Source organism: Mesorhizobium sp. ArgA1 (genome assembly GCF_053714375.1).
On record NZ_JBSKBQ010000001.1, the window covers coordinates 344833 to 792496 of the forward strand.

The following is a 447664-nucleotide window of genomic DNA, read 5'->3' on the forward strand; positions in this document are numbered from 1 at the left end:
GCGGCCCGTGCACGGCCTCGCCGTTCCAGGAGACGATGATGTCACCGAGCGCAAGGCCGGCGGCCTTGGCCGGGCCGTTGTCGTCGAGGCTCATCACCATGGCGCCGCGCGCCGCGCCGTCACGGATCGGGTGCAGGCCGGCGCCGAGATAGCCGCGGGCGACGTGGCCTTTTTCACGCAGCGTCGCTGCGGCCCGCTCGATCGTCTCGTAAGGCATGACCAGGGCGCGGCCACGCGGCCCGAACAGCAGCATGCCGATCAACGCGCCCCTGGCGTCGAGCACCGGACCGCCCTCGAACCGGCCGCCGGCATTGACGGCAAGATTGATGCGCCGGTCGATGGTGCCGCCGCGCATCGAGCGCCAGGCCGGACCGACCTCGCCGACCGAACCCGACACGGCCAGCGCCGAGCCCTGGCTGCTGCCGATGGCAATGGCCAGATTGCCGGGCCGTACCGCGTCAGCGCTGGCAAGCGTAGCGGCACTGACAGCACCCGCCGGCTTCAGAAGGGCTACGCCGGTCGAGGGGTCGCGGCCGACCAGTTCGGCCTTCACCGTCTCGCCCGAAGCCAACGTCAGTTCGATCTCTTCGCCGGCCTCGACGGCTTCCTCGGCGGTGACGAAATAACCATCCCGCCAGTGGAAAGCGCTTGCCGTGCGATGGTGATGGGTGGTGAAACTTGCCGTCGCCGGTGCTGCCGCCGCCGCGACATCGGCGATGGCCTCGGAAAAGGCACTGAGGTTGAAGTCGCTCATTTTGGTCTCCTGGGTTTCTTGCATGCCCCAGATATCGCTCGGCAACGCGCCCGCAGATACTCGCCTGACGGCTAGTTAAAGGTTTCACTGGCCATCTGGTCAGGTCGCGGCGGTTCGGGCCGCTCCGCACATATAGTCACGAACACGCCTGAAAACACGGAGCCCGCCAATGGCCCTCGCCGCCACCAAATTCCAACCGGACGACACACTGCTCGACGCCTATTCGATGACGGTGGCGGACGCGGTCGACCGCATCGGCCCGGCCGTCTGCCGCATCGAGCGCATCGGCGGCCAGGGCGGCCACGGCTCCGGTTTCGTCATCGCGCAGGACGGCTTGGTCGTCACCAACTTCCATGTCGTCGGTGACGCCAGGGCGGTGCGTGTGTCGATGCCCGACGGCGGCTCGAGCGAAGGCCGCGTTCTCGGCCGCGACCCAGATACCGACATCGCGCTGGTGCGCGCCGACGGCAGCTTTGCCGATGTGGCGCCGCTTGGCGATTCCAAGCGGCTGCGGCGCGGCCAGATCGCGATTGCCATCGGCAATCCGCTCGGCTTTGAATGGACCGTCACCTCCGGCGTCGTCTCCGCGCTCGGCCGTTCGATGCGCGCCTCGACCGGGCGGCTGATCGACGACGTCATCCAGACCGACGCCGCGCTCAACCCCGGCAATTCCGGTGGGCCGCTGGTGTCGTCGGCCGGCGAGGTCATCGGCGTCAACACCGCCATGATCCACGGCGCGCAAGGCATCGCCTTCGCCGTTGCTTCCAACACCGCCAATTTCGTCATTTCGGAGATCATCCGCTTCGGCCGCGTGCGCCGCGCCTTCATCGGCATCTCCGCCGACACCACCAATTTGCCGCGCCGTGCAGCGCTCCTGTCGCAGGTGTCGACCAACACCGCCGTGCGACTGCGCAGCGTCGAGAAGGATGGTCCCGCGGCCAAGGCCGGCCTGAAGGAGGGCGACATCATCGCTGCCATCGACGGCCGCCCGGTCACCGGCGTCGACGACCTCGTGCGCATGCTCGATGCCGAACGCATCGGCCGCGAGACGCTGTGCACGGTGGTCCGCCGCACCGGTATCAGCCAGGTGACGGTGACGCCGGTGGCGAGGGCGAGCTAAGGCCTATCGCTGCTTGAGCACCCGCCCAAGCAGCGACACCAGCAGGCGCGCCAGTTCCCCGGTCGGGTCGAGATCAGGATCGTAAATCGTCATGTCCATGCCGATGCAGCTCTGGTCCCCTGCCAGCGCTGACAGGATTACAACGAGATCGTCGAGGTCGATGCCGGGACTGCCGGGCGAATCCACCGCCGGCATGATTTTCTGGTCGAGCACGTCGACATCGAGATGCAGCCAGTAGGGACAGCCGGCGCGCGCCAGCGTCGCCCTTGTTTTTTCCAGCACTCCAGCCGCACCGAGTTCCTGCGCGGCAAAGGCATCGATGCGCGTGATTGCGGTCGAGTTGATATCGGCCCATTCAAAATCGGCATCGCGGCTCTCGCGTTCGCCGATCTGCACCGCCGCCTTATCGGCGACGAGCGGACCGGCAATGCCGGGCCACTGTGTCAACAAGGGCTCGCCGCGTCCGGTGGCAAGCGCCAGATCCATGCCGGCGGCCGAGCCTAGTGCAGCATCGACATCGTAATTGCCGGGATGGCGGAAATCGCTGTGGCCATCGACATGGACCAGCGCGACCGCGCCGGAGCGTCGCGCCGCCGCCAGCGCACCAAGCAGGATCGAACAATCGCCGCCGATGACCAGCGGAAACTCGCCTTGCCCGAGCGCACCGGCGACGATCTCGGCAAGGTCAAGGTTGAAGCGGCGGATCGCCGGACCGTTGCGTAGCCTTGTGCCCGGTTGCGGTTCGGTGCCGTAAGCGGGCTTTTCGAGATCGACAACCCTTGATGGCGCGAGCGCCTCAACCAGACCAGCCTCGCTCAGTGCCTGCGGCGCCCGCCAGGTGCCGGGCACATGGCCGGGGTGCAGCGGCCGCAGGCCGAGATTGGAAGGCGCACGAACAAGGCAGATATCACGCATGCGGCAGGACCAGCTTCAACGTCGTCCACCATAAACCGCGTCGCGTTATCCCGACCACAGCAACTGGCGCTGCTGCCGACATTTGCTGCCATGGTTCAGGCGCTGGCCGCACCCGCAGCGAATTGCGCCTGAAACTCCGGGCTGGGCGGGATTGGCTTGATCACGTCGATCAGCACGCCATTGGGATCCCTGGTAATGAAATGGCGCTGGCCGAAGGGTTCGTCGCACAGCGAGCGCAGGATTGGCAGCCCTGCCGCAAGGGTCCGTTCATAGACGGCATCCGGATCGCGGACCTCGAAATTGATGAGCAGCCCGGATGTACGTCCCCGCCCCTCTTCCGGGATCGTCTCATGGTCGCCCTGGACGATACCGAGATTGACGCGCCGGTCCTCGGTCGACTGCAGATGCACATACCAGTCGCTCGCAAACAGCGGCCTGAAACGGAAGTGCTTGATATAGAAGGCTTTCGTGCCGGCCACATCGCCGGTCATCAACACCGGATAATAGCTCGTCGCCTTCATCTTTCTTTCTCCTCTCAGCTAACATACAGTCTGCATGTAAGTTGAAATAACATACAGGCTGCATGTATGCAACGAGAAACAGCGCGCCGCTCCAATCGAGATCGCACCGAAGCGACGCGCGCCGACCTGATCGCCGCCGCGCGCAAACTGTTCATTGAAAAATCCTACGCCGAGACCGGCACGCCGGAGATTGTCGCCGCCGCCGGCCTCACCCGCGGCGCGCTCTACCATCATTTTGCCGACAAGCAGGCGCTGTTTGCCGCTGTGGTCGAGCAGGAGGCAGAAGCTGTCGCCGCTGAGATCGATCGCGCCTCGCCGCCATCGCTGTTTGCCCGCGACGCACTGATTGCCGGATCGGACGCCTATCTCGCCGCCATGCGCTTCCCCGGCCGCACCCGGCTTCTGCTGCTCGACGGGCCGGCGGTGCTTGGCCGCGCCGCCATGGATGCGATCGACAACCGCCACGGTAACCGCTCGCTGCGCGAAGGCCTGGTCGCGGCAATGCGCGAGCAGTCGATGACGAGACTACCGACCGACGCGCTGACTGCTTTGCTAGCCGCCGCTTTTGATCGGGCAGCGCTCGCCGTCGAAGCGGGCGCCTCGGCCGAGGATTACCGTGCCGTCCTCATGGCGCTGATTGCCGGATTGTCTCCCGATCCTCTTCTGGCACCTCGCCCGGCTCGAACTCGTTGAAGCGGCCGAGCTGGCGTTTGAACTGGTCGATCAACCAGGCCGCAGCAGGCTTCGGGCTGCGGTCGACGCGATGCATGGCATAGAGCGATGAGCGCACCTCGCTGTAGGGTTCGAGGTCGAGTTCCACCAGCCGGCCGCTGGCCAGATCGTCGGCGATAAGCCAGCGCGGCAGCCCGCCCCAACCCAGGCCCTCGCGCATCAGAATATGCTTGGTGCGCACATCCGTCAGCCGCCAGGTGCGGTAGGCGAAGACGCCGAAGTCGCGCCCTTTGGTGCGTTCGGACTGGTCGGTGACGACAAGCTGGGTGTGTTCGCGCGCATCTTCGATCGCCACCGGCTTCGGCAGCCGGGCCAGCGGATGGCTGGGCGCGGCAGCCAGCACGATCGACATGAAGCCGATACGCACGAGATGCACGTCGACCTCTCCCAGCAGGCCACCAATGCCAAGATCGGATTGTCCGCTGACGACATGATCGGGGATCAGGCCGAGCGAACCGATGTGCAGGCGCAGCATCACGGTTGGAAACTGCGCCTCGAATGCCTTCAGTACACGAACCAGCACCGGCGAAGGCAGCGTCGCGTCTACCGACAGGGCGACTTCCGCCTCCAATCCCTGGTGGTGGCTGTCGACCCGCGAGCGGATGCGCTGCAGCACGCCGACCATGCGCCGCGCATCCACCAGCATCGCCCGGCCGATCTCGGTCAGCTGCGGCTCGCGCGTGCCCTCGCGCTCGAACAGTTTCAGCCCAAGCTGCGCCTCGAGATTGGCGATGGTGTAGCTGATGACAGACTGCGCCCGGTTGAGCTTGCGCCCGGCGGCCGAAAAACTCCCCGCCTCGGCCACCGCGACAAGCACCTGAAGCTGATCGAGCGTTGGATTGGGTTGCATTGTATATATCTACTTTATGGATGGATCGTATAGAAAATATACCAGTTTTTCGAATGGGTCGCTAGCCCCATATCTGGCGGGACAATTCAATTCCCACTGGAGAGAACCGCTATGTCCATTCTTCTTGTAACCTCGAGCCCGCGTGGCTCCGCTTCGCACTCGACCCGCATCGCCACCGAATTCGCGCAAAAGCTTGTCGCTGCCAACCCCTCGGCCGAGCTTGTCGTGCGCGACCTCGTCGCCAACCCGCTGCCGCACATCGACCCCGATTATGCGACCGGCATCTACACCCCGGCTGAAGCCCGCACTGCGCACCAGGCCGAAGTCGTGGGCGTTTCCGATGTCGTCCTCGACGAACTGTTTGCCGCCGACACCGTGATCCTGGCCACCGGCTTCATCAACTTCAACATCTCCTCGACACTGAAGTCGTGGGTTGACCACATCGCCCGTTCCGGCAGGAGCTTCTCCTATGGTGAGGGCGGCCCGAAGGGCCTCGTCACCGGCAAGAAGGTCTACATCGTGCTTGCATCGGGGGGCATCTATTCGGAAGGCGCGGCCGTCCAGATGGACCACGCTGTCCCCTATCTGCGCTCGGTGCTCGGCTTCCTCGGCATGACAGATGTCGAAGTCATCCGCATCGAAGGTGTCGGCATGGGCGCCGATGCTGTGACGGCAGCACTTGCCAAGGCGACAGCCAAGGTCGACGCCGTGGTGGCCGCGACCGCCAATGGGCAGACCGCAGTGGCGGCGTAAAAACGCCGGCCCCGTACACCCGACATGAAAAAGGCAGGCGCCTTGGCGCCTGCCTTTTTATTTTCGTAGAAACAGAGAGTTAGTGCGGTCTGCAGATTCGGTCCCTGAACCGCTTCATCCGAAAATCTTCTCGCCCTGCTCGTCGACCAGCTGCATTCCCTTCTTGATCGAGATGTCGACAGCGTCGTCGAGACCGGCGAAACGGTCGGCGCGGATGAAGCGGTGCTCCTTCATCACGCCGCCGACTTCCTTCGAAACCACGCCGCAGGTCTGATACTGGCCGTCCGCCTTGTAGGGCGTGGCGCTGATCAGAAATCCCTTGTGCTCGATCTGCTTTGCCGGGGCAGCGCTCTTAGGCTCGCCGGCGTCACCGCCGCCACCGCCGCCGAAAAGACGTTTCAGAAAAGACATGGGGAATCCTCCAACGGCAATCATCCCGCACCGATAGAAGGTGCAGGATGATTTTCAGTACCGTTCCTCTGTCGAACGGGCAAGGGTCGTGTACCGGTCCCCCGCCAGAGCTCAGCCGCGCGACAGCGCTTCGAGGGCTTCGGCGGCCCCTTCCAGTATCGCGATCGCTTCGGCCTGCTTTTCGGCCGGCGCGTCGACGATCTCGCCAAGGGCGGCGCGCAGCCGGTGGCGCACGGCGCGGAACTCGTCGCGGGCTTCCGAACGGCCGCCGCGGCCACGTCGTCCGCCCTCCTCGCTGTCATCGTTCCAGCCAAACCACTCGCGCGCCTTGGCCATCTTGCGGCCGAAGCGCTCGAGATGCTCGAGCACACCGTCGATCATTTCGCGGTTTTCGTCGAGATGCGCCTGGCCCGCCTCGGTGATCGAAAACACCTTCTTGTTGCCATCGGCCGCAGAAGCGGCATAACCGGCCTCTTCCAGGAAGGTCAGCGTCGGATAGACCACGCCCGGGCTCGGGCTGTAGATGCCGCTGGTGCGCTCTTCCAGCGCCTTGATGATGTCGTAGCCATGGCGCGGCGCCTCGGCCAGCAGCGACAGCGTGATCAGCTTGAGATCACCGTCGGCCAGCATGCGTCCGGCGCGAAACATGTCGCCCGGCCCGCCGCGTCCACCGCCACGACCACCGTGCCCGAACGGCCCAAAGCCGCCGCCCCCTCTGCCACCAAATTTGCCGGCCATATGCAGGAATGCGCGCTCGGCGCGCTCGCCAAAAGGATGATGTCTGTGCATTTTTTGCTCCTTGAGTTATGTCTTACGATATATCGTAATTAGGCGCACATGGCCGAGGAGTCAAGATATATCTTACGATGTATCTGAAGGCAGCGTCAGCGACGGGTCACCGGCTCAGGTTCGGAGATGTCCGGGGTGTTTCCCGGCTACCAGCGGCCGTTGCGCCGGTTCCAGGCATAGAGAAGGTCGGCGAAGCGATCATAGGCGAAGCGCGTCAGCGGCAGCGCGACCGGATTGCCGAACAGCACCGCCAGCCAGCCCTCGCCCGGCGTTACCCTCCAGACGGCGACAGCGACATCGGCGCCGACGATGAGCTTGCCGTCGGCATCGGTGGCATGCAGCCGGCGACGGATATCCTCCAGCGAAGCGCCGTAGCCGGCCAGGGCCGCCGGTTCGAGGTTGATGTCGCGGAATTCGATCCGCCCGGCCTTGATCGCTTCGATCAGCCGCCGTTTCTGCTTGGTGATGCCGCCATCGCAGACCGGGCAGCGCGTGTTGTACCAGACGGTCAGCAGAGGCTTGGACATGGATTTCAAACCACGACCCGAGGGACGGAACCGACTATCGTCGCAATGACGTCGGCCCGCAACCTGGCGAAGCGCCGCGCTTTGAGACCCCGCGCCTGAAATCAGAACTCGTAGCCGAAGCGCTCAAAATCTCTGATATAGAGCCGCCGCACGATGGCTTTCGCCTCCTCGTCATAGAGGGCACGATAGTCGACCGGGCCACTGACGTTCTTTCGGGGAAGCGTCACTTCGGCGGGAAGCCCGAGTCGTCCGGCCAGGATATTGAACTGATCGGCCAGCCTCTCGAACCGCAGCACCTCGTCGATGATAAGCTTTCCATCCTTGTCCGAAATCCAGCTTGTCTGGTCCACCCGCGCCAGCCGGTTCTTGCGTTCGAGGTAGCGCAGGAACGCCTTGAAATCCCAGCGCTGCGCCTGGCGATGCCGGCGCCGCGAGGTTTTCCGGCGCAAATGCTGGTAATTGGAAACGGCCAGTTCGAAAGGGTTGCGCACCACGGCGAATTTGTAGGCGCCGTCATAGAGCTGGGCCGGCAATTTGCGCAGCAGCCAGGCGGCTCTGTCATGCTGTCTGAAATTGACCCTCTCCGGCGCCTCTGGCACCGGCAGGCGCGACAGCAGACGCCGCCACCGCGTCGGCTTCGGCTGCAGGCACCATGGCCGCAGCGCACGGGTGATCGAGGTCCCGGCCGTCTTCGGGATGTGGATGAAAATGAAGTTCTTCTCGAGCGAGAGGAGCATTTCTCCTCAATATCGGCAGCTCAGGCGCCGTCAAGCGGCACCGCCTATCCTAGCGAGGTGACGATCTCGCGGTAGGCAAATTCCGGGAAAGCCTTGAGCGTTCGCGTCTTGACGCTGCCGCCCGCCCCCAGCATCAGCGCAAAACGCGCAAGTACCGCATCGTCGGGAGCCTCGACCACGGCCACCATGTCGCATTCGCCCATGGTGAGATAAAACGCCTTGAACGACCCTCCCATGTCGGCCAGCTGCTTCTTGGCGGCATCGAGCCGCTTCGGCGACTCGCGCACATTCCTGGCGCCCTGTTCGGTCCAGTTCATCAGCAGGATGTAGGTTGTCATCGCATACCTCCCTCCGGCGCCACGGAGCACGGCTGAGGATCTCAGCCGGGGCGAACATCCGGTTTGTCACCCAGAACACGCATCCGACGGCGAAGTATCCGCCCGCAGCGAGCTTCGTGCAAGGACCGCCGCGCCAGCCCCATTGACCCGTGAAGGCCAAGCATCAAGGCAGCGGCAAAGCGACGACCGCAAAACTGTCGGCGCCGACCAGGGAAAGCCGGTTTAAAATTCCGCCTGACTACGGCAATCTCCGTTCGTGGCCATCGACCTGGCGGAAATCCCGCCGATCCAGCGGCTGGAGAGTTTCATGGGCGAGAGCATCGGCCTGCCGCCAGGACGGATCGAAATTCCTGCCGCATGGACAGGCGAGGAAATGGCGAAGCATCCTGAAAATTGGCTGGTCGAATTGGACAAGCAGGATGTCGCGGAACTGGAGTTGGCGGCAACCGGCTTTCTCGCCCGCTCGCAAGATATCGGCAACCTGAGCAAGGCCGATTTCCCCTTGCCCCGGCTGGCCGACCATCTCGTTGCCCTGCGCGAAAAAATCATCGCAGGCATTGGGTTCGAGGTGCTTCGCGGCCTCCCGGCCGAGACATATTCTGCGCAAATGGCGGCAACGATCTTCTGCGGGATTGGAGCGCATCTTGGTAGCGCACGGTCGCAGAATGCGCAGGGCCATATACTTGGCTACGTCCGCGACACAGGCGCCGACGCCAAGGATGCCACGACGCGCATCTACCAGACGGCGGAGCGCCAGACATTTCACACCGACTCCGCCGACGTCGTCGGTCTGCTCTGCCTGAAAGATGCCATGCAAGGCGGCGAGTCCCTGCTGGTCAGCACGGTGACGATCTACAACGAGATGCGCAAACGACGGCCCGACCTGGTCCGCCTGCTGTTTGATCCGATTGCCACCGACCGACGCGGCGAGGTGCCGGAAGGCGAAAAGCCCTACTTCGAAATCCCGGTCCTCAACTGGCACGCGGGATTGCTGACCGGCATTTATCAACGCCAGTACATCGACAGCGCACAGCGTTTCCCGGATGCCATGCGGCTGAGCCCCGTACATATCGAAGCGCTGGATCTCTTCGACAGCCTTGCCAATGACCCGAAACTGAACCTGTCGATGCGGCTGCGGCCCGGCGACATGCAGTTTGTCTACAATCATTCGCTGCTTCACGACCGCATGGGTTTTCGGGACTGGCCGGATCCGGACAAGCGGCGCCATATGCTGCGCCTGTGGCTGTCTGTTCCCGGCGACCGTCCGCTCCCCGAGTGCTTCAGGCAGCGTTATGGCTCGATAGAAATAGGCGACCGGGGCGGCATCATCGTCAAGGGAACGCGGCTGAACGTGCCGCTGTAGAGCAATTCGCTGAACCGCTTGAAACGAAAAGGGCACCCCGATGGGCGCCCTTAACTTCTTTGCAATCGGCGAGTGTCAGCTGTCGAGGAAGCTGCGCAGCTTGCGCGACCTGCTCGGGTGCTTGAGCTTGCGCAGCGCCTTGGCTTCGATCTGGCGGATACGCTCGCGGGTGACCGAGAACTGCTGGCCGACTTCTTCCAGCGTGTGGTCGGTGTTCATGCCGATGCCGAAGCGCATTCTGAGCACGCGCTCCTCGCGCGGCGTCAGCGAGGCAAGCACGCGCGTCGTGGTCTCGCGCAGATTGGCCTGGATCGCCGCGTCGATCGGCAGGATCGCCATCTTGTCCTCGATGAAGTCGCCCAGGTGCGAATCCTCCTCGTCGCCCACAGGCGTTTCGAGCGAGATCGGCTCCTTGGCGATCTTCAAGACCTTGCGCACTTTTTCAAGCGGCATTGCGAGCTTTTCGGCCAATTCCTCCGGCGTCGGCTCGCGGCCAATCTCGTGCAGCATCTGGCGCGACGTGCGCACGATCTTGTTGATCGTCTCGATCATGTGCACCGGGATGCGGATGGTGCGCGCCTGGTCGGCGATCGAACGCGTGATCGCCTGCCGGATCCACCATGTCGCGTAGGTCGAGAACTTGTAACCGCGGCGGTATTCGAATTTGTCGACCGCCTTCATCAGGCCGATATTGCCTTCCTGGATCAGGTCGAGGAACTGCAGGCCGCGATTGGTGTATTTCTTGGCGATGGAGATGACGAGGCGCAGATTGGCCTCGACCATTTCCTTCTTGGCGATCGCGGCTTCGCGCTCGCCCTTCTGCACCTGGTTGACGATTTTTCTGAATTCCAGGATCGAGATCGCCGTTTCGGTGGCGAGGTTCTGAATCTCCGAACGCAGATCCTTGATCGCGTCCTTCTCGTTCTTGGTGAATTCCTTCCAGCCGCGCGAGGTCAGATTGCCGATCGAGCGCGTCCAGTTCGGATCTAGCTCGGAACCCTGATATTCCTTGAGGAATTCCTCGCGGCGCACGCCATAGCTTTCGGCCAGGCGCAAGAGCTTGCCTTCGTTCTGCACCAACCGCTTGTTGATGTCGTAGAGCTGCTCGACCAGCGCCTCGATGCGCGCGGTGTTGAGCGACAGCGACTTCACCGCCTTGATCAGCTGGTCTTTCAGCTCCTTCAGGCGCCGGTCCTGGCTGGGCGACAGCGTGCCGGCGGCAGCCAGACGGTTCTCGACCTGCTGGTCCTGCAGCTTCCTGAGCTTCTTGTAAGTGTCGGCGATGACGTCGAGCGTCTCCATCACCTGCGGACGGAGTTCCGCTTCCATCGCCGCAAGCGACAGGCTCGCCTCGTCCTCGTCTTCCTCGTCGTCATCCGTCAGCCCGCGCGTGTCGGCGCCGACATTGGTGATGTCGTCTTCCTCGTCGCGTCCACGCCGCGGCTTGTCCTCGGGCTTTGGGGTTTCCTCGATGCGCTCGACCACCGGCGCCTGCTTGGCTTCGGGGCCGGCATAGGTGGCTTCGAGGTCGATGATCTCGCGCAGCAGAATCTTGGATTCGTTGAGCTCGTCACGCCAGATGATGATGGCCTGGAAGGTCAGCGGGCTTTCGCAGAGCCCCGCGATCATCGTCTCGCGGCCGGCCTCGATGCGCTTGGCGATCGCGATTTCACCCTCGCGCGACAGGAGCTCGACCGAGCCCATTTCGCGCAGATACATGCGCACCGGATCATCGGTGCGGTCGGTCGGCTCTTTCTTGGTGGTCGTGGCGGCGACGGCGGTGCCGGTCTGCTCGGCCAGTTCGTTGGCGTCTTCCTCGGCGTCGGCATTGCTGTCGGCGGCCTCGGGCTCTTCGCCCTGATCGTCGTCCTCGACCACGTTGATGCCCATGTCGGACAGCATCGCATTGATGTCTTCGATGCGATCCGGATCGGTCTCTTCCGACGGCAGCACCGCATTCAGCTCGTCAAGGGTCACATAGCCGCGCTTCTTGGCGGCCTTGATCATCTTCTTGACAGCATCATCGGAAAGGTCGAGCAGGGGGCCATCGGTGGCGCCTTCGCGTTCGGTCTCGACCTCTTCCTTTTCCTTTGTCGCCATAGTCTTTATCTTCTCCTAGCGGCCGAACATCGAAGCCGCGTAAGCTGCCGCACCGGTCAAATTATGCGCTCGTGACGAAACGCGCTTCACCGGCCGGTAACCGCATCAACTCTTTTGTTTGGTTCATATCGTGCCCCAAAACCGGGTTTTCACTTTTGGGCGACATGCATTAAGTCCAGATTAACCCTGATATCTGTGGCAGGCTAACAACCTGTCCAGTGATCAGCACCTCACATCGCTGCATTTCCCATCGACGCCGGCACGGGTTAAGGTTTCGAATCGTCCTGATTCCGTCATTCTGCCAGAAGGTCAAGCGCCTCTCGCATGATTCGCATCAAAAAAGCGAATCAATTACCCGACTTAGAGGCGTCGATTCGACGCGCAGCACATTTCAACTTCACTCTTGCGCAGGTTTCAACCTAGACGCGCCCAGCCTTGCCCGAGGACACGCCGAACCCTTCGATCAGCGCTTCCGTTGCCTGCACATCACGAAATTGCGCCTGAATCTCGACGAGATGCCGGTAGTTTTCGTCTGTGGGATCGCTGGCGAGCGCTGCTTCCGCCTGTTTGAGCTCCTTATGTAAGGTGCGCGCGCTGCGCTGCAAGTGCAGCGCCTGGTTGAAGGCGTCACGAGCATCGTCAAGGGCGGCGGTTTCCAGCGCCGGCCACTGCCGGGCGCGTTTGATCAGCATCACCGCCCGCCCCCAGATATCGCTGCAGCCGGCACGCTCGATCGTGGCGATCACCGCGTCGCGGTCATTGGCCATGTCATGCGCCATGGCATCGAGGATGGCGGCGTGCAGCCGCTTCAGGTCGGTGTTGGCCAGGTCGAGGAACTCGACATGGGCGAAATTCTCGTCGATCAGCGCCGGATGGTTGACCAGCGCCACGATGATCGTCGCCTCGCGCACAGACATCCCTTCGCTGCCGCGCTTGACCAATGCCGAACGCCCCAGGCTCTCGGTGATCGCGGCGCGCGCGCCAATGCCTCCGCCTTTCGCGAACTGCCCGCCCGGCGGTGGCGTCTTGCCCTGCCCCGGTTTCCAGTCCTGACGACCTTGCCGAACAGTGCGCTGGGCGCCGAAGAAGCTCTGCACCCGCTCGCGCATCGCCTGCTGGTAGTGATAGCGCGTGCTTTCGTCCCGGACGCGATTGGAGAGTTCGTTCAACGTTTTTGACAATTCCGCCCGCCGCTCCGGTGTATCGAAGACACCGCCCGCCGTCTCGCGCATCCACAACAGTTCGTCCAGCGGCCGTGCCTCGGCAAGCACGGCGCGGAACGCGTCCGGCCCTTCCGCCTTGACCAGATCGTCGGGGTCCTTGCCTTCCGGCAGCAGCGCAAAACGCGCCGTGCGCCCGCCCTGCACCGAGGGCAGTGCGAGATCCGCGGCGCGCCATGCCGCCTTCAGCCCGGCCTGGTCCCCGTCGAAGCACAGCACCGGCTCGGGCGCCATGCGCCACAACAATTCAAGCTGGTTTTCGGTGAGCGCGGTGCCGAGCGGCGCCACGGCATTTTCAAAGCCCGCCTGCGCCAGCGCGATAACGTCCATATAGCCTTCGACGGCAATCACCGTGCCGCCTTTGGCGAGCGCCTTGCGGGCGCGAGCAAAATTGTAGAGCACATTGCCCTTGTGGAAGAGCTCGGTGTCGGGCGAGTTCATGTATTTGGCCAAAGCATCGGGCGCCAGCGCACGGCCGCCGAAAGCGATGATCTTGCCGCGCGAATCCGGGATCGGGAACATGATGCGGTCGCGGAACCAGTCGTAGGAAACCGGAATGTCGTCGCCATGCCGCACCAGCCCGCAGGCCTCGATGTCGGCCTTCGGCACGCCTTTTGCCGCAAGATGCTCCTTCAGCGCGTTGCGGCTATCCGGCGCAAAGCCGAGCCGGAACGATTGCTGGGTCGCCGGCGTCAGCCCGCGGTCCCTGAGATAGGCGCGGGCCTTGGCACCTTCCGGTCCTTGCAGCCGGTCCTGGAAGAAGGCCGTCGCCATTTCCATGACATCGGTCAGGCTGGCGCGTTCCTTCTCGCGCTGTTCCTCCCGTTCGTCGCGCACCGGCATCGGCACGCCGGCCATCTCGGCGATCTTCTCGACCGCCTCGGGAAAGCTCAAACCGTCGAGTTCGGTCAGGAACTTGAAGTGATCGCCCGACACCGAGCAGCCGAAGCAGTGGTAACGGCCCTTCTTGTCCTCGCAGTGAAAGGACGCGCTCTTCTCGCCATGGAAGGGGCAGCATGCCCAGTAATCGCCACGCGACGCGTTGGTCTTCTTTCTGTCCCACGCGACGCGCTGGCCGATAACCGAAGAAATCGGCACACGGTCGCGTATCTCGTCGAGAAAGGCGGGCGGAAAGCGCATCGGGGAACTCGTTTGTCCCTCATATAATCATGTGCGCGAAATCCGACGACCCTTATTGCGGACCTTACCCGGTTTCCACAGGCCAAAAAGAAGGCGGCCGTTGCGGGCCACCTCCTTTCAAGCCTCAGCAGTGTGCTGGTCAGACTTACTGCGCGGCGACGGCGCCGAAGATGATGCCGGATAGGATGCTGACCAGCACATAGTCGTTGCCGACGCGGATCCACTCCTGGCCGCGGCCGGGACGATGCAGGCCGTAACGGCCATAGTCGCGGATCGGCTGGTGACGCTTCCAGCTGGAGTACTTCTGTCCATTACGCCAATGGCTGCGTTTGACGATGACCGTCTTCTTCACGACGCGCTTGCGCACTTCGACATGCTTGCCGGGCTTCTGCCAGTCGATCTGCGTATAGTTCGACTGCGGCACGGCCGGCGCATTCATCGGCGCTGCCTGCCCGGCGAGCGAGCTGGCAGCCAGCATGGAGACAGCGAGGGCGGAAAGAACAATGCGTTTCATGGGAGGGGCTCCTTGGTTGTCGATATCAGAGGGAATAGCGGCCAATGGATGAACTGAAACTGAACACCAGCATTACAATTATGTAATGAAATCTTCTACTTAGCTTCGATATCTCAGCATCATCTCCAAGGCAGGTGTCGAAAAGTGCGACAACTGCGGTGGATGCATCGCATCGCCGTGCATCCGCCGTGCAGTCATCTGCGCATCCGTCGATTTTCCGACACGCCCCGTCGCGCCGCGACGACCCCTTGAAATCGACAAGATTTTATTATCCGGCTAAAATAGTCCGGCTATTGTTCAAGACTGTCATGACGATGATTCGCGCCCTCCTTTCCGACCCTGACCGCCACGCCTTCCGCGTCGCGGTTCCTGTCCGCATGCAGGTTTCGAAATGAGCGGCTCCGTCGTCCTGCTGCATCTGGCCGGCGCGGTGGCGCTGATGCTGTTTGCCACCCGCATGGTCAAGACCGGCGTCGAGCGCGCCTATGGCGACGTGCTGCGCCACAGGCTGCGCTCCACCATGCGCAATCCGATCATGGCGGTGCTGACCGGCTGCGGCCTATCGATTGCGCTGCAGAGTTCGACCGCCGTCACGCTTCTCGTCGGCTCCTTCGCCGGCGCCGGCATCGTCTCGGGCATGTCGGGTCAATTGGCAGTGCGCGGCGCCGAGATCGGCTCGGCGCTGGTGGTCAAGCTTTTGACGTTCGATTTGACGCTGCTGGTGCCGATCTGCCTCGTTGCCGGCACCGTCATGTTCATGGCCACCGAGCGGCGCGACTGGCGCCAGTTCGGCCGCATCCTGGTCGGCATCGGCCTTTTGGTGCTGTCGCTGGAGATGATCGGCCAGGCGTCGGAGCCGCTGCGCCAGAGCACGCTAATGCCGCTGATCATCCAATATTTCTCCGGCGATTTCGTCACCGCCTATCTGCTGGCCGCGCTCGTCACCTGGCTGTTCCACTCCTCGATAGCCGCCGTGCTGTTGATGGTGACACTCGCCGGCCGCGGCTTCATCCCGCCTGAACTCGGCATCGTGCTGGTGCTCGGCGTCAATCTCGGCTCCTCGATCATCGCGCCGCTGCTCACCCGCAGCGCCGAGCCTGGGGTGCGCGTCGTGCCGATCGGCAATCTTTTGATGCGCGGCATGGGTTCCCTGGTGATGCTGATCGCCTTCATGACGCTGAAGCCGCCGGTCGCCTTCCTCGGTGCAACCGTGCCCGACCAGATCGTCAACGCCCACATCCTGTTCAACGTCATCATCCTGCTGGCCGGGCTGCCGCTTGCCAGCCTCATCTACCGCGCCTCGGAGAAGATCGTGGCGATAGGCACCAAGCCGGCGCCGGCCGCCGCACTCGACGTGGTCGAGCTTTCCGCGCTCAACGACAGCGCGCTGGATACTCCGAGCCAGGCGCTGGCCAACGCCACCCGCGAGGTGGTGCGGGTCTGCGAAACGGTCGAGATCATGCTCAAGCGCATCATCGAGCTCTATGAGAGCGCCGACGCGGACAAGATCAAGGCGCTGGCCGCCCTCGACGACCGCGTCGACCGGAAGCACGCGGCAATAAAACTCTATCTGGCCAAGCTCACCAGGAATTCGCTCACAGAGGACGAAGCCCTGCGCTGCCAGGAATTGATCGGCGCCTGCGTCAAGCTGGAGCAGGTCGGCGACATCATCGTGCGCAACATGCTGGTGCATGTGAGGAAGAAGCTCGAGCGCGGGCTGGAGTTCACGCCCGAAGGCTGGCGCGAACTCTGCGCCTTCCATGCCTCAGTGCTCGCCAACGCCAGGCTCGCCTTCAACGTGCTGGTCTCGCGCGACCCCGAGGCGGCGCGCCAGCTGGTGTTGGAAAAGGACCGGCTGCGCGACCGCGAGAAGGAAACCAGCGCCAGCCATTTCGTGCGCCTGCGCGACGGCACGGCCAAGAGCGTCGAGACCAGCTCCATCCATCTCGACACCATCCGCGACCTGAAGCAGATCAACTCGCTGCTGGCGTCGATGGCCTACCCGGTGCTGGAGGAGCGCGGCCTGCTGGGTGGGTCGAGGTTGAAGGCGGGGTGAGGCACTTTTCCCTTCTCCCCTTGCGGGAGAAGGTGGATCGGCGCGATAGCGCCGAGACGGTTGAGGGGTGTTCCAGCGGAGTGAGGCGTTGGCGTTCCCTGGAGCACCCCTCATCCGACCGAGCTTCGCTCGGCCACCTTCTCCCACAGGGGGAGAAGGAAGAAGCCGCATCACCCGCTCAAGAAAACCTAAAGCGGCGTCGACAATTTCTGCATTGCCCGCGCGCTTCATCCGTGGTTTGAGGCCACCTCATCCGAGGATCGCTTCCGCGCCATGCTTCCGCTCATTGCCCTGTTCATCGCCGCCTTCGCTTTCGGCACCACCGAATTCGTCATCGCCGGCGTCTTGCCGCAAGTGGCCGACGGTCTCGGCGTTTCGATCCCGACCTCCGGCTATCTCGTTTCCGGCTATGCTGGCGGCATCGCCCTTGGCGGGCCGCTGCTGGCGCTCGCCACCAAGGGTATCTCCCGCAAAACCCTGCTGCTTGCCCTGACCGTCGCCTTTACGATTGGCCAGGCGGCTTGTGCGCTGGCGCCCGACTTTACCTCGATGCTGCTACTTCGCATCGCGGTTGCCGTCGCGCATGGCGCCTATTTCGGCGTTGCCATGGTGGTGGCCGTCAGCCTGGTGCCGCAGGACAAACGCGGCATGGCGGTCGCCGTCATCCTCTCCGGCCTCACCGTCTCCAACATCATTGGCGTGCCCGCCGGCACCGCCATCGGCAACCTCTGGGGCTGGCGCGCCACCTTCTGGGTGATGTGCGCGCTTGGCGTGGTCGCATTCGCCGCCATGGCCACCCTGCTGCCCCGCACGGCAGGCGCGTCGACCCCGTCCGCCGGCCTCGGCCGCGAGGTGCGTGTGCTCGCGCGCCAACAGGTCTGGACCTCGCTGATCCTGATGCTGATGCTGATGATCGGCCAGTTCGCCCTGTTCACCTACATCACCCCGACACTGCTCGAAGTGACAGGCCTCAATGAGAGCCTGATCCCCTGGGTGCTGCTGCTCAACGGCGTCGGCGCCACCATCGGCGTATTCCTCGGCGGCAAGCTCTCCGACTGGAAACTGATGCCATCGCTGATCACCATGCTTGCCTTGCAGGCGGTGATGCTTTGCGTGATCTATACGGTCAGCCCCTACGCGCTGCCGATGGTCGTCACTATCGTTATCTGGGGCGGCCTCAACTTCGCCATCGGCACGCCGATCCAGACCCGCATCCTGGCCTGGACGGCGGACGCTTCCAACCTCGCCTCCTCGCTCATTCCCTCGGGCTTCAATGTCGGCATTGCGCTCGCCGCATCGCTGGGCGCCGCCATGCTCAATGCCGGCTTAGGCTATCGCAGCCTGCCGCTGGCCGGCGCCGCGGCGATGCTGGTCGCGGTGGCGGTCGCGCTTGCCTCCTATGTCTGGGAAGGTCGCAGCCGGGCAGCACCGCCGCTACCAGCTGCAGCGGAATAGGGTCTGGCTACAAGTCTATCCGGAACCGCAGGCTCTCCGCCCCGCCATAGGCCGCGTCTTCAAAGAAGCGCTGGACGAGTCTACCGCCGTTGGCCAGGATCACCTTGTGTGAGGCCGGGTTGTGCGGCTTGGCGGTGATCTCGACAAACTCCAAGCCGACCGCCCTCGCCTCGTCCAGCATCAGCCGCAGCGCCTCCGTCGCATAGCCGCGCCGCCGCTTCCAGGGTACGACGGCATAGCCGATATGGCCGAGCACATGCGACGGCAGTGCTGAGGTGCCAGTCTGCCAGCGAAAGCCGATGGAGCCTGCCACTTCGCCGTCCCAGATCCAGCGCCAGAAACCAGGCAGCCGCGGGACTGTCGTGCCGTCTGGCAAGGTGATTGGGCCGCCCTTCGCCTCGGGATCGTCGAGGCTATCGAGGAATGCCACCGGATCCGCGTCGATCGCCGCAAGCTGCTCACGTGTCGCCTCCATCAGCCGGACATTATCCGGCGACCAGCCGCGCTCGAGTGCGGTCTTATAGGATGGCAGGTGTTCGAGCGCGGGTTTGACGATTTCGATCATGACGACAGACGGCTCAGAGTCCGGCCGTAAGCCGGAATGTGGCGAGAGACGATCCCTACTGCGGCAAGCCCCACTGCAGCAGTCCCTTGACGATGCCGCTTGCCTTGCCGAAATCCATCTGGCCGGCATATTTCTGCTTCAGCGCGGCGATCACCTTGCCCATGTCCTTCTGGCTCGCCGCACCGGTTGCAGCGATCGCCTCACGGGCCGCGGCCGTCACCGCGGCGTCGTCAAGCTGCGTCGGCAGGAAGCCGCGGATGATCTCCATTTCGCCGCGCTCCTGCGCCGCCAGTTCCGGCCGCTTGCCGTCCTCGAATGCCTTGGCCGATTCCTCGCGCTGCTTCACCATCTTGGCCAGGATCTGCAGGATCTCTTCGTCGCTGGCGGGCTCCTTGCCCGAACCGCGATTGGCGATGTCGCGGTCGTGGATGGCGGCCTGGATGAGCCTGAGCGTCGGCAGCCGGTGCTTGTCCTGCGCCTTCATCGCGCTCTTCAGGGATTCGGCGATTTTCGCGCGCATGATGCTTTCTCCTTCGAACGGCGCGGACAATAACCGTGGCGAACTCGTAAAGCAAACGCGCCAAGTCCCTGATATCGTTCGACGAAACAAATGCCCGTCGTTTTGGCACCGCATGATTGACCGCTCTGGCGCCTTCCCCTATGTACTCGGCCTTGCATAAGAGAATGAATTTAGGTGCGCAGGCTCGAGAAATCGGCCGCGCCGTTTGCTGCGCAGATGGCCCGCTATCGAAGCGCGCAGCCTGACAGGAGTGCCCCATGGCCGAGATGACGCCCGTGTTGACCCCAGCTTGGGTAACCGAAAAGCCGACCGCCCTGCTGGTGCTGGCCGACGGCACCGTCATTGAAGGCCGCGGTCTCGGCGCCACCGGGTCGGCCGTCGCCGAAGTCTGCTTCAACACGGCACTCACCGGCTACCAGGAAATCCTCACCGACCCGTCCTATGCCGGTCAGATCGTCACCTTCACCTTCCCTCATATCGGCAACATCGGCACCAATGATGAGGACATCGAGGACTTGAACCCTGTCGCCCGCGCCGGTGCCGTCGGCGCGGTGTTCAAGGCCGATGTCACCAACCCCTCCAACTACCGCGCCGGCACTGGCCTCGACCAATGGCTGAAGAAGCGCGGCATCGTCGCGCTCTCGGGCATCGACACCCGCGCGCTGACCGCGCTGATCCGCGAAAAGGGCATGCCCAATGCCGTCATCGCCCATGCGCCCGACGGCGTCTTCGACCTCGAGGACCTCAAGCGCCGCGCCGCCGCCTGGTCAGGCCTGATCGGCCTCGATCTCGCCAAGGAAGTCACGTCCGGACAGTCCTCGGTCTGGCGCGAAACGCCTTGGGTGTGGAATGAAGGCTTTGGCGAACAGGCCGAGCCGTCGATGCATGTCGTCGCCATCGACTATGGCGTCAAGCGCAACATATTGCGGCTGCTTTCCGGGCTTGGCGCCAAGGTCACCGTGGTGCCGGCCAGCACCGGTTCGGAAGAGATCCTCGCCATGCAGCCGGATGGCATCTTCCTTTCCAACGGCCCCGGTGACCCGGAAGCCACCGGCGACTATGCCGTGCCGGTCATCCAGGATCTGCTCAAGACCGACATTCCAGTGTTCGGCATCTGCCTCGGCCACCAGATGCTGGCGCTGGCGCTGGGCGGCAAGACCGCCAAGATGCATCAGGGCCATCACGGCGCCAACCACCCGGTCAAGGACCACACCACCGGCAAGGTCGAGATCGTCTCGATGAACCACGGCTTTGCCGTCGATGCCGACTCGCTGCCCGAAGGCGTCGAGGAAACCCATGTTTCGCTGTTCGACGGCTCGAACTGCGGCATCGCGCTCACCGGCCGTCCGGTGTTTTCGGTCCAGCACCATCCCGAGGCCTCGCCCGGCCCGCAGGATTCGCACTATCTGTTCCGCCGCTTCGTCAACCTAATCCGCGAAAAGCGCGGCGAGGAATTGCTGGCCGAGCGGGTTTGATTTTACAGGTCTTCGCCTAGCCGTTTCTCAGATCATCCGAGTAGCCGGCCTTCAGCCGGTTCCATTGGGCGATCGGTCGTTCGCCCTTGCGCATCCGCGCCTTGCCTTCGCCCCAGGGCTGCGGCCAACCCTCCGGCGAGTCTTCCCACTCCTCTTGCCGTCCATAAACGGTGAGGTCGAGCAGGTGGTAATTGTTGTCCATCGCCTCCACGCCGCGGGCGGTCGTCCAATACGTTTCGAAGACGGAGTTCCCCTTACGCACGTAACACACGATGTGCATACGGTTGTGCTGGCGGTCGACAAGCAGCGTATCGAGCGATTTCTCGGCGGAGTACCACGGCATGTCCCAGCCCATGAAATCGCGGTAGCGGATGCTGGGCTCATAGGGCCCTTGGCAGAAGGTGGCGTAGGTGACGTCGCGCGAATTGATGTAGACGCGTTCGCGCACCTGAGAGGTGAACAAGGTGCAGCCCTCACATTGCTGCGGCGCTGGCTGATCCTTGTGCCACATGAAATAATAGGCGATGAGCAGAGGCCGGTCCTCGAAGGCGTCGAGCAGGGTCACTTGACCCTTGTCGCTGATGAGTGGGGTTGCCCCGTCGACCTCGACCATGGGCAGCCGCCGGCGCGCAGCAGCGATCGCATCGCTTTCCCTGGTATGCGCTTTCTCGCGAGCCCGCAGCGCGTCGAGTTCCGCCTCGAACGTAGTCCGGTCGACGATCTTGGGCATGGCAGATCCGTTCTTCTTCAGATCGTTCATTTCCGTTCTCCCTTGGCTGTTGATGGAGAGAGCGATCAGCGCGCGTTTTCGCCGGCATGCTTTTCGATCAACGCCGCCGCGCCATCCGGATTGTCGGCGACGATATAGTGGCTGGCGTCTTCAATCTGCGCGCCCTCGACATGGCTCATGCCCTTGGCGCGGTAGCCGTCCAGAAAGGTCGGCAACAGTGCGCTGAAGAAGGATTTCTGGCCGACGGCGATGACCAGCGGCACGGCGTTCGGCGCCGTCTGGGCGGCGTTCCATTCACCGTCCGTGGGGAAGGCGCGATAGATCTCGAACGCAGCGTGCAGCTGCGGCGCGCGATAGATGCGGAAATAATATGTGCGCTCCTGACGGCTGAACTTGCCGATGTCGAGGAACCAGCCGAGCATGGCCGCCTGCCGTCCTGGAACTACCTTCTCCGCCAAACCGCCGGGCGCCTGGATGAAGCCGATATGCCACGTGCCTGATATCGCCTTGTCCCACCCTTCGATGCCGGGCATCGGCACATCGAGGATCATGGCGCCGCGCAGCGCTTCCGGGAACCGCCTGACATAGGCATAGGTGACGATGCCGCCGAGATCGTGCCCGACGACATAGGGCTTTTCCAGGTGCAGGGCATCGGCAAGGCCATGGATTTGAGACGCCAGATTTGTGGCCTCATAGCCATCTCGCGGCGGCGCCGAGCGGCCGATGCCGGGAAGGTCGACCGCAATCACCGTGAAGCGCTGCGCCAGCCTCGGCATAATGGCCTGATATTCGGTCCAGTCCTCCGGGAACCCATGCACGAGAATGAGAGCCGGCCCGTTTCCACCCCTGATATAGTGCAGGCTGCTGCCGTTCACCGCTACCTTGGCCGAGGTGAAGCCGGGCGGCGGCTGACCCGGACGCGCCGAAGACGCCGCTTGCGCCATGGCCACAGCAATACAGACAGCGGCGAGCACGAGCACTGCCTGATGAAGCATCCGGTTCAACATGGCGATCTCCTCTCGTTTCAACCCAGCCGTCTCAGGGAAACTAGGGCGCTGCGCTGCCCTGTCAGAATTACAAATGCGGCGCGATTGCCCTTGGTCTGCGTCTGCAAATTGAAAACCGGTCGACCGGTCTGTTCAACAACCGCGGCATGAAGAAGGTTCCGAGAGAACCAGCCTGACGGCATTTACCGGCGGGCGGCACTGTCGAGCAGGCGCCAGGCGCCAAACACCAGGCGAGACAGCGACACCCCATCCCTGGTCAGCTTTATGCGGCTGTCATGGCTCATCCCGGCGCTCCATCTTCAGCGACGCCGGTGGCGGCATTTCTCACTGCCGTCGGCCTCGCCACTTTCGTCACAAAGACGATGACCGCCAGCGTCAGGAAACACGCGCCGAGCAGATAAGGCGCACCGCCGAATGTCACCGGGGCTTTCGGCCCCGTGAACCAGGAAAAGATCGCGGTGTAGAGCAGCGGCGTTATGATCGAGGTGATCGAAAAGATCGAGGTCATCGCGCCCTGCAGTTCGCCTTGCGCCGAAGGCGGCACCTTGCCGGCGGCAAGGCTTCTCAACGGCGGATCGGCCAATGCTTCGAGGCAGCCGACGACGATCACCGCATAGATCATCCAGCCTTGCGAGGCGAAGGCGTAGCCGAAGGCGCTGGCCGCGGTAAATGTCAGGCCGATCACCGCCGTCCGCCATTCGCCAAGCCTGGGGATCACACGCGGCAGCACCGTCGCCATGACGATCGCCCCGCACAGGCCAAAGGCGCCGAGCGAGAAGCCGATCTGCTGCTCGCTCCAGCCATAGCGGTAATTGGAGACGAACGACCACACCGCCGGATACATCATGTGGCCAAGCGTCATCAGGAAGAAGGCGAGCCCGATCCAGCCGATGCCCTGGTACTGGCGCATCTGCAGCAGCGTGCCGACCGGGTTGGCGCGTTTCCACTCGAAACGGCGGCGGTGCTTTTCGTCCAGCGTTTCCGGTAGGAAGAACAGCGCGATGAGGAAGTTCACGAAGGCAAGCCCGGCGGCGAAATAGAACGGCACGCGCGGTCCGAAGGAGCCGAGCAGCCCGCCCAGCACCGGACCGATGACGAAGCCGACACCGAAGGCGATGCCGAGCAGGCCGAAATTCTTTGCCCTGTTCTCGTCATTCGAAATGTCGGCGATGAAGGCCGAGGTCGTGGAGTAGCTGGCGCCCGAAATGCCGGCCAGCACACGTCCGATGAACAGCATTGGATAGGACCAGGCGATGGCGCAGATCAAATTGTCGATGGAGAAGGTGAGCACGGAAGCGAGCAGGATCGGCCGCCGCCCGAAGCGGTCGCTCAAGCCGCCCATGATCGGGGCGAAGAAGAACTGCATCGCCGCATAGACGAAGAACAGCCAGCCGCCCTCGATCGCCGCTTCGCTGATGCCGACCCCGCTCAATTCCCTCAGATAGGCCGGCAACACCGGCATGATCATCCCGAAGCCGATAATGTCGAGCAGCAGCGTGGTGAAGACGAGCGCAAGGCCCCGCCTGGCGGTTTTGGGGTCGATCATGATGGCGTCTGCTCCCTAAGCCGCCCTTGGGCGGGGCGCCCGTTATAGGCGAGGCGTCATTCTGGAACAATAAGGGAACGGTCGGGAATCGTCGATCCTGACATCCCCTGACGGCAGTTTGGCGGTCGGCCGACGCCGGGAAACGCGGGCCCGAGCAGTCTCGTCAGATCGGACCGGTCAGCGTGTTGCAATCCGAAAGCTTGCCGCTCTTGTAGCCGCGCGCCAGCCACGTCTGCCGCTGCTGCGAGGTGCCGTGGTTGAAGCTTTCCGGCACGACATAGCCCTGCATCTTCTTCTGCAGCGTGTCGTCGCCGATCTGCTTGGCGGCGTTCAGCGCCTCTTCGATGTCGCCCTGTTCCAGAATGCCTTTCTGCCCGGTGAAGTGCGCCCAGACACCGGCGAAGCAGTCGGCCTGCAGCTCAATGCGCACCGACATCTGGTTGGCTTCCGCCTCGCCCATGGACTGCCGCATCTGGTTGAACTTGGGCAGGATGCCGGTGAGGTTCTGCACATGGTGACCGACCTCATGCGCGATCACATAGGCCTGGGCGAAATCGCCAGAGGCGCCGAACTGCTGGTCGAGCTGCTGGAAGAAGGTGGTGTCGAGATAGACCTTGTGGTCGCCGGGACAATAGAACGGACCGGCGGCCGTGGAGGCGGAGCCACAAGCCGAACGGATTTGCCCGCTGAACAGCACAAGCTTCGGATCCTCGTATGTCAGGCCCTGTGACTGGAAGATGCCGGTCCAGGTCTCTTCGGTCTCGGCGAGCACCGTCGCCACGAACTGCTTCATCTCGTCGGAAGCAGGCGTGCCGGCACCCTCGTCCTGGCCGCCGCTGTTGTCAGTGATCTGGCCGCCGCCGCTGTCGCCGCTGCCCAGGATCTGCGACGGGTCGAAGCCAAAATACCATCCGGCCAGCACCACGAGGATGACGAGCAAGATGCTGCCGCCGCCACCGGTGCGGCCGCCGATCGGGACGCGGAATTGGCCGGGGCTGCCGCCGCCGAAACCACCACCGCCGCTGTCGCTGCGCTCGTCCTCGACATTGTCACTCTGACGGCGGCCCTTCCAGAGCATGGCAACTCCCCGTAATGCAAACTTCCTGGCAGACCTGGCCGATGTCGTGGCCCGGTCCGACCCCAACAAACAATTATCGTAATGGTTGCGCCAAGTCACAGTATTTTTCGTGCCGGCGGCATCGCCGCTCCGCGCTCTGGTCGAGGCGGCACGCGCGCTGTAGCATCCGGTCGAACGGGGGGTAAGGGCTTGCAGACGATCGGCCGATTTCTGTTGCTGGCGGTGCTGTGGTGCCTTGGCTCGTGGCCGGCATGTGCCATCACGCTCGATTCCAGCGTCGCCGTGACCGATCCCGACACATTGCAGGCGCTCGAGCGTGGCGGCCTGTCGATCAGCCGCCTGCTCGGTCCGGCGCTGGGTCTCACCCGCGAGGTCGACAATCGCGGCCTGTTTTCGGTGCGCGCGCTGACTCCGGTGCGCAACGCCGTCAAGCAGGAGATCGCCGACGAGCCCGCCGGCAGCCCCGATCCCTATGTCGCCGCGCTGGCGAAGACGAAGGACCCCAGCCAGAAATTCAACCCGAAATACATCGACGACGACGGCTCGACGCTCGACCTGACCGGCGTCGTCAACCGCATGGACCGCGGCTATCTCGGCCACACCGAATGCGGCGAAATCAGGCTGATCTACCGCTTCCACTATTCGGTGGCGGAGAAGCCGGCGAAGGGGAAGACGGCACAGCGCATTTCGTCGCGCCTGCCATTGACCATGAGCCTGGTCTTCAATGCCATGCCCGGCGAGGCGCGCGCCCGCGCTTCGAGAGACCGTCCAAGCGCTACCGCCGTCTCGTGCGCCGATGTCGCCAAGCGCTGGCTGGCCGCCGGGCAAAAAGACCTTGCGCCCGATCAGCTCGCGGCCTGGCTGCGCTCGGATGAAGGTCCGCTTTCGAACGCCATGCTGAACTCAGCGCAGATCATGCGGCTCGAACTCAACATGCAGGTTCTCCGGCTGTCGGCCTCAAGCCGGCGCGATTTCGGCGGCCATGCCGAATATCTCCTCAAGATTTTCAAATGGGACCCGGCGACGTCCACCTTCCAGGAATCGAAGATGGAGAACCAGATCGACAGGAAGATCGTGCTGGCCGACCGGCCGGGTTTCGCCAAGTGGCTGCTGACCGATCGCAACATCTACGACCTCGATCTTGGTCGGCTGGTGATATCAGACAAATTCCTGGCGACCAGCGCCGTCTCGGTCGCACCCGGCGGCATGGCCAGATCGCAAAACAACATCGCCTATGGGCTGCTCGACGATGCCGATATCGACAAGGCGCTGAAGGATTATGTCGGCAGGGGCAACGAACTACGCAGCTTGAAATCGGTGGCCGGCTTCAATTTGCGTCTCAACGACATGACCTGCACCGGCTGCCATCAGACGCACGGCATTGCCGGCTTTCACTATACCGGCGCCGACCCGGCCAGCGAGCCGCGCCGCAACGCTGTCTTCGTGCCGGGCTCGGCTGTGTTCTTCGCCGACCTGCCGCGCCGGCGCGCCATCGTCGAGGAGTTCGCCGCCGGCAGCCATCCGGATTTCTCCCGCGGCTTCGCCGCCCGTCCCGATGCCAAATACGCCGAGGCGCTGAAAGGCACCGACCTCTACAATGGTTGGGGCTCGATCTGCTACAGCGGCGAGGATGCAAGCTTCAAGGACTGGACCTGCGGCGCCGGCCTGCGCTGCGCCGGCGTCCATGAAAGCGCCATCCATCCGGGCTTCGGCACCTGCGTCAGCGAAGGCGGCACCCAAGTCGGCGATCCCGTCGAGTTCGGCGAGATCAAGATGTCGAAATGGGGCAGCGACCAGTATTGCCGCCTTTCGCCGGCCACCGCAAAGGCCTGTGCCATCGATCCGGCGCGCGACAAGAAACCGCCGATAAAACTCGCCGGTTATGGCGCGGCGCGCCAGCGCTACGACAATCCCGAGCAGAAGACCGGCGGCTTTCCCGGCGGCATGCTGCGCAAGGCGAGCTGCGAAAAGCTGCCCGACGAGGCGAGTTGCGGACGGCTGGCCAAGACCGGCTTCAATGACTGCATTGCGTCTGGCAAGGACCACAAATTCTGCACCAAGGAATTCACCAAGACCGCCGGCCTGCGCGCCTGCGACAAGGCGCATCCCTGCCGTGAGGACTATATCTGCACTGCCGGCTACGACGATCTGACCGAGGCCAAGCCCGGCAAGGGCACCTGCATTCCGCCCTATTTCATCTTCCAGTTCCGCGTCGACGGGCATCCGCGCAGCTGGGTGCAGGATGTGAACGAAGAATAGGCGTTGGCGCTTGCGGCCGAGAACTCAGCTCTTCTGCTTGGCGCCGGCACTCTTGCCGTCCGAGCTTTTGGAGCGTTCCTCGAAACGCGCGGCGCCCTTCTTCAGCGGCCGGCCGGTTTCGGCTTCAGTCTTGCGCTCATCCTTTGCAGCCGCCTGCTTTAATCCTCTGGCAGCTTGCTTGCCCTTCGCGGTCGGTGCCTGTTCAACGCCCATGGTTTCCTCCCTTGACGCGCACCAATCGCGCGACGTCAGGAGCAACGTGCGTAAGGTGCGGAGGTTCCGATGGACTTCGAGGCGAGCGCGGCTTTAACGCGGCGCGATCATCGCCTTGCGAAACGCTTCCAGCGTCTCGGCGCTGACATGATGCTCGATGCCTTCGGCATCGATGCGCGCCGTCTCGGCGCTGACGCCGAGCGAGCGCAAAAAGGCTTCGACCGTCTGGTGGCGGATGCGGCTTTCCTCAGCCACCTTGCGCCCGGCATCGGTCAGGAACACCCCGCGATAGGGTTTTCGGGAGACGAGCCCGTCGGCGCACAGCCTGGTCAGCATCTTGGCCACCGTCGGCTGGGCGACGCCAAGCCTTGCCGCGATATCGACCTGCCGCGCCTCGTTGCCGTCCTCGATCAGGTCGGCGATCAGCTCGACATAATCCTCGACCAGCGCGCTGCGGCGCGCTTCGCGCGTCTGCCGGAAGCCTTCGGAATGGACGTCGGCATTCGGAAGCGGCTCTTCGCGTCGAACCGGTTTATGCTTCAGCGCCAATACGCGCTCCTTCCTGGCTTTCGACAAATCAATCGGCCTTTGCCATTCATAGCACAGGCTTAACTGTCCCCAGCCGTTTATTTGCATTCCGTGGCAGGCGCAACCGGCGTTTGCGATCGCTCCCTGCGCGTCCAACCGGCTGCCGCATAAGAAGCATATACAATGAAATATAGCCTATTGCATAATGTTGAGCCCTGACATAGATAGGATGACAACACCAATCCATCCAGTGGAAAGCCCTCCATGTCCGAAGCCGACGCAACCGTGGGATCAGCCTGGCGATTTGACAGGCCGGAAGACAATCCGCCGAGCCTGCGCGAGGTGAACTCCACGATCGCGGTGCCGCAATCCGGCGTCTGGTTCCGCCGCCTGTTCGCCTTCATGGGGCCGGGCTACATGGTTTCGGTCGGCTATATGGACCCGGGCAACTGGGCAACCGATCTCGCCGGCGGCGCCCAGTTCGGCTACACGCTTTTGTTCATCATCATGCTGTCCAACCTGATGGCGATCCTGCTGCAGGCGCTCGCCGCCCGGCTCGGCATCGCCACCGGCCGCGACCTCGCCCAGGCCTGCCGCGCCTACTATCCGCGTCCCGTCAGTTTCGTGCTGTGGGTCGCCTGCGAGCTCGCCATCATCGCCTGCGACCTCGCCGAAGTCATCGGCACGGCGATTGCGCTGCAGCTTCTGTTCGGCATTCCACTGGTCGGCGGCGCCATGCTGACCGCGCTCGACGCCTTCATCGTGCTTTTGTTGATGAACAAGGGGTTCCGCTATCTCGAAGCCTTCGTCATCGCGCTTCTAATCATCATCTTCGGCTGTTTCGCCATCCAGATCTTTGCCGCCGCCCCGCCGGTGGGCTCGATCCTGCATTCGATGTTCGTGCCGTCGACGGAGATCGTCACCAACCCGGCGATGCTCTACATCGCCATCGGCATCATCGGCGCCACCGTCATGCCGCACAATCTCTATCTGCACTCCTCCATCGTGCAGACGCGCGCTTATGAACGGACCGAAAAAGGCAAGCGCGACGCCATCAAATGGGCAACGACCGACTCGACCATCGCGCTTGTCCTGGCCCTGTTCGTCAATGCCTCGATCCTGATCGTCTCGGCTGTGGCCTTCCATGGCACCGGCCACCAGGATGTCGCTGAGATCGGCCAGGCCTTCGAACTCCTGTCGCCGCTGCTTGGCCTCGGCATCGCCTCGATCCTGTTTGCAGTGGCGCTGCTGGCCTCGGGCCTCAACTCGACGGTGACCGCGACGCTTGCCGGCCAGATCGTCATGGAAGGCTTCCTGCGCTTGCGCATCCCGCAATGGGCACGCCGTCTGCTGACGCGCGGCATCGCCATCGTCCCGGTGGTGGTCGTCACCGCGCTCTATGGCGAAAAGGGCACCGGCCAGTTGCTGGTCTTCAGCCAGGTGATCCTGTCGATGCAGCTGCCCTTCGCGGTTGTGCCGCTGGTGCAGTTCGTCTCCGACAAGAAGAAGATGGGCAACCTTGCCATTCCGCGCAGCGTGGCGGCACTTGCCTGGGTGGTCGCGGCGATCATCCTGGTGCTCAACTTCAAACTGCTCTACGACACGGTCTTCGGCGTCGGCTGAATTTCCCCTTGCGACCGCGACAAACCGGCAGTTCGCGCTATCTTGTAGCGCATCATGACAAGTGTGGAAGACGCCAGGAAATTCTATGCACAGCTGATGGCCGCAAATGCCGGCTCGGCCGATTCGCGCCTCGAAGAGGCGTTCGCCACAGTGCCGCGCGAGGCCTTTCTCGGTCCCGGACCTTGGACGATCGTGGCCGGCAGGGCGCTGATCACCGGCAACGGCAGGATCGTGACGCCGAGCGCCGATCCGGTTCACATCTATCAGGATGTGCTGGTGGCGCTCGATGCCGACAAGGGCATCAACAATGGCGAGCCTTCCCTGCACGCCATGTGGATCGGCAGGATCGCCCCCAGACCGGGTGAGGCCGTCACCCATGCCGGTGCCGGCACCGGCTACTACACCGCCTTGCTGGCGCGGCTGGTTTCGCCGGGCCCTGTGACTGCCTTCGAACTGGAAGCCGATCTTGCGGCCAGAGCGACAAAGAACCTCGAACCCTACCGCAATGCCAGAGTCATCCACGGCGATGCCGTCACAGGCGATCTGCCGCCTTCCGACATCATCTACGTCAATGCCGGTGTCGTGGCGCCGCCGGTTGCCTGGCTACGGGCGCTCAAGCCCGGCGGCCGCATGATCTTTCCCTGGCGCCCCTCCCAGAGTGTCGGCCTTGCCGTAATGGTAACCCGCACCGACAAGGGCTTTGCCTGCGACCCGTTCATGCGCTCCTGGTTCATCCCTTGCGTTGGCGCCTCGGTTGCCAGCTCCGGGGCGAAAATCCCCGACCTCCAGCAAGCGGCCCGCAGCCGCTCGATCTGGCTGGCGGCTGACAGGACGCCCGACCGGACCGCCACCGCTGTCATCGGCGATGTCTGGTTTTCGTCACAGGCTCCTGGCAGCGGGCGAAAGCGGCAATAGGTATCCTTCACCGGGCGGCGGCGGATTTCTTGCCGTTACCTGTCGGAAGGTCGCCTGCCCGTCCGTCCTTGGATCGAAATCCGGCCCTGACGGCGCGGATCACCAAAAGGAGAAGCCCAATGAGGAAGATCATCGCCGCCACCTTCGTCAGCCTCGACGGCATCATGCAGGCTCCAGGCGGGCCGGAAGAGGATCCAGTTGGCGGCTTCGAGTTCGGCGGCTGGACCTTCCATTACTTTGACGAGGTGGCGGGCGCGGCGATGGAGGAACTCTTCTCCAAACCCTTCGCCCTGCTGCTCGGCCGCAGGACCTACGACATCTTCGCCGCGTACTGGCCGTATCAAAAAGATCCGATCGGAGATGCCTTCAACCCTGCGACCAAATATGTGGCGACACATCGGCCGGACTCTCTCACCTGGGAGAACACGCAATGGCTTGGGGAAGATATCGTCGCGGCGTTGCGCCGCCTCAGCCAGGAGGATGGACCTGACCTGCTCATCCAGGGTTCGGGCGAACTGATCCAGACCTTGCTGGCCAACGGGCTGATCGACGAAATCCGGCTGATGACGTTCCCGCTGCTGCTGGGCAAGGGCAAGCGGCTGTTCGGCGACAGTGCGATGCCGGCCGCCTTCAAGCTCGCAAAGTCGCAAGCCACCACCACTGGCGTCATCATGGCGACCTACGAACGATCAGGCGAGATCAAGGTTGGGTCGTTTGTGACGCAGGAGCCGTCCGAAGCCGAGCTCGAGCGCCGCAAGAACTGGAAGTAGGAGTGGCTCTTTCTCCCCGTCACTATACGGGGAGAAATGCCCGGCAGGGCAAGGAGGGGCAGCGCTGACCTCGCCAATTGGACGAAACGTCTGTGGATCAGAAAACGGATCGGTTCGCGCCGCCCCTCATCCGCCTGCCGGCACCTTCTCCCCGTATAGTGACGGGGAGAAGGAGCGCACGTTCAAGCCGCCATCGCCCGCCGCCCCAGCCCATCCCTGATAAACCGCGCGAATTCCTGCGCGGCAGGCGCCGCGCCAAACCTTGGCAAATGCAGATTGATCGAGAAATTCGGCAACGGCGGTAGGCCTGAATCGAAAGGCAGAATGTCGAGGTCGGCCGGCACGGCGGAGGCCAGCCACGTGGTGACAGCGAGGTCGGAGCGCACCGTCGCGGTCGTGGCATCGATGTTGCCGTTTTCGAACACGGTGCGCCATTCAAGACCATGCTCGTTCAGCGCCGACAGCACCACCGGGCGGAAGGCGCAGGTGTCGGCGACAATCGACACCGGCAGCGGCCGCTTGGCGCGGGCAACGCCGCCCTTGGCGCCAACCCAGACCAGCCGGTCGATGGCAAGGCATTCACCGGCCGACGGGCCGACCGGCTCCTCGATAACGGCTAGATCGATGGTGCCGGCGGCAAGTGCGGCGGCAAGATCCGGCGAGGCGGCACAGAGCAATGAAATCTCGACCCGAGGATAGGCTTCGGCATAGGCTTTGAGCACCGGCGCCAGCAAGGTGCCTACGAGGTCGTAAGGCACACCAAGCCGCACCTGGCCGGCAACTTCCGTGCCCGCCATCTCGGCCCAGATCTCGTCATTGAGCCCAAGCAGCCGCTTTGCCTTGCCGAACAGCCGCTCGCCGGGTCGTGTCAGCCGCAAGCCGCGCCGATCGCGCTCGAACAGGCTGCAGCCCAGCGCCTCCTCCAGCCGCTTGACCTGTTGGCTGACGGCGCCTTGCGTCAGGTGCAGCGCGTTCGCCGCCGCGGTCATGCTGGCCTTGTCGGCGACGGTGACGAAGGTGCGGATCAGAGCCATGTCGAGGTTTCGGTTCATGCCTGGCATTATGTCTGCTAATGCCAGACATCGCAAACATTGCATTTACTGAAGCAGGCGGAAGTCTACCATGACGCCTTCGATGAAGGACGCCCCATGCTCCAGACCATGCTGCCGCTTATCCTGTTTGCCTTCGTGGCCACCGCCACACCGGGCATCGCCACCACTCTGTCCACCGCTTCGGGCGCGCAATTCGGCTTTCGCCGCTCCGTGCCGCTGATGGCCGGCAGTGCCGCCGGCCTTGCCACGGTAACGGGTGCTGCCGCCGCCGGGCTCGCCGGCCTGCTGCTGGCTATGCCGTCGCTGCAGCTGGCAATGAAGATCGTCGGTTCGGCCTATCTCGTCTGGCTGGCGATCAAGATCGGCCGCGCCGGGCCGCCCAATCTCGATGTCACGATGGCCAAGCCCAACAGTTTCTTCGGCGGCGCCGGCATTCAGTGGATGAACCCGAAAGGCTGGGCGATGGGACTGGGTGCCGCGGCCTCGTTCGCGGCCCTTGCCGACGGACCGGGGCAGCTCGCGCTGCTGCTCGGCTCTACCTTCGGCCTCACCGCGGCCATCTCGCTGTCCATCTGGTGCGTGGCCGGCATGGTGCTGGCACGGCTGCTCAAGACCGAGTGGCAATGGCGCGCGCTCAACATTGTGCTGGCCCTGGTGCTGGCGGCGTCGATCATTCCGATGTGGCGGGGGGCTTAGCTCTAGTTCCTCGCCCCCATGGAATGGGGGGAGAGGTGGCTCGGCGAAGCCGAGACGGAGAGGGGGGACTGGCGCGACGACGGTGACCAGACTCCATTAGGAATTCGCCCTAGGATGGCCCCCTCTCCGTCCGCTTCGCGGCCACCTCTCCCCCGCTTTGCGGGGGCGAGGAACCCAGGTTCTGTCAGCTCAAGCCGCGTAGCGGGCGGCCGGCTTGTCGGCATGCAGGCTGCCGTAGAAGGCCTGCCTTGCGCCGAGGAAGGTGTCAAGCTTGCCCGCATCGGCGAGCGCCGGCACGGTGACGGCTTCGCCCCTGGCGAGACCGACAAGCGCGGCATCGACCATATCGTCGGCGGTCATGATGATTTCCTTCGGCAGCTGGTCGATGTCGCTGCCGGCAAGCTCCCAGAAATCGGTGCGGGTCGCGCCCGGCAACACAGCCTGCACCTTCACATTGGTGCCGGCAACCTCGCGGTGCAGCCCCTCGGTGAAGTTGACGACATAGGCCTTGGTGCCGCTGTAGATGCCGCCGAACGATGTCTCATAGGCGAGCACGGAGGCGATGTTGACGATGGCGCCGCGGTTGTGCGCCAAAAGCCCCGGCAGCACGGCGCGGGTCAGGCGGGTCAAGGCGATGACATTGACCTTGATCATGCGCTCGGCCTCGTCGGCGTCGGCGGTCGCCACCACGGCTTGGCCGCCGATGCCGGCATTGTTGACCAGCAGCGTGACGCTATCGTCGGCTGCTATCGCCTGCTCTACGCGGCGCACATCATTGTCGTCGGCGAGATCGGCTGATATCACGCTGACCTTGCGCTTATAGGCATAACGCAGCTTTTCAGCCAATTCCTCGAGCCGGTCGGCGCGCCGCGCAACCAGCACCAGATCATAGCCCTGCCCTGCCAGCCGGTCGGCATAGACCGCGCCGATGCCTGCCGATGCGCCGGTGATGACTGCGGTTCCCTTGTTGTCCTGTCCACTCATTGTCGTGTTCCTTTTTTAGCTTTCCGGCGAGACTGGATGTCCCTCGCCGCCTGATTTCCAATTGGTGGCATATGCCACTATCTGGGAAGTAGGTATATGCCACTATCTTGTCAACGGTGGCGGCAGAAACTATTTCTGCGGCAGGCCGGCAGGCGCATTTGCCGGCGAGGAGTGGTGATGAACAAGACTGCGATGCCGGGATTCAGCCCTTGCAACAACGCCACGCTGCGGCGCGCCGCGCGCAAGCTCAGCCGCTTCTATGACGATGTGATCGCGCCTTCGGGCCTGAAGGGCACACAATTCGGCTTGCTGTACCAGATCCAAATCGGCGGCGAGCCGGCGATGGGTACGATTGCAGAAGAGATGGTCATGGATCTGTCGGCGCTCGGCCACACGCTGAAGCCATTGATCCGTGACGGCTATGTCGAAACCTTCGCCGACAAGGACGATCGCCGCATCAAGCGGGTGCGGCTGACAAGCCAGGGCCTCGCCAAGCTCGAGGAGGCGACGAAATTGTGGAGCATTGCCCAGCAGCGCTTCGAGGACATGGTCGGCGAGCAACGGGCGGCCGACCTGCGCGCCATGCTGGATGAAGTCGCCGCACTGGATTACGAAACGCCGCCGGCCACCCCTTCAAGCTGAAAGAGCGGCCGGCAATCAGGTATGGAAAAGCAATTCCAGGAAAAGTGTTGAGCGGTTTTCCCGGGAAAAGCGCGCAGCGCTTTCCCTTGGGAATTGCGTCAAACCAGCAAGTCTACTCCGCCGGCACGGCGACCGCCCGGCCGGCCCAGCGGCCGGCCAGCACCACGCCAAGCCCGATCAGCGGGAAGATTGCGGCGACCAGGCCGAGATCGGCCGGCACGCCGTAGCGCAGCACGGCTCCGCCGACCACCGCACCCAGCGCCACGCCGAGGTAGAGCGCCGAGGCGTTGAGCGACAGCACGATCGGTGCGGCGTCGGGCGCCAGCTTGATGATGCGACTGGCCTGCGCCGGCGGGAACGCCCAGCCGACCATGCCCCACGGCACCATCATGGCCATCAGCATCGGCCCGGCGAGATGCTGCGGCAGGAAGGTCGGCACCACCGAGAGCATGACCAGCATCACAGCACTCAGCGCCAGCGACCAGCCGACGGTGCGTGTCGCGCCGAACCGGTCGGCCGCCTGGCCGCCGGCGATGTTGCCGATGACGGCGCCGACGCCGAAGGCGAGCAGCATGCCGGGCAGCGCCAGCGGGCTCAGGCCGCCGCTCTGGATGGCCAGCGGTGCGATATAGGAAAACACGGAGAAGGCGCCGATCAGGGCGAGCGCCGTGGTCAAAAGGATCGGCATGACGCCGGGGCGCAGCGCCGCGGCCAGCCGCCGCTTGAGCGGCAGCCTGGTGCCGACAATGCCGCGCGGCAGCCGGTACCACAGGATGGCGCCGACCAGCGCGCCAAGTCCGGCGATGGCAAAGAACGTGCCGCGCCAGCCGGCAAAGGCGGCGACAAGCGCGCCGAGCGGCGCGCCGAGCGCAACCGCCACCGTGGTGCCGCCGACGACGACAGCAATGGCGCGGGCCCGGTGATGGTCATCGACCAGCGCCACCGCCGTGCCTTGCGCGGTTGCGGCAAACAGGCCGGACGACAGCGCCATGATGATGCGGGCAATCAGCAGCAGTTCGAAGGACGAGCTGACCGCTGCCGTAATATTACCAATGACGAAGAACACCAGCGTCCACAGGATGACCCGGCGCCGGTCCCATTCGCCGGTCAGCGTCGCCAGGATCGGCGTGCCAATCGCATAGGCGAGCGCGAAGGCGGTGATCAGCGTGCCGGCGAGCGGAATCGAAATGCCGGCGTCGCCGGCAATGTCAGGCAGCAGGCTGGAAATGACGAAGCCTTCGGTCGAGATCGTGAACGATCCGAGCGCAAGCCAGAGGAGGCGCTTGTCCATTGGGAGGTCCCTTAGTTCAAAAGTTATTGAACAATTGGATATAACAGGGCATGATGTCAATGAAGCCAGGTGAAAATAGCTGAAGCCTGCTGACAGCCTGTGTCAGGACAGCCGGTGAGCCTGGTCGCGAAACGGAGAAACACTGTGCATGCCCCGCAAAGGATGGACGCGTTGAAATCGCCACCGACTGTGCTTAGTTTCGGGCCATGACCTTGCCGCATCCCAATACAGACCAGATCAGCCTGCCGATCGTGCTCGCCGTGCTTGGCGACCCGACCAGGCTGGCCATCGTGCGCTATCTCGCCAGCAAGGAAGGCGTGGCGCTGAACTGCAGCCAGTTCCTCGACTTCGGCTCGAAGACCAATCTCAGCTATCACCTGGCCAAACTGCGCGAAGCCGGTGTCACACGCGCCGAAGTGGTCGGCACCAACCGGATGATCACGCTGCGCCGCACCGATCTCGACGCCCGCTTCCCCGGCCTGCTCGACAGCGTCATCGCCGCGGCCGGAGACGATCCTGCCCTTCCCGCGGTCGGTGGCCACGACATCGAAGTGCCGGCCTAACCGGTTTCGAAGTCAAGTTCCTAGCGCTGCCAAAAACCGATATGCGGGGCGAGAAGCTCCTCGTCCATCTCGGGGAAGGGACCGTGGACCTCGACCGGCTTCTGCCCGAAGCCGAGCACCGTGCGCGACGAGAGGCTCATCGTCGGATTCTCGGCATGGTCGCCAGTCAGCGCGAGAAGCTTGGTCTCCTCGTAGCCATAGACCAGCCGCCCGATATTGGCCCAGTAGAGCGTTCCTGTGCACATCGCACAGGGCTCGCCGGTTGTGACGAGCGTGCAGGACCACAGGAATTCCGGCGGATAGGCGTCCGCGGCACGCCGGGAGAGTTCGGTCTCGGCGTGGCGCACGGTGTTGATGTTGCCTTGCCGCATCAGGATGCGATCGTCGGGACCGACGAGTACACAGCCGAAAGGATGATGCCCGTGCGCGGCAGTCTCACGCGCGACGTCATTGGCGGCGCGGAGGTGGGCAACCATCTGGTCGCGGGTCATCGCCTGGTCCCTCCGAGGCTGTCTTGAGCGGATATTCCCCCCAGACGAACTCTGGACGGCGTGGACGCTAGCAGATGGAGCGCTTCGGCGATAGCCAAGGGCTCCCGGCTGTCGCGAACGATCTCAAGGGCTTGATAAAAGGCAGGAGCTTGATAACGAAGGCGGGCCGCAAGCCCCGACGGGCTGCACCAAGGAGCCCGCCGCATGCGCATTGCCGTTCTCGCCGACATCCATGGCAATGTGCTGGCGCTGGAAGCCGTGCTCGCCGATCTCAAGCGGCGCGGCGGTACTGATCTCACCATCAATCTCGGCGATTGCGTCTCCGGCCCGCTGTGGCCGCGCGAGACGTTCGAGCGGCTGGAAGCGCTCGACCTGCCGACCGTGCGCGGCAACCATGACCGCCGCGTCGCCGTTGATCCCGCCGACGACACGATGTGGGCCTCCGACCGCTACGCGCAGGAACGGCTGACGGGGGCGCAGCGCGAGGCCCTGTTCGCCCTGCCCTTCACGCTGGAGATCATTCCCGGCGTGGTCGCCTTCCATGCCCGGCCCGACCATGACGAGAAATATCTGCTCGACGCGATCGTCGATGGCCATCTGGTGCGCGCGCCGCTTGCAGCCATTCAGCGGCGGCTGAAGGGGCTCGACTGCCGCATCGTGCTGTGCGGACACAGCCACCGCGCGGAGCTGATCCGCATCCCCGGCGGCCCCGTTCTCTTCAATCCCGGCAGCGTCGGCTGCCCCGCCTATGACGATGACACGCCGCCGGCGCATGTTTCGGAGCAAGGCAGCCCGCATGCGCGCTACGGGATCGTCACCCTGGATGACGAAGGACCCGACCGTTTCGAGACCATCGCCGTCGACTACGACCACGAAGCGGCGGCCAGGCAGGCAGAACAGGCGGGACGGCCGGAATGGGCGCATGCGCTCAGAACCGGCTTCATGCCGAAACCCTCTTCGCAAGGCTCCGCTTGAACGGGACAGCCGTGCCTGCCTCCGCCCTCCCCGCACCAAAGATCGGACGCATTTTCGGACTTACATGGCGGCGCATCGTCCCTTATAAAACCGCCTCCGCATGCGGCTGAACATGCCGTGGCAAAGGTACAGAATATCAGTGCACGGCCAATGATGAGGCGCATCGTTACGCTCCGAACAAGTTTGCATGCGCTGATTGCCGCTCCGCTGCTGATGGCGGCATGGCTAGCCGTTGTCCCGGCCCACGCGGAAGATACGCCCTTCATCTCCATCGTTACGGGACTTGCCCCCGACGATCTGCTCAACATCCGCGCCGAGCCCTCGCCGATGGGCAAGACCGAGGCGCGGGTCGCTGCAGGTGCCAGCGTGCGCAACCTCGGCTGCAACGACATTGACGGACATCCCTGGTGCAAGATTGTTTCAGACAATCCCAGCGTCACCGGCTGGGCGCCGGCGCGCTATCTGGTGCCCCTCAATCCGGCGACGGTGCCCGACCAGGCGGCGGACGCCGTGGCCACCGAAACCGGTGCGACGCCCGATGCACCCGACCTGACCGCTCGGCTGGGTAGCGCGAGCCAGCCGGCCAGCCCCGAAACCATGCCGAAGTCCGCGGCGGAGATCGCCATGCAGGATGCCTATGGCCTAGCGCTGGCGGCGAATGAAACCCTGGAAATTCCCTGCGCCCGCTATGTCGGCCAACCGATGATGCAGTGCCAGATAAACGTCGCCCATACCGGCGGCGACAGCGCGGTGACCGTGACCTGGCCGGATGGCGGAACGCGCATCATCAGCTTTCACGACGGCCTGCCTGTCGGCTCGGACTCTCCCGACGAATTCCGCTTCACCCGCGAGGGCAGCTTGAACATGATCCGCATCGGCGCCTCAGAACGCTTCGAGATTATCGACGCCGTGGCGACCGGAGGTTAGCTTGAGCCTCGAACGCGGGCGGGACAGCGCCCCCCTCTGTCCTGCCGGACATCTCCCCCACATGGGGGGAGATCAGCAGTCTCACCGCCGGCGCCTCTTCTTCGATGTTGGAAAATTGGCGAAGGCGGTCGCGACATCCAATCTCCCCCCTCGTGGGGGAGATGTCCGGCAGGACAGAGGGGGGCGCGACGGAATGAGGCGCTTGTTGCTGAGAGCCCCACGATCCCTCATTTTCGGGGTTACATCTCCCAAAACTCTTCCCTATAAGGCCCTCCTAGCCTGATACCAGAATCGCAAGCACAACCGGCCGGGTCTTCCCGTCCCGGTTTTTCGTGCAAGCCGCTCGCCGAACGGAACTCACAACGATGCCAAGACGCACCGACATCAAGTCGATCCTGATCATCGGGGCCGGCCCCATCGTCATCGGCCAGGCCTGCGAGTTCGACTATTCCGGCACACAGGCCTGCAAGGCGCTGAAGGAAGAGGGGTTCCGCGTCATCCTGGTCAATTCCAACCCGGCCACCATTATGACCGACCCAGAACTGGCCGACGCCACCTATATCGAGCCGATCACGCCTGAAGTCGTCGCCAAGATCATCGCCAAGGAGCGGCCCGACGCGCTGCTGCCGACCATGGGCGGCCAGACCGCGCTCAACACCGCTTTGTCGCTGCGCCGCATGGGCGTGCTCGACCGCTACAATGTCGAGATGATCGGCGCCGACGCCACGGCAATCGACAAGGCCGAGGACCGCGCTTTGTTTCGCGAGGCGATGAAGAAGATCGGGCTCGAAACGCCGAAGTCGATGCTGGCCAACGCCACCGACGTCAAGAACACCGATCGCAAGATGCACGAGGCCGAACGCGCCGCTATGAAGGCCGAGGCGCCTGCCGATCTCGACGCTGCGCTCGATGCGCTGGAAACCCGCTGGAATCTCGGCGAAGGCGACCGCAAGCAGCGCTACATCAGCCACGGCATGGCGATCGCCGCCCAGGCGCTCGACCATGTCGGCCTGCCGGCCATCATCCGCCCGTCCTTCACCATGGGCGGCACCGGCGGCGGCATCGCCTACAACCGCGCCGAATTCTACGACATCGTCCAGTCCGGGCTCGATGCCTCGCCGACCACCGAAGTGCTGATCGAGGAAAGCGTGCTCGGCTGGAAGGAGTATGAGATGGAGGTCGTCCGCGACAAGGCGGACAATTGCATCATCGTCTGCTCGATCGAGAACATCGATCCGATGGGCGTGCACACGGGCGACTCGATCACCGTCGCTCCGGCGCTGACGCTGACCGACAAGGAATACCAGATGATGCGCAACGCTTCGATCGCGGTGCTGCGCGAGATCGGCGTCGAGACCGGCGGCTCCAACGTGCAGTTCGCCGTCAACCCGGCCGATGGCCGGCTGGTGGTGATCGAGATGAACCCGCGCGTCTCGCGCTCGTCCGCGCTGGCCTCCAAGGCGACCGGTTTCCCCATCGCCAAGATCGCGGCCAAGCTTGCCGTCGGCTATACGCTGGACGAGCTGGAGAACGACATCACCGGCGGCGCCACGCCCGCCTCCTTCGAGCCGAGCATCGACTATGTCGTAACGAAAATTCCGCGCTTCGCCTTCGAGAAATTCCCCGGCGCCGAGCCGGTGCTGACCACCGCCATGAAGTCGGTCGGCGAAGTCATGGCCATCGGCCGCACTTTCCAGGAGTCTTTGCAGAAGGCTTTGCGTGGACTGGAGACCGGCCTCACCGGTCTCGACGAGATCGAAATCCCCGGCCTTGGCCATGGCACTGCGCCCGCCAGCCACGTCGACGACCGCAACGCCATTCGCGCCGCCCTCGGCACGCCGACGCCCGACCGGCTGCGCATGGTGGCGCAGGCGATCCGCATGGGCACCTCGCTCGAAGACGTGCACGCCATGTGCAAGATCGACCCGTGGTTCCTCGAACAGATCGCCGGCATCCTCGCCATGGAAGCCCGCATCCGCGAGCACGGCATTCCGCAGGACGCCGTCAACCTGCGCATGCTGAAGGCGATGGGCTTCTCCGATGCCCGCCTCGCGTCGCTGACGAAGACCGACGCCGAAGTGATTCAGAAGACTCGCGAAAAGCTCGACGTTCATCCGGTTTATAAGCGCATCGACACCTGTGCCGCCGAGTTCGCCTCGCCCACCGCCTACATGTATTCGACCTACGAAGTGCCCTTCGCCGGCGCGCTCGCCAACGAGGCGCAGGTCTCGGCGCGCAAGAAGGTCGTCATCCTCGGCGGCGGTCCGAACCGCATCGGCCAGGGCATTGAGTTCGACTATTGCTGCTGCCATGCCGCCTTCGCCCTGCGCGACGCCGGCTATGAGGCGATCATGATCAACTGCAACCCGGAGACCGTCTCGACCGACTACGACACCTCCGACCGGCTCTATTTCGAGCCGCTGACGGCGGAGGATGTGCTGGAGATCCTGCGCGCCGAACAGGCCTCGGGCGAACTCGTCGGCGTCATCGTCCAGTTCGGCGGCCAGACGCCGCTGAAGCTGGCGGATGCGCTGGAGAAAGCCGGCATCCCAATCCTCGGCACGTCGCCCGACATGATCGATCTCGCCGAAGACCGCGACCGCTTCCAGAAGCTGCTGCACAAGCTGAACCTGACCCAGCCGAAGAACGGCATCGCCTACTCCGTCGAGCAGGCCCGCCTCGTCGCCGGCGAGCTCGGCTTCCCGCTTGTGGTGCGCCCGTCCTATGTGCTGGGCGGCCGCGCCATGCAGATCATCCACGACGAAGGCATGCTGCAGACCTATCTGCTCGACACCGTGCCCGGCCTGGTGCCGGAGGACATCAAGCAGAAATACCCCAACGACAAGACCGGCCAGATCAACACGCTGCTCGGCAAGAACCCGCTTTTGTTCGACACCTATCTCAGCGGCGCCATCGAGGTCGATGTCGACTGCCTCTGCGACGGCACGGCGACCTTCGTGTCGGGCATTCTCGAACACATCGAGGAAGCCGGCATCCATTCCGGCGACAGTGCCTGCTCGCTGCCGGTGCACGCGCTGCCTTCCGAGCTGGTCGACGAGCTGGAGCGCCAGACGGCGGCCCTTGCCCGCGCGCTCAATGTCGGCGGGCTGATGAACGTGCAGTACGCGATCAAGGACGGCACGGTCTATGTGCTGGAGGTCAACCCGCGCGCGTCGCGCACTGTGCCCTTCGTCGCCAAGACCATCGGCCGGCCAATTGCCAAGATCGCCGCCCGCATCATGGCCGGCGAAAAACTGGAAGACGCCTTCGCCCATTACGGCGCCATGCCCGATCCGCGCAATCCTGGCCACATCGCGGTCAAGGAAGCCGTCTTCCCCTTCGCCCGCTTCCCCGGCGTCGACATTCTGCTCGGGCCTGAAATGCGCTCGACCGGCGAGGTCATGGGCCTCGACCGCGATTTCGCGCTCGCCTTCGCCAAGAGCCAGTTAGGGGCGGGCGTCGACCTGCCGCGCTCCGGCACGCTGTTCGTCTCCGTGCGCGACGAGGACAAGAAAGGCATATTGCCCGCGGTCAAGCGCCTCGCCGACCAGGGCTTCAAGGTGCTGGCCACGTCAGGCACACAGCGCTTCCTCGCCGAAAACGGCGTCGTCGCCGAAAAGATCAACAAGGTGCTGGAGGGACGCCCCCACATCGAAGACGCCATCCGCAACCGCCAGGTCCAGATCGTCTTCAACACGACGGACGGCCAGAAGGCAGTGTCGGACTCGAAGTCGCTACGGCGGGCAACACTGATGCAGAAGGTGCCGTATTACACCACGCTGTCGGGTGCAGCAGCGGTGGCCGAGGCGATTGCGGCGCTGAAGGCGGGGAGCCTGGAGGTCAGACCGCTGCAGGAGTATTTTGCGTGAGAGATTAGCTCTCTTCTCCCCGTTCAACGGGGAGAAGGTGCCGGCAGGCGGATGAGGGGCAGCGTCAGCTCATAAGATTGGCCTATGCAGAGGCATAGGCCTCCCTATTTTGCCGGCTCCGTGATGAAATCGCCGTTGCTCTGCTTCTTCCAGACATACATGGCCGTGTCACGCTCGAGCCGATCCCCTTTGGCATCGAAAGCCAGGTCGCCCAGCACAGTTGGAATTGGCTGCCCGGACTTAATGGAAGCCGCTACAGCCCGCGGCGCTTGGGCCCCAGCCATTTCGATGCCTTTGGCTATCACCTGAACCGCAGCATAAGACTTCAGCGTGTAGGCTTCCGGCTCAAAGCCGTGCGAACGAAAGCTCGCAACGACACTCGCTGCGGCTGGATTGATTCGGTCCTCGAGCGAAAAGACAAACAGGACGCCCTCCACCGCCGGCCCTGCTATCGTCTTCAGATCGTCGATGAAAGTTCCATCGCCGGAGATAAACTGAACGTTCAACCCGGCATCCTTGGTCTGGCGAATAAGCTGGCCAAAATCATCCGCGAGACCGGCGAAGAAGAGAACCTCTATCTTCGCCGCCTTCATTTTGCTGATGAGGCCCCCGAAATCGCCTTGCCCCTGCTTGATCTTGGCAGCCAGCACCTCACGGTGCTTCTTTGCTCGCAGTGCCTTCCCGGCCTTGTTCGCCAAACCATCGCCATAGGGCGTACCATCGCTCACGATAGCGAGGTTCCGGCCTGGAAAATGATCCGCCATATATTCAGCTGCAAACGTCCCTTGAACATCGTCGCGCCCTGATGTCCGAACAACGTTCCAAAGCTTGAATTCGGTGAGCGCGGGATTTGTCGATGCCGGGCTGACCATCAACGTGTTGTTCTTGGCGTATACTCGCGAGGCGGGAATGGAGGTCCCTGAATTGTAGTGGCCGACAACGAAGCGAACTCTGTCTTCGGCCAGTTTTTTGGCAACGGCGATGGCGGTGGTTGGGTCAGCCTCATCGTCCAGGACGGTGAGCGCTATCTTGCATCCCCCTACGCCGCCTTTGGCATTGATGTCGTCTGTTGCGAGTTGAGCACCACGGCGCATTTGCTCGCCCATGAGCGCCAAATGTCCCGTCATGGGGCCGACCACCGCCATGCGAATATCCGAGCATTCTGCGGCCGCCAACTGCGGAGTTGCTAGCGTTGTCAGGGCCAATAGTCCGAGCGCCAGTATTGTGAATATCCGAGACACTGCAGCCCGCAATTCACGCATCCCCGCCCCCAAAAGTATTTGAAAAAAATAGTCCCGAGATTGGAGATCTAACACGCGCTTTCAGTAAATTGAAAGCCTCCGTTACTTCCTGACCGAGCGCTCCAACAACGCCCTCTTCACCCCACCGCCACGCACTCGATCTCGATATCAAACTCCATCGGCCAAGACGCCACCGGTACGAAGGTCCGCGACGGCGGGTTTTCGGGGAAATGCCTGGCGTAGACGCGATTGATGGCGTTGTAGAAGCCGGAATTGGCGGCGTAGATGCGCACCATCAGCACGTTTTCCAGCGAGCTTCCCGCCGCTTCGAGACAATGGCGCAACGCCTTCAGCGACGCGTCGGCCTGCACTTCGATGTCGCCCTTGACGAGTTTGCCGGTCGTGAGATCGAGCGGCGGCGTGCCGGAGACGAAGACCAGCCCGGCGCCCTTGGTCACCAGCGACAGCGGCACGCCCAGCGCACGCACCGCCGCCGACAACACCGGCACTTCGACGATTTCCTTGGTCATGACAATCCTTCCTTGTTTGCGGGCGAGCTTATCGCGGCACTGGGGGAACGCCAGCGGCGTTCTTTCCTTCTCCCCTTGTGGGAGAAGGAAAAAGGCTCACCCCTGCCCCGGATAAGGCGTGCCATCCTTGTGTAGAAACCGCCCATCTCGGCTCGGGCTCATCATGTCGATGTCGGAGCAGGTGATGACATCGTCGGGATTGCGCGAGCCGACCTCCAGGTAGCGCGCCGTAGTCGACGAGCGATTGACCATGTGATGGCCGTTGCCGCTGTTCTTCGCAAAGGTCGCGCAGTCGCCCGCCCTGAGCAGCGTCTCGCCGCCATCCTCGACCAGCACCAGTTCGCCTTCCAGCACATAGACGAGCTCGTCCTCATGGCTGTGCCAGTGGCGCTGGCTCGACCAGCTGCCGGGCGGCAAGGTCATCAGGTTGACGCCGAAATCGGTCAGGCCGCCGGCATCGCCGAGGCGGCGGCGCGTGCGGTCGGCGCAAGGTTGATCGAAAGGCGCGGGATAGCCGGAACCCTTGCGCACGGGCACTGCGGATAGGTCGATCTTGGGCATGGAACCCCTCCCTCGGATTGGAGCCGATATTCTTTACTGCCCCGGCAACAATGCCAACCGCTGCGGCGGCCTGATTGGGAACATCATCATGAACGTCGGCGCTGCCCCTCATCTGCCTGCCGGCATCTTCTCCCCGTAAACGGGGAGAAGGGGACGACCGCAGCGTCGGCGCCCTCTCACAACGCCAGTTGTTGGCGACGCCAATCGGCGCAAGCCCCTTTCTCCCCGTCACTATACGGGGAGAAATGCCCGGCAGGGCAATGAGGGGCGGCGCCAACGCTCGGGCAGGATGACGAAGTGGACGATCGGCATGACATCAAAACGGCAATGCGAGCGATCTCTCAATCCTAATGCGCCGCCGCCACATCCCTGAGGTGCATCTCGTGCATGTTCAGCACCTCCAGCGTCTTCTTGGCGAATTCCTTCAGCGCCGGGTCGTCGCCGGACCGGGCATAGGTGGAAAACATCGCCACCGCCTGCTTGTGCGCCTCGGTCTGCAAGGTGATGTACTTGGCCTGGAAGGCCTCGCCATCCAGCGCCTTGAGCTGGTCGAGCATTGCCTGGTCTTTCGGCAGCAGCGGCGGGCCTTCGGGCTTGATGGATGCCGTGGTCTGGCTCCTTTCCAGCGCCGCCTCGAAATCCTGGCCGGCCTTTGTGTGGTCCTTCACCATCAGCGCGGCGAAATCGGCCACATCGGCCGCGACGCCCTTCTTCTCGGCCAGCTTGCTGCTTTCGATCTCGAAGCGGTTGGCGCTTACAAGTGTTTTGGTGAAGGTGGCGGTGTCGACCTTGTTCTCCGACACCGCCGGCAAGGTGCTGATCGCCTGCTGGGCAAAGGCTGAAGGCGTTCCGGCCAGAAGGGCCAGCATGGCAATGGCGAGATGCGGTTTCATCGAAACGCTCCGTGAAATTGTCCTCGCAGACCCAACGCAGCAGATGCGGTGAGGTTGCCAGCCGCGTCCTATCTCCTCGCGCGAGGAGCAGCGTGATCTCTTCCTACGGGCGACGAGGCCCCAGCAGAAAGGCTGTCATCGTTGCGCTCACGCACGCCACCGCCAACAACGCAACGGCGCCCGAAGAGCTGGGCTTTCGGGGAATTGAAACAAGGTTTTCTGAAGCGGGAGCATTTTGAACCAACCCGTCCAGGTCGGACCTGCTTCCATGTCGAACGGAATAGGCGCGGGTCAACTCTGCACCGAGCAGAAAGATTTCTGATGAATAATAGACCCAGAGCAGTATGACGAGCAGCCCTCCGGCCGCACCATATGATGATGCGATCGCACTTGTGCCGATATACCAACCGATAAGCGACTTCCCCAGTGTGAACAGAGCGGCGGTCACGACAGCACCGATCCCGACATCCCGCCATTTCAAGGCGCGGTCCGGCAGGACCTTGTAGATCGCGGCAAACATCACGGAGATCAGGGAAAAGGAAATCAGGGTGTTGATCGCGCTCAGAACATATCCGCCGAACGGCAAATGAGCGCTGATCACGTTGCCCAAAGCAGAGATCGCCGCGCTCGCCACCAAAGATACCAGCAACATAAAGCCGAGAGCGGCGACCAGGCCGAGACTTGCCGCACGCGCGCGCAAGAGACGCGACAGCGAACTCCCTTTCGCTTCAACCTTCCATATTGCATTCAGGGCCTGCTGCATCTCGCCAAACACCGCGGAGGCGGTGACGAGCAAAGTCGCCACGCCGATGATGGCCGCCAGGGTCCCCGATGATTTGCTGGATGCCCCTTCGAGCGCTGTTTGAAGGAGCGCCGCGCTTTCTGCACCCATCAGCCCCGATATCTGAGCAGACAAAGCCACCTGTGCTGCGTCATGACCAAATGCGAGGCCAACTATCGCGACGACAATGATCAGAACCGGGGCCAGGGACGTGGCGGCATAAAAGGCCATCGCCGCGCCATGACTAAGGGCATTGTCGTTGACAAAGCCAGCCACGCTTTCTCGCACCAAGTCCCATACAGTTTTAAGTGTGGGTCGCACTTCGAATCCGTGAAAGGGGTCGCAAACCGTCTCCTATCAATGCAGCGGATGTTCCGATGTTCCGGCCGCCTTGAGAGAGAGCTTCACCAGCGACGTGAAGCGCAGATCAAGGACACTGAAGTCGTGCGAAAGGCCAGCAAGAGCGCGCCACCCTCAATGACAGCACGCCTCGCCATACTGCAGCTGCTCTTGCCAGTTCGGCCGGCCTTCCGGGGTAAAATCCATCAGGTTCCACAGGATCTCGCAGGTGCCGATGGAGCGCGGGTCCTGTCCCGGGTCGGTCGGCGCGAAGTCCAGCTCCGACGACCAGAAATGCCTGATGCCGTCACCATCCCTGTGAAACACGGAAAGCAGCGGAATCTGCGCGCCGTCGGCCGTCTCGGCATTATAGTCACGCTTGAAGCTGTTGCGGGCCGCCGACACCAGCAGCATGTTGCGCCAGCCGCGATCCCGGCCAAGTGTGACCAGATTTTCGAGTGCCGTCTTGGCCACGACGGCGAAGTTGAAGCCGGCCGCTTCCAGGTGGCCGACCGCGCCGTCGAACTGGTCGAGCAGCGCGGTGCAGGACGGGCAAGGCTGGTCGGGCCGCGCGAGCTTTGCCGTGCCGCCGCTGGTTGCCACGTCGCGCGTCTCCTGCGGGTGGCGCGGAAACATCATCTGGTAGAGGATCAGCGAATCCTTGCCCGGCGCAAACAGCTCCGACAGTTTTATCCGCGCCGGCCTGCCCTCCGCATCCAGCGCGTCGAAGACATAATCCTGCGGCACCAGCCCACCTGGCGGCAAAGCGCGGCGGGCAACAGCCACGGCCTCCATGGCGCGGCGCAATTCGATTTCCTTCTGCAGGAGTTTTTCGCGGGCAGTGCGATACTTCGCGGATTCGTTGGGGAAGCTGATCATAATCGTCTCCTTGGCCGTTGCGCCGGCGTCCCGGCGCGGATTGCTTTACGACCCAAGGACGAGCCAGCCCGACTGGTTCCGACATTTTTGATCCGGGAAATGGGCCCGCCTTGCCGTATTCTTCCCGTCAGCTAGATCTCTGGGGATCAGGGGGAGCACACATGGGCGAGCAAAGCACCGAAGAGATCGACCTGCGTTGCCCGCAAGTGGTGGCCGACAACGCCGCCAAGGGGTTGCGACTGCGCAAGCAATTCGGCCGCGGCGGCACCGAGATCGGCGTTGCCCGCGCTACGGAACTCAAGAACCGCGAAAAGCTGGCGCCCTCCACCATCCGCCGCATGGTCAGCTATTTCGCCCGCCACGAAGTCGACAAGCGTGGCAGGAATTACGGCAATGAAGACAATCCGTCGGCCGGCTTTATCGCCTGGCTATTGTGGGGCGGCGACGAGGGCCGCGCCTGGGCGCTCGAGCTCAAAAAGAAGATCGGCAATGCGCCTGATATTTGAGGGCGCCTGAAGGCTGGCTGTAAAACGACTGGCGGGCCCCAAACCCCCGCCTGGGACCCGCCAAGGAGCGGCTGAACACATGCCGGTGCAGCCTCTCCACATCAGCCAGTCGTCGATCCGCCATCGGTCGAAAGGCATGGATGGTAGGTAGCATCCGGTTGCGGCGGCCAATGTGAAGCAGTTCACAAATCGAAGGATTTCAACAGCCGCTTCAGCCTTCCCAAGGGACCTGGATCATGCCCAGCCGCTCGTAGAGCCTGAGCGCGGCGGCGTTCTCGACCGTGTTGGTCTTGAGGTCGACATGAGGCGCGCCTCGATCGCGAAAGGCATTGAAGGCCTGCCACATCAGCGCCTCGCCAATGCCTTTGCCGCGCGCCTCGGGGTGAACGGCGAGGTCCTTGACGAAGGCCCTCGTCCAGCACAGCGCCGCCGCCGCCAGCCGTCCCTTGGCGTCGATGACCAGGAAACACAGCGCCGGGTCGAATTCGGCATCGCCTGACATGCGCGGCCACCATTCGTCGAACGGTCCGTCGGTGCCGTCGTCGAACACCTCGGCCAAAAGCGCATGCAAGGGCTGTGCGTCGCCATGTTCGAAGCAGCGCATGGCAAAGCCGTCCGGCCAATGCGGTGCAACGATTGTCTCGTCGAGGATCTTGCGCAGCCGGATGTCGTTTGGAGCCGGCGGGCGCGGTTCAGGCATTGCGCTCAGGCGTCGGGCTGCAGCCGGCGCCGCTTGCGGTCGACTCCGAGGCCGGTCGCCTCGAGCAGGCCTTTGCGCTTGGCATCGAAATAGTAGCCGGACTGGTAGAGCCAATCGGCCTTCTTGGCGTTGCCGTCGGCACAGAGCCAAGCGCCGCGCAGATATTTGACCGCGTATTTCAGATTGGTCTCGGCGTCGAACAGGCCCTTGGCCGGCCCGTCATAGCCCATGCCGCGCGCGGTCGCGTGCTTGATCTGCATCAGGCCCCAATGGCCGTTATTGTAGGCCTTGGGGTTGTAGGTGCTCTCGCGGCTGACGACATGGCGCACAAGGTCGACCGGCACCTCGTAGAGTGCGGCGTATTTCTGGATCAGCTGGTCGATGTCACCGCGCATGCCGGTCGCATGCTCTTCTGCCGGCGCGGGGCTGAGCGGGGCGGCAGGGAACTGCACCAGGGCAGCCGGGTTCTGCGGCCCGACATAGGCCACCTGCTGCACGCCGGGCAGGGTTTTCTCGCCACCCTTGGCGGTTGCCGGCATGACAAGCTCGGCGGTCGTATATGTCTCAGCCGTGACGGACTGTCCCGCCTTGGCGGGCGCAGGCGCCTGCCAGGCGCTGGCGGCCATCACCGCAGGCATGGCTGGCGCCGCGGGCGTCGCGCCGGCAAAGGCCGCGGTCGCGGCAGCAGGCTGCGCGGCGGCATCGAGCGCTGGTGTGGCAGGTGTCACTTCGGCTGCCTGGACGGGCGCTATGCCCGAGGATTGCGGCAGCACCGAAACCGCGTCGGGCAGCGGCACGGTGAAGCCGGCATCGCTGCCCACGGCGGTCGTGGTTTCCGTCAGCGCAGGGGTAGCCTTCATCTGCGAAGTCGATTGGCAGCCGCTGAGTGCGGCGGCACCGACGATCACGCAGATCGCAATAAGGTTTAATTTTGCTGGCAAGCCGCGCGGGTCCGGTTGTCGGGTTGTTAAGAAGTCCTTACACCAGCGATTCCTGGTGAGCAATCGGGGCCATCCGGTGCTTTTCGGGTGGCGAGAGGGAGGTCCAGATGCCATATTGTTCTGCATATGTACCGGTCGGTATGCCGGTTTTCGCCACTTTGCGGAAAGGAGTGCATCATGGAAACGACATCTTCGATCACAGCCGGTCACGCAGTGTTAGAAACAGTGATCGGCTTCATGGGCATCGCCTGGAGCGAAAGGGGCCTGATCCGTCTCTGCCTGCCCGAAAAGAGCCGTGAGGCGGTGGAGCGCCGGCTGATGCGGCATGCCGGTGTTTCAGGCAATACGACCGCCAACATTGGGCAGCCGCAATGGGTCGTCGAGCTGATCGCCTCTATCAAGGCCTATGCCTCAGGCGTGGACGTCGATTTCTCCGGTGTGCCGGTCGATTTGGACGGCGTCGACGACTTCCGCCTCGCCATCTACGACGCGGCGCGAAAGCTCGGCTATGGCGAAACAACCACCTATGGCGAACTGGCCAAGCGCGCCGGCAAGCCCGGCCTGCCGCGCGAAACCGGCGCCGCGCTTGGCGCCAACCCGGTACCGCTGGTCATCCCGTGCCACCGCATCCTGGCCGCCGGCGGCAAGATCGGCGGCTTCTCCGCGCCCGGCGGCTCGGCCACCAAGGAAAAGATGCTGGCCATGGAAGGCGTGCGCGTCGGCCCGCCGCCGCCGGCGCAGGTCTCGTTCGGGTTCTGAAATTCAGAACCCCACGCGATCTGATGCATGTCGCCCAAAAGTGTGCAGCGGTTTTGGGAGAACGACATGCATCAAAACAAAGGTCTAAAGCGCGACGCGCTTTAATGCCGGCGCAGGAAGCGCCGGTGGAAATGATCGTTCTCGATCCGCTTGCACAGATAGACCGGGCAGGAATCCGCGTCGGCGCTCGGCACGTAGGCGCGTTTCCTAATCTCGCCGATGTTGCAGAACTGCTGGCTCTGCACATAGCGGTCGAAGAGCGGCAGCCCCGGCACACGCTTTGACTGGTAGCGCAGGATCACCGCGCCCTGGCGGGCGATCGTGCCCTGCACCCTGTCGCAGCTCATACGGGTGGGATCGTAGCGCGAAATCGCCTGCGCTTCGGCGGCCGCCAGCGTCAGGCAGACAGCCAGCAGAATGGTTTTCCCGACGGTTTTCATGCTTGCCTCCCAAAACCGGACTAACGCCACAGGGCGCTCCGATCTTCCCGATTGCTCAACGCTTTCATGCGATTGAGGCGGCCTTTGGGCGGCGCCACGGTGGCGCCTTTTTTCGAGCCGTCTTGTTTTTGGTGCAAAACCTGCCTATATCAGTTCCATTGATATTTCGGCCGATCGATCCGGGCCTCGCGATCTTCGCGTTTGCTGACGTCTATCTCCAAAATCTCGATACACACCGGCTGAACCTCGGTTCGGTCAAACCAAAGCAAATGCGAGGACTATTCATATGGCAACTGGTACGGTCAAGTGGTTCAATGCCACCAAGGGCTTCGGCTTCATTCAGCCTGATTCGGGCGGCGCGGACGTTTTCGTCCACATCTCCGCTGTCGAGCGCGCTGGACTGTCGACCTTGGTCGAAGGCCAGAAGATCAACTTCGAGATCGAGCAGGACCGCCGCACAGGCAAGTCGTCCGCTGGTTCTCTGAGCAAGGCAGCCTGATTTTGCGATAGCGCGCGCCGGACGAGAGTTCGGGGCGCGCGGCAAGTCACGGATGTACTGACAGTCGCGCGAGAAGCGCGCTGGAGTGGAAAGACTCGACAAGCTGGATCAGCAGATAGTTGCCAGCCCGGACTTAAAGCTCCCGATCAGGCTACCGAAAATGGGAAGGCGGGATTTATCCCGCCTTTTTGTTTGTCTGGGGTTCAGCGTCCTTCTCCCCGTTGAACGGGGAGAAGGACGAACATCAGCGCCGCAGATGCAACGGCACAACCTTGTTGTCAGCGCCCAGCAGCGCTTCGATCGACAGCGGCTGCTGGTTGAAGAGCGTACCGGCGAGCGCTGGTCGGCCGAGATGGAACCCCTGCAGCAGGTCGGCACCGCCATCCAGCGCGACGCGCAGGTGCACGGGTTTCTCGATGCCTTCGACCAGCACTCTCGCGCCACGGTCGTGCAGCGACGAGACCAGCGGCCGGAAGAAGCGCTCGGCGGCAGTGTGGCGGCAGAATTCGGCGAACCAGCCGCCGTCGATCTTGACGATATCCGGTTGAAGCAGGTTCATCCGCTCCGCGGTCGAATGGCCAGTACCGAAATCGTCGATGGCGATGCGAACGCCGTCGCGCCGCATCTCGCGCACCAGCGGGGCCAGCACATGATCGTCGGCGGCCTGTTCGGTGATTTCGCAGACCAGCAAGCCGGCATGCAAGTCGAGATCGCCGAGATGCCGGGTCATCAGCCGGATCTCGGCCAACGCCCGCCCGAGATGATCGTTGATCATCGGGTTGTAGTTGAAGAACAGATCGAGCCCGTCGACGCCGATGTTGCGGAAATTTTTCAGATGCAGCATCCGGCACATCGTCTCGACAAACAGCCGGTCGCCCGCCGCGACGCTGTCGAAGAACACGGCCGGCGCAACCGGCATGGCCGCGCGGTGCGGTTCGATCAGCGCCTCTACCGCGACCGCGGCCAGTGCGCCGCCGCGCGGCGCAAAGATCGGCTGGTAGGCGGTCTTCAGCCGGAACGCGCCATAGATGCCGTATTCGATGCCGACCTCGTCGGCGAAGATCGCTTCGCCGACATCGCGCCGCCGCTCGCGCTGCCCGGTCATGGCCCGGTCCTGCGCCCGAACACCCTGCCCGGCCGCGCTGAAGCGGTTCGGCCGGCAGGCGCCTTGACTGGCTCGGCCACCGCGACAGGTGCCTGCGCATCCATGCCGAAAACGCGAAAACTGGTCGGCGCCAGTTCCGGCTTTGCCAGCACGAAACCCTGCACCATCGAGGCGCCCGATTTCTCGGCCAGTTCAAGCTGCCAACCCTCCTCGATGCCCTCGAAAACGGTGCGGATGCCTTGCAGTTCGAAGTTCGTCACCATGGTGGTCAACAAGGCAAAGCCGGCGCCGGACTCCATCAGTTGCGTGATCCAGTGCGCATCGAATTTGACGATATCCGGCTTGAGTTCCTTGATGCGGTGGATGTCGGATTCATCGGCGCCATAGTCGTCGACGGCAATGCGGAAGCCATTGGCCCGCAGCGCCTCGACAAAGCTGTAAAGCGTTTCCTGCGACGCCGACTTCTGCTCGGTCACCTCGCACACGATGCGGCCCGGATCGATCCCGGCCTCGTACAGCACCAGGCGCATGTCGCGCAGCGCGTTGTCGGCGATGGAGCGCTCGGTGAACACCGACGGGTCGAAATTGATGAAGATCGAGGCCTCTTGCGGCAGGCAGGCGCCGGCGTTGAGCAAATGCAGCGTGCGCGTCAGCGCCTCGATATGCAGGCGGTCGCCGGCCGGACAGGTCGAGAAGAAATTCATCGGCGATTGCGGCTCGCCGTCGCGGAACGGCCGGATCAGCCCCTCGAACGCCACCACCGACAATTTGCCCTCCTTGAAGGCGAAGATCGGCTGGAAGGCGCTTTGCAGCGTATAGATACCCCAGACACCTGACGAGGTGCCGTCATCGTTATGGATTATGTGGGCAAGCCCGATGCTGCGCGACAAGGGTCCCTCGCTCCGCGAGACAGGCGAAATTGCTGGCGATCCTGCCATCAAAGGTTTTAGCGGCCGTTGATGAATTTATTCTTGCCGGGGATCCGCCGCATGGATTGCAAGGTCCCAAGCGCGGACGAAACCCGGAATACGCAGTGTTCCAAAGCCGATCTTCACAGGTCCTTGACCCCTGGCTTATCCGACAATGCTTGCACTTGGCGGGTTGATGCGACATGAGAAGCGCCGCAGCTGTTCCCTCTGCGCCGACCCCTCTGGAGATATCTGGTCATGGCCTTTCTTGCCGACGCCCTTTCCCGCGTGAAGCCTTCCGCCACCATCGCGGTGACGCAGAAAGCCCGCGAGCTGAAAAATGCCGGCCGTGACATTATCGGCCTCGGCGCCGGCGAACCGGATTTCGATACGCCCGACAACATCAAGAATGCGGCGATCGAGGCGATCCGCCGTGGCGAGACCAAATACCCGCCGGTTTCCGGCATCGTGCCGCTGCGCGAGGCGATCGCCAAAAAGTTCAAGCGCGAGAACAATCTCGACTACAAGCCCGAGCAGACCATTGTCGGCACCGGCGGCAAGCAGATCCTGTTCAACGCTTTCATGGCGACGCTGAACCCCGGCGACGAGGTCATCATCCCTCGCCCCTACTGGGTCAGCTATCCCGAAATGGTGGCGATCTGCGGCGGCACCTCGGTGTTTGCCGACACCTCGATCGAGAATGGTTTCAAATTGACTCCCGCAGTGCTGGAGAAGGCGATCACGCCGAAGACCAAATGGCTGCTGATGAACTCGCCGTCGAACCCGTCGGGCGCCGCCTATACGGAAGCGGAACTGCGCGCGCTGGCCGATGTGCTTGTGAAGCACCCGCACGTCTGGACGCTGACCGACGACATGTACGAGCACCTGACCTATGGCGACTTCGTCTTCAAGACCATCGCCGAGGTCGAGCCGACGCTTTACGAGCGCACGCTGACCATGAACGGCGTGTCGAAAGCCTATGCCATGACCGGCTGGCGCATCGGCTATGCGGCGGGTCCAGTGCAGCTGATCAAGGCGATGGACATGATCCAGGGCCAGCAGACGTCCGGCGCCTGCACCATCGCACAGTGGGCTTCCGTCGAGGCGCTCAATGGCCCGCAGGATTTTGTCGCCAGGAACAAGGCGATCTTTCAGGGGAGGCGCGACCTCGTCGTGTCGATGCTCAACCAGGCCCGCGGCATCACCTGCCCCTCGCCGGAAGGCGCTTTCTATGTCTATCCGTCCTGCGCCCAGCTGATCGGCAAGAAGACCAAGGCCGGCAAGGTCATCGACACCGACGAGGCCTTCTGCTCCGAACTTCTCGAGGCCGAGGGTGTCGCGGTGGTGTTCGGCTCGGCCTTCGGCCTCGGCCCTAACTTCCGCATCTCCTACGCGACGTCGGAGACGTTGCTGGAAGAAGCCTGCACACGCATCCAGCGCTTCACCGCATCGCTGACCTGATTAGGACAGCCTGAAGACACAAAAACCCGGCGTCATCGCCGGGTTTTCTGTTGGCGCCTCATGCCTCCTGCTCCGGCATGGGCGGTGGCGAAGGGTTCGTGCATTCCGGTTTCGCCCGCCAAGCGTTCAGCCGCCATATTGTTCAGGGGTTACCGCTTCCATCCAATCGGCATGGACGCCGTCCAGCGCCTCCTGCATGGCGACATGGGTCATCGTCGTTTTCGGACCTGCGCCGTGCCAGTGCTTCTCACCGGGCTCGAACGAGATGACGTCGCCTGCCTTGATCTCCTGGATCGGCCCGCCCCATGTCTGCGCAAGTCCGGCGCCCGCAGTGACATAGAGTGTCTGGCCGAGCGGATGCGTGTGCCAGTGGGTGCGCGCGCCGGGCTCGAAGCTGACCAGGGTGGCGCGCAGCCGCGCCGGCGCTTCCTTCTCGATGATCGGCGTCTGCAACACACGGCCGGTGAAATATTTGTCGGGGGCGATGATGGTTGGCACGCTGCCGCAGGCAATGATCTTCATCTGGCGATCCTCAATCCGGCAAACCTTGCCCCTGCTGCCTACCACCCCAGCCGCGGCCAGAACAGACCTGCGCGACCGCGATAGGCCTGATAGTCGCCGGCCAGCGGCGTGCGCGAAAACTTCTTCTCTTCGCCGAGCGCCGCAAACACATACATGATGACAATTCCGGCGACCGGTACCACCGCCCAGATCGACCAGGTCGCGATCCCCCATCCGATCCAGAAGATGATGTAGGACGTATAGAACGGGTGGCGGACATAGCCGTAGGGGCCGTCGGTCAGCAGGCTGTGCGGATCGTTGGGCGCGAAGGCGAAGCGCAGCCGCGCCTTGCGCGACGTGGCAATCGCCCACCAGAACAGGGCAGAGCTTGCCAGTTCGACGGCGAGCCCGGTGAGCTTTGCCGAAACCGGCTGCGATTGGATCCACAGTAGGGCCAGAAAGAACAGCGCCGTGGCGATCACAGCCGCCGATACCACCATCGCCCCTGTGGACATGGCTGGCAAATGGAAATGCGCCCGCATCGACCAGACATACTGGCCAAGCGTCGCGATGCTGCAGATCGAGACAAGAAGATCGAGGACTGGTTCCATTGTCGAGATTCCGCGGTGGTTGCCCTGGACCCGGCAGTCAAGCCGGCGGTCGATTTCTAGCAATCCTTTCTTAACCACATGTTTAAAGAACATATAGATCCCCCCATGCGATGTTGGCCTTCAGGCAAATCTGAAGGTCTAATCCAGCATGAGCGTCACTGACCGCACCATCCGCACGCCGCAGGCCGATTTGCGCCTCAGCCAGTCGTCGGGATCCGGCATGCCCATCGTCATGATCCATGGCTCAGGCAGTTCGCGCGCCGTGTTTGCCCGTCAGTTCGACAGTCCGCTCGCCGATGCCCACCGGCTGATCGCCTTCGACCTTCCCGGCCATGGCGAGTCCTCCGATGCCCGCGACCCGGCAACCGCCTATACGATTACCGGTCTCGCGCAGACGACGGCCCGCCTTCTCGATTTGCTGGGCATTGACCGTGCCATCATCTTCGGCTGGTCGCTCGGCGGCCATGTGGCGATCGAGCTTGCCAGCTTCCATCATGCTGTCGGCGGCCTGGTGCTGACCGGAGCACCGCCGGTGTCGAGAGGACCGCTCGGCATGCTGCGCGGCTTTCACGCAAACTGGGACATGCTGCTCACCTCCAAGAAGGTCTACTCGGAACGCGACATCGAGCGCTTTGAGGCGCTTTGCTTCGGCGACACCGCAAGTCCGTCTTTCCGCGAAGCCATAAGGCGCACCGACGGCAGGCTTCGCGCAGGCGTGGCGCGCAGCATGTTTGCCGGCAAGGGCGCCGACCAGAAACAGGTGGTCGAACACGCCTCATTTCCCGTCGCGGTGATCAATGGCGAGCATGACCCGCTGGTGCGGCTGAGCTACTTCGAGACGGTGGCCTACGCCTCGCTATGGGAGCAGTGCCATGTCATCCCGGACGCCGGCCATGCACCTTTCTGGGAACAGCCGGAGCGGTTCAACCCGCTTCTGTCGCGCTTTGCCGAGACAGTGGTGAAGCAGAGCGCGGCCAGGCCGGCGAGCCGCACCCAGGCCCGCTGAAAATCTCCCGACGGTTCTGATCCCGGCTCTCGCTGGTCCGCCTGACTACCGCGCATTTCTATTTTCCTTGCCCTGCCGGCTAACCCGTGGGACGATGGGTTTGGGCAGGAGGCTAAACGAAAATAACCCGCCCGCGACGGTCGAACAGGCCGGCCGCCGCTCACGACAGGGTGCGATCGGCGCAAAACCGTTTCCACTTTTGCTGATCGCAACCCAGGGGCAAACGCCTGAGTGGAGGTCAGCCATGGGTACTCGCGCCGGAGGACGACGCACGGGACCGAAATGCATTGCCATAGTCGGTCCCTTTGCAAGCGGTAAGACGACACTTCTCGAAGCCATCCTCGCCCGTACAGGCGCCATACCCCGCCAAAATCCCGTTTCATCGGGAAGCACCGTTTCCGATCATTCGCCCGAGGCTCGGGCGCATGCCATGAGCGTCGAGGCGACCTTTGCCACCACCGAATTCATGGGCGAGCAACTCACCTTCGTCGACTGTCCCGGATCGATCGAATTCTCCTTCGAGGCCGAACCGGTGCTGGCCGCCTGCGACATCGCCGTGGTCGTCGCCGAGGCCGATGAGAAGAAGATCCCCGCCTTGCAGCTCATCATGCGCAAGCTCGACGATCTCGGCGTGCCGCGCATCCTGTTCCTCAACAAGGTCGACAAGGCGATCGCCGGTGTGCGCGACACGCTGAAGATGCTGCAGCCGACGAGCGCGGCGCCACTGCTGCTGCGCCAGATTCCGCTGCGCAAGGACAACGTGGTCATCGGTTCGATCGACCTTGCGCTGGAGCGCGCCTACATCTACCGCGAATATGCCGAAAGCCAGGTCGCCGAAATACCGGGCGACGAAAAGGCGCGCGAACTGGAAGCCCGCTTCTCCATGCTTGAGACCCTTGCCGATCATGACGATCAGTTGATGGAGCAGCTGCTGGAGGAGATCGAGCCGCCGAAGGACGCGGTGTTCGACGATCTCTCCGCCGACCTGCGCGCCGGCGCCATAACCCCGGTGCTGATCGGCACCGCTGAAAAGGGCAATGGCGTGCTGCGCCTGTTGAAGGCGATCCGCCATGACGCACCGGATGTCGAGGCCACCCGAAAACGGCTCGGTGTCCCCGACGGCAATCAGACCGTCGTCCAGGTGATGAAGACCATCCACACCGCGCATGGCGGCAAGCTGTCGGTGTCGCGCGTGCTCTCCGGCCAGATCGCCGATGCCGCCGAGCTCTATTTGTCGAACGGCGAGACGGCAAAGGTCTCCGGCATCTACAGGATGCTCGGCAAGGACCAGTCCAAGCTCACGTCGGCCAAGGCCGGCGACACGGTGGCTCTAGGCAAGCTGGACGAGGTCAAGACCGGCCAGACGTTGAGCTCCACCAAGGGGGGCATCAAGCCGCTGGTCACGCTCGCAGCGCCGCAACCCGTCTTTGCTTTCGCCCTGCGGCCGAAGGAGCGCAAGGACGAGGTCAAGATGTCGGCCGCCATCCAGCGTCTGGCCGAGGAAGATCCCTCGCTCAGCCTGCGCCACAACCAGGACTCGGCAGAGACCGTGCTATCAGGCCACGGCGAGATGCATCTGCGGGTCGTGCGCGAGCGGCTGGAAGGCAAGAACCAGATCCCGGTCGAAGGCCATGCCCCTGCCGTCCCCTACCGGGAGACCATCCGCAAGACGGTGCAGCAGCGCGGCCGTCACAAGAAGCAGTCCGGCGGCCATGGCCAGTTCGGTGATGTGGTGATCGAGATCAAGCCGCTGCCGCGCGGCTCCGGCTTCCAGTTCTCGGACACCATAACCGGCGGCGTCGTGCCCAAGACCTATATTCAGTCGGTCGAGACCGGCGTGCGCGACTATCTCAAATCCGGCCCGCTCGGCTTCCCTGTGGTCGATGTCGCTGTCAACCTCTCCGATGGCTCTTACCATGCCGTCGATTCCTCCGACATGGCCTTCCAGATGGCGGCCAAGCTGGCGATGAAGGAAGGCATGGCGGCCTGTTCGCCTGTGCTGCTCGAACCGGTGATGAAGGTCGAGATTGTCACCCCGTCCGAAGCCACGTCGAAGATCATTGCGCTGATCCCGCAAAGGCGCGGCCAGATCCTCGGCTATGACGCGCGGCCTGACTGGCCGGGATGGGATGTCGTCGAGGCGACCATGCCGCAGGCCGAGATCGGCGATCTGATCATCGAACTGCGCTCGGCGACCGCCGGCGTCGCCAGCTATCGCTGTGCCTTCGATCATATGGCGGAGCTTACCGGACGGTTGGCCGACGAGGCGATGAACGCCAACGGCAAGGCCGCGTAGAACAATGAGCTAGAGCGGTTCAGCGTTTCAGTGAAACGGTGAACTGCTCTGAAGGCCGCGTGTGATTCGCACAAAAAACGGCGTCCGGATGATCCCGACGCCGTTTTTTGTGCGGACCGTCTTCTTGGGAGGAAAACGGCAGGTCCGCCGCATGTATCCGCCGCGCCATACGGCACTGGCAGAAGAATAGGTTCGGACGCGGTAGCCGCCTGAGCCCGGATCTTCCGAGTGATGCCCCCATCTCCCGGACGAACCACACCGCGTCCTATGATCTACTTAAACGATGAATCGCGCCTGCGACAGGTTACCCGAGGTTACATGTCACTGTTACGCGGCAATTCTGATCGGTTTTTTCGCCGGCTGCGGCAGGCCTTTAAAACAAAAAAGCCGGATCAACGAAGATCCGGCTGAGTTTGATTGGAAGTGCCTGTTAAGGCTAACCTCCAGAGGGGAACACTCGAGGGCGCTAATGGGAGGAGAACGCGCCCAGGAGATGATCTATATATGTGCTGATCATGCCCAAGAAACAAGCATCTATTTTGCAACACACGCATGCAAAAAGGCGCAGGCTGTGGTCTAACCCATTTCAGAGGCCGATAGGACCAGAAAAAGACTTCAAATGGCCTGTGCGACCGGCCTATTGCCGTCACAAAACCATCATGGCCCTGATTTTCGCGCCGAAATGCAAAAATGCCAAATGACACGGAATCAGGCAGAGCGCGTTTATTTTTGCGGCACCGGTCAGAATCGGAACGCCCGGCCACGGCAAAGGAGACCAGAAATGCGGACACCGCAGGCGATCGCCGGCAGCGCGGTCTTCTTCATCGCAGCGCCTTGCGTCGTCGCCGGTGTGGTGCCCTGGCTGCTGACGGACCACTACCGTCTGCCGCTGTCGACGGTACTCGGCTTGGTCCCTGTTGGCGGAATCCTGATCGTCGCAGCCCTCGCCCTGCTCATCCATTCCTTCGCCCGATTCGCGCTCGAAGGGCTTGGCACGCCGGCACCTGTCGCGCCCACGGAAAAGCTGGTGATCGGCGGCGTCTACCGCCATGTTCGCAACCCGATGTATGTCGCCGTGCTGTCGATCATCGTCGGCCAGGCGCTACTGTTTTCGAGTTGGACCGTCGTTGCCTATGCCGCTATCGGCGCGGTCGTCATGAGCTCCTTCGTCAAGTTTTACGAAGAGCCGACGCTCGCCAGCCGCTACGGCGCCGAATACGAGACCTACCGCCGCAACGTCCCCGGCTGGCTGCCGCGGCTGACGCCGTGGCGGGGATAATTGAGCGCCAGGGGCATGTTGAGATTCAGGTCAGGCTGAGCCGAGAATGGTGGCATCCGAGAACCGGAGCGGAGCGTACTCAAGTACGTGAGCACCGGAAGCGCAGGACGCCATCATTCGCAGGCCGGCCTCACCTGAATATCGACGTGCCCCTAGAACGACCAGCTGCGTGCTTTCGCGATGATGAAATCGCGGAACACGTGCAGCTTGGCCTGGTTCTTCATCGCATCGGGATAGGCGAAATAGGTGTCGAAGGACGGCACCTCGGTCTCTGGCAAAAGCTGCACCAGATCGGAGTCCTTGGAGATCACATAATCGGGCAGCATGGCGATGCCGGCGCCGCCCTGCACGGCGCGCTTGATCGACAAGATGTCGTTGATCTGCAGTGTCGGAACCCTTTGCCCGCCTTCGAAATCGCCGATCGTCTCCAGCCAGTTCAGTTCCGACAGATGCGACGGCACCGGCACGCCGAAGGTGACGATTCGATGGTTCTTCAGATCGGCGACCGAGGTCGGCCTGCCGTGTTTGCCGACATAGGCCGGGGAGGCATAGAGGTGGAAATGTACGGTGAACAGACGGCGCTGGATCAGATCGGGCTGCTGCGGCTGGCGCAGCCGGATCGCGCAATCGGCCTGGCGCATGGTGAGGTCGAGCTCCTCATTGGCGAGGATCAACTGCAGGCTGATTTCGGGATAGAGTTCAATGAATTCCTGCACCCGCTCCGTCAGCCAGCCGGCGCCAAGCCCGACAGTGGTCGTCACCCTGAGCACGCCGGACGGCCGGTCCTTGGCCTCGGTCAGCCGCGACTTGATGGTCTCAAGCTTCATCAGCACGTCATGCGCAGTGCGGAACAGCATCTCGCCCTGCTCGGTCAGCACCAGGCCGCGGGCATGGCGGTTGAACAGCGGCACGCCGACATCATGTTCGAGCGCACTGACCTGGCGTGAAATCGCCGATTGCGACAGATGCAATGTCTCGGCGGCATGGGTGAACGACCCAGCCTCCGCCGCAGCGTGAAACACGCGAAGTTTGTCCCAGTCCAACGCCATTGAGTTCCCCTCGTTCTGTTTTTGGCGTCTGAATGAAAAATCAGGCTTTTGAACGGCTTGCTCTGCCGTCTTGATAGATTTTATTCCGCCGCTTCGCGGTGCACCTCGATGCCGGCCAGATACTTTTCCGCCTCGAGCGCGGCCATGCAGCCGAGCCCGGCGGCGGTCACCGCCTGGCGGTAGATGTCGTCGGTCACATCGCCGGCGGCGAACACACCGGGCACGTCGGTGCGGGTCGAATTCGGCGCCGTCCACAGATAGCCGTTCGGCTTCTGCTTCAGCTTGCCGGCAAACAGCTCGACCGCCGGCGCATGGCCTATCGCCACGAACACGCCGTCGACCTTGAGATGGCTGATCTCGCCGGTCACCGCATTTCTAAGGTTCAGCCCTTCGACCGAAGGCGGCAGCGGCGTCTTGCCGGGCCGGCCTGTGATCTCGTCTACGATCGTGTCCCAGATGACGCGGACATTGTCCTTCTTCAGCAGCCGCTCACGCAGGATGCGCTCGGCTCGGAAATCGTTGCGCCGATGGATGACCGTCACGCTTTTTGCCAGATTGGAGAGGTAGAGCGCCTCCTCCACCGCCGAATTGCCGCCGCCAATCACCGCGACATCCTTGCCGCGATAGAAGAAGCCGTCGCAGGTGGCGCAGGCCGACACGCCAAAGCCCATGAAGGTCTGTTCGGTCGGAATGCCCAACCATTTCGCCTGCGCGCCGGTCGCGATGATCAGCGCGTCCGCCGTGTAGGTGGTGCCGGAATCGCCCTTGGCGCGGAACGGCCGCACATTGAGATCGACCTCGGTGATGATGTCGTTGATGATGTCGGTACCGACATGCTCGGCCTGCTTCAGCATCTGCTCCATCAGCCACGGACCTTGGATCGGATCGGCGAAGCCGGGATAGTTTTCGACATCGGTGGTGATCATCAACTGGCCGCCCTGCTGCAGGCCGGCGACCAGCGTCGGCTTCAGCATGGCGCGCGCGGCGTAGACCGCAGCCGTATAGCCGGCCGGGCCGGAACCGATGATGAGGACAGGCGCGTGCTTGGTGGTCATGTAAAGCCTCTGCGGGGCAGACAATCGAGTGTGCCTTGGAAAAAGACGTGAAACGGTGCCGGTAATGTAAGGGTTGCCGATCACGCCAGCAAGACGAACAGGCCGTCGTCCCCGGAAAGCTTCGGCCCACAGGCTTATTCGCGTGGGTCGCCGCTTTCGTTGCCGCCTTAAAATCGCCCGACCAAGGGCTGGCATCGACACAAAAGTCGTTTAATGACGAGATCGCGAAAGATTCTTGCGCTTGAGCTGAGACCGCCATGCCCCTGAAAGCCGACCTTGACGCCATCGACTGGAAGATCTTGCGCGAGCTTCAGGCCGACGGGCGCATGACCAATGTCGAACTCTCGAGCCGTGTCGGCATTTCGGCGCCGCCCTGCCTGCGCCGCGTCCGGCGGCTGGAGGAAACCGGCATCATCAGAGGCTATCGCGCTTTGCTCAACGCGCCGGCGCTCGGCATGGATGTCGTCGCCTTCTGCCTGATCGGCCTGCACCACCAGGCCGATGCGGAGCTCAAAACATTCGCCGAGCGCACCCGCGGCTGGCCGATCGTGCGCGACGCGTGGATGGTGTCGGGCGAATCCGACTTCCTGCTGCATTGCGTAGCGAGCGACCTCGGCACGTTCCAGACCTTCGTCATCGAGCAGCTGGCCTCGGCGCCCAATGTCGACACGGTGCGCACCGCACTCACCATCCGCCGCGTCAAGGACGAGGGGCTGGTGGCGTTCTAAGCCACGCCCAACCCTGCGACTACGTCGCACAATCTGCGGTAATCATTACCCGTCATCAGCTTGCGCGTCGTGAAACTGCCATCCGGCGCCTTTTTGTTGAACCTGCCGCCGACCAGCCAGCCTTCTACCAGCCCGGCCCGTCGACCGGCTTCCATATCGTCGGCCTTGTCGCCAATGATGATCGATCGACCAATGTCCACACCCAACAAATCACGAGCACGCAAAAGCATGCCGGGATTGGGCTTGCGCATCGGATGATCGCCTATCGCCAGTTCACCCGTGCTACTCGAATGGTAAGCACAGGCAAGGACCATATCGATATGGCATTGCTCGGCTTCGAGAAGTGCCAGCAGCCGGGCATTCACGGCGGCGAATTCAGGCCACCCAAAGTAGCCGCGCGCAATGCCCGACTGGTTAGACACTATGACCGCAGGAAGGCCGACGATATTGGCGGTTCGGATTACTGGCAGCATTTCCGGCCGTAAGACGATGTCGGCGGGATCGGCGGGATAGCCCGTATCGACATTGATGGTGCCGTCGCGGTCGAGGAACAGCGCCGGTGCGTTGGCTGGAAACACCCGCGAACCGACCCGCTCGACCCACAGGCCGGGCTCAGCCAGCGGGTATGGACCGGAGGCGCCGGTGTCAGCCATCGCTGAGACGCGCTTCGACCACTTCGCACAGATAATGGTAGAGGCAGAGATGCCCCTGCTGGATAATTGGCGTCGAGGTCGAGGGCACGTTGAGCAGGATGTCGGTCAGCGGCTTAAGCTTGCCGCCGGTGTCGCCGGTCAGGCTGATCACCGTCATCTCCATCATCCGCGCCTGTTCGGCGGCGGCAAGGATGCTCGGCGAGTTGCCGCTGGTCGAGATTGCCAAAAGCACGCTGCCGGCCGCGCCATGCGCCTCGACCTGGCGCGAGAACACCGTGTCGAAGCCGTAGTCGTTGCCCCAGGCAGTCAGCACCGCGGCATTCGCCGGCAACGCGATGACATTGTAGGCCTTGCGCTCCTTGAGGAAGCGGCCGACCAGTTCGCCGGCGATGTGGATGGCGTCGCTGGCCGAACCGCCATTGCCGGCAATCAGAAAGGCTTTGCCCGACGAAAGCGCCGTCACCACGGCGCTCGCCGCGCGCTCCATCTCGCTCGTCAGATCGCGCTCGACCATCGCCGTGATCGCGGCCGCCGAGCGGACCAGATAGTCGTTCAGTTCAGACATGAAACCCTCAGTTTGTAGCGCCGCCGGCGCGCAGTTTGCCGATGGTGCCGGTGGTGCTCTTGCCGGCGACGAGATCGACCAGGACCACGCGCCCACCCGCCTTTTGCACCACATCGGCGCCGACCACGGTGTCGATCGTGTAGTCGGCGCCCTTGACCAGTATGTCGGGCAGGAGCGCCTCGATCAGCGCCAGCGGCGTATCCTCCTCGAAGACAACCACGGCATCGACCGACGCCAAGGCAGCGAGCACGCAGGCGCGGTCATGCTGGTCGTTGACCGGGCGCCCTTGCCCTTTCAACCGCCGCACCGAGGCATCACTGTTGAGGCCGAGCACCAGCCGGTCGCACTGGCTGCGCGCCGCGTGCAGCAGGCTGACATGGCCGGCATGGAGGATGTCGAAGCAGCCATTGGTGAAGCCGACGCTCAGGCCCTCCGCCTTCCACGCCGCCACCATGCGCGCAGCCGATGTGGCATCGAGGATGGCATCCTTATGCGCGGTCGGTCCATGCGAGCGGAACAGCGCGCCGGTGAGTTCCTCGACGCTCAGCCGCGCGGTGCCGCGCTTGCCCACCACGACGCCGCCGGCGGCATTGGCGATGGAGGCCGCGGCGGCCGGATCGGCACCCGCCGCCAGCGCCAGCGCGAAGGTCGCGATCACCGTGTCGCCGGCGCCCGAGACGTCGAACACTTCGCGCGCCTGGGTGGCGATGTGGCGCGCCTCTGTGGGGCCGACCACGCTCATGCCCTTTTCGCTGCGTGTCGCGACGACGAAGTCGAAGCCATGCGCCGCAATCAATTCGCGTGCTGCCTCGACAATCTCGTCATCGGCGAAAACCGGATGACCCACGGCTTCGCCAAGCTCCTTGCGGTTGGGGGTGATGGCGGTTGCCCCCGCATAGCGCGCATAGTCGCGTCCTTTGGGGTCGACCAGAACCGGTTTTCCCGCCTCGCGGCAGATGGCGATCAGTTCGGCGGCGACGCCATCGAGCAAGATGCCTTTGCCGTAATCGGACAGGATGACGATATCGGCCAGAGAGAGTGCGTCGCGAAAATGTCGGACCAGGCCTGCCCGCTCCGCCTCGTCCAGCGGCTTGATCTCTTCCTCGTCGAAGCGCAGCACCTGCTGGTTGAGCGCGCTGAAGCGGCTCTTCGACGACGTCATGCGGCCGCTCTCCTGCGCCATGCCTGCCGTGTCGGCGCCGAGCTCGCCAAGCATGCGCACCAGATTGTCACCGGCCACATCGGTACCGATCACCGAGACCGGGATGGCATTGGCGCCCAGCGAGACGATGTTGGCGACGACATTGCCGGCGCCGCCCATCGTCGATGTCTCGCCGCGCCCGTGCAGCACCGGGATGGGCGCTTCCGGCGAGATGCGTTCGATGACGCCGTTGACGAAACGGTCGAGGATGAAGTCGCCGACCACCAGCACGGCGACGTCGCCGAAGCGGGCAATGGCGCGGTGCAGGGGCTCGGGAGAAGGCGGATTGTGCTTGATCATGTCACTGGCAATGCGAGGGAAAGGCCGATCTCAATCACGCTGAAAATTGTCAATTTACGGGCCGGATCGTTCACGGCGAAGCCGATATACCGCAAATCCACGCAGCGCAACGTCAGGCAGCCGTCAGCTCTTCTGCAGCGCGACGTGGACACCCAGTCCAACCAGCACCGCCCCGCCTGCCCGCTGCATCAGGCGCTGCGCCCGACTGGAGCGCTTGAGCCGGCCGATCACCAGCCCGGCGAGCAACACGCAGACGATGTCGGCGGAAGAAAACATCAGATTGACGATGGTGCCCAAAACGACGAACTGCAGCCAGACCGGGAAGCCCGCCGAGGCATCGATGAACTGCGGCAGGAACGCCATGAAGAAGATCGCCGTCTTCGGATTGAGCACTTCGACCGTGATGCTCTCGAAAAACGCGCGGCGCGCCGATTTGCGCTCGATAACAGGCAATGCCGCATCCCCCTCCCCGCGTTTGCGGAACAGGGCGACGCCGAGCCAGATCAGATAGAGCGCGCCGATGAGCTTGACCGCCATATAGAGCGGCGGAACGGCGTGGAACAGCACCGACAGGCCGGCCGCAGCCGCAAAGACATGGACATAACCGCCGAGATGGATGCCAAGCGCAGCCGTCAGCCCCGACCAGCGCCCGCGCGCCATGGTCTGCGCGGCGGCGTAAAGCATGGCCGGACCGGGGATATAGGCGAAGATCGCCGTGGTTACGAAAAACGCAATGAGCAGTTCGGTCGACGGCATTCTTTGTCCTCCTGTCGGCAAAGTATAGAAATCACACCGAACGGGCGCCTGGTTCAGTTCTTTGCGCTGGCTTGCGTCTCAGAATTTCCCAGATTGGAAAACCCGAACGCTGCCACGAGCCGTTTGAAAGTCGGCGTATCCTGCCTTTGGCCGAATGGTCGGACAAGCTGCCAGATGTCCTCGCTATAGAGGAGCAGCATTTCCTCCGTAGCTGCAACGACCTCAATATCGTCCGGAGCCACGTAGAAAGAGATGCCTTGGATCCCGTCGGGAGAAAGCGCCGTGTAATGGACTCGAAACTCGCCTGTGCTAATTTGGATGCCATTCGTGGACGTCCCTTCGTAGGGCTCAGCAATCCGGCAAATGCGTCCTAAAGATGACTGGCGCAACTCTTCGATCGGCTTTCCGCGGTTTTCGTTCGGCAGAGACGAAACCCTTACGTAGGAGCCGATAAACACCGAAGTGCCTTGCCTATCGGTTGGTGTCGTCCCGTAAGAATCTCCTGTCATTCATCTGTCCTTGCTGCTGTCGGTCCGGCTGTTCTATCGACAGCCCCGGCGGCGACAGGTTTAATCACGATCCAACTCTCGAGAGTACTCTTCGAGCATCTCGACATGTTCGGGTGGAGCGTCCTTGGCCGCGTAAGCGCGGCGGCCGTCGTTGACGAAGCGAGCCTCGTAAGCCTCGATGCTCATCAGCACGTATCTCGGCTTGTTGTGACGGGTAATGGAGACGGGGTGCTGGCTGGCAGCCGCAAGCACATCTCCGAGATTCTGTTTCAGATCGGTCGATGGATAGTGTTTCATCACACACTCCGTTTTGTACATAATAGACAAAACAGATAAAGTAGACAAGCACAACTCCGTGAGATTAGGCAACCGCCTGCTTCATCGACAGCCCGGCTAGTCTCCCTTATAAGGACCGGAATCGCAAGCAACCAGAGGCCTTCATGATCATCGTCACGGGCGGCGCCGGCATGATCGGCTCCAACATCGTCGCCGCACTCAACGCCGAAGGCCATGACGACATCCTTGTCGTCGACGACCTCACCGACGGCCACAAGATCGCCAACCTCGCGGACTTGCAGATCGCCGACTATCTCGACAAGGACGAATTCCTGCCGCGCTTCGAGGCGGGCGGCCTCGGCCGCATCGAGGCCGTCTTCCATCAGGGCGCCTGTTCGACCACCACTGAGTGGAACGGTAGGTACATGATGGAGGTGAACTACGAATATTCGAAGCGGCTGCTGCATGCCTGCCAGGCGCTGCGGGTGCCTTTCCTCTATGCCTCGTCGGCATCGGTCTATGGCGGCGGTTCGGAGTTTCGCGAGGACCCGGCGCTCGAGCGGCCGCTCAACGTCTATGCCTATTCGAAGAAACTGTTCGACGAGTATGTCAGGCGAACCGTCTTCGACGCCGATCATTCGCAGGTCGCCGGCCTGCGCTACTTCAACGTCTACGGGCCGCGCGAGGCGCACAAGGGCGCCATGGCGTCCGTCGCCTTCCATTTGTTCAACCAGGTCGAACGCGGTGAGAACCCCAAGCTGTTCGGCGCCTATGACGGTTTCGGGCCGGGCGAGCAGAGCCGCGATTTCATCCATGTCGGAGACGTCGCCGACGTCAATCTGTGGCTGTGGAAGCGCGGCTCGAGCGGCATCTTCAACTGCGGCACCGGCCGCGCCCAGCCGTTTCGCGCCATCGCCGAGACCGTCATCGATACGCTGGGCAAGGGCGAGATCGAGTTCATTGAGTTTCCCGACCATCTCAAGGGCAGCTACCAGAGTTTTACCCAGGCTGATATGTCCCGCTTGCGCGCAGCCGGCTATAACGGGCAATTCCGCAGCGTGGAAACCGGCGTCAGAGACTATGTCGAATGGCTGAAAGCCCAACGATCCTCGTGATCGGCCCACGCTGGGTGGGCGACATGGTCATGGCGCAGTGCCTGTTTTCGGCGCTGAAGGAACTCCATCCCAACGCCGCCATCGACGTGCTGGCCCCGGCTTGGGCCGCCCCGCTGGTCAAGCGCATGCCCGAGATCCGCCAGCAGATCGATTTTCCACTGAAAGCCGGCGCGCTCGAATTCACCATTCGCCGCCGCTTCGGCCGCCTGCTGCGCGGCCGCTACGACATGGCATACGTCCTGCCGGGCAGCTGGAAATCGGCGCTGATCCCGTTCTTTGCCCGCATTCCGCGCCGTTTCGGCAATTTGCGCGAAATGCGCTACGGCCTGCTGACCGACATCGTACCGCTGCCCGATGCCGTCAAACGGCGCACTGCGCAGGCCTATTTCGGTCTCGCCCAGGGCGGACATTTCCGGCCGCCGCGGCTCACTGTCGATGCGGGCAATCAGAACGAGCTTCTGGCCCGCTTCGGTCTGCAGCCGAGAAAATTCGTGGCCCTGATGCCCGGCGCTGAATTCGGCCCGGCCAAGCGCTGGCCGAGCGAAAGCTATGCCGGTCTCGCCCGCGAGATGATGGCAAAGGGATTCAAGGTCGCGCTGTTCGGCTCCAAGAACGATCGCGACGTCACCACCGAGATCGCGGCACTCGCGCCCGGCGTCATCGATCTCGCAGGCAAAACGCGGCTGGAAGACGCCATCGACCTGATCGCCGCTGCCAGGTTGGCTGTATCCAACGACAGTGGGTTGATGCATGTCGCTGCTGCCGTCGGCACGCCGATCGTTGCCGTCTACGGTTCGACCTCGCCGGAAAACACGCCGCCGCTTGCCGAGCAGCGCGAGCTGATCTGGCTGCATTTGTCCTGCTCGCCTTGCCACCAGAAGGTTTGCCCGCTCGGCCATCTCAACTGCCTGAAAACACTCGATGTCGAACGCGTAACTGCGGCGGTCGACCGCTTGCTGGAAATGCCGGCCGTCGCATGAAGGTGCTGATCGTCAAGACATCGTCGATGGGCGACGTCATCCACACTTTTCCCGCCATCGAGGATGCGCGGCGCGCGCGTCCCGACCTTTCCTTCGACTGGTGCGTGGAAGAGGCCTTCGCCGGCATCGTTGCGCTGCATCCGGGGATCCGAACCATCCACAAGGTGGCGATCCGGCGCTGGCGCAAGCGCCTTTTCGACAGCGGTACATGGCGCGAAATGGCCGGCTTGCGCCGGAAACTGCACGCCGGCCAGTACGACCTGATCATCGATGCGCAGGGATTGTTGAAGTCGGCCTTTGTCGCCATCCAGGCTGGCGCGCCGGTTGCCGGTTTCGACCGCGCAAGCGCGCGAGAACCCTCGGCAACGTTGTTTTACCAGCGCAAATACGCTGTGCCGCGCGACCTGCACGCCATCGAACGCACGCGCCGGCTGTTCGGGCTGGCGCTCGGCTACGAGCCCGATCTTTCGAGACTCGAGTCAGGGATTATGCCGCCGCCGGGCGGCCTGGCCGGCATCGGCGGCAAGACCGCCTTCCTGCTGCACGGCACCAGCCGCGAGGACAAGAAATGGCCGGCCGAAGACTGGATCGAAACCGCCCGGCTGCTGGCTGAACGGCAGTTCACGCCGGTCACCACCTGGTCGAACGAGCGCGAGAAGGCCGTGGCCGAGGCGATCGCCGGCGCCGTGCCGTCAACCATCGCAGTGCCAAAATCGCCGCTGGCTGAGATTGCCGCCATCCTTGGCCGCTCGACGCTGGTCATCGGCGCCGACACCGGCCTGACCCACCTTGCCAGCGCCTTTGGTCTGCCGACAGTCGCGGTGTTCCTTGCGACGGAGCCGGGTTTGACCGGCCCACGCGGAGCGTATGCCTCAACGCTGCTTGCCGCGTCAGGTGGCCGCGTAACACCGGCGCAGGTAGTGGCGGAAGCTGAAAAACAGCTGGCGCTCAAATCACGAGCGCCAGCTTAGAGCCTTTCAGAATTATCTGAGGTCCTAGATGAACTGCACCTGGACGATCTCGTAGCCCCGTGCACCGCCCGGCGCATTGACCTCGATGGCGTCGCCGACTTCCTTGCCGATGAGAGCGCGCGCGATCGGCGACGAGATCGAGATACGGCCCGACTTCACGTCCGCTTCCTGGTCGCCGACGATCTGGTAGGTCTTCTTCTCCTCGGTGTCCTCGTCGACCAGCACCACCGTGGCGCCGAACTTGACCTTGTCGCCGCTGAGCTTGGTGACGTCGATCACCTCGGCGCGCGCGATATAATCTTCGAGCTCGTTGACGCGGCCCTCATTGAGGCTCTGCGACTCTTTGGCGGCATGATATTCGGCATTTTCGGACAGGTCGCCATGCGAGCGCGCTTCGGAGATCGCCTCGATGATGCGAGGCCGCTCTTCCTGCTGGCGCCAACGCAGTTCTTCCTTCAATGACGCGAAGCCCTCGCCTGTCATCGGGACCTTGTTCATGATGCCTGACCTTTCCTGCCGCCACCCCCGCGTTTCGGGGAAAGCCTTGTCGATGGGTACAAAAAGAAAACGGGTCCGGCAGCCTCGGGCTAACGGAACCGTTTCACCGCAATTTCCCCTAATATAGCGATCTTCGCGCGCTTTTCACGCTGAAAAAGCGGGCTTTTGAAAAATCATGAGCCGATTGTGCAGTTGCCGCAACGGCATGCGCGCTGAGCTGCGGCCACCACAGCAAAAAGCCGGCTGCGATTGCTCGCAGCCGACCCAAAGAAGCCGTCGGGGTGGGGTTCAGCTTCTCATGAAATGGTAGATCTGTTCGGCCAGCATGCCGTATTCGCGCGAGCCTTTGCCGGTGCGCTTCTCGATTTCGGCCAGCTGCTCCTGCGCGCCGGCCAGGTCGCCGATCTGCAGATGCGCCTCACCGAGATATTCGCGTACCAGCGTGTAATCGGGATTGATGCGCAGCGCTTCCTCGTAATAGCCGAGGCCGACCGTGATGCGGCCGGAATGACGGTGCGAATAGCCGAGATAGTTGAGGATGCGCGGATCCTGCTTGTTCTCGGCAAGGCTGAGCACGGCGATCGCCTCATCATAGCGCCCGGCCATCGCCAGATCGTGGCCGGCCTCGTAGATGTTGTCGTCGTCGAGCATGCCGTACTTCGGCGCGACGCACTTCTTGAGCTTCTTGTCCCAGACCTCGCCCTTCTTGCATTTCGTGCTCCCGCCGTCGCTGCCGCCTCCGCCGCCTTCACCCGCGGTGAATGCGGGCGCCGCAAACAGCGGCAGGGCGGCAACAGCTAGAACTTGAATCAGCAATCGTCTGCGCATCGAAGCCTCCTTGAGGGATAATGATGAAACGCTAACGCCAAGCCGACATCATTTCATCCCGGAAAAGCCGCCGCCAGCAAAACTATTTGCTAAAACCGCTTCAAAAGACAGCCGCGCGAGTCAAAATTCCGCCAGCCATGACGCCAGCCGGCCGAAGGTGACGTGACGTGCGCTGCAAATCCGCTATCATCCGCGAAATGACCAGCGGGAGTGCGCGAGAGTGCAACAGCGCCGTGAACGGGAATGGGAGCTATCGATCGGCCCGGACACCGTGCGGCTGTTCATTCTCAAGGCAAAGGGTCTGAGCGCGGCCGTCAACGAAGACTATACCGACGGCGCCGAGCATGAGGTCGAGTTCGACGGCGACACGCGCGACAATCACCACCATGACGGGCTTGCCGAGGAAAGCTCGGAAAACCTCAGCGAGGAAGAACTGCGCGAACTGATCAACGACCTCAATGTCGACGAAGCGGCCGAACTCATCGCGCTGGCCTGGGTCGGCCGCGGCGACTATGACGCAGCGGAATGGTCCGATGCGGTTGCCGCCGCGCGCGAGCGCGCCAACAAGCGCACGGCAAAATATCTGCTCGGCATGCCGCTCTTGGCCGATTGGCTGGAGGAAGGGCTGGAGGCTATCGGCGCGTAACGCCGGGGTAACCGATCGTGATCGGGCGCTGGCGCTTTCCGGGCAACCTCCGCAAGCCCAAGCCGTTTAGGGCCGATGGCGGCGCTTGTCTTTTCCAGAATGTGCGGGTTGGCGCTGGCCATGGTGGTGGCCGGACTGCTCACGACGCCTGCTGATGCGAAGCATAGACGGCCTCACAAGCCTTCCTGGGTTGAGCAACTGCTGACACAACGGGCCGACCGGCCGTCAAAGCCGCGCAGCAAGTACCGCCTGAAATCGCGCGGCAAGCGGCATATTGCGCCGAGCCAGGCAGAACCGAAAACGCCGGAGCCGCAGCCCTCAGCTGGCGATGTTCCGGTGCCCGAGACGCGCCCCGCGGAAGCGCAGAAAACCGACGCCGCAAAAACCGAAGAGCAAAAGACCGAAGGTCCAAAGACCGCTGCCAAGTTCAATGACGACCGGTTCAATCAAGAAAAATCCCGATTTAAAAAACAGGCGCGGCCCGGACCGTCAGCCCCGAAGCCGTCATTGCCAGAGCCGTCAAACGATACGGAAAGCGAGCCTGAGCCACCGGCAGTGGTGCCGGTTCCGACCGAAAGGCCCGACGCCACAAAGCCGGAGGCAGAGCCGCCGGTCATCGCCGCGCAGCCGCCCGAAAAACCGGCGGATGCCGACGACATGAAGATGCTCCCCGACCCCCGCTCGGCCGATCTGCCCGACGCGAAAATGCCGGCGGAGGAAGTTGCCTGCCGCGAACGACTGAGGGCTCTGGGCGTCGAATTCGAAGGACACCAGGCTGAAAGCAATCCCGACATCGGCTGCTCGATCCCTTATCCGATCATGCTGAAATCACTCGGCAAATCCATCGCCATCGGGCCCGCGACCGAACTCAACTGCCCAATGGCCGAGGCGGCTGCCCGCTTTGCCGCCAATGTCATCCAGCCGGCGGCAAAGGACGAATTCGGCGCCAACCTGAAATCAATCAACCAGGCATCGGCCTTTGTCTGCCGCCCGCGCCACGGCACGCGCAAACTGTCGGAACACGCCTTCGGCAACGCCCTCGACATCGCCAGCTTCACCTTGTCGGACGGCAGGAAGATCGAAGTCGGTCCAACGCCGCCCGAGAAGGACGGCAAATTCCTCAACGCCGTGCGCAAGGCGGCCTGCGGACCGTTCAAGACCGTGCTTGGACCCGGCGCCGACGCCGACCACGCCCTGCATCTCCACCTCGATCTCGAACCGCGCCGGCACGGCGGCACCTTCTGCCAGTAGGCTGGCAGGCTGCCGCATTTCGGCCGCAGGCGTGAACGCATGCGCTGAGTTTTCCTTTACCCTTGATCGTTAAAATGCCGGATATCCGTCAACGGGATTCCGTCAATGGCCGGCAGATTTCGCGCCGTTTTTCTCGCCTCCTTGCGCCAGTCGAAACGCGCGGCGATGGCGGCCTCCGGCCTTGCGCTGGCCGCCGTTTCGGCCTGCAACACCGGCAGCGTGCTGAATTTGCAGCCGGCCGTTGACGTCGGCTCGCAGACTGCGGCCGTCCCGCAGTATGAGGGCATGCAGAAGCTCGTTCCGTCCAATCCCTACATGACCGCCGCCTATCCGCGCATGGACGAGCCGATGTCGGAGCCTGAGCAGATGCCGGCCAGCGAAATCGACTGCCGTAGCGAGTTGAAGCGCCTTCGCGTCGCCTACACCGATGTCCAGCCGATCCATGAAGGACAGTGCGGCATCGACTGGCCGGTCAAGATCTCTTCCATCGCCGGCATCGAGATGAAACCGGCGGCGACGCTGACCTGCAACATGGCGGCCAGCTTTGCCGCCTGGACGAAGAACGAACTGGTTCCCTCGGCCCGCTGGCGCTATTTCTCGGGCGTGAAAACCATCCACCAGGGCTCGAGCTATTCCTGCCGCAACATCGCCGGTGAAGGTGTCTTGTCCGAGCACGGCAAGGGCAATGCGCTCGACGTCATGAGCATCGAGCTCAACAATGGCGACGACATCGACGTGCGCAAGCCGGGCCTGTTCGCCTTCCGCACCCGCGGCTTCCTCAACAATGTGCGCGCCGACGGCTGCCAGTATTTCACCACCGTGCTCGGCCCCGGCTACAATTACGACCACCGCAACCATTTCCATTTCGACATCAAGAACCGCAAGAGCGGCTACCGCGCCTGCCGCTGACGGTATTCGGCTCTCTTTGCCAAAACCCGGTTACGCCGCATAAGGTGAGCCTCACAAGCAGGCGGCGGCAGGTGGGTCGAAAAAGCCTTCGAAGACGCGCAACGATCTGGCTGGCGGCTATCGTGGCTGCCTGGCTGGCGCTTGCCTATGTCGCCGCGCCGGAATTCTGGACGTTTCGCGACCGCGGCTATCGCAAGCAGCCCTTCGAAATGGTGACGCATACGCCGCAAGGCATTCCGGGCGACCCGATCAATGTCGGCCTTGTCGGCAGCGAAAAGGAGCTTGTGCATGCCTTCGCCTTGGCCGGCTGGGACACGGCCGATGGCGTGACGCTGAAAACCGCGATCGAAATCGGTGAAAGCGTGCTGTTCGATCATCCCTATCCCGACGCCCCGGTCAGCCGGCTGCTGTTCGAAGGCCGCGCCCAGGACCTCGCCTTTGAAAAGCCGGTCGGCGGCAGCGCCGACCGGCGTCATCATGTCCGCTTCTGGCGCACCGATGCGACCGGCGACGACGGCCGCCCACTCTGGCTGGGCTCGGCCAGCTTCGATCGCGGCGTTGGTCTCAGCCACGACACCGGCGCCATCACTCACCATATCGGTCCCGACATCGACGCCGAGCGCGATCTCGTGATCCACGACCTGACTGCGGCCGGCATGGTGATCTCGGTGAGCGATATCCCTGGAATCGGCGCCACCAAAGCCGGACGCAATGGCGGCGGCGATCCCTATTTCACCGACGGCAGGGCCATCGTTGGCGTCCTGCGGCAACTGCCGTAAGGTCGGAAAATTTTGAAAATGGCGGCAAGCTGTCCGATGCTTTTGGGCCGTACCGTTGCGAGTTGCCACTGTCATTTTCCAAAAATCATCGCGGACTATTTTCCAGCAGCCCGCCGCAATGCTATTGACCCCTCATGCTATACGTTGAAATCGCGACCGTAGCCGTCCTCATCTGCGTGAACGGCCTTCTGGCAATGTCCGAGCTTGCCATCGTTTCGTCACGGCCAGCCCGCCTCAAGGCGATGATCGACCGCAACATAAAGGGCGCCGGGCGCGCGCTGGCGCTTGGCTCCAATCCCGGCAAATTCCTGTCCTCGGTGCAGATCGGCATCACGCTGGTCGGGGTCCTGTCCGGCGCCTTTTCCGGCGCCACGCTGGGCGAGCGGCTGGCGCAGTTCCTGGCCGCCAACGGCATGCGCGAGACCATCGCCGATCCGCTCGGCGTCGGCATTGTCGTCGCCATCATCACCTATTTCTCGCTGATCGTCGGCGAACTGGTGCCCAAGCAGATCGCGCTGCGCGATCCCGAGCGGGTCGCCGTGAGGGCGGCGCCTGCGATGACCGTCCTCGCCACCGTTTCGGCGCCGCTGGTCTTCCTGCTCGACATTTCCGGCCGCGCCATATTGTGGCTGCTTGGCCAGCGCGGCGAGAGCGGGGATAAGGTTACCGACGAGGAGATCAAGATGCTCGTCGCCGAAGCCGAGCATCACGGCACCATTGAATCCGACGAGCGCCGCATGATCGCCGGCGTCATGCGGCTTGGCGATCGCGCCGTGCGCGCGGTGATGACGCCGCGCACCGAGGTCGACTGGATCAATCTGCAGTCCGACGAGGCCGCCATCCGCAAGCTTCTCATGGACTCCCAGCATTCGCGCCTTCCCGCCGGCGATGGCGGCGTCGATGTCATGGTTGGCGTCGTCCAGACGCGTGACGTGCTGGCTGCGATCCTTGCCGGCCGCCCGCTCGACCCGCGCAAGCACGTGCGCGCCGCCCCCATCGTCTATGACCAGGCCGACGCGCTGGACGTGCTGCAAAAGCTGAAGGATTCCGACGTGCCGATGGCGCTGGTGCATGACGAATACGGCCATTTCGAAGGCATCGTTACTCCCGCCGACATTCTCGAAGCCATCACCGGTGTCTTCCGCGCCGACCTCGACGCCGGCGAGGAGGAAAACGCCGTCAAGCGCGAGGACGGTTCATGGCTGCTCGCCGGTTACATGCAGGCCGACGAGATGGCGGAGGTTCTCGGCATAGACCTGCCGGAGAACCGCGACTACGAAACCGTAGCAGGCTATGTTCTGTCGCATATGCACCATTTGCCGGCGACGGGTGAATGCGTCGATGCGCAAGGCTGGCGCTTCGAGGTCGTCGACCTCGACGGCCGCCGCATCGACAAGCTGATCGCCACCCGCCTGCCCAGCGGTCATCGCGAAGTGGTGCGCTGACAACAGCGCCCCTTCACACCGCGGCTTCGATCGGTTCGGCAAGTCTGGGATTTGAGCGCGAGGCGATCAGGCAACTGGCGACGATCAGGGCCGCACCCGCCAGTGTGGTCCAGGTCGCCGCCTCGTCGAAGAACAGCCAGCCAAACACGATCGCCCAGATGAAGGCCGAGTATTCCGTCGGAATCAGATATTGCGCTTCTGCCCGCGCATAGGACCAGCTCATCAAGAACTGGCCGGAGAGCGACAGTGCCGTCACGCCAGCCAGGGGAAGCCAGAGATTGCCCGGCAGGGAAACCGCCAGCCAAGGCGCGGCGGGGAGAAGGACGGCGGCAACGCACAGGTTCTGAAACAGCATGATCTCGACCGGCTTTGCCACCAGCGCCTGGCGCCGCGAGAGGATCAGATTGTAGGCGTAGAACACCGTCGATGCGAGCACAGCCACCGTGCCAAGCAAAGCATCCCCGGTATAGTTCCCTTGCCCGAATTGTCCCGCCATGATGATGACGACACCGGCAATGCCCGCCAGCGACGCCCAGATCGCCCGACGCTGTATGCGTTCGCCCAAGAGCAGCGCGGCCAGCAGAAGAGCAAACAGCGGTGCGACGAAACTAAGCCCGATGCCATCCGCCAGCGGCAGCCTGGCAAGCCCCCAGAAGAACGACAGCAGGACGATACCGACGACGATGGCACGCAGCGCATGCAGCTTGAGCACGGAAGGCGTGGGAAGCGTGCGCGGCCCCGCCGCCCAGGCCGTGCCCGCAACCACGGTCGCCAGCATGCTGCGCCACAGCACGGTGTTGTAGACGCCGACGGCGATAACCAGGCTCTTCATCGCCGCGTCCATCGCCGACAACAGGAAAATGGCAAGCGCGCAGACCAGCACCGGGATCATCGGCGAAACGGCGTTTGTCGTGCTGGGTGACTTCACTGATATCGCTCATGTGACGGATTCCAGCCGGATATATCAGGCCCAAACGGCAGGGCCAGATGGCAGCCCCGGCCCGTAGTGCGGGCCAGTGCGGCCTTCGCGGATCGATCCATGATCGCACGGCGACCCACCAGCGATACTTAATTCAAAGCTTATATTTATACTGCTTATATGTCGAGATTCTAATGTTGCATGGAAGTAACGGCAGAAAATATTCAGTAACGAACACTTCAACTGCAAGACACGAATCAAACCTGGAGTTAACCTATTGACGGTTTGGTCGGCGCGAGCCACCGCAGGCATTCGGCGTTCAGTTAGGGCATCATTCAATGAGAGCAAGCAGTGGCACGATTGCGTCTGGGCGCATTCGGGGTAGGACGCTCCTTGCGGGCGCGAGCGGCGCGGCGATCGCCTGCATGCTTCCAGGCGCCGCCTCGGCCGCGACCTATTTGGTCAGCACTGACGCCGAGTTGCGCGCTGCCATCACTGCGGCGAATGGAAACGCCGATTCCAGCTCGACGATTGTCATGACCGCCAGCTTTGCCACGGGTAGCGGTTCACTGCCGGTACCGACCAAGTCGATCACGATCGACACGCAAGGTTTCACGCTTTCGGGCGCGGCGAGCAGCGGCGTCCCGATCATAGGCACCGGCGCCGTCAGGACACTGGTGGGCACGTTCATGGGCACCAGCGGCGGGAGTTCAGGGGCGGGGCTGCAAATCCGGAACGGGGCGTCGGTTACGAATATGGGCCTCGTCCAGGGCGCAACAGCCTCTACAGGAAATGGAGGTGCTGGCGTCGATTTCGGCGGCCCTGGCGCCGCCACTACCTTAACCAATCACGGAACGATCCGCGGTGGGCCAACCGCAAGCGGGATCGGAGGCGTCGGCATGCTGGTGCGAAGCGGCGCCGGCCAGATCATCAACACCGGCACGATCGAAGGGGGCGGCGCCGGTGGAAGCGCGATTGTGGGCACCGCCAGCGCCGTGATGGATATCGTCAACAGCGGCATAATCCGGGCCGGCGCCGGCGCCGACGCAATCGGGTGGAGTACCACGCCGACGACGGGCGTAATCCACCTGGAGCTGCAGGACGGCTCGCAAATCTTTGGCAATGTGGTGGCGAACGCGACGGCGACCACGGATCGCCTTCGGCTCAGCGGAACGGGCTTCTCGATCCTGGATGGTTCGATCGGTGCCGCCGGGCAATACCGGAACTTCGATATTCTCGAGAAGACCGGCAGCGGCACCTGGGCGCTGACCGCGGACAACACCGCCACCGAAAGCTGGACGATCAGCCAGGGCACGTTGCAGATCGGCAATGGCGGCACATCGGGGAGCATCCTCGGCAACGTCGCCAACAACGCCACTTTGGCCTTCGACCGCTCCGACACCTACATTTATGCCGGCATCATCTCCGGCAGCGGCGCTGTGAACCAGATCGGCACCGGCACGACGGTGCTGACCGGCGACAACACCTATGACGGCGGCACGACCATCTCCGCCGGCACGCTGCAGCTCGGCAATGGCGGCACGACTGGATCGATCATCGGTGACGTGACCGACAACGGAACCCTCGCCTTCGACCGCTCCGATACCTACACCTTTGCCGGCATCATCTCCGGCAGCGGTGTTGTAAACCAGATCGGCACCGGCACGACAGTGCTCACCGGCGACAGCACCTATGCCGGCGGCACCACGATCTCGGCTGGCACATTGCAGCTCGGCAATGGCGGGACGACTGGATCGATCATCGGTGACGTGACCGACAACGGCACCCTCGCCTTCGACCGCTCCGACGATGCGACGTTCGCCGGCACGATTTCCGGCAGCGGCGCGGTGGTCCAGCAAGGTTCAGGCACAACGATCCTGACGGCCGACAGCAGCTACGCCGGCGGCACGACGATCTCGGCTGGCACATTGCAGCTCGGCAATGGTGGCATGTCGGGCTCGATAACAGGCAACGTCACCAACAACGGCACCCTCGTCTTCGACCGCTCCAACGGCTTGATTCTTGCCGGCGTCATCTCGGGCAGCGGCGGCGTGGTGCAACAGGGTTCCAGCACCACGGCCCTGACCGGCGACAACACTTACAGCGGCGGCACGACGATCTCGGCCGGCACCTTGCAACTCGGCAATCGCGGCACATCTGGCTCGATAACAGGCGACGTCACCAACAATGGCACGCTCGCCTTCTACCGCACTGACAACTATACCTTTGCCGGCACCATCTCCGGCAGCGGTGCGGTGAGCCAGTTGGGGTCCGGCACCACGATCCTGACCGCCGACAACACCTATGCCGGCGTCACAACGATTTCAGCCGGCACGCTGCAACTCGGCAATGGCGGCACGTCAGGCTCGATCGCCGGCAATGTCACTGACAACGGGACGCTTGCCTTCAATCGTTCCGATGCCGTGACCTTTGCCGGCGTCATCTCCGGCAGCGGCGCGGTCGTGCAGCAGGGCACCGGCAGCACGACGCTGACCGGCGCAAACACCTACAGCGGCGGCACGACGGTCTCGGCCGGCACGCTGATCGGCCAGGCAACGAGCTTCGGCACCGGCAACATCCTGAACGATGCCACGCTCGTCTTCGACCAGCCGACCGATGCCAGCTTTGCCGCCATCATCGACGGCACCGGCACACTCACCAAGAGGGGTGCCGGCAATCTCAACCTCACCGGCATCAACACGCTGAGCGGCGCGACCACGATCGAGGCCGGCAAGCTCTCGGTCAACGGCTCGCTCGCCAATTCGGCCGTCACCATTCTCAGCGGCGGCGCGCTTGGCGGCAACGGAACCGTGGGCAACACCACGCTGCAGGCCGGCGGCGTGATCGCGCCCGGCAATTCGATCGGCCTGCTGACGGTGCAGGGCAATTTCGTCGGCGCCGGCGGCACGGTCGAGATCGAAGCCATACTTGACGGTGATGCCTCCCCAACCGACAAGCTGGTCATCACCGGCGACACGTCGGGCACCGCCAACGTCAAGGTGATCGGCATCGGCGGGTTGGGCGGGCAGACCGTCAACGGCATCAAGATCATCGATGTCGGCGGCGCGTCGGCCGGCACTTTCAACCTGCAGGGCGACTACGTCTTCGAGGGCGACCAGGCCGTGGTGGCCGGCGCCTATGCCTACCGTCTCTATCAGAACGGCGTCTCGACGCCGGATGATGGCGACTGGTATCTGCGCTCCGCGCTGATCGACGACCCGACATCGCCGCTCTACGCGCCCACCGTTCCGATCTACGAGGCTTACGCCGGCGTGCTGCAGAGCTTCAACCAGCCGGGCACGCTGCAGCAGCGGGTCGGCAACCGCTCGTGGGCGCCGCAATCGGCGGGCGCCGAGGCAGGCAACCCGATCTGGGGCCGCATCGAGGCGGCGCACAGCCAATTCGATCCCGGCACGAGTACGACCGGAACCGACTATGATGCCGACCTCTGGAAGCTGCAGGCGGGTCTCGATGTCCTGCTCTCCGAAACGGCAGCCGGCGTCGTGGTCGGCGGCGTGACCGTTCACTACGGCACGGTGAAGTCCGATGTCGCCTCGGGGTTCGGCGTCGGCTCGATCGACACGACCGGCTATGGCGTTGGCGGCACGCTGACCTGGTATGGCAAGAACGGTTTTTATGTCGACACGCAGGCGGAACTCACCTGGTTCGACAGCGACCTCGAGTCCGCGACGCTGGGCCGACGCCTCGCCGACGGCAACAACGGCTTCGGCTATGGCCTCGGCATCGAGGCCGGACAGAAGATCGCTCTTCAAGGCAGATGGTCGCTGACCCCGCAGGCGCAGCTCAGCTATGCCTCGGTCGATTTCGACACCTTCACCGATCCCTTCGGCGCCGTCGTTTCCAACGGCAGCAGCGACAGCCTGACCGGCCGCCTCGGCCTGTCGGCCGACTATGAGAACGAGTGGAAGAACAAGGCCGGTCAGTCGAGCCGCTCGCACGTCTATGGCATCGCTAACCTCTATTACGACTTCCTCGACGGCACCGATGTCGGCGTGTCCGATGTAGCCTCCTCCACCAGGCTGGTCAGCAAGCCGCAGCCGCTATGGGGCGGACTCGGCCTCGGCGGCTCGCTGAGCTGGGCCGATGACCGTTACGCCGTCCATGGCGAGGTGCTGGCGCGCTCGAGCCTGGAAGATTTCGGCGACAGCTACGCCGTCGGCGGCTCGTTGGGTTTCAAGATGAAGTGGTAGGCAGGCAACAGCCAGCATGGTCGACGGCAGCTGCAGTGAGATGGTGCTGGCAGTCGGTTTCGTTGTCAGCCTTTCTCACCTATGATTGATCCGACGCAAATGTGGGAAATGCCGCCAAAGCCTCTATATCGATAGTCATGGATGCATCGAACGAACACGCGCTGAATGACGAGTTGCTCCAAGACATCCAGCGCCTGTCCTTCGAGTATTTTCTCAACGAGGCCAACCCTGCCAACGGCCTAGTCGCCGACCGCAACACGTCGGCGTCGCCTGCCAGCATAGCCGCCGTCGGTCTCGCTCTGTCGTCCTATCCCGTCGGTGTCGAGCGCGGTTTCATGACGCGCGCCGCTGCAATTGAGCGGACGCTCGCCACGCTCCGCTTCTTCTGGAACGCCCCGCATGGACCGGAGCCTGATGCTACCGGCTACAAGGGTTTTTACTATCATTTCCTTGACATGAAGACCGGCCGCCGCGTCTGGAGCTGCGAGCTGTCCACGGTCGATACCGCACTTCTGCTGGCCGGCGTTCTGGCCGCCGGCGCCTATTTCGGCGAAGACGATGAATCCGAACTGGAAATCCGCCGGCTGGCCGATGCGCTCTACCGCCGCGCCGACTGGCGCTGGGCACAAAATGGCGGCGCCACCGTCACTCATGGCTGGCGGCCTGAAAAGGGCTTCCTCCGCTACCGCTGGGAAGGATTTGATGAGGCGCTGATCCTGTACGTGCTTGGATTGGGATCACCGACCCACTCGCTGCCGCCCGAGAGCTATGCGGCATGGCTGTCCACCTACAAGTGGAAGACAATCTACGGCCGCGAGCTGGTCTATGCCGGCCCGCTTTTCATCCACCAGTTCTCGCATATCTGGATCGATTTTCGCCGCATCCGCGATGCCTTCATGCGCGACCACGACAGCGATTATTTCCACAACAGCCGCCAGGCGACCTATCTGCAGCGTGACTATGCCATCCGCAATCCGAAGGGACTGACCGGCTATGGCGAGAACTGCTGGGGTGTCACCGCCAGCGACGGCCCAGGCCCGACACAGCGTGAAATGCGGTTCAATGGCCGCCGATTCTTCGGCTATCTCGCCCGCGGCGCGCCTTTCGGTCCTGACGACGGCACGCTGTCGCCATGGGCCGCGATCGCCTCCCTCCCCTTTGCGCCGGAGATCGTGCTGCCGGCGCTGCGCCATTTTCACGAGATGGACTTGCTTGTGGGCAATCCTTACGGCTTCGCCGCAAGCTTCAATCCGACCATCGCTGCCGCCGACGGCCGCGCCTGCGGCTGGGTATCGCCGGACCATGTCGGCATCAATCAGGGGCCGATCGCCCTGATGATCGAGAACTACCGGTCGGACTTCCTGTGGAGCATGATGCGCCGCGTGCCGGCCATCGTCACGGGATTGCGTCGGGCCGGTTTTTCCGGTGGCTGGCTGTGACGGGCCGCCGGCGCGATTAATTGAGCAAGAAACTCAAGACACCAACGGATTCGCGGAATGAAAAAGGGCGGCGCAAGCGCCGCCCTTCGGGAAGATGTTATCCTTGGGAGGAAAAGGCTCAAGCCGCCTGGGCTTCGCCGGCAATCGCGTCGGCCTGACGCGCAGCCTTGAGCACGCGGGCCCACCAGGCGACGTCGTTGACCAGCGCAGCACCGGCCTGGTTCAGATGCTCGATGTCTTCCAGCTTCTTCTCGCCCTGGCGTACCGCCAGGAAATCGCCCCAGGCGATGTGGACGGCGGACTTGACCGGCGCCATCTGCAGTTCGACGGCGGCAAGGCGCAGATGTTCGACAGCACGCGAGCCGCCGACGCTGCCATAGCCGACGAAGCCGGCCGGCTTCTTGTTCCATTCATTGGCGGCGTAATCGATGGCGTTCTTCAGCACGGCCGTCGGCCCATGATTGTATTCGGCGGCGGTGAAGATGAAGCCGTCGAACTCGGCAACCTTCTTCTGCCAGCGCTGCGCAACCTCGTTCTGCGAGGGCGCCCAGGCGGACGAAGCAACTTCGTCGAAGAAGGGCAGCGGCCAGTCGCGCAGGTCGACGATCTCGACATCGATGTCGGCATGCGACTTGGCGATCTTGGCGATCCACTGGGCGGGCACGTCGGCGAAGCGGGCGGCGCGGGTCGAACCGACGACGATGGCGATTTTGGGCTTGGACATGGGGCTCTCCATATATGTAAAAGCTGGTATCGTTTGGATACCGGCGCTATATGAGATACTGTCAAACCACTGCGCAAGGAGGCACCGTTTTGTTACTGAGGCACCCGCACAACACCGAAGACTGCCGCGCCGTCTCGGAAATCCTGCAGCGCATCGGTGACAAATGGACCGTCCTGGTCGTCGGCAAGCTCGGCGCCGGGCCGTTGCGTTTCAATGAATTGCGCGCTGCTGTCGGCGGCATTTCGCAGAAGATGTTGACCACCACTTTGCGCGGTCTGGAGCGCGATGGCTTCGTCACCCGAACCGTATTCCCGACCATCCCGCCACGCGTCGATTATGAGCTGACAGAGCTCGGCCACGAGCTACTGGTGCCGGTCGGCGCCCTCGGTCTCTGGGCGCGCAAGAACACCAGCAGAGTTCAGGAAGCGCGCGCGAAATTCGACGATTTGAACGGCTGAAAGCCTTGCTGCGCAAGGGTTTTGCTCTTGAAGACACGGTTCGGGTTCAACCGAGTCGCCTTGCACGCCGTCACGACCAACGGCAGCGTTTGGTTCGCGGCGCATCATCGTTTGAGGCTGACAAGCGTCTTGCGCTGAGGGACCCTCAGGCCTTTGGTGCGAGGGTGCTGCAACACACAGCGCCACACGTCTGGACGTTTGCAGCCCGCCGGGCAGTCCGCTGGTCGCCGACGGTCCGGTCATGCATGCAGGCGACACTTGGAAGCTCTTTCCTGATCTCGGTATAGGCGGTCGTGCCAAGCAGACAGATCACTGCGACAAGGGCCGCCACGAGCCAGCCGTTCAGCATATGTTGACGCATTGTCTTCCTCCGCCATCCGCAGAATCGGAGACGAAGGCAACCATTGGATGTCGCGCAGCGCATCGCCCGGGCGGGGGATGTTACAAAGGTCCCAGGGTTGGCAGAATCGAACGTCAGCTTTCCGTCGGAATCGGCTTCGGCTTGCCGTCGCTATCCAGCGCCACCATGACGAAATCGGCGTGCGTGACCTTCTCCATCAGGTCGGAGAGATAGCGCTGCGCCCAGGCTTCCACCTTGAGCGTCATCGAGGTGCGGCCGACGCGCTCGACGTGGGTGTAGATGCACAGCGTGTCGCCGATCTTCATCGCCTTGGCGAAGGACATCTCCTTGACCGCCGCCGTCACCACGCGGCCCTTGGCGCGCTCCGCTGCGCGGATGCCGCAGGCCAGGTCCATCTGCGCCATCACCCAGCCGCCAAAGATATCGCCGGCCGCATTGGCGTCCGCCGGCATGGCAAGCGTGCGCAAGGTCAGATCGCCGATCGGCCGGCCGTCCGCGTAGTGCACCATGCGCCAAATCCCCTGAAACGATTGCCCTCGATCCCGTAGCGTCACGGCGCCGACAGGTCAACGCGACGTGGGAGGCCGGCGGCACAATGTCGGTTCCGTGATGGCTTTTCCGAACGACGCGCCACCCGGTCGTATTTTTCACAACGCATGCCGGAAGGCGCGGCGACGCGGCGAGCCTGCCGCGTCTAGGCTGCGGCCAGTTTTCCGGAGCCGTCCAAGTTCATGCAGACTTATGACTTCATCGTCGTCGGCTCCGGCTCGGCCGGCTCGGTTCTCGCCGACAAACTGTCGGCTTCGGGCCGCTTTTCCGTTCTGGTGCTGGAAGCCGGCGGAACCGACCGCCGTTTTTACGTGCAAATGCCGCTCGGCTACGGCAAGACTTTCTTCGATCCCGCGCTCAACTGGAACTACAAGCCAGAGCCGGATCCAGGTCTGGCCGGCAATGTCGACCACTGGCCGCGCGGCAAGCTGCTCGGCGGATCAAGCTCGATCAACGCCATGGTCTGGATCAGGGGCGCGCGCGAGGATTTCGACGATTGGCGCGACGCCGGCAATCCCGGCTGGGGTTATGACGACCTGTTACCGGCCTTCAAGGCGCTGGAGGATAACGAGGCCGGCGCCGACGCATGGCGGGGCACAGGCGGGCCGTTGCACATCAGCGATTGCACAAACACCGTCCATCCGCTGACCAGGCGATACCTCGCCGCCGGCCAACAGGCAGGCCTGCCGCTCAACCCGGACTTCAACGGCGCGGCGCAGGAAGGCGTCGGCATCTACCAGATTTCGACCAAGAACGGCCGCCGCATGTCGGCCGCGCGCGCCTTCCTGCGTCCGGCGATGAAACGCGCGAATGTCCGCGTCGAGACCAACGCGCTGGCGAGCAAAATTCTGTTCGAGGGCAAGCGCGCCATCGGCATCGAATACCTGCAGAACGGCGAGACGAAGACGGCGCGCGCCGGCCGCGAGGTCATCCTGTCCGCCGGCTCGATCAACTCGCCGCAATTGTTGCAACTTTCCGGCGTCGGCCCTTCGGCGCTGCTTGCAGGCCTCGGCATCCCGGTCGTTCACGCCAACGAAAATGTCGGTGCGCACCTGCAGGACCATGTCGGCATCAACTACACGTTCAAGGGCAAGGTGCCGACGCTGAACCAGATCCTGCGGCCGTGGTGGGGCAAGCTCTTGGTCGGCATGCAATACATCCTCACCCGTTCCGGCCCGCTGTCGCTGTCGATGAACCATGGCGGCGGTTTCTTCCGCACCGACCCGACGTTCTCACGGCCCAACATGCAGCTTTATTTCCAGGCCTTCTCGACCGTCATTCCGAAGAGCGGCGAGCGGCCGATCCTGACACCGGATCCGTGGCCGGGCTTTTCCATCGGCCTGTCCAACTGCCGCCCGTCGAGCCGCGGCGAGATCATGATCCGCTCCAGCAATCCGCGCGACTATCCCAAGATTGTCGCCAATGCCTATTCCACCAATGCCGATGTCGACGAGATGCTGGCGGCGGTGAAATTCGTGCGCAAGATCGCCTCGATGCCCGCCATGGCCGAAATCATCGCCGAAGAGGTTTTGCCCGGGCCGTCGATCAGCTCAGACGCTGACCTGATCGCGGATTTCAGGAAACGCTCGGGCACCGTCTACCACCCGGTCTCGACCTGCCGCATGGGTCCCGATGCCGGGCAGGCGGTGGTCGACCCTCGCCTGATAGTCCATGGTCTAGAAGGCCTGCGCGTCATCGACGCCTCGATCTTTCCCGCCAACATTACCGGCAACACCAATGCCGCCTCTGTTCTGACCGGATGGAAGGGCGCCGAACTGGTTCTGGAGGACCAAAAATGAAGATCACCGACGTCAAGACCTGGGTTGTCGGCAATCCGCCGCCCGGCATCGGCGGCAAGTATTTCATCTTCGTCAAGCTCACCACCGATGGTGGTGTGGTCGGCTATGGCGAGGCCTACAACGCCACCTTCTCGGCGCACATCACGGCCAAACTCGTCGAGGACATGGCCGAGCGCTACCTCATCGGCCACGATCCGCACGACATCGAGAACTTCTTCCGCCGCGCCTATTCGTCCGGTTTCACCCAGCGCCCTGACGTGACCGGCATGGGCTGTTTTTCCGCACTCGAAATGGCCTGCTGGGACATTGTCGGCAAGGAGGCCAACAAGCCGGTCTACAAATTGCTCGGCGGCCAGGTGCATGAGACGCTGCGTTCCTACACCTATCTCTACCCGCACACCGGCAGTGTCCATTCGGAGGACGCGCCGGACGGCAGGAACGTCTACAACGACCCCGAAATGGCGGCGGCCTGCGCGCTCGAATATGCCGAGCAGGGGTTCAACGCCGTCAAGCTCGACCCGGCCGGGCCCTACACCGCCTTTGACGGCCATCAGCCGCGTCTCATCGACATCGATGTCTCCACCCGCATGATCAAGGCGATCCGCGAAGCGGTCGGCACCCGCGCCGACATATTGTTCGGCACGCATGGCCAGTTCACGGCGTCCGGCGCGCTGCGCATGGCGCGCGCCATCGAACCCTACGATCCGCTGTGGTTCGAGGAGCCGGTGCCGCCTGACATGCCCGAAGTGATGGCGGAGGTCGCCCGCGGCACCTCCATCCCGATCGCCACCGGCGAGCGGCTGACGACCAAGTTCGAATTCGCCCGCGTCATCGAGAACCGCGCCGCGACCATCCTGCAGCCGGACCTCGGCCGCTCCGGCGGCATTTTGGAAACCAAGAAGATCGCGGCGATGGCCGAGGCCTACCACATCCAGGTGGCGCCGCACTGCTACTGCGGACCGATCGTCGGTGCGGCCAACATCCAGCTGGCGGTGACACTGCCCAACTTCCTGATCCTGGAATCGCTGAAACAGTGGGATGGCTTCCACGCCACGCTGTTGAAGAAGAAGATCGAGTGGCAAGACGGCAATGTCATCCCCTCGAAAGAGCCGGGCCTCGGCGTCGAGCTTAACGAAGCGGTCTGCGATGCACACCCTTACACCGGCAAGGATTTGCATCTGCAGATGATGCAGACGCCGCTGATGCCGTGAGCGAGCGCTACGCCTTCATCGGCCTTGGCCATCTCGGCGGCAACCTTGCCGCCAGCCTGCTTCGCAACGGCTTTGCCGTCACCGTCTTCGACCGTGACCCCGTTGCCGTCGAGCTGCTTGTGGCGCTCGGCGCCACCGCCGCCAACAGCCCTGCCGAAGCGGCGACACGGGCAGGCAACGCAATAACCTGCCTGCCCTCGCCCAAGATCAGCGAAGCCGTGCTGGTTGGTCCCGGCGGATTGCTCGAAGGCTTGGCCCGCGGCGGCACCTGGATCGAGATGTCGACCAACGGCCGCGAAGAGATTCTGCGCCTCGCCGCTCTCGCCTCGGCCAAGGGCGTCGAGACGCTTGAGTGCCCGGTCACCGGCGGCGTGCATCTGGCGGCGGTCGGCAAGATCACCGCGCTGGTCGGCGGCGATGCCGCACTCTACGAACGCCATCGCCCGGCCATCGAAGCGATGTGTGCCAAGTCGTTTCTGATGGGGCCGGTCGGTTCGGCGGCGGTGATCAAGGTCATCACCAACATGCTGGCCTTCATCCATCTCGTCGCCGCCGGCGAGGCGCTGATGCTGGCCAAGCAAGGCGGGCTCGACCTCGCCCAGTCCTACCACGCCATCGTGGCTTCCTCCGGCAACAGCTTCGTCCACGAGACCGAAAGCCAGCTCATTCTCAACGGCTCCTACGATATCGGCTTCACAATGGACCTGGCGCTGAAGGACCTCGGCTTCGCGCTCGCCATGGCCGAACAATCCGGCGTACCGCTCGACCTTGCCACCCGCGTCAACGCGATTTTCGAGCAGGGTAAAGCGGCCTATGGCGGCAGCGCCTGGTCGACCCAGATCGTCAAATTGCTCGAGGACGCCGTCGGCACCTACCTGCGCGCCCCCGGCTTCCCGGTCAAACTTGAAACCTAGCCGGCAAATATTTAGCCAATGCCTTCAGGGGTTTAGTCCGGCCTTCAGAATCAGCCCCTGAGGCACTTGATTCAATATCTGAGCGTCAGCGCTCCCGGCAAAATCTCGAAGGTCGCCGGTATGCGACCTGGCGACTCGCCGTCAATATCGACCAGCGCACCGTTCTTCTCGGCGTCGCCGAGTGGTTCGACCACCACTTTCCGGCCGCGCAATATGGTGATTGCCGGATGGTTGCGATGCCGTCCGCCATAGAGCAGGCGGATGTCCCAGATCAGCTTCAGCTTGCCGGCTGCGCGCAGGATGACGATGTCGAACTGGCCGTCGGCGAGCTCGGCGTCCGGCGCGATCATCATGCCACCGCCGAAGAATTTGCCGTTGGCCACCGCCACCAGCGCCATGCGCGCCTCGACCGGCGCACCATCGTCGACGGTGATCCGGACGTCCTGGAAGCGGTAGCGGATGAACTCGACCACGGTGCGCCAGAAAAACAGCGCCTTGGCCGACATCTTGCCCTTGCGTTTGTCGGCATTGACCGCGCGGTCGGTGGCGCCGGACAGGCCGAGGCTGGCGATGTTGATGAAGTGGCGGCTGGCCAGCGCGCCATGATCATCAATGTAGCAGATGCGCCCCGCATCGACCTTGCGCGCCTTCGCCTCGGCGATCCGTTTCAGCACCGCGTCCACCTCTTTCGGCAGGCCGAGCCCGCGTGCGAAGTCGATGCCGGTGCCACAAGGCAGCAAGCCGAGCTCGGATGTTCGGTCACTCTCATCGAATGCCTGCAGCAATCCGTCGGCCACCTCGCTGGCGGTGCCGTCGCCACCGGCCGCGATCACCAGATCGAAACCGCTGGCCGCGAGGTCGAGCGCCAGCCTTTCGGCATCACCCTCGGCCTGCGTCTCGCGCAGCTCGAAATCGCCGAAATGGCTTTTCAACGAAGCGGCGACCTCCGGCCAATGCCGTTTCAGCCGGCCGCCACCGGCTATCGGATTGAGCACCACCCCGACTTTCAACGACGCCTCCCCAAAAGGACGGCGGGACGTGGTGGCCGCAAAGTCCTTTGCCGGCATTGAAACCCGTGCCGACCGCCGGAGCAAGGGGCGCAGCCGATTGGAGTGTCAAAAAGCTGGGAAGGCTGTCTAAAGCAGCAGCCACAAAAATTCCGAGGTTCGTGGCAAACCATCCCCGATAATCCCGTTATCCACAGGCCCGCGCCCATTCCCCAAAACCCTTACCCGGCGTAAGTTCAACCCATCTCAGGCGGCTACCGATCGCCACGCCGAAAGGCAAAGCGAAAAGGCGGATTTCCTGAGGCCCGTACGGCCCGAAACGAAAGCAGGCTTGCCTGTTCGAGGGACGGATGCCGAGACCTACGGGGCCGCGGAAAGCGTGCGAACGCCGACGGCGGACCGATGCTGCCATGAAGGACGGCAAAACCTTCGATGGCACGCTGAGCGAAGCTCGCAAGGGTGGAGAACGGCGTGGCCTGGAACGGGCATCGCCTTCGGGTGATGACTGGCAGGGCCGTCAAAATCAAGGCCGGCATGGCGCGACGACTTTACGGAAGTTGCTGCCGCGACCGTGTCCTGATCTGACAGGGAGGCGCTGGGAGAAATCCCGGCGCCGACTGTCTTTTGGGCGCCCCACACACCTCGAAACCGCATCGCTGGCTCATTCCGCGATGGTGGCCAAAATCCCGCCTTGTTCGCGCGCGATGGAGGGGGGCTGCCGGGGGGCAATCCGAAGGACAAGACCGTGATCAAGACCGCCCTTGTCGCCATGATTATCGTCGGCTGCGACTGCGACGCCAAGCTTTGCGAATATATCGGCGAGACGCCGGCGAAGTGGGCGACCATCGCCGACTGCGAAGCGGCGATGAAAAGCCAGATGCTGCACCAGAAGAACTTCAACTATCCGCTGGTCTCCGGCATCTGCCGCACCAAGGGCTCGGCATCCTCTTCACAACTGGCAGCGACCGCATCCCGCCCGGAACTGAAGCCGGCCAGCCGGAGCGTTCAATCTGAAAGCCCATTGCCGCCGGAACTGAGCCGTCGGCCGAGCGTACCCGTCGGCTCGCCGACGACGGCAAAGGAAGCAGCAGCAGCCCGGCCCGTTGCCTATGAGCAAGTGGTCGATGGCGGAACCGGCGTGCTCTACCGTACCCAAAACGGCTATGCGCTGGTCAAGACCGACCTCGGCCGCGCCGCGTCGGCAACGGTCGGCATGGCCAAGCGATCGGCGAACTGGCTGTCAGGCCTGGTGCCCAGCGGATTGTGAGCGGCCGCGCCGTTCGGGCCATACCACGGTGACGTACTGCCGTTGAAAACTCCAGACGGTTTCGACTGCTGACGCCGAGGAGTGGGTGAGGCCGAATAGCCCGGCGAAAAATGGAATGTCGTTTCGGATGGAACGCCGATCTAGTCGCCGAGGATGGCATCCTAGCTTGCCACCGCCTCGCCATCCGTCGCACCGATCTTGCGCACCAGCGCAGCCGTCGCCAGGATGGAGCCCATATCGGCGATCATCGGTGCGATATGCCTGGTGTAATCGAGCGGCACGGAAATGGCAGGCAGTTCGAAAAAATTCTTCGGCTGCGGCAAAAGCAGGAAACCGTCGCTGCCGTTGAGCGCCACCCGCGCCGGATCATCACCCCATGTTTCATGCAGCCATTTCAACGCCTGCGCCAGCCGTCCAGCCACCAGCGGCTGGGCGGCGGCGACATTGTCGGTGCGAAATTCATAGTCGCCGTCGAGCAGGGGATCACCACTCGACAGTTCCTGCATCTTGCCGGCGAAGATGCCGCGGAAGAAACCGACGACCGCATTGCTGCGCCGCGTCGCCACCAATGTGCCGGGGAACGGCGTGATCGTCTCGAAGGCGACGATGACGCCCTTGAAGACCGTTGACGAGCCTTTGCCCGTGCCCTGGCGCAACTCCGCCTCGTAAAGCTCGAACGGAAACTCCTCGTAGCGGCCGGATACGATATCGTCGAAGCTCTGCCGGTTGAAGGCGCCGACCACGGCGCGCGGCAGCCGGTCGAAGGAATTCGGCGTCACGCCGTGCTGGTAGCGCACATCCCTGATAAAGCCGAAGATGATCGGCAGCAGCGTGTCGCGGAACGATTGCTGCAGCCGCGTTGCCGGTCTCATCGCCAGGAAATAGAGCAGCAACGCCGCGAAGAAGCCGCCGATATAGAGAAACACATGCGGTGTCGAGAACCACTGCTCATTGGCGTCGGCGACCTTGTTGAACAGCCAGGCGACCAGCGCGACGAAGACCAGCAGCAGCCCGAGAAACAACGGCACCCGCCAGCGCACCTGCCGGTAGGCCGAGGCGCGTCCGGCCTCATAGGTTTCGATGTTCTTCCTGATGCCGGCGACGACCGTTTCATCAGGCATGAAATCCGCTGTTTCCATCGCCCCCTCGCAAGCTTGATTGCATCGATGATAGCCGCTTTTGCGGAAAGTCGTCAGTCACCGAAAATCGCCTTCAGCCGGGCCTCGACCTTGCCCTTCATCGGGCCGGTGAGCGCCTCGACCGGGACCAACCGCTCATGCCCGCCGGCGCGCAGCCGCATGAAGGGATGCATCCGGTAGCCGGCAATGGTGCCGCGCTGGCCGAGGTCGGCGCTGACATCGACGACGAAAATGCCGCCGATGCGGCCAGGCCACGGCTGACGCGCCAAGGCGGTGCCGAGGAAGTCGCCGAGCCCATAGGCGACAAGCGTCTTGCCGACCCACTGCACCGGCTGCACGACATGGGCATGGTGTCCGGCAATCAGTCCGACGCCATGCGCGGCGAGCAGCCTGGCCAGCGCCTGCGTTTGCGGGCGCGGAAAATGCCGGAACTCCCAGTCCCAGTGCGGAATGGCACAGCGCAGATCGATGCTCTTGCCCGCCGCACCTTTTGCCCATGCCGCCGGATCGCTTTGCATCGACACACGCTCGTTGAACGATACAGCGTCGCCATTGCGCCACAGCGTGAAGGCGGTAAAGCCGATCGTCAGCGGCCCGGCCTTGACCTGCTCGACAGGTCCTTTTTTCGCAGTGCCGATGGTGCGGATGCCGAGCCGTTTCAGCGCCGCAACGGTCTCGTCGAAACCGGCGATACCCTGGTCGAGCACATGATTGTTGGCCAGCGACAGCACCAGTCTTTCGCGCGCGATGCCGACGGCGGCAAGTGCCTCGGCGAGAAACCGCTCGCTCATCGCATGGTGCGTGCCGAGCCGCGTGCCAAGCGCTGCGCTCGGCCGCTCCACGACCGGACTCTCGCAATTGCCGATCACCAGATCGGCCGACGCCAGCAGCTTTGCGATATCAGGATCGCACTCCGGCGCGATGCTGTTTGCCACCGCCGAAATGTCGCCGACGAAAGCCAACGTCACCCTCCGCCCGGGCGGCGGATCGATGATGGTTGTGGCCGCGATCGGCGCAAAGTCCCTGACATCGCCGCCGAGCGACGGCTTCAGGAAGCGCGGCAGCCATGACAGTTTGTAGGAAAGTGGATAGTTCGACACGCGACGCCCAATCGTTTGCCCAGTCGGTTGGCTTGTGTAGACGGTCTGCCCGGGAAGTGTCGACCGTCAGTCCTTGAAACATTGCCGCCGGCAGACACGGCGCCAAATGCGTGTAATGTCTGCACAATGACATGGTGGAGGAATGAGATGACACGTTTTGCAGGCCTGCTGGCGTCCGCCCTTCTTCTGTTGCTGCCGATATCTTCCGCCCGCGCCGTGGCGCCCGAAGCGGCAACCGCTTTGTTCGAAGCCAAAACCGTGTCCGACCGCAATGCCGCGCTGACCGCGCTCGAAGCCGCGGCATCAGGCGATCCGGCAGCGGCCTATGCCGCCGGCGCTGGCGAGTTCTTCACCGCGCTGGAAATCCTTGGCGGCGGCCTGCACCGCCACGGTTTCGAGAGCCCGCAATCCTTCATGTTGCCGCTGATGCGGCTGCCGGTCCCCGACAATCCCAATCCCGAACCGCTGACCTACGAGCAGTTCCGCGCCATCCTGGTCGCCTTCCGCGACCGGCTGGAGAAATCCGCCGCCACGCTGCGCTCTGTACCGGCGGATGCCGATATCGGCATGGTCATTGACCTCACCCATGTCGGCATCGATCTCAACGAAGACGGCGCCATCGCGCCGGACGAAAGCATGGCTGCCATCATGGCCTCGCTGTCGCGCGGCGGCATCGCACCCGACGATACCGCGCCGGCGCTCGCCTTCCGCTTCGACCGTGCCGACGGTTACTGGCTGCAGGGCTATGCCGAGTTCCTGATGGCGCAGGCCGATTTCTGGCTGGCGCACGATTTCAGGACCATGTTCGACTGCTCGTTCCACATGCTGTTCCCGCGCGCCAAACTGCCGTTGCAGGATGTCCTGGTGCCGCCGGCCGGCGACATGGGCAGCAGCATCTTCTCGTCGGAATGGCGTATCGCCGATTTCATCTCGATGGTGCATCTCGTCAACTGGCCGGTGGTCGAGCCGGAACGCCGGCAGGCCGCGCGCCGCCATCTCCTTGAAATGATCCGGCTGTCGCGCGAGGACTGGAAGGCGATCCGCGCAGAGACCGACAATGATCGCGAATGGTTGCCAGGACCGAAGCAGAAGGGCGAGAACCCGCTTACCGGCCTCGAAGTCGGTGAGGAGCAGGTCGAGGCTTGGCTCGCCACCTTGACCATGGCCGAGGACCTGCTGGAAGGCCGCAAGCTGCTGCCGCATTTCCGCATCACGGCCAGCACCGGCAAGGGCATCAACATGAAGCGCTTCTTCGAAGAGCCAAAGCCCTTCGACCTCGTGCTGTCCATCACCGGCCCGGCCATCGCGCCCTACCTCGAAGAAGGCGAGATCGTGACCAGCAGCGATTTCGACCAGATCCAGCGCCAGTTCGGCGGCGCGGGGTTTTTGACCTTTGCGCTGTGGTTCAACTGAGGACCGTCGCAAGACAGTCGTGCCAGCGCTCCTGACAGCCTTGTGTCAGGAGCCTCGGTTCGCATTCCGCGCCTCGCCACTGCGCCCTTTCCATTTTGGCGGACTCTGCCCATATTTGGGGCATGGCCAAACTCCCTGAAAAAAAAACGCCCTCGACGGTGGGTGATAACAGCGCTTCGCCTCCCAAGCGGCGCAGCCCGCTGACCGATTTCCTCGATGCCTCGGAGCCGTTGCACAAGGGTGGCTTCGCCGAGGCGCCGCAAGCCGACTTCACCGGCACGCCGCTGACCGGCTCGATTGCGGACTGGGCCGAGCAGATCGAGCAGGAGGCCGAGAAGGAAGGACGCCTCTCCGGCAAGGACGGCAAGTCGCCGAAGGCAGCGAAAAAGATACCTGAGCGCTCCGCCGCTCCCGGACGAACCGCGCGCGGCACCTCGATGGGCGGCGCGGCCACGGCCCGCGAACGCACGGCAGCCGGCCTAAACCCGGTCGCCGGTCTCGACATTTCGCTCGAAGACGCCGAGACGATGACCTCGAGCGGTGTCACCGCCACGGTGGCGGCACTGTCGGCGCTGATCGAATCCGGCAATCCGCTGCACAAGGACGGCGTGCTGTGGACGCCGCACCGCCCTGCCCGCCCGGAAAAATCCGAAGGCGGCATCGCCATCAAGATGGTGTCGGATTTCGAGCCGGCCGGCGACCAGCCGACGGCGATCAAGGATCTCGTCGAAGGCGTCGACAACAACGACCGCACCCAGGTGCTGCTCGGCGTCACCGGCTCGGGCAAAACCTTCACCATGGCCAAGGTGATCGAGGAAACGCAGCGCCCCGCCTTGATCCTGGCGCCCAACAAGACGCTGGCCGCGCAGCTCTATTCCGAGTTCAAGAAATTCTTCCCCGACAATGCGGTGGAGTATTTCGTCTCCTATTACGACTACTACCAGCCGGAGGCCTACGTTCCGCGCACCGACACATTCATCGAGAAGGAATCCTCGATCAACGAACAGATCGACCGCATGCGCCACTCGGCGACGCGCTCGCTGCTCGAGCGCGACGACGTCATCATCGTCGCCTCGGTGTCCTGCATCTACGGTATCGGTTCGGTCGAGACCTATACGGCGATGACCTTCCAGATGCAGATCGGCGACCGGCTCGACCAGCGCGCGCTGCTCGCCGACCTCGTCGCCCAGCAATACAAGCGCCAGGACATCAACTTCGTCCGCGGCTCGTTCCGCGTCCGCGGCGATACGATCGAGATCTTCCCGGCCCACCTTGAGGACCGCGCCTGGCGCATTTCGATGTTTGGCGACGAGATCGAGGCGATCACCGAATTCGACCCGCTCACCGGCCAGAAAACCGGCGAACTGAAGAGCGTCAAGATCTACGCCAACTCGCACTATGTGACGCCGCGCCCGACGTTGAATCAAGCCATCAAGTCGATCAAGGAAGAACTCAAGCACCGCCTGCAAGAGCTTGAAAAGGCTGGGCGTCTGCTGGAGGCGCAGCGGCTGGAGCAACGCACCCGCTTCGATCTCGAAATGCTGGAAGCCACCGGCTCCTGCGCCGGCATCGAGAACTATTCGCGCTATCTGACCGGACGCCAGCCGGGCGATCCGCCGCCGACCTTGTTCGAATATATCCCTGACAACGCCTTGGTCTTCGTCGACGAAAGCCACGTCACCGTGCCGCAGATCGGCGGCATGTATCGCGGCGACTTTCGCCGCAAGGCGACGCTGGCCGAATACGGCTTCCGCCTGCCGTCCTGCATGGACAACCGTCCGCTGCGCTTCGAGGAATGGGACGCCATGCGACCGCTCTCGGTCGCGGTTTCGGCGACGCCCGGCGGCTGGGAGATGGAGCAGTCCGGCGGCGTCTTTGCCGAGCAGGTCATCCGCCCGACCGGCCTGATCGACCCACCGGTCGAGGTGCGCCCGGCCAAGAGCCAGGTCGACGATGTCGTCGGCGAAATCCGGGAGACCACCGCTGCCGGGTACCGCACGCTGGTCACCGTCCTGACCAAGCGCATGGCCGAGGACCTGACCGAATATCTGCACGAGCAGGGCGTGCGCGTCCGCTACATGCACTCCGACATCGATACGCTGGAGCGCATCGAGATTCTTAGGGATTTGCGCCTTGGCGCCTTCGACGTACTGGTCGGCATCAACCTGTTGCGCGAAGGCCTCGACATTCCCGAATGCGGCTTCGTCGCCATTCTCGACGCCGACAAGGAAGGGTTTTTGCGCTCCGAGACGTCGCTGATCCAGACCATCGGCCGCGCTGCCAGAAACGTCGACGGCAAGGTCATCCTTTATGCCGACCAGATCACCGGATCGATGGAGCGTGCGATGGCCGAGACCAACCGCCGTCGCGAAAAGCAGATGGAGTGGAACGCGGCCAACGGCATCACCCCGGAATCGGTGAAGTCGCGCATCTCCGACATTCTGGATTCGGTCTACGAGAAGGACCACGTCCGCGCCGACATCTCGCAGTTCACCGACAGCGCCGGCGCCATGATGGGCAACAATCTGAAAGCCCATCTCGACGCCATGGAAAAGCAGATGCGCGACGCGGCCGCCAATCTCGACTTCGAGAAGGCTGCCCGCATCCGCGACGAGATCAAGCGCTTGCGCGAGATGGAGCTGTCGATCGCTGATGACCCGCTGGCCAAATATGCCGACATGGAAAGCCCCGTTTCGGGCCGCGAGAAGGGCAAGCACAACAAGGGCGTGGCCAAGCATCGCACGGTTGAGGAACAGGAGCGTTTCCGCAAACTCGATCAAGCCCGCGCCGCCGAAGAGGCGGCCAAAGCTGCCCGGCCCAACCTCTTCCGCAAGCCGGCGCTCGACGAAATGGGCGCCGACGGCACCGTACCGGTGAAGAAGCCGATGTTCGCCAAGCCTTCGATCGACGATATGGGTCCAGGCACCGACATGCCGACGCCGGCAGGCGCTGTCTCGCGTTCGCTGTTCAAGAAACAGTCGGCATCCGAAGCGCACGGTTCCGATTTCGGCATTCCGGGCGATGCCACCAAGCCGCTGTTCAAGAAGAACTCGCTTGATGAGATGACGGTGCGCCGCACCGAAAAGCCCGTCGAAGGAAAAGTGCCAACGAAGCCCCAGCCAATCTCCCCCCAAGTGGGGGAGATGCCCGGCAGGACAGAGGGGGGCGCGAAGGATCGCGACGACAAGCCCATCGTTCGCCAGCGCTCCGGCATCGGCTCCTACGAAGACCCAGGCGACGCCCGCCGCGAAAAGCGCCGTCCGGGCAAGACCGGACGACCGGGAAGGTAGTTCATTCAAAACGCTGGCAGGACAGCGCCCCCCTCTGTCCTGCCGGACATCTCCCCCACGAGGGGGGAGATCGGCAGCTGCAGCGCTCCGCCCTGACGGTCCACTTGCCACCAACCCCGCCTCTGGTGTAACCACTCCCGCACACTCAACGTCTTGTCTTGAAAGGAGGGCTCACGTGTTTACGTTTTTTCGTCACCATCGTCAGCGTGGCCCGATTTCTGCCCTGCGAGCTTGCTTGCAGGGCTGACCAGGACGGTCCGGGGTTTTCTCCCGCTTCGATTTTTTGGTCTGCCCTTCGTGGTGCGCAACACTGAGCCTGATGGCCGGCACGCGCACCGTCAACGTGCACCCGGAGTCGTCTCCGGCTAGACCAGAGAAATCACAATGGCCCTGATCAGCCTCAAATCCCTCGGCGTCACCATGAGTGCGCCGCTTTTCGCCAACCTCGACCTAACCATCGGCACCGGCGACCGGCTCGGCATTGTTGCCGCCAACGGCCGCGGCAAGTCGACCTTGCTCAAATGCCTGACCGGCGAGATGGAGCCGACCTCCGGCGACATCACCCGCACGCGCGGCCTGCGCGTCGGCCATGTCGAACAGTCGGTCCCCCCTGCCCTTCTCGGAAGCACCTTCCACCAGGTGGTGGCCGACGCCTTGCCGGCGGAGCAGGCCGACAGCGAGATGTGGCGTGTCGACATGGTGCTGGATTCGCTCGACGTGCCGGAGCCGATGCGCGAGCGCCAGATGCGGGCGCTGAGCGGCGGCTGGCAGCGGCTGGCGCTGATCGCCCGCGTCTGGGTTACCGATCCGGATGTGCTTTTGCTCGACGAGCCGACCAACCATCTCGACCTCGCCAAGATCAGCCAGCTCGAAAGCTGGCTGAACGCGCTGCCGCGCGAGGTGCCGGTGGTCATCGCCAGCCACGACCGCGCCTTCCTCGACGCCGTCACCAACCGCACGCTGTTCCTGCGCCCTGAGGAACCGCCGGTGTTCGCGCTGCCCTACTCCAGGGCAAGGCAGGCCCTGGACGAACTGGACGCTTCGATGGCGCGCAGGTTCGAGCGCGACATAAAGGTAGCGCAACAGCTGCGCAAGCAAGCGGCGAAGCTGAACAACATCGGCATCAATTCCGGCAGCGACCTCCTGACGGTAAAAACCAAGCAGCTCCGGGAACGGGCGGAGAGGCTGGAAGACGCGGCGATATCCGCGCATCGCGAGAAATCGGCCGGAGCGATCAGGCTGGCGAACCGCGGCACGCATGCCAAGGTGCTGATCACGCTAGACGACGCGGCGGTGGAAACGCCAGACGGCACGCTGCTGTTCAAGACCGGCAAGCGCCACATCTGCCAGGGCGACCGCATCGTGCTGCTCGGCCGCAACGGCGTCGGCAAGTCGCGTTTCGTCAACCTGATCCGCAACGCCATTGCCGAGCCGGACACCGTGCCCAACGTCAAGGTGACGCCGTCGACGGTGCTCGGTTACAGCGACCAGGCGCTGGCCGGGATCAGCGGCGACGACACGCCGCTGGCCATGGTCTCGCGCCGCTACGATGTCGGCGAGCAGCGCGCCCGCTCGCTGCTCGCCGGCGCCGGCGTGGTCATCGAGATGCAGGAGAAAAAGATCGGCGTGCTGTCTGGCGGCCAGAAGGCGCGGCTGATGATGCTGGCGCTCAGGCTCGCCAATCCCAACTTCTACCTGCTCGACGAGCCGACCAACCATCTCGATATCGATGGCCAGGAGGCACTTGAGGAAGAATTGCTCAAGCACCAGGCAAGCTGCGTGCTCGCCTCGCATGACAGATCCTTCATCCGCGCCATCGGCAACCGTTTCTGGCTGATCGACAAACGGCGGCTGACGGAAGTCGAGGACCCGGAAGACTTCTTCCGTTCTGTGGCCGAGACACACGATTGAGCGGTGACTACATAGTCCGGGCCGTCATCTGGAAGTGCTGCCGGCCCGTCGAAAGTATTAGCGACATGGCGATACTTCCCCATCGGCCGGAAAAGGCGCATTCTGAAGCTTCCGCAAACCGAGGGAGGAAACGGTCATGGGTGGGGTGGACGTCGTCAAGAGCCTTTATGATGCCTATGCAAAACGCGACATCGAAGGTGCGCTGGACCACTGCGCCGACGATGTTGTCTTCCGCTGGGTCGCCGAACCGGGGGCCCCGTATATCAAGGCAGGCAGCGGCAAGGAGGAGTTCCTCGCCCGCCTGATGTCGCTGGACAATGATTTCGAATACCGGAGCTTCCGTCCGGTTGATATCATCCATAGCGGCGACAGAATTGCAGCCCAGGTCGAAATCCATCTGACGCGCAGAACCAACGGCCAGGAGCTTGTCATGCGTACCGCTGATTTCTGGACGGTACGGGACGGCAAGGTGGTCGAGATGGTGGAGTACTACGACACTGCCCTTGCCGCATCGGTACTCTAAAATAATTTCAGCGACCTGTCGGATCGCCTGAATCTGCTGCGTCCTTGGGATGCCGACACGATGATGCCGGCTTCATCTGAGGAGAAAGCATCATGTCCATTTTGTCATCCATAGGCCGCGTCGCCGCCCGTTATGCGCAGAACCGCGCCCGCTATCGCAGCGAACGCGAGCTGCTGTCCCTGCCGATCGAACTGCGCAAGGATATTGGCTGGCCGGAAATCGTCATCGACGCGCAAAGCGGCCCGCGGATCTGCAGGGCATCCTGACCATGCAGTCGGAAAATATCGATGCAGGCCGCCACGGGGCGACCGTTGCTCAGTCATGCGTGTCGCCCGACAGCGGCGTCGCCTGCATCGATCCGCGCTTTTCGAACACGTCGAACCAGCGTGTCAGACGTGTCCTGGCGCGAAACGACGGAAGCTGGCGGAACGCCATCCAGGATAGTGTGGTGGCGAGCGCTATATGGCCGACATGCAGCGGCGCCTCGTCGTCCAGCGTGCTGTCGATCCAGTCATAGCTCGCCTCGATCTTGTCTTTGTATCCTTCAGCGAGCGCGGCGTAGCGCAACTGTTCGGGCCTTCTCTCCGTCTCCCAGCGCAAGGCTATACCAGTCTGCGCCAGACCCTGAGCCACCGCCTGCAGCCGCAAGGCCTGCCAGCGCGCCTCGCCATCTGGCGGCAGCAATTTGCGGCCGTCATGCAGCGTGTCGAGATAGGCGCAAATGACATCGGAATCGAAGAGCGGTGGCGCATCCGGCCGCAGCAGCACCGGCACCTTGCCAAGCGGGTTTTCGGCATAGACACGGGCGTTTCGCAAGGTCGGGCTGGTCTCGTGATGAATGACCTTGAGCCGATTGGCAAGGCCGACCTCATGGGCGAAGACCAGTGCCTTGCGCGCGAAGGGCGAATGGGTCTGGTAGTAAAGGATCATGGTCGTCACAGGCGGTTGAAGAAGCAGTCCCCTGTTCTAGCCTGCGGGCTGCGAGGATTGCGCTCTGATTGGGCGCCTCCGACGCAAGTTCATTTCACGCCAAAAAAATCGCAGCGGCTATGTAGGATTGCCGCCGCCTCGTTCGTCCTGGGGTTCGCAAGACCACATCAAGCGCCCAGACCAAACGCAAAGAGGAGCAAGACATGACCGACCAGACCCCCGTTCAGCCGGCCGCGAAAGTTCTCGGTGGATTGACCCCCTATCTGCAACTGGACGGCGCCTTCGAGGCTGCCGAATTCTACAAGAAGGCCTTCGGCGCCGAGCAGGTGTTCTTCTATCCGCCGGACGACCAGGGCCGCACCATGCACATCCATCTCCACATCAACGGCTCGACCTTGATGCTCTCCGATTTCTATCCCGAAAACGGCATGCCCGCCGTCAAGCCGCAGGGCTACACCATGCAGCTCCATCTCGGCGCCGACGACATCGAGGCCTGGTGGAAGCGCGCCGTCGAGGCCGGCTGCGAAGTCGCCGTGCCGCTGCAGGTCATGTTCTGGGGCGACCAGTGGGGCAACATGCGCGACCCCTTCGGCGTCGAATGGGCGATGAACGCGCCGGTGAAGAAGGCCTAGTACCTCCAGGAGCGCATCGTCCTCTGTGATGCGCTTCACGCGCCGGGTTGCACCCCTGCCGACCGGCGCCCGATTTCACGAAAGGAACCCGCAATGTCCTATGTCGATGGTTTTGTACTCGCAGTGCCGAAGGCTAATCTCGATGACTACAAGAAGCTGGCCAATCTGGCTGGGCCGATCTGGATAGAGCATGGCGCGCTGTCCTATGTGGAATGCATCGGTGACGATGTGCCTTATGGCGAAGTCACCTCGTTTCCGCGTGCCGTGCAGGCCAAGGACGACGAAGTGGTCATCTTCGCCTGGGCCGTCTACCAATCGCGCGCGAGCCGCGATGCCGTCATGGCCAAGGTGATGGCCGACCCGCGTTTTACACCCGATCGACCTATGCCCTTCGATATGAAGCGCATGATCTTCGGCGGCTTCCAGCCCTTCGTGGAGCTGTAGCCGCCACCTCAGTCCAACTTGTCCAGCAGCGGCTTCAGCCTGTCGCCATACCGCTTCCACAGATCGATCGAGCCCTGATACATCGGCTGGCGCACTTGCGCCGCCGAAGCCGTGCGCACCGGACGATCGGTCTCGTGGAAAGACAGCACCTTGTCATCCCAGGGCAGGCCGAGATGCGCGATCAGCGCCCGCGTCTGTCCCTCCTGGTCGGCGACGAAATCCTCGTAGCGCACATCGTGGACGATGCCGGGCAGCACGCTGCGCCAATGCGCCATGATGTCGGTGTAGAGATTGTGGAAGTCGGCGAGTTCGCCGAGATCATAGCCGTAGCGGTGACTGTCGCCGCGGAAATGCACCTTGTAGATCGAAAGGCAGGTCGCCGCCGCGTCGCGTGCGCAATGGATGATTTTGGCGTTCGGCAGCATCATGTGGATAAAGCCGATGAGCAGGAAGTTGCCGGGCATCTTGTCGGTGACATGCCTGAAGTTGGGATAGCGGGCATGCAACATGTCGAGATAGGCTCGGCCTGCTTCGGCGAACTCCGTGTCGGATACATCAACCAGTCCCCAGGGGAAGTCGCCGGGCATGGTTGTCGGGAACTGCTTGCCGACTGCGGTCTTCAAAATGCTGAGCTCGCCCGCACCGTAGACCTGCGGGTGGCTGGCGATGATCTGCTCGACCAGCGTGGTGCCGGAGCGCGGCATGCCGACGACAAAGATCGGCGTGCCGTCCGATATCGCGGCTGGCTTGTGCTTTTCGAAAAAGCCGGCGTCGAACACCGTCTTCATCGCATCGAATTCGGCGCGTGTCCTGACGGGATCGTAGTCGATGCCCTTGCGGCGAATGGCATTGCCTTCGGCGAAATAGTCGAAGGCCCTGTTGTAATCCTTCAGATCGTCATTGGCCTTGCCGAGGCCGAAGGAGAGTTGCATGCGCGACAGGCTGTCGGCGGGCGCCTTGGCATGCTGTGCCTCCATGCCGGCGAGTTCAGCGTCGCGCTCCTTCTGGCGCTTGACCTGCGTCAGCATCAGCCAGGCTTTGGCCATGCCCGGTGTGATCGCCAGCGCCTGCCGGAACAGATCGGCCGCTTCGTCGAGCTTGCCTTTTTCCATCAGCCCGACGCCGAGCCCATGCAACAGGTCGGCATCCTTGGGCCGGATGGTCAGCGCCTCGCGGAAGCTCGCCAGCGCCTCGTCCAGACGCCCGGCCTCCTGTAGCGTTTCGGCAAGCCCGATGCGGGCACGGACATGGAAGGGATTGCGCCCGACTGTGCCGCGATAGATCGCTTCGGCCTCCTCGAACTGGCCGAGCTGTTTCAACGCCGAACCCAGATTATCACGTGCCGCGAGCTGGTCGGGCTTGAGATCGACCGCACCGCGGAAGAAATCGGCGGCTGCTGCTACGCGACCGAGATCGCGCATCGCCGTGCCGAGATTGTTGAGGAAATCGGGATTCTTCGGCTGCAGACGCACCGACTGCTCGATCAGATCGAGTCCTTCGGCGCTACGCCCGGTCTGGTGCAGCAGCAGGCCCAGGAAGTGCGCCGCCGCCGCGTGATTGGGCTTGCGCGCCAGCACCTGCCGGTAGAGCGTCTCGGCCTCCTGCCGGCGCCCGGCCTGATGCAGCTGCAGCGCCTGCTGCACATATTGGTCGAGGCCTAGTGGCGGCTGTCCGCCAGTTCCAGCACCCGCCGCTCTTCTCTGATCTCTGTTGATGGGAAACCTGCCGTGTTTGTCCGCTTGCCGGACCTAAGGCATGCGAGTGGCAGATTCAAGGGTCGCGAGATGCGGATATATCGCGGGTTTGCAAAGCTGCATTGCCGGACAAAGCGCAACCGTGAAAGCCCGGCGGCACACCTCTAAAGGCCAAGGCCTATATCGGCGTGGATGGATGAGCGCAACCTGCCTTCTCCCCCAGGGACCTGGGGGAGAAGCAAAAAAGAGCCCCTCAGCAGGGACCGTTGTCGACGACACGGTAGTCAGCGGCTCGAGCCTCGCAGGCGTTGGGGAAGGTGCGCAGCTCGCCATGACGGCGGGCGCAGACGGGCGCGTATTCGCGGGTGCAGAACGTCGGCTCCTCGCCACCGCCGCCACCACCGCCATCACGGCAAGGGCCGTCGCGCACGATGCGGTAGCCCGAGCGCTCGGCGAGGCAGGCATTGGCGAAGGTCTGGCGGTCGCCACCGCGCCGTGCGCAGACCGGCTCATATTCCCTGGTGCAGAATTCCGGTTCAGGCCGTGGCGGGCGCGGTCCTGGCCCGTCATCGACGACGACGGTGCAGGCCGCAAGAAGACCTGACAGGAAGAGAAGGGTAAAACCCTGGCGCGAAAATATCGTCGCAAGAAATCCCATGAATATGCCTCTCTCGAGACCCCCCGTCCCGGCGCAAAACGCGCCTGTCGATCCTCGTCATTCCGTTGCCAGATGCAACCCCTGTTTGCGGCGCGGCGGAGCCATGCGACACCCCTCTCCAGCATTGCTTTGACCTTGGACCATACCCGCTGGACCATGCGTGGCCGGGCTCTGGCTGATGACCGCCAACGGGGCCGGGTTTATCCAAGCGCCTGCGTTGGGAGCGTCGATGGTCGCGGCCCGCGGCGCTATCTTGCAACTATCACGTTTCCGTGCGATAAATTTTGTGTTCGGGCATTTGCGACCCGGAGAGCGGAACGTTTTGGACGACCTTTCCCCGATACTGTGAATCTCTGACGGCCCCGTTTTCGGCGGGGGGTTTTACCATGCGCAAATGCAGGACTGCCGAAGCAACCACCGGGACTTGCCCACGATGCCAGGCGGCGGGCAAACCACAAGACTGACACGGGTGAAGGAGTTTCCCCAATGGCCCAGACCGGCACCGTTAAATTCTTCAACGCGACCAAAGGCTTCGGCTTCATCACGCCCGACGGCGGCGCCAAGGATGTGTTCGTCCACATTTCCGCGATCGAGGCTTCGGGCCTGCGTACCCTCGTCGACGGCCAGAAGGTAACGTTCGACGTTGAACCCGATCGCATGGGCAAGGGTCCGAAGGCGGTCAATCTCCGCGCGGCCTGAACCGGCGTTGCCGGCGCGCCCGCCAGGACGCGCGAAAAAAGCGCTTTGAGCGCGCTTGAACCGGCTTTGTCAGCCGTCCCAGATATTCGAAGGCGCGACGTTTCCCGTCGCGCCTTTTTCATGTCCGCCGTCGCCGTGGCAAAGGACACTCGACCCGCTCATGGAACGGGCTGGTCGCCGGAGCGATCGTCTGACGAGAACTGCCTTCGGTGCAACGATCTATTTTAGCCCCTTGATCGTTGCCGAGTTCGCCAAAACTTTCTCTTGCCGATGGCGCTAAAATAAAGGACAAATTTCCCTTCGGGCATTTGCCGGCCCGAAAACTGGACTTTATGGGATCAAAGGGAGCTTCCCATGCCGCAGACCGGCACCGTCAAATTCTTCAATCATGCCAAAGGCTTCGGCTTCATCACGCCGGACGACGGGCAGAAGGATGTCTTCGTCCATATTTCCGCCGTGCAGGCGTCGGGTCTTCCCGGTCTGGAGGATGGGCAGAAAGTGACATTCGACACCGAGCCGGACAAGCGCGGCAAGGGTCCGAAGGCCGTCAATCTGTCGGTCGGCTAAGCCGGCTGAAGACAGTCTGGGCGGAGATTGATGAGGCGGAGCGCCTTCCGCAAGCATGTGGTTTTTGCCGCATGACCTGAATTAAAGGTGCAAATTCCGTTCAGCCCCCGTTCAGCCACGGTCTCCTATTAATCGTCCCCAAGGCCGGACCGCATCCCCGAAAGAACTACCCGGACCGGCACGAAGGAGACCAAAATGAACCGCATTTTCAAGACCGCCATCCTGGGCGCCGCGCTCGCCGCGACCACGCTCACCACCTTTTCTGCAGCCAATGCCGATGACTGGGGCTGGCGCCATCATCATGGCCGCCACCATAATGGCGACGCTCTCGCCGCAGGTGTCGTCGGCCTCGCGGCAGGCGCCCTGATTGCCGGCGCGCTGAGCAACCCGCAGCCGCGCTACAACAGCGCTTACGACGACGACTACGAGTACCGCGAAGTGCGGCCGGTCCGCCGTTACTACGCCCAGCCGCGCGTCGTCTATGCCGACCGTTATGCCGAGCCGTGGACCCGCGACTGGTACGAGTACTGCTCGGACCGCTACCGGAGCTTCAATGCCCGCAGCGGCACGTTCACCGGCAATGACGGTGAGCAGCATTTCTGCACCGCCAACTGAGGCATCCCTGCCCCAACAAAAAGCGCTGACCGCAAGGCCAGCGCTTTTTTTGTTGTTCAGCGTGGATGCGTCCAGGTCGCGAGCTACGTCAAAAACGGATTGGTCCGCCGCTCCTCGCCAAAACGGCCGCCCGGACCATGGCCGCAGATGAAGCCGATGTCGTCGCCGAGTGGCAAAAGCTTGTTCTTGATCGAGGCGATCAGCGTCGCATGGTCGCCGCCCGGCAGGTCGGTGCGCCCGACCGAGCCGCGAAACAGCACGTCGCCGACATGGGCGAACTTGGCCGCCCGGTTGTAGTAGACGACATGGCCCGGCGCATGGCCGGGGCAATGCAGCACCTCGAACACGTGGCCGCCGAACGACACCGTGTCACCCTCGCTGAGGAACCTGTCGGGCACGCAGTTGCGCACCCCGGCAATACCGTAGCGCTGGCCCTGCTTCTCGAGATTGTCGAGCAGCAGCTTGTCAGCCTCGTGCGGGCCGATGATCTCGATGCCGAGCGCCTCTTTCAGCTCCATGGCGCCGCCGGCATGGTCGATATGGCCATGCGTGATCCAGATCGCACCGGCCGAGATCGAATTGTCCTTCAGCACCGCCAGCACCTGGTCGATGTCGCCGCCCGGGTCGACGACGACGCCATGCTTGTCATCCATGTCGAACAGGATGGTGCAGTTCTGCTGGAAGGGCGTGACCGGCACGATGCCGGCATTGAGCTGACCCATGATTGTCCTTTCGCTGTGTCTGGCGTGATGTAGAGGCACAGGCAGGCAACGTCCACAGCTCCGCGACAATCTTGACAGACCCCAAAACAGAAATGGGCGGCCCAACGGCCGCCCATTTGACGAAGCCCGAGATTTCGAGGCTTATTTCTTCATCGCGCCCATGACCGCACCGATGATGCCGGTCAGGATCGCGCCGCCGCCTGCGCCACCGACGAGATTGTCTACGTTAAACGCGCTGCCAGCTGCCGTCGCGGCCGCTGCCGGGTCGACCGTGCCGCCGCCGAGCAGGCTGCCGAGGATCGCCGCGCCGCCGACGCCGCCAATGGCGCCGCCCAGGATTTTGGTCAACTGGCCCATCGCCGCATTCTTCAGCGCGACGCCGACCGCCTGACCACCGACAACACCCGCTATTACCTGCACAACGATCGCAATGAGCGTGTTCGTATCCATGTCCCTAGTCCCTCCATAGCTGCCAGCCTCCCGGGCCGACGCCATCATGAGACGCCGAATTAGACGAAAGTCAAATGCGTAAATGCTGAAATAAAAGGGGCGGCCCTAAAACCGCCCCTGCTTGCGAAAAAAGCTGTGATTTCCGTTATTCTGCGGCTATCGCATGCTTAGGCTGCACTGCGGCAGAATAGTCGTTCATCAAAGTCTTGGCGATCTCGCCGACCTCGAATCGGTAGGGGCCGATCTCGGAAACCGGCGTCACTTCCGCCGCCGTTCCGGTGAGGAAGCACTGCTCGAAACCTTCGAGCTCCTCAGGCATGATGGCGCGCTCGATCACCTCGAGGCCACGGTCCTTGGCGAGGCCAATGACGGTGCGGCGGGTGATGCCGTCGAGGAAGCAATCGGGCTTGGGCGTATGGATCTTGCCGTCCTTGACGAAGAAGATGTTGGCGCCCGTGGCTTCAGCGACCTGGCCGCGCCAGTCGAGCATCATGGCATCGGCATAGCCCTTGGCCTCGGCGGCGTGCTTGGACATGGTGCAGATCATGTAGAGGCCGGCGGCCTTCGACTTCGACGGCGCCGTGCGCGGGTCGGGCCGGCGCCATTCCGCGAGATCGAGGCGGATGCCCTTGAGCTTCTGCGCCGGGTCGAAATAGCTCGGCCATTGCCAGATGGCGATGGCGCAGTTGATGCGGCTGTTCTGCGCCGAAACGCCCATCTGTTCGCTGCCGCGCCAGGCGATCGGCCTGACATAGGCGTCCTGGAAGCCCTGCTTCTTCAACAGCGTGGTCGAGGCGTCGTTGAGCTCGGCCACCGAATAGGGAATCTTGAAGCCGAGCAGGCGCGCCGATTCATGCAGGCGCTCGGTATGCTCGTTCAGCTTGAAAATCGCGCCGCCATAGGCGCGCTCGCCCTCGAAGACGGCGCTGGCATAGTGCAGGCCGTGGGTCAGCACGTGGATCTTGGCGTCGGCCCATTTGACGAACTCGCCGTTCATCCAGATGAAGCCTTCAAGCTGGTCGAAGGGAACGGATGCCATGGAAACCTCCCGCGGGCGGCGGCCCGCACATCATTGGTGTTCTTGTTTGTTTCGCGACAGCCGCGTCAGGGCGGCCGGGTATCTTGAAGCCTAAGCGGATAATCGAGCTCTGGCAAACTCAGGAAGTTCCGGAAAAACCGCGCTCCCTTGCCTTTTCGTTCGCAATCCGCCCAAAAGCTTGTCAAAAATTACCATTGCGGGGAAATTACGTCAATAGTACTGACATAATTTCCCTCTATTGACGGAGAAATGATGACGGATCGAAGCCCAGCTGCCGGAAAACCGATCAAGACGGCGATCACCGACGAGGACGGCATCGACTTCGCCATCATCGAACTGTTCTTCTTTGCCTACCGCGATTTCACCTCCGATCCCGACCAGATCCTGGCCGATTACGGCTTTGGCCGCGCCCATCACCGGGTGCTGCATTTCGTCAACCGCCGGCCGGGGCTGACGGTCGCCGAACTGCTCGACGTGCTCAAGATCACCAAGCAGAGCCTGGCCCGGGTGCTGAAGCAGCTGATCGATACCGACCATATCGTGCAGTTGCAGGGCCCGCGCGACCGCCGCCAGCGTGAACTCTACCCGACGGCCAAGGGCCGCGCGCTGGCGCTGGCCCTGGCGCGGCCACAGTCACGCCGCATCCGTGCTGCATTGGAAGATTCCGGAGCCAGCGAGCGCCCCTTGATCGAAAGATTCCTGGAAGCCATGGTCAATCCGGAACTAAGGGCGCAGATCGACATTGTGCCTGCAAACATGTCAGGGAAAAGCCATGGAGACCATTGACAGGGTGGACCAGCCGGCGGCGCCGGACGATGACGCGCCGCATCTGCTGGTGGTCGACGACGACACCCGCATCCGCAATTTGCTCAAGCAGTATCTGACCGAAAACGGCTTTCGCGTCACCGTCGCGGGAAATGCCGGCGAGGCCAGGCGCAAGCTCGCCGGGCTCGACTTCGACCTCCTCGTCCTCGACGTCATGATGCCCGGTGAAACCGGCGTCGACCTCACCAAGGCGCTGCGTGAGGAGAAGAACGTGCCGATCCTGATGCTTACCGCGCTATCGGAGACCGACAGCCGTATCACCGGGCTGGAGGCCGGCGCCGACGATTATCTGCCCAAGCCCTTCGACCCGCGCGAGCTGATCCTACGCATCAACAACATCCTGCGCCGCGGCGGCCCGGCGACAACGCCCAAGGTCGAGCAGCTGGTCTTCGGCCCCTACACCTTCCAGATCGCCAGGCGCGAGCTGAAGCGTGGCGGCGAGGCGCTGAAGCTGACCGACCGCGAGCAGGAGATCCTGGCGATCTTCGCCGCACGCGCCGGCGAAACCATACCGCGCCATGAGTTGGTCGGCGACGATTCCGAAGTCGGCGAGCGCACCATCGACGTCCAGATCAACCGGCTGCGCCGCAAGATCGAGCGCGACCCGTCCAACCCGGTCTGGCTACAGACGGTACGCGGCATTGGCTATCGGCTCAGTGTGGAGTAGCTGGGCTTCGGCTAGGCGGTCCAGGCGGTTGCGCTTTTTGATTTTAGGTATCGCGACGACCGAACGGATTACTGGGGTTCAGTGAAGCTGGCCCAGGATTCCAGAGCTGCTCGCCACCACCCAGCTCCCGTAAATCTGGAAGGCTATAGCGCCAATCGCAGCTGCCGAAATCGGCACGCCAAACGGCACGACGCCCTTGCGGTCCAAGTGCTGGACATAGACGCGAAACGCGCCGGCAGGCAGCATGAAAGGGTTTTTCATGATCGCCGCGGTGGCGATGGCGAAAACCAATAGCAGCACCGAGAAAACGGCGAGACCACTTCCACCAGTCAGAAACGGAACGATCGCCATCAGCTTGACGTCGCCGGCTCCGACCTTGCGCAACGCCCAGAACGGAAAAAGCGCAAGAAACAGCAAGAGGCCGGCAGCCGCGCTCAGCCCCATGTCCCACCAGGATCCGGACTGAACGGCCAACAACAGCAGTGAGCCCAAGCCCAGGCAAAGCAGCAGCAGTACGTTGCTGTTGGATATCTTCTGGGTGGTGAAGTCTCGCCACGCGATCTTTGCAAGCAGAGGAATGGCCAGCGCCTTCAGCAGCAGCGCTTCGATCAGCAACATTCTACCGCTCGATGTTCTGCACGCTGGACGACAGGAGCTTCAGATTGTTGACCACGGTCGGATCGTTGGGCGCCAGTTCATAGGCCTTGAGGAAATTCGCGCGGGCGTCCTGCAGCTTGCCGCGCAGCAGATAGGAATAGCCGACATTGTTGTAATATTCGGGCGACGCCCCCATCAGCTTGAAAGCCCGGGCGTAAGCCTTGTCGGCGAGATCGAAACGATGGATACGATCACATGAGGCGGCCAGTCCCATCCAGGCGCCGCCATCATTGGGTGCCAATTGCGTCGCCTTGAAGAACAAGGCACCGGAATTGCCGTAGTTTTCCGCGCGGAACTGGTTCTTGGCCTCGCCGACGGCCTGATCCGAGGCATAATATTCAACGTCGCTGACGGTCTTCAACCCGTCGAAGGCATCGCCAAACGACGTTACGTCGCCTTTCGACGGCTCGTTGGTGCGGACGACCCCGTTGGTGTCGGCACCATTTGTCTGGCAGCCGGCAAGCACAACAGCCAGCGCGCTGGCTGCGACTGCGAGGCGCATTGGCCTTGTCATTTTCTTGTCCCCAGAATCCCTCGACGCATCATTAGGACCAAACCATATACACAACTAGAAGAAAATCCCCTTCATGCGAATGATGACCGGCAACATGATGACCATCATAACCACAGGGAATATGCACAGCCCTAATGGAATCATCATCTTCACCGGCAGAGAGTTGGCGCGTTCTTCTGCACTCAGAATCCTTTGCCCACGCATCTCGGCGCTATAAACACGCAAGGCATCGGTGAGGCTGGTGCCGAGTTCTTCCGATTGACGGAACAGGACAGCCAGCGCCCGCGCCTCGTCAAGTCCGATGCGATCTGAAAGTTCGCGTAGCGCTTCCCGCAACGGCTTGCCAGCACGCAACTGCAAATTCATGATCGACAGCTGTATTCCCAGCCACTTGTGGGTGGCGGCCATTTCATGGCTGACGCGTTCGACTGCCCCCTCCAGGCTCATGCCGGCATCGGCGCAGGTGATCATCATGTCCATGAAGTCGGGGAAGGCTCGACGATAGATCTGTTTCTGGCTGTTCTCAAAACGGTCGAGCAGAATGGAGGGAAGCACCATGCAGGCGAGGCCGAACAGGGCAGAACCAGCAAGGGTGATGAAACCTGGCAGGTGCGGCGGCAGAACCCGCGACAGGACTGCGTACATTGCCAGAAAGCCGACGCAGACCGCGACAAGGCGGGATAGCGTGTAAATCAGCGGTGCGCTTGATTGATAAAAGCCGGCGCGAAACAGCTTCGCTTCCAAGGCGTTTGGCTCTTCCCGCTCCCTCTCGATCGACTTGAAGTAGGCTTCGACCGGCCGTTGCGCGGCAATCTTGGCAAGCTGGTCTTGTCCGAGCATCGATCGGCGGTCTGTACTTCCTTCGCCCATCAGGCTCTGCGCGACGAGCTTTCGTGTCTGCAGAGCCGGCAAGAAGACAAACGCACCGAACAGGAAGAAGGACACCGCCGCCACAAAGACGGCAATGGACACCAAGAAGCCCAGGTCCTGAATGTTCGAAAACAATTTGTTCGTCGCTCCCAGTCAAAAATCGAAAGTAACCATCCGGTACATGATGTAGTCGCCAAGCAGCGCCCACAACCCAAAAAGCAGAAATATCGGGAAGATGAGCGGGTTGCCCCAGACGGCGCCGTAATAGGCTGGGGAAAGGATCTGAAGTGTGAAGAACATCACAATAGGAAACAAGGAAATGATCCACGCGGAGACGCGACCTTCAGCCGAAAGCGCCCTGATTTTCATTCGCAATTTCTGCCGTTCACGCAGAACCGAGGAAAGATTGGCCAGAATTTCGGTCAAATTGCCGCCCGTCTTGCCCTGGATCGACAGCGATACCGACAGCAGCTGAAGGCCCTCGAAGCCGACACGCTGCGAAAGCTTTCGCACGGCCTGCTCGATGCTGAGGCCAAAGGTGATTTCATCGGAGACGATGCCGAACTCGGTGCCGAGCGGATCGGGCATTTCGCGCGCGACCAGACCGATCGCGACCGAAGCAGGGTGTCCGGCGCGCAGCGAGCGAACGATCATGTCGAGCGCATCCGGCAGTTGTTTGGCAAATTTCCGGATTCGTTTATTGCGGGCGCGCCGGAGGACGAGAAGCGGCAGGACAAGCCCTACGATCAGAAAGATAAGAAGCGACGCCAAAGGGGAAAAATTGAAGAGTACCAGCAGCAACGCCATCGCCAGCCCTGCAAGCAGAAATGTTGCGGCGAAGGTCAACGGATTTCCGGTGATGCCGGACTGGGTATAGAGCCTGTTCAACCAGACCAGTCCAAAAAGAAAGTCGCCGGAGTCCGTGAGGCCGCGTTCTCGCAGCAACCCTTGCAACGTTTGTTCGGCCGGAACCTCGCCGGCGAGCCGCTTCAATCGGCGATTAACTGCTAGAGACCGGGAGCGGCGGCCGGCAAATGAAAGATAAAGAGCTTCGCCGGCGAGAATGACCGAGGCTGCCGCCAGCATATAGATGAAATACAGCAGAGCTTGACCCGTCGGCATCACAGGGCAACCTGCGGGTTGAAGGCGTCCTTGGCAAATTGATGGCCAAGCGTCGCGGCCTCCGGAGCGAAACGCGGACGGACACCGGTTGCGCGAAAGTCTCCGATGACCTTGCCCTCGGCTGTGACCTCACGGCGGACGAAATGATAGATTTCCTGAAGCTGGACGACATTGCCCTCCATCCCAGTCAGCTCCGATATAGAGGTGACACGCCGGCCGCCGTCCGAAAGACGCTGTGTTTGAACGATGATGTCAATGGCGGAGGCAATCTGCGCCCGGATCGAGTCGTGCGTCATCGGCATGCCGGCCATGCCGACCATCTGTTCCAGCCGCGAGATCGCGTCGCGCGGCGTGTTGGCGTGGATGGTGGTCATCGACCCTTCATGGCCGGTGTTCATGGCCTGCAGCATATCGAAAGCTTCCTCGCCGCGCACCTCGCCGACGATGATGCGGTCCGGCCGCATGCGCAACGCGTTCTTCAGCAATTCGCGCTGGCGCACCTCGCCCTTGCCCTCGACATTGGGCGGGCGCGTCTCCAGCCGGCCGACATGCGGCTGCTGCAGCTGCAACTCGGCCGCGTCCTCGATGGTGATCAGGCGCTCCTTCGAGGGTATGTAGCTCGACAGCGCATTGAGCAACGTCGTCTTGCCGCTGCCGGTGCCGCCCGAAACCAGGATCGATTTGCGCGCCTGCACGGCGATCCGCAGCAGCTCGATCATCGGCGGCCGGATCGAATTGAATGCCATCAAACGCTCGAGCGAATAAGGGTTCTTCGAGAACTTGCGGATCGACACCAGCGGTCCGTCTACGGAAATCGGCCGTACCGCGATGTTGACGCGAGAGCCGTCGTTGAGGCGCGCGTCAACCATCGGCGACGATTCATCGACACGCCTGCCGATAGCCGAAACGATCTTGTTGATGACGCGCAGCAGATGCGCCTCGTCACGAAACCGGATGGCCGTCTCTTCAACCAGGCCACGCCGTTCAATGAAGACACGCTTGTGGGTGTTGATCAGGATATCGGTAATGGAATCGTCCTTGAGCAGCGGCTCGATCGGCCCCAGCCCCAGCATCTCGTCCGCCGTGTCGCTGGTCAGTTGATCGAGCTCGCGCGCATTAAGCGGCACGTTTCGGCCACGAACAAACTCGCGAACGATTGGACGGATCTCGTTCAGAATCTCGTCCTTGGAGGCATTTTCAAGAGCGGTCAGATTGAACCGATCGATAAGGTGCCGATGAAGTTCGACCTTGAGTGTCAGAAAATCGTCGCCGCGCGATTCAATATCAGCGGCTGGCGAAAGAGCCGGAACGGCAGGCAGCACAGTCGGCTGCTCGGCCCTTGTCGCGGTCTGCTGCTCGCTTGGTCCCTTGATAAACCGCCCCAGCATGATCCTCTATACCCCCGTTAGCCCCTATTAGCGGAAACTAAACGTTAACCAAGCGAGGCACAAGCGTCGGATGCCTCACGTCAGGCCAATGCTTTCAACATAGTTAAGAAGGACGCCGGAAAATATCGTTTTCATTTCGACGCCGCGCTTTGTCTTCCCCCAACTTCCCACCTCACGGAACCTTTCATATCGCAACAAACGAGATGCGGGTGAAAAATGTCCATAAGTCCTTAGATATAAAGGAATATGCTGATCGGCTAATGTGACTATCCTTTTGCCTTAGCTGTGGCCAAATTGTGAATGAATGGTTAAGGGCGGTTGAAAATTCAGCCGAATCAAGCTCTTGTCAGAATTTAGATCGCGCTTGAACTCACCGATTCAGGTATTGGAAGGTTAAGGAACTGTTAATCCGTTTGACTCTGCTTTTTCGTGGGACCTAGGATTGAGGTGACGGGGGATGCTTGGGTATGGGGTTTCATCCTTGGCTCTGTCTCGTCGGGTTCAAACCTCCAAAAGGGAGACATTGACATGAAGAAGCTCATGACGGTGGCCCGGCAGTTCCGCGACGACGAAAACGGCGCTGCTATGGTCGAATATTCCATCCTTATCGGCATCATTGCCGTTGCATCGATCCTGACTGTCCTCGCCATCGGCGGCTGGGTAAACGGTCGTTTCTCGGCACTCTGCACCGCCCTAGATGGGCACCCGACCGGCACGTGCAATGCCGCCGCCGGCACCGGCAGCTGATCGCCTGACTACTACACTCAGGCCCGGATCGTTCGAGCCGGGCCTGAATCCGATCGCAGCGGGCGAATCCCGCATTGGGGCTTGGGGTTTGGGGTATGCGCGCCAATACGCTTATCATGATCGTTCTCGCCGGCGTGTTCGGCGTTCTGGCAGTTGTGCTGGTCAATATCTGGCTGGCCGGCCAGCGTAGCGCCATGGCGCAAACCGGCCTCGTTCAAGGCAGCACAGTCGTCGTAGCGGCAATGCCGCTGAAGTTCGGCGACGCGCTCACCGCAGATAAATTGCGCGAAGTCGCGTGGCCGGCAGGTGCGGTTCCAACAGGCGCCTTCAAGACAACGAAGGAGGCTCTGGCAGGCGAAGGCACGAGGCAGGCGCTTCAGACCATTAGTGCCAACGAACCTGTCCTCGCCAGCAAGATCACCGGCCCAGGTCAGCGCGCCACGCTTTCGGCAGTGCTCGGCGAAGGCATGAAGGCCGTTTCTATCAGGGTGAACGACGTTCTCGGCGTTGCCGGCTTCGTGTTTCCGGGTGACCGGGTCGATGTGTTGCTGACACGCACGGTGCGCGGTGACGATGGCACGGACAAGAGTTTTGTCGACGTGCTGCTGCAAAGCATGAAGGTGCTCGCCATCGACCAGGTCGCCGATGAGAGCAAGGATAGCCCGACAGTCGTGAAGTCGGTGACGCTCGAGGCCAGCACCAAGGATGCGCAGAAGCTGACACTGGCGGCTGGTGCCGGGCAGCTGTCGCTGGCGCTTCGCCAGGCCGCGGGCAGCAAGGGCGAGACGACCGAACGCGTTACCCTCTCCGACCTGACCGGGGAGACCCCGGAGGATGTCGCCAGGCGGCAGGCGGAACTCGACAAGAGGGCGGCTGAAGAAGCAGCTGCTGCTGCCGAGCGCAAACGCGCCGATGACCAGATAGCCGGGCTGGCTCAGGCTGTAGAGCGGGTAGGCAGCCGGCTTGACGAGTTGGGCAAAGTGAAGCCGGCCGTGGTGTCGGCACCGGAAGTTAAGGAAGTAGTCAAATTCGTGCAGCCGGAACCGCCGAAGAGTGTTACAGTAGGCGTGTTTCGCGGCGTGAAGCTCGAATCGTATGACGTGCCGCGACAACCATAAAGGGGCGCGGCGAAGCGGGCGCTGCCGGCGGCAGCGGTTTGGGGAGATGGGGATGCAGGGGGTTCGGATGAGGGTTGCGGCGGCCGCGCTGTACTGTTTGGCTGCGCTGCTGACGTCGAGCCTTGGGGCTGGAGCAGCCGACCGCTTCATCGACGTATCGAACCCGAGCGTCCATCGCGTCTTCCTGCCGATGTCACAATCGGTGACCCTCCAGGTGAGCGCCAATCTCGGTGATATCGTTGTCGGCGACGAGAAGATCGCCGATGCCCAGCCCATGACCGACCGCACGCTTTATGTCATCGGCAAGAGCGCTGGCACCACAACGGTCAATCTCTTCTCCCCGGAAAAGCGCTCGCTGGGCGTCATCCAGATCGAAGTCGGTGTCGATGTCAGCGACATGGCGCAGGCGATCCGCCAGGTGGCGCCCAGGGCGCGCATCGAGATCGGTTCGATCAACGGCAAGGTCAGGCTTGGCGGTCACGTCAAGGATGGCGCCACGCTGGCGTCAATCCTGGAAGTGGCACAGCAATATGGCCCCGACGCCATCATAAATTCCGTCATCGTCGACGACAGCCAGCAGGTGAATCTCGAGGTCCGCGTGCTCGAGGCCAAGCGCAATACCGGGCGCGACCTCGGTGTGTCGATCAGGAGCACAAATGGCAGCGGCACTACCCGTACAGGCACGGGCGTTGCGGCCGTCGACGAAGACGATATCGTGCTCGGACCGGGCGCTCTGCTTAGCGGCCTCTTGTCGGGCAGCAATCCATTTGCTGCTTTGATCACCCGGGTTATCGACAGCAACATCAAGGTCGACCTGATCATCGAAGCGCTTGAGGCCAAGGGGGCCGTGCGCACGCTGGCTGAGCCCAATCTCACCACGCTTTCCGGTGAGCCGGCCAGCTTCAACGCCGGCGGCGAAGTGCCTATCCGTGTCGTCGGCGCCGATGGCGAGGTAACCATTACGTACAAGCAATTCGGCGTTAATCTGCTGTTCACGCCGGTCGTACTCGACGATGGCAAGATCCATATGAAGCTGGCGCCGGAGGTGAGCGACCTGACCGGTTTCACCACGGCCGGCGATCCGATCTTCACCAACCGCAAGCTGGCAACCGTTGTCGAATTGCGCGATGGCCAGAGCTTCGCGGTCGGCGGGCTGCTGTCGAGCAAGACCACCAAGCTGCAGAACCAGGTGCCGTGGCTCGGCCAGGTGCCGGTGATCGGGACGCTGTTCCGCAATTCGAGCAACCAGAAGGAAGAGACCGAACTGGTCGTCATAGTCACGCCGCACATCGTGCGGCCGGTGAAGCCCGGCGAGCAGCTGGCGACGCCGTTCGACAAGACACGGCCGGCCAACGATCCGGAGTTCTTCGTGCTCGGTCAGCTCGAGGTGAACAAGGACATGATCCGCAAATACGAACATGGCGAAGGCGTCACCGGCCCCTATGGCCACATGCTCGACTTCAAATCGAAGGACAAGATGCTCTATGTCAAGAAATAGCGCCTTGATCCTCATTCTGTGCGCCGGCGCGCTGACGGGCTGCGCCGCCGACTATCTGAACAATTACGACACGGTGACCCTGGCCGCAGGTGACACACAAAAATTCAATTCGCTGGCGCAGACGGTCGATCCGTTCAATCCGAACGCGAAGAACACACATATCGAAGGCGACGGCGCGCGGGCTGCCGCTGTTGCCCAGGCTTACAAATTTCCACCGCCACCACCGCCACCGCCTGCGATCACGGTCAATGTCGGCGGGTCGGGTGTGACCAACGGAGCGAATTGAACAGAAGGATGCGGTCGCGATGCGCCGGGCGGGACGAGGGGCCAGGTGCAAGGAAGCTAGAGAGTAAGGTCATGTTGGGGACCATTAGGGCGTTCTGGAATGATCAGCGCGGTATCGCGATGATCCTTGTAGCTATAATGATACCTGTACTTGTCGGCTTCGCCATTCTGGCCATCGATTTTGGTCGGGCCAGCAGTCTTCACAATGATCTTCAGAAGGGCGTCGATGCTCTAGCCCTTGCAACGGCTGCGGAACTGGATGGCAAACCGGATTCGATCACCAGGGCCGATCGGGCGAAGACGAACCTCCTGACCGGGCAGACGACCAAGTTTTCGACCGCAGGCAATCATACGCTCGCCCTGTCCGATGTAACGGTAACCTACCTGACCGGCATTCCCGCCAGCGACACCACCACGTTGAGCGCTGCCGGCGTCGATGCTAATGGCGTCAACTGGGCCAGCACTGATCCTACAGCGGTGTCGTTCTCCTTGGTGACGGTGAACCCTTCCGGCTTGGCGGACGGTGCCGGCGCCTTCGAAGCGATCTTTCCGGTAAGCATTCTCGGCGGCAACGGCAATATGGACATCCAGCCCCAGGCCGTGGCCGGGTTCGTTCAGTCGATCTGCGAAACCGTCCCGCTGTTCATGTGCAACCCGTTCGAGACGACCGACCCGTTAACCAGCAAGACCATCCAGCAGGCCTTCGCATCGGGCGACACCTACGGTCGAGAATTCCGCATCCTCAAAGTAGATTCCAACCCCGGACCGGGCAACTTCGGGTTGTTAGATAACAGCCTCAGCTCGCTGCGCGACGCCATAGCGATGGGAACGTCAGGCACTTGCTACAACCGAAATGCGCTTACCACGAAAACCGGGGTCACCTTGGGTGCGGTCAACACTGGACTGAATACCAGGTTCGATCTCTACAGCGGCTCTCTCAACAAGTATGACAGGGACTGGGCATATCGGCCGTCCAGCAATGTTCGCAAAGGCCAGAAGACTGGCTGCAGCAAATACGATCCCGTCGCCGATAATACCGCGCTGCCCCTCCCTCCCGGTACCAACTACGTCGACGCGAAGGGCATGTCCGACAAGATCGCGGCGCAAAGCTTCTGGAACAGCTACTGGACGATAAATCACGGGACGGCATATCCAAATGTCCCCAGCGCCACCGACCCGACCGGTACCAAAACTGCGCCCGCCTCCCGATACGACGTCTACAAATATGAGATTTCGAACGGGCTGGTGGGTGATAAATCAAAGGCGCCGACAAAAGAAACCGGCACGCCGGCATGTTACAAGGGGACCACCCCGACGGCAGATCCGGATCGCCGGCTCCTCAACATGGCGATCGTCGACTGCATTGCTAACCAGGGCAAGATCAATGGTCACACCACGCTCAAGCCGAACGGCTATGCGAGCATATTCGTCAACACGCCGGTACAAAAGCAGGACAACACCAAAGACCCCGAGGATACCTCGGCAGGTGAAAAAGCAATCAGTCTGGAGATAGTCGACGTCGACGGCGGGTTTGCCAACAATACTCTTGTCGACAAAGCATTCCGCAACGAAGCCCAGCTGTACCGGTAGAGCCTGTATGACCAAGCTTGGCCAAATCATCCGGCGGTTCCAGGGCGACGAAAGTGGCACCGCCTTGGTGGAAGCCGCGATCACCATACCACTCGTGTTGCTGCTATCGGTCGGTGTGTTTGAATTCTCCAACGTTCTGAACACGCGCCTGCTCCTTGAAGCAGGCGTGGAGGATGCAGCCCGGTATATGGCGCGATGCAGCAGCGACTGGGACACCTGCAAAGGGCGCGCGCAAAACCTTGCTGCCAATGGGGCGGTCAGTGCCGGCAGCGCTAGAGTTGATGGATGGCTTCCAGCGACAGTCGCGATCACCAAAACATCCACGCTTGCGACCGACGTATCGGGCACCCAGCTTTATCTTAGCAACAAGAGCACGGTCGACGTCGTAGACGTCAGCACATCCTATTCTTACCAGGACTTCGGATTCTTGTCGTATCTTGGCTTTGGTGCTGTTACCCTCAGTGTCTCCCATCAGGAACGAGTTATCGGATGGTGATGGGAAACCGAAAGTTTTGCGCCGAGCAGTCGGGCACCGCGATGGTCGAAATGGCCATCGTTCTGCCATTGCTATTGACGCTTCTGCTTGGCTTCGTCGATTTCGGCTATGCCTTTTACCAATGGAACGCCGGAAACAAAGCGGTGCAAGCCGGCGCAAGACTGGCGCAGATTTCTACACCTGTCGCAATCGGGCTTCCATCTGAAACGCTAACGCAGAGCGATGTAACCAAAGTCGGTACCGCGGTGCCGGCCGGAACGTATGATTATGTCTGCACTGCAAGCACGGCAGGCGTCGCTTGCTGCAGTATCGGAGGAGGCGCGTGCCTACCCGCGAATGCCAGCCAAACCTCGTTCGACGCGATCTATGACGGCACCGCCAACCGTGCCGGAATGCATGACTTCCTGTCGACGCTGAAAAAGTCAGAGGTTCGGATCGAATACGCCGCCTCCGGCCTCGGTTACTGGACGCGGCCCAGCGGGCCGGTGCCGACCATCACCACCAGCATCACCAATCATCCCTTTCAGTTTTTCTTCCTGGCCGGATTGCTCGGGTTCGGAAACATCACCATGCCCTCCATGCTGAGTACGGTTACGGGCGAAGACATGAAGAGCACGTGGACACCATGAACGCCATCGACACCAAGGTTACTCCGACCAAGCGAAAGCAGGTTGCGCTGTTCTCTTCGGATGCGAATTTCAAGCGCGAAGTGACGACGCGGCTCGATGCGCTGGCGATCTATGACGTCAGGGTTTCCGAGACCGGCGACTTCCTTAGGGGTCCGCCCGCCGACACGCGCCCAGGCATTGTTATCCTCGACCTCGGCAATGGCGAGTTGCTCGCCAGGCCTGGCATCGTCGAAGCGCGCGCGCTGTGGGCGGCCGTGCCGCTGATCGCGGTCTCCGACGAGCTGTCGTCGGAGCAGACGCGCGTGCTGGTGCGCATGAACGCTTCGGACTGGCTGCACAAGCCGCTCGACGGCAAGGAACTGTTGAACGCAGTGACCTTCCACGACACCGGCAACCAGGGCACCAAGAGCCGCATCATCACCTTCATCAGCGCCAGCGGCGGCGCCGGCGCGACGACGCTCGCTTTGTCGGCGGCAGAGCACCTGGCGTCGAAATCGAAGGAACGCGGGGCGTCCACCTGCCTGGTCGACCTCGATTTCCAGAGCGCCAATTGCGGCGCCTATCTCAACCAGTTCAACCAGTTCGACCTCGGCGGCATCATCGGCCAGCCGGAGAGGCTCGACGTCGAACTGATGGATGTCATCAAGCTCTCGCGCCCATCCGGGCTGACGCTCTATTCCTTCGAGAGGCCGCAATTGCCTTTCGAGCCGCAGGGCGCCGATTTCGTGTTTCGGCTGCTTGACCTCGTCGCCTACCGGTTCGACGACATCGTCATCGACCTGCCGAACATCGAAACGCGCTGGCACGATTCCGTGCTGTCGACGAGCGATGAGATCTTCATCGTCTTCGAACTCAACGTCGCCTCTCTGCGGCAGGGCAAGCGGCTCTACAAGAAGATCCGTGAATTGCGTGGCAATGCGGTAAGCATCACGCTGGTCGCCAACAAGCACAAGCGCAAATGGTTCGGGAACCACTTTTCGCGCAGCGAGCTGGAAAAGATTTTCAAGGCGCCGCACATCAAATCGGTCGCGCTGGACAATGCGCTTCTGGCCGATGCGTTGAACCGTGCTATCCTGCCTGCCGAGGTGGATGGGCGTGCGCGCTTCAACAAGGACCTGAAGCGGATGTTCAAAGAGCGGCTTGATGACGCTGCCAAATAGGTATCGGCCAAGTGGGTATCGGATTGGCCCGGGATTGGCCTGCGTCATGGGCCTGGCGCTGGCGATGTCGGTCCAGGACTTCGCCAGCGCGCGATCGGCACTTTCAGATCGGCCGCCGCTGCCGGCAATGGGCCCCAGCCTGCGCAAGACTGTCGCCTTCGAGACCACGGAACAGCCCGGAACGATCGTTATCCGCAAGGGCGAGAAAGCGCTTTATCTGGTGACCCGACAAGGCCAGGCGCTTCGCTATCAGATCAGCGTCGGACGGGACGGATTTGGCTGGACCGGGGTCGTCAAGGTGGGGGCGAAGACCGAATGGCCGGAATGGCGCCCTCCCCGCGAAATGCGCGCCCGCCAGCCGGAGCTGCCGCAAATGGTGCCGGCCGGTCCCTACAATCCGCTCGGCGCCAGGGCGCTCTATCTGCTTCGGGATGGGCGTGACACGCTCTATCGGATACACGGAACCAACGATCCGTCGGGGGTTGGCTTCGACGGAACATCGGGGTGTTTTCGCCTTACCAACACCGATGTGATCGATCTCTTCAAGCGCGTCGCGATCGGCGCAAAGGTGGTGGTTCAATGACCATGATCAGCGAACCGGACATGCCGGCAATCGAGATTGGGACAGCAGCCCGCATTGAAGAGCAGGTTGTCGTTGGGAAACCGAACGACAAAAGCATTATCGGCGCGGTCATCATCGGCACGTCCCTACTCACCCTGGTGAACATAATAGCCGCGGTTTATCTCTACCGCGGCATCAGCGATATGCGCGTTCTGGAAGGGCGCCTGCAACAACTCGGGACGTTCGAACAACGAATCGGGAGCCGGCTGGATACGGTCAACAACGGTTTTCAGAGTCGATTTGAAAAACTCGACAGTCAACTACAGAGCAGCTTTGGTGAGATCACCAGGAGCATAGCCCGGCTGGAACAGAGCCAGCCTCTTGCTGGTGACGACGTCATGTCGAGCGCACCGGAACCTTCCGTTGACACAACCAGCAGCATGGCGGAGACGCCCGCCGTTCTCGATGGCGAAGGCGCGGTCGAGCCCAGCGTTGTCGAAGCGCCGCGACAGCCGAAAAACAGGGTCGCGGCCGCAGCGCCTGCCCCAAGCCCCAATTACCAGCGCATACAACAGGCCGACGGCAAGGTTTACTACAGAAAGATCAACTAGCGCTGGAAGACGTGGGCTGCCTTAGTAGTCTCGCTGCAGACCAACGAGCCTCACGGCCAGCGCTTCTGACCGCTGTCGGCTTTCGCTGAGGAAGACAACATGACAATAGGCGCATGCTGTCACACCCAGAAACAGCACAAGACTGTTCTTCACGGTGAAATCGACCATTAGTGAGAATGGAAGACCTCCGGGTACCGTGAACGAGGCGACCGTGCTTGCTGTTTCGGAATGGCTGGTGACGGCGATCATAAGCCCTGCGAAAAGCAGGGCGACGTGATTTGCAAGGAAGAAGAAGGCAGCCGACTTTCTTGTGCGGCACGCCATCCAGCAGACGATCGACAGGGCGGCCAGGATAGAGGCATCGAGAACCATCGACGCCCCCAGAAAGACATCGATCTGTTGCCAGAACAGTGTCGACAGCGGCCTTAGTTCCAGCCAGATCCGCCACATTGTGGGACTGGCCGGATAGCCTCCCAGCAAGAAGGTCGCCATGCGCTCCCCTGCCAAGATCAGCAGGATCAGAGCTGGGAAGGCAAAGAGCAGTATCGACTTGCGCTTCATGTCACCCTCGACAATCTGGCATTCAAGATAGATTGCAGAGATTGAGCGAGGATTAACGAGCTTTGCTGGTCCCGGCGCCGCAGCCGGCTGCGCGTGGCAGCCTGCAAGTCAGCAAGAGCCATGCGGTTATGGCGCAGCCATTAGTTGTTTTGGCTGAGCACGAGCGTCACCACCTTGGGCTCGACTCGTTGCAGACATCGTTCCGGAATGTTGGGCCACGTCGCCTTGGCACATCCCTCGTTTCCGCCTGACGCCAGCGCAAGCCAGCGTTCCGACTTAAGGTCTTGCTCGGTGGTCGACAGGAAGACCTGTGTAGCCAGCGCGGTCGCCATGGACACCTGGACGAAGATAAGGGCGTAGGCGAATCGTCTGATCATCCGCTCGCAACGCCCAATCCGCGAAGTGGTTCCAACGTCGCGACGCGCGGGTGTACGCTTGATCACGATTCTTGCGCTTCTGCGCCCTTCCGGTCATCGGCGCCATGCCACGGCTGTTCCAGAACGGCTCGGCGTGGAATAGAATGCCACCCGATGGCCGCCGTTTGGCCATAGACGAGTGCCATCGACGAGCGACCAGCGGAAGAACACATGGCGACCACGCAACTGGAACGGTCGGACGGCTTCGGCGCGCGCATATCGCGCGCGCTGAAAGCCATGCCGCGCGCCTGGAACCGGTTCTGGCGGCTGGTCGCGCTCTATATGCCGAAGCGGCTTTATGCCCGCTCGCTGATCATCGTCATCGCGCCGATGATCCTTCTGCAATCGGTCGTCGCCTTTGACTTCATGGAACGCCACTGGGCAACCGTGACGCAGCGCCTGTCGCAGGCCACCGTGCGCGACATTGCCGCGATCATCGACATGATCGAGACCTACCCGCACGATGGCGACTACGCCAACATCATCCGCATCGCGCAGGACCGCATGCAGCTGAAGGTCGACTTGCTTCCGCCCGACCCGCTGCCGGCGCCCGGTCCGAAGCCCTTCTTCTCGATCCTGGACGACGTCCTCTCGAGCGAGATCACGCGCCAGATCAACCGCCCGTTCTGGATCGACACGGTCGGCAATTCCAACATCGTCGAGGTCCGCATCCAGCTCGAGGGCAAGGTGCTGCGCGTCTTCGTGCGCCGCAGCCAGGCCTACGCTTCCAACACCCACATCTTCCTGATCTGGATGGTCGGCACCTCGCTGGTGCTGCTGACCATCGCCATTCCCTTCCTGCGCAACCAGATCCGGCCGATCCTGTCTCTAGCCGAGGCCGCCGAAAGCTTCGGCAAGGGCCGTCCGATGCCGCGTGACTTCCGCCCGCGCGGCGCCGAGGAGGTTCGCCGCGCCGGCTTTGCCTTCATCCAGATGCGGGAGCGCATCGAACGCCAGCTCGAACAACGCACCGCCATGCTGACCGGCGTCAGCCACGATCTCAGAACCATCCTCACCCGCTTCAAGCTGCAGCTGGCGCTGGCCGGCGGCAAGCCCGAGACCAAGGCGGCGCTCAACCAGGACATTGACGACATGCAGTCGATGCTGGAAGGTTATATCGCCTTTGCCCGCGGCGAAGCGTCGGAAGATGCCGGCCATTTCGATCTTGAGGCCTATTTCCAGAAGCTCGGCGAGGAGGCGTCGCTGCACAAGCGCAAGCTGTCGACCACGCTCGCCGGCGACCCGGACGTGCATGTGCGCCCGCACGCTTTCGCCCGGCTGTTGTCCAATGTCGCCGGCAATGCCTTGCGCTATGCCAAGACGGTGGAGATCAGCGCCGATCACGGCCGCGGCTCGCTCGTCGTCACCATCGATGATGACGGTCCGGGCATTCCGCTGGAAAAGCGCGAGGACGTGTTCAAGCCGTTCGTGCGGCTTGACGAGGCGCGCAACCTCGACGCCAGCGGCACCGGCCTTGGGCTCTCCATCGCCCGCGACATCGCCCGCAGCCATGGCGGCGACATCATGCTGGACGACAGCCCGCTCGGCGGCCTGCGGGCCGTGATCAAGGTGCCTGCCTGATCAGAGCATGATCCCGAAGGCGGGCCTGGCCAAAACCGCCTTCATCCGCCCGTCATGAAATCATGGTCAAGAGCGCGCATGAAGCGCGCGACCTCAGTTGATTCGGCTCAGCCGCCTCACTTCGACCTCGTGCCTGCCCGGGTGCGCTGGAGCGAAGCGGGGGCAGCCGCGTGGATGCCGTTCCGCCGTCGCATCAAGGCAACCGACGATCCGAGCAAAGGGCCGCCATGCGCATCCTGATGGTTACCGACGCCTGGCGCCCTCAAGTCAACGGCGTCGTCCACACGCTGGAGCGGCTAACCGAAACGCTGAAATCCTTCGACGTCGAGGTCGACTTCCTAACCCCGAACATCTTTCGCACCTTGCCCTTGCCGACCTATCCCGACATCCGGCTGGCACTGACCACGCCCGGCAACGTCGCGCGGCTGATCGAGACGCGCAAGGCCGACCACATCCACATTGTCACCGAGGGACCGCTCGGCATCATGGCGCGGCGCTATTGCCGCAACGCCGGCCGTCCCTTCACCACCAGCTATCATACCCGCTTCCCCGAATATCTCAGCGCCCGCCTGCCGGTGCCCGAGAGCTGGGCCTATCGCTGGCTGCGCGATTTCCACAATTCGGGACAAGGCACGCTGGTGGCCACCCAGTCGCTGGCCGACGATCTCGCCGCGCGCGGTTTCAACAAGCTGCGGCCATGGACGCGTGGCGTCGATACCGATCATTTCCGCCCGGACAAGAAGAAGGACCTCGGCTTTCCCGGCCCGGTGTTCCTGTGCGTCGGCCGCGTCGCCATCGAAAAGAACCTGAGCGCCTTCCTCGATCTCGACCTGCCGGGCAGCAAGGTGATCGTCGGCGAAGGACCGGAACTAGCCAAGCTCAAGGCGAAATATCCGCAGGCGCACTTCCTTGGCCACCGTCCGAACGACGAACTGGCCGAAATCTACGCCTCGGCTGACGTCTTCGTCTTCCCCAGCCGCACCGACACCTTCGGCAACGTCATCATCGAGGCTCTGGCCAGCGGTACGCCGGTCGCCGCCTATCCGGTGACCGGGCCGATCGACATTGTTGGCGACGGCGTTGGCGGTGCGGTGTCCAACGACCTGCGCGAGGCAGCCCTCGCTGCCCTCAATGTCGACCGCGCAGAGGCCCGCGAACGCGCTATGCGCTACAGCTGGAAGGCGTGTGCTGAGATGTTCATGGACACGGTCGAAGAGGCGCTTGGCACCAGGCGCAAGCTGGCGGCCTGACGCTACTTTCCTAGAACAGTCGCCCGCCGTCCGGCACCCTGCGCTCGATCGCTCCGAGCACCACGGCGCCCTCTTCGTCGGGAAAGCCGAGCGTCAGCACTTCGGACATGAACGGGCCGATCTGGCGTGGCGGGAAATTGACCACCGCAAACACCTGCAGGCCGATCAGCGTTTCCGGCGCATAATATTTGGTGATCTGCGCCGAGGATTTCTTCACGCCAATATCGGGACCGAAATCGATCTTCAGCTTGAACGCGGGCTTGCGCGCCTCGGGGAACGGCTCGGCCTCGACAATGGTGCCGGCGCGGATGTCGACACGATCGAAATCGGCAAAGCTGATCTCGGGCTTGCGCGCTCTGCTCGAACTCATTTTCTTTTCTTGGCGACGATCAGGCGTTGCCATACGTCTCGAACAGGACGCCGGCCAGCGCATCCTTGGCCGAGGTTCCCGACCAGACAACGAACTGAAAGGCCTGGAAATAGCATTCGCAGGCTTCCAGCGCCGACGACAAAAGCACCTCGACCTGCTGGCTCGACGGTTCGACCCCGCCGGCGAGCAGCAGCGACTGGCGAAACATGATCGCGCCCTCCTGCTCCCACAGGTCGAAATGGCCAAACAGCATCTGCTCGTTGATCAGCGACAGCAGCCGCATCACTTCCAGCGCACGGGCTTCCGGCACCTTGATGTCGAACGCGCAGGCCAGATGCAGCGCCTCGAAATCCTCCATCCACGAGAAGGAGACGTGATAGTCGGTCCAGTTGCCGGCAACCGAGATCGAGATTTCGTCATCGCCGGCCCGCTCAAAGGACCAGTCATTGTTATGGGCCACCTGCTCGATGACATCCACCGGATGGATTTCACGGGAGAATTCGAGTTCGAGAAGTTCCATGGAATGCTTCCTGTGTTCAGGGGAGCGCCACACGCTCCGCGGGGCACACACGACGAACAATCTTGTCTAGAACTCGGACGGCCAGGACTTCACGACACAAAGACCCCGGACCGGACCCCACCGCCCGGCCGCATGACCCTGTTCCGAATCATGCAACAAATTCAGTCTATTGATCGGGAGTCGCGTGAACAGCCTTATTTTTCGCACTGCGTCATCCGCATGTGGAAAGGCGCTGTCACAAAGATTCATGCATTGCCGGTAAACGATTCACGGCAAAGCACTTTTTCGGATTGCGCTTTGTGGAAAAGTTTAAAGATTATTTTTTTGCTTTGGGCTTTGCCGCCGCCGCCGGTGCGGCCTGTCCGGTCAATTCGGCAAGCCTGGCTTCGAGCGCGTCGATGCGGGCGGCCAGCCTGGTGTTCTCTTCCCGGGCCTTGGCGGCCATGTCGCGGGCAGCCTCGAACTCTTCGCGCTGCACCACGTCCATGGTGTTGAGGATGCGTTCGGCCTGCCCCTTGAAGGCAGTCTCGACCTCGCGGCGCACGCCTTGCGCAGCGCCGGCGGCATCGGTCATCAGCTTGGCGAACTCATCGAGAATGCGGTTCGGTCCGGTCGACATGGCAAATCCTCGCTTGCTCGAATTGACGTAATGGCGCTGGGCGCGGAATGCAAGAAGGTTGAAGCCTGGTGCGGCGTCACACCTCAACGGCCAGCCTGTACGGGACGGCGCTACATCGCCTATTATTGTGCCTCCTCTCACTCAGGATCAACCAATGGCAACGCCTCCGCGCCGACCGACAAATCCGATGGAAGCCGCAGAGGCTGCCTTCAAGCCGGTCAAAAAGCCGGCGGCACCAATTCGCGAAGCCTCGGCCGCACCGAACGTCAGGGAGCTCGTTTCGATCAGGATCGATCGAGCCGTGCTCGATCATTTCCAGGAAGACGGCCCCGGCTGGCAGGACAGGATCAACGACGCCCTCAGGCAATTGGTCGCCGGCAAGCCGCAAGGTTGAGCCCTCGATCTGCGACGTCAAGGCAACCGTGACCTTGCCTTGACCCCGCCAAAACCCTGCCGCATGGTCCGCGCCCGAACGCGAGCCCTTCCGGGAGACCCTGTTGAACGACTATTTCCTGCTGCCGATGGCTTCGCTGCCCTTCCCCAACGTCGACCCGATCCTGGTCCGGATCGGGCCGCTGGCGGTGCACTGGTACGGCGTCGGCTACATCGTCGGTATCCTGTTCGCCTGGTGGTATGCCAAGCGGCTTGTCACCAACACCAGGCTGTGGCCTGACGGCATCTCGCCGATGAAGTCGATCGATCTCGACGATTTCATCGTCTGGGCCGCCGTCGGCGTCGTGCTCGGCGGACGTACCGGCTACGTGTTGTTCTACGACCTCAAGCGCTACATCGACCACCCGCTCGATGTTTTCGCCATCTGGCAGGGCGGCATGTCGTTCCATGGCGGGCTACTCGGCGTCATCCTGGCCATGACGCTGTTTTCCATCAAACGCGGCATCCGCACCTGGTCGCTGTTCGACGTCGTGGCGGCCGGCGTGCCGGTCGGCCTCGGCCTCGTCCGCATCGCCAACTTCGTCAATGCCGAACTCTGGGGCCGCGTCACCGACGTGTCCTGGGGCGTCGTCTTCTGCAACGAGCGTCTCCTTCAGTCGGCGGCGGGTTGTGTCGCTGGCCTGGAACCCCGTCACCCGAGCCAGCTCTACGAGGCCTTGCTTGAGGGCGTGGTGCTGTTCCTGGTCCTGCGGCTCCTCACCCATTCGCGGCTGAAGCTGAAGACGCCGCGCTTCGTCGGCGGCGCCTTCATCTGCGGCTACGGCCTGTCGCGTATCTTCGTCGAATTCTTCCGCGAGCCCGACCAGCAACTCGGCTACCTCCTTGGTGGCTGGCTGACAATGGGCATGGTACTGTCGCTGCCGATGGTGCTGGCCGGCATCTGGGCGATGGCCACCGCCAAACCGGCGCCGCAGCCACAGCCGGCATGACACAGCTGAAGACCCGCATCGTCGACCTGATCGGTGCGCTAGGCCCCCTACCCGTCAACGAGTATATGGCGCTCTGTCTGTTCGACCCCAGCGACGGCTACTACACGACGCGCGAGCCGTTCGGCGCCGCCGGCGACTTCATCACCGCGCCGGAGATCAGCCAGATGTTCGGCGAACTCGTCACCGTCTGGCTGTATCAAGCCTGGCTGGCAATCGGCCGGCCGTTGCCGGTCACCATCGCCGAGATCGGTCCGGGACGCGGCACGCTGATGAAGGACATGCTGCGCACCCTGTCACGGCTCGATCCTGCGCTCGCTGCCGGTGCGTCCTTCGCCTTGATCGAAACCAGCCCGCGACTGACCGAAATTCAGAAACAGACGCTTGCCGAGAGGTCAGCTGAGGTCAGCTGGCACGAAACCATCGCCACGCTGCCCCAGGCGCCGCTGCTGATCGTCGGCAACGAATTGTTCGACGCCGTGCCGATCCGCCAGTTCATTCGCTCCGGAGCCGGATGGCGAGAACGGATGATCGGCCTCGATGACAGTGATGCATTGAGCTTCTTCGCCGGCGCCGGCTCGGTCGAGGCGACGCTGCTACCGGACAATGCCGCCGAGGCGCCGCAAGGCGCTGTTGTCGAGGTGGCGCCGGCCCGCGCCGCGCTGATGGCGGCCATTGCCGAGCGCATAAGCCGCGACGGCGGCGCCGGCCTGTTCCCTGACTATGGCCATCTCCAGCCCGGCTTCGGCGATACATTGCAGGCCGTGCGCAGGCACGCTCCCGAAGATGTGCTGGCCAATCCCGGCGAAGCCGATCTCACCGCGCATGTCGACTTTGCGGCACTGGCCTCTGTCGTGCGCGCGCATGGCCTCGATGTGGAATTGACGACGCAGGGGGACTTTCTGCTTTCCATGGGACTGCTTGAGCGAGCCGGCCTGCTGGGCAGCCAGGCCAGCGAAGAGGCACGCCAAACCATTGCCGACGCCGTCGAGCGCCTGGCCGGGCCCGACGCCATGGGCACGCTGTTCAAGGTCCTGAAAATCCTGCCGCATCAGCCATGGTGACCGTCAGAGATCGTTTACCAGCCGCCCCGCCACACCGCCAAGATAGGTCTCCCATACATGGTCGCACATCAGCCGGCGATAGTGCCGCGTGCTGATCAGCCCGCGATACGAAGCGCCGCCGACGTGAAAGAAGCTGTTATCCAGCATGCGATGATCGGCCTCGATGCCGCCGAGGTTCAAGCTGACCGTGGTCTTTTCTGCATTGACGATGTTGTCGTCATCCAGCCTGTCGCGCAGCATCGGCCAGTTGCCGCCGCCAGTATCGAACCCGGTGTCGAAGCGGGGCGTGAAATCTAGATCGAGATCCTCGACGACCGAAAAGCGAAAGAAGCAGAGCCCCGCCCAGAGGTACCATCCCTGATAGCCCCTTTTGGCGGGATGTTTGGTGCCGAAGGCGTTCTTGCCCTGCATGCGCCTGGCTAAATCGACGGCAACCACGGGAAAGCAGTCATGGTCGAGAAAGCCGAACAGGTCGGGCCGCAGCGGGCGCACAATGTTGTGGAAGACCCAGTTCATCGAGATGCCATGCGATCGGTTCGGATTCCATTCGGGATTTCGCGGCAAGCCGAAATAGGCGATGCCGCGCTGCCGGCAGATGGCCTCGATCGCCTGCCGCGCTGCGGGCCTGGACGAATTGTCGATGACCACCAGCGTCATCCCGGTGGAATAAGTCAGCCACGCCTGGGTCAGCGCATCGATGACCCAGGGCGTGTTGTAGGCGATGGAGAAGCAAAAATGCCGGGCACCGGTCTGCCTGAGGCTATCGGCAAATTCCGCCCCCGATGCCGCATTGCGTGAGCGGAAATAGCCTTTCACCAGCATGTTGCGAAAGTCCTTAGCCTTGCGCACCTGCCGGTTCCGATGGATCTGTCGGATCAGGCTTTTGACTGGATTCCAGCCCATGCACGTTCGCCCGCCCCGGAAATTGTCTGGCCATTGGCTATAGTCGAATGCCTGCTTTTCGCCAACTCGGAGCCAATGCGCGATGGCTGCCGCAAATACTGACCGAACTTCGCCTTGACGAAAGCGCTGGCGCGGACAACAAACCCATCCATGCTGAATCAGACCAAACCGGATCCTGTTCGCTCGCAGCTGCTGGAAGCGGCGAAGCCGCAAGGCGTCCGCCATGGCTATTTCACCCGTATCGGCGGTGTCTCCAGCGGCATCTACCAAGGACTCAATATCGGCACCGGCTCGGATGACGACCAGATGCTGGTCGCCGAGAACCGCCGCCGGGTCGCTGCCTGGATGGGCGTGCCGGCCAGCCATCTCTTGACCGCGCATCAGGTCCACTCGCCTGACGTCGTCATCGTGAGCGAGCCGTTTCCCGGCCCGCGGCCCAAGGCCGATGCCATCGTCACCGACCGCCCAGGCATGGCTATCGGCGCCTCGACAGCCGATTGCGGCCCGGTCCTGTTTGCAGACGCCGAAGCGCGCGTCGTCGGCGCCGCGCATGCCGGCTGGAAGGGTGCTTTCACCGGCGTGCTTGAAAACACCATTGCGGCGATGGAAAGCCTGGGCGCCCGCCGCCAGCGCATCGTTGCGGTTCTCGGCCCTTCCATCGGCCCTGAAAACTACGAAGTCGGGCCGGAATTCGTCGCCCGTTTCGTCGAAGCCGATGCCGAAAACATTCGCTATTTCATGCCATCGGCCAATCCCGGGCATGCGATGTTCGATCTCAACCTCTATACGGTCGACCGGCTGAGGAAGGCCGGCGTGATCGCAGAGGGGCTTGGCCGTTGTACCTATGCCGAGGAGGATCTCTTCTTTTCCTACCGGCGCACGACACATCGCAAGGAACCGGACTACGGTCGACAGGTTTCGGCAATTGTTTTGGAGAACGAATAATGGCGTTGCATTTCGAACGATCGGAATTTGACGCCCGGCGTGACCGGCTGATGATCGAGATGACCGAGAAGAAGCTCGACGCGGTGCTGCTTTTCGCCCAGGAAAGCATGTACTGGCTGACCGGCTACGACACGTTCGGTTTCTGCTTCTTCCAGTGCCTGGTGGTGAAGGCCGACGGCTCGATGGTGCTTCTCACCCGCTCGGCCGACCTGCGCCAGGCGCGCCACACCTCGATCATCGACAATATTGTCTTGTGGACCGATCGCGACGGCGCCAACCCGGCGATCGACCTGCGCAACCTGCTAAACGACCTCAATTTGCTCGGCGCCCGCATCGGCGTCGAATACGACACCCATGGCCTGACCGCCTTCAACGGCCGCCGCGTCGACGAACAGTTGCAGACCTTCGGCCAGATCGCCGATGCTTCCGGCATTGTCGGCCGGCTGCGGCTGTTCAAGAGCCCGGCCGAGATCGCCAAGGCCGAAAAAGCCGCCAATCTGTCCGACGACGCGCTCGACGCGGCGCTGCCGTTGATCAAACAGGGCGGCGACGAAGCGCTGATCCTTGCCGCCATGCAAGGCGCGGTCTTTGCCGGCGGCGGCGACTATCCGGCCAATGAGTTCATCATTGGCTCGGGTGTCGACGCGCTGCTCTGCCGCTACAAGGCCGGACGCCGCAAGCTGACCAAGAACGACCAGCTGACGCTCGAATGGGCCGGCGTCTTCCACCACTATCACGCACCCATGATGCGCACCCTGCTGACCGGCAAGGTGTCGAAGCGCCATCAGGAGCTGTTCGACGCCGCCCGCGCCGCCCTGCTGGCGGTCGAGAAGGCGATGATGCCGGGCAACACCTTCGGCGACGTCTTCGACGCGCATGCGCGCACGCTGGAAGCGCATAATCTGACCAAGCACCGGCTCAACGCCTGCGGCTACTCGGTCGGCGCCCGCTTCACCCCTTCCTGGATGGACATGCCGATGTTCTACCAGGGCAATCCCGAGCCGATCGCGCCCAACATGACGCTGTTCGCGCACATGATCATCATGGACTCCGAAACCGAGACGGCAATGACGCTTGGCCGCACCTACCTGACCACCGAATCCCAGCCGAAGCCGCTTTCACGCCATGATCTCGACTTGATCGTACAGTGAATCCATAATGACTGGTCCACGCGGGGGCGTTCACGAGAGCAACTCCAGGAAAAGTGTAGTCGATTTTCCGTCCGGAATTGCGTAAAAAGACATAGGGAGTTTTCGGGCAGATGGGACGATCGCATGTGACGACCGTGTCATTGCTCGCAGCGCTCGTGCTGGCCGCTTGTACCAACGCCAAGGACGTCCTCGAACCCTCCGCCATCACGCCGCCGGCAGCCTCGGCCCAGCCGCTATCGGCGGCCCCGGGCACCGCGCCGGCCACGCCGGCGCCATCGTCGCCGGCCGTCGGCGCCACCACACCCGCCAACCCTGCGCAGAGCGCCGCCGCCCTGGCGAAGACGCGGCTGCAGATCGCTCCGATCGTCGGCGCTTCGGTGGAAGCGGCAACGCCGTTGACGGCCGAACTGCAGACGCGCGCCAGGCAGCGCGGCATCACCCTTGCCGGCAGCGCAGACCAGGCCGCCACGCATGTGCTGAAGGGCTACTTCTCGACCATGACGGAAGGCACGGACACCACCGTCATCTATGTCTGGGACGTCTATGACCCCGCCGGCAACCGGCTGCATCGCATCAACGGCCAGCAGAAGGCGGCGTCAGTCAATGCCGCCGAAGGCTGGCCCGCGGTCGCGCCCGCCACCATGCAGGCGATCGCCGACCAGACGATCGACCAGTTCGCGGCCTGGCTCGGCGGCCGCGCCGGCTGATCCGCCTGTTGCCGGCATCCGTCATGCGTTGACGTTTTTGAGATTAGCCGGCGGATTCCCGTCAACGAGGCTTGCAATACCGGCACGGCTCGCTAAAAGCCCGATTAAGAGGCCTAAGAGAGTTTGTCTGCCTCTCCATCCTTCGCCAGGAACGGTGCATGAAGCTTTTCGCGGGCAATTCCAACCGGGTGCTGGCCGAAGCGGTCGCCCGCTATCTCAACGTCCCGCTGGGCAAGGCCAGCGTCAGACGCTTCGCCGATCAGGAAATTTTCGTCGAGATCCAGGAAAATGTGCGCGGCGAGGATGTCTTCATCCTGCAGTCGACCTCGTTTCCGACCAACGATCATCTGATGGAACTGCTCATCATGATCGACGCCTTCATGCGCTCCTCGGCCAAGCGCATCACCGCGGTCATCCCCTATTTCGGCTACGCCAGGCAGGATCGCCGCGCCTCGGGCCGCACCCCGATCTCGGCCAAGCTGGTCGCCAACATGATCACCCGCGCCGGCGTCGACCGCGTTCTGACGCTCGATCTCCATGCCGGCCAGATCCAGGGCTTTTTCGACATTCCGACCGACAATCTGTTCTCGGTGCCGGTGATGGCTCGCGACGTGAAGGCCAAATACAAGCAGCTTGCCAATGTCGTCGTCGTCTCGCCCGACATTGGCGGCGTGGTCCGCGCCCGCGCGCTGGCCAAGCGCTTCGACGCGCAACTGGCCATCGTCGACAAGCGCCGCGAACGCCCCGGCGAATCCGAAGTGATGAACATCATCGGCGCGGTCGCCGGCAAGGATTGCCTGCTGATCGACGACATCGTCGATTCCGGCGGCACGCTGTGCAACGCCGCCGACGCGCTCTTGGCCAACGGCGCCACCAGCGTCACCGCCTACATCACCCATGGCGTGCTGTCGGGCGGCGCTGTCGCCCGCATCAGCGGCTCGAAGCTGCAGGAACTGGTGATCACCGATTCCATCCAGCCGACGCAGGGCGTGCTCGATGCGCCGAACATCCGCGTCATTTCCATCGCCGACCTGATGGGCGAGGCGATCTCTCGCACGGCGACCGAAGAGTCGGTATCGAGCCTGTTCGACTAGCGGACGCCCCATATTAGCGGCCCGTAATCTGCATTGTTGCGGGACGCAGACGTTTCTCCTGACGCGCTTGGCATGGCATACTGCCCCTCCAAACAATGGAGGAGTGGCAGATGCGGCGTAGGACTTTGCTCGGGCTTGCGGTTTCCATCGCGGCTGTCTTTTCAGCGCCGGCGGCCTGGGCTGCCGATTTTCCGGACCGGACCATCACAATGGTTGTCCCCTTTTCCGCTGGGGGCTCAACGGATCTGGTTGCGCGCCTTGTCGCCAACAAGATGTCCGAAAAACTCGGCCAGCAGATTGTCGTCGAAAATGTCGGCGGCGCCGGCGGCAGCATTGGTGCTGCCCAGGTCGCCCGCGCCGAACCGGACGGCTACACAATCCTCATGGGCACGGTTGCGACACACGCGCTCAATCCGCTGATCCTGAAGACAAAGCCTTACGACGCGGAGAAGGATTTTGCTCCGATATCGCTGCTTGTGCTGGTGCCGAACGTCCTGGTCGTGAACCCTCAGTTTCCGGCCAAGGACGTCAAGGAACTGATCGAGCTGCTGAAGAAGGACCCGGACAAATACGCCTACGCCTCGTCAGGCAATGGCACGCCGCTGCATCTCTCCGGCGAGCTTTTCAAGACGATGGCTGGCGTCAGCATGCAGCACATTCCCTACAAGGGCGCTGGACCGGCCTTGAACGACGTCATCGGCAATCAGGTGCCGATGATGTTCGACAATTTGCCGTCTTCATCGGGCCATATCAAAAGCGGCACGCTGAGGGCGCTCGGCGTTACCACCAAGGAGCGCGTTCCCTCATTCCCCGATTTGCCAGCCATTGCCGAAACCATCCCCGGCTATGAGACCTACAGCTGGAACGCACTGTTCGCGCCCGCGGGCACTCCGCCGGAGGTGGTCGCCGTGCTACAGAAGGCAGCAGTTGAATCCCTGAAGGACCCCGATGTGATTGCACGCATGGGCACGTTCAGCGCCTCGATCGTCGGCTCCACCCCGGAAGAGTTGGGGGCACATGTGAAGGCTGAGCTCGCCAAGTGGGAGCCGATCGTCAAGGCGAGCGGCGTTCAGATGGACTGAGGTAAGGACAGCGCGCGGGGCGGAGCCCGCCGCATGGCTTCGCCATTGTCGCGCGCGCCGCGCATATAGCCGCGCGGCGAGGCGCCCAGCATACGCTTGAACATGGTGATGAAGGCCGGCACGCTGTCATAGCCGAGATCGAGCGCCACCCTGGTGATCGGCTCGCCGTCGGCGAGCCTGGGAAGTGCCGCGAACAGGCAGGCCTGCTGGCGCCATGTCGACAAGGACAGTCCGGTCTGGCGGTGGAAGGCGCGAGTGAAGGAGCGCCGGCTCATCCCGGCGGCATCGGCCCATTCGTCGATCGTGGCACGCGGCGAAGGTGCCGCGACGAAGCGCCGGCAGAGCGCCGCCAGCCTCGGATCAGTCGGGAACGGCAGCCCGAGCGGTCGTTCCGGCAAGATCGGGATTTCGTGCAACAGCAGGTTCATGATCAGCCCGCCGCGCCCTTCCAGTTCGCCGCCTTGCGGCAGCTTTTCCGACTCCACGATCAAGCTGTGCATCAGCTCGGTGACGCCGACGACGCGCAAGCCTTCCGGCAGGCCGGGGATCGCGCCCGGCATGACATAGACCGAGCGCATCGAGACATCGCCCAGCATCTCGACGGAATGCTCGGTGCCAGCCGGGATCCACATGGCGTGATCGGGCGGCACCATCCAGCGCCCGTACCTGGTCGTCACCAGCACGACGCCGACCAGCGCATGCAACAGCTGGCTGCGGCTGTGGCGGTGTTGCGGCACGTGGTAGCCGTCCGGGTATTCGGTCGGCAAAGCCACTGCAGGGCCGGCAACCTCCTCCAGCCACTGCCAGCGGCTTTCGTGCAACCGTCCGAGATCGGCATTGCCGGCGCGGAAGATGTCCCTGCCATGTGGCATCGGCTATGGCCCACTTGCGAAACTATTGGACCAAACCACGAAAGAAGTCGCCTCGCAAGCGGCTTATAAGGCAAACGTCCCAAGGCGCTCCCGTAAGGGTGTCCTTAAGCGGTCCGCCAGAAGCGGTCGCCAAGCCTGCCCGCGGGCAAACCACCCGCCAAAAAGACCTCGGAGCCTGCCTTGACCGATACCACAGCCACCAGCATTGCGCCGCAGCCAAGCGCCAGCCTCCCCTCAGTCCAGGCAACCGCCTTTACCGTCATCCTGGCGGTGAGCTTTTGCCACGGCATCAACGACATCATGCAGTCGCTGCTGCCGGCGATCTATCCGCTGCTGAAAGAAAATTACGGGCTCGACTTCTGGCAGATCGGTCTTTTGACCTTCACCTTCCAGGTCACGGCGTCATTGTTGCAGCCGGTCATCGGCATGATCACCGACAAGCGGCCAATGCCCTATTCCCTGCCCTACGGCATGGCGTCCTCGCTGATCGGCCTGATCGTGCTCGCCTATGCCGGCCATTATGCGCTGCTTCTGGTCGGCGCCTCGCTGATCGGTATCGGCTCGGCGATCTTCCATCCGGAATCCTCGCGCATTGCCCGGTTCGCCTCGGGCGGTCGCTTTGGTCTGGCGCAATCGCTGTTCCAGGTCGGCGGCAATTTCGGCCAGTCGATGGGGCCGCTGCTCGCCGCCTTCATCGTCGTGCCCTTCGGCCAGACCAGCATCTCCTGGTTCGCCGTCGGCTCGCTGATCGGCATCATTGTTTTGTCGCGGGTCGGCAGCTGGTACAGTCGGATGCGCGCCGCGCAAGGCAATCGCAAGGCGGCAAGCTTCGTCTCGCCCTTCCCGCGCAAAAAGGTCATGGGAGCGCTGGCGGTGCTAACGCTGCTGGTGCTAAGCAAGAACGCCTACATCGCCTCTCTCTCCAGCTATTACACCTTCTATTCCATCCATAAGTTCGGCGTGTCGGTGCAGATGAGCCAGGTGATGCTGTTCCTGTTCCTCGGCGCCTCGGCGCTCGGCATCCTGCTCGGCGGTCCGTTCGGCGACCGCTACGGCCAGAAGGCGATGATCTGGTTCTCGATCGTCGGCGTGCTGCCGTTCACGCTGGCGCTGCCTTACGCCAATTTCGAATGGACGATGGTGCTGACGGTGTTGATCGGCCTGATCCTGTCATCGGCCTTCTCCAACATCGTGGTGTTTGCGCAGGAACTGGTGCCAGGGCGTGTCGGCACCATCGCCGGCATCTTCTTCGGCTTCGCCTTTGGCATGGGCGGCATTGCGGCTGCCGTGCTCGGCGTTATCGCCGACATGAAGGGCATCGATTTTGTCTTCCAGGTCTGCTCGTATCTGCCGCTGCTCGGCCTGCTGACGGTGTTCCTGCCCAACATGAAGGAAGCCAGGAAGGCGCAGGCGACGGCCGGCTGAAAACCGCCCATCTCCAGAACGCGACATGAGGGCGTGGCAGCTGCCGCGCCCTCTTTGATTCTTTCACCTTACGCCGGGTGAAAAGACTGCTAGGAAATAGCATCAACGAAGGCTTGGGGCCTCCGGCAGCTCTGGAGATGATATGCGCAAAATCATGTTGGCCGTGGTGGGTTTGCTTCTTGTTACTTTGCCGGCGACGGCACGCATCGTTCCTTTTCCACCGGGCTTCAAGACTCAGTCCGTCGAAACCAACGGCACCAAACTCTATGTGCGCGTCGGCGGAAAGGGCCCCGCCGTCGTGCTGCTGCACGGCTTTGCCGATACCGGAGATATGTGGGGTGCCGCGGCGGCGGCACTTGCGAAGGACCATACCGTCATCGTGCCGGACCTGCGCGGCATGGGTCTGTCGGCCCACCCGGACGCGGGCTACACCAAGAAGAACCAGGCCGTCGACATTGCCGGCGTATTGGACGCGCTGAAGATCGACAAGGCCGACCTGGTCACGCACGACATTGGCAACATGGTCGGCTATGCGCTTGCCGCGCAATATCCAAAACGCATCACCAAATGGGTCATCATCGATGCGCCGCTGCCGGGAATCGGCGACTGGGAAAAGATCAAGCAAAGCCCGCTGCTTTGGCACTTCAACTTTCGCGGCCCGGATATGGAGCGGCTGGTCGCGGGGCGCGAGCGCATCTATCTCGATCGTTTCTACAACGAGCTGTCGGCCGACCCCAAGAAGATCGACGAGGCAACGCGCAAGCACTACGCCAAACTCTATGCCCGCCCGCATGCGATGCATGACGCTTTCGAGCAATTCAAGGCCTTTGACCAGGACGCGATCGACAACCAGGCGATGCTCGCCGCCGGCGGCAAACTGACCATGCCGGTGCTGGCTGTTGGTGGGGAAAAATCCGCCGGCACCACGCAGGCCGATATCTTGCGGCTTGTTGCCACCGATGTCACGGGCGGGATCGTGCCCGACTCCGGCCACTGGATCATGGAAGAAAACCCCGACGCCACCGTCAAGCTGATCACAGGTTTTCTCGCCAAATAGGCGCTGCCCCGCGGACATTTCGATAACAGCACAAAGGCACCCGCCTGATGGCGGGTGCCTTTGTTTATCCAAGTCGCAGCTTTCTATGCCTTGAAGAAGGCCAGCAGGTCGGCGTTGATGACATCGGCATGGGTCGTCGCCATGCCATGCGGAAGACCCTTGTGGACCTTGAGCTCGCCCTTCTTGAGCAGCTTGACCGACAGTAGCGCCGAGTCGGCGATTGGAACGATCTGATCGTCGTCGCCATGCAGGACAAGCACCGGCACGTCGATTGCCTTAAGGTCTTCCGTGAAGTCGGTTTCCGAGAACGCCTTGATGCAATCGTAATGCGCCTTGGTGCCGCCCATCATGCCCTGGCGCCACCAATTCTCGACGACAGCCTGCGATACCTGGGCGCCGGGACGGTTGAAGCCGTAGAACGGACCGGCTGCAACATCGTGGAAGAACTGGGCGCGGTTGGCGGCCTGGGCGGCGCGGAAACCATCGAACACCTCAATCGGCAGGCCACCTGGATTGGCCGCCGTCTTCAGCATGATCGGCGGCACGGCGCCAATCAGGACAGCCTTGGCGACACGGCCGCCTGAGCCATACTTCGCGACATAGCGGGCCACTTCACCGCCCCCGGTCGAATGGCCGACATGGAAGGCGCCTTTAAGGTCGAGATGTGCCACAAGTTCCGCGACATCGGCGGCGTAAGTGTCCATCTCGTTGCCGGTATCCGTCTGTGTCGAGCGGCCATGGCCGCGCCGATCATGGGCAATGACGCGGTAGCCCTTGGACAGGAAGAACAGCATCTGGGCGTCCCAGTCGTCGCTGCTCAGCGGCCAGCCATGATGGAAGACGATGGGCTGGCCGGTCCCCCAATCCTTGTAGAAAATCTCGGTGCCGTCCTTGGTGGTGATCGTGCTGCTGCCGGGCTTGGTCATCTCAATCTCCGTTGATCGCTTTCGCGACAATAAATATCGCGATAACAATATGACTAGCGCTGTTCGAAACCCTTGTCTACAAGAAATATATATCGCGATATCATTTTTCGTGGTACATATCTGAGAATGCTCACTCGGCAAAGGAATGGGCCGTGCCTCTCCCCTTGGACAATCAGCTCTGTTTTACGCTCTACGCCACCAGCATGGCGATCAACCGCACCTACAAGCCGATGCTGGACGAGATGGGCATCACCTATCCGCAGTACCTGGTGCTGAACGCGCTTGCCGAGGCCGACGGCATGTCGGTGGGCAGCATCGCGCACAGGCTCGCTCTGGAATCGAGTACGATCACGCCTCTGGTCAAGCGCATGGAACAGGCAGGCCTGGTCACCCGCCACCGCAGCCGGACCGACGAGCGCCAGGTTCAGGTCGACCTGACCCCAGCCGGTCGCGCGCTGCTCACCCAGTGCAACTGCCTCAACGAAACCCTGATCGAGCGCTCGGGCATGACGCTGGCGCAGCTCGATGCCTTGAACCGGCAGATCCAGACGCTGCGTGACGCGTTGAGCGGCAATCAGTACGCCGGCAGCGAAAACGCTACAGGCCTAAAGCTGCCTTGAAAGTGGACAGTTCCGTGTCGGTGATAGGGACCACGTGCTGCGGTTCGGGATAGACGCCCGTCTGCACGTCGGAGATGAACTCGCGATAGGCGGCGACACGCTCGCGCTGCAGCCGTTCATATTCGGCGGCGAAGTTGCGGTAAGTCTTGGCGTGGCGCGGTCTATGGCCAGCCGTGTGGCCGAGCACGTCCTCGCTGAACAGGTATTGCGCATCGGCATGCGGCCCGGCACCCATGCCAAGCATGATCATCGGCGTATTCCTGGTGATCAGTTCGCCAATGCGGTCGGGCACCACCTCCAGCTCCGCGCCGAAGCAGCCAATGGCCTCCAGCCGCTTGACGTGATCCCACACCGCACGCGCGCTCTCGGCTGTCCTGCCGACGGCCTTGAAGCCACCGGTCCAGGTGCATTGCGACGGGATCAGGCCGACATGGGCGACGACCGGCACGGCATTGTCGCAAAGCGTCTTCTGGATATCGAGCGAGGCGGCACAGTAGAAGCAGTCGCCGCCGATGCGCATGAAGTGGTAGGCGGTTTTGAGATAATCCTCTGCGGTGACCAGACTGCCGGCGGGGCCGTAGGGCAGCCCGACCTGCACGAAACAGCGGCCGGCCGCCTCGCGCATCTCGGGTGAGAAGAAGCGGCCCTCGATCGACAGCATGTCGACGCCGGCCGCATCCGCCGCCGCAGCCTCTTCGAGCGTGGCGACGTAAAGCATGGAGATCTTTTGTCCGCGGCTCTTCATGGCGCGGATGTCGGCGACGGTGGGGCGGCTGCTCTTGGTGACCATTCTCGTTCCTCAGACTGTGAAAGCTTCGCGGAAGGCTTGCAGGGCAGCCTCGGGATCACCGGAGGCAAACGCCTCCAGTCCCACGGGTCCGCGATAACCCATGTCCTTCAGCGCACGGGCAATGCCTCGGTAGTTGATCTCGCCGCTGCCGGGCTCCATGCGTCCGGGAACGTCGGCGACTTGGACCTCGCCGATCCATGGCAGGCTGTTGCGGCACAGCTCGATCAGATTCCCTTCACCGATCTGCGCATGGTAGAGGTCGAGATTGAGGCGCAGCCCCGGCCGGTTCACACTCGATACCAAAGCAAGCGTATCCTCGGCACGCCCAAACGGCACGCCGGGATGGTCGACCGGAAGGTTCAAATTCTCCAGCGTGAAGGTTACGCCCTCGGCCTCAGCGAGATCAGCGATGCGGTTCAGCGTGTCGCGCGCCTTGAGCCACATCGCGCCAGTGATGGTCTCGCAAGGCGTGACCGGCAGGCCGCCCTCGCCGAGACCGGTGCCGTGCAGATTGAGCCGTGCGACGCCGAGGCGCTTGCCGACCGCCGCCGTCTCCTTTGCCGTCTTCAACAGTTCGGCGGCGCCCTCGTCATCGGCCAGCCGGCCGCGCAGATAGCCGTTCATGATCGAGAAGGTAGCGCCGGATTTCTCCAGCATTGCGAGGTCGTGCTCGGGCCAATTCCACAGGCCGACCTGGAAGCTCATTTCGGTGAGGCGCTTGAGGCGGAACTCCATCGGCCGGTCGCGCCAAAGCATTTCGGCGCAAGCCGCAAGCGTAAAAGTATCGGACATGTCAGACCTCGATATGCACGCGGCCGTCCTCGACCTTCGTGGCGTAGGTTTTAAGGTTCACGCAGACCGGCGCGCGCACGGCTTCGCCGGTCCGGTAATCGAACACGCCGTTGTGCTTCGGGCATTCGATCCTGTATTCCATAACCAGCCCGTCGCAGAGATGCACCTTCTCATGCGTACACAGCCCGTCGGTGCAGAAGAACGCATCGTCCGGACTGCGGAAGATGGCGAAGGTCCGGCCTTCGTGATCGAAGCGGATGACATCCTCTTCCTCGATATCGTCCGTCGCACACGCATCAATCCACTTTGCCATTGCTGGTTCCTGCAAGCCTGTCTCTGGTTGGTTGAAAGGCGGCCGGCGGAACCATGCGTTCCGCCGGCCGCACAGGAAGATGCCCGGGAGGAGATGGGCGCCTTCACTGTGTCGCGCTGAAGCCCTCGATCTCGGCTTCAAGCTCTGCCATCTGCTCGCCGCCCGCCATCAAATCGGTGATCGCTTCGCGGCTTTTCTCGCCCTTGCGGAAATCGGCGGCCTTGGAGCCTCTGATCAGCACGGCGAAGTGGTCACCGACGGTCAACGCATGGACGACATTGTGGGTGATGAAGATCACCGCGATGCCCTTGCGGCGTGCCTGCAGCACGATGCGCAGCACGTGCGCCGCCTCCTTGACGCCGAGCGCCGCGGTCGGCTCGTCCAGGATCAGCACGCTGGCGCCGAAATGCACGGCGCGCGCGATGGCCAGCGCCTGGCGTTCACCGCCGGACAGTCCGCCGACGAGGCGGTCGCCGTCGTCGATGCGGGTGATGCCGAGCTGGCGCATCTCGGTGACGGCGATCTCGTTGGCCCGCTTGCGATCGTAGATGGTCAGCGGCCCCCAGCGCCGTGTCGGCTCGGCGCCGACGAAGAAGGAACGGCCGATGCTCATCAGCGCGAACGTCCCGCCAAACTGGTGGACGGTGGCGATGCCATGGTCGCTGGCGTCGCGCGGGCTGGCGAATTCGACCGCCTTGCCGTCCATTTCCATTGTCCCCGATGTCGGCTTGTGGACGCCGGAAAGTATCTTGATCAGCGTGGATTTGCCGGCACCATTGTCGCCGAGCAGGCACAGCACCTCGCCTGCATTAACCTCCAGCGAAATGTCGTGGAGCACGTCGATCGGACCGAACGACTTGTTGATACCGGTCAGCCTGAGCAGGGGCGTTGTCATCAGCGGACCCTCTGTCTGGTGCGCGGCGCGTAGGTCAACGCCATGGTACGGAATGTATTGTTCATCAGCACGGCAGCGAGCAGCAGGACGCCGATGATCAGGCTCGCCCAGTTGGCGTCGAAACCTGTGTAGAAAATACCCTGGTTGACGATGGAGAAGGTCAGCGTGCCGAGCACGATGCCGACCACCGAACCGTAGCCGCCGGTGAGCAGCACGCCGCCGATGACCACGGCGATGATCGAGTTGAAGATGAAAGACTGCCCTGCCGCCACCTGGGCGCTGTTGTATAGGATCGCCTGCGACATGCCGACGAAGGCTGCGCACAGGCCGCTGCTCATGAACAGCGCGATGGTCACCCGGTCGGTCGGAATGCCGGCATTGCGGGCGCTGACGGCATCGCCGCCCATGGCCAGGATCCAGTTGCCGAAGCGCGAGAAATTCAGGATGAACCCGACAATCAGGATGATGGCGATCCACCAGAACAGGGTGACCTGGAACTTGCCGCCGAGATAGTCGCCGAACAACAGCTTGGCGGTCGGCCCGCTCTTCAGCGCCACACTGGTGCTGCCGGACAGGATGACCGAGAGGCCGAGCGTCAGTCCGGCCAGCGCGAACAGCGTTGCGAGCGTAACGACGAAGGACGGCACCCTGGTGCGGATCACCAGCACCCCGTTGATGAACCCGACAGCCAGCCCGAGGGCCAGCGCCGCGAGGATGCCGACGATGATCGGCAACCCGTAATGGCCCGAGAGGATGGCAATGGTCATTGAGCTCGCCGGGATCATCGACCCGATGGAAAGATCGAGGTGTCCGGCGATCATCAGCAACCCCACCGGGAGGGCAATGATGCCGAGTTCCGAGGCGACGTTGAGCCAGCTGGCGGAGCCGCCGGCCGACAAGAAATTGGCGCCGCCGAAGATAGAGAAGAAGACGAGAACGGCGATCATGCCGATCAGCGAGCCGACCTCTGGGCGCCGCACGAGGCTGCCTATCGATGGCATCGAAGAGGCGGGTTGCGCAGTCGCTGCCACCGCGGGTTGGTGATGGGCTTGGGATGTCATCGAAGTGGTCCCTGGCTTGAACATGGCTCCCCCTTCTCCCCTTGTGGGAGAAGGTTGTCGCCGAAGGCGGCGGATGAGGGGGCTGGGCGGAGTCAGGCGTTGGCGTTTCTTCCAACACCCCTTCATCCGTCTCGGCGTTGCGCGCCGATCCACCTTCTCCCACAAGGGGAGAAGGTGAGGCGGAGCTTTATCGGGCGCCGGCCGCCGCGCCACCCATCGTCGCGTCGACATTGGCTGCATCGACGATCCCCGGCCCGGTCAGCACCGGTTTCGTCGGCAGGTCCAGCCCATAGTTGACGAAGCCGTTCAGCAGCGACACAGCGAGATAGCCCTGCAAATAGGGCTGCTGGTCGACAGCGAACAATTGCGTCCCGTCCTTGATGCGCTGCAGACCGGTTTCGTCCATGTCGAACGACGCAAGCTTGACCTTGTCGCCGACACTGGCCTGGCTGATGGCGTTGGCCGCGCTGTTGGCGTCGCCGGCGCTGATGGTGATGACACCGTCGAGCGTATTGTCTTTCAACACGGCGGCCTTGATCGCCTCGGCGACCGCGGTCGGGTTGCCGAAACTGGATGAAGGCAGCGGCAGCTGGCTCGATTTGCCGCCGCTCTTGGCGATGGCGTCCGCGATGCCCTTGCAGCGGTCTTCGGTGTTGGTGGAGCCCGGCAACGTGTTGACACACAAGACGTTCTTGGCGCCATGGCTGCCGAAATAGGCGCCACCGCCCAGACCGGCCGTGTATTCTTCGTTGCCGACATAGTTCATGGCGCCGAGCCGCTTGGCTGCATCCATGCCGCCGGAATTGTAGACGATGAGCGGCACGCCGGCGGCGACGACTTCCTTGAAGGCGTCATCCATGGCCTCGGGCACCCAGTCCGGGCCGACAATGGCGCTAGGCTTCTGGCTGAGCGCGGTGCGGATCAGCTTGGCCGCGTCCGGGCCGAGATTGTCGTAGTTTTGCGGGCCGAGCCAGGTGACAGAGCCACCGGTCAGTTCGGCGACCTTGCCGGCGTCGTCGGCGCCCTTCTTGACCTTCGACCAGAACGGGTCGTCCGCCTTGCCGCCGATGACGAAGATCTTCGCCCCGTCGGCCATCGCCACTGTGGCTGATGTCGCCAGCACGGCGGCCGTCATCATCGCCGTCAGAAGGTTCGTGGTGCGTTTCATGTCATTTCCTCCCGGTTGCCGTCCTCGGACGGATTTAGAAAAACGTTGAATTCATCTGCACGCGCACCTCTCCCGTTGCGCGTGGTGTCGCGAGATCAATGGTTCGCCGCAGGCTTGGCGTTCATGCGTTCCTTCTTTTTCTGGAACCGGGCGCCCATCATGGCGTCGCCCTCCCTGGTGCCGTCGTGCCAGGTACCGAACCAGCGATCGAGCGGGATCAGCCCATCGCCGCCGTAGTTCACCTCGAAATATTTGTGGTGCAGGTAGTGCGTGTAGGCATGGCTATCGACGGCCGTGTCCTCGCTCACCTCAAGTTTGTCGAAGCCGAGATGACCGTTGACGGCGCCGAAGCCGGCGACATGCAGCTGGAACAGCGCGACGATCGGATTGGACGGGATGACAAGGTGCCAGAAGGCGACCGCGTGATAGAGAAACCCTTCCACCGGGTGCATCGACAGCGACGACCACGGCGAGGGGTTGATCGAATTGTGATGGACCGAATGGATCCAGCGATAGAGCGGTCCCCAGTGGATCAGGCGGTGGATGAAGAAGAAGTGCACCTCGTGGATGGCCGGCGCGATCAGCACCAGTGCGGCTAGGTAGACTGGATGATCCGACCAGCTGACCCACGGTGCGTAGCCATTGGCAAAGCACCACAGGAAAATGACTTCGACCACGGTCCATAGCGGAATGGTGATGAAGAACGAGCGCAGGAAGTTGTCGAGGTTCTGGCTCTGGAACCAGAACACGTCCGAGGGCGCATCGCCTGGAAATTTGTGGTTGTATTTGAACCGCGTCGCCTGGGCGCGCTTGATGTAATAGCGCAACTCGAAGATGCCGTAGAACACCAGGATCGCCGCGGCGTTGACGGCGTAGAGCCACAACGCCCAGCCCCAGCTGAGCGTCTTCATCGTCTCGACGCCGGGGACAACATAGAACCAGTAGATCAGCGCCGTCGTCATGTGGAACGCATTCCACGGCCAGATATAGCCGGGCAGCCATGCCAGGATTTTCGGCAGCCTGGGGGGCCAGTTCCACAACGGCGCCCCCTCGATGCGCCCGTTCGGCTTCCAGTCCCCGCGCTTGTCGCGCGCGCCGTATTTGAGATCGTCCATGCCAATCCTCCACCCGCAATGCCGCGCCCGCAACGCCAGACATGGCCGCACGCGCACGCTGCCTGACACCGCCGAGGCGGTGGGCGAAAACCCGTCTGCGCTGTGCTGCTGCTGTCCCTGGGCTGGCGGTGCGTCCGCCTTGCTTGCTTTTCCGGAGATAAACATCTTGATCCAAAATGAATCAAGAATAGAATGTTTATTCCAACTTTATTGTGTCATTCATATCAATCGTGCACAGCAAATGATATATTCGTATCAATTGCTACAGACGGATGAGACAAAATGGATCAGAACAAGCGGCCGACGATCAGGGATGTCGCCGCCGAGGCCAATGTCTCGGTGGCCACCGTCAACCGGGTGCTGAGCGGCGCCGGCGCCGTCCGCCAGGGCACGCGCGAGCGCGTCAGGCTGGCGGCCGAGCAGATCGGCTTCTACGGCATGGGCGCGCTGCGCAGCCGCATAGCGGCCGCCCGGCCGCGCTACGGCTTCGGCTTTCTGCTGCACCAACCCGGCCGCGCCTTCTATCGCAACATCGCCGAGGCGCTACGCGCGGTGGCGCCGACCATGCCTGACTGCGAGATAGAGCTGCGCACCGAGTTTCTCGACGATCTGTCACCGCAGAACGTCGCCGCCCGGATGCTGGCCTTGGGCGCCGAATGTGATGCCGTCGGCGTTGTCGCCGCGGTCCATCCTCTCGTCACTCAGGCGGTCGATGCGCTGCATGCCCGCAACGTCCCGGTCTTCGCGCTGATTTCGCAGATCTCGGCCACTGGCCATGTCAACTATATCGGCCTCGACAACTGGAAGGTCGGGCGCACCGCAGCCTGGGTGTTCGAGCATGTCTGCCGGGCGCCCGGCAAGCTCGGCATCCTCGTCGGCAATCATCGCTACCGCTGCCAAGAGATGAACGAGAGCGGCTTCCGCTCCTATTTCCGTGAGCACGCGCCTGATTTCACGCTGCTGGAGCCGTTGCTGACCTTCGAATCCAGCGCGATCGCGCAGGAGATGACCGAAAAGCTGCTCAACGAAAATCCGGATCTGTCCGGCCTCTATGTCGCCGGCGGGGGCATCACCGGCGCCATTGCTGCGCTCCGCTCCACCGGCCGCGCCGGCAGCATCGTCGTGGTAGGCTACGAACTGATGGACTCGACCCGCCCGGCACTGCTCGACGGCACGCTGACCTTCGTCATCTCGCATCCACTCGCCCGCATCGCGCAGGAAGCGCTGGCCGGCATGATCCGCGCAGTGTCGGCGCCGAACGAAAGCGGCAACGTCACCACCATCCTGCCCTTCGAGATCTACACCCGCGAGAACATCTAGGCGGTGGAATATCTCCAGCGAGCTCGCAACGTCGTTGGAATTTGGTGCAAACAGCAGGTTTGGACTTGGAAATGTCCGGCCACGGTGCCAAGCGCATTCAAAGTGCAATACCGACCATTGCCACCGACTTGCACCCTTTCCCGCCTTCCGCTATAGAGCCGCCACCCGCGTAGACACCCTTGGAGGCAACGCGGCGGAAGGCTGCCTTCCCTTGTGATCCCGAACAAAGGTCCGCGTATGCGGCTTCTGGCATTCGGATATCCAGGCCAGGCGGCTTTCGACGTTTACGGTCCAGGCACATTGCCCGCCGCAAACGCTCCATAACACGCGAAAGGAAATGCCATGAGCCACGATACTTACGAGCTCAAGGCCGAAGCGCGCGAACAGGTCGGTAAGGGGTCCGCCCGTGCAGTTCGCCGCAACGGTAAAGTGCCTGCAGTTATTTACGGCGACAAGCAGCCTCCCCTGGCGATTGCGCTCGGCTACAAGGACGTCTTCTACAAGATCCACGGCGGCGGGTTCCTGACCACGATCGCCACGATCGATGTCGACGGCCAGAAAATCCAGGTTCTGCCCAAGGATTTTCAGCTCGATCCGGTCAAGGACTTCCCGATGCATGTCGACTTCCTGCGCATCGGCAAGGACACCGAGGTCAATGTCGACGTGCCTGTCCACTTCATCAATGAAGACAAGTCGCCCGGCATCAAGCGCGGCGGCGTGCTCAACATCGTGCGTCACGAAGTCGAGTTCCACTGCCCGGCCAATGCGATCCCGGAATTCATCACCGTCGATCTCACCGGCGCCGACATTGGCGATTCGATCCACATCTCGGCGGTGACCCTGCCGGCCGGCGTCAAGCCGGTGATCTCCGACCGCGACTTCACCATCGCGACCATTGCCGGCTCCTCGGCGATGAAGCCGGAGACGGAAGAGACCGCGGAAGCAGCAGCCCCCGAAGCGGCGGCTCCGGCTGCCGAAGAGAAGTAATTTTCGGGTCCGGAGCGCACGATGCTTGTCTTTGCAGGCCTCGGCAATCCGGGCGCGAAATACGCTCATAACCGGCACAATGTCGGCTTCATGGCGGCGGACGCTATCGCCCGCCGCCATTCCTTTTCGCCCTGGTCGAAGAAGTTCCAGGGCCTGATCGCCGAAGGCACGATTGCCGGCGAAAAGATCCTGCTGATCAAGCCGCAGACCTTCATGAACCTGTCGGGACAGCCGGTCGGCGAAGCCCTGCGCTTCTACAAGATCGGCCCCGAGGCGCTCACCGTCTTTTATGACGAGATCGACCTGCCGGCCGGCAAATTGCGGGTCAAGGTCGGCGGCGGCGCCGGCGGCCACAACGGCATCCGCTCGCTCGACCAGCATGTCGGCAAGAATTTTCGCCGCGTGCGCATCGGCGTCGGCCATCCCGGAGTGAGGGATATGGTGCACGGCCATGTGCTCGGCGACTTCGCCAAGGCCGACCGCGCATGGCTGGACGTGCTGCTCGAAACTATCGCCGACGACGCCGGACTGCTGGCCAAGGGCGACGACAGTTCCTTCATGAACCGCATCACCCTGGCTCTGCGCGACAAGCTAACTCCGACCGGCGGTGACGACCGCCCGCCATCCAAGGCGCCGAAGGCTGCGGGCCCGAAAGCCCAGAGCCACATCCGCCAGGCACGGCCGCAGCAGGCGCCGGCCAAGCTGCCGGAAAGCGGCCCGATGGCTGCGATGCTGAAAAGGCTGTTCGGCAAGAAGGACTGAGCGTCGACGCTATCGGGACCGCGGGGCTTGACGTTCCTCACCCCTATCGCCCATAGCCCTGATCAAATTTCGAATTCCCGATAGGACTGGACGAACATGGGTTTCAAATGCGGCATCGTTGGCTTGCCCAACGTCGGCAAGTCGACGCTTTTCAACGCATTGACCAGGACGGCGGCGGCGCAGGCCGCCAACTATCCGTTCTGCACCATCGAACCGAACACCGGCGAGGTCGCGGTGCCAGACCCGCGGCTGCAGAAGATCGCCGCAATCGCCAAGTCGAAGGAGATCATTCCGACCCGCATCTCCTTCGTCGACATTGCCGGCCTGGTGCGCGGCGCCTCCAAGGGCGAAGGGCTGGGCAACCAGTTCCTCGCCAACATCCGCGAGGTCGACGCCATCGTGCACGTGCTGCGCTGCTTCGAGGATGACGACATCACCCATGTCGAGGGCCGCATCGATCCCGTCGCCGACGCCGAGACGGTCGAGACCGAGCTGATGCTCGCCGACCTCGACAGCCTCGAGCGCCGCATCGTGCAGATCCGCAAGCGTGCCGGCTCGAAGGATAAGGAAGCCACCACCGTGCTGCCGATGATGGAGGCGGCCCTGGAGCTGCTGCAGGCCGGCAAGCCGACCCGCATCCTGCTCAAGGGCATTTCAGCGGAAGACCTGCGCATCTTGCAGGGGCTGAACCTGTTGACGTCGCATCCGGTCCTCTACGTCTGCAACGTCGCCGAGGCCGATGCGGCCACCGGCAACGAGCACACCGCGGCTGTCGAGAAAATGGCGACTGCGCAGGGCGCCGGAACCGTGGTGATCTCGGCCGCGATCGAGGCCGAAGTCGCCCAGCTCTCGGACGAGGAAGAGATGGAGTTCCTGTCCTCGCTCGGGCTTGACGAGCCGGGCCTCAACAAGGTCATCCGCGCCGGCTACGATCTGCTGCATCTGATCACCTATTTCACCGCCGGGCCGAAGGAGACGCGCGCCTGGACCATCCACAAGGGCGACAAGGCCCCGCAGGCCGCCGGCGTCATCCACACCGATTTCGAGCGCGGCTTCATCCGCGCCCAGACCATCGCCTACAACGATTACATCACCCTGGGCGGCGAAGTGGCGGCCAAGGAAGCCGGCAAGGCGCGCGACGAAGGCAAGGAATATGTCGTCCAGGACGGCGATGTGCTGCTGTTCAAGTTCAACACGTAAGAGTGCCATGTCCGTGAGGTGGGCTCGGCTTGACCTTGCTGGACGCCGGGTCTAAGCGCAGCAAACATCATCCGGCAGCGCCCATCTCGATAGTTCAGCCGGTCACAGTCCTGAAACAGGCGTCGTCCATGACACGCCTGCCCCAACCAACGGAGAGCGGCGATGATCAAGGCCTTCGTCGTTGACAATGACCGCCTGCGCCTCGCCGACGATCTCGTGGCCAATGGCGATCAGGTCGTCTGGGCCGACCTTCTCAACCCGACCAAGGAAGAAGAAGCCACGATTGAGACCTGGCTCGGCGTCGCCATCCCGACGCGTGAGGAGATGGAGGAGATCGAGATTTCGAGCCGCCTCTATATCGAGGACGGCGCCTACTTCATGACCGCAACTCTACCGGCGCAGACTGAAATCGACGATCCGCTGATGTCGCCGGTCACCTTCGTGCTTGCCGGTCCGAGACTGGTCACCATCCGCTATCACGAGCCGAAGGCGTTCAAGACCTTTCCGCTGCGCGCCGAGAAGGTGGCGACGGGCTGTACCACGGGCAACACCATCCTGATCGGCCTGCTGGAGGCGATCGTCGATCGGCTGGCCGACATTCTCGAACGCGCCGGCCGCGACATCGAGACGATCTCGCGCGACATTTTCGAAGCGCGCTCGACCAAGGTGAATAAACGCAACCGCGATTTCCAGGAACTGCTCAAGGCCATCGGCCGCAAGGAGGACATCGCCTCCTCGATCCGCGACAGCCTGATCTCGTTGCAGCGCCTCACCGGCTTCCTCGCCCATGTCGCGACCCAGATCAAGATGAGCAAGGACATCCGCGCCCGCATCAAGACCGTGTCGCGCGACGTGCTGTCGCTCGCCGACCACGCCACCTTCCTGTCGCAGAAGATCTCGTTCCTGCTCGACGCCACGCTCGGCATGATCTCGATCGAACAGAACGCCATCATCAAGATCTTCTCGGTCGCCGCCGTCATCTTCCTGCCGCCGACGCTGGTGGCCTCGATCTACGGCATGAATTTCGATGTCATCCCGGAGCTGAAATGGGAGTTCGGCTATCCCTTCGCCATCGGCATGATGATCCTGTCGGCGATCCTGCCCTTCTGGTATTTCCGTCGCCGCGGCTGGCTCTGACGAGATCTGGCTCAGCAAAAATCGCTTGACCGAATGCCGCCCGGACGGCATCCGGATGCCCGGTGATCGTACAACCTTGAACCGGATTAGGATCATGACCGGAAAGACCTGGGCCTATGAGGATTTCACCGAAGGCGCATCGATCGACCTCGGCGCCAAGCAGGTGAGCGCGGCCGAGATCGTCGAATTCGCCACCGAGTTCGACCCTCAGCCGATGCATCTCGACGAGGCGGCTGGCAAAGCCAGCATCCTTGGCGGGCTCGCAGCCTCCGGTTGGCACACCTGCGCGATCTTCATGCGCATGCTGTGCGATGCCTTCCTGCTGGACTCGACCTCGCAAGGCGCGCCCGGCGTCGACTATGTCAAATGGAAAAAGCCGGTGCTGGCCGGCGACATTTTGAGCGGCAGCACCACCGTCCTTGCCAAGCGGGTGTCCAAATCGCGGCCGCAGATCGGCCTCATCACCATGCGCAGCGAGCTTTTCAACCAGCGCGGCGAAAGCGTCTTCGAATTCGAGAACACCTGTATGTTCCAGACCCGTGAGGCCATGGCGTGACCCTCGACGAGTTCTTCGGCATCGGCGTCACCGTCGCTCTCGGCTCCTATACATTCGAGCCGGAGGCGATCAAGGCCTTCGCCCGGAAATACGATCCGCAGCCCTTTCATGTCGACGAGGAAGCAGCCAGGAGCAGCGTGCTCGGCGGCCTCTGCGCGTCGGGCTGGCACACCGCCGCTACCTGGATGAAGCTGAACCTCCAAACCCGCATGGACACCGAAGGCTGGACCGGCCCCGGCCCGGTGCCGGAATTCGGCCCCTCGCCCGGCTTCAAGAACCTGAAATGGCTGAAACCGGTCTATGCCGGGGAAACCGTCAGCTTCACGCGCACGGCATTGTCGCATCGCCCGATCTCGTCGCGTCCGGGATGGCGGGTGCTGGCACTGCGCGCGGATGCTTTCGATTCGACGGACAAGGTGCTCGAGTTCGACAGTGCGGTGCTGGTGAAAGCTTAGTAGCGCCTCTTCCTCCTCCCCCTGCGGGAGAAGGTGGATTGCCGCGCAGCGGCAAGACGAATGAGGGGTGCGTGACCGAGTGAGACGTTGGCGTTCCCTGGAACACCCCTCATCCGACCGAGCTTCGCTCGGCCACCTTCTCCCACAGGGGGAGAAGGGAAGACCTGCTCAATGTCCCTCAAATCCGATCAGCGTCCGCACCGAAACCCCCAGCGCTTCCAGCTTGGCGCGCCCGCCGAGATCCGGCAGGTCGATGACGAAGCAGGCCGCAAGGATGTCGGCGCCGATCTGCCTGAGCAGCTTGACCGCCGCCTCCGCCGTGCCGCCGGTAGCGATCAGGTCGTCGACCAGGATCACCTTCTCGCCCGGTGCAACACCGTCCTTGTGCATCTCCATCTCGTCCAGCCCGTATTCCAGGCTGTAAGCGACGCGCACCGTCTCGTAAGGCAATTTGCCCTTCTTGCGGATCGGCACGAAGCCGGCTGAAAGCTGGTGCGCCACGGCGCCGCCAAGGATGAAACCGCGCGCCTCGATGCCGGCGATCTTGTCGATCTTCTGGCCGGCATAGGGATGCACCAGTTCGTCGATGGCGCGGCGGAAGGCACGCGCATTGCCGAGCAAAGTGGTGATGTCGCGAAACAGGATGCCGGGCTTCGGATAGTCCGGAATGGTGCGGATCGCGGCGACCAGCGTGTCTTCGAGTGAGGATTTCATGAGCCGAGATTACCTGAAACGGAGGTTGTTGCGCGACAATTGTTCGATCGAACTGCAGCCCATCAGCTTCATGCCGCGCTCGATCTCGACCCGCATCTGCTCGAGCGCCCGTTCAACGCCGGGCTGGCCGGCCGCCGCCAGCGGAAACAGATAGTAGCGCCCGACGCCGACAGCTTTGGCCCCGAGCGACAGAGCCTTCAGCACATGCGTGCCGCGCTGCACGCCGCCATCCATGATGACGTCTATTTGGTCGCCGACGGCATCGACGATCTCGGCCAGCTGGTCGAACGCCGCCCTTGAGCCGTCCAGCTGCCTGCCGCCATGGTTCGACAGCACGATGCCGCTGCAGCCGATCTCGACGGCGCGTTTGGCGTCCTCCACCGACATGACGCCCTTGAGGCAGAACGGGCCTCCCCACAGTCTGACCATCTCGGCGACATCGTCCCACGTCATCGACGGATCAAGCATCTCGGTGAAGTAGCGGCTGATCGACATCGTGCCGCCGCCCATATCGACATGCTCGTCGAGCTGCGGCAGCTTGAACCCTTCATGGGTGAAATAGTTGATCGCCCAGCCCGGCTTGAGCGCGAACTGCAGCATGCCGGCAAGGTTGAGCTTGAAGGGAATGGCAAAGCCGGTGCGCTTGTCGCGCTCGCGATTGCCTCCGGTGATGCTGTCGACGGTCAGCATCATCACCTCGACACCCACCGCCTTGGCCCGCTGCATCATCGCCCGGTTGAGGCCGCGATCTCTGTGGAAATAGAACTGGTAGACCTGCGGACTGCTGCTGATCTTGCGCGCTTCCTCAAGGCTGACGGTGCCGAGCGAGGAAACGCCGAACATGGTGCCGAACTTGGCCGAAGCCTTGGCCACCGCGCGCTCGCCCTGATGATGGAACAGCCGCTGCAAGGCGGTCGGCGAGCAATAGACGGGCATTGCCAGTTTCTGGCCCATCACCGTTACCGACATGTCGATCTCGCTCACCCCGCGCAACACGTTGGGAACGAGGTCGCAGCGCTCGAAACTCTCGGTGTTGCGGCGATAGGTGACCTCGTCGTCGGCCGCGCCGTCGATGTAGTTGAAGATCGGCCCCGGCAGCCGCTGCTGCGCCATGCGCCGGAAGTCGGAAAAGTTGTGACAGTCCTTGAGCCGCATCATCGATCCATTCTCATGGCGGCACAGGCGTCCGCCTTTCGCTGCGTCGAATATCAACCGGACGCCGCCATGCCAACGCACCATTTGTCGAACGACCCCACAAACCCGGCCATGAACAGGAAAGGGGCGCCGAAGGCGCCCCTTTGTGTCGAAATCGGCTGCTAAGAAGCGGTCTACATGCCTAAGTCGGAACGCAGCTCCGCTTTGGCCACATCGTATTCGGCCTTGAAGTCATCGCGGTTGAGCACGACCGCGGCAATCACGCTGCCGGAAATCCTGCCCATCTCGACGTCGGACGGGTAGTGGATGCCGCCGACCACACGGTTGTGGGCATACTGCGCCGCACGCGCCATGATCTCTGGGCGTTTCTCCGGCACCATGTCGGCCAGGATGATGCCCATCATGGTGCCGACCGTGGCGTGGCCGGAAGGCCAGGACCCGGAGCTCGAAAGCTTGACCACGGGCTTGACGAGGTCGCTGAGTTGATGCGGACGCGGACGCTTCCAGACATCCTTGGCCGGGTCGACAACGGCGCCCTCGGTGGCCACCACGCGATCAAAGAAGGCGCCGAATTTCGGCAGCTTGTCCTTGTTGAAGTTCGGGCCCATGACATCGGCGAAGCGCCAGACATTCTCCTCCGCGTCAGCGACGGCGCTGGCCACCATCTCTGGTGTGCGCGTCACCTGCAGCGTCAGCACCGCGCCGAGCTCGGCCTTGGTCTCGGCCGAATCGTTGGCCGGCGGCGGCGGCAGGATCATCGTCAGGTCGATGTCCTTGTTGGTGACGAAAGGCTGGGCGTCATCGGCAAGGGCGACGGAACCAGTAACGAGCAGCAGGAAGCCCGCCGCGAGCGATGCATATCTTTTCATGGGTGCGATCCTTTGATGAGGGCAAGGCAGGATCGTCCCAGGGGGTGACGGCCATGTGACACATCCACCTGCCGAAATACAAAAAGGACGCCTTTCGGCGCCCTTTTTTGATTTCGCATGCTGCGCAGCCTTAGTGCGCCACGCCTTCCCAAACCTTGCGCTTGGTCAGATAGACCAGGGCGCCGAACAGAAGCAGGAACACCAGCACGCGAAAGCCGGTCTTCTTGCGGTCTTCCATATGCGGCTCGGCGGCCCACATCAGGAAGGCCGAGACGTCGCGCGAATACTGGTCGATCGTCTGCGGCGAGCCGTCATCATAGGTGACCTGGCCGTCGGAGAGCGGCTTCGGCATCTTCAGCGACACGCCGGACATGAAGTACGGGTTGTAGTGGGTGCCTTCCGGGATCACCATGCCGGCCGGCGGCGTCTGGTCGTAACCGGTCAGCAGCGAATGGATGTAGTCCGGGCCGCCCTGCGCATATTGGGTGAAGATGTCGAAGACGAAGCGCGGGAAGCCGCGCTCGACGCCGCGCGCCTTGGCCAGCAGCGACATATCGGGCGGAGCAGCGCCACCGTTGGAGGCGGCAGCCGCCTCTTCATTGGCGAACGGCGCCGGGAAATGGTCGGACGGCTTGCCCGGACGGTCGAACATGTCGCCGGCATCGTTGGGACCGTCATGGATGGTGTATTCGGCGGAAAAGGATTTTACCTGCGCCTCCGAATAACCGAGGCCTTCGAGCGTGCGGAACGCGACCAGGTTCATCGAGTGGCAGGCCGAGCAGACTTCCTTGTAGACCTTCAGGCCGCGCTGCAGCTGCGCCTTGTCGTAGGTGCCGAACGGGCCGGCAAAGCTCCAGTCCATTTCCTTCGGCTCGTCGATCGGGAAATGCGTCGGCGCGGCCGCGTTATGCGCCTCTTCAGCGGCCATCGCCACGCTGCCGACGGCACCAATGCCGCCAGCAAACAGGCCAAGCAAGGCGAGCGAGGTGAGAATCTTTTTCATGCCAAATCCCCTTAGATTCTCGCTCAGCCCTTGGTTTCCGGCGCGGCATTCGCACCTGCCGGATGTCCGCCACCGGCACCTTTGTTCTTCTCCAGCACCGCTTCGGTGATCGAATTCGGCAGCCTGCGCGGCGTCTCGATCAGGCCGAGCACCGGCAGGATGACGAGGAAAAAGGCGAAGTAGAACAGCGTCGCCGCTTGAGCGTAGCCGACGTAGTTGCCCGAGACCTCACCTATCATGAGGGTCAACAGACCGCCGCCTTCCGCCGGCTGCGAGCCCAGCCATCCCAGAAGGACCGCGTCGGCCACGAAGAGCCAGAAGAACAGCTTGTACCAGGGCCGGTAGACCGCCGAGCGAACCTTCGAGGTATCGAGCCACGGTACCAGGAACAGCATGACGATGGCGCCGAACATGCACAGCACGCCGCCGAGCTTGGAATTGATAGGCCCGATGTTGAAGGTGATGGCGCGCAGGATCGCGTAGAACGGCAGGAAGTACCATTCCGGCACGATGTGGGCCGGCGTCTTCAGCGGGTTGGCGACCGTGTAATTGTCCGGATGGCCGAGGAAGTTCGGCAGGTAGAAGACGAAATAGGCGAAGACGAACAGGAACACGATCATGCCGAACGCGTCCTTGATGGTCGCATAGGGCGTGAAGGCGACGGTATCGGTCTGCGACTTGACCTCGATGCCGGTCGGGTTCGACTGGCCGACGACATGCAGCGCCCAGACGTGCAGCACGACGACGCCGGCAATCATGAACGGCAAGAGGTAGTGCAGCGCAAAGAAGCGGTTGAGCGTCGGATTGTCGACAGCGAAGCCGCCAAGCAGCAGCTGCTGGATCCAGTCGCCGACCAGCGGAATGGCGCTGAAGAAGCCGGTGATGACGGTGGCGCCCCAGAAGCTCATCTGCCCCCAGGGCAGCACATAGCCCATGAAGCCGGTTGCCATCATCAGCAGGTAGATGATGCAGCCGAGGATCCACAGCAGCTCGCGCGGCGCCTTGTAGGAGCCGTAGTATAGCCCGCGGAAGATGTGGATGTAGACGGCGACGAAGAAGAACGAGGCGCCGTTGGAATGGAGATAACGCAACAGCCAGCCCGAATTCACGTCGCGCATGATCTTCTCGACCGAGCCGAAGGCGAGATTGGTGTCGGCCGTATAGTGCATGGCCAGCACGATGCCGGTCAGGATCTGCGCCACCAGCATGATCGCCAGGATGCCGCCGAAGGTCCAGGCATAGTTGAGGTTGCGCGGCACCGGATAGGCGATGAAACTGTCATAGACCATGCGCGGCAGCGGCATGCGGGCGTCGAACCAGCGTTCGATACCGGTCTTGGGCGTATAGGTCGAGTGTCCCTCGCTCATCGAAATATCCCCTGCCTCAACCGATAAGGATTTTGGTATCGGAAATGAACTTGAATACCGGCACGGCCATGTTTTCCGGCGCCGGGCCTTTGCGGATGCGGCCGGCAGTGTCGTACTGCGAACCGTGGCACGGGCAGAACCAGCCGCCGAAATCGCCTTCCTGGCCGAGCGGAATGCAGCCCAGATGCGTGCAGACCTGCACCATCACCATCCAGGCTTCCTTGCCGGGCGTGGTACGGTTGGCGTCGGTCGCCGGCGCATCGGCCGGCAGATTGGCGTTACGGGCGATCGGATCCTTGAGGTCGGCCAGGTTGACGGCCTCGCCGTCCTTCATTTCCTGCTCGGTGCGGTTGCGCACCACGACCGGCTTGCCGCGCCATTTGACAATCAGCGACATGCCTGGCGTCAGCGAGGAAACATCGACCTCAACCGAAGCCAGCGCCAGCGTCGAGGCATCGGGGCGCATCTGGTCGATGAACGGCCAGGCGACGGCCCCAGCGCCGACCACGGCGGCCATGCCAGTGGCGACGTAAAGAAAATCACGACGGTTGGGATCCTGGGTGTCGGTTGCGCTCACGGGTGCCTGATCCTTTCGCCTCTTCCGAGCCGGTGGCCGAGCTTTGTTCCCGCTCCATCGCGCCGGCCCGACAGCGCATGGCGAACAAGCTAGCGAATTCCTCCGGCATTTGGAGTTCGGTTTATGCGTGAAGCCCGTTTTTGTCCAGCGGGGTCAGGCCACAAGGGCAGATTGTCGCGGGGACAGAACAGCGCGTCAGTCGGCCAGTTGCCCAAAGACCTGAAAAGGCGGCTAAACGACAGGAAAATACCAGCAAATCCGAGGGTCCCCGCCGGTCTCGACAGGCCATGTTGCCGTGATCTAGTCTCGCTGACATGGCACACATCATCGACCTCGAGACCTGGACCAGGACGCCCGGCCTTTGGCAAGGCGAACTGCAATTGGGCGCCTACGGCTCCAGCTCCTGCCTGATCTTCAACTACCAGGCAGAGATCGGCGGCGGCCCGCGGCTGCACACCCACCCCTATTGCGAGATCTTCATCATCCGCAAGGGCACCGGCCTGTTCACCATCGGCGACCAGCAGATCGAGGCCACTGCCGGCCAGATCCTGATCGTGCCGCCGAACACACCGCACAAATTCACCAATCTCGGCCCAGGCCCGCTCGAATCGACCGACATCCACGAAAGCGGCAGTTTCATCACCGAATGGCTGGAATGATTGTTTGCCGGCCGATGATCTCTAGCTCGCGCCGAGCCTGACCAGCACTGCCCTCGGGATGTCGTACTCGCGGATCACCGCATCATGCCGGCGCAAGCCGCAGAGTTCGCGCTGGATGAAATAGGCGTGCACCGCCGCGGCGGCTTCCTTCAGCAGCCGGGGGCGCTGTTCGCTGTCGCTGTTCTCGCGCAGCCTCTTCAGTGTCTCGTCGACACGCTGACCAGTACGGCCAAGTGCGGCCGCCTTTTCGGCCAGAATCTCGTGGCCGAGCAGGTCGAGCGCGCTCTCCTGCGCGCTGCTGCGTCCAAAGTTCGAGGGCATCCTGACCGACATCTCAGCGTTCTACTCTGCCGGCCGCGTCTCTTCCAGCACGCTTTCCTCGTTATAGAGGAAGCCGCCGGACTGCCGTTTCCACAGCCGCGCATAGAGCCCGTCGAACGCCACCAGCTCATCATGCGTGCCCTGTTCGACGATGCGGCCGCCGTCCAGCACCACCAGCCGGTCGAGTGCCGCAATGGTCGACAGCCGATGCGCGATGGCAATGACCGTCTTGTTCTCCATCAGCCGCGTCAGGTTCTCCTGGATCGCCGCCTCGATGTCGGAATCGAGCGCCGAGGTCGCCTCGTCGAGGATCAGGATCGGCGCGTCCTTGAGGAAGACGCGAGCGATCGCCACGCGCTGGCGCTGGCCGCCCGACAGTTTCACGCCGCGCTCACCGACAAAGGCCTCGTAACCGGCACGGTCCCGGTTGTCGCGCAGGCCCAATATGAACTCGTGCGCCTCGGCCTTCTTCGCTGCAGCGACCACCTCGGCATCGGTTGCATCGGGCATGCCGAGCTTGATGTTGTCGCGCAGCGAACGGTGGAACAGGGCCGTGTCCTGGCTGACCACGCCGATATTGGCGCGCAGCGAATTCTGCGTCACGTCAGCGACATCCTGGCCGTCGATGGTGATCGACCCGCCTTCCAGATCGTAGAGGCGCAAGATGAGGTTGGCGAGCGTCGTCTTGCCGGCACCCGACGGCCCGACCAGCCCGACCTTCTCGCCCGGCTTGACGACAAGGTCGATGCCATTGAGCACGCCGAACCCCTTGCCATAGTGGAACTCGACATTCTTCACCTCGATGCGGCCGCCGGCGACGACAAGCTCCTTCGCATCGGGTGCATCGATCAGTCCGAGCGGCTGCGTGATCAGCGCCTTGGAGTTCTCCAGCACGCCGAGATTTCGCAAAATGCCGTTGAGCTGCATCATCAGCCTTCCAAACAGCATGTTAAGCCGCAACACGAGGGAAAGCGTGAAGGCGACGGCGCCGACGGTGATCGACCCTTCGACCCAGAGATAGACCGCAAAGCAGCCAATCGCCGTGATCATGATGCCAGCCAGCGTCGTCAGCGCCATGCGCACGCCGGTCAGCCTTCGGGTGAAAGGGCGTAGCGCGTCGAGATAGATGTCGAACCCGTTCTTGATGTAGCGATCATCGCCATCGGCCGAGAACAGTTTCAGCGTCTGCACATTGGAATAGGAATCGACGAAGCGGCCGGTAATCATAGAGCCGGCCTCGGCGGTCGCCTCGGCATTCCTGCGGATCGAGGGCAGATAGAGCTTGGCCAGAAAGCCGAAAGCGACGATCCAGATTAACACCAGCGCCGCCAACCTGAGATCGAGCCCGGCGACCAGCGCCAGTGTCGTCACCGTATAGACGAGCATGAACCAGACGACCTCGATGAAGCTCTCCATCAGATCGCCGGTCGCTTGCCCCGCCTGCCAGACCTTTGTCGCGATACGGCCGGCGAAATCGTTCTGGAAGAAGGTGTAGGACTGCCGCGAGACGTGCCGGTGCGCCTGCCAGCGCACCAGATTGTAGAAGCCCGGCGTGATCGTCTGTTCGTTGACCAGCGCCGACAGACCTACCACGACGGTGCGGATGACCAGCACCACTGCGATCATGAACACCAGTTCAGGACCGGCGGCGGTCCAGAGCGCGTGCCAGCTGCGCTCGCCGGGCAGCTGGTCGAGGATATCGACCAGCCGGCCGACGAAGTAGAACAGCCCGGCCTCGACCAGCGGCGCGATGCCGCCGATGACCAGCATGGCGAAGAAGGCGAACTTCGCCTGGCCGACATAGTGCCAGAGAAAGCCGCCGACGCTTGATGGTGGCCGAAGGCTCGCAGGCTCCCTGAACGGATAGACCCAGTTCTCGAACCAGCGATAGACGGCTGTCATCATGCTGATGTCATCATTCCGCGGCTTCGCCCTTAACGCCGATGTCGTTGGCAACGGCGTCACTGGCGGCATCGACCGGGCCGTCGTCGAGCAGGAACCCGCCCGACTGGCGCTGCCAGAGCTGCGCGTAGAGCCCGCCGCTGGCGACGAGTTCCTCATGCGACCCTTCCTCGATGACACGGCCCTTGTCGAGGACGACGAGCCTGTCCATCGCCGCAATGGTCGACAACCGGTGCGCAATGGCGATGACGGTCTTGCCTTGCATGAGCTTGTAGAGATTCTCCTGGATGGCGGCCTCGGCTTCGGAATCCAGCGCCGAGGTCGCTTCGTCAAGGATAAGTATCGGCGCGTCCTTCAACATAACGCGAGCTATGGCGATGCGTTGCCGCTGGCCGCCCGACAATTTGACGCCCCGGTCGCCGACATGAGCGTCGAACCCTTTGCGTCCAGTGTGGTCCGAAAGCCCGGCGATGAACTCCAGCGCCTCGGCCCGCCCGGCTGCCTCGACGACCATCTCTTCCGTGGCGTCGGGCCGGCCGTAGAGGATGTTGTCGCGCACCGAACGGTGTAGCAGCGAGGTGTCCTGCGTCACCATGCCGATCTGTGCGCGCAGCGAATCCTGCGTCACCGATGCGATCTCCTGGCCGTCGATCAGGATCCGGCCTTTCTCAAGGTCATAGTAAGCGCAACAGGAGGTTGACCAGCGTCGACTTGCCCGCACCGGAGCGGCCGACAATGCCGACCTTCTCGCCAGGCTTCACCGTCAGCGACAGGCTCTCGATGACGCCTTTCTGCTTGCCGTAATGGAAGCGGATATCGTCGAACCTAATCTCACCCTTGGTGACGGCAATGTCCTTCGCCCCCGGCCGGTCCTCGACCAGGCGCGGCAGCGAGATCGAGGCGATGCCGTCCTGCACCGTGCCGATATTCTCGAACAGGCCGGACATTTCCCACATGATCCACTGCGACATGCCCCACATCCTGAGCACAAGGCCGATGACCACGGCGACGGCGCCGATCGTCACCGCCTGGCCAAGCCACAGCCACAGCGCCAGCGCCGTCACAGAGAACAGCAGCAACGCGTTGAGGATGTAGAGCAGGCCGTACAGCACAGTCACTAGCCGCATCGACCGGTAGACCGTGTCGAGGAAGCCGGCCATGCCTTCCCTGGCGAACGTTGCTTCGCGGCGCGCATGGGAAAACAGCTTGACCGTCTGGATGTTGGTGTAGCTGTCGACGACGCGGCCGGTCATGGTCGAGCGCGCATTGGCCTGCGCCTCGCCGACCTTTCCGAGCTTCGGGATGAAGTAGCGCAACAGGCCGATATAGCCGAGCAGCCAGACGCCAAGCGGTGCCGCCAGCCGCACGTCGGCTGAACCGACGATGAAGAGCATGCCGAGGAAATAGACGATGACGTAGTTGAGGACGTCGATCACCTTGATGACGCATTCGCGCACGGCAAGCGCCGTCTGCATCAGCTTGGTGGCGATGCGGCCGGCGAATTCGTCCTGGTAGAAGCTCATCGACTGCTTCAAGAGATAGCGATGCACCTGCCAGCGGATTCGCATTGGGTAGTTGCCCATCAGCGTCTGCTGGTTGAGCAGCGAGTGCAGCCAAACCGTACCGGGCAGCGCAAACAGCACGACGAAGGCCATGCCGGCGAGCTTCCAGCTCTCGTTCTGCAGGAAGGTTTCGCGATTCTGCCCGGACAGCCAGTCGACGATGCGGCCCATGAAGCCGAACATCCACACTTCGGCGACCGCGATCGCCGTCACCAGCACCGCATCGACGATGATGTAGGGCCAGGCGCCACGCGTATAATGCACGCAGAAGGCAACCAGCGTCTTCGGCGGCTCGACCGGTTCCGCTGCGGGGAACGGATCGAGCCTTTTTTCAAACCAGCTGAACATGTTGATGCTCACAAATCAGTTTTCCGCTCACGCGGCGTGGGAAAGGTCCCCGGAGCGTACGAAGTCGGGGACCGACGGCCCGGAATCACCCGGGCCATCGGTCCTGCTTCGCCCAATATAGGGACTTGCGGGCTTTTCGCCGACAGACGCGGTCGACTGACCTGACGGCACGCCGCCGCCAGCCCGGTTTTTCGCGCCCGGCCGTATGAGCCGGATGATCCGGCGCACCAGCGACGGCCGGCTGTGGTCTGGAACCGCGCGCGAGAAATCGACATCCGGCAACATGCCGCGATGCGGACGCCGGCGCGTCTCGGCGTGAACCACCGACGAATAGGTCTCGCCGACCAGCAACGCCCAGGTGGCCGTCTTGCGCTCGTGCAGGCTTCTTGAACCAGGTATTTTATAGGGATCGAACATCGGTCCGTCCTCCGTGTGCAAATAGTGATAAAAAGGCGAAGCAATGTCGTGCGCCGGCATTCGGCCGGAGGCACGGATTGCATCGGTCGGGACACGAGGGGACACCTCGGTCGGGACACGCTCAACTGGGGCGGTCAGCCCCTTCAACAGGTTGAAAAACATCGCAGGATTCCTTCGAAAGCCGAAAACTGGGTTCGACGGGAATCGGTGCGATCAGATCTAAGAAGTCAGGTAAATCGTCGTACCGAAACCGCCGGCGGGCAGGTAAGCCCACGGGAGGGGCGCTGGATGTGCATGGTCATCATGAAATACCCCTCCATCGGTTCGGGTTGACAATGCCTGCGGTATAATCGACTTCGCAGAAAATGGCCACCCGCAGGTCCAGCAATTTCCAAAACCAGGAGTCCGCTGTGGCCGATCTGCCACTTATTAGGAAGACGCGGAAATGAACCACCGTCTCCGCATCGCTCTCTACCAGCCTGACATTGCCGGCAACACCGGGACAATCCTGCGCTTCGCCGCCTGCCTCGGTCTCGGCGTCGACATTATCGAACCGGCCGGCTTCCCGCTCTCCGACAAAGCGCTCAAGCGAGCCGGGATGGACTATCTCGAAATGGCCGCTTTGACCCGGCATGTCGACTGGAACGCCTTCGAGGACTGGCGCAGAGGCCAAGCGCGCCGGCTGGTGCTGCTCACCACCAAAGCCGCGACTGCCTACACCGGCTTTGCCTTTACCGATGGCGACATCCTGCTGTTCGGCCGCGAATCCGCCGGGGTGCCTGATCCTGTCCATCAGGCGGCGGATGCGCGGCTCACGATCCCGATGCAGCCCGGCACGCGCAGCATCAATGTCGCACTGTCCGTCGCCATGGTCGCCGGCGAAGCCATCCGGCAGCTCGGCTAGAACCTTCAATGCGTTGTCGCCATCGCCGACGGCCGTTGCGTCTTGCGTCATTCTCACCCAGGCGCACATCGCCTTCTCCTCAATTGCTCTATCGACATTTCCTGGCTACAAGCTCAACTTAACTTGAGGTCAAGCGGAAAAACGAAATGGCTCCGATGAAGGAATTGACGGTTGGCCAGGTGGCCATGCGCAGCGGCGTGGCGGTGTCGGCGCTGCATTTCTACGAGGCGCGCGGGCTGATCCGCAGCCACCGCACGGCGGGCAACCAGCGGCGCTATGGCCGCGACGTGCTGCGGCGGGTGGCGATCATCCGGATTGCGCAGGAGGTCGGCATCTCGCTCGCCGAGATTGCTGCCGCACTTGAATCGCTGCCGGAGGGCCGTACGCCGACGCGCGAGGACTGGAACCTGCTGTCAACGGGCTGGCGCGACGACCTCGACCGCAAGATCAGCCAGTTGAAGAAGCTGCGCGACGGCCTCACCGACTGCATCGGCTGCGGCTGCATGTCGATCGACAAGTGCCCGCTGAGGAACAAGGGCGACCGGCTGGCCCTAGAAGGGGCAGGCGCGCGGAGATTAATCGCGTCATGAACAAAGGCATGCGATCATTGGGCGATGAGGAGGAAACATCTTTGCGAGGACACCTAATGCAAGCAGACGAAGAGACACAGCTCATTTCCATCTACCGGATCGATTCTGGCGGCATGCCAACCCTCTTTACCTCCATCAGCTTCGATGAAGCGCGGAAGATGGGGTTGGAAAAATTCGGCAAACTGCTTGGCGAGAACCTGATCCTAGATTCTCCAAAGTTGCGCGATCTGTTTTTGCCGTGACGTCCCTCAGTCCGCCGCCGGCAGCCGCCGTATCGTGAATTCGATGACGTCTCCGGGCCGTTCGAACCAGCTCTCGATCTCGGTCCAATAGGCCTGCTTGGGGAAGCGTTCGAACCATTCCTTGGCCTTGAGCCGCGCGTCGGAGCGCGGCAGGACGAAGGTTTCGCGTAAAAAGCCGTCACGCGGCATACGCTCGTGCTCGGCGCGCGAACGGTCGAGCCTTTTCTTCAGGCCGTGCAGCGGCGGTCTTGCCGGGGTGCGCACCAAAGAACTCCTGGGCCTTTACGAGATGACACTTGACCCTTGCTCCTAAGAGATTAGGGATCGCGCCCGGAAAAGACGAGTCATTTGTCGGCTCGGCTGGAGACGTGATTTGGAACGACCAGAAATACCGGCGGGCCTTCCAGCCGACATCGAACAGAAGAAGATGAAGGCCAGGCTCTGGTTCGAGACGCTGCGCGAGCGCATCTGCACCACCTTCGAGCAGCTAGAGCAGGACTTGACCGGCCCGCTCGCCGAATGGTCGCCCGGCCGTTTCGAAAAGACGCCGTGGGAGCGCGACCAGGGCAAGGGCGGCGGCGGCACCATGTCGATGATGCGGGGCCGCGTCTTCGAGAAGGTCGGCGTCCACACCTCGACCGTCCATGGCGAGTTCTCGCCTGAGTTCAGGAAGCAAATGCCCGGCGCCGAGGAAGACCCGAACTTCTGGGCATCGGGCATTTCGCTGATCGCGCATCCTTGGAACCCAAAGGTGCCTGCGGTGCATATGAACACCCGCATGGTCGTGACGTCGCGCCACTGGTTCGGCGGCGGCGCCGATCTGACCCCGGTGCTGGACCGAAACCGCACTGAAGATCACGCCGATACGGTCGCCTTCCACCGCGCCATGCGGTTTGCCTGCGAGAAGAACGCCGCGGTCGCCGACCACCCCAAATTCAAGGCCTGGTGCGACGAGTATTTCTATCTGCCGCACCGCAACGAACCGCGCGGCGTCGGCGGAATCTTTTTCGACTGGCTGCATTCGGGCGAGGAGAAAGGCGGCTGGAACGCCGATTTCGACTTCGTCCAGGATGTCGGGCGCTCTTTTCTTGTCGTCTATGGCCATCTGGTTCGGGCCCATTTCAATGAAAGCTGGACCGACGACGACCGCGACGAACAGCTCGTCCGCCGCGGTCGTTACGTCGAATTCAACCTTCTTCACGATCGCGGCACCATCTTCGGCCTGAAGACCGGCGGCAATGTCGCCGCGATCCTGTCCAGCCTGCCGCCGGAGGTGAGATGGCCGTAACAAATCGGTGAGCGAAGCGTGAGCCGCAAAAGCGTCCCATTCGCCGAATCTGGGCAGGCAATGTGGCATTGCCATTATCTTTTTCGTCTAATAGGCAATTGAAATAAAAGGATTATTTGTCGTTTCCGGGTCGGGAAGCGCCGGTGGTTCGCTCCCGAACTGCGACTCGACGCAACCGGACGGCCCTTAACGAAGCGGAGCGTTTTCCCAATCGAATGCCCCGCATTTTTCCAGGAGTACCTACCATGCGCAAACTCATTGTTTCGGCTGCCGCGGCCGCCCTTCTCGCCTCAGGCTCGGTTGCCTTTGCCGCGGTCAAGCACACCACGGGCACGGTCAAGACCTATGATGGAACGGCCATGAGCCTCGTTCTGGACGACGGATCCACCTTTACGCTGCCCAAGACCTTCAAGGATCCTGGCCTGAAGACCGGCGAAAAGGTCCGCGTTTCCTGGGACATGAGCGGCAAGAACAAAGTTGCCGAGGCAGTCAAGATCATGAAGTGACGGCCCTGTCGGGACAAGACCAAACTGGTCTTGTTCTGGGGTAGCGTAGAGAGGCGGAGCAGCGCTGCTCCGCCTTTTTTGCCTATGCATGTCACCCAAAACTGACCTCGGTTTTGGGAAAATGACATGCATAAAATCAAAGACCTAAAGCGCGTCGCGTGCAACCGTCTAGACGCGACACGCTTCAGCGGCAACCAAAACCGCTGAACCGTGTTATGCTTGTTCCCCCATACGTGCCCCCAAAACCGACTGCGGCGACAGGGCGCGAAACAAAGGTGACGGAGCTTCGGGTGCCCATGAGAGGCGCAGGCTCCTAGGAGGAAAGGAGAAAATCCCATGAAGGAATTCCATTGCGGCTCGCTGGTTCCCGGCTGTGAGTGGCACACCCGTGCCGACGAGGAAGCCGAGGTCATGCGCCGCGCCGTCGACCATATGCGCGAGACGCATGGCGAAACGATCATCCGCGAGACGATGATCGAAGCGATCCGCTCGCGCATCGAGAAGGTGCGCGACGCGGCCTAGGGAAATACCCTATCCGGCTTTCAGAGCCTCCGCGGCGCGCTCAAGCAGCGCGTCGCGATCGAGCGCAAAGCCTGAGCCGATCCATTCCTTTTCAAGGTTTTTCAGGATCGCGCCGAGTTTCGGCCCGGGCGAGGCGCCAAGCGCGGTCAGATCGGCGCCCTTGACCGGGAACACCGGTTTTTCCCATTTCAGAGCAAAAGCCAGCAGGCGCGAAAAACCGCCGGCCCGGACAAGCGCGTCATTGTCCTCGACGGCGCGCGCCCGCGCCGAGGCGAGCGACAGCCGCAGGCGGTCGACAAAACCCTGGCGGTCGCCGGCATAGAGTTTTTTGGCCAGTTCCGCCTCGCTCGTCTTGGGCTCGACCGCATCCGTCAGCGCCCAGTGCCTCAGGCGATCCGCCTCATTGGTGGAGAGCTTCAGCCGCTCCCCCAGCGTCTTCATCCGCCCGGCATCCGGCGGCACGATCGCCTCCAGCCTGAGCAGCGGGTCCGGTGCCCAGCCCAGATCTTTCTCGGTCTTGGCCAGCCCGTGTATGGCATCAATGCCCCATTTCTCGCTCTCCGGCAGGGCGCTGGTGAGCACGCCGGCCTGGCGCATCCACAGCAAGGCGCGCGACGGGTCGGGGGCCGCCAGCAGCTTCTTCAGTTCGGACCAGATGCGCTCGGCCGAGAGCTGGGCGAGCCCTTCCTTGAGCCGGGCGCAGGCCTTCAATCCCTCGGCATCGGGCCGGCCGTCGCCATACCAGGCGAAGAAACGGAAGAAGCGCAGGATGCGCAAATAGTCTTCGCGGATGCGCTGCTCGGCATCGCCGATAAAGCGCAGCCGGCGCGCCTCGATATCGCCGACGCCGCCGACCAGGTCGACTAGCGTGCCATCGGCCTCGGCATAGAGCGCGTTGATGGTGAAATCGCGCCGTTCGGCGTCGGCCCTCCAGTCGCGGCCGAACGACACTTTGGCCCGGCGGCCATCGGTCTCGATATCGGCGCGCAGCGTGGTGACCTCATAGGGTGTGCCACCGGCAACCACCGTGACGGTGCCATGCTCGATGCCGGTCGGCACCGCCTTGAACCCTGCGGCTACAGCGCGGCGGATGGTTTCCTGAGGCAGGCAAGTGGTGGCGATATCGATGTCGGCGACCGGCTGGCCGATCAGCGCATTGCGCACCGCGCCGCCGGCGATCCGGGCCTCTTCGCCGTCTTGCGCCAGAACGCCAAGCAGCCGCTGCAGATGTTTTTCACCGAGCCAGTCGGCCCTGCCCGCCAGCGATATCGGATCACTCACGCATAAAGCCTTTCATAGAGCGTGCGGATGATGCCGGCGGTGACGCCCCAGATGCGCTGGCCGCCATAGGGCATCTCGTAGAAGAACCATTCGAGTTCGTTCCACATGCGGCTGTCCCTGGCGTGATTGGCCGGATCCATCAGGAACGAGAGCGGCACTTCGAAGGCGGCGTCGACCTCGTCGGCATTGAGCGACAGAGTGAAGCCCGGCTTCACGATCGCCAGCACGGGGGCAATGCGATAGCCGCTGCCGGCGACATAGTCGGGCATGCGGCCGATGATCTCGATGCGATCCTGACCGAGCCCGATCTCCTCGAAGGTTTCGCGCAACGCGGCTGCTTCCGGTGTCGGATCGGTCGCATCGATCGTACCGCCGGGGAAAGCCACCTGCCCGGAATGGCTACGCAGCCTTTCCGCCCGCTTGGTCAAGAGCACGGTCGCATCGCGTCCGTGGTCGACGACCGGGATCAGTACGGCAGCATCGCGCAGCGCCTTCAGCTGCGTCAGCCGGGGATGACCGGGATTGAAGCGATGGTCGCCATAATCGTCGCCGGCATGGGCTTCAGCCTGCGCCGCGACCCGCGCGCGAAAATCCGCTGTGGAAAACGGCGGCGGCGTCACCTGGTCCATCATGCGCTCAGCCGCTTCAGCTTTTCCGCCGGCATGATCGGATAGACCTCGCCTTTCGAGCGCACGGCAAACATCGTCTTGCCGCCGATGTCGATCTCCTCGCCATGCTCGACCAGTTCGTACATCACCGGCCGCGTCACCAGCGCTTCCAGCCGTCCGCGCACCAGCACATAGGGTTTCAAGCCGCCGGTTTCGTTCTCGTCGACGAAGCGCAGCGGATGGCCGGGCCCGGCCTCGACGACGTCGCCGACATTGGTGCGGAAGGTGATGATTTGCCCAGCGCCGGCGCCGGAAACATCCATCTCGACGGCGATGAACGGCGCGTCGACGACGCGGATGCCGACCCGTTCGACCGGCGTCACCAGATAGGTCCTGCCATCCTCGTCCTTGCGCAGCACGGTGGAAAACAATTGCACCAGCGGCATGCGGCCGATCGGCGTGCCGAGATAAAACCAGGTTCCGTCCTGTTTGATCTCCATGTCGAGATCGCCGCAAAAGTCGGGATTCCAGCGCTCCACCGGCGCCGCGCCCTTGCCGGCGCGGGTGGCGCGCGAGATCAGCGCCTCCAGGCCGCGCGCCTCTGTGGCACCGGTAAGGCTTTGTTCGCGATGTTCGGAGCGGTCCGTCATGGTCACGAAATAGTCACTGTTGTTCCGCTTGTCAGCCTAAGTCTGTGATTTAAGTTCATTCGTAGGCGCCAGGCGAGGCCGAATCGCGGCATTCTGCGCACTGCGATAGTGCAAGCCGGTACCTCCAGCACAAGGATCGATGCGGCATGAGCGTGATGGTCAAGGAAAGCCCGATCAGCGAAAAGGACATGATCGCCCAGGCCGAGACGGCGCTGGCCGATATTTCGAAGGTCCGCGACGGCGTTGGCCGCGTCATCTTTGGCCAGGAAGCGGTTGTCGAGCGAACGCTGGTGGCGCTGCTCGCTGGCGGCCATGCGCTGCTGGTCGGCGTGCCCGGCCTTGCCAAGACCAAGCTGGTCGAAACGCTCGGCGTCGTGCTCGGCCTCGATTCGCGCCGCATCCAGTTCACCCCCGACCTGATGCCATCGGACATTCTCGGCTCCGAAGTGATGGAGCAGGACGAGGCCGGCAAGCGCTCCTTCCGCTTCATCTCCGGTCCGATCTTCGCGCAATTGCTGATGGCCGACGAAATCAACCGCGCCTCGCCGCGCACCCAGTCGGCGCTGCTGCAGGCGATGCAGGAATACCACGTCACCATCGCCGGCGTCCGACACGACCTGCCGGCGCCCTTCCACGTGCTGGCGACGCAGAACCCGCTGGAGCAGGAAGGCACCTATCCCCTGCCCGAGGCGCAACTCGACCGCTTTCTGATGCAGGTTGACATCCTTTATCCCGAAATCGAGGCGGAGCGCCGCATCCTCTTGGAAACCACCGGCATCGAGGACGCGAAGGCGCAAAACGCCCTCCAGCCTGTGCGGCTGAAGGAAATCCAGACGCTGATCCGCCGCATGCCGGTGCCCGAAAGCGTCGTCGACGCCATTCTCAAGCTGGTGCGTTCGGCGCGCCCCGGCCAGGGCAATGCCGAGACCGACAAGCACGTCGCCTGGGGTCCAGGTCCGCGTGCCAGCCAGGCGCTGACGCTCTGTGCTCGCGCCCGTGCCCTTTATGACGGAAGGCTGGCGCCGTCGGTCGACGACATCCGCGCACTGGCCGAGCCAGTGCTGCAGCATCGCATGGCGCTGACCTTCGCCGCCCGCGCCGAGGGCACGACGGTGCGTGACGTGGTGGCGAAACTGGCCAAAGGCATCTGATGGCGCGTATCGGCGGAGTCCAGGCACCGGCAGCGACGCGCGACGCGCTCGCCAGGGGCCGGTTGCGGGCGTCGCTGGTTCCCGACCTGCTGGTCGAAGCGCGCCGCATCGTCAACACCGTGATCGCCGGCTGGCATGGCCGCCGCAAGCGCGGCATCGGCGAAAATTTCTGGCAGTTCCGCCCCTATGTCGAAGGCGATTCCTCGCGCATCGACTGGCGCCGGTCGGCCCGCGACGACCATACCTATGTGCGCGACCGCGAATGGGAGGCCGCCCACACGGTGTGGCTGTGGGCCGACCCCTCGCCTTCCATGCTCTACAAATCGACCGGCGCCAGCGTATCCAAGGAATCCCGCGCGCTGGTGCTGGCGCTGGCCATGGCCGAATTGCTGTCGCGCAGCGGCGAGCGCATCGCATGGCCCGGTCTGACCGATCCGTTCACCGCCCGCAACGGGGCCGAGCGCATCGCAGCGCAATTGATGCACGCCGCCGATCCGCCGGCAAAGCCTGACCTTTCCGCCATCCGCCGCTTCTGCGACATCATTATCGTCAGCGATTTCCTCGATCCGGTCGAAGAGACCATGGCCTGGCTTGACGTGCTGGCGCGCCATGGCGTACGCGCGCATCTGATCGAGGTCGCCGATCCGGCCGAGGAAACCTTCCCTTATGCCGGACGCACCGAATTCACCGATCCCGAGACCGGCGACAAGCTGACCGCCGGCCGCGCCGAAATGCTCGGTGACGAATACCGCCTGCTCTACACTGCGCGCCGCCAGGAGCTGGCCGGCTGGTGCAAGCGGCTCGGCTGGAGCTACACCGTCAACCACACGGACCGCCTCGCTTCCGAGGCGCTGGTGCGTATCCACATGGCGATGACCGCCGATGGCTTTGCCGGGCCGGCCGCTAGCGGTCGTGCCGGCATGACCGCCAGTGGCGGTCAGCCAGGAAAGGTCAGCGCATGAGCTGGCTGCCGCTCTCCTTCGGCGCCCCCATGGTGTTGTGGGGCCTGCTGGCACTGCCGGTGATCTGGTGGCTGCTCAGGCTCACGCCCCCCAAGCCGCAAACGGAAGTGTTCCCGCCGCTGAAGATCCTCGCCCGCGTGCTGAAGCGCGAGGAAACGCCGCAGCAGAGCCCGTGGTGGCTGACGCTGTTGCGGCTGCTGATGGCCGCCCTTGTCGTTGCCGCCCTTGCCGAACCCGTCTTCAACCCGCGCGAAAAACTGCCGGCCGAGGGCGCTGGCTTGGCACTGGTCATCGACAATGACTGGGCAAGTGCCGCCGACTGGGGCAAGCGCGTCGCCACCGCCCAGCGGCTGATCGCCGATGCCGGCTCGAATGGTGTGCCGGTCGTCATCGCCTTCACCGCCGAAAAACCCAATGCCGAGATCGGCCCCTTCGACGCCGTCGCAGCACTCGATCGGCTGCGCGCGGCAAAACCGCGGCCGATCCCGACCGACCGCCCCGCTGTCTATGCGCGCGTTGCCGGCGTGCTGGAGACCTTGCCCGGCGCCAGCGTTGCCGTTCTGGCCGATGGCTTGGCGGCAAAAGGCGACGAGGCCGCCTTCAACACGCTGCTGTCGAAAAATGCCGCCCGTGTCGTCTGGGCGAGCTCCGACCGGCTGGCGCTGACCGGGCTGACCGGCGCCGAGAACCAGGTCGACGGCTTTGCGCTGACCGCCATTCGCGCGCCCGGCGATCCGGCCCCGGCTCAGGTCACCGCCGGCGCCTTTGACGATAAGGGCCGGCGCATCGCCGATGCGACGCTGACATTCGCTCCCGGCGAAACCACCGCCACCGGCACGATGGCAGTGCCGTTCGAACTGCGCAACGACTTCGCCTCGATCGCGCTCGATGGCGAGCGCCAGGCGGGTGCGGTGCGCGTGCTCGACGAAAGCTCCAAGCGCCGCCGCGTCGGATTGTTGTCGCAGGCCGAGGCCGACCAGGCGCAGCCGCTTCTGTCGCCTCTCTACTACATCAGGCGCGCGCTGCAGCCGTTTGCCGATCTGGTCGAGCCGTCGAGCGCTGATCTCGCCGACGCCATCCCGCAGCTCCTCGACCAGAAGCCGGCGATGATCGTCATGGCCGATATCGGCACCATTCCGCCGCAGGTCCATCAGCGGCTGGTCGACTGGGTCGACAATGGCGGCACGCTGGTGCGTTTCGCCGGGTCTCGACTGGCCGCCGCCGGCAATGACGACGATCTTCTGCCGGTCAGGCTGCGCACCGGCGAGCGTTCGCTCGGTGGCTCCCTGTCATGGACGACGCCGCAGGCGGTGACAGAGTTTCCGAAGAACGGCCCGTTTGCCGACCTTGCACCGCCGGCCGAAGTCACGGTGAGCCGGCAGGTCCTGGCCGAGCCGACGCCCGATATCGTCGAGCGTACCTGGGCGACGCTTGCCGACGGCACGCCGTTGGTGACCGGGCTGAAAAAGGGCAAGGGCACGCTCGTCCTGTTCCATGTCACGCCGGAAGCGACATGGTCGACCCTGCCGATCTCTGGCAGCTTCGTCGAGATGCTGCGGCGCATCGTGCAGCTGTCGCGCAACCAGGGTGCGGCGGTCGCCAACGCCGAAGCCGCCGCCACGTCGCTGGCACCCTACCGCATGATCGCGGCCGACGGCGCGCTGGTGCCGCCGACGCCGGATGCACGGCCGCTGGTGCCCGTCGCCGGCCCGCTGCCCGTGACGTTCGAGAACCCGCCCGGCCTCTATGGCTCCGAGACCGGCGTCTTCGCCCACAATCTGCTCGATCCGGCCACCGCCTTCGCGCCGCTGGTGCGGCCGCAATTCACCGTGCCGGTGACCAATATCCAATATGCTTTCGATGAATCACGCGACCTCAAGGCTCCGTTGGTCACCGCGGCACTGGTGCTGATGCTGCTCGACACGCTGGCTGTGTTCTGGATGGGCGGTCTGTTGTCGCGCAGGCCGCGCCGCGCCCGCTCGGCCGCCGCAACGACTGCTGCGCTGCTGCTCGGCCTCGGCATGCTGTTTGGCCATGCCGACCTCGCCCGCGCCGACGATGCCAAACCAGGCGACGCCGCGGCCATCGAGGACATTGCCAAGACCCGCATCGCCTATGTGCTGACCGGCGTGCCGGGTGACGATTCGATCAGCCGCGCCGGCCTTGAGGGCCTGACCCGTTTCCTGATCGAGAAGACCGCGCTCGAGCCGGGCGCGCCGGCAGGCGTCGACATCTCGAAGGACGAGCTTTCCTTCTATCCGCTGATCTACTGGCCGATCGACCCTTCCGCGCCGATGCCGAGCGAGGCCGCGATCGCCCGTATCGACGCCTATATGCAACAGGGCGGCACGGTGCTGTTCGACACGCGCGACCAGTTTGCCAACGGCATAGGTGCGGATTCGGCGAGCCCGGCAACGGAGCGGTTGCGCGACATCCTCGGCAATCTCAACGTGCCGCCGCTGGAGCCGGTGCCTGCCGACCATGTGCTGACCAAATCCTTCTTCATCCTGCCCGAATTTCCCGGCCGCTTCGCCGGCAGCCCGCTCTGGGTCGAAGCCTCGCTCGACGCCAGCAATGCCGAGAACCGGCCGGTACGCGTCGGCGACGGTGTCTCGCCGATCCTCATCACCGCCAATGATTTTGCCGGCGCCTGGGCTGTCGACGAGAATGGCGACCCGTTGCTGCCGACCGTGCCGTCGGACCCGATGCAGCGCATCTATGCGCTGCGCGCCGGCGTCAACATCATGATGTACATGCTGACCGGCAACTACAAATCCGACCAGGTGCACGTGCCGATCCTGCTCGAACGGTTGGGGCAGTGAGATCATGAACTGGTCGATCTCCTTCGAACCGCTGCTGTCCTGGCCCTTGCTGGCTTTGGTGCTCGTGCCGCTGCTGCTGCTCGCGGCTGTCGGCCTGTGGTTTCGCCAGCGCGGCGCGATCTTCCGCTTCGCCGCGCTGATTGCGCTGGGCGCCGCCTTGCTCAATCCGGTCTTCCTCGACGAGGAGCGCGAGGCGTTGAAGAGTGTGGTTGCCGTCATAGTCGACCGCAGCCAGAGCCAGGACATAGGCGACCGAACCAAACAGACAGACGAAGCGCTGGCCGGGTTGCAGCAGCGCCTTGGCCGCTTCAAGCAGTTCGACGTCCGCGTCGTCGAGGCCGGCAAATCGGAAGCCGCGGAGGAGCGCACCGAAACCAGGCTTTTTGCAGCGCTCGAAGGCGCTTTCCGCGACGTGCCGCCATCGCGCATCGGTGGCGCCATCATGATCACCGATGGCGAGGTGCATGACGCACCGCCCGCCGCATCCGACTTCAACGCGCCGCTGCACGCGCTGATCACCGGCAATGAGCACGAGAAGGACCGCCGCATCCGCTTCGAGAACGCGCCGCGGTTCGGCCTGGTCGGCAAGCCTCTCGACATGACCTACCGTGTCATCGCCACCGACGGCGAAACCGGCCCGGTCGATGTGCGCGTCTCGGTCAATGGCGAGCAGGTGGCGGTCGAAGAGGCCACCATCGGCCAGGCCATGCCGCTGCAGGTGACCATTCCCGGCGCCGGCCGCAACATCGTCGAACTCTCCATCGACCGCGAGCCGGGCGAACTGACCGACGCCAACAACCGCGCCATCGCGCTGATCGACGGCATCCGCGAGAATTTGCGCGTGCTGCTGGTCTCCGGCGAGCCGCATGCCGGCGAGCGCACCTGGCGCAATCTGCTGAAATCCGACGCTTCGGTCGATCTCGTCCACTTCACCATTCTGCGGCCGCCGGAAAAGCAGGACGGCACACCGATCAACGAATTGTCGCTGATCGCCTTCCCGACGCGCGAATTGTTCGTCGAGAAGATCAAGGATTTCGATCTCATCATCTTCGATCGCTACCAGCACCGCGACGTGCTGCCGATCCTCTATTACGACTACATCTCCGAATATGTCGAAAAGGGCGGTGCGCTGTTGATCGCGGCCGGCCCGGAATATGCCGGCGACTCCTCGATTGCCCGCACGCCGCTGATGTCGTCGCTGCCGGCGATGCCGACCGGCGAAGTCATCGACAAGGCCTTCTATCCGCGCCTCACCGATGTTGGCCAGCGCCATCCGGTGACGCGCGGCCTCGACGGTTCGGCCACAGAGCCGCCGCACTGGAGCCGCTGGTTCCGTACCATCGGCGTGCAGAACCCTGAAGGCGAAGTGGTGATGAAGGGCGCCGACAACCGTCCCCTGCTTTTGCTCGACCACAAGGGCGAAGGCCGCGTCGGCATGCTGCTGTCCGATCAGGGCTGGCTGTGGGCGCGCGGCTTCGAGGGCGGCGGCCCGCATGTCCAGCTCTATCGCCGCATCGCCCACTGGCTGATGAAGGAGCCCGAGCTCGAGGAAGAGCGGCTGACCGCCGACGGCCGCGGCATGGTGCTGGAAATCCGCCGCCAGACAATGAGCGACGATCCCGGCCCGGCCCAGGTCATCACCCCATCTGGCAAGGCGCTGATCGTCAAGCTGGAGAAATCCGAGCCTGGCGTTTTCCTGGGCAGCGTCGAGACCAAGGAGATCGGCCTCTACCAGATCGGCAATGGCGACCTGACCGCACTTGCCCATGTCGGTCCGGTCAACGCGCCGGAATTCTCCGACGTCATCTCCACCGAGAACCGGCTGAAGGCGCCGGCAGAAGCCACTGGCGGCAGCGTGCGCCGGCTGGCGGCGTCCTCGACCCTTGGCCAGCTTACCGGCAGTGTCGCCCTGCCCTCCATCGTCCCGGTCCGCGCCTCCGGCGCCGCCTCGGGCGCCGACTGGATCGGCCTGCGCACCACCGACGACAGCGTGCTGAAAGCCGTCTCGCGCGTGCCGCTGTTCGGCGGCTTCCTCGGCCTCGGCCTGCTGCTGCTCGCAATGGGCGCGATGTGGTACAGAGAGGGAAGGTAGCGCCACTCTTCCTTCTCCCCCTGTGGGAGAAGGTGTCGCCGAAGGCGACGGATGAGGGGGGTTCCAGCGGAGTGAGACGTTGGCGTTCCCTGGAACACCCCTCATCCGTCTCGGCGCTGCGCGCCGATCCACCTTCCCCCACAGGGGGGAAGGGAAAGGCTCCTACTCCTCCGGCTCCGTCGTAAACAGCAGCGGATAGCCCTTGGCCTTGCCGGCATCGGTGGCGCGCGTCGCCTTGGTCTCGGCGACGTCCCGGGTGAAGACCGCGACGACGCAGACGCCGCGCTGGTGCGCGGTGATCATCACCCGGTGCGCCTGGTCTTCGCTGAGCTTGAACTCGCCCTTCAGCACCGTCACCACGAATTCACGCGGCGTGAAATCGTCATTGATGAGGATGACCTTGTAGAGCTTCGGGCGCTCGGTCTGCGGCTTGGTCTTGGTGCGGGGCTTCGAGGTGATTTCAGGCATCGGGAACCGTCATCGCGCGAGGGTCGCTCTCACTTTGTCATGGGGGAAAGCGGTCGTCCATTTTGATCGGCGCGCGAAACCGGCTTCCCGGGAGTGCTGCCGTTCACAAATTTAGGAACTGTCTGCTGCGGTTCAACGGCCCTGACGGTCGATGATGCGACGGGTATGGAATTGCCTGGCGGTGGATGCCGCATCCGGCCTGGATCCGGCCGCCTTGCGCTCTATCCAGGCGAAAGCGAGCCAGCCGGCAAAGCAGGCCAGCGCGCCGACGGTGAGCACGGCAAGCAGCAGGCTCTGCCATGGTGCGATGTATTGCCAGTTGCTGGAGATGGCCGGCGCAAACAGCGACGGCTCGGTGCGCCCGCTCACCGGATCGGGCACCGGGCTGGCGGAAAACTGAATCAGCACCCTGACCACAGCCGAGGCCACAAGGCCGCCAATGGCCATCGAGCGCAGAATGGATGAAAGCCGCTTCTTCATGCTGGCTGTCCTATCGGACCGGCATTGCAAACGGGTTAAAGGCGGTCGGACCCATCGATGCGAGAATCGCGCTCGCCGGATATGAGAAGGCCGCTCCAGCCGGGGGGACTGGAGCGGCCTTGTTATCAGATAGGGCTGTTGGCCCGCTCTGATCAGGCCTTCTTCGCGGCCTTCTTGGGGGCCTTCTTGACCGGGCACTGGTGCGTCTTGGTCACTTTGCAGGCCTTGACGACCTTCTTCATCGCGACCTTCTTCGGAGCAGCCTTCATCGGCGCGGCAGCCGGAGCGGTCGTGGCGGTCGTAGCAGCCGGAGCAGCGGTCGTGGTGGCAGCAGCGTTGCTGACAACCGGCATCGAGAAGGCCAGAGCGACTGCGAGACCGAGAGCGGAGAGGATGGACTTGTTCATGGCTTCGTTTCCTTTTTTGTGCGGGTCGGTTTGAGTGTCACTGAACCGGGTCGATCGGTGTCACTCCAAGCAGCTTCAAAGCGTTCGCGAGCATCCGGATACCCTGCGCCTGTTTCTTGTTGGCGCAGAACCGGTTTCCCTTTCTTTGCAGTGCTTTCGCCGCGGTGACCTGCGTTGCCGCGGCATGGGTTTCGAGGGCTTCGTCTACCTGGCGATTGAGATCGATGCAGCGCTCGCTCCTTGTGATCGGCGTCACCTTTGCGCTGGAGGCTGCGATCGCGGCCGTGACGAGCGAAATGCTGAACAGCGCACCCATCAAGCTGATCGTGAACCTGTGCATTGGTAATGTCCGTTACTCCGGAGACTAGCGTCGCAGCCGATGACCTGACCGCCACGGCACCCTTTATGCCTTTGATTTTTTTCGGAAGTTTTTCCGGAATATAGAATTTTGTTTCTGGATTGTTTCTGGCAAATCGGCTCTGCAGGCGATCGTCGCCGCTGGCCAACATGTGGCCAGAATTCTATCGTGTGGGTGACGTCGCCAAAACAGACTCGAAGGGCGGCCGCCCGACTGGCCCGCCAGCAATGACAGGATCGCCGTGAAATCCGATGCACACATACTGATCGTCGACGACGACAAGGGCATTCGCGACCTGCTTCAGGAATTTTTCCAGAAGCGCGGCATGCGCACCACGGTTGCCGCCGACGGCATCGAGATGGAAGACATACTGCGCCGCACGCAGGTCGACCTGATCGTTCTCGATGTGATGCTACCCGGGAAAAGCGGGCTGGAGCTCTGCCGCGACCTGCGCGCCAGCTACTCGACGCCGATCATCATGCTGACGGCAGTCACCGAGACCACCGACCGTGTGGTGGGGCTGGAGATGGGCGCCGACGATTATGTGCCGAAGCCCTTCGATCCGCGCGAGCTTCTGGCCCGCATCCGTGCCGTGCTGAGACGAAATGTTGCTGCCGAGCCGAAGCGCCCCACCACCAAGCAGATCTACCATTTCGCCGGCTGGACGATGGACTGTTCGCGCCGCCGGCTGATGGCGCCGGGCGACGTCAGGGTTGAGCTGACCATGGCTGAGTTCAACCTCTTGCAGACCTTCGTCAAAAGTGCGCAGCGCGTGCTTACGCGAGACCAGCTCATCGAGCTTTCCGGCGGGGACAGCGACTATTCCTTCGACCGCAGCATCGACATTCTGGTCAGCCGTCTCAGGCGCAAGATGGAAGACGACCCCAAGACGCCCAAGCTGATCCTGACCGTGCGCAGCGGCGGCTACCAGTTCCTGCCCGAGACCACCTCCGAATGAGACGCCTGCTGCCGCAAACCCTGCCGGTCTGGGTTTTGCTCATTGTCATTGCCGGCCTGCTGATCAGCCAGGTCGCGACGCTCTATATCGTCTCGCGCGACCGTGCCGTCGCCAATGACGAGGTCGATCTCTACCGGCTGAACGACCGCGCCTATTCGCTGGTGCAGCTGATGCACGACGACACGCCAGAGCAGCGCAAGCTGACGGCTTCCGGCTTGTTCAACGCCACCTATGCGCTCACCGTTTCGGACACGCCCGCCGTCACCTCATCGATCGCCGGCGACGACGAACTGGCCGAGCTCGAGGACATCCTGGTCGGGCGGCTGTCGAAATTCGGCATCACCGACGCACGCGTGCGGCGCGATCCGGCATCGCAGGCAGCCAACGCGCCTGGCGGCGTGGTGCTCACCAAGGATGTCGGCGCGGTGGAGCGTGATCTCCTGGGACTGGCGGCAAGCTTTGCCCAGAGCGACAAGCTCACGGCATCGGTCCGCTTTGCCGACGGCCAATGGCTGAATTTCACCGAGCCCAACACGCCGGTCGGACCGATACTGAGCTTCGACAGCCTGCCGCTCTATTCGCTGATCGCCGGACTGGTGGTGATCATGTCGATCTGGTCGCTGCGCCGGCTGACGGCGCCCTACCGGATGATGGAAACGGCAGTCAATCGGATCGGCACCGATCTGAAGAGCCCGCCGATCGCCGAGACCGGCAGCCGCGAAATCCGTGCCGCGGCCAAAGCCGTCAACGCCATGCAGGTCCGGCTGCGCGACTATGTCGAGGACCGCGAGCATCTTGCGGCGGCGCTCGCCCACGATCTGCGCACGCCGCTGACCCGCATGCGGCTGCGCCTGGAACTGTTGCGCAAATCGACGGCGCGCGAGGCGCTGGCCCACGACCTCGCCGACATCGAGAGCATTGCCAGCTCCGTCATCGACTTCGCCACCTTCGAGGTCACCGAGGAAAAGAGCGAGCGGATCGATTTCTGGTCGCTGGTGGAATCGATCGCCGACGGTTTCGAGGACGTCTCGTTCGACCATGACGGCGCAAGGCCGCGTGGCATGATCTGCATGGCGCGGCCGGTGGCGCTCAAGCGCTGCGTCAACAATCTGGTCCAGAATGCCGTGACCTACGGCAAGAAGGCGCATCTGAGCCTGCGCCAGTCCGACGGCACGATCACGCTGGTCATCCGCGACGAGGGGCCGGGCATACCGCAGGCGCAGCTCGACCAGGTGTTCGGCTCGTTCGTGCGGCTGGAGCAGTCGCGCAACCGGCAGACCGGTGGCCTTGGCCTCGGCCTGACCATTGCCCGCAACATTGCGCGTGCCGCCGGCGGCGAAGTCAACCTGTCCAATCATCCCGGCGGCGGCCTGCTGACGGAACTCAGCCTGCCGCTGACAGCATAAGGCAGCAGACTATCGTCTCGGTATGCACCAGGGGCTGGATCAGCCAACCCAACCTTGCAATAGTGCGGCCGCTCGAACAGGAGGAGATCGCCGCATGTTTTATGCCATCCTGGCCTATCACGTCGAACAGACCATCCAGTCCCTGACGCCGCAGCAGGATGCGGCGCTGATGCACGACCTGCTCGAGGTCAATGCAAGGCTGACCCGGGACGGCAAGCTCGGGCCGGCGGCAAGACTGGGCGCGACGGCCAACGCCGTCACGCTGCGCGGTCCGGGAGACGGCATCGTCATCGACGGGCCGTTTGCTGAGACCAAGGAACAATTGCTGGGTCTTTATGTCCTCGACTGCGCCACGCAGGAGGCAGCGATTGCAGCTGCGCGCGACTTGCGTCGCGTGAACCCTTCGGCAGTCTACGAAATCCGCCCGATCACATTCTACCTTCCCGGCGTGACGTTTCCCGTCACGGAAGGATCAGGCAGGGGCGATTTCAAGGAGGCCGCCAGCGGCTGAGAGCCGACTGGCTGACCCCGTGGCCGGTCACGCAGACGCGATCTCATTGCCCAGGCGAACCATTTCGGCGACCAGCAGGTCGAGGTCCTCGCGCCGGGTGCGGTGGTTGTTGATCGCCACCCTGAGGCAATGCCGGCCCTGCACCGTCGTATCGGAAATGGCGGCGATGCCGTCTTCCTGCAGCCGCAGCATGATCTCGGTGTTGAGCGCCTTCGCGCGCTCGCCATCGAGCCTTTCCGCGCGATAGCGGAAGCAGACGATGTTGATGCTGGTCGGCGCCGCCAGCTCGAGCGCCGGTTCGGCCTCGATCAGGCTCGAGAGGTAGTGCCCTTGCGCAATGTTCTGGTCGATCAGGCGGCCGAATTTCTCGACGCCGTGTTCCCGCAGCGCCATCCACACTTTAAGTGCCTTGAAGCCGCGTGACGTCTGCAGGCCGTAGTCGTGCAGCCATTGCCCCGAGGCAAGGCCGCGCGGCGTCGATTCCAGATATTCCGGCGTCACCGCAAAGGTTGTGCGATGCGCCGAAGCATCCCTGACCAGCGCGCAGCCCGCCTCGAACGGCGCATGCAGCCATTTGTGCGGATCGAGCGCGATGGAATCGGCCCATTCGAGGCCGCCGACGCGGTGGGCATTCTCAGGCGCAATCGCGATCAACGCACCGATGCAGCCGTCGACGTGGAACCACATGTCTTCCTCATGCGCCAGCTTGGCCAGCGCCCGCAGATCGTCGATCGCGCCGGTGTTCACCGTGCCGGCATTGCCGATGATGCATGCCGGCTTGAACCCGGCCGCGCGGTCTTCGGCAATCGCCGCCCGCAATGCCCTAATGTCGATGCGCAGGCTGGCATCGCTGGCAATGCGGCGCAGCGCCCTGTTGCCGAGGCCGAGCGCTTCCATCCCCTTGCGATGACAGGAATGGATCTGGTCCGAGCCATAGAAGCGCAACGGCTTTTCGATGGCCGCAACGCCGTGCTCGCGCACGTCGATGCCGGCCTTGGTGTTGCGCGCCACGGTCAGCCCGATGATGTTGGCCATCGAGCCGCCGCTGACCAATGTGCCGCTGGCCGAGGCCGGCATGCCCGTCATCTGCTTGCACCAGTCGACCACCTGGCTGTCCATCAGGGCGGCGGCATGGTTGCCGCCGCCGAGGTTGGAGCCCTGGATTGCCGCCAGGAAATCGCCGAGCGCGCCCGTAAAATTGCTCGACCCCATATACCAGGCCCAGAAGCGCGGATGGATGTTGCCCATCGGATAGGGCATCACCTTGTCCACGACATCGCCATAGATGTCGGCAAGCGGCGTCGGCAACTGCGGCAGGGAGCCGGTGAAGAAGTCCCTCACATCTCCAGGCATCTCCTGCCACACCGGCCGTTCCCTGACGTCCCGCAGGTAAGCGACGGCATCGTCAACGATCCGATGCGACAGGATCTGCACATCGGCCCAGTCCGAGGGGTCAAGCGTTTCCTCGGTGCTTGCGGCCGAATGTCCAGGCATCGCGTCCATGCAGATTGCTCCCGCGCCATCATGCTGGGAACTGGCAGCCGGGCGTCGAGCGGGAGAGAGCGAGCTCTTCCGCATTCATCTCAGCCTCGATGCCCTCGAACAGCGGCGTCGTCATGTAGCGTTCCCCGGTATCGGGAAGCATGCACAGGATCACCGAACCGGCCGGCGCCGTGCCGGCGATCTGGCGCGCGACGGCGAAAGCCGAACCGCCGGAAATGCCGGTGAAGATGCCCTCCTGCTGCGCCAGCGCCTTGGCCCATTTCATGCCCTCCGGCCCGGCGATCGGCATCACCTCGTCATAGAAGTTGCCATCGATCGCTTCCTGCAGGACATCAGGGATGAAATCCGGCGTCCAGCCCTGGATCGGGTGTGGCTCGAAGGCCGGATGGCTGGCGGCCGGCGCGCCACCGGCGCCGCGCACCTGCGGCTTGCCGCTGCCGACAAGCTGCGCGTTGGCGGGCTCGGTGAGCACGATTTTGGTCTCAGGCCGCTCGCGGCGCAGCACACGCGCCACGCCGGCGACGGTGCCGCCAGTGCCATAACCGGTGACGAAATAGTCGAGCCGAGAGCCGGCGAAATCGTTGACGATCTCGCGTCCCGTCGTTGCTTCATGAATGTCGGCGTTGGCCTTGGTCTCGAACTGGCGGGCCAGGAACCAGCCATTGGCTTCAGCCAGTTCCATCGCTTTCTTGTACATGCCGAAACCCTTTTCGGCGCGAGGCGTCAGCACCACCCTGGCGCCCAGCATGCGCATCAGCTTGCGGCGCTCGACCGAAAAGCTGTCGGCCATCGTCACCACGAGCGGATAGCCCTTCTGCGCGCAGACCATGGCAAGGCCGATGCCGGTGTTGCCGCTGGTCGCCTCGACGATGGTCTGTCCCGGCTTGAGCGCGCCGGTGCGCTCGCCTTCTTCGATGATGTTGAGCGCCAGCCGGTCCTTCACCGACGCCGCCGGATTGAAGAACTCGGCCTTGACGTAGATGGTGGCGTGCCCCGGACCGAGATTGTTGACACGGATGACCGGCGTGTCGCCGACCGTGTCCAAAATGCTGTCGAACAAGCGGCCGCGGCCGGCCGTGGTTCTGATTTTCTGCTTGTGCAACATGGATGAACTCCTGGTTTTGCTCACGGGCCGGTTACACACCGGCGGTTTGGGCGGCGAGGTTTCGACACCTTGCCGCACTACAGGTCTTTGACGTGCCGCAATGTGGTAAACCCCACATCCGGCGCGCAAATTTGCAAGCCGGGTGCACTTTGTCGTGTTCGGTGATAAAGCAGGGGCCGGCGGGCCAGCGTGGGAGAAGGCGTGGTATCCGACGTGGAATCGAGCGTGGAGAGCAGCCGTCAAGGTCTTAGCGTGCGCCTGTTTGGGCCGCCGACGATTGCGCGCGACGGCGTCCCGGTGGTCCTGCCGGCATCGCGCAAGTTGCGCGCGCTGCTGGCCTATCTGGTGCTGGCGCCCCACCCGGTCGGACGTGGCAAGCTGTGCGAATTGCTGTGGGATGTCCCAAATGACCCCAGAGGTGAGCTGCGCTGGTGCCTCAGCAAATTGCGGGCTGCTCTCGACGAGCCGGGGCGACGCAGGATCGAAACCGCTGATGATACGATCGCGCTTGATCTCGACGGTATTTCGGTCGACGTGCTGGATGTCGTGGCTGCGACAGCCGCAGGCATAGAAACGCTCGACCCCGAGCGACTGCAGGCGCTGTCAAAGCTCTTCGTCGGCGATTTCCTGGAGGGGCTGGAGATCGACCGCAGCCCGCTCTTCAACAGCTGGCTGACCGCGCAACGCCGTCGTTTCGGATCCTGCCACGCGGCCATACTGGAACATCTGGTCAAGACGCTCCCGGCCGATTCCGAAGACGTCTCCTCCCATCTGGAAAAATGGTTGGAATTGACCCCGTTCGACAGCTGCGCCCACATCGCGCTTCTGGCAAGGCTGGCGCGGCGCGGTCAGTTCGGCGCCTGCGAGGACCATCTGGCAGCAGCAGCGCAGCTGTTTCAGTCGGAAGAGCTGGATTTCGGCCCGGTGCGCCAGGCGTGGCTGGCCATTCGCGCGGAACGTCACTGCGCGACTTTGCCGGCACAGGCGGTAACGGCGCCGGCTGCGAAACAGGCGCCGATCATGCTTGCCGGTGCCGAGCCCTCGACACCGCACAAGGCTTCGCTTGCCGTGATGCCGTTCGCCGAAGACGCCGGCAGCGGCATTCGCGGCGGGTTGGCCGACGGCTTCACCCACGACATCATCACCCGCCTGGCCAAGCTCAGGGATTTCTTCGTCATCGCCCGTGGCTCGGTCTTCGCGCTGGCCGAGAAAAACATCGCACCGGAAGATGCCGGTCGCCGGCTGAATGTCGACTATGTCGCCACCGGTACGGTGCGCAGCGTGACAGGGCGCCTGATCGTCACCGTCGAGCTTGTCGAGGTGCGCACGGCCAGGATCGTCTGGGCCGAGACCTTCGAGCGCAGGCCCGACGACATCTTCGCGATCCTCGACGATATCGGCAACAGCATCGTGGCCTCCATCTCATCCGAGATCGAGACGGTCGAACGCAACCGCGCCATGCTGAAGGCGCCCAATTCACTCAACGCCTGGGAGGCCTACCATCGCGGCCTCTGGCACATGTATCGCTTCACCCGCAACGAAAACGACCTCGCCCGGCATTTCTTCGATATAGCCGTACGGCAGGATCCGACCTTCGCACGCGCCTATGCCGGCCTGTCCTTCACCCATTGGCAGAGCGCTTTTCAGCGCTGGGGCGACCGCGACCAGGACAGCGCGCTTGCCTATGAGGCGGCCGGCCAGAGCCTGTTGGTCGACGATCACAATCCGGCCGCGCACTGGGCGATGGGTCGGGCGCTATGGCTGCGGGGCGAAGGCAACGCATCGCTTGTCGAGCTGGAAAGAGCTGTCGACCTCAGCCCCAATTTCGCGCTTGGCCACTATGCGCTTTCCTTCGTGCAGTCGCAGTCGGGCGACCCGCAAGCCGCGATCGGATCGTCGGATCACTCGCGCCATCTGTCGCCGTTCGATCCGTTGCTGTTCGGCATGCTGGGTGCACGCGCCATGGCCCATGTCCGGCTTGGCCAGTTCGACGAGGCGGCCGGTTGGGCACTGAAGGCTGCCGCCCGCCCCAATGCCCATGTCATCATCCTGTCGATCGCTGCCCATTGCCTGGCGCTGGCCGGACGGCTCGACGAGGCCAAAACCTTCGCCGCCGCCATCCGCAAGACGCTTCCGGACTATAGCACCGACGACTTCATCGGCACCTTCCGCTTCGACCCAGACGCGACAGCCCTCTACAAGCTCGGCGCCAAGCGCATCGGGCTTAGCTGAACCTGCAAAGCAGCCAGCCTTGGCCGCCGTATCAGCCTGTCAAGGAACGGCAACAATCTTCCAGGCCAGCAAGGCGATGATGACAATTGCCGCGAACAAGGTTGCCCAGCGATGTTGTCCGAACGCATGCAAGGCAAGAACAACAAGCGCGGCGATGGATGCAGCAAGCGAGCCTTCGATGTAAAAGACTTCCTCATTGCCGGGCGGCGACGCGGTCGCGCCTCCGAGGCGGAAGAACTCCAGGTTCGAGCGGATCGCAATCACGATCAGCAAACCGAGCGCCGCTTGCGCCGCCCGCGGCATCGACAGCCAGGTCAAAATCCGTTTCATCGGTGATGTTGCCGGCCTAACGCCGCAACACCGCGCTCAGCACATCGCGTATGCCAATGGCGCCGACGAAGCGCGACTGGTCGTCGAACAGCGCCACCGGTGCCGTCTGCGAGCGGTGCATGGCCAGCATCACCGTCTTCAGCGACGTGCCGGGGTTGGCCCAGAACACCTGCGCCGTCTCTTCCTTCTGCGCCTCGACCTCGGCGCAGGACACCCACACTGCCGGTTTGCCGTCGCGCTCGGCCGCCGCCACCAGCCCGTGCTCATCGATCTTGAACCGCGTCGTCTTGCGCCGGTCGAGCCACACCCAGCCGTTATCGCCGTGCTCGAGATCGCGACGGTCGCGCATCACGTTCCAGGCGGTCAGCACCGACAACGGGTTCACATTGGCGATGAAGTCGCGGACGTAGTCGTTGGCGGGCCGCAGCACGATGTCTTCCGGCGCGCCGGTCTGCACGATGCGGCCACCCTCCATGATGGTGATGTGGCTGCCTATCTTCAGCGCCTCTTCCAGATCGTGGCTGACGAAGATGATGGTTTTCTTCAGCTCTGCCTGCAGCTGCAGCAACTCGTCCTGCAGCTTGGTGCGGATCAGCGGATCGAGCGCCGAGAACGGCTCGTCCATCAAAAGGATCGGCGCCTCGGTGGCGAAGGCGCGGGCCAGGCCGACGCGCTGCTGCATGCCGCCGGACAGTTCATGCGCGTATTTCTTCGCCCACTGGTCGAGATTGACCAGCTTGAGCTGGCGATGCACACGCTCCTTGCGCTCCTGTTCCGGCACGCCGGCGAGTTCGAGGCCGAGGCCGACATTCTCCTCCACCGTGCGCCATGGCAGCAGGCCGAACTGCTGGAATACCATCGCCACCTGCTTCTGGCGCAGCCGCCGCAGCGTCGCCTGATCGCAGGTCACGACATCGACGATGTTGTCGCCGTCCTTGACCAACACCTGGCCGCGCGACACCACATTGAGCCGATTGACGGCCCGCAGCAGGGTCGACTTGCCGGAGCCGGACAGGCCCATCAGCACCGAGATCTCGCCCTCATGCACGGTCAGGCTGGCGCCCGCGCAGCCCAGCACGTTGCCGGTCTTTTCGAGGATTTCGGCGCGCGTGGCACCGCCGTCGATCAGTGCAAGCGAACCGGCCTGATCGGATCCGAAGACGATATCGACATTCTTGAAGTCAACAGCGACGGTCATTTCTTGCCTCCAACGCCGATACGCGTCATCCGGTCGAGCACGATGGCGAGCACGACGATCGCGAGGCCCGCCTCGAGCCCGAGGTCGATGCGGCGCGAGCCGAGCGCGCGGTTGATTTCAGTGCCGAGGCCGCCGGCGCCGATGAGTGCTGCAAACACCACCATCGACAACGACAGCATGATCGACTGCGTCAGGCCGGCCATGATGGTCGGCAGCGCCGAGGGCAGCTCGACCTTCCACAGCAGCTGCTGCTTGGTGGCGCCGAAGGCCTCGCCCGCCTCGATGATCGACTTCGGCACCGAGACGACGCCGAGATGGGTGAGCCGCACCGCGGTCGGGATGACGAAGATGATGGTGACGATGAGGCCGGGCGCGTTGCCGAGGCCGAACAGCGTCAGCACCGGGATCAGGTAGACGAAGGTTGGCAGCGTCTGCATCAGGTCGAGCACCGGCAGCATGATGCGGTAGACCTTCGGCTTGTGCGCGGCCCAGATGCCGAGCGGCACGCCGATGGCCATCGCCATGGCGGCGGCGGCCACGACCAGCACCAGCGTCTGCACCGTCTGCTTCCAGAGGTTCTGGTTGATGATGAAGATCAGGCCAAGAAAGACGCCGATGGCGAGCGGCCGCGAGCGCTGCAGCAGCCAGGCGATGATGGCGACGACCAGCGCCAGCAGCACCGGCGGCACTACCAGCAGGATGTCGACCAGCCCGTCTAGCAGGAAATTGAGGCCGTTCGAAAAGGCCCTGAACACAGTGTCGAAATTGTCGGTGAGGAAACCGAAGAACGCCTTTCCCCAGGCGCCGATCGGTATCTTGTGATCGACCATGAATTTCGAAATCGGATCCATATCGCCCCTCTCATGCGCGAGACCGCCTGCCCCCGGCCTCTGCTGTCGTTACGTCATCTTCTCACAGGATATGAAAAAGGGCAGCCCTTTCTAAATTGGCTGCCCTTCCTGGTTCGGCTTTGCCGAATTCAGTCGGCTCAGCTTCCGAGCGCGGTCTTCACCGCTGCCGCCGCATCGCCGCCATCGAAGGTGGTGACGCCGGCAATCCACGGCGCGACCGCGTCAGGGTGCTTCTTCAGCCAGTCGGCTGCGACCGTGTTGGCGTCGCCGCCCTTCAGGATCGCGTCCATCATCTCGCCTTCCATGTCCAGGTTGAACTTGAGGTTGGCGATGAACTTGCCGGCATTCGGGCACTCGGTGGTGTAGCCCTTGCGCACATTGGTGTAGACGGTGGCGGCGCCGAAGCCACTGTCGCCCATGCCGTCGAGATAGGTGATCTTCATGGCGCCCATCACCGGATGCGGCGTCCAGCCGAGGAAGGCGATCCACTCATTGTTCTTCATCGACTGCTCGGCCTGCGTCAGCATGCCGGCTTCCGAGGACTCGACCAGTTCGAAACCTTCGAGATTGTCCTTCGGGTTCTTGATCATGTCGAGGATGATGCGGTTGCCGTCATTGCCGGCCTCGATGCCATAGATCTTGCCGTTGAACTTGTCCTTGAACTTGCCGATATCGGTCAGCGACTTGACGCCGGCGTCAGCGACATAGGTCGGCACGACAATGCCGTAGCCGGCGCCCGTCAGGTTGGTGCTGATCGTCTCGACCGAACCGTCGGCGGTGTAGTCCTTGATGTCGTTGGTCATCGACGGCATCCAGTTGCCGAGGAAGACGTCGAGATCCTTGTTTTTCAGCGACGCCATGGTCACCGGCACCGACAGCTGGATCGTCTGCGGCTCATAGCCGAGCGCGGTGAGCAGCACCGAAGCGACGCCGGTCGTCGCCTGGATGTCGGTCCAGCCGACATCGGAAAGGCGCACTGTCTTGCAGCTCTCCGGATCGCCGGCGAGAGCAGCGCTCGTGGACAGGAAAGTCACCAGACCGAGGCCGGCGACGAAGGTGTTCATACGCGACATTGGTAGTCTCCCATTGTGATTCTTTGGCGAAGCGTCGTTACGGTTTCTCTGCCCGCCTTGTTTCGTCAGCCAAACATCATTCTGGTGTGGTTTCAAGCATTAAGGCAATCACGATCAACGGCGCGGACTGGCCAAACAGCGACACGCCTGCCGCTTTTTCGATGGCAGATGGCTTTTCCCATGAAATGCTGAGGTGCCCCCCTCCCCGCGCTGCGCCAACTCGGCTTAAAAGAGCGGCATGGCCAAGCTTTACTTCCACTATGCGACGATGAATGCCGGCAAGACGACGATGCTCCTGCAAGCATCGTACAACTATCGCGAACGCGGCATGACGACGATGCTGTTCGTCGCCGGCCATTACAGAAAGGGCGACACCGGGCTGATCTCCTCGCGCATAGGGCTGGAGACCGAGGCCGAGATGTTCCGCGACGGCGACGATCTCTACGCCCGGGTCGCCGAGCACCATGAGCACACGACGGTGCATTGCATCTTCGTCGACGAGGCGCAGTTCCTCGAGGAAGAGCAGGTCTGGCAGCTTGCCCGTATCGCCGACCGGCTGAACATCCCGGTCATGTGCTACGGTCTGCGCACCGATTTCCAAGGCAATCTGTTTTCCGGCTCGCGTGCCCTTCTGGCGATCGCCGACGACCTGCGCGAAGTGCGCACCATCTGCCGCTGCGGCCGCAAGGCGACTATGGTCGTGCGTCTCGGCCCTGACGGCAAGGTGGCCAGACAGGGCGAACAGGTGGCGATCGGCAAGGACGTCTATGTCTCGCTCTGCCGCCGCCATTGGGAAGAGGAAATGGGCCGCGCCGCGCCAGACGACTTCATCGGCTTCACAAGGGGCTGAACGGCCGGGGCAACATGAAAATTCTCCAGTTCGCAGTCGATTGCCCGTTTCCGCCGGTGTCAGGCGCCGAGATCAGGAACGCCGCCAACGCGCGTGCCTTGGCATTGATGGGCGAGGTCCTGACGGTAAGCCTAAGTGGCGCCCCGGCGCCTTCCACGCCGCCGAACATCCGTCACCGAATCATCGAGGCGGCGCGTGGCCGGGATCCCTGGCACAGGCGTAGCCCCCACCCGACCATGCACATCATACCGGACGACGAACTGGCCGAGGCGGATGCGCTGTGGCGGCAATTCGACCCCGACCTGGTGGTTATCGAGGAGATCATGCTTGCGCAGTTGCTGACGCTGGCGCGGAAGCATCGCGCGCGCACCGTCCTTGACCTGCATAACATCGATTCCCGGACGGTGGCGGACCGGATCGCTGGGCTGACGCTGTGGCAGCAAATTCGAGGCTGGCGCCAAAACAGGCGCAAGAAAGCGCAGGCGCGCGACGCCGACAGGCGTGCGGCGGCCGCCGCCGATCAGGTCTGGGTCTGTTCGCGGACCGACGGGATGCTGCTTTCCGCTCTCGGTCCGGTCAACGACATCAGGCTCATCGCCAACCCCATTCCGGACGAGAGCGTTCTCTCGTTGCCGATTGGCCCCGAGCGGTACCGTGAGCTCAGCCTGTGCTTCATCGGCCATCTCGGCTATTTCCCCAACATCGACGCCGTCAAGCAGATCGGCCGCAGAATGGTGCCGCGCCTCGCCGCTTCCGGCCAGCCATGGTCGATCACCGTCGCCGGCAGGAACCCGGGCAATGTCGTGCGCCAGACTTGCGCAAAAAACGGGCTGAGGCTCATCGAAAACCCGCCCTGTCTACCGGACCTGCTCGGCGCCGCCGGCTATGCGCCGATCCCGCTGCGCTTCGGCGGCGGAACCCGCATCAAAGTGCTGGAGGCGATGGCAGCGGGCCTGGTCGTCGCCGCCACCGAAAAGGCCGTCGAAGGGCTCGGCCTGCAGGCGGGCAGGCATTTTCTGTCAGGCAGCGATGCCGGCGAGCTGGCGTCAAAACTCGTCGATCTTGCGAAACGCCCGCAAGCGGCGGCTGAGATGGCGGAGAGCGGCCGCACCTTCGTGCGCGACAACCACTCATCAGCGGCAATTGAAAAAGCGATCGGGCAGGCAATCGCGGCAATCCCGCTCCGCCCCAATGAATAAGAGGGCAATCCCCTACGCCCTATGGCGTTTGTTAAGGCCCAGCAGCCTATTTTGCCCGCAGCCAGAGCCAGCCGGGGATCGCCATGCTTCGAGCCATTTCGTCAGCGTTCGTTTTTTACTTAGCCGGCATCATCGCCGTGCAGGCCGGCGGCGACGCCACACTCGGCAAGAAAGTGTTCTACCGCTGCATGGCGTGCCACGAGGCGGCAACCGACCGCGACAAGGTCGGACCGCATCTCCTCGGTGTCGTCGGACGCACCGCAGGCACAGCCGAGAATTTCAACTATTCGCAGGCCATGAAGGATGCCGGCGCCGCCGGCCTCGTCTGGGACGAAGCCGGCCTCAAGGCCTATCTCAGCGCGCCCAAGCTGAAAGTACCCGGCAACAAGATGGCGTTCTCCGGCCTGACCAGCGACGACGACATCGCCAACGTCATCGCCTATCTGAAGGCCGATCCGAAGCCCTGAACGGCTGGATGCTTAGCGTGACGGATGGTTTTCGCCAGCTGTCTCGCGCCTGTAACCGGTTGAGTTCTCTGCCGAATTTCAGGGCATCGGCGCCAGCGAAGATCGGCTGCTTTGCCAGCATCAAAGTTCAATGACAGTTGAACAATGTGTGGCCGGCCAATTAATCACGCCATGACCCCGCCTTCATTGACTTTCAAGACGATGACAGATTTTTTTGTTTTCGGGGCGGGTCTTGTCTTGCGTCTTTCAATCCCTGGATGCCCCACATATATTCGCCGCTGTTCGCAGCCAGCGACCGGAAGCCGAAGCGGGAGGCCCCTATGGCGACATTGCAGAATTTCGATGCCGAAATTGCCAAGACCAGGCAAGTCGTGCAGGACATGCGCACCAAGATCGAGCAGTCCGGCACCGTGCTTGACACGCTGGCCACCGCCGACAAGAAGATCGGTGACGCCAATTTCGACATCGAGAATGCCCGCATCGAGGACGTGCTGAAGCAGCAGAAAGTGATGGAAGGCAACATCGCCGACCTGATCATCGGGCTGGAAGACGCCACCAACGTCTTCGGCACCGAATTCGAGAGCATGAAGAACTACACCGGCTGGGAAAGCTTCGTCGGCGTCTTCTCCGCGCAACGCAAGCAGCGCATGCGCACCGACCGTGTCCGCAACATGTCGCTGGCCGGCAATCTGCAGGAGCTTCTGGTCAAATCCGACACCATCGTCGGCATCCTGAAGGCGCAGAAAGAGGTCCTCGACCAGCGCTACAAGACCTCCGAAGCCAGCCTGTCGCAGGTGATCGAGCGCCGCAAGGTGACGATGACCAACCTCGAAGCAGTGCAGAAGCGCATCGAGGAGGTCAATCCGCTGCTGCTCGACATCGAGAACAAGATCGCGGCGTCGACCAGCCAGAAGGAGCGCACGCAGCTTGAGGGCGAGCGCTCGAAACTGGCCACCGAATACAATGAAAAGCAGGCCAAGGAGCAGGAGCTGCTGGCCGAGAGCCAGACGCTGGAGCGCTACACCTCGATGTTCCAGACCTTCGTCGATTCGCTCAACAACCAGATTGCCGCGCAGTCGACGCTGATCAACAAGCTGACCATCGATACCGAACAGCGCATCGTCCTCTACAAGGCGCTCGAAGATTCGCTCAAGACCGCCGCCCAGCAGGACGTCGCCCACAAGATCAACACGCTGGGCAGCCAGGTCGACAACACCGCCGAAGAGACCATGGCCGGCATTGGCGCCGCCTCGCAAAAGCACATTGGCGATCTCCTCGAAATGCACGAGAAGAACATGGTCGCCAGCGCCGACATCCAGCGCCGCAAGAAGCTTGCCGACGATGCCTTCGCCCGCCGTTTCGACGACGTGATGAAGAAGCACAATTCGGCGAACTACGTGCAGTCGTAAGGAGCGGCTGCACGCGGGCACACCGGCATGACTCCCGAAAACGAAGCGGCGGCGCGCTATTTTTCCGCCATCACGGCCGCACTCAGCGGCCTTGAAGTGTTCATGCGCGACGACCGCTCGCCGCTTTACCGGCACGGCATCGTCGCCAAGATCGTCGCCGAATACATTGCCCGGCTGGACAAGTCGTTCTCCTGCTGGCGCAACCGTCTCGGCTTCATGGACACGTTCCGGATTTCGCGCGCCGACAGCGGCTATCCCGTCTTCCAGAACCTGCTCGAACTGGAAAACGATCGCCGCCAGGCCGACGCACGGCTGGCCAACATTCCGCTGGCCGGCGAATTGCGCGAGGAAATGGCCGACTTCATCCTGCGCCACAAGGAATTCCCCGAAGCGCTGCAGAAGTCGATGGCCGAGCGGCTCTATCTCGAGGACGTCAAGAGCGAGCAGACTTTTGGCCCGTTCTCGCTGGCGCAGACAGCCAAGGTCTCGGTCAATCCAAAAACCTTCCGGCCCTATTACCTCGTCCACTGGGCGACATTCGACGGCAGCGCCAACCTGCCGCTGGTCTACATGGTGACGGTGGAGGATTCCTCCGAAGCCATGATCAGCCAGCTCGTCGACAGCAACGGCAAGCTCAACGAACGGGTCGACATTCCGCTCCCCGTCGACGGCCTGCTCAATCCCGAGCTCGCTCACCGCTTCGACGATTTCACCGAGAAGAATTCCGCCTACACGCTGTCGCCGGCGACGATTGCCGTCAATCTAGACAAGGATTTCGAGCCGCTGCACCCCAAGCAGTTGCGTCGCGTCGTGCTTGGCCCCTTCTATTCCGCGGGCATTACTGACAACAATTCGACAGTGACGGAGGTACTGGCCAAGGTGCGCAAGCCGGAAAATGCCTGGCTGCTCACCTGGACTATCCAGGAGGTCTATTCCAAGGGCGAGAAACCTGGACGCAAAGGCCTGTTTTCGAGCGAGAAGACGACGCAGGAATTCTTCATCAACACCGACGATCTCGAAGCGGCGCGCCAGGGCGTGTCGAGCTACGAGAACCATGCGCTGATCCCGCACGAAGCCTATCAGGCACTCTACGCCGCCGGGGAGGCACAGAAGATCTTTTCCGGCTACAAGGTCCACATCCTGTCCAACGGGCAGGTCATCTCAGACGTCTGACCGTCACACCACGGAGCATCCTTCATGGACACCGGCCTGACCACCATCCCGGAAGCGGCGATCGAAAAGCACCGCGCCACGGCGCAGAGCTTCATCACCCGCGTCGTCGTTCTGGAAGACCCTTCGCGCGAATCCGGCACAGCACTGGCCGGCACCAACCGCCGCTTCGTCTCGACCGTCTCGGTCGGCTCGGTGCGGCGCACGCGCGAGGTCGAGCTGACCAAGACCGTCGCCGTCATTCATCCCGACGACCAGCTGATGAGCATCCCGCAGCACACGCTGCTCTATCGCGCCCGGCGTGGCCTGGCCATTGCGCTCGCCATCTCCGACGTTTTTGCAGAGGGCTCAGACCTCGAGAGCCTGCAGGCCAAGAACACCCGCGCGCCGCTGGAAGGCGACGAAGCCGCCACTTTCAAGAAGCTTCTGTCAGCCTCGGCTTACGTTTCAGCCTTCAGCCTTGCCTCCTATTTGTTCCAGCTGATCGACAGCGACGGCGAGGGGCCCAACGACATCCCCGAGCCGGACTTCCTGTTCGACACACCTCAGGATGCGGTGAAGTCGATCGTCGCCGGCCTCGACAAGGCGATTGCGGGCTCCAAGGATGATGGCGACCTGACGACGCGGGCACGTGCTTTCGCGCGCGTCGCTATAGACGGTCTGCTGGCGCGCAAAGGCCGCTTCGACGGCATCGGTCCGTTCGAAAACGCCCATATCCGCATCGACGCCGACAATTTCACCCTCGACGGTTTCGATGTCGCGCCGGGCAAGCGCTCGAAACCGCTGGTGATGACCTTCAAGAAGCCGGAAGAGGTCGTCGGCAACCACATCGCCAAATACCAGTCGGTCAAGCTCGCCAAGATGCTGATGGCCTATGATTTCGAGCGCGAGCTGAACCCGTTTGTCGAGCTCGGCGGATTCCTCTTCACCTTCATCGGCGACGGCGCGCCCGGTACCGGCAAAACGACGCTGATCCAGATGATCGCCGGCCTCGTCAACGGCTATTGCCAGGTCGCCGGATATCCTTTCGCTTATGAGAATTTCGGCGTCGACCAGATCTCGTCCTACCAGGGCAAATCCGGCCAGAACTGCCGCCAGTTCATCAACAATGTCTTGAACCCGCGCATCATCGGCTTCGGCACAATCGACGATATCGACCAGGTGGCGGCACGCCGCTCCGACGACCGCGCCTCGGCCGGCCAGCAGGAAATCACCGGCGTTTTGATGGATGCCTTCGCCGGAGCCGGCACGGTGGTGCGCGGCAACTGCTCCTTCGGCATGTTTTCCAACTATCCCGAAAATGTCGACGACGCGCTGCGCCAGCGCGCCGGCGCCCGCTGGCTGGTCGACGGGCCGCAGAGCCGTGACGACTATATCGACATCTTCGTGCTGCTCGCGGGCAAGAACCACAAGATCCCGCTTGGCGACCACAAGCTTTACGCCGCGCAGGAAATCCAGCGCGCCGTGACCGAAGCCTATGAGGAGCATGAGAAGCCGCAGGAAGACGGGCTGATGAAGGTCTATGAGCGCTACATGAAGGAAAATGGCGCGCCGCAATCGATGGCCGACATCGGCACCTATCTGCACCTGATCAAGGATGCCGAACCGCGCTTCACCGGCCGCGCCATCAAGAACGTCACCGACGCCATCAAGATGCGCGCCATGGACATCGAATTGCCGGACGACTGGTTCGAGAAGCCGGAAGCCTTCATGCACAAGGGCTATGACGAGAAGAAAGCCATGATCGAGGAACTGCGTGGTCCGTTCTCGATGGACATGGTGATGCAGGAGATCAACCGCTACGCCGATTCCGAGTTCCGCTATTCCGACAAATCCGACGACGCCGCGGTGGAAAAACTGCTGCGCGACGCGAGGCTGCGTGAACGCGCGGGTCGTGAGATGGAGGAGATGAAGAAAAAGGGGCTCTGGAATGCGTGAGTTGCGCCGACCTCCCCTTCTCCCCTTGTGGGAGAAGGTGGATCGGCGCGATAGCGCCGAGACGGATGAGGGGTGTTCCAGCGGAGTGAGACGCTGGCGTTCCCTGGAACACCCCTCATCCGTCGCCTTCGGCGACACCTTCTCCCACACGGGGAGAAGGGAAGGCTGCGCCGCCCCTCATCCGCCCTTCGGGCACCTTCTCCCCGTCAACGGGGAGAAGGAAGAATGATCCATCCCGCCAAAAAACCCGACCTCCTGCGCGACAACGAGCTGATCTACGGCCGGCTGCTCACCGTCGACGAGACGCACCTCATCCAGCGCTACAACAAGGCGCTTGTCGCCTTCGGATTGAAGCCGACCAAGCTGAAGAGTTTCCAGATCGACCGCACCGGCTTCTCGCCCGAGATCGCCGAGGAATGCGGCGACTATAATTACCTCGATCCCAATGAGGTCAATCGCCGCTTCATCATCCTGACGCCGTCGCAGATCGACCTGCCGGTGGTGCACACCGCCTTCTCCAACACCTCGCAGCTGATGTTCGAGTTCATGTCCAAGAACCAGCGCGCCATCGACGCGCTGACCATCAAGGACGTCATCTACGGCGAGATCGAGGATTCCGTTCCGCTGGTCAACGACATCGAGGATCTGCTGTCGATCAGCCAGGTCGAGTTCAAGGTGCTGTCGGCCGAGGACGTTCTGGGCAAGGCGGCCGAGCTCGGCAAGCTCGTCGACCGGCTGAAGCAGGAGCCCGACGCCTGGCGCGACAATGCCATGCTGACCCGTATGGTCGATCTCGCCAAGGTCTGCGGCGACATCAGAGAGAACGCGCTGGTTCCCGACCAGGTGATCTTCCGCCACAACGCCTACTGGACCAGCCATTTCGGCGGCGTCTACGTCTTCGTCGATTCCGATATGACGACGGTCATCGGCGATCCGGCCGCACCCGGCTTTCGCCGCTCGCGGCCCTGGCAGGTCAGCTACCTCTCGATCAACGATGCCGACAAGGTGTTCAAGTTCCTGGCCAGCACCGGCCGCATCGAACTGCCGCGCGCGTCATGGGTCGAAAGCTCGGGCTATCTCGAGCACCGCGCCGAGATGGTGGTGCGATCGCTGATCCGCGACACTGAGCCGAACCGCAATCTGACCGACGTGGACAAGGTCTGGCTGCAGACCTGGATCCACGGCCATGCCGACCTGATCACCAGCGATGGCAATTTCCCCTTCCTCAACGCCGCCAAGCGCGAGATCGCCCAGCTCGGCCATCTCAAGATCGAGGATGTCGCGCCGCGCCAGCGCTTCCTGGTCGTGCGCGGCAAGCCCGACCATCCCGATGCATGGCTGACCAACGAGCTGATCTCGGATTTCGTGCCGCAGGACTTCGTCTCGCGCTACGTCTTCAACAAGCCCGGCTTCTACAAGGACTATGACGGCTACAGCGATGCCTGGCGATCGCATGTTGTGGACGTTCTGAAAACCACATATTTGAAAGACAAGGTGGCGTTTCGCACCCGTCTTTATGGCCTGACTGATTGAGGGGTGAAAACAGCCATGCTTGATCCGATCGTGAATTTCTTCACCCGCATCTTCCAATGGATCGGCCGCGGCATCGGCCTCGCCATCGGCGTGGTCCTGTGGCCCTTCATGTGGGCGGGGCGCTGGTATACGCAGCGCGGCTGGATCCTGAAGGCGGTGGTGGGCCTGGCGCTTCTGGTGCTGATCGGCCTCTACGCCAACTTCTTCTACGCCACCCAGTGGTGGAACAAGTTCGATCCCAACTACGTCGACAAATACACCTTCGAGAACCGCAACATTTCCGCCGGCGAACAGGTCGCGGCCGGCGCCGGCACCGACACCGCCAAGACCTGCGGCAATTCGGGCATCGCCCAGGTGGCGGCCGACCTTACCGACTTCAACGTCAATCAGAATGCCTGGGTCTCGTCGATGATCCTCTACAAGCTCGGCCTGTTCGGCGTCGACTGGGATCACACGCCGTTCATGGACAACAAGGCCTCGTTCCAGCGCGGCATCAACCAGGCGGTGCGGCGCACCGCCACCGAGCTTGCCGACAATCTCGGTCGCGTGCGCACGACATCGCAGATCGACGCCGATCTGCAGGATGCGCGCGGCAATCTGCAGTTCGACGAGGAAACCTGGTATTTCGGCCTGAACCCGTTCGGACCGAAGACGCCGACGCCGAGCTATTATCGCGATGCCGTCAACAAGCTGCGCTCCTTCAACGCCCGCCTGGCCACCTGCCAGGCGACGTTCGACGCCCGTGCCGACAATCTGAAGCAGTATATAGACCGCATCTCCTCCGACATCGGTTCGACCTCGGCGATCCTCAAGGAGCGCGCCGAAAACCACAACAATGGCTGGTTCGACTTCCGCGCCGACGACCGCTTCTGGTTCGCCTATGGCCAGCTCTATGCCTATTACGGCCTGATGAAGGGCGCCCAGGCCGACTTCGAGGACGTGATCAAGGAAAAGCATCTCGGCAATCTGTGGGACACGATGGACGCCCAATTCGTCTCGGCGCTGCGCATCCAGCCCTTCATCATCGCCAATGGCCGCGAGGATGGCTGGATCATGCCGACCCATCTGACGACGATGGGTTTTTACGTGCTTCGCGTGCGCTCCAACATGGTCGAGATCAGCAACGTTCTGACGCAGTAGCGCTTATCGCAACGCCAGCAGCGATGGCAAATTTGCGCCGTCGCCTCTGTCGCATTCCGTGCATTGCGCGGCTGTTTTGAGACGGCGCAATGTCTCGTCCTCTGGCTTCTATACGGCGCGGCAATGGAGCCAGGAAGAACCGGCGACAGGTCGGCCCGGCCGCGGAGACACTTTCTTCATAGGAAACATAGTTGCATGCAAGTTGACGCCGCGGCAGCGACAGGGTTAGAACATGCCCGCGCCCGGGTTCAACATGCCTGCGAGTGAGATCAAACCCGTCCCCTCCACCGTCCAATCCGAAGGAAAGCCGTCATGGCCGAAGTGAAGTCCGACATCGAGATCGCGCGTGGCGCCAAGAAAAAGCAGATCCAGGAGATCGGCCAGAAGATCGGTATCCCGACCGAGCATCTGCTGCCTTACGGCCACGACAAGGCGAAAATCTCGGCAGAGTTCATCAAGTCGGTGAAGGGCAACAAGGACGGCAGGCTGATCCTGGTGACCGCCATCAACCCGACGCCGGCAGGCGAAGGCAAGACGACGACCACCGTCGGCCTCGGCGATGGCTTGAACCGCATCGGCAAGAAGGCGATCGTCTGCATCCGCGAGGCATCGCTCGGTCCGAATTTCGGCGTCAAGGGCGGTGCGGCCGGCGGCGGCTATGCGCAGGTCGTGCCGATGGAGGACATGAATCTCCACTTCACCGGCGACTTCCACGCCATCACCACGGCGCACAATCTTTTGTCGGCGCTGATCGACAACCACATCTACTGGGGCAATGAGCTCGGCATCGACACCCGCCGCGTCGTCTGGCGCCGCGTCATGGACATGAACGACCGCGCTCTGCGCGAAATCATCGCCTCTCTTGGCGGCGTCGCCAACGGTTTTCCGCGCGAGGCCGGCTTCGACATCACCGTCGCTTCCGAAGTCATGGCGATCCTGTGCCTCTCCAACGACCTGAAGGATCTTGAAAAGCGCCTCGGGGACATCATCGTCGCCTACCGCCGCGACAAGACCCCGGTCTATGCCCGCGATCTCAAGGCCGACGGCGCCATGGCGGTGCTGCTCAAGGACGCCATGCAGCCGAACCTGGTGCAGACGCTGGAGAACAACCCGGCCTTCGTGCATGGCGGCCCGTTCGCCAACATCGCGCATGGCTGCAACTCCGTCGTCGCAACCACAACGGCGCTGAAGCTCGCCGACTATGTCGTCACCGAAGCCGGCTTTGGCGCTGACCTGGGCGCCGAAAAATTCTTCGACATCAAGTGCCGCAAGGCGGGCCTCAAGCCGGCAGCGGCGGTTATCGTCGCCACCGTGCGCGCCATGAAGATGAATGGCGGCGTCAAGAAGGAAGACCTCGGCAAGGAAAACATCGAGGCGGTGAAGAAGGGCTGCGCCAACCTCGGACGCCACATCGAAAACATCAGGCAGTTCGGCGTGCCGGCGGTGGTTGCCATCAACCACTTCTATTCCGACACCGACGCCGAGATCCAGGCGATGAAGGACTATGTCGCCTCGATGGGAGAGGAAGCGATCCTGTGCAAGCACTGGGCCCATGGCTCCGCCGGCATCGAGGATCTCGCCAACAAGGTGGTGGCGCTGGCCGAATCCGGCGCCTCGCAGTTCGCCCCGCTCTATCCCGACGCCATGCCGCTGTTCGAGAAGATCAACACCATCGTCCAACGCATCTATCGCGGCTCGGAAGCGATTGCCGACAAGTCGGTGCGCGACCAGCTGCATGCCTGGGAGCAGGCCGGCTATGGCCACCTGCCGGTCTGCATGGCCAAGACCCAATACTCCTTCTCGACCGACCCGAACCTGCGCGGCGCGCCGACCGGCCACACCGTGCCGGTGCGCGAGGTCAGGCTTTCGGCCGGCGCCGGCTTCGTCGTCGTCATCTGCGGCGAGGTCATGACCATGCCTGGCCTGCCCAAGGCGCCATCCTCGGAAAAGATCTTCCTCAACGAAGCCGGCCAGATCGAAGGCCTGTTCTGAGATCTTTCATCTCGACAATCAAAAGGCGCCGCAGCGATGCGGCGCCTTTTTTGTTTCCTGAGAACTAAGCCGCATTACGCGCCAGCGCCCGCTGGTTGGACGCATAGGGCGTGTCACGTTCGGACAGGGCACCTGTCTTCAGGCAATCGATCCATTCGGCGGTCTTGAGCACGGCCGCGAAGCGTGATTGCAGAATGATGCTTACCACACGGTGGATCTCTTCGGCCGAGGCATAACCGGCGCTGTTGGCATAGGGCAGCGAGCCGGTGGCGTCGGACAGGAATTCCACCGCGAAGCCCATATGCACGGCGTGGATCACGGTAGACAGGTCGCAATTATGCGTCATGTAGCCGATGACGGTGATCATATCGATGGCGTTGGCGCGCAGCCAGATTTCAAGATCCGTACCGGTAAAGGCGCTTGGCAGGGTCTTTTCGACATAGTGGTCGCGCTTACGCCTGGCGATTTCGGGATGCAATTCGGCGCCATGGCTGCCCTTGGCGAAGACGGGCGAGGTCTCGGGCGCCATCTGCTTGATCACCACCACCTTCACGCCGGCGGCAGTAGCAGCGTCCATGGCCCGCGCCACGTTGACGACGCTGTCGCGGAACGGCGGATACTGGATGGCGAGGTTGCCGCCATCATAATCATTCTGGACATCGATGACGATGAGTGCGCGGCGTGGCGTGATGTTGGCGGACATGGTGTTTTCCTTTCGGGCTTGAATGGGACAGGTCGAAAATAGGCCGATCGCCCGACTGTCAAAAGTGGCCCGATTGACATCATTCGAAAGAATTGGGACAATCCGTTTTCGCTTGCTGGAAACGCTCATGACCGATCCGATCATTGCCGTCCTCGCCTTTGACGGCATCAGCCCGTTCCACCTCTCCGTGCCGTGCGTGGTTTTCGGCACCGACCGCACCAAGCTCGGCCTGCCGCGTTTCGACTTTCGCGTCTGCGCGCTCGACGATGGGCCCATCCACACCGATGCCGGGCTGACGATCGCGGTGCCGCATGGGCTCCCCGCGTTCGACGATGCCGACATCGTTATCATTCCGAGCTGGAAAGATCTCGACGCCCCGCTCCCCACCCCGCTCCTCGAAGCGCTTACGCGCGCAAACCGACGCGGCGCGCTGATCGTTGGCCTCTGTCTCGGCACCTTCGCCATCGCCGCCGCTGGGCTGCTCGCCGGCCGGCGGGCGGCCACGCATTGGTCCTCCACCGACCGGTTGCAGGCGCTGCATCCCGACATCGAAGTCGACGCCGACGTGCTCTATGTCGACGATGGCGACATCGTCACCTCGGCTGGTGTCGCCGCCGGGCTCGACTGCTGCCTGCACATCGTGCGCGCCCGCTATGGCGCGGAGATAGCGCTGCGGCTGGCCAGGCACATCGTGCTGTCGCCGCACCGGCAGGGCGGGCAAGCCCAATTTATCGAGCGCCCGATGGCGAAAACCCCGGCAACCGACCGCTTCACCCAGGCGCTCGACTCGGTGCGGGCAACGCTCGGCCAAACACACAGCCTCGACCGTGTCGCCGAGGCCGCCGGCCTGACCCGGCGCACCTTCACCCGCCGTTTCCAGAAATCGATCGGCACCAGCTTTGGCGAGTGGCTGGCCGGCCAGCGCATCGAACTCGCGCAACGGCTGCTGGAGGCGACGGAAAAATCGATGGACATGGTGGCTTTCGAGGCCGGCTTCGGCAGCGCCACCTCGCTGCGCCAGCATTTTTCAGCGCGGCTCAAGACGTCACCGGCGCAATACCGGCGTGAATTCTCGCGGCGAACCGGTCCGGATGAACGTGTGGCGCGCGTGGCTTCGCACTGACCGCCCTTCGAAGGATTCAGCCGCGCTTGACCGCCCGCGCCGGATTGCCAACCACCGTGGTATTTGCCGGCACGTCGCGCGTCACCACCGCGCCGGCGCCGACGATGGCGCCATCGCCGATGTTGATGCCGCCGAGGATGATGGCGCTGCCGCCAATCCAGGCGTTGCCGCCGATGGTGACCGGCCTGGCGATCTCCAGCCCCGTCTGCCGGCCCGCAGCCTCCTTATGGTGCTCGGCGCAGTAGATCTGCACATGAGGTCCAAGCAGCGTCCGCTTGCCGATGCGCACCGGCGCAGTGTCGAGGATGGTGCAGCCGGCATTGAGAAAGGTGCCTGCGCCGAGATGGATGTTGAGCCCGTAGGCGCAGTGGAAGGGCGCCTCTATGCGGGCGCCCTCGCCCACGCCGCCGAGCAGCGCCGATAGCGCTGGACCGATGTTGCCACGCTGCCGGGGCGGCAGCGAATTGTGCTCGAACACCGCATCGCGCGCGACCACCCGCAGCGCCTCGAGCTCATCGTCGATGCAGGTGTACCATTGGCCTGCAATCATCTTCGCGCGTTCGCTTGCGGACATGGCCACGCCTCCGATTTGATCTCCTGCCAAAGCACAATCCTAATCCGGGGAAAAGCCCGCTGTCCAAATCCCCGGCCTATGCTAGCTTGCCGCGCGGACCGTCCGAGGTTCTGCACTGAGGGGATCGACCATGCTCTATCTGCTTGCACTTCTGATCGGCATCATTGCCGGTCTTCGCGCCATGACCGCGCCCGCTGCGGTCGCCTGGGGCGCTTATCTCGGCTGGCTCCCGGTCGCCGGCGCCTGGGCAAGTTTCATGGGCCATTGGGCCGCCGTCGGCATCTTCACCATCCTTGCCATCGTTGAACTCATCACCGACCAGCTGCCGTCGACGCCAAGCCGTAAAGTGCCGCAGCAATTCGGCGCACGCATCATCATGGGCGCCTTCACCGGTGCGGTGATCGGCGCCACCGCCGGTTCCACCATTGGCGGCCTGGTTGCCGGCGCCATCGGCGCCGTCATTGGCACATATGCCGGCGCCGAAGCGCGCGGCCGGCTGGCGGCCGCCTTCGGCAAGGATTTGCCTGCCGCCCTCATCGAGGACGCTGTCGCTGTCGTCGGCGGCCTGCTGATCGTGGCGGCTGTGGCATGACGGCAAAGACCTTCGACGCCATCGTAATCGGTGCAGGCCAGGCCGGCACTCCGCTCGCCGGCCGGCTGAACGCGGCTGGCATGAAGGTGGCGCTGATCGAGCGCAAGCTCGTCGGCGGCACCTGCGTCAACACCGGCTGCATTCCGACCAAAACGATGGTGGCAAGCGCCTATGCCGCGCATCTCGCTCGCCGCGCCGCCGACTATGGCGTGACGCTCGGCGGGCCCGTCGCCGTCGACTACAAAGCGATCAAGGCGCGCAAGGATAAGGTGTCGGGCGCCTCCCGCACCGGGCTGGAAGACTGGATCGCCGGCATGGACAATTGCACGCTCTATCGCGGCCATGCTCGTTTCGAATCCGCCTATACGGTGCGCGTCGGCGACGAGCTTTTGACCGCCGAGAAAATCTTTCTCAACACCGGCGGCCGCGCCTCGGTGCCGGATCTACCCGGCATCCACGACATCGACTACCTCACCAACTCCTCGATGATGGATCTCGACGTCTTGCCGCGTCACCTCATTGTCGTCGGCGGCAGCTACATCTCGCTCGAATTCGCGCAGATGTTTCGCCGCTTCGGCTCCGAAGTCACCGTCATCGAAAAGAGCCCCCGCCTCACAGGCCGCGAGGACGAGGACGTGTCGGCGGCCATCCTGTCGATCCTCAAGAACGAAGACATAGCCGTCCATGTCGGTGCCGACGACATCCGTTTCGCCAAACAGGGCAAAGACATCGCCGTGACCTTCTCGGCCGGCAAGCCGCCGGCCGTCGGCTCGCATGTGCTTCTGGCGCTGGGCCGGACCCCGAACACCGACGATCTCGGCCTCGACAAGGCCGGCGTCGCGGTCGATCTGCGCGGATTCGTCACTGTCGACGATCAGTTGCGCACCAGCGTGCCCGGCATCTGGGCGATGGGCGACTGCAACGGCAAGGGCGCCTTCACCCACACCTCCTACAACGACTATGAGATCGTCGCCGCCAACTTGCTCGACAACGACCCGCGCAAGGTGAGCGACCGCATCGAGGCCTATGCGCTCTATATCGATCCGCCGCTCGGGCGTTGCGGCATGACCGAGGCTGCGGTGAAGAAATCCGGGCGCAAGGCCCTGGTCGGCCAGCGGCCGATGACCCGCGTCGGCCGCGCCGTCGAGAAAGGCGAGACGCAAGGCTTCATGAAGATCCTGGTCGACGCCGACACCAGAGAGATCCTTGGTTGCTCGGTGCTCGGCCCGGGCGGCGACGAGGCGGTGCACTGCGTGCTCGACCTGATGTACGCCAAGGCGCCTGTCGACACGCTGGCGCGCGCCGTGCACATCCATCCCAACGTCTCGGAGCTGTTGCCAACCATCGCCCAGGAGCTGAAGCCGCTGGCCTGAGGCCGGCTGCGTCAACCTCAGCACTTTCTTGATTGGTGCGTTGCAGCGATGTGCATCGCGCCCGGCGTGGCTTCTCAGGCGCTCGAACGGTCAGCTGCTGTGGCAACCGTTCCGGCTGCCGCTGAATGATCGCATTGCGCCCATAGCGGCGTAGTCTGGACCAATCGACAGCCCTTCGGCAAAGGTGCATGTGTTCCGCCTCTTGTCCTGGAGGCATCCCATGCAGAAATCGATCGAACGCATCGTCGGCGACACCGAAGGCGTTTCCTACGAATTTCCGGTGTTCCGCTTTGCCGGCGCCGACAAGGCCGCACCTTCGGCCTATCTGCAGGCGGCACTCCACGCCGGTGAATTGCCGGGTGTCGTCGCCATCGACGCGTTGATGCCGGCGCTGACCAAGGCCGAAGCTGAAGGCCGCATCAAGGGCAACATCACGGTCGTGCCCTGGGCCAACCCGATCGGCCGCGCGCAATATCATTTCGGTGAGCATCAGGGCCGCTTCAATCTCGGCACCCGCAACAATTTCAACCGCGGCTTTCCACTGCTCGCCGCGCCCGACGTGACGCTGTTGCCGGATACCACCCTCGGCACCGCTGACCAGCAGTTGAAGACGCGGTTGATACAGCTTTCGATCGGCCACGACATCGTGCTCGACCTGCATTGCGACGATGAAGGACTAGCCTATCTCTACGTCCACAGCAGCCTGTGGCCGGCGATGGCCGATTGCGCCGCCGCCATGGGTATCGATGCGGTGGTGCTGTGGAGCGAAGATACTGACGGCACCTTCGAGGGCGCCACGATCATGCCCTACCAGAACGTCCCCGCCGGCGTGGCGAAGCTCGATCGCCGCGTCGCCACCACGGTCGAATATCGCGGCATGCTCGACGTCGACGGCGCGCTCGCCGCATCCGATGCCGAAGGGCTTTACCAGCTGCTGGTGGCGCGCGGCGTGATCGCCGATCCTGCCCTGCCCGTGCCGGGCAGCTTCGCCGGCTTCGTCGCGCCGTTGGAAAACATCGACATGATGCCGGCGCCCCGGGCCGGCGCGATCCTCTACGACGTCAAGCCCGGCGACCGCGTCGCCAAGGGCGCGCGCCTCGCCACCATCGTCCATGCACCCGGTGAGGTCGGCGGCCACACCGAAGTGCTGGCGCCGCAGGACGGCGTCATCCTGACCCGCCGTTCGCGCCGCATCATCCGCGCAGGCGAGGATCTCTTGAAGCTGGTCGGCGACAAGAAGAGCGCCGACGCAAGGTCCGGGACGCTGGAAGACTGACCTAACCAGAGATGGCCAGCCGCGCCCTGGCCTCCAGCCATTCGGCCATCTGCCGGTAAGGCACAGGCCCGTGGCTGATGCGGGAGACGCCGAGTTCAGCCAGCCGCTGGCGCGGCGGCACATGCGCCAGCGCGATGATGTTGACCGGCAGCGCCGTCGCTTTGCAGAGCGCTTCGATCAACCCCTCATCGCCGAGGCCCGGCGCAAAGAAACCGCTCGCGCCGGCCTTTTCATAGGCCTTCGCCCGCTCGATCGCCTGGTCGAGAAGACCCTTGTCATGCGCATCCGGCTTTGCCTTGAGGAAGATGTCGGTGCGGGCATTGATATAGGCCGGAATGCCAGACGCTTTGACCGCCGCCGCTGCCGCCTCGATCCGCTTCACCTGTACGGCGATGTCGTGCAGGCCGGCGCCGCCGACGATCTGGTCTTCGAAATTGAAGCCGACGGCGCCGGCCTGCAGGGCACGTGTCACGGTCTGGGCGACGGCCTCCGGCTCGACGCCATAGCCGCCTTCAAGGTCCATGGTCACCGGCAGGTCGACCGCAGCCACGATGCGCTTGATGTTGTCCAGCGCCAGCTCCAGCGGGATTTTCTCGCCATCGGCATAGCCGAAGGCGGCCGCCACGGGCCAGCTTCCCGTCGCGATGGCCTTGGCGCCCGCCTTCTCGACGATCTTGGCCGAGCCCGGATCCCAGGCATTGTAGAGAACGATGGGGTTTCCCTTGACATGGAGGGCATGGAACGTGCGTGCGCGCTCGATCTGGTCGGTCATTGCTGTCTTTCCCGTCTTTCTCGATGTTGGACGAATAGTCTAGGCAGGACCGCCAGCTCTGGCGATGTGCCATGGGCTGCGGAAGCGGCGGCCACGAACAGCCGTTTCAAACCTGTTGCGCATCCGGCTTTTCGCCGCTATGGATTTCGCCCATGAACATGCATTCGATCAAGACCGTTTGGTGGTGGGCTCGCTGACAGCGGCCTGTTCGAACGCGTGCGCGTGAAAATAGAAGGTGGCCGCAACGGAATGTCCGGGCGGCCATTTGTTTTTTCAAAGCCAGTTCCGGGTCCGTTGCCCAACAAGCCAGATGGAGACGGCAATGACGACGATAAAGGTTCTGGAAAACGGCGCTGAACGCTTCGTGACCGGGGGTGGCGTCACCATCACCCGCGAGCGCCACGACAAGCCCTATGCCGGCGCGATCGACGCCTATGTCGACGGGCTGAATTCGCGCCGCGGTGCCGTGTTTTCCTCGAATTATGAGTATCCCGGCCGCTACACGCGCTGGGATACGGCCATCATCGACCCGCCGCTGGTGATCTCGGCGCGCGGCCGCGCCATGCGCATCGAGGCGCTGAACAGCCGAGGCGAGGTGCTGTTGCCGGTGATCGGCAAGGCGCTCGCCAGCTTGAGCGAAGTCACTATCACCGAAAGCTCGAAAAAGCTGATCCGCCTCGACGTCGCCAAGCCCGGTCGGGTCTTCACCGAGGAAGAGCGCAGCCGCGTTCCCTCCGTCTTCACCGTGCTGCGCGCCATCACCGCTCTGTTCAAGACCGAGGAAGACGCCAATCTCGGCCTTTACGGCGCCTTCGGCTACGACCTCGCCTTCCAGTTCGATCCGGTCGACTACAAGCTGGACCGCAAGCAGAGCCAGCGCGACCTCGTGCTGTTCCTGCCCGACGAGATCCTGGTCGTCGACCATTATTCGACCAAGGCCTGGACTGATCGCTACGACTATTCCGGCGAGGGTTTTTCGACAGAGGGACTGCCTCGCGACGAAATCGCCGAGCCGTTCAAGACCGCTGACCGCATCCCACCGCGCGGCGACCATGAGCCGGGCGAATATGCCAATCTGGTGCGCAAGGCGATGGACTCCTTCAAGCGCGGCGACCTGTTCGAGGTCGTGCCCGGGCAAATGTTCTACGAGCGCTGCGAGACGCAGCCTTCGGAGATTTCGCGCAAGCTGAAGTCGATCAACCCGTCGCCCTATTCCTTCTTCATCAATCTCGGCGAAAACGAGTATCTGATCGGCGCCTCGCCGGAGATGTTCGTGCGCGTCAACGGCCGTCGCGTCGAGACCTGCCCAATCTCCGGAACCATCAAGCGCGGCGACGACGCCATTTCCGACAGTGAGCAGATCCTGAAACTGCTCAACTCCAAGAAGGACGAATCCGAGCTGACCATGTGCTCTGACGTCGACCGCAACGACAAGTCGCGTGTCTGCGATCCGGGCTCGGTGCGCGTCATCGGCCGCCGCCAGATCGAGATGTATTCGCGCCTGATCCACACGGTGGATCACATTGAAGGCCGTTTGCGTGAGGGCATGGACGCCTTCGACGCCTTCCTGTCGCATGCCTGGGCGGTCACCGTCACTGGCGCGCCGAAACTGTGGGCCATGCGCTTCATCGAGCAGAACGAGAAGAGCCCGCGCGCCTGGTATGGCGGCGCCATCGGCATGGTCAATTTCAACGGCGACATGAACACCGGCCTCACCTTGCGCACCATCCGCATCAAGGACGGCATCGCCGAGGTGCGCGCTGGCGCCACGCTGCTCTTCGACAGCATCCCCGAGGAAGAAGAAGCCGAAACCGAACTGAAGGCATCCGCCATGCTCTCCGCCATCCGCGACGCCAAATCAGGCAATGCCGCCGGCACAGAACGCGCCACCGCGCGCGTCGGCGACGGCATCAACATCCTGCTCGTCGACCACGAGGACTCCTTCGTCCACACGCTGGCCAACTATTTCCGCCAGACCGGCGCCAATGTCTCGACCGTGCGCACGCCAGTGCCGGAGGAAGTGTTCGAGCGGCTGAAACCGGATCTCGTGGTGCTGTCGCCCGGCCCAGGCACACCGACGGATTTCGACTGCGCCGCGACCATCAAGAAGGCCAGGGCCCGCGACCTGCCGATCTTCGGCGTCTGCCTCGGTCTGCAGGCGCTGGCCGAAGCCTATGGCGGCGAGCTCAGGCAATTGCATGTGCCGATGCACGGCAAGCCGTCGCGGATCCGCGTCTCCAAGCCCGGCATCATCTTCTCCGGCCTGCCCAAGGAAGTCACCGTAGGCCGCTACCACTCGATCTTTGCCGATCCGGTACGGCTGCCCGACGGCTTCGTTGTCACCGCCGAGACAGAGGACGGCGTCATCATGGCCTTCGAGCACCGCAAGGAGCCCATCGCCGCCGTGCAGTTCCATCCGGAATCGATCATGACGCTCGGCCACAACGCCGGCATGCGCATCATCGAGAACATCGTTGCGCACCTGCCGCGCAGCGCCAAGGAAAAGGCGGCCTAACCGTATGGCCGCAACTGACAGGGTGACGGCGATCGCGGCGAAGGAGGCGGCCAAGCAAAGGGTAGCCGTGCTCGCCTTCTGGTCGATCGTCGTCGCCTGCGTCGTGCTCGCGCTGAAGCTTGCCGCCTGGTACATCACCGGCTCGGTCGCGCTCTATTCGGATGCGCTGGAATCGATCGTCAACGTCATTGCGTCGGCCGCCGCCTATTGGGCGATCCAGGTCAGCTACAAGCCGGCCGACCAGGACCATCCGTTCGGCCACCACAAGGCCGAGTATTTCTCGGCTGTGCTGGAAGGCGTGCTGATCGTGCTTGCAGCACTGCTGATCCTCAACGAGGTCTGGCGCTCCTGGCAGACGCCGGCGCCACTCGAACAGCCTTGGGAAGGTCTTGCGATCAACGGCGTTGCCACCGTCATCAACGCCTTCTGGGCCTGGACGCTGATCCGCGCCGGCAGGGCTGCGAAATCCCCGGCGCTGGTTGCCGACGGTAAGCACATCATGACCGATGTGGTGACCTCGATCGGCGTGTTCGGCGGCCTCGTCGGCGCAATCCTGACTGGCTGGCAGATCCTCGATCCGGCGCTTGCCGTCCTCGTTGCGCTAAACATCCTGTGGCAGGGCTGGCACGTCATCGGCTCTTCGATGAACGGGCTGATGGATAAAGCCGTCGATCGGCAGGAGCACATGCACATCCGCGACATCATCTCGGCCAACTGCAAGGGCGCGCTGGAGGTTCACGACCTCAAGACCCGCATTGCCGGGCGCGCCACCTTCATCGAGTTCCATCTGGTCGTAGACGCCGACATGACGGTCGGCGCCAGCCACGTCATCTGCGACCGCATCGAGGACGCGCTGAAAGCCGAAATCCCGTCCGTGCGCGTCACCATCCATGTCGAACCGGATGACGAGGCGAAGCTGCCGAAGGGCACGACGGCGGTGCCGTTCGCCTGAGACGTTGGAGATTGGCTGAGCCAGCTTAACTTCGTCATCCTAGGGCGAAGCAAGGAGCGAAGCGACGCGGCGCAGACCTAGGATCCATGCCGAGACATCAGAGAGCCGCCACGGTGCAAGCTCTTGAGAGCCGGTCGTTGTAACAGCGCAACTGTTCTGCGTCGCCGCATTCTTCGGCCAGCGTCACGGCATGGATCCTAGGGTCTGCACTCCGCTTCGCGTCGCTCCGCCCTAGGATGACGAAGCGCGGGGCTCACGGTGAACAAGCCGACTGCGGCATGGCCTCCAGCCGGTAGACCTTGTCGTCCGACTTCGTCTTGCCGTCCGCCGCCTTCGAGCACAAATCGACGATCGCCAGGCTGCTGTTGGGGTTGGCGAGCATCATGGTGCCGTTGGCGCCACGCTTGAGGTAGATTTCCTTTTGGCTGATGTCGCACGAAAAATTGCTCATCTTTGAATTGGCCGCGCAGCGCCACTGGTCGGCCTCGCCCTGGCAGGAATAGATCTGCGTGACCTTGGCGCCGTTCTTCCTGGTGGTCACCGAAACGGCTATATCGGCGCCGTCGGGCCAGTTGGCGACATCGCCGCCTGAGGCGAAGGAGGCGAGTTCGACCGGTCCGCGGAAGACGCGGATCGACTGCGTCACCTGGTCGGGATGAGAGGAGAGATGCGCGGCATCGTAGTCGCGCCCGAAGCAGAAAGGCTGATCCGGCTTCAGCCGCTCGCGCAAGGGAGTTCCAAGCGCCGGATCGATCGGATCGATCTTGGCGAATTCGGCCTTGCAGGTTGCGGCTGGCATGGGGTCGAGGCGGAAATTGTCGTCCTCCGAGCCCAGCGCCTGCCGGTCATATTCGGCTTCGCCCAGTTCGTCCTCCGACCCAGCGGCTAGATAGAGATCGGAGGAGACATTTGTGAGAATCAGGCGGCCTTTGTCGTCGAGCTTCAACGAGGCCATGGTGCGGTCGCAGTCCATGCCGCAGCGGATCGGGCCTGATTTGCCGTCCTCCGATTCATGATTGCACCAGCCGCCGGCCCATTGCGGCGTCTTGGCGCCGCGCACGGTGGTGGTGAGAAAACCATTGTAAGAGGTATCGGCGTTTGCCGTCGGCTCCTCATTCGGACGGCTCACCGGATCATGGCCATACAGGAAGAATATCCGCGCCACCTTCTGCTTCGGATGTGCCTTGAGGTGGGCTGCGTCATAGACCCGGCCGAAACAGGCATCGGCGCCGTTCGGGCTGAGTTCAGCCAGTTTTAGCGCGTCGTCAGCGACGGCGGTGCCGGCCAGCAAACCGAGCAGCGCAATTCCAAATCCGGCGCCGACAAATCTCTTCCATTCCCCTACCCTGAATGCCATTGGACCCCCTCCTCGCATCGACAGGACGTAACGTCAATTTATGCTAGTATCGTGGCCACAGCCACGCAATTTGCGGTGAGCGTCAAGCCGGGGAGAATGCCATGCGCCGACGCGACATGTTCCGGGCCAGCCTTGCCGGCGCTGCCGGCCTGTTCGGGTTGAACCAGGCGGCAGCAGCCGAAGAAAAGCCAAAGGTGGCCTATCACCTCAGCGATGTCGACAAGGTCAATTTCGTGCTCGGCAACATCAAGAACCACTATGATGGCACCGGCGGCAATGTGGAAATCGTGCTGGTCGTGCATGGCCCTGCCCTTGCCGCCTTCAAGTCGAAGGGCATATCGGCGGCGATTTCGGGCCGCTTCGCCGGCCTTGTCGGCCAAGGGCTCGAGCCGCATGCTTGCGGCAACACCATGAAAGGCATGGAGATCACCCTTGCCGACCTGCTCGACGGCTTCCACGCCGCCGACAAGGGCGGCGTCGTCAAGCTCGCCGAACTGCAACGTCAGGGCTACGCCTATCTCAGGCCCTGAGCCGCCACAGGCTTGAACGTGAAGGCCATGAGAGCCTACGAAGGGAGGCCTGACATCCCGAAGGAAAAGTGCTCATGACCGCGGCCACCCTCGTCATCCCCGATCTTGCCGGCAAGGCGGTGCTGGTCACCGGCGCCTCGACCGGCATAGGCGCTGCCCTGGCACTTGCCTATGCCGCGCAAAAGAGCCGTGTCGCGCTGCACTACAATTCGAGCCGCGAGGCGGCCGAGAAGCTTGCCAAGACCATCCGCGACGGCGGCGGCGAGGTGTTCCTGACACAGGGCGATTTCTCAGCTGCCGCCGATGTCGAGCGCGTCGTAGAGGAGAGCGCTGAGCATTTCGGCCGGCTCGACGGGCTGGTCAACAATGCCGGCGGCATGCTTGGCCGCGTGCCCTATGCCGAGCAGACCGAGGCGCATTACGACGCGGTGATGGATCTTAATGCCCGCTCGGTGCTGACGGCGTCACGCAAGGCGATGCCATGGCTGAAGAAACAGGGCGGCTTCATCGTCAACACCTCGTCGATCGCCGCGCGCAATGGCGCTGGTGGCGGCGCCGGGCTCTACGGCTCGGCCAAGGCCTTCGTCTCCAACGTCACCCGCGGCATGGCCAAGGAGCTGATCGGCTTTGGTATCCGCGTCAACGCGGTGGCGCCCGGCACTATAGCGACGCCATTCCATGAGCGCTATTCCACCGACGAACAGATGAAGGGCATGGTCGCCACCATTCCGCAAGGACGCGCCGGCACCGCTGAAGACTGCGTCGGCGCCTATCTCTTCCTGTCTTCCGATCTCCTGAGCGGCTACATCACGGGCCAGGTCATCGAGGTGAACGGTGGCCAGTTGATGCCTTGACCGGGCAATTGCATACTGCGTCTCGCAACCCATGCATGTTGTGCGAAGTTTCAGCGGTTTGGAAGCAAGGGGAGACGTAAGGCAATGTACGGACTGATCGGCAAGATGCGGGCGGCGCGCGGCCAGCGCGACGCGATGATGGGCGTTTTGCGCGAGAGCACCGGCGCCCTCCCCGGCTGCCTGAGCTACATCATCGCCACCGACCCGGCCGACGCCGACGCGATCTGGGTCACCGAAGTGTGGACCGATCAGGCCAGCCACAAGGCATCGCTGCAACTGCCCGAAGTCCAGGCGGCGATCGCCAAGGCGCGGCCTTTCATCTCCGGCTTCGAGTTCCAGATCGAGACCCATCCGGTCGGGGGTTTCGGCCTGCCCGCCGTCAAGAACGAGTGATGTTCGAAAGCAAACGCGGTTTTCGAGTTTTCCTCGGCGGGGTTCGCATCATTCTTCTCCAAGTCTAAGACCTGATATGGATTCCTCGCCAGAACAGCCGGCCATCGAACGCATGACGCGCATGCGTCCGCTTCGGCAGTGGCTGGTGTTGCTGATCTTCTCGCTGCTGTTCGCTGGCGCGCTGGAATACGCCGCACTGCCCGCCGCCCTGCTGATCGGCCCGATGCTGGCGGCGATCCTTGCCGGCACCAACGGCGCCACCGTGCGCGTGCCGCGCCCCGTCTTTGCCTCCGCCCAGGCCGTGGTCGGCTGCCTGGTCGCGGCGTCGATCTCGGCCGACATCTTTTCGGTCTTCTACAAGGAATGGCCGCTGTTCCTCGTCGTGGTGCTGGCGACCCTTTCGGCGTCCAGCCTGCTCGGCTGGCTGATCAGCCGCTGGCGCATCCTGCCCGGCACCACAGCGGTCTGGGGCTCATCGCCGGGTGCAGCCACCGCCATGGTGCTGATGGCCGGCGCCTTTGGCGCCGACCAGCGCCTCGTCGCCTTCATGCAGTATCTGCGCGTCATCTTCGTCTCGATGACGGCAGCCCTGGTCGCCAAGACGTGGGTCGACACGTCTGGCATCGAGGTGCCCGCCATCGTCTGGTTCCCGGCTATCGAACCCACGGCCTTTGCCGCCACGCTCGGCGTGGCGCTGGTCGGTGGTCTGGCCGGCCGGCTTTGCCGGCTGCCCTCCCCCTTCTTCCTCGGCACCTTCATTTTCGGCACCATCGTCCATCTCGGCTTTGGCGTGACGATGCAGCTGCCGCAATGGTTGCTGGCGCTGAGTTATGGCATGGTCGGCTGGTCGATTGGCCTGAATTTCACCCTGGCGATCCTGCGCCATGCGACACGGGCGCTACCGCAGATCGTCGCCTCAATCGTGGTGCTGATAGCCTTCTGCGGCGGGATGGCCTGGCTGATCAGCCATGTCCTCGGCATCGATCCGCTGACCGCTTATCTCGCAACCAGTCCCGGCGGCATGGACAGCGTCGCCATCATCGCCGCCGCCGCGCAGAACGTCGACATCTCCTTCGTCATGGCGCTGCAGTCGGCCCGCTTCCTGGTCGTGCTCATCGCCGGGCCGAGCATAGCCCGGCTGGTGGCGAGAGCCGTCAGGGACTGAATACGAATTCAAAGATCCGGGAAGAGGAAATTGCCCATGAACCGTCGCATGAATGCCGTCGATCTCTCAGGCCGTGTCGCGGTGGTGACCGGGGGCGCGCAAGGCATCGGCCTCGCGGTCGCGCGGCGCCTGCTGTCGTCGGGCGCCAGCGTCGCCATCTGGGATGTCGACCAGGCTGCGATGAAGAACGCCGTCGCCGAACTCGCCCCGCTCGGCCGGATTGAGGCTTTGCTGTGCGATCAATCGCTGATCGAGGCCGTCGACAGCGCCGCGACCGAAACCGAGCGCTTGCTCGGCCCCGCCGAACTGCTCGTCAACAATGCCGGCATCGCCGGGCCGGCGGCGACGGTGGTGGATTATGAGCCCGCCGCCTGGCGCGAGATCATCGACATCGACCTCAACGGCGTTTTCTACTGCTGCAAGCGCCTGGTGCCCGGCATGATCGCGCGCAGTTACGGCCGCATCGTCAACGTCGCCTCGGTGGCCGGCAAGGAAGGCAATCCCAACGCCGCCGCCTATTCCGCCGCCAAGGCGGGCGTGCTTGCGCTGACCAAATCGCTCGGCAAGGAACTGGCCGGCCACGACATCGCCGTCAACGCGCTGACGCCGTCGCCGGCCCGCACCCGCATCCTCGAACAGCTGACCGAGGCCCAGGTCACCTATATGCTGGGCAAGGTGCCGCGCGGCCGCTTCGTCGAAGTCGAAGAGGCGGCCGCCATGATCGCCTTCATGCTGTCGGACGAAAACTCCTTCACCACTGGCGCAACCTTCGACCTGTCCGGCGGCCGCGCGACCTACTGAGGCGCGAGCCGCTCCAGAGCAATTCCAGGAAAAGCGTGGACGGTTTTCCGTCCGGAATTGCGTCAAAATAAGGAGTTAAGCGGATCGCCATTTCCGTGAAACGGTGAACCGTTCTAGCCTGTCCTTGGATGGTGGCAGGCGACAAGATGGTTCTTGCCGGCGACCGAGAGAACGGGACGTTCGTGGCGACAGACCGAGGTCGCCGCCACGCAGCGTGTATGGAAACGGCAGCCTGACGGTGGGTCGAGCGCGCTCGGCAGATCGCCCTTCAGCACGATCCGCTGGCCCGGCCGGTTGTCGACGTCGGGGACCGGCACCGCAGAGCGGAGCGCTGCGGTATAGTGATGCCGCGGCGCTGAAAAGACCGCGTCGACGGGTCCTGTCTCGATGATCGAGCCCATATACATCACCGCCACCCGCGACGCGAACTGCCTGACCACCGAGAGGTCGTGGGCGATGAACACATAGGTCAGGTTGAGCGCGTCGCGCAGGTCGCAAAGCAGGTTGATGATCTGCGCCTGGATCGATACATCCAACGCCGACACCGGTTCGTCGGCAACGATCAGCCGCGGCCGCAGCGCCAGCGCGCGTGCTATGCCGATCCGCTGGCGCTGTCCGCCCGAGAACTCATGCGGGAAACGCTGCGCGTGTTCGGGAAGCAATTCGACGCGAAGCAGCAGGTCCTCGACCCGATCCGCCATTTCCGATCGCGACAGTTTTTCGTGGACGCGGAACGGGTCGGCCAGAAGATCGCCGACGCGCCGGCGCGGATTGAGGGAGGCGGCCGGATCCTGAAACACCATCTGCATCTGGCGGCGTATCGGACGAAGCTGCCGTTGCGACGCCCTTGTGATGTCCCGGCCTTCGAATTCGAGCGCCCCGGAAGTGATCTCGGTCAGCCGGACGAGGCAGCGTCCCAGTGTTGATTTTCCGCAACCCGACTCGCCGACGATGCCAAGCGTCTCGCCCGGAAAAATGTCGAGCGTCACCTGCTCCACGGCATGGACGGTCAGCCGTTGAAAAGGCGAGCGCGCCACCCGGTAGTGTTTCGAGAGATCGCTGGTCCGCACCAGTGGCGACGGCTTGGTCTGACTCATGCCGGCACGGCCCTGCCGGCCAGCGTCCGGCGCAATTCCTGCCGGCTGTCCTGCGGAAGAAAACAGGCCGACCGGTGCCCTTCCGCGCCGCCGAGGGAAGGCAGTCCTGAACAGGCCTCATGGCGGAACGTGCATCGCGGCCCGAAGGCGCAGCCTTGCGGCATTTGGCTCAGTTTCGGCGGGCTGCCGGGGATGGCCGCCAGGCGGGCAGGACGCGGGCCGTGCATCGGCGGGATCGAGCCGAACAGGCCCCATGCGTAGGGGTGAAGCGGCTCGCGAAAGAGTTGCCCTTTACCGCCTTCCTCGACAACGCGCCCGGCATACATCACCATGACGCGGTCGGCGACATCGGCGACCACGCCGAGGTCATGGGTGACCAGGATCACGGCGGATCCGAACGCGTCGCGCAGCCGGCCGATCAATTCCAGGATCTGCGCCTGTACCGTCACGTCGAGCGCTGTCGTCGGCTCATCGGCGATCAACAGCACCGGATTGCACGACAGCGCCATGGCGATCACGGCACGCTGGCGCATGCCGCCGGAAAGCTGGTGCGGGTAGCGGCCGATGGCGCTTTCAGGGCTGGGCAGGCCAACCGCGTCGAGCAGGTCCACTGCCCGTTTGCGCGCGGCACTGCGCGACAGGCTCTCATGCGCACGGATCTGCTCGATGATCTGGTCGCCGATCGTGTGGACCGGCGTCAGAGCCGTCATCGGATCCTGGAAGATCATGGCGATCTGCCGGCCGCGAACGGCGTCGAGAGCCCGGCGCTTCAGTCCCAGCAACTCCTGGCCGAGAAAGCGAACCGACCCGGTCACGACGGCGTTGGGATTGCTGATCAGCCCCATGATGGCAAGCAGCGTCTGGCTTTTGCCCGAACCGCTTTCCCCGACGACGCCGACGATTTCCCGCCGCTCGACGCAAAACGAGACACCGCTGACTGCAGGCACCACCCCGTCCTCGGTGCGGAACGAGACGCAAAGGTTCTCGACAACCAGCAGCGGCGCTTCAGTGGGCATCCCTGGCCCTCGGATCGATGAAAACAAAAGCGACGTCGACGATGAAATTGGCCATGACCACGAAGAACGAGGCATAGATGACGGTTGCCAGGATCATCGGCAGATCGAGTGTCTGCAAGGCCCCATAAGTGAGTTTGCCGACCCCTTGCAGGCCGAAGACGACCTCGGTCAGCAGGGCGCCGCCGCCGACCAGGGCGCCGAAATCGAGCCCGAACATGGTGACGAAGGCGACAAGCGAGGTTCTCAGGCCATGATTGAGCAGCACCCGCCGCGCGCCGATGCCCTTGGCGCGCGCGGTGCGGATGAAATCCTCCTGCATGGTCTCGATGATGCTGGCCCGCAGCACCCGGCCGTAAAGGCCGATATAGAGGGTGGCCAGCGTGAACCAGGGAATGACCAGCGCCTTGAACCAGCCCCAGGGGTCTTCGCTAAAGGCGATGTAGCCGAGCGGCGGCACCCAGGAGAACAGCCAGCTGTCATGCCAGCGGCTCTGCGTGACCAGATTGGCGACCTCGCCAAGCCAGAAGACCGGTATCGATACGCCGATGAGGCTGAGGATCATCAGCGTCCGGTCGAGCCACGTGCCGCGCGTCGCTCCGGCGACGACGCCGACGATCAATCCGCCGAGCACCCAGAAGACTGCAGCGCCGAGCACCAGCGACAAGGTGATCGGGATCGCCTCGAGCACCGTCGGGACGACCTTTTGGCCGCGATTGACGAAGGACGTGAGATCGCGGCTGATGAACAGCCGCTCCATCATCAGCCCGTACTGGACAGGCAGCGGCCGGTCGAGACCAAAATCATGCCGCACCTGCACGAGGGTCTCCTGCGAGGCGTTGCGCCCGGCAATGCGCGCCGAGGGGTCGGCGCCGGGGGTGGCGAAAAAGATCAGAAAGGCGACGACGCTGATGCCGAACATCACCAGCACCATCTGACCCAGCCTGGAAACGAGCGCCGCCAGCATCAGGCGACCCTGATCGAGGATTTCGGGTCGAGTGCGTCGCGCACGCCATCCCCCAGAATGTTGAGGGCCAGGACGGTGATCACGATGGCCAGACCCGGCGCCAAAGCGACGATCGGGCGCGAATAGAGCAACCCCTGCCCGTCCTGGATAATGGTGCCCCAGCTCGCGTCGGGCGGCTGCACACCGATCGACAGGAAGGATAGCGAGGATTCGGTCATCATGTTCAGCGCCAGGATGAGCGGCACAAAGACGATGACCCGGGTGATCACATTGGGCAGGATGTCGTAGAGCAGGATGCGCCACGGCGAGGCGCCGATGCCGATCGCCGCCGTGACGAACTCGGCCTGCATGAGCGACAGGACATGGCCACGAATGGGCCTGGCGACATAGGGCACATAGACGACGCCGATGATGAAGATCGGCAGCCACAGACTGCCCGAGCGGATTTCGACCGGCCCGATGGTGATGCTTTGCGTGATCAGCACGATCGACAGCGAAATCGCCAGCAGGAAGATCGGAAACGCCCATAGCACATCGAGCATGCGCGACAGCAAGGTGTCGGCAAGGCCGCCGAAGAAACCGGAGACGACGCCGAGCACCGTCGCGAGACCGAGGCATATCAGCGCCGCGGCACCGGCGATGAGCAGCGAATTGCGCCCGCCGTAAAGCAGGCGTGCGGCGACGTCGCGTCCCTGATTGTCGGCGCCCAGCATATAGGGTCCGAATTCCCAGCTCGGTCCGAGCGGGGTGAAACCGAGGCCCAGACCTTCGGTCGACGGCTCGAGCACCGCCTTGTTGACACCGTCGATGACAACCTCACCATTGAGATTGGTGACAAAGGGATTCGTCTGCGAGACATAGCTGGCGTAAACGGGTGCGGCCAGCGACGCGAAAGCGATCAGCATCAGCACGGCGAAGGCGATGATGGCGGCGCGATCGCTCTTGAGCTTGCGCCACGCCGTACGCCATGGCCCCTCGGCGCCACGACGACTCCGAACCAGCGCTTGCCCGGCACTCATAGCGTCCATGATCGTACGAATTTCAGGGGCTTGGACTTCAAAGTGCACCGATCGGCGGGAAAAGCAACCGCGGCGGGGATGAGACATCCTCCGCCGCGGATCGAATGTGTCGGATCACTCAACCCAGGACTGGCTCATGATCCAGTAGAATTGCGGGCTGAAGACGAAATTCTTCAACCGCGGCGAGACCAGGTCGACGCGCTTGGGCGTGAACAGCACGGCCACGGGCGCCGCGTCGGTGACCGCTTTGTCAACGGCCGTCCACAGCTCCGCCCCCTTGGCCGGATCGGTGACCGTGGCGGCCTGGGCTTCCGCCATCTTCTGGTCGACTGCCTTGTCGCAGAAGCCGGAAATGTTGACCGAGGCGTCCGAGCCAGGGGTGAACGAGGCACAGCTGAACAGCACCTGCAGGAAGTCGGAGGGCGCAGGATAGTCCTGGAACCATTGCGAGATCGAAATCTGCACCTTGTTGTTGGTGTTCTGGATGTAGGTGAACTGCAGATTCTGCGAGATCGGCTTGACCGAGGTCTTGAAGCCCAGTCCGTTGAGCACGTCCTGCAGATAGACGCCGATCGATTTCGACACTTCGGTGTCTTCGGTGATGATCGTCACCTCCTGGCCGGCGGTGCCGGAAGCGGCGACCAGGGCCTTGGCCTTCTCCAGGTCAGGCGCAGACCATTTTGCGCCGGGATTGGCGGTGAACGGGCAATAGGGCGCGTAGGACGGGAAATCAGGCGGCAGGATCTGGCAGGACGGCTGCGCCAGGTTGCTGCCGCCGAACAGCTTGACGATTGCCGAGCGGTCGATGGCGTAATTGACGGCCTGGCGCACGCGGACATCGTTGAACGGCGCCAGATTGGTGTTCATCGGCGCGTACCACATCGCTGTCAGCGGATGCACGGACACCTGCTTGGCGTATTTGGTGCCCAGTTCCGCGAGCCGGTCCGCCGGCGGCGGATCGAACATCCAGTCAGCCTGGCCGTTCTCCACCGCGGTGATCGCAGCCTCGTCGGTGAGCCCGAAGCCATAGTCGATCTCGTCGGGGTAACCGGCCGGCTGCGCTTCCTTGCTCCATTCCTTGAAGTTCGGATTGCGCACCATCTTGAGCAGACTGTTGGGATCGTAGCTGGCGATCATGTAGGGCCCCGTGCCGGGAATGGGCACGGTGCCTGAATCCTTGAGCGGTGCCTCGGCTGGCAGGATTGCCGCATGCGGGATCGAGATCTTCTGCAGGAAGTCGGGATCTGGCGCCACCAGATTGAAGGTCACGGTGCTTGCCGCCTCGTCGGCCACGACGCCGCCTTCCAGCGTGCAGGTCGCCGGCGTCTTGAGGCATTTGTCGGCGCCGACGATGCCGTTGTAGAGCGTGCCCGTGGTCGGACCGCTGATCTTGAACATGCGCTGGAACGACGCCACGACATCGGCCGTCGTCAGATCCGATCCATCGGAGAACTTGATGCCCTTGCGCAGGGCAAAGACGTATTTCTTGCCGCCGTCCTCCGGCTTAGGCAGGCTTTCGGCGAGGTCCGCGACCACTTCGAAGCCAGTCTTGTCACCGGTCTTGCGGAAGGTCACCAACCCGTCATAGACGATGTAATTGATCTGGAAATATTGCAGCGTGTAGTTGATGTGCGGGTCGATCGTGCCGGCCGCCGCATTGGCGAGCAGCTTGAGCGTTCCGCCGACCTTGCCTTCTTGTGCCGCCTCTCCTGCCATGGGCGCCATCAGCATGAGGCCGGCCAGGCCGACACCGGCCATCATTGCGCTGAAAACCTTCCGGGATCGCATCGTCTTGCTCCTCTTGGGGAAAGCGGGGGACGAACGCCAAATGGCGGGCGTCGGGGGATCGTGACCCATTGCTCACAGCCTATGGCGCGCGAAAGCCGGCCGGATAGCTGTGAATTAAGATAGTTTTGGACCTCCGAACCATCGAAAGCAACAGGCTGCGGTCGCATCCTGCTCATTTGTTGGGCATTTGGCGAAGATGCCTGTTTGACAAACATTGGCGGGTGAGTAAGCTTTTGTTCATGCAGGGCCTGTCCGGCGATTTCGAAGGTGAATTTCACACCGGGATGAGCATCGATGCTGCGATGGCGGCAGCGATGCGCGTGCTTGCGCCGGCCGGCTTCACCTCGCTGATCTACGACTATACGCCGGTCCCGGTCAGCCATGACGGCGAGCTGATCACACCGTCGCTGATGGCACTCGCCAATGTGCCGTCCGACATGCAGGACCTCTGGTGCAAGAGCGGCTACTATCAGCTCGATCCGGTGCAGGAGGCGGCGCTTGCGGTGTCGCGGCCGTTCCTGTGGTCGCACAAGGGGTCTCAGAGCCCGGTCATGCGGCGCATCCTGCAGCGCAAGCACGATCCGGTGGTGACCTACCTCATGGACACCAAGATGACTTGCGGCGTGACGGTCCCGATCCGCTTCGACGGCGGCGACCTCGCCACTTTCACCGCCATCCGCCTTGACCCCGAACCGGATTTCGAAACCGAGGCGCACGCCATGTTGCCCGGCATTGGCGACCTCGGCCACCTGTTCCACGACAGCGTCTATGCCGGCTTCGACCAGCGCACGAGGACAAGCCAGTATTTCCACCTGACATCCCGGGAGCGCCAGTGTCTGAGCATGGCGGCATGCGGATTGACAGCCAAGCAGATCGCCCATGAGATTTGCCGCAGCGTGCCGACGGCGACGCTGCATCTCAACGCCGCCAGCCGCAAGCTCGGCGCCCGCAACCGCTTCCACGCCATCGCGCTCGCGGCCCATTACCGGCTGCTCGCACCGATCAGCCAGGGCCAAAACCTGGCGCGACAGCACCATCAAAACTAATGTTATTGCTAGCTGGTCGCCTGCCCGTCCGCCTCTGTACCCTTTGCCGCGAGCAATGACGCAGACCGCCGATCGGCGGTTTCCATTGAGAGAGCCAGGCGGAGGTTACGATGAGCGGTCTTGCAGAAGCAGAAGGTTTCAGCGCCTATGGGCCATACAGGACCTGGTACCGCGTGACCGGAGACTTGGGCTCGGCCAGGCTGCCGCTGGTCGTTGCGCATGGTGGTCCCGGCTGCACCCATGACTATGTCGACAGCTTCAAGGACATCGCAGGCTTCGGCCGGGCGGTGATCCACTATGACCAGATCGGCAACGGTCGATCCACCCACCTGCCCGACAAGGGCGGCGACTTCTGGACGGTCGATTTCTTCCTCGGCGAACTGGATGCGTTGCTTGCCCATCTCGGCATCGGGCATCGCTACGCGCTGCTTGGACAATCATGGGGCGGCATGCTCGCCGCCGAACATGCGGTGCGGCGGCCGGCAGGCCTCAAGGCGCTGGTGCTCGCCAACTCGCTTGCCTCGATGAAGCTGTGGGTCGAAGGCGCGGGGCAGCTACGCGCGGAGCTGCCGGCATCGGTGCAACAGGCGCTCGATCGCCACGAAGCGGATGGCACGACGGATCATCCCGATTACCTCGCGGCGACCCGGGCGTTCTATGACCGGCATGTCTGCCGCGTCGTGCCCTGGCCGCCCGGGGTGGCGCGCACTTTCGCCGCCATCGACGCCGACCCGACCGTCTATCACACCATGAACGGCCCCAACGAGTTCCATGTCGTCGGCACCATGCGCGACTGGACGATCATCGACCGCTTGCCGCTGATCGAAGCGCCGACGCTGGCCTTTCGCGGCTTCTACGATGAAGCCACGCCGGCCTGCGTGCAGCCCTTCCTCGACCATATACCGACGGTCGAAGGCCATGTCTTCCCGCACTCGAGCCACATGCCGCATGTCGAGGAACGGCTGGATTGCATGGCCGTCACCGAGGCATTCCTGGCTCGCCATGATTGACCCTTCCGCATCAACAGCGCTGCCCTAATCCTCGCCGCCCTCGTCATCCTTCGCGCCCCGCTCGCCGCCTTCATCATCGCCGTCAGCGTCGCGGCGCCGATAGGCGGCGACCAGATGGCGGCCGCGGCAGGCCCATTCCTGGCGCACGAGAAGTCATATTTGTTGAAGGACTATGAGCCGCTCAGCGTCGCGGCAAGGCGATCTGGAAGGAAATCGACGAAAGCGCGAACCTTCGGCGACAAATGGCGGTTGGATGGCCACAGCAAACGGAACTGGCCTCGACCGTCGACATGCTCGTCCAGCACGGTGCGCAGCTTGCCGTCGCGAAGCGCTTCGCGAACCAGGAAATCGGGCATCGAGCTGATGCCGAGGCCGGCCATCGTGGCGCCCTTCAGCGCCTCGGTATTGTTGCAGGTCAGCATGGAGCGGACCTGCGGCTCGGCACTGCCGCCAATGAACGGCCAGCCTTGCAGCTTGCCGCTGTTGGGAAAGCGGAAGCGTATGCCGTAGTGGTTCATCAGATCGTCCGGTCCGCTCGGGGTGCCGTGCTGTTCGATATAGGAAGGTGCCGCGCACAACAGCAGCCGGAAGGGCGCAAGCGGCCGCGCTACCAGACGGGAATCCGGCAGCTCGCCGCTGCGGATCGCGATGTCGACGCCTTCGTCGATGAGGTCGACGATGCGGTCGTTGAAGTCGATGTCGAGTTCGATTTCGGGATAGCGCGCCATGAACTCCGACAGCACCGGCAACAGCAGGTGATAGGTCACGATCGGCGTCGAAACGCGCAGCCGCCCATGCGGCGTTTCTCGCGTTCGCGACAGCATGGCCTCGGCATCGTCGATGTCGTCGAGGATGCGCCGCACCCGCTCATTGAACAGCTTGCCCTCCTCGGTCAGCCCGACACGGCGCGTGCTGCGCTGTAGCAGCCGCACGCCGAGGTCCCGCTCGAGCCTGGCGACGCTCTTGCCGACGGCCGATGCCGAGATACCGAGCGTTCGGCCGGCAGCGATGAAGCTGCCGAACTCGGCCGTGCGGGCAAAGGCCAGAAGGCTGTTGAGGCGTTCCATCGCGTTTCCCCATTCGAGCGTTTCAGTCCGATATATATGGAGATTAAATACTATTCTTCTGGAAATGTCGCCGGCCTATCTTCTCCTCACGACCGGCGCCACGCTCCCAGCGGCAGGCCGGCGGATCCTGCTTCAGATAGGAAAACCCATGACTTCCAAGACCAAAAACGGCGCCGCCGCGCCATGGCTCGTCATGCTGTCGGTATGCCTTGCCGCCATGACCATGCCCTTGACCTTCACCGGCCCGGCCGTCGCACTCTCGCGCATCGCGGCCGATCTCGCCGGCAGCCCGATCACGCTCAACTGGGTGACGAATGCGTTCATGCTGACCTTCGGCGCCACCCTGATGGCGCTAGGCGCGCTCGCCGACAGTCATGGCCGCAAGCGGATGTTCATTGTTGGCCTCGGCCTTTATGTCCTGGCCACGCTGGGCGCGATGCTGGCGCCCGACATCGTCTGGTTCGACACACTTCGGGCCGCCCAAGGGCTGGGCAGTGCCGCTGCCTTCGCTGGCGGCGCCTCTGCACTTGCCCAGGAATTCGAGGGGCAATTGCGGCTGCGCGCCTTCTCCTTCCTCGGCACCAGTTTCGGCATCGGCATAGCCTTCGGACCGATCGCGTCGGGCCTGCTGATCGATGCCTTCGGCTGGCGGTCGATCTTCCTTCTGGTCACAGCGCTTGCGATTGCAGCTGCCCTGCTCGGCCTTCGCACCATCAAGGAGACGCGCGACCCGGATGCGACCGGCCTCGACTGGCCGGGAGCCGGCACCTTTACGATCGCGCTGGCATCGCTGACCTATGGCGTGTTGCAGGCGCCGCAGAGCGGCTGGACCGATCCGCTCGTCATCGGGCTGCTTGCCATGGCTGCTCTCTTCTTTACCGCCTTCGTCATCGTCGAGCGGCGCGTGCGCCGGCCGATGCTCGATCTCTCGCTGTTCCGCTTTCCCCGCTTCGTCGGCGTCCAGTTTCTGGCAGCCGCCCCCGCCTATGGCTTCGTCGTCCTGCTCGTTCTGTTGCCGATCCGCTTCATCGGCATCGAAGGGATGAGCGAGATCAAGGCCGGGCAATTGATGATATGCCTGTCGGGACCGTTGCTGATCCTGCCTCTGCTCGCCGGTCAACTCGCACGCTGGATCGCGCCGGCGACGATCTGCGGCGTGGGCCTGCTGATTGCCGCTGCCGGCCTTGTCTGGCTGAGCCTGACACCGCCGGTCGCCATCGCGCTGGTGGCGCCGCTTATGCTGGTCGGCGTCGGCATCGCCCTGCCCTGGGGACTGATGGACGGGCTCGCCGTCAGCGTCGTGCCGAAGGAGCGCGCCGGCATGGCGGTCGGCATCTTCAACACCACTCGCGTCGCCTGCGAAGGCGTGGCGCTGGCCATCGTCATGGCCGTCCTGTCCGGTTTCACGGCAGCGCAACTGGCGGCCCAGGGAACGGCGTCGTCCCTCAGTGCAACCGCCGCCGCGCAGCTGCTGGTGACCGGCAATGTCGGCGAAGCGGCAGCCCGCTTGCCGGGAGCCGGAGCCACGACCCTGATCCAGGCCTACGAGACGGCCTTCGACAGGCTGCTGATTGTGCTGGCGGCAATTACCATCGTCACTGCCCTTGTTGTCTTCCTCGGCCTGCGCCGCGGATCGACCGTGGAGCACGAAACCGTTCCGCTGCCGGTATGCCAGGAAGGATAGGCGACTCAGCTGATGACGAGGCTCACTATACGGTCGCCGTCCAGCGTGAAGACCATGTCCCCCTCGCCGTTGAAGCCCTCGCCTTTGACGGCGATGCGGACATGATAGCTGCCTTTCGCCTCGGCGATACGGACAATGCGGAGATTGGACTTCACGCCGATATTGTCCGACTGGTTCCAGCGCGCAATCTGCTCGCGGCCATGGAATGATCTACCCCAGTCGATCAGGGAGGCATCGGCTGCGAACGTGTCGAGAAACGCTTCGGTGTCACCTTTATTGGTGGCCTCGACGAAGCGGCGGATGGGATCGGGTGTGGTCATCAATCCAATCTATGCATCAGATCCTCATCCAGCCAGCGGCCGAAGAAATAGACCAGTTGCTTGTGCCACCACGGCCAGTCGTGGCTGACGTCGCCACCCCAATAGTCGACCCAGGCGGGAATCGATTTGTCGCGCAGGATCTGTTCCAGCTTGCGCGTCTCGACCAGCATCCGCTCTTCCCAGGCGCCCTGCCCGCAACAGAAGATCAGCCTGAGCGCCTTCAGCCGGGCAAGCAGTTTCGAATCGACGATGCCGGGCAGATAGTCGAGCGGCGAGTTGTAGAAGATGTCGCCTTCCAGCCCCTTGCCGAAGAAGTCGCGCGCCGAATAGACGCCCGACAGCGCGATGACGCCGCTGGCGAGTTCGGGAAAACGAAAGACGAAATTCGAGGAATGGTAGCCGCCCATCGAGCAGCCGGTGAACAGCGGCTTCAGTTTGCGCCCCCCATTGGCTTGCTCGGCGGTGGCCAGAAACTCCGGCAGCGCCTCCTCGCGGACATAGCGGAAATAGGCCTCGTGGCGACCGATGCGGTGGGCGGCGTCGGCGTGCCTGTTGAAGAAGGATTCCGAATCGATGCCGTCGACCGCGAACAGCTGGATACGGCCGGTGTCGATGAATTCGGAGAGCGCACCTACCCCGCCGGAATCCTCGAACTGATAGAACCGACCCTGCGAGGTTGGGAACACCACCACCGGCCGGCCGGCATGGCCGTAGCGCTTGTATTCCATGTCGCGGCCGAGATTGCGGGCGAAATGCTTGTGATAGGAAATGTCCATCGCGTTCACGCCTTTTCCGCGTGGATGTAGGCGACGGCCTCGCGTAGCGCTCTCTCGTCCTTCGAGCGCATCTGGTAGGCGTAATTTCCCATGGCGCGGCTGAAAACCTTTTCTATCGGCGAATGGTGGACGATCTTGTCGCGATGCGCGGCTAGCACGTCCTCATGGCTGTGCAAATAGTGGAGGTGCTGCTTGCGGCTGGCATAGGCGGTGAAATACTTGCCCTCATAGGGTCCGCCCGCGGCATCCTTGACCACCATGTCGGCCCACGCCGCATAGACATCGATGTCGAACGTGTAGTTGATCGCATCGGTCATCCAGGCGCCCGGCGGGCGCATATTGACCTCCAGCGCGATGACGCGGTCCTTGGTTTCGAACAGCTCGATGTGGAAGAAGCGCTCGCGCACGTCGAACGCTTTCAGGATTTTCCTGCCTGCCTCCTCCACCGCCGGACTGATCCTGGGAAAGCAGGTGTAGCTCATGTGGCGGTCCTTGTTGACCACCTCCATGACGCTCTGGTCGTAGCGGTGGCTGGCCGCAAGCACCACCTCGCCGTCACGGTTGACCAGCCCGTCGAAGGTGACCACCAGCCCCTCGATGAACTGCTCCATGACGAAGGTCACATCCTCGGGCTTGTCCCGGAAGAACTGCTCGAGCTCTTTGGCGTTGGAGATCTTGAAGGTGTTCGAGGCGCCGGACCCGGAATCGGGCTTCACCACCACGGGATAGCCGACGCGGCGAATGAAAGTCATGGCGCCTGCCCGATCAGAGCATTTGCGCTGCGCTATTGTATCGACGCCGCTCTTGCGGAAGAAGGCGCGCATGCGGCTCTTGCGCTTCAGATTCTTCACGAAATCGAGCTTGGTGCCGTAAATGTTGAAGTCGGTGCGGATGTTCGCTTCGAGCTCCAACCAGTGCTCGTTGAGCGACTCGAAGCGGTCGATGCGGCCCCATTTGTGGATGAAATGGCCCATCGCCCGGAACACCGGATCGTAATCCTCCATGTCGGCAATGCGGTAATATTCCGACAGTGCCGCCTTCAGCTTGCCGTCCAGCGCGTCGAAGGGCGCATCGCCAATGCCCAGCACCGTGGCGCCGGCCTTCTTCAGCCGGTCGCAGAAATCGGCGCCGTTGGCGGGAAAATGCGGCGAGAAGAAAACGAAATTCATGGAACACCCCTCTCGACAGCGAAGCATTGCGACCTCGGCTACACACAAGTTTGGCGCATTTGCCGCGCATGGGGAAGACCGCTCGGGTGCGGTGGAAATGGCAGCCACTTGCCTGTCCATGGCCGCTCCTGTATGAAATCCGCCATGAACACGCGCCAGACCTCCGTCGCCTCCCGTCCGACCGGCTTTGCCGGCGAGACGGTTCGCGCGCTGGCATCGATCCTGCTTCTTCTCGGCCTTATCGGCGATCGCCGGGTTCGCTGAAGGAGCGCCCGGCGGTCGAACCGCCGCTTACGCGCACGCTCCTTGGCCAGTTTCAAAATTGGCACTTCACATCAAGCGAACAAAAATCTGGTAAGGCGCTGCTCGCCACCAATCCGTCCGAAGACCGATCCGCGAGCCGCCGGGAGAAACGACGATGAACGCACGAGAAGAAATCCGATCCGGCGAAGCCGAAAGCGCAAAACGCGCGGCTGGCCACATGCCGGACGCCGCCCGCAAATACCAATCCTATCCGACCGTCGGCCTCACCGACCGCACATGGCCCAACAAGGTCATCGACAAGGCGCCGATCTGGTGCTCGGTCGATTTGCGCGACGGCAACCAGGCGCTGATCGATCCGATGGGCCATGAGCGCAAGGCGCGCATGTTCGCGCTGCTGCTCGACATGGGCTTCAAGGAGATCGAGATCGGTTTCCCCTCGGCCTCGCAGACCGACTTCGATTTCGCCCGTTGGTGCATCGAACAAGGCAATGTGCCGGCCGATGTCTCGCTGCAGGTGCTGGTGCAGTGCCGTCCCGAACTCATCACCCGCACCTTCGAAGCGCTGAAGGGCGCCACCAATCCGATTGTGCATTTCTACAATTCGACCAGCGAGTTGCAGCGCCGCGTCGTCTTCGAGAAAGACGTCGGCGGCATCAAGCGCATCGCCACCGACGCGGCCAAGATGATCACCGACATGGCGGACAGGGCCGGCGGCGGCTACCGCTTCGAATACTCGCCCGAGAGCTTTACCGGCACCGAACTCGAAGTCGCGCTGGATATCTGCAACGCCGTCACCGAGATCGTGAGGCCGACGCCCGACAACAAGCTGATCATCAACCTGCCGTCGACGGTCGAAATGTCGACGCCCAACATCTATGCCGATCGCATCGAATGGATGTGCCGCAACCTCGACAACCGCGAGAACCTGTTGATTTCGCTGCACCCGCACAACGACCGCGGCACCGGCGTCGCCACTACTGAGCTCGGCCTGATGGCGGGTGCCGACCGCGTCGAAGGTACGCTGTTCGGCAATGGCGAGCGCACCGGCAATGTCGACATCGTCACCCTGGCGCTCAACATGTACACCCAAGGCGTCGATCCCCATCTGGATTGCTCCGACATCAACCGGATGAAGGACGTCTACGAATATTCCAACCAGTTGAAGATCCCCGAGCGCCATCCCTATGTCGGCGAACTGGTCTACACCGCCTTTTCCGGCTCGCACCAGGACGCCATCAACAAGGGCATGAAGGCGCTGAAGAAGGCCAACACGCCGGTATGGGAAGTGCCCTATCTGCCGATCGATCCGGCCGATGTCGGGCGCAGCTACGAGGCGATCATCCGCATCAACTCGCAGTCAGGCAAAGGCGGCATCGCCTATGTGCTGCAGGCCGATTACGGCCTCAATCTGCCGCGCAACCTGCAGATCGAGTTCAGCCAGGAGATCCAGGCGATCACCGACGCGGAAGGCAAGGAAGTGCCGGCAAAGCGCATCCACGATCGGTTCCTCGAGACCTATGTCGACCAACCTGACGGTCGGCTCAAATTCCTCGACCACCACACCTATCCCGACACCGAGGTGAAGGGCCGGCGCGTGGTGGAGGCGCTGATCCTCGACAACGGCATGGAGACGACCATCACCGGCTCCGGCACCGGCCCGATCGACGGCTTCGTCGATGCGCTGTCGCGCCATGTCAGCGTCGACATGTCAGTGCTTGATTATTCCGAGCATTCGCTCCAGCGCGGCTCGAATGCATCGGCAATCTCCTATGTCGAGATGGAATATCCCGGCGGCAAGCTGTTCGGCGCCGGCATCAATACCAACATTGTCGCCGCCTCTCTGGAAGCCGTTGTTTCGGCCGCCAATCGTATCATCGGGCGCAAGGCTGGCTGATTCCCGCCGGGCGCTGTATCCGCGGCGCCCGGAAATCCCCCATTTGCCGGGGGAAATACCGGTTTTCTCGTGTTAACCATCAGCAATTATCCGGTGCGGTACGCGATCGCATAACATAAGCAAGCTTGTATGGAAGTGCAGGCTCTATATGATTGCGCCTCAACCTGTGCCGACTTCGAGAGGATCGACACTTGCAGCATGCCACGCCTGCCGCCCCCGCAGTGCGCGAGACACTGGAGCGACTACTCGCCAGCGAAACGTTCGGACGTTCCGAGCGCGCACGCAAGTTGCTGCGTTATCTTGTTGAGCGCGAGCAGGCTGGCGAAGCCGATAGGCTCAAGGGTTTCTCCATCGCCATGGACGTCTTCGGCAAGGACGGCGATTTTGATTCGTCGACCGATGCCGTGGTCCGGGTGCAGGCAGGCAGGCTTCGCGAACTCCTCCAGCATTATTTCGCCAATGAAGGCGTAGCCGAACCGGTCCGCATTGCCATTCCGCGCGGTGGCTACGTGCCGTCTTATGAACTCAACGCCATACGCCTGCCGGTTGGGCACGAGCCGGTGGCGCTGGCGCAGGCGGTAGCCGCCTTGCCCGGATCGCCTGACCAGGCCTCTCGTACCGCGCTCCCAACCACGGCCTCGGCGATCACGGAGCCCGGGCCTTCACTAGCCCGCCACCTCCAGTTCTTCTGGGTCGCCATGACACTAGTCATCCTCATGCTGGGCGTGCTCATCCTGCGCCAGGGTAGCGGCGCACTGCTTGCCGGCAGCGATCCGGCGACGGCGGTCGAGACCGCGGGCGCAACGAGCAGCATCGCATCGCCAACGATGGAGGCGCTGCCCCTCGTCTACATCGCAGTGAAGGCCACCGGCCCCGAAGCTGGCCGCGTCGCCGCCTCGCTGCGCGCCGGTCTTGCCGGTTTCGACACCATCGACTTCATCGGCCGCGACGCCGACAGCAAGCGCGATCCAAGCACTGACCCGACCAGCTTCGTTTTCGATGTCCTGCCCGGACCCATGGCAGGTGACGTGACGCTCGAACTGCAGAGCGTGGGGACCGGCCGTGTGCTTTTGTCCCGCAATCTGACGTCGGCCGACAGCGCACCTGGCGCCGTCGAGGATCGGATCGCTGCCATCCTCAGCTCGACCATTCCCGCCTCCGGCCCGCTCTACGGCTACATCGAACAGAACGGCGTCCAGACAGGTCTGACGAGCTGCCTGATCCTCAACGACAGATACTATCTCGACCAGAGCACCAAGACCCATGAGGCCGCCTATCGCTGCTTGGAAAGCCTTGCCAGCCAGGGTGCGAAATCGTCGCTCGTCTATTCGGAACTGGCATCGCTTCATCTTGAGGCTGCGACCGATCACTACGCCTATCCGCCTGGCGCGACGGTCGAACAGGCGATGTCTTTTGCCCATCGCGCCATCCAGATGGGGCCGACCAGCCCCTATGCGCACCGCGCGTACGGCTACCTTTACTCGCGCCTTGGCAACACCGAGGAAGCAATCCGCTGGATGCGCAAGGCTTATCAGCTCAACCCATACGACCTCAGCATGGCTGCCGCTTACGGTTATGGTCTGATCTTTGCCGGCGATTATGCCGAGGGAACACCGATCCTGGCTCATGCCGTCGAGACGTTCAGTGGTCATCCGACGTGGTGGGATTACGGTCTCTTCGCCGGACAATTCATGCTGGGCGACATGAACAAGGCCGCGATCGCCAGCGAGTCGCTGCGCACGACGGCGATGAAATCGCATTATCTGGCGGCGCGGCTGATCGGCGCCAAGGCGGCCGGCCGCGAGCAGCTGGCGGCCAAGCTTCTGGATGAGTTGAACACCAAATTCCCGAAATTCGCCGCTGACCCGCGTGCGGCTTTCGCCGAACGGAAATATCCCGGCGATCTGACAGACCGGCTGGTCGAGGCGTTGCACGCCGCGGGCCTCGGCAACGCCAGCTGATATCGGATCGCGAAAATTTTACTGGCCATCGGTCTGGACTGGGAGCAATCCAGCCCCAATCCAGCATTTCCTGTCCTACCTACCTAGCAACAATCATACATTTTTTCATGGTCTCATCCCTCTATGTTGCCGAGCGGGGCGCAGGGCCGAAGACGGTCGTCCTGCTGCATGGCTTCGGCGGTTGCCATGACATCTGGCGCGAGGTGACCGCGACGCTGGCTCCCGGGATCAGAATACTGGCCTACGATCTTCCGGGACACGGACTGTCGCTCGATTTCCCCGGCGGCGGTCCGGCCAAGACGGCGGCGCGAGCGGTTCTCGCCGATCTGGCCGAGCGCGGGATAGGACGGGTGCATGTCGCCGGTCATTCGATGGGCGGTGCGGTCGCTGCCCTGATGGCATTGGCCGAGCCCGAAACAATAGCCTCGCTGACGCTTCTGGCGCCGGGCGGTGTTGGCCAGGAGATCAACGGACCAATGCTGCGCCGCTACGCAGCGGCGGCCGACAGACGGGAAATTTGCGCGTCCCTTGCCGCCATGTCGGGGTCGCAAAGTCCACCGCCCGAACGCGTCGTTGACGTCCTGGCCGAACTACGCCGTCGCCCCGGACAGCTGCGCAAGCTGATCGAGATATCAGCCGTCATGACCACGGATGAGCGGCAGGGCGTCATCCCCCACGAACAACTCGACACGCTCGACATGCCGGTGATGGTCGTTTGGGGAACGGACGATCCGGTGCTGCCCGTTACCCAGGCTGATGGCCTGCCGGCGCATTTTCATATCCATCACGTGCTCGATGTCGGCCATATGCTGGTCGAAGAAGTGCCTGAGGTGGTCGCCCAGGCCGTGCGCCGGAACATGGCACGCCGCGGCAGGCGTGTGCGTCCGAGACTCGGCGCCGCGGCGAGCTGAAACCTCACTGGCTCCGGCATCTCGCCAGTGCATTTTGCCGGCGGCTGTGTTAACTCGCTATTAATCATATTAGCGAGGGATAATGAAGGACTCAGACGAGCAATTCACCTCTTTAACCCCGTCGCGCAAACTGTCCGATGCCGTTCGCGACGTAAAGAACGCCTTTGCCGATCGCGACGATATCGTTGTCGACATGCGCGATGCGCACCGCATGCGGCTGGATCTGCTTGCCGCCGAACTTGCCCCGGTCTTTGCCGACGTGCCCGCTGATATGGACAACTTCGACTTCGTTGTTTCGTCGGGCCTGCAGCCGAGGCTGTGGATCGACGCCGTCAGCCATGTTGCCATGGGGCGCGACCGCCGCACCTACCGCTTCCTCAGGGATACCCGGATCGGCCGCGTGGTGCTTGCCGAATCGACCGATATGAAACCGGTTGCCGATCAGGTCACGCGCTATGTGGCGGAGCGCATCGTCGAGCGCCAGCGCATGATGGAAGGCGGGGTCGAGCCCGCCGTCGCCGGCCTGAACCGCGCTGCCGTCCGGGAAGCCGAACCACCCTTGCAAGCAACCGCGCCCGGCAAGCGCTGGTCGACCTTCCTGTCCGGCCTCGGCGTGATCGCCGCCGGCGCGCTGGTCGGCCTTGCGGTGGCGACCGCGCTGTTCTGGGATCGCCTGATGGCGATGAAGATCAGCTTCTGATCAGCGATTTCGATGCTTCGGCATCGACGCCGAGTTCCACCACCTGCAGGTCCGACGGCGGCGTCGCAGGCCCCGTCAGGCCACGCCGCGTCAGCCGGATCCGCCAGTTGCCCTTTTCGCCGTCGATATCGAGCAGATTGTACTGCGCCGCCGGGTTCTTGCTGCCTGGCGACTGGCCGGCAGCGGCGACGCCGACAACCGGAATCCTGGTGCCGCGTCCGCCGATGAAGAACAGCGATGGCAGGTGCGAATGGCCATGCAGCACCAGCTCGGCGCCATGCCGGTGAACGGTCTTGTGGAAGCGCGAGATGCCGAACAGGCGCTTTTGTTGGGTGACGGCGCCGCGCACCGGCGGATGATGGATCATGATCACCCGCAACAGCCCGCGTTTGGCCGTGGCGTCGAGCACCGAGGCCAGCCTTTGCGCCTGGCCTTCGAGGAAGAAGCCGTTGGCCATGAAGGGTGCTGTGGCGCGCGCCGTCGAGACGCCGATCAGCGCGACGTTGCCGCGCACGCGCAGATAGGGAAATGTGTTGCGGTCGATCGGCGCGGTGACGTCGTCGCCGCTCATCCACGCCGCCCAGGAGCGGCAGACCTTGTCGAAGGCGCCCGGCACATAGGCGTCGTGATTGCCCGGCACCACCGAGACATCCTCCGGAGGGCCTAGCGTCTCCAGCCAGTGCTTGGCCATCTCGATCTCGCCGTCGAGCGCCAGATTGACCAGATCGCCAGTGACGGCGAGGTGGTCGGGACCGCTCGCCTTCATGTCTGCCACAATGGTGTCGATGACGGCATCATGCATATGGCGGCGGCGGTTGCGCTGCCAGTTGACGTAGCCGACCACGCGCTTGGACGCGAGTTCGCGATAGGTTACACCGGGAAGCGGCCCCAGATGGACATCGGAAATATGCGCGAGCCTGAACATCCTTCCTTCATAGGCGACGCGCCCCCCGCTTTCCACTCACTGTTTCCTGTCCGCTTGCAGTTTCGCCGATGATGGCGACATCGGACCCGGCGCAGGCCTTTCGCCAGACTGGCTGGCCCGGCCTCAGGGCAAGGCTGTTCCATCTCTATTTCCTGCTGCGGCGGCCAATGACGCTCGGCGTGCGCGGCTTGATCCACGACCACGCTTCGAATTCCGTCTTCCTCATCCGCCATACCTATGTTCCCGGCTGGCAATTGCCGGGCGGCGGTGTCGAGGTCGGCGAGACGTTGGTCGAGGCGCTGACGCGCGAATTGGCAGAGGAAGGTAACATCGTGCTGACAGCCCCACCGGTGCTGACATCGATGCATTTCAACCGCCGCGCCAGCCGCCGCGACCATGTCGGCCTCTATCTCATCGAATTCTTCAGCCAGACGGCGCCGAAACTGCCGGACCACGAGATCGCCGAAGCCAGCTTCTTCCCGCTCGACCGTTTGCCCCAAGGCACGACGCCGGCGACGCTACGGCGGATCGCCGAGGTTTTCGGGGGCGAACCGGTATCGCCGTACTGGTAAGCCGTCAGTTCCGATGCTCACGCCGCCTTCCTGAACCGCGCCCGGTCATGCGGCGCAGCGTAGTCCAGTTCCGGGCCGACCGGCACCATGCGTGTCGGGTTGATGCTCTCGTGGCTGCCGTAATAATGCGTCTTGATGTGGTGCAGGTTGACCGTGCCGGCGACGCCGGGCACCTGGTAGAGATCGCGCAGATAGTTCGACAGGTTGGGGGAGTCGGCGACGCGGCGCAGATTGCATTTGAAATGGCCGACATAGATCGGGTCGAAACGCACCAGCGTCGTGAACAGCCGCCAATCCGCCTCGGTGATACGGCCGCCGGTGAGATAGCGTTGGTTTGACAGCCTCTCCTCCAGCGTGTCGAGTGCCGAGAACAGCTCTCCAAACGCTTCCTCATAGGCCACTTGCGTGGTAGCAAAGCCGGCCCGGTAGACGCCATTATTGATGGCCGGATAGACCAGCGCATTGACCTTGTCGATCTCGCCGCGCAGTGCCGGCGGGTAGAAATCGACGCTGGCATCGCCCCATTCGTCGAAGGCGGAATTGAGCATGCGGATGATCTCGGCGGATTCGTTGGAGACGATGGTCTCTTGCTTTTTGTCCCACAGCACCGGCACCGACACCCGGCCGGAATAGTCGGGATCGGCCTTGGTGTAGATCTGATGCAGGAAATCGAGGCCGTAGAGCGTGTCGCCGGTGGCCCCGTCCTCAGCCAGAAAAGTCCAGCCGTCGGCGCCGAGGAAATGATGCACGACCGAAACCGAGATGATGTCTTCGAGCTTCTTCAGCGCGCGAAAGATCAGCGTGCGATGCGCCCACGGACAGGCGAGCGAGACATAAAGATGATAGCGGCCGGGTTCGGCCTTGAAACCGCGCCTGCGGCCTTGCGCCGGCATGCCGTCGCGCGTGATCCAGTCGCGCCATTGCGCCTCGGCGCGGATGAACCTGCCGCCGCTATCGACCTTGGCTGGGCGGTCCTGCCATTTGCCTTCGACCAGCAATCCCATGCGAAATCTCCTTGCGTGCGTTTTCGCCAATGTAGGCGGAAGGCGGCAATGTCGAAGACGTTATCTGCTGAACAGAGCGTCACTCGCCCGGAACGGCTTATGAAAACAGCCGATTGCAGCCGCCGGAAATTGATGCTAGCGGACACTTCGCATGTTCGACTTTGCCTCGATATGGTTTGACCGACGACGAAAGGGCGCCCGCGCTTAGAAAGCGCTGACTGGCGAACGCTGCCGCTTGCAGCAACCTTCCTCGTATATCGGACCGCGAAGACCATGAGCCTTGCCGACGTGAAATACCTGCCGGAAACCCCGGCGCATGACCCCGAAATCGAAGCCATCAACGACGAAGCCTTCGGCCCCGGCCGCTTTGTGCTGGCCGCCTACAAGATTCGCGAGGCCGGCGGCCATGAGCGCGCGCTGTCCTTTGTCGCCGTCGATGGCGACATCGTCGTTGCATCGGTGCGCATGACCCGCATTGCGGCCGGCGCCGGCCGCGCGCTGATGCTCGGGCCGCTTGCCGTGCGGCCCGCCTTCAAGAATCTCGGCATCGGCCGCCGGCTGGTGGCGATCGCGCTGGAGGCGGCCGCCAAGGCCGGCGCGCCGGCGGTGATCCTGGTCGGCGACGAGCCCTATTACGGCCCGCTCGGCTTCAGGAAGATCCCGCGCGGCCAGATCTCCATGCCGCGCCCGGTCGACCTCGACCGGCTGCTGTCGCACGAAATCGTGCCTGGCGCGGTCGTGCGGCTCTCCGGTGAGGTCTGCCATGCCAGCGTCGCCAGGATTGCCGAGCCCGCGCCGGTGATGGCCTGATCGCCCGGCCGATCGAGGCCCTCGGTTGAACTGGTCAGGTTGCACCATGCCGGCGACCTCCGTAGCATGATCAGGAACAGCACGGAGGACGCGGCATGAACCCGAACAGCCAGATTGCGATCGTAACCGGTGGCGGCTCCGGCCTCGGCGAGGCAACCGCCCGCGCGCTGGCCGACAAGGGCGCCCGCGTCGCCATTTTCGATATCGGCATCGACCGGGCGGCGAAGGTGGCGGGCGACATTGGCGGCACCGCCATCCAGTGCGACGTCAGCAGCGCCGAAAGCGGTGCGGCCGCGGTCGCCGAAGTGGAAAAAAGGCTTGGGCCGGCGCGCATCCTGGTCAACTGCGCCGGCATCGCAATCGGCGTGAAAACCATCGGCAAGGACGGTCCGCACCCGCTCGACCAGTATCGCAAGGTGATCGAGATCAATTTGATCGGCACCTTCAACATGATCCGCCTCGTCGCCGACCGCGCCGCCAAACTCGAGCCGCTGCAGGGCGGCGAGCGCGGCGTCATCGTCAATACGGCGTCGGTCGCCGCCTATGACGGCCAGATCGGCCAGGCCGCCTACGCCGCCTCCAAGGGCGGCGTCGTCGGCATGACGCTGCCGGTCGCCCGCGATCTCGCGCGTTCCGGCATTCGCGTCTGCACCATCGCACCCGGCATCTTCAAGACGCCGATGATGGCCGGTATGCCGCAGGAGGTGCAGGATTCGCTTGGCGCTGCCGTGCCCTTCCCGTCTCGTCTCGGCGAGCCGTCCGAATATGCGGCGCTCGCCCTGCATATAGTTGAAAACCAGATGCTCAACGGCGAAACCATCCGCCTCGACGGGGCGATCCGCATGGCGCCGAAATAGACGGCCATGGTGGCCGGCGCAGCGGTGGTGAAGACCGGCCCCCTTGCCGGCCTCAAAATCATCGAGATGGCCGGGCTCGGGCCGGTGCCGTTGGCCGGGCTGATGCTATCGGAAATGGGCGCCGAGGTGCTGCGCGTCGAGCGTTCAGGTTCGGACCAACCCGTGCTGCCGCTCTCCGATGAGCACAATCTCGACCGCCACGGCCGCTCCATCCTGCGCCTCGACCTCAAGCAATCATCGGGGATCGAGCTGGTGCTGCGTCTCCTCGAGAAAGCCGATCTGCTGGTCGAGGGTTTTCGTCCCGGGGTCATGGAGCGGCTCGGTCTCGGCCCGGATGCCGCATTGGCGCGCAACCCGGCGCTGATCTACGGCCGAATGACCGGCTTCGGCCAGGACGGGCCGCTCGCAGGCCGCGCCGGTCACGACATCACCTACCTCGCCTATTCCGGTGTGCTGCATGCCATCGGCCGGGAGGAAGGGCGGCCGGTGCCGCCGCTGAACCTGATCGCCGACAATGGTGGCGGCGCCATGATGCTGATCGCCGGCGTGCTCGCCGCGCTGTTTGAGCGTTCGCGCTCCGGCAAGGGCCAGGTGGTCGACGCGGCGATGGTCGAAGGCGCTTCGATGCTGGCGGCGCCCATACACGCCTTCATGGCGGCCGGCCTGTGGAACGACCGGCGCGGCGCCAACCTGCTCGATTCCGGCGCGCCCTTCTACGACACCTATGAGACGGCGGACCAACGTCATGTCGCGGTCGGGTGCCTGGAGCCGCGCTTCTTCGCCGAATTTGCCAGCCTGGTGCCGCTCGGTGAGCATTTTGTCCGCGGCCAGTACGACAGGGCGTTATGGCCCCAAATGCGCGCCGCCATTGCCGACCGCTTCCGGCAGAAGACACGCGACGACTGGGATGCACTGTTTGCCGCAAGCGACGCTTGCGTCGCGCCGGTCCTGTCATTGACCGAAGCCAAGGATCATCCACACATCAGCGCCCGTCACGCATTTGTGAAGACAGGCGCGCTTGAGCGCCCGGCGCCTGCGCCGCGCTTCTCGGCCTCACAGCCGGCGCTTGCCACCATGCCGGACAATGATGACCAGCGGCCGCAAATCGTGCTGGCGCGGTTCGGCTTTTCGACAGATGAGATCAAAGCGCTTGTCAAATCCGGTCTGATTGGCCAATAACTGGATGAAGAAAATCAACTTAACCCGGTGAGATCTTGGACGAGCCGAAGAAGGACGTCATTCGCGCGACGGAAGCCGAGGCGGTCAGGCTGGCCGGCACCTTGATCCGCAGCGCTCGTTTCGGCGCCCTGGCGGTGATCGAGCCCAAAACCGGTTCGCCGCTGGCCTCCAGGGTGGGGGTCGCCACCGACACCGACGGCGCGCCGCTGATCCTGGTCTCGGCGCTCTCCGCCCACACCGGCGCGATCCTTGCCGAGCCGCGCTGCTCGCTGCTTGTCGGCGAACCCGGCAAGGGCGATCCCCTGGCGCACCCCAGGATAACGCTTGTTTGCCGGGCCTGGCCGCTTGAGCGCGGCTCGAGCGCGCATGCCCGCGCCGAGCGGCGCTATCTCAACCGCAATCCCAAGGCAAAGCTCTATTCCGGGCTCGGCGATTTCTCGATCTTCCGCCTCGAGCCTGAGCGCGCCAGCCTGAATGGCGGCTTCGGCAAGGCCTATCTGCTCGACCGTGCCGATCTCGTCACCGATGGGTCGATCGTCGACGAGCTGGCGGCCAGCGAACAGTCCGCCCTCGACCACATGAATGCCGACCATCTCGATGCGATCGCCGTCTATGCGCATCATTTCGCCAAGGCCGAAGGGGATGGCTGGACCATGACCGGCTTCGACGCCGACGGCATGGACCTGGCATTGGGCGACGCCGTTTGCCGGGTCTATTTTCCGCAACCATTGAAGACCGCGCGCGACCTGCGGCCCGTCCTTGTCGACATGGCCAAGGCCGGACGAGCGCCGGCTACGCAGGGTTAGCAAGGATAATCGTCATGAATCAAAAGCATGTCTTGAGATTTGGGCGAAATCATCTACGATTCATACGACGCTGAATCAGCAGCGCGATCCATCGCTGAATTATAGCACCTAACGCTATTTGCCCCCATAGCGTTCGGATGAGCAGGGAAACATGGGGCATGGTCTCGACCAAACTAATCGCCAATGCCGAATCGGCGGCGACATTTCTGACCCTTATGGGCAACGAAAAGCGGCTTTTGATCATGAGCTATCTGGCCGACGGTGAGATGTCGGTCGGTGCCATCGCCGAAAAGGTGGTGCTCAGTCAGTCCGCTTTGTCGCAGCATCTGGCCAAGCTCAGGGCGCTCGATCTTGTCGAGACCCGCCGCGACCGGCAGATGATCTACTATTCCTGCAAGTCGGAAGCCGTGCGCGAGCTGTTGCGCATGCTGGACGGCGTTTTCGGGATAGGCGACTTGTCCCAGATGGCAACGCGTCTGCGCCGCGCCGGGACTTGACCTGCGGCTTCGATCGCTCCTTACCTCGCTGACGATTTTTCGCCGGCCGAGGTATTGATGGATCCGATCCAGATCGACGACGCGCATGATCCGCGGGTCGCCGCCTATCTCGACATCCGCGAGCGCGATCTAACCGGCCGCCATGGCCGGTTCGTCGCCGAAGGCAAGGTAGTGCTGGACGTCCTGCTGTCGACCGGACGCTTTGCCGCGGAGTCGATCCTGGTTCTCGAAAACCGGCTGGCCGGGCTCGACGACATTCTGCGCAAGGCCCCTGCGGACCTGCCGGTTTATGTAGCGGCAGGCGACATCATGGACAGGATCGCCGGCTTCCACATGCACCGCGGCATATTGGCGATCGGCAGCAAAGGTGCGCCGCAGCCCGCCGGGGCCTTGCTGGAGGCGTTGCCTGCGCAAGCGTTGGTCGTGGTGCTCGTCGGCATCGCCAACCATGACAATATGGGATCGATCTTCCGCAACGCTGCCGCCTTCGGCGCCGATGCGGTGTTTATCGACGCCACCTGTTGCGATCCGCTGTATCGCAAGGCGATCCGCGTCTCCGTCGGCGCCGCGCTGAAGGTCCCCTTTGCGTCCTTCGGCGACACCGAAGCTTTCATCGCGAAGCTCGACCAGCTTAGTTTCGGCCAGGTCGCTTTGTCGCCGCGCGGTGAGGCTGACATCCGCGATGCCGTGAGACCGAAACGACTGGCGCTCTATCTCGGCACCGAAGGCGAAGGCCTGCCCGAGAGCCTGCTTCACCGGCTACGCACGGTGCGGATCGCGATGTCTGAAGGGTTCGACAGCCTGAATGTCGCTGCGGCCTCAGCCATCGCGTTGCATCATTTTTCGACTGGCAAGTCGTAGTCGCCCAGGATTTTCGAAGGCCAGCTACTCTGCAGCGCCCGGACGCGATCGGCGAGGCTGGTGCTGCCCGATCGCGTTTCCTGTGGCGCCGCCAGCGCCTTGGCAATCGGCGAATCCGGCCCTTCGAGCTTGGCCGTCAAACTGACGACCTCTGCCGCCAGGGTGTTCATCTGTTCGCGCAACGCATCACCGGCGCTGCGCCTGTCGTCGCCATTTCTCGCGGTTTCGGAACCGCCAAGCTCCGTCTTCAGCCGCTTGTTTTCACGGGCCAGCGTCGTCAGCCTGGCTTCCAGCCGCTCGCGATCGCCTTCGAGCTTGGCCAGCACTTTGTCGATGTCATCACCCCTGGATGGGGCATTGTCCTGGGCAGCGACCGGACCAACGGCGGTCGCAGCGCCTCCCGCAGCCTCGCCCTTCAATCGTTCGCGAAGCCGCGCCAGCTCCTTTTCGCGGCGATCGAGCTTGTCCTCGCGATCGGCAAGCGTGGCGAGCAGGCGCTCGAGCTTCTTCTCGAGATCGGTGGTTCTTTTCTTCTCGGCCTTCAGCGCGTCGCGCGTGGCCTTGCCCTCGGCGACGACTTCCTGATAGCGCTTGTCGGCCTCCTTGCGCTGGCCGCGCAGCACCGAAATGTCGTTGGCAAGCTTTTCCAGCTCGGATTCGCGTGCCACGAGTTCTATCTGCCGGTTGCTGGAGGAGAAGGAGGCGTCGTCATACATTTGCTCGAGCTTTTCCAGCTCGAGCGCGCGCTTTTCCATCATGCGCTCGGCTTGTACGAGCTTGTCCATCAGCTGCTGTATCTGCTGCTCGCGATGCAGCAGCAGATCGTTTTTCTCTCCGAGCTCCGAAAGCGCCTGCTTCTTGTCCTTGCGCTCGACCGCCAGGCCTTTCAGCGCCTCGTGCCCGCGACTGATCTCGACGAGTTGCTCATTCACCTGCTCGCGCAGCGTCTTGACGCTGATTTCGAGCCGGCGCGTCGTCATGGCGAACTCGGCTCGCAAGCTATCCTTGTCGGCCTGGATCTCGGCCAGCGTTCGCGGCACCGACGCCTCGACACGCTTGCGCGTCAACGCGACCGCCCGCCGCCAGATGGCCGGCGCAACCAGCAGCGCCAGAAAGCCGGCGCACAGAAAGCCGAGGGCGAAGAACAGGATCGACTGAACCAAGGTGACTACCCGTTACGGGCGGGCCGCTATCCGGCAACCGCCAAGTCTGGACTTTGCCACGTTCGCATGACGCAAATCCAGCGCTGCGGCAAGAGTATGCCGCAGCTTGATCGGGTCAGAACCTGTTGATCGGGTCGAACTGTGGTCGGAATCGCTCAGAAGGGATTCCAGGTCGGCCGCTGCGTCAGCTTCAGATAGCCGAGATTGACGCCAAGCCGCGCGCCGACGCCGGTGCGGATCGGCACAAGCAGCACCCGGTTGTTCTGCAGCACGTTAAAGCCGACGCCTGCCACGACATAGGCAGAACCGGCGACGCCGCCGAACCGGTTGTAGAGATTGCTGACGTCGTCGAGATTGTAGACGAGCATCATCACCCGCGATCCCTCGCCGCCGAAATCCCAGCCGAGCGACGGACCCTGCCAGAACACCTTATGGTCGCCGGCATTCTTGGTGTAGAGCGTGCCCTCGCCATAGGTCAGGCCGCCGATCACCGCGCCAGAACCCTCTTCGCCGAGCAAATAGCCATTGGGCAGGCCGTAGGAGGCAAAAATCTTCTCGACGACGGTGGCCAGACCGCCCGACGTCGCGCCGAAGAACTTGTGGCCGGAATCGACGATCTCCTGAGCGGTGTATTCCTGCGCCCGCGACGCAGAGGTTGAGAAGGCGAGAGCGCCCATGAGGGCAATCGCCATGAAGAGGACACGGACAAAGGTCCGGTCGTAGAATCGGGAAACCATGCTTCCAATCTCCGTCAGGGAGCACTTTCGCCGACGCCTCGCACCCCGTACGGCTCTTTAGGCGGCCGTTAAGGATGACTGTTACGGGCAAACTATGCCGTAATCCTTTTTCAACCATTAACCTTCCACATGAACATGGCGGTTCGAAGGCTGTCTGACCGTCTGTGCGGGCTCCCATCCTGTGCAAACACGCCATTTTTGCTAACGAAAATTGTGGATTTGTTGCTGCACGCTCGGGCGCTGTGTATTCAGAAGCGCTGGGGAAAAAGCGTGATTCGGGTGGGTGAGGCGCGGCGGTAGGCCCCGTGGCCACCAGGATGTGAATTTTTAGCAGGGATTTTCGCCGATGGCCGAGCTTTTCTCTCTCTCCGCACCCGATCTCGCAGCCTTGTTGTGCAGCCGAGTCTGCCACGACATCATTTCGCCGGTTGGGGCCATCAACAACGGCCTTGAGCTCCTCGACGAGGGCGGCGCCGACGAAGACGCCATGAAACTGATTCGGCAGAGCGCCAGAAACGCTTCGGCCCGCCTGCAATTCGCCCGCATCGCTTTCGGCGCCGCCGGTTCGGCCGGCATGATGATCGACACCGGCGATGCCGAGTCCGTCGCGATCGCTTTCCTGAAGAACGAGAAGCCGGAACTGAGCTGGAACGGGGTTCGCGCCCTGCTGCCGAAAAACAAGGTCAAGCTGCTGCTCAATTTGCTGCTCGTCGCCAACGCAGCCATCCCGCGCGGCGGCAAGCTTGTGGTTACGCTGGAAAACCTCGATACAGAGCCGCGCTTTGCGCTTGCGGCAAGCGGCCCGATGCTGCGCGTGCCGCCGAAATTCCTCGAACTGCATTCCGGCAACAAGCCCGAGGAGCCGATCGACGCCCATTCGGTCCAGCCCTATTACACGCTGCTCCTTGCGCGTGAGGCCAATATGACGATCTCGATCCACGCGACAGCCGAAGAGATCGTGCTGTCTGCGGTCTGACGAGCCGTTTGCCGGCTCGGCCGGCGGCCAAGAACAAATTAAGTATCTTGTGCCACTGATATTTGCGGCTTTGGCCGAAATTCAGAACAGCCAAGTTTCATCGTCGGTGACGCGTCCGCTGGGGACCGAACGCAAACGGCATTTTTGCAAAAACTTTACCTAACGGCTTTTCGGCTTCTTTACCAGATCGGCCTAAGGTGCATCCGATAACCCCGGATGCCGCCGGTTCGCCCCAAGGCAAAGAGGACCCGGAAATGAAACGCTGCATGTTTGTTGACGATTCGAGTGTGATCAGGAAGGTCGCAAAACGGATTCTTGGCGGCTCCGACATGGTGGTGATCGAAGCGGCCACCGGACTGGACGCGGTCGAGATGTGCGCGGCCGAGATGCCGGATGTCATTGTCGTCGACGGCGCCCTGCCCGACATGCAGGCGGTCGATGTCATCCGCCAGGTCCGCGCCATGGAAAGCGCGATCAAGCCGCAGATCCTGATTTCGCTGGTGGAGGTCGACGTCGCCTCGATCATGAAGGCAAAGCGCGCCGGCGCCCAAGGCTATCTCTTGAAGCCGTTCAACCGGCCGCAACTTCTCGAGCGCTTTCGCACTCTGAAGATCGCCGCCTGATTCGGGTCATACTCGAACGGAAGGGACAGCAAAAAACCCGGCCTGAGCCGGGTTTTTTGCATTGAATTCAATCAGATGATGTTCGTTCAAGCGCTGACGCGAATGTCTTCCGGTTCGCGCAGCACATAGCCGCGGCCCCAGACCGTTTCGATGTAGTTCTGGCCACCGGACGCAGCGTCGAGCTTCTTGCGCAGCTTGCAGATGAAGACGTCGATGATTTTCAGTTCCGGTTCGTCCATGCCGCCATAGAGGTGGTTGAGGAACATTTCCTTGGTCAGCGTGGTGCCCTTGCGCAGCGAGAGCAGCTCCAGCATCTGGTATTCCTTGCCGGTGAGATGCACGCGCTGGCCGCCGACTTCGACGGTCTTGGCATCGAGATTGACCACCAGGTCGCCGGTGGTGATGACCGACTGGGCATGACCCTTGGAGCGGCGCACGATGGCGTGGATGCGGGCGACCAGCTCATCCTTGTGAAATGGCTTGGTCATATAGTCGTCGGCGCCGAAGCCCAGGCCGCGCACCTTGTCCTCGATGCCGGCCATGCCGGACAGGATCAGGATTGGCGTCTTCACCTTCGAGAGGCGAAGTGTCCGCAAGACTTCGTAGCCTGACATGTCGGGAAGGTTGAGATCGAGAAGAATGATATCGTAATCATAAAGTTTACCGAGATCGACACCTTCTTCGCCGAGGTCGGTCGTATAAACATTAAAACTTTCGGATTTGAGCATCAGCTCGATGCTCTGAGCGGTTGCACTGTCGTCTTCTATCAGCAGAACGCGCATTTCATTCCCCTTTTCTGCCGCCGGACCATGTCACGACCCATCCGGGACCGGAGCAGTGATTGCCTGAACAGAAGGCTGCCATCGAATGGTTAACAAAACCTAATTCCGCACCCAGGACGGTACCAGATTTTTTAACCGCTTTCTACACCCTCTTGAATCTAATGATGAATCACAGAACCAAATCGCTAATGCAACACATTAATAAGTTGGACTAAGTGACTCAAGGGACTCGCTGGCCGGCTTCCGTATCGGGAGCCGGAATTTTTACCCGGCCTTAAGTCCTCGCCCTTATGATTAACAATGCCCGTAAACGAATGGTTACCGCCGGCAAAAAACTTTAGGAATTTGTTTCCCATAGTTCGGGGAATGCCGGTGGATACGGGTGACGCCAGGCCCTGGCGGACGGATTGGACGATATGTGCAGGTGTGCGTTTCCGGGAGTACCGAATCATGAAGTCACGTGAAAACCTCGTTCGGCTGAAGCAATTTCAGGTGAATGAGAAGCGGCGGCAGCTGCTGCAGCTCGACACGATGATCGCCGAGTTCGAGCGCATGGCCGTCGAACTGGAGCTTCAGATCACCGCCGAAGAAAAGAAGGCCGGCATCACCGACATCAATCATTTTGCCTATCCGACCTTCGCCAAGGCGGCGCGTCTGCGCCGTGATAACCTCAGAAATTCGCAAAGCGACCTCGCCCAGCAGCGAAGCGCTGCCGAATCATTACTCGGCGAAGCTGAAGCGGAGCTTTCCAAGGCCGAGATGCTGGAATCGCGCGACACCAAGATCCGCGACGCTGAACTCGGCGGCCGCAGCGCCATGATCGGCTGAAGACCGGGTTTCACCCAACCGGCGCCGACTGACGCCGTGCTTTGCTTTGCGTGTAGTCGCGCCAAAAGGCCCGGGCGCTGCTGATCTGGCCGCAAGGCGGCCGCAGCCTCACACCTGTGCCTGCAACTCCCCATCCTGGATCGCCGCCGCCCTTGCCCGCGCCTCCTTGATGTCGGGCACGTGCTCTTCCGACCAGGACCGTATTTGGGTGAGCAGCCCCGCAAGGTTCTGGCCAAGTTCCGTCAATTCATATTCGACCCGCGGCGGAATGACGGGAAAGACTTCGCGCCGCACCAGCCCGTCGCGCTCGAGGACGCGCAGCGTCTGCGTCAGCATTTTGGGCGTAATGCCTTCGAGCTTGCGCGCCAGTTCGCCATTGCGCATCCGGCCACGGCGCAGCGCGCAAACCGTCAGATAGACCCATTTGCTGGCCAGCATCTCAAGCACGGCGTGCGAAGGACACGTCCGCTGGAAGGCGTCATAGCCGGAGCCGCAATCATTATCACTATCCATAAGGTGCCTATATATGGAAAAGGTACATACTAGACAAGGGAATATTACTATCCAAATGATAGTGGCATCAACAGAGCAGGAGAGGCTTCCATGCGTGCCGTTATCCAGAATTCCGTCGGCGGACCCGACGTCCTTGTCATTGCCGATCGGCCCAACCCGACGCCAAAACACGGCGATGTGCTTGTCCGCGTCAAGGGCGCCGGCATCAATCCGGTCGATGGTGCCGTACGCGGCGGCTACTACCCGCTTCTCGGCGAGCCGCCCTTCATCCTCGGCTGGGATATTTCGGGGACCGTCGAAGCGCTCGGCGCGGACGTGACGGGCCTCAAGGTCGGCGACGCCGTGTTCGGCATGCCGCATTTTCCCAGACAGGCAGCGGCCTATGCCGAATTGGCCGTCACGCCCGCCGATGAAATCGCACTAAAGCCCGCAAGCATCGATCACGTCCATGCCGCCGCATTGCCGCTGGCCGGATTGACAGCCTGGCAAGGCCTTGTTCGCCATGGCGGGTTGAAGCATGGCCAGCGCGTGCTGATCCATGCCGCCGCCGGTGGCGTCGGACACCTGGCGGTACAGATCGCCAAGGCGCGCGGCGCCTACGTCATCGCCACCGCCAGCCCGGAAAAGCTCGATTTCGTCCGCTCGCTCGGCGCCAACGAGGTGATCGACTACACCGAGGGCGATTTCATCGCCGAAGTTGGCGACATCGACCTGGTGCTGGAGCCGGTGGGCGGCGACCATGCAGACAAATCGCTGGCGGTGCTGAAGGACGGAGGCGTCCTGGTGTCGCTGCTCGATGTCCACGATACCACCCGAGCCAAGGCCAAGGAGCGAAACATTCGCGTCGAGCGCATGTCCGTGGTGCCCGACCGCGAGGGCCTTGTAGAACTCGCCAAACTGGTCGATGCGGGCAAGCTCGCCGTCCATGTGGCAAAGGCGTTTCCGCTCGAACAGGCGGGAACAGCGCATGCCTTTCTGGCCACCAGGCCGATCGGCAAGGTCGTGCTGACGGTCTGAAGCGGACGTGGCGGCACGGCAAAAAAGGGCGCGGTTGCCGCGCCCTTTTTCTTGTTCAGATCGGCTCTAGTGCCGGTATTGCTGGATGCGCGTCGTGCGCAGCCCGGCAAGGCCATATTCGTCGATCGACGCCTGCCAGGACAGGAATTCCTCGGTGGTCAGCTTGTAGCGCTGGCATGCCTCATCGAGGCTCAAAAGCCCCCCGCGCACCGCAGCAACCACTTCCGCCTTGCGCCGGATAACCCAGCGACGTGTATTCGTCGGCGGCAGATCGGCAATCGTAAGGGGGCTGCCGTCAGGCCCGATAACATATTTGACTCGCGGTCTAACAAGATCGGTCATCGTACTCTCTACAAAAAACTCAAAGACCCAATCCCCACCACATTACCGCCACAGCTTTAAAAATTGCCTAAGCGAACCCTAATGACTAGGTAAGGATCATGAACGCCGCGTTAGTCTTTTCGTCGGCATTTGAGTGGACGGTCGGCAGGCGCACAATTTTCCCGCCAAATCGGCGCTGCCGCAAAGCTGGCGCCGCTGATGTGGTTGACCTATATTCGCGCCACTGCCATTGAAGCGCCGCGCAGAACGAAAGAACCATGAACAGCCTCGATCTTCCCGCCAGCCCGCAAAACACCCGCGTCGTCGTCGCCATGTCGGGCGGTGTCGATTCGTCCGTCGTCGCAGGCCTTTTGAAGCGCGAAGGTTATGATGTCGTCGGCGTCACGCTGCAGCTCTACGACCATGGCGCGGCAACGCACCGGGCCGGCTCGTGCTGCGCCGGCCAGGATATTGACGACGCCCGCCGCGTTTCCGAGACATTGGGCATCCCGCATTACGTGCTCGACTATGAAGAGCGGTTCCGCAAGGCGGTGATTGACCCGTTCGCCGAAAGCTATGTCGCCGGCGAGACGCCGATCCCGTGCGTATCCTGCAATCAGACGGTGAAGTTTGCCGATCTGCTGGCGACCGCCAAGGACCTTGGCGCCGACGCGCTCGCTACCGGCCATTATATCCGGTCCGGCGCCAACGGCGCCCACCGCGCACTGTTCCGGCCGGTCGATGCCGACCGCGACCAGAGCTATTTCCTGTTTGCCACCACGCAGGCGCAGATCGACTATCTGCGCTTTCCACTCGGCGGCCTGTCGAAGCCGGCGGTGCGGGCTATCGCCGAAGAGATGGGGCTGACGGTCGCCGCCAAGCAGGACAGCCAGGACATCTGCTTCGTTCCGCAGGGCAAGTATTCCGACATCATCGCCAAGCTGAAGCCGGCTGCCGCCAATCCGGGCGACATCGTCCATATCGACGGCCGCGTGCTCGGGCGCCATGATGGCATATTGCGCTACACGATCGGCCAGCGCCGTGGCATCGGCATCGCTTCCGGCGAGCCGCTTTACGTCGTCCATCTCGATGCCGACCGGGCGCGCGTCATTGTCGGCCCGCGCGAGGCGCTGGAGACGCACAAGATCTACCTGCGCAACATGAACTGGCTGGGCGATCGCGCGCTGTCCGACATTCCGGCGGCCGGCATGGAACTGTTTGCCAAGGTCCGCTCGACGCGGCCGCCGCGGCCGGCCGTGCTGCATCACCGCGCCGGCAGCACCTTTGTCGAACTGGTCGACGGCGAGTCCGGCATCGCGCCAGGGCAGGCCTGCGTGCTCTATTCCGACGATGGCAACGAAGCCCGCGTCTTCGGCGGCGGCTTTATCGAGCGCTCCGAGCGCGGCGCCGAGGCCGAAGCCATGCTGACGCGGCTCGCCGCCAGGCCGGCGCAGGTTCCCGCGGAATAAGCGCCATCCTCTCAGAGACTGCCTTCAGCGCAGCTTCCAAACGGTCTCAGGATTTGGTGTGCGTGACCGTGCCCGCGGTCAGGATGCGCAGCACCCTGATCGCTTCCTCGCCGCTGGTGCGCGGCTCGGCCCGCGTCTCGATGCACTGGATGAAATGCTCCAGTTCGCGCGTCAGGGGCATGCCCTGGCCGACCGCGACATAGGACGGCTCGTTGGTGGTGAAGGCCCACTGGCCGCTGTCCTGCCACACTGCGTGGCGGTAGACGGCAAGCTTGCGCTCCCACGGCTCGACATCGTCGAACACCGCCATCGCCTTGGTGCCGACCACGGTCAGCCGCCGCTCGCGATAGGGATTGAGGCGCGAGGTGAAGAGATGGCTGCGCAATCCGTTGGGAAAGCGCATATGCAGATGCGCGAAGTCGCTGAGGTTATCGAGCAGTGCCGCACCCTCGCCCCTGACCTCGATCGGCTCGGTGCCGGTGATGGCCAGGATCATCGACAGGTCGTGCGGCGCCAGATCCCACAGCGCGTCGTTCTCGGTGTGGAACTTGCCGAGGCCGAGGCGATGCGAATGGATGTAGCGGACTTCGCCAAGTTCCCCATTGTCGATCAGCGCCTTCAGCGTCTCGAAGGCGGGATGGAAGCGCAAGACATGACCGACCATGAAGACGCGGTCATTGTCCTTTGCCGCCTGCACGGCACTTTCGGCGTCGGGCACAGTCAGTGCAATCGGCTTCTCCACCAGCACATCCTTGCCGGCCTCAGTGGCGCGCACGGCGAGATCGGCATGAAATTGCGGCGGCAGCGCCATGACGATGGCGTCGATATCGTCACGCACGAACAGCTGGTCGGGCTCGATCGCCAGGCAGTCCTGCTCGCTGGCAAAACCTTCGGCCCGCGCCCGGTTGGCATCGGAAACCGCATGCAGCGCGCCAAGCGCCTTTAGGGTGCGGATGTGGTTTGAGCCCCAGTATCCGCAACCGAGGACTGCAATGCGCGGCTTCATCAGCTTAAAACTCTAATTTCTTGGCCGAGACATAGCGACGTGCCCCGTCGAACTCAACCCCGGCGACCAGAGCATGGTCCCGAAAAGTGGGAACCGGTTTTTCGGAAAAAGACCATTCTCAAACAAAAGACCAGAGCCCCATCCCGACGCCATCGGGATTGAAAAGGCTCTAGCCTCTGAGGTCTGCCCGGCAAAGCTTTTTGCCAGCGGCAATATGCCGGCGCGCCTGACGCATCGATGCTTGACAGGCTCGCCCTCCCAACCTTATATCCGCGCGACCTTGGCGAACGCCCCGAAATGCCTTTCGATTTAAGGCGGATTTCGGGCCTTTCGCCGCCCTGGCGGGGTAGCTCAGTTGGTTAGAGCACGGGAATCATAATCCTGGGGTCGGGGGTTCAAGTCCCTCTCCCGCTACCATCGCTTTCATAAGCAAAATCAAAAGCTTGAGTGTGGCCAAAGTGGCCGCATTCCTTGCTTTTTATGTCGCGTCACGTAGCAACTGGCTACCGTTGATTCCCAGGGTTTCCTGTCGGGATCCGGCGACATGGCATCCAGCATGTCGAATCCACAACACATTCCCGCACACGTCTCGCAGTAAATTTGGTATGCATATGCGAGGGGAGGGGTAGCAGATGAAACACAATCTTGGCTTGCGTCCGATGCGACGCCGACGCTCCTGTTTCCGAAGACCTGATGCAAAGCAAAGTAAGATCTCATGTCTTCTTCAGATGTGACCGGCTCATCCAGCCCAACGGGCTGGGGATTGGCTGCAAAGCTGTTTACAACCCTCGTCCTTCTTGGCGCGATCGCGGTCATGGTCACCGGGGCGCTCGGTTACTTCCGCGCCCGCGACGCTCTCGAAAAAGCAGTGTTCGACCAACTCACGGCCGCCCGTCAGACCAAGACGCGCCAGGTCGAAACCTACTTCCGCACGATCGAGGCGGAACTGCGCCTGCTTGCCGCTTCAAAGATGGTGGTCGATGCTACACGCGAGTTCCGGACCGCGGTCGACCAACTCGACCGGGAAGGCGCGCCGCCTGAACTACGGCAGAGGGTCGGCGATTGGTACGCCGAGAACTTCATCCCCGGAATGACGCGCACCCTGGGCAGGGAACCAGCCCTGTCGGACTACCTGCCGGTCGATGGTGCCCCCTTCTATCTGCAGTATCACTACATTGTGGAAAATCCCAACCCGGCGGAGCGGCGCAAGCTTCTCGACGACGCCGGCGACGGGAGCGAATATTCCAGGCTGCACGCCATCTATCATCCATTGATGCGCGCCGCGGCTACCACGGTCGGCTTTTTCGATTTCATGATTGCCGATCCCAAATCGGGTCGCCTGATCTATACGGTCGAGAAGGAGGTGGATTTCACCACGTCTCTTCAGTTGGGTCCGTACCGCCGCACCAACGTCGCGGCCGCCGTCGCCCGCTGCTCGCAAATAGCAGACCCGTCAGCCATATGCCTCGTAGATTTCGCCTCTTATGCGCCATCGGGCGGTGCACCGATCGCCTTCATGGCTGCACCTGTGATTGCCCAGGGCGTCGTCATCGGCGTGCTGGTCGCGCAATTGTCGAATGATGAGATCGACAACGTTGTCACCGGTAACCGCCGCTGGCGGCAGGAAGGGTTCGGCGATACGGGTGAGGCCTATCTCGTCGGACCTGATTATCTGGTGCGATCTGGCTCGCGGGCGTTCTACGAGAACCGCGATAACTTCTTCTCCGACCTGAAATCCGTGGGCACTTCGGACGAGGAGATCGCGATCATTCAGCGTTACGGGACACCAGTGTTGCATCAGCGCGTCGACACCGAGGCCTCCCGTGCCGCGCTCGCCGGTGTCGACGGCACGGGCGAGATCATCGGATACCGTGGCGTCCCGACGCTCGCTTCATGGGGACCGCTCGCGATTTCCGATGTCAAGTGGGCTCTCGTCGCCAAGATCGACAGCGCCGAGGCCTTCGCACCGATCGCCCAGCTCCGCCGGGATCTGCTGCTCGTCGGGGCACTGGCGATGGCCGTGGTCGCCGCCACCGCCGCCTGGCTTTCGCGCGCGCTGCTCGGACCGCTCCGCGATCTCACTGCCGGGGTGAAACGCTTCTCTGCCGGCGACTATGCGACCAGCGTGCCGGTCCGTACGCGCGACGAGATTGGCGAGCTCTGCCTGGCGTTCAATGGCATGGTTGAGGATCTGCACCAAAAGAATGTCGTAATCGAGAACAAAAACCGAGAGAACGAGCAGCTGCTGCTCAACGTCCTGCCGGCACCGATCGCCAATCGGCTGCGCGCCGGCGAGGAGAGGATCGCCGACGGCTTCGCCGAGGTCACGGTCGCATTCGCAGACCTGGTCGGGTTCACGGCACTGACATCGGAAATGCCGCCGCACGATGTCGTGATGTTTCTCAACGGACTCTTCACGCGCTTCGACGTTGCCGCCAATGATCTCGGCATCGAGAAGATCAAGACGGTGGGCGACTCCTATATGGCGGTGTGCGGCCTACCCGTGCCGGTAGCCAACCACGCCGAGCGCATGGTCCGCATGGCCATCCGCATGGTTCACATTACCCGCGAGCACGCGATGGAACACAACGTCTCGATGAAGCTCAGGGTTGGCGTCAACAGCGGGCCAGTGGTCGCCGGCGTCATCGGGAAGAGTAAGTACATCTATGATTTATGGGGCGACACTGTGAACCTGGCGAGCCGCATGGAATCTGCCGGAGTTCCCGACTCTGTTCAGGTGACGCGCCCCGTCTACGAGCAGCTCAAGGACCAATTCGTCTTCGAGACGCGCGGCGCTATCGAAGTCAAAGGCAAGGGAAAAGTGGAAGCCTGGGTATTGAGATTTTAGTCGCGGGGGCAGCTCCGATGCCGGCTTGCCCTCCACCTATCGCGAGGCCAGAGCCGATATGGTTGCGCTCTGCCGGCAACATCGTGCGCAAGGCAAAATCCTCAAGGCGAGGCGCCCCTCGCGAAGGCAACATCAACAAAGTGCCGCCTACCCGATGGTGACCTTGGCCTCAAATCCCAGCTTGGCTAGAGTTCGTGGCATGCTGAACGCAATTCACCACGTCGCGCTCATCTGCACCGACTACGACCGGTCGCGACAGTTCTACGTCAACCTCCTCGGCCTCGATCTGATCCGGGAGGTCTATCGGGAGGACCGGCAGTCGTGGAAGGCGGATCTGCGGATCGGGTCGGTCCAGCTGGAATTGTTCTCCTTCCCTGCCCCAGTGATGCGGCCGTCCTATCCAGAGGCGACGGGCCTGAGACATCTGGCGTTTGCCGTGGCGAATCTTGATCCCGTAATTATGCGCCTGGAAGCCGCCGGTGTCGCCGTTGAGCCAATCCGGATCGACCCATATACAGATCAACGTTTTGCGTTTTTCAGCGACCCAGATGGGTTGCCGCTGGAACTATACGAAGTCCCATAAGGACCGGTTTGTCGATTTCGAGACGACGTCATCGGAGATGGGAACGGCAGTCGGCAGACATAGTCCGCCGGCACGGGTGAGTCACCAGGCTCCTTGCCATAGGAGGCCGACCCGCTCGCATGTCGATCATTGAGGCCAGCATCGCTGTGCACTCAGAAACGAACCCTCACGATCCAGAATCGACAGCCATATGGACCAGCACGAGCGCCGAACAGCAGGCGCCCTGGGCGAAAAGACGAGCACTCGATAGATTGGATCCTAAGCAAGAGGTTCAAATTTGAGCTTCTGCACTCATGCTTTGTCGAGAGTATCTCCTGTAGTCTTTCAATCCTTCTGCGCCGTAAGTTTTAGCCGGTTTTGAGTCCCCTCCGGCGACGATGGCGACGAAATAGGAGAACGCCAATGACTCGCAGTCACGTTGAACGTCTTGGAGAGTTCAGGGAAATCCTGGTCGCGACTCGACGCGAAGGAGTTCGTAACGTCCATCATACTCGCGACGCAATGCGGGCAAGTGGCTTTCAGATCGGAGACAGCGATGGCTCTAGCTATGGAGTCCAGCTGAAGGCGCTTCAAGAGGAAATTGAGGCTGTCGATCGCGCCATAGAAGACGAGAAGCGGTTGGCCTTGACCCTCGAAAGCGCGGCTCAATCCCGCCGACCGCCCAAGCCGAGAATCGTGAAGGGAACTTAGAGTCGCGTACGGCCGTTGGCGCCCGCCGCGTCAATAGCCCGCGGTATGACATCGAGCTCATCGCCGCCGCGGTGAGCGCCCCGAACATCATCCGTCATCAGCCTTCGGGGGACGGCTGAAGCTGCCCTCTGCAGGCTTCTTCTGTTTTGTCAGCTGGCGGTGACCGGCAGCGTCGTATTTGCGCCCTTCGGCCGTTCGCCGAGAGCAAAGACAGCGCTTGCTACGCTTACGATTGAAACATGATCCTTTGCTGCGGCGCCCGCGGCGACGCCATCGCCGCGCAGGATCGCCGTGACGATGGCGTCATGTTCCTGCCAGGATTTGGCCAGGCGGCCGGCAAGCCTGAACTGCGCGCGACGGAAGGGGGCCAGCCGGCTGCGCGTCGCTGCTGTCAGTTCGTAGATATGCGTGCTGTGGGCGCCGCGATAGAGCCGGCTGTGGAATTCGGTGTTGAAATGTTCGTAGTCCTCCTCAGCGCCGAGCCGCACCAGCCGCGCCGAGGCCTGATGCTCGATCTCCAGCGCGCGGCGCTCGCCGCCGGTCATGCGCTCGGCGCAGAAGCGCGCGCAAATTCCTTCCAGCTCCGCCATGCTTTCGAACATGGAAGCCAGATGTTCCTGGGTGACCACCGCGACGATCGCGCCCCGATTGGGCCGTCTTTCGACAAGACCCATGGCGCTGAGCTGGCCAAGGGCTTCGCGCACCGGCGTGCGTGACACCTCGAAGCGGGCGGCAAGCGAAGCCTCGTCGAGTTTTTCACCGGGGCGCAGCACGCCGGTGACGATGCGGTCGCCGATCGCCCTCACCATCTGATCGACGGTCGTACCGGACCGGATCAAGCTGCGCTTTCCCGACACCTCTGCCTCGTCTCCCGCTTCTTCAGGCCATGAAATCGAGCAGCGAACACGCTGTCACGACTCACGCCGGCACCTTCTATGCCTATATTTTAATCTGCGTGTCAAATTGTCCATTATGAAGGCAAAAAGTGTATGCAGTTGCCGCCGCATTGTGCAGAAGGAGAAAGCTGCGCCTCTGATTATATTGCATAAATTTGAATTTTTGAACTGGCACGGTGATTGCATGCACTTTCTTATCGAGGCGTTAACCGGCTTCCTGAGGGGCCCTGAAAGAGGAGCATTAACATGACTGACCGTTTCATGCTTAGCCGCCGCCAGTTGCTCAAGACCACCGCCGCCGGGGCGACACTCGGCCTTGCCTCGGCGTCCTTTCCCATCTCGAGGGCCTTTGCCGCCGCCGCCACGGTCGGCTTCATCTATGTCGGGCCGAAGGACGACTATGGCTACAACCAGGCGCATGCCGAAGGTGCTGCGACGCTGAAGGGCATCGAGGGCATCACCGTCGTCGAGGAGGAGAACGTGCCGGAGACGGTCGATGTCCAGAAGACGATGGAATCGATGATCAATCTCGACGGTGCCTCACTGATCTTCCCGACCTCGTTCGGCTATTTCGACCCCCACATGCTGGCCATGTGCGCGAAATTCCCCGACGTCCAGTTCCGCCACTGCGGCGGCATGTGGAACAAGGACAAGCACCCGATGAACGCCGGCTCCTATTTCGGCTATATCGGCATGGGCCAGTACCTGAACGGCGTCGTCGCCGGCCATACCAGCAAGTCGAAAAAGCTCGGCTTCGTTGCCGCCAAGCCGATCCCGCAGGTCCTGCTCAACATCAACTCCTTCCTGCTCGGCGCGCGCTCGGTCGACCCGACCATCACCTGCCAGGTCATCTTCACTGGCGAGTGGTCGCTGGCGGTCAAGGAGGCGGAGGCCACCAATGCGCTGGTCGACCAGGGCATCGATGTCGTCACTTGCCATGTCGACAGCCCGAAAGTGGTTGTCGAGACGGCCGCTGGCCGCGGCGCCTTCGTCTGCGGCTATCACGCCAACCAGAGCCCGCTGGCGCCGGAAAAATACCTGACCGGCGCCGAATGGAACTGGGCCAAGGTCTACAAGATGTTCGTCGACGACCTCGTCGCCGGCAAGCCGCTGCCCAATTTCACCCGCGGCGGGCTGGCGGACGGCTTCGTCAAGATGAGCCCGCTCGGCCCCGCCGTCGGCGAGCCGGCGCGCAAGCAGTTCGACACCACGCTGGCCGAAATGATGAAGGGTGGCTTCTCCGTCATCAAGGGTCCGTTGAAGAGCAACAAGGGCGTTGTCGTCGCCACCGAAGGGCAAGCCTTCGCGGAGACGGCGATCGAGCTCGAAAGCATGGACTATCTTGTCGAGGGCGTCGTCGGCTCGACCGCGTAAACCGGGCGGACGGAGGCGGGTCATGGCAGAGACGGTCAGCAGTGCGGACGTGCCGGTGTTCGGCCTCAAGGGCTATCCGGCGGCGCTCGAATGGCTCGCACGGCGTGCCGAGGCCTTCGTCATTCCGGTCGCGGCGCTGATTGTCGGCATGGCGATCTTCAGCCTGTTCATCCTGGCGGTCGGCAAATCGCCGGTGCAACTCTACGAAGTGATGTGGCGCGGCGGCTTCGGCTCCTGGTTCTCGATCCAGAACTCGCTGTCGCGGGCCGCGCCGCTGCTCTTCGCGGCACTGTGCGTGGCGCTGCCGGCGCGGCTTGGCCTCGTCGTCATCGGTGGCGAGGGTGCCATCGTGCTCGGCGGCGTTGCCGCTGCGACCATCGGCGTGACGCTCAGCGGCACGCCTTCCTTCATCGTCATTCTTGCCATGGGCGTGGCGGGCATGGCCGCCGGCGGCATCTGGATCGGTGCCGTCGGCGCGCTGCGCCACTACCGGGCCGTCAACGAGACGATTTCCAGCCTGCTGATGGCCTATATCGCCATCGCGCTGATGAACCAGCTGGTGGAAGGGCCGCTGCGCGATCCGGCCTCGCTCAACAAGCCCTCGACCCAGCCGTTGGCGGACATCTACCGCATCGGCAACATCCCCGGCATGGACGTGCATTGGGGGCTGCTCGTCGGCGTCGTCGCCTGCATCATATCCTGGTTGCTCATCGAAAAGACCCGCTGGGGGTTTGCCGCACGCATCGCCGGGGGCAATGTGCGGGCAGCGCAGGTCCAGGGGCTGGCCGTCGGGCCGCTCATCGTTGGCTTTACCGCGCTGGCCGGCGGCTTCGCCGGGCTTGCCGGCATGCTGGAAGTCGCCGCAGTTCAGGGCAGCGCGAATGCCTCGCTCGCCGCCGGCTATGGTTACACCGGCATTCTCGTCGCCTTCCTTGCCCGCCATAACCCGCTGGCCATCATCCCGGTCGCCGTCCTGCTCGGCGGCATCGACGCTTCGGGCGGGCTGATCCAGCGCCGCATGGACCTGCCCGACGCCACCGTGCTGGTGTTGCAGGGCATGATCTTCATCGTCATCCTGTTCAGCGAAACCTTCTACGGCCGCCTCAAGGCCTTCAACCCCGATCTCTGGAAGGGAGCCGCCTGATGGACGGGACCGAGATCGGCCTCTGGGGCGTACCACTGGCCATCCTGGGGGGCGCCATTCGCGTCTCCACACCCTTCATCTTCGTCTCGCTGGGCGAGGCGATCACCGAGCGTTCCGGCCGCATCAACGTTGGACTGGAAGGCACACTCGTCTTCGGCGCCATGACCGCCTACGCGGTTGCGGTGATGACCAACTCGCCCTGGATCGGCCTGCTCGCCGCTGCCATTGCCGGCATCTGTTTCGGTCTCTTCCACGGCTGGATCTGCAAATTCCCCAAGGTCAATGACATCGCCATCGGCATCGCGCTGATGCTGTTCGGGTCGGGCCTCGCCTTCTTCTTCGGCAAGCCGTTCATCAAGCCGAAGGCGCCCAATTTGCCCGCCATTCCCTTCGGCGGCTGGTCCGACATTCCACAGGTGCAGGCCGCGCTCGACGTCAACGTCCTGTTCCTCATCGGAGCCGTGCTTTCGGTCGTTCTGTGGTGGGCATTCCGCAACACCCGCGCCGGCCTGATCGTGCGCGTCGTCGGCGACAGCTCCGATGCCGCACGCGCCATGGGCCTCAACCCCGATACGGTGCGGCTGCTCGCCACTGGCGTCGGCGGCGCGCTGGCTGGCGTCGGCGGCGCCTACCTGTCACTCTACTATCCCGGCAGCTGGACCGAACGCATCTCGTCGGGCCAGGGCCTGATGGCGGTGGCGCTGGTCATCTTCGCGCGCTGGAATCCGCTCGGCTGCTTTGCCGCCGCCCTTCTGTTCGGCGGGGCAGGCGCGCTCGGCCCCGCCCTGCAATCGGTCGGCGTCACGCAGGGCTATTATCTGTTCTATGCCGCTCCCTACATCCTCACCCTCATCATCATGATTGCTACCTCGTCACCGACGCGCTCGCTTGCCGGCGCGCCGGGTGAACTGTCGATCACCAAATGACTGGAGTTTCTTGCCGATGAACGCCAGAGCCGAAATCATCCAGCATACGATCGACGCCGAGCCGTATCCATGGCCCTATAATGGCGACCTCAGGCCCGACAACACGGCGCTCATCATCATCGACATGCAGACGGATTTCTGCGGGCCCGGCGGCTATGTCGACCATATGGGTTATGACCTTTCGCTGGTGCGCGCGCCGATCGAGCCGATCAAGTGGGTGCTGTCGGCAATGCGGGCCAAGGGCTACACCATCATCCATACGCGAGAGGGGCACCGGCCCGATCTCGCCGACCTGCCGGCCAACAAGCGCTGGCGTTCGCGCCGCATCAATGCCGGCATTGGCGATGCCGGCCCGTGCGGGCGCATCCTGGTGCGCGGCGAGCCTGGCTGGGACATCATCCCCGACCTTTATCCAATCGAAGGCGAGCCGATCATCGACAAACCCGGCAAGGGGTCGTTCTGCGCCACCGACCTTGAGCTGATCCTCAACCAGCGCGGCATCCAGAACATCGTGCTGACGGGCATCACCACCGATGTCTGCGTGCACACCACCATGCGCGAGGCCAATGACCGCGGCTATGAATGCATGATGCTGGAGGATTGCTGCGGGGCGACCGACCACGGCAATCATCTGGCGGCGATCAAGATGATCAAGATGCAGGGCGGCGTCTTCGGCACGGTGTCGAATTCGAAGGCGCTCGTCGCGCAGCTACCATAAGAGAGCCGTGATGAGCGGCAGTGTCAGAAAGGCCGTCGGCGTCGAAACCATCGGCATGACCATGCGCTTCGGCGGCTTCACGGCGCTGGACAGCGTTTCCGTGAGGGTGCCGGCAGGTTCGTTCCATGCGCTGCTGGGTGAGAACGGCGCCGGCAAGTCGACGCTGGTCAAATGCATGATGGGTTTTTATCACCCGACCTCCGGCGACATCCTGGTTGATGGCCGCGAGGTCAGGATTGACAGTCCTCGCGACGCGTCGGCGCTCGGGCTCGGCATGGTCTACCAGCATTTCACCCTAGTGCCTTCGCTGACGGGTGCGGAGAACCTCGTCATCTCGCGTAAAACGGTTCCCGGCATCATCGACTGGCGCAAGGAACGCGCCGGCCTTGCCATGTTCATGGAGCGCATGCCGTTCAAGCTCCCGCTCGACGTCAAGGTGGCGGAGCTTGCCGCCGGCGAGAAGCAGAAGCTCGAGATCATCAAGCAGCTCTATCTCGGCCGCTCCTTCGTGGTGCTTGACGAGCCGACCTCGGTGCTGACGCCCGGCGAGGCGCAGGAGGTGCTGGGGCTGGTGCGCGCCATGACGAGGGCGGGCGACCTCACTGTGCTGATGATCTCGCACAAATTCCACGAGGTGACGGCCTACGCCGACGATGTCAGCGTGCTGCGCAAGGGCAAGCTCACCGGAACCGGCCGCGTCGCCGATCTCGACCACAAGGCGATGGCGGCGATGATGATCGGAGACCAGCCGATCGCAGCCCTCGACAGCCGCGCCGCGCCGAAACCCGATGCCGAAACGGTGCTGAAGGTCAGGTCGCTGAAGGCGCCTGACAGAACCGGGCTGAAGTCGATCCGCATCGAGGATCTCGGCGTGCGCTCGGGCGAGATCGTCGGCATCGCCGGCATTTCCGGCAATGGCCAGAAGGAGTTTCTGGAAGTGCTGGCCGGCCAGCGCCCACGCGAGGCGGGCGAGGTCTTGGTGCGCGGCACCACCTATGCGGCGACCCGCGCCGAGGCCCGTGCGCTCAATGTCCGTCTCATCCCCGAGGAGCCGTTGAAGAACGCCTGCGCGCCGAAAATGACGGTGGCCGAGAACATCTCCTTCCGCACCTTTGACATCGACGGCAACGGCAGACCTGTGAACTGGATCAGCACCAGTGCCATTCGTGCCTTCAGCGCCCGGCTGGTCGAGCAGTTCAGGGTCAAGACCGCGTCACTGTCCTCGCCCATCGCCTCGCTGTCTGGCGGCAATGTGCAGCGCGCCGTGTTAGCCCGCGAACTGACTGGCGCGGTCGACCTGCTGATCGTCTCCAACCCGTGTTTCGGCCTCGATTTCTCGGCGGTCGCCGAAATCCGTGCCCGCATCATGAAGGCGCGCAATGCCGGTGCTGCGGTGCTTCTGATGTCGGAAGACCTCGACGAACTGCTGGAACTCTCCGACCGCATCTTCGTCATGTCGGACGGCGGGCTGGTCTATGAAACGCCGATCGCGCAGGCGAGCGTCCAGACCATCGGCGAGCATATGGCGGGACATCACTGATGGCTGAAATCGATGCGCTGCCGTTTCCCTTCGTCTTCAAGCCGGAATCCATGGCACTGATCGTCATCGACATGCAGCGCGATTTCGCCGAGCCCGGCGGCTTCGGCGCCAGCCTCGGCAACGATGTCAGCCGTGTCACGGCCATCGTGCCGACGGTGAGGAAACTGATCGAGGGCTTTCGTGCCGCGGGCCTGCCGGTGATCCATACGATGGAGTGCCACAAAGCCGACCTTTCCGACCTGCCGCCGGCCAAGCGCAACCGTGGCAATCCGTCGATCCGCATCGGCGACATCGGTCCGATGGGCCGCGTGCTGATATCAGGCGAACCGGGCACGGCGATCCTCGATGAGTTGGCCCCCCTGCCCGGCGAGATCGTCATCGAGAAGCCGGGCAAGGGCGCCTTCTATGCGACCAGCTTCGGTAACGACCTCAAGTGGCTCGGCGCGCAGCAACTCGTCTTTGCCGGCGTCACCACCGAGGTCTGCGTGCAGACGACGATGCGCGAAGCCAATGACCGGGGCTATGAGTGCCTGCTGGCTGAGGATGCGACCGAAAGCTATTTCCCCGAATTCAAGGCGGCAGCGCTCGCCATGATCCGCGCGCAGGGCGCGATCGTCGGCTGGACCGCGACCACCGACCAGGTGCTGCAGGGACTTGCCAATGGCTAATCTAGCTTTTGCCGGTCTCGCCGCCGGCGGCTGGCGCGAGCTGACATACGAGCATTTTCGCGAGGGCATCACGGTCCACTGGCTGCTCAAGGGCGGACCGGTCGAGCCATCGGTCGCGATCCTCAACTATCGGCCCGGCGCCGGCGTGCCGCGTCATCGCCATGTCGGGCTGGAAACAATCGTCGTGCTCGATGGCACGCAGAGCGACGAGAATGGCGATTATCCGGCCGGCAGCGTGGTCCTGAATCCGGTCGGAACCGAGCATGCGGTGTGGACGAAGGACGGCTGTACCGTGCTGATCCAATGGGACCTGCCGGTGATCATTCTGGGGGAGGCAAAATGAGCGATATCCGCTTCGACATCGGCGGTCTGCACAAGGCCTACGCGGATGGCCTCAGCGTTGCCGCCATGATCGATGCCGTTCATGCCCGCATCGCGGCCGCCGACGATCCGGGCATCTTCATCCATGTCGCCAGCAAGGCGCGGATGCTTGCCGAGGCTGAAGCGCTCGGGCCGTTCGATCCGGTGCTGAAGCCGCTGTGGGGCATCCCGTTCGCCGTCAAGGACAACATCGACGTCGAAGGCATGCCGACCACGGCGGCCTGCGCCGAATATGCCTATCCGCCGGAGACGGACGCCACAGTGGTGGCGCGGCTCAAGGCCGCCGGCGCGCTTGTGGTGGGCAAGACCAATCTCGACCAGTTCGCGACCGGTCTTGTCGGCGTGCGCACGCCGTATCCGATCCCGAGGAACGCCGTCGATGCGAGCCTCGTGCCGGGCGGCTCTTCGTCGGGCTCCGCCGTGGCGACGGCGCGCGGCATCGTCTCTTTCGCGCTTGGCACCGACACGGCAGGGTCCGGCCGTGTTCCCGCCGGCCTCAACAACATCGTCGGGTTGAAACCCACGGTCGGCGCGCTCTCGACCACCGGCGTCGTGCCAGCCTGCCGCACGCTTGATTGCATCTCCGTATTCGCGTTGACCGTCGACGACGCCTATGCGGTTTTCGGCGTGGCCGCCGCCAAGGACCCGGCCGATGCCTATTCGCGGGCGATCAAAGTGCCGGCCCTTGCCGTGCGCCCGCCTGTGCTGAGTGTCGGTGTCCCGGCGAAGGCGGATCTCGAATTCTTCGGCGACACTTCGATGCGGGCGGGCTTCGAGGCGACTCTTGGTCGTCTGGAAATGCTTGGCTGCCGGCTGGTCGAAATCCCGTTCAGTGATTTCTACGCCACCGCCAACCTTCTCTACGAAGGTGCCTGGGTGGCCGAACGCTACGCGGCCATCCGCGACTTCATGGACGCCAACGAAGCGGCCATCCATCCGGTGACGCGCAAGATCATCGGCGGCGCTCGCAACCTTTCGGCTGCCGACGCCTTCAACGGCCTGTATGCGCTTCAGGCTTACAAGGCGAAGCTTGCCCCGGTCATCGCTTCGGTCGACCTGTTTTGCGTCCCGACGGCCCCGATCCACTATACGCTTGATGCCGTGCTCGCCGATCCGATCGCCACCAACAGCCGGCTCGGCACCTACACCAATTTCGTCAACCTGCTCGACATGTGCGGCATTGCCGTGCCAACCGGCAAGCGCGACGACGGGCTGCCGATGAGCGTGACCTTGCTGGCCGCCGCAGGCAACGACTGGTTGACGGCGGCACTCGCCCGCGAACTCCATGCCGCGAGTGCGCTTCCACTCGGCGCCACTGGCTGGGCACAGCCGGACCAAGGACCGTTCGGCGAATATGCGCAGGACGGGATGATAGATCTGGTGGTCGTAGGCGCGCACCTTTCGGGAATGCCGCTCAACGGTCAGCTGCGGGATCTCGGCGCCAGGTTCTCGAAGGCAGTGAGGACATTGCCCGCTTACCGGCTCTATGCACTTGCCGGACAATCCGTGCCAAAGCCCGGTCTCGTCCGGGTCTCCAAGGATGGTGTGCGGATAGACGTTGAAGTCTGGCGGCTTGATCCAGACGCCTTCGGACGCTTCGTCGCTGCCATCCCGCCGCCGCTCGGTGTAGGAACGATCGAACTCGAGGATGGCAGCGCGGCCAAAGGGTTCCTGGTCGAAACCGCCGGCCTCGCAGGCGCGTCCGATATCTCCATCTACGGTGGCTGGCGCAGTTTTGTCAGACGTGACCAAGCCGATCAAACCGACCTCCGGTCAAAGAGGACCGCGGCTCTCCCGATGTAGATCGAATGAAGCCCAGATTCGCGGACGGCATTGTTGGCTTGCGGAAGCAGGTGTTGGATGCCGCGTTTGTCAGTCAACCATCGGCGGATCCGCAAGGCCGAGCAGAAAAAGCGCGTGACGCTTTCGCCATCGCAATTGCCTCAAAATCAAAGGGATTGAGCGGTTTCAACATGTCTGTGGAGCGATTGGCCGCTCTAGGCCTTTTGTCCGGGTTGGCATGGCTGGACACGGGCGTCTAAGGCTGGAACTGTGATTGCGTCTTCGCTGCCGGGGCTGGCCGGAGGACGAGGAGGATGGCGCTGAATTTCGAATATATTGCCGGCCATCCGGCGCTGCATCGTTATGTCCAGGCGCAGTCGAAGGCGCTGCTGCACATCTATGAAACGAGCCCGCGCCTGGCCGCCGTGTTCGCCACGCAACAGCGTTGGCTGCTGGCTCACACCGGCCTTGCCCTGCATTTCGCCCGCGACCGGCGCGATCCCCGCACGGAACTTACCCTCGCCCGCTTCATCGATGCCGTGCTTCGCTATTCCGTCGCCAGCCGCAACACCGCCGAGGCCTTCGTCAAGGAGATGCTGCACTACCGCATCATCGAATACCTGCCGCACACCGGCGACGGACGGGCCCACCCCTTTCAGGTGACGGCGGCGACGCTGAAGGAATTCGATGGCTGGGTGATCGCGCATCTGCGCACGCTCGACGGTCTCGATGGCGGCAACCGCCTCACCTTGTTTCTCGAGCAGCACGGCATGATCGCCAGGCTGCAGCCGATGGTGGCGGAAGGCCTGCTTTCCTCCAACCCGGTGCGCGAGCCCAAGCAGACCTTCTCGCTGTTCATTTGGCTCAACAATGGCGGCATCGTCATGGATCGGCTGATGTCGGGCATCGACCCTGATCATGCCGGCCTCGACCAGATCCCGACCAGCGTGGTTTCGATCGGCGAATTCGCCAGTTGGTTAAAACTCTCGCGCACTCATCTGGCGCGCAAATTGCGCGAGGCCGAAAAGCTCGGCAGCGTCGGCTGGATGGGCCGGCGCGGGCATTCGGTGATGTGGGTCTCGAACAGCTTCTACCAGGAATACATGACCGTGCAGGCCGCCAAGCTTGCGGTCATCGATGCCGCTTTCGCGGCATCGTTTCCATTGCCGGCAAGCGGAACGATCCAGGCAGAACGATAGCGATCCATCCCGACTGAAGCGGGATGGATCAACTGGTCAGGGAAGCCAGCGCACCGCCTCAATCGATGTCAAAAGACACGCCCTGCGCCAGCGGCAACGCCTTGGAATAGTTCACCGTGTTGGTGGCGCGGCGCATATAGGCCTTCCAGGCATCCGAGCCGCTTTCGCGGCCGCCGCCGGTTTCCTTCTCGCCGCCGAACGCGCCACCAATCTCGGCGCCCGATGTGCCGATATTGACGTTGGCGATGCCGCAATCCGAGCCGTCGACGCCGAGGAAGCGCTCGGATTCCTGCAGGTCACGCGTGAAGATCGACGATGACAGCCCGGCGCCGACTGCATTGTGCTCGCCAAGCACGGCGTCGAAGTCGGAATATTTCATCACATAGAGGATCGGCGCGAAGGTTTCTTCCGTCACAGGCGCAACCTGCTTCGGCATTTCGACCAGCGCCGGATGCACGTAGTAGGCGTCGGGATGACCATTCTCGACCCGCGTGCCGCCGGTCACCTTGCCGCCATGGGCGCCGGCTTCCTTCAGCGCCTTCTGCATGGCGTCGAAAGCCGCCTTGTCGATCAGCGGCCCGACCAGCGAGGAAGTCTCCAGCGGATTGCCCACCGAAACACTCTCGTAGGCTTTCTTCAACCGGGGCAGCAGCGCATCATAGACGCTGTCATGCACGAACAGGCGCCGCAGCGTCGTGCAGCGCTGGCCGGCGGTGCCCATGGCGCCGAAGGCAATGGCGCGCAGCGCCATGTCGAGATCGGCGGTCGGGCAGACGATGCCGGCATTGTTGCCGCCGAGTTCGAGCACGGCGCGGGCAAAGCGCTTGGCCAGCCTTGGGCCGACATCCCGGCCCATGCGCGTCGAACCGGTGGCCGAGACCAGCGGCACCTTGGGATGGTCGACCAGGATCTCGCCGACGGCGCGATCACCGATCAGCACCGGCGCCAGACCCTGCGGCGCATCCGCGCCGAAGCGCTTGACCGCGCGGGCAAAAATCGCCTCGCAGGCGAGCGCCGTCAGCGGCGTCTTTTCCGACGGCTTCCACACCACGGCGTCGCCGCAGACCAGCGCCAGCGCTGCATTCCAGGACCACACCGCGACCGGGAAGTTGAAGGCCGAGATGACGCCAACGACGCCGAGCGGATGCCAGGTCTCCATCATGCGGTGTCCCGGACGTTCGGTGGCGATGGTCAGGCCGTAGAGCTGGCGGGAAAGCCCGACCGCGAAATCGCAGATGTCGATCATTTCCTGCACTTCGCCGAGGCCTTCGGACGGGATCTTGCCGACCTCGATCGATACCAGCCGGCCAAGCTCGGCTTTGTGCGCGCGCAGCTCCTCGCCGAGCAGCCGCACCAGTTCGCCGCGGCGGGGACCCGGCACCATCCGCCAGGCCTGGAACGCCGTGTGCGCGGCGTCGATGGTCCTGGCGGCCTCAGCCGGTGAAATCGTCTTCAGCGCCGCGATCTGTTCGCCCGTCACCGGGCTGCGCACGATGAGGTCGCCGCCGGTGAGCGCATCCTTGGCCACGCCCAGTTTCGCCAAAAGTTCAGCCGTTTCCTTCGCTATCGTCATTTTTATCCCTTTCAGATTCGCTCGCCATCATGTGGCGGCGATCGAGCCTTCGCGCCACGTCGCCCGCGTGCCGCGAAGGCACCTCAGGCGCTGTCATGGCGTGGCATTACTCGTTTCAGGGGAAAATCGCCACCCCGGCATGGTCCAAGCCGGGATTGCACGATTGAGCCAGCGGGGAACAGGCTTCAGTGCGCTGTCTTCGCGGGGGCCTTTACGGCGCCATCCCTCATCAGCCGGTCGATATGCATGCGGATGTGGGCGGCTTCCGCCGCCGTATTGGCGAGTGCAATGGCACGGTCGAAGGCGACACGCGCCTCCTCGCCGCGGTCGAGCTGCATCAACAGGCCGCCTTTGAGGCCGAAGAAGTGGAAATAGCCGGACAGCCTTTCGCCGAGCGGTTCGATCATGGCAAGGGCGGCTTCCGGGCCGCGCACCTTGGCGACCGCGACCGCGCGGTTCAGCGTCACCACCGGCGATGGCTGCATCACTTCCAGCAGGCTGTAGAGCAGGTCGATCTCGGTCCAGTCGGTGTCCTCGGGCGTTGCCGCCCGCGCATGCAGTGCGGCGATCGCCGCCTGCACCTGATAGGGTCCGGGCTTCTGGTGGCGCAGGGCCTTGTCGACAAGCGCCAGGCCCTCGTCAATCATCTTGCGGCTCCACAGTGAACGGTCCTGGTCGTCGAGCAGCACGATCTCGCCATTGCCGTCGAAACGGGCCGGCGCACGGGCATGCTGCAGCAACAGCAGCGCTGTCAGCCCCATGATTTCCGGCTCGGTCTGGAACAGCCTGAGCAACAGCCGCGCCAGCCGGATGGCCTCTTCGCAAAGCGGCGCACGCGCCGGCGCTTCGCCGCTGTTGGTCGAATAGCCCTCGTTGAAGATCAGGTAGACCATGGCGGCGACCGCGGCGAGCCGCTCCGACCGTTCGACCGCGCCTGGTGTCTCGAAGGGCACGCCGGCGTCGGCAATGCGCGCCTTGGCGCGGGTGATGCGCTGCTCCATGGCGCTTTCGCCGACCAGGAAGGCGCGCGCGATCTGCTTGACCGTGAGACCGGAGACTATGCGCAAGGCGACCGCGATCTGCTGCGTCGCCGGCAGGTCCGGATGGCAGCAGATGAACAAAAGCCGCAGGATATCGTCGCGGTAATGCGCGCCGTCCAGCCGCTCGGCGATATCGCTCTCGGCGTCTTCGAGGTCCGATATCTGGTCCTCTTCCGGCATCGGCGCCTGCTTGGCGCGCTTGCGCACCGCATCGATGCCGCTGTTGCGGCCGACAAAGATCAGCCAGGCCGCCGGATCGCGCGGTGGCCCGTTCTGCGGCCAGTTCTTCAGCGCCCTGAGGCACGCGTCCTGGAAAGCCTCTTCCGCGGCGTCGAGGTCGCGGAAATAGCGCAGCAGCGCGCCCATCGCCTGCGGACGGGCGGTGCTGATCGCGTTGCTGATCCAGGCAAGTTCGGTCATGCGGGCACTCTGGCGGGATTGAAGATGGAAACCGGACGTATCTCGTAGGAACCGCCGCTCGGATTGACCTCGGAAAGCTCGCGCGCGAAATCGACGGCCTCGTCGAGATCGGCGCATTCGAGCGTATAGAAGCCGAGGAACTGTTCCTTGGTCTCTGCAAACGGGCCGTCGATGACGACGGGCTCGCCCTTGACCTTGCGCAGCGTCGTCGCGGCGGTGGTCGGCAACAGCCGCGCCACCGGGCCAAGCCGGCCGGCCACGGCATACTTTTCCTGCACCGCCAGAAGATTGGTCATGACCTCGTCGTCCTGTTCCTTGCTCCAAGAGCAGACGACGTCTTCGGAGGCGTAGCAGAGGATAGCATAGAGCATGGCAAGTCCTTTCTCTGTCAAAGGACGAAACAGTAGGACCGATGCCGACACGGCGTCGACAAAAAATTTATGGCGATTTGGTCAGCCTTCCCGAACCTTCAGCCACCTAAGCACCAGCGCCTCCTCGTCGTCGAGACCGTCTATCGATCGCTTGCGCTTGTTGGCCTCGGTCATTTCGCTGAGCAGCCGTCCTTGCGACCACGCTTCGAACACCTGCGGATGGATATAGCATTTGCGGCAGACGGCGCGCGTGTTGCCCAGCCGCTCGGCCACCTTGTCGATGACGGTATTCATCACCCGCTTCACCCCGGCCTGGCTTTCGGGAAGCTCCGTCTGTGCAAACAGCGACGCGGCATGGATCGTGCCGCCCCAGGTGCGGAAATGCTTGGAGCTGAAATCTTCTCCGACAGCATCGCGGATGTAGCGGTTGACGTCGTCGGAGCGAACCGGATGCCGGGCGCCGTCCTCATCCAGATACTGGAAGAGCTTTTGCCCCGGTATATCCTGCGCGCCGCGCACAACCTTGGCGATGCGGCGGTCGACCAGCTGCAGTTTCCACTCCTTGCCGGACTTGCCCTTGAAGGCAAAGCGCAGGCTCGATCCCTGGATATCGACGTGGCGGTCGCGCAGCGTGGTCAGCCCAAAACTCTTGTTGTCGCGGGCGTAGGCGGCGTTGCCGACCCGGATCATCGTGTTGTCGAGCAGCCAGACGATTGCCGCCACGACGCGCTCGGCCGGCAGGCCGCGGCGGCGCAGGTCGGCATCGATGCGGCGACGCAATTCCGGCAGGCTTTCGGCAAAGGCGACAAGGCTCGAATATTTGGCGCCGTCGCGCTCGGCGGCCCACAGCGGATGGTAGCGATACTGCTTGCGCCCGCGCTGGTCGCGGCCGGTCGCCTGGATATGGCCGGCGGGATCGGGCGAGATCCACACATCCGTCCAGGCGGGCGGAATGGCCAGCGCCTTGATGCGGGCGATGGCCGAAGCGCCGACGGCCTGGCCTTTCGCGCCCTTGTAGGAAAATCCCGCGCCCGTCTTCAGGCGGCGAATACCTGGCTCGCTGTCGCTGACATAGGTCAGCGAAGCCTGTTCGGCGGAGGCCTGCGCGCCATTCTTCGGCGTCCCATTGACTCCCTGCCCGGCAACCGATCGGCCGGATGGCGCCCCGGATCTGTCCAGCATGCCCCCTCCACGAGATTTTTCTCGTAGATAAGCGCCGGACAGGCCACTGGTTCCGCCGCGCCACTTAGAATGGCGGCACCAGCCAATCTTGCTCGTTGGCGTTTCGACGCAGCTACGCTTTTTCCAGCGCAACGGGAATGACATCGACCGCCTGGTCGCCGACTTGTCCGCCGGTGGTTTTCAAGACGCCGACGATCGGCGCCACGTCGGAATAGTCGCGGCCGTAGCCAACGGTGATATGGTCGTTGCTTGCCCGCATGCCGTTGGTCGGGTCGAATTCCTGCCAGCCGGCATCGCGCCCGCACCACACCTTGACCCAGGCATGCATGGCATCGGCGCCTTCGAGCCGTGGCTTGCCCTTCGGCGGAATGGTGCGCAGGAAGCCGCTGACATAGCCGGCGGGGATGCCAAGCCCGCGTAAGCCGGCGATCATGATGTGCGAGAAATCCTGGCACACGCCGCGCTTCAGGCGGAAGGCGTCGCTTGCCCTGGTATGCACGGTGGTCGCCTTGCCGTCATAGATGAAGTCGCGATGGATGCGGTTGCACAGATCGATGGCCGTGCCCACCGTCGAGCCGCTGGCGCTGCCGCGTGCATAGGCGGTGATCGCCGCATCGATGCCGGCATGATCGCTGGCCATGAGAAAGTGATGCGGCGCGTCAGCCGCCAGTGACCGCACCGCGCCGAGTTCTTCCCTCAGGCGCCGCAAGTCGGGCGACACGTCGAGCCCAGGCTCCGGACGCGACACCGACACGCGCGCACTCATCCTGATGTCGAGCCCGTCATGGACATTGCGAAAGGCGATGGCGGTGACGTTGTTGCCGAAGAAATCGGAAAAATCGGTGCGCTCCGACGGGGTCGGCACAAACGAAAGCGAGGCGGCGACCACACGCTGTACGCCCTCAATGGTCGGCGGCAACACGCGCACCTGATGTCGGCTGCCACCGGCCGCGGCGTCATAGTCGTAGCTGAGATGAAGCCTGATGTCGTACAGCATGCCTACTTTTCTTGTTTGACGGAGGCTCTTCTCGCAAAACCGCGCGACACTTTTGCGGAGCCTGCTTAGCCGAAATACGCTTTGGCGAGGCTGTTGTAGAGGTTGCCGATCTCGGTGGCGAGATCGTCCAGCACCTCCGCCGACATCTCCGATGGCTCCATGACGGCAATTGCCGTATTGAGCTGCAGGATTTCCTTGGCCGCCGCCGACATATGCCCTTCCGGGCCGACAGACGGCAAGAGGCCGATTTCCGCCCTCAGCCGTTCGAGCTGGAACAGGATAGAGCGTGGGTTGAGCGGGTCGAGCGCCAAAAGGTCGATCACCGTGCGCCGTCCGGCCCGCACCGGATACTGCCGGCGATGGGTCATGACGCTGTCGCCGATCTCCAGCATCATGTCGAGCGAGCCGTCCGGCGCACTGGCTCGGGTGAGACAGGCAAGCGTGCGGGCGATCTGGATGCCGCGCTCGATGCGCCGGCCGATCTCGAGGAAACGCCAGCCGGTGAAACGGTACATGTTCTCATGCAGCAGGCCGGAAAAGCCGGCGAGCTTGCGCAGCATGACCGTCATCGCCCGCGTCGCATCGTCGCCCGGCGCCACTGTCGTTGCGAATTGGTGGATGGTCTTGGACAGGTCCTTCAATGCCAGCCAGCCATCGGGCGAAAACCGGTCGCGGATCTGCCCGGCGCTGTAGACGGCGCTGTCCAGCGTGCCGATCAATCCGGGCGGAATGGCTGCTTCGAGGTCGATGCCGAACGGTTCGAGATAGTCCCTGACGCCGGCGAGCAGCGGCATGTCCGGATCGGACGTCTCGGCCAGCCGCACATGATAGGCGCGCAGGATGCGCACCGTGTCTTCCGAGCGCTCGATGTAGCGGCCGAGCCAGGTCAGGTTTTCGGCCGCACGGCTGGGCAGGCTGCCCGGCATGGTGCGGGCAAAACTGTCATGCTCCTGCGGCAGCAGCGTCTCGCGCTCGACCGGCTTGTCGCTGACCACCCAGACGTCGGCCGCCTGGCCGCCGCGCTGCATGGCGATAGCCGTCGGGTCGAGCGAGAGGCCAACGCGGGCGAAACCACCCGGCATCACCGTCCAGCCCTCCGGCGTGCGCGCCAGATAGACGCGCAGGCTGGCCGGCCGTGGTTCCAGCCAGCCGCCGACATAGACCGGCGTCGTCGACAGCGTCACCGCTTCCTGGCCAACGAAACCGCCGCCGTCGCTCTCGATCCGCGCAATCAGCGCAGTGCGTTCCTCGGGCGTCAGCGCCGAACCGAGCCTGGTCTGATCATCGTCCTCGAAGGCAAGGCGCGTCGACAGCGCCGGGCCGACCACCATGCGGTCGAGATTGGCAATCACATGCCGGCGTTCGCTGTCCTGCCCGCACCACCAGGTGGCGACGCTCGGCAACAAAAGCTCTTCGCCGCGCAATGCGCGCGAGATCTCCGGCAGGAAGGCGAGCAGCGCCCGCGTCTCCATCAAGCCGGAGCCCAGCGCGTTGACGGTCGAAACGGCACCGCGGCGGATCGCCTCGACCAGCCCAGGCGTGCCGATCTGCGAGTCGGGCCTGAGTTCCAGCGGATCGGCGAAGGCGGCATCGAGCCGTCGCCACAGCACGCTGATCGGCATCAGCCCGGACACCGTGCGCACCATCAACTTGCCGCCGGAGACTGTCAGGTCTTCGCCCTCGAGGAGCATGATGCCAAGATAGCGGGCGATATAGGCGTGCTCGTAATAAGTCTCGTTGAGCGGCCCCGGCGTCAGTATGGCGACGCGGCCGTCATTCTCCTTGGCCATGCCGATCAGCGCATCGCGAAAACGGCGGAAGAAGCCGGCCAGGCGATGCACATGCATCTCGCCATAGATGTCCGACAGCGCACGCGTGGTGGCGACGCGGTTTTCCAGCGCAAAGCCGGCGCCCGACGGTGCCTGCGTACGGTCGCCCAGAACCCACCAGCGTCCATCCGGCCCGCGGCCAAGCTCGAAGGCGCAAAAATGCAGGAAATGCCCGCTGGCCGGCCGGGTGCCGGCGATCGGCCGCAAATATTCAGGGCTCGCCGCAATCAGGCCGGCCGGCAGGATACCCTTCTCGACCAGCCGGTTCGGCCCGTAAATGTCGGCGACGATCTCCTCGAACAGATCGGCCCGCTGCACGAGACCGGCGCTGATCTCGGCCCATTCCCTGTCTTCGATCAGCAGCGGAATATGCGCCAGCGGCCATTCGCGCTCATTGGCGCCGGCCTTGTCGTAGACGCGGTAATAGACGCCGGCGTCGCGCAGATACTGGTCGGCGCGGGCAAAGCGCTGGCCGAGCTTTTCCGGGCCCAGTTCCTCCAGCGCCTCTATGAAAGCGGCCCAGGCTGGACGCGGATGACCCGACGCATCGACCATCTCGTCAACGACACCGTCAATCGGCTGGTAGTGCTCCAGCAGACTGTGCCTCAGCGGCTTGCCGCGGATCTTTTTCTGATTCCCCTTTGCCATCGCTGATCAGAGTCTGGGTGGCCGCCTGAGGTCAAGTGTCATTGGGAAGTCTTCAGAGGCTTCTTCGTTACGCAGCACATAGGCCGACGGCGTGTGCCCGCGCGGCTCGAAGCGCGCGAGCCGCCGCGCCTCGGCCTCGTTGCCGTTGACCGGGAAAGTGTCGTAGCTGCGCCCGCCGGGATGCGCGACATGGTAGACGCAGCCGCCTACCGCCCGCCCGGACCAGCGGTCGTAGATGTCGAAGACCAGTGGCGTGTTGACCGGCAGCGCCGGATGCAGGCCGGACGCCGGCTGCCAGGCCTTGAAGCGCACGCCCGCCACCGCGACCTCGCGGTTGTCGGTCACCTTCATCGGCACGACGCGGCCGTTGCAGACGATGGCATGACGTTCCGGGTTGAGGCCTTCGGTCCTGACCTGCAGCCGTTCGACCGAGGAATCGACGAAGCGCACCGTGCCGCCGATGGCGCCCTGCTCGCCCATCACGTGCCACGGCTCCAGCGCCTGCCGCAGTTCCAGCTTGATGCCGGCATGTTGCACCTCACCGCAGAAGGGAAAGCGGAATTCCAGCTGCGCGTCGAACCATTCGGGACGGAACTCGAAGCCGTTGAGCTTGAGGTCGTCCAGCACGTCGAGGAAATCCGCCCAGACATAATGCGGCAGCATGAAACGGTCATGCAGCGAGGTGCCCCAGCGCACGAAGCGGCCGTCGAGCGGGGTCTTCCACGCGCGGGCGATGATGGCGCGGACCAGAAGCTGCTGCGCCAGCGACATGCGCGCATTGGGCGGCATCTCGAAGCCGCGAAACTCGACCAGGCCGAGCCGGCCGGTCGGGCCATCCGGCGAGAAAAGCTTGTCGATGCAGATTTCCGAGCGGTGCGTGTTGCCGGTGACGTCGGTGAGCAGATTGCGGAACAGCCGGTCGACCAGCCACGGCAAGGGTGCATTGCCCTGGTCGGGGTGCGGCACCTGCGCCATCGCAATCTCGAGCTCGTAGAGCGAGTCGTGGCGCGCCTCGTCGAAGCGTGGCGCCTGGCTGGTCGGGCCGATGAACAGGCCGGAGAACAGATAGGACAGCGACGGCCGCCGCTGCCATTGCAGCACCAGGCTCTTCAACAAATCAGGCCGGCGCAGGAACGGGCTGTCATTCGGCGTCGCGCCACCGACGACGACATGGTTGCCGCCGCCGGTGCCGGTGTGGCGACCGTCGATCATGAACTTGTCGGCGCCAAGCCGCGTCTGCCGCGCCTCCTCGTAGATCGCCGTCGTCGTCGCCACACAGTCTTGCCAATTCGAAGCCGGATGGATGTTGACCTCGATGACACCGGGATCGGGCGCCACGCGGATGACGTTGAGGCGCGGATCGTGCGGCGGCCCATAGCCTTCGATATGCACGGGCAAGCCGATTGCCTTGGCCGCGTTCTCGGCAGCTGCCACCAGTTCGAGATAATCTTCCAGCGCCTCGACCGGCGGCATGAACACGCAGAGCCGCCCGTCGCGCGGCTCGACCGAAAGTGCGGTGCGCACCGCGCCGCCGATCTCGGTGATCTCCTGCTCGACCCGGTCCTGCTGGCCGGTCGTCGCGGTGAACGAAATCGCCTGCTGGCGGCGCGCCATTTCATCGGCGCCTTCCAGTTCTGCCGGAGCCGGTTCTGGCAGGATTGCTTCTCGCGCCGGCAGTGGTCCACGCGGCAGTGACGGATCGACCGGCACAATGTAGGGGAACTGCGCCGGCGGCACGTAGGGCAGCGTGCCCAGCGGCAAGCGGTAGCCGACCGGTGAATCGCCCGGCACCAGGAACAGCCGGCCGCGCCTTGTCTTCCATTTCTCCGAACGCCAACGCGGCTCTGAAGCCGAAGCCGGGCTGTTCCAGCGCTGCACCGGCAGCACATAGCCCGACGGCTTGGTCAGCCCGCGCTCGAACACTTTCGTCATGCGGCTGCGCTCTTCCGGGTCTTCCAGCTTGGAATTGGACGGGTCGACATTGTCCGGCAGCTTGCCTTCCTTGAGCAGCCATTCGGCCGGGTCTTCATAGGCTTCGCTGACCATGCCTTTATCGATGCCGAGTTCGCCGGCGATTGCCGTCAGCAGGCTTTCGGCCTGCTGCGGTCCGACCTTCGCGTCGCTCTTTTCGCGCGCGATCAGCGACGGATCGCTCCACACCGGCTGGCCGTCGGTGCGCCAGTAGAGCGAAAAGGTCCAGCGCGGCAGGCTTTCGCCCGGATACCATTTGCCCTGGCCGTGGTGCAAAAAACCGCCCGGCGCGAAACGTTCGCGCAGCTTTCTGATCAGCGCATCGGCCTTTTCGCGCTTGGTCGGGCCGACGGCGGCGGTGTTCCATTCCGCCGACTCGAAATCGTCGATGGAGACGAAGGTCGGCTCGCCGCCCATGGTCAACCTGACGTCGCCGGCTTGTAGTGCGGCGTCGACCTTGTTGCCCAGCGCATCCAGCGCCTGCCAGCTCTCGTCGGAGAACGGCTTGGTGATGCGCGGATGCTCCGCAATGCGGTCGACACGCATGTCGAAGCCGAACTCGACATTGGCAAAGCTCGCCATGCCGGAAATCGGCGCGGCATTGCGGAAATGCGGCGTCGCCGCCAGCGGCACATGGCTTTCGCCGGTCAGCAGGCCCGAGGTCGGGTCGAAGCCGATCCAGCCGGCGCCCGGCAGATAGACCTCGCACCAGGCATGCAGGTCGGTGAAGTCGACGGCCGTTCCGGCCGGGCCATCGAGCGCCACAAGATCGGGCTTCAGCTGGATCAGATAGCCGGACACGAAGCGCGCGGCGATGCCGAGGTTGCGCAGGATTTGCACCAACAGCCAGCTCGAATCGCGGCACGAGCCTTTCTTCGCGGCCAGCGTCTCCTCCGGCGAGAACACGCCGGTCTCCATGCGCACGATATAGCCGATCTCGCGCTGCAGCCGCGCGTTGAGATCGACGAGGAAATTGACGGTGTTGGGCGCACTGCGGTCGATGGTTGCGAGGAAGGCCGACAGCAGCGGCCCGGCCGGTTCAGGCGTCCTGTAGATGGCGAGATCGTCGCGGATTTCTTCGGGATAGTCGAACGGAAACGCCTCGGCCGACGGCTCTACGAAGAAATCGAACGGATTGTAGACCGTCATGTCGGCGACGAGGTCGACCTCGATCTTCAGTTCCGTCACCGGCTCCGGGAAGACGAAGCGGGCCAGGAAATTCCCGTAGGGATCCTGCTGCAGATTGACGAAGTGGTTGGCTGGTCCGACCTTGAGCGAATGGCTGAGCACCTTGGTGCGGGAATGCGGCGCCGGCTGCAGCCTGATGACCTGGGGCCCGAGAACCACCGGCCGGTCATATTTGTAGTGGGTCAGATGGTAGACGGCTGCCAGAATTGCCATGGGGCCTCAAAGTTCGGTGTTTTAGCAGCCGAACCCTGACACATCTGCTGGCCAATCTCCAAGCACAGATGTTGCGGTGCACCTAATTTAAGCAGCGGAAGCCGGCTCAGAAGAAGGCTTGTATCCCCGTCTGCGCCCGTCCAAGGATCAGTGCGTGCACGTCATGCGTGCCTTCATAAGTGTTGACCGTCTCCAGATTCTGCGCGTGGCGCATGACGTGGTAGCCGATCTGGATGCCGTTGCCGCCATGCATGTCGCGGGCCTGGCGGGCAATGTCGAGCGCCTTGCCGCAATTGTTGCGCTTGACGATCGAGATCATCTCGGGCGCCATCTTGCCCTCGTCCATCAGCCGGCCAACGCGCAAGCTGCCTTGCAAGCCCAGAGCGATTTCGGTCTGCATATCGGCGAGCTTCTTCTGGAACAGCTGCGTGCCAGCGAGCGGCCTCCCAAACTGCTTGCGGTCGAGGCCGTATTGCCGCGCGCGGTGCCAGCAATCCTCGGCCGCGCCCATCGCGCCCCAGGAAATGCCGTAGCGCGCCCGGTTGAGGCAGCCGAACGGACCGCCGAGGCCCCTGGCATTGGGCAGCAAGGCGTCTTCGCCAACCTCGACGCCTTCCATCACCACCTCGCCGGTGATCGACGCACGCAGCGACAGTTTGCCGCCGATCTTCGGCGCCGACAGCCCCTTCATGCCCTTTTCCAGCACGAAGCCGCGGATATCATCCTTGCCGTTCTCGCCCTTCAACTTCGCCCAGACGACGAACACATCGGCGATCGGCGCATTGGAAATCCACATCTTCGAGCCGGAAATCTTGTAGCCGTTCGCGGTCTTTTCGGCCCGCGTCTTCATGCCGCCCGGATCGGAACCGGCATCCGGCTCGGTCAGGCCGAAGCAGCCGATCCACTCCCCCGAAGCCAGCTTCGGCAGGTATTTCTTGCGTTGCGCCTCCGAACCATAGGCATGGATCGGAAACATCACCAGCGACGACTGCACCGACATCATCGAGCGATAGCCGGAATCGACCCGCTCGACCTCGCGTGCCACCAGCCCGTAAGTGACGTAGTTGGCGCCGAGCCCGCCATATTCCTCCGGGATGGTGATGCCGAGGAGGCCGGCCTCGCCCATCTCGCGAAAGATGCCGGCATCGGTCTTTTCCTCGAGATAGGCTTCTTCGATGCGCGGTGCGAGCTTGTCGGCGGCGAACGCCGCCGCGCCATCCCGCACCATGCGCTCGTCCTCGGAAAGCTGGTTCTCTATCAGGAAAGGGTCTTCCCAGACGAACGCGTTCTTGTCGGCGGCCATGGCTCGGTCTCTCCCAAATGCATGTCGCCCAAAAGTGTTCAGCGGTTTTGGGACAACGACATGCGCAAAGAAAAATCTTGATCGCCCGGGCTTATCCGCCTCCGCCTTGAAAAAATCAAACGAAATTGCATCACCGATCGATGAGCTGTAGTAATAGATAATGAACGTCCAGCGTCGTCTTTTGCCGAGCACCAGCGCCCTTGCCGCCTTCGAGGCGGTGGCCCGCCTCGGCTCCTTTACCGCCGCCGCCCAGGAACTCGACCTGACCCAGGGCGCCGTCAGCAGGCAGATTGCGCTTCTGGAAGAGCAATTCGGCCGAAAGCTGTTTGAACGCGATAGCCGAAATGTCAGGCTGTCGCCTGCGGGCGAAACCTATGCCGAGGCGGTGCGCTCGGCACTTGGCCAGTTGCGCGACGCAGCGCTTGGATTGATGAGCAATCGGCATAGTGGCATACTGAACTTAGCCATACTGCCGACCTTCGGCACACGCTGGCTGATGCCGCTGATCCCGGATTTCGTTGAAAACAATCCAGACATCACCATCAATTTCGTCACCCGCATCGGCCGCTTCGACTTCGCCCGAGAGCGGCTCGACGCCGCCATTCATCACGGCCAACCGGACTGGCCGGATGCCGACTCGACGGTGCTGATGCGCGAAACCGTGATTCCGGTGGTTTCCCCCGAATTCCTGGCCAGCCGCGACATCGCCACACCGGCCGATATCACCCGCCTGCCGCTGTTGCACATGGCGACGCGCCCCGGCGCCTGGAGCGAATGGTTCGAAGCGCAAGGTCTCAGCGCGCCGAACGGGCCCGGCATGCAGTTCGAGCAGTTCGGCACCGTCGCCCAGGCCTGCATGGCCGGGCTTGGCGTCGCGCTGCTGCCGCAGGTTCTCATTGCCGGCGAGCTGCAGCGCGGTCAGCTCGTGCCGACACCGGGACAGCCGATGCAAAGCCGCAGCGCCTACTATCTCGTGGTCCCGCACGACAAGCGCGGTCACCCGCCGGTCGCCAGCTTTCGCGATTGGCTGCTGGGCCAGGTGGAGAAAGAGCCGGCTGTTCTGGCGTGGTAGCTACTTCCGCTTCAGCGCATCGGCCAGTGCTGCGCCGAACGCGCCTTGCTGGGCTGGCCGTTCCGGCTGACGCTGCGGCGCCGGCGAACGTGGCGCCGGCCTGCCGCCGCCATTGTCGCGCGGCCCTTTCGGTGCACCGCCCTCGCCGCTGTCCTTGCGCATGGACAGCGCAATGCGCTTGCGCTTGATGTCGACATCGACGACGCGCACCTTCACCACGTCGCCGGCCTTCACCACCTCATGCGCATCCTTGATGAAGCGGTCGGCCAGTTGCGAGACGTGCACCAGCCCGTCCTGGTGGACGCCGATATCGACGAAAGCGCCGAAGGCGGCGACGTTGGTGACGGTGCCTTCGAGCAGCATGCCGGGCTTCAGATCCTTGATGTCATCGACGCCGTCGGCGAAGGTGGCCGTCTTGAAACCGGGACGCGGATCGCGGCCGGGCTTTTCCAGCTCGGCAATGATGTCGCGCACCGTCGGCAGACCAAAACGCTCATCAACGAAGACGCGTGGGTCGAGTGCCTTGAGCGCGGCGCTGTCGCCCATCAGCGCGCGCACATCGCGGCCGCAAGCGGCGACGATCTTCTTGGCCACGCCATAGGCTTCCGGATGCACCGACGAGGCATCGAGCGGCTCGCTGCCATTGGCGATGCGCAGGAAGCCGGCGGATTGTTCGAACGCGCGCGGTCCGAGCCGCGCCACTTTGAGCAGCTCCTTGCGGCTGGCGAACGGTCCGGTCGCATCGCGATGCGCGACGATGGCATCGGCCAGAGAAGCGCCAAGACCTGACACGCGCGCCAAAAGCGGCGCCGAAGCGGTGTTGAGATCGACGCCAACCGCATTGACAGCGTCCTCGACCACCGCTTCCAGCGAGCGGCCCAGCCGGTATTGGTCGACATCGTGCTGGTATTGGCCGACGCCGATCGACTTCGGTTCGATCTTGACCAGTTCGGCGAGCGGATCCTGCAGGCGCCTTGCGATCGACACCGCGCCGCGCAGCGACACGTCGAGGCCGGGGAATTCTGCTGCTGCCGTCGCGGAAGCCGAATAGACCGAAGCGCCGGCTTCGCTGACAATCACCTTGAGCGGCTTCGGCCCGCCATCCGAAGGCATGTCGGACAGCATGTCGGCGACCAGTTTCTCGGTCTCGCGGCTGCCGGTGCCGTTGCCGATCGAGATCAGTTCGATCTTGTGCAGGCGGATCAGCTTGGCCAGTTCCGCCTGCGCGCCGCGCACATCGTTCCTCGGCGGAAATGGATACACCGTCGTCGTCGTCAGCACCTTGCCAGTGCCGTCGACCACCGCGACCTTGACGCCGGTGCGGATGCCCGGGTCGAGCCCCATGGTCGGCCGCGATCCGGCGGGTGCTGCCAGCAGCAAATCCCTGAGGTTGCGGGCAAAGACGTGGATTGCCTCTTCCTCCGCCCGTTCGCGCAGGTCGCGCATCAAATCGAGCGTCAGGTGCAGCGACAGTTTTATGCGCCAGGTCCAGCCGGCAACCTCCATCAGCCAGCGGTCTCCCGGCAGGCTGCCTCCGATGGCATAGGCATTGGCGATCATCCGCTCGACCGGCTTCACCGGCGACGTATCGTCGGCGTCGACCTCGATGTCGAGGGACAAGACTTCTTCGTTGCGGCCGCGCAACATCGCCAGCGCGCGATGGCTCGGCACATTGGCCCAGCGCTCGACATGGTCGAAATAGTCGGAGAATTTCGCGCCGGCTTCCTGCTTGCCGTCGACGACGCGGGCGCGCATGAAGGCGCGTTCCTTCATGTAGCTGCGCAGCTTGCCGACCAGATCGGCATTCTCGGCGAACTGTTCCGACAGGATGTCGCGCGCGCCGTCGAGTGCCGCCTTTGCGTCGGCCACCTCTTCGGTGACATAGGCAAGCGCCGCCTCGGCAGGCACCAGCGAACGGTCGGCAAGGATCGCCTCGGCCAGCGGCCCCAGCCCGCGCTCCCGGGCGATCTCGGCCTTGGTGCGGCGCTTGGGCTTATAGGGCAGATAGATGTCTTCCAGCTCCGCCTTGGTGGTTGCGGCGACGATCTTGCCTTCAAGCTCCTCGGTCAGCTTGCCCTGGTCGCGGATGGAACCGAGGATGGTGTCGCGACGCGCATCGAGCTCGCGCAGATAGGCCAGCCGCTCGGCAAGATCGCGCAATTGCGTGTCGTCGAGCCCGCCCGTGACCTCCTTGCGGTAACGCGCCAAGAACGGCACGGTCGCGCCCTCATCGAGCAGGCCGATCGCCGCAGCCGCCTGTTCGGGCCGCGCGCCGATCTCGGCAGCGATTATGGCTGCGATGCGCTTGATGTCTGATGCCATGTCGTTCCTGCTCCAGGCAATTCCAGGAAAAGTGTGAAACGGTTTTCGGTCGGGAATTGCGTCAACCACTCTTGTCGAAAAGAGCGGCGACCATAGGCGCTGATATCAGCCGCGCCAACCGCAGCGTTCTCAAGCGTCAACGAGGTCCACAGGAAAGCGCCATGCTTTCGTCGGGTCAGACCATACGGCTCAGCGCTTCAAAGAAGGCAACGATCTCGCGTTCGAGTGCCTGGTCCTCGGGCACCGGCTGGGACCCCATTTTTGCAATCACCACTTCCGCCTTCGGATCGACGTAGAGCCATTGGCCATGGATGCCGATGCCGCAGAAGGCGCCGTTTTCGTGACCCGTCTGGTACCATTTGTTGCGATACCGGCCCTTCGGGAACAGATGCACCATGGTGCCGCGCTGCCAGGCTTCCGCACTGCCGCCGGTGACGGTCGTATCGCGCACCCAGGCTTCCGGCACGATGCGCCGGCCATTGGCCGTTCCGCCCTGCCGCATCATCTCGCCGATCCGCGCTAGGTCGCGCGGCGTCACCGAGATGCCGCCGGCGGTGCGCGCCGTGCCTTCCATATCGACGCCGATCGAGGCTTCGCTGACGGCGCCCAGCGGCAGCCACAGTTTCTCGCGCATCAGGTCGGTGAAACGCTGGCCGGAAGCGCGCTCGAGCAGGATGCCGAGGAGATCGGAATTGGGCGAGCGGTAGCGAAAGGTTTCGCCATGCGGTTCGCCCAGCCGCTGCAAGGTCAGGATGAATTCGCGCAGGCTTTCCGTGCCGCCGCCCGGATTCCACAGCGTCGCGCGGCGATAACGGGCAAAGGCGCCTTCGGGATCGAGATAGGCCTCCTCGAAATCGAGGCTGACACTCATGTCGAGCACATGCCGGCAGCTCGCATCGGCATAGGCCGAGCCGGCGGCTTCCTTGATATACTGGGTCACCGGCGCTTGCGGATCGAACACGCCCTCGCCTTCCAGTATGCCGGCGATGATGGCGGTGATCGACTTGCTGATCGAAAAGACGATGTGGCGGGCGCCGAAATCCATATTGGGCGCGAACCAGTCGCCGATGATCTTGCCCCCCTTCATCACCGTCAGCGCGTCGCTGCTCGAACGCGCCAGGAATTCGGTCACCGTCTCCGGCGCGCCGGCAATCGAAACCTTTTCGCCGAGCAGCTCGCCGAGATCCCGCGCCGGTGCCTCGACGCTTCCCGGTGTCGCGGCCACGGGCGCGGTTGGCACCAGTTCGCCAAGGTTCTGGAACGACCAGCGGTTGAACGGGTTTTCGCGCCAGTTGGAAAGCAGCACCTCGTTGCGGCGAAAGCCGTAGCGGGTCTCGAACGCGGTCTTGCCGGTCATGAACGTTTCCTCAAAAGGATGGTTTGTTGGGGATCAGCCAAGCGCCCTGGCGATGGCGTGCACGGCCTTCAGCGTCGCCACGGAATAGGCGACATTGCTGAAATCCGGATAGGTCGAAAGCTTGACCACGACCATGCTGGTGTCCCAGTCGATATGGATCATTTGCCCGAACACGCCCCGGCACATCAGTGCGCGTGAACGCGGATCCTCGATCCAGAACTGGTTGTGATAGCTGCCTTCCGGCAGGCTCGGATTGAAGTCCGGCCCATGCCTGCCGTTGCGCGTCGCCTCGATCCACCCGGCGGGCACGATGCCGCGGCCATTGTCGAGGATCAGCTGGCCGAAGCGAGCGTAGTCGCGCAGTGTCGCGTTGAAGCCGCCATCGGCCAGCGCATAGCCGGCGCTGTCGACGGTGAAGCAAGCGCTTTCGTCGGCGCCGAGCTTCTGCCACAGCTCCTCGGACACCAGCTGAGCCAGCCGTTTGCCGGTCGCCCGTTCCATGATGAAGGCCAGCACATCGGTTTCGATCGAGCGATACTCGAATGCGGCGCCATGCGGCCGCGCCTTGTCCTTCAGCCGCAGGATCAGTTCGAACAGATGCGACGGCCACTGGAAATCCGGATCGCTGTCCGGCGGCACCGGCTTCCAGCCGGTGGCGACATCGACCTGGCCGATATCCGAATAGCGATCGGTATATTCCTCGGAAAAGCACACACCGGTGGTCATGTCGAGCACATGCTGCACGCCGGCGCCGGCCCAGCCAGTCTCGGCGAGCTCCGGCAGATAGGCGGTCACCGGTTTGGCCGGATCGATCAGCCCACGCCCGACCAGTATGCCGAACACTGTGCCGGTTATCGACTTCGCCATCGACTGCGACAGGTGCAGCGTGCGCTCGTCCATGCCGTTGAAATAGCGCTCATAGGCGACCTTGCCGTTCTTCAGGACGAGAAAGCCGTCCGCATAGGTTTCGTCGAGCAGACCGGCAAGCGTTGTCTGGCGGCCCTCGCTGTCCTCCACCGGCAGCGCGTCGAGATCTGTCTCTGCGCGCTCGAAACGGTGGCGATGGCCATTGCCGCGCCAGACCTCGATGGTCGGAAGGAATTCGCGGATGTGCTGGAAGGCCCAGCGGTTCCAGGGCGGCCGGTCCCAATCGAGCTTCGGCAGAGCCAATTGCGGCGGCGAGCCCTGCATGATCGGTGGCCGCGGATCGCTGTTGCGATAGGAGTCCATGAAAGCCATTCCAAAGGAAAGGCCCGGCGGCGCATGCCACCGGGCCAGTCAGACTGCCGTTACTTCTGCAGTTCGGTCCAGATCTTGGTGTAGATGTCCTGGGTCTCAGGCGCGCACATCTTCTGGAATTCGCCCTTTGCCTTCGCAGCCTCCGGAATGACGACTTCCGGCGCATCCTTCATATCGGCCGGCATGTACTTGTCCGAGCCGGTGATGGCGTTGGCGTAGCGGTGGAAAGCCGAGAGGCCGGCCGCGTTTTCCGGATCCATGATGAAGTTCTGGAACAGTTTGGCGTTCTCGACGTTCTTGGCCTCCTTCAGAACGACGACGTTATCGCTCCACAGGCCGTAGCCTTCCTTTGGATAGTTGTAGTGGATGGCCGAATTGGCCAGCCGCTGGCGCAGCGCCGAACCATTCCAGTCGCTGGTCGCCTTGAAGTCGCCCGCGCCCATCTTCTCGATGGTGTTGTATTCCATGGCGATCCAGTTCGGCTTGGCTGCGACAAGCGTATCGCGCACCTTCTTGAGCACCGCCTTGTCGTCCGTGCACTGCTGGCCGCCGACATATTTGATCGCCGCGAAGATAACGTCATTCATCTCGGGAACGACATTGACCTTGCCCTTCAACTCGTCCGGCGTGTTGAAGACGATACCCCACGTGTCGGCCGGCCCCTTGTAGGCATCGGTGTTGACGACGACGCCGATCGTGCCCCAGGCCCATGGCACGGAATATTTGCGGCCCGGATCGAACTCAGGATTGGCCCATTCCGGCGCGACGTTCTTGAAATTCTCCATCTTGCCCGGATCGGTCTCCTGCACGAGTCCTTCCTTGATCCAGATCGGCACGTAGGTCTGCGAAGGAACCGCAATGTCGAAGCCGGTGCCGCCCTGGCGCACCTTGGCGAGCGCCGTATCGTTGGAATCGTAATCGGTGATGGTGACCTTGACGTTGTATTTGGCTTCGAACTTCTTGATCACGTCGGGGCTGGTGTAGTTGCCCCAATTGTAGATGTTCAGCTCGCCATCGGCGCGGGCCAGGCCCGTCGTTGCGAGCAGCGCCAACCCCATGGCGGCTGTCGTTGTTTTCCAGTTCATGGTTTTAACTCCCATTTGTAGGTTCAGTCTTGTTTCCTGCTGACAAAGAAAAACAACGTGACGATCGCGACCGAAAGCAGCAGGAAAGCGGTCGATATCGCGTTGATCTCAGGCGTGATGCCGCGGCGGATCTGGCCGAGCATGTAGGTGGGCAGCGTGTCCTGGCCGCCCGACTTGACGAACTCGGTGATGACGACGTCGTCGAGCGAGATGACGAAAGCCAGCATCAGTCCGGCCAGGATACCGGGCCACAGAAGCGGCAGCGTGATGCGGCGGAAAGTCTTCCATGGCGTGGCGTAGAGATCGGCTGCGGCGCGCTCCAGCGTCAGGTCCATGTTCTCCAGCCGCGCCCGGATCGGCAGGTAGGCGAACGGAATGCAGAACGCCGTATGCGCGGCGATCAGATAGCCGAGGCCGGAATAGCCGGTGAAGATTTTTATGCGCGAGAAGAAGATGAGCAGCGCCACGCCGGTGACGATCTCAGGCACCATCAGCGGCTGGTTGATCGCCGCATATTTGAAGGTGAGGCCGGGATAAGGCGCCGTGCGCGTGGTGGCCAGTGCCGCCATGGTGGCAAAGATCGTCGACAGCACCGCTGCGACGGCGCCGATCTGGAATGAGCGCAAGGTGGCGTCGATCACTTGCGAATTCTGGTAGGCCGACTGGAACCACCTCATTGAGAACCCGCCCCATTCGGATGTCGAGTTCGACGCATTGAAGGCGTAGGCGACCAGCACGATGATCGGCAGATAGAGCACGATGAAACAGGTCGCGGCGATCGCCGTGAAGCCGGTCTGGTGCTTGATGGAAAAGTTCTTAGCCATGCCGCACCCCCGACTTGCCGGCATTGCGCACATAGGCAAGCAGCGCCACCATGACGATGATCATCACGGTGATCGACAATGCCGATCCGAGCGGCCAGTTGCGGCCTTGGCCGAACTGCAATTCGATCAGGTTGGACAGCATCATGTTCTTGCCGCCGCCAAGCACGCTGGGCGTAACATAGGCGCCGAGCGCCGGAATGAAGACCAGGATGGAACCGGCGATGACGCCGGGTTTGACCAGCGGAAAAATGATCTTGCGCAGCACCTTGAAGCGTGTCGCGTAGAGATCGTAGCCCGCCTCGACCAGCCGGAAATCGAGCTTCTCCATGCTGGCATAGATCGGCAGCACCATCAGCGGCAGGTAGACATACGCCATGCCGATCAGGATCGCGGTGTCGGTGTAGAGGATCTGCACCGGCGCCGAGACGATGCCGAGCTTGAGCAGAATGGTGTTGATGATGCCTTCGTTGCGGATGATCTGCAGCACGGCGAAGGTGCGGATCAGAAGGTTGGTCCAGAACGGAATGGTGATCAGGAACAGCCAGAGATCCCTGGTCTTCTCACTGCGCGTCGCCATGAAATAGGCGGTGGGAAACCCGAGCGCCAAAGTGGCGATGGTCGTCACCACCGCCAGCTTGATCGAACGCCAGAAAATGGTGACATGCGCCGCCGCAAGCGAAAGCGTGTCGTCGAAAATGTCGCGTTCCATGAACACCGACAGCCAGGCATCGGGTGAAAGCTGCCACTTCACGTCGCCATAAGCACCGGGTGTCAGGAACGAGTAGACCAGCACGATCAGCAAGGGGCCGGTCGCGGCGAGAAAAATGACCAGCAAAGCTGGCGCTGACAGCAGCCAGCGGTCGCGGACGTCACGCCGCTCCGCTGCCTTGGCGACTTCTTCCGCGGTCGCCATGATCAGTCCTTCAGCACTTGCGCGGCGTCGCTGCCGATCGCGATGCCGACCTGGCCGCCCTGCACGATGCCGTCGCTGGCGCCGCGGCTGTTCTGACGCCGCACGATGAAGGGTTCGCCACCGGCAAGGCGCAGGTGAAAGTGCGTGTCTGTGCCGAGATAGACGATGTTCTCGACGGTGCCGGACAGCGAAGCGCTCGGGCTGGCTGCCCCCAGCTGCGCATGCTCGGGACGCACGACGATGGTGACCTTGCCGCTGGGGCTGAACCCTTCCGGCAGCGAGGCCGGGATTTCCACGCCAGAGGACAGCTTCACCGTCGCCCGGCCACCAGTCGCGCCGACCACGTCCGCCTTGAGGAAATTCGACTCGCCGATGAAATCGGCGACGAAGCGCTCGGCCGGCCGGTCGTAGATGTCGCGCGGCGAGCCGACCTGCAGGATCTTGCCAGACGACATCACGGCGATGCGGTCCGACATGGTCAGCGCTTCTTCCTGGTCATGGGTGACGAAGATGAAGGTGATGCCGGTCTCGTGCTGCAGCCGCTTCAACTCGATCTGCATCTCCTTGCGCAGCTTGTAGTCGAGCGCCGAGAGCGGCTCGTCGAGCAACAACACCTTGGGCTGTGGCGCCAGCGCCCGGGCGAGTGCCACGCGCTGCTGCTGGCCGCCGGAGATCTGGCTGGTGCGGCGACCCGCCAGCGCCTCCATCTTCACCAGCTTGAGCATCTCGCCGACGCGTGCCGTGATCTCGGCCTTCGGCTTGCCCAGCATATCGAGGCCAAAGCCGATATTGTCGGCGACGGTCATGTGCGGGAACAGCGCGTAGGACTGGAAGACGGTGTTGACCGGCCGCTTGAACGGCGGCAGTGGCGCAATGTCCTGGCCGTAAAGCAGGATTTCGCCGGCGGTTGGAAAGTCGAAGCCGGCAATCAGCCTCAGCAACGTGGTCTTGCCGCAGCCGGATGGTCCCAGCAGCGTGAAGAACTCGTTCTCGCGGATGGATACCGAGACCGTGTCGAGGGCAGCGACCTGCCCTTCTCCTGATCCGAAAATTTTGCTGACGTTTACGACTTCAATTGCATTCCGATCCGGTTTGTCCGGCACGATACGCCTCACTGTTGACCCCGCTCTTTTCGGCGGAGTTTTTCCCCTGTTCGATGTGACCACACGGCCGGTAGGTTGGCAAGTCCGGCCTTGAACCACAGTTCAGTCAGTCAATTCGCCTTGCAAGCCGCAAGCTTCGCAAGCCGCATGCCATTCTCAGGCCTGGTAGGTGACCTTGCCACCGCAGACCGTCGTCACCGGGCGCACTTTGTGCAATTCGGCCGGCGCCGTCTTCTCGATATCCGCCGACAAAACCACCAGATCCGCCATATAGCCCGGCTTCAGCACGCCTTTACGATGCTCGGCGAATTCGGCATAGGCGCCCTCGACCGTGTAGGCGGCAAGCGCCTCCTGCAGAGAGAAGCTCTGGTCCGGATCGGTTTCTGCCCACGGTTTGCGCAGCATTGCCGCCTGGATGCCCAGGATCGGGTCCATCACCGCCACCGGCCAGTCCGACGCGAACACGACATGCGCGCCCGCATCCTTCAGGGTGCGCCAGGCATAGCTCAGCGGCCAGCGGGCCGGCCCGATGCGCGATACGGTCGGTTCCAGCGGAAAATCCATGGCACCGGGCGGATGCGGCGGCTGCATCGAGGCGATGACGCCGAGTTCGGCGAAACGCGGCACGTCGGCGGCGGTGGTGACCTCGATATGCTCGACCCGGTGCCGGCTGTCGCGTTTGCCGTTGGCCTTCTGCGCCGCCTGGTAACCGTCGAGCACCGCGCGCACCGCGCCATCGCCGATCGAGTGCACGGCGATCTGCAGCCCGCGTTTGTCGACGGCCACGGCGAGATCGATGAATTGCTGCGGCGTGAACAGCGGCTCGCCGACCCAGTCGGGACGGTCCGCATAGGGCTCGACCATCACCGCGGTCCAGGAGTCGAGCACGCCGTCATAAAACACTTTGACCATGCCCGATGACAGCCACTCGCTGTCGTAGCGCTCAGCCATCACGGAGGCCTTGTCGAGCATGTCGAGCGTCATGAAATTCTTGTAGTGGAACGGGATTTTGACGCGGCAGGGCAAGCCTTCCTCGGCCTCGATCTCGGAAAGCAATTCGAGCTGGTAGAGATTGCCGTCCATGTTCTGGATCGAGGTGATGCCGTGGCGCGCGCACCAGGCAAGCCCGCGCCGCATGATGTCGCGGTCGGCGGCACGTTCGGCCACCGACGGCATCGGATCGGGCTCGCCGCCGGTCGACAGCCCCAGCCGCACCCGGCTTTCGCCGGCAAGGTCGAGCACGGGACCGAACGCCTCGCCCTCGCGCAATTCGCCAGCGGCCAGGCCGTCTTCGCCCATGACGATCTCATTGCCCGGACCGAGCGTGCGTCCCTGCAGAATGCCGGCCATCTCCATCGCCTTGGTGTTGGCCCACATCGTGTGGTGGTCAGGCGCCGCCATGCAGAAAGGGCGATCCGGCAGGATGGCGTCGAGATGATGGCGCGTCACCCGCTCGTCGCCAAGCACGGTATAATCGACGCCCTGCCCGACCAGCATCTTCGCCTCGGGCCGTGTCGACGCATAATCGCGGATTGCCTTTTGCAGCGCCTCGAAGCCATGGATACCGCCAAGCTGAAGATGCGCGAGCTCGGCCCCTCCCGAAAACAGATGCATGTGGGCTTCGATGAAGCCCGGGATCACCGAGCCGCCCATGGCGTCGATGGTCTTTGTGGCTGGTCCCTTGAGCGCTTCAATGGCGGCGCGGCTGCCGATGGCGATGATGGCGCCGTCCCTGACGGCAATGGCCTCGGCGGCGGGATTGTCTTCGTCCATGGTCTGCACGCGACCATTGATGACGATCAGATCAGCACCCGCACCCGTGACAGACATCGCGACTCCGCGCTTTTGACGACTGACTGAGACCGGCAACCCTCTTGCCCGACAAGCTGCCATTCCGCTGGAGCGGTGCAACCGGACGAAACTGATGCCAGTGCGCTGTTTTGAAATTCCCCTTGTGATCTCCGAAAACAGCGTGGATAAAAGAATGCGACTAATTATTCGCGTTTGTCAACGTGCCGAATTTCGAATGTATTGTGGACAACACCCAGCGCCAGGGTGAGACCCAGCGGGGGACGAGGACACCAGCCGTGAAGCGCAGTCTCAGCCGCGAAACCAGGATGGCGCTCGAACCGCGCAAGCAGCCGCGGCAGCAGCGGTCGAGCAAGGTGGTCGACCGGATTCTCGACGCGGCGCTGACCTTGACACGGGAGCAAGGAACCAAGACGCCGACGACGCTCGCCATTGCGCGGCGCGCTGGCCTGTCGGTCGGGTCGCTCTACCAGTACTTCCCCAACAAGGAAGCCATTCTTCTCGACCTCGCCCGGCGCTGGCTGTCATCCTTTCCCGAGGTGATCGCCAGGCGCATCGAGGTCACCCCGCCCACCAACCGCGACGAGTTCCGCCAGGAAGTGCGCAAGCTCTTCATCGATACCTCCAGGATTTATCTCGAAAACGCCACCCTGATGCCGGTGATCGAAGCCATCTCCGGCAATGCCGATCTCAGGCCGATCCAGGACGAATATGACGAGCAGATCATCGCGCTGTACGCCGCATGGCTGCAGCATGTGAACCCGGCGCTTGAAGACAAGATCGCCAGCCGACTCGGCGTGCTGATGATGGACGTCGGGCACGCTTGCCGGCTCGTAGGTTTGAAACGGGATCGCAAGACATACGACCTCATCGAGGATGATGTGGAAAGAATGTGGCTCGCTCTGGTGACCCCCTATCTCAACCTTGACTGATTTCACACTTCGAGAGGAACTTCATGAAGACTGTCTATTCCCCGCTCCACGCCGGCCATGCCGGCCAGATGGAGCTGGTCACATCGGCCATCGTGCCGGGTTTCGAAAAGCCATCGCGGGCCGAGTTCATCAAGGCGCGGGTCGAGAGCGAGAAGCTGGGGCCGATCATCGGACCGGTCGAGCATGATCTCGCTGCGGCCAAGCGCATTCACACGACCGACTACATCGACTTCCTGCCGACGGTCTGGCCGCGATGGACGGCAGAGGGCCACAAGGGCACGGCGATGCCCTTCACCTGGCCGACGCGCGGCCTGCGCGCCGACGTACCGCCGCAGCGCGTCGATGCCTTGCTCGGCTACTACTCCTTCGACGCCGGCGCCACCTTCGTCGAAGGCACATGGACCGCGATCAAGTCGTCCTATGACGTCGCGTTGACCGCGGCGGCTCTGGTCAAGGGTGGTGAGCGGTCCGCCTTCGCGCTCTGCCGTCCGCCAGGCCATCACGCCGGCGCTGGCTTCATGGGCGGCTATTGCTTCATCAACAACGCCGCCGTTGCCGCCCAATGGTTCCTCGACCAGGGCGCCAGCCGTGTATCTATCCTCGACGTCGACTACCACCATGGCAATGGCACGCAGGAAATCTTCTATGACCGCGCCGACGTGCAGGTGCTCAATTTGCATGGCGACCCGATGGTCGAATACCCGTTCTTCCTCGGCCATGCTGACGAGCGCGGCGCGGGCGTCGGCGAAGGTTTCAACATCAACTATCCCATGCCCTTCGGCACCGACTGGGACGCCTGGAGTGCCTCGCTGGAAGACGCCTGCGTCAGGCTCGCCGCTTACGCGCCCGATATCGTCATCGTCTCGCTCGGCGTCGACACCTTCGAGAAGGATCCGATCAGCCAGTTCAAGCTGAAAAGCCCGGACTATCCGAAGATCGGCCATCACATCGCCAAGCTCGGCCTGCCGACGCTGTTCGTCATGGAAGGCGGCTATGCCGTCGAGGAGATCGGCATCAACGCCGTCGGCGTGCTGACGGGTTTTGAGGATCGATAGGGATAAGGGACCTTTTAGAGTCGCTTCTCGTTCGACAGGCGGCGTGTCTTACTGCTTGTCGGACGGTGCCGCAGTCGAAGTCCCTCGGGCCAAAAACAGCTTATGCTTGGCCGGCATTAGAATCCGGCGGGAGATGGAAGCCGCCAGTCAACAAACGACTTATTGCGGACATTTGCTAAACTCCATTGGTCGCATTCTTGGCTTCTTAGACTGCAGATCGTACCCTTAGCAGGGGAAGTGGCCTCGTAGGCATGTAGGACAGAGAAAAAATGAAATTTAGCTTGGACGCATTTGAGAGCGGACGTGACGAATTTCTAGATGATAACCACAAGGCTCAGTTTGCGGCTAATCCGCAATATGACGAGGTCTACATTCGATGGAAAAAGCTGTTCGCGAAAGCCGATGCAGAAGATCTGAGAGCAATCCGGTCCGTAGGCCGCGTTCAGATTTGGTGTGACATTACCCGTGCGGCGATAAATTCCGTTGTGCAAATATCTGACATAAAAGAACTTCATCTACTAGGAATTGCAGGGTCCGGTCGTTTAGTCGACTTTAGGGAGGCCGAAAGCCTCGAGGATTTTAGCTGTCAATGGGGCGTCAGCAGCAGCGATTTGTTTGAGATCGCACAGCTTCCAACTCTCAGAAAACTGACTGCGCACTCTGCACATGTCACGAAAGACTCGCTCGCTGCGCTCCTCAGCAATCCCTCGCTGACGGAACTAGACTTTGAAGAGTCAAACTTCACCGACGATTTTGCGCAGATGGTCTCTGAGTCGAAGATCATCACAAATTTGGAGCTAGGTAGCACAGATGTCACCAAGGAAGGACTTCGGGCTATCTGTTCAATGTCTCAACTACGTTGGCTCGACATATGGTCGACGAAGATCGCAGAGCACGATCTGGACGTGCTGACCCAGCTTCCGAACCTAGAGTATTTGTCCATAGGGGGTCACGACGAGCAGACATCCTTCACAGCAGCAGGAACCTTACCATTGCTATATGGCATGCCTGCTTTGAAAGCCGTTTGGTTGGACGGATTGCATGTTACTCGACGAGAATGGGACGAACTCAACGAGCGATTTGAAAAAGTCTGGGTGTCCTCGGTTCTAGGGTCTAGACCTTAATGTCCGCTTTCCATCCCATCTCGGCCACCACCGATTATGGGTTCACGAACTAGACGGCTGCGCCGGCAGGCGGCGCCGCCGCCGGCACGGCCGGCTTTCGCGACCGACCGATCCTGTAGACAATCACCGCGGCGATCACGCCTGCCGCCAGGATGGCTACCGCCAACACTGGCCGGTACCAGAACCAGGCAATCGCGATTGTCGTCGTGCCAACCAGGATCGCGAGCACGAAGGCGATGATGCCAGTGCCCATCCGCGCCATGCTGCCGAGGAAGGGAATGACGTCGAGGATCACCCCGATCGGACTGAGGAACAGCGCAAAGCCGATGGTCAGCAAAAGCAGGCCGGCGCCGCGCAGCAGCCAGGTGATCAGCGTGTTGGCGCTGACCGCGTCGGCGAACATCTTTTCGGCCGGCACGTTGCCGGTATCGACCATCAGCAGCGCGTCGCCCGCTTGCGTCTGGTAGGGCTCGAACCGGCTGCCGGCCTGGCGCGCGACGATGCTGACCACGCCGAGCGGCGCCAGTTCGTAGCCGATGCGGTAGTCGCCCAAAGCAGGCGTCGTGTTGTCGTTGCCGAGATAGATCTTGCCATCGACGATGCTGAGCGGCTTCGTCCCGCTATAGGCGGCCTTTATCGCCGCCGACTGATCGGCCGTCAGCGAATAGTCCTTGTCGCCCTCGATGCGGTCCAGCACCGGCGTGTCCAGATCGAAGGCGACAAGCTTGCCCTGCGGGATCTGGAATGTGCGGCTGTGGATTGCCATTGACGGATTCTGATGGCCGTCCGGCTTCTTGAAATCGGACGAGTCGATCTGGCTGTCATCCCACACTCTGGAATAGCTGTAGGTCGTCACCGTCTCTTCGCCGCCGCCGAGCTTCTTCGTCGTCTCCGACTTGGACTCTTCCTTCCACTGATACATCTCGACGCTGCGCGACAGCCGCAGCCCCTGCGCGGCAATGCCGAAATCCGGATCCGCCAGGCCGGTATCGGCCGTCACCGGGCCGCTCACATAGACCAGCTTGCCGTCATTGGCTGCATCGACGCTGTCGGCGCCGACCGCAACGACCGCGCCCGACCCCTCTGCCAGCGAGCGTGCCGTCTGCACGGCGCGCCCCTCGTTCCAGAACAGCCCGATCACCATCAGCACGATCAGGATGAGACCGAAGATGACCCCGCCCACCGCGCGCTTGATCCGCCCGAACCACGAGACGGACGTTACTTCCCGAAATGAATCGCTCATCGTTTCCCCCGAAACAAAGTTGCCCAAGATTTCAACGCGGCCGGCGGCCGCGCGTCGAACTGATTAGTCTGCGTGTATCTGCGCGCCGCAATCCCTGTCACCGGCGCAGGCGTGCACCGCCCGCGTCGTACCGCCATCACCCACCCGCCATGGCGATGCGGACAGAGGCGCTTGCCTCTTGTTGCCGAGAAGGTCAAGCGCCCGCATCGCGGTCTGCTCCTCCGTCTCTTCCCGTTTGACGACCTGCACATCTCTAAGGCCGATCGCGGCAAGCTGCGGCATCACCACGTCAGGATCGCCCGCCACCACGATCAGTGACGGATCGAGCGACGACAAGGCCAACGCCTGTTTCTGCACCGCGTCCAGCGTCAGCTTTGTGCGCGCGGCCATGCGGCCTTGCTGGTCCTCCAGCGTCGAGCCGCTGCCAACCGCGCCAATCAGCGAGGAGAACAGGCCGGCCGAGGTCTCGGCCGATCCGGCGAGCGCCCGGCGATAGACGGTCACCGTGCGGTCGACCTCGTCCTGCGCCACCGGCAAGGTGGTCAGGCCGGCAAACCCTTTGAGGATTTCGGTGATCGCCGGTCCGGTGTTGGCGCGCTCGACGGTGGTTGCCACCACCAGTCCCGAGCCGGCCTTCATCGGGCTCATGAGATAGCTCGACACGCCATAGGAATAGCCCTTCTCCTCGCGAATCACCGAATTCAGCCGGCTGGAGAAATCGGCGCCGAGCAGATTGGAGACCGCGGTCGATTCGGCGCGCTCGCTTTCGTCGGTGCCGGGCGCCGGCCGCGCGACGAACAGCGCCGACTGGCTGGCGCCGGGTTCTGGCACCAGCAGCACCTTTTGGCCGCCACCGAAATGCGCCGCCGGCGCTTGCTCGACGGCATAGCCGGCGGCGTCGCTTGTCCACGCGCCGAATGCTTTCTCAAGGCCGGCTGCAACGGTCGCGACCGGCATCGGGCCGACGCTGTAGAAGGTCACCGCCTTCGGCGTGAACTCCGCCTTGAACGCGTCTCTTGCCTCGTCGAGCGAGATCGAGGCCAGCGCCTTTGCCGACCAGTCGACCGCAGCCTTGCCCGGCACCTGCGGGATAAGGGCTGCCTTTGCCACGCGGCCGGCTACGCCCGGCAGGTCCGCCTCGCGCCCGTTCAGCCAGTCGGTCGTCTGCGCCATCAGCACCGTCCATTCGGTCTTGTCGAAACGCGGCTTCAGCACCGCGTCGATAAGCAGGCCAAGACCCTGGTCCAGTTTTTCCGGTGGCACGCCAAGCGTCATCGTCGTGGTCAGTGCGCCGGCCTGGTAGCCGACACCGGCGCCGATGTCGCTGGCCGCCTTGGCGAAGTCGGCCGAGCCGCGTGTCCCCGCGCCGCGCGTTGCCATGCTTGCAGCAAGTTCCAGAAGCCCTTCCTTGCCTTCCGGCACGCTGTTCCAGCCGCCTGCGGCACTGGCCGCCACATAGACCATCGGCGCTTCCGGCATGGTGTAGTGGACGAGCTTGATGCCATTCGACAGCGTCGCCGTTTCTTTTGCCGGCAATGTCGCCGAAGGCGCTTGCCCGGCCGCATGCTTCGGAATGTCGATCGCTGCCCGCTCCGGCGCGGTGAACGGCAGCGGCGTGCCGGACGAGCCGATCAGCGCATCGGGATAGCCGCCGCGCGGGCCGGGCTTCAGCACCAGCGCGCTGGCGTCTTCCGGTTTCAACAGCCGCTTCATCGTCGCTTCGACGTCCGCCGCGCTGGCGTTCTTGACGCGCGGATCGTCGACCAGCGCGCTCTGCCCATCGCCGAGCACGTCGGCATTGTAGGAGACGGTGCCGGCGCGGTCCTTCAGCCCTTCATTGCCGAGCCGCGCGGCCTGCAACAGCCCGATGCGCGCGCGCTCGACATCGGCCGGATCGAGCGGCGTCTTGAGGAAATCGGCGAACGCCGATTTCATCGCGCTTTCCAGCGCCTCCGGCGCTACGCCTTCGGCCGCACCCGCCTCGAAGGTGAAGCGGCCGCCGAGCAGGCCGACGGTCCAGTTCGCGCTGGCATAGGTGGCAATGCCCAATTGCGAAACCAGCCGGTTGCGCAGAAATCCATATTCGCCATTGCCGAGCAGTTCGGCTCCAATGCTGAGCGCGCCATTGTCCGGCGACTGCGCCACCGGGCCGCTGAAGCCGACCACGACAACGGGGCTCGGCACACGATCCTCCAGCACCAGCTTCAGCCGGGCCTGCGCCGGTTCCGGCACGGCGGGTCGCGCCACGTCGGAGCCGCGCGCCACCCGGCCGAACGTATCGGCAATCAGCGCTTTGGTGTCGTCGACCTTGAGGTCGCCGACCAGCACCAGCACCGCATTGTTGGGCAGATAATAGCTGTTGAAGAACCCTCTGACATCGTCGAGCGTCGCCGCGTCGAGGTCGGCGACAGAGCCGATGACCATGCGGCTGTAGGGATGCGGCTTCGGGAACAGGCCGGACCAGAAAGCTTCCCAGCCGGACGCGCCGGCCTTGTCGAGCACGTTCTGGCGCATTTCGTTCTTGACCACCGAACGCTGCAAATCGAGCTTGGCCTGCGTTACCGACCGGCCGAGATTGGCCATGCGGTCAGCTTCCAGCGACAAGATCATCGGCAGCGACGACGACAGCCCGTCGACGTAGTAGACCGTGCCGTCCTCGGTGGTCCACGCATTGATCTCGTTGCCGAGCGCGGCATGCGCGCCGAACACGTTCGGCCAGGCCGGCGTGCCGGAAAACATCAGATGTTCGAACAGATGCGCGAAGCCTGAGCGTCCCGCGGGCTCATTCATCGACCCGACGCGATAGCGCAGATTCATCACCACCTTCGGCGCACGATGGTCCGGCACCAGCACCACCTGCAGCCCGTTGTCGAGCGCATAGGTGACGATCGGCTCCGCCTTGCCAGCTACGACACCGGCAAGAACAGCAAGCACCACCGTGAACGCCAGGAAAACCCGCTTCATCATTACCCCCGATGCTGATGGCGGCGAAGCAAGCGCCGCCAAATCCGCCTTTTACGACCGAAGGGACGCCCACCCCTGCCGGTCGCCGAGAACCTATCGGAATCGATCGTTCCTCGATACGGCAGTGTCGCAACACCCTCTGGCTTTTTCGTGTCGGCGTTTCGGGTCGCTCGAGGCAGGAAAAGGCCACGGAAGCCGCCCCCGAGTCGCCTGAGTCCAGAAAAATCGATTTTGTCAAATCGCATTTGATGTCGGATTCATCTGCGGGTAGATTAGACCCGAATCAGCCGGTCCTTGGGGGGCGCGGCGACCACCCAAAGTCTCAAGTACCGGCCTCTGACCGGCACCAGACGCGGACGGCTTCGCGTTCCCTGATGGATTCGGTGATCTGCGCGACGCCGCGCCGTGTGAGTGCTTCGTAAACGTGATGCGTCTTCAAGTTCGGCCGCTGGTGACCCCGGCATCCGGGCTCAAGAAAAGATTCCGGCCATGACATACAACCAAAGCATCCAATGAGCAGCTCCGCCGCGCTTCTGCAATCCGACACATCAGGTTCGCGCCTCGCGTCCCGCGGCGATCTCACCTCGTTCTTCATGCAGCTTGCCGCCGAGATCGGCGCCGACAGCTACATGCTCGTCGCCATCGTCCACGACCAGGACCGCAACGACGCCCGCATCGTCTCCTCCAACTGGATCTTCGACGCCATCGAACTCATCGGCAAGCGGCTGATCGCCGGCCTTGCCCAGGGGCCGCTGACCGTGGCACCGGGCATCCGCCCGAAGCCGTTGGTGGCCGCCGAAGCGCCCGACGCCGGCAGGCTGCTCACCGGCGAGGAAGCGCGCCTGCTCGACGTGCTTGGCCATGCCGAAGTCTATTCGCTGCGGCTCAATGTCGGCCGCCAGCGGCTGTTTGCCTTGTTCTCGGCGGCCGAGGCCGGCAAGATCGACCAGCCGGCGCTGATGAAGGCGCAGCTGAAGTGCTGCTATGCGCTGTCCGCCATTCCGCAATTGGTCGCCGCCGCCGCCATGCAGGACCCGCTGTCCGACCGCGAGCGCGAATGCCTGTTCTGGGTGTCGGAAGGCAAGACCACCGATGAGGTCGCGGTGATCCTCGGGGTCTCCTCCAACACGGTCAACAGCTACATCACCCACGCCATCCAGAAATTCGCGGCCTCGAACCGCGCGATGGCCATCGCCACGGCGATCAGGAGCGGCATCATTTGAAACACGCTGACATCAAGGCGGCGGCCGAAGCCCTTTTCAACGAGCAGCGCAATCCGTTCGGCGCCTTCTCCATCGGTTCCGAAACGCACAACGCCGTCACCATCCCGGACGCGGTGCGGCGCTGCCGCTGGATCGCCGTCGACATCAACGCGTCAGCCTTCGGCCTCTACTTCGTCAGCCCTTCGCCGGAACGCGCGCGCCTCGTGCCGAGCTTCGATTCCGACTATCCCGCTACCGCTGTCGCGACCAAGTTCATCGCCGGCGCCAATGGCGAGGAGATGGTGCGCCACAGCGGCACTTCCACGGCGCCGCGCTGGTGGGCCGATGACGGCATCGCCGGCTCGGACGCCGTCTTCCAGAAACTCGCCTGGACGGAGCGCACGGCGCCGCTGGCGCCGGGCACCAACGGCATCGCCTTTCCCGTTCATGCCGATCGTGGTCATTGCGGGCTGGTGGTCTTCCTGGGCTCGACGATCACGCTGCCGGAGGACACGCTCTACGAAATCCACGCCCGCTGTTTCTCGCTGTTCGCCGCCGTCGCCCGCATTCGTCCCAACGATGCCAGCCGGATGCGATCGATCTCCAAGCGCGAGCTGGAGTGTCTGAAGCTGACCGCCAACGGCAACACCAGCGAAGAGATCGCCAGGCTGTTGAAGCTGTCGGTCCACACCGCCAACCAGTATCTCACCCAGTCCACCCAGAAGCTCAATGCGGTCAACCGCAACCAGGCGGTGGCCAAGGCGTTGCGGCTGGGGTTGATCGAGTAACAACGCCTGCCTGCCTTCAGGCCGGCGTGCTCAGACGATTGAGATAGCGGCGGACAAAAATCAGCGATAGGCGAGCGGCTCGGTTCTGCGGATGCGCGCCTCTTCGATCACCGTCTCCAGCAAGGTCGTGTTGTGCTCGGGATCCTCGCCGGGTTTCTCGAACGACACATAGTTGACGGCGACCGAAGACCTCTCTTCGCTCAGCGTCAGCTGGAAATAGACGGTGACGCCCGGCGGCCTGAGCTCGAGATCGAGCACGATGCGCGGGCTGCCGCTCCAGTCGACATGCGCTTCGCCGCCGTGGCCGAGCCGCAGCGTGCCGGGCAGGAAGAACAGTTCCACCGCCGAATCCACGAGGTCCGACAGGCAAGCGAAATGCTCGAGCCGGATGAAGGCGATGTAGTCGGCGACATCGATCAGGCGCAACTCGTCCACCACCTGCTCGATGGCCTTGGCGACGATGAGTTCGCGGGATTTTGCGTGCGGTTGGCGGTTCATTGAATTTGTCTCCGCTCAGCCTTTTTCGAGTAGACTATCCGCACCAGTTCGGCGACGGCCTGGTAGAATTGCGACGGGATCACGCTATCAACCGAAACTTGCTTGTACATGGAGCGGGCGAGTGCCACGTCCTCGAAGATCGGGATGTTGTGCTCCTTGGCGATCTCGCGAATCTTGAGCGCCACCAGGTCCTGTCCCTTGGCCAGCACCATGGGTGCTGAATCTTCGTCGCGGACATATTTGAGCGCGATGGAAAAGTGCGTCGGATTGGCGATGATCAGCGTCGCGCGCGGAACCGCCGTCATCATCCGCTTGCGCGCCCGGTCGCGCGCCAGCGAGCGCAGCCTCGATTTGATGATCGGGTCACCCTCGGACTGTTTGAACTCGTCCTTGACCTCCTGCTTGGTCATGCGCAAATCCTGCTTCCAGTGGAAGCGCGACCAGACGATGTCGACAGACGCGATCAGCCCCATGACGAAGACGATGGCCACCAAAATGTCGACGGCGATGCTCTTGATAACGAGGCCGAAAGCGACCGGGTTGGTGATCATGCCGGCCAGCAGCTGGCGGTAATCCTGCGACAGCGTGAAGTAGAGCACGATGCTGGCAAAGCCGAGCTTGCCCAGCGACTTCAGGAATTCGACGAAACCCTGCACGCCGAACAGCCGGGTCCATCCCTTGCTGATCGAGATTCGCGACAGTTGCGGTCGGATCCGCTCGCCGACGAATTGCGGCATGTTCTGCAGCACCGAAGCGCCGATGCCGGCCACCACCAGCAGCACCAGCAGGCTGACGACGGCACGGCCGATCTCCATCATCACGGTCTTGTAGAGCGCGATGACGTCGGTCTCGGTGTTCATCGGCCACACCTCCGGCTTCTCCAGGAACATGGACAGGAACATGCCGAGATCGACCACCGCGTCCTTGGCGTAGAAGACGGTGAACACCAATATGGCGATGAAGGACGCCAGGAGTGCGGCTTCCCGCGAATGGGGCAGCTTGCCCTGTTCGATGGTGTCGCGGATCTTCTTTTCTGTCGCGTCTTCGGTTTTGGAGTCTTTGTCAGCCGCTTCAGCCATTTGGGGTCAGCGCTCGGCTCTACGCCGCCTCGCTCTGCTGCGACGAGGGGAGTTCGAAAGCCCCCTCGCGCGAAAGCCGGATCGTCGCCACCGCAACGTTCTTGCGCGCCGCCATGATGTCGGCAAGCTGGATGCCTTCCGAACCCTGCCCGAGCTCGGACTCGATCATGCGCCGCGACCGGGCGCCGATTGCCGACAGCACCGACTCCGTCAATGCGGGCGCCGCACCGCGCAGCGCCAGCGTGATCAATTCGGTCGACAGCCCGTCGAACAGAAGCACCCTCGCCTTCTGGGTCAGAAGCGGCAGATCGTCGAAGGCAAACAGCCTGGAGCGGACGCCGCCGAGATCCGGCGTGCCGGCCTCTTCCAGGTCCTGCATGACCTCTTCCAGCTGCGGTTTGTCCATCTCGTTGAGCACGCTGGCAACGCGTGCCTGTCCGGCCGAGATGTCCTTGGTGGCGGTCTGCGCCAGCACGCTGGCGCGCAGCTGGTTTTCGATGATCCTGGCGGCGACGTCGGGAATCGTCGCCATCGTCACCATGCGCTTGATGATCTCGCTGCGCATCGGCTTTTCCATGGTCAGCAGGATGTTGGCGGCGGCCTGCGGCGCAAGCTTCGACAGCACCATGGCTGCGGTCTGCGGATGCTCGGTGGCAAGGAATGTACCGAGACGCGTCGGTTCGAGCTTTTCCAGCTCCGGCCAGATCGGCGGCGGTCCCTCCGGCGCGACCTCGAAGCGCTTGTCGCCCATGATGGCGCTCATTTCTTCGGGCGACAGCGATTCATTGAGGATGGTGTCCATCCGGTCGGCGGAATCGAGCAGGCCGGCGCCTTCGGTGAATTCGGCCTCGAATTCGGCGACGATACGTTCGAGATCGCTCTGCGGAATGGTGCGCAGCAGACGCGCCCCTTCGATCAACGCCTTCAGCTCTTCCTGCTTGAAAAACTTCAGAAGGCGGCTGGCCGATGGCTTGCCCATCGCTACCAGGATGGCCGCCGCCTTTTGCGGGCGCGTGAGCGTCACCTGAGTCGTCATGGCATCCGCTCCGATCGCTGCTGAGACCGCATGTCGTCTGTCCCCTAGGCGCTCTTGGTGGCAGCGATGATTTCGGTCAGCCTGATGCCGAAGCGCGACGGATCGCTTTCCAGCACGGTGATTTCGCCACGCGCGATCTTGCGGCCATTGACCACGACGTCGACCGGCTCACCGATGCGCCGGTTCAGCGCCACCGTCGAACCCTTCTGCAGCGCCATCAGGTCCGACACCGGCATTTCGGTGCTGCCGAGGATGATCTGCACGTCGACCGGGATGCTCATGATGACGTTCGAATTGGTGCCGGACATAGCGGCACGCAAGGCGGCGTCGGGCCGCTTTTCCTCCTCCTGGAGGACGCCGCGCAATTCCTCGATGGCGCGGTCGAGTTGTTCGTCCGGCTGGTCGATATTGGCTTCCACCTTGGTCTTGGCCATAAGTCGTCTCCAAATGCTTGAGCTTGCGCGGCGTCAGCCTGGCATGAGCCCATCGATAAAATCCTGACCGGCATCGTAAGGATGCCTGATCCGGACGGTGTAATTCTGCCCGAGTTTGCCGAACTCGCACACAAACAGCGTCTTGTCGCGCGCGCTCAGCCTCGCGTGCGACTGCGCCGTTTCCTCGAACTCGATGACCTGCCCCGGCTCGAAGCCGGCGATGTCGCCGAGCGTCAGGCGGGCCAGTGGCATGGTCGCTTCAAGCGTCACCGTCGAGCGCATCACCTCTTCCGAAAAACGTGCCCGCCAGTCGGAGGTTGTGCCCTCGCTGTCCTGAACATCGGCGATACCGCGCGTCGCCAAGAGGATGCGCTGCGGGATCATCACCGTGACCGTGCCGCTGTCGGTCGGCGTCGAAATGCCGAACACGATGCGCACCGCCGCGCCGTCGCGCAGCACGCGTCGCCTGGCTTCATTGCCCGAAAGCGCCCGCGGCACAGGCAGCCGCAGCTCGAGTGAGCGCCGGCCCGATCCGTTCAGCGCCTGCGCAACCTCCTGGAACACGGTGGTCGCCACATCGATTTCGATCTGCGACAGCGCGCGCTCGATCGGCGAAACCGGCTGATCCGGATCGCCGCCGAACAGCGCGCAGACCATAACTGCGATCGCTGGCGCATCGATCACCAGCGTCATCGCATCGGAAGAGGTCGGCGATGCAATGATGGTCATGGCAAAGCTGTCGCCGGCATGCACGCGCGCATCCGGCACGCGGCTGACCTCGACCGCGCGCAGGTCGACGGTAACTTGAGCGCCGAGTCCGCCGGCCAGGCTCTTCTGCAGCAGCGGCAGGGCGCGCTCGCCCATCGATCGCCCGGTGCCGATGACATGACCGGCCTCACCGCTGTCACCGACCAGACGCTCGATGATCAGCGAGCGGGCTTGCGAGGGGCTGCCAGGACTTGTCATGACGGCGTGCGGTCCTGTCTGTCGTCATGCATGGCTCAGGCCGCTTTCTTCTCGGCGGATGCGGTGTTCATCGTGCTCTGCTCGACGGCATCGATCGTCGGCCGCTCATAGGACGAGATGGTCTTGCGGCCGAACTCGATCGCCACCTGCGGCAAGGCGCCGTTCATGTAGGCGAGCAGCGTCTGCTTGACGATGATGTAGAGGCGGTTCTTCTTCTCGCGCACCGTCTTGATCTTGGTCGCGACCGGCCCGACCACGGCGTAGGACAGGAAGATGCCGAGAAAGGTTCCGACAAGGGCGGCGCCGATCAGGCCGCCGAGGATTTCCGGGGACTGGTCGAGCGCGCCCATCGCCTTGACGACGCCGAGTACTGCGGCAACGATGCCGAGCGCCGGCAAACCGTCGCCAACCGCCACCAGCGCATGATAGGCCTTCATCTTGTCGGACTTGATGGTCTGGATTTCCTCGTCCATCAGAGCCTCGATCTCATGCGAGCGCGCATTGCCGATGATGATGATGCGGCAATAGTCGCAGATGAAATGCGTCAGATCGTGGTTCTTGAGCACGGTCGGGAACGCCTGGAAGATCGCCGATTCCTCGGGGTTGTCGATATGCGCCTCGACCTCGCTGCGGGACTTTGAGCGCAGCTCGCGCATCAGGCTGTGCAGGACGCCCAGCGTCTCCAGATAGTCGCGCTCCTTCGGCACCGCCTGCTTGAAGGCTTCGAGGATGCCCTTGCCTGTGTCCTTGACCGTCTTCATCGGGTTGGCGACGAGGAAGGTGCCGAGCGCGGCGCCGCAGATGACCACCGCTTCCCAGGGCTGCATCAGCACATGCAGATGGCCGCCCATGGCCATGAAGCCGCCGAGAACACAGCCGAGCGTCACCACCAGTCCGATCAGAATGCCCACGCCAGATCCTTCCATATCACCTCAGGCCTAATCGATAGCCCCCGTGCCTTGTGTGAGGCTTGAATCACGCATGGCGAACCGATTCAGCCTCGCGCAAGCAAGTCCGCATACTCTGACTCTGAAGCTGCGACCGGAGGCATGTCGTGTTGAGCACTTTTACCAGCTACCAGCTCATCGCCAGGGATATTCCCAAGGCGATCGACCGCATCGAGGCGGACCCGGTCACCAAGCGCGACACCGACTACTATCTGGCCAACATCGGCAGCGTGAAATCGATCGACGATTTCGTCAAGAACACCCGGCTGTTCACTTATGCCATGAAGGCCTACGGCCTTGGCGACATGGCCTACGCCAAGGCCTTCATGGTCAAAGCCCTGAAGGAGGGCGTCTCCGACCCCGACAGCTTCGCCAACAAATTGACCGACAAGCGCTATGCCGAGTTCGTCTCGGCCTTCAATTTCGCAGCGTTGGGCGCGGATGCCACCAGCTACAACCCCGCGCAGCAGGGCGTGACCAAGAACTATACGGCCCAAATTGGGCTCGGCGCCTTGCAGAACGGGTTCGACTACTACAAGGGCGAGACGTCCTACTTCATTGGCAACATCTCCAACGTCAAATCGATCGACGATTTGATGGGCAACGACCGCCTGCTCACCTATGCAATGGCCGCATTCGGCCTCGACGCCGACGCCGAAGCGCCGGCGACCGTCCGGGCGATGCTGGAAGGCGGCGTCACCGACCCGAACAGCCCGGCGAACACGTCGACCAACAAGGGCTATGCAGCTTTCGTCGCCGCCTTCGACTTCGTCCAGTATGGCGACCAGGCGACAGCACGCGACGCCGTCCAGCAGGCGGTTCCAAAGGCGATCATGGCCGGAACCGGGCTGGTGCTGGTCAAGCCGACCGCGCAATACATCAAGGGCGAGGCCGACTACTACGCGGCAAACATCTCCAAGGTGAAGTCGATCGAAGACTTGCTGAAGGACAAGCGCCTGCTGACCTTCGCCATGGCTGCCTATGGGCTGGATGCATCGACCCAGACAGCGAAGCAGATCCGCACGATGGTCAACGGCGGCGTCACCGATCCGTTCAGCCCCGCCAACCTGTTGACCGACAAAAGCTACGCCAACTTCGTCGCCGCCTTCGACTTTGCCCAATATGGCGATCAGACGACCACGCGCGATGCCGTGCTGGAGACCACGCCGACGCTTTACACGACCGAGTCCAGTCTTGGTCTCATCAAGCCGAATGCGGATGCTGTCGAGGCCGAGACCAGCTACTACCTCGCCAACATCACCAAGGTGAAGTCGATAGACGATCTGATGGCCGACAGCCGGCTCTACAATTATGCGCTGTCGGCCAGCGGGATCGATCCGGCAAGCGTCAGCAAGGACCTGATCCGCAGGGTGCTGGAAGGCGGCGTCCGTGACCCGGACAGCGTCGCCAACAAGGCCAACAACAAGGCCTTCGCCAGGCTCGCCACCTCGTTGAATTTCGAGGCTTATGGCGAAGCGGCGACCACCCGCAGCGCCTCACAGCAGCCGGTCGTCGACAAATACATGCGTCAGACGTTGGAAGAAGATGCCGGCAAGACCAATGAAGGCGTGCGGCTGGCGCTCTATTTCGAACGAAAGGCGCCGACGATCACCAACTGGTACGACGTGCTGGCCGATACAGCCCTGGCCAGCGTGGTACGCACCGCGATTGGCCTGCCCGATTCTTTCGCCACCGCCGACATCGACAAGCAGGCGCAGGCCTTCGAGGCAAAGCTCGACCTCACCGATTTCACCGACCCCGCCAAGCTCGACAAATTCCTGACCCGCTTCACCAGCCTGTGGGAAATCAACCATCCGACTTCGACAGCCCAGACCTCGGTCGGTGTGCTGTTTGCCCAACCGACCACCGTCGGCATCTCGACCGATCTGATGATGGCCATGCAGAAACTGAAATTCTGAGAGCACCCATGCAGGACAGCCTCTACGTCGCCCTTTCCTCACAGATCGCGCTCGAGCGCCGTCTCGACACCATCGCCGACAATGTCGCCAATGCCTCGACCATCGGCTTTCGCGCCACCGGCGTGAAGTTCGAGGATGTGGTCTCCGGCACCGGCGCCAAATCCGTGTCGTTCGCCTCTTCGGGCAAGACCTATCTTTCCGGCGCACATGGCGCGATGACGGAGACCGGCAACCCGTTCGACTTCGCCGTCCAGGGCGATGCCTGGTTCGGCATCGATACGCCGGCCGGCACCGTGATGACGCGCGACGGGCGGTTTTCGATGAACGAGAACGGCGAGCTGATGTCGCTCGAGGGCCATCCGGTGCTCGATGCCGGCGGCGCGCCGATCCAGCTCGATCCGCGCGACGGCCCGCCCAAGGCGGGCGCCGATGGCTCGCTGCGCCAGGGCGACAAGCTTGTCGGCGCCATCGGGCTGTTCAATTTCGACCCAGGCCCGAATTTCGTCCGCTACGGCAATTCGGGCATCGTTCCCTCACGCGCGCCCGAGCCGGTCACCGACCGCTCCGATCTCGGTGTCGCGCAAGGCTTTGTCGAGGAATCCAACGTCAACCCGGTGCTGGAGATGACGCGCCTGATCATGGTCCAGCGCGCCTTCGAGAACACGGCGGCGCTAATGCGCCAGACCGACGCCTCGACCGACGACGCCATCAAGACGCTCGGCTCCAAGTCGTAGCGGCATGTCGAGCAGCCAATCATCGATACGCGCGCTTGAACGCCAGCCGGAAGCAGCGCCTGAAAACCGGCTGGCTGCCCTGGAGCGGATCTGGCGCCGGTTCGACGATACCGAAACGCTGGTGCGGCGCGGCGGCCGCGTCGCCGAGGTTTCGCCGACGCACTACAAGGTGCGCGGCCTGTCCGAAATCGCCAGGCTCGGCGATCTCGTCGAGCAGCGCGGCAATGCCGGCACGCGGCGCGGCGAGATCGTCAGGATCGGCCGCGACGAGGTCGTCATCGCGCCATTTGAGCGCAGCGCCGATGCCGGTATCGGCGACGCCGTGTTTCGGCGCGGTCCGCTGGTGGTGACGCCGCACGCCTCGTGGCGCGGGCGCGCCATCGACGCGCTGACTCGCGCCATCGACGGCGGGCCGCCGCTGATCAGGAACGGCGAAGCGGCAATCGGCGAAGGCGCTACGCCCGGCGCCATGTCGCGGCAGCGCGTCGGCACCGCCTTCACGACCGGGGTCAAGGTCATCGACATCTTCACGCCGCTCTGCTTCGGTCAGCGCCTCGGCGTCTTTGCCGGATCCGGCGTCGGCAAGTCGACGCTGCTCGCCATGTTGGCCGGCGCCGATGCCTTCGACACCGTGGTCGTGGCGCTGATCGGCGAACGCGGCCGCGAGGTGCGCGAATTTCTCGAAGACACGATCGGCGCGCAAAGCATGGCCAAGACCGTCGCCGTCGTCGCCACCAGCGACGAGAGCGCCATGATGCGCCGGCGCGCGCCCGACACCGCTATGCGCGTTGCCGAGCATTTTCGCGACCAGGGTCATCGTGTGCTCCTGGTGCTGGATTCGATCACCCGCTTTGCCCACGCGTTGCGCGAAGTGGCGACCGGCACCGGCGAACCACCGGTCGCCCGCGGCTATCCCGCTTCGGTTTTCACCGACCTGCCCAAATTGCTTGAGCGTGCGGGGCCGGGTGCTGAAGGAAAAGGGTCGATCACCGCCATCATCTCGGTGCTGGTCGACGGCGACGACCACAACGACCCGGTCGCCGATTCGGTGCGCGGCATCCTCGACGGCCACGTCGTGCTCGACCGCGCCATAGCCGAACAGGGCCGCTATCCGCCCGTCAATCCGCTGTCGTCGATCTCGCGCCTTGCCGACAAGGCATGGAGCCCCGAGCAGCGCATGCTGGTGACCAGGCTGAAGTCGATGATCTCGCGCTTCGAGGACACGCGCGATATTCGCCTGCTCGGCGCCTACCAGGGCGGCGCCGATGCCGAGCTCGACATTGCGGTGCGCCAGGTGCCGCTGATCTATGAAGCGCTGACGCAGTCGCCGAAGGATCGCGCCTCAAGCGACGCATTCTCCGACCTCGCCCGTCATCTGAAAGGCAAGCAAAGTGTCGATGCCGGAGACTGAGCGCCAATACACCGAGCGGCTCCTGCGCGAGATGCTGGCCGAGGCTAGTGCCGCCGAGGAAGCCAGGGCTGACGAAGCGAGGGCTGCCAAAGCGAAAGCTGATCGCGCCAAGGCAGCCAAAACCGCGGCCGCATTGGCCAGGGCGGCCAAGCCACCCCTGCCGAGACTGGTCCAGCCTGCGCTGCGCAGCGTGCCCGAACCAGCCTTGCTCGGCTCGTCTCAGTCTGCGTTGCCGAGCAGGACCAGCCTGGCCTTGCCCGGCATGGGTGAGCCATCCACACCCAGCCCGTTCAGGCTTGCCTTGGTCGGTGCGCCCAAGGCTGCCTTGCGCGGCGTATCCAAGCTTGCATCGCGAAGCGTGAAACTCATATCGAGCACCGCGTCCAAGGCCGCGTCGCGCAAAGCAGCCAGGCTGGCGGCGCGCAAAGCGGCCAAGTCCGCCTCGCGCAAAATGGCCGAGCCTGCTCCAACCAGCGACACCAAGCCGGCATCGCCCAGGACAGTCGAAACTGCGTTGCGCGATGTCAGCAAGCCTGCCCTCCCCCAGGTGGCCAGACCTGCTCCCCCCACTTTCGCCAAGCCCCCGCTGCCCAAGGCTCCGCATGCCGAACTCAACGAGGCGATCGCGGCCAGCCGTGACTCGCTTCTCGATGGGCTCTTTCCCGACGTCGACTGGCCGCAGCCGCCAAGGGCGCAGTTTCCCAAGGTGAAAAAGAACGATGACCGCCGCAGCGATATCGTCTTTGCCGCGCTGGGCATCACGCTCGGCCTGATCTGCGCGCTGTTTCCCTGGTACATCTTCTTCAACCAGGACCAGTTCGGCGTCCAGGCGATCAAGTTCGGCGGCAGCGGCACCAATGCCGGACGTGTCAGCGGCGGCTCGCAGATGGAGAATTCCGGCCAGCCGCTGACGGCGAACGATGTACCCGACGTCGACCTGTTCGCCACCGGCACGCTGCAGGATCCGGAGGACAAGGCCCAGCCTCCAGACGCCGACGAGCAGGCCTTTCCGGGCGATCCCAAATTCCGCATGGTCCATGTCGCCAACGGCCGCGCCATGATCGAGGACGACGCCGGCCTGTGGATCGTCCAGCGCGGCTCGAAGCTGCCCGACTCCAGCACCGTCTCGTCGATCGAGCAGCGCGGCGGCAAATGGGTAATGGTCACCAGCGCCGACCAGGTGATCGAACTCTCCAAATAGCGGAACACGCGGGTTACCCCCCGGGTCCGCGCAAGGTCCGCGCAAGACTGGCGGCCTAGTCTGGTGCGTACCAGCCTGGAGATCCCCATGGAGCCCGTCAACCTTTTCGATCTTGCAGCCAAGCAGTCGCAATGGCTGTCCGTGCGTCAGTCCGCCATTGCCGGTAACATCGCCAACGTCAACACGCCGGGCTACACCGCCGGCGATGTCGAGCCGTTCGAGAAGGTACTCGACCGCACCGCAGTGTCGTTGACCGCGACCCAGGCCGGGCATCTCGGCACTACGGCCACCAATGCCGGCTTCACGGTCAAGCCCGAGGAAACGACCGGCGCCATCATGCCGTCGAAGAACACCGTGGTGGTCGAGAACGAGCTGATGAAGGCCGGCGAGGTCCGCCGCTCCTTCGAGCTCAACACGGCGATCGTCAAGGCCTTCCATTCGATGATGATGATGGCGGTCAAGACCTGACCATGGACGCGCTCACCGCAGCCCTCAAGATCGCCGCATCCGGCCTCGGCGCCCAGTCGGACCGCTTGCGCGTCGTCTCGGAAAACCTCGCCAACGCGCAGTCGACCGGCAACACGCCGGGCGCCGACCCCTATCGCCGCAAGACCATCAGTTTCGTCTCCGAGCTCGACCGCGCCTCGGGCGGCACGATGGTGGAGGTCAACTCCATCGACCGCGATCCCAGCGACTTTCCCGTCGAGTTCCAACCCGGCAGCGAGGCCGCCGACGACAAGGGCTACGTCAAGATGCCCAACGTCAACGTGCTGGTCGAGATGGCCGACATGAGCGAAGCCAACCGTTCCTACGAAGCCAACCTTCAGGTCATCAAGCAGGCGCGTGATCTGATCTCCATGACCATCGACCTGATGAGGAACCAGTAATGATCAGCGGCATTGGCGGTATCGGATCGCTTCCACTCAAGCCGGAGATCGGCGGCGCCGACGCCGCGACCGACCTGTTTCAGGGCACCACGGCGCCAATGGCCGGCGGCGAAATCGCCGGCACCTTCGCCGAGGCGCTGAGCCAGGCTGCTTCAAAGACCGTCAACACCTTGCAGAATGCCGAGCAGGTCTCGATCCAGGCACTCAAGGGCGACGCCGACACCCGCCAGGTCGTCGACGCCGTCATGAGCGCCCAACAGGCCCTGCAGACCACGATCGCCATCCGCGACAAGGTCGTCTCCGCCTATCTCGAAATCAGTCGTATGGGTATCTGAGGAGACTTGCCGTGAAAGCACTCGCCATTGCAGCGACCGGCATGAACGCCCAGCAGACCAATCTGGAAGTCATCGCCAACAACATCGCCAACATCAACACCACCGGCTACAAGCGCGCGCGGGCCGAATTCTCCGACCTTCTCTACCAGGTCGACCGCACGCAAGGCGTTCCCAACCGCTCCAACTCCTCGCTGGTGCCGGAAGGCGTCTCGATCGGCCTCGGCGTCAAGACGACCGCGGTGCGCAACGTCCATACACAGGGCGAGTTGACCTCGACCGGCAACAGTTTCGACATGGCGCTGACCGGCCGCGGCTGGTTCCAGATCGAGGGCGCCGACGGCGGCACGCTCTACAGCCGCGCCGGCGCCTTCAACACCAACGCCACCGGCCAGCTGGTGACCGTCGACGGCGCCAATGTCATCCCGGCCATCACCGTGCCGGTCGATGCCATCGAAGTCGTCGTCAACAAGACCGGCCAGGTCTTTGCCCGCATCGACGGCCAGACCGATCTCCAGCTGCTCGGCCAGCTGCAGCTCGCCAACTTCGCCAACGAAGCCGGCCTGGCGCCGCTCGGCGACAATCTGTTCCAGGAAACGCCGGCCTCCGGCCCGGCCAATGTCGGCGTGCCCGGCGATCCAGGCTTTGCCACGGTCGAGCAGGGCTATCTTGAGGCGTCCAACGTCGATCCGGTCAAGGAAATCACCGAGCTGATCTCGGCGCAGCGCGCCTATGAGATGAACTCCAAGGTCATCCAGGCCGCCGACGACATGGCCTCGGTCGTGTCCAAGAACATCAGGTAAGGTTTGATGGTCTCTCCGGCCTCCCGCTCCGCGCTTTGCCGCACCGCGCTGATTCTCGCGCTGGTGGCCGGCAGCGTGCCGGCTTTTGCGCAGGAGCAGACCACCACGCAGATCGCCAGCAACCAGGCGGTCGGCGAAGTCGTCTTGATCCCCAATCGGGTTATTTACCCCGGCGAGATGATCGACACCGGCGCCTTGAAACCGGTGACGCTGCTCCCCGGCAAGCACAGGCCAGACGCGGTCGCCACGCAGGCTCAGGAACTCCAGGGCAAGGTCGCCAAGCGCACGCTGCTGCCCGGCCGCTACATTCCGGTCGCCGCCATCCGCGATGCCTGGCTGGTCGAACAGGGTGCCGCCGTACAGGTCTATTTCATCGCCGGCGACCTCACCATTTCGGCCACGGCCGTGTCGCTCCAGCCGGGCGCCGCGGGTGACCTGATCAAGGTCCGCAACGCCGACAGCGGCAAGATCTTTTCCGGCACGGTGATGGCCGACGGCACCATCCGGGTAAGCGCTTCATGAGGCGCGTACCTGCCCTTCTGCTTGCGGCCATCCTCGGCCTGCAGCCGGCGCTGGCCGATGGTCTTACGCCGAAACAAAAGCGCGATCTTGCCGGCCAGAATGGCGGCGTCTTCGTCGATCCCGAATATGACCCGGCCACCACCAGCCGCATGTTCAGGGTGTCCAACGGCCCGAGCTCGCTGCCGCCCGGCCAGGTCGCATCGCGCATCAAGGACATCGCCCAGCTGCAGGCTTCGCGCGACAACCAGCTCGTCGGCTATGGCCTCGTCATCGGCCTCGCCGGATCGGGCGACAGCTTGCGCAATTCGCCCTTCACCGAACAGTCGATCCGCGCCATGCTCGAAAATCTCGGCATCGCCACCGAAGGCGGCAGCGCGCGGGCCAAGAACGTCGCCGCCGTCATCGTCACCGCCAACATGCCGCCCTATGTCCAGTCGGGCGCCCGCATCGACATCGACGTCTCCTCCATGGGCGACGCCACCTCGCTCGCCGGCGGCACGCTGGTGATGACGCCGCTGAAGGCGGCCGACGGCGAAATCTACGCTGTCGGGCAAGGCTCGGTGATCGTGTCCGGCTTCACCGCCCAGGGCGACGCGGAAAAGCTGACGCAAGGCGTGCCGACAGCCGGCCGCGTGCCCAACGGCGCCATTGTCGAGCGCACGGTGCGCGCCGAGTTCGAGGACCAGTCGCTGCTCACCTTGCAACTGCGCAATCCCGATTTCTCGACCGCAGTTCGCATCGCCGACGCCATCAACGGCTACACCTCGCAACGCTTCGGCATGCGCGTGGCGGCCGAGCGCGATGCGCGCACCGTGCAGATCAGACGGCCGAAGAATGTTTCGGCGGCGCGCTTCTACGCCGAGATCGAAAACCTTGTCGTCGAATCCGACACGCCGGCGCGGGTCGTCATCGACGAGCGCACCGGCACCATCGTCATCGGCAATGAGGTCAAGATCTCGCGGGTGGCGATCAGCCACGGCACGCTCACCGTGCGCATCACCGAACAGCCGAAGGTGGTCCAGCCCGAGCCATTCTCCAAGGGCGTGACGGCTGAGGAACCCTTCACCACCATCGAGGCAACCCGGCCCGATGCGCGTGTCGCCGTGCTCGACGGACCCAACCTCGAAACGCTGGTGTCGGGCCTCAACCGTCTCGGCGTCAAGCCGGACGGCATCATTGCCATCCTGCAAGGCATCAAGTCGGCCGGCGCTTTGCAGGCCGATCTGGTTCTCCAATAGGCCATGCCGATGATCACTCGTCTTTCCCGAATTAACCGCCGCAACGCAGCGCTGGTGGCCTGCGCCGTCACTACGCTTTTCGCAGGCTCCCCGGTTCGCTCGGAAGAAGCGGTTCGGCAGGTTCTGCCCGGCGGGCAGCAGCCGGCAGCAGCTCAGCAGCTGGTTCGCGAGAAAGCGCCGGACGAGAGCGAAATCCAGCGCTTCTGCTCCAACATCGCCGACGCCGCCCGCGACCGCCGCTACGCGCTGCAGGCCGAGGAACTGAAGCAGCTGCAGGCCGGCATCGACCAGCGTATGAAGGCGCTGGACGAGAAGCGAGCCGAATACGAGCAATGGCTGAAGCGGCGCGAAGTTTTTTTGGCCCGCGCCGAGGACGGCGTCGTCAAGATTTATGCCGGCATGAAACCGGATGCCGCGGCCGAGCGCCTGGCCATGGTCACCCCCGATCTCGCCGCCGCCATCCTGATGAAACTCGATTCGCGCAAGGCCGGCGTCATTCTCAATGAAATGGACCAGAAGGCGGCGGCCACGCTCACCGGCATCATGGCCAGCGCGGCCCGAAGGGTAGATCCGTCATGAAGTTGCAGTTGCTCACCCTGGTCGCCGCCGCAGCACTGTCTGGCTGCGCAGTCGACCCGAAGGAGATCGGCAGGGAGCCGGCGCTGTCGCCGGTCGGCACCGGCATCACCGGCAGCGTCGACGCGCCCTACTCATACCCGGAAGAGCCGCGGGCGCCGGTGAAGAAATTCTCGCTGTGGGACGATCGCCAGAGCCGATTGTTCACCGATCCGCGTGCGCTGCGCGATGGCGACATATTGACCGTCAGGATCAAGCTCAACGACAAGGCCAACTTCAAGAACCAGAACGACCGCAGCCGCACCGCCGCGCGCAAACTCGGCTATGACGTCAAGCTCGGATGGGAAGATGCCAGCACCACCGGCAAGGGCGACGCAGGCCTGAGCTCCAGCACCGAAACCAACGCCGACGGCGAAATCAAGCGCTCGGAAAACCTCGAGCTCAACGTCGCCGCCGTCGTCACCGAAGTCCTGCCCAACGGCAATCTGATGATCCGCGGCTCGCAGGAAGTGCGCGTCAACTACGAGCTCAGGGTGCTGACCATTGCCGGCATGGTGCGTCCCTCAGATATCGGCGCCGAAAACACCATTTCCTACGAACGCATCGCCGAGGCGCGCATCTCCTATGGCGGCCGCGGCCGGATTGCAGAGATCCAGCAACCTGCCTACGGCCAGCAGATCCTCGACCAAGTCCTCCCCTTCTAGGATCAGGAGAACGGCGCCGTGGCAAATGTCGAACAGGTCCAGCCCAAGAAGGGTCCGTCGCTTGTCATCCAGCTCGCCATGCTTTTGGCGGTGACGGGCGCTGCGGTCGGCATGGGCTGGGTCTCCGGCGGTTATCTGAAGGGTGTCGGCGGACCGGTGCCGGTGCCGGCCGCACCCGAGAACCAGTCCAATGCCGAGCAGAAGAGCACGGCCACCGAACATGCGCCGGGCACTGGGCCGACGCTCGTGCAGCTGGCGCCGATCACCACCAATCTGGCCGCGCCGGCCGATATCTGGATAAGGCTGGAAGCCTCGGTGGTCTACGATACGCCGCAACCGCCGGAACTCACCGAGAGCATTCACCAGGACCTGCTGGCCATGGTCCGCACCCTGAAGATGCATCAGATCGAAGGCGCCAGCGGCTACCAGCATTTGAAAGCCGACCTCGAGGAGCGCGCCGCGATCCGCAGCGGCGGCCACGCCAAACAGATTCTGATCAGGACATTGCTGCTCGAATGAGAAAACTGCTTCTCGCCGCCGCGATCGTCGTCGCCGCCACCTCGGTCGCCGCTGCCCAGCAGCTGGACCTCGGCGGTATCGGCAAAGCCGACGGCGCCACCGTCGGCTATATCATCCAGATGTTCGGTCTGCTCACAGTGCTGTCGGTTGCGCCGGGCCTGTTGATCATGGTGACGAGCTTCACCCGCTTCGTCATCGCCTTCTCGATCCTGCGCGCCGGCATCGGCCTGCAGTCGACGCCGGCCAATCTGATCCTGATCTCTTTGTCGCTGTTCATGACCTTCTATGTCATGGCGCCTACCTTCGACCAGGCCTGGAACACCGGCGTCAAGCCGCTGATGGACAACCAGATCAGCCAGACCGAGGCGTTCGAGAAAATTTCGGACCCGTTCCGCACCTTCATGCTGCACAACGTCCGCGACAAGGATTTCGACCTGTTCGCCGACCTCGCCCGCGAGCGCGGCCAGGTGGTTGCCAAGGAAACCGTCGACCTGCGCATCCTGGTGCCGGCCTTCATGATCTCCGAAATCCGCCGTGGTTTCGAGATCGGTTTCCTGATCGTGCTGCCGTTCCTCGTCATCGATCTGATCGTTGCCACCATCACCATGGCCATGGGCATGATGATGCTGCCGCCGACCGTCGTGTCGCTGCCATTCAAGATCCTGTTCTTCGTCCTCATCGACGGCTGGAACCTGCTTGTCGGCAGCCTGGTGCGATCCTTCACCTGATCGCCCGCGACCTGCGCGTGGCACCTGGCCAAAATTCCATGCAATATATTTCCGGTTAACCGTCCCGTTTAGCCCTTTGGTAGGGACTCGCCCGCATATTGCTCGCAGATGGCGGGTGATCGGGTCTCACGATCATTGGCATGATGCCGCTCCGTCATACCGGAAAAGCCGGTATGTCAAAAAACACCCTGTAAAAAAACAAGGTACGAGTAGCCATGTCCAGTATCATGACCAACGCCGCGGCGCTGACCGCGCTGCAGAGCCTCAACAGCACCAACAAGCAGCTCGAAATGACCCAGGCCCGTATTTCCACGGGCTACCGTGTCGCCACCGCCAGCGACAACGCCGCCTACTGGTCGATCGCGACCTCGATGAAGTCCGACAACAAGGCGCTTTCGGCCGTTCAGGACTCGCTCGGCCTCGGCGCCGGCAAGGTCGACACCGCCTACACCGCCATCAACGACGTCAAGGACCAGGTCGACCTGATCAAGTCCAAGCTGGTCACCGCCCGCGGCGCCAGCCAGGAAGACCAGCAGAAGATCGCGACCGAAATCAACGCCATCCAGGCGCAGATCAAGTCGTCGGTGACCAACGCCAACTTTGCCGGCTCGAACCTGCTGCAGAACGACGCTGCCGCCGCCTCCGACCTGAAGATCGTCGCTTCCTATAACCGTACCGGCGCAACCGTCACCATCGACACCATCGACGTCAAGGCTGCCGATACGCAGGTTCTCGATGTCGCCGGCACGGGCGGCATCGTCGGTGGCCTGCTGGCCACGACCTTCTTCGATCCGACCTCCGCCGCTGTCGCCGACAGCGCCATCGACACCGCACTCGGCAGCGTTGAAACGGCGCTTAGCTCACTGTCCACGGGCGCTGCCTCGCTCGGCGCCGCCAAGTCGCGCATCGACACCCAGAAGAGCTTCCTGTCGAACCTGTCGGACTCCATCGACAAGGGCGTCGGCGCTCTGGTCGACGCCGACATGAACAAGGAGTCGACCCGTCTGCAGGCCCTCCAGGTCCAGCAGCAGCTCGGCATCCAGGCGCTGTCGATCGCCAACGGCAACTCGCAGTCGATCCTGTCGCTCTTCCGCGGCTGATCTTTCGACTTTACGACTGACAAGATCCGATCGGGCCGCGCCAACAGCGCGGCCCGATTTCTTTTTTGCCGCTGCTGATTTTCTCTTTGAAAGGCGGCCGATTTTGCTTCTGGCCGGCGCCCGGATTGGCTTGTTTTAACAGGCCATTAACCATATCCCGCTAGTCATGGTTAACCATACCATGGCGGGCAGACCAGACGGTCGATGGGCTAATGCCTACCCCCTGATGAAATTGATCCGGCGTGTGACACGCCAGTTTTTGAGAAGGGGTAAATATCTTGGCAAGCATCATGACCAACGCCTCGGCGCTGACTGCGCTGCAGAGCCTGAACAACACCAACAAGCAGCTCGAAATGACCCAGTCGCGCATTTCGACCGGCTACCGCGTCGCCACTGCCAGCGACAACGCCGCCTACTGGTCGATCGCCACCACGATGAAGTCCGACAACAAGGCGCTTTCGGCCGTTCAGGACGCACTCGGCCTCGGCGCCGGCAAGGTCGACACCGCCTATACCGCCATCACCGACATCAAGGACCAGGTCGATCTGATCAAGGCCAAGCTGGTCACCGCCCGCGGCGCCAGCCAGGACAACCAGCAGAAGATCGCGACCGAAATCAACGCCATCCAGGCGCAGATCAAGTCCTCGGTCACCAACGCCTCCTATGCCGGGTCGAACCTGCTGCAGAACGACGCTACCGCCGCCTCCGACTTGAAGATCGTTGCCTCCTACAACCGCACCGGCACGACCGTCTCCATCGACACCATCGACGTCAAGGCTTCCGACACGCAGGTTCTCGACGTCGCCGGTACGGGCGGCATCGTCGGTGGTCTGCTGGCCACGACCTTCTTCGACCCGAGCGCCGCCGCCGTCACGGACGCCAACATTGACACAGCTCTGGACAGCGTTGAAACCGCACTTGCCAAACTCTCGACCGGCGCTGCCTATCTCGGCGCCGCCAAGTCGCGCATCGACACCCAGAAGAGCTTCCTGTCGAACCTGTCGGATTCTATCGATAAGGGCGTCGGCGCTCTGGTCGACGCCGACATGAACAAGGAATCGACGCGGCTGCAGGCCCTCCAGGTCCAGCAGCAGCTCGGCATCCAGTCGCTCTCGATTGCCAACGGCAACTCGCAGTCGATCCTGGCGCTGTTCAAGCAGTAAGCCGGCCCCGGCTTTCTCTTCCTTCGAATTGAAGGGCCGCGCCAACAGCGCGGCCCTTTCGCTTTGTGGCTGCCGTTTTGATCCATGTCGTTGACCCCAGAACCGCTGCACACTTCCGGGCGACATGCGTTATCATCTTCGCACAAGCTTCGCGGTCTAGTGTTCCCACGGAATATCATGCTGGGAGCGCTTGAATCGTGCCGCAACAGATCCAGAGCATTATCTCGAATCTCACGGCATTTGGCGTCAGGCGCTTGGCCATGCTGGCCGGCATTGCCGCGCTGGTCATGGCCGTCATCGGCATCGGCTCGGTCTATCTCAACCGCCCCGCCTATGAGACGCTCTATGTCGGGCTCGATCGTTCCGACGTGAACCAGATCGGCCTGGTGCTCGGCGAGGCCGGCATTGGCTTCGACGTCGGCTCCGACGGTACTTCCGTGCTGGTGCCGGCCGGCACCACGGCCCAGGCCCGCATGCTGCTTGCCGAGAAGGGCCTGCCGACCAGCGCCAATGCGGGGTACGAACTGTTCGACAATGTCGGCGCGATGGGCCTGACATCCTTCATGCAGCAGATCACCCGGGTGCGCGCACTGGAAGGCGAGATCGCCCGCACCATCCAGTCCATCGCCGGCATCAAGGCGGCACGCGTCCACATCGTCATGTCCGAGCGCGCCAATTTCCGCCGCGACGAACAGCAGCCCTCCGCCTCGGTCGTCATCCGCTACGCCGGCATCGACGCGGAGAAGAGCGCCATGTCGATCCGCCACCTCGTCGCCGCCGCCGTGCCTGGCCTGTCGGCCGACAAGGTGACGGTGCTCGATTCCAACGGCAATCTGCTGGCTGCGGGCGATGATCCCTCCAACACCAGCGCCGCCCGCACGCTCGGCGTCGAGCAGACCGTGGAGGCGCAGATCGGCGACAACATCCGCCGCGCGCTGACACCCTATCTCGGCCCCGACAATTTCCGCGCCTCGGTCAAGGCCAATGTCAACACCGACACCCGCCAGACCGAAGAGACGATCTTCGATCCGGAGTCGCGCGTCGAACGTTCGGTGCAGTCGGTGCGCGCCAACGAAAACAGCAACCAAAAGCAGGCCTCGACACCGGCCAGCGTCGAGCAGAACCTGCCGGAGACCCAGGCGACCAGCACCGAAGGCCCGCAGACATCGTCGGCGAACGACCGCAAGGAAGAGATCACCAATTACGAGATCAATTCCAAGAAGATCGCCACCGTCTCAAACGGCTATTCTGTCACCAAAATGTCGATCGCCGTCGTCGTCAACCAGCAGCGGTTGATGACCATCCTCGGCAAGGACGCCACGCCCGAGCAGATCGCCAAGCGCGTCGCCGACATCCAGAAGATGGTGGCCTCGGCCACCGGCTTCGACGACAAGCGCGGCGACGTCATCGACGTCTCGGCGGTCGAGTTCATCGACGGGCTCGACGGCGAGCCGATCGAACAGCCGGGCATACTGGCATCGATCGGCACGTATACTGGCACGCTGATCAATGCCGGCGCCTTCATCGTCGTGGTGTTCCTGGTCGCCTTCTTCGGCCTGAGGCCGATGGCCGCCGCGCTGACCGCGCGGCCGACACCGGCACTGCCTGGACCGAGTTTCGACGATGTCCAGCGTTCGCTGCCGACACCCGAAACCGCCAGTGCCGAACCTGCGCCGGCTGCCTTGCCCGGCAGCCGCCCCGGCCCGACCCCGCTCGACGATCTTCGCCAGAAGATCAGGCCGGCGCCGCAGGAACGGCTTGCCCGCATGGTCGATCTCAACGAGGAGCGCACCGCGCAGATCCTGCGCAAATGGGCCGCCCAGGAAGCAGCGGTGTAGACCATGGCCTCGGCAGCGCTTTTCGACCTTTTGCCGGATTTCGGCGCACGCACCCAGCGCGCCGGCCAGCCACCGCTCGCGACCCAGGCCGAGCCAAGGCCGGAGACGCCGCCGCAGGCCGACATCGGCGCGCTGATCGCCGAAGCAGTCATCGATGCCGAAGCGGCGCTCGAGGCGCGCCTTGCCGTTGCCCACCAGGCGGCGCTCGAAGCAGAGCGTCAGGCCAGCGCCGATGAAGCGAGGGTTTTCCTGGAAGGCTTCGGCGGTGATCTTGGCACAGCTGTCACTGCCCGTATCGACACCATGGAGGCGAAGGTCAGCGAGCTTGTCGGCGCCACCGTTGCCCGCATCATTGGCGGCATCGTCAGTGACGATCTGCAGAAGCGCTCGCTGGAAGCCCTTGCCGGCACGATCCGCGAAGCCGTCGGCGACAGCGAGGCGGTGCGCATCGCCGTGCGCGGGCCGCTGTCGCTATTCGAGACGCTGAAGGTTTCGCTTGGCCAACGCGCGGCCAATCTCGATTTCGTCGAGGCGCCCGGCTTCGATCTTACCGTCGCCATTGACGAGGCGGTATTCGAAACCCGCATTGCCGAATGGTCTTCTACCTTGTCCGAGGCCCTCTCATGAACGGAGACTTGTCATGAGCGTTGCCGACGCTGCAGAACCCAGGCACGAAATCATCATCGTGCGGCGCAACCACGACGACCACGACGACGCCCATCATGGCGGCGTCTGGAAGATCGCCTTTGCCGATTTCATGACCGCCATGATGTGCTTCTTCCTCGTCATGTGGCTGATCAATGCCGCCAACGAGCAGACCAAGGCCGCCGTCGCCAGCTATTTCAACCCGGTCAAGCTGGTCGACCGCAACGCCAGCCGCAAGGGCCTCGAAGACCTCGGCGATGGCCCGAGCAAGGTCGGGCTGACGGCTGACGACCCGAAGGACAAGACCAGCAAGGCCGGACAGGACGGCATCGGGGGCGCCGGCACCTCAGACAAGAAGCAGCCGAAGGAATCAGCGCCGAAGACAGACCTTTCCGACGAGCATCTGTTTGCCGATCCCTATGCGGTGCTGTCGGAAATCGCCACCGACACCGGCGTCATGCAGAATGTCAGCGAAAAGGGCGATGGCGGCGCACAGGCGTCCGGCCCGGCCACCGGCGCATCGGGCGGCCAATCCTACCGTGACCCCTTCGCGCCGGATTTCTGGTCGCAGCAGGTGGCCGCACCAGGCGCCGAAGCCACCGCCGAACGCAGCAAGATCGAAGGCGATCCTGTGAAGCCCGGCGACAAGGCCGCAAAGGAGCAAGTGGCTGAAGTGAAGGCCGTGCCGCCAGCGCTGCCGGTGACCGCGCCGCCGCTCGAGCCGCTGGCGAAATCCGCATCCGACAAGCCAACTACCAAGGCTGAAGCAAAGGCGGAAGCCAAAGCAGAGGCCAAGGCTGAAGCCGAAAAGGCGGAAATTGCAAAGGCCGAAGCCGCCGAAGCACAACCAGCACCCAAGCCCGAAGCCGCGGAAAAGACGCCGAGTGCTGCCGCCGTCAAGGCCGCGGCGCAGGTGAAGCAGGAACTGGCCGAGGCCTTCAAGCCTGGCGACAAACTGCACGACGGCGTCTCCGTCGAGGCCACCGACAAGGGCGTCGTCATCTCGATCACCGACCAGTTCGATTTCGGCATGTTCGAGATCGGATCTGCGGTGCCGCGGCGTGAACTGGTGCTGGCAATGGAGAAGATCGGCCGCATCGTCAATGAGCAGAAAGGCACGATCAGCATCAACGGCCACACCGATGCGCGACCGTTCCGCAGCGATACCTACGACAATTGGCGGCTGTCCACGGCGCGCGCCCATTCCGCCTACTACATGCTGGTGCGCGGCGGCGTCGACGAGCGCCGCATCACCGAAGTCGCCGGCTTCGCCGACCGCGAGCCGAAGGTTGCAGCCGATCCAATGGCCGCCGCCAATCGACGCATCGAGATCCTGATGGCGACCGACGGATGAGGCGCTCCGCCATCATCGGCCGCGCCATCGGCCTGCTGCTGCTGAGCACTGTCCACTCGCCGGCAGCTTTTGCCGAGGACGGCTTGCAGCCCTATCAGCTGGTGCGCTCGCTGCAGCTGGTGCAGGACCGCATCGCCGCCGGCGACCATGCCGCGCTGCCGATGCAGGCCAAGCTGCTCGAAATGGCCGACACAAGGTTGCGCGCGGCGGACGCGGACGATTTCAGCGACCCGAAGAATTTTCGCGCCTTGCTGGTCTATGGCATGAGCGGCGGCAATCCCGTCACCGTCGAGGCGGCGGTGTCGCGCGCCAAGACCGACCCGCAAAGCCTGGCCATCGCCAAGGGTATTGTCGATTATCTGAACGGCCGCCCGGCGGCCGCGATCGAAGCGCTGAAGCCGATCGACCCGATGACGCTGCCGGCCGATCTCGGCGCATTCCTGGCGCTGGTCAAGGGTTCGCTGCTGGCTACCGAGGAACCGCGCACGGCGCTTGCGTTGCTCGACGATGCGCGCCTGCTCAGCCCCGGCACACTGGTCGAGGAAGCGGCGCTGCGCCGCTCGGTCGGCATTGCTGCCGCGCAAGGCGACGGCGCGCGCTTCGCGCTCGCCTCGACCCAATATGTCGAGGACTATCTCTATTCGCCCTATGCCAGCCAGTTTGCCGACGCCTTCGTTTCCGGCGTCATCACGCTCCATATGGCGATCAGCCAGGACAAGCTCGCCGACATCACCTCAATGATGGATCCCGAGCGCGAGAAGGTGATCTTCCTGCGCATTGCCCGCCGTGCCGCGATCGACGGCCTCGCCGATCTCTCCGCCTTTGCGTCGGCCAGGGCCGAACAGGGCCGCGACGGCATCCACAATCAGGACGACCCGCGTGCGCAACTCTATTCCAGCCTGTCCACGGTGACGTCTGGCACCATCGACGAGGTCCGCGCCAAGCTGGACAAGATCGATCGCAGCCAGCTTTCGCAAAGCGACCGCGACTTGCTCGATGCCGCGCAGGCCGTGGCCGGCGAAGTGATCGCGCCGCCGGCGCCGCTGCCTGCCGGCAAGCCCGCGCCTGCCGAGGCCGAACAGCAGCCGGTCAAGAGCGCGGCAGCGGCAAACCCCGACGAGCCCGAATTGCCGCCGGTCGAAGGCGCGATGCCAGAACAGCCAGCTGCTGCAGCTTCGGGCGGACCGGCCGCAACCGACGAGCCGAAAGCGCCAGGCGAACTAGCCGCGCAGGCACAGAGCACGCCTCGGACAAAGGCACCGGAAGCGCCTGCAGTCGCCACCGCCGGTGATGCGGCCCCTGTCGTGCCGGCATCGGCACCTGCCGGCGCCGAACCCGCCGATCCCACCGACGCCGCCATGGCCAAGACGCGCCGCCAGCTCGATTTGATCGACCAGATGCTTGGAGCAGCCCCGAAATGACCACCAATGTTGCCCAGGCCCTGCCGGGATTTGCGGCCGTGCACGCTGGATCGAAGCAGCCGGCGCCGAACGCCAAAGGCGACGACAAAAGCTTCGGTGAACTGGTGCGCGGCGAGGACAATCCGCCGACGCAGAAAGGCCAGGGAGCAATCGAGGCCGCGCCGCACGAGCCACGCTGGACCCGACGCGGCACAGCCGATCCCGCCAGGGGCGAGACTGCACACGCAGAGACGGGCAAGACGGCCTCCAAACCGGTTGTCGGGAAAGCCGAAAAAGACCCTGTCGACGGCGATCAGGACAAAGGGTCCGCCGACGCCGAGGCGGTCGGACAAGGCACAGGCACATCGCCACTTCAGGACCAGTTGCCTTTACTGATAGCGCTGCATGACATCAGCCGTTTCTCGGCGGCCAGGGCGAGCGGGAACGGCGTCGCTACGAATGAACAGACTGAGCAACCGGCGCTCGACGGCGAAACCGCTTCTGCGCCGCCTCTGACGTTGAAGAAATTCCGCGCGACATCCGGCCCCGACAACAGCCTGGACACGGAGCCGCGGCCCGAACGGGCCAGGGCCGGCGCTGACGTTTCCGCGCAGCATCAGGGGCAAAAGCTGGCCGCAATAGGGCCCGAGGCCAGCAAACTGCCTAGCCCGGATGGCGCGACCCCAGCTCTGCAGGCGGGCGAGCCGGCAAGCGAGAGGTCCGCGCCCGCCGCAAAGCGGTCAGCTTTGTCGACAAAGGGCGTCGAAGCCGCGCAGTCCACTGCATCCTCCGCATCCGGAAAACAGGCACCGTCCGCCGGGCGCGTCGACATTGTCGCCGAGCAAAGTTTCCCGGCACCGGCGCAAAGCCCGATAAACCAGACGACCTCAGCTTTGATCGACGCACTCGCCTCGGACAACGGCCTGCGGCAAGCGGTTTCGACGCCGTCGACGACCGCCCAGACGGCCGGTTCTGTTGCCGTTCCGACACATATATTGAAGATCGAGCTTCACCCCGCCGAACTGGGTATGGTCACTGCCAGTCTCAGGCTCGCCGGAGAACAACTTTCGATAGAATTGAAGCCCGAAACCCATGAGGCCTATCGCCGTCTCGCCACCGACAGCGACGCCATCGTGAAGTCGTTGCGCGGGCTCGGCTTCGATGTCGACAAGGTCATCATCCTGCAACCCTCGATAGCAGCCCACGTCCCGGCGCGCAGCGATGCAGGCAACCCCCAGCCGATGCCGCAAGGCCGCGACCAGTCGGCTTTTCAACCCGGAAACTCGAGCGGCAACAATGCGGGTTCGGGCGGCCAGCAGTCGGGAAGAAACCGCAATGACGATGCCCAGGAATTCGGCCGCCCCGGTGCGCCTGCTCGCGAGCGCGCTGGCGACGATATGTTTATCTAGCCTCTCGGCCAGCCCCGCCAACGCCGCCACCAACCCTTGCGAGCCCGAGATCCTGCGCGCCGCCGATCGCTATGGCGTGCCGGCCGGCATCCTCTATGCAGTCGGCCTTACCGAAACCGGCAAGAGGGGTAGTCTACAGCCTAATGCATTGAATATAGAGGGAAAGGCGGTATTTCCGAGAAGCCGAAGCGAGGCCTTGGCTACCTTCGAAGCAGCCCGGCGCGAGGGCAAGACGCTCATCGACCTCGGCTGCATGCAGATCAACCATCACTATCACGCCGCGCATTTCCGCAGCGTCGACGATATGCTCGATCCGCGCCAGAATGTCGACTATGCTGCGCGCTTCCTGGCCAGCCTGCATGCCCGTCATGTCAGTTGGTCAATGGCCGTCGCCCGCTACCATGCTGGCCCAGACAACGATCCCGCGCAGAAGTTTTATGTCTGCCGCGTCATCTCCAACATGGTGGCCACCGGCTTCGGCAAATGGACGCCAAACGCCCGCGCCTTCTGCAACCCATAGATGCATTCGTCATTCGCGGGGGCCACGAGCCCTTCTGCGGAAAGTGACGTACACGTCACCCCGCATCCGCAGCCATCGATACAACCAACCGGCCGGCTTTATTGCGGATCACGAAATAACTCCCAAGAAAATAGTTACAAGAAATGATGGTTTTTCAGGATTCACGGCACCGGATACGCCTTTTGCCACGGGGCAGATGATCTGATTCGGAAGGGCGGGCCGATGATTGTAATCGTTGACGAGCGTGAGCTCGTAACTGAGGGGTATAATTCACTTTTCGATCGCGAGGGGGTCGCCTGTGCGGGCTTCGCACCTGGCGAATTCGGCGAGTGGGTGACATCGGCTGCCGACACCGATTTGAAGTCGGTCCGCGCCTTCCTCATCGGCGATTGCCGCGAAGGCGCCATCTCGCCACGCCAGATCCGCGATCGCACCGGCGCTCCGGTCATCGCGCTCAGCGAACAGCACTCGCTTGAAAATACGCTGCGACTATTCGAGAGCGGCGTCGACGACGTCATCCGCAAACCGGTCCACATCAGAGAGATCCTGGCCCGCATCACCGCCATCCGCCGCCGCGCCCATGAGGACGTCAGCTACACCGAGATCGGCGCCATGCGCATCTTCATGGACGGCCGCGATCCAGAGATCGATGGCCAGCCGCTGCCTCTGCCGCGCCGGGAGCGCCGCATCCTCGAATATCTGGCGAGCAACCGCGGCCGCCGCGTCACCAAGACCCAGGTCTTCAACGCCATCTACGGCATCTTCGACGAAGAGGTCGAGGAGAACGTGGTCGAGAGCCACATCTCCAAATTGCGCAAGAAGCTGCGCGAAAAGCTCGGCCAGGACCCGATCGATTCCAAGCGCTTCCTCGGCTACCGGCTGGTGTTCTGATGGCGGTCTGCGCCAGCCTCGCGCAAGACAGAAATCATACCCTCGCGACCACAGACATGGGCATTGAGGAGACGTTTCGATGAGCCTTTACGGAATGATGCGGACCGGCGTTTCCGGCATGAATGCACAGGCCAATCGCCTGTCGGCGACAGCCGACAACATCGCCAATTCCGACACCACCGGCTACAAGCGATCCTCCGCCGAGTTTTCGACGCTGATCATGCCGCAGGTCGGCGGCGCCTACAATTCCGGCGGCGTCAACACCACCATCCGCTCGGCAATCAGCGCCCAGGGCGTGCTTCAGTACACAACCTCGGTTTCCGACCTTGCGGTCAACGGCAACGGTTTCTTCGTCGTCCAGGACCCCAGCGGAACGCCTTTCCTCACCCGCGCCGGCGCTTTCGTTCCCGACGCCCAGGGCAGGCTGGTCAACGCCGCCGGCTACCAGCTGATGGCCTACAGCTACGCCAACGGCACGCCTGCTGCCACCGCCAACGGTTTCGAAGGCCTGGTGCCCGTCGAGATCTCCGACCAGGAAATGACGGCGACACCCAGCACCTCGGGAAACTTCAACGCCAATCTGCCCGCGGGCGCCACCCCGCCCGCCGGGCCGCTGCCGTCCACCAACAGCGCGACGGCAGAGTACACGTCGAAATCCTCGATGGTTACCTACGACAATCTCGGCAACAAGAAGCTGCTCGACGTCTACTTTACCAACACCGGCACCGGCACCTGGTCGGTTTCGGTGTTCGACCAGTCCAAGGCGACGCCCGGCACGTCCTTCCCCTATACCGGCGGTGCGCTGGCCTCGGCCAACCTGACATTCGACACCACCACCGGTAAACTCACCGGCGCTGTCAACTCAATTACGATCCCCGTACCGGGCGGTGCGTCGCTCGATCTCGATCTATCCAAGCTGACCCAGCTCGGCACCGGCTTCACCGTTTCCGAGGCAAAGGTCAACGGCAACGCACCCAGCACCATAGAAAAGATCCAGATCGGCGAGGACGGCGTCATCTACGCCCAGTATCAGGACGGTTCGACCAAGCCGCTGTTCAAGATTCCGCTGGCCGACGTGCAGAGCGCCGACAACCTCACCGCGCTGCCCGGCAACGTCTATGCACAGAGCACCGACTCCGGCACCGTGCGCATCGGCTTTGCCAATGAAGGCAAGCTCGGCAGCATCATCTCCGGCGCGTTGGAAAATTCCAACGTCGATATCGCCGAGGAATTGACCAACATGATTGCGGCGCAGCGCAGCTACACCGCAAACTCGAAAGTATTCCAAACCGGTTCCGACCTCATGGATGTCCTTGTCAACCTGAAGAGATAAACGACGGGCGCTAGTGGGATGAACTTAAACCAGAGCGGCGCGGTGCGCGGAGTTCGAATTCAAGGCCACACCGGCAAACCGGCTGGTGTGGTTTGGGATTGGAGGTTTCCGAACGCTGACGCCGCCGACAGGGCAGAAACGTCATCCCCCTCCCACTGGCCTCGTGAAAGACCCGCATGTCGCTGACTTCCGCATTGACCATAGCCCAACAGTCGCTTCAGACCACGTCGAAGCAGACCAGCGTCCTTTCCCGCAACATTGCCGACGCTAGCAATCCCGACTACGCCCGCCGCACGGCGGTCGTCGTCAGCAGCGCGCCGGGCGCCCGCTCGGTGGAGATCCAGCGCGCGGCCAATGCCCTGCTGTTTCGCCAGAACCTCAGCGCGCAATCGGCCTGGAGCGGCCAGAGCACGCTCTACAGCGGCATTGACCGCCTCGCCGTTGCCGTCAACGGCGTCGACAATTCCTCCTCTGCTTCCACCGCGATCGGCAATCTGCAGAACGCGCTGCAGCTTTACGCCGCCACGCCATCCAACCAGAACCTCGGCTCCAGCGTCATCGACGCGGCACAGCAGGTGGTGCGCGCGCTGAACGACGGCACCAACGCGATCCAGGATTTCCGCACCCAGGCTGATGGCGAGATATCAACGGCCGTCGACGATCTCAACTCGCTGCTCAGCCAGTTCCAGGACGCCAACAAGGCGGTCATCTCCGCAACCCGCTCGGGCACCGACGCATCCGACGCGCTCGACCAGCGCGACTCCCTGCTGAAGAAGATCGCGGACTATGTTCCGGTATCGACCTTCACGCGCGGCGACAACGACATGGTCATCACCACCAAGGACGGCACGACGCTGTTCGAAACCATTCCGCGCTCGGTCAGTTTCACGCCGTCGGCGGGTTACACCGCCGGCACGCCCGGCAACACCATCTATATCGACAATGTGCCGGTCCGCGCCGGCACCGGCGGCAACACCAGCGCCGACGGCAAACTCGCCGGACTGATCACCTTGCGTGACGGCGTCGCTGCGACCATGCAGAGCCAACTCGACGAAGTCGCGCGTGGCCTGATCACGGCCTTTGCCGAAACCGCACCTGCGCAGCCCGACCGGACAGGCCTGTTCACCTGGTCGGGCGCACCCGCCATTCCGGCCGCCGGTACGTTGATCGACGGCCTTGCCGGCTCGATCAAGGTCAACGCCGCAATGGATCCGAGCGTCGGCGGCAATCCGGTTCTGCTGCGCGACGGCGGCGCCAATGGAGTCGCCTATATCGCCAACACCGCCGCCAACGCCTCCTATTCGCAGCTGCTGATCGGCTATGGCGACAAGCTCGACAAGCCGATGCCTTTCGACGCTTCGGCCGGCATCACCGTCACCTCCAGCGTCTCCGACTACGCCGCCAACGCCATTGGCTGGTTCGAAGGCCAGCGCCAGCAAGCCTCGACCAACGCCGACGCCAAGGAAGCGCTGGCATCGCGCACCGCCGAGGCGCTGTCCAACGACACCGGCGTCAATGTCGATCAGGAGATGTCGCTGCTGCTCGACCTCGAACACACCTATCAGGCCTCGGCGCGCATGATGAAGACCGTCGACGACATGCTGTCGTCCCTGCTCGATGCCGTGGGATAAGCCATGAAAGCCACATCCGTCTCCTCAGCCGCCCTTTCCAACGCCGCGCGCTACCAGCAGATGCGCATGCAGGCCGAACTGGTCAAAGCCACCAAGGAATCGACGACCGGCATCGTCGCCGATGTCGGCCTGGCACTCGGGGCGCGCACCTCGCAGGCGGTGACCTTCTCGCGCGATCTCGACCGGTTGAATGTCATCATCGATTCCAATTCGCTGGTCACCGCCCGGCTGTCTTCGACCCAGGATGCGCTTGGGCAGCTTTCCGACACGGCGCAGAATTTGCTGACCGCGCTGACCGCCGCCGGCAATTCCTCGAGCACCATCACACAGCAAGCCGGCAAGGCCGCCGTGCAGCAGATGACCTCGATCCTCAACGCCAGCGTCAACGGCGAATATCTGTTTGCCGGCACCAATACCGACGTCAAGCCGATCGACGATTTCACCGCCACCGGCTCACCCGCCAAGGCGGCATTCGACGCTTCCTTCTCGTCCTATTTCGGCTTCACGCAGAACGACCCGCTCGCCGCCAACATCACCGCCGCCCAGATGGACGCCTTCATCACCAGCAATGTCGTGCCGCAGTTCATGGGCGCGGGCTGGCAGGCCAATTGGTCGAACGCCACCGACCAGCAGATTGTCAGCCGCATTTCGCTCGGCGAAACCACCCAGACATCGGCCAGCGCCAATGACGACAGCATCCGCAAACTTGCGATGGCTTCCGCCATGGTCACCGGCCTGCTCTCCGGCAACATCAGTCAGGCGGCGAAGACCGCCGTTGTCGGCCGCGCCCAGGCGATGGTCGGCGAGGCGCTGGGCGGACTCGGCCAGCTACAGGCCGAGACCGGTCTTGCCGAGAAGCGTGTGTCCGACGCCAGCGACCGGATGAAGACGCAGGTCGACCTGTTCGAACGTCATATCCTCGATCTGGAACACGTCGATCCGGCCGAGGCAGCCACCCGCGTCGCGGATCTGACACAGCATATCGAGACGTCCTTCGCGCTGACCGCGCGCCTGCAGCAGATGAGCCTGCTGAACTACCTGACCTGACAATCTCAACCGCAACGGTAGAGCCAAACGATGTACCAATTCTCCTACGCCGACGTTCAGACCGACTCCGTTGCCGATGCGAAGGATCGCGAGCGGCAGCTTTTGACCCGCTCGATCGAGATGCTGGCAGCAGCGGCGGCTGTCGGTCACACTTCGATGGAGGCGGTCGAGGCGCTGCACTTCACCAACCGGGTCTGGACCACCTTCGTCGAGGATCTCGGCTCCAGCGACAATGTCCTTCCCAAGGAACTGCGCGCCAACCTCATCTCCATCGGCCTGTGGCTGCTGCGCGAGGCCGAGGACATCCGCCAGGGCCGCACCGACAATTTCGAAGGCCTGATCGAAGTGTCCCAGATCATCCGGGACGGCATTCAATGACCAACACGTTGAAGATATCGCTGAAGCCGAACGAGAAGATCTACATCAACGGCGCCGTCATCCGCGTCGACCGCAAGGTCACCGTCGAGCTGATGAACGATGTGCAGTTTTTGCTCGAGAACCATGTCATCCAGGCCGACGAGGCCTCGACACCGCTGAAGCAGCTCTACTTCATCCTGCAGGTCATGCTGATGAACCCGGCCGGCGCGGTCGAGGCGCGCGCCATGTTTCGCCGCTCACTCCCCCTGCTGCTCGCAAGCTTCGAGGACGAGCAGATCAACAGCGCGCTGAAGCAGATCGACCGCATGGTCGGTGAAGACCACATTTATGAAGCGCTTAAGGCGATCCGCGCGCTTTATCCGCTCGAACGCCGCGCGCTTGGCGGCAATGACGATGTTCAGGGTGCGCAGCGCCCGCAGGCCGTGGGAGCACGATACTGATGAATGTAGACATGACGACGACGATCCCGACGGGCGCCAACCAGGGCACCCAGCAAACTTCGAAAACAGCGGTCGACTACCAGTCGTTCCTGAAGCTGCTGATCGCCGAGATGAAGAACCAGGATCCGACGAAACCGATGGATTCGACGCAGTATGTCGCCCAGCTCGCCACCTTCTCGCAGGTCGAGCAATCGGTGCAGACCAACACCAAGCTCGAGCAGATCATGCAGTCCTCGGCGCTGTCGCAGGCGGACGCCCTGATCGGCCGTTCGATCACTTCCGCCGACGGCAAGACGACGGGCGTCGTGGCCTCCGTCAAGCTTGCCAGCAACGGCCTGATCGCGGTACTGCAGAACGGCACCGAAGTGCCGGTTGGCGCGGGCGTTTCGATCAAGCCGGCCAGCTAGCCCTGTTTCGAAGAGGCAGGCTCAGATGAACGAAGCCGACGCGCTCGACATCGTCCAGTACGCGGTGTGGACGGTGCTCACCGCTTCCGCGCCGGTGGTGCTGGTCGCCATGGCGGTCGGCATCGGCATCGCGCTGATCCAGGCCCTGACCCAGATCCAGGAAATCACCCTGACCTTCGTGCCCAAGATCGTCGCCATCATGCTGGTCGTGGCGCTGACCGGTCCGTTCATCGGCAGCCAGATCTCGGCCTTCACCAACGTCATCTTCGAGCGCATCGAAAACGGGTTCTAGGCACCGCTTGCAGGCAGCCGTGTTCCGGCTAGATTGCAGGCCATGACTCAGGCAGAACTCACCGGCAGGCCATGTGCGGAATAGCCGGCGTCTGGCGCAAACGAAACCCGATCGACGCCAACGACCTGTCGGATGTCGCCAGCATGATGCAGGCGCTGGTGCATCGCGGCCCCGATGATCATGACGGCTGGAGCAACAACCGGCTGGCACTCGGGCACCGCCGGCTGACCATCATTGACCCCTCGCACGCCGCCCGCGAACCGATGCTGACCGCATCCGGCCCGGGCGTCCTCGTCTACAATGGCGAGGTCTACAATTACCGCTCGCTGCGCGAGACGCTGCAGGCGCAAGGCGTCGTCTTTCGAACCATCTGCGATGCCGAAGTGGTTCTCGAAGCCTTGCATCACTGGGGTCCCGAAAAGGCCGTGCCGCTGTTCGACGGCATGTTTTCCTTCGCCTATTTCGACGCCCGCAACGGTGCGCTGTGGCTTGCCCGCGATCGTCTCGGCATCAAGCCGATGTCGGTGGCGGAGATGCCGGAGCGGATCGTGTTTGCCTCGGAGGACAAGGCACTCCTCGCCTGCGACGGTTTCCCGCGCGATATCGACAGACGCGAGATGACCTTGCGGCTGGCCTGGCAGAGCCGTGATTCCAGCTACAGCCTATTCGACCGCATCGAGCGGCTGCCGCCCGCCGGCCTGTGGAAGATCACCGATGGCGGTATCGAGAAGCGCCGCTTCTGGCATGTGCTGGACGTGCTGGAGACCGCGCGCATCACCGGCGACGTATCCTCCGATGCGGAGCACATGGCGACGCTGGAGGCATTGCTGAAGGACAGCGTCGGGCTTCATTGCGTCGCCGATACCGGCGTTGCCACGGCCTGCAGCAGCGGAGTCGATTCCGGCCTGATAACGGCGCTGGCAAAGCGGTTCAGGCCGGAGGTCCATGGTTATGTCGTCGACCCGCAGCTCGGCCGCAGCGAGGCTGAAGACGCCGAACGCACCGGCCGCCATGTCGGCGTGCCCTTGCGCCGGGTGCCGGTCGACAGGAACCGGTTTTTCGAACTTTGGCCAAGGGTAATCTGGCATATTGAAAGCGATGGCTGGCACGCCAGCCATGTCGGGCTGCTGGCGCTTGCCGAACAATGCCGGGCCGATGGCATCAAGGTGCTGCTCACCGGGGAAGGCGCCGACGAATTGTTTGGCGGTTACCCCCTGCAGGCCTTGAGCATGAGGAAATGGCGTTCCTGGTCGTGGCCCCGGCGTCTGTTGCATTCGAAGCGCTCGCTCGACCGGAAATTCGAACAGCAGCGCCGCGCCCCCTACAAGGTCTCGGCTGGCAGCCACTCGCAAATGGAGCGCGGCATGGTCCTGCGTGCCCTGTCACCCGAGCTGAATTTCCTCCAGACCGAGATTTTCGACCGCCTGCAGCCGGTAGCTCCGCCTGCCGATCGTGCCTTCCTCGGACATTGCCTCTATGACCTCTATTCGCATCTGCAGGACATCCTCAACCGGCACGACCGGCTGAGCATGGCGGCGTCCGTGGAACTCAGGGTTCCGTTCCTGGAGAACCGGCTGATCGACTTCGCGATCCATTTGCCGAGGCGGCATAAATACCGCGACAAAACAGGAAAATGGCTTTTGCGGAAGGTCGCTGAAAAGCATATTCCGCGTCAGAACGTCCAGGCGCGCAAGATCGGCTTCGAGATATCGTCCGAATTCTCGGCCGGCACCGAGACTTTGCTGCGCGGCGGTTTTCTGCGCGATGCCATGAAGTGGCCCGCCGCGAGCCTGGAGAACATGATCCAGTTCGCGCGGCGCGAGGAACCGTCCAGGCTGCGGCTTGTCGGCATGGAGCTTTTCCTACGCCTTCACGCCGGCGGCGAGACGACCGGCACGTTGACCGAGGCCCTGCATGCCGCCGCCCGCGACAGAAGCTGACTTTGCCCCCGTCCGATACCTCGCGCGGTGGACCAACGAGAACATCGCCTTGGGTAGCGAACCCTTGCCGGCTGACGTATTTTTGCCTTGCTACCCTGTTGTTGGACCATGATCTTTTTGAAAGAGGCGTTCGCCCTTTTTGGATGTCGTGCTCTATTTCAAACGGATGCCATGATTGCCGTCCCGGCGGACGAAACCAGCGCATTAAGGTGGGACAGGTCTGATGATCGATGACGAGCCGGACAGCGAACGCGTCTCGGCGCTGGCGCCCTTCCGGCATGGTATTTTTCGCGCCGTCTGGTCGGCCAGCCTGGTGTCGAATTTCGGTGGCCTGATCCAGGGCGTCGGCGCCGCCTGGATGATGACCACCATCGCCACCTCGTCCTATCAGGTGGCGCTGGTCCAAGCCTCGACCACTCTGCCGATCATGCTGTTTGCACTCGTAGCCGGCGCCATCGCCGACAGCTTTAACCGGCGCAAGGTGATGCTGATCGCCCAGGTCTTCATGCTGGTCATCTCCGCACTTCTGACGCTGTTCACCTGGAACGGCTGGATGACGCCGTGGACGCTGCTTGCCTTCACCTTCCTGATCGACAGCGGCACGGCGCTCAACAACCCGTCCTGGCAGGCGTCGGTCGGCGACATGGTGCCCCGCAACAAGCTGCCGGCGGCCGTTGCGCTGAATTCCCTCGGCTTCAACTTGACGCGCAGCGTCGGTCCGGCGATCGGCGGCATCATCGTTGCCGCCGCCGGTGCGGCCGCTGCCTTTGCCGCCAATGCGCTGAGCTATATCGGCCTCATCATCGTGCTCTTCCGCTGGAAGCCGGAGCTGCCGGTCTCGACGCTGCCGCGCGAGACGCTGGGTGCCGCCATGGGCGCCGGCCTGCGCTATGTCGCCATGTCGCCCAACATCGGCAAGGTGCTGGTCAGGGGCTCGGCCTTCGGCTTCAGCGCCGGCGCGGTGCTGGCGCTGCTGCCGCTGGTGGCGCGCGACGTTGTCAAGGGCGATGCCTTGACCTACGGCATCATGCTCGGCGCCTTCGGCATCGGCGCCGTCGGCGGCGCGCTGATCAGCGTGCGTCTGCGGCAATTGCTGTCCAGCGAGACGATGGTGCGCATGGCCTTCGCCGGCTTCGCCGTCTGCGCCTTCAACGCCGCAATCAGCCACAATGCCTGGCAGACCGCGGCAGGCCTGCTCATCGGCGGCGCCTGCTGGGTAATTGCGCTGTCGCACTTCAACGTCACCGTGCAGATGTCGACGCCGCGCTGGGTCGTCGGCCGGGTGCTTTCGGTCTACCAGACGGCGACTTTCGGCGGCATTGCCCTGGGCAGCTGGGTGTGGGGCGTGGTTGCCGACGCGCATGGCGCTGAAACCGCGTTGATCGCCGCGGCCATCGCCATGCTTGTCGGCGGCGCCATCGGCCTGCTCCTGCCCCTGCCGCAACAGGCCGCGCTCAACCTCGATCCGCTCAACCGCTTCAAGGAGCCGCATCTCGGCCTCGACCTCAAGCCGCGCAGCGGCCCGATCGCGATCATGATCGAGTATGTCATCCGCGACGACGACGTGCCCGAATTCCTCGCCACCATGGCCGAGCGCGGGCGCATCCGCCGCCGCGACGGCGCCCGCAACTGGACGCTCGCGCGCGACCTTGAAAATCCATCCGTCTGGATCGAGCACTACCACACGCCGACCTGGCTGGAATACATCCGCCACAACCGGCGCGCCACCCATGCCGATGCCGTCGTCGGCGAGCGCATACGGGCGCTGCACAGCGGCGACGAACCCCCGCGCGTGCGCCGCCTGATCGAGCGCCCGACGACCGCCGGCACCGCGCTGGTGATGGCGAAAGGCCCGATCGAGCACTGATTTCTTCTGAGCCGGGCTACACATGGCTCTAGTGGCCTGTGTCGGCGATCGCCGCCAGTTTCGAAACGAAACCGACCAAAAAATTAAGCTTTCAACGGCAGTATCGACTGTTAGCCAGCGAGATCCTGCGGCCAAGATCCGTAGTGGGTCCGCTCGGCGGGAGGGATAGTGATATGTCCTTGCTGAAGAAGGGCCGGTTCATGCTTATGCGCAGCCTGCTGATGCTGGCTGTTCTGGCGATCGGTGCGTTGCCCGTTTGGGCGCTAGAACCGGCCAGTTTTCCCGAGCCACCGGAGACTGTGGCTTTCAACGTTCAGAAGGACGGCAAGTCGATCCCGATCACGCTGCGGCAGTTGGAAAAGCTTGGCGTCTACAAGGTCGTCACCACAAGTCCTTTCGAGAACGGGCAACTGATCTTTCAAGGCGTTCTGTTCCGAGACGTGCTCAAATCCGTTGGATTGGAAGATAGGGATTCCGTTACCCTGCGGGCAGTGGACGAATACGTGCAGGTAATCCCGCACGAAGATTGGACGGAAGGGCCTCTGCTTCTCGCAACCCGCCAGGACGGGGAGTTGCTCACCCGACGGACGCAAGGACCGACCCGCCTGATCTACCCTCTCAAGGACCACCCCGCCTTCGACACGCCGATCCGCAAGCCGCGATGGGTCTGGCTGATCAAGACGATCGAGTCCGGCAACTGATCGGCTGTAGGCCTCAATGGTAGGTTCTCGACTGAGAGGCTGGCAAATTCCGCTTACCTACGGCAGCGCCATAGGGCTGGCGGCGATCGGTTCCGCGATCCTCATCGTCATGCTGTTTGTCAGTATCAGCAAGATCGAGTCATCGCTGCCTAGGTTCGGGTTCTTCGCCATCCGCGAATTCCACATCGCGATACGCGACGTGACCCACCTGAGGGATATGATTTCACTCGCCGAAGGCGCTCCCAATTCCCAGGAAAGCCTCGATCAACTGTCGGCGGCAAACGACTTGGTTTACATACGCTTCGACCGGATCGACGGCAGAGAGACGATCAGCGCAATTCCAGCTTATGCAGGCATCGTGCCACGCGTCAACGATGTGGTGAAGCGACTTGATGTCGTGATTGCGGCCGGGCTGCCGCTCGATCAAAAAAGCCTGACGGAACTGGGTTTGGAGCTTGAGCAGATCGTCGGCCGGATGAACGACGAGTATTACAAATACGGCGAGGAAGTTAACGCCGATCTCTATTCGTCGGAAGTCAGCTTGAAGAGGTTCAACTATCAGATAGCCTTTGCCTTGACGATCCTCTCGCTGCTGGCGATGGGGACGGCGGTTCTGTTCATCGGGCGCCGGGAAACGATAAAGCAGCTGGAATTTCTTGCCTGGCGCGACGCGACGACGGGGCTGAAGAATCGTGCCTGGATGGCAGCCAACAGGGACGCCATGCTGGACCGGGCGAGGGAGACCGGCAAACAGCTTCAGTTGCTGCTGATCGATCTCGACCACTTCAAGAGCGTGAACGACACCTTCGGTCATCACGTCGGAGATCTGCTGCTGAAAGCGGTTGCCGAAATCCTTGAGTCGGTCGAGCAGCCCGACGACGTAGCCGCCGTGCGATTGGGCGGTGACGAATTTGCGATCATGGCTGTTGCCGAGCGGAACGTTGGTGACGATTTGGGAGAATGTCTGCGCGAGCAGTTGAACAGGTTTGCCGAGTTGGAGGGCCACCAGGTGCGCATTGGCGCCAGCATCGGCATGGCGTGTTTCCCCCAACATGGTTCCGACATCTCCATGTTGCTGCACAACGCAGACAGTGCTCTCTACAAGGCGAAGGCCGAAGGGCGGTCCGGTTTCGTGACGTTTTCGCCCTCGATCCTAAGTCAGATCGACATGCAGCTTGGTGAAGAAGCAGCCATCAAACGGGCGCTTAATTGCGACGAGTTCTTCCTGGTTTGGCAACCCCAGTTCGAGCTGGCGACCGGCCGCATGACCGGCGCCGAGGCACTGGTCCGCTGGCGCGATCCTGTCTCGGGGGCGGTTCGTCCGCCGGCATCGTTCATTCCAATCGCGGAGCGGAGTGATTTGATATTGGAACTCGACAAGGTGGTTCTGGGCAAGGCTTGCGTGCAAGCCGCCAAATGGATGCCTATTTCCGCCGAGGAGTTCACCTGTTCAGTCAACGTCTCTGGAAAAAGCCTCCAGGCCTATGCCTATCTGACGCACCTCACCGAGATGCTGCAGCAGACCGGATTGCCGCCATCGCGCCTGCAATTGGAGATCACGGAAGGTATATTTATCCAGGACAGCCGCAATGCTCTGGAGAGCATCGGCAAAATTCGAGAAATCGGAGTCAGCCTGGCACTCGACGATTTTGGGTCGGGCTTCGCGAGCTTCGGATATCTTGCTGATTTCAACTTGAACCAACTGAAAATCGATCGCTCGTTCCTAGGCGATCTGGCTTCCTCCACCAGGAAACAGAATGTGGTTCGAGGGATCATCGCACTGGCCAATTCGCTAGGTATGACCGTTGTCGCGGAAGGGGTGGAGAACGAAGCTCAACTCGACTTTCTGATCCACGAACACTGCCACGGCGCTCAAGGGTTCTTTATGTCGGAGCCCGTTGAGGAGAGACTGATGACAAACTACCTCATCGCAAGGCAAGGCCGCGCCAAACATATCGAAAAGTTCAGGCTGAGTCCCTTCGCCCCGGCCCCAACTCTGCTGCGGAAAGCCAATGTTGTCGCCAAGCAAAGCCGGAAGACCGCCAATTAGAGCGTTTCACCGTTCACGGAAACGGAGAACCGCTCAATCTTCTTGTTTTGACGCAATTCCGGACGGAAAACAGCTCACACTTTTCCTGGAATTGCTTTAGCCCTCAGCCCTCGCCCGACAGATCGCGCCGCGCCTTGTCGAGTTCCTCGGCGTAGCGCCGCATCAGATGGCCCTCGGTCAGAAGCCCGACAACGGCCCGGTTGTCGAAATCCTCGACCACCGCCAGTTCCTCGGCGCCGGCGCGCTGGAAGGTTTCAGCGGCGGACTGGACGTTCATGGTCGGCACCAGCACCGCGTCCATGAATTTGGCCAGCGACAGCACCGGCGTCTCGCCGTCCGAGGGGTCGCTGTGCAGTTCGGCGACGATCAGCACGCCGACATAATGCTGGTCTTCGTCGACGGCGATGACGCGCTGCGCCGAACCCAGCGGCACGTCTTTGCGAAACGCGGCAAGCGTCTTTGCGGCATCGACGGTGCGGACATCCTGGCGCATCATTTTTCCGACTGTCAGATTGCGCATCCAGCCGACGTCATGGGCGCTGCGGATCGTCTCGCCGCGCAGATGGAAGCGCCAGGTCGAGAAGGAGTAGCCGAAGGTCTCGCGAACCAGGATCGCCGCCATCAGCGAGGCCGCCAGCACGACACCGGTGAGTGTCAGGTCGCGAGTCGATTCCAGTGCCAGGAAGGTCATCGTCAGCGGTCCGCCGACGACGCCGACGGCAAGCGACGTCATGCCGACGACGGCGGCGACGGAAGGGTCGATGCCGGTTGCCGGCGAGATGATGGCCATGACGCCGGCGAAGACCTTGCCGAGCAGCGCGCCAAGAAACAGGGAGGCAAAGAACAGACCGCCGCGAAAGCCCGAGCCGAGCGAGATCGCCGACGCCGCGAGCTTGAGCACGAAGACGCTGGCAACGACGGCGAGCCCGTAATTCATCGCGAATTCGCGATGCAGCGCGCCATGGCCTGAGGACAGCACCTGCGGCGTTATCAACCCGAGCAGCCCGACGAAGATGCCGCCGATGAATGGACGGATCGAGGCATCGATCGCCAGCCGCGCAAAGCCGCGCTCGACCATGCTTACCAGATACATGATGGCGACCGAGGCGCCGCCGCCGAGCAGCCCGAGCAACAGGAACGGCAAATACTGGCTGGCGGTCAGTTCAGGCAGGCCGGACAATTCCAGCGGGAACGGCACGCCGCCGAACGTCTCGGCGGTCAGCGAAGCGCAGATCGCGGCCGTCATCACCGGCGCGACATTGGCGACCGAATAGATTCCGATGATCAGCTCGAAGCCGTAAAAGGCGCCGGTCAACGGCGCGTCGAAGGCGGCGGCGATAGCTCCCGCGGCGCCGCAGCCGACCAGGATGCGGACATCGTTGCGGCGCAGCTGCAAGGCACGCGCCAGCCGTGATGCAACGCCGGAGCCGATCTGCGTGTAGCCGGCTTCCAATCCGACGGAGGCGCCGAAGCCACTCGATATCATCGTCTGGACGACGATGATGAAGGTATCGGTGAGCGACATGCGTCCGCCATAGAGCGCGTTCGCCTCGATAGGATCGACGGGGGTGCGGAATTTCCACCTGCGCAGCCAGATCACCGACAGGCCGAGCACCAAGCCACCGATTGCCGGAAACATCGCCTGCATCGGATTGGCAAGGGAAAACATTCCCGAAAGCCGGCCGCCCCGCTGAACGTCGAAGAGCAGGAAGTGCAGGCCCTGCACCAGCGCGCTCATGCCGGTGACCAGTCCGCCCGCCATCACCCCGACCGCACCCGCCAGCAGGACGATGACGATTCCGCGCGCCTCGAGCATCGGGATCGATCGGATCAGCACCGCGCGTAGCCGGCGGGCATAGACTTGGCGGTGGCTTATGGCGGACACGAGGCAGCTCGCCGATGTGCGAGGGTTGAAAGGTGCCTTGGCTGATACGCCCGGCGGCATTGCGAGGCAACCGCAATGCCGACCGCTTGTGGCGTCATTTTGGCGTTGTCTGTCCCGACCCGATGGCCGCTGCTGGTCAAGTCGGATTGGGCTCGCCGGCCTCATAAAGCTTGAGGTTGCGCTCGCCGATGCCGAGCGCTGCCCAGTTCTCCCGCCAGTCGGCGATGTGCGGCGAGCGGAAATGCGCGTCGAGTGCTTCCCTGTCGCTCCACACCTCCGTCACGTGGATGAGCCCGGCGTCGAGCACGTCCTGCGCATAGGAATAGTCTAGGCAGCCTGGCTCGGCGCGGCTGCCGGAGATCATGCGCTGCATGGCCGGCCTCGCTTCGTCGAGCCGTTCCGGCGGCAGGCGGATAGTGCCGATGATCACCAGCATGATCTCTCCTCAGAGCTTCCGTCATCTCGGCAGTAGCCAGTCTCCCACCCTCGCGCAAGCTTGGCCGGTTAGGCTCGAAGGGCTGCCCTCATGTTCGGGCAGTCCATGGCTCGGGGACGATATGGCGATCAGCGAAAGCTTAGTGACGGGAACAGTGGCCAAGAATGGCCGCGATGTCTTCTTCGCCATCGGCATCGTCATCATCCTGGCCGTGCTGTTCCTGCCGATCCCGGCCTTCCTCATCGACATCGGCCTCGCCTTCTCGATCGCGCTGTCGGTGCTGATCCTGATGGTGGCGCTGTGGATCCAGCGCCCGCTCGATTTCTCGTCCTTCCCGACCGTGCTGCTCATCGCCACGATGCTGCGTCTGTCCCTCAACATCGCCACCACGCGCATGATCCTGTCGCACGGCAATGAGGGTACGCACGCCGCCGGCTATGTCATCGCCGGCTTCTCCCGGCTGGTGATGGCCAGCGACTTCGTCATCGGCCTGATCGTCTTCCTGATCCTCATCGTGGTGAACTTCATCGTCATCACCAAGGGCGCCACCCGTATCGCCGAAGTCGGCGCCCGCTTCACCCTCGACGCCATCCCCGGCAAGCAGATGTCGATCGACGCCGATCTGTCCGCCGGCATGATCGACGACAAGACGGCGCAGTTGCGCCGCCGGGAACTGGAGGAAGAGTCTTCCTTCTTCGGCTCGATGGACGGCGCCTCGAAATTCGTGCGGGGCGACGCCATCGCCGGTCTCATCATCACCGCCATCAACATCGTCGGCGGCATCGCCATCGGCTACATCAGGCATGGCATGGGCATGGGCGAAGCCGCCGATGTCTTCATCAAGCTGTCGGTCGGCGACGGCCTCGTCACCCAGATCCCGGCGCTCATCGTCTCGCTGGCTGCCGGCCTTTTGGTGTCCAAGGGCGGCACACGCGGCTCGACCAACCAGGCGGTGTTCGGGCAGCTCGGCGCCCATCCGCGCGCACTCTATGTCGCGGCCTCGCTGCTCGTGCTGCTCGGCCTGATGCCCGGCCTGCCCTTCTTCCCGTTCTTCACGCTGGCCGCCGGCATGGCCGGCCTCGGCTACGTCATCCCGATGCGCGCCAACCGTGAGGCTGCCGCCGTCGAAGCGCTCAAGGACCAGGAAAAGGCGAACAAGGTCGAGGAGGAAAAGAACTCGGTCAAGGCATCGCTCACCACCGCCGAGATCGAGCTTTTGATCGGCAAGCAGCTGTCGACGAGGCTGCTGGTGTCGCATCAGGAACTGGTGTTCCGCATGGCCAAGATGCGCAAGAAGTTTGCCACCCAATACGGCTTCGTCGTGCCGGAGGTGCGGGTCGCCGACGATTTCGGTATCCCGCCGAAGAGCTACCAGATCAAGGTCCACGGCACCGTTGTCGCCGAATATCAGATGCGTGTGGGCGAGATCATGGTGCTGCTCGGCACCCGTGACCTGCCCGACGTTCCCGGCGAGGAAATCCGCGAGCCCGCCTTCGGCATGCGCGCCTTCTCGGTGCTGGAAACCTTCGCCGAGGATCTGAAGCGTGAGAACTACACTTTCGCCGACAACATGTCGGTGCTGCTCACCCATCTCTCCGAAGTGATCCGCAACAACCTGCCGCAGCTTCTGTCCTACAAGGACATGAAGGCGCTGCTCGAACGCCAGGATCCGGAATACAGAAAACTCGCCGACGAGATCTGCACCTCGCACATCTCCTACCCCGGCCTGCAGGCGGTGCTGAAACTGCTGCTGGCCGAGCGTGTCTCGATCCGCAATTTGCACCTGATCATCGAGGCCATCGCCGAGATCGCGCCGCATGTGCGCCGCACGGAGCAGATCGTCGAGCACGTCCGCATCCGCATGGCCCAGCAGATCTGCGGCGACCTTTCCGAAGGCGGCATGCTGAAAGTGCTGCGCCTCGGCAACCGCTGGGACCTCGCCTTCCACCAGAGCCTCAAGCGCGACGCCAAGGGCGAGGTGCGCGAATTCGACATCGATCCGCGCCAGCTGGAAGAATTCGGCCAGGATGCGACCAAGGCGATCCGCAAGCATCTCGAGGCCGGCGAGCGTTTTGTCCTCGTCACCGCGCCCGATGCGCGGCCCTATGTGCGCATGATCATCGAGCGCCTGTTCACGACGCTTCCCGTTCTCTCCCATGTCGAAATCGCCAAGGGCGTCGAGATCAAGGTGCTCGGGACAATCTCGTGAACGTATTGTCGCAAGGCGTCGTCATCGCTGCCTTCCTCGCCTTCTGCCGCATCGGCGCCTGCTTCATGCTGATGCCGGGCCTGTCCAGCGCCCGCGTGCCGGTCCAGGTCCGGCTGTTCGTTTCGATCGCCGCCACCGGTGGCCTGCTCGCCTTTCTGTGGGACAAGATCTTTCCCTTCGTCGATGCGCGTCCGCAGGTGCTAGCGCCGATGATCATCTCCGAACTTCTGGTCGGCGGGCTGATCGGCGCCATGACCAGGCTCTACATGGAAGCGCTGCGCTTCATGGGCTCGGCCATCGCCATGCTGATCGGCTATGGCGGCACCGGCGGGCCGGCCATCGAGGAGCCGGAGCCACAGGCGGCTCTTGCCGCCATCATCTCGTTCTCGGCGCTGCTGCTGCTCTTCGTCTTCGATTTCGACCACGAGATCATCCGCGCTCTGGTCGCCTCCTACACGGTGGCGCCGGTCAACGTCTTCTTCAATCCGCAGGCAGCCCTCGTCGATCTGACCGACACCGTGTCGGACGCCTTCTTCCTGGTCCTCCGGCTCGGCAGTCCGTTCGTTGCCTATGCCATACTGGTCAATCTGACCATCGGCTTCGTCAACAAGCTGACGCCGCAGATTCCGGTCTATTTCATCTCACTGCCCTTCGTCATCGCTGGCGGCATGATCATCTTCTACTTCGCCATCGGCACCATGCTGTCGCTGTTCGTCGACGGCTTCGTCGACCTGACGCTGGCGAGGTAAAATGAGTACGCGCAAAGAACGGCTGAAGAAACTGGTCAAGGTGCAGGAGCAGTTGAAGGCCCTGCACGAAACCCGCCACGCGACTTTCCTGGCGGCGGCGGTATCAGCCGAGACCGAGGCCAAGGAACTTGTCCAGCATTTCGATGCCGACCAGTCGATGGCGGTCCTGTTTCCGGACCTTTACCATCGCCGCATCGCCAACGCTCTGGTGCGGCAGGAAGCGAGCCTCGAAAGCGCCAGGCAGGAGGTCGGCCTGATTGCCACCGCGACGGCGCGCACCAACATGGTCGAGCGTGCCTACAAGGATGTGCGAAGCCGCGACGAACGCGAACGCTCCGACCGCGACCGGCTTGATCTCATCGCCCAGAAGCGGAACGGCGATTAGCCCTCAGCCGCAAGCCTGCCACAAGCTTGTTGCGGCATGGTCGCTCAGGAAACCCGGCAAAGAGGCGGACTTTCTTGGCGATTTCTCCACCCAGCGACATCGTTCTCGATGTCAGCAGAGCCGTCGACGCGACGGATATCGAGGCAGCCCGCGCCGCGCTCACCAAGCGGGCCAATGGCGCTGGCGGTGCTTTTTCCGTCGACATGGCTACTTCGATCGATGCCGGCTCGATCCTGTCGCGCGCTTCGGCCGACAAGGCTGCCGCGACCGCCGACCCCGCTGGAAAATTCAAGAAGTTCGAGGCGATGGTCCTGCAGACCTTCATCCAGAACATGCTGCCCAAGGACACCGAAGGGCTCTACGGCAAAGGGCTGGCCGGCGATATGTGGAAATCGCAGCTTGCCGAGCGCGTCGCCGACGTCATGGCCGAGCGCGGCGGCATCGGCATCGCCAAGTCGCTGCTGGCCGACCACTACAAGGACGGCAAGCGCACCGTGCCGATCGGGCCGGTGTCAACCGGGCCGCAAAAGACCGAGATCGACCAGCAGACAAGGCTCTCCACCTCGCTGGTCGAGGAATTGCAGCGCAAGGCCGCCCGGTCGATGACCGGCGACGAGACGACCATCAAAACCGACATCAAGATCTAGACCAGGATTTTCAATGGCCGATTTTTCAAAATTCTCTTCCAACCTGCCGGCGCGGACTTCCGAGGCGCCGATCCCCTTTGCCCGACCGGGCAACCTTGCAGCCATCATCGGCCGCATCGAGGAAGCGGTCGAGGAAGAGACGGCGGGACTGAAGAACGACACCAGCTATGACCTCAAGGCCTCGAACGCCCGCAAAAGCCGCTACCTCTATGAGCTGACCCGCGCCATGAAGGGCGCCAACGAGATCGAATTCCTGGAGCAGCATCGCGACAGCCTGGCGCGGCTGCGCCAGAAGCTGGCGAAGAACGAAGCGGCGATCCTCGCGCACCTCAACGCGGTCAACGAGGTCGCGACGCTCCTGAAGAACGCCATCCAGCGCGCCGAAGCCGACGGCACCTACTCGGCCGGCGAATTCGGATGGGCGAGCTGATGTTCGCGAGAAGACTTGGCGGGAAAAGCCGGTGATAAAATTCATCGCCGCCGCGATCTGGATCTGCGCCGCCACGCTGGGCGCGGTGTTCTATTCGTTCCAGGCGGCCGGTGAGCGCGGCGTCGGCGAAACGCCGAAGCCTATGCTGGGCGGTCTCGACTACGTCAAGACAGACATCATCTCGGTGCCGCTGATCCGCAATTCCAAGATCGACGGCTATTTCCTCACCAAGCTCGTCTACACGGTCGAGCCGGCCGAGATAAAGAAGATGTCGATCCCGGCCGAAGCGCTGATGACCGATCAGGTCTATTCCTATCTCTATTCCAACCCGCAGATCGACTTCACCAAGAAGGAAACCATCGATCTCGACGCCTTCCGCAAGGCCATACGCGACACCGTCAACGCCCGAGTCGGCGCCGACCTGGTACATGAAGTGCTGATCGACCAGGTCAACTTCCTGACCAAGGACGAGATCCGCGACAACGCCATGCGCCGCCGCAAGGATCCGGCCACGACGACCGAACCTGCTCCTGCGGAATCGGCCCAGGCCGAGCCGGCCACAGAACACTGACCCCGTCGCTGGGCTGAATTTCTCCGCCTCACTCCTTCCTACTGAAACGAGATGACGCATCGCCATTGCGTTGACGTTTACGTCAACTCGAAGCTATATGCGCCGAGCGACCCAGGATCGCGGCACGCGCGAGACAGCGACTTCGGCAGAGGCCGGTCACTGAGGCGCGGCAAAAACGCAACGAGGAGAACAGTCATGAGCGTTCAGGAGATTGCCGAGAAGATGAAGTCGCGCGTGGCGAGCGCCGGGTTCGAACATTCGGTCAAGTTCGATACCGGCAGCGACGGCGTCATCGTCATCGACGGCGCAACCGTCTCGACCACCGACGCACCGACCGACTGCACCGTCAAGCTCTCGCTCGACGATCTGGATTCGCTGATCGCCGGCGACCTCAACCCGACCATGGCGTTCATGTCCGGCAAGATAAAGGTCGAAGGCGACATGACGGTCGCCATGGCGCTCAGCCAGCTGCTCGGCTAATCCCGTCGACAAAAGCAATACGCCGCCCATGAGGCGGCGTTTTGCTTTTGTCGACCCGACGCTTGTTGAGCCGCGGAAAGCCGAAGGCTTTACGCCGCGAAGGTCAGCGGCAGCGCCTTGAGCTTGCGACCGGCAGCCTTCAGCGTGCCACGCGCACCGTCGAGCGCCCCCTCGACCAGCTCCAGCGCCAGCAGGCGGTGCCGCTCGTACGGGCCGGGCATCGCGAGCGAACCGGTCTTGTCGGCCGAAAAGCCGAAGCGACCATAGTAAGGCGCATCGCCGACCAGCAGGACCGCGGCATGGCCAAGACGCGCGGCTTCGGCCAGCGCATGACGCATCAGCGCCGAGCCGATGCCGGCGTTCTTCAGCGCCGGATCGACGGCGAGCGGGCCGAGCAGAAGCGCTGCCGGACCGCCCTCGCCCAGGCGCACCTCCCACAACCGCACAGTGCCGGTCACCACACCGGCCGCGTCGCGCACGACAAAGGCGAGGCCTTCGGAAGGCCGGCGGCCGCGCCGCAGCTTCTCCGACGACTTCTTGCGCCGCTTCGGCCCCATGGCGCGGTCGAGCAACGCTTCACGCGCCGCGACATCGGCAGGGGTTTCGGCGACGATGGCAAGGACCGGCAAGGGGTCCACGAATTCAACTGGCATTTTCATTTCCGCGATCCTTCACGAGCGGAGCTTGTTCCACAGGCGAACCCGGGCGGACGCAAACGCCCGCCTGGGGAGATCTGAAGGCCGAAGCCGTCAGATCACGTAGGATCGGAGAGGCTCGAAGCCGTTGAACGCGACCGCCGAATAGGTGGTCGTGTAGGCGCCGGTGCCTTCGATCAGCACCTCGTCGCCGATGGTCAGCGACAAGGGCAGCGGGTACGGCGTCTTTTCGTACATCACGTCGGCCGAATCGCAGGTCGGGCCGGCGAGCACGCAAGGTGCGGTCTCCGAACCGTCATGACGGGTGACGAGCGGGTAACGGATCGCCTCGTCCATCGTCTCGGCCAGACCGCCGAACTTGCCGATGTCGAGGAATACCCAGCGCACATTGTCGTTGTCGGCCTTCTTGGAGATCAGCACGACTTCCGACTTGATGACGCCGGCATTGCCGACCATGCCGCGGCCCGGCTCGATGATGGTCTCCGGAATGGCATTGCCGAAATGCTTGCGCAGCGCCGAGAAGATCGCCTGGCCGTAGGCCTGGGCCACCGGCACGTCACGCAGGTAGCGCGTCGGGAAACCGCCGCCCATATTGACCATCTTCAAGACGATGCCTTCGTCGGCGAGCGTGGCGAACACCTTCTTGGCGTCGGCCAGCGCACGGTCCCACGCCGTCAGGTCGGTCTGCTGCGAGCCGACATGGAACGACACGCCATAGGCGTCGAGGCCGAGCGCCTTGGCATGGCGCAGCACGTCGACCGCCATCGCCGGCACGCAACCGAACTTGCGCGACAGCGGCCATTCGGCGCCTTCACCGTCGGTCAGCACGCGGCAGAACACGCGCGCGCCGGGAGCGACGCGGGCGATCTTGTCGACTTCCTCGACGCAGTCGACCGCGAACAGCCGTATGCCGAGCTGGTAGGCGCGTGCAATGTCACGCTCCTTCTTGATGGTGTTGCCGAAGGAGATGCGGTCCGCCGGCGCACCGGCGTCCATCGCCATCTCGACTTCGGCAACGGAAGCGGTGTCGAAGGACGAGCCCATCGCAGCAAGGAGGCGCAGGATCTCCGGCGCCGGGTTTGCTTTCACCGCATAGTAGATCTTGGAATCGGGCAGCGCTTTCTCGAAGGCGCGGAAATTGTCGCGCACGACATCGAGGTCGACGACGAGGCAGGGGCCGGACGGACGTCGGGTGGCGAGGAAGTCAAGGATGCGCTGGGTGGCCATCGGGGTCTCTCCATCGCGCCTTTCGGCGCGCACAAGGGTGCGGACGCGGGCTGTCGGCCTCGCGAACACGCGGTCAAACAAAGGCGGGACGTCGAATTCATGGAACCAGCCGGTGGAGACCCCGGAACCATGAAACGCCGTCTCGCGGCGATGAACCTTGGCCTTGCCCGGCCTCGGTTCGCTTTGTCTGCCTTGGCTTGGATGGGAGACCCGTCCGCACTGCCGGCAATGAAGGTGTGCCTCTTTAGTAACCCCGGTCTTTGGACAACCGGAAGAGAACCAGAAAGGCCCGCACCGTCGTTGCTTCAAGGTGTCCTCGGGCTGGCGGTTGGCCGCTAGACCGACTGGAGGGGTTGGCTCCAGTTACCTTACCGATTTCCCTCACCATTCGAGGATCGGCGGACACCCACAGGCACGTGCGACTTTGGGCAAGCGCGATATAAGATCGAAAGATTTCACAATCAATAAAAATCGTATCCCAGGTTGTAAAATTTCTGGCATCGAACAATGCTGCGCCAACTGTATCCGGATATCGAACGATGCCAGGCACGCACGGCCCGCTCAACGCCTTTCTCGATCTGCGTCGCATGCCGGTCGCCAATGCGGAACTGGGTCCCCTGGCCGGACTCAGGTTGGCCGTGAAGGACATTTACGACGTCGCCGGCTATCGCACCGGTTGTGGCAATCCGGTGAAGTTTAACGAGGCGCACGCAGCCTCCAGCACGGCGCCTGCCGTACAGATGATTCTCGACGCCGGCGCGCGTTTCATCGGCAAAACGCAAACTGATGAGCTTGCTTTCTCGCTGATGGGCCAGAACGCGCATTTTCCGTTTCCGGTGAACCCGGCGGCCCCTGATCGCGTCACCGGCGGCTCGTCCTCCGGGTCGGCGGCGGCGGTGGCAGGCAAGCTCGCCGACATTGCTACCGGCTCCGACACCGGCGGCTCGATCCGCACGCCGGCGAGCTTTTGCGGGCTGATCGGGCTGCGCACCACGCATGGCCGCGTTTCGCTCGACGGCACCATGAAGCTGGCGCCGAGCTTCGACACGTTCGGCTGGTTCGCCGACGACATCGAAACCTATGAGACGATCGGCAAATTGCTGCTCGGCCGCGACCCGCATCAGCACCCGCTCAACCGTCCGCTTTCGATCCGCTGGCTGGACGCCTTTGTCGCCGGTCCGGCCGAGGCAGCCGAGTATGCCAGGATGAGGGCGATGGCGGCCACTGTCGTCGGCGAGCCAAAGCCGGTGGAGTACGTCTTTGCTTCCTTCCCGGGGGAGCTCTACTGGTGCTTTCGCCGGCTGCAGGCCTGCGAAGCCTGGCAAGAGCATGGCGCCTGGATCATATCCGGCGAGCGCGATCTCGGACCGGGCGTCGAGGAGCGCTTCGGCTTTGGCCGGACGATCGACGCAAAGACGGCACAGGCCGAGGCGGTGCGCCGCCTGACCTTCCGGTCCGAGCTCGCCGCCCTCCTCGGCCAGGACGGGTTTCTGGTCCTTCCCACGGTTCCAGGCCCCGCCCCTCTGGTCAAAAGCTCGCCTGAGCAACTCCAGGCCTACCGCGAAAGGGCCTTGCATCTTCTGTGCCTTTCGGGTCTTTCAGGCTTTCCACAAATCACACTGCCGCTGGGCTCGGTTGATGGCGCCCCTTTTGGCCTCTCGCTTCTCGGCCCTTCCGGCAGCGACATTGCCCTGATACGGCTCGGCCGGCGGCTTCTCGATACGGCACGAAAGGCCTGATCCATGGACACACTGACCCGCATGCGCGCCTTCATCGACGTCGTCGAGGCCGAGGGTTTTTCGGCCGCCGCGCGCAAGATCGGCCGTTCCAAGGCGCTGCTGTCGAAATACGTGCGCGAACTCGAGGACGAGCTCGGCGCGCTGCTGCTCAACCGTACCACGCGGCAGTTCTCGATGACCGAGGCAGGCCATACCTATTACAGCCGCGCTTCGGAAATCGTGCGCGAGGTCGACAGCCTGGCCGACGCGGTGCGCGAATCCTCCGGCGACGTTCGCGGCCGGATCAAGCTGTCGGCAGCGCGCACCTTCGCCGATGCGCCGATCGGCCAGTCGCTGATCGACTTCGCCAAGCAGCATCCCGACATCGTGCTCGACATCCAACTCGACGACCGTTTTGTCGATCTGGTCGAGGAGGGCTTCGATCTTGCCGTGCGCATCTCGCGGCTGGAGAACTCATCGCTGATCGCGCGGCGCCTCGGGCCATTTTCGGTCAGGCTGTGCGCATCGCCGGAGCTGATAGCCAAGCACGGCAAGCCGACGCGCCCGCAAGACCTCGCCAACATGCCCTGCATCGTCGACACCAATGGCCGCTCGCTCGCCAACTGGCGCTTTAAGGGCGATGGTGAGGAGTCCATCAGCGTCAATGTGTCGGGCCCGATCGAGGTCAACAGTCCGATGGCCGCGCGTGCCGCTGCCGTGTCCGGCCTGGGCTTCGCCATGCTGCCTGATTTCATCGCCGCTCCCGACCTCGAAACAGGCAGCCTGGTTTCTATGCTCGACGACCGCATCCAGTCGGGCAGCGGCATTTTCGCCGTCTATCCGCACCGCCGTTATCTGCCAGCCAAGGTCCGTGTTTTCGTCGATTTCTTGGTGCAATGGTTCAAGAACCGCGAGGGCGCCTGACCCGCTTCAACCATGTCGCGGTCCCAATTTCGCCCGCTTTCTGGTAACCTCTCGAAATCTCTCCGAGGCCGATGGAACAGCGACCGAGAATGCACCTGAAACAGCACGCAATCATGCTGGCTTCGGCCTTGGCGGCGCCTTTTGCCGCCGTGGGAGCGGTTGCGGCGCATCCTCACGTCTTCGCCGAGGCCCGCCTCGACGTAATCCTCTCGCCGGATCACCAAAGTGTGAAAGCGCTGCGCCATCTCTGGCGCTTCGACGATTTGTTTTCGAGTACGGTGATGATGGAGTTCGACAAGAACTCCGACCTGAAGCTTGACGACAAGGAGCTGAAGGATGTCGCCGACACCGTCCATGCCTCGCTGGCCGAGTTCAACTATTTCCAGCTTGTCACCGTCGACGGCAAGGACGTGCCGATGACGCCGCCACCGCACCTGATGGCCAATTTCGACAACGACCAGTTGATCATCCTGTTCGAATCCGAACCGAAGGTGCCGATCAAGCTCGCCGGCAAGATCGATTTCGGTGTCTACGATCCGACCTTCTACACGGCGATCGATTTCACCGAGGATTCCAACATCACCGTCGAAGGCCTGCCTTCGAACTGCACCAAAAGCGTCATCCGGCCCGACCCGGACGAGGCGATCAAGGAAAACCAGAAGACCCTGACGGAAGCTTTCTTCAACGATCCGACAGGCACCGACATGAGCAAGATCTTTGCCACCAAGCTCGAACTGAACTGCCCGCCAGAAGGATAGATCCGGTGATGAAACCGTCCCTGCGTTTGGCATTCGGCCTCATCGCCGCTGCCCTGGTGATGACGCACTTTCTCGGCACCGCTCACGCCCAGAGTTCGCTCGGCATCGGGGTCAATGACGGCATGGCGCCCACCAGCGGACCGTTCGCCCACATCCTGATGTGGATCAATCTGCGCCAGCAGGAGTTTTACCGCGCGCTGGCAACGGCGATGAAGGCGATGCGCGAGGACGGCAGCAAGATGTGGCTGCTGATCGGCCTGTCCTTCGCCTACGGCATTTTCCACGCCGCCGGCCCCGGCCACGGCAAGGCGGTGATCTCCTCCTACATGGTGGCCAATGAAGTGGCGCTCAGGCGCGGCATCCTGTTGTCCTTCGTCTCGGCGCTGCTGCAGGGCCTGACCGCGATCGTGGTGATGCTGCTTGCCTATTTCGTCCTGCGCGGCACCGCCATTTCGATGACCGACGCGGCCTGGTTCATGGAGATCATGAGCTATATCTTCGTCACTCTGTTCGGCGCCTGGCTGCTGTGGCGCAAGCTCGGGCCAACAGTCCTGCGCTGGTTCGGTAAGGCGCCCGCGTATAGCCTGTCGGCCGCTCACGCCGGCCATTCGTATGGTCATTCTCACATCGGCCACTCGCATGCCGCCCATAGCCATTCTGCCCATGCTCATTCGCATTCGCTTCACGCTCATCACGATCATGCCGGACACGATCATTCCCACCATGATCATTCCCATCACGGTCATGCGCATCACGACCATGCTCATCATGATCACGCTGCCGGCGAGGTCTGCGACACGTGCGGCCATTCGCATGCGCCCGATCCGGCGCTGCTGTCCGGCGACCGTTTCGACTGGCGCACCGCATGGTCGGCGGTGGCCGCCGTCGGCATCCGCCCCTGCTCCGGCGCGCTGATTGTGCTCAGCTTCGCGCTGCTCAATGGCCTGTGGGTCGGCGGCCTGCTGTCGGTGCTGGCAATGTCGCTCGGCACCGCCATCACCGTCTCGGCGCTGGCGACGATCGCAGTCACCGCCAAGAACTGGGCGGTCTACTTCGCCGGCGATGGCCGCATGGGCAACCGCATCCACACCTTCGTCGAGATCGGCGGCGCCGCCTTCGTCTTCCTGTTTGGATTGCTGCTCTTGTCGGCGAGCCTGACGGGCAGCGTATAATGATTGTGGGTCAGGCCTGACCCACAATCTTCCCATCAAGTTCATCCTCGATATGCGCACGGATGATTTCGTCAAAGCTCTTCTCGGCGCTGAAGCCGAGGTCTCTTGACCGCCTAGCCTCGAAACGCGTCGGCCAGCCCTTGACGATCGCCCAGATGGTCTCGTCCGGCTCTTCGCGGATCAGCTTCACCACCTCGGCTCCGGCAATGCGTTCCAGCGCCTCGATCTGCTCGCCGACAGTGACGGCGACGCCGGGCATGGTGAGGTTGCGGCGTGGCCCGACGGCGGCACCATCGACCCCCGCGGCATGGATCAGGAAATTGACCGCCGAGCGCGGGCTGGCATGGGTGTGCAGCACCGAGCGCGGTACCGGCAGGATCGCCTCCTGTCCTGCGAGCGGCTCGCGAATGATGCCGGAGAAGAATCCGGAAGCCGCTTTGTTCGGCTTGCCGGGCCGCACGCAAATGGTCGGCAGCCTGATGCCGATGCCGTCGAAGAAGCCGCGCCTGGAATAGTCGGCCAGCAGCGCCTCGCTCATCTGCTTCTGGGTGCCGTAAGAGGTCAGCGGCGTCGGATGGAAATCGTCCGGGATGACATCCGGGAACGGCGCGCCGAACACCGCGATCGACGAGGTGAAGACGAGGCGTGGCGCAAAGCCCGCCAGCCGAACCGCATCGAACAGTGCGCGAGTGCCGTCGAGATTGACGCGGTAGCCCAGATCGAAATTGGCTTCCGCCTCGCCCGACACAATGCCGGCGAGATGGAACATCACGTCGGGGCGTGAGGCGACCAGCTTTTCAGCTGCGTCAGGGTCGGCAAGGTCGCCGGTATGAGCGGTGACGCTGACACCCTCCATCGCCGGCGCTTGCGGCGGCACGATGTCGTGCAGGTCGAGCGCCGTGATCTTGCGGCCGTTGAGCGTGCCGTCCTTGGCCAGCCGGGCGACAAGCTTGCGGCCGACCATGCCGGCCGCGCCAGTAATCAGGATGCGCATTTCAAAGCCTCTTATTTGCCTTTGTTCTGGCTGCGCCCGCGCAGCCAGAACACCAGAAAGAATGCCAGCACGAAGCCGATGCCGACAATGCCGGCAAGAACGGTCGAGACATTGCCGACGGCCAGCATCACCGTCGGCAGATTGTAGGCCGCAATGCCGAACAGCAGCATGATCCAGGCCGCGGCAATCAGCGCGTTTCGCGTGTCGCGATCCATCACGCCGTCTCGCCGTTGCGGAAACCTGTCAACCTGGATGCCAATGCCATGAACTTCCCAGTCAGTGATAATGGCCGTGATGCGGTGGCGCACCATGGTCGTGGTCGTGGGCATGATCGTGATCGTCATGGCTATCGGCGCACTGGCCGAATTCCGGCTCGACGGTTGCGTGGCTGATGCCGTGCTCGGCGGCGAGCCGCTTCTTGATGGCGCTGACCGCCTGATGCGGGTCGACGCCGTCGTTGAGGCAGGCGTGCAGCGTCGCCATGTTGCTGGAGCCATCGAGCGACCAGACATGCATGTGGTGCACCTCGCGCACCCCCTTGACGGTGCCGGCAATATCTTTTGCGATCAGGTCGCGGTCGAGGCTTGCCGGCACGCCTTCGAGCAGCACATGGGCGGCTTCGCGCATCAGCGACCAGGCGGTGGACAGGATCAGCACCGAGACCAGCACCGACAGGATCGGATCGATCGGCGTCCAGCCGGTCGCCAGGATCACCAGCGCAGCCACGATCGCCGCCGCCGAGCCGAGCAGGTCGCCCAGCACATGCAGGATAGCGCCGCGCATGTTGAGGCTGTCGCGGTCGCCGCCATGCAGCACGAAGAACGACGCGATGTTGACCAGAAGGCCGGCGATCGCCACTACCAGCATCGGCCCGCCAAGCACCGGCGCCGGCGTCATCAGGCGGCCCCAGGCCTCGTAGACGATCCACAGCGCGATGGCGAAGATGGCGATGCCGTTGGTGTAGGCGACCAGCGTCTTGACCCGGCCGAAGCCATAGGTGAGGCGCACCGTCGCCGGCCGTCCGCCCAGATGGAAGGCATACCAGGCAAGGCCGAGGGCGATCGAATCTGCGAGCATGTGGCCGGCGTCAGCCAGCAGCGCCAGCGACCCCGTCAGCAGGCCGCCCAGCACTTCGGCGACCATGAACCCCGCGGTCAGGCAGGCTGCGATCAGCACGCGTTTCTTGTCGGTCGAGCCATGCACATGACCGGCGCCGTGGCTGTGGCCAGCATGCGAACCGTGGTCATGGCTGTGCGCCATCGGAAAAGCTCCTGTTACGCCCCGAACTCGGCGCGGAAATCCTCGAGCCGCCGCTTCTGTCGGCCTTCGCCATCGAAATTGGCCGGATCGAGCCATGCCTCGTAGGCTTTGCGCAAGGACGGCCATTCCTTGTCGATGATCGAGTACCACGCGGTATCGCGGTTTTCACCCTTGACCACAAGATGCTGGCGGAAAATGCCCTCGAACTTGAAGCCGAACCGTTCCGCCGCGCGCTTCGACGGCTCGTTGCGGTTGTTGCATTTCCACTCGTAGCGGCGATAGCCGAGCCCGTCGAAAATGTACTTCATGAACAGGAACTGCGCTTCGGTTGCCGCCGGCTTGCGCGAGATCAGTGGCCCCCAATAGATGTTGCCGATCTCGATGACGCCATAGGCCAGATCGATTCGCATCAGCGTCTGCCGCCCGGCGACCTTGCCGCTGGCCTTGTCGATGACGGTGAAGAACAGCGGATCCTCGCTCGCCTCGACCTTGTCCAGCCATGGCTGGAAATCGGCACGGGTTTGCGGCGGATAATCGGGCAGCCAGGCAAAGCGGCCGTCGATGTCGGGCACGGATGACGCTTCGTACAGGCCGTCGCCATGCTTTTCGGCGCTCAGCGGTTCGAGCCGGACATAGCGACCCTCAATCGGCTTGCGCTCGGGTCGCGGGCGCGCTTGCCAGTCTTTGAGATTTTCCGACACCAGAAACTCCAATCCGTTTGACTTTTGCGAGCCGAGGCTCACAAAAACGCAACCCAACAGCAAGAACCACACGGACGGGAAAAATGCTCCACACGATTTCGGCCTTCGACCGTCTCGGCGAGGAAAACGCCTTTGCGGTGCTCGCGAGGGCGACGGCGCTGGCGCAACAGGGCCGCGACATCGTAAATCTCGGCATCGGCCAGCCCGACTTCAAAACCCCGCAGCACATCGTCGAGGCGGCGATCAAGGCGCTGCGTGAGGGCCACCATGGCTATACTCCGGCCAACGGGCTTCTGGCGACCCGCGAGGCGGTGGTGCGGCGCACGCTGACCACGACCGGCGTCGAGGTCTCGGCCGAGAATGTGATGATCCTTCCCGGCGGCAAGCCGACCATGTTCGCGGCCATCCTGATGTTCGGCGAACCGGGTGCCGAAATTCTCTATCCCGATCCAGGATTTCCGATCTACCGCTCGATGATCGAATTCACCGGCGCGGCCCCCATTCCGGTGCCGATCCGCGAGGAGAACGGCTTTGCCTTCTCGGCTGAGGAGACGCTGGCACTAATCACATCGAAGACCAGGCTGCTGATCCTCAACTCGCCGGCCAACCCGACCGGCGGCGTGACCCCGCGCGCCGAGATCGAGAAGCTGGTCAAGGGACTGGAGAAGCACCCGCAGGTCGCGGTTCTGTCGGACGAGATCTACGACGTCATGACCTATGACGGTGAGACGCACTTCTCGCTGCTGAATTTCCCCGAAATCCGCGACCGGCTGATCGTGCTCAATGGCTGGTCGAAGACCTGGGCGATGACGGGCTGGCGCATGGGCTGGTCGATCTGGCCGAACGGCGACAAGGGCGGCCACCTCTACGACAAGGTGCGCAAGCTGGCCGTCAATTGCTGGTCCTGCGTCAACGCGCCCAGCCAGTTCGCCGGCATCGCCGCCATCGACGGCCCGCAGGACGATGTCGACAAGATGATGCGCGCCTTCGACAACCGCAGGAAGATCGTGGTTGAGGGGCTGAACGCCCTGCCCGGCGTCTCCTGCATCACGCCCAAGGGCGCCTTCTACGCCTTCCCCAATGTCTCGAAGACCGGTTGGAAGGCCAAGAAGCTCGCCTCAGCCCTGCTCGAGGATGCCGGTGTCGCGCTGATCGGCGGCCCCGATTTCGGCATTCTCGGCGAAGGCTATATCAGGCTCTCCTACGCCAATTCCGAGGAGAACATCTTGCGCGCGCTGGAGCGGATCGAAGCATTTTTGAAGAAGTAGTCACGGCCGGCCGGCCGGGCCCCCCGCTGCTTGGCCGCGTCCCGGCGTTCACTGGCCTTCACCATGCCACTGGCACGATGAATTCGCTTCGCGAACCGGCCGCTACCCTCTGCCCACAAACGGCATCTTCGTCGCCATCACCGTCATGAACAACACATTGGCATCAAGCGGCAGGCTGGCCATGTGGACGACGGCGTCGGCGACGCGCTGGACGTCCATCACCGCTTCGGCGGCGATCGAGCCGTTGGCCTGCGGCACGCCGACCGTCATCGCCTGCGCCATGTCGGTCAGCGCGTTGCCGATGTCGATCTGGCCGCAGGCGATGTCATAGGGCCGGCCGTCGAGCGCCAGCGTCTTGGTCAGCCCGGTGATCGCGTGCTTGGTCGCCGTGTAGGGCACGGAGCCCGGCCGCGGTGCATAGGCCGATACCGAACCGTTGTTGATGATGCGGCCGCCTATTGGCTTTTGCCTGCGCATGGCGCCGAAAGCGGCGCGGGCGCACAGGAACGATCCCGTGAGATTGACGCCGACAATGTCGTTCCAGACCTCGACCGGGATTTCGTCGATCGGCGTCGACTTGTAGCTCATGCCGGCGTTGTTGAAGAGCAGGTCGACGCGCCCGAAGGCCGCCGCCACCGTCTCGAACAGATCGTCGACTTCACCAGGCCTGCTGATGTCGCAAGCCACCGCCAATGCCTTGGCGTCCGTCCTGCCGGCTTCGGCGATCGCAGCGTCGAGCACCTGTTTGCGGCGGCCACAAAACACGGTGTTCCAGCCCGCCTTGAGCAGCGCGGTGGCGACGCTCTTGCCGATGCCAGTGCCGGCGCCGGTGACGATTGCGGTTTTCTCTGTGAGGGCTGTCATGGTTTTGCTCCTGCGCACCGCGCATGCATCCGAATGCACCGAGCCATCGCAAATGACGGGGATCATGGCAAGCCGAACACTCGGTGATCGGCTGAACAAAAAGGGCGGTCATTGGCGACCGCCCCGATCTGAACCGGGCTTGGGAGGAGGATAAGCCGATCCGACTGTTAGAATCATGCGCTTCCTCGGTAAACGAGACGTTAACGCATTTTTCCGGCCCGGCGGCTCTGCCTCAGCCGCGCGGCCGCCCTGGCTACCAGCGCGGGTTCGGCGCGGTCCCCGCCGGGGCCGGCACCTTGGCCGCCGACACCGTCGCCTCGACATGGTCGACCAGGGCATCCGGCAGGCCAAGCCGGCCGGCGAGCAGGTCGAGATAGCCGCGCTCGGCGCGCGTATCGGGATCGATGGCCAGCCGCGACGCCGTATAGAGCTCGAGCCTCTGCTCATCGGTCTTGGCGCCGGCGACCAGCGTGTCGAGGTCGAGCGGGCTGTCCAACTCGGCCAGCAGGAATTTTTCGGCATCGGAACCGACGCCGGCGAGCTTGAGCTTGCCGGCGATCTTTTCTCGCTCCTCGTCGTCGACATGGCCGTCGGCCTTGGCCGCCGAAATCATCGCCCGCACCAGGGTCAGCGTGAACTCGTCCTCGCCCTGCGGCGCCTGCGAAGGATGAAAGGCGGTGTCGGCGGGCGGCGGCAGCAATTCCGGACCGCCTGCCCCTGACGTCCCGGCCGCTGGCGCCTGCTCGGGGGCATTGCCGGCCTTGTAGTTCTGGTAGGCCTTGTAAGCGAGACCGCCGATCGCGGCCAACCCGCCGAGCTTGATGGCGGTGCCCGTCACCTGGCGTCCCGTTCCCGTCCCAAGCAACACCGCGGCCAGCGCACCGGCGGCCAGCGGATTGTCCTTGGCCATCTGCACGGCCTGTCCTGCCTTGTCGCGGACGGTGCCGGTGGTGCCGGGGACTTGCGAGCCGAGCAGGTCGTCGAGAAGCTTCTTGGGGTCGAACATGGTGCCTCCAGAAAAGGGCTCGTGCCCGATAGGAACGAGCAGGTTTTGGACGTTGCAGACGTAGGTCCCGCTTGTTGACATTACAATGACGGACGGGCGCTTTGCCAGCGATGCGGCGTCTCCAAACTGGATCTCGATGTGTCGAAATGGGTAGCGGCTTGCGCTAGTGTCACGCCCTTCGTGACGAGGGAGGAGCTTTGCCGTGACCGACGAGACAGAACGCCAGCCTGCGCGGAATCCGCAGGATCTCGAGCGCCTGCTTATCGACCGGCAGTGGGTGGGAGACATTGACGGAATGGTGGCGCTGTTCGAACACGATGCCGTCATCGACACCGGCGAGGCGGAATTGACGCGCGGCCATGACGCCATCCGAGCTTTGTTCGATGCATTTGCCGCGACCGGTCGCAAATTCCAACGTGGCGAGCAGCGACCGGCGGCCATCAACGGCGCCCTGGCACTGACCTCGACCCGGCTTCCCGACGGCACGGTGACCTCAGAGGTTGCGCGCCGGCAGGCCGATGGCACGTGGCTATGGGTGATCGACCGCTATTCCGTCGCGTGGTGACCGAAGCCCAGCGATACCGAGCTAGCTTCCGATATGTCCCCTGCCCTGGGCCTGAGCCAGTTCGACCTGGCGCTGGCGCTCAGCGTAGCGGGCACGATCCTCGTCCGAGCGGGCCTCGAAGCAATGCGGGCATGACACGCCGGTGGCATAATGCGGCGACAGCCGGTCCTCGGGCGTCAGCGGATGCCGGCAGGCGCGGCAGAGTTCGGCTTCGCCCTCTGTCAGCCCATGCGAGACCGATACCCTTTCGTCGAACACGAAGCACTCACCTTGCCAAAGGCTTTCTTCGGCCGGCACCTCTTCGAGATATCTGAGGATGCCGCCCTTGAGATGGAACACATCCTCGAAGCCGAGCGACTTCACATAGGCCGTCGCCTTTTCGCAGCGAATGCCGCCGGTGCAGAACATCGCGACCTTGCGGCCATCGAGCGCGTCGCGATGCTTTTCCACCCAGGCTGGGAATTCGCGAAAGCTCGATGTCTGTGGATCGACGGCGCGCTCAAAAGTGCCGATCGACACCTCGTAGGCATTGCGCGTGTCGATCACGATGGTCCCGGGATCCGAGATCAGCGCATTCCAGTCGGCCGGCGCGACATAGGTGCCGGCGCCCGTCGCCGGATCGAGGTCTTCGACGCCCATGGTGACGATCTCGCGCTTCAACCGCACCTTCATGCGATGGAACGGCATTTCGGCGGCGGTGCTGTATTTGACCTCGAGGCCTGCAAGGCCCTCAATGGACTCCAGATAAGCGATCAGATCGGCAATATTGGTCTCGCCGCCGGCGACCGTGCCGTTGATGCCTTCCTGCGCCAGAAGCAGCGTGCCCTTGATGCCGCGGCCGCAGCAGAAGGCGGCGAGCGGCGTCCGCACGGCCCGCAACGTGTCGAAGTCGCCCAACGCTGCAAATTTGTAGAGCGCCGCGACGCGCACAGGTTCATGGTTGGTCATCGCCAAGCCACTAAACCGTGGTCAAAGCGGATTCAAGGCAAAGCCGACAAAGCCTTGTCGGCATTCGCTGAGTGGCTCGTGGGCCGACAGATGTGACAACGCGGCAGGCCGGCTTTCGTGGACTCGGAATCTGCCTTCTGCTAATCGGTTGAAATCATCCCCCGGAGAGACAAGCCAATGCCCAGCAAGACCGAAAAGCTCCTGTCGCTGCTCAACGGCCAGCCGGTCATCCCCGTGCTGAAGATCGCCAATGTCGCGGACGCCGTGCCGCTTGCCCGGGCGCTCGCCGCTGGCGGCCTGGCGGCGATCGAGATCACGCTGAGGACCGCCGATGCCCTGGAAGCGATCCGCCGCGTCGCAGGCGAGGTCGAGGGCGCCATTGTCGGATCCGGCACCATTCTCGATGCCAAGCAGTTCGACGAGGCGGCCGCCGCCGGCTCGAAATTCATCGTCAGCCCCGGCATCACGCGCGAGCTGCTCGCGGCGGCCAGGGACAGCGACGTTCCCTTGCTGCCGGGCGCCATCACACCGGGCGAAATCATGGCCGCCCGCGAGGCCGGCCTGCGTTTCCTGAAATTCTTTCCGGCCGAACAGTCGGGCGGCATCGCCTCGCTGAAGGCGTTCGCCTCGCCGCTGGCCGATGTGAAATTCTGCCCGACCGGTGGCATCTCGGCCAAGAACGCCGCTGACTATCTCAGCCTGCCCAACGTTGTCTGTGTCGGCGGCTCCTGGGTGGCGCCGGACGAGCTGGTCAAGGCCGGCAAATGGGACGAGATCGAGGCACTCGCACGGGCCGCGAGCAAGCTCGGAAAGTAACCTCCGCCACTTTTGCCTTTTCCCAAGGGAAAGCGCCTCCGCGCTTTTCCCGGGAAAACCGTTTCACACTTTTCCTGGAATTGCTCTCGGCACAAAAACCGGCCGGCTTGCGCCGACCGGATCTTCTGCTTCCCAATATGCGGCCAGTTACAGACCGTGATCTTCTTCACGATCTTCTGGTGATGCCAACAGGTCGTGACCTATTTGGATCGGCAGTGCTTCTTGTCGAGAAGTTCAGCCGCGCGTGATCACCCGGGACGGGCGTGGCATAGCTGTCGAGAGGTCTTGGATCGAGAGTTGGTTCCCGCTCATGGGCTCGAACCACGATTCACGCCTTCAAAGGGCGCGCTTTGGACTGATAACTCGTTCATGCGCGGTTGCGGAAGTTCAATGAAACAAAGGGTTTGAAGGTTTTCAGTTCGCTATTGTTCACCGGGGTACGCGGGGGTATATTTGATGGATATTTGACGAGTTTGGAGGGGAACGACATGGCGAAGACCCTGCATGAAGCATCGATCACGACGCGCAATGCCCGCGCATCGCTGCCAATCGGATTGCATTGGCGAGGTCTCGACCCGGAAGTTCACCTCGGCTACCGCAAGGGCAAGCGAGGCGGTGTCTGGCTTGTCAGGTGGCGCAACGGGATCGGCTACAAACAGGCTTCAATCGGGGTAGCCGACGACACGATCAAAGTTGGAAACCTAGACTTTCAGGCCGCAGAGAAGGCCGCCCGCAACCTTGTCGAAAGCGAACGCCACCGAGCTGTAGCAGAGGCCGAAGGCCCTGCTTTGACGGTCGCAAGCGCCGTCTCGCTGTATGTTGCCAACAGAGACGAGAGGGACAGCAAGAGGCGAGGTCGCGCCGTTCGCTCGGATGCCGGCCGGCGATTGAGACGGTACGTACTTGGCCAGCCTCCCCGAGGCAAACAAAAGCAAATCGAGCCCTCTGAATTATCCACAGTCACGCTGTACATGCTGACTGAAAACGATTTGACGGCATGGCGGGGAACGTTGCCCGCCACCATGAAGGCCACCACACGGCAACGACTCGTCAATGATCTAAAGGCGGCTCTCAATACCGCCTATGCCGCCAACAAGGCCAAGCTCCGTCCAGCGCTGCCGTCGATCATCAAAGACGGCCTGAAGGCTGAAAGCGAGGATGAGGCCGAGCCTATCGCCAGAGAAAACCAAATCCTGAGCGATGCCGAGATCACTCGTTTGTTGCGCGCCGCCCGCGAGGTCGACGCGGCGAATGACATGGGCGGCGATCTATTCCGGATTATCCTCGTCCTTACAGCGACTGGTGCACGTTTCTCCCAGGTCGCAAGGGTCCGTGTCGGCGACTGTCAGATCGGCGCCGGAAGGATCATGGTCCCCGTCAGCCGAAAAGGTCGCCGCGTAAAGACGGGTTCGATCGCCATGCCAGTCGGCCGAGACGTGATGGACGAGCTCGTCCCCGTGGTCACGGGCCGTCCGGCGGACGCAACATTGCTTGAGCGCCAGCGCTACGAACAGGTAACGGGCATACGGTGGCAGCGCGCGGGCCGAGGGCCATGGCAATACGCTGAAATGGTCCGCCCTTGGCAGGCCATTAAAGAAAAGGCCGGTTTGCCCGATGTTATCCCGTATGCCCTACGGCATTCCAGCATCGTCAAAGGCATCCGTAAAAATCTTCCGATCCGATTGGTTGCGGCGCTGCATGATACCAGCATCGTGATGATCGAGCGGCACTATTCGAAGTGGATCACGTCCGGCCTTGAGGAAATGGCGCGAGCGGCGATCGTGCCGCTGGTGCCGCAAAACGGTGCAAACGTCGTGCATCTGAAGAACGGAGGGCAGGCAGATGCCTAGACGGCAAAAGGTTGGAACAGGCATCACGCGGCATGAGCGCGTGCACTTTGACGTCACCGAAACTGAAGCGTTTGCGGCTATTGTAGATCCAGCCGAAGATTTCCCAAGATGGATGTGTCATTTGCAAGACGAGTTGGCGCTAGCCCTCCAATCTTCTGACCTGCCTGAGGCGGGGCGGCTTGTTGAATTTGACAAACTCAATCCCGCCGCATGGAAGTATGCGGATGCTGTTGACATAAAATCAGCCGGGAAGCGTACATATGCGCGGACGTGTTGGTACCTTCAGTCTTTCAAATACCAGTCTAAGCTCTGGTATATCGGTAAGTTGTTGGAATTGATCGATGAGTGCAATCATGCTCTCGAGAAATCAGAATTGTTAAGGATGGCGGGTTACGCCGTCAAACTCGGTAGCTTCTGGCGAGAGTCAAGTTTGAAGTTCTCCGGCCAAAAGCGGCTGGAAGACTTCGAGCGCCAAGCCACCGGAGCCGACGAGGGCAATAGGGTGCGAAAGGAGAAGGCGTCTGCTTGGCAAGCTCAAGCCCGAAAGATTATCCAGGCCAATGCTGATATCGATCTAAGCAATTGCACTGAAGCCGCCAAAACCATCCTTAATACCGAGTGGCCGACGACGGGACTGGCTAAACCTTCCCTACGCACCTTGCGCGGCTACTTGGCAAAACGAGCCGTTCTGCCAGAAATAAAAAAATCGGGCTGATCTACCGCATGTTTGCTTCCGTGAACGGACGCGCATTCGCGCAAATTCATGGAGCAAAAAATGGACGACGACGACAAGCGTAAGATTGGCCTCACAATCGATGAAGCTGTGGACCGGTCAGGCATCGGTCGCACGAAGATTTTCGAAGCCATCAAGCTCGGTAAGCTGACCGCGCGAAAAGCCGGCCGGCGGACGATCATCCTCAGTGATGAACTGTCCCTCTACCTAAAGTCCCTGCCCATCAGGGAGGCCGCATAAGATGGTGGCCGCCCTCCCCTACTTCCCGGCCGTCCTGGCTATCGGCTTCCTCATCCTCATGATCGCGGGGGTGTTCTGATGGCTGGCTTCGTACCAACCCCGGAAATGGTCGACGCCGTGGCCGAATGGCGCACTCGTCGGCCTGACGATCGCCGCGCGCTGCTGCCGTGTCTGCAAGCCCGTTTCGGCGTCACAGCCGTCGAAGGCGTCGAGATCATCCGCGCCAGCAATCTGCGAGGTGTCAGCAATGACAACATCCCGCAGCGCTGAAAAGCGAAAGCCCGCCGGCCAGGGCGAGCTTCGCTGTAACGATATCCAAAGCAGCAGAGGAGCGAACTCTACAGAAAAGCGCTGGGGGCGGCAAGCACGATGGGCTGAAGGCCATCCGCAAGAGCGCTGGGCTCACGCGTGCCTGAGGTCCGCTCTGAGGCGCGGACTAGTCGAGAAGCAGCCGTGCGAAGTCTGCGGCGCCATTGAGGTTGACGCACATCATCCAAACTACAACGAGCCGATGGCGGTTCGCTGGCTTTGCAGGGCGCACCACAAGGCCGAGCACCGCCGGCTGAGATGCGAGGCCGCGCAATGAGCCGCGAGTTCAGCAAGATCAGCCCGAAGGTTTGGCGGTCGCGGCGGTTCCGCGCTCTCCCTTCCGATGATGCGCGTTACCTTTTGGTGTTCCTGTTCACCTGTGACCACCAGACGAGCGCGGGCTGTTTTCGGATGCCGGATCAGTACGGCGCAGCGGATCTGGTTTGGCCGATCGAACGCATGCGGACGGCGCGGCAAGAGCTTGTCGACGGCGGTTTGCTCGCCTTCGATCCTGCCACCGATGAGTATTTCGTGCCCGGCTGGTACAACCACAACAAGCCCATGAACGCCAACCATCAGAAGGCAATCGTGAGGCAGGTTTCCGAACTGGAAAGCGACGAGGTCCGGGAAGTCGCCGAGGCCGAATTGCAGCCCGCCCTACTCCCCAGCACTATCGAAACCTTGAACGCGGGAGGTTCGCGCCTCGTCGGGACGAACTTCATGACAAGGCGTTCGGCATCATGAAAGGGAACCGTTGCCGAACAGTTGCCGAACGGTTTCTTACTACAGAGACTGAGACTTATACGGTTACACGAGACAGAGAAGAGACCGTTACCCAGACTTTTTACCGAAAAGGAGATTTTAGACCGCCAAAATCGCGAAACGTCGAGAACGTCACCAACGCCGCATGGCTTGGGAAGGAAGGGCCAAGCACCAACGGCGGCACTCATCCTCCTAGCGAGGCCAAGGGAGGAATATATCGATTAACCCTGAAGGAAAGCTGCCGAGGAACTACCGCAGATCGCTTCGCGAAAAGCCTCGACGGCAGAGCGGCGCGTGACATCGACCAAAACGGCCGCCGCCTGCTCGACCTCGTCCGCCGCCTGGTCCACCTTGTCCATCCGCTTAACGACGCGGTCATGAAGCATCGAGAGCCGATTGGCTCGATGGATGTCGGCGCGCTTTTCGCCGTGCATATCCAGCGGTGCAAACAACATGGCGACGACTCCTCATCGCGCGGTGGTGTTCCGAGCTTCAACCATCGTTCAAAACTTTCGTTCGCGCGATATCGCCATACGGAGAACCGCCTTCAACATTTGACGTACGGGTGCGCCTGAATGGCTCGCGGCAGACCTACTGTCGGCACGCCCGAAGAACGCCAAGAGCGGAGGCGCCGGCTCGGCCGCGAGCGGCAGGACCGTCTAAAAGCGCGCCGCGACCATGGCGGCATCATTCTGCCGATCCAGATCGACCATGTGACTGTCGGCCTGATGATGGAGGTTGGCGCCGTGGACGAGGTCGGCAGCCGCAGCCGAAAGCGTCTCGGCAATGCCGCGCTTCGCATCCTGAATAACGCGTTAATCACAGCCGTCTCGGCCGGGCGTAGATTCTCCCAAGAACAGGAGGAGCAACATGCTCGCGAGATTGCCGAAGGCGGCCGACATGGACTTCGCTAAACTGAAAATCCCACCGAAGCCTGCAGCCATCACCGATGCGGAGCGGGATTGGCGCGCGGCGGTTGCGGAACGCGAAGCAGCCCAGGCCAAGCACCGCGAGGCCCACCGCATCTATCACAGCCAGCGCCCGGGTGAGCCGCCGGTCATCACCGCCGCACAGGTCGACCAAGCTGGCCAGGAGATTGAGCCGTGCCTCAAGCGTGAGCGGGAAGCGCTGCAGCTGCTTGAGAGACACCGTGCGGCCTTTGATGCGGACCTCGCGTCTCTCGGACCACGGATCGACGCCTACCGGAATGCGATCAGCGAGAAGATCGACGAGCTCGAGGATTTGCTCGGCCTAGGCGTGCTTCTCCACGCAGCAGCCGTGCAGGCGAACGTAAAGTTACCGCGAAAGCTGCCGGGCCGTTGCCAGGGCATCATGGAGCACGGGATCCACATGACCAGGAAGCTCGTCGGATCTGATTGAGCGGAAAAGGAGCAGTCGAATGCAATATCTGACCAGAGACATGAGCAGCCAGGGCAAGATGCAGCGGCCCACGGCCCCGAAGGCCGCGGAGCCGCTGAAGCCGGTGAAACTCACCACGCCGCTGAAGCCGGTGTATCTCACAAGCGCCCGCCCCAAAGCGAAGCCCGTCCAGGTTGTCCGCCTCTATGACCCGAAGAAGAAGGCGGATGACCTTTACTGGATCCGCCGGCTTGAGCGTGCTGGCCTGACCGAGGGCAACAGCAAAGCTGTCAAGCTGATGAAGGACAACTACCGCAAGCGCTACGGCGAGCGGGTGTGAATGGATGTTGTGAGCTTCATGGCCGATCTCGACGCAACCATCTCCGGTGAACTTGCTGTCCTGCAGGCGCGCGGCGCCGATCGTCACCAGATCGAGTTGCGCCACAAGGAATTGTGCGACTGGGCAATGGTCCAGTGTGCACAGGCAGAGCTAGCCAGGCCGATCGATCTCTATCCCGTCGTGATCACCGACGAGATGGCAACGGTGCGCTCCATGTGGGCGTATCTACTCCCTGAAGTCACGACAGCCGTCAAGGCCGGCCTGACTGTCGCATACATTGCAATCGCTCGCGCCGAAGACGGCATGACCGTGCTTATGTACGTCGATTTCGCCGAGCCAGAAGACCCGATGCTCTGGGCCTCGTCGGACTTCTACCGGCATTTCGACCCAACCGTCTGGGAAGACGCGCTGCAGGGGATAGCCATCGATTACGACGCCGGCATCGAGGTCGATGATTATTATCCGCAAGCGCTCGTTGATGCCGTCGAACCTCCAGGGCCATGGAGGCGGATGTGGTGACCAGCCCGGGGGCCGAAGAGGAAGATTCCGGCATCTTTTCAAAGACCGGTTCCGGCCCACAACAGACAGTTTTGCCTCCCCGGTTCGTTCCGCGCGCGTGGGGAGGCCTAACTGATGGGATCTAGAGGGCCAGCGTCGACCGCATCGCTTACTGTTGTCCCGGCTGCCAGCCCACCGGCACAGGGAAAGCTTCATGTGCCCAAGGTACCGGCACCTGCTCATCTGTCGGTCGCGTCCAAGAAATGGTGGGCCGAAGTCGTGGCTGAGTATCACCTCGAGGGCCATCACTTGCGGTTGCTTCAGGCCGCCGCTGAAAGTTGGGAAAGGATGCAGGCAGCGCGCGCCGCGATCGGCAAATTTGGTTTGACCTTCACTGACAGCCAAGGCTGCCCGAGAAGCCGTCCTGAAGTCGCCATCGAACGTGACGCCAAAATCGGATTTGCGCGTCTGATCCGCGAACTTGATCTTGACAGCGAGCCGCCGGCAGAGACGCGGCGCCCGCCCGCCATTCGAAGCAATAGAGGTTGATCGATGCCGGTGAAGAGACGCGGATCGAAGAAGCACATCTCGACACATGTGGAGGCGTGGGCGGAGATTTTTCAGACTGGCTATGACGGTTTCGGAGATTTGACGGAGCTTGGCTATGACATCCTCGACGACTCTCAGAAGCTCGCCGACGCGCCTGCGGAATGGGCGCGTCTAGGGGCTGCATTTCTGTCCAGCCGGCCCGAATGGTGGAGCAAAAAGCCGGCCTGGGCTTTGCTCCAGTTCGGAGATCCACGCCGATGAAACGCCGTACCTCCAAGGCTAAGCGCTACCGCATCACGCCCGAGGCCATCGCCTACTTCAAGGCCGGCGATGAGATCATGCTCGATCGCGCCCTGGGCATTCGGCCCTGGGAGCCAAGTCCGTTGTTTGTGAACGGCCCGACACCGCCAGACTGGGCACGTCCAACTGATAGCTGGAGCGTCCACTGGGATGAGATTTGGGAGCTTCGGCAGCAATTAGAGGCGGCCAAATGACGGCACCTCGTTTCGCAGGATACTGCTGCGCCTTCATAGCCATTTTCGAACGCTGACGGGAAACCCCGATGTTTATGAGCACTGGGCAAATGTATGGCAACTAGGCTGGCGGCAGCCCGCCGCCACCTACGGGGCCTACCGTTACCTACATCGGCACGTTTACGGATAATGCCACCACCGATCCGCATACGTTCACCGCTAACGTTGGCGCGGCAGGCAACAAGATCGTTGTGGTTTGCCCGCACAGCCTGCGCAACTCTGCCGGTGTGCGGACCATGGTGTCCGTCAGCATCGACGGCACAAACGGAACACTTCCTGGGCAAAACGGTATCAACGATGGATCCAATGAAGGCACGCAGACCGGTATTGCCTATCGCGAGATCACGACCGGTGGCGTTATCACGATCATAGTAGATTGGTCCGGCCTCCACTCGTTCTCGGCGGCCGATGTCTACACGCTAACCGGCTACGTATCGAACACGCATGATGATTTTAAATCTGCAACCGGCAACGATCCGACAATCAGCACTTTGACCACGGTGGCGGATAGCTGCGTCCTAGCTAGCGCCAGTGGCGTCGAGCCGGCGACCGGCGCCATGACGTTCTCCGGTGTGTCGCTTGATCACCAACAGCAATGCGACAGCAGTAATGGTATTGTCCACATGCGCGAAGGCTGCGGTCATGCATCGGGGGGTTTCGGCAACCAGCACCTACAATGTCCAGGCGTCATCGACGGCTGGCTTCGAGGTGGTCGCGGCAATCTCGTTCCATTAACCGGCCATCGCGCGGCCTAGGGCGATTCCTGTGCCGATTGCGAGGCCAAGAATCGGGCAACTCGGGCATCATCCAAGCATGCCAGCCATCTTTAACGCGATCAGGAGTGAGCAAATCGCGAATACCAAGAGCGTATAGGCCAGCACTTCAACTGCCCTGTGAGTCAGAGATGGAGGCAGTGGCGGTGGCGCCGGAACCCATATCTGTCTGCCAAGTGGCAACTCCGCAGCGAGCCGCGCAGCCTTCCGATCTCGCAGCCGTTCCTGTGCGAACTGTTGCCGTGTCTGTTCCGTCGACGAGCGCGAATTATCCTGCAGCCAGGCTTTGAATTTGCCGGCGTGGACGCGCACCCTAATTTCGGGCAAGCCTTGGCGACGTTTCTCAGCTTCAGACGCTTTGAAATTCTCCCACCACTCCTCCCAGGTTGGAGGCAAATCGCCAGTTGCCGAAACGTCGAGGATCAGCGGATAGTCATGGGGAGCGTAAACTGGGGCGGCCGGCCATTCGTCGGCGGTCTCGATCTGCTGGCGGTGCTCTTCGTCGAAAGCCGCTCGCCGAGCGGCACCGGCATCAAGCACGTCCTGAGCGTAGCGCTGTCGGGAAAGATCTGAAGCCACCTGGGAGTTGGCATCCAGCCATGCCTTGAACAGATCGGGTCGAATGCGCACCCGTACGTACCCATGCCCGTCGCTCCACTCACGCCTCTTCAGGTACGCTTCAAAATGCTGCCCCCACTCCTCCCAGGTGGAGGGCATGTCATCGGCGCCGGGAAGTTGCCGGATGAGGGGATAATCCCTCGGCGTGTAGACCGGCATTGCCACGACAGTGACCGGCTTCTTCACCGCTTTGCCTTCCGCCAGCCAGCGGCTCGCGCCTCCGCCTCACTGCAAAACCACCGCTCGCCGTATTGCGGGCTGATCTTGGTCTCCCAGTAATGTTCCTGGCCGCGAACATGGTAGATCCGCTCCCCGGTGTTGATGCTGATATTGCCCTTGATGTCGCAACTTCCAGAGCCGCCGAACCAACCCTTTGGCGCGAGCCCGGCGACAGCTTCGAGGCTGCTCGGGCTTGCCGTGAAAAAGGCAGCCAGTGGAACCGTCACCAACGGGAAGAGATATCGCAGCCGCCACGAACTCCGCCGCCTATGCCGGAGGCGCTTTCGCCACCGATCGGCCTGGTTAGCCCCTCTGTTGAGTTTGTCCACGCCCTTCTCCCAAGGAAAGAATGCTTCCGTTGAGGAAGAGAGTCCAGAGCAGCCCATGGCCGGCGGATGCAAAGAAAGATCGCCGGGCGAAGCCCCCAAGCCTCAAGCCCGGCCAAGTTACGTCCTGATCCCCATCAGGAGGCCGGTGGAGGATTTACCGGCAATCTCTTCAGTGCAAATCAGATGCCAGGATTTTGGTCCCGAAACGAGACAGGCTTAACGGGCGTCTTTCTTTCCAGAAAATCAGGCGTCCATTTCGAGCCGATTGTGTCCTGGCAGCTCGTGCCAGGTCACTTGCCTCAGATCGCGCCAATCAACCGCCTGGCCGCAAGTCGGGCACTTGTGAAAATGATCCCCCTCGCTGGCGTGCTCTTTGCCATGCCTCTTGGCGGGGATCGGCGGGCCGAGGTCGGAAAGCTTCGTCACTCCGTCACCTGCACGCGATCGGAGGCAACAATGTCGCTGTCCACCGTGACGGTTCCGCCGCCATCAGTGCGCACAGTGATCTTGCCTTCCTCGTCATCAATGCGCGTGACGAAACCGGTGATAACGACCTTGTCTCCCGGCTTGGCTTTTTGCGGCGTGTCGATGGCAAACGGGTAGTTGTAAGAGGGGATGTTGACGCTCGATAAGCCGGCCGGCAGAACCTTCATGATGGTCGCCGTTAAGGTCACTTCGTCGCCCAGATGAAAGCCGTTAGCCATTGGTTTGCGTCCGGTTTCTCTTTAAACATGCAATTTAGCTAATATGTTCCGGAACTGAATCGTGTTTGCGGCTTTGAGTCCCGTTCGAGTGGAGCGTGCATGCGCAAAATCGCTAGCCCTGACAGGCTGAAGTTCATCCCCCCGCAGTTGCCGCGCCTGGTCGAGACGCCGCCGGAAAGCGACGACTGGATCCACGAAATCAAATATGACGGCTACCGGACGCAGGTCATCATCGACTGGGATGGCGCCCGAGCCTACACCAAGACCGGCATTGATTGGACGTCGCGCTACTGGCCGATCGTGACGGCGGCCGAGGCCCTTGGCGCGCGCTCGGCAATCATCGACGGCGAGGTGATCGCACCCATGCCAGGCGGCACACCGGACTTCCACGCGTTGCGCTCGGCCATGGCGTGGAATGCGGAACGGCTGGCGTTCGTCACCTTTGACCTGCTGCACCTTGACGGCCAGGACCTCCGGCCGCTGCCGGTGGTCGAGCGCCGCGCGATGCTTTGGGATCTGGTCAAGCCGGCCGATGGCATCATCCAGTTCAGCCAGCACGTCGACGGCGGTGGCGCAGAGTTCTTCAAGGGCGTCGAGAAACTCGGCCTTGAGGGCATGGTCTCAAAACGCCGGGGCGCGTCCTACCGCAGCGGCGAATCTGACGCCTGGCTGAAGATCAAGTGCTGGGAGTTCGGCGAGTTCGACCTGCTCGGCGTCAAACGCGAGCCAGGCAAGCAGACGAAGGCCATCGTTGGTCGGGACGGCCGCTATGCCGGCTCGCCGGTACTGACCCTACCCAACGATATCCGCGAACGTCTGTGGAAGCGTGTGCAGGCATTCAGGCAGGCGCCGGCAGGAATGCCGAAGACGATGACCGGCGTCGAATGGCTGAAGCCTGGCACCAGGGCTCGCGTGAAGCACCTACGAGGCGAGGCGAAGTTGCGGCATGCTTCAGTGAAGGCGATCATGGAAGAGTAAATGCCTATCAGGCGAAAAGCTGTAGATGCAGGAATTCTTCACCCCGACGAGCTGGCCTTGCTTGGGAGGGTTTTCGAGCACCTCGCTGATCAGTCAGAATCAGTTGATGCCCAGAGCCGATTGGCGTCCCGGATCATCGCAAACTATATGGCCGGCATCACCGACGAGGCCGAACTTATAACGCTCTCCAAGCTACCCTTGGGCCGCTGAGAGGGCTGCCGGCGCCGCAATAGGAAGTTGGACCTGCTCGCGCCAAGTTTGTAAGCATCCGGAACAAACCTTTAGGTTGCATCGTTTCACCGGATGGCGCTCTATTATTTCGACGTCGACGATAATGGCGAGGTGGATCCTGACGTTCAGGGTGTAGAATGCAATGACCTTGCCGAAGCCAGATACCAAGCAATCCGAGCCTTAGGGGACATCACGCGAGAAGCGCTCCCGGATGGGGACCACCACAAGCTGGTGATGGTGGTCCGAGACAGCGGCGGCAACCTGATCTTGCGGGCCAGCATCCTCTTTGAGGTTGAATCTGAGCCGGTCCCAGCCTGACGCTAGATAAATGCACCTGGTGGAACCACCGCGCGGCGGGAGCTTAAGAATCCGTAATCTACATCCAAGCGAATAGACTCGGCGCTGACACATTTGAGGCGTATCATCCTCAAGTCGTCCGCACCCAGTCGAGGCAAGTGGACGCTTGAAAGTCAACTCAAGTGCTTTCGCCCAAAATGAGGGGAGGAAAGCGTCATGGCTTTCTTAAAATTCGCCAGCCTGTTCACGTCTGAAGACCTTGCCCTTCTACAGAAGGTATTCGACCAGTTATGCCAAGAGCGCCGTCTGGCCCTCAAGGACAAGGACCAGAGGGACCAACTGGCCCGCGAGGTCATGGAAGCCTTCGAAGGCGGCTTTACCGACGAAACTCAGTTGCGGCAGTCGCTGTCAAAGCGCCGCACAGCGAACGCTTAAGCCGCACACAGCATCGAAGCTTTGACAAGCGCGTTCGGGCCTTCCCAGGGCTTGCCGAGAGCCGAGATCAATTGATCTACCGCCTGCCACGCAAATCGCCTGCGAGAGGGGCGCTGGCAATGGCAAAGGTCCTAGACCATGGCGCAAAGGTCTGAAGCGCCGGAACAGGCTGGAACAACAGCGCACTCTAAAGGTTGCTCTGCGCCGGGTCTCCAACGCCCCGGGCCAACTGCGCCTGCCGCTGCCGTGAATGGAGCGGCAGGCACTTTTGACCGCGCCGTCCTCTTACAGGCGGCCCGGCTGCCGAGCGGGGTTCTGTTGGCGGCACACGGCGACCGGGCCATGCCGGAGTCCCTTCCGGCCCTTCATCATGTGCTTATATTAGCTGTCGCGCAAATACCTCTTTGGTATGAAAAATCTTATGATAGCCGGCGGCGTCGCAGGAACGATCCTGCAGTCCAGCAAGAACCCATTCAGAGTGGCCACGCGAGCTAGAGGAGTGGCGCGGCAAAGCAATCACTCTCTCAAATCAAAGGCAAAAGGAACCGAGTCGAGCGCCCGAGCTTAAGCCTTAATGAGCTTGGCGGAGTGAACGGCCGTGACCCTACGAGCCAAAAAATTCCTTGATGAATGGATCGAAAAGCACGACGTGATCCAAACCTGCTCCGGGCGCGACCAGTCAAAGATTTCCGCGCTTGCAGATCGCCTCATCGCCGACGCTGAAGCAGAGGGTTTGAGCGAAAGCGAACTCACCGAAGCTTTTGAGGTACACGAAAACTCGGCGTTAGCCGACGTACTGTTACCGAAGACGTAGAGATATAGCCAGGGCTACCCGGACCGCCTTAACAGTTGCCGCGCATTGACGGCCTAGGACTGCAGTCCTATCTCGTTTCGGTGTTCAGGCTTCCCGAGATCACGTATCCCCTGGCGATCGACACGATCGGCAAGATGCTCGCCCTCGGGCACGAGGCGACCATCCATTGCCTGAACACTGGTTGTCACCGTGAAAGCCGCCTCAACCTGGTCGCGCTAGCCCATCGCATCGGCCTCGATCATTCCTGTATGGTGCGGGATCTGCAGCCGTTCTTCTATTGCCCGAAATGCCGAGCGGCCGGCCGCGATGACAAGCGCATCGGTCTAATACACCACACGCTGTCCGCGCCCCATTCCGAGTGGCCGCGCGAGCGGGAAGAGTGGCGCGAGAGCGTCGGACGTGCGCGCGCATAGGGTCCGTGAGAGATCGTTCATTCTACGGTGCTCGTCTGGTAGCACCTGACCTGAATTTCATTGGCAAATTCGGAGATAGTTTGCTGCTTGTTCTTTTCAAGGCTGAATAAGGGTTTTGCGTAGGCTGCGATCACGATTCTCCTTGCGAGGGACTTGAACTGTCCGGTGGCTTGTTTCTCAACGATTGCCATAAGCACAGACATGTCGACGCCCTTCTGGCGTTTCTCCATCACGGTGCGAGCAAGGTCGCCGTAGAAGGTGCATTCTGCGGTGAGGGAACGGCCCAGTGTTGGAAATGCCGCAACTACTAGTGTGACAAGCAGCAATGAAGCCCCGACCCTCGTTCGCACAGATATGCCCCTCTCTGTCCTTCCCGGCGCTAGCGTGGAGTACTCGCAGAGCGTACGCAAGGTCAAAGCCACCCCATATCGGAAAGCATACCGCGGAACCGCCGGCACGCTTCCTTGCGACCGTGCTGGCCGGTCCAAGTCTTCAGCTGCCAAGTCGCGAATTCCTTGGCGTCGTTGATCGTTTTCGACGCCGCTGCCTGTCGTTGCCCAGCCAGAAATGCCGACGCCTCCGAATTGATCCGGAGGCCGCAGGCGCGAGCGATATTCCCCAGGGCCAAATTATCCATGGTCTTTTTGGCCACCGCAGCGTCGGCCCGGAAAGGCACGAATGCCAATGCCGCTGCGATCAATGTTGCACTGATAACCATCTTCATTTCCGTAACCTCACTCCCGCGCCGCCGCCATTCTCGGGGATGAACTCCACGCCGGCCACTTTATGGTGGGGTGGTGCCGGTAGCTGCTGCAATGCCACGCGTAATTTTGGCGCTAAGGACAAACAGGAAATTCCCAAGGGCCTCCGCGAAGTCCACGGATTGCTTTGCTTCGTCGGGCAATACATGCGGACTAGCGGCGTCGGCATGCCTAGGGCGGTTGGAGCCTAAGCGAACAGAATGCGCCCACTCGGCCATTTCCTTCGTCAGAAGGTTCGCCGCAAGCGCTTCATCGATCCTGTCGTAGAGACTTCCTTTCGCCAGGCCCTTTTCCTTCAGCATGGCGTCGACTGCACTGCCAGCCATGACAGCGGCGGCGTCCGGCGCGTGTAAAGTGTCATATGCCTGCTGAAGAAATTGCCGAGCAACTGGCGGAATGTCTTCATGAGCCTGTTTCGCGTCCGGGAAAAGCTGAAAGACAATGAACTTAGCGCCACCGTCATGAACGCCGGCAGCAGACACCAATGAACCGCAAGAGATGCAGATGTAGGCAGCCCAGTGACGCGGCGCCCCTCCATCTCTGCGTATTGTGGCGCCTTCGCTACCCCAGACGCGCGCCAGCGTTGGCGCGGCGATCGAACATTGAGGGCATCGATGTAAGCCGAGCAGTTGGGATCCCATGCGATAGCCGCTGACGCTGTCAACCAACGTTGTCACAACACCCACAATCGATGCCATCGATCCCTACCCTCATTGAGGGGAGCACCAAATCACCATCGCAGAGCTGGCACAAGGACTCGCAGGCCTCTAGGAGGCGGCGCTTTCACGGTCTTGGACAGGCGGTTCTCGGTACGCAAAACGAAAGGCCCAAATCTCGCGAGTTTGCAAGAAATGGACCGTGGCCAAAAACTGCGGATTTCGCGGAAACTAGCGTGACGGGACCGGAGCGGTAGGCGGCTTAACCGGCAAATTTGCCGACCAGACCCCCCGTTATGAATTGCCGCGCACCTTTTTTAGCCACGCCTGGAGTTGGTTGCCATTAACAAGCTCCAGCGTCTTACGAAGGTACTTTTTCAGATATGGGTCTTCGTAGACCAAGGGCGGGAAGTCGGAAGTTGTCAGCACAACGCCCTTCGATCCGCTCTCGTTGAGCATGACGAAGGCTAAGGCTCGGATTGCATCGTATTCGACTTTGAGATCCCTTTTGTAAGCCTTCACGGATCCGATGATCTTTACCGTGCCAACTCCTCGCTTGACCGCAATCAGGTCGCGTCCATGGTCTTTGCTGGACGGCGTCAAGGTCACTTCGTAGCCGTCCTTCGTGAAGGCGCCTGCGATCAGCTCTTCCCATCGTCGGGCACCTAGGGAATAGGCGCGTTCCCAATTGGCACCAAGTTCATCAACGATCTCGTCCCACACCAGTGATGTTGAGCGCAGGAGCACGCCGTCTGTCGTCTTCCTCTCGGGGATGATTAGGCTGCGGACGGTCAGGCCGACGCCGGCGGCAATGGCTTCTTCGACCAGACCAATGGACAGGGTGTCAGAAGCCGTGACTGAGAAGACGCCCGTCTCTACGCTCATGTTGTAGGTCTTAGCCATCAGACGTTGACCGATTCAATAAATGGGAACATCGTAGGCGCACCGGTCGGCAGCGCTAACTGTCGACCGGCACTTGCCACCGGAAGCCTTGCAGGGCCTCGCAGTGACCGACTCACGTTTATCATTTCGCTCACCTATATCGCTAGGCATTGCCCGACTTCCTCAACAATTGGAGAGGAAGACATGACGACTTTGACCAGACGCGCCGCGCTCGGCGCCATTGCCTCTATTCCGGCCATAGGAGGCGCTGTAGCGGCAACGCAAGCATCCGCCGTTCCGGTGCCGCAGATACCACAGGACCGCCTGCTCTACGCCTATTCGCAATGGCTGCATTTCGAGCGGCCGGCACTCATGCGCGAGATACATCCCGGCCTCAACCCACACAAAATGATGCAGTATGTCCCTTGCAACACACACTCCCAGAGTTTCCATTTCCCGCTCTCAGAGAGCGGGCTCACCTGGGACACGATGCCTACGCCCGGCACCCGCGCCCTTGCGGTGATGACGGCCGCCGGTGTCGATCTGGAAGAGGGAGAGAGCTATGCCCTGTGAGATGTTGGAGCCTGCCGTCATCATGGACACGTTTGTTCAAGGTGTCGGGCGGGTAGAGGAGATTTCGGCGAATCTCTTTCGAATATCCTATTACGCCAGCCAGCGCGGCTATGACGGCTCACAGGAGAAGATTTGCGTGGCCAAGTTCATCGTAACGGGTGAAACGATGAAGGCCATGGCAACAGAAACGTTTGGGCAGCAAGAGGCGCGCCGTATGACCGGCCAGACGCATTCGCAAGTGAACTAAAATCAAATCCGCCAATTGGCGGGATTAGGCCCGGCGGCTTCGGCTTCCGGGCCTTTTGTTTACGCGCTATCCCAACGGACTTGACTGAATTCCTCGGGACCAAACATGATTTCGCCGACCCTTTTTCTCATATCCTTTGCAAAGACCGCGTATCGAAAACGGAGGGACGAGTTATTGACGGCGAGGCCTCCAATGAATTCGGGAACCTGCTTTGCGTCATCAAACACAAAATGAATCTCAACCTTTTCAATAAGGCGGGTCTGTCCCGGGTGAATTACAAATTCCGAGTTTCCATAGGACATCTGCCCCGCTGGCATCCGTTCTCGGTGAACTCCCAAGACATTGTTCGGCCAAGTTGGGTAGCAGGTTGCCCGCATCTGCAACTCCAGTGATGGAAAGAAGGCCGTGGCTTCCCCAACATTATCCAGCCAGAATTCCAAATGGAATTGCGCATTCGCCCCCGACCATGAAATGCGTCGCCATCTCGGTTTAACTTCAAGTTCGGGGACCGATGCGCGCTTGAAGGCGTCCTCTATATCAACATGCTCCATTGCGTATGAAGAGCTTCCGGAACGCTTGAAATACTGTTTCTGGTCCGCCGCCTCACTTCGGTGCGGTCGGCGTTCCGAACGGGGAATACTGACCACCACATAACCAGCCTTTTTGTCTTCGCGCGAAGCGAACCCCGCGACGCGAATGCCGTCATTTTTTGGTTGCAGTAGATCGCCGACCGCCGCGCTCACTGCCGACACGGCGATCTTCCAACTGGGTATCGGCTCCAAGGATGTGGCGCAGTCGACACCCTCATCATTTCTGCGACAATCAACGCCGATAACCAGCACCCCGCCTGCTGAGTTACTGAACGCTGACAGTGACTTTGCAAGCGCTGTGCGCCCTTCCTTGGTTAGTTGCCCCCGATCGTTGAAGGCCGCGCCCTGTTTGCCAATGGCGGGCGCCTTGAAGTCAAGGGTCAGGCCTTCCTGCATCTGGGCCTCAATTGCATCCCAGAGCAGCGATTCCCCGCGAGCTACCAATTCATCAAAGTCCAACATTCGTTATCTCACGCAGGCCTTAGGTGTTTACCCGGACTCGTTCATATGCGGCAGGCGTCAGCTTCCGGGCCTTTTCGTTCGCCGATATTCGCAGCCGTTTATTCGACGGATATTCGATGAAATCGGCGTTGAAACTTACAAGCTATTGAAATTGTTGGTTCCCGCTCATGGGCTCGAACCACGATTCACGCCTTCAAAGGGCGCTGTCCTACCATTAGACGAAGCGGGAATGCACGCTGGTGGTTAGCATTCCGGGACACTGGAAGCCAGTCCCAAGGATGTATCGATTAAGTCGGCGGCCCTGAAAAGCAAAAGCCGCGCAGGTAGCCCGCGCGGCTTCGATGTCTGTCCGGTCGAGGCCCTTACTTTGTCTGGAAGCGGGCGACCGAAAGGAATTTTACGGCATTGCCGGTGAAGCGGTTGGCGCCGGCCATCTGGTTGTCCGCCTGGAAGCCTGCGGTATAGACCTCGCTCGGCGGCGTATGCACGATGTTGTAGGCGTAGCGCGGCGCAGTCGTCGGGCTGGAAACGGTGGCGATATTGTCGCCGCTGCTCAGCGCCCAGCGCGCCGCCTGCGGTTCGGCCGCGACAACCACGGCCTTCGGCCCTGGCTTCAGGTCGCGGGCCGAGGCTCTCGCTTCCTTGCGCGTCGTCTTTACACCGGCGCCAATCGCCGAAGCCGGATCGGAACCGGCCGGGCGGGCGGCAATGGCACCACGCGGCGATGCGGCATCGACACCTGACGGGTCGTTGAACGCCGAGCGCGGCTCGAGCGAGGCAACCTGATAGTCGTCGGTAACACCGGCGGCATCGGTGGCGCTGGCCTGTTCGAGAACGGCCTTGACCTCATCCGGACGCTGCGACGGCAGCACCGAGAAGGCGTCGGTTGCAGTCTGCTTGTGGGCAGCCGAATCGGCCAGCGCCAGCAGCACGCTCTTGTCCTGCGGCGCAAGCTCAGCCGGCGGCGTAGAGCGGTCGGGACGCCAGGTCGGCAACGGGACGTTGACCGCAACCTGCACCGGAGCGGCAGCTCCCTGGTCGGCGCTGCTCACATCGGCCATGCCGAACGGCACATTGGCCGGCGCCTGCGCTGTTACCACCGTCTGTTCGGTGGTGGCATCTGCCATGCCGAACGGCACCGTCTCAGGCTGCTGCGCACCGACATCGGCTTTCGGCCGCGGTGCAAAATCGGGCAGCGGAACTTCCTTCGCCGGCAGCGCCGCGATGATCGTCTCCGGCGTATCCTGCTGCGGCTCCGAATCGTCCGCGCTGTCGTCGGCAAGCTGCGGAATATTGGCGCGCTTGGCATTCTGCGGCGAAACGATCGCGATGCCGGGCAGGTTGCTGTCGTTGTTGTTGTTGTTGCTCCTGGCAGCCAGGACCGGCTTCACGCTTCTCGGCGACGGCGCGGCGGTCGCGACATCGGCGCTGTCGTCGGCTTCGTCTTCGCCGCCACCGCCAAAGAAAGCGGACAGGAAGCCACCGGATTTCTTGGTGCTGCCGCCAGCGCTGGCCATCATGATGGCCGGGGAACCGGCGCCCTTGCGCGCCTTGTAGGCTGCCATCGCCTGCTCATAGCCCGGCAGCGGCTTGCCGTCGCTGGGCACATGCAGCGTCTTGCCATTTGGAAACAGGCTGACCAGTTCCTGGCGGCTGATGCCGGGCCAATGGCGCACATTGCCGACATCCATGTGGACGAAGGGCGAACCGGACGACGGATAATAGCCGACGCCGCCGCCCTGCATCTTGAGGCCGATGTTGCGAAGCTTCTTCAGCGGCACGCCCGGAATGTAGAAGTCCATCGCCTTGCCCAGCATATGCTGGCTTTCCTTGGCGACGCCTCGGCTGCGGCTGCGCAGCATCGAGTTGGTCGCCGGCGAGCGATAGCCGCAGACGACCTGGATGTAGTCGGTGGCGCCGGCCTGCCGGTAGGCTTCCCACACCAGGTCGAGCAAGCGCGGATCCATCTTCGTCGGTTCGTTGCGACGCCAGTCGCGCAGAATGATGTTGATCTTCCTGAGGCCTTCCGGATCGTAGCGGCCATTGCGCTTGTAGACGATCTCGGCTTTTTCGTGCGTGTGCAGGTGATAGAGCTTGAGCGAGCGCGTTTCAGCGCTGGCGCCGGCAGCAGTTGCGGCAAGGAAACCGAACGCAACAATCACCGCTGCCAGCCATCTCGGCCAGACGCCAATGTGATAGTGCCGCCCGTTTCTGTGTCGTTCGACTTTGTTCAAATCAAAAGGCCTTGCAGGCTGCCGTTTGTCCCCGGATTTGTCCAAACGGATGCGTGGTTCTCACATCCGAATATCGATCCTAATGGTTAATCATCGCTTATTGAAGCCGAAATGCGGTAACACCGTGGCGATATCCCGTCAAAAATAATACACAGGATTTCTTGGTAAACTGCTGGTTTAGATCAAGATTCAGCCTTTTACCGCTACACGATCTGTTACCATTGGCCTTAATGCGTGAACAGGGCTCTCCGCACCAGCCATATTCCTGCCCCAACTCCTTATGCAGTGCGGAATATTGCCCGGCAAGCTGGTCCCGGCCTTGCGCCGACAAGCTGTGGAATTCTGTTTTCAGGAGGCAAGGCGGTCGAGGCGGCCGGTTTCCGGGTCGATGCCGTATTCCTTGAGCTTGCGGTAGAGCGTCGAGCGGCCGATGCCGAGACGCCGGGCAACCTCGCTCATCTGGCCGTTATAGTGGTCGATGGCCAGCTTGATCATTTCGAGCTCGACATCGGCCAGCGCGCGCACATTGCCGCGCTCGTCCAGCGCCCTCAGCGTGCCGAAACGCGGCAGCAACCTGGCGGGAGGGTCTAGCTCGGCAGCGACAGGTCCGACGTCATGTGTCTGCGCGCTATCGCCTTGCGATTCGTTCCACGCAATGCCGGGGTCTGACAGGGACACATCGGCATCGAGGTTGATTGTGCCATCGACCTGCGCCCGGATTTGCGGGAATTCGTCCAGCGTCAGCACATCGCCTTCCGCAAGCACCGAAGCCCGGAACACGGCGTTTTCCAGCTGCCTGATGTTTCCCGGCCAGTCATAAGCCTGCAGCATGGCCAGTGCGGCGTCCGAAATGCCGTGCAGGCGATTGCCCGCCGGCGCCACCTTGTCCATGAAATGTTTGACCAGATAGGGGATGTCGTCGCGCCGGTCGCGCAGCGGCGGCACGACGATCGGGTAGACGTTGAGCCTGTAGAACAGATCCTCACGGAACTTGCCGTCCTTGACCTGTTGCAGAAGGTTGCGGTGCGTGGCCGAGATCAGCCTGATATCGACCCTCACCGTGGCACGGCCGCCAACCGGATCGACCTCGCCGTCCTGTACGGCGCGCAAAAGCTTCACCTGAACGTCGAGCGGCAGGTCGCCGATTTCATCCAGGAACAGCGTGCCCGAATGCGCCTCGACGAACTTGCCGGTGTGTTTGTCGGTGGCGCCGGTGAATGAGCCCTTCTCGTGGCCGAACAGGATCGATTCGACCAGATTGTCGGGAATGGCGCCGCAATTGACGGTGACGAAGGGTTTTGAACGACGATCACCGGTGCCCTGGATGGCGCGCGCCACAAGTTCCTTGCCGACGCCCGATTCGCCCTCGATCAGGATCGGGATGTTGGAGGCCGCCGCCTTCTGGCCAAGGCGGATAACCCGGTCCATCGCAGGACTGTGCGTGATCATGTCCTTGAAGGTCAGGTGGCCGCCGCGCCGCCGCGACGTGCGCTTGACCTCATCCTCGACCGCCTCGACCTTGAGCGCGTTGCCGATCGCGGTCTGCAGCCGGTCGGGAGATGCCGGCTTGACGACGAAATCGAAAGCGCCATGGCGCATGGCCGAAACCACCGTCTCGATGCCGCCCTGCGCGGTCTGCACGATGACGGGAACGGTGATGCCGCGCTCGCGCATCGCCTTCAGCACGCCAATGCCGTCAAGGCCGGGCATGCCAAGGTCGAGGATGACCGCCGACACATCCCGCGCATTGGGTCCGTCGAGGGCCGCCAGGCCGGCCTCGCCGCCATCCGCGACGATGGCGCTGTGGCCGAATTTCGTCACCGCCACCTCGAGCAACCTGCGCTGCACGGGATCGTCATCGACTATGAGAATGGAACCTGTCATGACTGATTTGAGTTGTCCGCCCGGGAAATTCCCATGGATCATCCTGGCACAGGGTTCTAAACAAGGTTTCAAAAAACCCGGTGAATGAATTCCTTAGGATTTGATCGGCTTATCCTTCCCCTTGATCCCAGAAGGTAATTGTTGATGCGCAGGATTCTCGGTCGGCAGCTTGCGGCGGCAGCGTCCGGTCAGGGCGCGGCGGAGCTCGGCGACCTGCCGGAATGGAACCTCGCCGATCTCTATTCCGGCATGGAGGCGCCTGAACTGAAGCGCGACATCGCCAAGGCGGCCGCCGACGCCGTCGCCTTCGAGAACCGCTGGAAGGGCACGCTGGCCGCGGAGGCTGGGCGCGGCAGCGCCGGCAAGCTGGGTGAGGCACTGGCAGCCTATGAGGCGCTGGAGGAACTGATCGGCCGCATCGTCTCCTATGCCGGTCTGGTCTATGCCGGCAACACCGCCGATCCGCAGCGCGCCAAGCTCTATGGCGACATCCAGGAGAAGATGACCGACGCCAGCGCGCATCTTCTGTTCTTCGCGCTGGAACTGAACCTGATCGACGACAAGGCGCTCGAAGCAGCCCTCGCCGCCGATGCCAGCTTTGCCCACTACCGGCCCTGGGTGCTCGATCTGCGCATGGACAAGCCATACCAGCTCGAGGACCGGGTCGAGCAGCTTTTCCATGAAAAGTCGATCACCGGGCGCGGCGCCTGGAACCGGCTGTTCGACGAGACGATGACCGATCTGCGCTTCGACATAGACGGCGAGGAGCTGACGCTGGAGCCGGCGCTGAACCGCCTGCAGGACGCCGATGGCGAGGTCCGCCGCCGTGCCGCCGAGGCGCTGGCCACCACCTTCCGCAAAAGCCTGCGCACCTTCACCCTGATCACCAATACGCTGGCCAAGGACAAGGAGATTTCCGACCGCTGGCGCGGCTTCGAGGACATCGCCGATTCACGCCATCTCGCCAACCGCGTCGAGCGCAGCGTGGTCGATGCGCTGGCGTCGGCCGTACGCGAGGCCTATCCGCGCCTGTCGCACCGCTACTATGCGATGAAGGCGCGCTGGCTCGGCATGGATGCGATGAACCACTGGGACCGCAACGCACCCTTGCCCGAGACCCCGCAGGCGGTGATCCGCTGGGACGACGCCAGGCACACGGTGCTGTCGGCCTATCAGCGCTTTTCCCCTGATATGGCGGAGATCGCTCGTGTTTTCTTCGATCGCAACTGGATCGACGCGCCGGTGCGGCCCGGCAAGTCGCCCGGCGCCTTCGCCCATCCGACCGTGCCTTCGGCGCACCCTTATGTGCTGCTCAACTACATGGGCAAGCCGCGCGATGTGATGACGCTGGCGCATGAGCTCGGCCACGGCGTGCACCAGGTGCTGGCCGGCGGCCAGGGCGCGCTGATGGCCTCGACGCCGTTGACGCTGGCCGAGACGGCCTCGGTCTTCGGCGAGATGCTGACCTTCCGTTCGCTGCTGGACCAGACCACCGACAAGCGCGAACGCAAGGCCATGCTCGCCCAGAAGGTCGAGGACATGATCAACACGGTCGTGCGCCAGATCGCTTTTTACGAGTTCGAGCGCAAGGTGCATGCCGAGCGCAAGAACGGCGAACTGACCTCCGACAAGCTCGGCCAGTTCTGGCTCGAGGTACAGGCCGAAAGCCTGGGGCCGGCGATCAAGCTGCGCGAGGGTTACGAGGTCTTCTGGACCTACATCCCGCACTTCATTCACTCGCCCTTTTACGTCTACGCCTATGCTTTCGGCGACTGCCTGGTGAACTCGCTCTACGCGGTCTACCAGAATGCCGAGCACGGCTTTCAAGACAAGTATTTCGAGATGCTGCGTGCCGGCGGCACCAAGCATCACTCCGAGCTCCTCGCTCCCTTCGGCCTCGATGCCACCGACCCCGCCTTCTGGCAGATCGGCCTTGGCGTGATCGGCGGCCTGATCGACGAGTTGGAAGCGCTCGACAGTTGATGCTACGGAGCCGTTGGACCAGTAGCGCGGAGCGAAAGGTTCGGCGGCGGTCTCGACTTTGCGAAATCGCAGAACAGTTTAGCCGGAATGCATGTGACGGCAGCTCTGTTCTTGTTCTAAATATCTGTTCTTGAAGAACTCTCCGGCGAAATTTTCCGTTAGCTTTCCGGAATCCGTATGATAGCCTTTCCGATTGAAGCTCAGCCGGGCGCGCGGCTCAGGCCGGACAGCATCCCGGCCCTTGGCAGCGGTCTGGCGGATGCGACAGCGACGGTTGGCAATGGGCGGGAAGCCGAACGCCGGCAGTCGGATAGACCGGCTGTTCCCTGAACCGCCGAACCATCATTGGATGATCCGATCCGCCAAGGTCATGACTTTAGGCGGCGGCGGACGGATCCGACTGGAGAGAGACCATGACCTTCTTCTACATTGTCCTGGCGTTCCTTGTAGGTTTGTTGGTTGGCTGGTTTATCTGGGGCCGGCTGCGCGGTGAGCTTGACAGCCTGCGCGGCGACCTCGACCGCACCCGCAGCGAGCGCGACAGGCTGCGCGCCGATGCCGATCGCCTGACCGGCGAACTCGATGCCTGCGGCAAGACCCGCGCCGATCTCGAGCGCCGGCTGCGTGAAACGTCTACTCCATCGGCCAAGCCTTCCAGCGCGGCGCCGGCTGCGATGTTGTCGACACCGGCAACGGCCAAGTCCGCCCCGGCCGCGAAGCCGGCCGCGCCCGCTAAACCTGCCGCGGCCAAACCTGCCACCAAGCCAGCTGCGGCCAAATCCGCGGCCGCCAAACCGGCTGCCAGCAAACCCGCGGCTGCCAAGGCGAGCGCCGCTCCGAAGCCTGCCGCTTCAAAGCCCGCCGCAGCCCCCAAGAAGGCCACCCCGGCAGCTGGGAAGGCCGACAATCTGCGCCGGCTGATCGGCATCGGCCCGGTCAACGACAAACTGCTCAAGGGCCTTGGTGTCACGACCTACGCCCAGATCGCCGCCTGGACGGCGGCCGACGTCAAGCGCGTCGAGGACACGCTGAATTTCGACGGCCGCATCGCGCGCGAAAAGTGGATCGAGCAGGCCAAGCTGCTTGCCGCCGGCGACGAGACGGAATTCGCGCGCCAGTTCCCGACCGCCGGGACCGCCAACAACACCTGATCTGATCAACGGCAATAGGGCCGACAGGGCGGCGCCCCTCGGGGCGCCGGTTTTGTTTTCGCAGGCGCCACCGTCTTTGCGCCCTGCGACGCCGCTCCCTCGATTGCACGGCGCCCGCCCCCCATATAGAGCGGTTCTGGCGTCATCGACCGCAGCATCGAGCCCCATGCCCCTGCCCTCTGCCATCTTCCGCAACGACGAAAGCGGCCGTCAGCTGGTCTTCGACCGCCCGGCCGACATCATCGTCGCCCACGATGCCAAGGATTTCCTGCCGGCACTGGCGGCGGCGCAGGCGGCATCAGACGCCGGCAAATGGCTGGCCGGCTATTTCTCCTACGAAGCCGGCTACCTGCTCGAGCCGAAACTGGTGCCGCTGCTGCCCGAGGGCCGGCGCGCGCCGCTGGTCTGCCTCGGCGTGTTCGACCGCCCGGTTGAACAGGCGGTGCCACACAACAATGCGCCGGCCAGCAACGGCCCGATCTTCGACGCCAGGGCCGTCTGGTCGGAGCGGGACTACGCCAAACGCTTCGCGCGCCTTCACGACCACATCCGCAAGGGCGATTGCTATCAGGGCAACCTGACCTTTCCGGTCCATGCGCAGTGGTCTGGCGATCCCCTCGCCGCTTTCGATGCGCTGACCGGGCGCCAGCCGGTGAAATACGGCGCGCTGATTTCGCTTGGTGATCCCATCGTTCTGTCGCGCTCGCCCGAACTGTTCTTCGAGATCGACACCGAAGGCATGATCGAAACCCATCCGATGAAGGGCACCGCACCGCGTGGCGCGACCAAGGCCGAGGACGCCCGGCTGAAGATGTTTTTGCGCAATGACGAAAAGAACCAGGCCGAGAACCGGATGATCGTCGACCTCCTGCGCAACGACATTTCGCTGATCAGCGAGGTCGGCTCGCTGGAGGTCCCGGAACTGTTCCGCATCGAGAGCTACCCGACCGTCCACCAGATGGTGAGCCGCGTCAGGGCAAAGCTGTTGCCTGATCTCGGCATCCGCCAGATCTTCGCCGCCCTGTTTCCCTGCGGCTCGATCACAGGTGCGCCAAAGATCCGTGCCATGGAAATCCTGCACGATCTGGAAGCCACGCCGCGTGACGTCTATTGTGGCGCCATCGGCTGGGTCGCGCCCGGCGGCACGATGCGCTTTTCGGTAGCGATCCGCACCATCTCGCTCTTTTCCAGCGGCGAGGCCGTCTACAATGTCGGCGGCGGCGTCGTCTTCGATTCGACGGCCGAGGAGGAGTATCAAGAGTGTCTGTTGAAGGCGCGCTTCGCGACGGGAACACCGCCGACTTCGAGCTGATCGAGACCATGCGCTGGGAGCCGGGTCAAGGCTTCCTGCGCTTCGACCGTCACCTCGCGCGCCTTTACGGCTCGGCGGAAGAACTGGGCTTTGCCTGCGATCCGCAACGGATTGGCGATGTGCTGGCGAACACCGTGGGCCGCCAGCACACGGCATTGCGCACCCGTTTTGTCCTGCAGCGCAATGGCGAGACGACCGCCTCGGCTCAGCTCTACGAGCCACTCGCCGCCGACAAGGTCTGGCGGCTGCAGCTGGCGCGGGTTCGACTGTCGTCCAGCGATACGCTGCTGCGCCACAAGACCAGCCGGCGGCAGGTCTACACCCATGCCCGTGCCGAATACCTCCCTACTCGCGCCGACGAGGTGCTTTTGGCCAATGAGCGCGGCGAAATCTGCGAAGGCACCATCACCAACATCTTCGCTGATTTCGGCAATGGCGTGCTGATGACACCCCGGCTCGACTGCGGCCTGCTGCCTGGCGTATTGCGCGCCGAGCTGCTGGACGAAGGCCGTGCCCAGGAAGCGATCTACAGCTTTGATGATTTGAAATCCGCCAAGACGCTGTTCGTCGGCAATTCCCTGCGCGGCTTGATCCCGGCAACATTGGCCTGATACGAAGCGGCTGCGAGAATGACCGCCGGCATTGGACACTTTCTAGCAAAGCATGAATTCTCGTCAGCCCACTCACACGCCTTATGACGGCTCCTCAAAGCTCTTCACCATCGGGCTGAAGCCGCTCGAGCTCGACAAATGGATCGAGGTCGATGAGCATCTTGTCGATCATCTCGCCGAGAAGCGGCGGCTCTATGCCGAAATTCCCGACAATGTGTTTGTCGAGGAGGACGGTACGCGCGACGCCCAGCGCGAAGTGCGCGACCTGCTCGAAACGCATCTGCTGGTGACATTTCCCGAGATCTACCGGCGCACCAGTGCCGGGGTTGAGGTCATTGGCGCCAAAGCCTATTCTGACGCCACCTTCCCCGATGCCCCGCTGGTCGCAGCCTCGCTGCTCGTCCAGGAAGACCTGATCCTGATGCGCCGCGAAGACAGCGGCTGGCGGCTCGCCGCCGGCTCACTGTGCTTCCCGTCATCCTGGTCGCTGCTCGAAAAATTCGGGCGGCCGCTGCAGCAGATCCACGCACCGGTGCCGGGTTTCGGACCCGGCACCAGGCCGGCCGAGCTCATCAACCGCATGTTCGATGGCCTGCAGGGTCAGGCCGTCGAGCGCTTCAACTGGTCGATCCAGGCCGGCGGCGCGCTCTATCATCCGCTGTCCAATGTGGAGCGCATCGACCGCGCCACCAACCGGCCTTCGCGGTTTCCAGACGGCGACGTCAACGCCCATGCCTTCATCCGCGTCGAGCGCCAGACGCTGCGCAAACTGCCGGTTTCGCGCGACATCCTGTTCACCATCCGCATCCATCTCGACCCGCTTAAGGTGCTGGCGCGGCACCCGGACCGGGCAACGCTTGCCGGCTCTTTCGCCGCGCAATTGCTAGCGCTGGATGAGGCTCAGCTCAACTACAAGGGCATGACCGCCGACCGCGACCGGCTGATCGGCGTCCTTAACCACATGGCCACTGAGGGCTAGAAGCGGGTTGGCGCTTTTCGCTGGTTTGTGACAATGATCTGTGATGTAGCGCATGGTCACCGGGCAAAAACGCCCGGTTTTGCGCGTGTTTTGCCCCAGTTTCCTGGGTTTTTTGAAGGAGTGCTCAATAAAATGGCGAATGAAAACTGGCCCGTTTACGGTGAAATCACCGGCCCTGTCGTGATGATCGGCTTCGGTTCGATCGGACGGGGAACGCTGCCTCTGATCGAGCGCCATTTCAAGTTCGACAAGTCGCGCATGACGGTCGTCGACCCGCTCGATACCGATCGCAAGCTGCTCGACGAGCGCGGCATCGCCTTCATCCAGGAGCACGTGACCGAGAAGAACTACAAGAAGCTTTTGACCCCGCTTCTGACCAATGGCGGCGGCCAGGGCTTTTGCGTCAATCTGTCGGTCGATACCGGCTCGGTCGACCTGATGCGGCTCTGCCGCAAGCTCGGCGTGCTTTACATCGACACCGTCGTCGAGCCGTGGCTCGGCTTCTATTTCGACACCAAGGCCGACAATGCCAGCCGCACCAACTACGCGCTGCGCGAAGCCATGATCAAGGAAAAGCACGACAAGCCCGGCGGTGCGACGGCGGTTTCGACCTGCGGCGCCAATCCGGGCATGGTCTCTTGGTTCGTCAAGCAGGCGTTGCTGAACCTCGCCGGTGACCTCGGCCTCGAATTTTCCGAACCGGCGCAGGACGACCGTGAAGGCTGGGCCAAGCTGATGAAAAAGGCCGGGGTCAAGGGCATCCACATCGCCGAGCGCGACACCCAGCGCACCAAGAAGCCGAAGCCGATGAACGTGTTCTGGAACACCTGGTCGGTCGAGGGCTTCATTTCGGAAGGGCTGCAGCCGGCCGAGCTCGGCTGGGGCACGCATGAGAAATGGATGCCGAAGAACGGCAAGAAGCACAAGGATGGCTCCAAGGCCGCGATTTACCTGGAACAGCCTGGCGCCAACACCCGCGTGCGTTCATGGTGCCCGACGCCGGGCGCGCAATACGGTTTCCTGGTGACGCACAACGAGGCGATTTCGATCGCCGATTTCTTCACCGTGCGCGGCAAGAAGGGCAAGGTCCATTACCGCCCGACCTGCCACTATGCCTATCACCCCTGCAACGACGCCGTGCTGTCGTTGCACGAAATGTTCGGCGCCGCGGGCAAGGCACAGCCCGTGCATCACGTGCTTGACGAGAACGAGCTGGTCGACGGCGTCGACGAACTCGGCGTGCTGCTCTACGGCCACGGCAAGAACGCCTACTGGTACGGTTCTCAGCTGTCGCTGGCGGAAGCCCGCAAGCTGGCGCCCTACCAGAACGCCACCGGCATGCAGGTCACGTCGGCCGTGCTCGCCGGCATGGTCTGGGCGCTGGAAAACCCGGAGGCCGGTATCGTCGAGGCCGACGAGATGGACTACAAACGCTGCCTGGAAGTGCAGTCGCAGTATCTCGGACCGGTCAAGGGTTACTACACCGACTGGACGCCGCTGGATAATCGCCCGGGTCTATTCCCCGAGGACCTCGACAGAAACGACCCGTGGCAATTCCGCAACATCCTCGTCCGATAGCGGATCTGTAACCCTGCCTCACTGCCTTGCAATCGCCCGGAAATCGGGCGATTGAAGGGATGCGGACGAGAGCAGTGTGCGCCCATTTGGGCGCACGTGGGAAGGCTCTGGAAACTTGAGGCCACGCACATCGTGCCTTCCATTGCGGTTGGGGTCGATGCGCCAGGGAGAGGATTTGATATGACGATTGCGCGCAAAATTCTTTCGGCGGGCGCGGCGGGCGCACTTGCGACGATGCTTGCCGCCTGCACCACCGGCGGTTCCGACGGGCCACCGATGTCATCGCAGCCGCGAGGCGTCGAAGGGTCCTGGCTGAACGCCGAAGGCAAGGCGGTCTCGACATTGAGCGGCGGCGTCTTCACCACTGTTTCGGCAGAGACCGGCGAGAAGTTCGCCGATGGCAGCTACACCAAGACCGGCGCCACCTCTGTCGAGATCAACGGCACTTCGCTGATCCGGCAGCAGCCGATCGCTTTCAACTGCCTGCTGGTGTCGATCAACCAGCTGAATTGCACCAGCTCCGCTGGCCAGAACTTCGTGCTGACCAGGCGCAGCTGAGCTTATCTCATACGGCCTTGCGAAAAGGCGGCGGCGCGATGCCGCCGCCTTTTTTTATGCCGGCAAACCGATGCCGATTTCGCCCGCCCTGATTCTTCTTGCATCGCCATAACCGCGATGGGAACATGACCAAAAGCTGGCTGTTATCCTGCAGTCTAGCAAGAGCGTTAAACGCTTTGATCAGGTTCCATCCAGGAGACGAAGATGAAGAAGCTCGCCGCCATTGCCGCCCTCTCTGCATCGACGCTCGGCCTGTCGGCCGTGCCATCCTTTGCCGACTACACGTTGAACATCCTGCATTTCAACGATTGGCACAGCCGCATCGAAGGCAACAACAAATACGAGTCGACCTGCTCGGCCGAGGAGGAGACCAAGGGTGAGTGCATTGGCGGTGCCGGCCGGCTGGTCAGCGCCATCGCGCAGGAGCGCAAGAAGCTCGAAGGCCAGAACGTGCTGCTGCTCAATGCCGGCGACAGCTTCCAGGGATCGCTGTTCTACATCACCTACAAGGGTGCTGCGGAGGAGGAATTTCTCAATCAGATCAAACCCGACGCGGTAACGCTCGGCAACCACGAATTTGACGATGGCGAGAGCGCCCTGGTGCCTTACCTCGACAAGGCCAAATTCCCGATCGTCAGCGCCAATGTCGTGGCCAACGACAAGTCCGGTGCCGCGGGCAAGATCAAGCCGTCGATCGTGCTTGAGGTCGGCGGCCAGAAGATCGGCATCGTTGGCGCCGTGACCAACGACACGCCGGAACTCGCCTCGCCCGGCCCCAACATCACCATCGCCGACGACGTCAAGTCGATCACCGCCGAGGTCGAGAAGCTGAAGGCGCAAGGCGTCAACAAGATCATCGCCGTCACTCATATCGGTTACAGGCGCGAGCGCGATGTCATTGCCAAGATCCCCGGCATCGACCTGGTGGTCGGCGGCCACAGCCATTCGCTTCTGTCCAACACCGATCCGAAGGCGGAAGGCCCCTACCCAACAATGGTCGACAACCCTGACGGCTCCAAGGTACCGGTGGTGCAGGCGGCCTCCTATTCGAAATATCTCGGTGAGTTCAAGGTCGTGTTCGACGACAATGGCGTCGTCAAGGAAGCCAGCGGCGACCCGATCTTCCTCGACAAGTCGATCACCCCCGACCCCGCCGTGCTTGCCCGCATCAAGGAGCTGGGCGCGCCGATCGAGGCGCTGAAGAACAAGGAAGTGGCCGAGACCACCGAGGCCATCGACGGCAGCCGCGAGAATTGCCGCACCAAGGAATGTGCGATGGGCAACCTCGTTTCCGAGGCCATCCTCGACCGCGTCAAGGGACAGGGTGTCGAGATCGTCGTCTCCAATGGCGGCGGTTTGCGTGCCTCTATCGACAAGGGCACCGTGACCATGGGCGAGGTGCTGACCGTGCTGCCGTTCCAGAACACGCTGGCGACCTTCCAGATTTCCGGCAAGGATCTGGTTGCCGGGCTGGAAAACGGCGTCAGCCAGGTCGAGGACGGCGCTGGCCGCTTCCCGCAGGTGGCAGGTCTCAAATACTCTTTCGACAAGTCGGTCGCGCCCAATGCCGGCCGCGTCAAGTCGGTCCAGGTGATGGAAGGCGGCGCCTGGGCGCCGATCAACCCGGACAAGGACTATCTGGTCGCCACCAACAATTACGTCCGCCAGGGCGGCGACGGCTACAAGGTCTTCGCCGAGAAGGCCAAGAACGCCTATGATTACGGTCCCGGCCTGGAACAGGTGGTTGCCGACTATCTCGCCGCGCATCGGCCCTATACGCCGAAGCTCGACGGCCGCATCACCGAGGTCGCGGCAACCGTGGCGGCTGCCCCGGCCGCCGAGCCGGCAAAACCTGCTGAACCGGCACCTGCTCCAGCTGAGCCGGCAAAACCGGCCGAGGCGGAGCCGGCGATGCCCGCATTGCCGGCAGGCTCCGGCGACATCACCACCACGCCTCCGACTGTCCCCGCGGAAATCGCCCCGGCGGCGCCGGCGCCCGCCGAACCGGCCAAACCGGCTGAGGCAGCTCCTGCCCCCGCAGCGCCTGAGCCGGCAAAGCCGGCCGAGGCCAGCCACGTCATCGTCGCCGGCGATACCTATTGGGACCTGGCCAAGAAGGCCTATGGCGACGGCGCCAAATGGAAGGTGATCTCCGAGGCCAACAAGAGCTACGAGCCGCGCCGGCTGCCTGTCGGCGCGACCCTGACCATTCCGCCGGCGGCCAACTAGAGCCGGTAGAAATCCGCAACACCCGTCCGGTCAGCCGGGCGGGTGTTTGCTTTTCCCGACAGGTGCGGCCAGACGTGGCATTGAAACCCGGCGCGGCGTCGTTAGTTTCACGCCGTGTCCGGAGAACCGCCATGACGATTGATCCCAAAGCAGCGAAAGCGCTCGGCCCGCTGCCGGCTGAACATCCGCCGGTAAAGGCCGGCAAGATCGGCGTCATGCTGGTCAATCTCGGCACGCCCGACGGCACCGATTTCAAGCCGATGTGGCGCTACCTCCGTGAATTCCTGTCCGATCCGCGCGTCATCGAACTCAACAAAGCGATCTGGTACCCGATCCTTTACGGCCTGGTGCTCACGACGAGGCCGAAGAAGTCCGGGGCCAATTACGCCAGGATCTGGAACCAGGAGAAGAACGAGTCGCCGCTGCGCACCTACACCCGAGCCCAGAGCGAGAAGCTGGCGGAGGCGCTCCGCGACCTGCCTGATGTCGTCGTCGACTGGGCGATGCGCTATGGCAACCCGTCGACCGCGAGCGTCGCGCAAAGGCTGGTCGAGCAGGGTTGTGACCGCATCCTGGCGTTCCCGCTCTATCCGCAATATTCGGCGACCACCACCGCTACCGCCAACGACCAGTTGTTTCGCGCGCTGATGAAGATGCGCCGCGCGCCTGCCGTGCGCAGTGTTCCGCCCTACTATGACGAGCCGGTCTACATCGAGGCGCTTGCCCTTTCGATCGAGCGGCATCTGGAAACGCTCGACTTCGAACCGGAGGTGGTCATCACCTCCTATCACGGCATCCCGAGGCCCTATTTCGAGAAGGGCGATCCCTATCACTGCCACTGCCAGAAGACGACACGGCTATTGCGTGAGCGACTGGGGTGGGATGAAAGGAAGCTGATCACCACCTTCCAGTCGCGCTTCGGCGCGCAGGAATGGCTGCAGCCCTACACCGACAAGACTGTCGAGAAACTGGCGAAGGATGGCGTGAAATCGATCGCCATAGTCAATCCGGGATTTTCGGTCGACTGCATCGAGACGCTGGACGAAATCGGCCGCGAGGCGGCCGAGACCTTCCACCACGCCGGCGGCGAGAAATTCGCCCACATCCCATGCCTCAACGACAGTGCAGAAGGCATGGCGGTGATCGAGGCGATGGCCCGGCGCGAGCTGTCAGGCTGGGTCTGAGGCCGCCACGTTGCGGCGATCGATCGCCACTGTTGCAGTCGTCTATGCACTAATAATCAGCGATCACCTGATTGTAACATTATTGAAACACACCTAAGTGTTTGGTGAAGTCGGTTGCATGGAATCAATGCCATGGCCGGCATCTGAGGGAGATTTAAATGGACTTCAGCGGTTTCGGTATTGCGATTGGTGCGCTTGCCTTTCTGGTGTTGGTGCTTCTTATCAAGGGCATCAGGACAATCCCGCAAGGCTATAATTATACCGTCGAGCGTTTTGGCCGTTACACCAAAACACTGAGCCCTGGCCTCAACCTCATCGTGCCGTTCGTCGACCGTATCGGCGCCAAGATGAACATGATGGAGCAGGTACTCGACGTTCCGAGCCAGGAAATCATCACCCGCGACAACGCCATAGTGGGTGTCGACGGCATCGCCTTCTACCAGATCCTCAATGCTGCGCAGGCCGCCTATCAGGTCGCCGGCCTCGAGAACGCCATCCTCAACCTGACGATGACCAACATCCGTACCGTCATGGGCTCGATGGACCTCGACGAACTGCTGTCCAACCGCGACGCCATCAACGAGCGCCTGCTGCGTGTCGTCGACGAAGCGGCGCATCCGTGGGGCATCAAGATTACCCGCGTCGAGATCAAGGATATCAATCCGCCGGCCAACCTCATCGAATCCATGGGCCGGCAGATGACGGCCGAACGCAACAAGCGTGCTCAGATCCTTGCTGCCGAAGGTCTCAAGCAGTCGCAGATCCTCGAGGCCGAAGGCCGCAAGGAAGCCGCCTTCCGCGACGCCGAGGCGCGCGAACGCTCGGCCGAGGCCGAAGCGCGCGCCACCCAGGTTGTGTCGGAAGCGATCTCCAAGGGCGACGTGCAAGCGCTCAACTACTTCGTGGCGCTGAAATACACCGAGGCGATGGGCAGGATCGGCACCGCCAACAACAGCAAGGTCGTGCTGATGCCGATGGAAGCCTCGGCGCTGATCGGCACGCTCGGCGGGATAAGCGAGATCGCCAAGGAGGTGTTTCGCAGCGAAGGCACTGCCGGCGCCGCACGGCAGGCTGCCCGCCCCCCGGTGGTTCGCCCAAGCGAGAATTGAGATCAAGCGAACTGAGATCATAGGAGCACACTCCCATGTTCGACCGCATTATTTCCGAACTTGGTCCGTGGAACTGGATGGTTCTGGGCTTCGTCCTCCTGGTGATGGAGGTCATAGCGCCAGGCATCTTCATGCTGTGGATCGGCATAGCCGCATTGGTGATCGGCTTGATTTCGCTGCTCATCTGGGGCGCAAGCTTCTGGACCTGGGAAGTCCAGGTCCTCGCCTTCCTGGCACTGTCGCTGGTCTCGGCCTTTGCCGGCAAGAAGCTGGTTGGCGGGCGTAACACCCCGAGCGACCAGCCGCTGCTCAACCGGCGCGGCGCGCAGATGGTCGGCAAGATGGCCACCCTTGCCGAACCGATCAAGGATGGTCGCGGCCGCATAAAGCTCGGCGACACGCTGTGGCGCGTCTCCGGTCCCGACCTGCCGGCCGGCACCCAGGTACGCGTCGTCAGTTCGGCCGACACCGATCTGGAACTGACGGTCGAGGCTGTCTGATCACCCGAAAGCGCACGCAGCGCATTTTGGTAGAAAATCGAAGCGCGTCGCGTAGGTCACCCAACGCGACTCGCTTCTAGTTTCCTCAGGCCGCGCCGATGCGCAGCAAATCGTGGAAGTGAATCACCCCCACGGGCATCCTGTTTTCGGTCACCACCAGCGCACCGATATTGTATTCGTTGAGAAGCGCGATCGCCGTGCCCGCCAGAGTCTGAGGATCGACCGTCTTCGGTGTGCGGGTCATGATGTCGTCCACGGCGATATCGGCAAGGTTGCGATGCAAATTGCGCGCGACATCGCCGTCGGTGATAATCCCGACCAGTTCGCCCTTGCCGTCGACGACGCAGACACAGCCGACTTTCTTGTTCGACAACGTCATGACCGCTTCCGGCATCTTGGTACCCAGCACCGCTAGGGGAATCTGGTCGCCGACCCGCATGATCTCGGAGACGAGAGTCAGATTGGCACCGAGCTGGCCGCCGGGGTGGAAAGTGCGGAAATGGTCGGGGGTGAAACCGCGCGCTTCGAGCAGCGCGATGGCCAGCGCATCGCCGACCACCAGTTGCAGCAGCGTCGACGTCGTCGGCGCCAGGCCGTGCGGGCAGGCTTCCGGCACGGATGGCAGAAGCAGCACCACGTCGGCCGCCCGCGCCAGCGCCGAGGTGGCGCCGGAGGTAATCGCAATCAGCGGGATCGAAAAGCGCCTGGAATAGGCTACGATGCCCATCAATTCCTTGCTCTCGCCGGACCAGGACATGGCGATGATGGCATCATCCCTGGCGATCATGCCGAGGTCGCCATGATTGGCCTCCGCAGGATGGACGAAGAAGGCAGGCGTACCGGTCGAGGCAAGCGTGGCGGCGATTTTGGAGCCGATATGGCCGCTTTTGCCGACACCGGTGACGATGACCCGGCCATCGATGCGCGAGATAATGTCGACTGCGTGGGCGAAGGGCCCAGCCAGTCCGTTTTCCAGCGCCGCGGCCAATGCCGCCACGCCGGCCTGTTCCGTGGCTACCGTTCTCAGCGCCGAGGCGATCGAAGCCTGACTGTCAAAAGGCTTCTTTTCTGGGGATCCCGCATGCATGGCTGATGCGCTTAGCGCTTTGCCGTTCGTCTGTCCAACAGAATTGCCGTCCGGCCAGGTCTGACAGGCAACCCTTCAACCCTCCGTTAACCATCCCTGTTTACGGTTCGGTAAGTATGGCGCGCTTGCGCCGCGCAAGCAGTGGTGACGATGTCGCGGGCCCAGCCTGAAAAGAAAAAAGGTCGAACGGGCGGAGCCTTTTGCGCTCTGCTTTTGGCGACGAGCGTGCTCGCTTTGCTGCGGCCAACTGCGCTACATGCCCAGGAAACCGAGCTGCGCGGCGAGGTTTCGGAATCGGCGATTCTGTCCGATCAGCAGCGCCGGGCCAGGCAATTGAGCAAGGCCAACACGCAGGTCAAGCCGGCGCCTGCCGACACCACCCCCACGGAAAACACGCCAACCGCCTATGTGCCGGCCAGCGATGGCGCCTTGCCCGATGACACCGACCCGTCACAGGCCGGCGCAAACAGCATTTTCGACCCGCCGGCGACCACCGGCGATTCGTTCGCCGACCAGCCGCCAACCGTCCAGCCACGCCGGCCGTCGACAGCAAAGCAACGCGCCGCCGATGCGGACAAAGCCAAGGACAAAACCAAGGACAAAACCAAGGCTGCGGACAAGAAGAAACCTGGCCAGGCAACAGACGCAACCACCACCGGAACGATTTCGGATGGCACGGCGGCAGACGATACGGACCAGGATACGGCCAACCGCCGCGCCCTCACCGTCGACAGCGTCGACCGGCAGAAGCTCGACCCTGGCGCCGAGCGCACCGATGCCATCGAGGGCCAGAAGAAAAAGCCCGAGGACGATCCCTACGCGGCAACCGGGATCAAGGTCGGCTCTTTCCTGCTGCGGCCGACGCTGGAGCAGGGCGTTACCGTCACGTCGAATGCCGATTCCAGCTCTGGCGGCAAATCGGCGGTGCTGTCCGAAACGGCGCTGCGTTTCTCTGCCGCCTCCGACTGGCGCGAGAATTCCGCTGTCATCGACGGCTACGGCAACTTCCGCAACACCATTTCGGGCCAAAAGATCAATGAGGGGCGCGGCCGCATCGAAGGTACGCTCAATGTCGATCTCGACAATGAACTGCGCGCCATCGCCAAGCTCGGCTACGAGATTGCGCCGGAATCGGCCTCCTCGCCCAACGCGATTCCTGGCGTCGCCTCGCAGCCCATCCGCCAGACCGTCGACGGCAGCCTGGCCATCAAGAAGGACGCCGGCAAGCTGCGTTTCGCCCTGACCGGCGCGGTCTCGCATGACTTCTACGGCGACGCCAAGCTTTCGGGCGGCATGGTGTTGTCGCAGAAGGACCGCGATTCCACCCTCTATACGGCGACCTTGCGCACCGGCTACGAGATCTCTCCCGCCATCACGCCCTTCGCCGAAATCGAAGTCGGTCGCCGCGCCTATGATCTGCGCGTCGATTCGGGCGGCTTTGAGCGGTCATCGACCCGGCTCGGCGCGCGCGCCGGTGTCGAAGTGGACATGGGCGAGAAACTGGCCGGCGAATTCTCGGCCGGCTGGCTCCGGGAAGCGATCGACGACAACAGTCTGGAGGCGAATTCGGGGGCGTCGGTGAATGCCGACCTGAAATGGTCGCCTGAACGCGGAACCATCATCGGCCTTACCGCGCAAACCATGATCGAAGGCACCACGGCCGCCAATGAAAGCGGCGACATCCTTTACTCCGGCCGCCTCACCGGCGAGCGGCAGATCCGCGCCGACCTCACCGGCAACGCAGCCCTTGGCGTCGACTGGCGCAATTATACCGGCTCCGACGGACATGATCTGACGCTGAGCGCGGAAGCCGGATTGACATGGTGGCTGAACCGCTATGTCGGCCTCACCAGCCGCGCCCGCACCGAAAAGCTGACCAGCAATCTGCCCGGGCGCAACTACACCGCCAACAGCATCTACCTCGGGCTGAAGCTCCAGCGTTGAGGCTGGATGGCATGTTGGGATTCAGCCGAAGCAGAGAAGGCTACAAAGCGGCGCCGCGACGCTCGGACGGTTTCATCTCGTCGAGCAGCGTACGGATGACGCCGGCCATGTTCTCGTTCATGTCGCTGCGCCACAGCGCGAAGGCGACATTGGCCTCGACGAAACCTTCCGGCGATCCGCAATCGAACGTGCGGCCCTGATAGTGGTAGCCAAAGAAGGGCTGCTGCTTTTCCAGCTTCAGCATCGCATCGGTGAGCTGGATCTCGTTGCCGGCGCCCTTTTCCTGGCTTTCGAGGATCTTGAATATCTCGGGCTGCAGGATATAGCGGCCGTTGATGTAGAGATTGGACGGCGCGGTGCCGGTCTTGGGCTTCTCGACCATCTCGGTGATGCGGAAGCCGTGATGCGTGTCCTCGCCGCGCCCGACGATGCCATATTTGTGGGATTCGGCCGGATCGCATTCCTGCACGGCGATGATGTTGTTGCCGGTCTCCTCGTAGAGTTCGACCATGGCCTTCATGCAGCTCTTTTCCGACTGCATGATCATATCGGGCAAGAGAAGCGCGAAGGGCTCGTCGCCGACCAGTTCGCGCGCGCACCAGACGGCATGGCCGAGGCCCATAGGCACCTGTTGGCGGGTAAACGAGGTCTGCCCCGGTGCCGGCTGCAGCCCCTGCAAGCGGGCCAGCTGCTCGTCCTTGCCGCGTTGGGCGAGCGTGTCATAGAGCTCGAACTGGATATCGAAATGGTCCTCGATGACCGCCTTGTTGCGGCCGGTGACGAAGATGAAATGTTCGATGCCGGCCTCGCGCGCCTCATCGACGACATACTGGATGACCGGCCGGTCGACGACGGTCAGCATTTCCTTGGGGATGGCCTTGGTGGCCGGGAGGAACCGCGTGCCGAGACCGGCGACCGGGAAAACTGCCTTGCGAACTCGCTTCATACGTCAATTATCCGTTTGATTGCCTGCTCCGCAATCCCCGCTTCGAGACATTTTCACGCCGAAATCGAGGATTACGAGCTGCTGGTGAGAACTTCCAGTGCCTAAAGCATCGACGTGTCTTTTCGTTCCCGACGGCACCTATGGTAAACTAATTCCTAACCCGGTTCGGCGATGAATGGTCTTTCCTGAGATAGAGAAGGGGGAAAAGATGTCCGTTCGCAGTGCCGCAAAACTCTTTACCAGCGTCCTGACGGCGGCCAGCCTCTCGCTCGCTTTGCTGATGCCTGCCGGGCCGGCCTTTGCCGATGCCGGTTTCCGGCAATGGGTCGCCGGCTTCCGCGCCACCGCCGTGGCGGGCGGCGTTTCCGGCGCCATCTACGATCAGGCATTCCGGGGCATCAACGAACCCGACCCGGTGGTGCTGGAAAAGGCCCGCACGCAGCCTGAGTTCAGCGCGCCCGCCTGGGATTATTTCGACAACCGCGTCCATGACCAGTCGGTTGCCGTCGGCCAGCAGATGGCGAAGAAATGGAAGCCCTGGCTGGACCGGATCGAGGCACGGTTTGGCGTCGATCGCTACATCCTGCTCGCCATCTGGTCGATGGAATCGAACTATGGCGAAATCCTCAAGCGCGACGACATCATGCGTAATGTCATCCGCTCGCTGGCGACGCTCGCTTATGGCGACCCGAAGCGGTCGAAATTCGCCCGCACCCAATTGGTCGCCGCGCTGAAGATCCTGCAGACTGGCGACATCGATGAAAGCCACCTTATGGGCTCCTGGGCCGGCGCCATGGGCCAGACCCAGTTCATCCCGACCAGCTACCAGCATTATGCCGTCGACATGGACGGCAACGGCAGGCGCGACATCTGGAATTCGATCCCCGACGCGTTGGCGACATCGGCCAATCTGTTGAAGAAGAATGGCTGGCAGGGTGGCAAGACCTGGGGCTACGAAGTCACCATTCCGGCCGGCAAACTGCCCGCCGGCTCGAAGACGCTGGCGCAGTGGCAGGCGCTCGGCGTCGTCAGGGCCAATGGCAAGCCGTTCAAGAACGCAACCGACAAGGCGACGCTGAAAGTGCCGGACGGCCGCGGCGGGCCAGCCTTCCTGATGATCAAGAACTTCTCCGTCATCAAGGCCTACAACAACGCCGACAAATATGCCCTTGCCGTCGGCCTTCTTGCCGACGAAATCGCCGGCTCTAGTGGCCTGGTGCAGGACTGGAAGCGGCCTTTCACCAAACTGTCCTTCGAGGAAAGGCAGGAGTTGCAGAAGCGGCTTTCGCAGCACGGGCTTTACGACGGCAAGTTCGACGGCAAGATCGGTGACGGCACGAAAACCGCCATCATGACCTATCAGGCAAAGGTCGGCTTGACCCAGGACGGCTATCCGAGCATGGAAGTGCTCAAATGGCTCAGAAAGAAATAGAGCCATCGGCAGTGCAGCGCATTTGCGACGCGCAAGGGACGCTGTAGCATCGATCTGTGCATGATCCCGCCGAGGGGTCATGTCCCAAGGGATGGAGAGGGTGCTTGGTTTCGGCAGCGCGTATCCGTGTGATCGTTTTCCGCTTGCCGATCCTCGTTCTGGCCATCGTCGTCCTGGCGACAGGAGTCGCCACCACTTTCCACACACCGGCCTTGGCGCAGGAACAGCCGCAGAACCGCGGTTGGTCGCTGCGCGATCTTCTGTTTCCACGCCGCAGCGAGCGCATCGAGCCGCCGCTCGACATCCGCAAGGCAAAGCCGAAGGTCAAGAAAAAGCCCCGAGCACCGGCTGAACCTGCCGTTCCTGTCGTCGAGAAGGCGCCGGATTCCCGCGTCATCCTGGTGATCGGCGATTTCATGGCGAGTGGCCTTGCCGAGGGCCTCGACACCGCCTTTGCCGCGAACCCCGCCGTCAGGATCGTCGAGCGCGCCAACGGCTCGTCAGGCTTCGTGCGCGACGACGTCTACAACTGGCCCGAACAGGTCAAAGCGCTGATCGAGACCGAAAAGCCGGCAGCTGTTGTCGTCATGCTCGGCTCAAACGACCGCCAGCAGATGCGCGTCAACGACGTGCGCGAACAGCCGCGATCGGAGAACTGGACCAAGGAATACGAGCGCCGGACCGAGGCGTTGGGCGAGGCGCTGGCGTCGACCAAAGTGCCGTATCTGTGGGTCGGCATGCCGGCCTTCAAGGCGCCGAAGATGACGTCCGACATGCTGGCCTTCAACGACATCTACCACTCGGCCGCCGAGAAGAACGGCGGCGAATTCGTCGATGTCTGGGACGGGTTCGTCGACGAAAACGGAGCCTTTGTCACCTCCGGCCCCGATATTAACGGCCAGGCCGTGCGGCTGCGCTCGGACGATGGCATCAACGTGTCGAAGGCCGGCAAGCGCAAGCTCGCCTTCTACACTGAAAAGCCACTGGCCAAGATCCTCGGCCTGGCGGCGCCGGGAAGCGTGGTGACGGCTGCCGCACCCGCCGGCGCCCCGGTCGAGGCGCCGTCGCTCCCCGCCGCACCCATCATTGTCGATCGCACCGTTCCGATGCTGCTGAACGATCCGGCGCTCGACGGCGGCTCCGAACTTCTCGGCGCCTCGGCGGCACCGAAAGCCAATCCGGATCTGCCCGGCGAAAAACTCATCCTCCAGGGCAAGGCTCCCGAGGCGTCACCCGGCCGCGCCGACGATTTCTCCTGGCCGCCGAAGGCACAGCCGCCGGCGACAGCAGCGGCAACGCAAGATACGACGACGGCAACTCCTTGACCGACGTTCCTGCCTAGCGGCAATTCCGCGCCAAGCCGAACAATGGCATTATCGGTTTTTGGCCGAAGTCAAAGTCGGGGGCGAATATGTCGGCAACGGGCTACGCATTGCTTGGGTTCGTGAGTTGGACCCTTGTATTGCTCACATGGATGGAGATCTTGCGCACGCACCTCGTACTGAGCGGCCGCATCCTCGCCAATGGATTCGCGCCGGATAACGCAGGTCTTTCGCCCTTTTTGCGGCGGCTTGCGCGAGCTCACGCGAATTGCATCGAGGGACTGCCAATCTTCGGAGGCCTCATGGCCTTTGCCATGATGACTTCGCGGACCGAGATCACCGACCCGCTTGCGTACTGGTTTCTCGTTGCGCGATTGATCCAGTCTGCCATTCATTTGACGTCGACCAGTCCAAACGCGGTCAAGGCTCGATTTTCCGCGTTCGCGGCTCAAACGGTTATCGGCCTCTATTGGGCGGTGAAGCTGCTAATCAGCTAGCTTCAGCGCGGCAGTACCGTCGACCCCATCAGCGCCTCGTCGATCGAGCGTGCCGCCTGGCGGCCTTCGCGGATCGCCCAGACCACCAGCGACTGGCCGCGGCGCACGTCGCCGGCGGCATAAAGCTTGTCGACGCTGGTCTTGTAGTCGCGATCATTGGCTTCGACATTCCTGGACCGGCGGCTGTCGGTGGTGATCTTCATCTCCCCTTCCAGTTCCTTCGCCACGCCGGCGGCGGCCGGTCCGGCAAAGCCGATGGCGATGAAGGCGAGATCGGCGCGGATGACGAACTCAGTCCCGGCGATCGGCTTGCGCTTCTCGTCGACCTCGCAGCACTTCACCCCGGTGAGCTGGCCGTCCTCGCCGATGAATTCGAGCGTCGCCACCTGGAATTCGCGCTCCGCGCCTTCGGCCTGCGAGGACGAGGTGCGCATCTTGGTCGCCCAGTATGGCCAGACAGCAAGCTTGTCTTCCTTTTCCGGCGGCTGCGGGCGGATGTCGAGCTGGGTGACGCGCACCGCGCCCTGGCGGAAGGCCGTGCCGACGCAGTCGGACGCGGTATCGCCGCCGCCGACGACGACGACATGCTGGCCGCCGGCGATGATCGGATGCGACGGCCATGCCACCGACTGGATCGGCTCGCCACCGACGCGGCGGTTCTGCTGCACCAGATAGGGCATGGCATCATAGACGCCGCCGAGATCGTCGCCCGGAATGTTGGCCGGGCGCGGCGATTCCGAACCGCCGCAATAGAGCACCGCATCATATTCGGCGAGCAGCTCTGCCACGGGCTTGTCGACGCCGACATTGATGCCGCAATGGAAGGTCACGCCCTCGCCCTGCATCTGCTCGATGCGACGGTCGATATAGTGCTTCTCGATCTTGAAGTCGGGAATGCCATAACGCATCAGCCCGCCGGGGCGGCTCTCACGCTCGTAGACACTGACCTCATGTCCAGCGCGGCCAAGCTGCTGCGCGGCCGCCATGCCGGCCGGGCCGGAGCCGATGACGGCAACCCGCTTGCCCGTCTTCTTTTCCGGCGGATAGGGCCGGATATGGCCGGTTTCGTAAGCCTTGTCGGCGATCGCCTGCTCGACCGTCTTGATGGCGACCGGAATGTCTTCGAGGTTCAGCGTGCAGGCTTCCTCGCAGGGCGCGGGGCAGATGCGGCCGGTGAATTCGGGGAAATTGTTGGTCGAATGCAGGTTGCGGATCGCATTGTCCCAATCGCCATTATAGACGAGGTCGTTCCAGTCGGGGATCTGGTTGTGGATCGGGCAACCGGTCGGCCCATGGCAGAACGGAATGCCGCAATCCATGCAGCGCGCGGCCTGTTTCTCGACCTCCCTGTCCGACATCGGCAGCGTGAACTCGCGGAAATGCCGGATGCGGTCGGAGGCCGGCTGGTACTTGTGCACCTGCCGGTCGATTTCGAGAAAGCCTGTTACCTTGCCCATAGTCCAGTTCCTGCTGTCCAGATGGTGCGGGGTTCGCCGCACCCGTTAACCCCTTGAGGCAGCCATGGCAACCTTCATCCGAGGTCAAACTGTCGCTGAAAGTTCCGCCGGGAAACCTGGGCTTCCCGGCACGTCTCAAAAGCCTATTCCGCCGCCACGCCCATGCGCATGCGTTCCATCTCGATCAGTGCACGGCGGTATTCGACCGGCATGATCTTGCGGAATTTCGGCCGGAATGTCGTCCAGTCGTCCAGTATCTGGCGGCCGCGCACCGAGCCCGTGAAATGGACGTGGTTCGAGATCAGCTGGTAGAGCCGCTCCTCGTCATGGCTGGTCATGTCGCCGGAGACGTCGACTCGGCCCTTGTGGTCGAGGTCGCCGCCATGGTGCAGCAGCCTTTCCATCAGATCGTCCTCCTCCGGAACTGGCTCCAGCTCGACCATCGCCATGTTGCAACGCGCGGCGAAATCGCCGGCCTCGTCGAGCACATAGGCGACGCCGCCCGACATGCCGGCGGCGAAGTTGCGGCCAGTCTGACCGATGACGACGACGATGCCGCCGGTCATGTACTCGCAGCCATGATCGCCGACACCTTCGACGACGGCAGCCACGCCCGAGTTGCGCACCGCGAACCGTTCGCCGGCGACACCGGCGAAATAGGCCTCACCCTCGGTGGCGCCATAGAGCACCGTGTTGCCGACGATGATCGATTCAGCCGCGACGATCCTGGATTCCTCCGGCGGTCGGATGACGATGCGTCCGCCCGACAAGCCTTTGCCGACATAGTCGTTGGCGGCGCCGACGAGATCGAACGAGATGCCGCGCGCCAGGAAGGCGCCGAAGGACTGGCCGGCAGTGCCGGTCAGCTTCACCTGGATCGTGTCTTCGCGCAGGCCCTTGTGCCTGAAGCGCTTGGCGACTTCGCCCGACAGCATGGCGCCGGTCGAGCGGTCGACATTGCGGATGTCGACCTCGATCTTGACCGGCTGCTTGGCCTCGAGTGCCGGCTTCGCCAACTCGATCAGCTTGCGGTCGAGCACGTCGTCGATCGGATGCTTCTGCCGCTCGGTCCAATGTATGGCTTCATGCGGCGCGTCCGGCTTGAAGAACATCTTGCCGAAATCGAGCCCGCGCGCCTTCCAGTGCTGGATCATCTCGCGCTTTTCGAGAAGGTCGCTGTCGCCGACGATCTGGTCGATATGGGTGTAGCCCATTTCGGCGAGCAGCCCCCTCACCTCTTCCGCGACATAGAAGAAGAAGTTGATGACATGCTCGGGCGTGCCCTTGAAGCGCTTGCGCAGCACCGGGTCCTGCGTCGCGACGCCGACCGGGCAGGTATTGAGATGGCACTTGCGCATCATGATGCAGCCGGCCGCGATCAGCGGCGCGGTCGAGAAGCCGAACTCGTCGGCGCCGAGCAGCGCGCCGATGATGACGTCACGCCCGGTGCGCAGGCCGCCATCGACCTGCAGCGCGACGCGCGACCTCAGGCCGTTCAGCACCAGCGTCTGATGCGTTTCGGCAAGACCCATTTCCCACGGGCTGCCGGCATGCTTGAGCGAGGTCAGCGGCGACGCGCCGGTGCCGCCATCATAGCCCGAAATGGTGATGTGGTCGGCGCGCGCCTTGGCGACGCCGGCCGCAACCGTGCCGACCCCGACTTCCGACACCAGCTTGACCGAGACATCGGCCGCCGGGTTGACGTTCTTCAGATCGTAGATCAGCTGCGCCAGATCCTCGATCGAATAGATGTCGTGATGCGGCGGCGGCGAGATCAGGCCGACGCCAGGCGTCGAGTGCCTGACTTTGGCGATGGTCGCGTCGACCTTGTGGCCGGGCAACTGACCGCCCTCGCCGGGCTTGGCGCCCTGCGCGACCTTGATCTGCATGACATCGGAATTGACGAGATATTCGGCCGTCACGCCGAACCGTCCCGAGGCGACTTGCTTGATCGCCGAGCGTTCCGGGTTCTTGCCGCCGCCGGGCAGCGGCAGATAACGGTCGGCTTCTTCGCCGCCCTCGCCGGTGTTCGACTTGCCGCCGATCTTGTTCATGGCGCGCGCCAGCGTGGTGTGCGCTTCACGCGAGATCGAGCCGAACGACATCGCTCCGGTCGAGAAGCGCTTGACGATGTCGGCCGCCGACATCACGTCCTCTATCGCGACCTTCTTGCGGCCGGTCTCTTCCGCCAGCTTGATCCTGAACAAGCCGCGAATGGTCTGGGCGCGGGCCGTCTCGCTGTCGATCTGTGCCGAGTATTCCTTGAACGTCTCCCACGAGCCCTGGCGCACGGCGTGCTGTAAGGTGGCGACCGCGTCGGGTGACCACATATGGGCTTCGCCACGCATGCGGTACATGTACTCGCCGCCGACCTCGAGGCTGTTGCGCAGCACCGGGTCGTTGCCGAAACCGTCCGTGTGGCGGCTGAGCGTCTCGGTCGCGACCTCGTCAAGGCCGACACCTTCGATCAGCGTCGCAGTGCCGGTGAAATACTTCTCGACAAACTCGCTCTTCAGCCCGATGGCGTCGAATATCTGCGCGCCGCAATAGGACTGGTAAGTCGAGATGCCCATCTTGGACATCACCTTGAGGATGCCCTTGCCGATCGACTTTATGTAGCGCGAGACGACCTCATAGGCGTCGACCTCTTCCGGCAGCTCGCCGCGCTTGTGCATGTCGAGCAGAGTATCGAAGGCGAGGTACGGATTGATCGCCTCGGCGCCATAGCCGGCGAGGCAGCAGAAATGATGCACCTCGCGCGGCTCGCCGGATTCGACAACCAGGCCGACCGCGGTGCGCAGGCCCTTGCGGATCAGGTGGTGGTGCACAGCGGCCGTCGCCAGCAGCGCCGGGATGGCGATGCGGTCCGGCCCGACCTGGCGGTCGGACAGGATGATGATGTTGTAGCCGCCGGCAACGGCCGCCTCGGCGCGCTCGCACAGGCGTTCGACGGCGCCCTGCATGCCGGCAGCGCCCTCGCTCGACCCATAGGTGATGTCGATCGTCTTGGTGTCGAAACGGTCTTCCGTATGACCAATCGAGCGGATCTTTTCCAGATCGCCATTGGTCAGGATCGGCTGGCGCACTTCGAGCCGCTTGCGGCGCGAATTGCCGACCAGGTCGAAGATGTTCGGCCGCGGCCCGATGAACGACACCAGGCTCATCACCAGCTCCTCGCGGATCGGATCGATCGGCGGGTTGGTGACCTGGGCGAAGTTCTGCTTGAAGTAGGTGTAGAGCAGCTTCGACTTGTCCGACATCGCCGAGATCGGCGTGTCGGTGCCCATCGAGCCAACTGCCTCCTGGCCGGTGGTCGCCATCGGCGACATCAACAGCTTGGTGTCTTCCTGGCTGTAGCCGAACGCCTGCTGGCGATCGAGCAGGCTGACATCCTTGCGCAGCGCCCGTGGCTCGACCGGCTTGAGGTCCTCAAGGATCAGCTGCGTGTTGTTGAGCCAGGTCTTGTAGGGATGCCTGGTCGCGATCTCCGACTTGATCTCCTCGTCGGAAATGATGCGGCCCTTGGCGAGGTCGATCAAAAGCATGCGGCCGGGCTGCAGCCGCCACTTCTTGACGATTTTCTCCTCCGGCACCGGCAGCACGCCGGCTTCCGAGGCCATGATGACGCGGTCGTCATCGGTGACGATGTAGCGCGCCGGGCGAAGCCCGTTGCGGTCGAGCGTGGCGCCGATCTGGCGGCCGTCGGTGAAGGCAACCGCGGCCGGCCCGTCCCACGGCTCCATCAGGGCTGCGTGGTATTCGTAGAAAGCCTTGCGGTCGGCATCCATCAGCTTGTTGCCGGCCCAGGCTTCCGGGATCAGCATCATCATGGCATGGCTGAGGCTGTAGCCGCCCTGGAACAGGAATTCGAGCGCGTTGTCGAAACACGCAGTGTCGGACTGGCCGTCATACGAGATCGGCCACAGCTTGGAGATGTTGTTGCCGAAAAGCTCGGAATCGACCGAAGCCTGGCGCGCCGCCATCCAGTTGTTGTTGCCGCGCACCGTGTTGATCTCGCCATTATGCGCGACCATGCGGTAGGGATGCGCCAGCTTCCACGATGGGAAGGTGTTGGTCGAAAAACGCTGGTGGACGAGGATCAGCGCGGTCTCGAAACGCGGATCGGACAGGTCCTTGTAGTAAGCGCCGACCTGGTAGGCCAGGAACATGCCCTTGTAGACGATGGTGCGCGCCGACAGCGATACGCAGTACGCGCCGATATCCCTGTTGTTGTTCTCGGCATAGATCCGGCCGGAAATGACCTTGCGCAGCAGATAGAGCCTGGCCTCGTATTCCTCGTCGTCGGAGATGTCAGCCGTGCGACCGATGAAGACCTGGCGATGGAACGGCTCGGATGCCGCGATATCCGGCGCCTTCGACAGCGACGAATTGTCGACCGGCACGTCACGGAAACCAAGCAGCGGCAAGCCTTCGGACTGCGCCGATTCGGCGATGATGTCTTCGATATGAGCACGCAGTGCCGCGTCCTGCGGCATGAACCAGTGGCCGACGCCATACTGGCCCGTGGCCGGCAGTTCCACGCCCTGCGCCGCCATCTCCTCGCGGAAGAAACGGTCGGGAATCTGCACCAGCACGCCAGCGCCGTCGCCCATCAGCGGATCGGCGCCGACGGCGCCGCGATGCGTCAGGTTTTCGAGCACGAACAGCCCGTCCTTGACGATCTGGTGCGACTTGACGTTCTTCATGTCGACGATGAAGCCGACACCGCAGGCATCATGCTCATTGCGCGGATCATAGAGACCCTGCGCGGCCATACCGTTGGGGGTTCGGGCGTTGGTGGCTCGGCCAATAGTCGAGCCAGTGGTGACGGACGGATTTTTGACGGCGGCCGCTTTCGTCTGCGCGGCCTGGCCGTTGATCGCAGATGGCGTCAATTCCGTCATCGTCTCGTCCTCCGTTCCGGCCCACTGGCATTGGTCAGCCTCGGGGCGCTGGTTTACCTTGGGAAGCGACTGGCTTCCGCTCTCATTCTTGCGGCACGTCTTGCGAAATCCTTGGCGAACCGAGCGGTGCGCCGCCGGTTCGTATCCGGTATCGTACAGGCCACAGCCGAGCCGTCTACCCGTCGCTCGCGGCAACGGCCGGAGTGGCCCAAATGATACGCCAATCCAGCCTGACTTGTGCGACAAAATAAGACAGCACTACTGTCCTAAATTTTTATGGCAGAAATCCTGGGCGCACACAAGACCGATTCACAAAATTCTCTGGCGTTTGGCGACAGAAAATTACGTCGCGCGCAGTCGAAACGAAAACTTCGGTCCCTGCACGCCCTCGATAATCAGCCTCTGGCTTTACCGCTTTTTCAGCCCTTGGCCCTTGCGCGTCAAACCCCGAAGCAGCCATGGTCGCGCTCCTTTTCAATCAGATACGGACCTCCTGATGTTCTTTGCATCCGACAACTGGGCGGGCGTCCATCCCGACATCTCGGCCAACCTGACCCGCCATGCCGCCGGCATCGCCACGGCCTATGGCGACGGCGACCTCGACCGCGCCGTCTACAAGCGCTTCAACGATATCTTCGAGCGCGAGGTCGCGGTCTTCTTCGTCGCCACCGGCACGGCGGCCAACGCGCTGTCGATGGCGTCATTGAACCGGATCGGCGGCGTCGCCTTCTGCCACGCCGAAGCGCATATGAATGTCGATGAATTCGGCGCAGCGGGCTTTTACACCGGCGGCGCGCGCATGTCGCCCGTCCCGGGGCCTCTGGGGCGCATCAATCCGCAAGCGCTGGACCGGGCCATCAAGCGCTATTCGCAGGATCTCGCCCCCGCCGGCCAGCCGATGGCGGTGACGATCACCCAGGCAACCGAAGTCGGCACCGTTTACGCCGTCGACGATATCAAGGCGATCGCCGAGGTAGCTCGCCGTCACAAGCTGCCGCTGCACATGGACGGCGCGCGCTTCGCCAATGCCGTTGCGGCGACTGACATCAGCCCTGCGGAAATGACCTGGAAGAACGGTGTCGACATCATCTCCTTCGGCGGCACCAAGAATGGCTGCTGGATGGCCGACGCGGTCGTGGTCCTCAACCCCGACGTTGCGCGCGACCTACGCCTGCTTCGCCAGCGCGCCGGCCAGACCTTCTCCAAGGCGCGCTTCATCTCGGCTCAGTTCGAGGCCTATTTTGCCGACGATCTGTGGCTGAGGATGGCGCGCCACGCCAATGCGATGGCCGCAAGGCTGGCCGCGACCATCGAGGATGCGCCGTCCAGCCGGCTGGCCTGGCTGCCGCAGGCCAATGAAGTGTTCGCTATTCTCGACCGCACCAAGGGGGAAAAAATGCAAGGCGCCGGCGCCAAATTCTATGAATGGGGCCTGCCGCAAAGCTTCGACGGCCACCTCAGCGACAATGAAGCGATCTACCGCTTCGTCGCCAGCTTCGCCACGACCACCGAAGAAGTCGACCACCTTGGCCACATGATCGCCTGAGCTTTCCGATGACCAGACCTCCCCTCGGCTCAACCATGCGGCTGGTTCGCCCGGCGCCAGACGTGCTGGGCTTCTACGACGGCCGCATCGACGGCGTCCGCGCCTGGTCGGACGAGCCGAACTGGCTCGATGACGGTGCCTATGCCCTAGGCATCTGCACCTATGCCATTGTCGACGGGCCGCAAGCGCTTGTCTACGACACGCATATTTCGCTGCCTCACGCGCGCTATATCAGGCAAACGCTCGAAGCCATGGGAGTGCGCTCCATCCGGGTCGTTCTCAGCCACTGGCATGACGATCACATTGCCGGCAACGAGGTGTTCCAGGACTGTGAAATCATAGCCAACACGCTAACCGCCTCTGCTCTGGCGAAGAACAAGGCCGAGATCGAAGGCGGCGTTCCGCCGATCAAACCACTCGTGCTGCCCAACAGGACTTTCGAAGGCAGCCTTGACCTCACCGTCGGATCGATTGCCGTCGAACTGCGCCAGGTCGAAATTCACAGCCATGACGGCACCGTGCTGTTCCTGCCCGAGACCGGTCTGCTCCTGGCGGGCGATACGCTGGAGGATCCGATCACCTATGTCGGCGAGGCGGATCGACTGGCGCAACATCTGGTCGATCTTGAGCGCATGGCCGCCTGGCCGATCAACCGCATCCTGCCCAATCACGGCTCGCTCGAAACGATCGAACGAGCCGGCTATGACAAAGGCCTCATCGCCGCCACGCAAACCTACGTTCAAAAACTGCTCTGCTGCCGGCATGAGCCCGATCTGGCCAGGCAAGATCTGAAAACCTTCGGCGCTGAGATGTTCGCCGCCGGTACTGTCGAATATTTCGCACCCTACGAAGCCGTTCACCGGCAAAACGTCGAGGCCGTTCTCGCTGCCGGCACTGGCTGCTAAGCCAGGAAAGGTCGCAGCAGAAGCTCCAGGCCAAGCAGGATCAGGAAAATAAGAAACCAGCGCCGGAAGGACGCCGGGCTGATCCGCTGCCGCAGCAACTGTCCGAGCCACATGCCGAGCAGGGCCGGCAGGACCGCCAGCGACGACATGGCGATATGCTCCACCTGGAACGCGCCATGCGAGGCAAGCCCGGCGGCAAGCGCGATAGCCGACACGGTGAAGGACAGGCCGAGCGCCTGGATCAGGTCGTCACGGCTCAGGCCGAGCGCCTGGATGTAGGGCACGGCAGGGACCACGAACACGCCGGTGCCGCCGGTCACGAGACCGGTGAGAAAACCGACAATGGGCGACGCCCAGCGCTCGGCCGACACCGGGACCGTCAATTGCCGCGCCAGCAGCGTATAGGCGGCGTAGATGATCAACGCCGCACCGAGACCGGCGGTCGTCCATTTGACGTTGTCGCTGGCCAAGAGCCACGAGCCGGCCTGCGTGCCGGCGACGATGCCGGTCATCATCAGCCATAAGCGTCTGAGGATCGACGCGAAGCTCGGTCCGGCAAACAGCTGCCAGATGTTGGTGACGAAGGACGGCACGATCAGCAGCGAGGCCGCCGCGACCGGCGGCATGATGGTGCCCAGCAGCCCCATCGCCAGCGTCGGCAGGCCCATGCCGGTAACGCCCTTGACGATGCCGGCCAACAGGAAGGTGACGGCAATGGTGGCCGTCAGTGCCAAGGAGAAATCAGCCGGGAAATCAGACATCGCCCTTCATGGGAAGGCGACGCACGCTGCAAAAGAGCCAGAACTCTGCGGTTGGGGTGACAGGGAGTTGACGCAACAAAAAAGCGGCGCCCTCGCGGCGCCGCTTTCGTCTCGGGAGGAGACGCTTCTATCTCAGGGCGTTACTACGTCCCTTGGACGTGACGCCGCCGTCTTGATTACGCGGCGTTCTTGGCCTCGATCTGCTTGGCCTTCTCGGAGCTCGCGGTAATCGCGATCTTGCGCGGCTTCAGTTCCTCGGGGATGTTGCGCGTGAGGTCGACGAAGAGCAGGCCATTCTTCAGCGTGGCGCCAACGACTTCGACATGGTCGGCAAGCTGGAAGCGGCGCTCGAACGAACGCGAAGCAATACCGCGATAAAGCAGCTCGGAGCCCTCGCCATTGCCCTCTTCCTTGCGCTCACCCTTGACGGTCAACACGTTGCGGTGGGCTTCTATCGAAATCTCTTCATCCGAGAAGCCGGCGACCGCCATTGAGATGCGGTAGGCGTTCTCGCCGGTGCGCTCGATGTTGTAGGGCGGGTAGGTCTGCGCGCTGTCGGGCTGGGCCAGCGAATCCAGCATGGTGAAGAGCCGATCGAAGCCGACGGTCGAGCGATAAAGCGGGGAAAAATCAACGTGACGCATGAGGTGTTCTCCTGTTTGAGCAACATGGTTTGCGTGTGGCCGGTGCGAAACCCTGGAAAGGCGTTTTCGCGTGGACCAGCAGCCCCGACATCGGCGGCTGCATCCGACATTTGGGGAGCGCAAAAGCGCATTTCAAGGATTTTTGAAGAGTTGTGAATTGAGGCGTCGATGAACGGCAGATGAACCGCCGCTTCGGCGCCCGTTCAGCCGGCCGGCGCTAGAGTGCAGCCAGGATAAAGAACCAGGCGGCGCCGGATGAAGGCGCCGCGACTAAGCCGAACCGGGTGTAACGTCCCTTCCTCCCGGATCGACAGAGGCCGGAAGCACGCCGTCGCAGGCTGCTTCCGGCCTTACTCATTGTTCGTCCACCCCCCCCCGGGCGCACTCCCTTTGCTTTTCATCCATTGGCGTCTATCACCATGCCGACGCCCCGCCGGGTGAGACACCACGAAGACGCAAGCGCCGAATGACGGACCTCTTCCACCCCACGCCAGGCAACCCGCCGCCGCAAAATGTCGCCGGCGGCTTCTTCACCACGCGCGACGGCAAGAAGATCCGCTACGGCCTTTTTGCCGCGGTCGCCCGGCCGCTGAAGGGGACGGTCGTCTTGCTGCCCGGCCGCAACGAGTGCATCGAGAAATATTTCGAGACCATCCGCAACCTTACCGATCGCGGCCTCGGCGTCGCCACGCTCGACTGGCGCGGCCAGGGTGGTTCGGACCGGCTGATCAGAGACCCGCAACGCGGCTATGTCCGCTCCTTCTACGACTATACCGGCGACCTCGAACAGTTCTTCGAGGACATCGTGCTGCCCGATTGCCGCGGCCCGTATTACATCTTCGCCCATTCGACCGGAGCCGTGATCGCGCTGCTCGCCACCCCGTCGATGGTCAACCGGGTACGCCGCATGGTGCTGATCGCGCCATTCCTGACGGTGCCCGATTTTCCGCTGCCTGTACAAACGGTGCGCCGCGTCTGCTCGTTCTTGTGCTTTTTCGGCCTCGGCCGGCTCTATGCGGCCTGGGGGCCTAGACCCAGGCAGACCCTGCCCTTTGCCGTCAACAAGGTGACATCGGACCCTGTGCGCTATCAGCGCAACACGAAAATCTACGAGGACTATCCACAACTGGCGCTCGGCGGCCCGACGATCCGCTGGCTGCAGGCCGCCATCAAGGCAAGCGAAGCCATCAGCGAGCCGGACTTCATGGCGAAGATTCAGGTCCCCCTGCTCGTGATCGCCGCCGGCGCCGATCAGGTCGTGTCGACCAAGGCCGTGGAAGCCTACACCAGGCGTCTGCGCGTCGGCTCCCTGTTGATGATCGATGGCGCCAAGCACGAGATCCTGCAGGAGGCCGATGTTTACCGCGAGCAGTTGCTCGCCGCCTTCGATGCCTTCATTCCCGGCAATGACGACCCCACTGCCTGATGCCGCCAGCGCCGCAGGGTGCGGCGCCTTGAGTTCACGCCTGCTGACAGCCTTCTGTCAGCAGGACCGCCCCGTAGCGCCGGTCGCAGGCAAACAGCTAAAGATTCTGACAGCCGGTGCCGTGCAGGAATGATCATCTCTCCGCGTCGAACTGAACGCCAAGGAGATGACATCATGACCGAGAAAACCTGCGCTGCCTGCGACTGCCAGCTGGACGCCAACCCGATCCGCGTCAAGGTCGGCGGCAAGACCGTGGAGGTCTGCTGCGAGGAATGTGCGATAGCGCTGAACGAAGCCGGCGCCTCAGTGGCCGGCGTCTCGGTGGTCGGCAACAGGGAGGCCTGAGCGATGCGCCGCGATCATGCAGCGACGGCACAATGCCTGCCACATCAGCCGACAACTCAAACCGCGACTTTCCGGCGGTCCTTGCGGACACAATGCATCGTGGCGGCCAACTGGATCGGCCGTCAGTTGGCAAGGCGCCGAAGCCGCCTTGCCTTGCTCGAAATGACCGACGAACAGCTCAAGGACATCGGCTTGTCGCGCGGTGAGGCCCACACGGAATACATTCGCCGCTTGTGGGACTGAGCCATGGCCGTGCGAAGGCGCTGACAGGTGAAGTCTTCTGACAGGTCTGGGCAGCCCGATCACCTAAAGTGCCGGAACAGCTTTCGGTGCAAAGGGAAAACGCGGCCATGTCGCAATTCACGGTACAGACGCTCCTGGACACCGGTACCGTCAGGATAAGGGACATCGTCTGCAGCGGCGAATGCCGCCACGAGAGCGACGAGGAATGCACCGCCGCCACGCATCTGGTTTTTCCCTATCGCGGTGTCTTTGTGCGCCATGTCGGCCGCAACGATGCGGTCGCCGAAGCCAACCAGTTGCTGTTCTTCAATGAGGCGGAGCCCTATCGGATCAGCCACCCCGTCGAGGGTGGCGATTCCTGCCTCGATCTCGTCATCGAAGAGGCGCAACTGCAGGACCTGACGCCCAAGGAGCAGTTGCGCTCGGGCAGCGCGTTGGCGTTTCGTCGCCAGCGCCGCCGCATCGACCCGCGGGCCCAGGCACTGGTGGCAGTGCTGCGCCACAGCCTGAGCCGCAACATCGCCGAAACGCTGGAGGCTGAAACCCTGGCGCTGACGCTGGTGCGGCGCTCCCTCGGCGAGCGCACCTCGCATGCCGCCGGCGCCAGCGCCGGCCGGCAGAAGCTGGTCGACCGCGCCAAGCTCGTCCTGTCTTCGGACCTGTCGCGGCGCTGGACACTGGCCGAGATCGCTGCCGAAGTCGGGGTATCACCGGTTTATCTGACGCAGGTCTTCCAGCAGGTCGAGGCGATGCCGCTCTACCGCTATCATCTGCGCCTGCGTCTGGCGCGTGCGCTCGACCTGCTTGGCCGCTACGAGAATCTGACGACGCTCGGCATGGATCTCGGCTTCTCCAGCCACAGCCATTTCAGCGCGGCGTTCCGGCAGGTCTATGGACGGACGCCGGCGGAATTCCAGCGCTCGATCAAGCCACGCTAAGAAAAATTCCAGGAAAAGTGTGAAACGGTTTTCCCGGGAAAAGCGCGTAGCGCTTTCCCTGAGGAATTGCGTCGAACAAAAAGGTATCAGCCGCGCAGGGAAGCCATTGCGGCGGCATGAAGCTCCGGCGTCGCCGCGGCCAGTATGTCGCCGCCCTTTTCCGCCGGGCCGCCTTCGAATGTGGTGACGACGCCACCTGCCTTCTCGATGATCGGGATCAGTGCCACGATGTCATAGGGCTTCAATCCGGGATCGGCAACGATATCGACGCTGCCCGAGGCAATCATGGCGAAGGCGTAGCAATCGGCGCCATAGCGGACGAGCTGGACCTCTTTTTCGAACCGGTCGAAGCGTGGGCGCGCCTCGCCCTTGAACAGCGCCGGCGTGGTTGTGAACAAGGTCGCCTCGTCGAGCTTCGTCGTCTTGCGGGTCGAGAGCTTGCGAGGGCCGCCGGGGCCCTCATAGTGGGAACCGGAAGCGTTGGCGAAGAACAGCTCGCCGGTGAAGGGCTGCGCCATCATGCCGGCGACAGCGTCGCCATCGACCGTGAGCCCGACCAATGTCCCCCACACCGGCAGCCCGGAGATGAAGGCGCGGGTGCCGTCGATGGGATCGATCACCCAGACATGCTTGCTGGAGATGTTCTCGCTGCCATGCTCTTCACCCAAAATGCCGTGATCGGGATACTCGGCCGATATCAGCGACCGGATGGCGCGCTCGGCTTCGCGGTCGGCTTCCGTGACCGGGTCAAAACTTCCTTTTTCCTTGTTGGCCACCGCGCCTTGCGCGCGGAAACGCGGCAAGGTTTCAGCCGCCGCCGCTTGCGCGATCCGGCGCATGAAATCGATGCTGATGTCCACCTGATTCTCCCGCATGCAGAGTGCCTGACCCGTCTGCCGGCACTTTCGCGCCAAAACAAGCGGGTTTATCGATTTATCGTAGAGATAACCGTTGCCAAAAAGTCACATTGGCGCTGTTCAAACGCAATTTCCACATCAGAGTGAATTAAATAAGCCCGAATTCGATTGACATTTGTGCATCGCACAATAAATTTGTTCTCGGACAGGTTTTCCTGTCCATGCCCTCCTTGGGCGTTTCCTCCCTAGACTTCGACCGTGTCGTGCAAACGATGCGGTCTTTTTTTACGCCGAGGCATGGCTCTCGCGGGGTCCCATAATTAGCCGCCGCTCCGGCGTCATTCGGCAGCCAGAGGCAGGTCGATGAAATGGTCATCGGGCATTGACATCAGGTCGGCCGAAAAGCGCGCCATATCGTCGGCCAGCGCATGGAAACCAGCCGATTTCTGGAACGTCCGCTCATTCATGTAGAGCCCGCGATTGACCTCGATCTGCAGCGCATGCAGATGGCGCGCCGGCCGGCCGTAGTGCTCGGTGATGAAGCCGCCGGCATAGGGCTTGTTGTGGGCGACGGTATAACCCATGCCGATCAGCAGGCCGATCGCCGTCTCGGTCAGCGCAGCCGTGGCCGAGATGCCAAAACGATCGCCGACGATGAAATCAGGCCGCAAGCCGTTGTCGCCCACCCTGATGCTCGCCGGCATCGAATGGCAGTCGATAAGCACGGCATAGCCGAACCTCGCATGGGTTCTGGTCAACAGCCGCTTCAGCGTCTCGTGATAGGGTTTGTAGACGGCCTCGATGCGCTGGACGGCCTCCGCCAGCGGCAGGCGGCCGGAATAGATGTCGAGCCCCTCGCCCACCAGCTTGGGCACGGTGCCGAGCCCGCCGGCGACGCGGGCCGAGCGGATGTTGCAGAAGGACGGCACCGGCTCGGCGAACATGCGCGGGTCGAGCTCCCACGGTTCGCGATTGACGTCGAGATAGGCGCGCGGAAAATTCGCCGCCAGCATCGGCGCACCGAGTGCCACGGCACCGCCGAACAGCTCGTCGACATAGCAATCCTCGGAACGGCGGATGGCGTTGCGGTCGAGCCTGGCCATGGCCAGGAAGCGGTCGGGATAGTAGCGGCCGCTATGCGGCGAGTTGAAGACGAAGGGAACGCGCTGCTCGGCGCCCGATCGGATTTCGAAGGGTGGAACGACCGAAAAATCCTCGGCTGCCGTCGTCAATTTGAACGAACCCGGAAACAGCGATGCATCATGATGGGAAACTGCCACCTCATCGGCCGCATGTCCAGCATTTCGGCATGTCAGGAACCCCGTCAAATCAGGATTAATGCCACCAGCGTTCACTTGATGTTTACCGTCACCTCCTCATATACAGGATGGTTAACGGGCTTGCCGGACGGCAGGCTTGGGTGGGGTGATTCGGACGGGACACAATGGCACGCATTCTCCTGGCGGAAGACGACGACGATATGCGCCGGTTCCTGGTCAAGGCACTGGAGCGGGCCGGCTACCAAGTCAGCGATTTCGACAATGGCGCCAGCGCCTATGAGCGGCTGCGCGAGGAACCCTTCTCCTTGCTGCTGACCGACATCGTCATGCCGGAGATGGACGGCATCGAGCTTGCCCGCCGCGCCACCGAGATCGATCCCGACCTCAAGGTGATGTTCATCACCGGCTTCGCGGCCGTCGCGCTCAACCCCGATTCCAAGGCGCCGAAAGACGCCAAGGTGCTGTCGAAGCCCTTCCATCTGCGCGATCTCGTCAACGAGGTCGAAAAAATGCTGCAGGCCGCCTGAAGCACGCCCAGTGCGATCCGGCCGCTTGCCTGACGGCGCGACAAAACGAGCCCTTCTTTCCCTTTCCGGCTATTGACGCGCTGGATCAAAAATGGTGTATGCGCGGCTTCGGATGGGCGTGTAGCTCAGCGGGAGAGCACTGCATTGACATTGCAGGGGTCACAGGTTCAATCCCTGTCACGCCCACCATCCAGACCAATCGGCTTTTGATTTGTTCCGCAGCTTAGCGCTCGTCGGAACTCGGTGGCGCTGCTTATGGCTTCGCCATAGCGTACCAACGAGGTTCACCTCCAAGCGAGGTCGCCCCGAGGCCAATTCAGGGATGCAAGACCGCCCCGGCACGAGCCGGGACGGCGAGGCCTCTCGGCCGGGTCATTGCGGCCGCGGATCGGGCCTGTCGGGCTTGTCATGAGGGTTGTTATTGCCTTCACGGCATGGGGTGCCGATGCCGCAGCACTTGCCGTTGTAGGTGACACCAGGCTTGGTCTTCTCGCATTCCCTCGGCGGTGCCGTCTGACACCCAGCCAGCACCGAAACGGCGATGACGGCGAGAAGAACGTTTCTTGAAGTGATAGACATGGACGTTCTCCGTGATGGGCCGTGTTTGCTACACAGCGCTTGGTCGCGGGCGGCAACGAAATGGTTCACGAGCAAGACTGAATTGCCGGCAATGCCTTCCCGGCGCAGGCTGGTGAGCTGGCGCGGCAATGCCTGGACGAATTTTCAGTCGTGACGAGCGGGCGCGATGGCCTTAAGGCTGGGAACAGGCGCGATGTTCGGGGGGAACAATGCGAACAATGACATCAGGATGGTCGATTATCCCCGACCATTGGCATGCTCGCTTAGGCGGGTGGCCATGACGTCAACTCCGGCGCAGCGGAAACCGACCTGGCAACGCATCTACCTCGAGCTCAAACGGGCGAGGAAATATCTCCAATCGCCGGGTTCGAGACTTGGCGGCGTGCTGGTTGCGGCAAAGCGAACATTCGAGCACAGGCGCGATGTCAGGCTTCGCATCAGGGCGGCCCGTGACGCATACCCTGCCTTGCCGATTGCGGCAGCGAAGGACAGCTTCATGCTCGTCCGCATCATTGGCAATGATCTCGAGCCGCGGCACCGCAAAGGCCAGTCCTTCGACAATGCCAGCTTCATCCTGGACAATGAGCCGGCCTTTCCTGACTGCGACAAGTTCTGGATCATCAATCGGATAGCCGATCCCGAAGAGGAGGTTCGCATCGTCGGGCTGCTGGAGAGCCGTGACCAGAGCTTTCACCGCATCCCTTTCCATCTCGGCGCCTATGGCAGAATTCCTTGGGACATCGACAGGCTGTCGGCAAAAGAGCTCCGGTTTTCCAGCAAAGGCAGCCGATCGGCTGAACTCACGGCGGCACGCTACGAAACGCTCATCAGAAGCAGCAAGAACCGCTATTTGATGAACAACAATAGCGCCCGCAACAAAGCGCTCGAGATGGCCCGCACGCGGGCGAAGTGGCTGATGCCATGGGACGGAAACTGTTTTCTGACCGAGCAGGCGTTCAGGCAGATACGCCAGGCAATCGAGGCGAGGCCGTATCTGCCCTATGTCATCGTACCGATGGCGCGCATCGTCGACAACACGGCCCTGCTCGACGAGAATTTCAGCCCGCCCGCGAATGAAGAGCCGCAGATCATATTCAGGGCCGACACGACCGAGCTGTTCGACGAAACTCATCCCTACGGGCGCCGGCCCAAGGTTGAAATGCTGTGGCGGCTTGGCATTCCCGGGCTTTGGGACCGATTTCGCGACGACCCGTGGGATTTCCCGCGTCCACCCCCATCGGCGGATTCAGGACTTTTCCAGACTGCTGGCTGGGTGGCGCGCCTGGATTCCGGGCGCGCGCATCTTGAAATCGGCCGGGCCGGATTCGTTGCCCGCTCGTTCAGCCGCGACGAGGCGATCATGACCATGATCGACCGTTGCGACGCCGCTGTGATCTCCGCAAGGCTCGATCCGTCACAGCTGGTTTTCTACGACGAGAAGGCGCTCGCCGCCGCCTCAAGGAACAAGGACGCCGGCCTTCGGCAGCATCTGCGGCTCTGCGCCGACCAGGCGCTTACCCGAGGTCCGTTCAGTGTGACGGACAAGACATCAGTAGCGCCGAGCGGCGACCGACACGATTATTTCCAACCGGGGCCCTATTGGTGGCCCGATCCCCACAGCCCTGATGGCCTGCCCTTCATTCGGCGCGACGGCGAGCGCGCACCCGGCACCGCACTCTACGAAGCCGGCAGCGAGACCTACGATCGCACCCGCTTGCAGCGATTGCTTGACGACACCACCGTGCTTGCGCTGGCGGCGACAGTGCTTGACGAGCCAAGCTATTCCAGCCACGCCGCCAAGCTGATCCGCACCTGGTTCATCGACCCCGCTACAAGGATGAACCCGCATATGCGATACGCGCAGGTCCGGTTCGGCCACGACGACAATGAAGGCAACGGGACCGGCATTATCGAGCTCAAGGATCTCTATTTCTTCCTCGATGCTGTTCGTCTGATTGAGCGTGCCGGCGCATTGGACGCAACGGAGCGCGAAACGTTCAGATCCTGGCTTGGCTCGTACGCCAATTGGCTGGACACCGCGCCCGCCGCGGTGACGGAGGCTTCCCGCGCCAACAACCATGGCGTCTTTTACGATTTGCAGCGGGCATCGATCGCAGCCTTCCTGGGTGATAGCGCCACGCTGGCCGGGATCGGACTTCATGCCAGGGAGAGATTGGCAGATCAGATCGCGTCGGACGGCTCATTGCCGAGGGAACTAGCCCGCACTCGGCCCATTCACTACACCCTGTTTACTCTGCAGGGCTGGACGACACTGGCGCGCCTGCTGACCTCGATCGGTGACGACCTCTGGCAGCACCGGGCAGACCAGGGACAGGGACTGGTTGACGCTCTGCATTGGCTGGCGGCCAATATCGACAGCCGGCAAGCCACGGAAGCGATCGACGCGGACCGACGTTGGCCGCTGTTGCTGGATCTGGTGCGCCACGACCCTGAAGCGACGATTTCCGCCGCCGAGGCGGAAGCCGCAAAGCCTCTTTTCCACCCGGACGAAGGCATCGCACCCTTCTGGCGGTGGCGAAGGGGCTAGATTCTTATGCCCGCCTTCCGGAGCCGCGATCGCAGTTGCGATAGCCGGCCAGACTTACCTGATGCAACTGACCCCATCTGCCGCGCGACCTGCTTGAAGATTCTATTTTTGGGTTCAGCTTTGATCGCTATCGTGGTCATACTCGATGCGGACTCCATGTCCTCTTACGCCTCAGCAGAATATGGGCCGCGCACGCCGCGGCATAGGGGTGGCCGGCCTTGGCCGCGGCAACGTAGGAGGCGAAATCCTTGCCCATGGCGTGGCCATGCACCGTCTTGCGCGACAACGCCACAAGCATCGGCAGCGGCACCTTGGGACTCGCCTCGAATTGTGCCGTCATGCGCGATTTCAAAATGGCTTCGCCTGCAGCGTAATCCTTCTCGCGAAAATAAGAGGCCACGATCTTGAGCGCATAGGCATCGTTTTCAGGATCGAGCGCATAGCCTTTGCCAAGAATCTCCCTTGCTCTGGCCGCGCTGATTTCGTCCTCGATGGCCAGGAACGCCGACAAAATAGCCGAAGGCAGCCTCGAGCGGATGATAGTCGGCGTGATGCTGCGCCAGCTCTTCGAGCATGAGCCCCATACGGGGATACTTTTCAGCCGCCGATTGTGCCGTCCTCAGACACCCGCAACCGCGCAGAAATGCTTCATTCTGGTCAACGCAAGTTCGGGATCGGCGAGCAACCCTGCCTGGTCGGCAAGGCGGAAGACGTCGGCATAGTACAGGATGCCGCGCGCCGACTGCATGCCGCCAACCATGGCGAAATGGTCCTGGTGGCCATTGAGCCAGGCCATGAAGACGATGCCGGCCTTGTAGTACTCGGTCGGCGCCTCGAAGATTCTCCGCGACAGCGGCACCGTCGGCGCCATCAGCGCGTCATAGCCGGCGCGATCGCCGTCAGTCAGCTTCGCCAGGGCTGCGTTGGCGACCGGGGCGATGGCGTCAAATATACCCAGCAGCGCGTGTGAATGCCGTTCGCCGTCGCCGGCGATCAGCTCGGGGTAGTTGAAATCGTCACCGGTGAACATGACGACGCCTTTCGGCAGGCGGTTGCGCAAGGCGACTTCCTTGCCGGCATCGAGGAGCGATATCTTTATGCCCTCGACCTTATCTGCATGGCGCTCGATGATGGCGACGACGGTGTCGAGCGCTGCCTCGAAATTGCCGCTACCCCAATAGGCCTTCAGGGCCGGATCGAACATGTCGCCCAGCCAGTGCAGGATGACCTTGCCGGAGGCCTGGCTGAGGATGCGGTCGTACACCTTGAGATAGTCGTCCGGCGCCTTCGCCACCGCAGCCAGCGCCCGGCTGGCCATCATGATCGCCTTGCCACCCTGGCCCTCGATGAAAGCGAACTGTTCCTCGTAGGCGCCAATGACATCATCGAGCGTTCTGGCAGCCGCCGGCGCCAGATGATCGGTGCCGGCGCCGGAAGCGAGGTCGGCGCCTTCGACCATGCGTGCCTCGGCGATCGAGCGCCGGATCAATTCCTTCGCATTTTCCCAGTCGAAACCCATGCCGCGCTGCGAGGTATCCATCGCCTCGGCGATGCGGAAGCCGAGCCGCCACAGATGATGACGGAACGCCATCGTCTTGTCCCAGTCGACCACGGGCGGCGACCATGGGTCGGTCATTGCAAGCGGATCGGCCACAACATGGGCGGCGGCATAGGCGATGCGCGAAAACCGCGCCCCGATAACCGGCTCAGCCGGCTGGCCGACGAGCCGATAGCGAGCGTGGCGGCCACCTTCCCCGGGCAAGGTGATGTCCATGAAATTCTCCCTTTGCCAGCGCCTATAAATGGAACGTTCCAATAAATCAAGAAGCTTTACGATTCCGGAAATTGACGACGTCGGATGCTGCGGCGCAACACGCAGTCCCTTGCCTTATTCGACTTTAAGGCCGGAACAATCACTTTTTCGGGTTTTGCGGAAATCCCGATTGACTCTCAGTGAGGCCGGCGTTTAGAACGTTCCAATTAATTCGATCAGAACGCCGGGAGGACTATCTGGATGGCCAGCCGGGCCAAGGCGACGATTTTCGACATTGCCCGCGAAGCCGGCGTGTCCAAATCGACGGTCTCACTCGTGCTCCAGGGCAGCGGGCTGATCAGACCTGAGACAGCCAGCAAGGTTCGCAAGGCGATCGAGGATGTCGGCTATGTCTACAACCGCGGCGCCGCCAATCTGCGCAAGGCCCACTCCAACGTCATCGGCATGGTCATCAACGATCTCACCAACCCCTTTTTTGCCGAGCTGGCGGTCGGCATGGAGCGTGTCTTCCAGTCGGCTGGCATCGTGCCCTTCATCGCCAACACGGCGGAAAATCCGGTGCGCCAGGAAGAAGTCCTGAAGTCGTTGATGGAACAGGGCGTCGCCGGGCTGATCGTGTCACCGGCGCGCGGTACCACGCCGGGCGCCTTCCGCCGCCTTGAGACGGCAGGTGTGCCGGTCGTCTTTGCCATGCGCCGGCTGCCGGACAGCCGCATCCCGGTGATTGCGCCCGACAATCATCGCGGCGCGTACCTGGCGGCCGCCCATCTCATCGGCAAGGGCCATCGCCGGCTGGCCTTCTTCGGCGGCACCGCCGATCTGGTCGTCTATCAGGAGCGCCTGGGCGGTTTTCGCGAAGCCTGCGAGACATCAGGCATTGCCAGGCGCGACGTGCTTGTCGTCGAAGGCGAGACCAGCCGCAGGGGCGGCATCGCCTGCCTGGAAACCGCCCTTGCCATGGCCGAGCCGCCGACGGCGGCGCTGTGCTTCAACGACGCGGTCGCCTTCGGCGTTATGCTGGCGCTGCGCAAGCGCGGACTGGAACCGGGGGCGGATTTCGCCGTCGTCGGTTTCGACGACGTGGTCGAGGCCGAGCATTACATGCCGGCGCTGACGAGTGTTTCGGTGGATACCCCCGGTCTCGGCGAGCGTGCCGCGCACGTCATGCTGAAGATGATCCAGTCGCGCACCACACGCGCCGAGGATCATATCGGCGCCGTCAATCTGGTCGTCAGGGAAAGCTGCGGTCCCGATCGCCGCACCCAGAACAGGCCTGCAGGAATGGGAGACGCCGCATGAGCGTCAGATGGGGACTGATCGGCGCCAGCACGATCGCCAAACAATTCATGATCAACGCCATCCGAGCGCAAGCTGATGGCGAGATATCGGCGGTGATGAGCTCCAGCCCCGAGCGCGCCAATACCTATGCCCGAGAAAACACCATTCCGCTTGCCGTCTCGACGCTGGACGACCTTCTCGGCGCCAACATCGACGCCGTCTACATCTCGACCACCAATGAACTGCATCTCGAACAGGCGCTGGCCGCGATCAAGGCGGGAAAGCATGTTCTGTGCGAAAAGCCGTTGGCGCTGACCAGCGCCGATGCGCGCACCATGGTCGCCGCCGCCAAGGCAGCCGGAACCGTGCTTGGCACCAACCACCATCTGCGCAATGCCGGCGCCCACCGCGCCATGCGCGACGCCATATCGGCCGGCCGCATCGGCAAGCCGATCGCCGCGCGCGTCTTCCATTCCGTCTACCTGCCCGAGAACCTGCAGGGTTGGCGCATCACCAGGCCTGAGGCCGGCGGCGGCGTGGTGCTCGACATCACCGTGCACGATGCCGACACGCTGCGCTTCGTGCTTGGCGACGATCCAATCGAGATATCGGCCTTTACCCAGTCGGCCGGCATGGCAGGCAGCGGCCTGGAAGATGGTGCAATGTGCATCTGGCGTTTCCGGTCAGGCGTCATCGCCCAGTCGCATGAGGGCTTCACCACGAAATTCGCGGATACCGGCTTCGAGGTGCATGGCTCGGAAGGCTCGCTGATGGCCAGGAATGTCATGACGCAGAAGCCGGTCGGATCGGTGCTGCTGCGCACCGCCAAGGGCGAGGAAGAGCTGAGCTTCGAGCGCGAGGATCTCTACGTCAGGTCGCTGCGCCAATTCCACGATGCGATCCGCGGCAAGGGCCAGCCATCGGCCACCGGCGAGGACGGCGTCTGGTCGCTGGCCTTGGCCGAAGCGGCATTGCAGTCGGAAAAATCCGGCAAGGCGGTCACCATCGATCCCAAGCTCGGGAGCGCCAAGTGAGCAAGCTCGTCTCCGCCGCCGAAGCCGCCGGCCTCATAAAGGACGGCATGACCGTGTCCGTCTCGTCGTCGAGTGGCCTCGGCTGCCCGGATGCGGTGCTGGCCGCTATCGGCGAGCGCTTCGACGCGGAGGGCCAGCCCAAGAATATCACCACGCTGCATCCGATCGCCGCCGGCGACATGTATGGCATCAAGGGCATCGATCATCTCGCCAAACCCGGCCTGTTGAAGCGCACGCTTTGCGGCTCCTACCCCTCTGGCCCGTCCTCGTCCGAGCCGCCGCAGATCTGGAAGATGATCGGCGACAATTCGGTTGCCGCCTACAATGTGCCCTCCGGCATATTGTTCGACATGCACCGAGAGGCCGCCGCCAAGCGGCCCGGCGTGCTGACCAAGGTCGGCCTCGACACTTTTGCAGACCCGCGCCACCAAGGCTGCGCCATGAACGCGGCGGCGAGCGAGCCGATCGTCTCCGTGCAGCAGTTCGACGGCGAGGAATGGCTCTATTTCCGCTCGATCGTGCCCAACATCTCGATCATCCGCGCCACGACATCAGACGAACGCGGCAACCTTACCTATGAGCATGAGGGCGCCTATCTCGGCGGCCTCGAACAGGCGCTCGCCGCCCGCAACAATGGCGGCATCGTCATTGCGCAGGTCAAACGCGTCGTCGAAAACGGCACACTGAAGCCGCATGACGTGCGGGTGCCCGGCGTGCTGGTCGACCATATCGTGGTCGCGCCCGACCAGTTGCAGACGACACTGACGCCATACGACCCGGCGATCTCCGGCGAGATCTTCCGGCCGCTGTCGAGCTTCCGCACCCCGGAGATGAGCATCCAGAAGGTGATCGCACGCCGCGTTGCGATGGAACTCAGCAACGGTATGGCCGTCAATATCGGCTTCGGCATCTCGGCCAATGTGCCGCGCATCCTTCTTGAGGAAGGCCAGCACGGCAAGGTCACCTGGGTGATCGAACAGGGCGCCGTCGGCGGCGTGCCGCTGCTCGACTTCAAGTTCGGCTGCGCCTCCAACGCCGAGGCGATCATGCCCTCGCCGCACCAGTTTATCTATTTCCAGGCCGGCGGCTTCGACGCCTCGCTGCTGTCCTTCCTGCAGATCGACCGCCATGGCTCGGTCAATGTGTCGAAGCTTTCGGCAAGGCCGCATGTCACTGCCGGCGCCGGCGGCTTCGTCGACATCACCGCGCGGGCGAAAAAGATCGTCTTCTCCGGCTTCTTCAATGCCGGCGCAAAACTGTCGCTGGCCGATGGCGGCATCCGCATCGACGCGGAAGGCAAGGTCAAGAAGGTGGTCAACGAGGTCGAGCACATTTCTTTCTCGGGCAAGCGTGCAGTCGCGCAGGGACAGGACATCACCTATGTCACCGAGCGCTGCGTGATGAAGCTGACGCCGGACGGCCTGATGGTGACGGAACTGGCGCCGGGGATCGATCTCGAACGCGATGTGCTGGCGCAGTCCGAAACACCGCTCGCCGTCGCCAACGATCTCAAGGTGACACCGGCAGCCCTCTACCAGGACCGCCCGATCGGCCTGTCGCTCAATGGCGGCGCCTCGCTCGGAGGCGCGCATGGCTGAGCGCCTCGTCACCTTCGAGCAAGACGGCGCCATCGGCATCGTCACGCTTCGCCGGCCGGAAAAGTTCAACGCGCTCGACATTCCGATGCTGCGCGCGCTGGAAGCTGCGCTCGACGAAGCCGAGATGGCTGAGGGCGTGCGCGTCGTGCTGGTTCGCGGCGAAGGCAAGGGGTTTTGCGCCGGCGGCGACGTCGAGGCCTGGGCGCAGATGAGCGCCGCCGACTTCCAGGTGCAATGGGTGCGCTACGGCCACCGCGTCTTCGACCGGCTGGCAAGGCTCCGCCAGCCGACCATAGCCGTGCTCTCCGGCCATGCGTTGGGCGGCGGGCTGGAGCTGGCTGCTGCCTGCGACTTTCGTGTCGCCGAAACACAGGTGAAGCTCGGCTTCCCGGAGACATCAATCGGCGTCGTGCCCGGCTGGTCCGGCACGCAGCGCGCCGTGCGCCGCTTTGGTGCGCAGACCGTGCGCCGCATGGCGCTCGGCGGCGAAGTCTTTGCCGCCCCTGGCGCGCTCGCCCTCGGCATCGTCGACCGCATGGTCGAGACCGGCCAGGCGCTGGCAGAGGCCAAGATTTGGGCACAAAAAATCGCAGAGCGCGGGCCGCTCGCAACCGAAGCCGCCAAGCTGATGATCGCAGTCGCCGAAGGCGAGGAAAGTGCGGCCGCAACGGAAGCTCTTGCCAGCGGCTTCATTGCGCTGACCGGCGACCTCCAGGCCGGCGTCGGCGCCTTCAAGGCCAAGCAGAAGCCTGCCTTTTCGAGATCCTAGAGAAAGCATGATGAACGCACCGCTAAACATTTCCATGCCGACTGAGGCGTCCAAGGCGCCGAAGGCTTACAAGCTCCTGATCGACGGCAAGCCTGTCGATGCCCGCGATGGTCGCACGCTGGAGCGCAACAGCCCCGGTCACGGCTTCACCGTCTCGCGCTATGCGCAGGCCGGCACGGCCGAGGTGGAAGCGGCGGTGCAGGCCGCGCACAAGGCCTTCGAGACCGGCCCGTGGCCGCGCATGAAGGCGGCCGAACGGGCCGCGATCCTCCTCAAGACGGCTGACCTCATCGAGGCCCGGTTGGAAGACATCGCCCGGCTCGATGCGCTGGAATCCGGCAAGCCGATCGCCCAGGCGCGCGGCGAGATTGGCGGCGCCGTCGACATCTGGCGCTATGCCGCTTCGCTCGCCCGCACGCTGCATGGCGAGAGCTACGCCAATCTCGGTGACGCCATGTTGGGTGTCGTGCTGCGCGAGCCGATCGGTGTCGTCTCGATCATCACACCGTGGAATTTCCCCTTCCTGATCGTCAGCCAGAAACTGCCCTTCGCGCTCGCAGCCGGCTGCACGGCAGTCGTCAAGCCGAGCGAAATGACCTCGGCCTCGACCTTCGTGCTCGGCGACATACTGATGCAGGCCGGCCTGCCTGCCGGCGTCGTCAACATCCTGGCCGGACTGGGAGCCGATGTCGGCGCGCCGATGGTCAGCCATCCCTTGGTCGAGATGGTGTCTTTCACCGGTTCGACCCGCGTCGGCAAGATGACCATGGCGGCAGCCTCGGATTCCCTGAAGAAGGTCTCGATGGAGCTCGGCGGCAAGAACGGCCAGATCGTCTTCCCCGATGCCGACCTCAAGGCTGCTGCGGATGCGGCTGTCTTCGGCGGCTTCTTCAATGCCGGCGAATGCTGCAATGCCGGCAGCCGGTTGATCGTGCATGAGGCGATCGCCAAAGACTTCCTCGCCACTGTTAAGGCCCTGACCGCCAAGGTAGCGGTCGGCGATCCGCTCGATGACCGCACCAAGGTCGGCGCCATGATTTCCGCCGATCATCTGAGTAAAGTCGCGGGCTACGTCACGGCAGCAGCGAAAGACGGCAGCGATGTCTACAGCGGCGGAGGCCAGCTGGCCTCCAACGCGGGCCAATACCTCGATCCGACGATTGTTAGCGGCGTTACCGAGGACATGGCGATTGCGCGTGAGGAAGTGTTCGGACCCGTGCTCTCCGTGCTGACTTTTGAAACGATTGAAAAGGCGTTGCACATCGCCAACAACACGCCCTATGGTCTCTCTGCAGGGGTGTGGAGCGCCAGTATCGACACCTGTATGTCGGTGGCGCGTGGTGTGCGTTCGGGAACGGTTTGGGTGAACACATTCATGGAAGGCTACCCCGAGCTGCCATTCGGGGGCTACAAGCAGTCCGGCATCGGACGCGAACTCGGCAAACGCTCTGTCGAGGATTATACCGAGGAAAAGACAATCCAGTTTCATCGCGGCCAGCGCACCGGTTGGTGGGTCGGCTGAGTTTGGAAGAACCCGGTGGGCTTCCACCGGTCGTGTAATGCAACAAGGGAGGTAGTACATGTTGCGCAAACTGCTTATCGGAACGGCTCTGGCGACGACCTTTGCTTTCTCGGCCCATGCCGAGGACGTCAAGGAAGTGCAGATGCTGCATTGGTGGACGTCAGGCGGCGAAGCGGCTGCCCTCAACGTCCTCAAGGGTGACCTGGCCAAGGAAGGCTATGCCTGGAAGGACGTGCCGGTGGCCGGCGGTGGCGGCGACGCCGCCATGACCGCGCTGAAAGCAATGGTCGCGGCCGGCAATTACCCGACGGCGTCGCAGATGCTCGGCTACACCGTGCTCGATTATGCCGCAGCCGGCGTGATGGGCGACCTGACCGAGACGGCGAAGAAGGAAGGCTGGGACAAATCGGTTCCGGCAGCCCTGCAGAAATTCTCGGTCTATGACGGCAAGTGGGTCGCGGCTCCGGTCAACGTCCACTCGGTCAACTGGCTGTGGATCAACAAGGCGGTGATGGACAAGATCGGCGGCACCGAGCCGAAGACCTTCGACGACTTCGTTGCCCTGCTCGACAAGGCCAAGGCGGCTGGCGTCATCCCGCTCGCTCTCGGCGGCCAGAACTGGCAGGAAGCCACCATGTTCGACTCGGTCGTTCTGTCGACCGGCGGACCTGAGTTCTACAAGAAGGCCTTCAACGACCTCGACGACGAGTCGCTGAAATCCGACACGATGAAGAAGTCGTTCGACAACCTAGCCAAGCTCGTCACCTACGTCGACCCGAACTTCTCGGGCCGCGACTGGAACCTTGCCACCGCCATGGTCATCAAGGGCGACGCCCTTGTCCAGGTCATGGGCGACTGGGCCAAGGGTGAGTTCCATGCCGCCAACAAGACCCCTGGCACGGATTTCCTGTGCTATCGCTTCCCGGGCACCGATGGCTCAGTGGTCTACAACTCCGACATGTTCGGTATGTTCAACGTTCCGGACGACCGCAAGGCCGCCCAGGTCGCGCTGGCCACCGCCACCCTGTCGAAGAGCTTCCAGTCGGCCTTCAACGTCGTCAAGGGTTCGGTTCCGGCCCGTACCGACGTTCCGGACACCGACTTCGACGCGTGCGGCAAGAAGGGCATCGCCGATCTGAAGGCTGCGAACGAGGGGGGCACTCTGTTCGGCTCGCTCGCCCAGGGCTATGGCGCGCCTCCGGCAGTCGCCAATGCCTACAAGGACGTCGTGTCGAAGTTCGTCCATGGTCAGATCAAGACCTCGGACGAAGCCGTGACCGAACTGGTCAAGGCAATCGACGACGCCAAGTAAGCGCTCGCCACCAAACACCTTCCCCGCTTCGGCGGGGAAGGTTTCACCTCACGATTGGACGGCTTGAACACCATGCCGACCAAAGACCCGTACGCACGGGGCCGCCTGCCGCCTGACGGCAGAGCATGGACGACCCGAAACGGGAGGAGCCTCATGAGCAGCGTAGCGACAACCCAGATCAAGCTGACGCCGGAGCGGTCGCGCCCCTCGGTGCGCTCTCGCCTGCAGGACGCGCTGCCGAAGATCGTGCTGGCACCGAGCTTCGCCATCACCATCGTCTTCGTCTACGGCTTCATCCTGTGGACGATCTTTCTGTCCTTCACCAATTCCAAGACCTTCCCGTCCTACGTCATCACCGGCTCGCGCGCCTATCAGCGGCTGTGGGGCTGGACCTTCGACACCGACCCACCATCGAGCTGGTACACGTCGATCACCAACATGGGCGTTTTCGGCTTTCTCTACATCGCCATCTGCCTGGCGCTCGGCTTGTTCCTGGCCATCCTGCTCGACCAGAAGATCCGTGGCGAAGGCGTGTTGCGGCCAATCTATCTCTACCCGATGGCGCTCTCCTTCATCGTCACCGGCGTCGCCTGGAAATGGTTCCTCGATCCCGGTCTCGGCCTCGAACAGACCTTGCATCAATGGGGCTGGACGAGCTTTCATTTCGACTGGATCAAGAACAAGGACTTCGTCATCTACACCGTTGTCATCGCCGGCGTCTGGCAGGCCTCCGGCTTCATCATGGCGATGTTCTTGGCCGGCCTGCGCGGCATTGACGGCGAGATCATGAAGGCGGCGCAGATCGATGGCGCCACAACCTTCCAGCTCTACCGCCGCATTGTCATCCCGTTGCTGCGGCCGATCTTCCTGTCGGCCTTTATCGTGCTCGCCCACCTCGCCATCAAGTCCTACGATCTGGTGGTGGCGCTGACCAGCGGCGGTCCCGGCGGCTCGGCCTGGCTGCCGTCCAACTTCATGTATGAGTATACGTTCAAGCGCAACGAAATGGCGGTCGGCTCGGCAAGTGCCGTGATCATGCTGATGACCATCGTCGCCATCATCGTGCCCTATCTCTATTCCGAACTGCGGGAGAAGCCGCGATGAGCGCTGTCGCCACCCCTGCCCGCCCCGCTGCTTCCCGGCAGGCCTCCGGCGGCATGAGCACCAAGACACTCAACCGCATCGTCATCTACGGGCTGCTGGCGCTGTTCGCGATCTTCTACCTGATGCCGCTCTTCGTCATGCTGGTGACGTCGTTCAAGACCATGGACGAGATCCAGAACGGCAACATGCTGTCGCTGCCGCATGAGCCGACTTTCGCACCATGGATAAAGGCGTGGAGCGAAGTCTGCTCGGGCCTGACCTGTGTCGGCATGAAGGGTTATTTCTGGAACTCCATCAAGATGGTCGTGCCGGCGGTGCTGATCTCGACGCTGCTCGGCGCGCTCAACGGCTATGTGCTGACCAAATGGCGCTTCCGCGGCCACACGCTGGTCTTCGCCATGATGCTGTTCGCCTGCTTCATCCCGTTCCAGTCGGTGCTGTTGCCGATGGCGACGATCCTCGGCAGCCTCGGCCGCTTCGGTGTCACCCTGCAGAACGCCACCGGCTTTAATTTCGGCCTCGGCAATTCGACCGTCAATCTCGTCTTCGTCCACGTCGTCTACGGCCTTGGCTTCACCACGCTTTTCTTCCGTAACTATTACGAGGCATTCCCGAACGAGCTGATTAAGGCGGCACAGGTCGACGGTGCCTCCTTCTTCCAGATTTTTCGGCGCATCATGCTGCCCAATTCGCTGCCGATCATCGTTGTGACGGTGATCTACCAGTTCACCAACATCTGGAACGATTTCCTATTCGCCTCCGCCTATGCCGGCTCCGGCGACGTAATGCCGATGACGGTGGCGCTGAACAATGTCGTCAACACCTCGACCGGAGTCGTCGAATACAACGTCAACATGGCGGCCGCGATGATCGCGGCGCTGCCAACCCTGATCGTCTATGTCGTCGCCGGCCGCTATTTCGTGCGCGGGCTGATGGCCGGCGCGGTCAAGGGCTGAGCTATCAGGAAGGAATAACCCATGGCTTTTCTGGAAATTGATGGGCTGAAGAAGCGCTTCGGGAACGTTGAGATCCTGAAGGGCATCGATGTCGAACTCGACAAGGGCGGCTTCCTGGTGCTGGTCGGCCCGTCGGGCTGCGGCAAGTCCACGCTGCTCAACACCATCGCCGGCCTAGAGCAGATTACCGAGGGCGAGATCCGCGTCGACGGCCGCGCCATCAACGATCTGCATCCGTCCAAGCGCGACATCGCCATGGTGTTCCAGAGCTACGCGCTTTATCCGAACATGACGGTGGCCGGAAACATCTCCTTCGGCATGGAGATGCGCGGCGTGCCGGCCGACGAACGCCAGAAGGCGATCGACAAGGTGGCGAAAGTCCTGCAGATCGGCCACCTCCTCAACCGCAAGCCGAGCCAGCTTTCCGGCGGCCAGCGCCAGCGCGTCGCCATGGGCCGGGCACTGGTGCGCGACCCCAAACTGTTCCTGTTCGACGAGCCTTTGTCCAACCTCGACGCCAAGCTGCGCGTCGACATGCGCATCGAGATCAAGCGCCTGCACGCCACCACCGGCACCACGATCGTCTACGTCACCCACGACCAGATCGAGGCGATGACGCTGGCGACCAAGATCGCCGTCATGCGCGACGGCGAAGTGCAGCAGTTCGGCACTCCGGCCGAGATCTACAACAACCCCGCCAACCTGTTTGTCGCCGACTTCATGGGCTCGCCGGCGATGAACCTGATCCCGGCGACCATTGCCACCTCGGGCAATGCGCTGTCCGTCGTGCTACAGCGCGAGGCGCGCGAGCCGATCACGCTGCCAATGGCCAATGCGCCGGCGGGCCTCTCGGAATTTCAGGGCAAGCCGATCATCTTCGGCGTCCGGCCGGAAGCGCTGACCGATCCGGAAGGCGCCGAACGCAACGCCTCGAACATCGCCACCGCCGACCTGCACATCGAAGTGGTCGAGCCTGCGGGCTCCGACACTTTCGCGGTGACCAATCTCGGCGGCAAGCCCGTTGTGGCGCGGCTGCGCGCCGACGCCAATATCCAGCCGGGCACCAGCACGCCGCTGGCCTTCAACCTGACCAAGGCAGTGTTCTTCGATCCGGCGACCGAGAGCCGCATTCGCTGATGCATGTCGCCCAAAAGTGGATCCGGTTTTGGGGCAACGACATGCATCAAAACGAAGACCTTTAGACCATGACAAAACCGGACATCGTCATCATCGGCTCCGGCATCGGCGGCGCCACGATCGCCTCCGGTCTGGCCGGCAGCGGCGCCTCGATCCTGATGCTGGAGCGCGGCGAGCCCTTGCCGGCAACCCCGCATGCGCGCGACACGCGCTCTATCTTCGTTGATGGCTATTACCGTCCCAAGGAGATGTGGCGCGAGGCGGGCGGTGCTGCCTTCAACCCCGGCAATTACTACTATGTCGGCGGCAATTCGAAATTCTACGGCGCGGTGCTGATCCGCTACCGAAAGGAAGACTTTTCGGCCATGGAACACTTTGGCGGCGTCTCGCCCGCCTGGCCGTTTTCCTATGACGAATTCGAGCCCTGGTACTCCAAAGCCGAGCAGCTGTTTCGCGTTCGCGGCTCGCTGGGCGAGGATCCGACAGAACCGTTCCACTCGATCCCCTATGCCTTCTCGGCGGTGCCCGATGAAGCGCCGATCGCCCGCGCGCGCGCCGAGCTGAAAGGCCTCGGCCTGCATCCGGCCTCGCTGCCGCTCGGCGTCGACATCGACACCTGGCTCAAAGAGGGCAAGACCGGTTGGGATGCTTTCCCCAACACGGGGCAAGGCAAGATGGACGCCCAGACGGCGCCGCTGGCGGCAGCGCTTAAGGACAGCAACATCCGGCTCGAGACCGGCTGCCATGTCGAATATCTCGAGGCGGCGCCCAACGGCAAAAGCATCGCTGCCATCCACTACCGGCAAAATGGCGAACTGAAAAAGCTGGCGCCGAAGTTGGTCATCCTGTCCGCCGGCGCGGTCAATTCCGCCGTCATCCTGCTGCGCTCGCCTTCAACCGATGGCAAAGGCCTCGCCAACCGCTCCGACCAGGTCGGCCGCAATTTCATGAACCACAATTCGAGCGCCATGCTGGCGATCGATCCGCGCCGCAGGAACGACAGCGTTTACCAGAAGACGCTGATGCTGAACGACTATTATCTCTCAGACGGCAGGGGCGGCAAGCCGCTCGGCAACGTCCAGCTACTCGGCAAGATCGACGGCAATATGCTGAAGGCCAATGTGAAGTCAGTGCCGAAATTCGCGCTGGACTACATGGCCGGCCACGCCGTCGATTGGTATTTGATGTGCGAGGACCTGCCCGATCCGGAAAGCCGTATCATGGTCGACGGCAAGGACACCGTCATGCAGTGGCGGCGCTCCAACATGCAGTCGCTCGACGGGCTGACCAAGGTGATGCGCGAACATTTTCGCGCCTGCGGCTACCCCATCGTGCTGTCGCGCCCCTTCGACAAGCGCACACCGTCGCACCAGTGCGGCACTGTCAAGATGGGTGACGACCCGGCGACCTCGCCGCTCGATCCATACTGCCGTGCATTTGACCACCGGAACCTGTTCGTCGTCGACGGCAGTTTTCTGCCGAATTCAGCTGCGGTCAATCCGGCATTGTCGATCGCAGCACAAGCGCTGCGCGTGGCCGAGCACATCCGCAAGACGGAGCTGACAGCATGAGAGGTTTGCGCCGCCCCTCATCCGCCTGCCGGCACCTTCTCCCCGTGAACGGGGAGAAGACTGCTAATCGCGAACCCGGCGCCACTTCGACGGTTGGCGAAGGCAGCGGCGACAGCTTCCTTCTCCCCGTCACTATACGGGGAGAAGTGCCCGGCAGGGCGATGAGAGGCAGCACTTACGTTGACAGGACTGGACGCCAATGACCCGCCCGGCGGCAATCATCACCGGCGGCGCGCGCGGCATCGGGCTGGCCTGCGCCGAGGCGCTGGCTGATACAGGCTTCGACATCATGATCGCCGATCTGGCGGCACAACCACCGAACGGCCTCGCCGCCAACATCACCGCGCGCGGCGCGAAATTCGCCTACGCCGCCTGCGACATCGCTGACCTCGCCAGCCACGCCACTCTGGTCGACGCAGCCACACGCGCCTTCGGTCGCATCGACTGTCTCGTCAACAATGCCGGCGTCAGCGCCGTCGTGCGCGGCGACCTTTTGGAGCTTAAGCCCGAAAATTTCGACCGTGCGCTGAACATCAACCTGCGCGGCACCGTCTTCCTCAGCCAGGCCGTCGCCAGGGCAATGCTGGCGACCCCAAGCGATCATCCCCGGTCGATCATCACCATCACCTCGGTCAGCGCCGAAATGGCCTCGCCGGAACGCTCGGACTACTGCATCTCCAAGGCCGGCCTATCCATGTGGGTGAAGAACCTGGCGCTCAGGCTGGCGCCGGAAGACATCGGCGTGTTCGAGCTGCGGCCAGGGATCATCCGCACCGACATGACGGCGAGCGTGACCGCCAAATACGACGCCCTGATCGACGGCGGCCTGGTGCCGGCAAAACGCTGGGGCGAAGCCTCCGACATCGGTGTGGTGGTGGCGACGCTTGCCGCCGGCAAGCTCGGCTTTTCGACCGGCTCGATTATCAATGTCGACGGCGCGCTCTCCGTGCCGAGACTGTAGGTGGATAGTGTCATGACCGACTACATCATCGTGGGCGCCGGCCCGGCCGGCTGCGTTCTGGCCAACCGGCTGAGTGAGGAACCCTCAAATTCGGTTCTGTTGCTTGAAGCCGGCGGCAAAGACTGGCACCCCTACATCCACATGCCGGCGGGCTTTGCTAAGATGACCAAGGGCATTGCTTCCTGGGGCTGGTCGACCGTGCCGCAAAAGCACATGCAGGACCGCGTCTTCTGGTACACGCAGGCCAAGGTGGTCGGCGGCGGCTCTTCCATCAACGCCCAGATATACACACGCGGCAACGCACGCGACTACGAGGCATGGGAGAACGAAGAGGGCCTGACCGGCTGGGGCTATCGCGACGTGCTGCCCTATTTCAAGCGCGCCGAAAACAACCAGCGCTTTGCCAACGATTTTCACGGCGACCAGGGCCCGCTCGGCGTGTCGAACCCGATTTCGCCGCTGCCGATTTGCGAGGCCTATTTTCGCGCCGGCCAAGAGATGGGCATCCCCTTCAACCCGGATTTCAACGGCGCTGCCCAAGAAGGCGTCGGCTATTACCAGCTGACCCAGAAGGACGCCCGGCGTTCATCCGCTTCGGTCGCCTATCTGAAACCGATACGCGCCCGCAAGAACCTGACCGTCAGGACCGATTTGCTGGTCACCCGCATCGTCGTCGAGAAAGGCCGCGCCATCGGCGTCGAGATCGTCGACAAGCCCGGCGGCCAGAAGACCGTCCTGCGCGCCGAGCGCGAGGTGATCGTTTCGTCCGGCGCCATCGGTTCGCCGAAGCTGTTGATGCAGTCGGGCATCGGCCCCGCCGACCATCTGAAGTCGGTCGGCGTCACACCGGTGCACGACCTGCCCGGCGTCGGCTCCAATCTGCAGGATCATCTCGACCTGTTCGTCATCTGCGAATGTACCGGCGACCACACCTATGACAATTACGCGAAGCTGCACCGCACCGCCTGGGCTGGCCTGCAGTACTTGCTGTTAAAGAAGGGGCCAGTCGCCTCCAGCCTGTTCGAGACCGGGGGCTTCTGGTACGCCGACCCGACTGCTGCCTCGCCGGACATCCAGTTCCATCTCGGCCTCGGCTCCGGCATCGAAGCGGGCGTCGAGAGGCTGAAAAACCCTGGCGTCACCTTGAACTCCGCCTTCCTGCGCCCGCGCTCGCGCGGCACGGTGCGGCTGAAGAGCGATGATCCGGCCGACCACCCGCTGATCGATCCCAACTACTGGTCCGATCCTTACGACCGCACCATGTCGATCAAGGGTCTCAGGCTTGCGCGCGAAATTATGCGGCAGAGGGCACTTCAGCCCTACGTGATGCGCGAGGTGCTGCCGGGTCCCTCGCTCGCCAGCGACGATGAGCTGTTCGACTATGCCTGCCGCAGTTCGAAGACTGACCATCATCCCGTTGGCACATGCCGCATGGGCAACGATGCCATGGCCGTGGTGACGCCGGACCTGCGCCTGCGCGGCATCGAAGGCCTGCGGGTTTGCGACGCTTCGGTGATGCCGCGCGTGCCCTCCTCCAACACCAATGCCCCGACCATCATGGTCGGCGAAAAAGGCTCGGATATTATCCTCGGCCGCGAGCCGCTGCCGCCGGCCGTTTTCTCCGGCAATCGCGCCGCGTAACAAGTTCAGGAAAGGCTCTCAAATGATCCGGCACTGCGTCTTCGTTCAATTCCGCGGCGATGTTCCCGACGCCGAGCGGTCGGCGATCCATGCCGACCTCGACGCGCTGCGGCAGGTAGTCGACGGTATGGACACAGTCCATCTCAGCGCCAATGCCAGCCCGGAACCATTCGCGCGCGGTTTCAGCCACGGCTTCACCATCGACTTCCGCGATGCCGCCGCCCGCGACGCCTACCTCGTGCATGAAGCGCATCAGCGCGCCGGCGCCCGACTGGTCGCGGCCCTCGAAGGCGGCACCGACGGGCTGATGGTGTTCGATCTGGAGGTTTGAGCTATCCAAGCCTGAGCGCAACGACACCGGCGACAATGCCGAGCGCGGCGGCGCCACGCCAGCCCGTCATCTTTTCGCCCAGCGCGAAGACCGAGATCATCATGGCGAACAGGATCGAGGTCTCGCGCAGCGACGCCACCGAGGCGATCGGCGCCTTGGTCATCGCCCACATGACGATCCAGTAGGCCGCGCCGCTGAGCACGCCGGTGAACAGCCCGGCCTTCCAGTCGCGCGCCAGCACGGGCAGTGCCTTGGGTCCACGAAAGACGAGGCACAGCGCCAGCGCGCCAAGGGCGTCGCAGACGAACAGCCAGGCGGCATAACTCTGCGCCGTCGCAGCCAGTCGCGCGCCGCTTCCGTCGGAGAGCGTATAGCTGGAGATGAAGATCGAGGTGCCGAGCGCAAAGCCGACCGCGCGCAGATTGATCCGCTCCAGATGGGCGCCGCCGCGAAACGACATCACCAGCGTGCCGGCCGACAGCAGCAGGATGCCGAGGATGGCGAACGGCGCCGGCATCTCCTGGACCACGACAACGCCGCCGAGCGCGGTCAGCAGCGGCGCCGTGCCGCGCGCCAGCGGATAGGTCTGGGCGAAATCACCGGCCTTGTAGGCGCCGATCAGGAAGGTCCGGTAGCCCATGTGAAAGATCACCGAAGCGATGATGTAGGGCCACACTCCGGCCTTCGGAAACTCGACGAAGGGCAGCACGAACAGCGCGGCAAACCCCATGCCCAGCGTCATCAGCGTGATCGACAGGAAACGGTCGAGATGCACCTTGACCAGTGCGTTCCAGATCGCGTGCATGGCGGCCGCGGCAAGCACCGCGAAGAAGACGAACAGCGTCATGGAGGGTTCAACGACCTCCCAGGCCCAAGGGCGTTTCGAGATCGATGTCGATCCGGACCGGGAAGTGATCGGACGCTACCTCGCCGATATCGGCACTGACCGAGCGAACGCGGTCCACGAACATGCCACCGACGAAGCAATGGTCGAGCCGACGCTTGGCCACCTTGCCGTCGATGGTTTTCACGTGGGTGTGGAAGTCCCCTGCCGGCTCGCTGGCAACAGCGGCCGCATCGACGAAGCCGCCGAGATAGGCTGCCCCACGATGATAGGGCGTGCTGCCGACGATGCGGCTGTACTCGGCGCTGCCCGGCTCCATGTTGAAGTCGCCCATCCAGATCGCAGCCGTCGGATTTTCCGGCTCGGCTTCGCCGCTGGTCCAGTTGCGCGAAGGCTCGTCATCCATGCCGCTCCATGGGCCGCCCTCGGACGGCGCCCGGCGATGTTCGGCGAGCAGATAGTCGATCTGCTCCAGCCGCTCCTCCGCCGCGATATGGGCGAGATGCAGCGACAGAAACCGCACCGGCCCGGCCGGCGTGCGGATCATGCATTCAAGTGCAGCGTTGCGGGTGTTGAGCGGCCGGAGCGTGCGGCGCATCGGCAGCGCGTGCAGGCGCGACCATACGATCGGTTGCTTCGACAGCAGCATGGTGCCGAACTGCCGGCGGCGGTTGACGATACGGCCGCCCTGCTTCTGGCCGGCATCCATGTCGAAGGCTGGACCATAGACCCAGTGATACCCCGGCAGCAGTGTGGACAGCAGCTCCGGCTGGTCATCCTCGTTGGTCCGCTGCCAGTGCCGCTCGACCTCCTGCAGCGCGATGATGTCGGCACCGTCGACCAGCTTCGCGCAGCGCGTCAGATCGTAACAGCCGTCGCCGCCAAACCCGTACTGGATGTTGTAGCTGACCAGCTTCATTGCTTATCCGGCTCACTTTCGCTGATGGCAGTAGCGGTTCAGTGGATTGGTTGCAATGTGCACGAGACCGGAAGCGGCTTGTGCCAGAAGCCTCCCCGCCCTTGCTTCGCGATCATGCACCGACTCCTGCCGGCTCGGTATCCTCGGCACGCCGGAAAACGCCGCGAGGCCCGCCGTGGAAAGCGACGGCGCGAAATTGGCGCTAGTCGGTCGTCAACGGCTGGAACCGGCCCGCCGGCGATGCCGCCAATTCGGCCCAGTCGATCTCTTCCTCCAGCCGGTGATAGGCCTCGTCGCCGATCGTGCCGTTGCTGCGCAACTCCTCAAGTGTGTCGCGCTGGCGGTTGATGGCATAGAGGCGCAGCCGGTCGTATTCGGTTGCCGCTTGAGCATCGTCGGGGTTTTCTGCGATCACGCGCTGCGCTTCATACTGCTCGCGCACGACTGCGGCCGCCGCCGAGGTCTTGCGGCTCAGCACGTCGAGTGCGGCCTGCATGATGGCAACGCGCGCCTGCGCCACCTCGTTGTCGACGGTCCGGTCCGGGGCGAAGTTGATCCAGCGCAGCAGCGGCTTCAGCGTCATGCCTTGCAGCACCAGCGTGCCCAGGACCACGGCGAAGGCGGCAAGCACGATCGGATCGCGGTGGGGAAAATCGGCCGGCAGGGCAATGGCCACCACCAGTGTCACCAATCCGCGCATACCGCACCAACCAACCAGCACGGCGCCGCCAAATGTCGGCAGATCGCGCCTTGCCTCCTGGCTGCCAAGGCGGGCAAGCCATCGGATAATGGCGACGTAACTCCCCACCCAGAACAGGCGCGCCACGACGACGACGACCAGCACCGTCCCGGCGAAAAGGAATGCTTCGCCTTGCCCGTCGCCGGCGAGCCTGCCGACGATCGTGCGCGCCTGCAGGCCCATCAGCACGAAGGCGAGCACGTTGAGCACGAACACAGCCGACTCCCAGACCGAATAGGTGCTGACGCGGCGTCTCGCCGACATGCGGCGCGGCGCCCTGCGCGCGATGGTGATGGCGTAGACGACGATGGTGATGATGGCGGAAAGGCCGAGCCTGTCGGCGATGATCCACACGGCAAAGGTTCCGGCGAACTGCACCACCGTGCTGCTGGCCGCGTCCTCGATGCGGGTCAGCGTCAGCAGCGAGACGCGGCCGAACACATAACCGGCGACGACGCTGCCGATCGTTGCCAGCAGGATCACAGGAATGGCGTTGCTCAGCATGATCGTGCCGAGCGCAGCCGAAACCGCCAGCCGATAGATCAGCAGTGCCGTGGCATCGTTGAGCAGGCTCTCGCCTTGCAGGATGGCAGTGATGCGGTGCGGCACCTTGAACTGGCTGAGCACGGCCGACGCCGCCACTGCATCCGGCGGCGCGACGATGGCGCCAAGCGCGATTGCCGCCGCGATCGGCAGGCCGGCCATCTTCCAGCCGACGAAGGCAACCACCACGGTGGTAAAGACGACCGCGCCAAGCGCGAGCAGCGCCAGCGAAAGCCGGTAACGCTTCAGGTCGCGCAGTGAGGTGTCATAGGCGGCATCGAGAAGCACCGGCGCGATGAACAGGGCAAGCGCCAGTTCCGGATCGATCTCGATCGTCGGTGCGCCGGGCACGAAGGCAATCGCCACGCCGGCCAGAGCCAGCAGGGACGGATAGGGAATCTCCAGCCGTCGCGACAGCGCCGTCAGCGCGACGGCAGCCAGAAGCAGAACAAGGGTGAGTTCGAAAAGCGCCATCGCCTATCGTAGCGGTGAAGCGGCATCATGGGCAGTGGCTGGATGGCAAGATGCTGTTGATTGTCCAGCGCATTCCGGGCCATGGCAGTATGCCCGGAGCGCATCCCCATCGGCCAGTACGACTTCCCCTTCGCCCGCCGAGTCGGAGTCGGAGACGGGCGCTAAACGACCAAACGGTTGCTACAGAGAACCGGAGCGGAGCGTACCGGCCTACGCCGGCCGTAGCCTCGGCTGCAACCACACATTACGCGTGCTTCGGCCGGCGAAGGCCGGAAGCGCAGGCATCGGTCATTCGCAGGCCGGCCTCACCTGAACATCGGCACAGCCTAGTGCAGCACCAGCATATCGCTTGAAGAGAACGATATGTCGGCCTTTTCGCCGACGGCGGGGGGCG

448 protein-coding genes, 3 tRNA genes and 1 pseudogene (2 of these 452 running past the window's edge) are annotated in these 447664 nt (G+C 63.0%); 262 read left to right on the plus strand and 190 right to left on the minus strand.

Annotated elements, in window-relative coordinates; all coding sequences use genetic code 11:
- Nucleotides 1-754, minus strand: the 5' portion of a protein-coding gene (locus ACWGTI_RS01535) for a S1C family serine protease (RefSeq protein ID WP_454585489.1). Its footprint begins 119 nt before the window's first position; the window shows 754 of its 873 coding nt (coding positions 1-754); its start codon is at nucleotides 752-754; its stop codon lies beyond the left edge, outside the window.
- A gap of 169 nt (nucleotides 755-923) precedes the next feature.
- Between ACWGTI_RS01535 and ACWGTI_RS01540 the strand changes: the two genes are divergently transcribed.
- Nucleotides 924-1874 (plus strand): S1C family serine protease, encoded by a 951-nt coding sequence (locus ACWGTI_RS01540; RefSeq protein WP_454585490.1) that lies wholly within the window; start codon nucleotides 924-926, stop codon nucleotides 1872-1874.
- Nucleotides 1875-1877: 3 nt separating this feature from the next.
- On the opposite strand, the gene ACWGTI_RS01545 is transcribed toward ACWGTI_RS01540, so the two are convergent.
- Together ACWGTI_RS01545 and ACWGTI_RS01550 are read right to left on the minus strand one after the other, a co-directional pair.
- Nucleotides 1878-2789 carry an arginase family protein gene (locus ACWGTI_RS01545; protein WP_454585491.1) on the minus strand — a complete coding sequence of 304 codons (912 nt, stop codon included), beginning with the start codon at nucleotides 2787-2789 and terminating at the stop codon, nucleotides 1878-1880.
- A gap of 95 nt (nucleotides 2790-2884) precedes the next feature.
- Entirely contained in the window at nucleotides 2885-3310 is a 426-nt protein-coding gene (locus tag ACWGTI_RS01550; protein WP_454585492.1) for a VOC family protein, read from the minus strand.
- A gap of 66 nt (nucleotides 3311-3376) precedes the next feature.
- Here ACWGTI_RS01550 and ACWGTI_RS01555 point away from each other — a divergent pair, with 66 nt between their 5' ends.
- Nucleotides 3377-4003 (plus strand): helix-turn-helix domain-containing protein, encoded by a 627-nt coding sequence (locus tag ACWGTI_RS01555; protein ID WP_454585493.1) that lies wholly within the window; start codon nucleotides 3377-3379, stop codon nucleotides 4001-4003.
- On the opposite strand, the gene ACWGTI_RS01560 is transcribed toward ACWGTI_RS01555, so the two are convergent.
- Nucleotides 3936-4892 carry a LysR family transcriptional regulator gene (locus ACWGTI_RS01560; RefSeq protein WP_454585494.1) on the minus strand — a complete coding sequence of 319 codons (957 nt, stop codon included), beginning with the start codon at nucleotides 4890-4892 and terminating at the stop codon, nucleotides 3936-3938. The two genes, ACWGTI_RS01555 and ACWGTI_RS01560, sit on opposite strands and share 68 nt — an antisense overlap.
- 111 nt (nucleotides 4893-5003) lie before the next feature.
- On the opposite strand from ACWGTI_RS01560, the gene ACWGTI_RS01565 reads away from it, so the two are divergent.
- Nucleotides 5004-5645 carry an FMN-dependent NADH-azoreductase gene (locus ACWGTI_RS01565; RefSeq protein ID WP_454576993.1) on the plus strand — a complete coding sequence of 214 codons (642 nt, stop codon included), beginning with the start codon at nucleotides 5004-5006 and terminating at the stop codon, nucleotides 5643-5645.
- A gap of 114 nt (nucleotides 5646-5759) precedes the next feature.
- Here the strand turns inward: ACWGTI_RS01565 and ACWGTI_RS01570 are convergent, their stop codons facing one another.
- From ACWGTI_RS01570 to ACWGTI_RS01590, 5 genes are all read right to left on the minus strand, one after another.
- Nucleotides 5760-6056, minus strand: a complete 297-nt coding sequence (locus ACWGTI_RS01570) for an HlyU family transcriptional regulator (protein ID WP_454585495.1) — start codon at nucleotides 6054-6056, stop codon at nucleotides 5760-5762.
- Nucleotides 6057-6167: 111 nt separating this feature from the next.
- Nucleotides 6168-6845, minus strand: coding sequence for a PadR family transcriptional regulator (locus tag ACWGTI_RS01575; protein WP_454585496.1), 678 nt, complete (start codon nucleotides 6843-6845; stop codon nucleotides 6168-6170).
- Between the two features lie 146 nt (nucleotides 6846-6991).
- On the minus strand, nucleotides 6992-7372 hold the full coding sequence (locus ACWGTI_RS01580) for a thiol-disulfide oxidoreductase DCC family protein (protein ID WP_454585497.1): 381 nt from the start codon (nucleotides 7370-7372) through the stop codon (nucleotides 6992-6994).
- A gap of 101 nt (nucleotides 7373-7473) precedes the next feature.
- Nucleotides 7474-8109: a sulfotransferase family 2 domain-containing protein gene (locus tag ACWGTI_RS01585; RefSeq protein ID WP_454585498.1), complete on the minus strand. Its 636-nt coding sequence runs from the start codon at nucleotides 8107-8109 to the stop codon at nucleotides 7474-7476.
- 44 nt (nucleotides 8110-8153) lie between these two features.
- Nucleotides 8154-8447, minus strand: coding sequence for a GYD domain-containing protein (locus ACWGTI_RS01590; protein WP_454585499.1), 294 nt, complete (start codon nucleotides 8445-8447; stop codon nucleotides 8154-8156).
- Between the two features lie 256 nt (nucleotides 8448-8703).
- Here ACWGTI_RS01590 and ACWGTI_RS01595 point away from each other — a divergent pair, with 256 nt between their 5' ends.
- Nucleotides 8704-9810: a TauD/TfdA family dioxygenase gene (locus ACWGTI_RS01595; protein ID WP_454585500.1), complete on the plus strand. Its 1107-nt coding sequence runs from the start codon at nucleotides 8704-8706 to the stop codon at nucleotides 9808-9810.
- 75 nt (nucleotides 9811-9885) lie between these two features.
- Here ACWGTI_RS01595 and rpoD read toward each other — a convergent pair whose 3' ends face one another.
- From rpoD to ACWGTI_RS01610, 3 genes are all read right to left on the minus strand, one after another.
- Nucleotides 9886-11910: an RNA polymerase sigma factor RpoD gene (gene rpoD, locus ACWGTI_RS01600; RefSeq protein WP_454576986.1), complete on the minus strand. Its 2025-nt coding sequence runs from the start codon at nucleotides 11908-11910 to the stop codon at nucleotides 9886-9888.
- A gap of 419 nt (nucleotides 11911-12329) precedes the next feature.
- Complete coding sequence (dnaG, locus tag ACWGTI_RS01605; RefSeq protein WP_454585501.1) at nucleotides 12330-14270, minus strand: DNA primase; 1941 nt, start codon at nucleotides 14268-14270, stop codon at nucleotides 12330-12332.
- 145 nt (nucleotides 14271-14415) lie between these two features.
- The gene (locus tag ACWGTI_RS01610) at nucleotides 14416-14784 is read right to left on the minus strand and encodes an RcnB family protein (RefSeq protein ID WP_454585502.1); all 369 of its coding nucleotides are present in this window, start codon (nucleotides 14782-14784) and stop codon (nucleotides 14416-14418) included.
- Nucleotides 14785-15175: 391 nt separating this feature from the next.
- Here ACWGTI_RS01610 and ACWGTI_RS01615 point away from each other — a divergent pair, with 391 nt between their 5' ends.
- Both ACWGTI_RS01615 and ACWGTI_RS01620 read left to right on the plus strand, forming a co-directional pair.
- Entirely contained in the window at nucleotides 15176-16840 is a 1665-nt protein-coding gene (locus ACWGTI_RS01615) for a Na/Pi cotransporter family protein (protein WP_454585503.1), read from the plus strand.
- 273 nt (nucleotides 16841-17113) lie between these two features.
- Nucleotides 17114-18295 carry an MFS transporter gene (locus ACWGTI_RS01620; RefSeq protein ID WP_454585504.1) on the plus strand — a complete coding sequence of 394 codons (1182 nt, stop codon included), beginning with the start codon at nucleotides 17114-17116 and terminating at the stop codon, nucleotides 18293-18295.
- 7 nt (nucleotides 18296-18302) lie between these two features.
- On the opposite strand, the gene ACWGTI_RS01625 is transcribed toward ACWGTI_RS01620, so the two are convergent.
- A complete protein-coding gene (locus ACWGTI_RS01625) occupies nucleotides 18303-18860 on the minus strand; it encodes a GNAT family N-acetyltransferase (RefSeq protein WP_454585505.1) in 558 nt (185 codons plus the stop codon).
- A 55-nt stretch (nucleotides 18861-18915) separates the two neighbouring features.
- Entirely contained in the window at nucleotides 18916-19380 is a 465-nt protein-coding gene (locus ACWGTI_RS01630; protein WP_454585506.1) for a GatB/YqeY domain-containing protein, read from the minus strand.
- Between the two features lie 257 nt (nucleotides 19381-19637).
- On the opposite strand from ACWGTI_RS01630, the gene carA reads away from it, so the two are divergent.
- Nucleotides 19638-20855 (plus strand): glutamine-hydrolyzing carbamoyl-phosphate synthase small subunit, encoded by a 1218-nt coding sequence (gene carA / locus ACWGTI_RS01635; RefSeq protein ID WP_454585507.1) that lies wholly within the window; start codon nucleotides 19638-19640, stop codon nucleotides 20853-20855.
- A 16-nt stretch (nucleotides 20856-20871) separates the two neighbouring features.
- Here carA and ACWGTI_RS01640 read toward each other — a convergent pair whose 3' ends face one another.
- The 4 genes from ACWGTI_RS01640 to ypfJ all read right to left on the minus strand — a co-directional run bounded on the left by ACWGTI_RS01640 (nucleotide 20872) and on the right by ypfJ (nucleotide 25216).
- Entirely contained in the window at nucleotides 20872-21615 is a 744-nt protein-coding gene (locus tag ACWGTI_RS01640) for a DUF899 family protein (RefSeq protein ID WP_454585508.1), read from the minus strand.
- 35 nt (nucleotides 21616-21650) lie between these two features.
- On the minus strand, nucleotides 21651-22592 hold the full coding sequence (locus ACWGTI_RS01645) for an alpha/beta fold hydrolase (RefSeq protein WP_454585509.1): 942 nt from the start codon (nucleotides 22590-22592) through the stop codon (nucleotides 21651-21653).
- A gap of 280 nt (nucleotides 22593-22872) precedes the next feature.
- Nucleotides 22873-24138, minus strand: coding sequence for a TCR/Tet family MFS transporter (locus ACWGTI_RS01650; protein WP_454585510.1), 1266 nt, complete (start codon nucleotides 24136-24138; stop codon nucleotides 22873-22875).
- Nucleotides 24139-24301: 163 nt separating this feature from the next.
- Nucleotides 24302-25216, minus strand: coding sequence for a KPN_02809 family neutral zinc metallopeptidase (gene ypfJ / locus ACWGTI_RS01655; RefSeq protein ID WP_454585511.1), 915 nt, complete (start codon nucleotides 25214-25216; stop codon nucleotides 24302-24304).
- Nucleotides 25217-25405: 189 nt separating this feature from the next.
- On the opposite strand from ypfJ, the gene ACWGTI_RS01660 reads away from it, so the two are divergent.
- Nucleotides 25406-27475, plus strand: a complete 2070-nt coding sequence (locus ACWGTI_RS01660; RefSeq protein ID WP_454585512.1) for a hypothetical protein — start codon at nucleotides 25406-25408, stop codon at nucleotides 27473-27475.
- Between the two features lie 24 nt (nucleotides 27476-27499).
- Here the strand turns inward: ACWGTI_RS01660 and ACWGTI_RS01665 are convergent, their stop codons facing one another.
- Both ACWGTI_RS01665 and mntR read right to left on the minus strand, forming a co-directional pair.
- Entirely contained in the window at nucleotides 27500-27688 is a 189-nt protein-coding gene (locus tag ACWGTI_RS01665) for a hypothetical protein (RefSeq protein WP_112563314.1), read from the minus strand.
- A 93-nt stretch (nucleotides 27689-27781) separates the two neighbouring features.
- The gene (gene mntR, locus ACWGTI_RS01670) at nucleotides 27782-28237 is read right to left on the minus strand and encodes a manganese-binding transcriptional regulator MntR (protein ID WP_454585513.1); all 456 of its coding nucleotides are present in this window, start codon (nucleotides 28235-28237) and stop codon (nucleotides 27782-27784) included.
- A gap of 243 nt (nucleotides 28238-28480) precedes the next feature.
- Between mntR and ACWGTI_RS01675 the strand changes: the two genes are divergently transcribed.
- From ACWGTI_RS01675 to ACWGTI_RS01685, 3 genes are all read left to right on the plus strand, one after another.
- Complete coding sequence (locus ACWGTI_RS01675) at nucleotides 28481-29839, plus strand: Nramp family divalent metal transporter (RefSeq protein ID WP_454585514.1); 1359 nt, start codon at nucleotides 28481-28483, stop codon at nucleotides 29837-29839.
- 54 nt (nucleotides 29840-29893) lie between these two features.
- Complete coding sequence (locus ACWGTI_RS01680; protein ID WP_454585515.1) at nucleotides 29894-30754, plus strand: protein-L-isoaspartate O-methyltransferase family protein; 861 nt, start codon at nucleotides 29894-29896, stop codon at nucleotides 30752-30754.
- 119 nt (nucleotides 30755-30873) lie between these two features.
- Nucleotides 30874-31524 (plus strand): dihydrofolate reductase family protein, encoded by a 651-nt coding sequence (locus ACWGTI_RS01685; RefSeq protein ID WP_454585516.1) that lies wholly within the window; start codon nucleotides 30874-30876, stop codon nucleotides 31522-31524.
- Between the two features lie 182 nt (nucleotides 31525-31706).
- On the opposite strand, the gene ACWGTI_RS01690 is transcribed toward ACWGTI_RS01685, so the two are convergent.
- Nucleotides 31707-32576, minus strand: coding sequence for a LysR family transcriptional regulator (locus ACWGTI_RS01690; protein WP_454586461.1), 870 nt, complete (start codon nucleotides 32574-32576; stop codon nucleotides 31707-31709).
- Nucleotides 32577-32672: 96 nt separating this feature from the next.
- Between ACWGTI_RS01690 and ACWGTI_RS01695 the strand changes: the two genes are divergently transcribed.
- The gene (locus ACWGTI_RS01695; protein ID WP_454576967.1) at nucleotides 32673-33272 is read left to right on the plus strand and encodes a LysE family translocator; all 600 of its coding nucleotides are present in this window, start codon (nucleotides 32673-32675) and stop codon (nucleotides 33270-33272) included.
- 189 nt (nucleotides 33273-33461) lie between these two features.
- Here the strand turns inward: ACWGTI_RS01695 and ACWGTI_RS01700 are convergent, their stop codons facing one another.
- The gene (locus ACWGTI_RS01700; RefSeq protein WP_454585517.1) at nucleotides 33462-34256 is read right to left on the minus strand and encodes an SDR family NAD(P)-dependent oxidoreductase; all 795 of its coding nucleotides are present in this window, start codon (nucleotides 34254-34256) and stop codon (nucleotides 33462-33464) included.
- A gap of 177 nt (nucleotides 34257-34433) precedes the next feature.
- On the opposite strand from ACWGTI_RS01700, the gene ACWGTI_RS01705 reads away from it, so the two are divergent.
- Nucleotides 34434-34898, plus strand: coding sequence for a MarR family winged helix-turn-helix transcriptional regulator (locus tag ACWGTI_RS01705; protein ID WP_454585518.1), 465 nt, complete (start codon nucleotides 34434-34436; stop codon nucleotides 34896-34898).
- Nucleotides 34899-35010: 112 nt separating this feature from the next.
- On the opposite strand, the gene ACWGTI_RS01710 is transcribed toward ACWGTI_RS01705, so the two are convergent.
- The gene (locus ACWGTI_RS01710) at nucleotides 35011-36189 is read right to left on the minus strand and encodes an MFS transporter (RefSeq protein WP_454585519.1); all 1179 of its coding nucleotides are present in this window, start codon (nucleotides 36187-36189) and stop codon (nucleotides 35011-35013) included.
- Between the two features lie 206 nt (nucleotides 36190-36395).
- On the opposite strand from ACWGTI_RS01710, the gene ACWGTI_RS01715 reads away from it, so the two are divergent.
- Nucleotides 36396-36752 carry an ArsR/SmtB family transcription factor gene (locus ACWGTI_RS01715; protein ID WP_454585520.1) on the plus strand — a complete coding sequence of 119 codons (357 nt, stop codon included), beginning with the start codon at nucleotides 36396-36398 and terminating at the stop codon, nucleotides 36750-36752.
- A 20-nt stretch (nucleotides 36753-36772) separates the two neighbouring features.
- Here the strand turns inward: ACWGTI_RS01715 and ACWGTI_RS01720 are convergent, their stop codons facing one another.
- Nucleotides 36773-37243, minus strand: a complete 471-nt coding sequence (locus tag ACWGTI_RS01720) for a nucleoside deaminase (RefSeq protein ID WP_454585521.1) — start codon at nucleotides 37241-37243, stop codon at nucleotides 36773-36775.
- Between the two features lie 204 nt (nucleotides 37244-37447).
- On the opposite strand from ACWGTI_RS01720, the gene ACWGTI_RS01725 reads away from it, so the two are divergent.
- From ACWGTI_RS01725 to carB, 3 genes are all read left to right on the plus strand, one after another.
- Nucleotides 37448-38218: a metallophosphoesterase family protein gene (locus tag ACWGTI_RS01725; RefSeq protein ID WP_454585522.1), complete on the plus strand. Its 771-nt coding sequence runs from the start codon at nucleotides 37448-37450 to the stop codon at nucleotides 38216-38218.
- Between the two features lie 150 nt (nucleotides 38219-38368).
- Nucleotides 38369-39145 carry an SH3 domain-containing protein gene (locus tag ACWGTI_RS01730; protein WP_454586462.1) on the plus strand — a complete coding sequence of 259 codons (777 nt, stop codon included), beginning with the start codon at nucleotides 38369-38371 and terminating at the stop codon, nucleotides 39143-39145.
- 365 nt (nucleotides 39146-39510) lie between these two features.
- Nucleotides 39511-43014: a carbamoyl-phosphate synthase large subunit gene (gene carB, locus ACWGTI_RS01735; protein WP_454585523.1), complete on the plus strand. Its 3504-nt coding sequence runs from the start codon at nucleotides 39511-39513 to the stop codon at nucleotides 43012-43014.
- Nucleotides 43015-43118: 104 nt separating this feature from the next.
- On the opposite strand, the gene ACWGTI_RS01740 is transcribed toward carB, so the two are convergent.
- The 6 genes from ACWGTI_RS01740 to ACWGTI_RS01765 all read right to left on the minus strand — a co-directional run bounded on the left by ACWGTI_RS01740 (nucleotide 43119) and on the right by ACWGTI_RS01765 (nucleotide 48238).
- Complete coding sequence (locus tag ACWGTI_RS01740) at nucleotides 43119-44159, minus strand: branched-chain amino acid ABC transporter substrate-binding protein (RefSeq protein WP_454585524.1); 1041 nt, start codon at nucleotides 44157-44159, stop codon at nucleotides 43119-43121.
- Nucleotides 44160-44392: 233 nt separating this feature from the next.
- On the minus strand, nucleotides 44393-44785 hold the full coding sequence (locus ACWGTI_RS01745; protein WP_454585525.1) for a RidA family protein: 393 nt from the start codon (nucleotides 44783-44785) through the stop codon (nucleotides 44393-44395).
- A 96-nt stretch (nucleotides 44786-44881) separates the two neighbouring features.
- Nucleotides 44882-45346: a cupin domain-containing protein gene (locus ACWGTI_RS01750; RefSeq protein WP_454585526.1), complete on the minus strand. Its 465-nt coding sequence runs from the start codon at nucleotides 45344-45346 to the stop codon at nucleotides 44882-44884.
- A 347-nt stretch (nucleotides 45347-45693) separates the two neighbouring features.
- Nucleotides 45694-46239, minus strand: a complete 546-nt coding sequence (locus tag ACWGTI_RS01755; RefSeq protein ID WP_454585527.1) for a DUF4142 domain-containing protein — start codon at nucleotides 46237-46239, stop codon at nucleotides 45694-45696.
- Between the two features lie 103 nt (nucleotides 46240-46342).
- Nucleotides 46343-47296, minus strand: a complete 954-nt coding sequence (locus ACWGTI_RS01760) for a YihY/virulence factor BrkB family protein (protein ID WP_454585528.1) — start codon at nucleotides 47294-47296, stop codon at nucleotides 46343-46345.
- Nucleotides 47297-47494: 198 nt separating this feature from the next.
- Complete coding sequence (locus ACWGTI_RS01765; protein ID WP_454585529.1) at nucleotides 47495-48238, minus strand: DUF899 family protein; 744 nt, start codon at nucleotides 48236-48238, stop codon at nucleotides 47495-47497.
- A gap of 161 nt (nucleotides 48239-48399) precedes the next feature.
- On the opposite strand from ACWGTI_RS01765, the gene ACWGTI_RS01770 reads away from it, so the two are divergent.
- On the plus strand, nucleotides 48400-48744 hold the full coding sequence (locus ACWGTI_RS01770) for a hypothetical protein (RefSeq protein WP_454585530.1): 345 nt from the start codon (nucleotides 48400-48402) through the stop codon (nucleotides 48742-48744).
- A 211-nt stretch (nucleotides 48745-48955) separates the two neighbouring features.
- Here ACWGTI_RS01770 and ACWGTI_RS01775 read toward each other — a convergent pair whose 3' ends face one another.
- On the minus strand, nucleotides 48956-49444 hold the full coding sequence (locus ACWGTI_RS01775) for a GNAT family N-acetyltransferase (RefSeq protein ID WP_454585531.1): 489 nt from the start codon (nucleotides 49442-49444) through the stop codon (nucleotides 48956-48958).
- Nucleotides 49445-49449: 5 nt separating this feature from the next.
- Nucleotides 49450-50385 (minus strand): transglycosylase SLT domain-containing protein, encoded by a 936-nt coding sequence (locus ACWGTI_RS01780; RefSeq protein ID WP_454585532.1) that lies wholly within the window; start codon nucleotides 50383-50385, stop codon nucleotides 49450-49452.
- A gap of 177 nt (nucleotides 50386-50562) precedes the next feature.
- Between ACWGTI_RS01780 and ACWGTI_RS01785 the strand changes: the two genes are divergently transcribed.
- A complete protein-coding gene (locus tag ACWGTI_RS01785) occupies nucleotides 50563-51144 on the plus strand; it encodes a methylated-DNA--[protein]-cysteine S-methyltransferase (RefSeq protein ID WP_454585533.1) in 582 nt (193 codons plus the stop codon).
- A gap of 101 nt (nucleotides 51145-51245) precedes the next feature.
- Here ACWGTI_RS01785 and ACWGTI_RS01790 read toward each other — a convergent pair whose 3' ends face one another.
- Nucleotides 51246-51584: a hypothetical protein gene (locus tag ACWGTI_RS01790; protein WP_454585534.1), complete on the minus strand. Its 339-nt coding sequence runs from the start codon at nucleotides 51582-51584 to the stop codon at nucleotides 51246-51248.
- A gap of 286 nt (nucleotides 51585-51870) precedes the next feature.
- Between ACWGTI_RS01790 and ACWGTI_RS01795 the strand changes: the two genes are divergently transcribed.
- On the plus strand, nucleotides 51871-52083 hold the full coding sequence (locus tag ACWGTI_RS01795; RefSeq protein ID WP_015316174.1) for a cold-shock protein: 213 nt from the start codon (nucleotides 51871-51873) through the stop codon (nucleotides 52081-52083).
- Between the two features lie 244 nt (nucleotides 52084-52327).
- Here ACWGTI_RS01795 and ACWGTI_RS01800 read toward each other — a convergent pair whose 3' ends face one another.
- On the minus strand, nucleotides 52328-53188 hold the full coding sequence (locus ACWGTI_RS01800) for an EAL domain-containing protein (RefSeq protein WP_454585535.1): 861 nt from the start codon (nucleotides 53186-53188) through the stop codon (nucleotides 52328-52330).
- Entirely contained in the window at nucleotides 53185-54078 is an 894-nt protein-coding gene (locus ACWGTI_RS01805; protein ID WP_454585536.1) for an EAL domain-containing protein, read from the minus strand. The genes ACWGTI_RS01800 and ACWGTI_RS01805 overlap by 4 nt, the downstream gene beginning before the upstream one ends.
- A 276-nt stretch (nucleotides 54079-54354) precedes the next feature.
- Between ACWGTI_RS01805 and ACWGTI_RS01810 the strand changes: the two genes are divergently transcribed.
- Nucleotides 54355-55557 carry a pyridoxal phosphate-dependent aminotransferase gene (locus ACWGTI_RS01810; protein ID WP_454585537.1) on the plus strand — a complete coding sequence of 401 codons (1203 nt, stop codon included), beginning with the start codon at nucleotides 54355-54357 and terminating at the stop codon, nucleotides 55555-55557.
- A 126-nt stretch (nucleotides 55558-55683) separates the two neighbouring features.
- On the opposite strand, the gene ACWGTI_RS01815 is transcribed toward ACWGTI_RS01810, so the two are convergent.
- Nucleotides 55684-56079, minus strand: coding sequence for a (R)-mandelonitrile lyase (locus ACWGTI_RS01815; protein WP_454585538.1), 396 nt, complete (start codon nucleotides 56077-56079; stop codon nucleotides 55684-55686).
- A gap of 38 nt (nucleotides 56080-56117) precedes the next feature.
- Nucleotides 56118-56669 carry a methyltransferase family protein gene (locus ACWGTI_RS01820; protein ID WP_454585539.1) on the minus strand — a complete coding sequence of 184 codons (552 nt, stop codon included), beginning with the start codon at nucleotides 56667-56669 and terminating at the stop codon, nucleotides 56118-56120.
- A 148-nt stretch (nucleotides 56670-56817) separates the two neighbouring features.
- Between ACWGTI_RS01820 and ACWGTI_RS01825 the strand changes: the two genes are divergently transcribed.
- From ACWGTI_RS01825 to ACWGTI_RS01835, 3 genes are all read left to right on the plus strand, one after another.
- Nucleotides 56818-57675 carry an alpha/beta fold hydrolase gene (locus ACWGTI_RS01825; protein ID WP_454585540.1) on the plus strand — a complete coding sequence of 286 codons (858 nt, stop codon included), beginning with the start codon at nucleotides 56818-56820 and terminating at the stop codon, nucleotides 57673-57675.
- A gap of 244 nt (nucleotides 57676-57919) precedes the next feature.
- The gene (locus ACWGTI_RS01830) at nucleotides 57920-59971 is read left to right on the plus strand and encodes an elongation factor G (RefSeq protein ID WP_454585541.1); all 2052 of its coding nucleotides are present in this window, start codon (nucleotides 57920-57922) and stop codon (nucleotides 59969-59971) included.
- A gap of 781 nt (nucleotides 59972-60752) precedes the next feature.
- Complete coding sequence (locus tag ACWGTI_RS01835) at nucleotides 60753-61250, plus strand: methyltransferase family protein (RefSeq protein WP_454585542.1); 498 nt, start codon at nucleotides 60753-60755, stop codon at nucleotides 61248-61250.
- A gap of 152 nt (nucleotides 61251-61402) precedes the next feature.
- On the opposite strand, the gene ACWGTI_RS01840 is transcribed toward ACWGTI_RS01835, so the two are convergent.
- Together ACWGTI_RS01840 and trxB are read right to left on the minus strand one after the other, a co-directional pair.
- Entirely contained in the window at nucleotides 61403-62299 is an 897-nt protein-coding gene (locus tag ACWGTI_RS01840) for a LysR family transcriptional regulator (RefSeq protein WP_454585543.1), read from the minus strand.
- Between the two features lie 80 nt (nucleotides 62300-62379).
- Nucleotides 62380-63354, minus strand: coding sequence for a thioredoxin-disulfide reductase (trxB, locus tag ACWGTI_RS01845; protein ID WP_454585544.1), 975 nt, complete (start codon nucleotides 63352-63354; stop codon nucleotides 62380-62382).
- Nucleotides 63355-63611: 257 nt separating this feature from the next.
- Here trxB and ACWGTI_RS01850 point away from each other — a divergent pair, with 257 nt between their 5' ends.
- A complete protein-coding gene (locus ACWGTI_RS01850; protein WP_454585545.1) occupies nucleotides 63612-64082 on the plus strand; it encodes an Lrp/AsnC family transcriptional regulator in 471 nt (156 codons plus the stop codon).
- On the opposite strand, the gene ACWGTI_RS01855 is transcribed toward ACWGTI_RS01850, so the two are convergent.
- The 6 genes from ACWGTI_RS01855 to ACWGTI_RS01880 all read right to left on the minus strand — a co-directional run bounded on the left by ACWGTI_RS01855 (nucleotide 64079) and on the right by ACWGTI_RS01880 (nucleotide 68363).
- Entirely contained in the window at nucleotides 64079-64735 is a 657-nt protein-coding gene (locus ACWGTI_RS01855) for a D-glycero-alpha-D-manno-heptose-1,7-bisphosphate 7-phosphatase (RefSeq protein ID WP_454585546.1), read from the minus strand. The two genes, ACWGTI_RS01850 and ACWGTI_RS01855, sit on opposite strands and share 4 nt — an antisense overlap.
- Nucleotides 64728-65300, minus strand: a complete 573-nt coding sequence (locus ACWGTI_RS01860) for a D-sedoheptulose-7-phosphate isomerase (protein ID WP_454585547.1) — start codon at nucleotides 65298-65300, stop codon at nucleotides 64728-64730. Before ACWGTI_RS01860 ends, ACWGTI_RS01855 begins: the two co-directional genes overlap by 8 nt.
- Before the next feature lie 7 nt (nucleotides 65301-65307).
- Nucleotides 65308-66801 carry a D-glycero-beta-D-manno-heptose-7-phosphate kinase gene (rfaE1, locus tag ACWGTI_RS01865; protein WP_454585548.1) on the minus strand — a complete coding sequence of 498 codons (1494 nt, stop codon included), beginning with the start codon at nucleotides 66799-66801 and terminating at the stop codon, nucleotides 65308-65310.
- Nucleotides 66802-66924: 123 nt separating this feature from the next.
- Nucleotides 66925-67557, minus strand: a complete 633-nt coding sequence (locus tag ACWGTI_RS01870) for a LysE family translocator (RefSeq protein WP_454585549.1) — start codon at nucleotides 67555-67557, stop codon at nucleotides 66925-66927.
- Nucleotides 67558-67610: 53 nt separating this feature from the next.
- Nucleotides 67611-68066, minus strand: a complete 456-nt coding sequence (locus ACWGTI_RS01875) for a hypothetical protein (RefSeq protein WP_454585550.1) — start codon at nucleotides 68064-68066, stop codon at nucleotides 67611-67613.
- Between the two features lie 60 nt (nucleotides 68067-68126).
- Nucleotides 68127-68363, minus strand: a complete 237-nt coding sequence (locus tag ACWGTI_RS01880) for a type II toxin-antitoxin system Phd/YefM family antitoxin (protein ID WP_454585551.1) — start codon at nucleotides 68361-68363, stop codon at nucleotides 68127-68129.
- 143 nt (nucleotides 68364-68506) lie between these two features.
- Here ACWGTI_RS01880 and rfaD point away from each other — a divergent pair, with 143 nt between their 5' ends.
- Genes rfaD through waaC form a run of 3 tightly spaced genes read left to right on the plus strand, consistent with a single transcriptional unit; the run spans nucleotide 68507 to nucleotide 71408 of the window.
- Nucleotides 68507-69457, plus strand: a complete 951-nt coding sequence (gene rfaD, locus ACWGTI_RS01885) for an ADP-glyceromanno-heptose 6-epimerase (protein ID WP_454585552.1) — start codon at nucleotides 68507-68509, stop codon at nucleotides 69455-69457.
- A complete protein-coding gene (waaF, locus tag ACWGTI_RS01890; protein ID WP_454585553.1) occupies nucleotides 69430-70437 on the plus strand; it encodes a lipopolysaccharide heptosyltransferase II in 1008 nt (335 codons plus the stop codon). The genes rfaD and waaF overlap by 28 nt, the downstream gene beginning before the upstream one ends.
- Nucleotides 70434-71408: a lipopolysaccharide heptosyltransferase I gene (gene waaC / locus ACWGTI_RS01895; protein ID WP_454585554.1), complete on the plus strand. Its 975-nt coding sequence runs from the start codon at nucleotides 70434-70436 to the stop codon at nucleotides 71406-71408. Before waaF ends, waaC begins: the two co-directional genes overlap by 4 nt.
- Nucleotides 71409-71432: 24 nt before the next feature.
- Here waaC and greA read toward each other — a convergent pair whose 3' ends face one another.
- A complete protein-coding gene (greA, locus tag ACWGTI_RS01900) occupies nucleotides 71433-71906 on the minus strand; it encodes a transcription elongation factor GreA (protein WP_181058741.1) in 474 nt (157 codons plus the stop codon).
- A gap of 288 nt (nucleotides 71907-72194) precedes the next feature.
- Nucleotides 72195-72734 carry a tetratricopeptide repeat protein gene (locus ACWGTI_RS01905; RefSeq protein WP_454585555.1) on the minus strand — a complete coding sequence of 180 codons (540 nt, stop codon included), beginning with the start codon at nucleotides 72732-72734 and terminating at the stop codon, nucleotides 72195-72197.
- Nucleotides 72735-72954: 220 nt separating this feature from the next.
- Between ACWGTI_RS01905 and ACWGTI_RS01910 the strand changes: the two genes are divergently transcribed.
- Nucleotides 72955-73380 (plus strand): DUF3775 domain-containing protein, encoded by a 426-nt coding sequence (locus tag ACWGTI_RS01910; protein WP_454585556.1) that lies wholly within the window; start codon nucleotides 72955-72957, stop codon nucleotides 73378-73380.
- 318 nt (nucleotides 73381-73698) lie between these two features.
- Here ACWGTI_RS01910 and ACWGTI_RS01915 read toward each other — a convergent pair whose 3' ends face one another.
- Nucleotides 73699-73830 (minus strand): hypothetical protein, encoded by a 132-nt coding sequence (locus ACWGTI_RS01915; RefSeq protein ID WP_454585557.1) that lies wholly within the window; start codon nucleotides 73828-73830, stop codon nucleotides 73699-73701.
- A 57-nt stretch (nucleotides 73831-73887) separates the two neighbouring features.
- On the opposite strand from ACWGTI_RS01915, the gene ACWGTI_RS01920 reads away from it, so the two are divergent.
- The 4 genes from ACWGTI_RS01920 (at nucleotide 73888) to ACWGTI_RS01935 (ending at nucleotide 77764) form a co-directional block, all read left to right on the plus strand.
- A complete protein-coding gene (locus ACWGTI_RS01920) occupies nucleotides 73888-74631 on the plus strand; it encodes an extensin-like domain-containing protein (RefSeq protein WP_454585558.1) in 744 nt (247 codons plus the stop codon).
- A gap of 105 nt (nucleotides 74632-74736) precedes the next feature.
- A complete protein-coding gene (locus ACWGTI_RS01925; RefSeq protein WP_454585559.1) occupies nucleotides 74737-75540 on the plus strand; it encodes an extensin-like domain-containing protein in 804 nt (267 codons plus the stop codon).
- 71 nt (nucleotides 75541-75611) lie between these two features.
- The gene (locus ACWGTI_RS01930) at nucleotides 75612-76319 is read left to right on the plus strand and encodes an LssY C-terminal domain-containing protein (RefSeq protein ID WP_454585560.1); all 708 of its coding nucleotides are present in this window, start codon (nucleotides 75612-75614) and stop codon (nucleotides 76317-76319) included.
- 134 nt (nucleotides 76320-76453) lie between these two features.
- Nucleotides 76454-77764 (plus strand): hemolysin family protein, encoded by a 1311-nt coding sequence (locus ACWGTI_RS01935; protein WP_454585561.1) that lies wholly within the window; start codon nucleotides 76454-76456, stop codon nucleotides 77762-77764.
- 13 nt (nucleotides 77765-77777) lie between these two features.
- Here ACWGTI_RS01935 and ACWGTI_RS01940 read toward each other — a convergent pair whose 3' ends face one another.
- A complete protein-coding gene (locus tag ACWGTI_RS01940) occupies nucleotides 77778-78656 on the minus strand; it encodes a DMT family transporter (RefSeq protein WP_454586463.1) in 879 nt (292 codons plus the stop codon).
- Between the two features lie 481 nt (nucleotides 78657-79137).
- Entirely contained in the window at nucleotides 79138-79374 is a 237-nt protein-coding gene (locus ACWGTI_RS01945) for a hypothetical protein (protein WP_454585562.1), read from the minus strand.
- A gap of 208 nt (nucleotides 79375-79582) precedes the next feature.
- Between ACWGTI_RS01945 and ACWGTI_RS01950 the strand changes: the two genes are divergently transcribed.
- Nucleotides 79583-82894, plus strand: a complete 3312-nt coding sequence (locus ACWGTI_RS01950; protein WP_454585563.1) for an autotransporter outer membrane beta-barrel domain-containing protein — start codon at nucleotides 79583-79585, stop codon at nucleotides 82892-82894.
- A gap of 137 nt (nucleotides 82895-83031) precedes the next feature.
- On the plus strand, nucleotides 83032-84333 hold the full coding sequence (locus tag ACWGTI_RS01955; RefSeq protein WP_454585564.1) for a glucoamylase family protein: 1302 nt from the start codon (nucleotides 83032-83034) through the stop codon (nucleotides 84331-84333).
- A gap of 118 nt (nucleotides 84334-84451) precedes the next feature.
- On the opposite strand, the gene ACWGTI_RS01960 is transcribed toward ACWGTI_RS01955, so the two are convergent.
- Nucleotides 84452-85057 carry an NADPH-dependent FMN reductase gene (locus tag ACWGTI_RS01960; protein WP_454585565.1) on the minus strand — a complete coding sequence of 202 codons (606 nt, stop codon included), beginning with the start codon at nucleotides 85055-85057 and terminating at the stop codon, nucleotides 84452-84454.
- Between the two features lie 89 nt (nucleotides 85058-85146).
- Here ACWGTI_RS01960 and ACWGTI_RS01965 point away from each other — a divergent pair, with 89 nt between their 5' ends.
- Entirely contained in the window at nucleotides 85147-85515 is a 369-nt protein-coding gene (locus ACWGTI_RS01965; RefSeq protein WP_454585566.1) for a winged helix-turn-helix transcriptional regulator, read from the plus strand.
- Nucleotides 85516-85989: 474 nt separating this feature from the next.
- Here the strand turns inward: ACWGTI_RS01965 and ACWGTI_RS01970 are convergent, their stop codons facing one another.
- Nucleotides 85990-86385, minus strand: coding sequence for an acyl-CoA thioesterase (locus ACWGTI_RS01970; RefSeq protein ID WP_023671995.1), 396 nt, complete (start codon nucleotides 86383-86385; stop codon nucleotides 85990-85992).
- 222 nt (nucleotides 86386-86607) lie between these two features.
- Between ACWGTI_RS01970 and ACWGTI_RS01975 the strand changes: the two genes are divergently transcribed.
- Genes ACWGTI_RS01975 through ACWGTI_RS01985 form a run of 3 tightly spaced genes read left to right on the plus strand, consistent with a single transcriptional unit; the run spans nucleotide 86608 to nucleotide 90349 of the window.
- On the plus strand, nucleotides 86608-88224 hold the full coding sequence (locus ACWGTI_RS01975; protein ID WP_454585567.1) for a GMC family oxidoreductase: 1617 nt from the start codon (nucleotides 86608-86610) through the stop codon (nucleotides 88222-88224).
- Nucleotides 88221-89435 (plus strand): mandelate racemase/muconate lactonizing enzyme family protein, encoded by a 1215-nt coding sequence (locus tag ACWGTI_RS01980; protein ID WP_454585568.1) that lies wholly within the window; start codon nucleotides 88221-88223, stop codon nucleotides 89433-89435. Before ACWGTI_RS01975 ends, ACWGTI_RS01980 begins: the two co-directional genes overlap by 4 nt.
- Nucleotides 89432-90349, plus strand: coding sequence for an NAD(P)-dependent oxidoreductase (locus ACWGTI_RS01985; protein ID WP_454585569.1), 918 nt, complete (start codon nucleotides 89432-89434; stop codon nucleotides 90347-90349). The genes ACWGTI_RS01980 and ACWGTI_RS01985 overlap by 4 nt, the downstream gene beginning before the upstream one ends.
- 71 nt (nucleotides 90350-90420) lie before the next feature.
- Here ACWGTI_RS01985 and ACWGTI_RS01990 read toward each other — a convergent pair whose 3' ends face one another.
- Complete coding sequence (locus ACWGTI_RS01990; RefSeq protein WP_454585570.1) at nucleotides 90421-91359, minus strand: diacylglycerol/lipid kinase family protein; 939 nt, start codon at nucleotides 91357-91359, stop codon at nucleotides 90421-90423.
- 742 nt (nucleotides 91360-92101) lie between these two features.
- Here ACWGTI_RS01990 and ACWGTI_RS01995 point away from each other — a divergent pair.
- Nucleotides 92102-92623, plus strand: a complete 522-nt coding sequence (locus tag ACWGTI_RS01995) for a hypothetical protein (RefSeq protein WP_454585571.1) — start codon at nucleotides 92102-92104, stop codon at nucleotides 92621-92623.
- 161 nt (nucleotides 92624-92784) lie between these two features.
- On the opposite strand, the gene ACWGTI_RS02000 is transcribed toward ACWGTI_RS01995, so the two are convergent.
- Nucleotides 92785-93762 carry a hypothetical protein gene (locus ACWGTI_RS02000; protein ID WP_454585572.1) on the minus strand — a complete coding sequence of 326 codons (978 nt, stop codon included), beginning with the start codon at nucleotides 93760-93762 and terminating at the stop codon, nucleotides 92785-92787.
- Between the two features lie 53 nt (nucleotides 93763-93815).
- On the minus strand, nucleotides 93816-94862 hold the full coding sequence (locus tag ACWGTI_RS02005; RefSeq protein WP_454585573.1) for a CapA family protein: 1047 nt from the start codon (nucleotides 94860-94862) through the stop codon (nucleotides 93816-93818).
- Between the two features lie 147 nt (nucleotides 94863-95009).
- On the opposite strand from ACWGTI_RS02005, the gene ACWGTI_RS02010 reads away from it, so the two are divergent.
- From ACWGTI_RS02010 to ACWGTI_RS02030, 5 genes are all read left to right on the plus strand, one after another.
- Nucleotides 95010-96275: a hypothetical protein gene (locus ACWGTI_RS02010; RefSeq protein WP_454585574.1), complete on the plus strand. Its 1266-nt coding sequence runs from the start codon at nucleotides 95010-95012 to the stop codon at nucleotides 96273-96275.
- Nucleotides 96276-96397: 122 nt separating this feature from the next.
- Entirely contained in the window at nucleotides 96398-99565 is a 3168-nt protein-coding gene (gene uvrB, locus ACWGTI_RS02015; RefSeq protein WP_454585575.1) for an excinuclease ABC subunit UvrB, read from the plus strand.
- A 384-nt stretch (nucleotides 99566-99949) separates the two neighbouring features.
- Entirely contained in the window at nucleotides 99950-101476 is a 1527-nt protein-coding gene (locus tag ACWGTI_RS02020; RefSeq protein WP_454585576.1) for an ABC-F family ATP-binding cassette domain-containing protein, read from the plus strand.
- 136 nt (nucleotides 101477-101612) lie between these two features.
- Entirely contained in the window at nucleotides 101613-101999 is a 387-nt protein-coding gene (locus ACWGTI_RS02025) for a nuclear transport factor 2 family protein (RefSeq protein ID WP_454585577.1), read from the plus strand.
- Nucleotides 102000-102091: 92 nt separating this feature from the next.
- Nucleotides 102092-102265, plus strand: a complete 174-nt coding sequence (locus ACWGTI_RS02030; protein ID WP_454585578.1) for a hypothetical protein — start codon at nucleotides 102092-102094, stop codon at nucleotides 102263-102265.
- A gap of 49 nt (nucleotides 102266-102314) precedes the next feature.
- On the opposite strand, the gene ACWGTI_RS02035 is transcribed toward ACWGTI_RS02030, so the two are convergent.
- Nucleotides 102315-102929, minus strand: a complete 615-nt coding sequence (locus ACWGTI_RS02035) for a glutathione S-transferase family protein (RefSeq protein WP_454585579.1) — start codon at nucleotides 102927-102929, stop codon at nucleotides 102315-102317.
- Between the two features lie 203 nt (nucleotides 102930-103132).
- Here ACWGTI_RS02035 and ACWGTI_RS02040 point away from each other — a divergent pair, with 203 nt between their 5' ends.
- Together ACWGTI_RS02040 and ACWGTI_RS02045 are read left to right on the plus strand one after the other, a co-directional pair.
- On the plus strand, nucleotides 103133-103561 hold the full coding sequence (locus ACWGTI_RS02040; protein ID WP_454585580.1) for a VOC family protein: 429 nt from the start codon (nucleotides 103133-103135) through the stop codon (nucleotides 103559-103561).
- 93 nt (nucleotides 103562-103654) lie between these two features.
- Nucleotides 103655-104005 (plus strand): DUF1428 domain-containing protein, encoded by a 351-nt coding sequence (locus tag ACWGTI_RS02045; RefSeq protein ID WP_454585581.1) that lies wholly within the window; start codon nucleotides 103655-103657, stop codon nucleotides 104003-104005.
- Nucleotides 104006-104013: 8 nt separating this feature from the next.
- On the opposite strand, the gene ACWGTI_RS02050 is transcribed toward ACWGTI_RS02045, so the two are convergent.
- Nucleotides 104014-105648 (minus strand): tetratricopeptide repeat-containing sulfotransferase family protein, encoded by a 1635-nt coding sequence (locus ACWGTI_RS02050; protein ID WP_454585582.1) that lies wholly within the window; start codon nucleotides 105646-105648, stop codon nucleotides 104014-104016.
- A 304-nt stretch (nucleotides 105649-105952) separates the two neighbouring features.
- Entirely contained in the window at nucleotides 105953-106357 is a 405-nt protein-coding gene (locus tag ACWGTI_RS02055; protein ID WP_454585583.1) for a Kazal-type serine protease inhibitor domain-containing protein, read from the minus strand.
- Nucleotides 106358-106843: 486 nt separating this feature from the next.
- Here ACWGTI_RS02055 and ACWGTI_RS02060 point away from each other — a divergent pair, with 486 nt between their 5' ends.
- The 3 genes from ACWGTI_RS02060 to ACWGTI_RS02070 all read left to right on the plus strand — a co-directional run bounded on the left by ACWGTI_RS02060 (nucleotide 106844) and on the right by ACWGTI_RS02070 (nucleotide 108238).
- Complete coding sequence (locus tag ACWGTI_RS02060) at nucleotides 106844-107056, plus strand: cold-shock protein (protein WP_006202520.1); 213 nt, start codon at nucleotides 106844-106846, stop codon at nucleotides 107054-107056.
- A 354-nt stretch (nucleotides 107057-107410) separates the two neighbouring features.
- Nucleotides 107411-107623 (plus strand): cold-shock protein, encoded by a 213-nt coding sequence (locus ACWGTI_RS02065; protein ID WP_112561038.1) that lies wholly within the window; start codon nucleotides 107411-107413, stop codon nucleotides 107621-107623.
- A gap of 195 nt (nucleotides 107624-107818) precedes the next feature.
- Nucleotides 107819-108238, plus strand: coding sequence for a BA14K family protein (locus tag ACWGTI_RS02070; RefSeq protein WP_454585584.1), 420 nt, complete (start codon nucleotides 107819-107821; stop codon nucleotides 108236-108238).
- A gap of 83 nt (nucleotides 108239-108321) precedes the next feature.
- Here the strand turns inward: ACWGTI_RS02070 and ACWGTI_RS02075 are convergent, their stop codons facing one another.
- The 3 genes from ACWGTI_RS02075 to ACWGTI_RS02085 all read right to left on the minus strand — a co-directional run bounded on the left by ACWGTI_RS02075 (nucleotide 108322) and on the right by ACWGTI_RS02085 (nucleotide 110449).
- Nucleotides 108322-108960, minus strand: a complete 639-nt coding sequence (locus tag ACWGTI_RS02075) for an MBL fold metallo-hydrolase (protein WP_454585585.1) — start codon at nucleotides 108958-108960, stop codon at nucleotides 108322-108324.
- Between the two features lie 141 nt (nucleotides 108961-109101).
- On the minus strand, nucleotides 109102-109410 hold the full coding sequence (locus ACWGTI_RS02080) for a hypothetical protein (protein WP_454585586.1): 309 nt from the start codon (nucleotides 109408-109410) through the stop codon (nucleotides 109102-109104).
- Nucleotides 109411-109555: 145 nt separating this feature from the next.
- Nucleotides 109556-110449, minus strand: coding sequence for a branched-chain amino acid aminotransferase (locus ACWGTI_RS02085; protein ID WP_112561042.1), 894 nt, complete (start codon nucleotides 110447-110449; stop codon nucleotides 109556-109558).
- A gap of 252 nt (nucleotides 110450-110701) precedes the next feature.
- Between ACWGTI_RS02085 and ACWGTI_RS02090 the strand changes: the two genes are divergently transcribed.
- Nucleotides 110702-111235, plus strand: a complete 534-nt coding sequence (locus tag ACWGTI_RS02090) for a MarR family winged helix-turn-helix transcriptional regulator (protein WP_112561176.1) — start codon at nucleotides 110702-110704, stop codon at nucleotides 111233-111235.
- On the plus strand, nucleotides 111222-111941 hold the full coding sequence (locus ACWGTI_RS02095) for a response regulator (protein WP_454576897.1): 720 nt from the start codon (nucleotides 111222-111224) through the stop codon (nucleotides 111939-111941). Before ACWGTI_RS02090 ends, ACWGTI_RS02095 begins: the two co-directional genes overlap by 14 nt.
- Nucleotides 111942-112019: 78 nt before the next feature.
- Here the strand turns inward: ACWGTI_RS02095 and ACWGTI_RS02100 are convergent, their stop codons facing one another.
- The 5 genes from ACWGTI_RS02100 to ACWGTI_RS02120 are packed head-to-tail and all read right to left on the minus strand — an operon-like array spanning nucleotide 112020 to nucleotide 116492.
- Nucleotides 112020-112559, minus strand: a complete 540-nt coding sequence (locus ACWGTI_RS02100; RefSeq protein WP_454585587.1) for a prepilin peptidase — start codon at nucleotides 112557-112559, stop codon at nucleotides 112020-112022.
- A gap of 1 nt (nucleotide 112560) precedes the next feature.
- Nucleotides 112561-113112, minus strand: a complete 552-nt coding sequence (locus tag ACWGTI_RS02105; RefSeq protein WP_454585588.1) for a tetratricopeptide repeat protein — start codon at nucleotides 113110-113112, stop codon at nucleotides 112561-112563.
- A 54-nt stretch (nucleotides 113113-113166) separates the two neighbouring features.
- Entirely contained in the window at nucleotides 113167-114117 is a 951-nt protein-coding gene (locus tag ACWGTI_RS02110) for a type II secretion system F family protein (protein WP_454585589.1), read from the minus strand.
- Between the two features lie 18 nt (nucleotides 114118-114135).
- Complete coding sequence (locus ACWGTI_RS02115) at nucleotides 114136-115104, minus strand: type II secretion system F family protein (protein WP_454585590.1); 969 nt, start codon at nucleotides 115102-115104, stop codon at nucleotides 114136-114138.
- On the minus strand, nucleotides 115104-116492 hold the full coding sequence (locus ACWGTI_RS02120; RefSeq protein WP_454585591.1) for a CpaF family protein: 1389 nt from the start codon (nucleotides 116490-116492) through the stop codon (nucleotides 115104-115106). The genes ACWGTI_RS02115 and ACWGTI_RS02120 overlap by 1 nt, the downstream gene beginning before the upstream one ends.
- 528 nt (nucleotides 116493-117020) lie before the next feature.
- On the opposite strand from ACWGTI_RS02120, the gene ACWGTI_RS02125 reads away from it, so the two are divergent.
- The 10 genes from ACWGTI_RS02125 (at nucleotide 117021) to ACWGTI_RS02170 (ending at nucleotide 125188) form a co-directional block, all read left to right on the plus strand.
- A complete protein-coding gene (locus ACWGTI_RS02125; RefSeq protein ID WP_454585592.1) occupies nucleotides 117021-117239 on the plus strand; it encodes a Flp family type IVb pilin in 219 nt (72 codons plus the stop codon).
- Between the two features lie 95 nt (nucleotides 117240-117334).
- Entirely contained in the window at nucleotides 117335-118357 is a 1023-nt protein-coding gene (cpaB, locus tag ACWGTI_RS02130; RefSeq protein ID WP_454585593.1) for a Flp pilus assembly protein CpaB, read from the plus strand.
- Between the two features lie 52 nt (nucleotides 118358-118409).
- A complete protein-coding gene (locus ACWGTI_RS02135; RefSeq protein WP_454585594.1) occupies nucleotides 118410-119855 on the plus strand; it encodes a type II and III secretion system protein family protein in 1446 nt (481 codons plus the stop codon).
- A 4-nt stretch (nucleotides 119856-119859) separates the two neighbouring features.
- Nucleotides 119860-120141 (plus strand): hypothetical protein, encoded by a 282-nt coding sequence (locus ACWGTI_RS02140; protein WP_454585595.1) that lies wholly within the window; start codon nucleotides 119860-119862, stop codon nucleotides 120139-120141.
- 71 nt (nucleotides 120142-120212) lie between these two features.
- A complete protein-coding gene (locus ACWGTI_RS02145) occupies nucleotides 120213-121730 on the plus strand; it encodes a TadE/TadG family type IV pilus assembly protein (RefSeq protein ID WP_454585596.1) in 1518 nt (505 codons plus the stop codon).
- A 7-nt stretch (nucleotides 121731-121737) separates the two neighbouring features.
- Complete coding sequence (locus ACWGTI_RS02150) at nucleotides 121738-122226, plus strand: TadE/TadG family type IV pilus assembly protein (RefSeq protein ID WP_454585597.1); 489 nt, start codon at nucleotides 121738-121740, stop codon at nucleotides 122224-122226.
- Nucleotides 122220-122855 (plus strand): TadE/TadG family type IV pilus assembly protein, encoded by a 636-nt coding sequence (locus tag ACWGTI_RS02155; RefSeq protein ID WP_454585598.1) that lies wholly within the window; start codon nucleotides 122220-122222, stop codon nucleotides 122853-122855. The genes ACWGTI_RS02150 and ACWGTI_RS02155 overlap by 7 nt, the downstream gene beginning before the upstream one ends.
- Nucleotides 122852-124015, plus strand: a complete 1164-nt coding sequence (locus tag ACWGTI_RS02160) for an AAA family ATPase (protein WP_454586464.1) — start codon at nucleotides 122852-122854, stop codon at nucleotides 124013-124015. The genes ACWGTI_RS02155 and ACWGTI_RS02160 overlap by 4 nt, the downstream gene beginning before the upstream one ends.
- Entirely contained in the window at nucleotides 123999-124598 is a 600-nt protein-coding gene (locus ACWGTI_RS02165; protein WP_454585599.1) for a L,D-transpeptidase, read from the plus strand. Before ACWGTI_RS02160 ends, ACWGTI_RS02165 begins: the two co-directional genes overlap by 17 nt.
- On the plus strand, nucleotides 124595-125188 hold the full coding sequence (locus tag ACWGTI_RS02170) for a hypothetical protein (RefSeq protein ID WP_454585600.1): 594 nt from the start codon (nucleotides 124595-124597) through the stop codon (nucleotides 125186-125188). The genes ACWGTI_RS02165 and ACWGTI_RS02170 overlap by 4 nt, the downstream gene beginning before the upstream one ends.
- 21 nt (nucleotides 125189-125209) lie before the next feature.
- Here ACWGTI_RS02170 and ACWGTI_RS02175 read toward each other — a convergent pair whose 3' ends face one another.
- Both ACWGTI_RS02175 and ACWGTI_RS02180 read right to left on the minus strand, forming a co-directional pair.
- The gene (locus ACWGTI_RS02175; RefSeq protein WP_454585601.1) at nucleotides 125210-125749 is read right to left on the minus strand and encodes a hypothetical protein; all 540 of its coding nucleotides are present in this window, start codon (nucleotides 125747-125749) and stop codon (nucleotides 125210-125212) included.
- Nucleotides 125750-125889: 140 nt separating this feature from the next.
- A complete protein-coding gene (locus tag ACWGTI_RS02180) occupies nucleotides 125890-126126 on the minus strand; it encodes a hypothetical protein (RefSeq protein WP_454576880.1) in 237 nt (78 codons plus the stop codon).
- 210 nt (nucleotides 126127-126336) lie between these two features.
- Between ACWGTI_RS02180 and ACWGTI_RS02185 the strand changes: the two genes are divergently transcribed.
- Together ACWGTI_RS02185 and ACWGTI_RS02190 are read left to right on the plus strand one after the other, a co-directional pair.
- The gene (locus ACWGTI_RS02185; RefSeq protein ID WP_454585602.1) at nucleotides 126337-127746 is read left to right on the plus strand and encodes an ATP-binding protein; all 1410 of its coding nucleotides are present in this window, start codon (nucleotides 126337-126339) and stop codon (nucleotides 127744-127746) included.
- Between the two features lie 227 nt (nucleotides 127747-127973).
- On the plus strand, nucleotides 127974-128996 hold the full coding sequence (locus ACWGTI_RS02190) for a glycosyltransferase family 4 protein (RefSeq protein ID WP_454585603.1): 1023 nt from the start codon (nucleotides 127974-127976) through the stop codon (nucleotides 128994-128996).
- Between the two features lie 10 nt (nucleotides 128997-129006).
- On the opposite strand, the gene ACWGTI_RS02195 is transcribed toward ACWGTI_RS02190, so the two are convergent.
- From ACWGTI_RS02195 to ACWGTI_RS02205, 3 genes are all read right to left on the minus strand, one after another.
- Nucleotides 129007-129366 carry a tRNA-binding protein gene (locus ACWGTI_RS02195; RefSeq protein ID WP_454585604.1) on the minus strand — a complete coding sequence of 120 codons (360 nt, stop codon included), beginning with the start codon at nucleotides 129364-129366 and terminating at the stop codon, nucleotides 129007-129009.
- A 19-nt stretch (nucleotides 129367-129385) separates the two neighbouring features.
- Entirely contained in the window at nucleotides 129386-129886 is a 501-nt protein-coding gene (locus ACWGTI_RS02200) for a YbjN domain-containing protein (RefSeq protein WP_454585605.1), read from the minus strand.
- A 316-nt stretch (nucleotides 129887-130202) separates the two neighbouring features.
- Nucleotides 130203-130505, minus strand: a complete 303-nt coding sequence (locus ACWGTI_RS02205) for an accessory factor UbiK family protein (protein ID WP_023711152.1) — start codon at nucleotides 130503-130505, stop codon at nucleotides 130203-130205.
- Between the two features lie 154 nt (nucleotides 130506-130659).
- Here ACWGTI_RS02205 and ACWGTI_RS02210 point away from each other — a divergent pair, with 154 nt between their 5' ends.
- The 3 genes from ACWGTI_RS02210 to ACWGTI_RS02220 all read left to right on the plus strand — a co-directional run bounded on the left by ACWGTI_RS02210 (nucleotide 130660) and on the right by ACWGTI_RS02220 (nucleotide 132948).
- On the plus strand, nucleotides 130660-130899 hold the full coding sequence (locus ACWGTI_RS02210) for a BrnA antitoxin family protein (RefSeq protein WP_454585606.1): 240 nt from the start codon (nucleotides 130660-130662) through the stop codon (nucleotides 130897-130899).
- Between the two features lie 103 nt (nucleotides 130900-131002).
- Nucleotides 131003-131887, plus strand: coding sequence for a prolipoprotein diacylglyceryl transferase (lgt, locus tag ACWGTI_RS02215; protein ID WP_454585607.1), 885 nt, complete (start codon nucleotides 131003-131005; stop codon nucleotides 131885-131887).
- Nucleotides 131884-132948 (plus strand): class I SAM-dependent methyltransferase, encoded by a 1065-nt coding sequence (locus ACWGTI_RS02220; protein ID WP_454585608.1) that lies wholly within the window; start codon nucleotides 131884-131886, stop codon nucleotides 132946-132948. Before lgt ends, ACWGTI_RS02220 begins: the two co-directional genes overlap by 4 nt.
- 3 nt (nucleotides 132949-132951) lie before the next feature.
- Here ACWGTI_RS02220 and ACWGTI_RS02225 read toward each other — a convergent pair whose 3' ends face one another.
- Complete coding sequence (locus tag ACWGTI_RS02225) at nucleotides 132952-133851, minus strand: hypothetical protein (protein ID WP_454585609.1); 900 nt, start codon at nucleotides 133849-133851, stop codon at nucleotides 132952-132954.
- A gap of 150 nt (nucleotides 133852-134001) precedes the next feature.
- Between ACWGTI_RS02225 and pgeF the strand changes: the two genes are divergently transcribed.
- From pgeF to ACWGTI_RS02250, 5 genes are all read left to right on the plus strand, one after another.
- Complete coding sequence (pgeF, locus tag ACWGTI_RS02230) at nucleotides 134002-134796, plus strand: peptidoglycan editing factor PgeF (protein ID WP_454585610.1); 795 nt, start codon at nucleotides 134002-134004, stop codon at nucleotides 134794-134796.
- Nucleotides 134796-135947 carry a M24 family metallopeptidase gene (locus ACWGTI_RS02235; RefSeq protein WP_454585611.1) on the plus strand — a complete coding sequence of 384 codons (1152 nt, stop codon included), beginning with the start codon at nucleotides 134796-134798 and terminating at the stop codon, nucleotides 135945-135947. The genes pgeF and ACWGTI_RS02235 overlap by 1 nt, the downstream gene beginning before the upstream one ends.
- Nucleotides 135948-136057: 110 nt before the next feature.
- Nucleotides 136058-136654: a hypothetical protein gene (locus ACWGTI_RS02240; protein WP_454585612.1), complete on the plus strand. Its 597-nt coding sequence runs from the start codon at nucleotides 136058-136060 to the stop codon at nucleotides 136652-136654.
- 158 nt (nucleotides 136655-136812) lie between these two features.
- Entirely contained in the window at nucleotides 136813-137748 is a 936-nt protein-coding gene (locus ACWGTI_RS02245) for a ribose-phosphate pyrophosphokinase (protein ID WP_023686119.1), read from the plus strand.
- A 110-nt stretch (nucleotides 137749-137858) separates the two neighbouring features.
- The gene (locus ACWGTI_RS02250) at nucleotides 137859-138830 is read left to right on the plus strand and encodes a Bug family tripartite tricarboxylate transporter substrate binding protein (RefSeq protein ID WP_454585613.1); all 972 of its coding nucleotides are present in this window, start codon (nucleotides 137859-137861) and stop codon (nucleotides 138828-138830) included.
- Here ACWGTI_RS02250 and ACWGTI_RS02255 read toward each other — a convergent pair.
- On the minus strand, nucleotides 138818-139702 hold the full coding sequence (locus tag ACWGTI_RS02255; protein WP_454585614.1) for an AraC family transcriptional regulator: 885 nt from the start codon (nucleotides 139700-139702) through the stop codon (nucleotides 138818-138820). The two genes, ACWGTI_RS02250 and ACWGTI_RS02255, sit on opposite strands and share 13 nt — an antisense overlap.
- 180 nt (nucleotides 139703-139882) lie before the next feature.
- Here ACWGTI_RS02255 and ACWGTI_RS02260 point away from each other — a divergent pair, with 180 nt between their 5' ends.
- On the plus strand, nucleotides 139883-141127 hold the full coding sequence (locus ACWGTI_RS02260; RefSeq protein ID WP_454585615.1) for an MFS transporter: 1245 nt from the start codon (nucleotides 139883-139885) through the stop codon (nucleotides 141125-141127).
- A gap of 142 nt (nucleotides 141128-141269) precedes the next feature.
- Entirely contained in the window at nucleotides 141270-142184 is a 915-nt protein-coding gene (locus ACWGTI_RS02265; RefSeq protein WP_454585616.1) for an alpha/beta fold hydrolase, read from the plus strand.
- An 83-nt stretch (nucleotides 142185-142267) separates the two neighbouring features.
- On the opposite strand, the gene ACWGTI_RS02270 is transcribed toward ACWGTI_RS02265, so the two are convergent.
- The gene (locus ACWGTI_RS02270; RefSeq protein ID WP_454585617.1) at nucleotides 142268-143110 is read right to left on the minus strand and encodes an alpha/beta fold hydrolase; all 843 of its coding nucleotides are present in this window, start codon (nucleotides 143108-143110) and stop codon (nucleotides 142268-142270) included.
- Nucleotides 143111-143262: 152 nt separating this feature from the next.
- Here ACWGTI_RS02270 and ACWGTI_RS02275 point away from each other — a divergent pair, with 152 nt between their 5' ends.
- Nucleotides 143263-143730 (plus strand): MarR family winged helix-turn-helix transcriptional regulator, encoded by a 468-nt coding sequence (locus ACWGTI_RS02275; protein ID WP_454585618.1) that lies wholly within the window; start codon nucleotides 143263-143265, stop codon nucleotides 143728-143730.
- Here the strand turns inward: ACWGTI_RS02275 and ACWGTI_RS02280 are convergent.
- The 7 genes from ACWGTI_RS02280 to ACWGTI_RS02310 form a co-directional block, all read right to left on the minus strand.
- Nucleotides 143708-144520, minus strand: coding sequence for a 3-methyl-2-oxobutanoate hydroxymethyltransferase (locus ACWGTI_RS02280; protein WP_454585619.1), 813 nt, complete (start codon nucleotides 144518-144520; stop codon nucleotides 143708-143710). The two genes, ACWGTI_RS02275 and ACWGTI_RS02280, sit on opposite strands and share 23 nt — an antisense overlap.
- Nucleotides 144521-144529: 9 nt before the next feature.
- Nucleotides 144530-145312 carry a TIM barrel protein gene (locus ACWGTI_RS02285; RefSeq protein WP_454585620.1) on the minus strand — a complete coding sequence of 261 codons (783 nt, stop codon included), beginning with the start codon at nucleotides 145310-145312 and terminating at the stop codon, nucleotides 144530-144532.
- A gap of 1 nt (nucleotide 145313) precedes the next feature.
- On the minus strand, nucleotides 145314-145625 hold the full coding sequence (locus tag ACWGTI_RS02290; RefSeq protein ID WP_454585621.1) for a MocE family 2Fe-2S type ferredoxin: 312 nt from the start codon (nucleotides 145623-145625) through the stop codon (nucleotides 145314-145316).
- A gap of 103 nt (nucleotides 145626-145728) precedes the next feature.
- Nucleotides 145729-146520, minus strand: a complete 792-nt coding sequence (locus ACWGTI_RS02295; RefSeq protein WP_454585622.1) for an ATP-binding cassette domain-containing protein — start codon at nucleotides 146518-146520, stop codon at nucleotides 145729-145731.
- Nucleotides 146520-147521, minus strand: coding sequence for an ABC transporter permease (locus ACWGTI_RS02300; RefSeq protein WP_454586465.1), 1002 nt, complete (start codon nucleotides 147519-147521; stop codon nucleotides 146520-146522). Before ACWGTI_RS02300 ends, ACWGTI_RS02295 begins: the two co-directional genes overlap by 1 nt.
- A gap of 247 nt (nucleotides 147522-147768) precedes the next feature.
- Complete coding sequence (locus ACWGTI_RS02305; protein WP_454585623.1) at nucleotides 147769-148749, minus strand: sugar ABC transporter substrate-binding protein; 981 nt, start codon at nucleotides 148747-148749, stop codon at nucleotides 147769-147771.
- 95 nt (nucleotides 148750-148844) lie between these two features.
- Nucleotides 148845-149864, minus strand: a complete 1020-nt coding sequence (locus ACWGTI_RS02310) for a sterol desaturase family protein (protein ID WP_454585624.1) — start codon at nucleotides 149862-149864, stop codon at nucleotides 148845-148847.
- Nucleotides 149865-150146: 282 nt separating this feature from the next.
- On the opposite strand from ACWGTI_RS02310, the gene ACWGTI_RS02315 reads away from it, so the two are divergent.
- The 7 genes from ACWGTI_RS02315 (at nucleotide 150147) to ACWGTI_RS02345 (ending at nucleotide 156281) form a co-directional block, all read left to right on the plus strand.
- Nucleotides 150147-151184 (plus strand): LacI family DNA-binding transcriptional regulator, encoded by a 1038-nt coding sequence (locus ACWGTI_RS02315; protein ID WP_454585625.1) that lies wholly within the window; start codon nucleotides 150147-150149, stop codon nucleotides 151182-151184.
- A 342-nt stretch (nucleotides 151185-151526) separates the two neighbouring features.
- Nucleotides 151527-152171 (plus strand): 50S ribosomal protein L25/general stress protein Ctc, encoded by a 645-nt coding sequence (locus ACWGTI_RS02320; RefSeq protein ID WP_454577283.1) that lies wholly within the window; start codon nucleotides 151527-151529, stop codon nucleotides 152169-152171.
- A gap of 21 nt (nucleotides 152172-152192) precedes the next feature.
- Nucleotides 152193-152933 carry an aminoacyl-tRNA hydrolase gene (gene pth, locus ACWGTI_RS02325; protein ID WP_454585626.1) on the plus strand — a complete coding sequence of 247 codons (741 nt, stop codon included), beginning with the start codon at nucleotides 152193-152195 and terminating at the stop codon, nucleotides 152931-152933.
- Between the two features lie 96 nt (nucleotides 152934-153029).
- A complete protein-coding gene (gene ychF / locus ACWGTI_RS02330; protein WP_454585627.1) occupies nucleotides 153030-154133 on the plus strand; it encodes a redox-regulated ATPase YchF in 1104 nt (367 codons plus the stop codon).
- A 162-nt stretch (nucleotides 154134-154295) separates the two neighbouring features.
- On the plus strand, nucleotides 154296-155270 hold the full coding sequence (corA, locus tag ACWGTI_RS02335; protein ID WP_454585628.1) for a magnesium/cobalt transporter CorA: 975 nt from the start codon (nucleotides 154296-154298) through the stop codon (nucleotides 155268-155270).
- Between the two features lie 94 nt (nucleotides 155271-155364).
- Nucleotides 155365-155826, plus strand: a complete 462-nt coding sequence (locus ACWGTI_RS02340; protein WP_454585629.1) for a MaoC family dehydratase — start codon at nucleotides 155365-155367, stop codon at nucleotides 155824-155826.
- Nucleotides 155823-156281: a MaoC family dehydratase gene (locus tag ACWGTI_RS02345; RefSeq protein WP_454577278.1), complete on the plus strand. Its 459-nt coding sequence runs from the start codon at nucleotides 155823-155825 to the stop codon at nucleotides 156279-156281. Before ACWGTI_RS02340 ends, ACWGTI_RS02345 begins: the two co-directional genes overlap by 4 nt.
- 168 nt (nucleotides 156282-156449) lie before the next feature.
- Here ACWGTI_RS02345 and ACWGTI_RS02350 read toward each other — a convergent pair whose 3' ends face one another.
- From ACWGTI_RS02350 to petA, 6 genes are all read right to left on the minus strand, one after another.
- Nucleotides 156450-156995 (minus strand): adenine phosphoribosyltransferase, encoded by a 546-nt coding sequence (locus ACWGTI_RS02350; protein WP_454585630.1) that lies wholly within the window; start codon nucleotides 156993-156995, stop codon nucleotides 156450-156452.
- Nucleotides 156996-157004: 9 nt separating this feature from the next.
- Nucleotides 157005-158150: an alpha-hydroxy acid oxidase gene (locus tag ACWGTI_RS02355; RefSeq protein ID WP_454586466.1), complete on the minus strand. Its 1146-nt coding sequence runs from the start codon at nucleotides 158148-158150 to the stop codon at nucleotides 157005-157007.
- Nucleotides 158151-158323: 173 nt separating this feature from the next.
- The gene (locus ACWGTI_RS02360) at nucleotides 158324-159019 is read right to left on the minus strand and encodes an acid phosphatase (RefSeq protein ID WP_454585631.1); all 696 of its coding nucleotides are present in this window, start codon (nucleotides 159017-159019) and stop codon (nucleotides 158324-158326) included.
- A gap of 130 nt (nucleotides 159020-159149) precedes the next feature.
- Nucleotides 159150-160022: a cytochrome c1 gene (locus ACWGTI_RS02365; protein WP_454585632.1), complete on the minus strand. Its 873-nt coding sequence runs from the start codon at nucleotides 160020-160022 to the stop codon at nucleotides 159150-159152.
- Between the two features lie 23 nt (nucleotides 160023-160045).
- On the minus strand, nucleotides 160046-161389 hold the full coding sequence (locus ACWGTI_RS02370; RefSeq protein ID WP_454585633.1) for a cytochrome b: 1344 nt from the start codon (nucleotides 161387-161389) through the stop codon (nucleotides 160046-160048).
- Nucleotides 161390-161405: 16 nt separating this feature from the next.
- Nucleotides 161406-161966, minus strand: a complete 561-nt coding sequence (gene petA / locus ACWGTI_RS02375) for a ubiquinol-cytochrome c reductase iron-sulfur subunit (RefSeq protein WP_027024461.1) — start codon at nucleotides 161964-161966, stop codon at nucleotides 161406-161408.
- Between the two features lie 314 nt (nucleotides 161967-162280).
- Here petA and ACWGTI_RS02380 point away from each other — a divergent pair, with 314 nt between their 5' ends.
- Nucleotides 162281-162625, plus strand: a complete 345-nt coding sequence (locus ACWGTI_RS02380; protein ID WP_454585634.1) for a cupin domain-containing protein — start codon at nucleotides 162281-162283, stop codon at nucleotides 162623-162625.
- A gap of 21 nt (nucleotides 162626-162646) precedes the next feature.
- Here ACWGTI_RS02380 and ACWGTI_RS02385 read toward each other — a convergent pair whose 3' ends face one another.
- From ACWGTI_RS02385 to ACWGTI_RS02400, 4 genes and pseudogenes are all read right to left on the minus strand, one after another.
- Complete coding sequence (locus ACWGTI_RS02385) at nucleotides 162647-162958, minus strand: DUF6665 family protein (RefSeq protein WP_454585635.1); 312 nt, start codon at nucleotides 162956-162958, stop codon at nucleotides 162647-162649.
- A 9-nt stretch (nucleotides 162959-162967) separates the two neighbouring features.
- Nucleotides 162968-164851 (minus strand): ABC transporter ATP-binding protein, encoded by a 1884-nt coding sequence (locus ACWGTI_RS02390; RefSeq protein ID WP_454585636.1) that lies wholly within the window; start codon nucleotides 164849-164851, stop codon nucleotides 162968-162970.
- 10 nt (nucleotides 164852-164861) lie between these two features.
- A pseudogene (locus ACWGTI_RS02395) lies at nucleotides 164862-166758 on the minus strand (ABC transporter ATP-binding protein).
- A gap of 27 nt (nucleotides 166759-166785) precedes the next feature.
- Nucleotides 166786-167175, minus strand: coding sequence for a hypothetical protein (locus ACWGTI_RS02400; protein WP_454585637.1), 390 nt, complete (start codon nucleotides 167173-167175; stop codon nucleotides 166786-166788).
- A gap of 445 nt (nucleotides 167176-167620) precedes the next feature.
- Here ACWGTI_RS02400 and ACWGTI_RS02405 point away from each other — a divergent pair, with 445 nt between their 5' ends.
- The 3 genes from ACWGTI_RS02405 (at nucleotide 167621) to ACWGTI_RS02415 (ending at nucleotide 168911) form a co-directional block, all read left to right on the plus strand.
- The gene (locus ACWGTI_RS02405; RefSeq protein WP_454585638.1) at nucleotides 167621-168079 is read left to right on the plus strand and encodes a tRNA (cytidine(34)-2'-O)-methyltransferase; all 459 of its coding nucleotides are present in this window, start codon (nucleotides 167621-167623) and stop codon (nucleotides 168077-168079) included.
- Nucleotides 168080-168225: 146 nt separating this feature from the next.
- The gene (soxR, locus tag ACWGTI_RS02410) at nucleotides 168226-168669 is read left to right on the plus strand and encodes a redox-sensitive transcriptional activator SoxR (protein WP_454585639.1); all 444 of its coding nucleotides are present in this window, start codon (nucleotides 168226-168228) and stop codon (nucleotides 168667-168669) included.
- Nucleotides 168666-168911 (plus strand): hypothetical protein, encoded by a 246-nt coding sequence (locus ACWGTI_RS02415; protein ID WP_454585640.1) that lies wholly within the window; start codon nucleotides 168666-168668, stop codon nucleotides 168909-168911. Before soxR ends, ACWGTI_RS02415 begins: the two co-directional genes overlap by 4 nt.
- Nucleotides 168912-168917: 6 nt before the next feature.
- Here the strand turns inward: ACWGTI_RS02415 and ACWGTI_RS02420 are convergent, their stop codons facing one another.
- The gene (locus ACWGTI_RS02420; protein ID WP_112396426.1) at nucleotides 168918-169175 is read right to left on the minus strand and encodes a hypothetical protein; all 258 of its coding nucleotides are present in this window, start codon (nucleotides 169173-169175) and stop codon (nucleotides 168918-168920) included.
- A 109-nt stretch (nucleotides 169176-169284) separates the two neighbouring features.
- On the opposite strand from ACWGTI_RS02420, the gene hemF reads away from it, so the two are divergent.
- The 3 genes from hemF (at nucleotide 169285) to ACWGTI_RS02435 (ending at nucleotide 171227) form a co-directional block, all read left to right on the plus strand.
- Nucleotides 169285-170199 carry an oxygen-dependent coproporphyrinogen oxidase gene (gene hemF, locus ACWGTI_RS02425; protein WP_454585641.1) on the plus strand — a complete coding sequence of 305 codons (915 nt, stop codon included), beginning with the start codon at nucleotides 169285-169287 and terminating at the stop codon, nucleotides 170197-170199.
- 245 nt (nucleotides 170200-170444) lie between these two features.
- A complete protein-coding gene (locus ACWGTI_RS02430; RefSeq protein WP_454577265.1) occupies nucleotides 170445-170705 on the plus strand; it encodes a DUF1344 domain-containing protein in 261 nt (86 codons plus the stop codon).
- A 336-nt stretch (nucleotides 170706-171041) separates the two neighbouring features.
- Nucleotides 171042-171227 carry a DUF1059 domain-containing protein gene (locus ACWGTI_RS02435; protein ID WP_454577264.1) on the plus strand — a complete coding sequence of 62 codons (186 nt, stop codon included), beginning with the start codon at nucleotides 171042-171044 and terminating at the stop codon, nucleotides 171225-171227.
- A gap of 9 nt (nucleotides 171228-171236) precedes the next feature.
- On the opposite strand, the gene ACWGTI_RS02440 is transcribed toward ACWGTI_RS02435, so the two are convergent.
- From ACWGTI_RS02440 to ACWGTI_RS02450, 3 genes are read right to left on the minus strand one after another with little or no spacing between them, the layout of a single operon-like run.
- Entirely contained in the window at nucleotides 171237-172508 is a 1272-nt protein-coding gene (locus ACWGTI_RS02440; protein ID WP_454585642.1) for a CCA tRNA nucleotidyltransferase, read from the minus strand.
- A complete protein-coding gene (locus ACWGTI_RS02445) occupies nucleotides 172505-173137 on the minus strand; it encodes a CoA pyrophosphatase (RefSeq protein ID WP_454586467.1) in 633 nt (210 codons plus the stop codon). The genes ACWGTI_RS02440 and ACWGTI_RS02445 overlap by 4 nt, the downstream gene beginning before the upstream one ends.
- A complete protein-coding gene (locus ACWGTI_RS02450; protein WP_454586468.1) occupies nucleotides 173137-173766 on the minus strand; it encodes a DUF1285 domain-containing protein in 630 nt (209 codons plus the stop codon). Before ACWGTI_RS02450 ends, ACWGTI_RS02445 begins: the two co-directional genes overlap by 1 nt.
- A gap of 146 nt (nucleotides 173767-173912) precedes the next feature.
- On the opposite strand from ACWGTI_RS02450, the gene ACWGTI_RS02455 reads away from it, so the two are divergent.
- From ACWGTI_RS02455 to ACWGTI_RS02470, 4 genes are read left to right on the plus strand one after another with little or no spacing between them, the layout of a single operon-like run.
- Nucleotides 173913-174917, plus strand: a complete 1005-nt coding sequence (locus ACWGTI_RS02455) for an AAA family ATPase (RefSeq protein ID WP_454585643.1) — start codon at nucleotides 173913-173915, stop codon at nucleotides 174915-174917.
- Entirely contained in the window at nucleotides 174917-175879 is a 963-nt protein-coding gene (locus tag ACWGTI_RS02460; protein ID WP_454585644.1) for a DUF58 domain-containing protein, read from the plus strand. Before ACWGTI_RS02455 ends, ACWGTI_RS02460 begins: the two co-directional genes overlap by 1 nt.
- Nucleotides 175876-178701, plus strand: a complete 2826-nt coding sequence (locus ACWGTI_RS02465) for a DUF4159 domain-containing protein (RefSeq protein ID WP_454585645.1) — start codon at nucleotides 175876-175878, stop codon at nucleotides 178699-178701. The genes ACWGTI_RS02460 and ACWGTI_RS02465 overlap by 4 nt, the downstream gene beginning before the upstream one ends.
- A 4-nt stretch (nucleotides 178702-178705) precedes the next feature.
- Nucleotides 178706-180793, plus strand: a complete 2088-nt coding sequence (locus ACWGTI_RS02470) for a hypothetical protein (RefSeq protein WP_454585646.1) — start codon at nucleotides 178706-178708, stop codon at nucleotides 180791-180793.
- Nucleotides 180794-180955: 162 nt separating this feature from the next.
- On the opposite strand, the gene clpS is transcribed toward ACWGTI_RS02470, so the two are convergent.
- The 4 genes from clpS to ACWGTI_RS02490 form a co-directional block, all read right to left on the minus strand.
- Nucleotides 180956-181261, minus strand: coding sequence for an ATP-dependent Clp protease adapter ClpS (clpS, locus tag ACWGTI_RS02475; protein ID WP_181061326.1), 306 nt, complete (start codon nucleotides 181259-181261; stop codon nucleotides 180956-180958).
- Between the two features lie 132 nt (nucleotides 181262-181393).
- Entirely contained in the window at nucleotides 181394-181741 is a 348-nt protein-coding gene (locus ACWGTI_RS02480) for a hypothetical protein (protein ID WP_454585647.1), read from the minus strand.
- Between the two features lie 152 nt (nucleotides 181742-181893).
- Nucleotides 181894-182148 carry a hypothetical protein gene (locus ACWGTI_RS02485; RefSeq protein WP_454577257.1) on the minus strand — a complete coding sequence of 85 codons (255 nt, stop codon included), beginning with the start codon at nucleotides 182146-182148 and terminating at the stop codon, nucleotides 181894-181896.
- A gap of 37 nt (nucleotides 182149-182185) precedes the next feature.
- Nucleotides 182186-182488, minus strand: coding sequence for a hypothetical protein (locus tag ACWGTI_RS02490; protein ID WP_454577256.1), 303 nt, complete (start codon nucleotides 182486-182488; stop codon nucleotides 182186-182188).
- Between the two features lie 259 nt (nucleotides 182489-182747).
- Here ACWGTI_RS02490 and ACWGTI_RS02495 point away from each other — a divergent pair, with 259 nt between their 5' ends.
- From ACWGTI_RS02495 to ACWGTI_RS02505, 3 genes are all read left to right on the plus strand, one after another.
- Entirely contained in the window at nucleotides 182748-183464 is a 717-nt protein-coding gene (locus ACWGTI_RS02495; protein WP_454585648.1) for a response regulator, read from the plus strand.
- Complete coding sequence (locus tag ACWGTI_RS02500; protein WP_454585649.1) at nucleotides 183461-184870, plus strand: ATP-binding protein; 1410 nt, start codon at nucleotides 183461-183463, stop codon at nucleotides 184868-184870. The genes ACWGTI_RS02495 and ACWGTI_RS02500 overlap by 4 nt, the downstream gene beginning before the upstream one ends.
- Nucleotides 184871-184964: 94 nt before the next feature.
- Nucleotides 184965-185381: a YciI family protein gene (locus ACWGTI_RS02505; protein ID WP_454585650.1), complete on the plus strand. Its 417-nt coding sequence runs from the start codon at nucleotides 184965-184967 to the stop codon at nucleotides 185379-185381.
- Between the two features lie 27 nt (nucleotides 185382-185408).
- On the opposite strand, the gene ACWGTI_RS02510 is transcribed toward ACWGTI_RS02505, so the two are convergent.
- Together ACWGTI_RS02510 and ACWGTI_RS02515 are read right to left on the minus strand one after the other, a co-directional pair.
- A complete protein-coding gene (locus ACWGTI_RS02510) occupies nucleotides 185409-186884 on the minus strand; it encodes a pyridoxal phosphate-dependent decarboxylase family protein (protein WP_454585651.1) in 1476 nt (491 codons plus the stop codon).
- 19 nt (nucleotides 186885-186903) lie between these two features.
- Entirely contained in the window at nucleotides 186904-187989 is a 1086-nt protein-coding gene (locus ACWGTI_RS02515; RefSeq protein WP_454585652.1) for a PLP-dependent cysteine synthase family protein, read from the minus strand.
- A 201-nt stretch (nucleotides 187990-188190) separates the two neighbouring features.
- Here ACWGTI_RS02515 and ACWGTI_RS02520 point away from each other — a divergent pair, with 201 nt between their 5' ends.
- On the plus strand, nucleotides 188191-190221 hold the full coding sequence (locus tag ACWGTI_RS02520; protein WP_454585653.1) for a transcriptional regulator: 2031 nt from the start codon (nucleotides 188191-188193) through the stop codon (nucleotides 190219-190221).
- A 39-nt stretch (nucleotides 190222-190260) separates the two neighbouring features.
- On the opposite strand, the gene ACWGTI_RS02525 is transcribed toward ACWGTI_RS02520, so the two are convergent.
- The 4 genes from ACWGTI_RS02525 to ACWGTI_RS02540 form a co-directional block, all read right to left on the minus strand.
- Nucleotides 190261-190551 (minus strand): hypothetical protein, encoded by a 291-nt coding sequence (locus ACWGTI_RS02525; RefSeq protein ID WP_162712078.1) that lies wholly within the window; start codon nucleotides 190549-190551, stop codon nucleotides 190261-190263.
- Between the two features lie 16 nt (nucleotides 190552-190567).
- On the minus strand, nucleotides 190568-191749 hold the full coding sequence (gene choV, locus ACWGTI_RS02530) for a choline ABC transporter ATP-binding protein (protein WP_454585654.1): 1182 nt from the start codon (nucleotides 191747-191749) through the stop codon (nucleotides 190568-190570).
- A complete protein-coding gene (gene choW, locus ACWGTI_RS02535) occupies nucleotides 191746-192600 on the minus strand; it encodes a choline ABC transporter permease subunit (RefSeq protein WP_454577247.1) in 855 nt (284 codons plus the stop codon). The genes choV and choW overlap by 4 nt, the downstream gene beginning before the upstream one ends.
- Before the next feature lie 137 nt (nucleotides 192601-192737).
- Nucleotides 192738-193673, minus strand: a complete 936-nt coding sequence (locus tag ACWGTI_RS02540; protein WP_454585655.1) for a choline ABC transporter substrate-binding protein — start codon at nucleotides 193671-193673, stop codon at nucleotides 192738-192740.
- 238 nt (nucleotides 193674-193911) lie between these two features.
- On the opposite strand from ACWGTI_RS02540, the gene ACWGTI_RS02545 reads away from it, so the two are divergent.
- From ACWGTI_RS02545 to ACWGTI_RS02585, 9 genes are all read left to right on the plus strand, one after another.
- On the plus strand, nucleotides 193912-194523 hold the full coding sequence (locus tag ACWGTI_RS02545; protein ID WP_112561118.1) for a thymidine kinase: 612 nt from the start codon (nucleotides 193912-193914) through the stop codon (nucleotides 194521-194523).
- Between the two features lie 14 nt (nucleotides 194524-194537).
- The gene (locus ACWGTI_RS02550; protein WP_454585656.1) at nucleotides 194538-195722 is read left to right on the plus strand and encodes a glycosyltransferase; all 1185 of its coding nucleotides are present in this window, start codon (nucleotides 194538-194540) and stop codon (nucleotides 195720-195722) included.
- An 83-nt stretch (nucleotides 195723-195805) separates the two neighbouring features.
- Nucleotides 195806-196189, plus strand: a complete 384-nt coding sequence (locus ACWGTI_RS02555; RefSeq protein WP_454585657.1) for a c-type cytochrome — start codon at nucleotides 195806-195808, stop codon at nucleotides 196187-196189.
- Between the two features lie 320 nt (nucleotides 196190-196509).
- The gene (locus ACWGTI_RS02560) at nucleotides 196510-197598 is read left to right on the plus strand and encodes a hypothetical protein (RefSeq protein ID WP_454585658.1); all 1089 of its coding nucleotides are present in this window, start codon (nucleotides 196510-196512) and stop codon (nucleotides 197596-197598) included.
- 27 nt (nucleotides 197599-197625) lie between these two features.
- Nucleotides 197626-198771, plus strand: a complete 1146-nt coding sequence (locus ACWGTI_RS02565; RefSeq protein WP_454577242.1) for a hypothetical protein — start codon at nucleotides 197626-197628, stop codon at nucleotides 198769-198771.
- Nucleotides 198772-198795: 24 nt separating this feature from the next.
- Nucleotides 198796-200706: an ATP-binding protein gene (locus tag ACWGTI_RS02570; RefSeq protein ID WP_454585659.1), complete on the plus strand. Its 1911-nt coding sequence runs from the start codon at nucleotides 198796-198798 to the stop codon at nucleotides 200704-200706.
- Between the two features lie 225 nt (nucleotides 200707-200931).
- Nucleotides 200932-202239 carry a DUF6638 family protein gene (locus ACWGTI_RS02575; protein WP_454585660.1) on the plus strand — a complete coding sequence of 436 codons (1308 nt, stop codon included), beginning with the start codon at nucleotides 200932-200934 and terminating at the stop codon, nucleotides 202237-202239.
- Nucleotides 202240-202254: 15 nt separating this feature from the next.
- Nucleotides 202255-203379, plus strand: coding sequence for a DUF2333 family protein (locus ACWGTI_RS02580; RefSeq protein ID WP_454585661.1), 1125 nt, complete (start codon nucleotides 202255-202257; stop codon nucleotides 203377-203379).
- A 312-nt stretch (nucleotides 203380-203691) separates the two neighbouring features.
- A complete protein-coding gene (locus tag ACWGTI_RS02585; protein ID WP_454585662.1) occupies nucleotides 203692-205371 on the plus strand; it encodes a formate--tetrahydrofolate ligase in 1680 nt (559 codons plus the stop codon).
- A 64-nt stretch (nucleotides 205372-205435) separates the two neighbouring features.
- Here ACWGTI_RS02585 and ACWGTI_RS02590 read toward each other — a convergent pair whose 3' ends face one another.
- On the minus strand, nucleotides 205436-206074 hold the full coding sequence (locus ACWGTI_RS02590; RefSeq protein WP_454585663.1) for a cysteine hydrolase family protein: 639 nt from the start codon (nucleotides 206072-206074) through the stop codon (nucleotides 205436-205438).
- 127 nt (nucleotides 206075-206201) lie between these two features.
- Here ACWGTI_RS02590 and ACWGTI_RS02595 point away from each other — a divergent pair, with 127 nt between their 5' ends.
- The gene (locus ACWGTI_RS02595; protein ID WP_454585664.1) at nucleotides 206202-207197 is read left to right on the plus strand and encodes a helix-turn-helix domain-containing protein; all 996 of its coding nucleotides are present in this window, start codon (nucleotides 206202-206204) and stop codon (nucleotides 207195-207197) included.
- A 16-nt stretch (nucleotides 207198-207213) separates the two neighbouring features.
- On the opposite strand, the gene ACWGTI_RS02600 is transcribed toward ACWGTI_RS02595, so the two are convergent.
- A complete protein-coding gene (locus ACWGTI_RS02600; protein ID WP_454585665.1) occupies nucleotides 207214-207771 on the minus strand; it encodes a sugar O-acetyltransferase in 558 nt (185 codons plus the stop codon).
- 130 nt (nucleotides 207772-207901) lie between these two features.
- Here ACWGTI_RS02600 and ACWGTI_RS02605 point away from each other — a divergent pair, with 130 nt between their 5' ends.
- The 3 genes from ACWGTI_RS02605 (at nucleotide 207902) to ACWGTI_RS02615 (ending at nucleotide 211012) form a co-directional block, all read left to right on the plus strand.
- A complete protein-coding gene (locus ACWGTI_RS02605) occupies nucleotides 207902-208363 on the plus strand; it encodes a DUF4126 domain-containing protein (RefSeq protein ID WP_454585666.1) in 462 nt (153 codons plus the stop codon).
- A complete protein-coding gene (locus ACWGTI_RS02610) occupies nucleotides 208360-209736 on the plus strand; it encodes an FAD-containing oxidoreductase (RefSeq protein ID WP_454585667.1) in 1377 nt (458 codons plus the stop codon). The genes ACWGTI_RS02605 and ACWGTI_RS02610 overlap by 4 nt, the downstream gene beginning before the upstream one ends.
- Nucleotides 209737-209956: 220 nt before the next feature.
- The gene (locus tag ACWGTI_RS02615) at nucleotides 209957-211012 is read left to right on the plus strand and encodes a peptidase M14 (protein ID WP_454585668.1); all 1056 of its coding nucleotides are present in this window, start codon (nucleotides 209957-209959) and stop codon (nucleotides 211010-211012) included.
- A 1-nt stretch (nucleotide 211013) separates the two neighbouring features.
- Here the strand turns inward: ACWGTI_RS02615 and ACWGTI_RS02620 are convergent, their stop codons facing one another.
- Nucleotides 211014-211784, minus strand: a complete 771-nt coding sequence (locus ACWGTI_RS02620) for an isocitrate lyase/PEP mutase family protein (RefSeq protein WP_454585669.1) — start codon at nucleotides 211782-211784, stop codon at nucleotides 211014-211016.
- 310 nt (nucleotides 211785-212094) lie between these two features.
- On the opposite strand from ACWGTI_RS02620, the gene ACWGTI_RS02625 reads away from it, so the two are divergent.
- Nucleotides 212095-214299 carry an anthranilate synthase gene (locus tag ACWGTI_RS02625; RefSeq protein WP_454585670.1) on the plus strand — a complete coding sequence of 735 codons (2205 nt, stop codon included), beginning with the start codon at nucleotides 212095-212097 and terminating at the stop codon, nucleotides 214297-214299.
- Nucleotides 214300-214303: 4 nt separating this feature from the next.
- Nucleotides 214304-215251, plus strand: a complete 948-nt coding sequence (locus tag ACWGTI_RS02630; protein ID WP_454585671.1) for a cation diffusion facilitator family transporter — start codon at nucleotides 214304-214306, stop codon at nucleotides 215249-215251.
- Between the two features lie 253 nt (nucleotides 215252-215504).
- Here ACWGTI_RS02630 and ACWGTI_RS02635 read toward each other — a convergent pair whose 3' ends face one another.
- Entirely contained in the window at nucleotides 215505-216608 is a 1104-nt protein-coding gene (locus ACWGTI_RS02635; RefSeq protein ID WP_454585672.1) for a hypothetical protein, read from the minus strand.
- 101 nt (nucleotides 216609-216709) lie between these two features.
- On the opposite strand from ACWGTI_RS02635, the gene ACWGTI_RS02640 reads away from it, so the two are divergent.
- The 5 genes from ACWGTI_RS02640 (at nucleotide 216710) to ACWGTI_RS02660 (ending at nucleotide 220351) form a co-directional block, all read left to right on the plus strand.
- On the plus strand, nucleotides 216710-217138 hold the full coding sequence (locus ACWGTI_RS02640) for a DsrE family protein (protein WP_454577227.1): 429 nt from the start codon (nucleotides 216710-216712) through the stop codon (nucleotides 217136-217138).
- A 74-nt stretch (nucleotides 217139-217212) separates the two neighbouring features.
- Nucleotides 217213-217992, plus strand: coding sequence for an SDR family NAD(P)-dependent oxidoreductase (locus ACWGTI_RS02645; protein WP_454585673.1), 780 nt, complete (start codon nucleotides 217213-217215; stop codon nucleotides 217990-217992).
- Between the two features lie 84 nt (nucleotides 217993-218076).
- Nucleotides 218077-218385, plus strand: coding sequence for a putative quinol monooxygenase (locus tag ACWGTI_RS02650; RefSeq protein ID WP_454577225.1), 309 nt, complete (start codon nucleotides 218077-218079; stop codon nucleotides 218383-218385).
- 76 nt (nucleotides 218386-218461) lie between these two features.
- A complete protein-coding gene (locus ACWGTI_RS02655; RefSeq protein WP_454585674.1) occupies nucleotides 218462-219550 on the plus strand; it encodes an AbrB family transcriptional regulator in 1089 nt (362 codons plus the stop codon).
- 48 nt (nucleotides 219551-219598) lie between these two features.
- Entirely contained in the window at nucleotides 219599-220351 is a 753-nt protein-coding gene (locus ACWGTI_RS02660) for an SDR family NAD(P)-dependent oxidoreductase (RefSeq protein WP_454586469.1), read from the plus strand.
- A gap of 113 nt (nucleotides 220352-220464) precedes the next feature.
- On the opposite strand, the gene ACWGTI_RS02665 is transcribed toward ACWGTI_RS02660, so the two are convergent.
- From ACWGTI_RS02665 to ACWGTI_RS02685, 5 genes are all read right to left on the minus strand, one after another.
- A complete protein-coding gene (locus tag ACWGTI_RS02665) occupies nucleotides 220465-221448 on the minus strand; it encodes an ABC transporter ATP-binding protein (protein WP_454585675.1) in 984 nt (327 codons plus the stop codon).
- Nucleotides 221445-222464 carry an ABC transporter ATP-binding protein gene (locus ACWGTI_RS02670; protein WP_454585676.1) on the minus strand — a complete coding sequence of 340 codons (1020 nt, stop codon included), beginning with the start codon at nucleotides 222462-222464 and terminating at the stop codon, nucleotides 221445-221447. The genes ACWGTI_RS02665 and ACWGTI_RS02670 overlap by 4 nt, the downstream gene beginning before the upstream one ends.
- Nucleotides 222454-223428: an ABC transporter permease gene (locus ACWGTI_RS02675; protein ID WP_454585677.1), complete on the minus strand. Its 975-nt coding sequence runs from the start codon at nucleotides 223426-223428 to the stop codon at nucleotides 222454-222456. Before ACWGTI_RS02675 ends, ACWGTI_RS02670 begins: the two co-directional genes overlap by 11 nt.
- On the minus strand, nucleotides 223428-224456 hold the full coding sequence (locus ACWGTI_RS02680) for an ABC transporter permease (RefSeq protein ID WP_454585678.1): 1029 nt from the start codon (nucleotides 224454-224456) through the stop codon (nucleotides 223428-223430). Before ACWGTI_RS02680 ends, ACWGTI_RS02675 begins: the two co-directional genes overlap by 1 nt.
- A 105-nt stretch (nucleotides 224457-224561) precedes the next feature.
- Nucleotides 224562-226235 (minus strand): ABC transporter substrate-binding protein, encoded by a 1674-nt coding sequence (locus ACWGTI_RS02685; RefSeq protein ID WP_454585679.1) that lies wholly within the window; start codon nucleotides 226233-226235, stop codon nucleotides 224562-224564.
- Between the two features lie 221 nt (nucleotides 226236-226456).
- Here ACWGTI_RS02685 and ACWGTI_RS02690 point away from each other — a divergent pair, with 221 nt between their 5' ends.
- Both ACWGTI_RS02690 and ACWGTI_RS02695 read left to right on the plus strand, forming a co-directional pair.
- A complete protein-coding gene (locus tag ACWGTI_RS02690) occupies nucleotides 226457-227281 on the plus strand; it encodes a helix-turn-helix transcriptional regulator (protein ID WP_454585680.1) in 825 nt (274 codons plus the stop codon).
- 110 nt (nucleotides 227282-227391) lie between these two features.
- Complete coding sequence (locus ACWGTI_RS02695) at nucleotides 227392-228291, plus strand: proline iminopeptidase-family hydrolase (RefSeq protein WP_454585681.1); 900 nt, start codon at nucleotides 227392-227394, stop codon at nucleotides 228289-228291.
- A gap of 24 nt (nucleotides 228292-228315) precedes the next feature.
- Here the strand turns inward: ACWGTI_RS02695 and ACWGTI_RS02700 are convergent, their stop codons facing one another.
- Together ACWGTI_RS02700 and ACWGTI_RS02705 are read right to left on the minus strand one after the other, a co-directional pair.
- Nucleotides 228316-228438, minus strand: a complete 123-nt coding sequence (locus ACWGTI_RS02700; protein WP_454585682.1) for a hypothetical protein — start codon at nucleotides 228436-228438, stop codon at nucleotides 228316-228318.
- A gap of 23 nt (nucleotides 228439-228461) precedes the next feature.
- On the minus strand, nucleotides 228462-229358 hold the full coding sequence (locus tag ACWGTI_RS02705; protein WP_454585683.1) for a LysR family transcriptional regulator: 897 nt from the start codon (nucleotides 229356-229358) through the stop codon (nucleotides 228462-228464).
- Nucleotides 229359-229506: 148 nt separating this feature from the next.
- Between ACWGTI_RS02705 and ACWGTI_RS02710 the strand changes: the two genes are divergently transcribed.
- Entirely contained in the window at nucleotides 229507-231042 is a 1536-nt protein-coding gene (locus ACWGTI_RS02710; protein WP_454585684.1) for an MFS transporter, read from the plus strand.
- Nucleotides 231043-231047: 5 nt separating this feature from the next.
- On the opposite strand, the gene ACWGTI_RS02715 is transcribed toward ACWGTI_RS02710, so the two are convergent.
- Genes ACWGTI_RS02715 through ACWGTI_RS02725 form a run of 3 tightly spaced genes read right to left on the minus strand, consistent with a single transcriptional unit; the run spans nucleotide 231048 to nucleotide 233307 of the window.
- Nucleotides 231048-231362, minus strand: coding sequence for a nuclear transport factor 2 family protein (locus ACWGTI_RS02715; protein WP_454585685.1), 315 nt, complete (start codon nucleotides 231360-231362; stop codon nucleotides 231048-231050).
- Nucleotides 231362-232138: an esterase family protein gene (locus ACWGTI_RS02720; RefSeq protein WP_454586470.1), complete on the minus strand. Its 777-nt coding sequence runs from the start codon at nucleotides 232136-232138 to the stop codon at nucleotides 231362-231364. Before ACWGTI_RS02720 ends, ACWGTI_RS02715 begins: the two co-directional genes overlap by 1 nt.
- Nucleotides 232139-232143: 5 nt before the next feature.
- Nucleotides 232144-233307, minus strand: coding sequence for an ATP-grasp domain-containing protein (locus ACWGTI_RS02725; protein WP_454585686.1), 1164 nt, complete (start codon nucleotides 233305-233307; stop codon nucleotides 232144-232146).
- A gap of 418 nt (nucleotides 233308-233725) precedes the next feature.
- On the opposite strand from ACWGTI_RS02725, the gene leuA reads away from it, so the two are divergent.
- From leuA to ACWGTI_RS02745, 4 genes are all read left to right on the plus strand, one after another.
- Nucleotides 233726-235465: a 2-isopropylmalate synthase gene (gene leuA / locus ACWGTI_RS02730; protein WP_454585687.1), complete on the plus strand. Its 1740-nt coding sequence runs from the start codon at nucleotides 233726-233728 to the stop codon at nucleotides 235463-235465.
- A gap of 191 nt (nucleotides 235466-235656) precedes the next feature.
- Nucleotides 235657-237426, plus strand: a complete 1770-nt coding sequence (locus ACWGTI_RS02735; protein ID WP_454585688.1) for a tetratricopeptide repeat protein — start codon at nucleotides 235657-235659, stop codon at nucleotides 237424-237426.
- Nucleotides 237427-237533: 107 nt separating this feature from the next.
- Nucleotides 237534-238337, plus strand: a complete 804-nt coding sequence (locus ACWGTI_RS02740) for an alpha/beta fold hydrolase (RefSeq protein ID WP_454585689.1) — start codon at nucleotides 237534-237536, stop codon at nucleotides 238335-238337.
- A gap of 82 nt (nucleotides 238338-238419) precedes the next feature.
- Nucleotides 238420-239037 (plus strand): hypothetical protein, encoded by a 618-nt coding sequence (locus ACWGTI_RS02745; RefSeq protein WP_454585690.1) that lies wholly within the window; start codon nucleotides 238420-238422, stop codon nucleotides 239035-239037.
- On the opposite strand, the gene ACWGTI_RS02750 is transcribed toward ACWGTI_RS02745, so the two are convergent.
- Nucleotides 239027-239962, minus strand: a complete 936-nt coding sequence (locus tag ACWGTI_RS02750; protein ID WP_454577292.1) for a metallophosphoesterase family protein — start codon at nucleotides 239960-239962, stop codon at nucleotides 239027-239029. The genes ACWGTI_RS02745 and ACWGTI_RS02750 overlap by 11 nt on opposite strands.
- 71 nt (nucleotides 239963-240033) lie before the next feature.
- Here ACWGTI_RS02750 and ACWGTI_RS02755 point away from each other — a divergent pair, with 71 nt between their 5' ends.
- Complete coding sequence (locus ACWGTI_RS02755) at nucleotides 240034-240534, plus strand: NUDIX domain-containing protein (protein ID WP_454586471.1); 501 nt, start codon at nucleotides 240034-240036, stop codon at nucleotides 240532-240534.
- Nucleotides 240535-240551: 17 nt separating this feature from the next.
- Here the strand turns inward: ACWGTI_RS02755 and ACWGTI_RS02760 are convergent, their stop codons facing one another.
- Entirely contained in the window at nucleotides 240552-241538 is a 987-nt protein-coding gene (locus ACWGTI_RS02760; protein WP_454585691.1) for a glutathione S-transferase family protein, read from the minus strand.
- Nucleotides 241539-241811: 273 nt separating this feature from the next.
- On the opposite strand from ACWGTI_RS02760, the gene ACWGTI_RS02765 reads away from it, so the two are divergent.
- The 6 genes from ACWGTI_RS02765 (at nucleotide 241812) to ACWGTI_RS02790 (ending at nucleotide 246548) form a co-directional block, all read left to right on the plus strand.
- On the plus strand, nucleotides 241812-242348 hold the full coding sequence (locus ACWGTI_RS02765) for a GNAT family N-acetyltransferase (RefSeq protein ID WP_454577214.1): 537 nt from the start codon (nucleotides 241812-241814) through the stop codon (nucleotides 242346-242348).
- Nucleotides 242349-242443: 95 nt separating this feature from the next.
- On the plus strand, nucleotides 242444-243205 hold the full coding sequence (locus tag ACWGTI_RS02770) for a 3-hydroxyacyl-CoA dehydrogenase (RefSeq protein ID WP_454585692.1): 762 nt from the start codon (nucleotides 242444-242446) through the stop codon (nucleotides 243203-243205).
- Between the two features lie 6 nt (nucleotides 243206-243211).
- A complete protein-coding gene (locus tag ACWGTI_RS02775; RefSeq protein ID WP_454585693.1) occupies nucleotides 243212-244384 on the plus strand; it encodes a CaiB/BaiF CoA transferase family protein in 1173 nt (390 codons plus the stop codon).
- Nucleotides 244385-244419: 35 nt separating this feature from the next.
- Nucleotides 244420-245190, plus strand: a complete 771-nt coding sequence (locus ACWGTI_RS02780) for a HugZ family pyridoxamine 5'-phosphate oxidase (RefSeq protein WP_454585694.1) — start codon at nucleotides 244420-244422, stop codon at nucleotides 245188-245190.
- 158 nt (nucleotides 245191-245348) lie between these two features.
- Nucleotides 245349-245687, plus strand: coding sequence for an ArsR/SmtB family transcription factor (locus ACWGTI_RS02785; protein WP_454577211.1), 339 nt, complete (start codon nucleotides 245349-245351; stop codon nucleotides 245685-245687).
- A gap of 57 nt (nucleotides 245688-245744) precedes the next feature.
- Nucleotides 245745-246548 carry a TrmH family RNA methyltransferase gene (locus tag ACWGTI_RS02790; RefSeq protein ID WP_454585695.1) on the plus strand — a complete coding sequence of 268 codons (804 nt, stop codon included), beginning with the start codon at nucleotides 245745-245747 and terminating at the stop codon, nucleotides 246546-246548.
- Here ACWGTI_RS02790 and ACWGTI_RS02795 read toward each other — a convergent pair.
- Together ACWGTI_RS02795 and ACWGTI_RS02800 are read right to left on the minus strand one after the other, a co-directional pair.
- Nucleotides 246524-247711, minus strand: coding sequence for a hypothetical protein (locus tag ACWGTI_RS02795; RefSeq protein WP_454585696.1), 1188 nt, complete (start codon nucleotides 247709-247711; stop codon nucleotides 246524-246526). The two genes, ACWGTI_RS02790 and ACWGTI_RS02795, sit on opposite strands and share 25 nt — an antisense overlap.
- 155 nt (nucleotides 247712-247866) lie before the next feature.
- Nucleotides 247867-248403, minus strand: a complete 537-nt coding sequence (locus ACWGTI_RS02800; RefSeq protein WP_235984549.1) for a DUF1134 domain-containing protein — start codon at nucleotides 248401-248403, stop codon at nucleotides 247867-247869.
- Between the two features lie 391 nt (nucleotides 248404-248794).
- Between ACWGTI_RS02800 and chpT the strand changes: the two genes are divergently transcribed.
- Together chpT and ACWGTI_RS02810 are read left to right on the plus strand one after the other, a co-directional pair.
- Nucleotides 248795-249424, plus strand: a complete 630-nt coding sequence (gene chpT / locus ACWGTI_RS02805; protein WP_454585697.1) for a histidine phosphotransferase ChpT — start codon at nucleotides 248795-248797, stop codon at nucleotides 249422-249424.
- Between the two features lie 254 nt (nucleotides 249425-249678).
- On the plus strand, nucleotides 249679-250047 hold the full coding sequence (locus tag ACWGTI_RS02810) for a response regulator transcription factor (protein WP_454585698.1): 369 nt from the start codon (nucleotides 249679-249681) through the stop codon (nucleotides 250045-250047).
- Between the two features lie 86 nt (nucleotides 250048-250133).
- Here the strand turns inward: ACWGTI_RS02810 and ctrA are convergent, their stop codons facing one another.
- A complete protein-coding gene (gene ctrA / locus ACWGTI_RS02815; protein ID WP_006203583.1) occupies nucleotides 250134-250829 on the minus strand; it encodes a response regulator transcription factor CtrA in 696 nt (231 codons plus the stop codon).
- A gap of 450 nt (nucleotides 250830-251279) precedes the next feature.
- Between ctrA and ACWGTI_RS02820 the strand changes: the two genes are divergently transcribed.
- A complete protein-coding gene (locus ACWGTI_RS02820) occupies nucleotides 251280-251657 on the plus strand; it encodes a flagellar export protein FliJ (protein WP_454577288.1) in 378 nt (125 codons plus the stop codon).
- A 108-nt stretch (nucleotides 251658-251765) separates the two neighbouring features.
- Here the strand turns inward: ACWGTI_RS02820 and ACWGTI_RS02825 are convergent, their stop codons facing one another.
- Complete coding sequence (locus ACWGTI_RS02825) at nucleotides 251766-252170, minus strand: winged helix-turn-helix transcriptional regulator (protein ID WP_454585699.1); 405 nt, start codon at nucleotides 252168-252170, stop codon at nucleotides 251766-251768.
- A gap of 90 nt (nucleotides 252171-252260) precedes the next feature.
- On the opposite strand from ACWGTI_RS02825, the gene ACWGTI_RS02830 reads away from it, so the two are divergent.
- Nucleotides 252261-253187 carry an NADP-dependent oxidoreductase gene (locus ACWGTI_RS02830; protein ID WP_454585700.1) on the plus strand — a complete coding sequence of 309 codons (927 nt, stop codon included), beginning with the start codon at nucleotides 252261-252263 and terminating at the stop codon, nucleotides 253185-253187.
- A 66-nt stretch (nucleotides 253188-253253) separates the two neighbouring features.
- Here the strand turns inward: ACWGTI_RS02830 and sciP are convergent, their stop codons facing one another.
- Nucleotides 253254-253529, minus strand: coding sequence for a CtrA inhibitor SciP (gene sciP, locus ACWGTI_RS02835; protein ID WP_013529904.1), 276 nt, complete (start codon nucleotides 253527-253529; stop codon nucleotides 253254-253256).
- A gap of 257 nt (nucleotides 253530-253786) precedes the next feature.
- Between sciP and mnmA the strand changes: the two genes are divergently transcribed.
- Nucleotides 253787-254977: a tRNA 2-thiouridine(34) synthase MnmA gene (gene mnmA / locus ACWGTI_RS02840; RefSeq protein ID WP_181061261.1), complete on the plus strand. Its 1191-nt coding sequence runs from the start codon at nucleotides 253787-253789 to the stop codon at nucleotides 254975-254977.
- 46 nt (nucleotides 254978-255023) lie between these two features.
- On the opposite strand, the gene ACWGTI_RS02845 is transcribed toward mnmA, so the two are convergent.
- Nucleotides 255024-255983, minus strand: coding sequence for a Gfo/Idh/MocA family protein (locus ACWGTI_RS02845; protein WP_454585701.1), 960 nt, complete (start codon nucleotides 255981-255983; stop codon nucleotides 255024-255026).
- Nucleotides 255984-256323: 340 nt separating this feature from the next.
- Here ACWGTI_RS02845 and ACWGTI_RS02850 point away from each other — a divergent pair.
- From ACWGTI_RS02850 to ACWGTI_RS02865, 4 genes are all read left to right on the plus strand, one after another.
- Nucleotides 256324-256400: transfer RNA gene (locus ACWGTI_RS02850), tRNA-Met, on the plus strand.
- Nucleotides 256401-256698: 298 nt separating this feature from the next.
- On the plus strand, nucleotides 256699-258831 hold the full coding sequence (locus tag ACWGTI_RS02855) for an adenylate/guanylate cyclase domain-containing protein (protein WP_454585702.1): 2133 nt from the start codon (nucleotides 256699-256701) through the stop codon (nucleotides 258829-258831).
- A 199-nt stretch (nucleotides 258832-259030) separates the two neighbouring features.
- On the plus strand, nucleotides 259031-259414 hold the full coding sequence (gloA2, locus tag ACWGTI_RS02860) for an SMU1112c/YaeR family gloxylase I-like metalloprotein (RefSeq protein ID WP_454585703.1): 384 nt from the start codon (nucleotides 259031-259033) through the stop codon (nucleotides 259412-259414).
- Between the two features lie 402 nt (nucleotides 259415-259816).
- The gene (locus ACWGTI_RS02865; RefSeq protein WP_454585704.1) at nucleotides 259817-260104 is read left to right on the plus strand and encodes a hypothetical protein; all 288 of its coding nucleotides are present in this window, start codon (nucleotides 259817-259819) and stop codon (nucleotides 260102-260104) included.
- Nucleotides 260105-260253: 149 nt separating this feature from the next.
- Here the strand turns inward: ACWGTI_RS02865 and ACWGTI_RS02870 are convergent, their stop codons facing one another.
- Nucleotides 260254-260943 carry a GntR family transcriptional regulator gene (locus ACWGTI_RS02870; protein ID WP_454585705.1) on the minus strand — a complete coding sequence of 230 codons (690 nt, stop codon included), beginning with the start codon at nucleotides 260941-260943 and terminating at the stop codon, nucleotides 260254-260256.
- 303 nt (nucleotides 260944-261246) lie between these two features.
- Between ACWGTI_RS02870 and ACWGTI_RS02875 the strand changes: the two genes are divergently transcribed.
- The 10 genes from ACWGTI_RS02875 to ACWGTI_RS02920 are packed head-to-tail and all read left to right on the plus strand — an operon-like array spanning nucleotide 261247 to nucleotide 270732.
- Nucleotides 261247-262374 carry a BMP family ABC transporter substrate-binding protein gene (locus ACWGTI_RS02875; RefSeq protein WP_454585706.1) on the plus strand — a complete coding sequence of 376 codons (1128 nt, stop codon included), beginning with the start codon at nucleotides 261247-261249 and terminating at the stop codon, nucleotides 262372-262374.
- A gap of 22 nt (nucleotides 262375-262396) precedes the next feature.
- Nucleotides 262397-263518 (plus strand): ABC transporter permease, encoded by a 1122-nt coding sequence (locus tag ACWGTI_RS02880; protein ID WP_454585707.1) that lies wholly within the window; start codon nucleotides 262397-262399, stop codon nucleotides 263516-263518.
- Nucleotides 263518-264444, plus strand: coding sequence for an ABC transporter permease (locus ACWGTI_RS02885; RefSeq protein WP_454585708.1), 927 nt, complete (start codon nucleotides 263518-263520; stop codon nucleotides 264442-264444). The genes ACWGTI_RS02880 and ACWGTI_RS02885 overlap by 1 nt, the downstream gene beginning before the upstream one ends.
- A 16-nt stretch (nucleotides 264445-264460) precedes the next feature.
- The gene (gene biuH / locus ACWGTI_RS02890; protein ID WP_454585709.1) at nucleotides 264461-265162 is read left to right on the plus strand and encodes a biuret amidohydrolase; all 702 of its coding nucleotides are present in this window, start codon (nucleotides 264461-264463) and stop codon (nucleotides 265160-265162) included.
- 10 nt (nucleotides 265163-265172) lie between these two features.
- The gene (locus ACWGTI_RS02895; protein ID WP_454585710.1) at nucleotides 265173-266702 is read left to right on the plus strand and encodes an ABC transporter ATP-binding protein; all 1530 of its coding nucleotides are present in this window, start codon (nucleotides 265173-265175) and stop codon (nucleotides 266700-266702) included.
- Nucleotides 266702-267370 (plus strand): cysteine hydrolase family protein, encoded by a 669-nt coding sequence (locus tag ACWGTI_RS02900; protein WP_454574602.1) that lies wholly within the window; start codon nucleotides 266702-266704, stop codon nucleotides 267368-267370. The genes ACWGTI_RS02895 and ACWGTI_RS02900 overlap by 1 nt, the downstream gene beginning before the upstream one ends.
- Nucleotides 267363-267713: a cupin domain-containing protein gene (locus ACWGTI_RS02905; RefSeq protein WP_454585711.1), complete on the plus strand. Its 351-nt coding sequence runs from the start codon at nucleotides 267363-267365 to the stop codon at nucleotides 267711-267713. The genes ACWGTI_RS02900 and ACWGTI_RS02905 overlap by 8 nt, the downstream gene beginning before the upstream one ends.
- Entirely contained in the window at nucleotides 267710-269554 is a 1845-nt protein-coding gene (gene atzF, locus ACWGTI_RS02910) for an allophanate hydrolase (protein WP_454585712.1), read from the plus strand. Before ACWGTI_RS02905 ends, atzF begins: the two co-directional genes overlap by 4 nt.
- Nucleotides 269555-269559: 5 nt before the next feature.
- Entirely contained in the window at nucleotides 269560-269793 is a 234-nt protein-coding gene (locus ACWGTI_RS02915; RefSeq protein WP_454585713.1) for a hypothetical protein, read from the plus strand.
- A gap of 54 nt (nucleotides 269794-269847) precedes the next feature.
- Nucleotides 269848-270732 (plus strand): hypothetical protein, encoded by an 885-nt coding sequence (locus tag ACWGTI_RS02920; RefSeq protein WP_454585714.1) that lies wholly within the window; start codon nucleotides 269848-269850, stop codon nucleotides 270730-270732.
- Nucleotides 270733-270790: 58 nt separating this feature from the next.
- On the opposite strand, the gene amaB is transcribed toward ACWGTI_RS02920, so the two are convergent.
- From amaB to ACWGTI_RS02960, 8 genes are all read right to left on the minus strand, one after another.
- The gene (gene amaB, locus ACWGTI_RS02925; protein ID WP_454585715.1) at nucleotides 270791-272305 is read right to left on the minus strand and encodes an L-piperidine-6-carboxylate dehydrogenase; all 1515 of its coding nucleotides are present in this window, start codon (nucleotides 272303-272305) and stop codon (nucleotides 270791-270793) included.
- 185 nt (nucleotides 272306-272490) lie between these two features.
- The gene (locus tag ACWGTI_RS02930; RefSeq protein WP_454585716.1) at nucleotides 272491-273765 is read right to left on the minus strand and encodes an RNA polymerase sigma factor; all 1275 of its coding nucleotides are present in this window, start codon (nucleotides 273763-273765) and stop codon (nucleotides 272491-272493) included.
- Nucleotides 273762-274136: a YciI family protein gene (locus tag ACWGTI_RS02935; RefSeq protein WP_454574596.1), complete on the minus strand. Its 375-nt coding sequence runs from the start codon at nucleotides 274134-274136 to the stop codon at nucleotides 273762-273764. The genes ACWGTI_RS02930 and ACWGTI_RS02935 overlap by 4 nt, the downstream gene beginning before the upstream one ends.
- Nucleotides 274137-274217: 81 nt before the next feature.
- Nucleotides 274218-275318, minus strand: a complete 1101-nt coding sequence (locus ACWGTI_RS02940; RefSeq protein ID WP_454585717.1) for a DNA topoisomerase IB — start codon at nucleotides 275316-275318, stop codon at nucleotides 274218-274220.
- A 112-nt stretch (nucleotides 275319-275430) separates the two neighbouring features.
- Nucleotides 275431-276315: a transglutaminase family protein gene (locus tag ACWGTI_RS02945; RefSeq protein ID WP_454585718.1), complete on the minus strand. Its 885-nt coding sequence runs from the start codon at nucleotides 276313-276315 to the stop codon at nucleotides 275431-275433.
- A 65-nt stretch (nucleotides 276316-276380) separates the two neighbouring features.
- Nucleotides 276381-278792 (minus strand): circularly permuted type 2 ATP-grasp protein, encoded by a 2412-nt coding sequence (locus tag ACWGTI_RS02950; protein WP_454585719.1) that lies wholly within the window; start codon nucleotides 278790-278792, stop codon nucleotides 276381-276383.
- 6 nt (nucleotides 278793-278798) lie between these two features.
- Nucleotides 278799-282164: a transglutaminase family protein gene (locus ACWGTI_RS02955; RefSeq protein ID WP_454585720.1), complete on the minus strand. Its 3366-nt coding sequence runs from the start codon at nucleotides 282162-282164 to the stop codon at nucleotides 278799-278801.
- A 106-nt stretch (nucleotides 282165-282270) separates the two neighbouring features.
- Entirely contained in the window at nucleotides 282271-283467 is a 1197-nt protein-coding gene (locus tag ACWGTI_RS02960) for an acyl-CoA dehydrogenase (RefSeq protein WP_454585721.1), read from the minus strand.
- 160 nt (nucleotides 283468-283627) lie between these two features.
- Between ACWGTI_RS02960 and ACWGTI_RS02965 the strand changes: the two genes are divergently transcribed.
- The gene (locus ACWGTI_RS02965) at nucleotides 283628-284539 is read left to right on the plus strand and encodes a LysR family transcriptional regulator (protein WP_454585722.1); all 912 of its coding nucleotides are present in this window, start codon (nucleotides 283628-283630) and stop codon (nucleotides 284537-284539) included.
- Here the strand turns inward: ACWGTI_RS02965 and ACWGTI_RS02970 are convergent, their stop codons facing one another.
- From ACWGTI_RS02970 to ACWGTI_RS03005, 8 genes are all read right to left on the minus strand, one after another.
- Nucleotides 284540-286861: a Tex family protein gene (locus ACWGTI_RS02970; protein WP_454585723.1), complete on the minus strand. Its 2322-nt coding sequence runs from the start codon at nucleotides 286859-286861 to the stop codon at nucleotides 284540-284542.
- A 175-nt stretch (nucleotides 286862-287036) separates the two neighbouring features.
- A complete protein-coding gene (locus ACWGTI_RS02975; RefSeq protein WP_454585724.1) occupies nucleotides 287037-288218 on the minus strand; it encodes a serine hydrolase domain-containing protein in 1182 nt (393 codons plus the stop codon).
- Between the two features lie 33 nt (nucleotides 288219-288251).
- Nucleotides 288252-289448, minus strand: a complete 1197-nt coding sequence (locus tag ACWGTI_RS02980) for a serine hydrolase domain-containing protein (RefSeq protein ID WP_454585725.1) — start codon at nucleotides 289446-289448, stop codon at nucleotides 288252-288254.
- Nucleotides 289449-289507: 59 nt separating this feature from the next.
- The gene (locus ACWGTI_RS02985; protein ID WP_454585726.1) at nucleotides 289508-290542 is read right to left on the minus strand and encodes an ABC transporter substrate-binding protein; all 1035 of its coding nucleotides are present in this window, start codon (nucleotides 290540-290542) and stop codon (nucleotides 289508-289510) included.
- Between the two features lie 23 nt (nucleotides 290543-290565).
- Nucleotides 290566-291366: an ABC transporter permease gene (locus ACWGTI_RS02990; protein ID WP_454585727.1), complete on the minus strand. Its 801-nt coding sequence runs from the start codon at nucleotides 291364-291366 to the stop codon at nucleotides 290566-290568.
- Nucleotides 291359-292279: an ABC transporter permease gene (locus ACWGTI_RS02995; RefSeq protein WP_454585728.1), complete on the minus strand. Its 921-nt coding sequence runs from the start codon at nucleotides 292277-292279 to the stop codon at nucleotides 291359-291361. The genes ACWGTI_RS02990 and ACWGTI_RS02995 overlap by 8 nt, the downstream gene beginning before the upstream one ends.
- Nucleotides 292280-292281: 2 nt before the next feature.
- On the minus strand, nucleotides 292282-293382 hold the full coding sequence (locus tag ACWGTI_RS03000; protein WP_454585729.1) for an ABC transporter ATP-binding protein: 1101 nt from the start codon (nucleotides 293380-293382) through the stop codon (nucleotides 292282-292284).
- Between the two features lie 156 nt (nucleotides 293383-293538).
- A complete protein-coding gene (locus ACWGTI_RS03005) occupies nucleotides 293539-295212 on the minus strand; it encodes an amidohydrolase (protein ID WP_454585730.1) in 1674 nt (557 codons plus the stop codon).
- A gap of 257 nt (nucleotides 295213-295469) precedes the next feature.
- Between ACWGTI_RS03005 and ACWGTI_RS03010 the strand changes: the two genes are divergently transcribed.
- The 3 genes from ACWGTI_RS03010 (at nucleotide 295470) to ACWGTI_RS03020 (ending at nucleotide 298302) form a co-directional block, all read left to right on the plus strand.
- Nucleotides 295470-296123 (plus strand): TetR/AcrR family transcriptional regulator, encoded by a 654-nt coding sequence (locus ACWGTI_RS03010; protein WP_454585731.1) that lies wholly within the window; start codon nucleotides 295470-295472, stop codon nucleotides 296121-296123.
- Nucleotides 296124-296146: 23 nt separating this feature from the next.
- Nucleotides 296147-297178, plus strand: coding sequence for a histone deacetylase family protein (locus ACWGTI_RS03015; RefSeq protein WP_454585732.1), 1032 nt, complete (start codon nucleotides 296147-296149; stop codon nucleotides 297176-297178).
- A gap of 269 nt (nucleotides 297179-297447) precedes the next feature.
- Complete coding sequence (locus tag ACWGTI_RS03020) at nucleotides 297448-298302, plus strand: hypothetical protein (RefSeq protein WP_454585733.1); 855 nt, start codon at nucleotides 297448-297450, stop codon at nucleotides 298300-298302.
- A gap of 49 nt (nucleotides 298303-298351) precedes the next feature.
- Here the strand turns inward: ACWGTI_RS03020 and ACWGTI_RS03025 are convergent, their stop codons facing one another.
- Together ACWGTI_RS03025 and ACWGTI_RS03030 are read right to left on the minus strand one after the other, a co-directional pair.
- Nucleotides 298352-299545: a TMEM43 family protein gene (locus tag ACWGTI_RS03025; protein WP_454585734.1), complete on the minus strand. Its 1194-nt coding sequence runs from the start codon at nucleotides 299543-299545 to the stop codon at nucleotides 298352-298354.
- 63 nt (nucleotides 299546-299608) lie between these two features.
- Nucleotides 299609-302512, minus strand: coding sequence for a M16 family metallopeptidase (locus ACWGTI_RS03030; RefSeq protein ID WP_454585735.1), 2904 nt, complete (start codon nucleotides 302510-302512; stop codon nucleotides 299609-299611).
- Nucleotides 302513-303021: 509 nt separating this feature from the next.
- On the opposite strand from ACWGTI_RS03030, the gene ACWGTI_RS03035 reads away from it, so the two are divergent.
- Both ACWGTI_RS03035 and ACWGTI_RS03040 read left to right on the plus strand, forming a co-directional pair.
- Complete coding sequence (locus ACWGTI_RS03035; protein WP_454574573.1) at nucleotides 303022-303732, plus strand: helix-turn-helix transcriptional regulator; 711 nt, start codon at nucleotides 303022-303024, stop codon at nucleotides 303730-303732.
- A complete protein-coding gene (locus ACWGTI_RS03040) occupies nucleotides 303729-304499 on the plus strand; it encodes a response regulator transcription factor (RefSeq protein ID WP_454585736.1) in 771 nt (256 codons plus the stop codon). The genes ACWGTI_RS03035 and ACWGTI_RS03040 overlap by 4 nt, the downstream gene beginning before the upstream one ends.
- Before the next feature lie 60 nt (nucleotides 304500-304559).
- Here ACWGTI_RS03040 and ACWGTI_RS03045 read toward each other — a convergent pair whose 3' ends face one another.
- Genes ACWGTI_RS03045 through motA form a run of 6 tightly spaced genes read right to left on the minus strand, consistent with a single transcriptional unit; the run spans nucleotide 304560 to nucleotide 309423 of the window.
- Nucleotides 304560-304997, minus strand: a complete 438-nt coding sequence (locus tag ACWGTI_RS03045) for a hypothetical protein (protein ID WP_454585737.1) — start codon at nucleotides 304995-304997, stop codon at nucleotides 304560-304562.
- Nucleotides 304994-306076 (minus strand): flagellar biosynthesis protein FlhB, encoded by a 1083-nt coding sequence (flhB, locus tag ACWGTI_RS03050; protein WP_454585738.1) that lies wholly within the window; start codon nucleotides 306074-306076, stop codon nucleotides 304994-304996. Before flhB ends, ACWGTI_RS03045 begins: the two co-directional genes overlap by 4 nt.
- 19 nt (nucleotides 306077-306095) lie before the next feature.
- Complete coding sequence (locus ACWGTI_RS03055) at nucleotides 306096-307112, minus strand: flagellar motor switch protein FliG (RefSeq protein WP_454585739.1); 1017 nt, start codon at nucleotides 307110-307112, stop codon at nucleotides 306096-306098.
- Between the two features lie 44 nt (nucleotides 307113-307156).
- A complete protein-coding gene (fliN, locus tag ACWGTI_RS03060) occupies nucleotides 307157-307546 on the minus strand; it encodes a flagellar motor switch protein FliN (RefSeq protein ID WP_454574569.1) in 390 nt (129 codons plus the stop codon).
- Between the two features lie 33 nt (nucleotides 307547-307579).
- Nucleotides 307580-308512 carry a FliM/FliN family flagellar motor switch protein gene (locus ACWGTI_RS03065; protein ID WP_454585740.1) on the minus strand — a complete coding sequence of 311 codons (933 nt, stop codon included), beginning with the start codon at nucleotides 308510-308512 and terminating at the stop codon, nucleotides 307580-307582.
- A gap of 35 nt (nucleotides 308513-308547) precedes the next feature.
- Complete coding sequence (motA, locus tag ACWGTI_RS03070) at nucleotides 308548-309423, minus strand: flagellar motor stator protein MotA (protein ID WP_112559342.1); 876 nt, start codon at nucleotides 309421-309423, stop codon at nucleotides 308548-308550.
- A gap of 143 nt (nucleotides 309424-309566) precedes the next feature.
- On the opposite strand from motA, the gene ACWGTI_RS03075 reads away from it, so the two are divergent.
- From ACWGTI_RS03075 to ACWGTI_RS03240, 34 genes are all read left to right on the plus strand, one after another.
- Entirely contained in the window at nucleotides 309567-311378 is a 1812-nt protein-coding gene (locus ACWGTI_RS03075; protein WP_454585741.1) for a DUF1217 domain-containing protein, read from the plus strand.
- Nucleotides 311379-311386: 8 nt separating this feature from the next.
- A complete protein-coding gene (gene flgF, locus ACWGTI_RS03080) occupies nucleotides 311387-312112 on the plus strand; it encodes a flagellar basal-body rod protein FlgF (protein WP_454585742.1) in 726 nt (241 codons plus the stop codon).
- A 4-nt stretch (nucleotides 312113-312116) separates the two neighbouring features.
- Nucleotides 312117-313523, plus strand: coding sequence for a flagellar protein export ATPase FliI (fliI, locus tag ACWGTI_RS03085; protein ID WP_454585743.1), 1407 nt, complete (start codon nucleotides 312117-312119; stop codon nucleotides 313521-313523).
- On the plus strand, nucleotides 313510-314724 hold the full coding sequence (locus ACWGTI_RS03090; RefSeq protein WP_454585744.1) for a hypothetical protein: 1215 nt from the start codon (nucleotides 313510-313512) through the stop codon (nucleotides 314722-314724). The genes fliI and ACWGTI_RS03090 overlap by 14 nt, the downstream gene beginning before the upstream one ends.
- An 87-nt stretch (nucleotides 314725-314811) precedes the next feature.
- Entirely contained in the window at nucleotides 314812-315192 is a 381-nt protein-coding gene (gene flgB / locus ACWGTI_RS03095; protein WP_454585745.1) for a flagellar basal body rod protein FlgB, read from the plus strand.
- Between the two features lie 2 nt (nucleotides 315193-315194).
- Nucleotides 315195-315611, plus strand: a complete 417-nt coding sequence (gene flgC / locus ACWGTI_RS03100; RefSeq protein ID WP_454585746.1) for a flagellar basal body rod protein FlgC — start codon at nucleotides 315195-315197, stop codon at nucleotides 315609-315611.
- Nucleotides 315611-315946, plus strand: a complete 336-nt coding sequence (locus ACWGTI_RS03105) for a flagellar hook-basal body complex protein FliE (RefSeq protein WP_142865958.1) — start codon at nucleotides 315611-315613, stop codon at nucleotides 315944-315946. Before flgC ends, ACWGTI_RS03105 begins: the two co-directional genes overlap by 1 nt.
- 11 nt (nucleotides 315947-315957) lie before the next feature.
- The gene (gene flgG / locus ACWGTI_RS03110) at nucleotides 315958-316746 is read left to right on the plus strand and encodes a flagellar basal-body rod protein FlgG (protein ID WP_112559336.1); all 789 of its coding nucleotides are present in this window, start codon (nucleotides 315958-315960) and stop codon (nucleotides 316744-316746) included.
- Nucleotides 316747-316752: 6 nt separating this feature from the next.
- Nucleotides 316753-317268, plus strand: a complete 516-nt coding sequence (gene flgA / locus ACWGTI_RS03115; protein ID WP_454585747.1) for a flagellar basal body P-ring formation chaperone FlgA — start codon at nucleotides 316753-316755, stop codon at nucleotides 317266-317268.
- Nucleotides 317265-318506 (plus strand): flagellar basal body P-ring protein FlgI, encoded by a 1242-nt coding sequence (locus tag ACWGTI_RS03120; RefSeq protein ID WP_454585748.1) that lies wholly within the window; start codon nucleotides 317265-317267, stop codon nucleotides 318504-318506. Before flgA ends, ACWGTI_RS03120 begins: the two co-directional genes overlap by 4 nt.
- 3 nt (nucleotides 318507-318509) lie before the next feature.
- Complete coding sequence (locus ACWGTI_RS03125) at nucleotides 318510-319085, plus strand: MotE family protein (protein ID WP_454585749.1); 576 nt, start codon at nucleotides 318510-318512, stop codon at nucleotides 319083-319085.
- Nucleotides 319082-319786, plus strand: a complete 705-nt coding sequence (flgH, locus tag ACWGTI_RS03130; RefSeq protein ID WP_454574559.1) for a flagellar basal body L-ring protein FlgH — start codon at nucleotides 319082-319084, stop codon at nucleotides 319784-319786. The genes ACWGTI_RS03125 and flgH overlap by 4 nt, the downstream gene beginning before the upstream one ends.
- 18 nt (nucleotides 319787-319804) lie before the next feature.
- Nucleotides 319805-320305, plus strand: coding sequence for a flagellar basal body-associated FliL family protein (locus ACWGTI_RS03135; RefSeq protein WP_454585750.1), 501 nt, complete (start codon nucleotides 319805-319807; stop codon nucleotides 320303-320305).
- Nucleotides 320302-321033: a flagellar type III secretion system pore protein FliP gene (gene fliP, locus ACWGTI_RS03140; RefSeq protein WP_023828200.1), complete on the plus strand. Its 732-nt coding sequence runs from the start codon at nucleotides 320302-320304 to the stop codon at nucleotides 321031-321033. The genes ACWGTI_RS03135 and fliP overlap by 4 nt, the downstream gene beginning before the upstream one ends.
- Before the next feature lie 215 nt (nucleotides 321034-321248).
- Nucleotides 321249-322133: a flagellin N-terminal helical domain-containing protein gene (locus ACWGTI_RS03145; RefSeq protein ID WP_454585751.1), complete on the plus strand. Its 885-nt coding sequence runs from the start codon at nucleotides 321249-321251 to the stop codon at nucleotides 322131-322133.
- 278 nt (nucleotides 322134-322411) lie between these two features.
- Nucleotides 322412-323296, plus strand: coding sequence for a flagellin N-terminal helical domain-containing protein (locus tag ACWGTI_RS03150; RefSeq protein ID WP_454585752.1), 885 nt, complete (start codon nucleotides 322412-322414; stop codon nucleotides 323294-323296).
- Between the two features lie 197 nt (nucleotides 323297-323493).
- Complete coding sequence (gene fliF, locus ACWGTI_RS03155) at nucleotides 323494-325134, plus strand: flagellar basal-body MS-ring/collar protein FliF (RefSeq protein ID WP_454585753.1); 1641 nt, start codon at nucleotides 323494-323496, stop codon at nucleotides 325132-325134.
- Nucleotides 325135-325137: 3 nt separating this feature from the next.
- Entirely contained in the window at nucleotides 325138-325761 is a 624-nt protein-coding gene (locus ACWGTI_RS03160) for a hypothetical protein (RefSeq protein ID WP_454585754.1), read from the plus strand.
- Between the two features lie 13 nt (nucleotides 325762-325774).
- Nucleotides 325775-327133 (plus strand): MotB family protein, encoded by a 1359-nt coding sequence (locus ACWGTI_RS03165; protein WP_454585755.1) that lies wholly within the window; start codon nucleotides 325775-325777, stop codon nucleotides 327131-327133.
- Complete coding sequence (locus tag ACWGTI_RS03170; protein WP_454585756.1) at nucleotides 327130-328554, plus strand: chemotaxis protein MotC; 1425 nt, start codon at nucleotides 327130-327132, stop codon at nucleotides 328552-328554. The genes ACWGTI_RS03165 and ACWGTI_RS03170 overlap by 4 nt, the downstream gene beginning before the upstream one ends.
- Nucleotides 328551-329942, plus strand: coding sequence for a flagellar hook-length control protein FliK (gene fliK, locus ACWGTI_RS03175; RefSeq protein WP_454585757.1), 1392 nt, complete (start codon nucleotides 328551-328553; stop codon nucleotides 329940-329942). The genes ACWGTI_RS03170 and fliK overlap by 4 nt, the downstream gene beginning before the upstream one ends.
- On the plus strand, nucleotides 329875-330462 hold the full coding sequence (locus ACWGTI_RS03180; protein ID WP_454586472.1) for a transglycosylase SLT domain-containing protein: 588 nt from the start codon (nucleotides 329875-329877) through the stop codon (nucleotides 330460-330462). The genes fliK and ACWGTI_RS03180 overlap by 68 nt, the downstream gene beginning before the upstream one ends.
- Nucleotides 330463-330684: 222 nt before the next feature.
- Nucleotides 330685-331353 (plus strand): response regulator transcription factor, encoded by a 669-nt coding sequence (locus ACWGTI_RS03185; protein WP_112559323.1) that lies wholly within the window; start codon nucleotides 330685-330687, stop codon nucleotides 331351-331353.
- A 79-nt stretch (nucleotides 331354-331432) separates the two neighbouring features.
- Complete coding sequence (locus ACWGTI_RS03190; RefSeq protein WP_454585758.1) at nucleotides 331433-332686, plus strand: flagellar hook protein FlgE; 1254 nt, start codon at nucleotides 331433-331435, stop codon at nucleotides 332684-332686.
- Between the two features lie 176 nt (nucleotides 332687-332862).
- Nucleotides 332863-334317 carry a flagellar hook-associated protein FlgK gene (gene flgK / locus ACWGTI_RS03195; RefSeq protein ID WP_454585759.1) on the plus strand — a complete coding sequence of 485 codons (1455 nt, stop codon included), beginning with the start codon at nucleotides 332863-332865 and terminating at the stop codon, nucleotides 334315-334317.
- A gap of 3 nt (nucleotides 334318-334320) precedes the next feature.
- Entirely contained in the window at nucleotides 334321-335364 is a 1044-nt protein-coding gene (locus tag ACWGTI_RS03200; RefSeq protein ID WP_454585760.1) for a flagellar hook-associated family protein, read from the plus strand.
- A gap of 30 nt (nucleotides 335365-335394) precedes the next feature.
- Nucleotides 335395-335742 (plus strand): flagellar biosynthesis regulator FlaF, encoded by a 348-nt coding sequence (flaF, locus tag ACWGTI_RS03205; protein WP_454574546.1) that lies wholly within the window; start codon nucleotides 335395-335397, stop codon nucleotides 335740-335742.
- Nucleotides 335739-336182: a flagellar biosynthesis repressor FlbT gene (flbT, locus tag ACWGTI_RS03210; RefSeq protein ID WP_454574545.1), complete on the plus strand. Its 444-nt coding sequence runs from the start codon at nucleotides 335739-335741 to the stop codon at nucleotides 336180-336182. The genes flaF and flbT overlap by 4 nt, the downstream gene beginning before the upstream one ends.
- Nucleotides 336182-336589 (plus strand): flagellar hook assembly protein FlgD, encoded by a 408-nt coding sequence (gene flgD, locus ACWGTI_RS03215; protein ID WP_142865976.1) that lies wholly within the window; start codon nucleotides 336182-336184, stop codon nucleotides 336587-336589. Before flbT ends, flgD begins: the two co-directional genes overlap by 1 nt.
- Nucleotides 336590-336614: 25 nt before the next feature.
- Nucleotides 336615-336881, plus strand: a complete 267-nt coding sequence (gene fliQ / locus ACWGTI_RS03220) for a flagellar biosynthesis protein FliQ (protein WP_127853917.1) — start codon at nucleotides 336615-336617, stop codon at nucleotides 336879-336881.
- A 71-nt stretch (nucleotides 336882-336952) separates the two neighbouring features.
- The gene (gene asnB / locus ACWGTI_RS03225; RefSeq protein ID WP_454585761.1) at nucleotides 336953-338821 is read left to right on the plus strand and encodes an asparagine synthase (glutamine-hydrolyzing); all 1869 of its coding nucleotides are present in this window, start codon (nucleotides 336953-336955) and stop codon (nucleotides 338819-338821) included.
- A gap of 223 nt (nucleotides 338822-339044) precedes the next feature.
- The gene (locus tag ACWGTI_RS03230; RefSeq protein ID WP_454585762.1) at nucleotides 339045-340688 is read left to right on the plus strand and encodes an MFS transporter; all 1644 of its coding nucleotides are present in this window, start codon (nucleotides 339045-339047) and stop codon (nucleotides 340686-340688) included.
- Between the two features lie 179 nt (nucleotides 340689-340867).
- On the plus strand, nucleotides 340868-341389 hold the full coding sequence (locus ACWGTI_RS03235) for a molybdopterin-dependent oxidoreductase (protein ID WP_454585763.1): 522 nt from the start codon (nucleotides 340868-340870) through the stop codon (nucleotides 341387-341389).
- Between the two features lie 16 nt (nucleotides 341390-341405).
- Complete coding sequence (locus tag ACWGTI_RS03240; protein ID WP_454585764.1) at nucleotides 341406-343439, plus strand: putative bifunctional diguanylate cyclase/phosphodiesterase; 2034 nt, start codon at nucleotides 341406-341408, stop codon at nucleotides 343437-343439.
- Nucleotides 343440-343542: 103 nt separating this feature from the next.
- Here ACWGTI_RS03240 and ACWGTI_RS03245 read toward each other — a convergent pair whose 3' ends face one another.
- Complete coding sequence (locus ACWGTI_RS03245; protein ID WP_454586473.1) at nucleotides 343543-345255, minus strand: chloride channel protein; 1713 nt, start codon at nucleotides 345253-345255, stop codon at nucleotides 343543-343545.
- A gap of 205 nt (nucleotides 345256-345460) precedes the next feature.
- Complete coding sequence (locus tag ACWGTI_RS03250) at nucleotides 345461-345760, minus strand: putative quinol monooxygenase (protein WP_454585765.1); 300 nt, start codon at nucleotides 345758-345760, stop codon at nucleotides 345461-345463.
- Nucleotides 345761-345881: 121 nt separating this feature from the next.
- Here ACWGTI_RS03250 and flhA point away from each other — a divergent pair, with 121 nt between their 5' ends.
- From flhA to ACWGTI_RS03285, 7 genes are all read left to right on the plus strand, one after another.
- On the plus strand, nucleotides 345882-347969 hold the full coding sequence (flhA, locus tag ACWGTI_RS03255) for a flagellar biosynthesis protein FlhA (RefSeq protein ID WP_454585766.1): 2088 nt from the start codon (nucleotides 345882-345884) through the stop codon (nucleotides 347967-347969).
- Entirely contained in the window at nucleotides 347966-348718 is a 753-nt protein-coding gene (gene fliR, locus ACWGTI_RS03260; protein WP_454574537.1) for a flagellar biosynthetic protein FliR, read from the plus strand. Before flhA ends, fliR begins: the two co-directional genes overlap by 4 nt.
- Nucleotide 348719: 1 nt before the next feature.
- A complete protein-coding gene (locus tag ACWGTI_RS03265) occupies nucleotides 348720-349103 on the plus strand; it encodes a hypothetical protein (RefSeq protein WP_454574536.1) in 384 nt (127 codons plus the stop codon).
- A 74-nt stretch (nucleotides 349104-349177) separates the two neighbouring features.
- The gene (locus tag ACWGTI_RS03270) at nucleotides 349178-349750 is read left to right on the plus strand and encodes a rod-binding protein (protein ID WP_454585767.1); all 573 of its coding nucleotides are present in this window, start codon (nucleotides 349178-349180) and stop codon (nucleotides 349748-349750) included.
- 13 nt (nucleotides 349751-349763) lie between these two features.
- Entirely contained in the window at nucleotides 349764-350180 is a 417-nt protein-coding gene (locus ACWGTI_RS03275; protein WP_142865992.1) for a hypothetical protein, read from the plus strand.
- Between the two features lie 31 nt (nucleotides 350181-350211).
- Complete coding sequence (locus ACWGTI_RS03280) at nucleotides 350212-350751, plus strand: hypothetical protein (protein ID WP_454585768.1); 540 nt, start codon at nucleotides 350212-350214, stop codon at nucleotides 350749-350751.
- A 195-nt stretch (nucleotides 350752-350946) separates the two neighbouring features.
- Nucleotides 350947-351231 (plus strand): SCP2 sterol-binding domain-containing protein, encoded by a 285-nt coding sequence (locus tag ACWGTI_RS03285; RefSeq protein ID WP_454574533.1) that lies wholly within the window; start codon nucleotides 350947-350949, stop codon nucleotides 351229-351231.
- An 89-nt stretch (nucleotides 351232-351320) separates the two neighbouring features.
- Here the strand turns inward: ACWGTI_RS03285 and ACWGTI_RS03290 are convergent, their stop codons facing one another.
- Nucleotides 351321-351890, minus strand: coding sequence for a GNAT family N-acetyltransferase (locus ACWGTI_RS03290; RefSeq protein ID WP_454585769.1), 570 nt, complete (start codon nucleotides 351888-351890; stop codon nucleotides 351321-351323).
- 90 nt (nucleotides 351891-351980) lie between these two features.
- Entirely contained in the window at nucleotides 351981-353114 is a 1134-nt protein-coding gene (odc2, locus tag ACWGTI_RS03295; protein ID WP_454574531.1) for an ornithine/lysine decarboxylase, read from the minus strand.
- Nucleotides 353115-353653: 539 nt separating this feature from the next.
- Here odc2 and ACWGTI_RS03300 point away from each other — a divergent pair.
- The 4 genes from ACWGTI_RS03300 (at nucleotide 353654) to ACWGTI_RS03315 (ending at nucleotide 357686) form a co-directional block, all read left to right on the plus strand.
- On the plus strand, nucleotides 353654-354853 hold the full coding sequence (locus tag ACWGTI_RS03300; protein WP_454585770.1) for an amidase: 1200 nt from the start codon (nucleotides 353654-353656) through the stop codon (nucleotides 354851-354853).
- A gap of 3 nt (nucleotides 354854-354856) precedes the next feature.
- Complete coding sequence (locus ACWGTI_RS03305) at nucleotides 354857-355756, plus strand: LysR family transcriptional regulator (protein WP_454585771.1); 900 nt, start codon at nucleotides 354857-354859, stop codon at nucleotides 355754-355756.
- A gap of 89 nt (nucleotides 355757-355845) precedes the next feature.
- Nucleotides 355846-356514, plus strand: coding sequence for a DUF1007 family protein (locus ACWGTI_RS03310; protein WP_454585772.1), 669 nt, complete (start codon nucleotides 355846-355848; stop codon nucleotides 356512-356514).
- Between the two features lie 8 nt (nucleotides 356515-356522).
- Nucleotides 356523-357686 (plus strand): nickel/cobalt transporter, encoded by a 1164-nt coding sequence (locus ACWGTI_RS03315; RefSeq protein ID WP_454586474.1) that lies wholly within the window; start codon nucleotides 356523-356525, stop codon nucleotides 357684-357686.
- Nucleotides 357687-357696: 10 nt separating this feature from the next.
- Here the strand turns inward: ACWGTI_RS03315 and denD are convergent, their stop codons facing one another.
- From denD to ACWGTI_RS03335, 4 genes are all read right to left on the minus strand, one after another.
- Complete coding sequence (denD, locus tag ACWGTI_RS03320; protein WP_454585773.1) at nucleotides 357697-358680, minus strand: D-erythronate dehydrogenase; 984 nt, start codon at nucleotides 358678-358680, stop codon at nucleotides 357697-357699.
- 11 nt (nucleotides 358681-358691) lie between these two features.
- Nucleotides 358692-358895: a hypothetical protein gene (locus ACWGTI_RS03325; protein WP_454586475.1), complete on the minus strand. Its 204-nt coding sequence runs from the start codon at nucleotides 358893-358895 to the stop codon at nucleotides 358692-358694.
- Between the two features lie 61 nt (nucleotides 358896-358956).
- Nucleotides 358957-359940, minus strand: a complete 984-nt coding sequence (locus ACWGTI_RS03330) for a cation diffusion facilitator family transporter (RefSeq protein WP_454585774.1) — start codon at nucleotides 359938-359940, stop codon at nucleotides 358957-358959.
- A 14-nt stretch (nucleotides 359941-359954) separates the two neighbouring features.
- The gene (locus ACWGTI_RS03335; protein ID WP_454585775.1) at nucleotides 359955-360641 is read right to left on the minus strand and encodes a GNAT family N-acetyltransferase; all 687 of its coding nucleotides are present in this window, start codon (nucleotides 360639-360641) and stop codon (nucleotides 359955-359957) included.
- Nucleotides 360642-360724: 83 nt separating this feature from the next.
- On the opposite strand from ACWGTI_RS03335, the gene ACWGTI_RS03340 reads away from it, so the two are divergent.
- Nucleotides 360725-361909: a pyridoxal phosphate-dependent aminotransferase gene (locus ACWGTI_RS03340; RefSeq protein ID WP_454585776.1), complete on the plus strand. Its 1185-nt coding sequence runs from the start codon at nucleotides 360725-360727 to the stop codon at nucleotides 361907-361909.
- A gap of 102 nt (nucleotides 361910-362011) precedes the next feature.
- On the opposite strand, the gene ACWGTI_RS03345 is transcribed toward ACWGTI_RS03340, so the two are convergent.
- On the minus strand, nucleotides 362012-362773 hold the full coding sequence (locus ACWGTI_RS03345; RefSeq protein WP_454585777.1) for an SDR family oxidoreductase: 762 nt from the start codon (nucleotides 362771-362773) through the stop codon (nucleotides 362012-362014).
- A 253-nt stretch (nucleotides 362774-363026) separates the two neighbouring features.
- Nucleotides 363027-363779: a tellurite resistance TerB family protein gene (locus ACWGTI_RS03350; protein WP_454585778.1), complete on the minus strand. Its 753-nt coding sequence runs from the start codon at nucleotides 363777-363779 to the stop codon at nucleotides 363027-363029.
- A gap of 202 nt (nucleotides 363780-363981) precedes the next feature.
- Here ACWGTI_RS03350 and ACWGTI_RS03355 point away from each other — a divergent pair, with 202 nt between their 5' ends.
- Nucleotides 363982-364344, plus strand: coding sequence for a YybH family protein (locus ACWGTI_RS03355; RefSeq protein WP_454585779.1), 363 nt, complete (start codon nucleotides 363982-363984; stop codon nucleotides 364342-364344).
- A gap of 21 nt (nucleotides 364345-364365) precedes the next feature.
- Here ACWGTI_RS03355 and trhO read toward each other — a convergent pair whose 3' ends face one another.
- Entirely contained in the window at nucleotides 364366-365292 is a 927-nt protein-coding gene (gene trhO, locus ACWGTI_RS03360; protein WP_454585780.1) for an oxygen-dependent tRNA uridine(34) hydroxylase TrhO, read from the minus strand.
- Between the two features lie 177 nt (nucleotides 365293-365469).
- Between trhO and ACWGTI_RS03365 the strand changes: the two genes are divergently transcribed.
- The 6 genes from ACWGTI_RS03365 (at nucleotide 365470) to ACWGTI_RS03390 (ending at nucleotide 369984) form a co-directional block, all read left to right on the plus strand.
- A complete protein-coding gene (locus ACWGTI_RS03365; protein ID WP_454585781.1) occupies nucleotides 365470-366108 on the plus strand; it encodes a 2-dehydro-3-deoxy-phosphogluconate aldolase in 639 nt (212 codons plus the stop codon).
- A gap of 488 nt (nucleotides 366109-366596) precedes the next feature.
- Complete coding sequence (locus ACWGTI_RS03370; RefSeq protein WP_454585782.1) at nucleotides 366597-367958, plus strand: tyrosine-type recombinase/integrase; 1362 nt, start codon at nucleotides 366597-366599, stop codon at nucleotides 367956-367958.
- Nucleotides 367951-368673: a hypothetical protein gene (locus ACWGTI_RS03375; RefSeq protein WP_454585783.1), complete on the plus strand. Its 723-nt coding sequence runs from the start codon at nucleotides 367951-367953 to the stop codon at nucleotides 368671-368673. Before ACWGTI_RS03370 ends, ACWGTI_RS03375 begins: the two co-directional genes overlap by 8 nt.
- A 60-nt stretch (nucleotides 368674-368733) precedes the next feature.
- Complete coding sequence (locus ACWGTI_RS03380; RefSeq protein WP_454585784.1) at nucleotides 368734-368931, plus strand: helix-turn-helix domain-containing protein; 198 nt, start codon at nucleotides 368734-368736, stop codon at nucleotides 368929-368931.
- A 78-nt stretch (nucleotides 368932-369009) separates the two neighbouring features.
- Nucleotides 369010-369201, plus strand: coding sequence for a hypothetical protein (locus ACWGTI_RS03385; RefSeq protein ID WP_454585785.1), 192 nt, complete (start codon nucleotides 369010-369012; stop codon nucleotides 369199-369201).
- 312 nt (nucleotides 369202-369513) lie between these two features.
- Entirely contained in the window at nucleotides 369514-369984 is a 471-nt protein-coding gene (locus ACWGTI_RS03390) for a hypothetical protein (protein WP_454585786.1), read from the plus strand.
- 239 nt (nucleotides 369985-370223) lie between these two features.
- On the opposite strand, the gene ACWGTI_RS03395 is transcribed toward ACWGTI_RS03390, so the two are convergent.
- Nucleotides 370224-370457: a hypothetical protein gene (locus ACWGTI_RS03395; RefSeq protein WP_454585787.1), complete on the minus strand. Its 234-nt coding sequence runs from the start codon at nucleotides 370455-370457 to the stop codon at nucleotides 370224-370226.
- A 120-nt stretch (nucleotides 370458-370577) separates the two neighbouring features.
- Here ACWGTI_RS03395 and ACWGTI_RS03400 point away from each other — a divergent pair, with 120 nt between their 5' ends.
- The 8 genes from ACWGTI_RS03400 (at nucleotide 370578) to ACWGTI_RS03435 (ending at nucleotide 374036) form a co-directional block, all read left to right on the plus strand.
- A complete protein-coding gene (locus tag ACWGTI_RS03400; protein WP_454585788.1) occupies nucleotides 370578-370916 on the plus strand; it encodes a hypothetical protein in 339 nt (112 codons plus the stop codon).
- A complete protein-coding gene (locus ACWGTI_RS03405; RefSeq protein ID WP_454585789.1) occupies nucleotides 370873-371382 on the plus strand; it encodes a hypothetical protein in 510 nt (169 codons plus the stop codon). The genes ACWGTI_RS03400 and ACWGTI_RS03405 overlap by 44 nt, the downstream gene beginning before the upstream one ends.
- Before the next feature lie 19 nt (nucleotides 371383-371401).
- Nucleotides 371402-371701: a hypothetical protein gene (locus ACWGTI_RS03410; protein ID WP_454585790.1), complete on the plus strand. Its 300-nt coding sequence runs from the start codon at nucleotides 371402-371404 to the stop codon at nucleotides 371699-371701.
- Between the two features lie 18 nt (nucleotides 371702-371719).
- Nucleotides 371720-372220: a hypothetical protein gene (locus tag ACWGTI_RS03415; protein WP_454585791.1), complete on the plus strand. Its 501-nt coding sequence runs from the start codon at nucleotides 371720-371722 to the stop codon at nucleotides 372218-372220.
- Between the two features lie 195 nt (nucleotides 372221-372415).
- The gene (locus ACWGTI_RS03420) at nucleotides 372416-372748 is read left to right on the plus strand and encodes a P27 family phage terminase small subunit (protein WP_454585792.1); all 333 of its coding nucleotides are present in this window, start codon (nucleotides 372416-372418) and stop codon (nucleotides 372746-372748) included.
- A gap of 3 nt (nucleotides 372749-372751) precedes the next feature.
- Entirely contained in the window at nucleotides 372752-373009 is a 258-nt protein-coding gene (locus tag ACWGTI_RS03425) for a hypothetical protein (protein WP_454585793.1), read from the plus strand.
- Entirely contained in the window at nucleotides 373006-373242 is a 237-nt protein-coding gene (locus tag ACWGTI_RS03430; protein WP_454585794.1) for a hypothetical protein, read from the plus strand. The genes ACWGTI_RS03425 and ACWGTI_RS03430 overlap by 4 nt, the downstream gene beginning before the upstream one ends.
- 275 nt (nucleotides 373243-373517) lie before the next feature.
- Entirely contained in the window at nucleotides 373518-374036 is a 519-nt protein-coding gene (locus tag ACWGTI_RS03435) for a hypothetical protein (protein ID WP_454585795.1), read from the plus strand.
- Nucleotides 374037-374084: 48 nt separating this feature from the next.
- Here the strand turns inward: ACWGTI_RS03435 and ACWGTI_RS03440 are convergent, their stop codons facing one another.
- The 3 genes from ACWGTI_RS03440 to ACWGTI_RS03450 form a co-directional block, all read right to left on the minus strand.
- Nucleotides 374085-374858: a hypothetical protein gene (locus tag ACWGTI_RS03440; protein WP_454585796.1), complete on the minus strand. Its 774-nt coding sequence runs from the start codon at nucleotides 374856-374858 to the stop codon at nucleotides 374085-374087.
- Nucleotides 374855-375220 carry a sunset domain-containing protein gene (locus ACWGTI_RS03445; RefSeq protein WP_454585797.1) on the minus strand — a complete coding sequence of 122 codons (366 nt, stop codon included), beginning with the start codon at nucleotides 375218-375220 and terminating at the stop codon, nucleotides 374855-374857. Before ACWGTI_RS03445 ends, ACWGTI_RS03440 begins: the two co-directional genes overlap by 4 nt.
- A gap of 422 nt (nucleotides 375221-375642) precedes the next feature.
- Nucleotides 375643-375924: a hypothetical protein gene (locus tag ACWGTI_RS03450; RefSeq protein ID WP_454585798.1), complete on the minus strand. Its 282-nt coding sequence runs from the start codon at nucleotides 375922-375924 to the stop codon at nucleotides 375643-375645.
- Nucleotides 375925-376023: 99 nt separating this feature from the next.
- Between ACWGTI_RS03450 and ACWGTI_RS03455 the strand changes: the two genes are divergently transcribed.
- The 6 genes from ACWGTI_RS03455 to ACWGTI_RS03480 all read left to right on the plus strand — a co-directional run bounded on the left by ACWGTI_RS03455 (nucleotide 376024) and on the right by ACWGTI_RS03480 (nucleotide 379092).
- Nucleotides 376024-376902 (plus strand): ATP-dependent DNA ligase, encoded by an 879-nt coding sequence (locus ACWGTI_RS03455; RefSeq protein ID WP_454585799.1) that lies wholly within the window; start codon nucleotides 376024-376026, stop codon nucleotides 376900-376902.
- Nucleotides 376903-377112: a hypothetical protein gene (locus ACWGTI_RS03460; protein WP_454585800.1), complete on the plus strand. Its 210-nt coding sequence runs from the start codon at nucleotides 376903-376905 to the stop codon at nucleotides 377110-377112.
- Nucleotides 377113-377205: 93 nt separating this feature from the next.
- The gene (locus ACWGTI_RS03465) at nucleotides 377206-377451 is read left to right on the plus strand and encodes a DUF6894 family protein (protein ID WP_454585801.1); all 246 of its coding nucleotides are present in this window, start codon (nucleotides 377206-377208) and stop codon (nucleotides 377449-377451) included.
- Nucleotides 377452-377646: 195 nt separating this feature from the next.
- Nucleotides 377647-377865 (plus strand): hypothetical protein, encoded by a 219-nt coding sequence (locus ACWGTI_RS03470; RefSeq protein WP_454585802.1) that lies wholly within the window; start codon nucleotides 377647-377649, stop codon nucleotides 377863-377865.
- Nucleotides 377866-378463: 598 nt separating this feature from the next.
- Entirely contained in the window at nucleotides 378464-378679 is a 216-nt protein-coding gene (locus tag ACWGTI_RS03475) for a hypothetical protein (protein ID WP_454585803.1), read from the plus strand.
- Nucleotides 378680-378714: 35 nt separating this feature from the next.
- A complete protein-coding gene (locus tag ACWGTI_RS03480; protein WP_454585804.1) occupies nucleotides 378715-379092 on the plus strand; it encodes a hypothetical protein in 378 nt (125 codons plus the stop codon).
- A gap of 17 nt (nucleotides 379093-379109) precedes the next feature.
- Here ACWGTI_RS03480 and ACWGTI_RS03485 read toward each other — a convergent pair whose 3' ends face one another.
- From ACWGTI_RS03485 to ACWGTI_RS03500, 4 genes are all read right to left on the minus strand, one after another.
- Nucleotides 379110-379418 carry a hypothetical protein gene (locus ACWGTI_RS03485; RefSeq protein ID WP_454585805.1) on the minus strand — a complete coding sequence of 103 codons (309 nt, stop codon included), beginning with the start codon at nucleotides 379416-379418 and terminating at the stop codon, nucleotides 379110-379112.
- Between the two features lie 86 nt (nucleotides 379419-379504).
- The gene (locus ACWGTI_RS03490) at nucleotides 379505-379816 is read right to left on the minus strand and encodes a hypothetical protein (protein ID WP_454585806.1); all 312 of its coding nucleotides are present in this window, start codon (nucleotides 379814-379816) and stop codon (nucleotides 379505-379507) included.
- 60 nt (nucleotides 379817-379876) lie between these two features.
- Nucleotides 379877-380551: a DUF4145 domain-containing protein gene (locus ACWGTI_RS03495; protein WP_454585807.1), complete on the minus strand. Its 675-nt coding sequence runs from the start codon at nucleotides 380549-380551 to the stop codon at nucleotides 379877-379879.
- Between the two features lie 252 nt (nucleotides 380552-380803).
- Nucleotides 380804-381412, minus strand: a complete 609-nt coding sequence (locus tag ACWGTI_RS03500) for a restriction endonuclease (RefSeq protein ID WP_454585808.1) — start codon at nucleotides 381410-381412, stop codon at nucleotides 380804-380806.
- A 183-nt stretch (nucleotides 381413-381595) separates the two neighbouring features.
- Between ACWGTI_RS03500 and ACWGTI_RS03505 the strand changes: the two genes are divergently transcribed.
- On the plus strand, nucleotides 381596-381964 hold the full coding sequence (locus ACWGTI_RS03505) for a hypothetical protein (RefSeq protein WP_454585809.1): 369 nt from the start codon (nucleotides 381596-381598) through the stop codon (nucleotides 381962-381964).
- Nucleotides 381965-381986: 22 nt separating this feature from the next.
- Nucleotides 381987-382211 (plus strand): hypothetical protein, encoded by a 225-nt coding sequence (locus ACWGTI_RS03510; RefSeq protein ID WP_454585810.1) that lies wholly within the window; start codon nucleotides 381987-381989, stop codon nucleotides 382209-382211.
- Between the two features lie 59 nt (nucleotides 382212-382270).
- Here ACWGTI_RS03510 and ACWGTI_RS03515 read toward each other — a convergent pair whose 3' ends face one another.
- The 4 genes from ACWGTI_RS03515 to ACWGTI_RS03530 form a co-directional block, all read right to left on the minus strand.
- The gene (locus tag ACWGTI_RS03515; RefSeq protein WP_454585811.1) at nucleotides 382271-383263 is read right to left on the minus strand and encodes an AlbA family DNA-binding domain-containing protein; all 993 of its coding nucleotides are present in this window, start codon (nucleotides 383261-383263) and stop codon (nucleotides 382271-382273) included.
- 155 nt (nucleotides 383264-383418) lie between these two features.
- Nucleotides 383419-383492 (minus strand) — tRNA-Gln (locus ACWGTI_RS03520).
- A gap of 133 nt (nucleotides 383493-383625) precedes the next feature.
- Complete coding sequence (locus ACWGTI_RS03525; protein ID WP_454586476.1) at nucleotides 383626-385455, minus strand: DUF882 domain-containing protein; 1830 nt, start codon at nucleotides 385453-385455, stop codon at nucleotides 383626-383628.
- 390 nt (nucleotides 385456-385845) lie between these two features.
- Complete coding sequence (locus ACWGTI_RS03530) at nucleotides 385846-387381, minus strand: sigma-54-dependent transcriptional regulator (RefSeq protein ID WP_454585812.1); 1536 nt, start codon at nucleotides 387379-387381, stop codon at nucleotides 385846-385848.
- Nucleotides 387382-387525: 144 nt separating this feature from the next.
- Between ACWGTI_RS03530 and ACWGTI_RS03535 the strand changes: the two genes are divergently transcribed.
- From ACWGTI_RS03535 to ACWGTI_RS03585, 11 genes are all read left to right on the plus strand, one after another.
- On the plus strand, nucleotides 387526-389364 hold the full coding sequence (locus tag ACWGTI_RS03535; protein ID WP_454585813.1) for a M3 family oligoendopeptidase: 1839 nt from the start codon (nucleotides 387526-387528) through the stop codon (nucleotides 389362-389364).
- A 413-nt stretch (nucleotides 389365-389777) separates the two neighbouring features.
- Nucleotides 389778-390515 carry a proton-conducting membrane transporter gene (locus ACWGTI_RS03540; RefSeq protein WP_454585814.1) on the plus strand — a complete coding sequence of 246 codons (738 nt, stop codon included), beginning with the start codon at nucleotides 389778-389780 and terminating at the stop codon, nucleotides 390513-390515.
- 166 nt (nucleotides 390516-390681) lie between these two features.
- Nucleotides 390682-391827 carry an aminodeoxychorismate synthase component I gene (locus ACWGTI_RS03545; RefSeq protein WP_454585815.1) on the plus strand — a complete coding sequence of 382 codons (1146 nt, stop codon included), beginning with the start codon at nucleotides 390682-390684 and terminating at the stop codon, nucleotides 391825-391827.
- Nucleotides 391776-392438, plus strand: coding sequence for an aminotransferase class IV family protein (locus tag ACWGTI_RS03550; protein ID WP_454585816.1), 663 nt, complete (start codon nucleotides 391776-391778; stop codon nucleotides 392436-392438). The genes ACWGTI_RS03545 and ACWGTI_RS03550 overlap by 52 nt, the downstream gene beginning before the upstream one ends.
- Before the next feature lie 52 nt (nucleotides 392439-392490).
- Nucleotides 392491-393417, plus strand: a complete 927-nt coding sequence (locus ACWGTI_RS03555) for a heme-dependent oxidative N-demethylase family protein (protein ID WP_454585817.1) — start codon at nucleotides 392491-392493, stop codon at nucleotides 393415-393417.
- A gap of 132 nt (nucleotides 393418-393549) precedes the next feature.
- A complete protein-coding gene (locus ACWGTI_RS03560) occupies nucleotides 393550-394995 on the plus strand; it encodes a homospermidine synthase (RefSeq protein ID WP_454585818.1) in 1446 nt (481 codons plus the stop codon).
- A 180-nt stretch (nucleotides 394996-395175) separates the two neighbouring features.
- Nucleotides 395176-395553: a hypothetical protein gene (locus ACWGTI_RS03565; protein ID WP_454574512.1), complete on the plus strand. Its 378-nt coding sequence runs from the start codon at nucleotides 395176-395178 to the stop codon at nucleotides 395551-395553.
- A gap of 204 nt (nucleotides 395554-395757) precedes the next feature.
- A complete protein-coding gene (locus ACWGTI_RS03570) occupies nucleotides 395758-397782 on the plus strand; it encodes a 5'-nucleotidase C-terminal domain-containing protein (protein ID WP_454585819.1) in 2025 nt (674 codons plus the stop codon).
- 131 nt (nucleotides 397783-397913) lie between these two features.
- Nucleotides 397914-398966, plus strand: a complete 1053-nt coding sequence (hemH, locus tag ACWGTI_RS03575; RefSeq protein WP_454585820.1) for a ferrochelatase — start codon at nucleotides 397914-397916, stop codon at nucleotides 398964-398966.
- Between the two features lie 158 nt (nucleotides 398967-399124).
- Nucleotides 399125-400075: an SPFH domain-containing protein gene (locus ACWGTI_RS03580; RefSeq protein ID WP_454585821.1), complete on the plus strand. Its 951-nt coding sequence runs from the start codon at nucleotides 399125-399127 to the stop codon at nucleotides 400073-400075.
- A 35-nt stretch (nucleotides 400076-400110) separates the two neighbouring features.
- Nucleotides 400111-400575 carry an NfeD family protein gene (locus ACWGTI_RS03585; RefSeq protein ID WP_454585822.1) on the plus strand — a complete coding sequence of 155 codons (465 nt, stop codon included), beginning with the start codon at nucleotides 400111-400113 and terminating at the stop codon, nucleotides 400573-400575.
- 85 nt (nucleotides 400576-400660) lie between these two features.
- On the opposite strand, the gene ACWGTI_RS03590 is transcribed toward ACWGTI_RS03585, so the two are convergent.
- Entirely contained in the window at nucleotides 400661-401662 is a 1002-nt protein-coding gene (locus ACWGTI_RS03590) for a KpsF/GutQ family sugar-phosphate isomerase (protein ID WP_454585823.1), read from the minus strand.
- Nucleotides 401663-401812: 150 nt separating this feature from the next.
- On the opposite strand from ACWGTI_RS03590, the gene ACWGTI_RS03595 reads away from it, so the two are divergent.
- Entirely contained in the window at nucleotides 401813-403606 is a 1794-nt protein-coding gene (locus ACWGTI_RS03595) for an outer membrane beta-barrel protein (RefSeq protein ID WP_454585824.1), read from the plus strand.
- 40 nt (nucleotides 403607-403646) lie between these two features.
- On the opposite strand, the gene galU is transcribed toward ACWGTI_RS03595, so the two are convergent.
- Nucleotides 403647-404552 carry a UTP--glucose-1-phosphate uridylyltransferase GalU gene (gene galU, locus ACWGTI_RS03600; RefSeq protein WP_454585825.1) on the minus strand — a complete coding sequence of 302 codons (906 nt, stop codon included), beginning with the start codon at nucleotides 404550-404552 and terminating at the stop codon, nucleotides 403647-403649.
- Nucleotides 404553-404760: 208 nt separating this feature from the next.
- On the opposite strand from galU, the gene ACWGTI_RS03605 reads away from it, so the two are divergent.
- From ACWGTI_RS03605 to ACWGTI_RS03615, 3 genes are all read left to right on the plus strand, one after another.
- Nucleotides 404761-405984 (plus strand): lytic murein transglycosylase, encoded by a 1224-nt coding sequence (locus ACWGTI_RS03605; protein ID WP_454585826.1) that lies wholly within the window; start codon nucleotides 404761-404763, stop codon nucleotides 405982-405984.
- Nucleotides 405985-406088: 104 nt separating this feature from the next.
- Nucleotides 406089-407309, plus strand: a complete 1221-nt coding sequence (locus tag ACWGTI_RS03610) for an SGNH/GDSL hydrolase family protein (RefSeq protein WP_454585827.1) — start codon at nucleotides 406089-406091, stop codon at nucleotides 407307-407309.
- 86 nt (nucleotides 407310-407395) lie between these two features.
- The gene (locus ACWGTI_RS03615; RefSeq protein WP_454585828.1) at nucleotides 407396-407803 is read left to right on the plus strand and encodes an MAPEG family protein; all 408 of its coding nucleotides are present in this window, start codon (nucleotides 407396-407398) and stop codon (nucleotides 407801-407803) included.
- 2 nt (nucleotides 407804-407805) lie between these two features.
- Here ACWGTI_RS03615 and ACWGTI_RS03620 read toward each other — a convergent pair whose 3' ends face one another.
- Together ACWGTI_RS03620 and gltB are read right to left on the minus strand one after the other, a co-directional pair.
- Nucleotides 407806-409260 carry a glutamate synthase subunit beta gene (locus ACWGTI_RS03620; RefSeq protein WP_454585829.1) on the minus strand — a complete coding sequence of 485 codons (1455 nt, stop codon included), beginning with the start codon at nucleotides 409258-409260 and terminating at the stop codon, nucleotides 407806-407808.
- A gap of 143 nt (nucleotides 409261-409403) precedes the next feature.
- The gene (gene gltB, locus ACWGTI_RS03625) at nucleotides 409404-414164 is read right to left on the minus strand and encodes a glutamate synthase large subunit (protein ID WP_454585830.1); all 4761 of its coding nucleotides are present in this window, start codon (nucleotides 414162-414164) and stop codon (nucleotides 409404-409406) included.
- Between the two features lie 496 nt (nucleotides 414165-414660).
- Between gltB and ACWGTI_RS03630 the strand changes: the two genes are divergently transcribed.
- Complete coding sequence (locus ACWGTI_RS03630; protein WP_454585831.1) at nucleotides 414661-415710, plus strand: threonine aldolase family protein; 1050 nt, start codon at nucleotides 414661-414663, stop codon at nucleotides 415708-415710.
- An 8-nt stretch (nucleotides 415711-415718) separates the two neighbouring features.
- A complete protein-coding gene (locus ACWGTI_RS03635) occupies nucleotides 415719-416615 on the plus strand; it encodes an MBL fold metallo-hydrolase (RefSeq protein WP_454585832.1) in 897 nt (298 codons plus the stop codon).
- On the opposite strand, the gene ACWGTI_RS03640 is transcribed toward ACWGTI_RS03635, so the two are convergent.
- Both ACWGTI_RS03640 and ACWGTI_RS03645 read right to left on the minus strand, forming a co-directional pair.
- Nucleotides 416612-417376 (minus strand): sulfite exporter TauE/SafE family protein, encoded by a 765-nt coding sequence (locus ACWGTI_RS03640; protein ID WP_454585833.1) that lies wholly within the window; start codon nucleotides 417374-417376, stop codon nucleotides 416612-416614. The genes ACWGTI_RS03635 and ACWGTI_RS03640 overlap by 4 nt on opposite strands.
- A gap of 176 nt (nucleotides 417377-417552) precedes the next feature.
- The gene (locus ACWGTI_RS03645; protein ID WP_454585834.1) at nucleotides 417553-418020 is read right to left on the minus strand and encodes an Hsp20 family protein; all 468 of its coding nucleotides are present in this window, start codon (nucleotides 418018-418020) and stop codon (nucleotides 417553-417555) included.
- 466 nt (nucleotides 418021-418486) lie between these two features.
- Between ACWGTI_RS03645 and ACWGTI_RS03650 the strand changes: the two genes are divergently transcribed.
- From ACWGTI_RS03650 to ACWGTI_RS03665, 4 genes are all read left to right on the plus strand, one after another.
- On the plus strand, nucleotides 418487-419446 hold the full coding sequence (locus tag ACWGTI_RS03650; protein ID WP_454585835.1) for an alpha/beta fold hydrolase: 960 nt from the start codon (nucleotides 418487-418489) through the stop codon (nucleotides 419444-419446).
- 174 nt (nucleotides 419447-419620) lie between these two features.
- Nucleotides 419621-419791 carry a hypothetical protein gene (locus ACWGTI_RS03655; protein WP_454585836.1) on the plus strand — a complete coding sequence of 57 codons (171 nt, stop codon included), beginning with the start codon at nucleotides 419621-419623 and terminating at the stop codon, nucleotides 419789-419791.
- A 99-nt stretch (nucleotides 419792-419890) separates the two neighbouring features.
- A complete protein-coding gene (locus ACWGTI_RS03660) occupies nucleotides 419891-420034 on the plus strand; it encodes a DUF1127 domain-containing protein (RefSeq protein ID WP_454585837.1) in 144 nt (47 codons plus the stop codon).
- A 107-nt stretch (nucleotides 420035-420141) separates the two neighbouring features.
- A complete protein-coding gene (locus ACWGTI_RS03665; RefSeq protein WP_454585838.1) occupies nucleotides 420142-420972 on the plus strand; it encodes a helix-turn-helix domain-containing protein in 831 nt (276 codons plus the stop codon).
- Nucleotides 420973-421058: 86 nt separating this feature from the next.
- On the opposite strand, the gene hisN is transcribed toward ACWGTI_RS03665, so the two are convergent.
- Both hisN and ACWGTI_RS03675 read right to left on the minus strand, forming a co-directional pair.
- Nucleotides 421059-421832, minus strand: coding sequence for a histidinol-phosphatase (gene hisN / locus ACWGTI_RS03670; protein WP_454585839.1), 774 nt, complete (start codon nucleotides 421830-421832; stop codon nucleotides 421059-421061).
- Nucleotides 421833-422167: 335 nt separating this feature from the next.
- Nucleotides 422168-423109, minus strand: coding sequence for an N-formylglutamate amidohydrolase (locus tag ACWGTI_RS03675; protein WP_454585840.1), 942 nt, complete (start codon nucleotides 423107-423109; stop codon nucleotides 422168-422170).
- Between the two features lie 164 nt (nucleotides 423110-423273).
- On the opposite strand from ACWGTI_RS03675, the gene cpdR reads away from it, so the two are divergent.
- On the plus strand, nucleotides 423274-423636 hold the full coding sequence (cpdR, locus tag ACWGTI_RS03680) for a cell cycle two-component system response regulator CpdR (RefSeq protein WP_006199474.1): 363 nt from the start codon (nucleotides 423274-423276) through the stop codon (nucleotides 423634-423636).
- A 114-nt stretch (nucleotides 423637-423750) separates the two neighbouring features.
- Nucleotides 423751-423825: transfer RNA gene (locus ACWGTI_RS03685), tRNA-Val, on the plus strand.
- A gap of 183 nt (nucleotides 423826-424008) precedes the next feature.
- Here the strand turns inward: ACWGTI_RS03685 and ACWGTI_RS03690 are convergent.
- Nucleotides 424009-424215 (minus strand): hypothetical protein, encoded by a 207-nt coding sequence (locus ACWGTI_RS03690; RefSeq protein ID WP_454585841.1) that lies wholly within the window; start codon nucleotides 424213-424215, stop codon nucleotides 424009-424011.
- A 277-nt stretch (nucleotides 424216-424492) separates the two neighbouring features.
- Here ACWGTI_RS03690 and ACWGTI_RS03695 point away from each other — a divergent pair, with 277 nt between their 5' ends.
- Nucleotides 424493-426763: an alginate lyase family protein gene (locus tag ACWGTI_RS03695; protein ID WP_454585842.1), complete on the plus strand. Its 2271-nt coding sequence runs from the start codon at nucleotides 424493-424495 to the stop codon at nucleotides 426761-426763.
- A 136-nt stretch (nucleotides 426764-426899) separates the two neighbouring features.
- Here the strand turns inward: ACWGTI_RS03695 and ACWGTI_RS03700 are convergent, their stop codons facing one another.
- A complete protein-coding gene (locus ACWGTI_RS03700) occupies nucleotides 426900-427274 on the minus strand; it encodes a hypothetical protein (protein WP_454585843.1) in 375 nt (124 codons plus the stop codon).
- A 108-nt stretch (nucleotides 427275-427382) separates the two neighbouring features.
- Nucleotides 427383-428537, minus strand: coding sequence for a dihydrodipicolinate synthase family protein (locus tag ACWGTI_RS03705; protein WP_454585844.1), 1155 nt, complete (start codon nucleotides 428535-428537; stop codon nucleotides 427383-427385).
- A 240-nt stretch (nucleotides 428538-428777) separates the two neighbouring features.
- Here ACWGTI_RS03705 and ACWGTI_RS03710 point away from each other — a divergent pair, with 240 nt between their 5' ends.
- The 13 genes from ACWGTI_RS03710 to ACWGTI_RS03770 all read left to right on the plus strand — a co-directional run bounded on the left by ACWGTI_RS03710 (nucleotide 428778) and on the right by ACWGTI_RS03770 (nucleotide 443751).
- Nucleotides 428778-429836, plus strand: a complete 1059-nt coding sequence (locus ACWGTI_RS03710) for a LacI family DNA-binding transcriptional regulator (RefSeq protein WP_454574484.1) — start codon at nucleotides 428778-428780, stop codon at nucleotides 429834-429836.
- The gene (locus ACWGTI_RS03715) at nucleotides 429833-430849 is read left to right on the plus strand and encodes a Gfo/Idh/MocA family protein (RefSeq protein WP_454585845.1); all 1017 of its coding nucleotides are present in this window, start codon (nucleotides 429833-429835) and stop codon (nucleotides 430847-430849) included. The genes ACWGTI_RS03710 and ACWGTI_RS03715 overlap by 4 nt, the downstream gene beginning before the upstream one ends.
- On the plus strand, nucleotides 430846-432447 hold the full coding sequence (locus ACWGTI_RS03720) for an acyl CoA:acetate/3-ketoacid CoA transferase (RefSeq protein WP_454585846.1): 1602 nt from the start codon (nucleotides 430846-430848) through the stop codon (nucleotides 432445-432447). The genes ACWGTI_RS03715 and ACWGTI_RS03720 overlap by 4 nt, the downstream gene beginning before the upstream one ends.
- Complete coding sequence (locus ACWGTI_RS03725) at nucleotides 432440-433216, plus strand: enoyl-CoA hydratase/isomerase family protein (RefSeq protein ID WP_454585847.1); 777 nt, start codon at nucleotides 432440-432442, stop codon at nucleotides 433214-433216. Before ACWGTI_RS03720 ends, ACWGTI_RS03725 begins: the two co-directional genes overlap by 8 nt.
- Nucleotides 433217-433226: 10 nt before the next feature.
- Nucleotides 433227-434738: an aldehyde dehydrogenase family protein gene (locus ACWGTI_RS03730; protein ID WP_454585848.1), complete on the plus strand. Its 1512-nt coding sequence runs from the start codon at nucleotides 433227-433229 to the stop codon at nucleotides 434736-434738.
- Nucleotides 434739-434796: 58 nt separating this feature from the next.
- Nucleotides 434797-436050 (plus strand): ABC transporter substrate-binding protein, encoded by a 1254-nt coding sequence (locus tag ACWGTI_RS03735; RefSeq protein ID WP_454585849.1) that lies wholly within the window; start codon nucleotides 434797-434799, stop codon nucleotides 436048-436050.
- 153 nt (nucleotides 436051-436203) lie between these two features.
- Nucleotides 436204-437154, plus strand: coding sequence for a carbohydrate ABC transporter permease (locus ACWGTI_RS03740; RefSeq protein WP_454585850.1), 951 nt, complete (start codon nucleotides 436204-436206; stop codon nucleotides 437152-437154).
- Nucleotides 437151-438110 carry a carbohydrate ABC transporter permease gene (locus ACWGTI_RS03745; protein ID WP_454585851.1) on the plus strand — a complete coding sequence of 320 codons (960 nt, stop codon included), beginning with the start codon at nucleotides 437151-437153 and terminating at the stop codon, nucleotides 438108-438110. The genes ACWGTI_RS03740 and ACWGTI_RS03745 overlap by 4 nt, the downstream gene beginning before the upstream one ends.
- A 21-nt stretch (nucleotides 438111-438131) precedes the next feature.
- A complete protein-coding gene (locus ACWGTI_RS03750; RefSeq protein ID WP_454585852.1) occupies nucleotides 438132-439247 on the plus strand; it encodes an ABC transporter ATP-binding protein in 1116 nt (371 codons plus the stop codon).
- A gap of 68 nt (nucleotides 439248-439315) precedes the next feature.
- Complete coding sequence (locus ACWGTI_RS03755; RefSeq protein WP_454585853.1) at nucleotides 439316-440818, plus strand: FAD-dependent oxidoreductase; 1503 nt, start codon at nucleotides 439316-439318, stop codon at nucleotides 440816-440818.
- Between the two features lie 199 nt (nucleotides 440819-441017).
- Nucleotides 441018-441779: a 3-ketoacyl-ACP reductase gene (locus tag ACWGTI_RS03760; RefSeq protein ID WP_454585854.1), complete on the plus strand. Its 762-nt coding sequence runs from the start codon at nucleotides 441018-441020 to the stop codon at nucleotides 441777-441779.
- A 12-nt stretch (nucleotides 441780-441791) separates the two neighbouring features.
- Entirely contained in the window at nucleotides 441792-443420 is a 1629-nt protein-coding gene (locus ACWGTI_RS03765; RefSeq protein WP_454585855.1) for a GMC family oxidoreductase, read from the plus strand.
- 22 nt (nucleotides 443421-443442) lie between these two features.
- The gene (locus ACWGTI_RS03770) at nucleotides 443443-443751 is read left to right on the plus strand and encodes a Dabb family protein (RefSeq protein WP_454585856.1); all 309 of its coding nucleotides are present in this window, start codon (nucleotides 443443-443445) and stop codon (nucleotides 443749-443751) included.
- Between the two features lies 1 nt (nucleotide 443752).
- Here ACWGTI_RS03770 and ACWGTI_RS03775 read toward each other — a convergent pair whose 3' ends face one another.
- From ACWGTI_RS03775 to ACWGTI_RS03790, 4 genes are all read right to left on the minus strand, one after another.
- Complete coding sequence (locus ACWGTI_RS03775) at nucleotides 443753-444598, minus strand: EamA family transporter (RefSeq protein WP_454585857.1); 846 nt, start codon at nucleotides 444596-444598, stop codon at nucleotides 443753-443755.
- A 7-nt stretch (nucleotides 444599-444605) separates the two neighbouring features.
- On the minus strand, nucleotides 444606-445514 hold the full coding sequence (locus ACWGTI_RS03780) for an endonuclease/exonuclease/phosphatase family protein (RefSeq protein WP_454585858.1): 909 nt from the start codon (nucleotides 445512-445514) through the stop codon (nucleotides 444606-444608).
- 202 nt (nucleotides 445515-445716) lie between these two features.
- The gene (locus tag ACWGTI_RS03785; RefSeq protein WP_454585859.1) at nucleotides 445717-447270 is read right to left on the minus strand and encodes a cation:proton antiporter; all 1554 of its coding nucleotides are present in this window, start codon (nucleotides 447268-447270) and stop codon (nucleotides 445717-445719) included.
- A gap of 326 nt (nucleotides 447271-447596) precedes the next feature.
- Nucleotides 447597-447664 carry the end of an ABC transporter ATP-binding protein gene (locus tag ACWGTI_RS03790; RefSeq protein ID WP_454585860.1) on the minus strand. 997 nt of this gene lie beyond the right edge of the window, so only the last 68 of its 1065 coding nucleotides appear in the window; the start codon falls outside the window, past its right edge — the gene reads right to left on this strand; it ends in the stop codon at nucleotides 447597-447599.

Excerpts from the sequence above, each read along its gene's own strand:
- ACWGTI_RS02265 (WP_454585616.1), top strand. The coding sequence starts at position 141,270 with ATGCGCAAAATCATGTTGGCCGTGGTGGGTTTGCTTCTTGTTACTTTG.
- ACWGTI_RS02365 (WP_454585632.1), bottom strand. The coding sequence starts at position 160,022 with ATGAAAAAGATTCTCACCTCGCTCGCCTTGCTTGGCCTGTTTGCTGGC.
- ACWGTI_RS02165 (WP_454585599.1), top strand. The coding sequence starts at position 123,999 with ATGACGCTGCCAAATAGGTATCGGCCAAGTGGGTATCGGATTGGCCCG.
- hemH (WP_454585820.1), top strand. The coding sequence starts at position 397,914 with ATGACGATTGATCCCAAAGCAGCGAAAGCGCTCGGCCCGCTGCCGGCT.
- ACWGTI_RS03785 (WP_454585859.1), bottom strand. The coding sequence starts at position 447,270 with ATGGCGCTTTTCGAACTCACCCTTGTTCTGCTTCTGGCTGCCGTCGCG.
- biuH (WP_454585709.1), top strand. The coding sequence starts at position 264,461 with ATGAACGCCAGAGCCGAAATCATCCAGCATACGATCGACGCCGAGCCG.
- ACWGTI_RS02445 (WP_454586467.1), bottom strand. The coding sequence starts at position 173,137 with ATGGACCAGGTGACGCCGCCGCCGTTTTCCACAGCGGATTTTCGCGCG.
- ACWGTI_RS03370 (WP_454585782.1), top strand. The coding sequence starts at position 366,597 with ATGGCGAAGACCCTGCATGAAGCATCGATCACGACGCGCAATGCCCGC.
- flhB (WP_454585738.1), bottom strand. The coding sequence starts at position 306,076 with ATGGCTGAAGCGGCTGACAAAGACTCCAAAACCGAAGACGCGACAGAA.
- ACWGTI_RS03455 (WP_454585799.1), top strand. The coding sequence starts at position 376,024 with ATGCGCAAAATCGCTAGCCCTGACAGGCTGAAGTTCATCCCCCCGCAG.
- trxB (WP_454585544.1), bottom strand. The coding sequence starts at position 63,354 with ATGACCACCAAGCACGCGCCTGTCCTCATCATCGGTTCCGGCCCGGCC.
- ACWGTI_RS01825 (WP_454585540.1), top strand. The coding sequence starts at position 56,818 with ATGAGCGTCACTGACCGCACCATCCGCACGCCGCAGGCCGATTTGCGC.
- ACWGTI_RS02210 (WP_454585606.1), top strand. The coding sequence starts at position 130,660 with ATGGCAACGCCTCCGCGCCGACCGACAAATCCGATGGAAGCCGCAGAG.
- ACWGTI_RS03305 (WP_454585771.1), top strand. The coding sequence starts at position 354,857 with ATGGACACACTGACCCGCATGCGCGCCTTCATCGACGTCGTCGAGGCC.
- ACWGTI_RS02565 (WP_454577242.1), top strand. The coding sequence starts at position 197,626 with ATGACTCCCGAAAACGAAGCGGCGGCGCGCTATTTTTCCGCCATCACG.
- ACWGTI_RS02995 (WP_454585728.1), bottom strand. The coding sequence starts at position 292,279 with ATGGCGACCGCGGAAGAAGTCGCCAAGGCAGCGGAGCGGCGTGACGTC.
- ACWGTI_RS02400 (WP_454585637.1), bottom strand. The coding sequence starts at position 167,175 with ATGTTCGATCCCTATAAAATACCTGGTTCAAGAAGCCTGCACGAGCGC.
- ACWGTI_RS03765 (WP_454585855.1), top strand. The coding sequence starts at position 441,792 with ATGACCGACTACATCATCGTGGGCGCCGGCCCGGCCGGCTGCGTTCTG.
- ACWGTI_RS02705 (WP_454585683.1), bottom strand. The coding sequence starts at position 229,358 with ATGGAACGCCTCAACAGCCTTCTGGCCTTTGCCCGCACGGCCGAGTTC.
- ACWGTI_RS02465 (WP_454585645.1), top strand. The coding sequence starts at position 175,876 with ATGAGCTGGCTGCCGCTCTCCTTCGGCGCCCCCATGGTGTTGTGGGGC.
- ACWGTI_RS01860 (WP_454585547.1), bottom strand. The coding sequence starts at position 65,300 with ATGTCTGAACTGAACGACTATCTGGTCCGCTCGGCGGCCGCGATCACG.
- greA (WP_181058741.1), bottom strand. The coding sequence starts at position 71,906 with ATGAACAAGGTCCCGATGACAGGCGAGGGCTTCGCGTCATTGAAGGAA.
- ACWGTI_RS02510 (WP_454585651.1), bottom strand. The coding sequence starts at position 186,884 with ATGGACGCGATGCCTGGACATTCGGCCGCAAGCACCGAGGAAACGCTT.
- ACWGTI_RS01795 (WP_015316174.1), top strand. The coding sequence starts at position 51,871 with ATGGCAACTGGTACGGTCAAGTGGTTCAATGCCACCAAGGGCTTCGGC.
- ACWGTI_RS01680 (WP_454585515.1), top strand. The coding sequence starts at position 29,894 with ATGACAAGTGTGGAAGACGCCAGGAAATTCTATGCACAGCTGATGGCC.
- amaB (WP_454585715.1), bottom strand. The coding sequence starts at position 272,305 with ATGACGATAGCGAAGGAAACGGCTGAACTTTTGGCGAAACTGGGCGTG.
- ACWGTI_RS01580 (WP_454585497.1), bottom strand. The coding sequence starts at position 7,372 with ATGTCCAAGCCTCTGCTGACCGTCTGGTACAACACGCGCTGCCCGGTC.
- ACWGTI_RS03380 (WP_454585784.1), top strand. The coding sequence starts at position 368,734 with ATGGACGACGACGACAAGCGTAAGATTGGCCTCACAATCGATGAAGCT.
- ACWGTI_RS02610 (WP_454585667.1), top strand. The coding sequence starts at position 208,360 with ATGACGGCAAAGACCTTCGACGCCATCGTAATCGGTGCAGGCCAGGCC.
- ACWGTI_RS01970 (WP_023671995.1), bottom strand. The coding sequence starts at position 86,385 with ATGGTGCACTACGCGGACGGCCGGCCGATCGGCGATCTGACCTTGCGC.
- denD (WP_454585773.1), bottom strand. The coding sequence starts at position 358,680 with ATGCGCATCCTGATTACTGGCGCGGCCGGCATGGTCGGCCGCAAGCTT.
- ACWGTI_RS01565 (WP_454576993.1), top strand. The coding sequence starts at position 5,004 with ATGTCCATTCTTCTTGTAACCTCGAGCCCGCGTGGCTCCGCTTCGCAC.
- ACWGTI_RS02070 (WP_454585584.1), top strand. The coding sequence starts at position 107,819 with ATGAACCGCATTTTCAAGACCGCCATCCTGGGCGCCGCGCTCGCCGCG.
- ACWGTI_RS02135 (WP_454585594.1), top strand. The coding sequence starts at position 118,410 with ATGCAGGGGGTTCGGATGAGGGTTGCGGCGGCCGCGCTGTACTGTTTG.
- flgF (WP_454585742.1), top strand. The coding sequence starts at position 311,387 with ATGCAGGACAGCCTCTACGTCGCCCTTTCCTCACAGATCGCGCTCGAG.
- ACWGTI_RS01640 (WP_454585508.1), bottom strand. The coding sequence starts at position 21,615 with ATGAACGATCTGAAGAAGAACGGATCTGCCATGCCCAAGATCGTCGAC.
- ACWGTI_RS03645 (WP_454585834.1), bottom strand. The coding sequence starts at position 418,020 with ATGCGTCACGTTGATTTTTCCCCGCTTTATCGCTCGACCGTCGGCTTC.
- ACWGTI_RS02810 (WP_454585698.1), top strand. The coding sequence starts at position 249,679 with ATGAAACGCTGCATGTTTGTTGACGATTCGAGTGTGATCAGGAAGGTC.
- ACWGTI_RS02825 (WP_454585699.1), bottom strand. The coding sequence starts at position 252,170 with ATGGATAGTGATAATGATTGCGGCTCCGGCTATGACGCCTTCCAGCGG.
- ACWGTI_RS02845 (WP_454585701.1), bottom strand. The coding sequence starts at position 255,983 with ATGAAGCCGCGCATTGCAGTCCTCGGTTGCGGATACTGGGGCTCAAAC.
- ACWGTI_RS01775 (WP_454585531.1), bottom strand. The coding sequence starts at position 49,444 with ATGCCTGAACCGCGCCCGCCGGCTCCAAACGACATCCGGCTGCGCAAG.
- ACWGTI_RS02635 (WP_454585672.1), bottom strand. The coding sequence starts at position 216,608 with ATGGCATTCAGGGTAGGGGAATGGAAGAGATTTGTCGGCGCCGGATTT.
- ACWGTI_RS02320 (WP_454577283.1), top strand. The coding sequence starts at position 151,527 with ATGAGCCACGATACTTACGAGCTCAAGGCCGAAGCGCGCGAACAGGTC.
- flbT (WP_454574545.1), top strand. The coding sequence starts at position 335,739 with ATGACCAACACGTTGAAGATATCGCTGAAGCCGAACGAGAAGATCTAC.
- ACWGTI_RS03145 (WP_454585751.1), top strand. The coding sequence starts at position 321,249 with ATGTCCAGTATCATGACCAACGCCGCGGCGCTGACCGCGCTGCAGAGC.
- ACWGTI_RS02955 (WP_454585720.1), bottom strand. The coding sequence starts at position 282,164 with ATGGCAATTCTGGCAGCCGTCTACCATCTGACCCACTACAAATATGAC.
- ACWGTI_RS02970 (WP_454585723.1), bottom strand. The coding sequence starts at position 286,861 with ATGGCATCAGACATCAAGCGCATCGCAGCCATAATCGCTGCCGAGATC.
- ACWGTI_RS01610 (WP_454585502.1), bottom strand. The coding sequence starts at position 14,784 with ATGAAACGCATTGTTCTTTCCGCCCTCGCTGTCTCCATGCTGGCTGCC.
- ACWGTI_RS02680 (WP_454585678.1), bottom strand. The coding sequence starts at position 224,456 with ATGGACGCTATGAGTGCCGGGCAAGCGCTGGTTCGGAGTCGTCGTGGC.
- ACWGTI_RS01620 (WP_454585504.1), top strand. The coding sequence starts at position 17,114 with ATGCTTCCGCTCATTGCCCTGTTCATCGCCGCCTTCGCTTTCGGCACC.
- ACWGTI_RS02095 (WP_454576897.1), top strand. The coding sequence starts at position 111,222 with ATGGAGACCATTGACAGGGTGGACCAGCCGGCGGCGCCGGACGATGAC.
- ACWGTI_RS02235 (WP_454585611.1), top strand. The coding sequence starts at position 134,796 with ATGGCGTTGCATTTCGAACGATCGGAATTTGACGCCCGGCGTGACCGG.
- ACWGTI_RS02695 (WP_454585681.1), top strand. The coding sequence starts at position 227,392 with ATGAGCGGTCTTGCAGAAGCAGAAGGTTTCAGCGCCTATGGGCCATAC.
- ACWGTI_RS03640 (WP_454585833.1), bottom strand. The coding sequence starts at position 417,376 with ATGTCTGATTTCCCGGCTGATTTCTCCTTGGCACTGACGGCCACCATT.
- ACWGTI_RS01730 (WP_454586462.1), top strand. The coding sequence starts at position 38,369 with ATGATGAGGCGCATCGTTACGCTCCGAACAAGTTTGCATGCGCTGATT.
- flhA (WP_454585766.1), top strand. The coding sequence starts at position 345,882 with ATGGCGATCAGCGAAAGCTTAGTGACGGGAACAGTGGCCAAGAATGGC.
- ACWGTI_RS02960 (WP_454585721.1), bottom strand. The coding sequence starts at position 283,467 with ATGGCCGCCGACAAGAACGCGTTCGTCTGGGAAGACCCTTTCCTGATA.
- ACWGTI_RS01960 (WP_454585565.1), bottom strand. The coding sequence starts at position 85,057 with ATGTCCAAGCCCAAAATCGCCATCGTCGTCGGTTCGACCCGCGCCGCC.
- ACWGTI_RS02310 (WP_454585624.1), bottom strand. The coding sequence starts at position 149,864 with ATGGACGATCTCAAATACGGCGCGCGCGACAAGCGCGGGGACTGGAAG.
- ACWGTI_RS01710 (WP_454585519.1), bottom strand. The coding sequence starts at position 36,189 with ATGGACAAGCGCCTCCTCTGGCTTGCGCTCGGATCGTTCACGATCTCG.
- ACWGTI_RS02790 (WP_454585695.1), top strand. The coding sequence starts at position 245,745 with ATGGATCCGATCCAGATCGACGACGCGCATGATCCGCGGGTCGCCGCC.
- ACWGTI_RS02865 (WP_454585704.1), top strand. The coding sequence starts at position 259,817 with ATGACTCGCAGTCACGTTGAACGTCTTGGAGAGTTCAGGGAAATCCTG.
- ACWGTI_RS03015 (WP_454585732.1), top strand. The coding sequence starts at position 296,147 with ATGAAGACTGTCTATTCCCCGCTCCACGCCGGCCATGCCGGCCAGATG.
- ACWGTI_RS01785 (WP_454585533.1), top strand. The coding sequence starts at position 50,563 with ATGGAAACGACATCTTCGATCACAGCCGGTCACGCAGTGTTAGAAACA.
- ACWGTI_RS03755 (WP_454585853.1), top strand. The coding sequence starts at position 439,316 with ATGACAAAACCGGACATCGTCATCATCGGCTCCGGCATCGGCGGCGCC.
- ACWGTI_RS02720 (WP_454586470.1), bottom strand. The coding sequence starts at position 232,138 with ATGGACATTTCCTATCACAAGCATTTCGCCCGCAATCTCGGCCGCGAC.
- ACWGTI_RS02980 (WP_454585725.1), bottom strand. The coding sequence starts at position 289,448 with ATGGACTCCTATCGCAACAGCGATCCGCGGCCACCGATCATGCAGGGC.
- ACWGTI_RS03395 (WP_454585787.1), bottom strand. The coding sequence starts at position 370,457 with ATGTTGTTTGCACCGCTGGATATGCACGGCGAAAAGCGCGCCGACATC.
- ACWGTI_RS02030 (WP_454585578.1), top strand. The coding sequence starts at position 102,092 with ATGTCCATTTTGTCATCCATAGGCCGCGTCGCCGCCCGTTATGCGCAG.
- ACWGTI_RS02600 (WP_454585665.1), bottom strand. The coding sequence starts at position 207,771 with ATGTCCGCAAGCGAACGCGCGAAGATGATTGCAGGCCAATGGTACACC.
- ACWGTI_RS02920 (WP_454585714.1), top strand. The coding sequence starts at position 269,848 with ATGGCGCTGAATTTCGAATATATTGCCGGCCATCCGGCGCTGCATCGT.
- ACWGTI_RS02085 (WP_112561042.1), bottom strand. The coding sequence starts at position 110,449 with ATGGCATCCGTTCCCTTCGACCAGCTTGAAGGCTTCATCTGGATGAAC.
- pgeF (WP_454585610.1), top strand. The coding sequence starts at position 134,002 with ATGCTGAATCAGACCAAACCGGATCCTGTTCGCTCGCAGCTGCTGGAA.
- ACWGTI_RS02740 (WP_454585689.1), top strand. The coding sequence starts at position 237,534 with ATGGTCTCATCCCTCTATGTTGCCGAGCGGGGCGCAGGGCCGAAGACG.
- ACWGTI_RS03760 (WP_454585854.1), top strand. The coding sequence starts at position 441,018 with ATGACCCGCCCGGCGGCAATCATCACCGGCGGCGCGCGCGGCATCGGG.
- ACWGTI_RS02430 (WP_454577265.1), top strand. The coding sequence starts at position 170,445 with ATGCGCAAACTCATTGTTTCGGCTGCCGCGGCCGCCCTTCTCGCCTCA.
- ACWGTI_RS02605 (WP_454585666.1), top strand. The coding sequence starts at position 207,902 with ATGCTCTATCTGCTTGCACTTCTGATCGGCATCATTGCCGGTCTTCGC.
- ACWGTI_RS03750 (WP_454585852.1), top strand. The coding sequence starts at position 438,132 with ATGGCTTTTCTGGAAATTGATGGGCTGAAGAAGCGCTTCGGGAACGTT.
- ACWGTI_RS03775 (WP_454585857.1), bottom strand. The coding sequence starts at position 444,598 with ATGACGCTGTTCGTCTTCTTCGCGGTGCTTGCCGCGGCCGCCATGCAC.
- ACWGTI_RS03630 (WP_454585831.1), top strand. The coding sequence starts at position 414,661 with ATGTTCTTTGCATCCGACAACTGGGCGGGCGTCCATCCCGACATCTCG.
- ACWGTI_RS01550 (WP_454585492.1), bottom strand. The coding sequence starts at position 3,310 with ATGAAGGCGACGAGCTATTATCCGGTGTTGATGACCGGCGATGTGGCC.
- ACWGTI_RS01905 (WP_454585555.1), bottom strand. The coding sequence starts at position 72,734 with ATGCGCAGACGATTGCTGATTCAAGTTCTAGCTGTTGCCGCCCTGCCG.
- ACWGTI_RS02655 (WP_454585674.1), top strand. The coding sequence starts at position 218,462 with ATGGATTCCTCGCCAGAACAGCCGGCCATCGAACGCATGACGCGCATG.
- ACWGTI_RS01650 (WP_454585510.1), bottom strand. The coding sequence starts at position 24,138 with ATGATCGACCCCAAAACCGCCAGGCGGGGCCTTGCGCTCGTCTTCACC.
- ACWGTI_RS03350 (WP_454585778.1), bottom strand. The coding sequence starts at position 363,779 with ATGTTCGACCCCAAGAAGCTTCTCGACGACCTGCTCGGCTCGCAAGTC.
- flgK (WP_454585759.1), top strand. The coding sequence starts at position 332,863 with ATGTCGCTGACTTCCGCATTGACCATAGCCCAACAGTCGCTTCAGACC.
- ACWGTI_RS02555 (WP_454585657.1), top strand. The coding sequence starts at position 195,806 with ATGCTTCGAGCCATTTCGTCAGCGTTCGTTTTTTACTTAGCCGGCATC.
- ACWGTI_RS01935 (WP_454585561.1), top strand. The coding sequence starts at position 76,454 with ATGCTATACGTTGAAATCGCGACCGTAGCCGTCCTCATCTGCGTGAAC.
- ACWGTI_RS02045 (WP_454585581.1), top strand. The coding sequence starts at position 103,655 with ATGTCCTATGTCGATGGTTTTGTACTCGCAGTGCCGAAGGCTAATCTC.
- ACWGTI_RS03005 (WP_454585730.1), bottom strand. The coding sequence starts at position 295,212 with ATGTCTGTCACGGGTGCGGGTGCTGATCTGATCGTCATCAATGGTCGC.
- ACWGTI_RS03385 (WP_454585785.1), top strand. The coding sequence starts at position 369,010 with ATGGCTGGCTTCGTACCAACCCCGGAAATGGTCGACGCCGTGGCCGAA.
- waaC (WP_454585554.1), top strand. The coding sequence starts at position 70,434 with ATGAAGGTGCTGATCGTCAAGACATCGTCGATGGGCGACGTCATCCAC.
- ACWGTI_RS02385 (WP_454585635.1), bottom strand. The coding sequence starts at position 162,958 with ATGTCGGTCAGGATGCCCTCGAACTTTGGACGCAGCAGCGCGCAGGAG.
- ACWGTI_RS03375 (WP_454585783.1), top strand. The coding sequence starts at position 367,951 with ATGCCTAGACGGCAAAAGGTTGGAACAGGCATCACGCGGCATGAGCGC.
- ACWGTI_RS03390 (WP_454585786.1), top strand. The coding sequence starts at position 369,514 with ATGAGCCGCGAGTTCAGCAAGATCAGCCCGAAGGTTTGGCGGTCGCGG.
- ACWGTI_RS02540 (WP_454585655.1), bottom strand. The coding sequence starts at position 193,673 with ATGTCGCGTATGAACACCTTCGTCGCCGGCCTCGGTCTGGTGACTTTC.
- ACWGTI_RS02240 (WP_454585612.1), top strand. The coding sequence starts at position 136,058 with ATGGGACGATCGCATGTGACGACCGTGTCATTGCTCGCAGCGCTCGTG.
- ACWGTI_RS03565 (WP_454574512.1), top strand. The coding sequence starts at position 395,176 with ATGACGATTGCGCGCAAAATTCTTTCGGCGGGCGCGGCGGGCGCACTT.
- ACWGTI_RS02125 (WP_454585592.1), top strand. The coding sequence starts at position 117,021 with ATGAAGAAGCTCATGACGGTGGCCCGGCAGTTCCGCGACGACGAAAAC.
- ACWGTI_RS03450 (WP_454585798.1), bottom strand. The coding sequence starts at position 375,924 with ATGGCTAACGGCTTTCATCTGGGCGACGAAGTGACCTTAACGGCGACC.
- ACWGTI_RS03460 (WP_454585800.1), top strand. The coding sequence starts at position 376,903 with ATGCCTATCAGGCGAAAAGCTGTAGATGCAGGAATTCTTCACCCCGAC.
- ACWGTI_RS03515 (WP_454585811.1), bottom strand. The coding sequence starts at position 383,263 with ATGTTGGACTTTGATGAATTGGTAGCTCGCGGGGAATCGCTGCTCTGG.
- ACWGTI_RS02725 (WP_454585686.1), bottom strand. The coding sequence starts at position 233,307 with ATGAATTTCGTTTTCTTCTCGCCGCATTTTCCCGCCAACGGCGCCGAT.
- choW (WP_454577247.1), bottom strand. The coding sequence starts at position 192,600 with ATGGATCCGATTTCGAAATTCATGGTCGATCACAAGATACCGATCGGC.
- ACWGTI_RS03265 (WP_454574536.1), top strand. The coding sequence starts at position 348,720 with ATGAGTACGCGCAAAGAACGGCTGAAGAAACTGGTCAAGGTGCAGGAG.
- fliQ (WP_127853917.1), top strand. The coding sequence starts at position 336,615 with ATGAACGAAGCCGACGCGCTCGACATCGTCCAGTACGCGGTGTGGACG.
- ACWGTI_RS02905 (WP_454585711.1), top strand. The coding sequence starts at position 267,363 with ATGGCTAATCTAGCTTTTGCCGGTCTCGCCGCCGGCGGCTGGCGCGAG.
- ACWGTI_RS03230 (WP_454585762.1), top strand. The coding sequence starts at position 339,045 with ATGATCGATGACGAGCCGGACAGCGAACGCGTCTCGGCGCTGGCGCCC.
- ACWGTI_RS02570 (WP_454585659.1), top strand. The coding sequence starts at position 198,796 with ATGGACACCGGCCTGACCACCATCCCGGAAGCGGCGATCGAAAAGCAC.
- carA (WP_454585507.1), top strand. The coding sequence starts at position 19,638 with ATGGCCGAGATGACGCCCGTGTTGACCCCAGCTTGGGTAACCGAAAAG.
- ACWGTI_RS02715 (WP_454585685.1), bottom strand. The coding sequence starts at position 231,362 with ATGACCACACCCGATCCCATCCGCCGCTTCGTCGAGGCCACCAATAAA.
- ACWGTI_RS03030 (WP_454585735.1), bottom strand. The coding sequence starts at position 302,512 with ATGATGAAGCGGGTTTTCCTGGCGTTCACGGTGGTGCTTGCTGTTCTT.
- pth (WP_454585626.1), top strand. The coding sequence starts at position 152,193 with ATGCTTGTCTTTGCAGGCCTCGGCAATCCGGGCGCGAAATACGCTCAT.
- ACWGTI_RS03290 (WP_454585769.1), bottom strand. The coding sequence starts at position 351,890 with ATGAAAATGCCAGTTGAATTCGTGGACCCCTTGCCGGTCCTTGCCATC.
- ACWGTI_RS03250 (WP_454585765.1), bottom strand. The coding sequence starts at position 345,760 with ATGCTGGTGATCATCGGCACTATCCGCCTGCCGCCGGAACGGCTCGAC.
- ACWGTI_RS03690 (WP_454585841.1), bottom strand. The coding sequence starts at position 424,215 with ATGTCTATCACTTCAAGAAACGTTCTTCTCGCCGTCATCGCCGTTTCG.
- ACWGTI_RS02255 (WP_454585614.1), bottom strand. The coding sequence starts at position 139,702 with ATGCCACATGGCAGGGACATCTTCCGCGCCGGCAATGCCGATCTCGGA.
- ACWGTI_RS03530 (WP_454585812.1), bottom strand. The coding sequence starts at position 387,381 with ATGACAGGTTCCATTCTCATAGTCGATGACGATCCCGTGCAGCGCAGG.
- ACWGTI_RS03055 (WP_454585739.1), bottom strand. The coding sequence starts at position 307,112 with ATGACGACTCAGGTGACGCTCACGCGCCCGCAAAAGGCGGCGGCCATC.
- ACWGTI_RS02355 (WP_454586466.1), bottom strand. The coding sequence starts at position 158,150 with ATGCGGCTCAAGGACTGTCACAACTTTTCCGACTTCCGGCGCATGGCG.
- ACWGTI_RS03740 (WP_454585850.1), top strand. The coding sequence starts at position 436,204 with ATGAGCAGCGTAGCGACAACCCAGATCAAGCTGACGCCGGAGCGGTCG.
- ACWGTI_RS02450 (WP_454586468.1), bottom strand. The coding sequence starts at position 173,766 with ATGACGGACCGCTCCGAACATCGCGAACAAAGCCTTACCGGTGCCACA.
- fliP (WP_023828200.1), top strand. The coding sequence starts at position 320,302 with ATGAGAAAACTGCTTCTCGCCGCCGCGATCGTCGTCGCCGCCACCTCG.
- asnB (WP_454585761.1), top strand. The coding sequence starts at position 336,953 with ATGTGCGGAATAGCCGGCGTCTGGCGCAAACGAAACCCGATCGACGCC.
- ACWGTI_RS02170 (WP_454585600.1), top strand. The coding sequence starts at position 124,595 with ATGACCATGATCAGCGAACCGGACATGCCGGCAATCGAGATTGGGACA.
- ACWGTI_RS02885 (WP_454585708.1), top strand. The coding sequence starts at position 263,518 with ATGGACGGGACCGAGATCGGCCTCTGGGGCGTACCACTGGCCATCCTG.
- ACWGTI_RS03120 (WP_454585748.1), top strand. The coding sequence starts at position 317,265 with ATGAGGCGCGTACCTGCCCTTCTGCTTGCGGCCATCCTCGGCCTGCAG.
- ACWGTI_RS02080 (WP_454585586.1), bottom strand. The coding sequence starts at position 109,410 with ATGGATACGAACACGCTCATTGCGATCGTTGTGCAGGTAATAGCGGGT.
- ACWGTI_RS02945 (WP_454585718.1), bottom strand. The coding sequence starts at position 276,315 with ATGCTGTACGACATCAGGCTTCATCTCAGCTACGACTATGACGCCGCG.
- ACWGTI_RS01955 (WP_454585564.1), top strand. The coding sequence starts at position 83,032 with ATGGATGCATCGAACGAACACGCGCTGAATGACGAGTTGCTCCAAGAC.
- ACWGTI_RS02120 (WP_454585591.1), bottom strand. The coding sequence starts at position 116,492 with ATGCTGGGGCGGTTTATCAAGGGACCAAGCGAGCAGCAGACCGCGACA.
- ACWGTI_RS03490 (WP_454585806.1), bottom strand. The coding sequence starts at position 379,816 with ATGAAGATGGTTATCAGTGCAACATTGATCGCAGCGGCATTGGCATTC.
- ACWGTI_RS02575 (WP_454585660.1), top strand. The coding sequence starts at position 200,932 with ATGATCCATCCCGCCAAAAAACCCGACCTCCTGCGCGACAACGAGCTG.
- ACWGTI_RS02090 (WP_112561176.1), top strand. The coding sequence starts at position 110,702 with ATGACGGATCGAAGCCCAGCTGCCGGAAAACCGATCAAGACGGCGATC.
- ACWGTI_RS02460 (WP_454585644.1), top strand. The coding sequence starts at position 174,917 with ATGGCGCGTATCGGCGGAGTCCAGGCACCGGCAGCGACGCGCGACGCG.
- ACWGTI_RS02485 (WP_454577257.1), bottom strand. The coding sequence starts at position 182,148 with ATGAACAAGTCCATCCTCTCCGCTCTCGGTCTCGCAGTCGCTCTGGCC.
- ychF (WP_454585627.1), top strand. The coding sequence starts at position 153,030 with ATGGGTTTCAAATGCGGCATCGTTGGCTTGCCCAACGTCGGCAAGTCG.
- mnmA (WP_181061261.1), top strand. The coding sequence starts at position 253,787 with ATGAACAGCCTCGATCTTCCCGCCAGCCCGCAAAACACCCGCGTCGTC.
- ACWGTI_RS02545 (WP_112561118.1), top strand. The coding sequence starts at position 193,912 with ATGGCCAAGCTTTACTTCCACTATGCGACGATGAATGCCGGCAAGACG.
- ACWGTI_RS02220 (WP_454585608.1), top strand. The coding sequence starts at position 131,884 with ATGACACAGCTGAAGACCCGCATCGTCGACCTGATCGGTGCGCTAGGC.
- ACWGTI_RS02190 (WP_454585603.1), top strand. The coding sequence starts at position 127,974 with ATGCGCATCCTGATGGTTACCGACGCCTGGCGCCCTCAAGTCAACGGC.
- ACWGTI_RS02760 (WP_454585691.1), bottom strand. The coding sequence starts at position 241,538 with ATGGGATTGCTGGTCGAAGGCAAATGGCAGGACCGCCCAGCCAAGGTC.
- ACWGTI_RS03465 (WP_454585801.1), top strand. The coding sequence starts at position 377,206 with ATGGCGCTCTATTATTTCGACGTCGACGATAATGGCGAGGTGGATCCT.
- ACWGTI_RS02305 (WP_454585623.1), bottom strand. The coding sequence starts at position 148,749 with ATGAAACGCACCACGAACCTTCTGACGGCGATGATGACGGCCGCCGTG.
- ACWGTI_RS02985 (WP_454585726.1), bottom strand. The coding sequence starts at position 290,542 with ATGAACTGGAAAACAACGACAGCCGCCATGGGGTTGGCGCTGCTCGCA.
- ACWGTI_RS02290 (WP_454585621.1), bottom strand. The coding sequence starts at position 145,625 with ATGGCAAAGTGGATTGATGCGTGTGCGACGGACGATATCGAGGAAGAG.
- ACWGTI_RS02060 (WP_006202520.1), top strand. The coding sequence starts at position 106,844 with ATGGCCCAGACCGGCACCGTTAAATTCTTCAACGCGACCAAAGGCTTC.
- ACWGTI_RS03770 (WP_454585856.1), top strand. The coding sequence starts at position 443,443 with ATGATCCGGCACTGCGTCTTCGTTCAATTCCGCGGCGATGTTCCCGAC.
- ACWGTI_RS02065 (WP_112561038.1), top strand. The coding sequence starts at position 107,411 with ATGCCGCAGACCGGCACCGTCAAATTCTTCAATCATGCCAAAGGCTTC.
- ACWGTI_RS01630 (WP_454585506.1), bottom strand. The coding sequence starts at position 19,380 with ATGCGCGCGAAAATCGCCGAATCCCTGAAGAGCGCGATGAAGGCGCAG.
- ACWGTI_RS01810 (WP_454585537.1), top strand. The coding sequence starts at position 54,355 with ATGGCCTTTCTTGCCGACGCCCTTTCCCGCGTGAAGCCTTCCGCCACC.
- ACWGTI_RS02205 (WP_023711152.1), bottom strand. The coding sequence starts at position 130,505 with ATGTCGACCGGACCGAACCGCATTCTCGATGAGTTCGCCAAGCTGATG.
- ACWGTI_RS02820 (WP_454577288.1), top strand. The coding sequence starts at position 251,280 with ATGAAGTCACGTGAAAACCTCGTTCGGCTGAAGCAATTTCAGGTGAAT.
- ACWGTI_RS02895 (WP_454585710.1), top strand. The coding sequence starts at position 265,173 with ATGAGCGGCAGTGTCAGAAAGGCCGTCGGCGTCGAAACCATCGGCATG.
- ACWGTI_RS01830 (WP_454585541.1), top strand. The coding sequence starts at position 57,920 with ATGGGTACTCGCGCCGGAGGACGACGCACGGGACCGAAATGCATTGCC.
- ACWGTI_RS01715 (WP_454585520.1), top strand. The coding sequence starts at position 36,396 with ATGACCTTGCCGCATCCCAATACAGACCAGATCAGCCTGCCGATCGTG.
- ACWGTI_RS01685 (WP_454585516.1), top strand. The coding sequence starts at position 30,874 with ATGAGGAAGATCATCGCCGCCACCTTCGTCAGCCTCGACGGCATCATG.
- ACWGTI_RS03330 (WP_454585774.1), bottom strand. The coding sequence starts at position 359,940 with ATGGCGCACAGCCATGACCACGGTTCGCATGCTGGCCACAGCCACGGC.
- ACWGTI_RS01850 (WP_454585545.1), top strand. The coding sequence starts at position 63,612 with ATGCCCCTGAAAGCCGACCTTGACGCCATCGACTGGAAGATCTTGCGC.
- ACWGTI_RS03045 (WP_454585737.1), bottom strand. The coding sequence starts at position 304,997 with ATGAACCGCCAACCGCACGCAAAATCCCGCGAACTCATCGTCGCCAAG.
- rpoD (WP_454576986.1), bottom strand. The coding sequence starts at position 11,910 with ATGGCGACAAAGGAAAAGGAAGAGGTCGAGACCGAACGCGAAGGCGCC.
- ACWGTI_RS03745 (WP_454585851.1), top strand. The coding sequence starts at position 437,151 with ATGAGCGCTGTCGCCACCCCTGCCCGCCCCGCTGCTTCCCGGCAGGCC.
- ACWGTI_RS03285 (WP_454574533.1), top strand. The coding sequence starts at position 350,947 with ATGAGCGTTCAGGAGATTGCCGAGAAGATGAAGTCGCGCGTGGCGAGC.
- ACWGTI_RS02340 (WP_454585629.1), top strand. The coding sequence starts at position 155,365 with ATGACCGGAAAGACCTGGGCCTATGAGGATTTCACCGAAGGCGCATCG.
- ACWGTI_RS03655 (WP_454585836.1), top strand. The coding sequence starts at position 419,621 with ATGACCGAGAAAACCTGCGCTGCCTGCGACTGCCAGCTGGACGCCAAC.
- sciP (WP_013529904.1), bottom strand. The coding sequence starts at position 253,529 with ATGACCGATCTTGTTAGACCGCGAGTCAAATATGTTATCGGGCCTGAC.
- ACWGTI_RS02370 (WP_454585633.1), bottom strand. The coding sequence starts at position 161,389 with ATGAGCGAGGGACACTCGACCTATACGCCCAAGACCGGTATCGAACGC.
- ACWGTI_RS01945 (WP_454585562.1), bottom strand. The coding sequence starts at position 79,374 with ATGAACGTGCCCACCAGTGTCCTGACGGCGCCGGTGCCTATGATCGGG.
- ACWGTI_RS02625 (WP_454585670.1), top strand. The coding sequence starts at position 212,095 with ATGGAGACGGCAATGACGACGATAAAGGTTCTGGAAAACGGCGCTGAA.
- ACWGTI_RS02830 (WP_454585700.1), top strand. The coding sequence starts at position 252,261 with ATGCGTGCCGTTATCCAGAATTCCGTCGGCGGACCCGACGTCCTTGTC.
- ACWGTI_RS01540 (WP_454585490.1), top strand. The coding sequence starts at position 924 with ATGGCCCTCGCCGCCACCAAATTCCAACCGGACGACACACTGCTCGAC.
- ACWGTI_RS02990 (WP_454585727.1), bottom strand. The coding sequence starts at position 291,366 with ATGGCTAAGAACTTTTCCATCAAGCACCAGACCGGCTTCACGGCGATC.
- ACWGTI_RS03300 (WP_454585770.1), top strand. The coding sequence starts at position 353,654 with ATGCCAGGCACGCACGGCCCGCTCAACGCCTTTCTCGATCTGCGTCGC.
- ACWGTI_RS03415 (WP_454585791.1), top strand. The coding sequence starts at position 371,720 with ATGGCCGATCTCGACGCAACCATCTCCGGTGAACTTGCTGTCCTGCAG.
- ACWGTI_RS03035 (WP_454574573.1), top strand. The coding sequence starts at position 303,022 with ATGAGCAGCTCCGCCGCGCTTCTGCAATCCGACACATCAGGTTCGCGC.
- ACWGTI_RS01740 (WP_454585524.1), bottom strand. The coding sequence starts at position 44,159 with ATGGCGGTGGTCGGCCCCATGACGGGACATTTGGCGCTCATGGGCGAG.
- ACWGTI_RS03240 (WP_454585764.1), top strand. The coding sequence starts at position 341,406 with ATGGTAGGTTCTCGACTGAGAGGCTGGCAAATTCCGCTTACCTACGGC.
- ACWGTI_RS01560 (WP_454585494.1), bottom strand. The coding sequence starts at position 4,892 with ATGCAACCCAATCCAACGCTCGATCAGCTTCAGGTGCTTGTCGCGGTG.
- ACWGTI_RS02285 (WP_454585620.1), bottom strand. The coding sequence starts at position 145,312 with ATGTCCGATACTTTTACGCTTGCGGCTTGCGCCGAAATGCTTTGGCGC.
- ACWGTI_RS02405 (WP_454585638.1), top strand. The coding sequence starts at position 167,621 with ATGAACCACCGTCTCCGCATCGCTCTCTACCAGCCTGACATTGCCGGC.
- ACWGTI_RS03340 (WP_454585776.1), top strand. The coding sequence starts at position 360,725 with ATGCTCCACACGATTTCGGCCTTCGACCGTCTCGGCGAGGAAAACGCC.
- ACWGTI_RS02645 (WP_454585673.1), top strand. The coding sequence starts at position 217,213 with ATGACCGCGGCCACCCTCGTCATCCCCGATCTTGCCGGCAAGGCGGTG.
- ACWGTI_RS02040 (WP_454585580.1), top strand. The coding sequence starts at position 103,133 with ATGACCGACCAGACCCCCGTTCAGCCGGCCGCGAAAGTTCTCGGTGGA.
- ACWGTI_RS01755 (WP_454585527.1), bottom strand. The coding sequence starts at position 46,239 with ATGAAACCGCATCTCGCCATTGCCATGCTGGCCCTTCTGGCCGGAACG.
- ACWGTI_RS03585 (WP_454585822.1), top strand. The coding sequence starts at position 400,111 with ATGTTCGACCGCATTATTTCCGAACTTGGTCCGTGGAACTGGATGGTT.
- ACWGTI_RS03470 (WP_454585802.1), top strand. The coding sequence starts at position 377,647 with ATGGCTTTCTTAAAATTCGCCAGCCTGTTCACGTCTGAAGACCTTGCC.
- ACWGTI_RS03595 (WP_454585824.1), top strand. The coding sequence starts at position 401,813 with ATGTCGCGGGCCCAGCCTGAAAAGAAAAAAGGTCGAACGGGCGGAGCC.
- ACWGTI_RS03500 (WP_454585808.1), bottom strand. The coding sequence starts at position 381,412 with ATGGCTAAGACCTACAACATGAGCGTAGAGACGGGCGTCTTCTCAGTC.
- ACWGTI_RS02950 (WP_454585719.1), bottom strand. The coding sequence starts at position 278,792 with ATGGCAAAGGGGAATCAGAAAAAGATCCGCGGCAAGCCGCTGAGGCAC.
- ACWGTI_RS02675 (WP_454585677.1), bottom strand. The coding sequence starts at position 223,428 with ATGCTGGCGGCGCTCGTTTCCAGGCTGGGTCAGATGGTGCTGGTGATG.
- ACWGTI_RS02685 (WP_454585679.1), bottom strand. The coding sequence starts at position 226,235 with ATGCGATCCCGGAAGGTTTTCAGCGCAATGATGGCCGGTGTCGGCCTG.
- ACWGTI_RS02855 (WP_454585702.1), top strand. The coding sequence starts at position 256,699 with ATGTCTTCTTCAGATGTGACCGGCTCATCCAGCCCAACGGGCTGGGGA.
- ACWGTI_RS01750 (WP_454585526.1), bottom strand. The coding sequence starts at position 45,346 with ATGCCCAAGATCGACCTATCCGCAGTGCCCGTGCGCAAGGGTTCCGGC.
- fliN (WP_454574569.1), bottom strand. The coding sequence starts at position 307,546 with ATGGCCAAGACCAAGGTGGAAGCCAATATCGACCAGCCGGACGAACAA.
- clpS (WP_181061326.1), bottom strand. The coding sequence starts at position 181,261 with ATGCCTGAAATCACCTCGAAGCCCCGCACCAAGACCAAGCCGCAGACC.
- gltB (WP_454585830.1), bottom strand. The coding sequence starts at position 414,164 with ATGACGGAATTGACGCCATCTGCGATCAACGGCCAGGCCGCGCAGACG.
- galU (WP_454585825.1), bottom strand. The coding sequence starts at position 404,552 with ATGAAGCGAGTTCGCAAGGCAGTTTTCCCGGTCGCCGGTCTCGGCACG.
- ACWGTI_RS02175 (WP_454585601.1), bottom strand. The coding sequence starts at position 125,749 with ATGAAGCGCAAGTCGATACTGCTCTTTGCCTTCCCAGCTCTGATCCTG.
- ACWGTI_RS03535 (WP_454585813.1), top strand. The coding sequence starts at position 387,526 with ATGCGCAGGATTCTCGGTCGGCAGCTTGCGGCGGCAGCGTCCGGTCAG.
- ACWGTI_RS03710 (WP_454574484.1), top strand. The coding sequence starts at position 428,778 with ATGGCCAGCCGGGCCAAGGCGACGATTTTCGACATTGCCCGCGAAGCC.
- ACWGTI_RS02935 (WP_454574596.1), bottom strand. The coding sequence starts at position 274,136 with ATGCTCTATGCTATCCTCTGCTACGCCTCCGAAGACGTCGTCTGCTCT.
- ACWGTI_RS02560 (WP_454585658.1), top strand. The coding sequence starts at position 196,510 with ATGGCGACATTGCAGAATTTCGATGCCGAAATTGCCAAGACCAGGCAA.
- ACWGTI_RS01835 (WP_454585542.1), top strand. The coding sequence starts at position 60,753 with ATGCGGACACCGCAGGCGATCGCCGGCAGCGCGGTCTTCTTCATCGCA.
- ACWGTI_RS02145 (WP_454585596.1), top strand. The coding sequence starts at position 120,213 with ATGTTGGGGACCATTAGGGCGTTCTGGAATGATCAGCGCGGTATCGCG.
- ACWGTI_RS03405 (WP_454585789.1), top strand. The coding sequence starts at position 370,873 with ATGCTCGCGAGATTGCCGAAGGCGGCCGACATGGACTTCGCTAAACTG.
- ACWGTI_RS02900 (WP_454574602.1), top strand. The coding sequence starts at position 266,702 with ATGGCTGAAATCGATGCGCTGCCGTTTCCCTTCGTCTTCAAGCCGGAA.
- ACWGTI_RS03425 (WP_454585793.1), top strand. The coding sequence starts at position 372,752 with ATGCCGGTGAAGAGACGCGGATCGAAGAAGCACATCTCGACACATGTG.
- rfaD (WP_454585552.1), top strand. The coding sequence starts at position 68,507 with ATGATCATCGTCACGGGCGGCGCCGGCATGATCGGCTCCAACATCGTC.
- ACWGTI_RS03185 (WP_112559323.1), top strand. The coding sequence starts at position 330,685 with ATGATTGTAATCGTTGACGAGCGTGAGCTCGTAACTGAGGGGTATAAT.
- waaF (WP_454585553.1), top strand. The coding sequence starts at position 69,430 with ATGGCTGAAAGCCCAACGATCCTCGTGATCGGCCCACGCTGGGTGGGC.
- ACWGTI_RS03315 (WP_454586474.1), top strand. The coding sequence starts at position 356,523 with ATGAAACCGTCCCTGCGTTTGGCATTCGGCCTCATCGCCGCTGCCCTG.
- ACWGTI_RS02150 (WP_454585597.1), top strand. The coding sequence starts at position 121,738 with ATGACCAAGCTTGGCCAAATCATCCGGCGGTTCCAGGGCGACGAAAGT.
- ACWGTI_RS01585 (WP_454585498.1), bottom strand. The coding sequence starts at position 8,109 with ATGCTCCTCTCGCTCGAGAAGAACTTCATTTTCATCCACATCCCGAAG.
- ACWGTI_RS02300 (WP_454586465.1), bottom strand. The coding sequence starts at position 147,521 with ATGCCATCGATAGGCAGCCTCGTGCGGCGCCCAGAGGTCGGCTCGCTG.
- ACWGTI_RS02195 (WP_454585604.1), bottom strand. The coding sequence starts at position 129,366 with ATGAGTTCGAGCAGAGCGCGCAAGCCCGAGATCAGCTTTGCCGATTTC.
- flgA (WP_454585747.1), top strand. The coding sequence starts at position 316,753 with ATGGTCTCTCCGGCCTCCCGCTCCGCGCTTTGCCGCACCGCGCTGATT.
- ACWGTI_RS03495 (WP_454585807.1), bottom strand. The coding sequence starts at position 380,551 with ATGGCATCGATTGTGGGTGTTGTGACAACGTTGGTTGACAGCGTCAGC.
- ACWGTI_RS01675 (WP_454585514.1), top strand. The coding sequence starts at position 28,481 with ATGTCCGAAGCCGACGCAACCGTGGGATCAGCCTGGCGATTTGACAGG.
- ACWGTI_RS01840 (WP_454585543.1), bottom strand. The coding sequence starts at position 62,299 with ATGGCGTTGGACTGGGACAAACTTCGCGTGTTTCACGCTGCGGCGGAG.
- ACWGTI_RS02800 (WP_235984549.1), bottom strand. The coding sequence starts at position 248,403 with ATGGCGATTGCCCTCATGGGCGCTCTCGCCTTCTCAACCTCTGCGTCG.
- ACWGTI_RS02350 (WP_454585630.1), bottom strand. The coding sequence starts at position 156,995 with ATGAAATCCTCACTCGAAGACACGCTGGTCGCCGCGATCCGCACCATT.
- ACWGTI_RS02200 (WP_454585605.1), bottom strand. The coding sequence starts at position 129,886 with ATGGAACTTCTCGAACTCGAATTCTCCCGTGAAATCCATCCGGTGGAT.
- leuA (WP_454585687.1), top strand. The coding sequence starts at position 233,726 with ATGAACGCACGAGAAGAAATCCGATCCGGCGAAGCCGAAAGCGCAAAA.
- chpT (WP_454585697.1), top strand. The coding sequence starts at position 248,795 with ATGGCCGAGCTTTTCTCTCTCTCCGCACCCGATCTCGCAGCCTTGTTG.
- ACWGTI_RS02745 (WP_454585690.1), top strand. The coding sequence starts at position 238,420 with ATGAAGGACTCAGACGAGCAATTCACCTCTTTAACCCCGTCGCGCAAA.
- ACWGTI_RS03725 (WP_454585847.1), top strand. The coding sequence starts at position 432,440 with ATGGCTGAGCGCCTCGTCACCTTCGAGCAAGACGGCGCCATCGGCATC.
- ACWGTI_RS03090 (WP_454585744.1), top strand. The coding sequence starts at position 313,510 with ATGCCGGAGACTGAGCGCCAATACACCGAGCGGCTCCTGCGCGAGATG.
- ACWGTI_RS02615 (WP_454585668.1), top strand. The coding sequence starts at position 209,957 with ATGCAGAAATCGATCGAACGCATCGTCGGCGACACCGAAGGCGTTTCC.
- ACWGTI_RS03715 (WP_454585845.1), top strand. The coding sequence starts at position 429,833 with ATGAGCGTCAGATGGGGACTGATCGGCGCCAGCACGATCGCCAAACAA.
- ACWGTI_RS03310 (WP_454585772.1), top strand. The coding sequence starts at position 355,846 with ATGCACCTGAAACAGCACGCAATCATGCTGGCTTCGGCCTTGGCGGCG.
- ACWGTI_RS01875 (WP_454585550.1), bottom strand. The coding sequence starts at position 68,066 with ATGACAGGAGATTCTTACGGGACGACACCAACCGATAGGCAAGGCACT.
- ACWGTI_RS03025 (WP_454585734.1), bottom strand. The coding sequence starts at position 299,545 with ATGAGCGATTCATTTCGGGAAGTAACGTCCGTCTCGTGGTTCGGGCGG.
- ACWGTI_RS01745 (WP_454585525.1), bottom strand. The coding sequence starts at position 44,785 with ATGACCAAGGAAATCGTCGAAGTGCCGGTGTTGTCGGCGGCGGTGCGT.
- ACWGTI_RS01665 (WP_112563314.1), bottom strand. The coding sequence starts at position 27,688 with ATGGGCGTTGAACAGGCACCGACCGCGAAGGGCAAGCAAGCTGCCAGA.
- corA (WP_454585628.1), top strand. The coding sequence starts at position 154,296 with ATGATCAAGGCCTTCGTCGTTGACAATGACCGCCTGCGCCTCGCCGAC.
- ACWGTI_RS02515 (WP_454585652.1), bottom strand. The coding sequence starts at position 187,989 with ATGTTGCACAAGCAGAAAATCAGAACCACGGCCGGCCGCGGCCGCTTG.
- ACWGTI_RS02710 (WP_454585684.1), top strand. The coding sequence starts at position 229,507 with ATGACTTCCAAGACCAAAAACGGCGCCGCCGCGCCATGGCTCGTCATG.
- ACWGTI_RS02525 (WP_162712078.1), bottom strand. The coding sequence starts at position 190,551 with ATGAAACGGATTTTGACCTGGCTGTCGATGCCGCGGGCGGCGCAAGCG.
- ACWGTI_RS02225 (WP_454585609.1), bottom strand. The coding sequence starts at position 133,851 with ATGGGCTGGAATCCAGTCAAAAGCCTGATCCGACAGATCCATCGGAAC.
- ACWGTI_RS03245 (WP_454586473.1), bottom strand. The coding sequence starts at position 345,255 with ATGCTCGAGGCGCGCGGAATCGTCATCGTCCTGCTGGCGGGTGCGGTC.
- ACWGTI_RS02550 (WP_454585656.1), top strand. The coding sequence starts at position 194,538 with ATGAAAATTCTCCAGTTCGCAGTCGATTGCCCGTTTCCGCCGGTGTCA.
- ACWGTI_RS03275 (WP_142865992.1), top strand. The coding sequence starts at position 349,764 with ATGGCCGATTTTTCAAAATTCTCTTCCAACCTGCCGGCGCGGACTTCC.
- ACWGTI_RS03605 (WP_454585826.1), top strand. The coding sequence starts at position 404,761 with ATGTCCGTTCGCAGTGCCGCAAAACTCTTTACCAGCGTCCTGACGGCG.
- ACWGTI_RS01770 (WP_454585530.1), top strand. The coding sequence starts at position 48,400 with ATGGGCGAGCAAAGCACCGAAGAGATCGACCTGCGTTGCCCGCAAGTG.
- ACWGTI_RS01700 (WP_454585517.1), bottom strand. The coding sequence starts at position 34,256 with ATGAGTGGACAGGACAACAAGGGAACCGCAGTCATCACCGGCGCATCG.
- ctrA (WP_006203583.1), bottom strand. The coding sequence starts at position 250,829 with ATGCGCGTTCTGCTGATAGAAGACGACAGTGCAACCGCTCAGAGCATC.
- fliK (WP_454585757.1), top strand. The coding sequence starts at position 328,551 with ATGACCACCAATGTTGCCCAGGCCCTGCCGGGATTTGCGGCCGTGCAC.
- ACWGTI_RS02580 (WP_454585661.1), top strand. The coding sequence starts at position 202,255 with ATGCTTGATCCGATCGTGAATTTCTTCACCCGCATCTTCCAATGGATC.
- ACWGTI_RS02505 (WP_454585650.1), top strand. The coding sequence starts at position 184,965 with ATGTTTTATGCCATCCTGGCCTATCACGTCGAACAGACCATCCAGTCC.
- ACWGTI_RS02650 (WP_454577225.1), top strand. The coding sequence starts at position 218,077 with ATGTACGGACTGATCGGCAAGATGCGGGCGGCGCGCGGCCAGCGCGAC.
- ACWGTI_RS02470 (WP_454585646.1), top strand. The coding sequence starts at position 178,706 with ATGAACTGGTCGATCTCCTTCGAACCGCTGCTGTCCTGGCCCTTGCTG.
- ACWGTI_RS02270 (WP_454585617.1), bottom strand. The coding sequence starts at position 143,110 with ATGACCAAGCCCGGCAGCAGCACGATCACCACCAAGGACGGCACCGAG.
- ACWGTI_RS02490 (WP_454577256.1), bottom strand. The coding sequence starts at position 182,488 with ATGCACAGGTTCACGATCAGCTTGATGGGTGCGCTGTTCAGCATTTCG.
- ACWGTI_RS01725 (WP_454585522.1), top strand. The coding sequence starts at position 37,448 with ATGCGCATTGCCGTTCTCGCCGACATCCATGGCAATGTGCTGGCGCTG.
- ACWGTI_RS01690 (WP_454586461.1), bottom strand. The coding sequence starts at position 32,576 with ATGAACCGAAACCTCGACATGGCTCTGATCCGCACCTTCGTCACCGTC.
- ACWGTI_RS02315 (WP_454585625.1), top strand. The coding sequence starts at position 150,147 with ATGGATCAGAACAAGCGGCCGACGATCAGGGATGTCGCCGCCGAGGCC.
- ACWGTI_RS02245 (WP_023686119.1), top strand. The coding sequence starts at position 136,813 with ATGAAGCTTTTCGCGGGCAATTCCAACCGGGTGCTGGCCGAAGCGGTC.
- dnaG (WP_454585501.1), bottom strand. The coding sequence starts at position 14,270 with ATGCGCTTTCCGCCCGCCTTTCTCGACGAGATACGCGACCGTGTGCCG.
- ACWGTI_RS03435 (WP_454585795.1), top strand. The coding sequence starts at position 373,518 with ATGGTGTCCGTCAGCATCGACGGCACAAACGGAACACTTCCTGGGCAA.
- ACWGTI_RS03400 (WP_454585788.1), top strand. The coding sequence starts at position 370,578 with ATGGCTCGCGGCAGACCTACTGTCGGCACGCCCGAAGAACGCCAAGAG.
- ACWGTI_RS03410 (WP_454585790.1), top strand. The coding sequence starts at position 371,402 with ATGCAATATCTGACCAGAGACATGAGCAGCCAGGGCAAGATGCAGCGG.
- ACWGTI_RS02280 (WP_454585619.1), bottom strand. The coding sequence starts at position 144,520 with ATGGTCACCAAGAGCAGCCGCCCCACCGTCGCCGACATCCGCGCCATG.
- ACWGTI_RS01870 (WP_454585549.1), bottom strand. The coding sequence starts at position 67,557 with ATGCCGTCGACCGAACTGCTCATTGCGTTTTTCGTAACCACGGCGATC.
- ACWGTI_RS01590 (WP_454585499.1), bottom strand. The coding sequence starts at position 8,447 with ATGACAACCTACATCCTGCTGATGAACTGGACCGAACAGGGCGCCAGG.
- ACWGTI_RS02665 (WP_454585675.1), bottom strand. The coding sequence starts at position 221,448 with ATGAGTCAGACCAAGCCGTCGCCACTGGTGCGGACCAGCGATCTCTCG.
- ACWGTI_RS01555 (WP_454585493.1), top strand. The coding sequence starts at position 3,377 with ATGCAACGAGAAACAGCGCGCCGCTCCAATCGAGATCGCACCGAAGCG.
- ACWGTI_RS01695 (WP_454576967.1), top strand. The coding sequence starts at position 32,673 with ATGCTCCAGACCATGCTGCCGCTTATCCTGTTTGCCTTCGTGGCCACC.
- ACWGTI_RS03170 (WP_454585756.1), top strand. The coding sequence starts at position 327,130 with ATGAGGCGCTCCGCCATCATCGGCCGCGCCATCGGCCTGCTGCTGCTG.
- ACWGTI_RS01820 (WP_454585539.1), bottom strand. The coding sequence starts at position 56,669 with ATGGAACCAGTCCTCGATCTTCTTGTCTCGATCTGCAGCATCGCGACG.
- ACWGTI_RS01765 (WP_454585529.1), bottom strand. The coding sequence starts at position 48,238 with ATGATCAGCTTCCCCAACGAATCCGCGAAGTATCGCACTGCCCGCGAA.
- ACWGTI_RS01545 (WP_454585491.1), bottom strand. The coding sequence starts at position 2,789 with ATGCGTGATATCTGCCTTGTTCGTGCGCCTTCCAATCTCGGCCTGCGG.
- ACWGTI_RS02000 (WP_454585572.1), bottom strand. The coding sequence starts at position 93,762 with ATGGAAACAGCGGATTTCATGCCTGATGAAACGGTCGTCGCCGGCATC.
- ACWGTI_RS02480 (WP_454585647.1), bottom strand. The coding sequence starts at position 181,741 with ATGAAGAAGCGGCTTTCATCCATTCTGCGCTCGATGGCCATTGGCGGC.
- uvrB (WP_454585575.1), top strand. The coding sequence starts at position 96,398 with ATGGCCAAACTCCCTGAAAAAAAAACGCCCTCGACGGTGGGTGATAAC.
- ACWGTI_RS02100 (WP_454585587.1), bottom strand. The coding sequence starts at position 112,559 with ATGTTGCTGATCGAAGCGCTGCTGCTGAAGGCGCTGGCCATTCCTCTG.
- ACWGTI_RS03780 (WP_454585858.1), bottom strand. The coding sequence starts at position 445,514 with ATGAAGCTGGTCAGCTACAACATCCAGTACGGGTTTGGCGGCGACGGC.
- ACWGTI_RS01800 (WP_454585535.1), bottom strand. The coding sequence starts at position 53,188 with ATGACCGGGCAGCGCGAGCGGCGGCGCGATGTCGGCGAAGCGATCTTC.
- ACWGTI_RS03635 (WP_454585832.1), top strand. The coding sequence starts at position 415,719 with ATGACCAGACCTCCCCTCGGCTCAACCATGCGGCTGGTTCGCCCGGCG.
- ACWGTI_RS01790 (WP_454585534.1), bottom strand. The coding sequence starts at position 51,584 with ATGAAAACCGTCGGGAAAACCATTCTGCTGGCTGTCTGCCTGACGCTG.
- ACWGTI_RS01570 (WP_454585495.1), bottom strand. The coding sequence starts at position 6,056 with ATGTCTTTTCTGAAACGTCTTTTCGGCGGCGGTGGCGGCGGTGACGCC.
- ACWGTI_RS02020 (WP_454585576.1), top strand. The coding sequence starts at position 99,950 with ATGGCCCTGATCAGCCTCAAATCCCTCGGCGTCACCATGAGTGCGCCG.
- ACWGTI_RS01625 (WP_454585505.1), bottom strand. The coding sequence starts at position 18,860 with ATGATCGAAATCGTCAAACCCGCGCTCGAACACCTGCCATCCTATAAG.
- ACWGTI_RS01925 (WP_454585559.1), top strand. The coding sequence starts at position 74,737 with ATGGCCGGCAGATTTCGCGCCGTTTTTCTCGCCTCCTTGCGCCAGTCG.
- ACWGTI_RS03345 (WP_454585777.1), bottom strand. The coding sequence starts at position 362,773 with ATGACAGCCCTCACAGAGAAAACCGCAATCGTCACCGGCGCCGGCACT.
- gloA2 (WP_454585703.1), top strand. The coding sequence starts at position 259,031 with ATGCTGAACGCAATTCACCACGTCGCGCTCATCTGCACCGACTACGAC.
- trhO (WP_454585780.1), bottom strand. The coding sequence starts at position 365,292 with ATGACCAACCATGAACCTGTGCGCGTCGCGGCGCTCTACAAATTTGCA.
- ACWGTI_RS03165 (WP_454585755.1), top strand. The coding sequence starts at position 325,775 with ATGAGCGTTGCCGACGCTGCAGAACCCAGGCACGAAATCATCATCGTG.
- ACWGTI_RS03190 (WP_454585758.1), top strand. The coding sequence starts at position 331,433 with ATGAGCCTTTACGGAATGATGCGGACCGGCGTTTCCGGCATGAATGCA.
- ACWGTI_RS02105 (WP_454585588.1), bottom strand. The coding sequence starts at position 113,112 with ATGACAAGGCCAATGCGCCTCGCAGTCGCAGCCAGCGCGCTGGCTGTT.
- cpdR (WP_006199474.1), top strand. The coding sequence starts at position 423,274 with ATGGCACGCATTCTCCTGGCGGAAGACGACGACGATATGCGCCGGTTC.
- ACWGTI_RS01855 (WP_454585546.1), bottom strand. The coding sequence starts at position 64,735 with ATGGCTGACACCGGCGCCTCCGGTCCATACCCGCTGGCTGAGCCCGGC.
- ACWGTI_RS03695 (WP_454585842.1), top strand. The coding sequence starts at position 424,493 with ATGACGTCAACTCCGGCGCAGCGGAAACCGACCTGGCAACGCATCTAC.
- ACWGTI_RS02940 (WP_454585717.1), bottom strand. The coding sequence starts at position 275,318 with ATGCTGGACAGATCCGGGGCGCCATCCGGCCGATCGGTTGCCGGGCAG.
- flgB (WP_454585745.1), top strand. The coding sequence starts at position 314,812 with ATGGAGCCCGTCAACCTTTTCGATCTTGCAGCCAAGCAGTCGCAATGG.
- ACWGTI_RS02435 (WP_454577264.1), top strand. The coding sequence starts at position 171,042 with ATGAAGGAATTCCATTGCGGCTCGCTGGTTCCCGGCTGTGAGTGGCAC.
- ACWGTI_RS03665 (WP_454585838.1), top strand. The coding sequence starts at position 420,142 with ATGTCGCAATTCACGGTACAGACGCTCCTGGACACCGGTACCGTCAGG.
- cpaB (WP_454585593.1), top strand. The coding sequence starts at position 117,335 with ATGCGCGCCAATACGCTTATCATGATCGTTCTCGCCGGCGTGTTCGGC.
- soxR (WP_454585639.1), top strand. The coding sequence starts at position 168,226 with ATGGCTCCGATGAAGGAATTGACGGTTGGCCAGGTGGCCATGCGCAGC.
- ACWGTI_RS02770 (WP_454585692.1), top strand. The coding sequence starts at position 242,444 with ATGAACCCGAACAGCCAGATTGCGATCGTAACCGGTGGCGGCTCCGGC.
- ACWGTI_RS02455 (WP_454585643.1), top strand. The coding sequence starts at position 173,913 with ATGAGCGTGATGGTCAAGGAAAGCCCGATCAGCGAAAAGGACATGATC.
- ypfJ (WP_454585511.1), bottom strand. The coding sequence starts at position 25,216 with ATGCTCTGGAAGGGCCGCCGTCAGAGTGACAATGTCGAGGACGAGCGC.
- ACWGTI_RS02415 (WP_454585640.1), top strand. The coding sequence starts at position 168,666 with ATGAACAAAGGCATGCGATCATTGGGCGATGAGGAGGAAACATCTTTG.
- ACWGTI_RS01940 (WP_454586463.1), bottom strand. The coding sequence starts at position 78,656 with ATGATCCCGGTGCTGGTCTGCGCGCTTGCCATTTTCCTGTTGTCGGCG.
- ACWGTI_RS02660 (WP_454586469.1), top strand. The coding sequence starts at position 219,599 with ATGAATGCCGTCGATCTCTCAGGCCGTGTCGCGGTGGTGACCGGGGGC.
- fliI (WP_454585743.1), top strand. The coding sequence starts at position 312,117 with ATGTCGAGCAGCCAATCATCGATACGCGCGCTTGAACGCCAGCCGGAA.
- ACWGTI_RS02380 (WP_454585634.1), top strand. The coding sequence starts at position 162,281 with ATGGCACACATCATCGACCTCGAGACCTGGACCAGGACGCCCGGCCTT.
- ACWGTI_RS02035 (WP_454585579.1), bottom strand. The coding sequence starts at position 102,929 with ATGATCCTTTACTACCAGACCCATTCGCCCTTCGCGCGCAAGGCACTG.
- ACWGTI_RS02155 (WP_454585598.1), top strand. The coding sequence starts at position 122,220 with ATGGTGATGGGAAACCGAAAGTTTTGCGCCGAGCAGTCGGGCACCGCG.
- ACWGTI_RS02590 (WP_454585663.1), bottom strand. The coding sequence starts at position 206,074 with ATGTCCGCCAACATCACGCCACGCCGCGCACTCATCGTCATCGATGTC.
- ACWGTI_RS03545 (WP_454585815.1), top strand. The coding sequence starts at position 390,682 with ATGCCCCTGCCCTCTGCCATCTTCCGCAACGACGAAAGCGGCCGTCAG.
- ACWGTI_RS03590 (WP_454585823.1), bottom strand. The coding sequence starts at position 401,662 with ATGCATGCGGGATCCCCAGAAAAGAAGCCTTTTGACAGTCAGGCTTCG.
- ACWGTI_RS01645 (WP_454585509.1), bottom strand. The coding sequence starts at position 22,592 with ATGTTGAACCGGATGCTTCATCAGGCAGTGCTCGTGCTCGCCGCTGTC.
- ACWGTI_RS02930 (WP_454585716.1), bottom strand. The coding sequence starts at position 273,765 with ATGACCGAACTTGCCTGGATCAGCAACGCGATCAGCACCGCCCGTCCG.
- odc2 (WP_454574531.1), bottom strand. The coding sequence starts at position 353,114 with ATGGCCACCCAGCGCATCCTTGACTTCCTCGCCACCCGACGTCCGTCC.
- ACWGTI_RS03105 (WP_142865958.1), top strand. The coding sequence starts at position 315,611 with ATGATCAGCGGCATTGGCGGTATCGGATCGCTTCCACTCAAGCCGGAG.
- ACWGTI_RS03570 (WP_454585819.1), top strand. The coding sequence starts at position 395,758 with ATGAAGAAGCTCGCCGCCATTGCCGCCCTCTCTGCATCGACGCTCGGC.
- ACWGTI_RS03065 (WP_454585740.1), bottom strand. The coding sequence starts at position 308,512 with ATGACAAGTCCTGGCAGCCCCTCGCAAGCCCGCTCGCTGATCATCGAG.
- ACWGTI_RS01720 (WP_454585521.1), bottom strand. The coding sequence starts at position 37,243 with ATGACCCGCGACCAGATGGTTGCCCACCTCCGCGCCGCCAATGACGTC.
- ACWGTI_RS03160 (WP_454585754.1), top strand. The coding sequence starts at position 325,138 with ATGGCCTCGGCAGCGCTTTTCGACCTTTTGCCGGATTTCGGCGCACGC.
- ACWGTI_RS03555 (WP_454585817.1), top strand. The coding sequence starts at position 392,491 with ATGAATTCTCGTCAGCCCACTCACACGCCTTATGACGGCTCCTCAAAG.
- ACWGTI_RS02595 (WP_454585664.1), top strand. The coding sequence starts at position 206,202 with ATGACCGATCCGATCATTGCCGTCCTCGCCTTTGACGGCATCAGCCCG.
- ACWGTI_RS01615 (WP_454585503.1), top strand. The coding sequence starts at position 15,176 with ATGAGCGGCTCCGTCGTCCTGCTGCATCTGGCCGGCGCGGTGGCGCTG.
- ACWGTI_RS02630 (WP_454585671.1), top strand. The coding sequence starts at position 214,304 with ATGGCCGCAACTGACAGGGTGACGGCGATCGCGGCGAAGGAGGCGGCC.
- ACWGTI_RS03540 (WP_454585814.1), top strand. The coding sequence starts at position 389,778 with ATGACCTTCTTCTACATTGTCCTGGCGTTCCTTGTAGGTTTGTTGGTT.
- ACWGTI_RS03615 (WP_454585828.1), top strand. The coding sequence starts at position 407,396 with ATGTCGGCAACGGGCTACGCATTGCTTGGGTTCGTGAGTTGGACCCTT.
- ACWGTI_RS02785 (WP_454577211.1), top strand. The coding sequence starts at position 245,349 with ATGGTCTCGACCAAACTAATCGCCAATGCCGAATCGGCGGCGACATTT.
- ACWGTI_RS03180 (WP_454586472.1), top strand. The coding sequence starts at position 329,875 with ATGCCCAGGAATTCGGCCGCCCCGGTGCGCCTGCTCGCGAGCGCGCTG.
- ACWGTI_RS02500 (WP_454585649.1), top strand. The coding sequence starts at position 183,461 with ATGAGACGCCTGCTGCCGCAAACCCTGCCGGTCTGGGTTTTGCTCATT.
- ACWGTI_RS01575 (WP_454585496.1), bottom strand. The coding sequence starts at position 6,845 with ATGCACAGACATCATCCTTTTGGCGAGCGCGCCGAGCGCGCATTCCTG.
- ACWGTI_RS02585 (WP_454585662.1), top strand. The coding sequence starts at position 203,692 with ATGGCCGAAGTGAAGTCCGACATCGAGATCGCGCGTGGCGCCAAGAAA.
- ACWGTI_RS01980 (WP_454585568.1), top strand. The coding sequence starts at position 88,221 with ATGAAGATCACCGACGTCAAGACCTGGGTTGTCGGCAATCCGCCGCCC.
- ACWGTI_RS02025 (WP_454585577.1), top strand. The coding sequence starts at position 101,613 with ATGGGTGGGGTGGACGTCGTCAAGAGCCTTTATGATGCCTATGCAAAA.
- ACWGTI_RS02875 (WP_454585706.1), top strand. The coding sequence starts at position 261,247 with ATGACTGACCGTTTCATGCTTAGCCGCCGCCAGTTGCTCAAGACCACC.
- ACWGTI_RS01815 (WP_454585538.1), bottom strand. The coding sequence starts at position 56,079 with ATGAAGATCATTGCCTGCGGCAGCGTGCCAACCATCATCGCCCCCGAC.
- ACWGTI_RS03020 (WP_454585733.1), top strand. The coding sequence starts at position 297,448 with ATGAAATTTAGCTTGGACGCATTTGAGAGCGGACGTGACGAATTTCTA.
- ACWGTI_RS02160 (WP_454586464.1), top strand. The coding sequence starts at position 122,852 with ATGAACGCCATCGACACCAAGGTTACTCCGACCAAGCGAAAGCAGGTT.
- ACWGTI_RS03560 (WP_454585818.1), top strand. The coding sequence starts at position 393,550 with ATGGCGAATGAAAACTGGCCCGTTTACGGTGAAATCACCGGCCCTGTC.
- ACWGTI_RS02055 (WP_454585583.1), bottom strand. The coding sequence starts at position 106,357 with ATGGGATTTCTTGCGACGATATTTTCGCGCCAGGGTTTTACCCTTCTC.
- ACWGTI_RS02975 (WP_454585724.1), bottom strand. The coding sequence starts at position 288,218 with ATGACCGGCAAGACCGCGTTCGAGACCCGCTACGGCTTTCGCCGCAAC.
- flgD (WP_142865976.1), top strand. The coding sequence starts at position 336,182 with ATGAATGTAGACATGACGACGACGATCCCGACGGGCGCCAACCAGGGC.
- ACWGTI_RS01880 (WP_454585551.1), bottom strand. The coding sequence starts at position 68,363 with ATGAAACACTATCCATCGACCGATCTGAAACAGAATCTCGGAGATGTG.
- ACWGTI_RS03705 (WP_454585844.1), bottom strand. The coding sequence starts at position 428,537 with ATGGACATCACCTTGCCCGGGGAAGGTGGCCGCCACGCTCGCTATCGG.
- ACWGTI_RS02775 (WP_454585693.1), top strand. The coding sequence starts at position 243,212 with ATGGTGGCCGGCGCAGCGGTGGTGAAGACCGGCCCCCTTGCCGGCCTC.
- ACWGTI_RS02250 (WP_454585613.1), top strand. The coding sequence starts at position 137,859 with ATGCGGCGTAGGACTTTGCTCGGGCTTGCGGTTTCCATCGCGGCTGTC.
- flgC (WP_454585746.1), top strand. The coding sequence starts at position 315,195 with ATGGACGCGCTCACCGCAGCCCTCAAGATCGCCGCATCCGGCCTCGGC.
- ACWGTI_RS03620 (WP_454585829.1), bottom strand. The coding sequence starts at position 409,260 with ATGGGCAAGGTAACAGGCTTTCTCGAAATCGACCGGCAGGTGCACAAG.
- ACWGTI_RS03125 (WP_454585749.1), top strand. The coding sequence starts at position 318,510 with ATGCCGATGATCACTCGTCTTTCCCGAATTAACCGCCGCAACGCAGCG.
- ACWGTI_RS02670 (WP_454585676.1), bottom strand. The coding sequence starts at position 222,464 with ATGCCCACTGAAGCGCCGCTGCTGGTTGTCGAGAACCTTTGCGTCTCG.
- ACWGTI_RS02295 (WP_454585622.1), bottom strand. The coding sequence starts at position 146,520 with ATGACAACGCCCCTGCTCAGGCTGACCGGTATCAACAAGTCGTTCGGT.
- ACWGTI_RS01705 (WP_454585518.1), top strand. The coding sequence starts at position 34,434 with ATGAACAAGACTGCGATGCCGGGATTCAGCCCTTGCAACAACGCCACG.
- flgH (WP_454574559.1), top strand. The coding sequence starts at position 319,082 with ATGAAGTTGCAGTTGCTCACCCTGGTCGCCGCCGCAGCACTGTCTGGC.
- ACWGTI_RS03505 (WP_454585809.1), top strand. The coding sequence starts at position 381,596 with ATGACGACTTTGACCAGACGCGCCGCGCTCGGCGCCATTGCCTCTATT.
- ACWGTI_RS01975 (WP_454585567.1), top strand. The coding sequence starts at position 86,608 with ATGCAGACTTATGACTTCATCGTCGTCGGCTCCGGCTCGGCCGGCTCG.
- ACWGTI_RS03730 (WP_454585848.1), top strand. The coding sequence starts at position 433,227 with ATGAACGCACCGCTAAACATTTCCATGCCGACTGAGGCGTCCAAGGCG.
- ACWGTI_RS02755 (WP_454586471.1), top strand. The coding sequence starts at position 240,034 with ATGGCGACATCGGACCCGGCGCAGGCCTTTCGCCAGACTGGCTGGCCC.
- ACWGTI_RS02360 (WP_454585631.1), bottom strand. The coding sequence starts at position 159,019 with ATGAAAAGATATGCATCGCTCGCGGCGGGCTTCCTGCTGCTCGTTACT.
- ACWGTI_RS01950 (WP_454585563.1), top strand. The coding sequence starts at position 79,583 with ATGCTGGTGCGAAGCGGCGCCGGCCAGATCATCAACACCGGCACGATC.
- ACWGTI_RS03510 (WP_454585810.1), top strand. The coding sequence starts at position 381,987 with ATGGACACGTTTGTTCAAGGTGTCGGGCGGGTAGAGGAGATTTCGGCG.
- ACWGTI_RS03365 (WP_454585781.1), top strand. The coding sequence starts at position 365,470 with ATGCCCAGCAAGACCGAAAAGCTCCTGTCGCTGCTCAACGGCCAGCCG.
- ACWGTI_RS03735 (WP_454585849.1), top strand. The coding sequence starts at position 434,797 with ATGTTGCGCAAACTGCTTATCGGAACGGCTCTGGCGACGACCTTTGCT.
- ACWGTI_RS02765 (WP_454577214.1), top strand. The coding sequence starts at position 241,812 with ATGAGCCTTGCCGACGTGAAATACCTGCCGGAAACCCCGGCGCATGAC.
- ACWGTI_RS02075 (WP_454585585.1), bottom strand. The coding sequence starts at position 108,960 with ATGGGTCAGCTCAATGCCGGCATCGTGCCGGTCACGCCCTTCCAGCAG.
- ACWGTI_RS02620 (WP_454585669.1), bottom strand. The coding sequence starts at position 211,784 with ATGACCGACCAGATCGAGCGCGCACGCACGTTCCATGCCCTCCATGTC.
- ACWGTI_RS03580 (WP_454585821.1), top strand. The coding sequence starts at position 399,125 with ATGGACTTCAGCGGTTTCGGTATTGCGATTGGTGCGCTTGCCTTTCTG.
- ACWGTI_RS03200 (WP_454585760.1), top strand. The coding sequence starts at position 334,321 with ATGAAAGCCACATCCGTCTCCTCAGCCGCCCTTTCCAACGCCGCGCGC.
- rfaE1 (WP_454585548.1), bottom strand. The coding sequence starts at position 66,801 with ATGATCAAGCACAATCCGCCTTCTCCCGAGCCCCTGCACCGCGCCATT.
- ACWGTI_RS02180 (WP_454576880.1), bottom strand. The coding sequence starts at position 126,126 with ATGATCAGACGATTCGCCTACGCCCTTATCTTCGTCCAGGTGTCCATG.
- flaF (WP_454574546.1), top strand. The coding sequence starts at position 335,395 with ATGTACCAATTCTCCTACGCCGACGTTCAGACCGACTCCGTTGCCGAT.
- ACWGTI_RS03650 (WP_454585835.1), top strand. The coding sequence starts at position 418,487 with ATGACGGACCTCTTCCACCCCACGCCAGGCAACCCGCCGCCGCAAAAT.
- ACWGTI_RS02010 (WP_454585574.1), top strand. The coding sequence starts at position 95,010 with ATGACACGTTTTGCAGGCCTGCTGGCGTCCGCCCTTCTTCTGTTGCTG.
- ACWGTI_RS03430 (WP_454585794.1), top strand. The coding sequence starts at position 373,006 with ATGAAACGCCGTACCTCCAAGGCTAAGCGCTACCGCATCACGCCCGAG.
- ACWGTI_RS02750 (WP_454577292.1), bottom strand. The coding sequence starts at position 239,962 with ATGTTCAGGCTCGCGCATATTTCCGATGTCCATCTGGGGCCGCTTCCC.
- carB (WP_454585523.1), top strand. The coding sequence starts at position 39,511 with ATGCCAAGACGCACCGACATCAAGTCGATCCTGATCATCGGGGCCGGC.
- ACWGTI_RS02640 (WP_454577227.1), top strand. The coding sequence starts at position 216,710 with ATGCGCCGACGCGACATGTTCCGGGCCAGCCTTGCCGGCGCTGCCGGC.
- ACWGTI_RS02390 (WP_454585636.1), bottom strand. The coding sequence starts at position 164,851 with ATGATGACAGCCGTCTATCGCTGGTTCGAGAACTGGGTCTATCCGTTC.
- ACWGTI_RS02115 (WP_454585590.1), bottom strand. The coding sequence starts at position 115,104 with ATGCCGACGGGTCAAGCTCTGCTGTATTTCATCTATATGCTGGCGGCA.
- choV (WP_454585654.1), bottom strand. The coding sequence starts at position 191,749 with ATGACCGTCGCTGTTGACTTCAAGAATGTCGATATCGTCTTCGGATCC.
- ACWGTI_RS02880 (WP_454585707.1), top strand. The coding sequence starts at position 262,397 with ATGGCAGAGACGGTCAGCAGTGCGGACGTGCCGGTGTTCGGCCTCAAG.
- atzF (WP_454585712.1), top strand. The coding sequence starts at position 267,710 with ATGAGCGATATCCGCTTCGACATCGGCGGTCTGCACAAGGCCTACGCG.
- ACWGTI_RS02915 (WP_454585713.1), top strand. The coding sequence starts at position 269,560 with ATGAAGCCCAGATTCGCGGACGGCATTGTTGGCTTGCGGAAGCAGGTG.
- ACWGTI_RS03325 (WP_454586475.1), bottom strand. The coding sequence starts at position 358,895 with ATGGATCGCGACACGCGAAACGCGCTGATTGCCGCGGCCTGGATCATG.
- ACWGTI_RS02185 (WP_454585602.1), top strand. The coding sequence starts at position 126,337 with ATGGCGACCACGCAACTGGAACGGTCGGACGGCTTCGGCGCGCGCATA.
- ACWGTI_RS02965 (WP_454585722.1), top strand. The coding sequence starts at position 283,628 with ATGAACGTCCAGCGTCGTCTTTTGCCGAGCACCAGCGCCCTTGCCGCC.